Genomic DNA, 461,373 nt, shown 5'->3' with positions numbered 1-461,373 from the left:
ATGGAGAATATGCTAACAGGCTATCAAGACCAATATCCAGAGCATGAATTTGTTTTGGCGAAATACTTTGGTTATCATCCAACATTACAAACCATACTGAAAGAACGTGTAATCGAAGCTAGCGAAGGAAGGTCAAGTGGTACCCGTGATCTAGAAAACTATCGTAAACATGTGGAGGAACATGGCCATGCCCACCATCACCATCATCATCATGACCACGATCACGACCATGGGCATGACCACCATGACCACGATCACGGTCATGAAACAGACCATGGACATGACCACCATGACCATGATGAGCAAGTGGTGGGGACGACAAAATGATTTTGTTCTTAGCGGGTACAAGCGATGCAAGGGAATTAGCGATTGAAATCCAACGGGTTGGATTCCAAGTTTTGGCAACGGTAGTAACCGAGTCGGCAGCAAAAAGTTTGCAAGATGCGAAGATAGCAACTCAAATTGGACGATTAACTGCAACAGATATGGCATCTTTAATCATCGAAAAAGGATTTCATGCGGTAGTTGATGCAAGTCACCCATTTGCAGAAGAAGCATCGAAAAACGCTCTTCAGGCAGCAAAGGAAGCAAATGTTCCTTATATTCGTTATGAACGTGAAAGTCAACGATTCCAGAATGAGAAATTGATTATGGTTCGTGATTATGCTGAAGCCGCCAAGCTTGCTGCTACAAAGCGGGGAGTTATTATGCTAACGACTGGAAGTAAAACCTTAGCGATTTTTGCTAAAGAGTTAGTAGGTCTGGAGAATACAAGAGTGATAGCGAGAATGCTTCCGCGCATTGATAATATGGAAAAATGTGCTCAGTTAGGCATTGAGCAAAAAAATATAGTCGCTGTTCAAGGTCCATTTTCAAAAGAATTGAACAAAGCGCTATACAATCAATATGGTGTCACGTTAATGATTACAAAAGAAAGTGGCAAGGTTGGATCTGTTGATGAGAAATTGGAAGCAGCATTGGAATGTGGAATTGAGACGATTATGATTTCTCGTCCTGATGTTGATTATAAAAATGTTCATTCCAGTTTTAATCTGGTCATTGCCGATTTGAAAAAACAACTAAACGAAAAATAGGAGGAATGTACGATGGATTTTAAAACAGATTTTAAACCCCTAACGGTTGATCCAGATAAAATATATGATTATAGTTTTTCAATTATTGCTGAAGAAATGGGTAATCATGATTTTTCAGAAGATGAGTGGAAGATAGTTCGCCGTGTAATTCATGCATCAGCAGACTTTGAATTAGGAAGAAGTGTCATTATCCATCCAAATGCCATTCAAGCTGGTGTGGAAGCAATCCGCAAAGGAAGACATGTTATTGCCGATGTTCAAATGATAGAAAGTGGAACGGGGAAAAAACGTTTTCAAAAACATGGCGGGGACGTGCATTGCTATATTTCAGACCCAGATGTAATGGTTGAAGCAAAACGATTGAAAACGACAAGAGCCATCATTTCGATGCAAAAAGCCGTAAAGGAAAATGAAGGCGGGATATATGCCATTGGTAACGCACCAACAGCATTATTAGAACTCATTCGTCTTATTAAAGAAGGGATTGCTAAACCCGACTTAATTATTGGTATGCCTGTTGGATTTGTTTCTGCCGCGGAATCAAAAGAAGAACTAGCAAAAATTACCGAAGTGCCATTCATTACAAATGTTGGCCGAAAAGGCGGAAGTACTGTCACGGTTGCGGCATTGAATGCGATTTCCCTTTTAGCTGATTAGGTTAAATCATGGAAAAGAAAGTCAAGAAAGATCCCTCCCAAATGCGGCATGGGTATACGACCGGAGCCTGTTCAACAGCAGTAACTAAAGCGGCATTGATCGCATTGATCACTGGTGATGCACTTGAGGAGGCAACGATTTCTTTGCCTATAGGTAGAGATGCTACTTTTACAATTGAGAAATATGATATAACGGAAAATTCAGTTAGTGCAGAAACAATTAAAGATGCTGGCGATGATCCAGATGCCACTCATCTGGCACATATAATTTCTACTGTCAGCTGGGTAGATACACCTGGCATCATCTTGGATGGAGGGATTGGTGTTGGTCGCGTGACCAAAGCTGGTCTTCCTGTTCCTGTCGGAGAAGCGGCAATTAATCCTGTGCCGCGCAAAATGATTTTAACAACCGTGCAACAAACATTAGAAGAATTTAAGGTTAATAGAGGTGTGAAAGTCGTTATATCCGTACCAGCAGGTGAAGAAATTGCGAAGAAAACATTAAACGGCCGGTTAGGGATTGTCGGTGGCATTTCCATTTTGGGAACAAGGGGCACCGTCGTTCCTTTTTCCAGTTCCGCGTATATGGCAAGTATTGTTCAGGCGATTAGTGTTGCTAAAGCTGGTGGCTGTGATCATCTTGTCTTAACGACAGGTGGTCGAAGCGAAAAGTATGCAATGGGTCTTCTTCAGGGGTTACCTGAAGAAGCCTTTATTGAAATGGGTGACTTTGTAGGGTTCTCGCTAAAGCAATGCAAAAGACAGGGAATTAAAAAGGTATCTCTTGTCGGTATGATGGGGAAATTTTCGAAAGTTGCACAAGGTGTGATGATGGTGCATTCAAAAAGTGCACCAGTCGACTTCGGCTTTTTATCTGAAATTGCCCAAAGTGTCGGAGCAGATGATAATCTTGTTTTTGAAATTAAGAACGCAAACACCGCATCGCAAGTCGGTGATATGATGGCCGAGATTGATAACAAAGAATTCTTCAATAAACTTTGTGAAGCCTGCTGTCACTCAGGATTAAAGCAAGTGAAGGGCGGCATTGAAATGGAAACAGCGATTTATTCGTTGAAAGGACAATTACTAGGAAGGGCTGTTGGAATTGACTCAATCGATTAAATTAATCGGGATAGGAGATAACGGTCAAGAAAGCTTACTGCCTCAATATGCACAATGGATTGAAGAAAGTGAAGTGCTTATCGGCGGTGAGAGGGTCTTGTCCTTCTTCCCGAATTATCAAGGAAAGAAAATTGTCATAAAGGGCGGCATGAAAGCAGTTGTAGAACGACTACAGGAAGAGACTCGTCCGACGGTCGTTTTAGCTTCTGGTGATCCGCTATTTTACGGAATTGGCGGCTATCTTTCCAGCAAGATGAATATAGAAGTATACCCATATTTTAGTTCAATTCAACTCGCTTTTGCCAAAATGGGTGAAAGCTGGCAAGATGCTTTCCTTGTTAGTGTTCATGGTCGAAGTATGAAAGGGTTGGCCCAACGGATCGATGGGAAAGCAAAAGTTGCATTGCTTACTGACGTTGAAAATAGTCCTAATCAACTTGCTAAATATCTTCTATCATTTGGTATGACAGAATATCGGGCATTTGTGGCGGAGAATCTTCAAGGAGAAAATGAACATTCAGGCTGGTATGAACTTGAAGAAATGATAGAGCGGAAATTCTCTCCGTTAAATGTCGTCATTTTGAAAAAGATATCTGAAGGACCGAGCTGGTCTTTAGGCATTGAAGATGAAGAATTTTCGCAGCGGAAGCCAGATAAAGGTCTCATTACCAAAAAGGAAATTCGAGTATTAAGCCTTCATGCGTTAAAACTTAAGAAAAGCAGCATAGTCTGGGATGTTGGGACGTGTACGGGCTCAATGGGGATTGAAGCTGCGAAGCTCTCACCTGAAGGTCAAGTTTTTGCGATTGAAAAAAATGAGCCGGATTTAGAAAATTGTTTACAAAACCAACGTAAGTTTCGTACCGATTTAACGGCGATTCATGGAAAAGCACCGCAAGGCTTAGAAACGTTTCCTGATCCGGATGCCGTTTTTATCGGTGGGACAGGCGGAGAGATGGTAGACCTCATCAATACTTGCTGCAATCGGTTGAAAAAAGGCGGAAGGATTGTCCTTAATGCCGCTACGATAGAAAATCTTTACCGTGCGAACGAGGCATTTGCAGAAGCAGGTTTTCAAACCTCCATCATGCACGCTCAAATTTCACGAAGCAAGCCTATTTTAGGAATGAACAGATTTGTTCCGCTGAATCCGGTTTATATCATTACTGCACAACGAAAGGAAGACATGAATGAGTAATCTTGGTACATTATATGGTCTTGGCGTCGGTCCTGGAGATCCGGAGCTTATTACAGTAAAAGCGTTTCGAGTCATTCAGGAATCGCCAGTTATTGCGTATCCGAAAAAAAGAAAAGGTAGCAAAAGCTACGCCCATCGTATCGTAGAAGTATACATTCGGCCTGAGGAGAAGGAAATGCTCGGACTTGTTTTTCCGATGACGAAGGATCAAACGATTTTGGATCGGGAATGGAACGAAACAGTTGAGAAGGTTTGGCAAAAGTTATATGAAGGTAAGGATGTTGCTTTCGTTACAGAAGGAGATCCGCTTTTATATAGTACGTTCATACATATGATGAAATTGATGCAGGAATTGCATCCTGAAGTTGAGATTAAGACGGTACCAGGCATTTCTTCGTTTAACGGGTCAGCTTCAAGATTGGGCATTGCTTTGGCAGATGGCGATGATCATGTCGCGATTATTCCTGCAAGAGATGATTATGAAGCGATGAAGAAGGCGATTGAAGATCATGATGCTGTAGTGTTCATTAAAGTCGCAAAAGTAATCGATTTAATGATAACTGTATTAAAAGATTTAGATTTGCTTGAAAAGGCTTCAGTTGTAACCAAAGTCACTTCCGATGAAGAAGTAATTTGGAACTTAAGTGAATTGGAAGGACTTGAACTAGAATACTTAACTTTGATGGTGGTGAGAAAGTGAAAATATATATTGTAGGTGCTGGTCCAGGAGATCCGGATTTGATTACGGTAAAAGGATTGAATATTCTCCAAACAGCAGACGTTATTTTATATACGGATTCATTAGTAAATGAAGAATTGATTGCAAAGGCAAAACCTGATGCCGAGGTGCTGAAAACGGCTGGAATGCATTTGGAAGAAATTGTTGATGTTATGGTTGATCGTGTTAAAGCAGGAAAAATGGTAGCCCGTATTCACACAGGAGATCCTGCTATGTACGGTGCAATCATGGAACAAATTGTTCTATTGAAGAAAGAGGATATTGGCTATGAGGTGATTCCTGGTGTTAGTTCAGTATTTGCTTCAGCAGCAGCAATTGGCGCCGAGCTGACGATTCCCGATTTAACTCAGACACTTATTTTAACGAGAGCTGAAGGACGGACACCGGTTCCAGAATTCGAAAAATTACGAGATTTAGCGAGTCATCATTGTACGATTGCCCTTTTCTTAAGCGCAACCTTAACAAAAAAAATCGTCAAAGAACTCCAAACAGCGGGGTGGAAAGATGATACGCCTGTTGCAGTCATTCAACGGGCAACATGGCCGGACCAAAAAATTGTTCGTACTACCTTAGTGAATTTAGATGATGATATGCGTAAAAATGGAATCCGCAAGCATGCAATGATTTTGGCTGGATGGGCGTTAGACCCTAATATCCATGATAAAGATGAATACCGTTCCAAACTATATGATGCGAGCTTTACCCACGGTTTCCGAAAAGGTGTCAAGCCATGATTATTGAATTAAAAGAAGAGGAACTAGCCCCCATAAAACAGTCTCATACTTATGCAATCGTAGCGATTACAAAGCATGGTGTAGAACTAGCAAGAAAATTACACACTGTTTTTTCAAATTCTGATCTATATTACATGAGCAAGTTTGAAAAAGGGGATGAAGAGCACAGACAAATCCAGCTTTTTTCGGGAAGTGTCCGTATGCTGTTACCCGCTTTATTCAAGGAATATAAAGGAATCATTTTAATTATTTCACTCGGTGCCGTCGTCCGGATGATAGCTCCAATTTTGAAGGATAAAAAAACGGACCCAGGAGTTGTTGTCATTGATGACAAAGGGGAGAATGTTATCAGTGTTTTGTCAGGACACCTTGGAGGAGCAAATGAACTTACCAAGGAAGTTGCAGCAGCGCTTGATGCAAATGCAATTATTACAACTGCATCAGATGTACAAAAAACAATTCCTGTCGATTTATTTGGCCAGCGCTTTGGCTGGGTTTGGGATTCTGCGGAAAAATTAACGCCAGTCAGTGCGTCCGTTGTAAATGAAGAGCATGTTGCAATCGTTCAGGAGTCGGGTGAACGGAACTGGTGGACGTATGAAACAGTATTACCTGAACAAATAATCGTTTATCCGTCAATTGATGACGCCCTTAAAGCAAAGCCTCAAGCAGCCTTAGTAGTTACTCATCGGGAGCTTAGGCAGACTGAAAATAAGATCCTGGACAATGGTATTGTATTTCGTCCAAAAGTCATTGTTCTTGGAATCGGCTGTAATCGAGGAACATCAGCCGTTGAAATTGAGCAGGTAATTGTGGAAACATTAGCGGAATTATCATTTTCAATAAAAAGTGTTAAAGCAATATGTACAATTTCAATAAAGAAAGATGAAATTGGTTTGCTCGAAGTCGTTCAAAAACACGGTTGGGAATTTGTGTATTTTGAACCGGAAGAACTTAATCAGGCTAAAATTGAAGCTCCGTCAGACACAGTATATAAATACACAGGTGCTTATGGTGTGAGTGAGCCAGCTGTTAGAATTTTTACAGGAGCGGAACAACTGGAGCTGGTTAAGAAAAAATCGGGAAATGTCACTATTTCTGTAGGGATTATTCCTTTATAAGGAAGGGGGGATATTTATGAGCGATAGAAGATTAGTTATTGCTGGCACCGGAAGCGGGGTCGGAAAAACGACATTGACCATCGGAATTATGGCAGCCCTCCAGAAGAAAGGGTATACCGTTCAGGGTTTTAAATGTGGTCCTGACTATATTGATCCAACCTATCATACAGCCGTTACAGGGCGAACTTCACGAAATCTTGACAGCTGGATGTTTGAGCACGATATCGTCCGAGAAATACTTAACAAAGCAAGCGTTGGAGCGGATATCTCGATTATCGAAGGAGTCATGGGCTTTTTCGATGGAAAAAATCCTTTATCGAATACGGGGTCAACAGCTGAAATCAGCATGATTACTGAAAGTCCTGTCTTGTTAATTGTCAACTGTGCGAGTATGGCGCGTAGCGCAGCTGCGATTGTTAAAGGGTTTCAAGCTTTTTCTAGGGGTCCGAACATTATTGGAGTAATTGCCAATCAAGTGGGAAGTGAGGGGCATTACAAAATTGTCAAAGCAGCCATCGAGCAGGAATGCGATGTTCCAGTGATGGGGTATATGAAGCGAGAGTTAGATATTGATATTCCTAGCCGTCATTTAGGCTTAATTCCTGCCATTGAACGAGGTGAACTTGAACCATTTTTCGATAAACTCGCTCATTTAGTTATGGAAACGATTGATATCGAACAGCTGTATCTCTTGGCTAAGACCAGCACCATTTCCAGTGGGAATTCAGGAATCTTTCAGTCTAGTAGCAAGAAAGACGTGTGCATAGCCGTTGCAAAAGATGCGGCCTTTAATTTTTATTATCAGGAAAACCTTGAGTTGCTTGAAGCAAAAGGAGCGAACATCAAGTATTTTTCTCCATTAAAAGGGGATGAAGTTCCGGTGGATGCGGATGGCTTATACCTTGGAGGCGGTTTTCCAGAAGAATTTGCAGATGAACTTTCTCGCAATGAAATTGCTATAAAATCCATCAGAAATGCCATTGAAAAGGGTTTGCCAACTCTAGCAGAATGTGGTGGATTCATGTTTTTGAGCAAATCTATTGAAACAACTTCTAGAGAAATGTATCCGATGGCAGGATTGATTCCAGGTAGGATCAAAATGCAGAAAAAGCTTGCGGCACTGGGATATCGTGAAATAACTGGAACCGAAAGCAATTTTTTAATAAAAGATTGTGAGCAGGCAAAAGGTCATGAATTCCACTATTCCACATTTGAGTCAGATGATGTGCTTCCGCATGCCTACGAGGCGAAAGGAAGATTTGGTTCAAAGAAAGAAGGGTGCATAATAGGTAATCTGGTTGCTGGTTATACCCATTTTCATTTTGCTTCCAATCCTAAACTTGTTGAGAATTGGATAGGTGCATGCTTAAAACAAAAAAAACTGATGGGACACGAAACATATCAACAATGAAAAGTTGTTTTTTTGATAAATAAGAGGAGGCAAGAGCATGAAACCGGGAAAGGTACATCTGGTCGGTGCGGGTCCCGGAGATCCGAAACTAATTACGGTATATGGAATGGAATGTATTCAAAAGGCTGATGTCATAGCTTATGACAGGCTCGTCAATCCAAAACTATTAACCTATGCAAAAGAAAATGCGGAGCTTGTATATTGCGGGAAATCACCCGGGAGACATCATCTCATTCAAGAAGAAATTCATTCACTTTTGGTAGAAAAGGCCTTGCAGGGGAAAAATGTTACCCGCCTAAAGGGAGGAGATCCGTTTGTCTTTGGTCGGGGAGGAGAGGAAGCTGAGGTCCTGGCGGCTAATGGGATAGAATATGAAATAATCCCAGGAGTAACTGCGGGCATTGCAGCTCCAGCTTATGCCGGTATACCGGTTACCCATCGTGAACATGCGTCGAGTTTTGCGATTGTGACCGGCCATGGACGTGATTACAAGGGTCAAGACAACCTGAATTGGCAGGCATTGGCTCAAGGAATTGATACCATCGCCTTTTACATGGGAATTGGTAATATGCCATTTATCTGCGAACAATTGATAGAGCATGGTAGGGACGAAGAAACACCAGTGGCTGTCATTGAATGGGGTACTACAGATAAACAAAGGACGATAACTGGAACCTTGAACACGATTTCTATGCTTGCTTTGAAAGAGGAAATTCAAAATCCGGCAATCTTTCTGGTAGGTGAAGTCGTTCAATTAAGAGAAAAAATCCAATGGTTTGAAAAAGTGATTGAATCAGAGTCTACGAGTGAAGGGAACGAGTCTAAATGTCTATCATTCAAGAATTGAAAGACCGCAGAGCTATTCGGAACTATGAAGAGCAAGAAGTAGAAGATGAAAAAATCAGGCAGTTATTAGAAGCAGCTACATATGCCCCTAATGACCGACTACGTGAACCTTGGGGGTTTTATGTAATAAAAGGAGACGCGAAGCAGCGCTACGAACAGTTGGCAGAAAAATATTTACATGAGCGTTTCCCGACCAAGCCGAAATTGATTGATAGTTCACTAGAAGTTGTAAAAACCACACCGCTTATCATTGTCGTAACCTCTGATATTTTGCCTGACGATCCGGAATCAACCGAGGACAATGTGTTTGCCTCTTGTTGTGCTGTCCATTCGATGTGGCTTGCAGCAAAAGAACTAGGTCTTGGCTTTGTATGGCGCACTAGAGGAGTAGGCCTTGTCAGAGATGAACGACTGCACGAATTTATCGGTTCGCCGGAAAACAAAAAAGTAATCGGTACTATTTTTATAGGCTATCCTAAAAAGGGTCAACCTGTTCCTGCTACTAAAAGAACTTCATACATAGAAAAAACAGTTTGGCTATGAAGGTAGGCGAATAAGATGGCTCGCAGAGGATTGTTTCTTATATATACCGGAAATGGGAAAGGGAAAACGACTGCCTCGCTTGGTGTTACTTTACGGGCGATTGGGAGAGGCATGAACGTTAAATTTCTCCAATTTATAAAATCTCCAGAGCGTACATATGGAGAGGCATTGGCTTTAAAGAAATTAGGGGTTGAAATGGAACAACTCGGGATTGGTTTTACATGGACCAAAACACCACAAGAGCATCGGGAGGCACTAACGATTGCTTGGGAAAAAGCAAAACAGGCCCTTTGTGATTCAACCATCGATTTACTGGTTCTGGATGAGTTAAACAATGCGTTAGCCATCTCTAAGTTCCCGATTGAAGATGTCTTGCCACTAGCAGAAGTAATCGATGTGATTCGTAATCGACCCGCTCATATGCATCTAGTCGTTACTGGCAGAGATGCCAAACGGGAACTGATGGATTTGGCGGATTTAGTCTCTAATATTGATGCGACTAAGCATTACTATGAAGAGGGAATCGGCGCTGTCAAAGGATTAGAGTTTTAAGGGGTGAGTCGAATGAAGGCAAGATCCATTATGATACAAGGGACGTCCTCTGATGTAGGGAAAAGTTTGATTTGTACGGCACTGTGCCGGGTTTTTTCCAATAAAGGATTACGAGTCGTACCATTCAAATCGCAAAATATGGCTTTAAATTCGTATGTAACGTTGGATGGCGGTGAAATCGGCCGTGCTCAAGGAGTACAAGCCGAGGCTGCACGTATTACAGCAACCACTGATATGAATCCGATTCTATTAAAACCGAAGCAGGATATGGTTTCAGAAGTCATTGTGCATGGAAAACATTTTCTTGATATGGATGCAAAAAGCTATCGATATCAATTTGTCCAAGAGGCCATGCCCATCGTTCGTAAATCGGTGGAAAAACTTCAGGACGAATATGACATTATCGTTCTTGAAGGAGCAGGAAGTCCAGCTGAAATCAACCTGAAGGACCGAGATATTGCAAATATGCGTATGGCCAAACTTGCAGATGCCTCGGTCATTTTGGTAGCTGACATTGATCGCGGTGGAGTTTTTGCGTCAATTATTGGAACACTTGCCTTATTGGATAAGGATGAACGCGAATGTGTAAAGGGGATTATCATCAATAAATTTCGTGGGATGCGTGAGCTATTGGATGACGGCATTGAATGGGTGGAAAAAGAAACAGGGATTCCAGTCCTCGGTGTACTTCCTTATATAGACGTGAATATTGAAGCGGAAGATTCATTAGCACTATCTTCCTTGCGGTTTAAAAAACCTAAAAAGGCGGAATTTCCAATCGATGTCGCCGTTTTAAGATTGCCTCGTATCTCCAATTTTACAGATGTGGATCCTTTCTTTGATGAACCGGGTGTAGGCGTCAGACTTGTAGGCAGTGTGCACGAATTAGGGAATCCTGACCTGCTTATCTTGCCAGGTACAAAAAACACGATGGAAGATCTAGAGTGGCTGAGAAGAGCAGGACTGGATAGGGCTATCCAAGATTTGCGTGAAAAAGGGACATTAATATTTGGGATATGTGGTGGATTTCAAATGCTTGGTACGAATCTTTTCGATCCTGATGCTGTCGAGGGCTGCGGAGAAAATGCAATAGGACTTTCTCTTCTTCCAGTACAAACCGTTTTTAATGCAGAAAAGAAAACGGTCCAAATGGAAGGTGTTCTTTCTTCAGGGATCATGGAAGGAGAAATGAATCTGACCGGATTTGAGATCCATTTAGGGAGAACATCATTGGACTCTGCACTAGTAAGGCCATTTCTTTTATTGAAGGATGGAAGAGAGGATGGGGCTATTTCTGCAGACAACAAAGTCATTGGAACCTATCTTCATGGGATTTTCCATAATCGCTTGTTTACAAGAATGCTAGTTAATCAAATTCGAAGGTCAAAAGGATTAGATGAAGTGAAGGAAAATGTTCAAAGTGACTTAGAGCGAAGAGAAGAAGCTTATAACCTCTTAGCTTCACATTTGGAAGAAAATATAGATATGGATACTATTTATGAATGGCTGCAGTTTGAAACCATGGAAAGTTGAATAGTAGTCTCACCTTATCCATCAAGCTATCGTGAATTATTATCCAAAATAAAGCGCAATTCTTTCCATGTATCATGGAAAGAATTGCGCTTTATTGTATATCGTAAGGATTCAAATGAACTAATATTCTTTCGTTTTTATATGATTTACTTTCGTGAAAATCACATTCACCATTAATTACAGGGTTAAACTTTCTTTTATTTAGTCATATTAAGTGACAGACATATACAAGATATGTTATGTTGGCTTCTCTACATAATTTATAGAATTAAAAGGATGAGGTGTTTGATATGAACAAAACAGAACTAGTGAGTAGTGTAGCAGCACAAGCTGAACTAACAAAAGACGACGCTAAAAAAGTAGTGGATGCATTGTTTGAAACAATCACAACTACGCTTGCTAAAGAGGAAAAAATCCAATTAGTAGGATTTGGAACATTTGAAGTGCGCGACCGTGCAGCTCGTACAGGAAGAAACCCACAAACAGGTGAAGAAATACAAATTGCAGCTAGCAAAGTACCCGCTTTTAAAGCAGGTAAGGAATTAAAAGAAGCTGTAAAATAAAATAAACATGTAGTGAAAAAAACTCTGGAGATGAGAAAAGTCTCCAGAGTTTTTTTATTTAAATAAGTTTCATTTTAAAAGTTTATTCTTTTATTTGCGTTTAATTTAGGCCGTACTAACATTTAGTTATATTGCGCTGAAAAAGGTAGCTATTGAAGTTAAACAGATTTAACAAACGAAGATTTTTAATAAGTACTTATTAGTAAGGTTTATCTCTAGTATATGTTAGGCTATAACAATAAAACAGTAAGCGCTAGAAAAGAAGAAAAGAGGTGAAAAATATGTTTAAAAAAATAATGAAGAAAATTAAGCTGACTTTCCGAAGGCAGTGACGAGCGAAGACATAGCCATTATCGCCGAGGCTGACAGTAGCAGTAGCGAGCAGGGGTATAAACGGTCTCCAATGAGTGGTAGTAACCGCTATAAACGAAAAGGAGGGAGGAGTAGCAGTTAATACCCCTCCATGAATTAATTTATTTTTCTTTAGATATAAGTGCGACATGAAGATCTGCTGAAAGTTCACTGATATCTGAATAAGGTTCTTGAATTCTTAATAACCTTTTTAGTAAATGTACGGTTTCTTTTTCTAAAGAAAGTTCTTCTGTCCAAGGAAGAACTTTTTTATTGTTGGAAGAGTAAGTCGTATAAAGTAAATATAAAAGTATGTCTCCTAAATCATAATAGTCCTGCTGTTTCATTTCTAATTCTTTTGATGATGAACAAAATGGGTCAACCGAGACAATCTGTTTCGACAGACCAAAGTCGATTAAAAAAGGCTCTTTGTCTTTTAGTAAAATATTTGGAATTCGTAAATCTTGATGGTACATACCATTTTTGTGAAGATAAGCTACTAATTCTAGCAGGTGAGCAAGTAAAAGTAGAGACTCTTTCTCTTTAAAGGTTTTATGATTTAAGAAAATTTGGTCTTCCAAATTGTCCCCTTCAATGTAATTCATTACATAATAAAAATATCCGTTATTTGAAAATTCATCATATAACTTAGGCATACTTTTGTGGTTTAACAAACGCAGAATAGAGATTTCATTTTCAAACAGCTTAATCTCTTTTTTGATACGGCGTTTACTTGGACGAAGTTGTTTGACTACTCTATTCACATTTGTTTTCAAATCTTTGCAGAGATAAACAATGCCGTAACTTCCAGTTCCTATAACACTTATGACCTCGTATCGATCATACAAAACTGCACCTTTTTTAATAGGTTTATCTACAAAAAACTGAAAGAACTTTCGAATGGAACGCCAAATTGAAACTTTCCTCACCTCTTCATTTACATTGGAGTCATACACACATAGGACAATTATGATTTAAATTAACATTATATTTTCTTGATGCTTTAAAAAACAAAACAGTTTGGAAAAAGAAGCATTATGGTTATTATTTACTTTTCTGATAGTATTTGCTGTTTATGCCTTGTATAATAATAAAAAGCTTATAAAAAGGAGATATCTGATGACTATGAGGCCACATTTGTCTTTACCTAAAGAATTAGAGAAATTCAGGAAAGACATTGAATCAACTATGCAACCGACTATAAAAATCTCGACATCAACGAACAAGCCGACTTTGTTTGCAAGCAAGTTTGCAGGCTATCCTTATTTACCTAAAAATTTTGAACACCCAATCGATGGAAAAGGGAACTATATGAAACTATTAGCGCAAATCAATTTTGAAGATTTACCACGTGTACTAAATGATATGCCACAAAAAGGTATGTTGCAAATTTTCCTTTCTGGTGACGATGATGTTATGGGGCTTGATTTTAATAATCAAACCAACCAAAAGAATTTCCGGGTCATCTATCATGAAGATATCTTGAAGGAAGGCGAGGTGACAACTGATTTCTCATATATGGCCACTTTTGAAGATGAGCATTTTCCAATTGGAGATGAGGTTAGTCTATCTTTCTCGGTAAATTTTGAAGCCGTTTCTACCTCTGATCGAGCTTTTGATGAATTCTATGGTGAATTAGATTTTGAGGAAATAATAGGAGAAGATGAAAATGGAGATGAAATTACTCTCTTGGAATTGTATGAAGAAAACCTATCTAATGAGGGTCATAAGATTGGTGGATATGCTTTTTTTACGCAATCTGATCCAAGGGAAGATAGATCTTATAAGCATTATAACGTCTTATTACTACAAATTGATACAGACGATGATAATGAGATTATGTGGGGAGATTGCGGCGTAGCTAACTTCTTCATCAAGGTAGAGGATTTAAAGAAACTTGATTTCTCTAACGTTTTATACAATTGGGATTGTCATTAATACTGGTATTAAGTGTAACGAGTAGAATATTTATTAGATCTCAGGTGTACATATAGATAAATCGTTACTCTGCTATCAAAAATTTAATAGATTGAGATATAAGATATTAATCTAGGAGCTGTTTATTAGTGGAAACACTACTCATTTTTAAAGACGCCACATCACATAAGTTCTGGAAAATTCATATTGCAGGAAACACATTTACCGTGACATATGGGAAAGTAGGTACTATAGGTTCGGTGAAATCAAAGGAGTTTGAATCAGAAGAAATCTGTAAAAACGAAGGAGAGAAACTGATTCAATCCAAAATTAAAAAAGGGTATGTGGTGACCCAATTGTCAGATCAGGTTGTAAAAGATAGTTCGATGACAGAAGATTTGTTTTGGGGATTACTGGATAGATGCAAGGAAAAGGGAAACGATGCTGATGAACAGGTCGAGTGGTTAGTCGCTCAATTGTCAAGAAAACCTGTGAAAGATATAATTATGTTTGAATCGATTTTTAAACAATACTATTACAAGTTGCACACATCCAATTTATGGGCAGCTGCCTATATTGTCATGGGTGGGTGTTCAGATGATTGCTTTGACTATTTCAGAGCATGGGTTTTATATCTTGGAAAAGACCCTTATGAAGCGGCTATACAAAATCCTGAAACACTGCTTCCCTATTTTATATTATTGAAAGAGCAAGAAGAAATACCCCAGCTGGAAGAATTGCTTTCTGCAGCATGTATGGCCTACGAAGAGAAAACGGGGCTGGATGATGATAGGTATGATAAATTATACCATCAATTGGCGAAAGATGATTATACCGAACCAGAAATAGAATTTGATTGGAATGAGGATGATGAAGAGGGGTTACGTCAAAAGTTTCCTTTGCTATGGGAAGCATTTGGAGAAAATCCGTTAGATTGAGCAAAAATCATTCTTTTGAAGGAGTATTAGGTGGCATCACAAAAACAAGTGATGCTGCTTTTCTTATGAGCACTCTTATTTTTTAAAAGGTTACTTTCCATATTTGATGTGTTGTAATTGTCCACGCTACACCTTTCATTTGCATTGAATATTATGTATAGTTAGTATTATATGCAAAATAGTTAGAATATTCAAAATAGAGAGAAGGGAAGTTATGAGCTTAACAATCACAGATTTGTTTATCGGACAGATTGCTAGTCTTCAGCGTACTTTTAATGAATCAGATGTAAGGTTATGCAGTGAATTAACAAAAGATTATAGCCCGATTTATCAAGTGAATAAAGAGGAGTGGAGAAGCAATTACAGCAAGCCGATTGTTCCTGGTTTGTTAACAGAAGGGCTTATTACTCAAGTAATAAGTGAAAAACTCCCTGGCAGTGCCTGTATTTTACTACAAAAGGAATTAGTGTTTTACCATCCTGTACATATAGGAGATATGATTTCGGCTGAGCTGGAGGTTATTGACATTAATTTAAATAGAGATTGGGTGACACAAAAGGTGACTTGCTATAATCAAGCAGGAATTGAAGTTATTAAAGGACAAGTTGTGATATTAGTTTTAACTAATCAAGATGTTAGGTGATGTGAATGGAAAACGTCAAAAACGTTAAAAGAAATTGGGGATCAATTGAAGTCGATGAAAACGGAAAAGTTATAGGCGCCAGTGCTGATTTTTATGAGCATTTCACTATAATACCGACTGATTTGATAGGGGAGTCCATTGCGAAGGTCATTCACACTTCTACGAATAATTCTTTAAAAAATCCTGATAAAAAACATGTGTTTCCCGGTGTGATCTCAGGACACTCTTGTTTTATTAGAACTATTCGAAAAAAAAGCATTACCATTTATAATGTAATCATCCGACAAGAAGAGCTTGAATACGCTGATTTAGTATATTATGCCAATTCCTTGGATAGGCATAAAGCTAAGAAAAAAACTGGAAGTCAAAGTCGATATGGCTTTGAAGAGATTGTTGGAAAAAGCCAAGCGATTGAACGGATAAAAGAGCTGGCAGCTAGAATTGCTACCAGTAGTTCAACAGTGCTGCTTACCGGAGAAACTGGAACAGGTAAGGAACTGTTTGCTCAAGCGATTCATGGTTTGAGTACAAGAAAATCACACCCGTTTGTTCCGGTCAATTGTGCTGCAATACCAGATGAATTATTTGAATCGGAGATCTTTGGTTATGAAGCTGGGGCATTTAGCGGTGCGAAAAAAGAAGGTAAACCTGGGAAAATAGAATTAGCTCAAAATGGTACCCTTTTTTTAGACGAGATTTCTGAACTGCCTTATCAGGCTCAGGGCAAGCTCTTACGTGTCTTACAGGAAAGGGAAGTAGAAAGACTCGGTGGAACAGGGAGTAAGAATGTCGATATCCGTATTATTGCGGCGACGAACAGAGATCTAAAAACCCTTATTCAAGAAGGAAAATTCCGGCAAGATTTATATTACCGTCTTTATGTTTTTGAATTGAAAATTCCTTCATTAAGGGAACGGCCGGAAGATATTCTTCCGTTAGCTTATTATTTTATCGATTATTTTAATAACAAATTAGGGTGTAACGTTAGAGAAATTGAGCCTAAACTCCAAGAATGGCTTTCAAATTATAGCTGGCCCGGAAACGTTCGTGAATTTAAAGCAATTATCGAACGAGGTATGAATATCGTAGAGGGACGGACTTTAACATTGGACTCTTTATATTTTACACCTAATTTAACTTTGCATGATGAGGTAGAGGAACTGGGAATTTCTTACTCAAGTAGCTTGGATGAGGTGGTCGGGAAAGCTGAGATATCTGCTATTCAGCGTGCGTTAACAGAGTCGGATGGAGATCGTTCTTTAGCCGCTCAAAAGCTGAAAATTCATATTGCGAGCTTATATAGAAAAATTGCGAAGTACAAGCTGAAATAACGTTACTATAAAGTTGATAAGTGAAATATAAATCAAGTTAGCCTTTGAACACACTTTAGAAGTGTGTTCTTTTTTTGATTTCGCATATTTGATTTGCAAGATTGCGAAAAAAATTAAAAATGCGAAAACGATATTAAATGAAGCCTGATATGCAGCAAAAATAAGTTGGCACACAACTTGCAATAATAGATTGACAAAGGATGAAGTTACTTAACTTAGATCATAAGATAGCCCGTGAATAGATTGTTTTGTAACTTCGTTAAACATAACAAAGGAGGTAATAATATGTTGAATTTTTCCTTTACAGAAGAACAAGATTATTTTCGTAAAATGTTGAAAGAATTTGCGAAGGAGGAACTGCTTCCTCACTATACAAAGTGGGATCGAGAAGAGATTACTCCAAGACACTTGTGGAAAAAGCTTGGGGAGTTAGGCGTAAATGGCCTGCGGATTCCAGTTGAGTATGGCGGTAGCGGTGCCGACTGTGTGACAACGGGGATTGCTGCGGAGGAGATAGGACGAGGTGATTTCAATCTAACCTATGCTGTGATGTTGAATGCGTTAATAGGTGAAATTATCAATAATCACGCTAGAGAGGAATTGAAAAAAGAATGGCTTCCCAAAATTGCGAGCGGGGAAAAAATTGTCGGCATCGCTATTACAGAACCATCGGCAGGGACGGATGCAGGCGGGATTAAAACAACAGCAGTACATAAAGGGAATGTATATGTTCTTAATGGAGAAAAGTCAGGAATTAGCGTAGCTACATGTGGAGATGCCTTTGTTATATTTGCAAAAACAGAACCTGAATTAGGAAATCGGGGAATTAGCGCTTTTATAGTTCCTGCCAATCTTCCAGGAGTTGAATGCAAAGGTTACAAAGACATGGGTAATATTCCAATTAGCAGAGGTTCTATCTATTTAAACGATGTAGAAGTTCCAGAAGAGTATATGATCGGTCTTCAGAATAAAGGCTTTTCCCAGGTGATGAATGGGTTTGATCTAAGCCGGCTCTTAATTGGATTGCAATGTGTTGGGGCTGCCTCACAAAGTATTGATGAGACCATCGAACATGTGAAAGTTAGACATTCTTTTAACAAGCCGTTGGCAACGTATCAAGGAGTTTCATTCCCAATAGTGACTCACTATACTCAGTTAGAGCTTGTGAAGTGGCAAGCCTATCGAGGACTTTGGCTTCGTGATCAAGGGTTGAACCATAGTAAAGAATCAGCTTCAGTAAAATGGTTAGGTCCAAAATATAGTGTAGATGCCATTCATGAATGTTTACTGTTGAACGGCCACTATGCTTATACGAAGGAAATGCCGCTAGAGCAACGTTTACGTGACGTCATTGGTTTAGAAATTGGTGATGGAACTGCTCAAGCCAATATGATGGTCATTGCAAAAGACATTATTGGAAAAGAATTCCGATCATATTAAACTAGAGGATTGTAGTGTATGGAAAAGGTAAATTGCTATTTTATCGGTCAAATTGCAAGAGTGCAAAGAACCTTTACAGAGGATGATGTGAAGCGCTGGAGTTTGTTAACGCAGGATTTCAATGATGTCTATGACCCGGAATTTTTCAGTAAAGATTTAGGTCGCTCACTGGTCCCAGGAATTTTAAGCGAAGGTCTCCTAACAGAGGCAATCAGTAAAGAGTTGCCAGGTGGATCATGTGTCATTATACAAAAGGAATTAGTGTTCATACATCCAGTTCAAATCGACAACACGATTACAGCAGAGATAGAGATTATTGATGTGAATGTACAGCGAAATTGGATCACAATAAAAGTTCGATGTAGGAATGAACTTCGTATTGACGTGATTCAAGGGAAAATTATTCTGAAACTATTATGACAATGGAGGGATTAATACGATGGAATTAACAGATGTTTTATATGAAAAAACCAATGGGATTGCAAAGATTACAATGAATCGGCCTAAAGTCTACAATGCTTTTCGTGCAAGAACAGTTCAAGAATTAATTTGGACCTTCCGTGATGCTTGGGACGATAACCGTATTGGCGCGGTAATCTTGACAGGAGCTGGAGAGAAGGCATTTTGTGTCGGTGGAGATCAAAAAGAAAAAGGAGAAGAAGGTGGATATGATTATTCTGGAGGTTTAGGGGGAGGGATGGGGTTGGAAATTGAAAATCTACACCAAACAATCCGCAATATCCCAAAGCCTGTTATTGCAGCGGTTAATGGATTTGCTATTGGAGGTGGGCATGTCCTTCATGTCGTTTGTGATTTAACGATTGCATCTGAAACGGCAAAATTCGGCCAGAGTGGGCCTAAGGTAGGAAGTTATGATGCCGGATTTGGTTCTGCTTATCTAGCCCGAATTGTCGGTGAAAAGAAAGCAAGGGAAATCTGGTATTTGTGTGAACAATACACTGCACAAGAAGCAAAAGAAATGGGACTTGTGAACAAAATCGTTCCCGCAGAACAACTGCAACAAGCAGCAGAAGAATGGGCGGAAAAGATTCTCGAGAAGAGCCCGACAGCGCTTAAAATGCTTAAATACTCCTTTAATGCTGATAGTGCAAACATCCAAGGGATTTCTCAGCTATCGATGGGCAGTCTAGCGATGTTTTACAACACGCAAGAATCGGAAGAAGGAAAGAATGCTTTCCTAGAAAAGCGGCCAGTAGATTTTAAAAAGTTCAGAAGGTAATGAGGGGGATGGAAACTAGTGAAATTGGATACGATTTTGAGTCAAGAATATGTGGAAAAATATCAATGTATTTGGCCAAATCGAACGATTTTAGATTATTTAAATGATGCGATAGAGAATGATCCAGATAAAATAGCGATTATTGATAAAAAAAGCCGTTTTACTTACAAGGAACTCGGTAAGTTGGTTGATCGAATCGCTTTAGGCCTTTTGAATATAGGATTGGGAAAAGGAGATGTTATCTCTTTTCAACTGCCTAATTGGAATGAGTTCATTATCCTTCATTATGCGGTTACAAGGATAGGCGCCATAAGCAATCCCTTAATTCCGATTTATCGTGATCGGGAAATTGGCTATATGGTCGAAATGGCAGAGTCTAAAATGATCGTTGTTCCAGATAGTTTCCGAGGTTTTTATTATCCTGCCATGATTGAGAGGCTAAGCCATAAATGGCCTTCATTAGAACATATTTATGTGATAGGGGACGAAGTGCCGAATGGGATGAAATCTTTCTCTTCTTTGCTTGAGGAACCTTGGGAAGAGCGGATGGATGCATCCATTTTGGATGAAATCATACATGACCCAAATGATGTTACCGAAATTATCTTTACATCGGGAACGACGGGGAGTCCAAAGGGAGTCATGCATACACATAATACTCTTTGTGTATCAACGAATTACTGGATTGACCATTTACATTTAACATCCGATGACGTCCTATTCATGGCGTCAACATTTGCTCATCAAACTGGATTTGGTTATGGGGTGAGGCTACCAACTCATTTTGGGGGTACAGGTGTTTATCAAGACATTTGGAATCCGAATGAATTTATTGAATGGATTGAGAAGGAGAAGATAACGTTTACAGCGGGTGCGACTCCCTTTCTGCAAGATATGATTCAAATGGAGGGAATAGAAACGTACAATCTTAACTCATTCCAAGTCTTTGTAGCTTTAGGCGCCCCGATTCCAAGGCAGTTGGTGAAAGACGCGGCAGAAAAAGTACGGTTCAAAATATTGTCAGGATGGGGACAAACAGAAGATGGCCTAGTGACCTTGACGAGACTTGAAGATTCAGCAGAAAAACTGACAAATACCGATGGGGTTCCATTTCCGGAAATGGAGTTGAAAGTAGTGAATTTTGAAGGAAAGATCTGCGCTCCAAATGAAGAAGGTGATTTACTTGCTAGGGGTCCTGCCCTATTTGTCGGGTATTTGAAGAGGATTGATGACACCATTGCAGAACATAAGGACGGATGGTTCATTACCGGTGATCGAGCAATTATGGATGAAGAAGGATATATCAGGATTTCTGGAAGAAACAAAGACATTATCATTCGTGGAGGTGAAAATATACCAGTCGCTTACGTAGAAAACGTATTATATGAACACCCGGATATTTCAAGCGTGCAGGTCATTGCTGTACCAGATGTTAGGCTTCAGGAAAAAGCATGTGCATGTATCAGCGTAAGACCAGGGAAGAGCCCGATTACAATGGAATCATTAAAGAAATTTCTATATGAAAAAGGTTTGGCCAAACAATATTGGCCAGAACAACTTGAAATCATGGATGATTTTCCGCGTACTCCTAGCGGGAAAATCCAGAAGTTCCATCTTCGGGAAATGATAAACGAAAAGATACAAGACAAAATATAGGACCAGTTAATGTAACCACATAGCAATTTCATGATAAAAATGGAGGGATTTATGATGAATAACCGAGTAGCATTTATCACTGGAGCAGGAAGCGGAATTGGTAGAGAGATTGCTAAAACATTAGCCTCTCGAAATATGAACATTGTTGTGGCCGATATCAATAGTAAAAACGCAGAAGAAACTGTTTCTTTAATTGAGCAAGCGGGTTATGAAGCTAAGGCCGTCTATTGTGATGTAACGAGTTTAGAGAGTGTGAAAAAAGCAGTTGAAGAATCAGTGAGCCTTTATCAAAAGATTGATGTATTGGTTAATAATGCAGGATGGGACAAAGTAGAACCTTTCCTAAAAAGTGATCCAAGCACTTGGAAAAGGATTATCGATATTAATTTACTGGGTCAAGTTCATACTTGTAAGGAAATTTTACCGCTTATGATTGAAAACGGTTACGGAAAGGTAGTCAATATTGCGTCGGATGCAGCAAGAATTGGATCTAGCGGTGAGGCCGTCTATTCGGCTGCTAAGGGTGGGGTCATTGCGTTCACGAAAACAATAGCAAGAGAAATGGCACGTCATAAGCTTAACATCAATTGTATTGCGCCAGGTCCAGCCGACACGCCTTTATTTCAAGAAATTGGTTCTTACAATGAAGGAATAGCTGGAGCTTTGGAGAAAGCGATTCCGTTCCGTCGTTTAGCTCAACCAGAAGATATTGCCGGTGCTGTGGCCTATTTTGTTTCGGAAGAAGCAGGATATGTAACTGGGCAAACTCTTTCCGTCAATGGCGGCTTAACCATGGTTTGACTTTATGAAACTGATTAAATGGTAATCACAAAAAGTAAAACTATAGCCTGAAAATATTTCTTAGGATTTTTAATCACCCAGTGGGTCAAATAGGTTGATTTTGTTTGATTTGATAGCCATTTGTATTATTTCGAAGCTTAGGAGAATAGTATCCTCCTATATGTAAAAGAAATCGGGTTAAGGAATTAAACCTAATACCAATAGAAGGGGGAGAAAATACCGTGAATTTTGAATTTTCAGACGATATCAAAATTTTAAAACAAGGAATCCGAGAATTTATTGATAACGAAGTAGAACCACATGCCATGTTAATTGAAGAAAGCAATGAAATCCCAGAAATCATTATGGGGAAATCGAAAGAAATGGGACTGTTTGGCCTTAGCATTCCTGTAGAATATGGTGGGTTAGGCATTGATATGGTAGGGAAATGCGCCATTCTAGAGGAGTTGGGAAGAACACATAACGGTTATACAACAGTAATAGGCGGACATACGGGAATTGGCGGCGTTGGAATTGTAGAGATGGGAAATGAAGAACAAAAACGCAGATATTTACCTGACATGGCATCAGGTGACAGAATTGGCGCTTTTGCTTTAACTGAACCAAGCGCAGGTTCACATGCCTCAAATCTGAAAACAACAGCGGTTAAAAAGGGTGAAAAGTATATCCTGAATGGAAGCAAACATTACATTACTAATGCTCCAATCGCAGATGTGTTTACAGTAATGGCTGTTACAGATCCTTCTAAGGGTGCAAAAGGAATCACATCTTTTATCGTCGAAAAAGACTCCCCAGGATTTCAACTAGGAAAAATCGAACGGAAAATGGGCCTTCATGGTTCACATTCTTCTGAAATTTTCTTTGAGGATTGTGAAGTTCCAGTTGAGAATGTATTGGGTGAAGAGGGGCAAGGGTATATGAATGCCCTGAAAATCTTGGCGAATGGACGTGCAGGAATGGCAGCACGAAACCTAGGGTCGTGTGAAAAATTACTTGAGATGTCGATTGATTTTGCTCATATGAGAATTCAGTTCGACAAACCAATCTTCGAACAACAAATTATTCAACATTACTTGGCAGATATGGCATTAGATACAGAAGCCCTTCGATCCATGACCTATCGCGTTGCGTGGATGGTTGATCAAAAAAAGAACGTCATTAAAAATGCGGCTATGGTCAAGTTACTTGGTTCAGAAACGTATAATCGTGTAGCTGATAAGGCTCTCCAAATTCATGGAGGGATTGGTTACATTTCTGAATATCCCATTGAACGTTTTTATCGTGATGCACGTATTACGAGAATTTATGAAGGTACATCCGAAATCCAAAAGAATATCATAGCGGCTCAGCTTCATAAACAGTACCAACGATAATTAGGAAAGCAGGATTAATAGTAAAATAAACTTTGCTTAAGGTTAATAGAGAATATTTTTTATGTGATTAAGTTCGATTTCCAAAGAGTATGTTAGGCGATTTTTTATTTAACATATCGTTGGATTTTATACATTACTAAAAAAACTTTATTTAATAAGTTTGACAATTAGATTGAACGTGTTAATATAAAGGCAAATGAACTAAATATACAATTTGTACCACTAGGGGTGCTTTACAGGTAAAAGTCAATTTTACCGCAGAAGCTGAGATTAAAGTATAACTTTAAGACCCTTAGAACCTGATCTGGTTTACACCAGCGTAGGGAAGTGGGGTCATGAAACAATACGTTTATGTATTATTTCAAGTACAACCACTTTCTTTACGTCGGTAAAGGAAGTGGTTTTTTATTTGCTCAAAAGAGGTGATTATAGGTTACCAATCATTATTTATCCAGTTTCATTGCTTAATAAAATACAAATTTGGAGGTATAGAAAATGAAATTTTCAGAGGTCATTCGTAAAGAAGTAGATCATATTTGGGAAGCAAGCTTCAATCACCCGTTTGTTAGAGGAATTGGAGATGGCACATTGCCAGTAGAGTGTTTTCGTTTTTATGTCATGCAAGATGCATATTATTTATCTCACTTTGCTAGAGTTCAAGCTTTAGGTGCAGTCAAAGCAACAGATTTACATACAACTAGTCGACTAGCAAGCCATGCACAAGGAACATATGAAGCTGAATTAAAGCTTCATGAAAATTTTTCTGAGAGATTAGGTATTACAGAAGAAGAAAGGAAAAACTTTAAGCCTGCTCCTACTGCCTATGCCTACACATCCCATATGTATCGTGCCGCGTATTCTGGCCATTTAGGGGATGTGATTGCGGCCATCTTACCGTGTTACTGGCTGTACTATGAAATAGGTGAAAAACTGCAAGGGTGTATACCTGATGAGCCAATTTATCAAGAGTGGATTGCGGCATACGGAGGAGAATGGTTCCGTACGTTGGTAGAAGAACAAATCGCGAGACTTGATGAGATCGCTGAAAAAGTAACGGAAGAAGACAAAGAAAGAATGAAAGAGCATTTTATCCTTAGCAGTCAATATGAATACTCATTTTGGGAAATGGCTTATCGCTTAGAAACTTGGCCAGTGCATAAGGAAACATTAGAAGTATAAAGGAGATTGACAATGAGAAAAGGGTTGAAATTAACGGATATTTTAGTCACAATCGTGATTGCCGTCGCATTTGGAATAGTTTATATCCTTTGGGGATCGATATATTATTCCGTTAAACCATTAGGGTTACATGTAGATCAATTAATTTATGGAATGTGGTTTATAGCAGGGCCCGTTGCTTTTTTAGTTATGAGGAAACCGGGTGTGGCTCTGTTGGCAGAAATCGCGGCAGCGTCCGGTGAATTCTTTTTAGGTTCACCGTGGGGATTAACCGTACTCTTATATGGAGTTGTACAAGGAGTATTCGCGGAACTGGTGTTTATGGCGTTCAGGTATAAAAAGTTTAATATGTCGGTTGCTGTATTAGCGGCGATAGCTTCATGTGTAGGATCGGTCCTCATGGATTTTGCATACGGAGAAATTGGTGCCCTCTCTCTTTGGAATTTACTATTATTTATGATTGCAAGATTTATCGGGTCAATTTTCTTTGCTGGTGTATTTGCTTACTATCTAGTAAAAGTATTAGAAGCAACAGGAGTAACTAATCTAGTTCGTCCAGTATCAAGTAAGGATTATGCTGCACTGGATCAAAAGTAGAGGTTGATAAGTATGGAACGAATAGCTCTTGTTGAAAAGTTAAGATTGAAGTTTCCCGGTGATGAGTCCTTGATATTCAAGGACTTATCCGTCTCGTTTGATAAAGGTGAAAAAGTTCTATTGTTGGGACCGTCCGGATGTGGAAAGTCTACACTTTTGCAAGTGTTAAGTGGGCTGATCCCACATTCCATTGAAGTCCCGATGAAAGCGAAAGAACTGGAGAGCCCTTCTTCATGGGGATATGTTTTTCAAGACCCAGATAGTCAGTTTTGTATGCCATTTGCAGATGAAGAAATTGCCTTCGTCCTTGAAAACCTTTCCGTTCCTAAGCAGCAAATGAATGAAAGGATTCACAATCATATCCGGCAGGTAGGATTACACTTAGATGATATCCATACAAGTATTGATACATTATCAGGCGGGATGAAACAGCGTTTAGCGATTGCGTCAGTATTGGCACTTGAACCTGAAGTGATATTTTTAGATGAACCAACCGCTATGCTTGATCCGGTTGGAACAAAAGAAATTTGGGGTGTTTTAAAGGAAATTGGCAAAGACAAGACCGTTATTATCGTTGAACATAAAATTGACCATGTTTTAGAATTTATCGAACGAATAGTGCTTTTTAACGATAACGGTCAAATCATTGCTGATGGTCCCAAAGACAACATTCTTTCATTATACAAAAACAAAATGAAAGAACATGGAATCTGGTTCCCTGGTGTTTGGGATGAGTATATTCATGACCATGCACCCATTCGTGAACAAACGGAAGTTAATGATGGCGGTACCATTATGCAAATGCAAGGTTTTAGAGGTTTCCGAAAAAAGGAAGAAAAAATTATGGTTGAAGAGCTGCAGATCCACTCAGGGGAATGGATTGTCATCAGCGGAGAAAATGGAGCGGGCAAGAGTACGCTTTTGCATGCACTGATGCAGTTCATTAAAACGAATGGTTATTATGATTTGATGGGAACCTCGATTAAAAAGGTGAAAAATCTAACAGATTACATGACGTTTGTCTTTCAAAATCCTGAGTTTCAATTCGTTGCGAATTCTGTATATGAAGAAATCGCTTATTCATTACGAATTGACAAAAAGCCTCCAAAAGAAATAGAAGAGAGAGTTCATGCACTGCTTGAAGTGTTCCACCTTACGGCCCATCGCGATAAACATCCTTTTCAATTATCGATGGGTCAAAAGCGGCGATTAAGTGTAGCGGCTTCAATAGTGAAAGAAAAAAAGATCATTCTTTTAGATGAGCCTACCTTTGGCCAAGATTCGAAAAATACCTTTGCCTTACTGGAATGGTTCGAGGAATATCGAAAGCGGGGTATTACAGTGATTATGGTAACCCATGATGATCATATTTCAAAAAACTTTGCAACTAGGATCTGGACGGTTAAGGATGGGAAAGTAATTAGTGATGAAAAGATTAGCAAGCAACTAGCGTTTATAGAGACCGAAGTTTTATCACTATAGAAGGGGTGTCATGTAAGTGAATGTTTCGAGTGCAGAAACATGGCTCCATAAGATTAATCCAAGCCTTAAGCTTTTTGTATTAATTGTGTTATGTATGGTGGCGTTATTTATTAAAGACCTAAATTATATGATTAACGTTACCATGGGTGTTTTACTCTTATTTTTGTGTTTTTCCGGTCATCCGATAAAACGTATTTTACTCCTATCAATTCCTTTTTGTTTCATTTTTTTATCTACTTCTTCTGCAATGATATTATTCGGACAAGGGGAAACACTTTGGTTTAAGTGGGGACTCATTTCGATTACGGAAGAGAGTTTCATGAGGGGATTATTGGTTGGCTTTCGAGCCTTGCTTTTTGCGGTACTTGGATTAACTTTTTCGTTAACGACGAGACCTGTCAACCTGTTTTATTCCTTAATGCAGCAAGTTAAGCTTAAACCTAAATATGCTTATAGTTTCATGGCGGCGTTAAGGCTTATTCCTATCATGTTGGAGGAATTTCAAACGATACGGAATGCGATGAGGGTACGTGGCGTCGAAAGGAAAAAAGGAATAAGATCCGTATATTTTAAAATGAAAGCCTACTCCATTCCGTTGTTATCCGGAAGTATTAGACGGGCTCACCGGATTGCGGTTGCGATGGAGGCCAAACGATTTTCAGATACCAGGAATCGAACATACTATTATGAATTTGGGTTTTCTAAAAATGACCATGGGTTCATTCTGTATTTTGTCATCTTGTTGTTGGCAGGGTTTTATCTATCTGTCCAATTTCCGTATTTATCAATTTGATTAAAGAAGAATTGATTATTATCGTTAAGGAGTTCTTAGTATGAATGCACAAGAATTGCATATTATTTCTACTGGGAAACAGCCAATTGAAAAGTTTGTTGAGATTGCTTCAAACATTCAGGATTATGTTGATTTCTTTTATCTTAGAGAAAAGCAGATGAGTGCGTCACAACTCTATAAAGCTGTGACCTTATTACATGAAAAAAAGATTCCGTTGTCTAAAATCATTATTAATGACCGAGTGGATGTAGCTTGGGCTATGAAGGTTTTTGGTGTGCAATTGGCTTTTCATAGTTTAGATGTCAGAGTCGTAAAGCAAGCATTTCCAGAAATCAGGGTTGGGAGCTCTATTCATTCCTTTGATGAAGCAAAGGCTGCTTTCCATAATGGAGCCAATTACGCGATTTATGGCCATATTTTCGAAACAAACTCAAAACGAGGTCTCGCTCCTAAGGGAGTAGAGGAGCTTCAAAAAATCACGATGAATATCAAACTACCTATTATTGCAATAGGTGGAATAACACCATCTAATAGTCAACTTGTACTAAATTCAGGTGCACAAGGGATCGCGGTTATGTCAGGTGTTCTAGAAGCGGAAAATCCAATAAAATCTGCAAAAGAGTATGCAAGGTCTTTAGGAAAGGAGATATAAGATGAATTCCATATATGATGCGATCATTGTAGGTGGTGGTGTAATTGGAGGGTCTATTGCTTATCAATTAGCTAAACGAGGTAAAAAAGTCCTTTTATTAGAGAAAGATAGACTTGCTAGTAAAGCATCTAGTGCAGCTGCCGGGATGTTAGGAGCGCAATCCGAGTTAGAATCTGATAACCCGCTTTTTACATTAGCAAGACAAAGCAGGGGGATGTTTCCCGAGCTGTCGGAAGAATTAAAAGACATAAGCGGGATTGATATTGAATTAGTTAACAAAGGAATGTTTAAGGTAGCACTTACTAGTGAACAAGAATCAGATTTGAAGAACATGATCAAAATCCAGCAAAAAGCCGGGCTTGAGGCGGAATGGTTTACAACTGCTGAAATAAGAAAAAAGGAGCCTCTTCTTTCTGATGAGATTAGAGGTGGTATGTATATTCCAAAGGATGGACAAGTTTCGGCCTCTAGGTTGTCGCTCGCTTTTACTAAATCTGCTGCTGCTCTAGGCGCTGATATAAAGGAATATGTACATGTCTCTGATTTGATTATTGAAAACGCGTGTGTAAGAGGTGTGGTCACTAATATAGGAGAATTTTTTAGTGAAAATGTAATAGTAGCAAGTGGAGCATGGAGCAATTTTCTTCTAGAAAAGGCCGAGGTAAAGCTTGATACATATCCCGTAAAAGGCGAGTGCTTTTCAGTTTTGACTAATCGTCCATTGCTTGAAAAAACGATTTTTTCACATGGGTGCTATCTTGTACCTAAAGTTGGCGGGAGAATCATTGTTGGTGCGACGGTTAAAGCTCACACTTTTGACCAAAAGGTAAGTATCGAAGGAATTTCAACATTAATAGAAAAGGCAACACATCTGCTTCCAGCACTTAAAGAAACGGAGTGGGAAAAAGCATGGGCTGGAATACGTCCTCAAACAGGAGATGGCCTACCTTACTTTGGAGAACATCCAGCATACAATGGACTTTTTATTGCAACGGGTCACTTTAGGAATGGAATTCTACTATCTCCTATTACGGGTGTACTTATAGCAGATATAGTTGAAAGAAAGGCAAATTCTGAATGGTCTGCTTTTCGAGTGGATCGTTCGATAAATACAATTTTTTCATAATAGAGGTGAATGAATTGGAATTAATTATTAATGGAGAAAAAATACAAATTCCTGCTAATGAGTCAACTGTTGCGGAGTTATTGCAAGCATTTTTAGCTTACATCAGAAAGTCGTGATTGTGGAATTAAATGATGAAATTTTAGAAAAAGAATATCAGAATGAAACGCGTTTGTCAAATGGAGACAAAGTTGAGATTGTACATTTTGTAGGAGGCGGATGATATGTTAAAAATTGGTTCTTATGAATTTTCTTCAAGATTACTATTAGGTACTGGGAAATATTCAAGTTTCGATGTTCAGAAGCAAGCAGTGGAGATTTCAGAGACTGAAATATTAACATTTGCAGTTCGGAGAATGAATATTTTTGAAGCTAGCCAACCAAATTTTTTAGAAAAGCTTGATTTGAAAAAATATACACTTCTTCCCAATACAGCAGGAGCTAAAACGGCCAAAGAAGCTGTCCGAATAGCTCAGCTTGCCAAGGCGTCTGGGCTTTGTGACATGATAAAGGTAGAAGTGATTGGTTGTCAAAAAACACTATTGCCTGATCCGATTGAAACACTAAAGGCAGCAGAGGAATTAGTAAAGCTAGGTTTTATAGTGTTACCATATACTTCTGATGATGTGTTACTTGCTAAACGTTTAGAAGAAGTAGGATGTCATGCGATTATGCCTGGAGCTTCTCCAATTGGATCAGGCCAAGGTATTATAAACCGACTAAACTTACGATTTATTATTGAACAGTCCAATGTTCCGGTAATTGTTGATGCTGGAATTGGAACACCATCGGATGCAACGATTGCCATGGAATTAGGGGCAGATGGTGTATTGCTTAATACAGCTGTATCGGGTGCCAAAGATCCAATCAAAATGGCGAAAGCAATGAAGCTTGCTATTGAATCAGGGCGCTTAGGGTATGAAGCAGGGAGAATTGAAAAAAATGAGTACGCTATAGCAAGCAGTCCAGTTGAAGGAATGAGCATTGGATGAATGAACGTTATTCACGCCAAGAACTCTTTTCACCAATTGGAGTCGAAGGGCAACAGAAAATTTCTAAGAAACACGTTTTGGTGATTGGAGCAGGGGCTCTCGGTACGGGAAGTGCTGAAGGACTTGTGCGAGCAGGAATTGGAAAACTGACCATTGTTGACAGAGATTATGTGGAGTGGAGTAATCTTCAAAGACAGCAACTTTATTGTGAGGAAGATGCTGAAAAAAGAATGCCAAAAGCAGTGGCGGCGGAGAATCGATTGAAAGCGCTAAATTCAGATGTAATTGTAAAATCACATGTGTTGGATGTGTCAGTGGAGGAACTGGAGCGACTCGTTGACAGAGTCGATTTAATATTGGACGCCACCGATAATTTTGATACAAGGATGCTGATTAATGATATATCACAAAAATTCAAAATTCCATGGATTTACGGAGCGTGTGTGGGGAGCTATGGAATAAGTTACACAATTGTCCCAGAAGTAACTCCATGTTTGAATTGTTTGCTGGAAACGGTTCCAATTGGTGGATTAACCTGTGATACGGCTGGAATTATTAGTCCCGCCGTTCAAACGGTTGTTGCTTATCAACTGACTGAAGCATTAAAAATTCTTGTGGAAGATTATGATTCCCTTAGAAATAAAATCGTTTCATTTGACCTTTGGAAAAATGAGCATACAGCCATAAATGTAAAGAAATTAAAAAAAGACAGCTGTTTGTCATGTGGGTCAAAGCGAACCTACCCACACCTTTCTTATCTAAATAAAACAAAAACAGCGGTTTTATGCGGGAGGGAGTCTGTCCAGATTCGCCCAGCAATGAAGTTTGAAAGAGATTTAGTGCAACTTGAAAAAAATCTGCTTGCTCAAGGTGGTAAAATCGTTCGAAATCCATATTTACTTTCATTCACAATCGGGCCTCATCGATTAGTTGTTTTTAAAGATGGTCGGGCCCTGATTCATGGAACAAAAGAAATCGCAGAAGCAAAATCGTTGTATCATCGCTATTTAGGCTAAATTATTGCAGTCAGTAAAATGAAAATTCACACTGAAAGAGTGTTAGGCAAAGATGTGCTATCCGTTTATTTCAAGCTATCAATCACCCATAAAACTAGCATATATTTACCTCCGATATTATTGCTTAGGTGGTCAAGTAGGGGATGGAAACCTTGTTAAGCGTGAAAAGCCTACGTCTTTGTCTGACATCAGTGTGCCTTTTTCAGGTTCATTGAACCAAAGAAATAAAAGAGTTTCTGCATAACAAAACGAATTTAGCAGATATCCTTTTTCTCCTAGTTTTCAACCTATGCTAGTCCTACTTATTTAAAACCTCTCATATCACTGCTGACTAATCCTCTATACACTTGCCGTGTACCTTTCTTATATAAAAAAGCTAGGGAAAGCTGGTTTACTTTCTTCTATTAATAAGACGCAAAAGGAAATCTTATTAGATGAGATGCATGTAGAAGAGGAAACAGCTAAAGTATGCATAACTACAGCTTTTTGTATCTGGTGCCACCTTGCTGCAGTTACGTATATCCGTAACTAATAATGAAGTGATAAAAAGTAAATTGGTGTCATCTTTTGAGAATGGGAACTGTTAGGTGCAACAGGACAGTCTATCTTGTTGAAATATTAAGCAGGGCTTGAAAAGCTGAACTTAAGCGCAGAACCTACAGAAGGCGGCTATATTCTTAAAGGTGTTCTGGCGTCTGTTTCAAACCTTGGTATAATCATTGGTTCGGATTAATAGCAGGTGTCAACGAAAATAATCGTATTCTGGGTGTTATCTGAAGATGCTGATACATTTGTGGAGCAGATTCGTCCGGCATTCATAGCTTACCAAATTCCTCTCGGTCTGGGGGTTACCCAAGTGCTAATATCCGCCTTAAAGCGGAATACTTAACAATTAAAGCCGTTCAATCAAGTATGATGCATAACGGGAGTGCCGGTTATTTAAAAGACAGTGCACCATCACGTCGCCTTCGTGAAGCATATTTCTTCGCTAACTTGACAGTTGACACCAACAGTGAAACATTTGGAAAAAGTCCTAAATGGATAACGAAATCCCCCAAGATTATAGCCTTATACTCAAGTGCAGAGATATATCTGGGTAATTAATGCGTACCCAAAAAATATTAAAAGATTAGTCCGGACTATTTTGAATCCAGCATTTGGTCATTCTGTGAATTAGAAAAAGTATGTAAACAAAAGCGATGTCGACCCTTTAAGGCGGCACCGCTTTTGTTATGGAACGAATATATAAGCAGAACCGTTTACATATCGTGACTGCTATTATGTTTCTGACGGGAGTGCTGTCTATTTTTTACCTTATGAGAACCGCTTAGCGGGGCAGGTTGACCTGGGTTATTACCTTTAGGTGCATTTTTTCGAATATCTTTACCATCATTTTTGTTCATGTGCGATCCCTCCTACACCTTAAGATAATCAATCGGTGAAAAATTATTCATATACATATATTTGTATACCTCGTACATGCTATGGATGGATACTAATTAAGGAGATGAATCTAATGCAGGATAAACAAGATAAGCGGAGGACTTTTCAAGAAGCTCAGCAAAGCCATCAACAAGTAACTGATATGTACTCAGCCATTGAAAAAACGGCGCCGAATTACGGAACAGAATTGAAACATGTGAAGCAGGAAGTAAATGAGGCCTTTCAGCAAATACAATCAGCTTTAGTCACCGCTTCTGAGCATCAGCGAGAACAATTAAAACAATTTGAACAGGATATTCAGGCAATTGTAAATGAAGTCAATTCAGACGATTATTGATTTCTATACCTGAAGGCACTAGTAGAAGCGCTTTTTCCCTGTTTTTAGAATAGAATAGGCTTTTTGAAGAATGCAGTTCATCTGCATTTTCAAAAAGCCTTTACTATTTAATGCTAGAATAAGGAAATTATTGGTTTTTCTTTCGTTTTTTATTATTTTGCCTTTGGATCTCGGTTAACGGTGGTTCATTTCCTAATTCATCATGGTAACCCGCTCCATTACCCTGTGCTTTTGCAGCGTTCATTCCGGGTATTACATGATTAGCCTTTTGTTTTGCCATTTCGACACCTCCACTCATAGAGTGTGATAATGGTGAATGATTATGTATGCATTACTAATATGTTTTATTGGAATAATTTATCAGGTATATAATTAGAACATTTTAGAAAAACAACATGCAAGTAAGGCTTCCCAAAAGCACTTTAATAAATAAAGGAGATTTTTCTATAAGTCAAACTTATCAAAAACAATAACTTTCTTGTTATTTACTTATACTCAATTCTATATTAGTATTAAGTCGAAGGAAGAGTTAGGGTGGGAGAACAGAGAGAAAATTCGACAAACTAACTTTTTTACTTATATTTATAGTAGACATGGTTTCAGTGAACCAGGTTTTACTTTTATGTGCAGAATAAGTTCTGACAGTTTAATAGGGGGTAATATTCATGACGAAAAATGACGTATACCAAGCGCGTAAATCCTTTGAAATTGAAGGGGAACGCTACAACTACTACAGCCTAGACGCTATTGAAAAAGCAGGGGACGGCCAAGTATCACGCCTTCCATATTCCATTAAAGTCCTACTTGAAGCAGTACTTCGCCAAGTAGACGGAAGAGTAATCACAAAAGAACACGTTGCGAACCTTGCTAAATGGGGAACAAGCGAGCAACAAGATATAGATGTTCCGTTCAAGCCTTCACGTGTTATCCTACAAGATTTCACTGGTGTTCCAGTTGTTGTAGATTTAGCTTCTCTACGTAATGCATTCGCTGCACTTGGTGGAGATCCTGATAAAATCAACCCGGAAATTCCAGTTGACCTTGTAATTGACCACTCTGTACAAGTTGATAAAGCAGGTACAATTGATTCTCTTGATGCCAATATGGATCTTGAATTCGAACGTAATGCAGAGCGTTACCAGTTCCTAAGCTGGGCTCAAAAATCATTCAACAACTACCGTGCGGTTCCACCAGCAACTGGTATCGTTCACCAAGTTAACCTTGAGTACCTTGCGAACGTAGTACATGCGGTTGAAACTCCAAACGGCGACTTTGAAGTATTCCCTGACTCTGTATTCGGTACAGATTCACATACTACAATGATCAACGGTATTGGTGTTCTTGGTTGGGGTGTCGGCGGTATCGAAGCAGAAGCAGGTATGCTTGGACAGCCTTCATACTTCCCAGTACCAAAAGTAGTTGGTGTGAAACTAACTGGTCAACTTCCTAAAGGAACAACAGCTACTGACCTTGCATTGAAAGTAACTCAAGTTCTTCGTGCACACGGCGTAGTTGGTAAATTTGTTGAGTTCTACGGCCCTGGAGTAGGATACCTTCCACTTGCTGACCGTGCAACAATTGCTAACATGGCTCCTGAATACGGTGCTACAGTTGGTTTCTTCCCAGTTGATGCAGAAGCCATCGATTACATGCGCTTAACAGGCCGTGATGAAAAACAAATTAAAGTTGTTGAATCTTACTGCAAAGAAAATGGATTGTTCTACTCTCCTGAAAACGAAGATCCAGCTTACAATGATGTTGTGGAAATCGACCTTTCAGCAATTGAACCAAACCTTTCAGGCCCTAAACGCCCACAAGATTTGATTCCACTTTCTCAAATGAAACAATCTTTCCATGATGCTATCAATGCACCTATGGGTAACCAAGGTTTCGGCATGGACAATTCTGAATTAGATAAAGAAGTAACTGTTAAATTTGCCGATGGTAAAGAAACGGTAATGAAAACAGGCGCGATCGCAATTGCTGCAATCACAAGCTGTACAAATACTTCTAACCCATACGTAATGCTTGGAGCAGGTCTTATTGCTAAAAAAGCAGTTGAAAAAGGCTTGACTGTTCCGGATTATGTAAAAACATCATTAGCACCAGGTTCTAAAGTTGTTACTGGTTATCTTCGTGATGCAGGTCTTCAACCATACCTTGATCAATTAGGATTCAACGTAGTTGGTTACGGATGTACAACATGTATCGGTAACTCAGGTCCATTAGCGGACGAAATCGAAGCAGCAGTTGCTGAAGCAGATCTACTAGTAACTTCAGTACTTTCTGGTAACCGTAACTTCGAAGGTCGTATTCATCCACTAGTGAAAGCAAACTACCTTGCTTCTCCAACTTTGGTTGTGGCATATGCACTTGCAGGTACTGTGGACTTCGATCTTAACAATGATTCACTTGGTAAAGATAAAGACGGCAACGATGTGTATCTTGCTGATATCTGGCCATCACAAGAAGAGGTTAACGCTGCTGTTAAAGCAACAGTTACACCGGAATTATTCCGTAAAGAATACGAAACAGTATTCAACGATAACAAACGTTGGAATGAAATCCAAACAAGCAACGAAGCAATTTACGCTTTCGATTCTAAATCAACATACATTCAAAATCCTCCATTCTTTGAAGGATTATCACCAGAACCAGGTTCAGTTAACCCACTTTCTGGCTTGCGCGTAGTAGGTAAATTCGGTGACTCAGTAACAACTGACCACATTTCTCCTGCAGGTGCTATCGGTAAAGATACACCAGCTGGTATCTACCTTCGTGAAAACGGTGTGAAACCACGTGACTTTAACTCTTACGGTTCTCGTCGTGGTAACCATGAAGCAATGATGCGTGGAACTTTCGCTAACATTCGTATCCGTAACCAAGTTGCTCCAGGTACAGAAGGTGGTTACACTACTTACTGGCCAACAGGCGATGTAATGGCTATCTATGATGCTTGTATGAAATACAAAGCTGATGGAACAGGTCTTGCAGTTATTGCTGGTAAAGACTACGGTATGGGAAGCTCTCGTGACTGGGCTGCAAAAGGTACTAACCTTCTTGGCATCAAAACAGTTATCGCTGAAAGCTTCGAACGTATTCACCGTTCTAACCTTGCGTTAATGGGTGTTCTTCCTCTTCAATTCAAAGAAGGCGAAAACGCTGAAACACTAGGATTAACTGGTAAAGAAGCGATTGCTGTTAAAATCGACGAAACAGTTAAACCACGTGATATCGTAACAGTTACAGCTACTGATGAAGCTGGAAACGTAAAAGAATTTGATGTACTTGTTCGTTTCGACTCTGAAATCGAAATCGACTACTACCGTCACGGTGGTATCCTTCAAATGGTATTACGTAATAAATTAAAAGGCTAATTTAAGCTTTTGAGAAGCGGCAAACCTACATGCTAGGTTTGCCGCTTTTTTTGTGTCAAGATTATGAAATACTGGAATAATATATAGTGATTTTTATTAATAACGCTTTTCTGAATATGCATTTATTGATAAGATGGAAGAGGTTAGTGGAAATGGAAGTAAGTTGTTCTATTTCTGGAATTGAACAAATATTATATTGTAATGGGACTAGGGGGACGAGTATGCTTAAAAAAATTATTGCCTCGGTGGTCTTACTGTCACTGTTTACGATAGCAATCGTGCAAGCGATGGATAATAAACCGGATAAAAATGCTGAAAATGATTCCCTGGGCGGACTTAAAATTGGTGCAGCGGCACCAGATTTCTCCCTAAAGACGCTCGATGGCAAGCAGGTTAATTTGTCGGACTATAAAGGGAAAAAAGTAATGCTGAACTTCTGGGCTACGTGGTGCCCGCCTTGTAAAAAGGAAATGCCAGATATGCAGAAATATTCGCAACAGGCAGGAGAAGATGTCGTCATTCTAGCTGTCAACATTGATCCGGAAAATGATGTACGAGCATTTGTTGAGGATAATGGTATCACTTTTACCATTCCTTTAGACAGTCAGAGTGCAAAAAACCCGGTAAATGAGCGTTATAAAATTCTTAGTATTCCGACGACGTACTTTATCGACAGTAAGGGTATTATCAGAAATAAAGTTATTTCAGCGATGCGACTTAAAGATATGGAACGAAACATCAATAGCATCAATTGACGGAATCCTTATGGGGTTCCGTATTTTTTTATATAGTGGTTATTGATTTAGCTTATATGTAACAAATTTGTCATAAATTAATTGAAAAATCAAAAAAATATTAAAAATAAGGTTACTGCCTATGAAAAATGGGTTAAAGTATAGAGGGTGATATAAAGGGGTGTTTATAAATATAAATAACTGATAATTATGACAATTGAAAGAATTCGCACCATATAGTCATAATTTTACGTTAATTGGGTAATGCTGAACATTATATTATGAACAAGTAGGTGAAAAACATGAAAAAAAGAAAACGGACGTTTGAAGAATTGATTAAAGAAAATAAAAAAGAATTGTTGATGGACGTTAAACAAATGGAAAGACTTGAGGAACGACTTGAGAAAAAACATATGCAAAAGGCTGAATAACCTTTGCAAGGGCTTTCTTTCGAAAAAAAAGAGCCAGTACATTGAAGTTTTCTTCAAAGTGCTGGCTCTTTTTCGGTTTAGTTTAAAAAATATAGTGCCTTTTCAAAAACTGGCACTCATGAATTTCAGCTTTTTTAACAATGATAAGGTAAGGAGGCGATTAAAAATGGGTAATCCTAAAAAAGATTCTAAACACTTCAGACCAAGCCATCTTGGTACACAGCCGAGAGCGGCAGGAGGAAATAACGGAAAGCAAATGCAGGACAAATCTGGTAAGCATGCTCAGGTTATTCAAACAAAAGGCGAATAAACTGCTTTTAATTAAATACTTGTAATAATATTATGTAAACTATTTACAAAAAAATAACATGATTTGAGGCGATAGAAAATGGGCTCATTTAAACACAATCAAGACAACAGATTGGATAATGTTGAAAAACTTCAGGATGCAATTCAGAATACAGAAGAGAACATAAAGGCTGCAAATGAAACAATGTCACTCTCTTCATCAGCGGATAAAGAGGCGATAAGGGCCAAAAACGACCGAAGGAAAGAGAGTATTGCTGGCATGATGTCAGAAGTAGAAGATGAACAACAAGCTCGTGAAAGAGGTTATAAAACCGATAATCAATTAGAATAAATAGAAAGGGGGAGAAAGAAGGTTCTTTCTCCCCCTTCTTTTATGATTTTTCGTTTTTAGATGAATGGATAAAGAATGGAGAGTAGGAGATTCGCTTACATGAAAGTTAGCCGGAAGTTATGGTAAAATGTATATTGCAATAGAAATGAAAGTGGGGAAATATGATGTTGATTGCTGAAAATGAAATTGAGGTTCGATATGCAGAGACAGATCAAATGGGTGTAGTGTACCATGCTAATTATTTTGTATGGATGGAACTTGGCAGAACGAAATTAATCAATGATTTAGGGTTTTATTATGCTGATATGGAGGCGGTTGGTATCCTCTCTCCTGTTATGGATATCCAGGCTTCATATAAAATACCTGTCCGCTATGGTGATAAAGTAAAGGTAAAAACTTGGATTGAAAAATATGATGGTCTGCGTGTCATTTATGGATATGAAATCATTAACGGGGAAAATGAAGTGTCTGCAACCGGCCAGTCTTCACATGTTTGCGTTAAAAAGGACAACTTCCGACCTATATCTATTAAACGTATGTTCCCTGATTGGCATGAGGCCTATGAGCAAAATAAAAAACAGGATTAACTAATGTAATTACATAATTTGAGGTGAATTAAGGATGGCGTTTGGGATAAAACGGGTAGACGTAGTAGCCTGGAAGCAGCAAATTGATCAGGGACAAATTGCATTTCTGACTCATTATTGGCTCGATGATCGCTTTCCTGGTTGTAAGACCGTGACAAAAGTTGGGTGCAATGATTTAGAACGATTAGCAGAGTGGGGCAAAAAATACGGACTGAAAAAAGAATGGATTCATCACCGGAAGGATGGCTATTCTCATTTTGATCTATTGGGGGCTAGGCAAAAGGAAATTCTTAAAGCCGAGGATATTAATGAAAGGCTGGTCAATTGAATAGGGAATTTTGCAACAGCAGTCTACACCGCTGCTGCATGTATCAAGCACTTTTTTCGTAATGAAATTCTGGCTCAGTTAGTTTTTCATTAAAGGTGATAAGTAAATCGTGACCATCGAAGTACCAGATATCTTTTTCTTCCACATAGAAAGTAATCTTATTCAATGTAGTTGCCGCTGCCACAGCTTCAGGTTCTTCTATCATGATACCTAATGAAAAGCCGCTTTGAACGGAACTATGTCCTCCATATCTTACATAAAAGCGCAAATGAGAGCCTTCCTGAAGCTCTAACTCATCGCTATACCACTTAGCAGCTTGTTCGGAAATTGTTAGTTTCATTCAAATTCTCCTTCCCAGAGGTTCGCTATTTAAGTATAAAGTAATTATATAGCAGATGCGAATATTGTGCGCTATAGAAAGGAAATCGCTATGGAGATTATATACAATATTTGTTTTATTACTCGAAAAAAATCTGGCAAAAATGAAGTCTTAATGCTTTTTCGCAAAAAAGAGCCAAATAAACATAAATGGAATGGTGTAGGCGGGAAAATTGAACCAGGTGAAACAATCGATGAGTCGATGGAACGAGAAATTATTGAAGAAACTGGTTTGAAGGTAAAAGGACTGACCTTTCGTGGGATTGTGACATGGAATCAAACGGGAGGAATGTATGTATACCGAGCCGAAGATACCGGGGGTGGACTTCTAGCTTGCGATGAAGGAGAACTTGCCTGGAAGCCATATCAATGGGTTATGGAGGCAGATGAAGTTGTGCCCAACATAAAGTATTATCTAAGCGATATTTTACTGGATGACCCTCCATACGAATTTGCTTGTACATATGAAAACAATCTTTTACTCTCCGTTAAAAAGAAGCCATTGCCTAACATGAAAAAAAGTATTTCTCCAACTAAAATCCGCCTTTGAGCGGTTTTTTTTTGAATTCAACGGAAGTATTTATTATGTCCTTAGCTATATAACATAAATTAGCAGATGAATATTTGGAATATTGGTATTATAGTGAGTTAAGCAAGCTTTTTATAGTTCCAATAGAATATTTCGGAAACTATACAATGTGAAGATATAGTGATAGATCATCTAATTTAGAGGGGGTAGCTGATTTGCGGAAAACAGAGCTGCTAAAAGGGAGTACGGAGATGGTGCTGCTTTCACTATTAGCTCAAAAGGATATGTATGGGTATGAAATGATTGAACAGCTTAAACAGTTAAGTGATGGCTATTTGCATTATAAAGAAGGTATGCTATACCCCGCTTTAAAAAGGCTAGAAGGCAAAGAGTATCTAATAAGTTATTGGCGAGATTCTTTAGAAGGTCCTAAAAGAAAATACTATTATGCGACGAAATTGGGTGTTGCTCAATTTCAAGTTCAATGGGAAGAGTGGAACGCCTTTCAAGATGTAATCGGTAAGGTTGTTTCACCTATCTATGATCGCACACAAAAATAGCTGCAATGTCTGCAGCTATTTTGTTTTTTCTTTGGCTTCAGCCTCAGCCAGCTTTTTCAGCAAGATGGGCGTGGGCATATGCATGATTTGCTCTAATGGCATGTTGAGAGATTCGGATAACTTTAATGCAGTTTCAGTTGATATTTGTAATGGTTTCATGGCTCTTCTCCTAAAGACGATTTTTGGTTAGTTCTAGTGTAGCCTCAATGCTTCAATTATTCAATCCTTATGAGGGCAATTTGCATGAATCAATCAGTCAGTCTTTTGCTTCCGCTAGTAGGTAGGAGATTAAAAGGTGAAACGTAATACTGCTGAACATATTTAATATTAACAATGAAGTTTGTTAAAAACATAATGATTTAGAAAATTGGGAATTATTCGGAAAAGGTGTTAGGACATGCCAGGATTCTGAAGCATATGGCCAATTAATTTTAGAATAGAAATAAGCCCGTAAAGACGGGCTTTTATTTTTGTTTAAAAAAGCCAATGGCCTCCTCTTACAACCATTTTACTTTTGGTTCAGTTTTATCGATTATTCGTTTGATGTTCGCACGGTGGCGGTAAAAAATGAAAATCGTTAAAATGCCAATTACAATAATAAGAGCCCAATCATCGGTATGAAACACTAAGCTGTAAATGAGAGCTAGTAGACAAGCAATCATGGAAGATAGTGAAACATATTTGGATATGTATAAGGATATAAAGAATATGATAAGGACAATAAGAAAAAATAATGGTTCATATGCAAGGATAACACCAGCCGATGTTGCGACTGCTTTCCCACCCCTAAAGTTTGCAAAAATAGGGAACATATGACCGATTACTGCAAAAACTCCGGCTAGCAATAGATTCATTTCCACGCCTAGCATTAACGGAAGAAAAGTTGCTAGAGTCCCTTTAAGTATATCCATGATAGTTACGGTTAGCCCTGCCTTGACACCAAGTGTCCGGAAGGTATTTGTCCCGCCTAGATTTTTACTGCCATGCTCCCGAATATCGATTTTGTAAAAGGTTTTTCCGATTATTAGACCGGATGGAATCGAACCAATCAAGTAGGCAGACAGTAAAGTGATAAATGTAAGCATTCTATGACCCTTTCTTTAAAGAAAAATCTTCTTATTTTATCTCGGTTAACAGGCTGAATGTTCCTTTTATCGATATTGGACGTGGAGGAACAGCTAAAACAGCCTTTAAATACCTGATAAGCTCCTCTTATTGTAACATTTTCGTGACAAAATGGTATGGCTGTCCAAAAAAAAATCCTCTAAAAAAAGATTTTTCCTTGATGAACATACATCATTTGATATACGTTTATGTTCATATAGGGTGGAGAGGTTTATGAATTCGTTTTTTCGTAAATATAAGATATGCGGGTTACCTATAGTGTATAAATTGATGCAATCCGTGGTAGTCTGTATGAAAATAAAGGAAGTTAAGAGAGACTTACCTTTTCGAAGCAAGTTATTTCTTGTATAATTGTTTTTCTTAATAATGGTAATAGTCAGCTTTTCTCTGTAAAATATCCATGTTGAGGAATACTTTATGCGTAAGAATACATTTTATTATAAAGGGGATTGATAAAAATGATAGAAAATCCAAGCAGAGAAGAAATGGGTCAGATGTTAAAAAAATCGAAGCGCATTGCTGTTGTGGGATTATCAAATAACCCCGAGCGTACTTCTTATATGGTATCAAAAGCAATGCAGGATAGCGGATATGAAATCATCCCGGTAAATCCAGCTGTATCTGAAGTGCTGGGCGTTAAGGCCGTAAAAGCACTTAAAGATATTGAAGGACATGTTGATATCGTCAATGTTTTTCGCCGTTCTGAATTCCTCCCGGGGATTGCAAAAGAATTCGCAGAAATCGATGCTGATATTTTTTGGGCGCAGCTTGGGGTTGAAAATGAAGAAGCTTATGATTATCTAAAAGAAAAAGGTTATACTGTCATCATGGATCGATGTATAAAAGTTGAACACGCCCTTACGAAGTAAATTGGAAAGAGCGGATTTTCCGCTCTTTCTTAAAGGTATCGAAAGCTTCATCCGAAGAAATCCAATAATGCCTAGCTATGACTGGATTTGGAGAACGTGGGGGCATATCGATCATTTTAAAGAATAATTTAAGCGAAATAGTAAAAGTGTATTTGCCAAATGAAAAATTACCGCTACAATTAGAACGGTAGCTAAGATACGTTTACAAAACTAACAAGTTCTAACGGATGGTGCTAACGCTAATAAAAGGGACTAAAAAAATAGAACACTTGTTCTTTGTTCGTGAAAGTATTATACTTTTTGTATGATTATCAACGTATGAATTATTTTGTAAGAGCTAGAGAGTCATTTCATTGCAGTATGATTTGGCCCGGAAATTGTGTTTAGTAAGGAAAGGGGAATTTCTGTGGCAAAGAAAGTAAAAACAATCGAGTACAATGATGATGCAATTCAGGTACTGGAAGGACTTGAAGCGGTCAGAAAACGTCCCGGTATGTATATCGGCAGTACTGATGCACGTGGACTTCATCATTTAGTGTACGAGATTGTAGATAACTCCGTAGATGAGGCTTTGGCTGGATATGGAGACCAGATTAGTGTGAAAATACATAAAGATAACAGTATAAGTGTGACAGATAAAGGGCGTGGGATGCCCACTGGAATGCATAAATTGGGGAAACCAACACCTGAAGTCATTTTGACGATTCTTCATGCAGGCGGTAAATTTGGACAAGGCGGATATAAAACGAGCGGTGGCCTTCATGGTGTGGGTGCCTCTGTCGTTAACGCATTGTCTGAATGGCTTGTCGTGACGATTAAAAGGGATGGCTTTGTTTATGAACAACGGTTTTTCAAGGGAGGAAAACCGGAAACGACCCTAGAGAAAATTGGAAAGACCAACCAAGTTGGGACGAAAATCCATTTCAAGCCAGACCCGAAAATTTTTTCGGTTACGACTTTTAATTATGATATCCTTTCTGAACGTCTACGCGAATCAGCCTTTCTTTTAAAAGGCATGAAAATAGAATTGACGGATGAACGTAATGACCTGCATGAGACTTTTCATTATGAAAACGGAATTGAAGCCTTTGTAGCCTACTTAAATGAAGAAAAGGAAACCCTTCATAGTGTTATTAGCTTAGAAGGAGAACAGAATGGGATAGAAGTCGACCTGGCTTTTCAATTTAATGATGGGTATTCAGAAAATATTCTAAGCTTTGTAAATAATGTTCGTACAAAAGACGGCGGCACCCATGAGATTGGCGCAAAAACGGCTATGACACGGGCATTTAATGATTATGCTAGAAAAATGGGGCTGCTTAAGGAAAAAGATAAAAACCTCGAAGGTACCGATATACGAGAAGGCTTATCTTCAATTATTTCTGTGCGTATCCCTGAAGAACTTTTGCAATTTGAAGGACAAACCAAGAGCAAGCTTGGAACAAGCGAAGCCCGTTCGGCTGTTGATTCAATCGTGTCGGAGCACTTGGCTTACTTTTTTGAAGAAGATCCGACTACTAGTGCACTGCTGGTGAAAAAATCAATTAAAGCATTCCAGGCACGTGAAGCTGCTCGTAAAGCGCGTGAAGATGCAAGAAGTGGGAAGAAACGGAAAAAGTCGGATGCCATCCTTTCTGGTAAATTGACACCAGCTCAATCTAAAAATCCTGAGCGGAATGAATTGTATCTTGTGGAAGGGGACTCTGCAGGAGGATCCGCAAAACAAGGCCGCGATCGCCGTTTCCAAGCGGTACTGCCATTACGGGGTAAAGTTATCAATACAGAAAAGGCAAAACTAGCGGATATTTTTAAAAACGAAGAAATCAATACGATTATCCATGCTATCGGTGCAGGCGTCGGGGCCGAGTTTAATACCTCGGACACTAATTATGATAAAGTGATTATCATGACTGATGCCGATACGGATGGCGCCCATATCCAAGTGCTGCTGCTAACATTCTTTTACCGCTATATGAAGCCGTTAATTGAGGCAGGTAAGGTGTTCATAGCCTTGCCGCCGTTATATAAAGTGAGTAAAGGGACCGGGAAGAAAGAAGTCATTGAATATGCATGGAGTGATGATGAACTTCAGGGAGCGATAAACAAGGTGGGGAAAGGCTATATGATTCAGCGCTATAAAGGGCTGGGTGAGATGAATGCCGATCAATTATGGGATACGACAATGAACCCGGAAACCAGAACATTAATACGCGTGAAAATCGATGACGGTGCGCGTGCAGAAAGACGTGTGACAACGTTAATGGGAGACAAAGTGGAACCACGCCGTAAATGGATTGAAACCAATGTCGCTTTTGGTCTCGAAGAAGAATCGAATATTTTAGATAATGAAAATATGTCGATTGAAGAGGAGGTCGATAACGATGGTATTTGAGGAAACGTTTCGTGATTTGCCGCTTGAAGAGGTTATTGGAGACCGTTTCGGGCGTTATAGTAAATATATTATTCAGGATCGAGCACTACCAGATGCACGGGATGGGTTAAAACCGGTACAGCGCAGGATATTATATGCGATGTATGTAGAAGGAAATACACAGGAAAAAGGATTTAGAAAATCTGCAAAAACAGTCGGAAATGTAATTGGTAATTATCACCCTCATGGAGATTCTTCGGTTTACGAGGCGATGGTACGGATGAGCCAGGACTGGAAGTTGCGTAAAGTCATGGTCCAAATGCACGGAAACAACGGTAGTATTGATGGAGATCCGCCTGCTGCAATGCGATATACAGAAGCAAGGCTTTCATCAATTGCATCTGAGATGTTACGTGATATTGAAAAACGAACTGTTGATTTTGTCCCGAATTTTGATGATACCTCAGAAGAACCTATCGTATTACCTGCGATGTTCCCTAATTTACTTGTTAACGGCTCGACAGGAATTTCTGCAGGCTATGCAACGGAAATCCCTCCGCATCAATTAGGTGAGGTCATTGATGCTGCTATAATGCGAATTGATAATCCAGAAGCAACAGTAGCAGAATTAATGACGGTCATTAAAGGTCCGGATTTCCCTACAGGTGGTATCATTCAAGGAATTGAAGGTATCCGTAAAGCCTATGAAACAGGTAAAGGGAAAATCATAATTCGTGGCTTGGCTGAAGTGGAAACAATCCGTGGTGGTAAACAGCAAATCGTCATCACTGAAATCCCTTATGAAGTCAATAAAGCGAACCTTGTTAAGAAAATGGATGAATTCCGTCTTGATCGGAAAGTAGAAGGCATTGCAGAAGTACGTGATGAAACTGATCGTACAGGTTTACGTATTGTAATTGAACTGAAAAAAGAAGCAGATGCAAATGGTGTCCTGCATTATTTATACAAAAATTCAGATCTTCAAATTGCATACAATTTTAATATGGTCGCGATTTATAAAAAACGACCAACGTTAATGAGCCTTCCAAAAATGCTCGATGCGTATATCAATCATCGTAAAGAAGTAATTGTAAACCGTTCTCGTTATGAATTGCAAAAAGCACATGACCGGGCACATATTGTCGATGGTTTAATGAAAGCACTGTCAATTTTAGATGAAGTTATTGCTGTCATCCGTGCGTCTAAAGACAAACGTAATGCTAAAGATAACCTTATCGCTAAATTTTCTTTTACAGAAGCCCAAGCAGAAGCTATTGTATCCTTACAATTATACCGCTTAACAAACACAGATATTACGGCTCTTGAAGAAGAGGCAGCGGAGTTGAACAGCAAAATTGAGGAATTGACCAAAATCCTAGGCAGTGAAAGGGTACTTCTTCAAGTAATAAAAAAAGAATTACGATTCATTAAAAAAGGGTTTGATGACGGACGCCGCTCTAAAATTGAGAAAGAGATTGAAGAAATCAAAATCAATCTTGAAGTCTTAATCGCGAGTGAAGACGTGATGGTGACAGTGACGAAAGAAGGATATGTCAAACGGACGTCCTTACGATCGTATTCAGCATCAGGCGGGCTTGATTTTGGAATGAAAGATTCCGATCGAATGCTCCAGCGGCTGGAAATGAATACAACAGACGTTCTGTTGCTGTTTACTTCCAAAGGTAATTACCTTTATTGTCCAGTTCATCAGCTTCCTGATATTCGCTGGAAGGAAACCGGCCAGCATATCGCGAACATCATTCCTATTGATCGAGAAGAACAAATCATAAAAGCGATTCCAATCAAAGACTTTACCCTGCCGCAATTCTTAGTGTTCGTCACGAAAAACGGTATGGTGAAAAAGACTGAACTAGCTTCCTATAAAGCACAGCGGCATTCGAAACCGCTAGTTGGTGTCAATTTAAAGGGCGATGATGAATTGGTTGATGTCCATCATACAGATGGTCAGGCCGAGCTTTTCCTAGTCACTCATAATGGCTACGGTTTATGGTTTGATGAAGAAGAAGTAAGTGTCGTTGGAGTCCGTGCAGCAGGAGTTAAGGGGATTAATTTAAAAGAAGATGACTATGTTATTGGCGGCAAGGTTTTAGCTAAGGATAGTAAAGAATCAATTCTGATTGTTACCCAGCGCGGAGCCATCAAGAAAATGAAATTAACCGAGTTTGAAAAAACTGGCCGTGCAAAACGCGGGGTCGTGGTCTTGAGAGAATTGAAATCGAATCCACATCGGGTCATTGGATTTGAAACTGTCAATAAAACCGACAGTCTTTTCATTCTTTCTGAAAAGGGCATAATTGAAACAATCCATGCTGCTTCATTAAAAAATCATGATCGTTACACGAATGGATCTTTTGTTTTTGATGAAACTGTAAGTGGAAAAGCGAAAGAATTGTGGAAGATATCTTTAGAGGATGAATCTGCTTTAGAGTCGTAAACAATTTTTTTATAAAAAGGGATGCTGACAATAATCAGCATCCCTTTTATTTAGTTTATTATGATGAAAAACAAACAAAACAAATAAACGGTAGGGTGCCGGTTATGTATCATGTTCATCGACCAAATAATCTCCTGATAATATCCCATTATTTGCAACTACTACAATTATTATTTTTTCGGGCTATATTCTTAAATCAAAAATGAATTATTGAGTCAATTTTAAATCCTTGTACTAGCAAGCTAATAATCTTATCCAAACAACAAATAATTCAATTATGAATTCTAATGCTGATAGAATCTATGCACCAGTACGATTTATTTTTGGCACACTCCTTGCATATTATTAGCATGACTTCTTTATTTTTTGAATGAAGAAAGGGGAGGACTAATGGATAGACCTTGGAACAAGCATATCCCGTCCGGAAATCCAATGGAAATTGATATACCTGAAATATCTCTAACAGAATTATTTTACCAATCAGTTGGACTGTATCCGGATAAAACAGCGATTACGTTTATGGATCAAACGTATACATATTCTGAGTTTGGGCAGTTAGTGAAAAGATGTGCCCGGATACTTGCTGATGATGGGGTTAAAAAGGGAGATCGTGTGGCTCTTATGCTGCCCAATTGTCCTCAATATCCGATTAGTTTTTTTGGAACACTTTTGAATGGTGCGATCGTTGTTCAAATCAATCCAATGTATAAGGCGAACGAATTGATACATGTCCTAAAAGACTCAGGTGCAAGACACATCATTGTGCTCGATAAACTTTATCCCACGGTAGAAGCCATATTACCAGAAACACGTGTTGAAAAGACAATAAGCGTGTCTATGGAAAATGGCAGGTGTGAGCTGACAAAAAGGCTTATGAAAATAATAGAGGAAGATTTTACTGTACCAATTGAACCTGATGAAGATGTTGCTGTCCTCCAATATACAGGAGGAACGACGGGGCGTTCAAAAGGTGCGATGCTAACACATCGAAACATCGTGGCTAACACCTTGCAAAGCGCGGCTACTTCACAAATCAATACTCAAAAGGCGAAGGAAAGGGTACTTGCCGTTTCTCCTCTATTTCATGTATATGGTATGACCTCTGCTATGAATCTGACGTTTTATAATGGAGGTAATTTAATTATAGTACCTAGGTTTGAGGTGGCTGAGATAGTTGATATTATTAATAAGCTCAAACCGACTATTTTCCCAGCTGTGCCGACGATGTATATTGCTTTATTACAATATTACCAGTCCCATCCTTTTGATTTGCATTCTTTGAAAACATGCACTTCGGGTTCGTCGCCATTGCCTCTAAATGTATTGTCACGTTTTAACGAAGTAAGCGGATCAATGATTGCTGAAGGATATGGTTTGTCTGAGGCTTCACCAGTGACGCATCGAAATCCAGTTAGAGGCCTGCAAAAACCCGGAAGTATTGGTATACCTATCCCAAATACAGATGCCGCCATTATTGACAGTATTACAGGTGAGCCGTCCCTTTTGGTTGATACACCTGGCGAATTGGTTATTAAGGGACCTCAGGTGATGAAAGGGTATTGGGGCATGCCAGAAGAAACGTTGCAGGCGATTCAAAACGGATGGCTATATACCGGTGACATCGCAAAGATGGATGAAGATGGTTTCTTTTACATCGTTGGACGAAAGAAAGAAATGATTATCGCAGGCGGATTTAATATTTACCCTATTGAAATTGAAGAGGTTTTTTACAGCCATCCAAAGGTACTTGAAGCAGCGGTATTCGGTGTTCCCGACCAATATCGTGGTGAAACCGTTCATGCAGCCGTTGTTATTAAGCCGAATGAATGGATAACTGAAAAGGAACTGAATGAATACTGCCGAAAACAGCTCGCCGCCTTTAAAGTACCGGAAGTTATCACCTTTCAAAGTGAACTTCCCAAAACTGCGGTCGGTAAAATTTTAAAACGAAAGCTTCAAGAAAAATATAAAGCTGCTTATCCGGTAATGAATGAAAACGCTAACAAATAATTCATAGGTAAAAAGGGGAATGCAAATGGACTTTCGCTTAGATGAAGACATCCTACTTTTAAAAGAAAATATACGGCAGTTTATCGAAGAAGAAATTGAACCATATTCAATGCAAATAGAGGAAGATGATCATATTCCAGAATCCATCATCAAATTATCGAAGGAAATCGGGCTATTCGGACTCAGTATCCCAGAACAGTACGGCGGGCTAGGCATTGGGATGGTAGGGAAATGTGCTTTATATGAAGAAATCGGTAAAACACATAATGGATATACCACTCTAATTGGTGCCCATACTGGCATAGGGACGGTCGGAATCGTAGAAATGGGCAATGAAATGCAAAAGCAAAAGTACCTGCCAGATATGGCAAGCGGAAATAAAATTGGCGCATTCGCTTTAACTGAGCCTGCTGCCGGATCTCATGCGACGAATCTAAAAATGACTGCTGTCAAAAGAGGAGATAAGTATATTCTTAATGGGACTAAGCATTATATAACGAATGCAGATGTGGCCGATATTTTTACTGTTATGGCGGTAACGGATAAGGGAAAAGGAGCAAAAGGAATCACGTCATTCATTGTAGAGAAGGGGTTCCCAGGTTTTCAAATTGGTAGCATTGAAAGGAAAATGGGACTTCGGGGCTCACATTCTGCCGAACTGGTTTTTGAAGATTGTGAGGTTCCGGTGGAAAATGTACTAGGGGAAGTTGGGAAAGGCTATGTCAATGCATTAAAAATCCTTGCAAATGGCCGGGCGGGACTTGCCGCACGAAATTTGGGATCCTGCCAATACCTGCTTGATTTATCAATCCATTATGCTACTGAACGTGAACAATTCGATGTTCCTATTATCGATCATCAAGCCGTATCTCATATGATTGCCGAAATGGCGATGGAAGTAGAAGCGCTCCGCTCATTCACATACCGGGTTGCATGGATGGTCGATCAAAAAGAGAAAATTATTAAAGAAGCGGCAATGCTGAAGCTGTATGGTTCGGAAGTATATAACAGGATCGCTGATAGAGCAGTTCAAATTCATGGAGGGATGGGATACATGAAGGATTATCCAGTCGAACGTTTCTATCGGGATGCACGAATTACTAGAATTTATGAAGGAACGTCCGAAATCCAGAAAAATATCATTACAGGACAATTAAAGAAAAATTATCAAAAATAGTTTAATGAGAAAATGGAGGGGTTATAATGGATTTACGTTTATCAGATGAACAAAAAATGGTACAAAAAACAATACGCAAGTTCGTGGAAAATGAATTAATTCCTTTGGAAAATGAAGTACTTCGCAACGAAATAGCAGGAAAACCTAGTTTACCTGAAGGGAAATTAATAGAATTACAGGAAAAAGCAAAAAAAGCGGGGTTCTGGGGCATTAATACGCCGGTGGAGTTTGGCGGGGCCGACTTAGGGCAGATGATGATGGCAATAGTCTTGATGGAAGTATCAAAAACGTTTGTACCTTTCAGCTTTGGCGGTTCTGCGGACAATATTCTTTATTATGGAAACGAAGAACAGAAAAAGAAGTATCTGATTCCTACGATTAATGGGGAGAAAAAATCCTGTTTTGCGATGACGGAGCCGGGAGCTGGGTCCGATACTCGAAATATTAAAATGACTGCGATAAAAGATGGAAATGAGTGGGTGCTGAATGGAGAAAAAACATTCATTACAGGTGGAAATGATGCCGATTTCGTCATGGTCATTGCTGTTACCGATAAAGAACTTCATCAAGAAACTGGTACAAAAGGGGTCACCTGTTTCATCGTAGATCGGAGCATGGGCTGGAAATCTGAGTATATCAACACGATGGGAGAATGGGGACCGGCTGGTTTAGTTTTCGATAATGTTCGGGTACCTGAGGAAAATATTTTAGGAGAAGTGCATGGCGGTTATAAACTTGGCCTTGAATGGATTGGTTTTGCAAGATGGATCGTGGGGGCACGTGCTGTCGGTTCTTCAGAAAGATTGCTGCAAATGGCTATAGATTATGCAAAAGAACGCGTCACATTCGGTAAACCAATCGCTGAGCGCCAGGCTATTCAATGGCAGATTGCTGACTCGGCTGTTGAAATCGAAGCTGCAAGGTGGCTTGTGTTAAATGCCGCCTACACACTAGATCATGGAGAAGACAATCGTCATCTAGCTTCTATGGCTAAACTCTATGGAGCAAATATGGGGAATCGTGTCGTTGATCGCGTGTTGCAAATACATGGGGGCATGGGTTATACGAAGGAACTTCCAATTGAGCGCTGGTACCGTGAGGCAAGACTTTGGAGAATATATGATGGGACCGATGAAATACAGCGCATGATTATTTCACGGAATTTAATTAAAGGACATGTTAAATTAGGACAATTTTTATAATAGATTAGGAGGAAAAGATTATGACAGGAAGATTTTCAGGGAAAACCGCTTTAGTTACTGGTGGAAGCAGGGGAATTGGACGGGCAATCGTAGAACTATTTGCAAGTGAAGGAGCAAAGGTTGCTATCATAGATATAAATGAGGAAGTTTTGACCTCAACAGGAAATGAACTAAGGGATCAAGGCTATACCATTTTTACAAGGGTCGCCAATGTGGTGGATTCAGAAGAGGTAGAAGCTTCAGTAAAAGAAATAGCTGATACGTTCGGTTCGCTAGATATTCTCGTGAATAATGCAGGTGTCATTCGAGATAATTTACTATTTAAAATGACCGATTCAGATTGGCAGACAGTAATGGACGTGCATTTAAAAGGTACCTTCAATGCGGTTCGTGCGGCTCAGAAGTATATGGTTGAAAACAAATATGGGAGAATTATTAATATATCTTCCACCTCGGCACTAGGTAACCGCGGTCAGGCTAATTATGCAGCGGCAAAAGCGGGGTTGCAGGGGTTAACAAAAACACTTGCAATTGAACTTGGTAAATATGGAATAACGGCTAATTCGGTAGCACCTGGTTTTATTGAAACCGAAATGACGAAAGAAACAGCACGGCGAATGGGAGTGAGTTTTGAACAATTTATCCAGGATAGGGCAAACAGTATTCCAGTTGCTAGAAGCGGTATGCCAAGTGACATCGCTAATGCTGTTGCATTTTTCGCTGATGAAGCATCATCTTTCGTTAGTGGGCAAGTTCTATATGTTGCGGGTGGTCCAAAAAATTAAGAGTAAAGGCGGGATGATATGTTCAATGAAAGTATTGGAAAACAATCTAAACCGGTTAAAAATCTGGTTGAACGGGGAGCCGTTAAAAAATTTGCGTTAGCGATTGGTGACCCGCATCCGATTTTCATCGATGAAGAAAAAGGTAGGCAATCGAGGTATGGTACGAATATTGCGCCCCCAACTTTTCCAAGAGTTTTTGATTTTGGAACGATTGAAGGCTTAGACCTCCCAAATAAAGGATTGATACACGGTGAACAGAAATATCATTATAACCGTCCGCTGAGGGTTGGAGAAGAAATTACCTGTTATACAGAAGTGAGGGACTACTATGAGAAAAAAGGGAAGCAAGGGGAAATGGGATTCCTAGCCTTGAAAAATTACGGGACAGATGCAAATGGAGAAATTGTTTTTACCGCTGAACAACTTGTCATTATCAATGAAACGATAAAAAGGATGGTGATGAGCAAGTGACTACATTAACTGAACTGCATATTGGCGACTCGTTGCATTCGATAGAGCTTGGACCTGTAACACGTTTGGATCTCATTAAGTATGCAGGGGCATCAGGTGATTTTAATCCCATTCATACGATTGATGAAGAAGCAATAAATGCTGGTTTGCCTGGGATTATTGCACACGGAATGTGGACGATGGGAAACCTGGCAAAGATTTTCAGTAATCTATATGAAATTGGGTACATTGAAGAATACAAGATTCGTTTCAAAGGTATGGTTTTCTTGAATGATGTTATAACCCTTCAAGCAGATTTAAAAGAGAAAAAGGAAGATAAGTATTATTTCAATGTAGCAGCAATCAACCAATCAGGTAAGGAAGCGATCAGTGGTGAGGTTATTTTTAGGACCTACTAAAGGAAAGTAGTGGTGAAATTTATTTCATCACTACTTTTTTTAGGATTAAAATTCGACAATATTAAAGGAGATTCGAAATCTATCCAGAATTGTACTAAAAAAGAATTCTTTTTGCGGCGGTGAATATTATTAATGAATCATGTAAAACAGGATTCTCAAATTAATTTGCTCAAAGAGTGGATCTTTCCTGCTCTAGTCGTTGATTCTGAATACCGGATTAGGGATTGGAGCAGTTACCTAAATGATCGGATAGGACAGAATGGGAAGAAACTACTTACCGAACAATTTGAAGAGTGGCAATTTCTCGATAATAATAGATTGGCAGCTGCACGCCTGCATGACAAACGGTATTTATTTATATTTCTGACACAATTGGATAATGGCGATATTCTTTATGTAGGCAGTGAAACACAATTTTTGGATAATTTATTGGTTGATGCCCATGAAACGGAAAAACTGAATCGCGCTCTAGATGCCATTATTGAAAATTCCTATGATGGGATTTATATCACCGATCAAAATGGCATTACACTTTACACAAATTCAGCGATTGAACGGATTACTGGCATTCCGAAAGAGTATTATATCGGCAAATCGGTGGACCAATTAATAAAACGAGGTATTTTGAATACTTCGGTGACACATAAGGTAGTGAAGCTGCGACGAACGGTTTCAGTCGTACAGGATAATTTTGCTGGAAAAGAAACATTAATTACAGGAAGTCCCGTTTTTAATGAAGAAGGTGAAATTGAGCAAGTCGTTACGAACATACGTGATTTGTCAGATTTAAATGAACTGATGCATGAATTGACGAAAGTTAATGAATTGAATAATCAATATAAGCAGGAAATTGAAAAACTTCGAAAGATAACAAGTCAGGATGGGGTTGTTTTTGTCAGTGATAAGATGAAAATGATTTATGAGATTGCCGAAAGAATCTCGGATATTGATGCGACAGTACTGATCTTAGGAGAAACGGGCGTTGGAAAAGATGTACTGGCCCGTAATATTTACAACCGGAGCATCCGATCTAAAAAAGGAGACTTCGTAAAGATAAACTGCGGGGCAATTCCGGCGGATTTATTGGAATCCGAACTCTTTGGATATGAAGGCGGCGCGTTTACCGGAGCTAATCAAAAAGGGAAACCAGGGATGTTTGAAGTGGCTGAGAGTGGGATTTTATTTTTGGATGAAGTGGGGGAGCTTCCTCTACAATTGCAGGTAAAGCTACTTAGGGCACTTCAGGAAAGGGAGATTCAAAGAATCGGAGGAACGAAGCCCAAAAAAATTGATGTTCGAATAATCGCAGCCACGAACCGCAACTTATTGGAAATGGTTAAAGTAGGTGAATTCCGTGAAGATCTTTATTACAGGCTGAATGTCATACCAATTACGATTCCCCCTTTAAGGGAGAGAAGAGAAGACATTCTAGCATTGACGGATTTATTTTTAACAAAAGCCAACGAACAATATAAATTCTCGAAAGAAATAGATTCGAGATTGAAAGAATATTTTTTTCAATATGATTGGCCAGGAAATGTCCGTGAGTTGAATAATATAGTGGAAAGGCTCGTCGTCCTAACAAATAATCAATTACTTTCACTTAGCGATCTTCCGGAAGAATATCAGCAGGTAAATCAGAATCATTCCAACCTTAAAGGCACACTTACTTTAAAAGAAGCGGTAGAAAGAGCGGAAAAGGAAATATTGACGAAAGCGGCGCAAACCTACCAAACTACATATGAAATCGCAGAAGCCCTAGATTCGAGTCAGGCGACAATTGTGAGGAAACTTAAAAAATATCAATTAAAGGTCAGTGAAAAGGATAGGTAAGTAAGAGGGGATTTCCGTTTATCGGAAATCCCCTCTTACTATTTATCGCTACCCGTTGAATAACAAATATTTTAGGTCTTCATTCACGAAACTAACTTAATTCAGAAATGATTTTTTCAGTCAAAAGTGAATGATGACTATCCTATATAGAACCCCTTTTTTTCATTTATATGATTCAATAATGAATTTTCTGGGACTTTGAAATAGCCACAGTAACTGTGTTTAACTATGGCACAGCACTTGCATATTAATAAGGAATTAATCTACGGAATTTCCATGTAGAAAGTGTGAGGTGAGATAGTTGATTGATCCAGGTGATCGACCATGGGAAAGCGGTTATATTCAGACGATGAAATCTACGAATATCCCTAAAATCAGACTATACAGAATGCTTTCCGTAAAGAGGTTTTGGGGACCGGGCGCCCATTTATTATGAAGAACAAATGATTACTTATGCGAAATGTGGATGGTCTTGCAACTGCTTGTTATAAGGCTGGGGCAAAAAAGTGTAATAAAATTGGTTTCTTGCTAGGTAATCAACCCGATTATCTAATCGCCTATTATGCTGCTATTAAACTAGGAATGATCATTATACTAATCAACCAGTTATGTATGGTTAGAGAAATGTGAGAGATTCAAGAAGACGTACAATTGCAATACTTAGTCACTGGAAATGAAAGCGCTAACAAGTTGGGCGTTTTATCAGCTACTTCAAGACCTCGTATATATGTAGGTGGTGATAATAAAGAAATAAGACTCACATTGCCTTTTGAATATCTTGATGACCTTATCCATGCCCCTCCGAAAGAGGTAGGGGAAGCGACTATAAGTCCAAAAGTAGATATGGCTGTGATTAGTATATAGGCGGGACTTCCGGACAGAGAATGGGTGTGGAACTAACCCATTTTAATTTAGTTGCCAATGTGATTCAGAACCAAAGTTTTCTTCAATCGAGGATTCAGTTCGGTGAGGAAGTAATCATGACGGCTTCTCCGCTTTATCATGTGTATATGATGACTATCACGATGAACTTGGCTGTTATGCTTGGTGCAGCGAATGTCATCGTGCCCGTGTTTTAGGCTAAACGGGTAATCGAGTTGAGCGAGACTTGCAAAGTGACCATTTTTCCTGGCTTACCACAAATGTAAAACTCTTTAATCAAAGAACTCGGTGATACTCATAATGCTTTGCATACATTATAGCTCTGTTTATGTGATTCAGCCCATTTGTCTCCTACGATGTTACATCAGTTTGAAAAGCTAACAAAAATAAAAATCATTGAAGGCTACGGTTTATCGGAGGCTTCTTCAACTGCTTGTCGCAATCCATTATCGGGCGAGCGTAGGGTAAACAGTATTAGAATTCCGTTGCCGTTAACAGAATCAAAAATCGTCAGTTTGATTAATGTATAGATGCCTCTCACTTTTTTGAATGGCTGGTTTTCTAGGCATGCCTTTGATTGTGAAGCAGGAATAACCAAATAGCATGATAAAAATTCAATAATTAAGAAGGAGGAAGTAAATGGATATTTTAATCCAGCAGCTTTTTAATGGTTTGACAATTGGAAGCGTTTATAGTTTAGTTGCCCTGGGATTGACGCTTGTATATGGAATTTTGCATATCCCGAACTTTGCCCACGGAGCTCTCTATATGTTGGGAGGGTACATCACATTATCAATGATGACGTTATATGGCGTTAATTATTGGTTTGCTATGTTTGTATCCGTAATCGTTGTTGGTTTGATGGGTGTTCTATTGGAACGTTTCGTGTTCCGCTTGTTAAGGGAGGCACCGCCATTGCACGATAAAATTGCGGCAATCGGGATTCTTCTTTTTCTTGAAGCCTTTGCGCAATTTGTCTGGGGCGCCGATTTCCATACAATGAATTCTCCTTACGATCAAGTCGTCAACATCATGGGGTTGACGTTTACACTGCAGCGCTTGTTGATTATCGTTTCGGCTATCGTGGTGATGATTTTGCTTTATCTTTTCCTCAAGAAAACGTATACCGGTTCAACGATAATTGCGATGTCCCAAAGTCGTGAAGGAGCTTCACTTGTAGGGATTAACATCAACAAAGTCGCTATGCTGACCTTCATGATATCTGGTGGCTTAGCCGCCATTGCCTCATCTCTTGCTTCACCGATTAACCTCGTTTTCCCCGGCATGGGACATCTCGTCATCTTGAAGGCATTCGTCATTATCATTCTGGGAGGCATGGGAAGTATTCCAGGGGCGATTGTCGGCGGTTATATCCTTGGTTTCAGCGAGAGCCTGGGCGCAACTTATATTTCAAATGATTATAAAGACATCATTGCATTCGTTCTTTTAGTTGTAATTCTAACAGTGAAACCAACGGGACTTTTTGCTAAGGGGGAGAGGTAGCATGAAGATTTTGACGAAACGAAATGGAATTATTGCTCTTATCATCTTAGCTTTTTTATTCCCTATTATCGGTCAAAACGACTATTATCTTCATATGTTAACACTCTCATTCATTTGGACAATTGCTGTTTACGGAATCAATTTGTTATCAGGCTATACTGGTTATCTCTCGCTTGCTCATGCTGGATTTTTTGCAATTGGTGCATACTCACTTGGGCTGCTGACAGTAAAATCTGGAATGAATTTTTGGCTGGCTCTTGTGGGGGCCTGTTTGATCACATGTGCGATTGGATTTGTAATCGGATTAATAGCATTGAGGACAAAGGAACACTTTTTCGCCATATACACATTATGTGTAGGCTATATCATATATCTGGTCATTGATAAATGGGAGGGGCTGACGGAGGGAGTTAGAGGATTGATTGGCATCCCTGCCCCAGGTAATATCGGTCCAATAACATTCGATACGGCAACTTCACAATATTATCTTGTCCTTGTGTTTCTGCTTGCGGTGATCATAGTCATGTATCGGATTATCCATTCGTTAACAGGTAGAACGTATATGGCCATCAGGAATAGTGAGGACCTTGCTCAAACGATTGGTATATCCACGATGAAGAATAAACTGACGGCCTTTGTCCTTTCTACATTTTTCGCAGGTTTGGCTGGAGCCCTGTATGCTTCATTCATTCGGTTTATTGGACCTGATATCGGCTCCACCTCCATTATGTTCGACCTATTGATGTATCTCTTAGTTGGTGGAATTGGGACACTTTCGGGACCGTTGGTGGGAACGTTACTGCTCGTAATACTTTCGCAAAATCTGCAATTTCTTCAAGAGTACCGAATGTTGATCTTCGGACCTTTGCTTACATTAATCATCATTTTTTATCCACGTGGAATCGCAGGTGCCATCTTTGATTGGAAAATCAAACGAAAAGATAAGAAGCCGCCTGTTTTGAGAAACGATGTTTCTATTAAAGTGGGGGAGGGATGAAAATGATTATTGAAACTAAGAATTTGACAAAGCGGTTTGGCGGCTTAGCAGCAGTCAATAATGTGGATTTTTTGATTAAAAAAGGAAAAATCAATGCTATTATCGGACCGAATGGGGCGGGGAAATCCACTTTTTTCAACTTGATTAGCGGCTTTCATCGTCCAAGCACTGGAACCGTCATTTTTAAAGGAATTGATATCACCAAGCTTCCAGCTAATGAAATAGCAGCGCTAGGAATTTCAAGGACCTTCCAAACAACCAGTCTTTTTGATAAATCGACCGTATTGGATAATGTCATTGTTGGGCATAGACTACGCACCAAATCGAATTTGGTAGACGCCATTCTAAGAACAAAACGCTTAAAACGAGAGGAAGCGGCATGTCGGGATAAGGCTATGGAGGTGCTGGAGATTGTTGGATTAACGGATGTGGCTGACAAAATAGTCGCTAGTGTTTCGCAGGAGGAAAAGAAACGGACAGCCATCGCCCTTGCTCTTGCAACGGACCCGGAAATTATCTTTCTTGATGAACCCGCTGCAGGAATCAACCCGGATGAAACGGAAGGACTGACAGTTCTGATCAAGAAGTTAAATCAATCCGGTCTTACGATATGTTTAATCGAGCACAAAATGCATATGATTATGAACTTGGCTGACCACATCATGGTTTTGAATTACGGAGAAAAAATTGCCGAGGGTACACCTAAGGAAATCCGAAGTAATGAAGCGGTTATTAAAGCCTATTTGGGAGGTAGTGCTAGTGCTAAAGTTATCTAATGTTGCAGTCAGTTATGGAAGTTTTACTGCAATCAAACATGTGAATATCGAAGTTGCCAAAGGGGAGATTGTCGTTTTATTGGGGGCGAATGGAGCGGGTAAAAGTACGACTTTTCGTTCCATTAGTGGTAACAGTAAGCTGTCTCAAGGAGAAATTTATTTTCAAAATAGTCCTATAGGCGGTCGGGCCCCGGATAAGAATGTTCAAGCTGGAATTGTTCAGTGTGCCGAAGGACGTAAACTGTTTCCGCAAATGACTGTCCAGGAAAATTTGAGGATGGGGGCATATGTGCATCGAAAGAAAAAGGCGGAAATCAAGCATTCTTTGGAAAAGGTATATAATTTATTCCCGATTTTAAAAGAAAAGAATCATAATGATGCAGGAAGTCTGAGCGGTGGGCAACAGCAGATGCTTGCCATAGGTAGGGCATTAATGTCTAAGCCAAAGCTGCTGATGCTTGATGAGCCTTCGGTTGGACTCGCACCTTTGATTGTGGAACAGATGTTTAAGGTTATCGAAGAAATAAACCGGGAAGGAATCACCGTTCTACTTGCAGAACAGAATGCGAATGCTGCCCTCAGCATTGCAGATAAAGGTTATGTTTTTGAAAATGGGGAAATTGTCGTTCAAGGAACAGCAGATGATTTATTGGCTAATGGTGAAGTACGGAAAGCGTATATTGGAGCATGAAAAAAAGAATGGGGGATTTATTTATATGAAACAACTGAAAGTGTTATTTGTATTCATGCTGGTAGTAGTAACTGCATTGGTTGGCTGTAACAAGGGAGACAGCCCCGCATCAAGTAGTGGTAAAAAAGGTAAAGGAGGAAATGTCGTTAACATCGGTTTTAGCGGTCCGTTAAGCGGGGCTGCAGCATTGTATGGGAAACGAACGTTAAATGGTGTGGAAATGGCCGTCAATGAAATCAATGATGACGGAGGGTTTGAAGTAGATGGGGAAAAATACACGCTTAATCTCGTTTCTTTGGATGATAAATACTTACCGAATGAAACAGGTTCGAATGCTAAACGCTTAATTCAGGAATATGATACACCGATTATATTTACGCCGCATAGCGGCGGTGTCCTGGCGCTGCAGGTTTTTAATGAACAAGAGAAATTTATCATTGGCGCCTATACGAGTGAGCCTTCAGTTACCGAAAGCGGAAATTCATTAACCGTACGAATTCCACCGAATTATGAAGGATATATCGAACCGTTTACAACGTATGCCATGGAACATTTCGGCAAAAAAATTGCAGCTTTGCCAACCTCTTCTCAATACGGAAAAGACTGGACAGAAGCGGTTCTCCCTCATTGGAAAAAGCAAGGTGGTAAAGTCGTTTATAATTCCTCGATTGATTTTGCTAAAGAAACAGATTTCTTTACGATTGTTACAAATGCATTGAAAAAGGATCCTGATGTGCTGTTTATCGGAGGTGCGTCTGAACCGACGGCAAAAGTAGCGAAGCAAGCTCGTGAGTTAGGGTTTAAAGGCGGTTTTATTATTATGGATCAGGCGAAGCTGGATCAAATGAAGCCGATTGCAGGATCATATGAAACATTGGAAGGCTCAATCGGTGTCCTACCTCTGATTAACTCCGATGAAGAAGCAGTGCCAGCTTTTATTGAGAAATATCAAAAAAATTATAAGGAAGATCCAAGCTCCGAAGTCGGTTTGAATTACATCGCGATGTATGCTTTTGTAGAAGCGATGAAATCAGCAGGAAGCGTGGATGACGTCAAGGCGATTCGCGAACATATGCAGGACGGGCTGACTAATATTTCTGCTGAACAGAAAATCTACGATATCCCAACAATTGATGAGAATGGAGGATTCGCATCTACAATTGTCGTTGGAGCGGTTGAAGATGGAAAAGTAGTTCCCATTCGTTAAGGTGAACAAAGCCAGTGCTGGTGTCACGAAAAATATCCCTGATAATCAAGTAAACAGTAATAAAAAAAGTAGGTAGTGTGCGGCAGAATTCTACCAGTATGTACTGATAGAGTAGATTGTTGTATTTCTTGGACGTGTACTGGAATCCTTCAAATGAAGGATTCCAGTACACGTTTCTTTTTTTTGTTTCTTCCACAATGTATCCATTACTAGGGTAAGATTCATACTGTCAGGTACTTTCTAGAAATGATAATATTCTAGTAAAGGCCTGAACGATAGAAAAACAATAATAAAGGCGACAATAGCAAAATGTGAGCTTCGTGTAGTTATTTCCAACTCTGGTAAAAGAGTAGATGACGGATCCTTACTTTCCTAAGTAACGATTGAAAAAGATTTTTATAAGAAAGTAAGGTCTACTCTAGATATTATGGGAAAAAAAAGATATGGTAAGTATGGATATTCTAGACGTGTAGGACCATTAGGTAGTACAGCACCTATAATGGTATCAAACAAGGAGAGCATATTTTTGAATTATTAGGTGATAATGGAATCCTTACTTTAGATTTCATGTATTTAAAAATCAATCTGAAAATTCAATAAATTGTCATTACCATACATAAGATGATTTGTCTGATTATAGGGGGAATATTAGATTAAATAATAATTCATTGCTGAAATGGGGCTAGAAGTAATTGAAAGACTATTTTTTATTTACCTTTGGATGTAATCTTGATCATAGCAATATTGAATATTTAGTAAAAGAAAGGCTAGAATCTTTTGTACGACCAATAATGGTAAATAACAATTGGACCGACCAAAATCCTAAGATAAGAAAAGATTCAAATATACATTTTACGTATGATGTGTATGATGTGAATGACAAAAAACATAATGAAAATTTGTATTACATCAAAGATTATTATATATCGGAAGAACAACTTTTTGGTTTTGAATACTCTTTGAGAAAACTTAAAGGAAATCATATATGGTGCCGTCCTAATACCCGAGGTCACTTTAACATGAAAATTGAAGAAATCGAATATACTGGTCATATATATGTAACTATTAATAATGATATAGAGATACGTTTATTGGACAGGGAAGTGCCAAATTCATTAAGGGGGCAGATTCATTTAGTCCCTGAAAAAGATCAATGGATAGAACTCCCAAGAAGTCTGACAGAAGAGGAAAAAGATAAACGGACACTAAATTGGATAGTAGAAAGTCTGATTAAAGTTGAAAAAATGTAACGATAATTCAATTATCATTAACAAAGCCTTCCTCATAAAGAGAGTGGCTTTTTTAATTTAATAATTGTGTATATATTAATGAATAGTGAAGGACCAAATACATTTCGACCAAATTCTTCAGAGAAACCACTAATACAGTTACCTAACTTACCTCAACAATTCAATTTAACTACAAGCCTTCTCAGCAACAATGAACCCAATATGAAATGAAATTCACAGGCAGTTCAAAGCATATTCATCTCGATTTCACTAATAAGCAGCCATACTAATTCATTAAGTATGGCTGCAACTATTCCTGTTTTGTTCTCTCGGGATGTTATGGGTGGATAATGTTTTATTACTCTTTATATTTCTTTAAGCTCTTCAATACCGACTTCTGACCTTTCCTCTAATGGCCCTCTTAGATGTACAGTAGCTGTTCTTCCATCTTCATTTATATTATCAATCCAAACTGAAGTGCCATTATATCTCACCTCAATGTCAGATGGTGAAGAAAGAATCTGTTTTACACGATTAACATCCACAAAAATCCCTCCCTTATTATTTGTCTAATTATTATTTGAAAAGGTAAATGATTTTATTCTTTTTTAAAAGAAATGCAGATGATAATCTAATAACACCGTCTACAATATAAGAAAATTCCGAAGTATTCATAAGAGTAGATATTATGCTATCAGGTTTATCCTCTAAGAATCCATCTGATGGCTGTGGTATTACATACTCCATAATATGACGTGGTAAGCGTTCTTTTGAAATAATAGAATGATTTTCTGAAATCAGGTATTAAAAAGTAAAATGATACTAAACTTACAAAAAAATCTTGTTATTTAGTAATGAAAGCGCCGCCATTTAATATAATATAAAATATAATTTCAAGATAATTGAGTATAAATTGAAATTATATTTAAGTAATTGATAATAGGAGGATCTATTTGTCTATGGAAGAACGACTGCGTTCATTAACGACTGAATTACGCAATGAAGGTACCATGAACATCGACAGTGTAAATACACTGGAAATTATTACTGCTATTAACAACGAAGATTTAAAAGTGGCAGTAGCCGTACAGGAGGTTTTATTAGATATTAAAACGGCGGTTGAATTTGCTTATGAATCGTTAATGAAAGGAGGAAGACTCATCTACATTGGGGCTGGAACGAGCGGTAGACTTGGTGTTCTTGATGCAGTGGAATGTCCACCGACTTTCAGCACATCACCGGATAAGGTGCTGGGAATAATGGCTGGAGGGGAAAAGTCATTTGTTCGAGCAATTGAAGGAGCAGAGGATAAAGAAGAGTTTGGGAAAAGAGATTTAACAAACGTGGATCTTACAGCTAATGATACGGTTATCGGCATTGCAGCAAGCGGTCGTACTCCTTATGTGAAAGGAGCTTTACATTATGCAAGAAAGGTAGGAGCAAAAACGGTGGCTTTATCGTGCAATAAAAACTCCATCATCACGGAAGTCGCTAATATTGGAATTGAAGTTGAGGTCGGACCCGAAGTTTTAACAGGGTCTACGAGAATGAAAGCGGCAACTGCACATAAAATGGTACTTAATATGATCTCAACAGCTACCATGATTAGAATGGGAAAAGTGTATGAAAATCTGATGGTAGATGTAAATGTAAGCAATCAAAAACTAAAGGATCGTGCAATAAGCATTATACAAACTGTTACGAATGTTGAATATGATATTGCAATGAAAATGCTCGAAAAGGCGAATAATCAGGTTAAACCAGCGATTGTAATGATAAAGACTTCAACAACTTATGATCAATCAACGGAGTTACTAGAAAAAGCGGATGGAGATGTCAGAAAAGCCATCTCGATGCGCGTGGATTAAGGAGAGAAAGCAATGGTTACTGGAGGATTATCCATTATACAGACGATGCTAAGTAAGCTTCCACAATCAGAACAAAAACTAGCAGAATATATCCTACAGAATCCTCATGAGGTAGTGAATAGCACTGTACAGGAGTTGAGCACTTCTGCTCATACAAGCGGGGCTGCTGTGATAAGGTTGTGCAAATCTCTCGGTTTGAAAGGATTTCAAGATTTGAAAATGCGGATTGCTGGGGATTTAATGAAGTCTGTTGAACAGGGTTACCGAGATATTGAGCCTTCAGAATCACTGTATCGGATTGTTGAAAAAACAACCAGTAATACGATTCAGATTATTCGTGACACTTCTGAAATTATCGATCACGATAATCTCAACAATGCAATTAAATTGCTGCTGAACGCTAAAACAGTTCACTTTTGTGGAGTGGGGGCTTCGAATATTGTTGCCGCAGACGCTCAGCAAAAACTGCTTCGAATCAACAAAGGGGCAACTGCCTTTACTGACATGCATTTAGTTGCAACTCTGATTGCCAATGCGGATGAAAATGATATCGTTTTTGCTATTTCATTCTCAGGAGAAACACCTGAAGTTGTCAATATATTAAAACTTGCTAAAGATCGAGGAGTCAAAACGATCGGCCTGACTCATTTTGGTCAAACAACGGTATCTTCTTTGTGTGACGCTTCGCTGTATACATCCTTTTCAAATGAAGCTCCGTTTAGAAGTGCTGCAACATCTTCCCGATTGGCACAGTTATATATGATTGATATTTTATTTTTAGGAATGGCGTCAGAACAGTACGAAGAGACTGTCCAATATATTGATAACACACGGGCAGCCATCCAATCGATGACAGATCGTTATAAATGAACATTCATTTGGAGATTTTGACAAAGGGGGCTTTTGAATGGGCAAGGGGGATAAGTACGCCGATTTAGCACGAGAATTATTAGAAAAGTTAGGTGGGGCATCAAATGTTGTAGGATCTGCACATTGTATGACCAGGCTGCGGGTATCACCAATCGATCGTTCAAAAGTAAACATGGATGAAATTAAAAAAACGGAAGGCGTTCTTGGTGTCATCGAAGAAGAAACGATTCAAATCGTTCTGGGTCCAGGAGTAGTGAACAAGGTGTACGCTGAATTTGAAAAGTTTCTCGCATCATCTGAAGATTTTAATTTAAAAGAAACTGCTACCAAGAACAAATCAGAGATTGATAGGAAAAATGCAAAACCTTTTAAACTATTTTTACGTAGAATTGCGAGTATCTTTATCCCGTTAATTCCTGCATTAGTAGCTTCAGGCCTGATTACAGGGATTACAAAAGCGGTCGTTCAAGCGGGCTGGCTTGCGGGAGATTCACAATTAGCCATTATATTAACTGTTATTGGATCTGGATTATTTGCTTACCTTGGGATTTTAGTTGGGACTAATGCGGCAAAGGAATACGGGGGATCACCTGCACTTGGTGCACTGGCTGGTATCTTGGTTATCAACCCGGCAGTAGGCGACATTTCATTGTTTGGTGAAAACTTGCTCCCAGGACGTGGAGGGTTAATTGGAGTCCTTTTTGCCGCGATTTTTATAGCATTGGTAGAAAAGCAGGTAAGGAAATTCATTCCTCAATCACTGGATATAATGTTGACTCCAACCATCTCTTTACTTATTACAGGGATAGTCACTTACATTGTATTTATGCCGGTAGGAGGATTTTTATCGGATACAATTACAACAGGTTTATTAAATATATTAGATTTCGGTGGAGTTGTAGCTGGATTTGTGCTTGGAGCAACATTCCTACCGCTAGTCATAACTGGTCTGCATCAAGGTTTAACACCTGTTCATCTTGAATTGATCAACGCGATTGGAGACGATCCTCTGCTTCCCATTTTGGCAATGGGTGGAGCTGGCCAAGTAGGTGCGGCATTTGCCATCTATTTCAAAACGAAGAAAGCAAGCCTAAAGCGAGCGATAGGTGGAGGTCTTCCATCAGGAATGCTTGGTATCGGCGAACCTCTTATATTTGGAGTGACATTACCACTCGGTCGTCCTTTCTTAACCGCATGTCTAGGGGCAGGGGTAGGAGGCGCATTTCAAGCTCACTTCGGAATTGCGACCACTGCAATCGGTGTATCTGGATTACCACTTACCTTTTTAGTTCATCCAAACCAAATTGTGCTTTTCTTGGCAGGGTTATTCATTTCCTACGCAGCAGGATTTATTTTTACGTACTTATTTGGATTTAAAGATGAAATGGCGGTTGAATTCAAGTGATTGGAATCTCTTTTTATCTACAAGACCCAGATGCAGAAACACAAATCATTCATGCAGCAAACTTAGGTGTGAAGCGAGCATTTACCTCGCTTCATATTCCTGAAGAAAAAGGTGATCACGTACAAAGAATGGTTGAACTATTAAAGCTTGTAGAGTCATATGAAATGGAAATCCATGCAGATGTCTCATTAAACACGCTTAGTCATTTGGGAATTAGCAATTTTGAGGAGTTATCGTCATTAGGGGTTAAGGGAATTCGCTTGGATGATGGGTTTGACTATGAAACGATAAGATCTTTATCTGAGGTATTTTCTCTTTCGCTAAACGCAAGTACGTTAAAGGAAGATGAACTAATGGCCGCACTTGGGAGCGGAATAAAACCTGATAGACTCATAGCCTGGCATAACTTCTATCCAAGGCGTGAAACGGGTCTCGAGGAAGAATTCTTTCAAAATCAAAATCGAATGTTCAAGAAATATGGGATACCTATTGTTGCTTTTATCCCGGGTTCAGGAAGTAAGCGAGGACCCCTTCATGATGGCCTTCCAACGCTTGAAAAACACAGGTTTATGAATCCTTTTGCTGCCGGAGTTGAACTGTTTCAGCATGTGAATGGAGTATATATTGGAGATCAAGGTGTGGAAAACGATTTGATTGAGAACCTATCCGCGTTTAATGATCGGAATATTCTATCTATTCGCGTGAAGTCTTCCGTTTTGCAAAGCGGTATTTACGATTTGCGGCCAGATGTTTCAAGGGATGTGTATCGGCTACAACATACCCGTGTCACAACACAGGTTAAACCGCAAAATACTGTCGAACGCTACCTTGGTTCCATTACGATGGACAATGATGCATATGGGCGATATCGGGGAGAGGTCCAAATTTGCAGGCGAGATTTAGAAGCAAATCATCGAGTCAATGTGATAGGGCTAGTTATAGAGGAAGATCTTCCTTTGTTAGCACTTCTGGAATCTGGTCAATCCGTAAACCTACAATGTGAAGAATTATATATATAGATTTAGAAATACACAGAAAATAGGTGATCATTTCACTCACTTCAGTTCTTACACTCTATTACACTCACGAACTAAAAGCCCTTGCCCACGAAGTGTTAATTAGCAACTAATGATACAACAAAAGGATTTTCTGTCATTAAGAAAGCTAAGATCCCAGAAAAAGAGCTGGATTTTCCTTGGAAAATAAAAAAGTGAATGAGAAATTGAAAAAGGTGGCTACTGGGATTTCAAGGTGCTGCCTTTATTTTCATAAGAGAGTAGAAATTTGTAAAAAAACGATCATAAGGCTAACAACATTTAGTACACATCATCACACACTTAAGAAGCATTGAAGATAGATGAGGATTCACTGACTTCTTTAGACAGATATTGATTAAAGCTCTTGGAAACCTTTTTACCTACTACTGCTAAGAAAGCCTTTTGAGATTAAAAAGTAAAAAGGAGAATGCCAAAATGAATAAAAAGATATGGGCACCTGCTGGGTTAGCTTTTTCCTTGGCTTTATCCACTCTTGGTGGAATTACATCAGCAAGGGAGTTTGCGGAAGAAAAACCAGTGCCGGATGTTCAGACAACCGTAGAAAATATGTCCATTGAGGAGAAAGTCGGTCAAATGCTCATGCCAGATTTTCGTAATTGGCAAGAACAAGGAGAAAGAAAAGCAACAGGTTTTATAGAAATGAACTCAGAAGTTGCAAGCATCATTGAAAAATATCATTTAGGCGGAGTGATCTTGTTTGCTGAAAATGTTGTAGATACCGAGCAAACGGTACGGCTGACAGATGGTTTACAGAATGCGAGCAGGGATCTTCCACTATTTATAACTATTGATCAGGAAGGAGGAATCGTAACTCGCCTTCAAACAGGAACGAATCTTCCGGGAAATATGGCGCTGGGTGCAACTAGAAATAAGAATTACGCCTATCAGTCTGGAGAAATCATCGGCAAGGAATTGTCCTCTCTTGGTATAAATGTAAATTTTGGACCGGCTGTTGATGTCAATAATAACCCTGGAAATCCAGTTATTGGCGTCCGTTCCTTCAGTTCTGATCCAGATCTTGTATCAAAACTTGGGATTCAAACCATAAAAGGATTGCAAAGTCAGAATATGATAGCAACGACTAAGCATTTCCCTGGTCATGGAGATACGGCGGTTGATAGTCATTATGGTCTTCCCCTTGTCTCGCATAATAAAGAGCGCTTACGTTCTATCGAGTTAGTTCCTTTCCAAAAGGCAATCGATGCTGGAGTAGATATGATGATGACCGCACATGTTCAATTTCCTGCATTCGATGATACTACTTATATCAGTAAAAAAGACGGACAAGAAATTATGGTCCCGGCAACACTGTCACAGAAGGTCATTACTGGTCTTTTACGTGAAGAAATGGGATTTGATGGCGTAGTGGTTACAGATGCATTGAATATGCAAGCCATTGCGGACAATTTTGGACAAGAAGATGCTGTTGTTTTGGCCTTGAAATCGGGTGTTGATATTGCATTGATGCCTGCACAAGTAAACTCGCTTCAAATGGAAAAGAATATAACCTCTGTATTCGATGCAGTGAAGGAAGCCGTGGAAAGTGGTGAAATTCCGCTTGATCAAGTCAATCGTTCTGTAACAAGAATACTTGAGCTAAAAGTGAAAAGAGGGATTCTAAAGCTGGGAAAAGTCGCTGCCGACACCCCAATTGATAAAAAAATATTAAGGGCTCTTCAAGTGGTCGGTAATAAAAATTCTTTGAAAAAAGAAAGGAAAATTGCGGAAGATGCAATCACTCTTTTGAAAAATGAAGATAAAACATTGCCCTTCAAACCTAAGAAAAATGAAAATATTTTAGTTCTTGCTCCTTTTGCCGATCAGATTGAATCTATGTCAAGGAGCATCAATGAATTAGTTGATCAAAAGAGGATAAAGAAAGTCCAAGTTACAGGTATGAGTTTTTCAGAAAAGTCATTCACTATTGAAGTGGCAAGACTCATTGATGAAGCCGACTATGTCATTACTGGGTCCTATATTGTAAAAAACGATCCGGCCGTAAATGATGGAGTGATTGATGACAGTATTCAAGATTCAAGCAAGTGGGCAACAGCCTTTCCAAGAGCGGCCATGAAATATGCACAGAAAAAAGATAAAGGGTTTGTGTTAATGAGTGTAAGAAACCCTTATGATGTTGCCAATTTTGAAGAAGCAAAAGCCGTGATGGTTGTATACGGATTTAAAGGATATTCAAATGGGCGGTATAGGCAGCCAAATATACCGGCAGGCATCGCGACGATCTTTGGAGAATCAAAACCGAGGGGGACGTTGCCAGTGGATATTCCATCCGTGACAAAACCATCCGAAAGCCTTTATAAATTTGGGTATGGATTAGATATTAAATCTGGCAAGCCTATTAAAAAGTAGAGGGGAAACACAATGAAAAGAATTCTTATTATATTCACCATTTGTCTGTTGGCCTTTAGTATAGTTTCCTCTAAAAGTGTTACTGCCGATAAGGAAAAGAAAAAACAAAAGGTCATGCCTGGTATTGAAGTTCTTTTAAAAGATGAGAAGGATGTACTAAAAGGAAAAAAGGTGGGGTTGATTACAAATCCAACAGGAATCGATTCCAAATTAACGAGCATCGTTGATCTGCTGTATGACGATCCGGATATTGAATTAACTGCGTTATATGGACCCGAACATGGGGTTCGTGGAGATGCGCAGGCAGGGGCAAGCGTTGAATTTTATATAGATGAAAAAACAGGATTGCCCGTTTATAGCTTGTATGGTAAAACGAAAAAGCCAACGCCTGAAATGTTAGAAGGTGTAGAGGCTCTTGTCTTTGATATCCAAGATGTCGGAACGCGTTATTACACCTATATTTATACGATGGCCTATGCAATGGAAGCCGCGAAAGAAAATAACATCCCGTTTATCGTGTTAGACAGGCCGAATCCGCAAGGGGGGATATCAGTAGATGGACCAGTACTTGAACCGGAATTCTCATCATTTGTTGGTTTGTATCCGATTCCGCTTAAACATGGGATGACAGTCGGCGAACTCGCTACATTGTTTAATAAAGAGTTTAAAATTGGTGCAGATTTAAAGGTCATTAAAATGAAAGGCTGGAAGCGCTCGATGGATTATGACGAAACTGGGCTTCCATTTGTCTTGCCATCGCCAAATATGCCAACAGTGTCCACTACATTTGTATATCCAGCTACAGGGCTAATTGAGGGAACAAATGTCTCGGAAGGCAGAGGGACGACTAAGCCATTCGAATTAATCGGTGCACCCTATATCAACAGCGATGAACTTGCGGGGAAATTAAATGGACTACGTTTGCCCGGTGTGAAATTTAGGGCTGCCTCTTTTACACCTTCGTTTTCAAAGTATGCAGGTAAACTTAGCCATGGAGTTGAAATCTATGTAACTGATCGTGATGAATTTAGGGCTGTACCAACTGGACTGCACATTATCAAGACCATTCATGATCTTTATCCAGATGATTTCGAATTTCTCGCAGCCAATAATTTCAGTCTATTAATAGGTAATGACTTGGTGAGAACAATGATTAAAGAAGGCTCATCTGTGAATGAAATTATGAAAGAATATCAGCCAGAGCAAGATGCTTTTAAAAAGGTTCGCGCACAGTATTTACTCTATAAATAACCGGAGGAACTTAGAAAAGTCTGTAAGGGCTTTTCTTTTTTTAAATTAAAGGGGTATAACGTTAAGAATTCCCTAGAAATAGACAGTTTATAAAAGAAAAGAAGTTCTAAAAAAGAAGAAACCGCTGTCTAATAGGTGTATAGGGTTATCCTAAATTAATAACTGTCAGGGGGAAAGTGGGATGAAAAAATATCTTCAAAAAATTGGCCGTTCATTGATGTTGCCAGTAGCCGTATTGCCGGCAGCTGCCATTTTAATGGGGATTGGTTATTGGATAGATCCAGCAGGATGGGGAGAGGGAAGTCCGATAGCGGCTTTCTTAATTAAAGCTGGTTCTTCCATCATTGGCAATATGTCTATCTTGTTTGCTGTCGGGGTTGCATTGGGGATGTCGAAAGGAAAAGATGGTTCAGCCGCTTTGAGTGGGTTGGTAGCCTATCTAGTCGTAACGACATTGCTTGCCACAGAATCAGTAGCTATGCTGCAAGGTATTGATGTAGAAAGTGTAAATCCAGCATTTGAGAATATAGAAAATCAATTTGTCGGAATTCTCTCGGGCCTTATAGCTGCTGCTATGTATAATCGGTTTAGTAAGGTCGAGCTGCCGGATGCCCTCGCTTTCTTTAGTGGTAAAAGGCTGGTCCCCATACTGACTGCGGTTATTATGTTACTCGTTTCCCTTATATTATTTTTTGTATGGCCGCTCATCTACTCTTGGTTAGTTAATTTCGGTGAAGCGATAAGTGGATTAGGTGCTGCAGGTGCAGGACTTTATGGATTCTTCAATCGGTTATTGATACCAACGGGTTTACATCATGCATTAAACTCCGTGTTCTGGTTTGATGTAATTGGGCTTAACGATATCGGTAATTTCTGGGCAGGAACTGGAACAAAAGGAACTACAGGCATGTATCAAGCCGGATTCTTCCCTGTCATGATGTTCGGATTGCCTGCCGCGGCACTTGCTATGTACCATTCAGCAAAATCTAAAAAGAAAAAACAAGTGGCGTCATTAATGCTCGCTGCAGGATTTGCTTCATTTTTTACAGGAGTTACAGAACCTCTTGAATTTGCCTTCATGTTTGTAGCACCCGCTCTTTTTGTTGTTCATGCTTTATTAACAGGTATTTCGTTAGCCATTGCTGCATCTTTTCAATGGACAGCAGGTTTTGGTTTTAGTGCAGGCTTTGTTGACTTTGTTTTAAGTTCAAGATTGCCATTGGCAAATGAACCTTATATGCTCCTTCTTCAAGGGTTAGCTTTCGCTGTCATTTACTATTTCTTATTCCGCTTCTTGATCGCAAAGTTTAACTTAATGACTCCAGGGAGGGAGGATGATACAGATGAAGAACTTAATGGTGGAGGAGTAGAGGCAAATGCAAGCAACCATGCTGAGTCAACAGGAAGTAAATTCTTTGGGATGGCTGCTGCGATTTATGAAGGCTTAGGTGGAGACGCTAACGTAATGTCTGTTGACAACTGTATAACCCGTTTGAGAGTAGAAGTGAAGAATATGGGAGCAGTTGATCAAAATAAAATTAAATCCACAGGAGTCGCGGGAATCAATATCGTTGGTCCACATAGCATTCAAGTCGTTGTGGGTACGCAGGTACAATTCGTAGCGGATGAAATTGAAAAGATTCGTAGACAATAGAGCTCCCATTATTAGTTGTTCGAGTAATCCTTCATCTTTCATCTAGAACTGCAAGAACAACTAGTTTACTTGCGAGATTAATAGACAAGGATTATACTCAATGATCAGGAATGAGATCCCGTTCCATACCTGATCGTTTTAGATTATTATAGAAAGCGTTTTAGTAACGAATTATCAAGCCTGAGTACACTTTGATCAAAAAACATTTATTTTGGCTTTTTTAATGAACACTGGGTAGAAATTAGAATAAAACAAATCAATGTTCTATAATATATTAAGGATATTTGTTTGGAGGGTATTGGATGACGTTCGGAGAATAAATTAAGAGATTTAATAATATAATCTCACATAAAATCATTTGAAAGAATTCTTTATTCATACTCTTGCGTAATTTTCGGCTAAAGATGGCTTCAATTGCCAATAACTTCACCAGATATAACCTCCACGTCGTTATACCGCACCCGTAAGCCTGGTGAAACCATAAATATACCTGCTAAAACAAATGCAATTGTGCTTATCAAATGATCTGAGTTTTAAGCATATGTTATCTTTGAAAAATATATATTAAATCCCTTAGTATAGGAGAGATTCTAATGTACCAACCAAAAACCAAAGAAACTGACAGCAGTGTTATCGAGTTTATTGAAAATGTCGACAGCCCCAAAAAGCGTGAGGATGCATATCAATTATTAGATATTTTTACTGAAACGACAGGTTTTATAGCAAAGATGTGGGGACCGAGTATAATTGGATTCGGTACATATCATTATAAATATGAATCTGGTCATGAAGGTGATGCTCCTCTTGTAGGTTTTTCACCTCGAAAAGCAAAAATCAGTTTATATTTTGCTACGGGTGACACAAAACGAGAGGAATTATTAAAGGGCTTTGGAAAACATACTTCCGGAAAAAGTTGTGTTTACATAAATAAAGTAGCAGATATTGATCTTAATGTTTTAAAAGAGTTAATTAACCAATCTGTAAAATTTTTGAGAGAAACCTATCCGAATAAGTAGAGTGAACGTATGTGGATGATTATCCTTTAATTGTTTCAGAAGATCAAGAAAGTGAGAGGAAGCAAAATGAGAAAAATTAAAGTGGGTATAGTTGGATACGGCCTTTCAGGTGCTACATTTCACGCGCCTTTGCTAAGTGTTTTAGAGCAGTTTGAAATAGCGAAAGTAGTAAGCTCTAAAAAGGAAAAAGTGCAGCAGGATTTGAAGCACGTGGCAGTAGTAAGTAGCTTAGAAGAAGTTTTAGAAGATGTAGCGATTGATTTAGTAGTTATTACGACACCAAGCGGTTTGCATTATGAAATGGCTAAACAAAGTTTACTTGCTGGAAAACATGTTATCTTGGAAAAGCCGATGGTAGTAGAAACATGGGAGGCAGAGGAGCTCATACAGATTGCTGAGGAAAAGGAGCTTCTTTTAAGTATCTATCATAACAGAAGATGGGATAATGATTTTTTGACAATTAAAAAACTTATGAATGATGGTGTACTTGGAGAAATCAATACATATCAGGTCCATTATGATCGCTTCAGACCAGTGGTTAGAGATAGGTGGAGAGAAAAGCAGGGTCCAGGAGCTGGCATGCTATATGATTTGGGCTCACATCTAATTGATCAAGCCTTACATTTATTTGGTTGGCCACAATTCGTATGGGCAGATGTTTTTGCGCAAAGAGAGAATGCAGAAACGGATGATTATTTTCATGTTATTTTAGGGTACGAAAAGCTGCGAGTGATATTGCATTCAGGGTCAATCGTTCCGATTAATGGACCGCGGTTTCAGGTACATGGAAGTAAAGGAACTTTTATTAAATATGGGCTTGATGGACAAGAGGCTGCGCTAAGTGAGGGGAAAAAGCCTATAGATAACTCTTGGGGTGCAGATAATCCTCAATTCTATGGTCAGTTGGTTACGATTGATGGAGAAAAAGAGAAACATGAAACAATACAAACTTTACATGGATCTTATTTAACATATTATAAAGAAATTGCAGAAAGTATATTTGAGGGGAAAAAGGCTCCTGTCACATCGGAAGAGGGGCTATCCGTCATTAAGATCATTGATACAGCGTTGGAAAGCAGTCAAGGGAAAAAAGCTATATATGTTAATTGAAATACTTTGTTGTCCCATTGAATTCTTTTTCTCTTTTTGCATCAAAATGAAATCAGAAGATGAAAATAATAGGCGACCTTGTTTTTCCAAAAGGAATAAACAGGTTGCTTTTTACTGCTGTCGATAAAGCAGGAACTTTAGGTTAGTGTTAGTTCCAAGGGTTTTAATTTCCTAGTGGTCCTTACATATCAAGATAAAGTTACATGAAGGGAAATCAATTTTGGGGAACATTTTTCAAAGTGTATTAAATTATGGAGGTATTTATGAATTCTTATATTCAAGAACTGGTTAATGTATATTCAAAACACACTGATGTGGAATATGCAGAATGGTCTAAAAAATATTTGAGGAACCAATTTGAATTTTTGGGGATTCGATCCCCTATTCGTCGAACATTAACTAAACAGTTTCTGAAGGAACACGGATTGCCAACGGAAAGTAATCGTAAAGATATCATTCTTATGCTTTGGGACCTCCCAGAAAGGGAATACCAAAAAGCAGCCCTTGATATTCTTGAAAAGGAAAAAAAGAACCTCTGCCCTGAGGATATGCCTTGGTTAGTCAATTTGATTGTAAGTAAGTCATGGTGGGATACAGTAGATGTACTTTCTCCTCATATCATGGGCTATATGTTTTCAACTTATCCTAAACTTATTCCTCAATACTCCGATTTGTGGATTGAAGATGAGAATATTTGGTTGCAAAGATCAGCGATATTATATCAACTACAATACAAAGGCGGAACGGATGAAGAACGTCTATTCCGTTACATAATAAGACGAGCAAATAGCGATGAATTCTTTGTTCAAAAGGCAATTGGTTGGGTGTTACGTGAATATGCAAAAACTAACCCCGAGAGCGTGAAATCATTTGTTTTAAATCATCAATTAAAACCTCTTAGCAAGAGAGAAGCGCTAAAACATCTAACTTAAAATGAAATATTTTTGAATAATAAAGAGAGACTTCAAAGGTGAGGAGCTTCCCTTATTTTCAATAATACATAAATTTAACAATACCCCGAATAGTTGCTACTATTCGGGGTATTGTTAAAAATATATACATTATCTTTTATCGTAGCTCTACGATAATGCCTTCGCATGAAGGGATTTCTTTTGCCAAGCCATTGTAATCATTAAAGTTAGGATCAAGAGTAAGAGTCCTAAAATGAAAGGATAGGTAATTTGAACATCATACATCATTCCGGCAAGAGTGGGTCCAAGCACATTTCCAATGCTCATATATGCATTATTCATACCCATCGCAAATCCCTGCTCATTCCCCGCCATCTTAGAAATCAGTGTGTTTAAGACTGGTCGAAGGATGGAGGTAGAAAGGAAGATGATGAGAGAGATTCCAAAGAAAATTAGGTAACTTGAAGCAAAAAGTGAAAGAAGGAATCCTATGGCTGCGACGCTAATAAAGATAATTAGCACACTTACCTCCCCAAAACGACGAACAATCCGGTCGACAACAAAGAGTTGAACGATTACGCTGACGATACCAGTAGCTGTAACCATTGTTGCGATGTCCTTAGGTGTTGAATTAAATTGATTGTCAAGATAAAGGCCGATAACAGATTCATATGCCATTAATCCAAAGCTCATCACAAGTGTAATGATAAGAGGAATGAAATAGGGCATTTTTACAGACAAGGCAATTTTGCGAACCATCGATTCGTTATTTGCCATGTCCATACCTTGTGAAGCTTGTTTCGTTTCGCTTTCCTTTAAAACAAAAATAGAAAATATTACTGCGACGAGTGATACTAGCGCAGAAATCAAAAATGGAAATTTTAAGCCAAAGTCAGCTAAAAATCCACCAATTCCTGGGCCAACAACGATCCCTAGGGACATGGCGACAGACACTAAACTATTGCCTTTAGCCCGTTGATCGAAAGTGGTGATATCAGCAACATAAGCAAATATTGCTGGTACAAGCAAAGCAGCCCCGACCCCACCGACAACCCGAGAAGCATACAGTAGCCAAATGGAATTAACAGCATAAAAAATAAACATGGAAATAGTCAAACCAATTAATCCATATATAATCATTTTTCTACGACCAAATTGATCAGTCCATTTTCCGGCAATTGGCGAAAAGATAAGTTGTGCACCTGCGAAAATGGCAATCATTAGCCCAGCAGCAGTTCCACCTTGATTAATGGAAGCCAGGTATGCAGGTAAGATTGGAATAATAATACCGAAGCTTCCTATTGCAATAAACATATTGATCATAAGGATAATTATCTTTTTACGTTGTTCTGCTGACATAAACAGCCTCTCTTTCTCTTTTAAATATCAATAACCAATTTAATTCGTATGGTTAATTTTTTGACACGTTAATTATGTTATAGTTTTAGATAGATAGTTGTCAATAAGAAAGGATTGTCTAATATGTATTCGAGTGAATTATATAATTTACATAATGCGATTAAAGAGCTTAGTAGTCTCTCACAGGAATTAATTGAGCCGTTATTAGTTAAATACGATTTAACTTCCGTGCAATATCACGCATTACAATTAATTGTCTTAAAGGAATCCATAGCTGTTAAAAATGTTTCAAATCATTTGAAAATTAAGCCTGCAGCAGGGACAGCGTTAATTGACCGGCTTGAACGGAAGAATCTAATTGAAAGAGTTCACAGTGAGGATGATCGACGTGTCGTTTATATTAAATCCACCGTAAATGGTAGAGAAACCTATCATTCTATCAATAAGTGCTTCGCAAATATTTTTCAAGATTTTTATAGTGTATTAAATGAAGAAGAAACCCAACGACTTAAACAAATCGTGGGAAAACTAACCGAACATGTATCGTCACGTATAGAGAACAACCTATAGAAAAAAGTCAGAGGAAAGTTGAATGGTTTTTTAGTAGCCTCAACTGAACAATATTATGCAAGCTTAGTCAACTTGATGTCATCATCATCTTAAGCTTTGTACAAGAAAAACCACTATAAAAGCAGTGAATTTCGCAATAATCTCACTGCTTTAACTATTCTATGAGATGTCAGCGGATAATCGGCGATCAATCCATTGTTTACACCGAGTAGAAAAACAATTAAAACAAAAACCCTCTAGACTTTCTTCACCTCTCATCTGCTTCTAGTAACAACTGAAACTTCTCCTTGCAGACTCATAATCTGTTACCTCTAAGAATTTTTTTACTATTAAGCCTAATGTAGCAATAGAGAAAATAATCCCTTATAAATCGTTTTGTTAGTAAGCTTTCAAATAGAAAAGACTAGTATAAGATTCTCTTTAAATGCTTACTGATTTGAAGTGAGTGGCTAACTATTTATGGAAATAATTTTTTTGTTTTGTCGGGTGACATTTCTTAATTAGAACATTGACGAAACTAGTAGAGGTAAGTATACTGAATTTTACAAATATTCAGGCAAATAAATGTTAAAAAAAGGAGTTGTTTATGATGTTTTCCCCATTAACCCCAATGGACTGGAAGCGTAGGGCGGTGAAATATTATCCGAATAAAGTGGCTGTCATTGATGATGAGAAGGAGTTTACATATAAGGAATTTGGGCAGCGAGTAGATCAACTTTCTATGGCTTTAAATAAAGCGGGTATAGAAGAAGGTGACCATGTTGCAGTGATGTTGCCAAACACTCATTATATGTTGGAATGCTTCTATGGTATTTGTCAAATGGGTGCGGTAATGGTGCCTTTGAATTACCGTCTCTCAGCTGAGGACCTGGAGTATATTATCAGTCACAGTGATTCAAAAATGTTAGTCGTCGATGAAGAATTTATTGCTCCGATTGAGAAGATCGTTCATAAACTTGCCTTGGATAAAATCATTATGGTATCTGTTACAGGGCATAAAACATCTTTAAATGGTATAGATTATGAGAACTTTATTCAACAAGCTAAAGATTTTGATTTTGAAGCACAGCCAGAGGTTGTAATCGATGAAAATCAGCTTCTGACTTTAAATTATACGAGTGGAACGACTTCAAAACCAAAAGGGGTTATGTTAACTCATCGTGGAAATTACATTAACGCTGCAAATTTCATGTATCATCTTGGAGTAAAACATGATGATGTGTATCTTCATACCTTACCAATGTTTCACGCAAATGGGTGGGGGGTGTTTGGGCGGTTACGAGTCGCTGGTGGTACTCATGTATGTTTAAGAAAAGTTGATCCTCCTCTTATTCTGGACTTATTTGAAAATCAAAATATTACATTGTTATGTGGAGCACCTACTGTCGTCAATATGCTTGTGAATGATCCGAAAGCAAAAGAAACTAATATCAAGATGCGTCCACGTATGGCGACAGCTGGTGCTCCTCCAGCTGCGGCTCTTATTCATAAAGCACAAGATATTCTTGGTTTAAATATGATCCATGTGTATGGATTAACAGAAACTTCACCTTTCATTCTTTATAACGAGTGGAAGGATGAATTTGAATCTAAATCGCTTGACGAACAAGCAACAATTAAGGCAAGACAAGGAATAGAATTGGTTTTTAACGGGGAAACAAAAGTTGTTAATCAAGATGGAGAAGAAGTCGCTTGGGATGGGAAGGAATTAGGAGAAATCATTACCCGCGGCAATGTTGTGATGGATGGGTATTATAAGGATCCGGAAAAGACTGCCGAAGCAATTAGAGGTGGATGGTTTTATACTGGGGATTTGGCAGTAACCTATCCTGATGGATATATTGAAATACAGGACAGGGCTAAGGATTTAATCATTTCCGGAGGAGAAAATATTTCTTCTACAGAGGTTGAAGGGGTGTTGTATAAACATCCAGATGTATTAGAAGTGGCTGTTATTGCCGTTCCAGATGAGAAATGGGGAGAAACTCCTAAGGCAATCATTGTGCTGCATTCCAATGCGAATGTGACTGAAGAAGAAGTTATTAATTACTGCCGGTCTCAAATGGCTCACTTTAAAGCACCTAGATTAGTAGAATTTGTGGAATCTTTACCAAAAACAGCAACTGGAAAACTGCAAAAATATCGTTTGAGAGAAATACATTGGAAAGGATCGAAGAAGGTAAATTAAAGGCTTTCTCACTTGTTTTTCAGATAAACGGTTATTATCAACTGTTTCTAAATACTAAGATTATTGTATGTAATATAGCGGTTCTAAAAGGATCTTCTAATTGAAGATCCTTTTTTAGTGCTTTTAAGACCTGTTAAGACACCCTAATCTAACATTTTAGAAACTTCATTCACATTCCATGAAATAAATAGAATTGGTACATTGAAATTTTTTTCTTGCGTTGGGGAAATTCAGTTTTTCATAAGGCAGGAATTGAAAAAACGTCAGCAAAGTAAATGGGTTAAGTTAAGGAGTCCAACAATGGCTTAAACCACAAATTTGTATTTAGCTCCATCAGTTTAAACAAATATGTGGTTTTCACTGTTTATGGGATTTAACTTCCTTCTGCATTAAAAAGCCCTGTCAAACCTTCGTTATTCTTTATACCTAATTATTATTAATAATGTCCACTTATAGCTAGGGACCTATGTTTAAGAGAAAAAATTTTTTTCAAGTATTATCAGGCGACAACTTACGCATAATTAGAACTTGAAAATGCCTCCGAAAAAATATAAAACTAAACATTATAACGTTATATTGATTAATCCAGAAAAATGTGATAATCTATTTTTGTAAAGTGAAATAAATAACTACTTATAAGAGTTGTAAACGTATACAAAATCGCTATTTAACAATCTTTAGGGCGTACCGAAAAGGATGAGTGAAATGACAGGTAGGTTCGTACTACAAAATGTAAAAATGGTAGAGGGAAATGCTGCAGATATCATATTGGAAAATAGAAAAATTGTAGAAATTGTTCCGCCCGGAACTGGAATCGGCGAAAAAGTAATGGACTACAAACACAAAGTATTTGTTTCCAGCGGCTGGATTGATATGCATGTACATGCCTTTCCCGAATTCGATCCGTATGGAGACGATGTTGACGAGATTGGTTATAAAACAGGTGTAACAACGATTATAGATGCTGGCAGTACTGGAGCAGACCGCTTACCAGACTTGGTTAGTAGTTGTAAAAATTCCAAAACGAATGTATTCGCCTTCCTAAATATTTCACGAATCGGATTGAAGCGAATCGATGAGTTATCAGATATATCTTGGCTAAACGAAGAAAAATTAAAAAAGGCCATTGCCGAAAATAGAGACTTTATCATAGGTCTTAAAGCAAGAATTAGTAAAAGTGTGGTTGGTACAAATGGTGTTGAACCATTAAAAATTGCTAGAAAATTTTCTGAAGATACTGATTTACCTCTTATGGTCCATATCGGTTCAGGACCACCTGATATAAAAGAGGTCCTTGAATTACTTGAGGAAAAAGACATTATTACACATTACTTAAATGGGAAAGCTAATAATTTATTTGATGATAAAGGAAAGCCTCTACCTGAGTTCAGTCAGGCTATTGAACGGGGTGTTCATTTAGATGTTGGTCACGGAACTGCAAGTTTTTCTTTCCCAACAGCAGAAACTGCGAAAAAGTGTGGTATCCACTTCAATACAATTAGTACGGATATATACCGGAGAAATCGATTGAATGGCCCTGTTTTTAGTATGGCAAATGTTCTTTCTAAATTTTTGTATTTGGGATATCCGCTAAAAGAGGTAATTGATGCGGTTACTATTAATGCATCAGAGTGGTTAAAGAAACCAGAGCTGGGAAGGATTTCTGTGGGAGATATCGCGAACCTCACATTATTCTCAATTGAGAATGAATCGACCCCTTTACTGGATTCCGAGGGCGAAAAGCGAGTAGCAGAACAAAGAGTTGATGTAAAAGGAGTGGTTATAAATGGAGAATTCATTGAATGCTAAATATGGTTTGAAAAGAGTTATTAATGCAAGCGGAAGAATGAGCATATTAGGTGTTTCTGCCCCTACAGATACGGTAATGGATGCCATGAAAACTGGCGGTCAAAATTACGTTGAAATCTCAGATTTGGTTGATAAGGCAGGACAACATATTGCGCAATTGCTTCAATCTGAAGCAGCGGTTGTCGTAAACTCAGCATCAAGCGGAATTGCCCTTTCAGTAGCCGCTATTGTAACAGAAGGAAACAGAAGGAAAAGCGAAAGACTTCATCAAGAACCTATTCAAAAGAATGAAGTCATAATGCTGAAAGGCCATAACGTTCAATATGGGGCGCCGGTAGAAACCATGATTTACCTGGGTGGAGGAAAATTGGTTGAAGTAGGGTATGCAAATGAAGGGAAGGCAGAGCATATTGCGGATGCCATTAATGAAAATACAGCGGCCATTTTATTCGTAAAATCACATCATGCTGTTCAAAAAAATATGATTTCAGTTGAAGAAGCCTGGGAAGTGGCCAAAGCGAATAACGTACCACTAATCGTTGATGCTGCGGCGGAAGAGGATTTAGGAAAATATGTAAAGGTTTCGGATTTAGCCATTTATAGCGGATCTAAAGCGATTGAGGGTCCGACATCAGGTATCGTTGCTGGGAAGAAAAAATATATCGAATGGTTAAAGGTTCAATTACACTGTATTGGACGGAGTATGAAGGTCGGTAAGGAAACAACATTTGGATTGCTTCAGGCATTGGATGAGTATTTTATCAAAACAGACAATAGTGAAAAAGAAAAAGCTAGTTTACAAGTTCTCACATCACTTGAATCAATTGACGGTGTAAAAGTAGTGATTGTACAGGATGAAGCTGGACGAGCAATCTATAGAGCACGCATTCATATTAATCCTGTGATTACGGATACAACTGCGAAGGAAGTTAATGATAAGCTGAGAAATGGAGTTATTGCTATTTATACCCGTGATTACGGAGTTCGCCAGGGCTTTTTCGATATTGATCCACGACCATTGCAAGGTGATGATATATTCGTCATTGAAGCTCAATTAAAAGCCATCTTAGGAGGAAACAAAGAATGACTAACATAAACAAACGTTTTCTAAATAATCGTGTAGCTTTAAATGTTCTCGCTAATAGTGTAGAAAATGCAGTAGAAGTTTTTGAAGCTGCCGAAGGGCATGTATTAGTTGGGGTACTTTCGAAAGATTATCCTACTGTAGAGGCTAGTGTTACAGCGATGAAGGAATACGGGGCTGCTATTGATGAAGCTGTTTCGATTGGATTAGGTGCTGGAGATAATAAGCAGGCAGCCGTCGTTGCTGAAATTGCCAAATACTACCCTGGTAGTCATATTAATCAAGTCTTCCCTGCCGTAGCTGCGACAAGGGCCAATTTAGGAGAGAAGGATAGTTGGATAAATTCCCTGGTTTCCCCAACAGGTAAAGTAGGTTACGTTAATATCTCTACCGGCCCTGTAAGTGCTGAAGCTAGTGATCTTGCGATTGTACCTATCAAAGCTGCGATTGCCTTAGTCCGTGATATGGGAGGAAATGCATTGAAATACTTCCCGATGAAAGGGCTAAAGCATGAAGAAGAGTATCGTGCGGTTGCAAAAGCTTGTGGTGAAGAAGGGTTTGCTTTAGAACCAACTGGTGGTATTGATTTAAATAATTTTGAGACTATATTAGAAATCGCATTAGAAGCAAAAGTGCCTAAAGTTATTCCTCATATCTATTCTTCTATTATTAATAAAGAGACTGGAAAAACAAATGAGGAGGATGTACGGAAATTATTAGCCATAACAAAAAAATTGGTTGATAGACATGCGTAAACAGATTGTAGCTTTCGGAGAAGTAATGATGCGTTTGCAGGTGCCAGGATATGAATTACTGACACAGGCTAACACCTTACAATACTCTTTTTCAGGCACAGGAGTTAACGTTGCTTCTGCGATGACAAAGCTTGGGCATGATGGATACCTTGTTACAAAACTACCTGATAATCCTCTAGGAGATGCAGCGATTTCTTCCTTGCAACGCTTAGGAATTAGCCGGAATTTCATTACTAGAGGCGGCAAATACTTGGGAATGTACTTTTTGGAAAATGGCTTTGGACAACGAACGAGCCGTGTCACTTACTCCAATCGTCTGGAAAGCAGCTTTAATACAGCGTCATTGTCTGATTATGATATTGAAGTGATTGCAGAAAATACAGATATCATCCACTTTTGTGGGATTACCCTTGCAATGGCGGATAATGTGCGTGAAAGTATGAAAGTGCTTGCTAAAAAAGTAAAAGAAAAAGGCGGAATAGTTTGTTTTGATTGTAATTACCGCCCCTCCTTATGGGAGGGTGGTTACAATAAAGCAAAATCTCATTATGAAGAAATGCTTGCGTTGTCTGATATTGTCATGATGAATGAAAAAGATGCCATTTATGTTTTAGGGATGGAGGCAGTGAGTACCTTAAGAGAAGAACAGCTTAGAGAGCTAATTCCTAAAGTTGCTAAAACCTTCAATATTCACTCGATAGCTGGCACTCATCGTTCGATTAATAGTGACAATACCCATTCTTTACGCGGGTACATGTATAAAGATCAAATGTTTTACTTTTCTGAAAACAACTCTTTTTCTGTATATGATAGAATTGGTGCAGGTGATGCTTATACCAGCGGGATCTTACATGGCCAATTGGCAGGCTTTTCACCTGAGAAAACTGTCCGGTTTGCAGCAGCAGCAGGAATGTTGGCATGCACGATTGTCGGGGATACCCCAATGTCAACGGAAAATGAGATACTGTCAGCTATGGCAGGGGAAATGGAAGATATAAAGAGATAAGGGTAGGAGATAAGGAATGAATGTGAATAGAAAAAAAGGACCATTGTATTTACAAATAAAAGAAATATTGAAGGATCGTATTTTACATGGTGTTTATGCTATCAACACAAACATTCCCTCCGAGCCTCAATTAGAAGAAGAATTTAATGTGAGTAAAATTACTATACGCAACGCAATTAAAGAACTTGTTCAAGAAGGCTATGTTGAAAAGAAAAGCGGTAAAGGAACAAAGGTAATCGCGAATGCTTCGATTGTGAGGCTTTCCAAAGGAAAACGCTTCACAGAGTTATTAGTTGAGGAAGGTCACTACATTATAAAAAAAGTGCTAAGCGTAAGAAAGATTGAATTATCTTCAGAGTCAGACCTCTATCCTTTATTTGGAGAAAATTGCATTCAGATTGAGCGAATATACTTATTGGACAATGAACCATATATTTACTTTACACATTATATTTTATTGGACATAAACGAAGAAGATTTAAAAGAAATTCAGATAAATTCATTGTATGGTTTTTTGGAAGATCAAAACATTAAACTTGAAACATTTAGAGACGAGTTTGCCGTTGCTATTCCTCCTAATCACATTTGTGAAACACTGAAAATGGAAAAAGACAGAGCAGTACTAAAGAGGATCCGAATTTCTAGTGATGGAGAAGGTAATGTAATGGAATATAGTGAAGGGTATTACAATACGGCTAAACAGAACTATATTGTGACCTATAACGAGCCGATACAATAATTCTGTTTATTGTATTGGTTTGATTGTAAGCGATTTCTTAGGGATGGGGAGAATATATGGATCTATATTTATTAGGAATCACGCTGATAGCAATCGTAATTGTTATTTTGGGAGTATCATGGTGGAAATGGCATGCATTCATAAGCTTAACTGTAGCCAGTTTATTTTTAGCAGTTTTTTCAGGGTTGCCTATGGACAAGATTGTAGGTGCTTATGAAACGGGTGTCGGTGCTGTCCTCGGTCATCTTATTGGTATCTTGGCATTGGGTACCATCTTAGGAAAGATGATGTCGGACTCAGGAGCTGGTATGCAGGTAGCAGACTTCTTCATTAATAAATTCGGTGTGAAGAATCTCCCATGGGCTATGCTTCTCTCTGGGTTCATTATCGGTATTCCGGTATTTTTTGAAGTTGGTTTAGTAATATTGCTACCTTTAGTCATTTCCATTCGTAAATCAACCAAAGTGAACATCTTATTAATTGGTATTCCAGTATTAGCTGGTTTATCGATTGTCCATGGTTTAGTACCCCCGCATCCGGGAGCCATGACGGCTATAGGCATTTATAATGCAAACATGGGACACGTATTACTTTACTCATTAATCATCGCATTCCCAACAGCTATAATTGCTGGTCCTTTATTCGCAAAATGGATTCATAAACGGGTTATTCCTGTGGGAGAACCGGAATTAATCCGAGTAGAAACAAAGTCAAGTGGTTTACCTGGGACTGGAGTTTCGTTCTTTATCATCCTTTTACCTGTATTATTAATGGTATTAACAGTAGTGGCACCTTATTTACCACTACCGGGTTACTTTGAAAAATTCTTATTGTTTATCGGGAGCCCGGTCATAGCCTTACTAATTTCTTGTTTTGCAGCTTACTATTTCTTAGGATACCGACAAGGGATGGACAAATCGTTAATTAAAAAACTAACAGAAGAATGTTTATTGCCATTAGCCTCCATAATACTTATTATCGGTGCGGGTGGCGGATTCAAACAAATTTTAATTGATAGTGGAGTAGGGACTGCAATTGCTTCCATGTCTGAAGTAATATCATTATCACCAATTGTCTTAGCGTTCTTGGTGGCGGGATTAATTCGGATTGCCACTGGATCTGCAACAGTCGCTTTGACAACTGCAGCCGGAATTGTTTCTCCAGTTGTTGCCAATATGACGGGTGTTAACTTAGAATTACTTGTTATTGCCACAGGGGCTGGATCACTTATGTTTTCTCATGTTAATGACGCAGGTTTCTGGTTAGTAAAAGAATATCTTGGATTAACCGTAAAAGAAACGTTCAAAACATGGACAGTTATGGAAACCATACTTTCTTTTGTAGCATTTGGTCTGGTTTTAATATTAGATATATTTATTTAAAGCCTATTAAAACTTAACCTCTAACCTCCGTGAAACGTCTAGTTCAAGGACATATCACGGAGGTTTTTTGATGAAAGTTTCGGATCTTATATTGCTACTTTGCGAATTCGATTCATCCATGTTATAAGTTAAGGGCATTATAAATAACTGAAAACGTTTCTCGACTGGAAGACTTAGCATTAGAAGTGGAAGTAACCTTTAGTTCAATTATTGATTTAGTGGAAAGGTTCATACAGAGTTAGTTTGTTTTGCCCCTCGAAAGTATAAATCCTTACAGAGACTTCTATATTGAAAAATTGACAACTTACCGCTCACATATTCTTGCTGAATATAATCTAATAATTCATTTGCATGGCTAGGCTTTTGACGTTTTTCCTGAATATAATGGAGTATTAAAACTTCAATTGTCACACACTCACCTTACATTTCTTGATTAGTATTTTTTCATTAACAATATAACATGGGTAATTAAGGAATTGTCATTTTTTGAATATTTTAACTATCGACATTTTTATACAAAAATATTCCCCATAAAATTATGGATTAAGAAGATATAGAGTTACTCTAAGTAGGGGTAAGCAGTCTTTATTAAAAGATGATGATTTCGATTACTTTTTTCTTTTTCGAGGTGAAGTAGAGAAAGCAAATGGCTTATATTAACGAGTTTTTTTCCTTTTCTTGGGCCATATTAACATCATCCAACTGCAGCCTGGCAAGCGGTTTAGATGCAATGTCGGTTCAAACTCTGGGATTGTACTTTGAAGAGAAGTGCAAAAATTTGATTTGCTTTTCTAAAGCGTACTATCAACCTAACAATGAAAGCTGCCAAGGTACAAGAGTATGAAAACTCAAAGTACTAGGGCAGCTTCATGAAATAACAGAATAGGGATATTGGCAATTGCACATATTCCTGCTCAAGATAATAATATCCTTGATATATCAGGGTTTAGAAAATCTATGAAAGAGGTCGGAGACTAGGAGCCTCCGACCTCTTTTTATAATTGAATTTTTTGTGCAGACAAGGGTGTTAAATGAAGTTCAGCTGCTTCCTTCTTGATTGAGAATATATAAGCACCTAAACCTAAAATAGCTGCAAAAATCAGCATCGCAATTGATGTACTGAAGTCCCCGCCTGATAAGTCACGAAGCCAACCCATGATATAGCTTGAAAAGCCACCCATAATATTTGTAAATCCTATTAGACCAGCTGCCCGGCCTGCTGTTTCGGGTGTTGAGTATTTTACCATGAGCATATTACTTAGATGGAACACACCGCCTTGGCATCCCATTGCCAGTCCCATACAAATCCCCGCTATAATTGGATTTGGGATGAAAACTGCTACTGTCAAAAAGACAGCAGTCATTGAAAATAAAATCGAGGCCATCAAACTTGGACGCCTCGTCTTGTCGGCCAGAAAACCGCAGGCTAGGACAAATCCTAAAGCAAATAACCAGGAGAGGGAAGTAATGCTTGACATCCCTTCTTTTTCGAATCCTTTAGCTTCGATAAGATAGGTAGGGAGCCAAATACTAATTCCAAAGAAAAGAAAAGAACATACAAGCATGCCAAACCAGACAATCCAGAAACGATAATCCTGAGTGAAACTCTTATTCACAGAGGAGTTTCCTTCCTTTTCTTCATCATCGGATTGACGGATGAAAGCCAGTTCTTCTTTACTAATTCGCGGGTGCTCTTCTGGTGTATTTCTTGTCATAAATATAAACATCGGGATATTAATAAATAAGTTGAAGGACGCAAGCATAAAGAAAGCAGCTTGCCAGTGGAGAGAGGAAATAACAAGCACCAATACAATGGCTCCAATCGCCGGTCCTAAATAGTTTCCAGTAAGCCATGATGCCTGTGCACGTCCTAATTCGCGTTTGTTAAACCAGCTAGAAATGAATTTACCTGATACAGGAATCATCATCCCTTCGCCAAAACCAAGAATAACGCGGCTTACTAAAAACATTTCATATGAATTAGCGAGGCCTGACACAATCATGGTAAGTGTCCATACGAATAAACCGGCGATGGCTGTTTTTCGGGCACCTAATTTGTCAATGATGAAGCCCCAAAAAAGATTTGAAACTCCATAAGCAATGGTGAATACAAAAGAAAGAAGACCGATCTTTGCATTTTTGTCATCGCCTGTCATACCGAGTGCATTCAAGAATTCTGGATCTGTTTGAATGATGGAAATGCCAACCTTATCAATTTGTCCGAAAAACCAAAAGAAAAAAATTGGAACGGCAATATATAACCATCTTTTTTGCCCATTTAACATAATACCATCTCCTTGTCGATTTTTAAGCATGCTTAAAACACTTACCATCGAGTATAAGTGAATTACGGTTGCCCTAATCAAAGTAATTTTGTATATGTACTAGTTTTGATTTTCTCGTTAATGAGCTGTATCCCGCCTTTCCTCACAATACTGACCGATAAATATGCACTGGTGATGTTTTGCTAGGAAAACAAAGTTTTACTTTCTTAACGATAAAATAAATAGAATTGATTGTCAATTTAATATTTTAATAATTTTATATTTTTTGAATAAATAAACTTTTGTGATTTTAACATTTTTATAAAGATGTTTTTTATTTGAAAAAGTAAAAAATCACGTGATTTGTAAACGGTTTATTTCCATGGGCACAATAAGTCTTTCTAATTTGTACTTGAAAGGATTGCAATTCTTGGACCGTGAGAATATAGGTAAGAAAACATCTATTGATGTAGGGGAAGAGTGCTTTCTTAGTCAACATGCAGAGGGAAACTTTCTGTTAAGGAAGAAAGTTGAAATCTTAAAAAGACCATAACAATTTAAGGGAAATCACTGAGAAAGATTTTAAGGGATTTATCGAGGTACATAAGAATTAACATCCTGAATGGAAGAAGTTACTTGCCCTGATATTAATACTGCCAAACAAAAAAACTAGTATTGTCCATTTCTTTGGGTGATACAACAGAGACTAATTAGAAATGTGTATATGACTTTTTTGCGTCCAAAAAGGTTACTCAAACTTAAATCGAAAGATTCTGATTTATTCATATTGAATTTAAATTAAGAAAAATCTATAATTTATATATTAATAATGTTTTGTATATGAAATATTTATTACTGGAAATGATTAGATAAATAGTAGAAAATGTTACTAGATACACTAAATCAATATTTTACCTTCAGTGTATTAAATTTATATTTTTAGTAAAGTTTGTGTAGTTAACTGTAACTTTGGGAATAAGAAGTTCTTCCCTCATTTACGACAATAAAACTGGGCCCCCCAATTAGTTTTATATACGGAAATATGTTTTAATTAAAAATATACATTAAAATCTATTTATTAGTGAAAGTGAAAAGATTGTGAGGTTAAAAAGGATGCCAATTTGTCAATTAGAAGAATACTCGATTCATTATCGGGAATCTGGTGAAGGAAAAGCGCTTGTTATTCTACATGGATTGGGAAATAATTCTCAATCTTGGGGACATCAACTCAGTCAGATGAAGGAAGAATTTAGAGTAATTGCTTGGGACGCACCTGGGTATGGTGAAAGTTCCGATCCAAAAGAAGAATTTCAAGAATTTTCCCAGTTTGCAGATGTATTGAAAGAATTCCTGGAGAGTCTGAGGCTGCACTCAGTTTACCTACTCGGGCATTCAATGGGATCGGCAATTGCAATCGATTTTACGAACCGTTTTCCAGAAATGGTAGAGGCGCTGATTATATCAGATGCGACACGTGGAGCAGCCGGAGTAAGTCCGGAAGAAAATAAAAGAAAGCTTCAGAGTAGATTACACTCTATCGATACGTTAAAGCCTAGTGAACTTGCGAAAAAAAGGGTGAAAGCGTTAGTGTCGCCAAATGCACCAGTTGAGGTAGTGAAAGAAGCAGAACGAATTATGTCGCAAGTGCGACCGCCTGGATACCGGTCTGTTTCCTACTCTTTATCAAATTTAAACCAAATGGAGATACTTTCTTCTATATCTATTCCGACACTTGTTATGTGTGGAGAGCTGGATCAGGTCACACCGGTAAGTGAATCAAAGATTTTTCATGAATTGATTCCGAAATCAGAGTTTGCCATCGTTCCGAATACAGGTCATTTATGCTATCAAGAAGATCCTGGAGTGTTCAATAAATATGTCACTGAGTTTTTACAGAAACAACCGGTAGGTCAGAAATAAATGCTTACAAAAACAAAAAAGGAAATAAATAAAACAAGAAAATTTTCTAGGAAAACTGCAGAGAACGGTGGACATTTTACTGCATGTCCTTTTCTAAGTTTCAGGTGATCTGTGATAAAGCTATGTTGAAGTCGGGAATTACATTTTTCTACTTTTTCTTAATCGATGAATGGTTGCATGAAGATAGATTTCTAAATTGTCTCTATCTTTTTTTATTTCAGTGTAGAAAAGATTAAAATAGTTGAAGGTATCTCCTCTGCATAGTTTTTTGCGACGCCGAAATGTAATGAATTTACAACGGGAGGAATACTTGAATGGCAAGCGAAGAGAAAGAGAAGTATAGTGCCAATTCATTAGTAAGAGGATTGGAAATCATTAAGCTTTTTAATGAATCACAGCCGAGTTTATCGCTTTCAGAAATAGCGAAACAACTGGGAGTAAGCAGAACGGTGCCATATCGTTTATTATTTACACTACAAAATATTGGGTACCTGTCTCAGGATGAACATACAAAACGTTATAATTTAACGCCAAAAGTGCTTGAATTGGGTTTTAGTTATTTAAACAGCTTGAAATTCCAGGAAATTGTCCAACCTTATATGGAGACGCTGCGTGATGAAATCGGAGCATCTTGTCATTTGTCCATCTTGGATGGTCAGGAAGTGGTATATGTAGGTAGTGCCCCAATCAGAGGTGTATCAGCTGTCAATGTGAACATTGGTTTGCGACTACCAGCACACGCATTAGCCAATGGGAAATTACTGCTGGCCTATCAGCCAAAAGAAATGTTAATGCAAATGTTCCAAATCACTAACCTCACTCCTTATACAGACAAAACCCTTACAGCGCCGGGGGAATTCCAGAAGCAGTTGGAAACTATTCGGCAAAAAGGATATTCGATGACAAGCGGGGAGTTTCACCCTGGTATCCGTTCTGTAGCAGCGCCGATATTTGACCGGACTGGAAAAGTATTGGCTGCTTTGAATGTGGTGGCAACAGAATCTGCTTATCAGGAAGATTTTATCGATAAAATTGCCTTGCCGAAATTACTGGAAGTTTCTCAACAGCTATCCTCTCATATGGGATACAGTGGAGGAAATATGTTTCATCATAAGGACGTCTAAAAAGCTGGATTTTTAATCTGAAAAATGAATAACCTTTTTCAAAAGTGTGGGTACCCAGTCTTTATGGGTATCCGCACTTTTTTGTCGTTTTAAAAAAATTTATGAATGTTATAGTTCCAGCCCCCTGTTGAATAAGGCGCTTGAACATATGTTCATAAAAAGGGTTGTTTTGATTATAAACAAAGTTTCAAATATTCTAAAAACTTATCTTGACAATGAAGGGCTTTCATTTTAGAATTAATTCATAGATAAAACAATGTTTTGCTTATGAAACAATATGAGATTTAGAAACAACAAATAAGGGAGGATTTTTAAAATGACAAATGAAACTTTTTCGGTGAAAGAATTTGAAAAAAAATATGTTGCACGCTTGGAAGACCGTACACTCGATTGGAACGTCTTAAAGTTCCAAGAGGAAATTGATCCAGCTTATAGACGTGCTCAAATGAGATATATTGGACGAGGTGCCACAGCGAATAATGATACAAATGTAATTGCAGGGGAACATTTTACACTAAGTACAATGGTGCTTCCTCCGGGATGTGTCGGGCCGTTACATCTCCACGATGATGTAGAAGAAGTATTTTTCATTCTTGAGGGAGAAGTTACAGCGTTGATTCAAGAAGACAGCTACAGCGAAGTACATGAGATTAAATTGAGTGCAAGAGACTGCATAAGCAGCCCTCCGGGAGTGTATCGGGGAATTAGAAATGATGGGAAAGAAGAGGCGCGCATGCTTGTTATGCTTGGAGCGGTGAAGCCTAATTTGCCAACATATCCAGAAGGTAGCGAGCTTGAAGAATTACGAAAACAACGGTCCAAGGAAAGAGAAGCCATCATTAAAGACTGATCAATTAAAAGAAGAGGGGCACCTACATTATGAAAAATAATGAGGCGCCCCTTTCGATTAGATTGTTAAAGGTGAGCAAGACAATCTATCAAAAAAGCAATCTATTTAATGGGAGGCATAAAAAGATGCTTGGAATTACTCATTTACGGCATATTAGTTTGATCACTCCGAACTTTGAAGAACAGGCAAAGTTTTATGAGAAGGTTTGGGGCTTGGATAGAGTGGATGTTCCAGAAGAAGAGAATACAGTATATTTTCGCGGGGCTGGCCCAGAACATCATATTTTAAGCCTTTACAAAGGAGAAAAGCGTGGTTTGCACCACATCTCATTTGGAATGGTCGATAAAAACGCAGTGGATCGTGCAGCTGAAATATTACAATCAAAAGGCGTGCGTATTATCGAACAACCCGGGTATTTGGATGAAGCTGGTGCTGGTTATGGACTTCGATTTATTGATCCTGAAAACCGTGTTATTGAGCTTTCAGCATGGGTGGAAGTTCAAACGTCAATTTGGAACAAGAAAAATGTAGATCCTGTGAAATTGAATCATGTCGTCATGAATACAAAAAACTTAGATATGATTGTAGAGTTTTATACAAATGTACTTGGTTTTAAAGTTACTGATTGGAGCGAGCACCAAATGTCTTTCTTAAGGTGCAACCGGAAACACCACTCCATAGCATTCAACCAAGATGAACATGCTTCAGTCAATCATATTGCTTATGAGGTTGATTCTGTCGATGAACTAATGCGTGGTATAAGTAACGTTCGAAAAGCAGGACTGTCAGAACTTTGGGGACCTGGACGTCATGGGCCGGGAGACAATATTTTCTGTTATTTCCAGGATCTAGGCGGTTTTGTTATGGAGTATACATGCTATCTCGAAACGATTGAAGATGAATCTGAGTGGAGAGCACGTGTTTGGAAACGAGTACCTCACTTAATGGATCAATGGGGTATTGCAGGACCCCCGAAGCCTGAAGCCCGTAAAGCAATGGGGGGGGAACCGGATCTAGGCTGGGTAGATTCTAAAGTTGATGTTTCGTTAATTGGAGGGAAATGAGGTCAAAGATGAGTGGAAAAAGATATAATTCGCGGAATTCTTTACCTCCCATTGTCATCGGGCAGGACGTTATAGATTCACTTGAGATGTAACATCTTGTTCTTTTTTAGCCCTATATCGTGTAAGAAAAACCTGTTATAAAAGGAGTGACGAGATGGATTTAGGCTTGAAAGGGAAAGTTGCTGTTATTATGGGAGGCACGTCTGGTGTTGGATTAAAAACAGCAGAAATGTTTCTAGGTGAAGGTGCAAAAGTAGCTATCTGCGGAAGAAGCAAAGATCGTATGGAAAATGCCCAAAGTCACTTGCTGTCATTTGGGGACAAAGAAAATATTTTGGCATCAACTTGTGATGTTACTTCTAAATCGGATGTGGATTCATTTATTAATGGTACTGCAGAAAAGTTTGGCGGGATCGATATATTGGTGAATGCAGCTGGACAAAGCGTGATGGGTTACTTTTTTGATATTACAGATGAACAGTGGCATGAACAAATTCAATTAAAGTTTTTTGCTATCATATATGCCGTTCGTGCTGCGCATCCACATCTAGTTAAACGGGGTGGCGGGCGGATTATCAATATTAATGCAACGCTTGCAAAAGAACCTGAGCGTCACATGGTAGCGACGGCAGCAGCACGGGCGGGTCTTTTAAATTTAAGCAAAACGCTATCTCAGGAACTAGCCTTTGACAATATTTTGGTGAACTCAGTTAGCCTCGGATTGATACGGACTGATCAATGGGAGCGCAGAAGATTGAAAAATGCACCTGATATGGATCCGGAAGAATATTATGGAGATCTTGCGAAAAAACGGAATATTCCACTTGGCCGTGTAGGTGAGGCGGAAGAAGTCGCTAGTGTTATTGTATTTCTTGCTTCAGATAAAGCTAGTTATGTAGCTGGATCGACGATTGAAACTGCAGGAGCAATCGGTAAAGCGCTTTAATAATATTACTTAAAAAAGGTAGGATAACAATATGAAAAAACAAGAAGAAATAGAGTTTACGACCGCTGATTCCATCGTAAAAGAGCTAGTGCAAGCTGGCGTAGAAGCTGCTTTCGGGATTGTCAGTATTCATAATATGCCTATCTATGATGCGATTCTTAGAGAAGGAAGCATTAAACTCATCTGTTCACGTGGAGAGAGCGGTGCAGTCAATATGGCCGATGGTTATGCACGTGCGACTGGAAAACTAGGTGTAGTAATTACTAGTACAGGTACAGGAGCAGGAAATGCAGCAGGTTCATTAGTAGAAGCTTGGGCCGCTGGTGTTCCCCTTCTTCATCTTACCGGCGAAGTCGCTTCAACATATCTTGGAACAGGTAGAGGATACATACATGAATGTAAAGACCAGCTCTCGATGATGAGCGGTGCTTGTAAAAATGCTGTAAGGCTTAGAAATCCGGCACAATCAGCTGCGGTTGTAAGAAAGGCGATTCAAGAAGCGTTAACTGCGCCAACTGGACCAGTTACATTGGAAATTCCAATTGACTATCAATCGGCAATTATTGAGGATATTTCTCTCGATGGAATACAAGTTGCAACATCTGAAAAACAATCAACGGCATTTATTCCTGAACAAGCCGTGGAAAAAATGGTTGAAGCGCGCCGTCCAGTGATTTGGGCCGGAGGTGGTGTCATAAGTGCTAATGCTTCGCAAGAGCTGCAAAAATTGGCGGAACTTCTTGGTGCAGCAGTTATAACAAGCCAATCAGGAAAAGGTTCGATTCCCGAAAACCACGAGCAATGCATAGGACATTTCGCGGCTTATGAGTCCACAAAAGAGTTTTTGCAAAATGCGGATTTGTTAATCAGCGTAGGTGTTCGTTTTAGAGGGAATGAAACGTCCAACTGGAAAGTACCAGTACCTGAAGAGCATATTGCAATCGATGCAGATTTGCAGGCAATTAACCGTAACTATAAGTCGACAATAGGTTTGGTTGGCGATGCGAAAGATATGTTAGCGGCCCTCATTCAAAAGCTTGAAGAAAAGTCAGTTTATGCAGATCCTTCTTATGTAAGTGAAGTCCGTTCACTTAGAAATGAAGTGCGCGCACAACTGCGTGCAACGCTTGGACCGTATGAGCAATTTGTAGATGGCATGAGAGAAAATTTGCCGAACGATACCATTATTGTTCGAGATGTTACTGTTCAGGCAAACGTTTGGGGCAGCCGTTTATTTGAAATTTATGAACCGAGAACCTCAATTCATGCATCTGGTGGCGGAATTGGTCAAGGCCTTCCAACAGCTATTGGCGCCCAAATGGGCTGTCAAGATAAAACAGTTGTGCTGATGGCTGGAGATGGTGGTTTTATGGTTAATGTCGGGGAAATGGTTACTGCAGCTGAAGAAAATTTACCTGTTATCATTGTATTATTTGATGACTCAGGCTACGGTGTTCTCCGCAATATTCAAGAAGCTGCCTATGGGCGCCAGGTAGCAGTTGATTTATTGAGTCCAGATTTTGTGAAACTTGCTGAGTCCATGCACTTTGATGCTGTACGGATTGGTTCTGGGGATGAATTTGTAAGCGAACTGAAAAAAGCAAAAGAAAGACGTAAGCCTTCAATGATCGTTGTTGATATGGAAGCTGTGGGACCAATGGCAAAGCCGTTTGGTGGACCTCCAGGAGCAGCCGAAGCATTTAAACCAAAAAAACTTTAATGGAGGATTGAGAATGATTTCGACATATCCGGTTGTTTCAGGTAAATACCTTGTTAATGGAGAATGGAAAGAAATAACAGAAACAGTTGATGTAATCAATCCCGCAAACACGTCAGAAGTAGTCGGCCAAGTGGCAATTTGTTCTGAAGTAATCGTAAATGAAACGATAGAAGTGGCAGTGAAGGCTTATGAAACCTGGTCTCGCTCTGATGTAAAGGACCGGGCTACCCGGATGAATACAGCGGCAGAGGAACTGGCTAAAATAATTGAGGAAAATGTCACAGTTTTTGTTCGAGAAAATGGAAAAACGCTTGTTGAAGCTAAAAAGGATTTACTACGTTGTGTTGAGGTCATGAAGGGTTGTGCAACAGAGGTACTTAACTGGTGGCAACCAGAAGTGCTCCCAGGAAATCAAAATGTACAAGTCAGAAGAAGAGCGAGAGGTGTCACGGCAATCATCACACCGTGGAACTCTCCGATGATTTTGACATTTAAACGAGTCATACCAGCGATTTTAGCAGGCAATACTGTTGTTGTGAAACCTGCTACAAATTGTCCGTTAACGATAATGACTTGTTTAAAAGTGGTAGCTGAACATTTTCCGCCAGGAGTCATTAATATTGTGTCTGGTTCAGGAAAAGCAATCGGAGACACACTTTGCTCTGATTCTCGTGTGCGTACCGTTGCTTTTGTCGGCAGTACAGAAACTGGAAAAGAAATTATGAAGAAATCAGCAGGAAATCTACAAAAAGTTTATATGGAACTTGGAGGTAATGATCCTGCTATTATTTTGGAAGATGCCAACATGGATGAAGCAGCAATCAAACGTTTGAGAATGGGTATTTTACGAGCTGCAGGCCAAGTATGCTCTGCTGTTAAACGAGTGTATGTCCATGAATCACGCTTTGACGAAGTTGTGAAAAAATTAACCAAAGAGTTTGGCCGAGTCGTGGTTGGTGATGGCATTCAGCCTGATGTAACAATGGGGCCATTGAATAATAAAGCACAGTTTGACTTTGTGAATGAGTTGATCGAACGTACGGCTAAGTCTGGTGGAAAAGTTGTCACTACTGGGATACAACTTAATCCAGAAACATGGGATCAAGGTTATTATATGCTTCCTTCTATTATTACAGGAGTCGATCAGCAAAGCGAAGTGGTCCGGGTCGAGCAATTTGGACCAGTCATCCCTATTTTGCCTTTCTCTGATGTTGATGAAGCGGTAAGGTTAGCGAATGATAGTGAATTTGGTTTGCGTGCGTCTGTTTGGACTGTGAATGAAGAATTAGCTATAGCGATGGCCGATCGTCTCGAAGCAGGAGCGGTTTTCCATAATAACCATACCGTTTTCAACGAATTGGCCCTCGATTTTCCTGGTTTAAAAGAAAGTGGTGTTTCCCGCGAAACGAGACATTGTGGACTTGAATTCTTTGCAGACTCATATGGGTTTGCTGATTGAGGAAGGATGAAATTACATGAAACTAGGGCTAATTGGATGCGGTAATATCGGGAAATTTCTGCTTCAGGCAATAAATAAAGACGGACTTCTTCCAGGAGGGAAAATCGTTTCGATTTATGCACGCCGTGAAGAAATAGCAGCTCAACTAGTTGAAGAATTTGGGACACAGTCGTATAGTGATGTTGACTCTCTCCTTAATTCAGATGTGGATTTAGTCATAGAAGCAGCGACAATTGAAGCTGCTGAAGAGTACGCATTGAAAGTGATAAAAAGCGGAAAAAATCTTTTATTAAGCAGCATAGGTGTAATGGCCGATGCTGCTTATGAAGACAATATTAAACGCCTCTGCCAAAAAAATAACGTTAATATTTTCCTCCCGTCCGGTGCAATCGGAGGTCTCGATGTACTTAAATCGGCAAAAGCAGTTAATGGACTTGAATCCGTGAGTATTACAACGAGAAAACCGCCTAGCGCGTTGCCTGCAGGTTCTTCATTAGAAGAAGAAACGGTATTATTCGAAGGTTCTGCTGCGGAAGCAATTAAGCAGTTTCCGAGAAATATTAATGTTGCTATTGTATTGTCTTTGGCTGGTCTCGGGTCTGAAAAGACGAAAGTGAAAATCATTGCCGATCCATATGTATTGAAAAATATTCATCTTATTGAAGCGTCAGGTTCATTCGGAAAACTTAAACTTGAAGTAGAAAATGATCCAATGCCAAACAATCCGAAAACGAGTTACTTAGCTGCGTTAAGTGTATTGGCTACTCTGCAAAACAAAGAGAAGAGTGTTCAAATTGGGTAATAATTGATTTAAGTCATTTCATGTTCATAGAGGGGAGACTAAAAGTATGCTTAAAACTGATAAATCCATAGAAGAAATGTCGAAACAGCAAGTTGTTAGCTATTTGAACGAAACGGTCAAACCAGAGGAAGGAGTAATACCTGCTTACCTCCTAGGCAATCAAACGGTTTACGATATAGAACATGAAAAAGTATTTTTGAAAACATGGGTCTTTGTCGGTCATGAATCTGAAGTCCCGAACAAAGGAGACTACATGACACGTGACCTCGCAGGATATTCGCTCATTATTACACGTGATAATGAAGGGGGAATTCGTGCTTTTTATAATATGTGTACCCATCGTGGAATGAAACTTTGTCGGGCTGACAAAGGTAACAAGACTTTATTTACGTGTCCATATCATGGATTTAACTTTAAAAACACAGGAGAGCTTGTGGGTGTGCCACTTCAAAAAGATATTTATGGCGGGACGCTTGATCGTTCACAAATGGGGCTTCACCAAGTGAAGCTTGAATCCTATAAAGGTCTTTTATTTGGAACATGGAATGAAGATGTAGAGCCGCTTGAAGAGTTTCTAGGTGATATTAAATGGTATTTAGATATCCTTGTAGGACGGGCAGAAATGGAAGTAATCGGGGTCCCTCAACGATTTGTTGTTAGTTCTAACTGGAAAGTAGGTTCTGATAACTTTGTTGGTGATTCCTATCATACGATGGTCACACATGGTTCAATTGCAAAACTAGGAATGGTACCTAATGCAACGTATTCAAAGCGTGGTTTTCAAATTCATACGGAAAACGGACATGGACTAAACTTAGGAACACCTAACCCTGATTTTGCTTTCCCGGAAGAATTGAAAAATGAATTTAAAAGTAATTTGTCAGAAGAACAATATGAAGTATTATCAAACTTAAAAAATATGATTGGAAACGTTTTCCCGAACTTATCATTTTTAATTTCTCATACAAAAATTAAAGACCAGTTTATCTCTAACACTTCAATTAGAATGTGGCGGCCAATTGGTCACAATAAGATGGAAGTAATCGCTTGGATGCTCGTTGAAAAAAACGCCTCTCAAGATTGGAAAGATCGTTCAAGAGATTCGTTTATCTTGACGTTTAGCCCATCTGGCATTTTTGAGCAAGATGACACGGAAGTATTTACGGACATTACTGAAGCCGCCCAGGGTCCGATGCCTTTTCTAAAGAATTTAACTTATAATTATACAATGGGTCTTCATCGCGAACCTGTTGATTTTATCGGACCAGGTGTTGCTTACGATGATAAATTTACAGAAGCAAGTCAACGGAATTTTTATAAATACTGGTTGGAATTAATGACGAAATGATAAGCGGGAGGGGGAAGAAAAATGAAAGTGGAAGAAATGCTTGTTAAATGTGAATTTGAACAGTGGTTGTATGATGAAGCACAATTACTTGATGATATTGAATTTGATGAATGGTTCGATCTAATGCATTCGAGTTTGTGTTATCAAATGCCTGTACGTGTCAATAAGGAAGGAGTTGAACGTCCGGATTATTCAACTAAAATGTTTACATTTAATGATGATATTGAATTACTTAAGCTCCGCGTAGATCGTTTGAAAACGGATTATGCATGGGCAGAAATTCCTCCTTCCAGAACGCGGCGTTTTGTCAGCAACGTGCGTGTTAAAGACTTTGTTGAAGGTGAAAAGGCGGTCGTTAAGAGCTATCTACTTATCTATCGAAGCCGTAGCACTGATATTCAACACGATTTGATTTCGGGGGAACGAAATGATGAATTCATATTCGAAGATGGTAAATGGAAACTTTCCAAACGGATATTCATTGTTGATCAAACAACAATAAATACAAGGAACCTCGCTATCTTCGTATAACAGTAAGTATCGTAAAAAAGATAACAAGGAGGTTGGTTACAATGGCAATGGCCTTAAAAGATAAAGTAGTGTTGATTACTGGTGGTAATTCGGGTATAGGAGAAGCTGTCACTCGACGTTTTATACAAGAAGGGGCAAAAGTCAGCATTATCGGCCGCTCTATAGAAACGCTAAAGAAAATGAAAGAGGAATTTGGTGAAGAAATTCTCATTAACCAAGGAGATGTAAGTAAATACGAAGACAATGAGAAGGCTGTACAGGCCACTGTTAAGCAATTTGGGAAGTTAGATGTTCTCGTCGCTAATGCAGGAGTCTTCGATGGATTTGCTAAATTTGCCGACGTAACTCCCGATGCACTTTCCGAAGCATATGATTTCCTGCTCAATATTAACGTTAAAGGCTCTTTCTTCGGTGCGAAAGCAGCACTTGAAGAACTGCAGAAATCTAATGGCAATATTATTTTTACTGTATCTGGTGCAAGTTTCTATCCTGATGGAGGTGGCGTTTGGTACACAGCAAGCAAGCACGCTCAAATCGGATTAATGCGCCAACTTGCGTTCGAACTCGCTCCAAATATTCGGGTAAATGCTGTAGCGCCTGGTGGCACACTGACAGCATTATCGGTCATTCCACCTCTGAGCCCATTTGTTAAAGTCGTGGATAATGATACAAAAGCAAGCAGCATTAAAAAAAGAAACCCACTTCAACTTGCCCAGTTGCCAGAAGATCACGTTGCTGCGTATGTACTGTTAGCTTCTGACGAAGCGCGCGCGATTACCGGTGAAGTCATTTCTAGTGATGGTGGATTGTCAGTGAGGGGACTTGGCTGAATGAATGTTTAGAATAAATAGACTTTAGAAAGAAGGTTTATAAACATGACTGAATCACTATTAGGCAATAGAAATATTAATCAGCTTGCATTTGTTGTAAAAGATATTGAATCTGCTAATGTAGCTTTTACAAAATTGTTAGGCATTAAGAAGGTTGAACCATTTCTAACTGGTGACAGTACTGTTTCGAAGGTGATTTTTAAAGGTGAACCAACAGATTCAAAATCTAAACTGGCTTTTCTTAATACACCAACCGTCCAATTCGAACTCATAGAACCGGATAAAAATCCAGGAACAATGCGTGAGTTTTTGGATACAGTAGGTGAAGGAATTCATCATATTGCTTTTGATGTTGACTCTATCCAAAAGAGGCTTCCTGTGATGGAGAAAAGTGGATATCCAGTATTGCAAACAGGTGAATTTACCTCGAGTGACGGCCGGTACGTGTATGTAGATACACTAGATGATCATAAAACGTTAGTTGAACTGCTTGAGAGTGCAGAACCGAGGCAAACAGTGTGGGAAAAACCGGAAGATGATAGCGTTCAGCCGCTTTTAGGGACTAACAAAGTAGAACAGCTTGCAATTGTCGTTAAAGACCTTGATGCGGCTGCGGATGCCTACTGTAGATTACTAGATATGGAAAAACCGTCGATCATTCACTCTGGTTCCCCTGAGGTAACAAATGTGATTTACAAAGGAAAGCCTACCGAAGGAAAATCAAGATATATATTTTTCAATACGCCATTAATTCAAATTGAATTGATTGAGCCGGGCGATTCTCCGAGTACTTGGAAGCATCATCTTGAAACGTATGGGGAAGGAGTTCACCATATCTCGTTTGTCGTAAAAGATATGGATGAGAAAATGAAGATGTTGGAAAAAATGGGTTATCCGGTCATTCAGACAGGTAACTTTTATAACGGAAAAGGACGATATGCATATATGGACACGACATCGACATATAAAGTGATTATTGAATTGCTAGAACGTTTTGATACGTAAACGAATGTCATTCAATTACCAGCTAAAATATGTGTTCATATTAAAGTGTCTGAACACTTAGGACTTACATAATGAGTAATTATCAATACTCAGTGAAGCATTAATTTGGAAACATAGAAAATCTGAACAAGAATGAGTAAATAGAAAAAGCATAGGAAATAGCCAGATTTCTACAACCAGATTTGTATGAGCCTTGGGTAGAAACTGGAACTTAGAAAGGAGAGAAAACGAGGGGAAATGGCTAATTATACGATTGTTGATAAAGAAACTTGTATTGCTTGTAGAGCATGTGGAGCTACAGCTCCTGAAATTTATGATTACGATGAAGAAGGTATTGCATTTGTTACATTAGATAATAATGAAGGAACAGCGGTCATCCCTGATGAATTAGAGGAGAATGTGCTAGATGCTTTAGAAGGATGTCCAACCGAATCTATAAAAATAGCCCAAGCTTCTTTTGATGGCAATCCTTTTAAACTGGAGATATCTTAAAATGGTCTCAACTAGTACCAGGTTTATATGATTCCTTAGAATCATGTTATTTTTTAGTAAGGAAAATAAAGTCGCTAGTTTGACATTATTTATTATTGCTACATTGAAAAGCATAAGCCGGATATTTAACATTTTTGACTCCTTGTATTTTGTTATCACTTATCAGGTAATGAGAAATATCACTAGAAATATGGCAAGTCCGCCCTTCAAGATTTATAGATCCATGACCAGAAAGAAGAACGATTGATTCTAATAGGGTATAACTCGAGGTGATTACTGATGATAGAAGAAAAGAAGATTGATGATATTACAATTATTGGTGGCGGTCCAGTAGGTTTATTTACAGCTTTCTATGGTGGAATGAGGCAAGCAAAGGTGAAAATCATAGAGAGTCTTCCACAATTGGGAGGACAACTCACCGCTCTTTACCCTGAAAAATTCATTTATGATATAGCTGGATTTCCAAAAGTACGGGCTCAAGAATTGGTAGAGAATTTAAAAGAACAAATGAAGGTATTCGAACCGACGATTTGTCTTGACGAAGCGGTTAAACTGATTGAAAAGCAAGAAGATGGGACATTTAAAATCACTACAAACCTAGATACTCATTTTTCTAAATCAGTTATTATTACTGCAGGGAATGGAGCTTTTCAGCCTCGTAAATTAGAACTAGAAGATGCAACACAGTTTGAAAACAAGAATTTACATTATTTTGTGAATGACATGACTCGATTCAAAGGAAAAAAAGTAGCGATTCTAGGCGGTGGAGATTCGGCTCTTGATTGGGCACTTATGCTTGAGCCTATCGCTGAAAAAGTAACATTGATACATCGAAGAGATAAATTTCGTGCTCATGAACATAGTGTAAACCAATTGATGAATTCGTCTGTTGAAGTCAAAACACCATATGTTCCTTCAGAGCTGGTAGGAGCAGATCAAATCACTAAAATTGTCTTAGAACACACTAAGACTCAACAAAAAGAACTAGTTGATATAGATGACCTAATTGTTAACTATGGTTTTATTTCCTCTCTTGGCCCAATTAAAGAATGGGGTCTAAAACTTGAGAAAAATTCAATTATAGTTAATTCCAAGCAAGAAACAAATATTTCAGGCATATACGCTGCCGGGGATATTTGTACGTATGAAGGAAAGGTTAAATTAATTACAACAGGATTTGGTGAAGGTCCTACTGCAGTCAATAATGCTAAAGCCTATATTGATCCTAAAGCCAAAGTTCAGCCAATGCATAGTACTTCCTTATTCGCATGATTTGCTAGTAGTGCATTAAATTGTAGTCTTAAAAGTGATTTTCAAGGGTAATGGTAAAGTAGTATTTTTTGACCATACCCTTGAATGTTTTCCTGTTCCAATTTTCTCAATGCTTCACGAACCGGTGTACGGCTACAGTTAAATTGTTGGGCGATATCATCTTCCGTTAAACGATCCCCAGGTAAAAATACCCCTTCTATAATTGCATTCTTAACAACGTAAAATATTGCTTCCCTTAAGGGTTTAGATGAATAATATTCAATTTGCTCTTTAATATACTGATAATGGTTTGCTTCCATGGTGCTCCCTTCGAATATACAATTAATATACATGTATATTAATTGTATATTAAAACTCATTTGAAGTCATTCAAAGCCTCTGGTATAAGTTACTATAACCAAATGCCGATACGTATATATGGACACCCAGAGCCTTCTTGTTACTAGGAATCGCATCATAATGTTGTTTTTTTGTCTCTGAATTCTTTTCTTCTTTTTCATTATGGAGGTCCTTCAGGAAAAAATGGTATTTTTCCTTAAATTATTCACAAAATATAATAGCTACACAAAATAATGTAAAAAAAGACAATATGAACATGGAGAGTGATTAGTAATGGAAGAAATATACGAAGAAAGATTTTGTAAAACTTGTAAAAAAGAGACAGTTCATACAGTGAGAGAAGATGCATTAGAAATAGAATATATCTGCAATGAATGTAGTCAGCACCAAGAGATTTTTAAGACGTTTTTTTAGAAATTATTCCAATTTAAATTTGAGAACTTCTTAAATTTTTAGGCACTCTCAATCATAACTTTAAGATTAAATAGTATGAATTTATTTTGTACCTATGAAATTGAAATCTACGGAGTGAGTGGTTAATGGCTACTAACTCTTTTTTCTTTCTTTTTTGTTTGGATATGACCTACCATTTTTAATGTCAATAAAAAATAACACCTTATTTATTATTTGTTTCCTTCGTAGGATAAAGAAAACCCAGATAAAGGGCGCTTTATTAAGTGTCCTTTATCCGGGTTATAATCCTCTGGTAGGAGCTCTTTTCTTTTTATTGAGCTGTATAACCACCATCCAACACAACAGCCTGGCCGGTGATGCCTCGGGCTTTGTCACTTGCTAGGAAAATGGCATAGTCGGCGATTTCGCTTACGTCGAGTAAGCGGTTTTGTGGGACGAGCGGATAGATAACTTCTTCCAAAACGCTTTCTAGTGGCACTTGTCTTGTTCTTGCTAGATCTTCCAGTTGGCCGCGTACGAGAGGTGTGTCCACGTATCCTGGGCAAAGGGCGTTTACTGTTATTCCCGAAGATGCGCTTTCAAGGGCGGCGACTTTCGTCAATCCAATTACACCGTGTTTTGCACTATTGTACGCTGCTTTATTAGCAAATCCAATCAGTCCATTAATGGAAGAGATATTAATGATTCTGCCGAATCCTTGTTCTTTCATAATGGGCAAAACGTTTTTAATTGCTATGAATGGAGCGGTTAGCATAATTTTGATCATCTGTTCGAATTTTTCAGTTGGGAACTCTTCAATCGGAGCAACATGCTGAAGTCCAGCGTTATTAATGAAAATATCAATTCGGCCATATTTCCTTTTGGTCTGTTTGATTAGTTGAATAATATCTTCTTCATTTGTTACGTCTGCTTTAAAGCCGGTGACTTCCAAGCCTTTGTTTCTTAAATCTAGAGCTGCATCTTCAACTGTAATTTGATTAAGGTCTGAAAGAACGACCTTTGCTCCATTTTCAGCAAAGATCTTTCCAATTTCAAAACCGATTCCTCTAGCAGACCCCGTAATGATCGCCACTTTATCTTTAACCATATTACATTCCTCCAAAAAAAATGTAACGGTCTAAATCTGTCAAAAAGTTTAGTTTGATATATAGGGAATATTCATATGAAAGCAAATTTAAAATATCAAGGGAAGGTAATAAAAATATGGGGGGATGGTTATTGATTTAGAGTCTATCATAATTTTTAAAATAACAAAAGATTTTTATTTTCTCTTAGTGTTGGCATGGATATTGCATGTATATAAGTTGAGTAAAATGTAGGAAATATCATGGATAAGAAAGGAGAAACGAGATGATCAAAAATATAGCAATTATCGGTTCAGGTGTAATGGGGAGTGGAATCGCTCAGTCATTCGCAGTTAGCGGGTATTTCGTCACTATCAACGATATTAAAGAAGAGTTTCTATCGAAAGCTCAAGATCGAATATCTGAGAATCTATCCCTGCTCATTGAAGAAGGTGCTATGACTGAACAGGAAAAGCAGGGTGCTTTATCTAATATTACATATAAGGTTGACTTGAAGGAGGCCGTCAAGGATGCTGACTTTATAATTGAGGCTATTCCGGAAGTCATTGAATTGAAGTTGGACCTTTATCAACAATTGGAGCAAATAGTGAAAGAGGATGCAATTATTGCTTCAAATACATCCACCTTCCCGATTTCTCGATTGATGGAGACTGCTTCGTTTGCGGACCGGATGATAATCGCGCATTTTTTTAATCCTGGGCATCTGGTTCCTTTAGTTGAAATTGTTCAGCATAATGTAACAAAGCCGGAAGTCGTCGAGGCTACACTTGATTTAATTCGTAAAATAGGCAAGTCTCCGATTCTTTTAAAAAAAGAAATAGCAGGATTCATTGCCAATCGTCTGCAGACTGCCTTGATGCGGGAAGCCTTTTATCTCTTAAAAGAGGGCGTAGCCACTGCTGAGGATATTGATACAGCCATTACAGCGGGACCTGGATTTCGCTGGGCGTTTACTGGGCCAATCGAGATTGCTGATTTTGGGGGACTTGATACATGGCAGCGCGTTTTTGATAATGTTGCACCAGAGTTGGACCAAAGTAAGCAAGCCCCGATCATTATTCGGGATTTAGTGGAAAAGGGGAAGCTTGGGGCGAAGTCAGGTGAAGGGATTTTCACTTATGAGGAATCTACCGTTTCTCAGAAAATCAATGAGAGGGACCGTAATTTTATTAAACTAGGAAAATTAAAAATGGAGAAGGAGGAAGTATTATGAGAGAAGTAGTGATTGTAGGAGCAGCAAGAACACCAGTTGGTACGCTTGGAGGTAGTCTTGCCAATGTTTCAGCGGTTGAACTGGGAGTGGTAGCAGCTAAAGAAGCAATTAAGCGGGCCAATATTTCGGCTGACATGATCGATGAGGTATTGGTTGGGAATATTCTATCGGCCGGGTTAGGGCAAAATGTGGCACGTCAGGTTGCGATTCATGCAGGGGTCCCGGAAACAACACCAGCTATGGCCATCAATAAGCTTTGCGGGTCGGGGCTCCGTACGGTAATTATGGGGGCCCAATTCATAGCACTTGGTGATGCCGATGTGATTCTTGCTGGGGGTATTGAAAGCATGAGCAATGCCCCGTATTTACTTCCGAATTACCGTTTTGGACAGAAGATGGGGAATGCAGAGGTCGTGGATTCAATGACTTATGATGCCTTAACGGATGTTTTTAATCAGTATCATATGGGTGTAACTGCCGAGAATATTGCGGCACAGTGGGAAATCAGTCGTGTAAAGCAGGATGAATTTGCTTTACATAGTCAGTTGAAAGCTGAAAAGGCCCAAATTGAAGGTCGATTTGTAGATGAAATCGTCCCTGTTGAATATAAACGCAGAGGAAAAACGGTCTTAGTAGACCAAGATGAACATCCACGCCATGGGCTAACGATAGACCAGCTAACGAAACTTCGACCTGCTTTTAAGGAAAATGGAACGGTTACGGCCGGAAATGCGTCTGGAATCAATGATGGCAGTGCGATGCTGGTATTGATGTCTAAAGAAAAAGCTGACGAGCTGGGACTGGAAATTTTAGCATCTATCAAGTCATATGCTAACGCTGCGCTTGATCCAAAAATCATGGGATACGGTCCAGTACCTGCGACAAAAAAAGCTTTAGCAAAAGTGGGATTGAAAATTGATGAAATTGATTTAATGGAAGTGAATGAAGCCTTTGCGGCACAGTCACTCGCTGTGCTGAAGGACCTTGAACTGGATCCAGAAAAAGTGAATGTTAATGGCGGTGCGATAGCACTTGGCCATCCTGTAGGTGCTTCTGGTGCGCGGATTTTAGTTACATTATTGTATGAAATGAAGCGTAGAGGTGCAAAAACGGGCCTTGCTACTTTATGTATTGGTGGCGGGCAGGGTACAGCGCTGATTGTTGAACGGTAAAGGTGACTTGGTCTTATTTTCCTATGATATAATGGGTAAACATCAGATGGATTAAGGAGAATAGGTATGGCCAATGATAATAAAACGGTTCAATTAGAATTAGTAAAAGCGATATTGGAAGAATTACCTTTTGGGATTTTGGTAACGAAAAACGAAAAAGAAATCGTCCTTTACAATCGCGTATTATCTGAGGGGTTTTCAGAGGATCAATTTGATCAGCAAACAACGTTGATTATTAAAAAAAATCTATTGTCAGCTGTAAATACGCCTATTTATTTGAACGGTAATAATGTGATTGTTAGAAAAGAGATTGTTCAAGTGGCTGATGAGGAGTATCAATTTTATTTCCTGTTATTTACGAACAATAAAAATGATTTTCTTAATATTGATAATCATGAAGAAATCCTTTTTAAAGATATTATTGAATTTGCCTATGATGGTTTGGTTATGGTCGATACGGAAGGGTATGTACAAATGTTGAGCCATGCATATGCTGATTTTCTTGGGGTCGATCAGGAAAGCTCAATTGGGAAGCATGTAACGGAAATCATCGAAAATACCCGTATGCATTTAGTAGCCAAAACTGGCAAACAGGAAGTCGCTGAATTACAAAAAATTAAAGATAATTACATTATTGCGACCCGTTCCCCGATTCTGAAACAAGGTAAAATCGTAGGGGCGGTCGGGAAAATATTATTTAAAAATGTCGGGCAATTTACGGCTCTTTCCAAACGGGTAAACTTATTGGAAATAGAGCTAAAAAAGTATAAAGGTGATTTTCGCGAGAGAAATAAAGCATCCTATACGTTTGATCATATTATGGGGAAAAGTCCTGCTCTTATGGAAGTAAAAGTACAAGCCAGAATTGCAGCTAAAAGTGACTCAAATGTGTTGATACTGGGTGAAAGCGGAACAGGTAAGGAGCTGTTTGCCCATTCCATTCATAATGAAAGCAGACGAGCCATGGGTGTATTCGTTAAAGTGAACTGTGCAGCTATCCCAGCAGAATTGCTAGAGTCAGAGCTCTTTGGCTATGAAGAGGGTTCTTTCACCGGTGCAAAAAAAGGCGGGAAGGCAGGTAAGTTCGAAGCAGCTGATGGCGGGACAATTTTTCTTGATGAAATCGGTGAGCTACCACTGCATATGCAGGTGAAATTACTTCGTGTTTTACAAGAAAAAGAAATTGAACGGGTCGGTTCTACGGGCAGTGTTCAGATTGATGTACGGGTAATCGCGGCAACGAACCGCAATCTAGAAGAAATGGTTTCAAAAGGTGAGTTCAGGCTTGATTTGTATTATCGGTTAAAGGTCATGCAAATTCACGTTCCGTCCTTAAGGAAGCGATTAGAGGACGTTGAAATTCTGGTGAATTATTTTGTTGAAAAATACCAAAACCTTATGAAAAAGCGTGTACAGGGTATGAGTGATCAAGCTTTACGGCTACTTCGTTTCTATAAGTGGCCGGGTAATATTCGTGAGCTGGAAAATATCATTGAACGCGCGTTGAATATAGTTGATGAAGAGGAAATGATAGATTCCAAGCATCTTCCTGAAGAAATAACGGGTCACAAAGAACTAGCCCCAATCCGCACTTTAGCCGAAGTAATGGAAGAAACCGAACGTGCTACAATATTTTCTTGTCTGGAAATGACTTCAGGTAATAAATCCGAAACGGCAAAGCGGCTCGGAGTGAGTCGGACGACACTTTATGAGAAGATGAATAAGTATGGTTTATGAATTATGATTGTAGAAAAGTACCCTTGCATTTGCAACGGGTACTTTTTTATACTTTTGAACAACCTCTTTTAGAGGATTAATATAGATGTTTCGTAGTGGTCTTTATTAGGAACCTACGACACTTGTGTAAGTCGGCGAGTTTTCTTTGTTTGGATTTTTTATGAATGTGTTAAGAAATCCGTTCATTAAACGAGAGGTAATTTGAAAAGTGTATGAAAAGGCTTACACTTTTTTTGAGGTTATAAATAGAGTGTAAAGAAACCTGAACAGTTTTAGAGGATTTTAGCTTCTACAGTTAATAAAAAGGGGAAGGAAAATGATTTGAAATGCTTTAATAGATGAGTGATTTTAAATTTTAATTATGTTGGCACGAATATTGCATATGTATTTTACTGAATGGTCCATCTGTCATTTTACAAAGGGCTACGATTGGGAAAATGGATAGGGAGCAATTTTAAAGTTTCATAGTTTGTTGAAAGCATTATCAATTGGGGGAAGTAGTAGTATAATCATTCAGCTTGACTTGGGGAAGGCAGGCTCGAATTGTAAAATCCGATTGAAAATGTGAATTTGGGGGCATAGGGAGAAGAGAAAAGGGGGAATTGTATTGGTGATTCAAATTTTAGCCATTGTTGTGGCTCTTGGACTTTTAATCTTTTTAGCTTATAGAGGTTATCCGGTCATTATTATAGCACCGCTTGTTACATTATTGGCGGTCATTTTATCTGGTGGTCATTTGTTACCGAGCTATACAGAGACATATATGACATATGCAGCAAATTATGTAAAATCATTCTTCCCAATATTTCTATTAGGTGCTATATTTGGGAAAGTAATGGAGATGAGTGGTGCAGCAGCATCTATTGCCAAGACCATCGTTAAATCACTAGGTTCAAAGCGGGCCATTCTTGCTGTAGTCCTAGCCTGTTCAGCGCTGACATATGGTGGGGTTTCACTGTTTGTTGTAGCCTTTGCAGTTTATCCATTTGCTGCAGCGATTTATAAAGAGGCGGATATTCCAAAGCGGTTATTGCCAGGAACCATAGCACTGGGTGCTTTCACTTATACGATGGATGCGCTTCCTGGAACACCGCAGATTCAAAACATCATTCCAACGAATTATTTTGGAACAGATACGTATGCGGCACCATTAATCGGAATCATTGGCGCAATCATGGTATTCACAGGTGGAATGATCTGGTTAGAACATCGTCGTAAACAAGCGTTAGCAAAAGGTGAAGGTTACGGGGAAGGACATACTAATGAACCCGAAAGTGGCGAACAGCAAAACCTGCCTAACTTTTGGCTGTCCATCGTACCACTTGTGCTTGTAGTTGCGTTCAACTTCGCTTTCAGTCGCAGTGCTATTTCCGTAAAGAACTGGTATGATGGCACGATGTTAAAGGAAACCTTCAATATCGCTGATGTAAGCTCCGTAACTTCTTCTTGGTCTTTAATTGTTGCACTGACAATCGGGATCCTAGCAGCGATGCTTCTGAATGTTGGGCGCATAAAGGTCAAACTGGCAAGTGGTTTAACAGCTGCTGCAATGGGATCTTTGCTAGCAATCTTCAATACCGCTTCTGAGGTTGGTTTTGGAAATGTTGTGAAAACGCTTCCGGGTTTCTCTGTGATTCAAAATTGGGTGTTCAACGCAAGCAGCAATCCACTCGTTTCGGAAGCAGTCGCTGTCAATGTGCTATCAGGAATTACCGGATCTGCTTCTGGTGGACTTTCCATTGCATTAGAGGTAATGGGAAGTCATTACTTGCAGGTGGCACAAACTGTTGGGTTCAGCCCGGAAATGCTTCATCGTATTGCTTCCATGGCATCCGGAGGGATGGATACGCTTCCACATAACGGTGCCGTTATTACATTACTTGCGATTACAGGATTGACACATCGGCAATCGTATAAAGACATATTTGTTATTACGATCTTGAAAACGGTTACAGTGTTCATCCTTGCTTTTTCAGCATCACTGTTTATTTAAAAGAATAAACTAAGAAATGGAGATGGAGAAAATGGGAAAATTATTGTCTTCTTTGGATAGTGCCATTCAACAAATTGAGGATGGAGCAACGATTGTTGTTGGCGGTTTTGGATTAAGTGGAATTCCAGAAAATCTAATTCATGCTTTGCGTGATAAAGGAGTAAAAGATTTGACTGTTATCAGCAATAATTGTGGAGTCGATGATGCAGGTCTCGGACTATTGTTGGAGAATAGGCAAATCAAAAAAATGATTGCTTCTTATGTAGGTGAAAATAAACTGTTTGAGCAACAATTTTTAAATGGAGAACTGGAGGTTGAGCTAGTTCCTCAGGGGACGCTTGCTGAGCGTCTAAGAGCGGGTGGAGCAGGTATTCCTGCTTTTTATACAGCTACTGGAGTTGGGACAGAAGTGGCTGAAGGTAAAGAACATAAGGAATTTGATGGTCGCACATACATTATGGAAAAAGGGCTAGTCGGGGACTTCGCCTTTATCAAAGCATGGAAGTCAGATCCGTTTGGTAATCTCATTTATAGAAAAACGGCAAGAAACTTTAACCCAGTTGTAGCCACCGCGGGGAAAATCACGATTGCCGAAGTGGAGGAGCTTGTTAATATTGGAGAGCTTGATCCAGATGAAATTCATACTCCTGGGGTTTATGTACAAAAAATCTTTGTAGGAAACCATTATCAAAAACGAATTGAAAAACTTACAACCACTAACGTATAAAAAGGGGGAGTTTTCGAATGTCAAGACAACAAATATTAGAACGGGCCGTAAAAGAAATCCAAGATGGTATGTGTGTGAATTTAGGAATCGGCATGCCGACCTTGATTGCTAACATGATTCCTGGTGACCTCAATGTCATGCTTCAATCAGAAAATGGCTTACTTGGAATTGGGCCTTATCCAAATAAAGATGAAGTGGATCCGGATCTGATTAATGCAGGAAAGGAAACAGTAACGGCAAAAGCCGGGGCTTCCTTTTTTGATAGTGCTGAGTCGTTCGCGATGATTCGCGGCGGACATATCGATCTTGCCATTTTAGGTGGAATGGAAGTTTCCGAAAAAGGGGATTTAGCTAACTGGATGATCCCTGGGAAGATGGTAAAAGGAATGGGTGGGGCGATGGACCTCGTCCAAGGGGCAAAACGAATCGTTGTCATTATGGATCATGTGAACAAGCATGGGGAATCAAAAGTGAAAAAGAGCTGTACACTGCCATTGACGGGAGAGAATGTCATCCATTGCCTGATTACTGACTTGGCTGTTTTTCAATTTTCAGAAGCAGGTATGGAATTGATCGAATTGCAGAACGGCGTTACACTTGATCAAGTGAAACGCAATACAGAGGCTGACTTTACTGTAAGCTCGTCTTTAGAAATAAAGGGGTAAGTAAAAAAGTCAATTTGAACTATGGTTTTTTCGTTCCATGAAGATCCTCATTTTTCAGAGGGTGATATCTCTATTTTTAGAACAGAGTGAAATTTTCACTCTGTTCTTTTACCTTTTGTGAAATATTAATTTAGCCCTATCGGGTCATAAAAGTATTACCTTTATCAACTCCTTTGAAGGAATAAAGAGGTTGTAATTAGATGCCATTTACTTCATCTATTAATTGACCTTATTCCGAAACGCCAGTTTGAAGAATGTGAACTTCAGTTTCTACTTTTATCGTCATATTAGGATAAATCTTTTTCCATTCTTCATATGTCATTCTTTTATTTTTGGCATGATATTTCTCCTTTAAGCCAATCGGATCAATGTTTTTTTTCTGAAAATCATTAATAAGTTTGTTAGCTTCCCTAGTTAAATCCTGTTTCATTGCCATTTCAATTTTTTTAATCATTTTTCTATTTGTTAGGTTTTCACTTCTCATGGATTCCTTTACTTGACCTTCAATTTTGATTTTAATCGTGATCGAGGGGTCACTCCCTGAGTTTGAAACATTATAACTTGAACCACTTCGGATACTCTCTACCACAATTTCGCTTTTTTTCTTATCTTTTAAACTGAATTTATAAATTCCTCGTTTATGGGATTGAACTAAAGTCTTAAATACAAACATATTTTGGGTTTTCACTTTACTCACTATTTTATTTTCGTGTATCAATGCTACTCCAGAAACCATAATATCGTTATTACGTTTTTTTAATAACGGAAGAAACGCATCTCCGCCATCTGCTAGAGCGTCCTTTAAAAAAATATGGAGATTAGTATCCGGTCCGTTACCAGATTCTTTTTGTTGAGTAATTAAATCGGCTAAAAAAATGCCAATATTCACATTGCTATTAGGAGATTTTGTATAAATGACATCTTTAACCTTCCCTTCGGCAATTGCCAAAATAACCCTGTTCCCAAGTTGGGGTTCACGGTAGATATAATCGGTTAGCTCTGTCATTCCAATTTGTTGAACGATTTTCTCACTAAAAAAAACGATTCGTGTCTGTCCAAGGAGCACCGGCTTATTTGCCTTTTTTGATACAATAGCTTGAACATCACTCGTTGTCGTTGATTTTCCACTTAAGATTTGATATTTCCCCATCTTTTCTTGTTGAAAGATGGGGATGACGAACATTCCTTCGATCATATCATCCTTTGTTAAATCGTAGCCAATAGCCTGGGCCATATTCACTTCGTCGACTACTTTCTGTTGTGCACAGTCGCAAAGAAGTGAATAGATTAGGATAACAGGAAGTACTTTTCTCATAAACGTTTCCTCAATTTCTTTGTATAGATGATTAACAAAAGAAGAGGCAAGTATAAACAAATGAAGTACAGGCCATATGGATTGATAATTTTATTCAAAATATAAAGGGAATCCATATCAAAAACAAAAATATTGATAAGCAGAATAATAATACTCATACACCATAATGGATACTTTTGCTGAACATTAAATAAGCGTTTAAATCCCCTGCTGGCAGCCCATAATGAAATGGTCATATTGGGTATGATAACTAAGGCCCACCAAGAGATCTCAATATATTCGAAACGTTGAATAAAGGGCAACTCGACAACGCTAGTCATTGTCAGTGTCGGCCAAATAGTCAGGACTAACTGTTTTTGTGAATAAAAGACCAGTGAAACTAAATAAATGAACACGGTCAGTAACGTAGTTGTTAAGGCACCTCCATGGGCATATTTTTGTGAAGTTTTAGCATCTTTGATAAACGGATAAAATATCAGAATCATTTCAAATCCAATCATGGTTAATGAATTATCTTGTACTCCTTTAAGTATATCTAAAATGCTGTGGTCAAAAATAGGAAGCAAATTCGTAAATTCAGCATATTTCATAGCATAGATGAGGTCAAATAGAAGCCAGTATGTCAACAATACGCTTAAAAAGGTAACGCCGGTAACAGTTCGGAACCCCCCAGAATTTATGTAATAAATCAGAATTAGAAACACTAGAGCAAATGCCCAGGAAGGTACTTCTTCAAACATCCAAACATGTACGACATTTATATAGCTAATTATTACTGTCATCCCAAGAATCAAAAAGTAAATGATGAATAACAGACTGAAAAAATTCCCAAGCCATTTCCCTAATGCCTGTGTATTGGCGGAAATGATATCCCCTGGAACGATACTGAATATTTTATAGATGATCCAAATCATAATATGAACAATTAGCCCTGCTAGAATTATGGAGATCCAGCCGTCCGTCCCCGCCGACTTCGCTAAAACTCTTTGGAAACTCAACACACCTATGCCTGTTTGCATGGAATGTACTAAAAAAAATACATAGAATGGTGATACTTTATATTTATCATTTACACCAGCTTGGTTCATACAGCACCCTCATTTTTTATCACTCATTAAAATCATTCTTTCTTTTTTTTGATGTTTTTTGCTTTTGTGGTTGTCTTGTCACATTCTCTGTTCGTAAATTTACAGGTCGTGACTGGAAAAAATTAAAAGGAAGCCGAACAAAGCTGTCTTTCCAATCTTTAATGCGAAACGGGTATATTGGTTCTAGGTAAGGATGTCCCATTGAAGTCAACTTAATAAGATGTGTCATTAAAAACACGGAAGCAAGGGTTATCCCAAGCAAACCCCAGATTTGTGCCCCTAGTAGAAAGGGGAATCTAAGTAATCGAATAGCATTTCCCATTTTATAAATTGGCGTTACAAATGATGCTAGTGCCGATAAGGCGACAATGATTAATAAAATATTACTGGTAAGTCCAGCCACAACAGCAGCCTGACCGATAACAATACCGCCGACGATACCTAATGTCTGACCTACCTTTGTTGGTAACCTGGCAGCGGCTTCCCTTAACAGTTCAATTGAAATCTCTAAGAATAAAGCTTCAATTAAAGGAGGGAAAGGTATCAAATTCCTTGAAGCAACAATCGTCTCCAAAAGGTCTTTAGGAATCAGTTCATAATGAAAGGTCAGCACGGCTACATAAAGAGGTGTAGCGAATATAGAAAAAATGACCGCGAATATTCTTAATAATCGGAAAGCGGAAGCTGGAACCCAGGGCATATTATAATCTTCCATGGTAATAAAATACTCCAATAAAATGGTTGGAGCAATTAGTGCAGAAGAAGACCTATCTATCACCATGGCTACCTTACCTTCAGACAAAGCACTTGCAATCCGATCGGGTCTTTCCGTATGTAAGAAAAGTGGGAATAGAGTATTTGAATCATCATAAAGCATTTGCGCTAGATTGGATCCATCCAAAATTTCATCGAACTCTATTTCATTGATTCGTTGTATAACGGTATCGACATTTTCCTGTTCAACAATTCCTTCTATATATATAACAGCTACTTTTGTTTTAGATAAGGATCCTACAGTTAATTCATTTACTTGTAACTCTGGGATAGGCAGTCTTTTTCTCACTAGATTCAGATTGATATCAATATCTTCGACAAAAGCTTCTTGAGGACTAATGATTCCAAATTCAAGCTCGGGTTTACCAATTTGTCTTCCTTGTTTGGAGGCAATATTTATCAACAAACACTCATCGAGGTTGGTATCTAAACGAATGGCAATTTCGCCTCTCATTATCCTTTCTTCAATTACCTTCCTAGTGCAAGTGATTAGAGTATTCTCTATGGGGATATTTTCTTTAATTTGTTCCAAACTAATCGTTTCTAAAGTTGGTATTACAGATAGTACGCTCTCATGTAGTTCTTGCCCGTCAATTAAAGAGCGATAAAAAGATACCCAATAGCCAATTCCTTTTAAGTTGCCTTGATGGTTTATAAAATCATTTGATGACGAAAGGGAATTAAATAGGCTTCGTATATCGGAAACCTTATTAAAATCGTCTTTTTGATTTAAGTTTTTTTGGGAATTTCTGCGGTTAAACAACATTTCCACCTCTAAACTTAAGCTTATTATCCTATTATTCCAATTACATCCCATATTAACCTTATTAGAATATAATTGTAACTTGTTTCGTAAATGGTACATTACTTGCCACAAAGCCGAATAGAGCCACTAGGCCCTATGCGTAAAGTGTGTCATTCGGAAATCATTTTATTCTAAAGAAGGATTATTAATCGACGAAAGGATGGGTGAATGTTTTGAGGTGTAGTCAAGATTGATTTTCAGCATGATAGAAAACTGTGTAAGATATATCGATTCAAAATTAAGAGTTAAGAATGTGTCTTTTATCGTTGTTCATTTTAAGAGATTTTTTCTTAAGAAAACAATAACTAAAATACAATCTGACATTTGGTATCATGGGCATACTCCAAAGGAAGAAGGGGAATGTTGTCTTGAAAATTGATGTTATTGTAAACGCCTTAAAACTAGGGTCTAAATGATTGCACGCTTTCGTATATAAAACTGGAAAAAGAGGAACTAGTTTTAACTCGATTAACCAAAGGAGTTCACCATGAGAAGCAAAACCTTGCATATTAAATTGGATCAAAAGCTGGAAAATCTAAAATCTCTAATGGTTATGCAGGATGATGTAGTTGGTGGTGTCATTATCGGACAAGCAGCTGTTCAAGCGAATCTGCTGCAGTCTCCAGATGATTATTATGAAAGGTGGGTAGCGGGCTGGCTAGCACTTCAAAACTAGCCACACCTATAAAGTAAATTGGTGAATGATATTAAAAAGTAAGCTGCGCATTCTCGGAACACTAGGCTACGTAGGCCGATAGTGTTTAAAGGATAAAAAGCTCAAAATTGTATCATAATATAACCATATACTAAAAGTTTACATAGGTGATTTTAGGTCCCATGTTTAGGAGGACGGGTTTATAGAAGCTAAATATTGCAGAGAATCAAGGGTGATAAGAACAAGTCGTATATTCCCAAATAATGTGAACAATCATAATACATTATTTGGCGGCCGGTTAATGAGTGACGTAGATCAAGTAGCATCGATTTCTGCAGCACGTCATAGCCGAAGAGAATGTGTAACTGCTTCAACAGATTCAGTTGACTTTTTACATCCCATTCGTACAACAGATTCAGTATGTTTTATATCTTATGTGGCATGGACAGGCACATCTTCAATGGAGGTATTTGTGAAAATTATTGCTGAAGATTTAAAAAGCAGTGTACGTAGAATTGCAGCGACTGCTCTATTAACATTTGTTGCACTTGATGAACATAAACGTCCAACACGTGTTCCACAAGTTATTCCGGAAACAGAAGAAGAAAAAAAATTACATGAAACGGCATTAGATCGAGCAAGTATGCGGAAACAGAGAAAACAAAAAAGCAAAGATGTGGCTACGTTTTTAAATGTAGATTATCCTTAACTTTCATATAGAAGATAAAACTTATAACCTACGAGGTGCAAAGACAATAAATCAAAATGTAAGGAATGAAAAAATGTTAATTCAGTTACAGGATGATTTATTATTCACAGGAAGTGATTGATAAGAAGGTTCAAAGGGTATTTAGGATCCTGACATATAAAATACATATATAGGCTAGTACCCGTGCTTTTAATCTGATGTTTGTGAAAATCCCTCCTAAAATTGGGCAAATGTCAATGCCGACCGCAAATACACACATAGACTACTATAATGTAGGGTATGTGTGTATTTTTATGAGAAGGAAATATTTATTATTTGCACAGCTATAATAAAATCGCCGTTCGTACATGCAATCTAAGCTAGGTTAAGAAGCGATCAACTGGAAATAATATATCCCAAGAATAACCTCGACAGAATAAATATATTCTAATACTCAAAAGACGGTAAACAGGCTACAAAATTCCGACAAAAACTCAGGAAACATAGTATGTGGGATTTTATTAAATATTTTCCTTTTATGCGGAGATACTATCAGGAGACAAAGGTTAGAAAGGAAGACAGTATGGATCATATACAAATGGCCCGTGCGATGTTCGGGACGAATATGGCTGTACATATCATATTTGCAACGATTGGCGTCGGGTTGCCGATGATGATGTTGGCGGCAGAATTGATGTACCAAAGGACAAAAGATTTACAGTATGTTGTCATGGCGAAACGATGGACTAAAACATTAGGGGTGTTGCTTGGGGTTGGGATTCCGACTGGTACGATTGCGGGTGTACAACTGTCACTTTTATGGCCTGGATTCATGGAAGTGATTGGGCGAGTTATGGCGCTTCCGTTCCAGATTGAGATTTATGCATTTATGATTGAAGCGTTGTTCATGTCCATCTACGTGTATGCTGCTGAAAAAATCAAGCCATGGGCTCGTGTCGTGAGTTTATTCTTTGTTGCTTTTGGAGCTATGGCATCAGCTGTCTTGATTTCTAATGTACATGCTTTTGAGGGGACACCGGCTGGGTTTCGGTTTGAAAATGGGGAAATTGTCGATGTTGATCCTTGGGCGGCTTTTTTTAACCCAAGTTTCTTAGTAACAGCAGGACATACTGCACTGACAGCTTATACGACAGGTGCTTTTGTCGTAGCAGCAGTTGCAGCCTATAAGATGTTGAAGAATAAATTTGGTACTACTGAATTTAATTTTCACCAAAAAGCATTAAAGCTCAGCATTGTATTAGGATTGGTCTTCTCTTTTTTGACGGCACTTAACGGTCACGCGACGACCCAGCATTTATATAGGGAACAGCCGGAAAAATTGGCGGCCGCAGAAGGCTTGTTTGAAACAAAGGACCATGCAGGACTTACTTTATTCGGCTATACCGACAGGGAAGCTCAGGAAGTGAAGTATGGGATTGAATTTCCATGGGTATTAAGCTTCTTATCAGGCAATAGTTTTGATACAGTCGTTACCGGTTTGAACGATTTTCCAGAAGAGTATTGGCCACCGCTTTATGTCCATATTTTATTCAATGCTATGGTCCTTATTGGTTCAGGCTTAATCGCTTTAGCCTTGTTCGCTTTAGTCTGGAATAAGTGGTTGAAGAAGGATACTTATCCCAGATGGGTTCTATGGCTGTTTGTTGCTGCAGGCCCGTCATCGGTGATTTCGATAGAATGCGGTTGGATTTTTGCTTGTACAGGCAGACAGCCGTGGACGATATACAGGATGCTTTCCACTGCGGATTCAGTAACTTCATATGAAAATCTAGGGTTTTTATTCACGATGTTCATTCTTGTATATATCATTTTATACGTATCCGTCGTGTTTACACTTTTGTATTATTTCAAACGTCATTCTGTGATGGATGATATATATATAGCCGAACAGAAAGATGAGAGGCTGTTCGATTCTAATTCATAAAAGGGGGGAAAGCCAATGAGTGATGCACTTCTTGCAATAACGCTAGTGTGGGGTTTTATTTTTCTTTATGCAATTATGGCCTCGATGGATTTTGGAGCTGGTTTCTGGGCAATGACTTACATTAAAAAGGAAGAAACGAATGCTACAAAGATAGCAAACAGCTATTTATCTCCTACATGGGAAGTGACTAATACCTTCGTAGTTGGCCTTGTCATTGCCATTTATAGTTTGTTTCCGGGGGCAGTTTTTACCATTGGGGTAGCATTAATTGTTCCCGCCAGTTTAATTTTAGTGCTTCTTTGTATTAGGAGTGCGTTCTTAGTTTTTTCACATAGTGTCGACAAGTATGAAAAAGCATTAACGTATATATCGGGGTTAACTGGATTAATCATTCCCGGGCTATTAATCAGTGTTTTGCCGATTACCCATCTTGGGTTTGTTGAAGGAATGCGAGGAAATGAAGAACTTAATCTTTTCAAGCTTTTCACAAGTCCAAATGAATATGCCTTTATGGGGTTCGGAATTTTGAGCACGCTGTTTTTATCATCGTTACTTCTATCTGATTACTCAAAACAGGCTGATGAAATGAAAGCATATAAAATATACCGGCGGGACGCGATGATAACGGGGCCGCTTATGTTAGTCATGGCTATGATGGTAATGATTACATTAAAAAGTGAAGCGAATTGGCTCTACGAGGGGATGATGAAAAACTCTGCATTATTACTCGTTTCGTTAGTCTTTTTTATCATTAGCGGAGTGGCTCTATATCTTCCTTATTTTTCCAAACGGGAGGTTAAAGGAATGCCGCGAATCGCTGTCATAGCGATTATCATTCAGTATTTGGTCGGCAGCTATGTTTATGGGATTGCTCATTTGCCATATATCATTTATCCGAATGTAACAATCCTCTCAGGTTTTACCGACCCGACGTCATTCCGGGCAGTGTTTGCCACATATATTGTAGGCTTTGCGATTTTAGTTCCAGGTTTCTATTATTTCTGGTCCATCTTTATGAAAGATCAACGTCGAAAATTCAAACGGCGACAAATGACGAATTAGTATATCTTCTAAAAGCGAGGTTATCACTATGAAAAAGTTAGATTTGCTAAAATATGCGGTTTTAGTCATCTCACTCTTTTTAAGTTATCAAGCAGTTGAAGCACATGATAAAAATTTTCAAGTTGATGGGACCTATATTTCGACAAAAAGAGATGTCACAGGTGACCAAAAAATAGATATCATCCAGGTTCAAGGATTGCCGTATGAGAAAGGAAGCAAGTTTCTTAAAAAAATAGAGCTGAGTGTTGAAAGCAACCGCCGTACAATTAGCGTACCTCTAAAAGCAGGGTATAATCCCGACCTCATGCTTGCTGACTTGAATAATGATGGGGTTCAGGATGTTTTAGTCACGGTTTTGATGGAAGGTACTGATCGCTTACTAAATAGTTATGCCTTCACGTTCAAAGATGGAAAAGTTCAGGAATTAGAGGTTCCGCCATCTGTTCCTGTAATGGCTCAATTTCTTGACGGCTACAAAGCGGAAATCATTATTGAAGGGCAAAAGCCTGTGGTGATAGATGTCAGTTCAAGAAAACAAGATTATGAAGAATTAGGTATTTATCAAGATGGAAAGTTGAATGAACCGACCGAGCTTTTGGTTGATCCCTACTCGTCATTGAACCTCAAGACCGTTTTTGGAAAAGGAAAGGGCCTTGTGGGGGTTCAATATGTGAAAGGGGCTGACGAGCGTGATCCGTTGATGGAGATTAAATCAGTATGGACCTACAACGATGGGTGGAAACTTGTAAAGGCCCAGGTTAAACCAATCAAGGTAAAGAAGAAAGAGTAGTTAGTGCACAAGGCTTGAGGCGGAGTGGGATCTTGAAACACTAAAGGAGTTAATTCCACTCAACTTATTCTGAATTCAAACATCTTGTTTGCTATGTATCACCAAGGCATTATTGGCTTGAATAAAATAGGAGACAGCTCTTAAGTATGAGAGCTGTTTTTAGTTTGTAATTAAAAATTGACAAATATAAAATATTTGGTAAAATCTAAATAAATCCAGTTTATGTATAATCATACTATTTATCTTAATATTACTGGATAAAATGTAAGCGGATACAACAGGAGGTGCTGTCTTACGGAGTTAAAAGAAAAAATAATCGAAACATCGCTGGCACTCTTTGAACAGCATGGTTTTCATGGCATCTCCGTTAACGAAATTGTAAAGGAGTGCGGAACAAGCAAAGGTGGTTTTTATCACCATTTTTCTTCTAAAGACGAACTCTTATTTGTCATTCATGATTACTTTATTTCATATGTTTTAACGAAAGCACAGGAAGCCATTTCAGCAAGTACCCACCCAACAGAAAAAATGCAAAAGATTATTCAATCATTTGTTAAAGTTTTTGACCTCTATAAACCACACATCTCAGTTTTCTATCAAGAAAGCATTTACTTAAAACCACCTTATGTAGAAGCAATCAAAAAGAAGCGTCAAATGTATAAAGAAATCATATTTTCCGTAATTCAAGAAGGAATAGACAAGGGTGAATTCCGCAGCGAACTGCCGGTTGAAATCACCGGAATGTCTATTTTAGGCATGGTGAACTGGTCCTATAAATGGTACAAAAGGGACGGGGGAAAAACAATTGAGGAAATTGGAGAAATTTACGTCGATTTAATATTACAGGCATTATTAACAGATAAACAAAAAAAAGACGCAATAACCCAGCCATATTTACTAAAAAATCAGATGGTTGTGGATTAACAATAAAAACGCTTGCATTTCACAGACCAACTAGTCGGTCTCATTAGAAAGGGGAATAAAGAAATGGATTTCTCACTTACAAAAGAACAGCAGATGATTAAGGATATGGTAAGAGATTTCGCTGAAAAAGAAATAAAACCAATTGCGATAGAACTGGATGCAAAGTCCATGTTTGCAGCGGATGTATTCAAAAAAATGGGGAAGCTGGGGCTACTGGGGATTCCATTCCCTGAAGAGTATGGTGGTTCAGGCGGAGACACGATTTCCTATGCTATTGCTGTTGAGGAGATTGGCAAGGCCTGTGGAGGCACTGGTTTAAGCTATGCAGCAGCTGTTTCACTTGGAGCAAGCCCGATTTATTATTTCGGTACCGAGGAACAGAAACAAAAATACCTTATTCCAATCACGACCGGTGAAACATTGGCAGCTTTCGGGTTGACCGAGCCGAATGCGGGCTCTGATGCGGGCGGTACAAGAACGACCGCAGTATTAGAAGGTGATGAATATGTGATAAATGGCGAGAAAACATGGATAACTAATGCAAGTTATTCCAGAACTGTCACCGTAACGGCTGTATCGGGAAAAGACAGTCGAGGCAAGAACATCATCTCTGCATTCATCGTCCCAACGGATACACCGGGAATAACAATTAATAGTAATTATGAAAAAATGGGAGTTCGAGCTTCAAATACATGTGAAATCATTCTTGATAATGTTCGAGTGCCAAAGAAGAACTTATTGGGGGATCCAGAAAAAGGATTCAAACAGTTTTTATTCACTTTAGACGGTGGAAGGATTTCAATTGCCGCGTTGGCGGTCGGTATTGCGCAAGCAGCCTTTGATAAGGCTTTAGCTTTTTCAAAAGAGCGAGTTCAATTCGGTAAATCTATTTCAAATTTTCAAGCAATCCAATTCAAACTTGCTGATATGGCGATGGAGATTGAATTAGCAAGAAATATGGTATATAAAGCAGCGTGGTTAAAAGACAATAAAAAACCTTTTGCGAAAGAAGCGGCGTTCGCTAAGCTTTTTGCAAGTGAGACTGCGTTCCGAACGAGCAATCAAGCCATTCAAATCCATGGCGGGTCTGGATATATGCGGGAATATGAGGTGGAACGCTATTTAAGAGATGCTAAATTACTAGAAATTGGGGAAGGGACATCAGAAATTCAAAGAATCGTAATCGCCAGACAATTGGGCTGTTAATCTTTTTAGAACGCAAATGAACCAAAATGCTTCTGTTCATTTTGGTGAAAGGCAGATTATTTCTATACAGCAAGAAGCGTACATACTTACTTTTACTTATTGGGAGGAGTTTGATGTCTGATTTGCTAGATGTTACTATCGGAAAACTGCTTGAAAAGACAGCTGAAGAATACGGTAATAATGAAGCGGTAGTTTATCACGAACTAGGTCTTCGTTATACGTACAGTGAATTTGAAAAAGTTTGCCGGAAGGCGGCCCGCGGTTTCATGTCACTTGAGATTGAAAAAGGGGAACATATCGCCATATGGGCGTCTAATAAACCGGAATGGCTGATTTCCCAATTTTCAACTGCAAAAATGGGCGGTGTGCTGGTTACGGTCAATACAAATTACCGCACAAGTGAACTCGAATATCTGCTTCATCAATCGGATGCAACGACGATAATCCTGATGGAACAATTTAAGGATCATTCTTATATAGATACGCTTTATGAGATAGTTCCTGAATTGAAAACGGCTAAACCAGGAAAGTTACAATCTGAAAAACTACCAAAATTAAAGAATATCATTATCTTAGGTGAAACGCGTTATCCTGGTACGTTTTCGTGGGAAGACGTCATAAGTGGAAGCGAATCGGTTTCGGAGGAGATGTTGGACATCCGAATGAAGGACCTTGCTCCTGAGGATGTCATTAATATGCAATACACTTCAGGGACGACTGGATTTCCAAAAGGGGTCATGCTGACACATTCGAATTTAGTCAACAATGGGCTAAATATTGCAGCTTGTATGAAGCTTACAAAGAATGATCGGCTTTGTATCCCCGTCCCACTGTTTCATTGTTTCGGCTGTTCCCTTGGTACAATGGCCTCTGTTACTGTTGGAGCCACAATGGTGCCAATCGTAGAATTCAATCCACGTACTGTGCTTCAGACAGTGGAAGCTGAAAAATGTACGGGGCTTCACGGGGTGCCGACTATGTTCATTGCTGAATTGAATCTCGATGACTTCGATCAGTATGATTTACGTTCATTACGGACTGGAATAATGGCTGGCTCCACTTGTCCGATAGAAGTTATGAAAAACGTGGTGGATAAGATGGGAATCTCTGAAATCACGATTACCTATGGTCAAACGGAATCGTCCCCAGGAATTACGATGACCCGTACCGATGATCCAATTGAACTTCGTGTATCCTCAGTGGGAAAGGCTCTTCCGAATGTGGAAGTGAAGATCATTGATCCTAATAGCGGAGAAGAAGTCAAGCGGGGCAGACAAGGAGAACTCTGTTCAAGAGGATACCATGTCATGAAGGGGTACTATAATAATCCGGAAGCGACGGAGCAAGCGATTGATTCGGAGGGCTGGCTCCACACAGGTGATTTAGCGGTGATGGACGAAAACGGTTATTGCAAGATTACTGGCCGACTGAAAGATATGATTATACGCGGTGGGGAAAATATATACCCGCGCGAGATTGAAGAATTTCTCTATCAGCATCCTGCTATAGTCGATGTCCAAATCCTTGGTGTTCCCGATCAGAAGTATGGGGAAGAGGTAGCGGCATGGGTCATTTTGAAAGCAGGAGAAACCTTGACGGAGGAAGAATTGAGAGAGTATTGCAAAGGGAAAATATCTTTTCACAAAATTCCTCGATACTTTCAATTTACTGATGGATATCCAATGACTGCATCTGGGAAAATTCAAAAGTATAAGCTTCGGGAGCAAACTCTTGAACTATTAACGGAACGTACCAAATAAGGGGGATATCGAATGATTCGAAAAATTCTTATCGCAAACAGAGGAGAAATTGCATCACGTGTAATCCGTACGTGCAAGAATTTGGGAATTAGTACGGTCGCTGTCTATTCCGAGGCAGATTCGGAAGCACCATTTGTAGAATATGCGGATGAGGCCTATTTATTGGGAGGGTCCAGAGTTCAGGAAAGCTATTTAAACGTCAAGAAGATTTTAGAAATAGCTAAAGAAACCGGTGTAGATGCCATCCATCCAGGATACGGATTTCTAAGTGAAAATGCAGATTTCGCTCGCTCATGTGAAGATGCTGGATTGATTTTCATTGGACCCAAACCTGAAGTTATCCAGCAGATGGGCAATAAAGTTGAAGCGCGAAAAAAGATGGAGCAAGCAGGGCTTCCATTAGTGCCAGGATTCTCACGGCCATTAATTGATAGCGCTGAAGCAGCGGCAGTTGCCGAAAAGATAGGGTATCCAGTTATGCTGAAAGCATCAGCCGGCGGCGGTGGTATCGGTATGCAGGCAGTTGCAAATGCCGATGAACTGTTAAAAGCATTCGAAGGGAATCAAAAACGTGCTCAATTATTTTTCGGTAATGGAGACATGTTCATTGAAAAATTGATTGAAAAACCCCGTCATATCGAAATTCAAGTATTAGCAGATGGATTTGGAAATGCTGTTTACTTATGGGAACGAGAATGTTCCATTCAAAGGCGCCACCAGAAGGTCGTAGAAGAAGCCCCTTCTTCATTTCTTGATGAAGAAACAAGAAAGCAGATGGGGATAGCCGCTGTAAAAGCGGTGAAGGCTATCGGGTATTGTAATGCGGGTACCCTTGAATTCTTAGTTGATGCCGATAAAAACTTCTATTTTCTAGAAATGAATACACGCCTTCAGGTCGAGCATCCGGTCACTGAGGAAATCACAGGACTTGATCTTGTTGAACAGCAAATTAAAATTGCTTCAGGCAACAAACTCGACTTTACACAAGAAGAGGTGAAAAGGGAGGGGCATTCTATTGAAGTGCGCATTTATGCGGAAGATCCCAAAACCTTTTATCCTGCACCGGGGAAAATTAGCGGTTTGAAACTTCCTGAAGGTGAAGGAATTCGTCATGAACTGGCCGTTCAGAACACATCGGTCGTTTCACATTTTTACGATCCTATGATCGCCAAATTGGTAGTAAGCGGTGGTTCGAGGAATGAAGCCATCGATAGATTAAGAGAAGCATTGAACACCTATAAAATAGATGGAATTAAAACGAACCTTCCTCTACTTAAGGAAATAATCGTCCATGAAGCTTTTTCAAAAGGCGATACAACAACGGACTTTATTGATAAATATATTAAAAAAATTACTGTATAAACTGTTTGTCGGGGATCGGGAGGGAAAACCGATCCGTTACTAAAAACTAAAATTATTTGGAGGAATATGATATGGCAGAATTAAAAGCAAGTATGGCAGGAAGCGTATGGAAAATCGTAGCGGGTGAAGGTCAAAGTGTTACCGATGGACAGGATATCATAATCTTAGAATCCATGAAAATGGAAATCCCCATTGCTGCTGAGGAAGCGGGTACTGTTAAGGAACTTAAAGTTAATGAAGGGGATTTCGTAAATGAGGGCGACGTTTTGGCCGTCATTGAATAAAGAGACGGAGGGGTAAAATGAATTGGCCTGAAAAAGTAACCATTAAAGAAGTGGGTCCGCGTGATGGGCTTCAAAATGAAAAGGTCATTATACCGACGCAAAGAAAAATAGACTGGATCAATCAGCTTTCTGATACTGGTCTTTCCTATATTGAAGCCACTTCTTTTGTACATCCAAAATGGATTCCTCAATTGAGTGATGCTGTGGAGGTAGCCAAGGGTATCAATAGGAATCCAGATATCACCTATGCGGCTCTTGTTCCGAATCAAAGAGGATTGGAGTCGGCCCTAGAAGCGGATATTGATGAAATTTCAGTTTTCATGTCATCAAGTGAGACCCATAATCTAAAGAATATAAATAAAACGATTTCAGATACCTTTCCTGTATTAAAGGAAGTTATCGATTCAGCAGCAAGAAGCAGGAAATCAGTTCGAGGCTATGTTTCAACTGTATTCGGGTGTCCTTATGAAGGCGAGGTTTCAATCGAACAGGTTTTCAAGGTTTGTGATCAGCTGTTTGAATACGGAATCAACGAGCTATCATTAGGAGATACCATCGGTGTCGCATCTCCTAGACAGGTAGCCTTATTCCTTGAACAGGCTGTAAAAAGATACGATATAGACCGAATTGCTCTCCATTTTCATGATACAAGAGGCATGGCTCTCGCTAATGTCCTCAAATCACTAGATTATGGGATTAAAACTTTCGACTCCGCGCTCGGTGGTTTAGGGGGATGCCCATATGCACCAGGTGCGAGCGGGAATGTAGCTACGGATGACCTGATTCATATGCTACATAATATGGGGATTCACACGGGAATCGATCAAGGAAAACTTATGGGTGCAGCGTCTATGATGCAAAGCTTCTTGGAAAAACCATTGCCTAGCCATCAGATGGCTGTCTATAACGCGCAATAAAAAAACATGAGGTGAAACTATGACATCGATAGTAGAGATTAGTCATGAGGAACAGGGAATTGCCATTGTGACCTTAAATCGGCCGGATGCTGCCAATGCGTTATCCACAGAACTACTTCATTGCTTATACGAAGGACTAAATGAATTGAAATTACAGTCTAATCTGCGGACAGTCATAATAACAGGAGCTGGAGAAAAGGCATTTTGTGCTGGTGCAGATCTAAAGGAACGAGCAGGGATGAATGACGAGAAAGTCAGGGAGACATTAAAGCTAATTGGTGACACGATTACAGCGGTTGAAAATCTTCCAGTTCCAGTCATTGCTGCAATTAATGGCTCCGCTTTTGGCGGAGGACTTGAGCTGGCTCTTGCCTGTGACATTCGCTTAGCATCTGAAACGGCAAAGATGGGACTGACTGAAACTGCGCTTGGAATAATTCCAGGCGGTGGAGGTACTCAGCGGTTGCCGCGGATTGTCGGAATGGCGACAGCGAAAGAACTGATTTATACGGCAAGGAGACTGGACGCTAAAACGGCACATGCCATGCAAATTATCAGCCATATGTACCCGCCTCAACATCTACTTGAGGAAGCGAAAAAACTGGCTGGAGAAATTGCTGTCAATGCCCCTTTAGCACTAAGAGCGGCAAAAGCTGCCATGAATCAAGGGGCAGATACAGACTTGAAAACTGGATTGCAAATCGAGAAGGACTGCTATCAGACAACACTGCAAACCCGTGACCGACTGGAGGGGCTGTCAGCATTCAAGGAAAAACGCAAACCGGTATTTACGGGTAATTGATTTCAATTGAAGGAGGAACATAGATGGTAACGACGGATAAACTTACAGAAACGGTAGAAACGATAAAAAAAGGCGGCTTAGAAAAATATCATCAAAAAAATGCTGAAAAAGGGAAGCTTTTCGTACGTGATCGGCTACAGCTTCTATTTGACGAAGGAGTTGAAATCGAGGACGCCTTCTTCGCAAATTGTGCGAGTGATGGGCTGCCTGCAGATGGTGTCGTTACAGGCATCGGCAAAATCAACGGACAGAGGGTCTGTGTCATGGCCAATGATTCGACTGTAAAAGCAGGTTCTTGGGGAGCGAGGACTGTCGAGAAAATCATCCGCATTCAGGAAACCGCTGATAAGTTACAATTGCCACTACTATATTTAGTTGATTCAGCTGGTGCCCGCATAACGGATCAAGTCGAAATGTTTCCTGGACGCCGTGGGGCAGGCCGGATCTTTTACAACCAAGTGAAGCTATCTGGAAAAGTGCCTCAAATCTGTCTATTGTTCGGTCCTTCCGCAGCAGGTGGGGCATATATCCCTGCTTTTTGCGATATTGTTGTTATGGTTGATGGAAATGCATCCATGTATTTAGGTTCACCGAGGATGGCCGAAATGGTCATTGGCGAAAAAGTGACCGAAGAGGAAATGGGTGGAGCGAAAATGCATTGTTCCGTTTCAGGATGTGGTGATGTACTCGTTAAATCAGAAGAAGAATCCATTGCCTTTGCTCGCCGATACTTAAGCTATTTTCCAGGAAATTATCAACAAAAGCCGAAAGCTACCAAACCTGAGCTACCTGCTGAATTTGAAAAAACGCTGGAAGAGCTGATTCCAAAAAATCAAAATGCTGCATTTAATATGTATGACCTCATCGACAGGATTATAGACCGTAATTCATTTTGCGAAATCAAAAAATTATTTGCCCCTGAATTGATTACTGGTCTTGCAAGGTTAAATGGCCATACGATTGGAATTATAGCCAACCAGCCGCGTGTCAAAGGGGGGGTTCTGTTCCATGATTCTGCTGATAAGGCCGCCAAGTTCATCAATTTATGTGACGCTTTCCATATCCCACTTTTGTTCCTAGCGGATATTCCAGGATTTATGATTGGAACTAAGGTCGAACAGGCAGGCATTATTCGCCATGGTGCGAAAATGATATCTGCAATGAGCGAAGCCACGGTTCCCAAAATTTCTGTCGTTGTTCGTAAGGCTTATGGTGCCGGATTATACGCGATGGCAGGTCCTGCTTTTGAACCGGATTGCGTTCTCGCCTTACCAACTGCTTTGATTGCTGTTATGGGTGCGGAAGCAGCGGTTAACGCAGTCTATGCTAACAAAATCAGTGCAATGGACGCAGTAGAACGACCTGCTTTCATTGAGCAGAAGCGAAATGAATATAATGAAGATATTGATATTTACCGCTTAGCCTCAGAGATGATTGTTGATGCTATTATCCAGCCAAATGACCTGCGTGATGAATTGAGCGCTCGGTTTGAAGCATATAGTAGCAAGCAAATGACATTTACTGAGCGTAAACACGGAGTATATCCCGTATAATAAATATAATAAACAGCCCGGTCATGTTGACCGGGCTGTTTATTTTGCAGTACGGAAGAATATGATGAATGATTTTACTAATAATATGAAAATTTTACTAAGTTAAGTGTTGCAATATTAATCAAGGAAGAGTACTATAATTAGTAATTAATGATTTACTAATTACTACGTTTTCAGTCTTAGTAAAAGAAAGTGAGAGTTGCCATGGTTCAGCAGGAAAAAAAGAAATATATTACTCCAGATGGATACACAGCAGATATTGCGATCTTTACGATTACCACCAAGAAGACGGCCGAGAAAGCCCCGCCTGAAATGTTATTAAAGCTATTATTAATCAAACGTGCTACAAAAGATAGGGAAGGAAGCCCGAATGTTGAAGGTGATAAATGGGCTTTACCCGGTGGCTTTGTGAATGCTGGCGAGACAGCCTATGAGGCAGCCAAACGAGAATTAAAAGAAGAAACAGGTGTGACAGGATTTCATGTGAAGCATTTTGGTGTATATGACCATCCGGGACGTGATCAGAGAGGGTGGATTATCTCTAATGCTTTTTATGCAATTGTTCAGGAAGAATTTCTTCATCAAAGAAAAGCGAATGACGATGCAGCTGAGGTGGAATTGTTCACGATACAGGAAGCTTTAAAATTAGAACTTGCTTTTGATCATTATACAATTATTAATGAAGCGATAAATTTAATGAAAAAAGAAATGGTGCAAACAACGATAGCTCAAAAGTTTTTACCAGAAGAATTTACACTTTCAGAACTCCAACGTGTTTTACTAACAGTTAGGGATGATGCGAAAATCAGTGCAGATTCACTTTTTTTTGCAAAAGCCCCAAAGCTCCCGTTCTTGGAGAAAGTATTGGATGAAAAGGGCTTACAGAAGAAAACTAAACGTAATTCATTTCGGCCTTCACAACTTTACCGATTTAATGCAGAGATTGTCATGGACTCTATTTATTATTAGGAGGAATGAGTGAAATGGGTAAAAAGGCTTTAATCAATATTGATTATACATATGACTTCGTGGCAGACTGCGGTGCATTGACATGTGGAAAGCCTGGACAGGAAATCGAAGATACACTGGTCGGTATAACTAAGGAATTTATCAAGCAAGGGGAATACACGGTATTTGCGATTGATCTTCATGAAGAAGGAGACCGCTTACATCCTGAAACGAAATTGTTTCCACTACATAATATTAGCGGTACAATGGGTAGAGACCTTTATGGTACGTTAAAAGAGGAATATGAAACAAATAAAAATCTAAAGAATGTTTATTATATAGATAAAACACGTTATTCGGCTTTTGTAGGAACGGACCTTGATATCAGACTTAGGGAACGGGGCATTACCGACGTATATTTAGTCGGTGTTTGTACCGATATCTGCATATTACATACTGCAATTGACGCTTACAATTTAGGCTATAATATCTTTGTTTACGAAAATGCAGTGGCCTCATTCAATAGTGCGGGTCACGAATGGGCACTTACACATTTTAAAGGATCACTTGGAGCAACCATTCTTTAATATCTATTCACGCAACAGAATAGAAGAGAGGCGGCCGCTTCTCTTTTGGGAGGAACTATCCATGGAAAAAAAGTACAACGACGACAGTTACGCACTACACACAGATCTTTACCAAATCAATATGGCTCAAACTTATTGGCAAGACAAAACACATAACCGAAAGGCCGTATTCGAGGTTTTTTTCAGAAAGCTTCCATTTAACAGCGGATATGCAATTTTTGCAGGACTAGAGAAAATTGTTCATTACCTACAGAACTTTTGCTTTTCAGAAAGTGATATCAACTATTTAAAATCGGAATTACATTACGATGATGAATTTTTGGATTATTTGCAGAACGTCCGTTTTACTGGAACGATTCGTTGCATGAAAGAGGGCGAGCTTGTTTTTGGCAACGAACCGATTTTACGTGTAGAGGCACCTCTTGGTGAAGCGCAACTCATAGAAACAGCGCTGTTGAACATTGTGAACTATCACACACTCGTTGCGACAAAGGCTTCGCGTATCAAACAAGTAATTGGCGATGAATCTGCACTTGAATTCGGCTCAAGACGAGCACAAGAAATGGATGCCGCAATATGGGGAGCACGCGCTGCCTACATTGCAGGCTTTGACTCTACAAGCAATGTCCGTGCAGGTAAGCTGTTCGGTATTCCGGTTTCAGGGACACATGCTCATTCCATGATTCAGGCCTATAAAGACGAATATACGGCATTTCATAAATATGCAAGCTCTCATAAAGATTGTGTATTTTTGGTGGATACTTATGATACGCTACGTTCCGGCATCCCGAATGCAATCCGTGTCGCCAAAGAACTGGGCGATAAAATTAATTTCATTGGCGTCCGTCTTGATAGCGGCGATTTGGCTTATCTGTCAAAAGAAGCACGCCGTATGCTAGATGCTGCAGGTTTCCATGATGCGAAGATTGTCGCTTCAAATGATTTGGATGAATATACGATTATCAACCTGAAGCAACAAGGAGCAAGAATCGATATTTGGGGAATCGGGACCAAATTAATTACGGCTTATGACCAGCCTGCATTAGGTGCCGTTTATAAGATGGTTTCAATTGAGGACGAAAATGGGAATATGAGAGATACCATCAAAATTTCTTCTAACCCTGAAAAGGTAACGACACCTGGCCTAAAACGAGTATACAGAATCATTAATAAAGTCAACCACCATGCAGAAGGCGACTACTTGGCTATGGAATATGAAAAGCCTCAGGAACAGGAAAAATTAAAAATGTTCCATCCTGTCCATACTTTCCTAAGTAAATTTGTCACTGATTTCGATGCGGTGGACCTGCATGAGGATATTTTTATGGACGGAAGTTTAATCTATGAATTACCATCCATTGATGAAATCAAGACCTTTACGGAAAAAAATCTTCAAGTATTATGGCCAGAGTACTTACGTGCACTCAATCCTGAAGAATATCCGGTCGACTTAAGCCAGGACTGTTGGGATAATAAAATGAGAAATATAGATGAAGTAAAAGCCAATGTTGAGAGAATGTTTACGAAATAACGAGTCTACTTTATAAGGAAAGAGGGGCTATGCCAATGCGTCCATTACAAAATGAAATCGTAAAAAAATTACTTGTCCAACCAAAGATTAATCCTGAAGCTGAATTCAGAAAAAGTGTCGATCTTCTAAAAGATTATATGAAGAAAAACGCTTTTCTAAAAAGCTTTGTACTGGGTATTTCTGGAGGTCAAGATTCAACGCTAGGCGGCTATATTGCACAAACTGCTGTCAATGAATTGAATCATGAAACGAACAGCAAAGAATATAAATTTGTTGCTGTGAGCCTTCCATACGGTGTACAGGCTGATGAAGATGACAGACAATTGGCTTTGAAATTCATTAAGCCAAGTCAAACGGTAACAGTTAATATTAAGGAAGCAGTGGATGCATCGGTAAAGGCTGTTGAAGACGCTACAGGTGAAAAACTATCCCATTTCTTAAGAGGAAATGTCAAAGCACGTGAGCGGATGAAGGTGCAATACGATTTAGCCGGACTATATAAAGGTGTCGTGCTTGGTACAGACCATGCAGCGGAAGCAATCACCGGTTTCTTTACAAAACATGGTGACGGGGCAGCGGATATCATCCCGTTATATCGTTTGAATAAAAGGCAAGGAAAAGAAATTCTGAAATTCGTCGGAGCACCTGAGCGTCTATATACGAAAATTCCAACTGCAGATCTAGAAGATGACAAACCTCTGATTCCTGATGAAGTGGCTTTAGGAGTGAGTTATGATGAAATCGATGATTACCTTGAAGGTAAGGAGATAAGAACGAAAGCGGCCGAAATCATCGAAGGCTGGTATACAAAAACCGAACATAAACGGAATGAAGCCATTAACGTGTACGATACTTGGTGGAAATGAAGGAATAATGGAGAAGCTTAGTTAAGATAGGACTTCAGCATGTAATTGAATGATAAACGCCAATCACTGTTGAAAATGCAGGATTACGATTCTATTATTAGAGCCCATATTACTAGAAGATGCAGTAGAATACTATGGTTATGGGGAAGCAAACCAATCATGAGATTTTCAAATATTCCCATTTTGGGCCAAACCCAGCAGTAAAGAATGGAACCTTTCCTAAAGTGAAAGGTTCCATTCAGACTGTAGACAAACTCGATGAAAATCGAGTTTGTCTACAGTTTTTTTGAGGGGTTGTAAAAATTCGAACGTTGATTGGAACGTAGGGAACTCGCTTTCCGCGGGCGGTCAGGGAGCCTCCTCGGCGCCTTTGCGCCTGTGGGGTCTCCCTTGGACACGCTTTTCCCGCAGGAGTCTCGCACCTTCCGTTCCAATCAACTTTGTTTTAACAATTAGAAATAAACACTTTTTCCTACAGTCTTTTTTGTTTTAATATAGGAGTATTAATACTTGAGGTGATGACGATTCCTCTGGAACAAAACCCTTACATTCTTTCTAGTACTACTATTCTTTCTATTAACGCAGAAACTGAAAACCAGTCAGCCGTCACAGAAGAGATTTCAACATGATGGATATCAAATCTTATGCCAGCCAACTGGCCTAAGTGGCACAGAGAATGCTAAAGGGAGAATAATATGAACAATAAAATCATCGCACACTTTGAGAGGTATGCGGTGATTTTTTTAGTTGTAGACTATAATTCCATTTATAGGAAGACTCTTTAATATAAAGGGATTCTCCATATACAGGTACCAGACCGCTTTTTGCATCGGAAAATGGTAAACAAAGTATTTGTATATTTAGATATCTTGAAGTAGAGTATATTTAATATATATAATTTTAAATGGTTTTCCGATGGAGGTTCTTTTTACGATATGAAGGCAAGATATGAACTCGAAAACATGAACTTAACACTTAGCAATGTTACTTTACGCAATGCGACTGACAGTTATGTTCTTTTGAAAGCGGCAGATGATAATAATAATGAAATAACGATTAAGCTTTCACACGGTCAAGCAGAATTTCTAGAAGCGGAATTAAGAGAAGTAAACCGCCGTCGTAAGGAAAATAGCTCTGAAATATCTGGACATAATCAGGAAAGTTTAAATGACGACGATTCTTTCAATTTGTTTAGCATTGATTTATTTAATGAAAATGAATCAAAGTAAATCTGAAATTCTAAGATTGTAAAATCTATTACTCCACATAATGCCAGCTTCTCTGTAACTACTCCCTTTTTCCATTCTAAGATATGCTACAGAGAAAGTTCTCATTATAACCTCTTATATAACTCCAAAGCTAAATTCCGGATAAACTAGCGTAAGTAATGTTAAGAGCAAGGTGATCTCTTGTTACCTTTTTTTTGATTGTTTGAAGAATTTTTTAATCAATAAATACAGTGAGGAAATTGCAGCAAAAACTAAGAAAAATACGATGAAGCCCCAGAGGCCTACTGCAGCATCTTGAAATTCCATATTTCCTCTACTAGTTAGAGCTTGTTGTATTTCAATTGCAAATACTAAGACAACCATGACAGTAAAGGTATATAGGAAAGAAAGAATGGTAATCCCAAAACGCATCCGGGATATTAAATTAGATAAAAATAACACAAACAAAAATATAATAATCCCTATAATCCCCATTATCCAAAAATGTAGATCTTTGTCCGTTGCATTTGAATTTAGAGTGTCGCTTACAAATAATAGTATAAAATCATGAATGTTGTTTACGATTTCCGCTAATATCTGGATGAATTCTTTCATGAATAACACCTCCAATCCCTAAATTATAGCAGGTTATAATTTTATATAGAAGGGATAAGTTATTAGGTTTATTCTGCATCATTTTACATAGATGTCATAGAAAATATAGCTAGTCTGATTGAGAAGGAAGGATAGTTGAAATGAATGCAATAGTTTAACGATTAAGCTAAGACACTCATTAATATCGAGTGTGTTTTTTGTTTTTCAGTTATTTTTAGCTCAGCACAATGGTTGATCTTTTTTAGGGCAAAACTAGGAAACATTTAAAGAAGAATTAAATGCATGGTATGAATGAAAATGGAGTAATTCGGAAAAGAAGAAGACCTTATCCGTAAAACTTAAGCAAGGATGCAATGGCAGCTAAATAAAGGTATAGTTAATATATGAAGTCTAGCCGGTGGCTATACAACATTCGATACATAGAAAAGATAAAGATCAAGTAGAAAATGAAAGTAACAATTTTAGCCTTGATTGTATTGATTGGCTTTTTTATTTATAAGTTGTTTAAAATAACAAAGAGCTAAATTAGTGATTACGAGCCTAATTATGTTCTAGTAACAGCAGGTATATTGGATTATTATTATAAGTTAGATTTTTAACAATACGTAAAGGCTATTTGATTTATCTGGTGGAGGAAAAAGTATGCAAAAAGAACATAATCACATGTTAACAATAATTGATTTTATGAAAACTGGTCACAAAACTTACTTTGTGAAAATAGTAGGTTTTGATGCTGATGCTGAAAGGGAATTTGAAGGTGAAATCAAATTTGTCCAGAATATGCCTTTTGGAGATTTGATTCACCCTCAAAGATCACATTTATCTTCTACTTGCAGAGAATTTGTTCGTGAAAATTTGATAAACAGATATGATTCTGGTGAATTTAACTGAATTTAGGAAACCATGAGTTCTATTTGAATGAATATCTCCTTGTTTGTTCATAGTTTACCTAGCTTTTCAATATGTCTGATAATAAATTTTAGACATCATATTCTAAGATAATTTTGTGTTTCAGTAGAGGGTCCATCTTTCCATTCCTTAGTAGATGGAGTGTTTTTTTGTTGTTTAATTTTGGTAAAAAACAGGGTATAAAGAATTTGTTGTACTTAATTATAATTATGTCAATTTTCTCTGTTTACAGACAAAATAGCATATTATTCCCTATTTAACTCTCAGACTTTAATCCTTATAATAGAAAATATGAAAAAAATGACAGTTATAATAGAAATATACTATTTTTGAGGTGAGTCTTTATGGTATATGCAGACATATTGAGTAACATGCACTCTGCTATTTCCAGTAAAATAGCTAGTTTAGACGAAAAAATTGAACGTTTAGTGAATGCGAAAGACGGTATTATAAAAGAACAAAGTATGTGTCTTAACGAGATTAGAAATATTAAAAATCCGGAGATGGGTAGTAGTTGGACAGGAAGCCGCTCAGATGATTTCCAGGAAGCCCGTGGTGATGCTTATAATTTGATGTATAGCATCATCCATGACGACTATGACGACTATCAATGGAAAATTGAAGCGATGATTACAAAGCTAAATGCCGAGAAAACTCTTATGAATATAGCTGGAAATATAGCCCAAGAAGCCGATCACCTTTTAGACAAAGGTGAGGAGGCACTTGGGCAGCTGGAAAGTAAAATATCAGATTTAAAAAGGCGGTTGATTTAATGGCGACAATCAAACTGAATCATCCTGCAGTAACAAAGCAAGTTAATCAGGTAAAGACTGCTCTTGGTACAGTAACGCTTGGAAATCTGCCGGCCGACGAGCTTGGGAAAAATAAGCTTGAATTTACCTCAAAGTGGATCGACCGTGAAGCAAACCTCGAAAAAGTATTTGAGCGATATATCAAAATCGTTCAAAAAAATGTGGAAGATACCCAGGCGAACATTGATCTATTGAAAGAACAGGACGATGCCATCACCCATTCGTCTTCAAATGGGTATCAGCCGCGATGAAAATATATGAAGCCAAGACATTGACGGCCGCAACCAAGTCGCGTGCCAAGCAATATGAAGAACTAAAGAAGGAAGTCGTTGCCCTAAAAAAGGAATTTCAGGGTATCGTCAGCCTGGATCACGAGTTTCAAGGCGCCGGGGCCGCGGCCATCAAAAGCTTCTATGAAGCACAAATCGATGTGGCGGACGCCTGGATCGAATTATTCACTACCCAGATCAGTTTTTTGGAAGGTATTCCTGCCAGTCTGGAAGAAGCGGACCTTTCCGGAGATACGGTGGTCGAGGTTCCCTTTTTAGATGGCGAAGTTTCGAATGGCATTAATCAAGCGAAGTCGCTTGTCGATGAACAAGCGAGTGATCTTCAAAGGTTCCTGAACAGCATTGACGATATCCTTCCTCTTCATATGTTCGATCAAAAAGACTTTAATGAAAAAATCACGCTGGCCGGACAAAGACTGGATGACACCATGACAAAGGTCGAAAATGTCGACCGGCAATTGGTGGAGGAATATGATGTCTCCGTCGGGCAGGAAAACGTGGCTGTTGGCCTTTTCCGTGCCTTGCTTGATGCCACGAAACAGGATGGCAACGTTTCGCCGATGACTTTTAACCAATCGGCCTTTAAGAATAGTGACGTCTATCAAGTGAAGGATGAAGTCGCCGGTCAGATGAAAGACTATCAGACCTTCAAAAAGCAACAAGCGGAAGCCAAGGAAATCGAACGCGAAATGGGAAGAACTCGAAAACCGCCCATGGTATGAAAAGGCCTGGGATACGATAAATACCTTTACATGGGAATTGATCATTCAATCAGGGCATCAACCGGAGTCGAACCAGTAACGGGCCGCAAGTTGTCCGAAGCCGAACGAATCGCCGCCGGAGCCATGGCCGCCGCTGGATTTATCCCTGTAGTCGGCTGGGGCCGGGCCATCAGAGGCGGCAGCGCCATCTACAAAACGGCCAAAGGACTCAACGCGGGGAATCATGCACTCGCTGTCTATAAAACGACAAAAGGCTGTAGCCTCCTCCAGAAAACCGAATACGGCCTGTACGTGCTCACCGCAGCCAACGGACTAGGCGAAGCGGTCACAGGTATAGACATGTTTGGAAACCATCTAACCGAAGAACAGCGCCAGAACGGGCTGATGATAGCCCTTGTAATTGGCGGTGTGGCAGATGCTGCGAAGGTCGCTGATAAAGTAGCAAGTGGTACAAAGTTCATCCCTTACAGTAAGGAATCTGCGCAAAAGCTGGTTCAGAAGGTCCAAGCCTTTGGCAGGGAGATCGGCAAAGTGAAATTGCCTCTTTGTATTAGGGTCGAGGAATTAGCTACTGCGTATGGAAACAGCTACAAGAATGTCACTTTTGATAATATGAAGATTAAGGATTTCGTACAGAAGTTTGCAGTCAAGAGTGATTGTGTTAAGGGTACGGGTACGGGTATGTAATACCATGTCCAAAGAATCTCAGAAATAGAAGTCAAGTTCAAGAAAAATCCTAAACACGATGCAGAAGAATTCGAAAGTCAGTTAAAACCAAGAAAAAGGGTTGTATGTTTCAATAAGTCTTTAAAACCAAATTATTTATGAGTGTTTTTCTGTACTTGTCCACACCTTCTTTTTGTCTATGCATATACAATATTAAGGAGGGTGTTAGGATGAATTGTTTTATAGAAAAATGCTTTGAGAATAATGATCCAAGTACAGTTTGGGTTCCTAAAAAGCGTTGCAAATGTAAGAACAGGCATCGTTTTTATTAATCACTTAAAAGTAAGAAGCAACCGTTTTAGAAGGTTTTTTACAGTTTAGAAGCAAATACGTAATAAAAAGCCTGATGATAGTGCGTGTATACTGATTAATAGTAATATTTTTTGGGGGCAGTCCTAGAGACTGCCCTTTTATATGATAAAAATCTAAATGGGAATAATATGTATAGTAATAGGCAAGAAAAGGATTGAACAGGAGTTATATGCTGGATGTATGGAGGAACTGTGGGGATATTTTAAAATAAAAGTGATAAACATATTGATTAGTCTTTAACTACCAGGCTCCAAATAGTCATATTATGACTTAATGTCATGGAAAGTGAAAATTTGATAAAAGTGATGTGTGTAATAATAGAAAAAGCACTAAACCTTAATGGTAAGTGTTTTTTACATGGAACTATTCTTTCTTTAAAATTTGTCTGCTTTGTAAGATAATCTCTTTATTTTTATTGATTGCTTCAACATTGTTAAACTTAACATGGTCATTAATTAATTCGTTATCTTCCATATATTCAAGTAATAATTCGACAGACTTATCCAACAACCTTTCCAGTTGGATATTCCTTTCTTCGGCTAAACGAGTGAGTCGCATGTTTAAATGAGAAGCCAGAGTTACATCTATTGGATCTCTATCTCCGCTCAAATGTATTCCTCCTTCAGCTGTATTACTTCTATTATATGATGGAAAGGATTGGATGGCAAAATTATTATATGTTTTTGTGAACTGATTGCAACAACTTGGCTTTCACATTTGGGCTAGGTTAATAACTTCTTTTTTATGATATATACTACCTTTTAATAAACAGTGAGAACAAACTGTACGGTATTTAAAAAATAATAAGTAACAAAATACGAGTCGCCTCTTAATTAGGGGTGGCTTTTTATTATGCAAAGAGCAGTTAGGTGTACAAGCATTTGTGATTAAATAGCATAAAAATAATATGAGGTGAATAAAATGAAGGCAAAATTACAAACGTTATTAACCAGATCCGAAAAGAATATGGGCAGTGGTATACATCCAGTGGTGAAAGAATCAGCATTAGAAATGATTAAACGCGCCTATAAAGAAGGTATTTTTGTTCAAATCAGCGCAGGCTACCGTTCTATGGAAGAGCAAGCAAAGTTATATGGTCAAGGTCGCCTAGGATATAGTTATAAAGGGAAAAATTATAGTGATCTATCGAAACCAAAAGTGACAAACGCTCAGCCAGGTCAATCTTATCACAACTATGGACTAGCCATTGATTATATCATAGTGAGTGATGATGGGAAGAATGCAATATGGACAGTTGATTCAAAGTGGAAACGTGTAGCTGCTATTGGTAAAGATTTGGGTTTTAAATGGGGTGGAGATTGGGCTTCGTTTAAAGACTATCCTCATTTGGAGATGACGGGTGGATTATCCTATTCACAATTACAAGCAGGCAAAAAACCCAATTTGGTATCAAAAGTGCCTACTGGTAATCAGATTGTAAAACAAATCCAAAAAACATTAAACAGTAGGTATAATACAAGAATCGTTGTGGATGGTTTTTATGGACCTAACACTAAGACGGCGCTGATAAAGGGGTTCCAAAGGGAGCTAAATAAACAATATAGAGCAAAGCTTAAGGTCGATGGGAAATGGGGTCCTAATACAAAGGCAGCTTCACCCATTATTAGAGAAGGGGCGAATGGGAATATCACATATATCTTACAAGCTGTACTTTATTCTGAAGGGTACAATCCAAATGGGGTAGATGGTATATTTGGAAATGGCACAAAATCAGCGGTAAAAGTATTTCAAAAAGCTAACGGATTACCAGCAGATGGTATCGCTGGTGAAAATACATTTGCTAAGTTGTTTGCATGACATAAAATTGTGTGCATGAATATGCAATAATTTTATGGGTGAATTATTGTATAGCTCCCAGAATCACACCACGTTAGAAGCCCATCTCTAAATCGAGAGGGGCTTTTTTTCTCTATCTATTCAAACAGAGTATATAATCGAATCGGTTTTTGGTTTCCAGAAGAATCTAATCCGGGATTTAAACTTAAAAATACAGTCTCTACACTTGAATTATTTGGATTATTTTCAACTTTAATTCCTTCTGCTTCAAGATTGCCAACATAACTTCCTGTTATTTTTATGGTGTTGATATGCTCGGCATTACCACCGTTAGTATAAGAATATTTATAGAGTGTAGGTGTATCACCTGCTGCACCGCCATACAGATAAAGGAATTTGTTACCAGAACCTATTCCAGTGATATCAAATCCTTGAAAGGAATTATTGGGTCTTGTGAGTCCTGTGAAATTTGTCAACTGCAATGAGCTTAGATCTTTTATGGACATTTTATTATCTGATGAAGCCTTTAATGCCTTTGTTACGTCACTTAGTTTATATACGGCGTAGTAGGTATTAGATGCTGAAGTTCCAATTTGAATTCTAAAACAAATACGATCTTTGCCATCTGCTATTGCAACAGCACTTCTATAGGCACTACCACTTATTTTTGATGTGACTTCTTCTAGATTTGTTATCGTTTTTACATTTACTACTTTTGCGCCCGTTGGTTTTGCAGGGTTAACTTTATACTCAATAAGTGATATATCAGTAGACCATTTATTGCTATCACCACTATTTACGGTATTCCCTACCCATAATAAAGTTTTTCCATTCTCTTTTATCACTTCTAAAGACTCTCCGTGTCCATAGTCTCCAAGTATTACATAATCTTCTACTTCACATTTTTCACCTTTTATAATGCAGCGTGAAAGCACTGTAGCCGATTTAACTCTCTGAGTAATAAAAACTTCATTTTTATCACCATAATCAAAGTTTTGTATAGCATTTTCATATTTCAGGCCTAAATATTCAAATACCCGGTCTATAGTAGTCGTTTTTGTTGGGACTGTGTTGGCGGCGCTAGTAGTAATACCGGACATATTTAAGAGTATGAGGCATCCCAAAAGTGTTATAAAAGTTTTTTTAAAAACTATTTTCATTTTATAATCCCCTTTTTATATTCTTATCATTATTATTTGCAGATAATATCATAACATGTTAATTATGTTTAATTTTATCTTAAAAGTTAAAAAATATAAGGAAGTAAAAGAGGATTAAAAGGTGTCGTTTATTTGGATGTATTTATAGTATCTACTACAAATTCAGGAACTGATTTTACTTGAAGAATATAGACCAAGCGTTCTTTGAACAAGTTTTTTCTCAAGGAAAAACTGCACGATCACTACATCTCGAATGGTTAAAACAAAGGGTTACCTATAGGTAGTACTGGTACAGTAACTGATCATGTTATAAGTTAAGTTTAAAATGATTCGATGAACAGAAGGAATCAACTGTGTAATATTAGCTAAAAGATAATCCCCTGAATTGGAACTAGAATAAATGACCATAATGACCATAATAGCCATAGATAAAAATATAAAGGATGTAAGGATGATATCATGATTTATATCTATAATGACTATGGTGGGACACATACCACGGCTCTAGCAAATTGCCTATCATTTAAAAGAAATTATCCAATCAGAACGAAAACTAACTAAAGAAGAAATATTAAATGTTAATTACTTCAATAAATTAACAAAAGATGATTCAGGGAAAATTATTTTCCATGGGATAGATGAAAATGGAGACTCGGTATATACTCTAGGACGGCGATCATCCAAAATTGTTGTTCCAGCATTAAAAAACTTAAGCTTCATACTGCAAAACAAACATCAATTTCATGAAAAAATAATATTCTCTAATACATCACCAACTGTACCGTTTGTGATGTCAATTGGGGGTTTTTTATCAAGACAATTAAAAATTGATTTTATTGGTGTACCATTATTAATTATAGGTGCCAAACAATGCTGTGATAATATTTTTCGGTTGGTTGAAAACACCAAACAAATAGGGAAATTCTCAAGTGAGGAAAAAGTGATTATTTTAGAAAATGAAAAATATAAATGATAATCGTTAGTATTTTATCTAGGTGAGAAAAGAGATATCCCTAGCACAGGAAGTCGGTTTTTACATAAAAAAACTAAAATGTTAAGCAAGATACGTTGAGTCAACCATAAATGTTGGCACTTTGTTGTTACACATCTTAAAGAAACTTCATGTTAACGAAATTATGTAAATTAACACTCATTTTTAATTAATAAAATCGAAAGTTTTTTGGAATCTATGTAAATTTTGTAATGAATATACGTGAATTTCGTAAATTTTTGGAATCCTAGGTAATTTCCTGATTTTTAGTTGTATGATTGTGAAAAAGGAGTTTATTGAGATGAAATTTTCAGAAACTATTGTAAATTTTTTTTCAATCAAACAAAAAGAAATACCTGACACACACTTTCAATGTCATGTCTGTGACGGAACAGGTGCCTATGATATATATACTGACTGTCTTACTTGTAATGGAAAAGGGCTAATAAGTAAAATTGAGTATTTTAGTAGGCTTGAAAACGGTGAAATCTAAAAGTTTTAATGTTGACTGTTACTATGCCTTATCGATTTACAGATAGTACTACAGAAAAACCTAAGAATAGGGAAAATATATAAAATTGTTTAGTTACACAGTTAGATTTTATTTTTTATCTGTCATTAAATAGGTAGGATTACATGAACCTTGTCAAATATATTAGTTACAATCATTGATAATGAATTCCCTAGTAGTCCTTTTAATAGGAAGAAACTGTGGGTATCTTGAAAAATAAATAAGAAACAAATCCAAAGTCGTCCAAAAGGTCGGCTTATTAATTTCGAAATGGGGAGACAAAAGATATTCGAACTTGGATTATCAGCTTTGTTTATTGGTACCCTGTTACCAAACTATTCAAAGCATGGACACCATGTTTGGCTATTTTAAAGGAATTAGACAACGGAAATTACGCCTTTAAACATGTGGATTTAGGGATTGAACCTAATGCGCTTAATGATCCTGTTGAATTCCTACAAGACGAAGGGTATATTGATGGTGCTGAAGTATATCTTACAGGGAATTATGATATATCCAACGCTATGATAATTGAAAAGGGAGAAGATTATCTAGAGGATAACTCCCTATTAATGAAAGCGTACAAAGGATGGAAGGGAGCGAGAGATTGGATAAAAATTTAGTAACAACGTTAAAGCATCCAATCATTGGATGTATCTTTTTTATCATAAATCGGAACAAATGTTCTATAATATAACTTATAGAATGAATGGAGTTGTTCCTATGTCACTTAAAGATCGCGGAAATATTAAATGGAAATCAGCTATGTTTTTGCCTGAGCACGTTAAATTACTAAAAGATTTAAATAAAGATTATTATCGGCAAGTAAAACCAATATTAGATGAATACCAAATAGAGGAGTTTGAAAACAAAATACACATTGCTATGGAGTTTAGTTCACCAGTAAAGTTTACTGTTTGGGAAGACGGCTTCGATTGGGAGTATACAGGATTATTACATAGATTAGACCCAATAACTAATTTGATTCATTTAGAGTTGGAGAAAGAAAAGGGATATATTATAAAAATAAAATTTGAAGATATTGTAGAGGTTGAAGTTAAAGAGTAAAGAAATTTAAATGGAAATACCACTTTGTTATATTCATAATTTTACATGTTACTCATAGAAAAGTTAATAAATGTGAATTTAAACTTAAAGCAAAATAGAGGGAAAAATTAATACTACAAAATCAGAGGTAAAAGATAATAAAAAAAGCTAGTGACAATAATATTACTAGACTGTGTTTGGATAAATTGTTGCTCAGGAACACAGTCAAAGTCATAAGAAATGTTGGTGAAAAGAGATATGAATACACAATCATACGATTTGTTTTTTTGCTTGTTTATCAAGCATAATAATAAGTATTTCACTTGCTTTCTTTTTCTTAATCATCCTATTAATTGACTAGCGTTGTCCTATATAGCCACGAATTTGTTTGTTATGATTAAAAAGCCTAGTATATTTAGGGTTGTAATACAAAGTAGTAAACCAATCGTATTCTTTTAACATATCAAGGTGTTTATCCGTATGTTTTGTACTATTATGTAATGACATTAATGCAACGAATAAAAAATCTAATGCTAATGATAATAATTCACCCATAATGAATGAGTCTCCTTATATTGGTTAATTTTACCTTAAAAGGATACTTAGGAGAAGTGTGATTTATTATTTTTCAATAGTCTGCATTTTTTCAAAACATAGCTTTTTGTTTACATAAAATGAATAATCCAAAAAAACCACCAGTCGGTTAGGATTGATGGTTTTCTTTTGTTTCAATAAACTCAACAACTTCCTCAATTTTACACAGATGTAAGGGACGGTAGCAAATACGTAAAGTTCAAAGGGAAGGATTCATCATATAAAGGTTCTTTTGAATTGAAGGACCATTAAAACAGTCTGCTCAAAGAATTGTGAATAACCATACTAGAATCTATTTGTATAGAAAACTGCTGAAGTGACTTAATGAGCAAAGTCGAGAGATTAATGACTCTCATTTGAAATGTATTTTTATGTGAAAAAATATATATAGAAACATATGGTAATTCAGGTACATATGTATTAGGATAAATATAGTAAATGGTTCATTATAACGAATTCAGGGGGAGAAAACGTGCGTAATAAAGGTATTTTGTCATTGGTTGCTGTAGGGTTATTAGCTTCCACAGTGTCCGTGGGTATTGTTAAGGCTGAAGGAAACAAGAACGAGTTGGTTAGGAAAGCTATAGAAAGTCAAGTAGAAAAACCTCTCCAAAAAGGTGCTATTGATCCTAAAACATTTAACCAAATTGAACAAGCATTAAAAGGTTCACAATCATACTCAGTAAATAGTTTCAATAAAATGGGTAGGATGAGTAGTGGCAATTCTGATGAAGATTACTTGATTGAAAGTGAATATAATGACGACTTTAATTCAGCAAATATATCATCATATGAAAAACCGACAATCGGTCAACTACTTCCTTTGTACGATGTTGATTTTTATAAAGTAAAAGTACCTCAGAGTGGAATTTTATTAGTAGGAGGAGAAACTAACACATACTCCATTGATCTTCTATTTACTGCCGTACAAAAAGATTTTGTTGAGAGTAGCAATTTGGAATATTTGGGTAGTGAATATGAGGATGATGTTGAAGTACAAGCGTATCAAGCTAAAGCTGGCACATATTATGTGGGTGTTATAGACACTGATAATGACTACATTGACAATAATACAGAAGAGGATTTATATGCTATCTCAACTGGATTTGTAGATAATGTTAAGCCATCTAAGCCAAGTGTTAATAAGGTTGACAATAATGACAAAGTTATAACAGGGAAAGCAGAAGCTAATTCTACGGTTACTGTTAAAAGTGGAAGTAAAGTGTTAGGCTCTGCAAAAGCAACATCTAAAGGAACATTCTCTATTAAAATAGCCGTGCAAAAAGCGGGAACTAAATTGACCATCACAGCTAAAGATAGTTCAGGGAATGTAAGTTCAAGTGTTGCTGTAGCTGTTCTTGACGTTGTTCCACCAAGTAAACCTACCGTAAGTAAGGTAGATAATAATGACAAAGTAGTAACAGGGAAAGCAGAAGCTAATTCTACGGTTACTGTTAAAAATGGAAGTAAAGCATTAGGCTCTGCCAAGGCAACAACTAAAGGAACATACTCTATTAAAATAGCCGTGCAAAAAGCGGGAACTAAATTAACGGTCACAGCAAAAGATAGTTCAGGGAATGTGAGTTCAAGTGCTTCTGTCACAGTGTTAGATGTTGTTCCACCAAGTAAGCCTACGGTAAGTAAGGTAGATGATAATGATAAATTTGTAAAAGGGAAAGCTGAAGCATTATCGACTGTGACCGTAAAGGTAGGTAGTAAATCCCTTGGTTCAGCAAAAGCAACGTCTAAGGGGAGCTACTCAGTTAAGATAAAAGCACAGAAAAAGGGAACTACCCTTTCAATAACTGCAAAGGATAAAGCAGGAAATGTTAGTTCAAAGGCAACTACTAAGGTTGTAAAACATTAAATTCACGGTGATATTACATCTGTTGTTACAGATGAATCATTAAAGACAATGGACATTCTAATAAAACTAAATCAAGTAGGAGTACTCAATATCCGTTATACTTCAAAAACTTGGAGAGAAGAAAATGAGTATAAAGAAAAGTCAAACATTCGTACAGTTAGATGTAAGGAATTGGGATAATGCTGAATTAGTAGAAAGTTTATATGAAATTTGCGAGACTAGTAAAGAGTATGAAAATGATGTAGTAGAGGTTCATCAAGTTGTAGACTTAGGTAAACTTAAAAATGAATGGAGATATTTAATCATTCTAAATATTTCACAAGACCTAGATAATCTGGGTGCGCAAATAGATCATTATTAAAAACAAAAATTTCACTTAATAAAATCTTGAAACCACCAGTCCAATTACTGGTGGTTTTCTTCTGTTTGAACTAATTCAATTACATCTTCTATATTGCATTCAAGGTATTCGCACAAGTTAATTAAAATGGATAATACCACATTAATGTGGCTCTAGAGTCACGTTTCCGAGTCACAAATCATCCTGTTTTTTTTAAACCCCTTTAACGAACTGAATCGTATTGGCTTCTATAAAGAGGGAGAGAATACCGTTTAAATGGATAAGGTTTTTATAAATACAATTCTAATTCAAAGCTGCGTTCATCCAATACAAGAAACAAATACATCGCTTATAAAGATATTTTGGAATATTTATAGAAACAATGTTATAAGATGTTTAAAATAAAATTTACTATCTGTTATTTAACAATCGGGTAGGAAACATGGTTTGTTGGTTAGGGTTAATGTATTGGAAGGAAACTATGATGAGGCCTGTGAAGGGCATTTGATTTTATCAATAATAGTTGCTATTGGTTTTATTTATACAACTTTTTCATACATTGAGTTTACTAGTAAAGCAAGGTTTTCTAAAATATTCTTTTACTTTGGTTTGATTTCAGTCGTATATGGTACGGGTATACTAACTCAAAAATATATTCAAGAAAAGATAAAATAATCTATTAAGCTTAAGCGGATGTTTGGTAAAAAAGAGCGATTTTAACTATATTTAATTCTTTAAAAGCTCGTTAAATTACCTGGAATATGGTAAAATAGTTAATTGTAACTAATTCAACAGGAGGAACATATATGAGCAATTCAGTAGGGTTTTGGAAACGATTTTTAGCAGAAGTTCTAGATGGCATTATAATAGGCATTCCATTGGCGGTAATTTTTGGTTTGATCACTGGTCAATGGGAAGATGATAGTATTTCAACCTTTGTCGTCTTTCTTTACACAATGTTCGTACCAATATTTTGGTATGGATATACAGTAGGCAAAAGAATGATGGGTATACGTATAGTAAGGGTTGACGGTAAAAAATTAGGTATAGGTACTATGCTTTTAAGATGTTTAGTTGCTGGAATAGTTTATGGAATCACATTAGGAATAGGATTTATTGTTAGCGCGTTTATGGTTGGTTTAAGAAAAGATCATAGAGCAATCCATGATTTCATAGCTGGTACATACGTGACATCGAATAAACCTTGATTATAAGATAGGCAGCTTAATAGCTGCTTTTTTTGTTAGGAAATTTCAGTTGATCCTTTATTAACAGAAGCACTTGATAAAGTTAAACAACTGAAAAATGTTGGATCTTTCTCGTTAAGGATTTATTTAAAGGCTATTTATGGAGTGGAAACAATATGAATGAAAGAAGTTTATAAGGAGCTATGATTTTAAATGAGATAATGAAGAAAAAAGATTATGTTGTAATTCTGGACAAAAAACTTCTCGGCATTAAAGGTACATGAAGTTAGAGTATGCATTGAAGTGGGCTGAATAAGTGACAATAGAGCAATGCAATCGGCATATGCTGACACGTTACCTACTACTATTGAAAAGGATAAAATGCTTTCAGTATTAGAAGTTATACAAAATGGTATTGTTAAAGAAAATGATGAAACTAAGTTAAACGTAGATTATGCTAAGGAATATGGTCTATCGAATACAGAAATTAATAATCTCCAACAGGCACTTATTGAAATTTCTTCAGATGAATTAAATGAAATTGAAAGTGAAACAAGATTATTAGATAAGGAAATACTTAAACAAGACGATGTTATTCAAATAGACGAACTAACAGCGTCAGCTACAGGTAGACATGCTCGCACCGCCTTCAGCATTGGAAAAAACTTTAAAAATTGCATTTGGAACCGTTGTCGGAGTGACTGGTGCTACTTTAATTGTTCAAGACATGTATAAATTAGGAGCTTATGCGACTTGCCACAAATGGGGTAAAAGAAACCTAAAGTTAAAAAACGTGTAAAACACTAGGATACTGGTAAAATATCTGAAACTAAGGGGGAAACACAATGTTTGACATAGCTGACTTTTCGAGAGTGAAAATGCTGAAATTATTGATACATTCTTTGCTTATATGCATTTTATTAAGCTTAGTTAGTTTAATTATTAACGATATTTTTTCAATTATCGTTGATAGAAGAATTAATTTGAATTTATTTTTTATTCCAATAATCATGTTTTTTTGGGTTTTGATAGCAATTAAAAAACCAACATACCAAAAATAATTTCAGGATAAGAGTCTGGGCACAATGCTCAGGCTTTTTTTATATTTGTTTTACAATAAAATATCACTATTAACCCTATTTACGAAAGGTTTTTCTTTATTAAATCATCAATAAGAAGTAAACACCATTGAGCAAATGGATATTGATTATAAGCGAGTAATCTTCACTCTGACGAAGTGTTGGCATCTTTCTACCTAACCTGCAGATTTTCGTTAGTGAGGACGAAATAGACCTCGACATGGACGACTTAAACATAGCGCTGACCGCGGTTGATAGCGGTCTTGCAGTAGTAAATCGCGTAATCATCATTGGCGACGACGATTCGCAAGTGTAAATTTGGCGTTAACTCCCGAAAATTATACGGAAGTTTTAGACGAAGCAATCCTGGATGCATCCTTTAATTCCTTTATTTTCTTTTATTGTTACAATAGTCATTTTCTTAGTAGTGCAGATGAATTCTTATTATCGGAGCACTTGTGATGAACTTCGGCCAGATTACGGAATCATTCTTTCCTCGAAGGCCAAGGTTTTTGGGTACAAAAATAGGCAACTGCGAAGAAAGATGAACCCATTTGTAGGCGGATGCGTACATATAACATATAAGATAATATAAGGAAAAGGGACGGTACTATTATGGGATTCTGGAAACAGGTTTTTAGACCTCGGGTCAGCGTATTGAAGGGCGGTCACGTATTAACTGATAACGTCGAAGGCAAAGGGCTAGTTAATAGAATGTCTGTAATAAAGGGGAGGAAGTCAGGCGAAGTCAAGGTCACAACGGCATATGGACATAAGCACTTCACACTTTCACAGATTGAGTGGGAACAAAGTGGAGATCGAAACGTCGGTAAAGGTTATGGTAGTACTATACTTAGTACGGCACTTGTGGGTTCAGTCGGTACAATCGCTGAAGTTGCTGTCAGAGCAATGAAAAAAGACAACTCGACTGCGTACATTTATTTGATCGACGAAGAAGGCGAGGAGCACAAAATCCTCGTTCAGTGTACGAAGGAACAATTTGTACAAATATATAAATTGTGTAATTTATATAAAAATTAAATAAAGTGTTTCCTAGGAGTGTGAAAATAATGAACCACAAGCAAGAGGAAATAGATCCATTATAAAGGTAGAGTAAGAAGGTATAAATGTCTGTAGATGGAAAGAAAGCACATAGAGAACTTTAAGAGTTATATGATCATAACGAAAAAAGTGGCGGAAGAGTAGCAGGTATCAAATATACGGATCTTTATGAAAACGATGATGAAAAACAAGAGCATCTAGTGTATGAGTATCTACAAGATAAAGGATTAATTGACTATAAAATTCTAGGTAGTAACACTTATCAAGCCAAAATCACTCCACCTGGTATTGATAGAATAATGATAAGTGGGCGATCTTTTGGGTCAATTCATTATTGGGTTTAAATTTTGTAAAAAGTAAAAGCACTTTACCTTAAATGGTCGAGTGCTTTTTTGTGTTTATATATTTAATACGTCTTTATTCTGATTAATGATGATTTTATTTCTTAATATCATTTCTTTATTATTAAGCCCAACATTTAGTTCGGTAGTATTGCTCATCTTCTCTATAAGGGAAGCTACAGATATTTCTAATAATTCAGGGATAGACATGTCTGTTTTAGCTGATAAGCTTTCAAGCTTATTGATTAATTCTGGAGATAACAATAACTCTAATGCTTGTCTTTCCTTTGTGTCCATGATTGTACCCTCCATATGATGAGTTATTTTTATTAGTTTAATTATATTATAGAAATTTCAAACTCAACATTAAATTGGGGTAAAAAAATAGTAAAGTTTTGATGTCAATTACAAAAGAAAGGAAGCATCTGGAATGTAATTTTGATTTGTGATAGATGAAATATTTTTAACTAAATATTGTTTAGGTGGTCAGAATAAAGCGACAGACACATTAGAAATGATTTTGAGCGGAATAAAAGAGGGTACAACGTTCAAATTAAGTCATAAAAGGATAAATATTCAAATAATAATATGAATAATTTCAGTATTTAGAAAATGTAATACAGTCCTCCTATTATTATGGTAAAATTTAACTGATATTATAGAAGGGGGCGAAATTTTGAAGTGGTTGCTTAAATGGGTAATAATTGTTTTAATTTGCATCATATCAGGATTCAGTATAAATCCAGTGGTTAAGGCAGAAAGTACAAAGCCAAATATTTCTTTTAGTATTATTTCCCCTACGTCAAATACTACGAAAAATGATGAATTAAAAGTTATTATTTCTAAACCGAACTCCACCTATCAAGTAAGTCAAGTTAAGGCAAAGGTTGAGGGAAAGGAAATCCTTCTAACATATGATAACAATGCTTATGGTGAACATCTTCCAGGATGGGTTGGTACATTAAATTTGAATGGTTTATCAAGAGGAATAAAAACACTTGAAGTCACTGTCTATGATGTTTATGGGAATGCTGTAGCGAAACAAACGACATTTAAGTATACGCAGCCACCAGGTTTAAATATTATTTCTCCTAAATCTTTTGATTTTACAAATGGAAAATTACGGATCACTGCAGAGGCTTCTGATTTAGCTGGTGAAACCTCTACAATAGGGGTATATGCCTCTTCTAATGATGAAGGTTATGGGACGAAATTGCTGGAGAGAGTAAATAGAATCGATGAGACTGTTGATATTAGTAAATATAATGGAAAAGAAATCTATATGACATTTGTAGTTTCAAATGAATCTGGGGGCACATTTACTACAACTAGGGAAATTTATGTTGATAATAGCCCACTTTTAAGCCCAAAAGATCGAATTGATGGGGAAATATTAGATTATAAGGATAATAAAATATTATATCGAACAAATAATGATATAAGAATAAAAGATTTACACACAACAAACGAAACATTAGTTTTTTCTCATTCGATAAATAAAGTGGATTATGGTTTTTTAACTCCTTTAGGAGTGATGCTTGTTGTACAAAATGTTGATCCATATTATATCTCCAATAGTTTATATGAATATAAAAATGGTACTCTTACTTATTTAGGGAGATTAAACTCAAATAATTCTTTAAAGGTTAATGGTCATTATGCAATTTGGAATGGTGATTTAAAACCTCTTACAACACCTGGTATTGCTTCTGGAGTCGAATTATATTTAAAGAATCTAGAGAGTGATAATATCACACTTGTATCTAACGAAGCAGGAAATTGGATGAATAATGTAACATCTAATGGTGATGTGATTTATTGGTCAGGTTCTGGATGGAATGGGTCAGGGGATACAATATTTAATTACAATATTTATAAATATTCCAATGGAAATACAAGTAGGCTATCTTCTGATGGAAGTTATTTTAATGTATATCCAGTGTCGGATGGAAGCTTAACTGTATATGAAAGACATCGATATAATGAGAATACACATTTCTTAATTTTGAATGTTGATGGAAAAGATGAGACGATTGCTACATCATCAAATGATTTCTCACCTGGAAGAGATTATACCATTAACAATGGCTATGTGGCGTATACCAATTATATAAATGGAACAAAGCAAATTTTTATTTGGAAAGATGGTATTTCTAATCAAATCACTTATTTAGGATCTGATACATCAATTGTATCTCTAAATGCTAATGGTGATGTAATAGCTAGGTTTAGTAATGGCTACTATTTTATCAAGAATGACGGAAGTCAGCCAATAAAACTATATACAATAGGTTTGAACAATTACTGGGTCAATAATGAGCTTTATGGCGTTATCGGTGGGGAACTTTTAAGAATAGAGACAAAACCAGTTATAGTTACAGGAGTTACTCTTTCCAAAACGAATCTTGAATTAAAAATTGGAGAAGAATTTAATTTGACTGCTAATGTTTTGCCTTCTAATGCAACAAATCAAAGGGTTAAATGGGAAAGTAATCATTCAGATATCGCAGCTATTGATGGCACAGGTAAAATAATCGCAAAAAAGGAGGGTACAGCTACCATAACAGTAACCACAGAGGATGGAATTAAGACTGCAAGCTGTACTGTGGTGATAAAAGATGTAACAGCACCATCCATACCAACAGTCAATACTGTATATGATAATGCTACTGTTATTACTGGTAAAGCAGAATCAAATGCAAAGGTATATGCGACGGTAGGAAGCAAGAAAATTGGAGAAACAGCTGCAAAAAATGGTCAATATACGATTAAGATTGCAAAACAAAAAGCAGGTACAACCATCGTTGTTTATGCTAAAGATACTTCAGGTAATAAGAGTGGAAGTAAAACAGTTAAGGTAATAGACAAGACAGCTCCATCGATACCAACAGTTAATAATGTATATGATAATGCCACTGTTATTACTGGTAAAGCTGAATTAAATGCAAAGGTATATGCGATGGTAGGAAGCAAGAAAATTGGAGAAACAACTGCAAAAAATGGTCAATATACGATTAAGATTGCAAAACAAAAAGCAGGTACAACCATCGTTGTTTATGCTAAAGATACTTCAGGTAATAAAAGTGGAAGTAAAAAAGTTAAGGTAATAGACAAAACAGCTCCATCCGTACCAACAGTTAATAAAATTACAAGTAAGACAGTAACAGTAACTGGTAAAGGTGAAAAAGGAGCATCTATTTATATTTACAATGGAAGTAAGAAGATTGGGCAAGGAATCGTGGATAGTCGAGGAAACTTTAAGGTGAAAATTAAGGCACAAAAGAAGGGTTCGTCATTAAAGGTATACGCTCAAGACAAATCAGGAAACAAGAGTAAGAGTAAAACAGTAAAGGTAAGCTAGTAACAAGATTAAATTAGTTTTAAAAGCTATCTGTTTATACATTTTGCGGTAATACTGGACCAAGTATTACCGCTTTTTTTATGATGAACTAAAAAATACAAGGAAATCATTTTATTAAGTCTAAAAATAGAGATATTTATGAAGCGGGTTTGGTGAAAGATGGTATAACTGCAAGAGTGAAAAACATTCAAATCCTTGATAACATTTTTGAAGGTCTTTCAACAGCAGAGACAATGTATCTATCATTCTGTGAGGATGTGTTAATTAGAGGGAATATCTCCAATACTACTTCTCGTTTTGTTATGGGATACTACAGTATTAACGTATTAGTTAAAGATAACTTAGTTAATGGAATTACGAAAGAAGTAGTATATGTGAGTGACGCTACTGCTGATGGCTCTACAAGTTATGTGGGATTAGGGTACACGAAGGATTATAGATTAGTGGGAATAGAGTGGAGAATTGTGGGCGTAGTGTATTTAATAGGAGTGGCTTGGATGGGCTAGAAGTTCATTCTAATGTAATCATTAATTCCACTACAGAAACGGTTGGTACACGTAGTGCTATTAGTGCATCAGCTAGTTCAAGGAATGGACGTATTTACAATAACAAAGTACGTGGAGCTAATCAAAAGTATGGGATTGATATTACAACTACTTGTAGTAACATTCAGACTTTCAATAATGATTTAGTTGGATTAACGAAAGGATTGAACAACGCTTCCACAACAAGTTTTGAAGGGACATATATGTATAGTGCAAATGGAACACGTTACAAAATGACTGTATCAGATGCAGGAGCACCAGTATTTACAGCAGGTTAATAATTGTTGAACGAAGCTTAATGGGCTTTTACAGACCTGGGGTATCCGTTATAATGAAAATAAACTAAAGGGATGTAAAAGGATTTTTAAGTAATGCCTTAAACATTAAACAAAAATATATCGACATTGACATCGAAGAAATTGATCTGTATTTAAACTATTGGAACAAACTGAGCGTAGGTTAGAACTTCTATTATTCAAAGTTATTTTTCCTAATTTGATATTAGGATATAATAGTAATAAATGAATAATAAAAGGTGTGATTTTTCTGACGGAAGTTTTAGCACTAAAAAAGCGACATAGAAAGTTATCCCGTTTGGTAATTATCCAACGGACCATTCTTATTACAATTGGTGCTTTGCTAATGGCCACTGGATTGGAAATCTTTTTAATTCCCAATCATGTAATTGATGGTGGCATTACAGGTATTTCAATTATGCTTTCTTATGTTACAGGTATAAAACTGGGAATCTTTCTTTTCCTATTGAATCTACCATTTGTATATCTGGGATATAAACAGTTTGGAAAAACTTTTGCTATATCAATTATATATGGGATTGTAATGCTCTCCATTTTTGCAACTTATTTTCATCCTATTCCACCCTTCACTGAGGACATCCTTCTTGCTACAATTTTTGGAGGCATTTTCCTAGGTGTAGGTGTAGGAATAGTAATTCGTAACGGTGGGGCGCTTGATGGTACAGAAATACTTTCCATTGTTATAAGTAAAAAAGTGCCTTTTTCTGTTGGCGAAATTGTTATGTTCATCAATCTATTTATACTTGGTTCTGCTGGATTCATTTACACCTGGGATAGAGCTATGTATTCAATCTTAGCTTATGCAATAGCTGCTAAGGCCATTGACATTGTTATTACTGGAATGGATGAAACAAAGTCTGTATGGATAATTAGCGAAGATGCAAGAGAGATAGGTGATGCAATCAATAGCCGTTTAGGACGGGGTGTAACATATTTACATGGTGAAGGTGCCTTTACTGGAGACGACAAGAAGGTTATTTTCTGTGTAATTACCAGACTTGAAGAATCTAAGTTAACTACAATTGTTGAAGAGATCGACCCTTCATCTTTCTTAGCAATGGCAAATATTGCGGAAGTACGAGGTGGACGGTTCAAAAAGAGAAATATTCATTAATAATAAAATAATTCTTATTAACAAAGCCAACATTTTGATGCTGGCTTTTGTGTATGTCACAATGGAGCAAACTGTACGGAAATCAAAATTGAATAAATCATTTTGAGGATTTCAAGGATTAAGATGTTTTTCGTATTTAACTTTCAATTCTCGAATCAAATTACTATCATTAGAAATAATATCGAGAACATCATTATTCACATAAATGAGGAACCTATCATTATAAAAAACGATATAAGCTTCTCTATGCCCTTGGTGGACTTTCTTACAATAATTATACACATCTGAATTATGTATACCTTTTACTGTAGCATAAATTATCTCAGCATCCATTTCTTCATCTTTAACTATGACTTCTTCTCAATTGTTGATTTTGATTGATTTACCTATCCCATTTTTTTCATGATGCCTTTTATTATTTGTTATATTTCCTATAATAAAAGACGTATCAATCTTTTCATTAGTGTTGAATATGTCTTTAAGGATAGTTGTAAGAAGACTCCCGCTTATTTCATCCATTCCAAATCTTATTCTATGATTTGTATCTACCTGAAAAAATGGGGTTTCATCATCCTTAAAATTAACATTAAATTGTTGAATTCTTTCCATAAATTATTTAATCCCCTATTCTATTTAAATCTATATCATCGTATGTTCCAGATCTAGTTTTCTTACTTCCTAGATCTTTTACTGTTGATGCACCTTTCCAAGAACCGCCAATATGACTATCGATGTCTCTAACTATATATTTTGGCTTCCCTTTCTTATTGTAATATACAACTGCTTTCTTAGAGAGATAATTGGTTTTGGAATATCCCAATTCTTTCGCAACTACTTTTGCAACTGCTTCAGAACTTTTAAGCATTGACTTAACTATTGAAAGGTCCCCATTTTTTTATTGCTTTTTTTATACCTTGTTTTGCAATAAACGACACAAGTACTGCAACCACTGGCCAAATTGATGCCGTTAATTCTGATGAGTTAACTGAAATGATGATGTCACATTAATTGAAAATATTGATGATAATGGTGCAGTTCATGAGCTAATAATGGTTGGTCAAGGGGAAGGGACAGATATTGTACTTACAATGGGGTTGTTAATTGGTATCACAAATCCTGATTTAAGCCAAAAAGATGTAGGGCAAGTCTTAAAGGATTTACGTTTGTTTGATGAAAGCTATAAATATCAAAAGAATGAAACGAAAGTAGAGAAAAATACGATTCGTTATAACTTAAAATATGATCAAGATGCTGGTGTGATTTTTAGTGTTTCAAAAGTGAATTAATAGATACAGTTTACGGATAATTCCGTAGGCTTTTTTTGCCTAGAATGATTCAATATTTTAAAAGTTAGTTAATATAATCCAAACATTAGAGAGGATATTTTCTCTCATTTTATATTAGATAATTATTAAGGTGAAAACTATGAAAAAAGTATTTGCTCATGTGAGTAGGGCAAACTCTCTTAAATCATCTATTTCTATATAGTAGATTCAAAGTAAGGTATACTCACACGAGAATCTTTTTCGAAAAAAATGTAGTGATTTGTACTACGATATGTGAACATTAACATAGCAATTTTGAATAGATTTAAAGTTATTCAAAATACTGATATGTCAAGAGTTAAGATCGAAAAGCGTGAAATCGACGATGACATGCAGGGTGTATATCATAAATTATATTTAGTCATAAATGAAAAGACAGTAAGCAAAGATAAGCTCACTGTCTTTTAGATTCAATATTTTAATTGTACTTAATTAAAGGAAACCCGTATTAATATGTTTTAGAGCATAAATTTGATCACACAAACGATTACAAACGTTTAAATGGCACTGTTTTTATGATCACAAATCCCTCAAAAAACCCTCAACTCTTTAGATTTTCCTACTAATCCGTTCCACAATCTCCATCAAATCATCCGGCTTATGAAATTCAATCGGCGAAACACCTTTATCAAATTGAATCGTATCGGCTTCTATCATCAATACATACTTCCCATTAATCTTCCCTAAATGAATGCTTTCCCCAAAATCGGCTAGAAGTCCTTTGACAGAGGTGCTGCCAAGCTTCATTCGCAGTTCGGCTTCAGGTGTATGCTCGACAATCTGGGCAGTGGCTTCGACGACTTGGTGGGTTTCAAGACGTTCTTGGATTTCTCGTTTATCGCTAGTTTCCCAGATTTCCAGGTCCTGTTCGAATTTCTGCAGTTCGTCACTGTTTTCTTCGAATTGGGCGGATACATGTTCATGAACCATGTGGATGACTTGGTTTTTCATGATTTCCGGCATCGATTCGCCATATTCAACGAATTTCAAAAAGTCCTCAAAGTAGCGAGCATGTGAAGCCTGGTGGATTTTCAGTTCGCCTTCTTCGACCATACCTTCTTCGGGCATGTAGGGGTATTGGATGGATTTCATATTTTTAGTGGTGATTGCCATTTCAACGTGTCGAATTAGTGTTCGTTCATCTGAAATGGAAGCAACCTTCGGCTCGAAATCACATTTTAATAAGAAGACGAACGGTTCATCTAGATATTTCGTTAATTTAGCAGATGCGACTAGAAAGACTCCGCCACGCACTGCACTTGTATCTATATACGACTGAGCGAATTGTTCATTTTCCTGCTGGAAGACTTCTTTTGTACCGGCAAAGCGGACACGGTTAAATACATTGTAATTAGGATTGGAATCAAGTGCATGGCCTTCTTCAACAATAAAAGAACCGATTTTTGTGGGTATTTGTTCAGTTTTTGGATGACGGTCTACTTTTCGTTTGGAGATTTTCATCAATTCCCCATCCAAAAAATCCTTTAAAGGACTTTCTTCGTATTCCTGGGTATCGAGTGTTTGAAAATGTTTAAATCGTTTATCAGCCTGATCGCCTTTTCCTTCAACCTGTATTAAATAAAATGACAGATAGGTAATCGTAAAATCCATGAAAGTCACCATCTCCAATTAAGCATATTTCCCGTACTTTTTAGACTTAATAAGTATAGAGATGTACATCGATTCCGTCAAACGTTTAGTTCTTGAATGGATAGAATAATTATGGTGTATTATTCCATAATAATAAGAGTAGGGAACATAAATTGGAGTCTCTATCTAAAATTTGGATATATTGGAAAATAGAATCAAATGAAGATCTAAAAGGGTAAGTAGGTATCCCAGTTCAGGATTTGTCAAATCCATTCATGTAAGATTATAAAATTTGGATATTTATTTTAACGTTCTATATGTAAATGCGCTTAAACATTTGATAGAGAATTTTGTCGAATAATCATTAGGGGTATTCAACGAATTTTCAAAATATAAATTCTACTATAATAAAACCATTGACGTATAAGGGTTTAATACGTATAATTTGAAAGTCAGATAATTCAGGAATTGTTGAATTTTGTCGAAAATTCTCTACTATAAAAAGTAAGTGAATACATTTATTCGTTATTTTCTGAATAGTTTTTTAAATTCGCGGAGGAGAAAACATGAGTATTTTTAGAAAGAAGTCTATTGAGGACTTATTGAAAAACGCTGGTTCCAACAGTAAGGGGTTGAAAAGGGAACTAGGTGCTTGGGATTTAACGATGCTTGGAATTGGAGCAATAATTGGCACTGGTATTTTTGTATTAACGGGAACTGGAGCAGTTAATGCTGGTCCGGCGCTTTCGTTATCGTTCGTCATTGCCGGCCTTGCTTGTTTATTCGCAGCACTTTCATATGCTGAATTTGCATCATCCGTGCCGGTATCTGGTTCAACTTACACTTATGCGTATGCAACTCTAGGTGAATTTGCTGCCTGGATTATAGGGTGGGATTTAATCCTTGAATACTTATTGGCGGTTAGTGCCGTATCGGCCGGCTGGTCTGGTTATTTCCAATCGTTTTTAGGTGGATTCGGGATTAACTTCCCGGAGAAGCTCACGGCAGCACCTGGTTCAATTGAGGGTGTTACAACTTATATGAACTTGCCAGCCTTTTTAATAGTTATGGCTATTACTTTATTGATTTCTAGAGGTACGAAACAAACTACAAGGATAAACAACATTATGGTTGTTATTAAAGTGATCGTTGTTTTGCTGTTTATCGTCTCTTCTATTTACTATGTGAAACCTGAAAACTGGCAGCCATTCATGCCATTCGGAATCAGTGGAGTATTTTCTACAGCCGCTTTAATGTTCTTTGCATTTATCGGCTTTGATGCAGTAGCATCTGCTGCTGAGGAAACAAGAGATCCAGGAAAGAATTTACCACGAGGAATTATCGGTTCATTGATTATTTGTGTTGTACTTTATATGATTGTTAGTTTAATTATGACAGGTGTGGTACCGTATTCACAGTTCGCAACGGCACTGGATCACCCGATTTCTTTAGTACTACAAAGCGCAGGCCAGAATTGGATTGCAGGAATTATTGACCTTGGAGCCTTTATTGGAATGACAACGGTCATCTTGGTTATGTTATATGGACAAACTCGTATCATGTTTGCGATGTCACGTGATGGATTGATGCCCAAATCTTTATCAAAACTTCATAAGAAATATAATACGCCTTATGCGGCATCATGGATGTTTGGTATAATTGCCGCCTTACTAGGAGCCTTTATACCGCTTGGTGAATTGGCCGAATTGGTTAATATCGGAACGTTAACAGCGTTTACGATGATTTCCGTAGCGGTAATCGTTTTACGTAAAACAAGACCAGATATGAAACGAGCTTTCTATTGTCCGGCTGTACCGCTTGTGCCAGGTTTAGCGATTGTTTTTTGTGTATTCCTTATGTTACAACTAGGTAGCCATACATGGATACGCTTCTTAATTTGGATGGCTATTGGTATCGTGATTTACTTTGTTTATTCTCGAAAACATTCCAATCTTAATCAGCAGGAAAAATAATAATTTTAAAAAAACACTCATCGGAGTGTTTTTTTGTTTAACTCTAAATTAAAGGTGGAGAAAGTCAAAGTAGTTTAAGACTAATATGCAGTGTTATGGTTGAAATAAAAGTGGCAAGTATATATTGAAGCTTGAACAACAATGATAAAGCTATTTTAAATGGAGTTGAAGTTAATCAGTAATAAACAATATGTTGGATTTTAAAAGTAAATAGGAGAGAGGTCGTCTAAAAGATGATGCAAAAAGGAGTGTAGTATCTTTACAAGAAGGCTAATACCTATTTTTTTCAGTAGAGAATATAGATTTTAAATTTTATATTTGACAAGTTTCCTCGGTAGAATATTTAATCGAAAACATCAACCCGGGTTAGTAGGATAAAATTACATGGTTTTTTATTAATTTATAACCAATTACAAAAAGAAACGGTTTTACACTAACAACTTACAACAATGAAATTTCTTTAAAGAGTTTCAATAATTCTCTTGAAATAATAAAGGATAAATGTTATATTAATAAAGCGATGAGCTAATTTGTGTAAGTCGAAGAACATGCTTTTTAAGCTAAACGTCGGGATGTGGCCTGACGGTTCCCGCCTCAAACGCATCAAAGACGCCTGCTGCGTGCAGGCGTCTTTTTCATTGTTTTTTTATTTTACCGATTCTTTTTTCGCAGCTTGAACGTCTTCTTTAAATTCCTCTTGAATTTCATCTGTTATTCCCTTCGTTGCATCCTTAAACTCTCGAAGCGATGTACCTACAGCGCGTCCGATTTGAGGAAGTTTTTTCGGCCCAAAGACAATTAATGCTAAAAGAAAGATTAGAATTAAACCAGGAAAACCAATGTTTGAAAGCATAGCTAGTCACTCCTATCAAATCTGATATATAATATTATAGACCCCTGACGAGCATTTGCAAATGTAAATTACTATTAATTGTAAGAGTCTATATATATAAAGGGATAAATAGTACTTTAAAAACCTTTAGATTCTACCTCCTATATCTTATAAATCACATGAAATTCTATAGATCTTTCTTCATTATAATGTTTGTTACATAACATATTATACTTTTTTGGAAAAATTAATGTCTTTACATAGATAGTCTTTTATGGAAGGATTACAGAACCCACTATTAGAGTCTCATTGCAATCAATAACTAATTACGAAATACAAAAATTTTTTTGTTACTTGGGAATTATTAGTCTTGCAAGAGAGAATGAATTTATGTATTATAACTATACAAGTTGCGTTGTTCGTAATGATAATTAAGTTTTAACCTTTAAGCTGTAATAGGGAGTTTTACATCGAAACAGGAATGTTATGCCTCGTCACTGACTTGGACAACAGGATTGTTTCTGCAAACACCCACTTTGAGGAGTGGTGGTTTAAAACTTTCTTACGTGAATACGGCAATGGCGGCTCTTTCTTTAAAATTAGAAACCAGTTCCGATCAGGGACTGGTTTTTTTCTGTTTTTTCATCCTGTTGAGCTATTGAATAACATATCTATAATAAATAGTTGTTGTATTATAGTGTGAAAAAAATTTTTTAATACAGGTAACTTGGAAACGATTTCAATCGAAATCATCTTAATTCTCCATTACACTCATGAATTCATTATATTTCAAGATGGCTTATGCTTTGGTGTTTTGATGTTTATGACTAATTTGTGAAAATTTTTATTGAAATATCAGATAATTGCCTATTATAATAACAATTAGATAACTCGGTTCACTATTTGTGTAAAGTTAGTGAAAAGTTATTTTTTTTAATTAGCAATTCCGTAAGCGCTATCATGTGGATATTGGTAGTCACCTAGAGAGGGGAAATTTTTTATGGCTAGTATTAACACGACAGAGGTAATTAGTAACAGTAAATTTAACCGCTTTCATTTGGGTTTGTTGGCATGGTGTTTCATTATCATCCTTTTTGATGGGTACGACCTTGTCGTTTATGGAACGGTTGTACCAGTGTTAACAGAGGAGTGGAATCTAACTTCAGTGGAAGCGGGAGCAATGGGTAGCTATGGTCTATTCGGCATGATGTTCGGCGCCATCTTTTTTGGGACATTAGCGGATCGGATTGGAAGAAAAAACGTCATTGCCATTTCATTGATTTTATTTAGTTTATTTACATTGCTATGTGGATTTGCGAGTACACCTACTATATTTTCTACTTTTCGATTTTTAGCGGGGTTAGGACTGGGAGGCATTATGCCGAACGTCATTGCTTTATTGACGGATTACGCCCCGAAAACAATGAGAAGCATGGTCGTTTCGATTGTATTATGCGGCTATTCATTCGGGGGGATGCTTGCCCCGATACTAGGTATCCTACTTATGCCTTCATTAGGCTGGGAGTCCATATTCTGGTTTGCCGGCATACCTTTACTATTTCTACCAATCATGATGAAGCATTTACCAGAAACCTCGACACATCTCATTAGAATTAACAGAAAAGAGGAATTAATCAGAGTATTATCCAAAGTCAGTCCTGATAGCAATTTCACCATACATGACGAAATTGTAGAAGTGAAGAAATCAGATGAGAAACTGCCGATTGTCGGATTGTTTAAAAATTCCCGCGCTCTAAGTACTTTGATGTTCTGGGTTGCCTTTTTCATGTGTCTACTAATGGTATATGGGTTGAATACATGGCTACCAAAGCTAATGATTGAAGCGGGGTATGCTTTGAATTCAAGTCTAGGTTTCTTAATCGTTCTTCAAGGTGGAGCTATCGTAGGTACTCTTATAATAGCTAAGCTTTGTGATAGATATGGTTCTAAAAAAATGCTTGTACCGTTGTATGCGCTAGGTGCAATTAGTTTGACACTGTTAGGAATGGGTGGAAGTTCCTTCATGATTTACACATTAGTAGCGATTGCAGGGGCCTGTACGATTGGCGCCCAAAATCTTGTACAAGCCTATGTTTCCCAGTACTATCCACCAAATATTAGATCGACTGCACTTGGAGTTGCATCTGGAATAGGAAGGATTGGTGGTATGCTCGGACCCATCCTTGGTGGATTCCTATTATCTATCTCGCTACCAATTCAATTGAATTTTATTGCTTTTGCTATTCCTGGTCTTATTGCCGCGATTGCTTTATCCTTTGTTCCAGTTAAGATGGCTTATTATAAAAATAATCAACCAAAACAAAGTGAAGAAATAAAGGTAGACTCCAATAAAATGAATATACTGTAAGAATTAACATGAAAATGGCGGCGTAGGAGATATCCACGTTGCCATTTTCATGTTAATTTTATGTTAGGAGAGATTGTATAGTTGCTCCTAATTAAATTTCTTTCTTATTCTTATAATTAGTTTCGTCGCAGATCTGCTCAAAGGACACAATGTTCTAAATAACGAAGGGTGCTGTCTGGATAGAGTGTAATCATTACAAAAATGAGATTCAATAGATGACTGATGCAAACTATATTGTAAACCCCATTCTATAAATTCCTTAAATGACAAAGTAATTATTATTAGGGGAGTGGAAAATGTATATTTGTCAATGATAGGTTGTAAAAATAAATGATATCATAAATAATGTGGTCTAAGTTTTAGAGCAATAATAAAATTTCTATGAAAAATTGCTTAATTGTTCATATTTCGCAATATGATTTACTCCATTATTTAAAGGATAAATGTTAAAATGAAAGAACGGATAATTAATATTCCTCCTTGAAGTGGAGCGAACTAGAATAATTAATCTCATCTTTTGAGAGGGAGTCATTACTTTGAAAAAAATTCTAAAACATTTAATTTTTTGGTTATCTATAATAGGAACATTATTCTCAATGATATATTTCTTTGTAGCGGATATTCCGTTATATATTAAATTGTTAGGCGCAGTCATTATCCTTTATCTTGGGTATGATCTTATAACAGAATCTAAAAAAGAAAGAGAAAAGAAGCATTAGATGCCTAAATTCTTTATTTTCAAAAAAGTCCTCTTTTGACTAGAGGGCTTTTTTTTGCCTTTTTTTATAAAAAGTTTTTCCTATTCTATGAACCTTAACGAACTTTGATAATTGACAATATTCTAAAAATTAAGTTAATATATAGTGAACTTAGTTCTATATAAGTGTAATTTAAGTCTTTATTGTTATTTTTTAATTTGGTGGTTAGCTGGTTTCAAAAAACTTAGAATGTTCCTTTAGACTTTCGTCAATAAAGGAAAAGAAGAAAGAGGCGAAGGAAATGCGCACAATCCGTGTATCTGAAATGATTGATGAACAAAAATTTAACCGCTTTCATTTGCAGGTTTTATTATGTTGTATCTTTATCATTATCTGTGATGGATATGATATGTTCATGCTAGGAACAATCCTACCATCTTTGATGACTGAGTGGAAAATCACTGCTGTAGAAGCAGGATTATTTAGCAGCTATGCTTTGTTTGGAATGATGATAGGCGCGTTAGTCTTTGGACCAATAGCTGATAAATTTGGAAGAAAGAAAGTCATCTTAATTTGTACTCTCATTTTTTCTATATTTACTTTTACTTCAGGGTTTGCAGATACGCCAACTTCTTTTGGAATACAACGTTTTTTTGCAGGTTTAGGATTGGGGGGAGTCATGCCTAATCTAATAGCAATTATTACTGAATATGCTCCGAAAAAATTCGTAGCACACTGGTTGCTATTATGTTCAGTGGACATGCATTAGGTGGTGTTGTTGCATCATTAGGTGCGATGTATCTGATTCCGAACTTTGGATGGCGCGCAGTTGTATGGCTTGGTGCTCTTCCACTGATCTTTATGCCGATTCTCTATAAAATGTTACCAGAATCATTGTATTATTTTATATTAAAAAACCAAAAAAGCCAATTGGCAGACGTACTGAATCAAGTGGATGTAAACGGGAAATACACTGCGAATGATCATTATGTTCTTCATGAGAAAAGTAAAAATGACTCTACTGGTTTCCCGGTGAAACAATTATTCAAAAAAGGTCGGACAGTTAGTACAATCATGTTCTGGGTCGCCTTTTTCATGTGCCTGTTTGTGATGTACGGATTGAGTACATGGCTTCCAAAAATTATGGAAGGGGCAGGATATGAATTAGGATCCAGCTTAACATTCCTAGTGACACTTAACCTCGGCGCCGTATTTGGGGCAATTGTCGGAGGAAAGCTTGCTGATCGATTTGGATCTAAAATGGTTCTGATTTCCTTCTTAGTCATAGGGTTTGCAGCACTTACGATGCTGAGCTTTAAACCAAGCATGATCATGCTCTATGTGTTGATTGCCATTGCGGGAGGAACTACAACTGGTACACAAATCGTAACGAACGCTTATGTATCACAGTTTTATCCTAACGAAATCCGTTCAACTGGAGTAGGCTGGGCATTAGGTGTAGGAAGAATAGGTGGAATTATCGCTCCTACTTTCTGCGGGGTCTTGCTTGATATGAAATTGTCATTGCAGGTTAATTTCTTAGCATTTGCCATTCCATGCATTATCGCGGCAGTTGCGATTTGGTTTATACAGGAAAAATCCAGCAATATGGCCGTTAGTAGTAAGGAAAAGAAATTGGTTTAGAAAAACATTCATACCAAGGTTATCTGAAGATATGTAACACCTAAATAATGTTCCCGAGAGGACATGAGATTTTATATTGCGTACGCTTACGATCGAAAAATATTTAATCAATCGGCTCGCTTTGAGTAAGTAAAGGGCTTTAAAGCCCTTTACTTCTAATGTCTCGGCGCCCAAATGATGACAGACACCCCAATTAAACAGATTGCGACCCCAATCCAATCATATAAATCAGGCGTTTTCTTATCGATGCCCCATCCCCATAATACCGATAACACAATAAAAACACCGCCATATGCGACATATACACGCCCGAAAGTTGGAAACATTTGGAATGTTGCAATGATGCCATATAAAACTAAAACGATTCCTCCTATAAATCCTAAATAAATGGATTTTCCATCTCTTAACCAAAGCCAAATAAGATAACCCCCACCAATCTCAGCTAGACCGGCCAAAAGAAATATAATAGTGGTCACTAACATATATAAACCTCACTTTCTCCTTGAAATTTTATCATAAGTGAAAATGGAAAATAATCATTATTTAGTAATGTCTTAATGTCGTTTCTATTATTTTGTGAATAAATAGTGATAATAACTGAAAGTTAGCTACAGAATCTCCATCTATTCTAGCATTATTAAAGAAAATGAAGTCATGCTACATCTAGACTAGGATATTCATTATTGGGTTTCTTCGAGATATACCACCATGTTTCCGACAAATCGAAGCTTTTCAATATAATTAAAGGTATGACTACAAGAGGTATGTTACCAAGTAAACTTTTTTGCTGAATACCTTTTATTATCAAAATCCGCAGACCATATTTTCAACCGACCATTCACCCTAAATGGGTTTGAATTTGTATCACACTAAAATAAATTAAATATCCTGATTTGCTTTGAAGAAATCAGATTGTATTACACATATCGAAATTGGAACTAACTTTATGAAGTTAGTTCCAATTTAATTTACATACTAAATTTAAAAGGAGATTTAATGTTAAGTACTTAGGAATTGTTTCAAGTTATATTTTAAGCAGAACAGAAGAAGCAAATCCTTTACCTACGGATTAGCTTTTTCTTATTGCCTTTTAAGGAATCTTAGTTTTAGTCATTCATATAATACTAGTACCATCCAAATAAAAGCCAAAAGATATATCCAAGAGTAAAAAAACTCCCTAATCGTAACAATTTTTGTCGTTCCTAAGAATAATAAGATTACTGAAGCTTAATATAACCTGCAATATTTAAGGGGAGGATCGTGGGACCTGTATCTTTTACCTTTAAACTTGGGTTGCAATTCAGATACAAGGGGTACTATACCTAAAATGGATATATAGTAGTCTAGTTGAGGAGCTGCATCTATGAAATCCCAATCTTTTGCATATATGTTGGCCATATTTCATGCCAGTATTGTCGGCCTATCATTCTTATTCACGAAAATGGCAATTTCTGAATCAAATCCACTTGATACATTGGCGTTCCGATTCAGCGTTTCCTTCGCCATCATATCATTATTAGTTGCTTTTAAAGTCATCAAAGTAAATTACACGTGGGAGTCCGCAAAAAAACTGGTTCCGCTGTCATTATTATTTCCAACTCTTTTCTTTGCCTTTCAAGCTTTCGGACTTAAATACTCACAATCCACCGATGCTGGAATCTTATCAGCCGTTACTCCGATTATAACGGTGATGATAGCCGGATATTTTTTAAAGGAAAAAACGTCTTTATATCAGAAGCTTTCGATTGTCTTATCGGTAGTGGGTGTCATTTTTATTTTTGTATTGAAAGGGAGCTCAATCAATTTTTCCGACATGCTCGGAATGGTGTTAATCCTTCTATCCTGTATTGCTACCGCATGTTATACGACAATGACCCGTTCACTAGCCAAAGATTATACCCCAGGTGAAATGTCCTTTTTTATGATGGGAATAGGATTCGTCATTTTTAACATTGCCGCTATCAGTTCCCACATCAACCAAGGAACAATGCAGGAATTCTTTTCACCATGGTTGAGCATGGAATTCATCAGTTCCATTTTGTATTTAGGAATATTGGCCTCATTGGTCACTTCGTTGCTATCTAACAGCATTTTATCAAAAATCAAGGCGACACAAATGAGTGTCTTTGCAAACCTTTCCACCGTTGTCACGATAGTGGCAGGAGCACTTATTCTAAATGAAAAGATTACAATCTACGATATAATCGGGTCGGTCCTTATCATTTTAGGTGTAATCGGAACAAATTATTTTGGGGGAAAGAAAGATCATACTATAAAAATGAATCTTCATTATAATAAGAAGGAACACAGTTAAATAAATAAAATCAGTCTATCCCAAATTAGGATAGACTGATTTTATTTCCACCATATTGTTTGAGGGAACTCTTTTACTCCAATAAATACTGGTTCGCCTATTTGCGGAGTAGAAACCTGAACGGAATGTTCTTTGGCCGCATTAGTTACCCTTTCAATTGGGTCTGTCCAGTCATGAAATGACAATGTGAACCCTGCCCAATGAATCGGAATCATTAGTTTTCCTTGCACATCGATGTTTGCTTGAACTGTTTCTTCAGGCGTCATATGGATGGTGGACCAGCGCTCATCATATTGGCCACATTCCATTAATGTAAGATCAAATGGACCGAATTTTTCTCCAATTTCTTTGAAATGAGTACCATACCCACTGTCCCCGCTAAAAAATATCTTGTCTTGTTTTCCGTTAATTACCCAGGAGCACCACAGAGTTGTATTGCCATCGCGTAAACTTCTTCCGGAAAAATGTCTCGCAGGCGTGCAAACCAAATGCAGGCCGTTGTAATTAACTTCATCCCACCAATTATGCTCCTGAATCTTTTCTTTATTAACGCCCCATCTTTCAAGATGGCCCCCAACCCCAGTGGGACAATAAACTGACCGACCTTATCTTTTAACTTCTTTATAGAGTAATAATCTAAATGATCATAGTGGTCATGTGATAGTAGAACCGCATCGATTGGAGGAAGTCTTTCCAAATCTATAGGCAAGTCCCTGCTAAACCGCTTATTTCCAAACAGGGGAAAGGGAGTGGGGGCTTTACCAAACATTGGATCCACTAATAAGGTTTTTCCATCCATCTCCAACATGAAGGCAGAATGTCCAAACCAGGTGATTTTATTGAAATCACCTATCATATGTTCTTTAGTTTCAATCAGAATAGGATTGTCGGGCCGCCTATTGGGATTTCCTTTTATATAATCCCGTAGTATCGAACCTGTATGTTTGAGGCTCATCGCCTGACTTGCAGGAATCTGGTTGATGAACTTCCCATCAACAAAATTCTCCTTCGTACTGAAACTTTTTATTTTTTCTTTAGTCGCTCGTCTCCCTAAAGGAGGATAAAGGTACAAAAAAAGTGTACCTGAAATAAAAAAGAAAGTTAAAAACTTTATAATTTTAAGCATATATACTTTCCTCCTAAATTTAATCAATATTTTCGTTTACTTATCATAACACAGAATTTGGAAGGTTATTTACTGTGATGTTCTAAAAACCCTTTCATCTTATTCCTTAACTGGCATGTTTATTGCATATTACTAAACTGAATATAATTAATAATCAGAAGGAGTGAAGGATATGTTTGATTTTAGCCCATATATAAAATGTTTGGGTTAGGTTTGAAAATAAAATAATTCCATTAAAATAAACTTCAATCAACTATCTTAATTCAAAAAACAGCAAGGAATTCAGAAGAATTCCTTGCTGTTTTTTACATCTTACTTTTTATTTCATCATTGATTGGCATGTCGTCCATACATTTTATTGGATCCAATTTCTTTTTCTCTTTAAATCTAAGGATGACAGCATCGTAGAAAAGTAAAAGCGCTTGCTCAACAAGAGAGCCCATTAGATGGATTGGTTTATAATCGCCTTCTTACTGACCTTTTGGTGAGCCAGGTAATTTTATTGCGATATCCGCTAATTTCCTATGCTTGATCTGGAAGTATTGTAGCAGTTGCAATCGCCCCACAGATACTTTTTGCTGACTTTATTGATGAGCTAGAAACTGTATAACTTTGTCATTTGCTTCCTCAGCTGCTTCTGTTATGTAAATGTGGCCTGCACAGGATACGGTGTGAAACTGAGAACCCTGAATACGTTCAGCTAACATTTTACCGTTTTCATATGGAACCAAATTATCTGCATCACCGTGTATAATCAATGTTGGTATGTTTATTTTATCAAGTTCATTGGATGTATCATGAGTTAGACAAGCTTGTAGTTGAGACAGATATGCGCTTGGCGGAGTAATGATTTCTATTCGCTTTTGGATATCTTCCTGAATTAATTCAGGGTGCTTCTCAATAAAAGCTTGACTATAAACTATTGGTGCCGCTAACCAGGCATTATCCCTTGGAGAACCTGTAAGGGAGGCTCGAGATACCATTAAAGTAGATATTTCTGGAGCAGGTTGAATATGAGTAGTACCACCCGCAGTGGTACAACCTAGAACAAGAGAACGAACACGTTCCGGATAAGTGATTGCCAGCCTTTGGGCAATCATTCCACCCATTGAAATCCCATATACATGTGCTGAGTCAACCGAAACAGCATCAAGGACCGCTCTTGCATCCTCAGCCATCATTTCAATAGAATATGGCTGTTCAGGCTTACTGCTCTTACCAACACCACGATTATCAAAAACGATTACTTTAAAGCGCTTAGCTAAAGTGGGCAACGTTCTATGCCAGGATAAAGAGTTATAGCCGAGCCCCATAATCAACAATAAAGGATCACCTTGTCCGTGAACCTCATAGTAAAGGCTTTCATTGTCATGATTTACGAATGGCATGAAAATACCTCTTTTCTGTAATTAATATTTTAATCATTATATATGATTCTATTATGTGATCGTACCAAATATTTCAAAAATTGCTAATTGACTAAAATCCTATACTACATTACGCTTAATCTGGACACCATAGGGGTTAGTAGATTAGGAGAATAGAATGCCAGGTATGGAAAATGAGACATATATTGAATATAAAAAGCTTGAAGAAGAGTGGAATAAACATATTAAACAAACGGCGAATTGCGAACGATTCGTATTGCTGGTAGAAGAGTTAGTAGGGTCACACCTAAACCAAGTCCAGGACCAAAGAGCCATTATTAAATATTGGTTGGACTTCATGAATTACATGAGTAAAGAAGAGATAGTTAATGTTGCTAAGCATTATATTATGAATGAAACTAAACTAGATCATTTAGATGACATAACATACAACATATCAAAAAAATGGAATGAAAAAGGTAACTTCACTTCCTTGAAAGAAGTATTGAATGAGATGAGTCTTGTACTTAAAGAAAGTCGTATGGAAATGATGAATAATGAAATCAATAATTTAAAGGATGAACTAAAAGAGGTAAAGTTGCTCTTTGTAAAGTGACAAACTTGTCAGTTCCAAAGGAAACAATTAAAGAATTTAGAGGGAAGGATGAACTCCTTCCCATTTATCCAGCTTTTTCAGTCAGTCCGTTTTCATTTAAAAATTGACGCAATGTATGATTGAATTTTTCTGTTACTTCAAGCTTTGCAATATGCCCTGATTTCTTAAGAATAACTAATTTAGAATTAGGGATTAGCTCGTGCATAAGGATCTGTATCCAAACTGGGATTATTGAATCATATTGACAACCAATAACAAGTGTAGGAACCTTTATTTCTGGCAACAAAGAGCGATTATCGACCTCAAGGCATGCTTCCATAGATTTTACATAACCTTCTTTGTTTGGTTTGTAAAACTTGTAGAACTCATCCATATTCTCCTGTTTCCAAGAGTATAAACAAGTTTTGGCAGCCATTAATTTTTGCTCCTCGGAAGACAACAAGAGTGCTCGTGCCTTTCGAACAGGGAAAAACAATGTTCTTAATTGAACTGGAGCATGATAAAACGTACTGACTAGAATTAAAGATAGGCATCTCTCTGATGCTTGCCGATAAATTTCCTGTACTACAATACCCCCCATTGACATTCCACAAATGTGTGCGCTTTCTATTTTTAATTCATCAAGTAAGGACAAAATATCCTTCGCGAAATTTTTAATCGTTATTCCGTCCATTCTTGGATTATTGCCATGACCTCTTAAATCAGGAACAATCAGGTCATACTGATCTGCTAATTCAAACTGTTTTTCCCATCCTTCCTTTATTTCACCAAGTCCATGAATGAGAACTAAAGGTTCGCCATTGCCAGTACGCAAATAGGGCATTTCGTCTTCACTAACAGCTATCGTTTTCACATTCAAAACCTCCTTAACTTGTTTTAATAGAGTTTCCATAATTACGGATGGTTAATCACTTGTAATTGAGTGTTTAATAATTGTTTCTATAATCTTTTGCCTTCTTTCCGGTAAGAGTTTTATGTTGTGCAGTTGTACGGTCGTCTCTTGCTCAAAATGTGTGGCATCTAAAAGAACTAAACCCTTTTCATAGCATGAAGAGGAATGGAGTCCTGCACTTTTTCCAGCATATTATTTCTGAGATTTCTTGACTAAACGGGAATAGGAAGTAACGGAGGATGTATATCAGAAACGTGATTGTTACATTCGCAGCGAAAGTTAAGGTCATGTTTTAATCTTTGTATCAAGTCTTTGATAGTAGGGAGGCGCTCGACAATCCTCTCGAACAAAGAATATATCTTCCAGCATAGTTCAAATCTAAAATAACTATTTTGAAATGTAAGGCAAAATAATATCCAGTCTTAAAGCGTAGGACTCCTGAATACCCTAAAGCTTCTTTGTCTTATATTACGTGTTGGGAGTCACCACTGTTCTAAATGGATGTGAATTATAAATTCATTCAATTTACCTAAAGATATGCTGAAATAACCCTAAAATCATGAAGTGATGATTAGGGTTATTTTAATAAGTTTAATAAAGGCAAAAATGTCAACGAATTAACGTTAAAGTAGGACTTGTCTCTTAATGAACCGATGATTTTGTCCCCCGATGTTGTTCAAATAATTTGATTTCCCCTCAAAGCCGTGAAAAGAATGATATCCTTTGCACATATTCAGCTATTTAATTTCTAATCATGCAAAAAACTCACTCAATTCGAATGAGTTTTTGATTATGTAAATAACTTCCTTGCTCCTTCTGTAACTGTTTCAAAGGAACGGATTGGGTGGGAAAATAAAATCTAAGCATTAACAATCAATGTAGTGATCAATGTTCAATAAAATAAAGAAGAAATGCTTCCATTGAAAAAGGAATCATTTCTTCGTTTCTGAGACTGAATTATTGGTGTTGATCTAGAATTAATAATATTCTTTGATTCCAATGGGTAGATAAAAGGGAAGAAAGTACTCCTTCGACAAGTTATCCAGCTTTTTCAGTCAGTCCGTTTTCATTTAAAAAGTGACGCAATGTGTGATTGAATTTTTCCGTAACTTCAAGTTTTGCAATATGTCCTGATTTTTGGAAAATAACTAAATCAGAGTTAGGGATTTGTTCGTGCATAAGAATCTGTATCCAAACTGGGGTTATTGAATCATATTGACAGCCAATAACAAGTGTAGGAACTTTAATTTTCGGCAATAAAGAGCGATTATCGATTTCTAGGCATGCCTCCATAGATTTAACGTAAGCTTCTTTGTTTGGTTTATAAAACTTGAAGAACGCTTCCATGTTCTCCTGTTTCCAAGAGTATAAACAAGTTTTGGCAGCCATTAATTTTTGCTCCTCGGAAGACAATAAGAGTGCCCTTGCCTTTCGAACAGGGAAAAAGATTGTCCTAAACTGTGCTGGGGCATGATAAAACGTACTGACTAAAATTAAGGATAGGCATCTTTCTGGTGCTTGCCGATAAATTTCCTGTACTACAATACCCCCCATTGACATTCCACAAATATGAGCGCTTTCTATTTTTAATTCATCAAGTAAGGACAAAATATCCTTTGCAAAATTTTTAATCGTTATTCCGTCCATTCTTAGATTATCACCATGTCCTCTTAAATCAGGAACAATCAGGTCATACTGATCTGCTAATTCAAACTGTTTCCCCCAACCCTCCTTTATTTCACCAAGTCCATGAATGAGAATTAAAGATTCGCCATAACCAACACGTAAATAAGGCATTTCGTTTTTACTGACAGCTGTCTTTTTCACAATCAAAACCCCCTTAACTTGTTTTGATTTAATTGCCATAAATACGAAGAATGAAACATGGTAATTGCATCGATGTCCGCATGCTCTCTTTTAATGTAACGTCAAGCTGCTAGTAATAAAATTTTCGTACAATAGTGGATGAGCTCGCCATTCACTCCACTCGTACATATACCATCAGCATAGTTCAATTCTTAGGAGCACCCAACCATGGCTATTTTGAAATAAAACGCAAGACAGAATCCAAATTTTGTTTGAATCAAACGTTGTAGGTTCTAAGTCGTATAATTCCTGGATGCCATTTCTTTGTCTAACAAGCGTTTTGAGTCACCACCATTCTTAAATAGTTTGGTCCGTAATTGACTAATTCGAGATTTAGCAAGATATTCCTTTTTCTGTAAGTTCAAAACCTTACCTCATGGTGGCTTATTTTTGAAATTTCAGTCAATTGCATTATATATATATGTGCTCGCTTGACTTGTAATTACTTATAGGTGTAAAATACATATATAGATTAATTATCGAGGTGAAATTGGATGGCAAAAGACAACAAAGAACAATCATTAGCCCCTTCGAAAAATTTTATTATGCCATTTATTTTGTTACTTCTCAGCGGATTTTCCTTACATGGCTACGAGCTTATCCAAAAGCTGCAAAACTTTGGGTTCCAAACCCTTGATCAAGGGAACTTATATCGGCTATTGCGAAAACTGGAACAAGATAATTTAGTGAGTTCTGAATGGGATACCACAGGCAGTGGTCCCGCTAAAAGGAAATATTCGATCACAGACGCTGGTGTTGCTTATTTAAGAACCCATGCAACCCATTTGGAGAACTACCAATCCATGTTGGATCAATTTTTCCGTATGTATTCAAGTTTTTTAGAGCTCTATATGCCTTCATTTCAGATGAGGGATTCAATAGAGAAATCTAGCAAGAATAAGGGGAGGAACAAAAATGAGTCAAAAGAAGAATGAACAAATTGAAAAGGCCTATATTTCTGAATCAATCGTTAATACAGTTTGGAATCAGTATGAAGGTGATATTGAGCGGTCCCGCAAAGTCCTTGAAAATCAAGAGGAAGTATACATTAGGACACTTGAGGAAACGTCAAAGTTCAATGCTGAACTTCGTAAATCACTCACATCCTTTTACGAAGGAAATAAAAAAGTAAATGCGGATGTTATGAACTCATTCCAAAGTAATAAAGCGGAGGAAGTTTTGTCAGAGGGACATCGTTCTTTCATTAATGAAGGACAGGAAGTCGTGAATCGATTCGAAAACATTATGTTAACTCCATTAAAATCATCCTTTGATATAATGGAGCGATTTGAAAAGAGGGCTGTTGAAAACAATAAAGCCTATGTAGAGAACTTACAAACACATAGAAAAGAACGTACAGCTAATTCAAACGAATACATTAATCTTGCTAGAACAGCACAGCTTAGATTATTACGTCGTGTGGAAGACGGTTTTAAAGTTATGGTAGGTTCAGGGGTAAATAAGTAGTAGATTGTAAGCTCGAGACCGTTAATTATTAAAAATGAAAAATCTCATTGAGAAATAACCATGAACAGGTACTTTCCATTAGTGCTTGTACGGGTTATTTTTTTTGGCCATTTTCAAATTCATCCAACTAATTAGAAGTTTTGTAAAGAATTCGTTAACTATGTAGAGTATAGTGAAAATTCTGAAAAAATAGAAAGGTATTTCCAACAATTTGGAGAATTAAATAAATAAATGTAATTGAGTACATTTTGAATCACCTATGTTTTTTGATTCGAAAATTCATCATTCTAGTTATCTAAAACAAAAAGTTTATTTAAAAACGCTTTACCTGTTATTCTTACAAAACACTTTTTAGGGGCGAATGAAATGCAAAATATGTATACAATTGGTGACTTCATCATATCTCAGGACACCAAGATAGAAAGTGTTGACAATACAGACATCCAAAACATCTTAGCTTCCATATTTCAGTCAAGTTACGATGGGATATACGTTGCCGACAAAAATGGTAATGGAATGATGGTAAATCATGCATACTCAAGAGTTACTGGTGTGAAAAGCCAGGAACTTCTTGGTAAAAATATGAAAACAGTGGTGAAAGAGGGCCTAGTTTCTGAATCCGTTACAATGAAAGTTTTAGATGGAAAAGCGCCAAAAACGATTATTCAGACTGTAAGAGGAAAGGAACTATTAGTTACTGGAAATCCTGTATATGACAAGAATGGGGAAATTGCTTACGTTGTAACGAACGTAAGGGATATAACGGATTTAAACCATATGAAGACCGAACTGCAAAATTCCATAAATTTAACCCAAAAATATTTAAATGAAATCGAGGAACTTAAAAAAAAGGAAATGCTGCATATGAACCTTGACGGATCCGTAGCTCAAAGCCAAGAGATTATAAAGGTTTTTCTTCTTGCTAAAAAACTGGCAAAAGTTGATTCAACTTTACTCATCTTAGGTGAGTCTGGCGTCGGGAAAGAAGTCATCGTTAAATACCTACACCAAGAAAGTGAACGCGCAAACCAACCTTTAATTAAAGTGAATTGTGCAGCCATACCAAAGCACCTTCTTGAATCTGAACTTTTTGGATATGAAAAGGGCGCATTTACAGGTGCGGACAGTCGTGGAAAACCTGGTTTATTTGAACAAGCAAATGGGGGTACGATTTTTTTAGATGAGATTGGAGACATGCCAATTGATCTTCAAGTTAAATTATTAAGGGTTTTACAAGAATTTGAAATCACTCGTGTCGGCGGGAGAAGTAGCTTCAAAATAGATGTAAGGGTCGTTTCAGCGACACATAGGAATTTGGAGGAAATGGTCGAAAATGGCGAGTTTAGAAAGGATCTTTACTATCGATTAAATATTGTTCCCATTAAAATACCAGCATTACGAGAAAGGAAAGCAGATATCGTACCGCTAGCCTTCTATTTTTTAAATAAAATGAACAAAAAGAACCGATTAAATAAGCGTTTTCATCCGGAAATCATTCGTTTCTTCGAGGAATATCCATGGCCTGGTAATATTAGGGAGTTGGAAAACTTGATTGAGAGATTAGTTGTAACGGCCGATCTGGAACAAATAGGCTTGGAGGATTTGCCACCAAGTATGTTACAAGGATTAGAACTTAAACAAAATGTAAAGAGTACATTAAAAGAAATCATTGAAAATGTTGAACGAAAGATAATAAAAGAGAAAATTCAAGAATATAAAACAACACGTAGCACGGCTAAAGAATTAGGCATCAGTCAATCGGCACTTGTAAAGAAAATGAAGAGATTAGGTTTGTAAACACGGTAAATGATGAAGAAAGTAATCAAGGGAAATTTATATAATCCATTATGGTCAACGTATATTCGTTGGCTTTTTTTGTAATAAATAAAGTTTTACTACCCCGATTCATTGCTATATAAACATATTTCGGGTAAAAAAGGTGCCATGAATTAATTTTTTCATCCAATTATAAAAGTTGGCACGGCAATTGCATTAACTAATTATTTGTGTAAGTCTAAAAAAATATATAAATGGCGGTTTGATTATTCTTTTGCTGAAACAAAAGAACAGTCATTCAAAAAGGGGAAGGGGAAAAAGAGTATGAATTTGCCTACATTTAATCTAGCAGGAAAGATTGCACTAGTAACAGGAGGTAGTAAAGGTATTGGATTTGGAATGGCTCAGGCTTTAGGCCATCATGATGCAACAGTTGTCATTTCCAGCCGAGGAACTGAGGAAGGAGAACGAGCGGTTTTACAGTTAAGGGAAGAAAATATTGATGCACACTACATTTCTTGCGATGTTACTAAGAAGTGTCAAGTGGAAGATTTGGTTAGCCAAATTGTCGATAGATTTGGTTCACTTGATATTTTAGTGAACAATGCGGGACTCAATATTCGTAAGCCATTAATTGACATAGAAGAAAGCGACTGGGATACAGTTTTAGAAGTTAATTTAAAAGGAATCTTTCTAGTTGGTCAAACTTGTGCAAAACAAATGATCAAACAAAGCTATGGAAAAATAATCAATATCTCATCTATTTTAGGAACGATTGGAATGCCATTCCAAACATCTTATGCTGCAAGTAAAGGTGGCATTAACCAAATGACAAAAGTATGGGCGGAAGAATTAGCTGCATATAATATTACCGTTAATGCAATTGGACCAGGATATATAAAAACTCCGATGACTGGTGACTGGCTCTCTGACCCTGAAAGGCTTCAAAAGATAATAGATTCCGCAATGATCAAACGAATTGGAGAAATTTCAGACTTGGTAGGGCCAGTGGTTTTCTTGGCTTCTGATACATCTGCGTATGTTACGGGCCAAATATTGAATGTCGATGGGGGCTGGACTGCAAGATAAATAGCTAGTTAAGGAGGTATGAAAATGAACATCGTGGAAGAAATGCATTTTAATCGTAAAATGAAGGTTTTCGGAAAACGGCCAAAAAATATCATGTCTATGTTGAAAGAAACGGTTGAACAATATCCCGAAAAAGAAGCACTGGTCATGAATGGAATTCGACTCACATATCAAGAGATGCTCGATAAAGTGGAAAATATTGCCGGTAATTTACAAAACTCTTTGCTTGTTGGGAAGGGAGACCGTGTGGCCCTTTTATTGGGGAATAGTATCGAGTTCTCTTTACTAGTGTTTGCTTGTGCGAAAATTGGCGCCATAGTTGTGCCATTAAATACGAGATTAAAAGAAAAAGAACTTTCTTATATGGTAGAACATTCCGGCACCAAAATTTTGATTACGGATGATGAATTTTTACCTAAAGTAGAAAACTTGAGGGATGAAGATTCAATCATAAATGTTCAAAATTATTTCTTGATTGGAAATGGAACACCAAGGCGAAAAGACTATCTTCCTTTTGAAGTCCTAGAACAAAAATCTTCAGTTGTAAACATAAATGTCTCGGAAGATGATGAGTTATTCATTATGTATACTTCAGGTACAACGGGACTTCCAAAAGGAGCCATTGGTAGTCATTTAGGAGCCATTCACAGCTCAATGAATTATGAACAGGTACTAAAATTAAATCAAGAAACACGGACATTGATCGCTGTTCCTCTCTTTCACGTCACCGGCTTGATTGGCCAGTTAATGCACATGGTTAGAATAGGTGGGACATCCGTTATCATGAGTAGATATAGGACGGAAGAATATATTCGTTTAACAGCTGAAGAAAATGTTTCCTTTTTATTTAACGTCCCAACCATCTATGTCATGATGATGTCTCACCAAGATTTTCTAAATTATAGGTATCCAAATGTAAATTGTATTGCCTTTGGTGGTGCACCTATGTCTTCCGAAACTATTAATAATTTAAAAAGGCATTTTCCGAATGCCTATCTGCATAATGCTTACGGCGCAACCGAGAGTACTTCACCAGCAACAATAATGCCACAATCCTATAATCAAAACAAGAGTGTTTCGGTTGGATTGCCGGTTCCTGTTGGAGTATTAAAAGTGGTTAATGATAAGGGTGAACCATGTTTACCTGAAGAAGTTGGAGAATTATTAATGAAGGGACCAATGGTGGTTGAGGGCTATTGGGACAATGAGGTAGCGAACCAAGCATCATTCATTGATGGGTTCTGGCGCTCAGGAGATTTAGCAAAAATAGACCAGGATGGTTTTGTATATATTATGGACCGTAAAAAAGACATGATAAACCGTGGTGGGGAAAAAATATTCTCGATTGAAGTAGAAAATGTTTTATATAATCATCCAAAAGTATTAGAAGCCGCTGTAGTAGGAATTCCAGATCCTCTCTGGGGCGAAGTCGTAAAAACCTTTATCATACCCAAGGCTGATGAAACCATTGAAAAGCAAGAAATAAAAGATTTTGTTTCCGAATATTTAGCCAATTATAAGGTCCCAACAGAAATTCAATTCGTAGAAGAATTTCCTCGTAATTCGGCAGGCAAAGTTTTAAAGGCCGAGTTGAAGAATCTTCTGCTTAATTAAAATTTCACACTATTTAGTAGTAAAGCATCTCTAATTATTTATTGCGGATTGATTTACCATAATCTATGTAGAGGAAGCGATCATATTGAATAAAATTGTGAAAAAAGCATGGAACTACCGTTATGTCGTTCTTGTCGTTCTTTGGCTGGTCTATATTATTAATTATTTTGATAGGATGGCAGTCTTAACCTTCCTTCCATTTATTCAGGAAGATTTAAACTTAACCCCAGTCGAAGTAGGACAACTTGCATCCGTGTTTTTCTTTGCTTATGCTGCTGCTCAAATAAGCGCTGGTTATCTTGCTGATAAAATTGGTCCTAAAAAGGTTATGTACATTGCAATATTGGTATTCACTGTCATTACAGCCTTAACAGGAGCTGTCAAAAACTTCACCCAGTTTTTATTATTACGTATTGGCTTAGGATTTGGAGAAGGACATCATTTTGCCCCAGCGATTCGGGCAATAAACAACTGGTTTCCTCAAAATGAAAAAGGAAGAGCCACTTCTTTTTTCGCAACTTCATGGGCAGTTGCTCCCGCAATTGTGCCAGTTATAGTCACTAGTATCTCTTTCTACTTTTTTGGGGGGGATTGGAGACCGGTATTCTATGTTCTTGCTATTCCGGGTGCGGTTGCAATTTTTTTACTGTGGTATTTTGTATCGAATACCCCAAAAGAAATGATTGCTAAAGGGAGAATAAGTAAGGAACAGGATATTGATGGACAAGACGATTCTCCAATTGAAAAGATGTCGAAGGAAGAGAAAAGAAAAACCTACGGGCTTTTCTTAAAAGACTTTCATTTTTATGTCTATACTTTGCTTCTTTTTTGTCAATTGGCCGTTTATTGGGGAACTACTACCTGGTTAACTAGTTTTTTGGTTACGCAGCATGGGATGAATATTAAGGAAATGGGCTTCTTTGGTTCTGCCCCTTATATCATTGCTTTCTTCGCTATGTTATTAGGGGGATGGCTGATGGATAAAGTTCTTGGTCGTATGAAACCTGTTGCTTTAATTGGAGGGATAGGTAGTATTCCTGTATTGTGGATGCTTGGTGCGATAGACAGTGGGAAACCTGCCCTGTTGCTCACTCTGCTCTTGCTTGTCGGTTTCTTTGTTAACTTAAACTTCGGCTCAATTTATGCTTTTTTGCCTAAACGCTATCCAAAGGAAATAGTCGGAAGTGCTACTGGGTTATCTAATGGTATTGGTCAACTGGGTGCGTTTGTGTCTCCTCTTGTCGCGGGTTATTTAGTGACTGTAGGGGCGGATGGTTCACAAGACTTTGGTAACGTTTTTATATTTTTTGCCTCAGTAGCGGCCCTGTCTGTTGTTTGTGCAATCATACTTAAAGAAAAGCCGGTATCGGATTCAGTTATTCCAACGGTAAACCAAGAGAAGGTTATTTAAGGTTGCTTAGTAATTTTTATTATCTTTGATTATTTGTGGGTAAGGGAAGTATATATGAATTTTTGACGAAGTCCTATAAATAATGACTTCGATCGTAAAGCGTGGAGGGAAAATATAATGGCAAAAATACACCAAATCGAAAAAAACACTTCAAGTTCAAGTTTAGACCTTTTATGGAATCAAGCGTTTGAACAATTAGATGCTTGGGTTGAAAGGACAGAATTTCGTGAGGAAGTACTACTTCAATCTGCTCTCCAATTTGCAGAAAATGTTAAAAGGAATCATAAAAATAGTAAAGAACTCAGTGAACAATTTTCTAAAGAGCTGCATCATTGGGAAAAAATCTCTAGAGAGGAACTTCTCAACGCAACGACTGTCCTGCAATATTTTTTCCCAGTAAAGTCCTATGAGGAAATTAACAAACAATTAGATGATGTTCAAAACAATACAACAAAGTTAACATCAGGGGCTAATCTGCTAAATGGCGAACATGTTGACAACTTTATGTCCGTATTGAAAGAGCATGTTGAATTTAGACAAAATAACCGCAATCTGTATGTGGACAATATGAAACAAACTGCTTCCATTATCCAGAATAAACAACGTGATTTCTTGAAAATAATGAATAACCAAATGAAAAATGTGTTTTTTCCTTTTCATACATATATGGAGGGATTAAACGAATCAATTAAATCAAATCAAAATACAGGGGGTTCTTCAGAAAATGGTAGATCAAAAAACATTTGATCCATATGATATGTTTAAAAAATTTAGTGACCAATGGGAAAAACAAGCAAATGATTTCATCAAAGGATCGTCAAATAATCCGGAATTTGTAAGCTATTCAAGATTAACTTCGGATACCCAAGCACGTTATCTGGAGTTTTTTAAAAAGAACCAGGAGTTTTTCGCCAATCAATGGAACGTACCTACTAAAGCAGATTTGTCTAACGTAGCGAAATTAGCTATCCAAACGGAAGAAAAATTGGACTCGCTGGAAGAACAGTTATGGAAATTACAAGATTCTGTTGATTCCTCCAATAAGGAAATGGAAAGCATTACTGAAGTTTCCCGTGACATTATTAAGCTAGTAAAACAGCTAAAAAAAGAGCAAACGATATCCAAAAAAGAGTTAGAAGAGGTAAAACAGTTGAAATCAAATCTCCAAGAAGTGAAAAGTGAATTGGCAGAAATCCATAGCTTAAAAGAGGAGATTCTGATTCTTAAAGAGCTAATGGGCAAAAACATTGATACAAAAGCAAAACAAGAACAAAACCTAGCTGTTACATCTAAATGATAATAAGGAGGAATAAATTTGGCTACTGAAACTCTAAATAATAATACAATTCCCTCTTTCGATTTTGAAAAAGAGATGACGCGTTGGAACGAATTTTCAAATGCCATCAGTGGACCTGAACTAAGTGAAGGTCACACTCCAAGACATGCTATTTGGAAAAAAAATAAGGCGACTTTATGGCATTATCCTACCGTTGAAAAAAAATATGATGTTCCTGTCTTTATTGTTTACTCGCTAATCAACCGCCCTACTATCCTAGATTTTGCACCTGGTACCAGTGTAATAGGAGGCCTTGTAAACAGTGGCTATGATGTGTATTTATTAGACTGGGGGATTGCGGGATACGAAGATAAAGACATTACTTTGGGTGATTATGTTGTTGACTATATTAAAAAAGGTGTAGGGCGAGCATTAAGGCATTCGGGTGCAGATGAAGTGTCTGTAGTCGGGTATTGCCTGGGAGGGACACTTGCAGCCATGTATGCCGCAATTGCGGATGAGCCAATTAAGAACCTGGTATGTGCGGCAGTACCAATTGATTATAGTGTGCCTGCCATGCCTGAGAAATGGGCGGAGGGACTAAAAGAAGGTGCTTTTAATATAGACCGCTTCATTGATGTTTACGGATTAATTCCTCCTGTCTATATTGAAGCAATGTTTAGGTCCATAACTTCTCCAATCTACTACAGTCCTTATGTTACACTTTTGACCCGTGCTAATGATAAGCGTTTTGTGGAAAAGTGGCGGCGTATGAACCAATGGACAAAAGGCCATGTACCTTTAACTGGAGAAGCTTTCCGACAAATATGTAATGACCTCATGAAAGAAAATAAACTCGTTAAGGGCGAGTTCACTATTCGTGGTAATAAAGTCGATTTGGGTAAAATTAAGTCAAACCTATTAGTTGTTATCTCAAAAAATGATAACCTTATACCTCAAGGACAAAGCCTTCCATTGATGGATTTGGTTTCAAGTGAAGATAAAACCCATCAACTTGTGGAAGCCGGCCATGCTTCCTTGGCATTAACCGGGAAACTTGCAGGCATATTAAATAGTTGGTTATGTGACCGTTCAAATCATTGAGTATATCCAATAAAAATTAGTGATAGAAACCTAGTTCCAATTATTCACTTGTCTCCCAATATACATGGAGACAAGTTGATTTTTGGTATTTGTGAATAAAATTTCAAGCTAAAAAACCTAAAGAAGCATCATTCTAAAAAAGGTGGGATTGGATGACTGATTTACATTCTATTTTTGAACTTATTGATGAATCAAGATCTGTTCGATTTCTACAATCACTTATTCAAGTGAACAGCGTGAATCCACAAGGAAATGAAAAAAGGGTTGCTGAGGTTATTCAATCTTATTTAAAATCATCAAACCTTCAAGTCGAATTGGATGATCTCGGTAACGATCGTGCAAATCTATTTGTAACATACCCGAATGTGAAATCAGATGATAGATATTTAGTGTATAGTGGGCATTTTGATACGGTCCCTACGGGTAAAGTAGAATGGGAACACGACCCGTTTTCCGGAAAATTAATAGATAATAAAGTATTTGGTCGAGGGGCAACCGATATGAAAAGCGGTGTAGGCGCAATGGTCCTCGCTTTAGAATGTATCGAACGGGCTGGTGTTCAATTAAATGGGAAGTTGCAGTTTGTCGGCACTGCAGGAGAAGAGGTTGATGGATACGGTGCAAAAAAAGTCGTAGAAAAGGGACAAATAGATAAAGCTACTGCGTTAGTTGTATCGGAACCTAGTGAAAACGAACTGTATACATCTCATAAAGGATGTCTGTGGCTGGAAATTATCACCTACGGAAAAACGGCCCATGGATCAATGCCTGACCAAGGGATAAATGCCATTACAGCGATGAACGAATTAATGAATCGTCTCCATACCTATGGATTTGAATATTCTCCACATCCACTATTAGGCTACCCAACGATTAATATTGGAACAATTGAAGGTGGAGTAAAAACAAATGTTGTGCCTGATCAGTGTAATTTGACTCTAGATATACGAACTGTCCCTGGACAGGATAATGACAGCATTTTACATGATATTGAGAATATGATCAAAGAGATTTCAGAGAAGTTACAGTCAACATATCAAATAAAGGTTATTAACCGAATGGATTCCGTGTCCACAAATGAATTTGATGACTTTGTAAAACTTGCTGTTCAAACAGGGAAGAATCACCTTAATTTAGACCTAAGGCCCTCAGGTGTTAATTATTATACTGACGCTTCAGTGTATTGGCCGCATTTACGAATTCCAACTATTATAATTGGTCCCGGAAACCCACGACTTGCTCACCAGCCGGATGAATATGTAGAAATTGATAAGTTCATAGAATCTATCCGTTATTTTATTGCACTTGCCATTGATTATTTAGATGGGGAATAGTATGGATTATAGAAACACAATATTAGTCTAGTCAATGGTTTTTCTTTTCGGATTATTATAGAAGAACAGTAAAGGTGAAGTCCAACAGATTTCACCTTTACTGTTTTACCATGTTGTTGGCAATATTATTTTTCTTTTTTTCTAGATTGCTTTTCGTCATATCGCAGAAGGAATCGAACATGAAGATCAAGGGAATTTCTTCAACAGAATTCATGGGAAATTGGTCAAGATATCACTTGAATCCATTTATTCGGAAACAGATCTCTGAATACTATGAAACCACCCATAGAAGAAAAACTCCACAACCATCTGGAACAGAAATGATCGTGAAGTTTTTCTGTCTTGGTCTTGGGCTGTTTTTATATTTTATGGAAATGTAAATAATATGAAATGTCTTGGTGTCTAGCACCAGACACCATCGGCTCGAGGGCATATGCTAATCGTTGAGGTAGAAGACTAATCCAGCTTACTGACATCCGCCAGTCGCTGTTAAGTGGGAATTTGTACTTTTAAACATTTATCTAAATTTTTAACCCAAGGTGTGGGTAGACACTTCCAATTGTTACTTATAACAATTCACGGTTTTTTGCTCGATTTGCTTGATGCATTAAATTTTTGATTCCAATGTGTAAATGTTCAAACCGGCTGTCCTGACTATCCCCATTTTTCCAACGATAATAAAGCTGCTGAAGGACAACGGCTATCTTATAGAAGGCAAAGGTTAGATAATAGTCAATATCACTGAGACTGTTGCCACTTTTTAATGCATAAAGGTTGGCAAATTCCCTACGTGTTAGGAATCCTGGCTTGCTAGTAACGGAGGTGAGTCCTGTTTCGGTTTCACCTGGCTCGGTCCAATAAGCCAAGCTGATGGCGAGATCCGTTAAAGGATCACCGATTGTGCTCATTTCCCAGTCAAAAACAGCCACGGCTTCAGGGCTATTGTAGGAGAACATCATATTATTCAATTTGAAGTCATTATGCACAATACTGGAAAGTGACGAGGAGGGAAGCTTGCCGAGCAGCCACTGCTCGGTTTCACCTACCCCGTCTAATTCATCTGTTTTCGACCGTTCGTAGCGTTTAATCCAGCCTTTGACTTGACGTTCGAGATATCCATTCGGTTTGCCGATCATATTGAGCCCGGCTGCTTGATAATCAATGCTGTGTAAACGTGTAAGTGTATCGACAACCGTTTCCGAGACTGCCTTAGCATATGCTTGATTTCCATCCAACTCAGGGGGAAGGGAATCATCAAGGACAAGCCCTACCTTCTTTTCCATTATATAAAATTGCTTATCCGTAATGGCTGGGTCATCACAATATAAAAACGGTTTTGGTGCCAAAGGAAAAACGGGATTAAGCTTGCCCAAAATCGTAAACTCTCGCTTCATGTCATGTGCATTTGGCGGGAGGTCTCCGAATGGTTGACGACGGAAAACACCCTCCCACTTTCCGATATTGATTTGGTACGTAATATTCGAGTAACCTGCAGAGAAAGCTTTAGCCTGCAGTGAATCATTCGGTAAAAAAGGAATATGTGAGCGGATGTAGTTTTCGATTACGTTCCAATCAATTTGACTGGCTTGTGTTTTGGACTGGTTTTTGGACATTGGATTCCCCCCCCATGAACTCCTTGAGTTCCAGCTTGGCTACTACGCTGCGATGGACTTCATCCGGACCGTCATAGATTCTGGCAGTCCGTGCTTCACGGTAAAAGCCTTCAAGTGGCGTATCCCCTGTAATTCCGAGAGCGCCATGCACTTGAATGGCTCGGTCGATGACATCATGCAGCACTTTTGCTCCAAAATATTTGATTCTTGAGATTTCCTTACGAGCTTGATCACCATTGTCCAATTTCCAGGCAGCATGGAGCGTCATTAGACGAGCAGCTTCAATATCAGCAGATGAATCAGCAATGAAGTTTTGGATCGATTGGAACTCGGTTAGTGTTTTTCCACGTGTCACACGTCGAGAAGCGTAGTCAAGCATTAAATCGAAGCTTCGTTTCGAAACGCCAATCCAGCGCATTGCATGGGTGATTCTTCCTGGTCCAAGCCTTAGTTGGGCAAGCCTAAACCCTTCACCACGCTGTCCAAGAAGGTTTTCTTTAGGAATGCGGCAGTTCGTATACCGCACTTCACAATGGCCACCAGTATAATGATCGCCGATAATAGGTACTTCACGAACGATTTCAAAACCAGGATTATCAGAATCGACGAGAAACAAGCTGAATCTTTGATGACGTGGAGCTTCCGGATCTGTCATCGCCATTACAATGGAAAACGATGCACCTATAGCGCCTGTTGTAAACCATTTATGGGCATTAATGACCCATTCATCGCCCTCCAGTTCAGCTCGGGCCTGAAGTGTCGTAGGGTCCGATCCGGAAACTTCTGGTTCTGTCATCGCAAAGCAGGAGCGGATATCACCGTTGGCAAGAGGCACCAAGTACTTCTCTTTCTGCTTCGGGGTGGCTGCCTTCCATAGAATTTCCCCATTTCCAGCATCAGGTGCCATAGAGCCGAAAATGTATGGACCAATTGGACTTCTACCAATTACTTCAGACAGTAAACCGAGGGAAACGAAGCCCATCCCCATTCCATTAACTTCTTTTGGTAAATGACCGGCCCATAATCCAAGCTCTTTCACTCGTTCCTGTAATGGTTTTAAAATATCATCCGGCAGGCCGCGATGTGGAACCATATATTTTTCATTTGGGTAAACGAACTCGTTCATAAATGCAGTTGCTTTTTCAATCATGATTTGTTGTTCTTCAGAAGGGTTAAAATTAAACAAGAAAATCACTCCTTTAATTTTTTCATTGGTAATACATGCAAGAATAATGCCAGGTCAAGGGCCGTTTAGGTGCGTTCTAATTCTAAAACACATGATTACAATTCGAATCGAGGTGCCAAGTTTTTTTGAAAATAATAATAGGATTGAGATGTATTAGAAAATGAGAAAACTTTGAAACTATATAACTATCTTTAATCAAGCTATGATGAATTTATGTTGCTAATGTGATCGGATATGGAATCATGGGAGGGAGGCATATAAAAAATAACAGGGTGACATAGAGAAGAATTGATTTGTAAGGAACTACGGGACATTAAACGGAAAGGTTTCATTTTAGATTCAATCACTTAAAAGCTAAAAGAGCAGCCAACTGATTACGATCATCCAGCTAGTAAGGGAAAGAAGTTCTGGAGACTGGTAACAAGAAGGTAACACTAAAGTATGGAATAATATCAATAATCTATTATTAATTTAAGGAATACACCCTAGTAGCTTTTTGGCAAAATGCAAGGGCGGCATCATTCAAGGTAGCGGGGGCGTTGCTCGATCTTGGGAGTCGGATGTAGGTAAATTAGTGAATGCATTTATATTCCATGGATCCAACCAACTCTAGTTTAAATTAGATTTTGAAAGTGATTACATTATTCATCAATGATTCCAAATAGAATCGGTCCATTTTATCGAGGATGCCTAGGACAGTGCTTTAAAAAGATCTTAGAAAGACACCCTGTAAAAAAATAAATAGTAAGCGTATTTGTAAGTAGCTGTCGTCCAAGCTGTTTCTGTTATTATGAATCGAGAAGCAAGTACAGGAAAGGCTGTTTCATTAACCCCAGAATCAGGAAAAAAGGGGCTAACATTGTCGTTTTTCCTGATCCCAGCTACCCGAGAGGATTCAGCCTTGGAGTAACAGTAGGGAATTGCTCTCCTGAAGGAAAAAAACTGGCTTTGTTATTGGGAAAATTCAGTTCCTGTTCCAAGTAAAACAACTGAAAGGTTGGGAGAAGCAGTATGGAAGGCTAGTGGCTATATCGTAATCGGCGTGATTGAAAGAGACAAACAATTCAGTATGAATACTATCTTGCTATGTTCTTCACCATAAAAATATGAATTTTCTGAAAATAATTGAAATGGTAAGACGGAATTTAAGATCAGATTAAATGTAAGTATTCGGTGCAGTAAATCACATCGCTACCTGAGTTAAAAGCCGTTCGTGATGGTATTTCAAGTATTTTCACACGTCCTCTAATAAATGGTTAGGTAACTACTACTATCCTTGCTGGAATCACAGGTTCTGCATCAGGAGGAATGGGAATTTCTCTATGCGTTAATGGCAGATAAGTACATCCAAAATACAGACCAGTATCCGTTTGAAGTAACATCGAGTAGTTTCTAGTAGTTTCAATGGCTGCCGGAGGGATGGATTCCTTCCTCACAATGGTGAGGTTATTACTTTACTTGTCATTACAGGACTAACACACCGTCAATCGTACCGAGATATGTTAGTGTCTTATTTATATAGGGAAAAACTCTCCACCGGCACATAAGTTTCACACTCCCTATGCAGGGAAAAGATGTATATATACTGAATAATATATAGAGAGAGAGATGAGAAAGGTAACAGCTGTATGAGGGGCAGGGTGATAAAACGATGTGTTAATGTTTTTCAGAGTCTTTGTGTGGATTGTATTTATAGCTTTATTAGCATATGTTGTTCTTTCCTGGAAATTTAAAGATAAGGTAAGTAGGAAGATTGAAGCGATTAGGAAAACCTGGTATGTCATTTTTATTTTGGGAGCATTGATTTATTGGAGTTTCTATCCGAAAAGTATATTCATTGAGTGGAAGAACTTTTTGATTATGGCGATTGTGTTTGTTCTGGTGGATATGTTTGTGTTTTTGAGTATGTATATATCCAAAATCGGCGATAATGAACTTTCCTATGCCACAAGGGCTGTTGCGGAAAGTGACAAACTTTTAACGGACAACCGCGAAAAGGTAAAAAATATGTTTCACCTTTTGAAAAAAGAGGGAATTCCGGAGTATTATCAAACGAATAAGGAATACCTAGCTTACTTGAGTATTCTGCTTCAGGCCTATGCCGCTAAAGAGGGGATGAACGTGAAGATTCTCCCTTTTAAATCGGAACAGGACAAGCAATTGGTGCTAAATGGGCATCCGAACTTGAATGGCAGTATCATCCGTGCTACATTGGAAAGAGAAGATACGTATTATAACGATGAAGAAAAAATGGCATTGCAGCCTGTAAGTATTTTAATGGAACCCTATATCCTAAACGTTAAATCAGAAAGCTTCGTTTCAGAAGTGGATTGTTTATTAATAGCATTATTGATCATGATGTTTGATATGGTCATAAAACAAAAGCAAGGTGGTGAAGGATGAATGAGCATTTATGATAAGGCAGGCAGCGAGATTTCAGTTGCCGTAATCAAACCGCAGGTCAAGATTCCCGATGTTGGCTTAAGTCCTCATACTAAAAAGGTGATGAAACAGAATGAACGCATTATCCTGAATCAAAAAGAAAAAGCTGAACGATTCAGTCGATTAAGAGACGTACTATAAGAATAAGGGCAGAGGAAAATTCCTCTGCCCTTATGATATTTAGAGGAAATATGCATATACTATTCAAAACTAAAGAATAGGAAGGGTCTTTCAGTATATGAACAAAAAACCCGAGAGAGTGAACATCCCTACCCCCTCCGCTTCACCATCTGAGAAACGGATACATAAAGAAAATGCGAACTTGCTGAAGCTCCTGCAAAGGCTGAAAGCAAAACGTTGGATCTTTTTACGATAATGGAAGACCAGTGTGTAATAAACACTGGTTTTTTTATTTATTTAGAAGTGCAAAATCATTCTTGATAGTATTGGATTTTTTTTCGTCCAGACTCTTTAGCCTTATACATTGTCCAATCCGCTTTTTTCAAAAGTGACTCCATTTCGGTTCCATTGTCAGGATAAAAACTTATCCCGATGCTTGCTGAGACAAAATAAACATTTCCATTAATGTGAATGGGCATGGTGGATAATTGTTTTAAAATGAATTCAGCCTTTTGTTGGGTGCTTATTAAGAGATCCTCACACTGAGATGCAGGTAACAAAACGATAAATTCATCCCCGCCGATTCGTGCCACATAACTATCCTCGGGTACAAATTGCAATAGACATTCAGCCGTCCTTTTAATAACAGAGTCTCCGACATCATGACCAAAAGAATCATTGAAATATTTAAAATGATCCAAATCAATATAAAGTATAGCCATTTCATTGTGCATTTTATCCTTATTATAATTGAAATAATTATAAATGAAGTTCCGATTATAGAGACCTGTCAATGAGTCCCTGATAATCCCATTTTCAAGAACGATTGATTGACTGATTAAAGTTGCCAAAGACTTAATGAGTATCACATCATACTCTTTGAAATTAAAAGGTTTAATGTCAAAAGCACAAAGTGTTCCGAAGATATTATCCCCATTTGTAAGGGGATAGCCCATAAAACATCCGTTTCCAATATCCTTCGTTATAGGATGATCACTTGTCAATGGATGTTGCTTTAGGTTGGGGATAACAAGCGGTTCCAAATTATTTTCAACAACTAATTTGCAAAAAACCATATTATAAGGAAGGGTGTCTCCTTCAAATATTAACTCTGCATTTCGGTTAAAAGATTTGATCATAAAACTTTGTAAGGGGGTACGAATAGAAAGGAAGAATGTATTGACCTCTATCGTATGAGCTAATAATGCTAATACCTCTTTAGCGATAGAGTCGAAATTTTTATAGTAATTGATATCATGCTGAATCATTTTCAGGCTCCCCTTTTTCTATAGTCTTTTTAGCTTTTCTCGATGTTATTTTTCATAATCAACTAGAAAGACTCAAGAGCAATATATTGATTGCCGTGACAGTTTGAATTCATTTATAAAGGACACATAATGTCATCGATTATGTAAGTAACACTCTCTATATTTCTAAGTTCAGTATGTTTTGTCAGTATACTCATGACCCTTATTATATTTCGGATAAATTGAAAAATCATTAAATTCCTTACCCTCATTTAAAATCTTCCTTATATACCTTTTACATAAGCATTAGTCAATGTATGGTCATTCATACGTTTCCTCTGCAAAATCAATAAGACGTGAATTGTATCACTTCTCGTTGAAAGTCCCTATAATAAGTAACTAATCTAACTATCATGTATTATACTGTACATGAAATGGTAAGAGTACCATTTACCTAACTTCACCTGGTATGATTTATCATATTATCTGCAAGGTTGCGTTTGTACGTTTCTTAAACGAACGACTAAGTCCTTATGAATTTTGCAGATAAAACATGCGTGGAGATAATTTATAAAATTGTTTTGGAGAGGATAAATAAGAAAAAGAGTAAACTTACATACAGGAAATTCAAAAGGGGATCATTATGGGAAAATTAGAAAATATATACCCAATTGCAATAGAGAATACAAAACAAAAAATCATCCAGGATATGGATTTTTATTTAGAGAATCAAGAGACATTACCTTCTTATTCGACGTACATATCTGACAGGATGTCTTATATAGAGCAGATATGGATTAATGTCTGGTTGAGTAAGGCTTCAAACGATGTGCCTAGAAAAGAAAAAAGGGGATTTCTAAACGAAAGGGGCTTTGTTACTGAAGGGTCAGATCACAAGCTAATCAACAGCTTGTTCCGCAATGAATTAAAGGGCTATCGTCCTTTTGATGTATTACACTGGATCAAAAAAACCTTCTCTGAAAATCAGGAAGAATGGGAGACGAGATATAAAAAAGCTAGGGAAAACTTCTTTAAACGACAAGAAGAACAACGGCTGGCAAATGAGCGGTGGAAAGTACGTGAAAGGCTTCAAGACGAAGCTAATACTTTTTTTGAGGAGAGTTCGCTTCTTTTATATTTGCATGTTAGGTATTATATCGCTGAAATATTAGTAGCTGATCTTCAAAATAAACCGAAATTTCAATATGTTACCCCATATATGCTAGAAGAACAATTGGTGGAAGCAGGTTTGTTTGAATCAACAGAATATTTAATGGTGACTGATTTTTTTGAAGAACTAACAGGTGATATACACTCCTTGTTTGATTGGGGGAAGAATCATTACGAATACGAAAATTATTTTTATAGGTATGAAAGGTTAATTTCAGAGTTTATTTTAGGATTCGTCCCAAAAAAGTTCATTAACCATTTACCTGTAACACTGCACCATGATTTTTTGGAAGCATATGGGGAAAAATTGACTTCGGGAGCCCTTCAAGGACTGCTTCGAGATGAATTGGCTGATTTGTCACAGGCTTGTTTTGATGAACTTCAAGAAGAATACCTTTCTGATTTACTGAAACTTGCGAAGACTCCTTTTAATGAATCATTGCACCAGAAAATATTTGAAGAAGATGAGGAGAACAGGGAAAGAAGAAAAGCTGAAGTATTGGCGGAACAAGCCAGAAGGCAAGCAGAAGAGGAAAGGATTATTGAAGATATTTTTGGAAAGGCATATACTCCTTCATTAGGAAAAAGGGTTAGGTATGTTTTGCATATCGGTGAGACCAATACTGGGAAGACACATCAGGCACTCAAAAAAATGAAAGCAGCCGAAAGTGGATTATATCTTGCCCCGCTAAGACTTCTAGCACTAGAAGTGTTTGACAAGCTAAATGCAGAAGGGGTGCCTTGCTCATTAAAGACCGGTGAAGAAGAAAAGTCGGTAGAGGGTGCAAAACATTTCTCTTGTACAGTCGAAATGTTTCATGAAAAAGACTACCATGAGGTAATCGTCATTGATGAAGCCCAAATGATTGCAGATAAAGATCGTGGCTTTTCTTGGTTTCGAGCAATCACGCAAGCAAATGCTAAGGAAGTACACATTATTGGGAGCAGGAATATAAAAATGATGCTTCTTAACCTATTAAATGGAGCAAATTTGGAACTGCATGAATACACACGGGACATTCCCTTGGAGATAGAACCAAGAGAGTTTGGATTGAAGTACACCAAAAAAGGGGATGCGCTTATTTGTTTTTCAAGAAGGCAGGTTCTAGAAACTGCCTCCCGTCTCCAAGGGAGTGGGCATAGTGTCAGCATGATATATGGGAGCATGCCCCCTGAGAATAGAAAACGGCAAATTGAGCTTTTTAATCGTGGCGAAACATCTGTTGTTGTTGCCACAGATGCAATAGGAATGGGATTGAACTTGCCAATCCGTCGCATTGTCTTTCTTGAGAATGAAAAATTCGACGGGACACGCAGAAGAAGACTGACATCACAAGAAGTTAAACAAATCGCAGGACGGGCAGGGAGAAAAGGTATTTACGACACCGGAAAGGTTGCTTTTACAGCAGAGATAAAAATAATGAATAAACTGCTTGAACAGGTAGATGAGCCCGTTCAAACTTTTACTATAGCTCCTACTTCTGCAGTATTTGAACGTTTTCAGAAGTATTATCGGCATCTAGGAACATTTTTTGAATTGTGGGAGAAATTCGAGCCCCCAAACGGAACTAAAAAGGCATCCCTCACAGAAGAACGCGAGCTTTACGAGTTGATTCGAGATACTGAAATCGAAGCACGTTTTTCGTTAATGGATTTATATGGATTCCTACATCTACCCTTTTCAGCTAAAGAACCTAGACTTATCCGGCAGTGGCTAGAGACGGTCGAAGCCATTGCCGAGAGCAGCAATCTACCAGATCCAATCATCAAGACAAGGAATCTAGAGGAATTGGAACTTTCCTATAAAGCCATAGGTCTACATCTTTTATTTCTATACCGAATGGGAAGAAGAACTGAAGCCATTTATTGGGAACGTGTCCGTGAAGAGATCAGTGATGGTGTTCATGATCAGTTAAAAGATGAAATGATTAATTATCAGAAAAAATGCAAGCGATGTGGAAAAAAGTTGCCGGATAGCTTACGGTTTCAAATTTGTGACGCATGCTATCATAAGGGTCAAAGAAGAACACACAGATCCAAATAGCTGAACTTGTTTAAGGAAATTGGCAACTGGTGAATTTTAGAGACAGATCAACCTGAATAAATACGCCTTTAAAAAGCGTCGTTATTCGGGTTGTTGGTCATAAAATGATTATTTTTACACTTAGTCATTTCTTTTCGACTGGGCAATAATGGCGGCCTGCTGCTTCATTCTTTTATCGGCTTTCTTATCATGAACGACCAAGATTGCATGAATCAAACCCGGTACATAGAAAAATAGGGTAAGAATCAAATTAAGCACGGCCTGAATTGGTTTGCCTGCTAATAAGACTGCTAAAGGCGGGAAAAGAATCGCGATTAAATAAAGAATAATAAACACTCTCCAAATATAATAATTTTCATCTAAATATAACATTATCGCTATATAAACACTATGTTAGCCATAAAAAAATATAGCAGACTTTTACTATTTAATACTTCTTTTTTTTCGGACTAGGGAGGATATACTGATTCCCAATTGACTTGCACATTCTTGTAATGAAGTTGAACGACTTAATGCACGTGAAATATAAGCCTGTTCAAATGAAGTAACAGCTTCCTTTAATGTGCGGTGCTGGTCGTGTTCACTCCATTCACTTTTTTCTAAACCAGATCTGTGTCTAAGCAAATTTTCAGGTAGATAATCAGTTGTAATCGTTGTACCTTCACTCAAATGATATAGCCGCTCCATCAAGTTTTTCAATTCACGAATATTACCAGGCCAGCCATATGCCATAAATTGCTGTAATACTTGATTGTCCACTTTCTTTTTTATGTGGTATTTTTGTTCGAATTGTCTCAGATAGTAAAATACAAAACTTGGAATATCCTCTTTTCTTTCCCTTAATGGTGGTATATGAATAGATAATACATTCAGTCTATAGTATAAATCCAAACGGAATGCTTTCTGTTTGACTAGCCCTTCGATATCCGCATTTGTGGCAGTAATGATACGGACATTCACTTCTTTCATTTCTGTTCCACCCAATCTCCTTATTTTATAATCCTGTACCACATTTAATAGTTTAACTTGAAGCGAATAGGGGAGATCACCTATTTCATCCAAAAAGATGGTACCATCCTGTGCAGCTTCAAATAATCCTTTCTTCGCCTGACTGGCACCAGTGAAAGCACCTTTCTCATACCCGAATAATTCTGATTCCAAAAGATGATCAGGTATCGCTCCGCAGTTAATTTTAATTAATGGACCTTTTCGTTTACTTTGCTCGTGAATGAAATTAGCCAGGACATCTTTCCCGACTCCAGATTCTCCTAACAGTAATATCGGTAAGTCATTCTCAGCAAACCTTTCTGCAAGCGACATCACCTGCATCATGTTCTTACTCTGATAAATAATATGCTGTTGATTGTCTATTTCATTCCGCAACCGCTCTAAGTTCTTTTGATACATGTCTTTGATTTGTTGTGTTTCTTCCAGTTCTTTTTGCAGCCGGTTCATTTCTGTTATATCCCGTAGGTTGGAAACAACGAACAATATTTCATTATCTGCATCTAAATAAGGAGTGGCTGTGACGATACACTTTTTCCCGTGTTCATATTCAATAATTGTCGTACAAGCTTGTTTCGTTTCAAGGACAATCGCAGCGCTAGTTTTTGGAACCGCCATCATTTCTACAGCATCGTAAATAACATAGGAATTTATAAATGAATGAGACAAATTGGTCATTTCTAATAAGGCTTCATTATAGAGAATCGGATAACCTTCTATATTACATACGAAAAGACCATCAGATGAAGTATTTAATACGTTTGATAACAGTGAGAGCAAATCATTAACATTCTGGGTTTCGAAATACCGAGTTTTATAAATAAAATTCCCTCCTCATCCTTTTTATAGAAATTATTGCATAGCGATAGATGATGGTCAATATTGATCATCTTGTCAAAAGTGGATAGTCAAAAATGAACATGGTATTAAACCATTAGTAGTTTTGATAATACTTTCGATGCTGGTATGGAAATTGCATATTAAGTAATAAAGAAAAGAGAGAGTGCCGCTATAATTTCTGATTCACATGATTTGAAAGCGCTACCTTTTCGATGTAAATAACTAAATGGAGGGGAAATAATGAGAGAAAATGAGGAGATTTCAAACATTACTTTATATGAAATGCTTGAACAATCGGTTTCTAAATGGTCGAAAAATGAAGCCATATCTTATAAGGGAGAAATATGGACTTATACTCAATTGAAAAATCAGGTCGATTCTTTTGCTGCTGGCCTACAGAAAGCGGGCATCAAGAAAGGGGAAAGAATTGCTTTGATTCTTTCCAATTGCCCGCAATATGTCGTTGCCTATTTTGGGATATTAGCCATTGGGGGAGTAGTTGTTCAAATCAACCCGATGTTTACGAAAAGGGAGATTCAATATATTGTTTCTGATTGTGCTGCAGAAACAATCATCGCCTCGGATTCCCTTACTCCTATCATTAAGTCAATTCAAGCTGAGACTACTATAAAGAATATCATTTCTGTTAGCATTAAACCATCAGCCTCAAGCGATTTAGTCAAACATAGCTATGAATCTATTATAAAAGCAGGAAGCAGTCTATTTGAGCCGGTTATGTTAAATCCGAAAGAAGATCTTGCTGTGATCCAATATACCGGTGGCACAACAGGCCGTTCAAAGGGGGTCATGCTTACTCATCGTAATCTAGTTGCGAATATTGAACAGCATAACATGATCTTGAAGGAGACAATGATACCGGGCATGGAAAAGGTCCTAACTGTTATTCCCTTATTTCATGTGTACGGAATGACCATTTGCATGAATCTAGGAATATTACAAGGTTCTTGTTTAATCCTTCTTCCAAAATTTCATTTAGAAGAGGTGTTAAACACAATTAAATGGGAAAAACCTACTCGTTTTGCAGGGGTTCCTACTATGTATACAGCCCTTAATAATCATCCGGAGGCTGAAAAGTTTGGGCTCAATTCAATTAAACTTTGCCATAGTGGATCATCACCATTACCGGGTGAAGTGATGGATGAATTCGAGCGAAGGACAGGAGCGGAAATTTCCGAGTCATATGGGTTATCGGAGGCAGCCCCAGGGGTTTTGTGTACTCCTTCTTACATAAAGCGGAAAAACGGATCCGTGGGTATTCCTTTACCATATACAGAGGCAAAAATCCTTGACCTTGCTACAGGATTATATGAAGCCGACATAGGCGTAGCAGAAGAGCTGGTAATAAGGGGGCCGCAAATTATGAAAGGATATTGGAATATGCCAAAGGAAACGGAAGCTTCGTTAAAGGATGGCTGGTTATATACAGGAGATATAGCCAAGAAGGACGGTGATGGATTTTATTACATTGTAGATCGGAAAAAGGATTTGATAATAGCGAGCGGATACAATGTTTATCCTCGGGAAGTGGAGGAAGTTCTTTATGAACACCCGTCGATTTTAGAAGCGGTTGTAGTTGGGATTAAGGATGATTACCGTGGAGAAACGGTTAAAGCGGTTATCGTGCTGAAGGAAGGCAAATATTTGACGAAAGATGAATTGACTATCCATTGCCAAAAATATTTATCGCCCTACAAAGTGCCAAAAGTTGTGGATATACGTGAAACGCTTCCGAAAACCAGTGTAGGCAAGATTTTACGAAGAACCCTAAAGGAATAAAAAAAATGATGGATAATTCTTGAAATTTAATTTATTTGGAAGGAGCAATATTAATGCAAAAAACAAAAGGAATATACGGCGGCAGTTTTATTGTGGAAGACCTAAAAAGTGATACATGCGTTACTCCAGAAGATATAACAGAAGAACAGAAATTGTTTGTTAAGATGACTCGTGACTTTGTCATAAACGAAATTATTCCTAATGAAGAAAAACTAGAAAAGTTAGACTATGAGCTTACTAAAACATTACTTGGGAAAGCGGGGGAAATCGGTCTACTGGGGGTGGATGTTCCCGAGCAATTCGGCGGTTTGGAACTTGATAAGGTTTCTAGTACCTTTATTTCAGAAGCATTATCAAAAACTTCATCATTTCTATTATCGATTGGCACACAGACTGGAATTGGTTCTCTTCCAATCGTCTACTTCGGAACACTCGAACAAAGACAGAAGTATTTACCTGATATCGTAACAGGAACTAAAGTAGGTGCTTACTGTCTTACGGAGCCATCCGCTGGTTCTGATGCACTTGGGGCGAAAACTACAGCAGTTCTTAGCAGGGACAGCAAACAATACATATTGAATGGATCCAAAGTATTTATTACAAACGGAGGTTTTGCGGATATTTATATCGTTTATGCAAAAGTAGATGGAAAACATTTTAGTGCGTTTATCGTGGAAAGAGATACTCCAGGATTTACGGTTGGTCCTGAAGAGAAGAAAATGGGACTTAAAGCATCTTCCACCTGCCCGCTTTATTTTGATAACGTGCATATACCAGTCGAGAATTTGTTAGGAAAAGTCGGTAAAGGCCATTTGATTGCCTTTAATATATTGAATTTAGGCCGTCATAAGCTTCCCACCAATTGTCTTGGAAATGCAAAAGAAGCGCTTGAATTAAGTGCTACTTATGCGAATGCTCGTACCCAATTTGGCACTACAATTGCTAAATATCCACTGATAGGAAAAAAACTTGCTGAAATCAATATCCTGATTTATGTACTAGAAACAATGGTATACAGAATTGCAGGAATGTTTGACGATTCCATGCGGGATATAGATCATTCTTCTCCAGAAATCGCGAGCCAGTCAGAAAAGGCCATAGCTGAATATGCCATCGAATGCTCCATAGTTAAGGTGTTTGGTTCAGAAGTGCTCGACTTTGTTGTAGATGAAGGTGTACAAATTCATGGAGGATACGGATTTATCCAGGAATACAAAATTGAACGGATGTACCGTGACTCACGCGTCAATCGTATTTTTGAAGGGACGAATGAAATCAACCGTTTGCTCATTCCAAGTACATTATTCAAAAAATCAGCTAAGGAAGCATCTCCATTAGTGCAACGAATGGAAGAATTTAGAAAGGAGGCAGCAACCTTTATCCCACAAAGTTCGTTTACTAATACATTAGCTAAAGAATCGTATTTAGTGTCTATAGCTAAAAAAATGTTTTTATTTATAGGCGGTATGGCAATCGGAAAGTATGGAGAGGAACTTGAAAAAGAGCAGGAAATAATGACGAACTTAGCCGATATGTTGATTCAAATTTTCGCAATGGAAGGCATAGTAGGTAGGACAGAAAAAACAATTTCCAAAAACGGAGAAAACAAAGTATTAAATGCGATTGAAATGACACAGGTATTTGTACATGAAGCTTTTGAACAAATTCATGCATCGGCTCTAGAAGCATTAACTACCATGGAATCTGGAGAAGATTTGGAAAGGCAGAGAGCCATTCTATCAAACCTTTTCGAACATTCACCAATAAATAAAACAGCACGAAAAAGATCCATTGCGGAACGTATCGTAAAATCAGAAAAATACACTGTCTAAGTTGAAGAAAAAGCACTAACTATCGCGTTAGTGTCTTTTTTTATCTTTTTAAACTGATTTCGTTTCATTATCTATAAGTCTATTTGAGAATAGTATGGCACCCACTTTACATTCGGCAATCCATTCAGTTTGTTCTTTAACCCTTTTTTGCGCATATGTATCCTTAAATTTATCATCTGATGTCACTCGATGCATCAATGCCGGGTCTACAAAATGTATCAATTCAATATCGAATTGCGGGGCTTTTTCTATGTATTCTATATAAGAATAAATGGATTTTATGCTATGGATTAAGAGAGAAATATAATCAGGAAATTTACAAATACTTAAACGATTTGATTAAAGATGAAAATAGAATACTTGCAGTGACCCAACTATCAATGGTTGAGGCGACAGAGCAGTTTGAACATTTGACAACTAAGACTATAATTAATCCATTGAATGTATGAACAGATTCCGTGATTGATCAATTAGATCTTCGGAAGAAACCATCAATGAAAGATGGTAGAAGTTAAAGTGTTTTGAAAAAAATTAATTGGATTTATAAAATATAAAAAAACATGAAGACTTCCTCTGAAAAATCCACAATTTAGAGTCTTGTATAAAAGAACATTAGTACTGCCCCAAATTAGGGGCGATTCAACTGTCTGATGAAACTAAAGGGTCCTAAGTATATAAGCTAATGTGAATTTTGCGTTTTACTAAGAATCGCATCAGAATTGGGGAAATCCATAAGCAGAAAGATTTTTCTTAGTTTTCTTTATTTCGTATTTGTTCACGGATTGTTTCAAGTTCTTCTAAGGATAGATCACCTAGAGATTTTTTTATTTCTTCTTCAATCCTTTTTCGATCAAGCTCCCTATATTTATTCCACCAGTCTCGTAATCCTTCCGTGTTTTCTAGTAGATATTCAATGTCGATTTCTTCTTGTTCATCATCGGATAAATACTTCATGACGGCACCTAACAATCGGTTGAGTTGAACTATTTCATTTTCCTTAACTAATGGTGAGACCTTATTTTCATTCTCTTCATTATCTTTGTTTGCCGGTACATTTCGAGGTGTCATATATATTATCCTCCTGTTTTTAATAGTAGTGTTCCTAAAAGAATGGAATTCAATTTATTTCTAATTAATTTTCTATAGCCGTTACTATTCCTAGCTTGAAAAATCTTGTTGCAGAGAAAAGATATTAACATTTATGCTTATTACTAATTTCAACATATACCTCGTTAGAATATAAAATATAACCGTCAACCTGTAAATTAGTGATAAAAGTAAGGTAGAATTGTAAGTAAGATATCTCAAAAGGATAAATAAATGTAAAAAACGGTGGGGCAGCTCTAAGTTATTCCTTGATATATTCACCATATAAAGAGGAGGAATCACTTACGCAAATTGTTAAGTACGGAGATTATTTAAAGTACATACATTTAGCAGATACAGTCCGTCATCAATCGGGAACTGGCGTATATCCATCCTCAGATTTCTCTCAATGTACGAGTTAAGTAACTGAGGACAACTGAGGTATAATTGACACATGAAATCCGAGGAGTGTTGTTGTACCAATGATTACAAACGAAAACATAAAGCATGTGGCTATTTATTTGCGACTATCAAGAGATGAAGAAAACCGAGGGATTGAAAAAATCCTCGCTAGCCACAGAAATTCATTAACGGAACTTTCCTATGAAAACGAATAGAAACTCACTAAGGTATAACTAATAGTTCAATAATGAAAACAAAAAAAGACGCCCCGTTGTGGGACGCCCGATTCATTCACATGCAAGTTGTTGACGAATGGGTCTTAGACGGCGATTACACGCAATTTTCATTATCTAGTGAAGCACATCAACCAGGGCGGTTTAGTGAACAAATAAAAAAACATCCCCGAAAGGATGTCTGTTTTCATTTATTCATTATCCTTTTCAATTTTCATTTATTCATTATCCTTTTCAATTTTCATTTCGTTCACTATATTTCTGAGTTTTTCGGTATACTCTTCACCTGTAAGAATACCCTTTTTTTTCAATAAATTTACTAAAGTTAAAACAGTGGCCATTTGTATGTCCTGCTTACTTAATTTGCCAACATCCAAATTTTTAAATTCATCTTGAGCACTCATATTATCACTTCCTTCAATTTACTTCGTTTCACCAAATGGAACGGTTTTACATGCTTAAAAAAAGGACTTCGCTTATTAAGCGGGGGTCCTTTTAATATTCATATTCATCTATAATTGGTTTATACCATTCATAGTTATATTTTTGTTCCTCCGCAATTTTAATTTTTTGATATTCATCTTTTGGCATACCTTCCCAAACTTTTGAAGCGCCATGGTCAACTTATAGTTGATTTAGGATTCGTATGCGGGGTTGTGTCCAAGAAAGCACTGCTCAAGTACATTACTCCATAACCGAATATCATGGTCATGACGGTGAAAATGTAGCCAGCTAATATTAGAAAATTTTTCATTGGTAGCATATGTAATTTTCTAAGGTCATTTCAAATGACCTTAGGATTTCAACTATATAAAATCCGACTTTCAACATTACGCGACTCTCCAGATAAAACACTGTCAGCCACAATATATTGTAAAGTTCTCGTGGCTGTCATTCGTTTGTCTGGATGTTTCATTTGAAGATGCTGTTGTATCGCTCGAAAAAGTTCATTATTCTTCGGTCGGTTAGGGTTATATATTTTTTGTAAACTATTTGGCTTTTCCATGGCTTCTCCTACTTTCCAATGACTAATATTCGTACAGGCGGTACTTGATACGTAGTTCCTCAAGCTCCGCCTTTTTCTTCATAATGTACAAACAACATCAAGTAAATTGCCAATAGAAGGTGCAAATAAAGTGGAATATTCTTATCGTTTTGAATGACAACAAATATGAAAATTCCATATAGCAAAATTGGAATTGTTAAAATGATTCGTGACTTTGTCACATGCTCACCTCCTTTTTTTCCACTCTTCAAATGCTATGTTACTCGCAATAATTTCAGCATTCATATATCCCAATCCACTTAGAGTAACTTCAATTTCATCAGCGCTCTTGTTATCGAATAATCGTAGTTTGGGAACCAGAGCGTAAGCTCCTTGTTGTTCAATTGTCACAGCTACAGTTGTTGTATCACTAAGCAAATCCAAATCGCTGATGTAATACTCCATTGTCCTCATGGCTAGGAAATCGGTGCTTGTATTCTTACGGAAAAACAAATCTCCTAATGTTTCGATAGCAATTGATAATATTTCTGGTTTCATGTTTTATCCTCCTAATATACTAAATATTCTGATGCTTTAATACTAATTTACTATTTTTATGCTGGCAGTCTTTATTTCATCCAAATAAAAAAAGGTCGAAGACATAAATGTCCTCAACCGTAATTCATTTCATCGTAATATGGCCATTCATAGGATTCAAATGGTAAATCCCACAATTTTGTTACTGTTGAAACATGTTTTTTCGGTTTGTATCCATTTTCTACAAGCATGTCATTCATCAGCAAAAAGCATTCAGTTTGTGATTCGTCTGGGTTTTTGTAATGAGCGTTTCTGTAACGGTTAATGAATTTCTTCATCATGTAAAGCTCTGTTTGTTTTGGACGTTTAAATGAAAGATGCCATTTTTCATTTTCGTTCAGTGTAATATCGAGCTTTTCATTTAATAGTAATGGATTCATAGATTTTTTCCTCTTGTTTGGTTTCGTCACTAAAAACACCAATCCTATCCTTTAAGCGTGTAACGTCATGACCTTTAATTATTGCGGACCTTTTGTTTTTGGTTTGTTGAACATCATCACCTTATGGCTTAAGCCATAAGGTGCCATAGGTGCGTGTGTTGGCATTTAGTAAGTATTGTATCAGTAGGGCTTGGCCCTGCATGCTGCTGACATATATCGGCACATTCATAACCATATCCTCCATGGGATTCGCACCAATCCATACATTGTTCATAGGATGAAAATGGTTGACGATACAAAGACAATCACTCCTTATCTTAATCTTATTTTTCACGATATTATATTTAGCTGTATACTTTTGGGTGATTGTCAAACATAGATAGAAAGGCTTATGATGGTGCAGGATTTTGAAGATGGTAACAAACGAAAGGACCGAAAAATGGTCCTTTCGTTTGATGAAATATCAACATAATTATTTAACAGAGCTTATTTGCAAAAAAATCATCCCCAAATTCTATACTAACTAGAGGGGGAAATTAGCGACGAAGCTTTGTAAAATTTATAGGGTAAAGGCCAAAGGTTGAGCATGATCAAAATCTAAAAAGTCAATGACTTCGTACTAGAACAGAATCATGACTTTTCTCTTTATAGACAAACTTTTATGTTTGAATTATAGTTTGATTAATTATTATTGAAAAAAGTTTTGTATCTTTATGAGAAGGAGGGTTTTTTTGTCAAATATATTGATATCAGGAAAAATCTCTTTGAATGAACATGTTCATCGCATTGTACAAAATGGGGCGGCGTTTTTTGTTCATTACTGGGGCGTCATGCCTAAACATTATGATAACCTAACGCATAAACATTCTTTTTTTGAAGTGTGTTATGTGGTTGAGGGGAGAGGAATCTATATAGATGAAGATTGTACCTATTCGATAAAAGAAAACACAATGTTTTTTTCCAGGCCAGACGTTCACCATCAAATAAAAAGTGAAAGTGGACTATTTCTTCTATATGTTGGGTTTGAATTAATAGAATCAGAATCAAGCGAAGATTGGGAGCAGATAATAGAGGAAGCTAAAAAATGTTCTGAAGTGGTTATTGATGTAAAAGAAGATACAATTGCTCCGTTAATTTGGAAATCTCTGCTTATCCAAGCGACAAAGACTGAACATACTTCTTTTGAAGGAATACTAACAAACTTAGCGTACTCCCTTATCCTTTCGTTACTGCAAACTTTTGTTCCTTACTCACATCCCAATAATCACAAGATCGTTCATAAAAAGTCTTCGATAATCCATACTCAAGCGAAATTATATATAAAAGACAATCTATCTACTCCCTTAAAACTTACTAATGTAGCTACTCATTTGCACATATCCAGTCGGCAATTATCACGATTATTTAGTTCGGAATTAGGCGTGAGTTATTCAGACTATGTTCAAAACGAGAGAATACAGAAAGCAGCCATATTACTCAAAACAACTGATTTATCTATCAAAGATATTGCTGAAGAAACTGGTTTTACAACTGTTCACTACTTTACTCGCGTTTTTACTTCTGCGTTACGTTGTTCACCTGGACGTTTCCGAGCTCTCTACACAAAATTAAAAACAACTACATATACAGATTAGTCAATTGCCCTTTACTTCATGCTATGCATTGAAAGTAGAGGGTTTCTTGTTTTAAATAAAATTCACTGATACTTAGAAAGATGTCTTCATAAGACAAAATTTAGTCCTCACAATATAAAGACGATTATGATGCATTGTTCTACAATAACAATTGTAAGTGTTATTAATTATTGAATTTTCAATTAAATAAAAACGCTTACAAATGAAGAGTATTCAATAAATGGAGGCTTAGATGAAAACAAAGGGCTAAAATTACAAATCAACTAATCACTGAGAAACAAGTCTTTCAATAAAAAAAGAAGTCTTAAGGGAATAACGATGTTTTTAATTTTGTCCTATTTTTACAATTCTAACTGACTTATTTTTAAATGAATTATTAGGAGGCTACAATCATGAAATTATCTTATGTAACAGATAGTTTAGGACACTTACCTATTGAGAAAATGTTGGATGTTATTGCTGAAATGGGAATTGATACGATCGAAATGACCACTGGAGGATGGTCTTCAGCACCTCATTTGAGATTAGATGAGTTATTAGAAAGTGATTTTAAAAGAAGTGAATTTTTAAATAAGTTAGAAAAACGTAATATTAAACTGTGTGCTTTAAATTGTTCTGGAAATCCTTTAGACCCAGGGGAACTAGGTAAAGAGCATCGAGAAGTTACAGATAAAACATTTGAATTAGCAAAATTATTAGGGGTAAAAAAAGTGATCATGATGAGTGGACTACCAGCAGGAAGTCCTGAAGACGAGATTCCTAACTGGATTACATATACTGTGAGTTGGCCTCCAGTTCTAAAAGATATTTTAGACTATCAATGGAACGAAGTAGCAATTCCCTATTGGAGAAAATTAGTTGAAAAAGCTGAATCTTGCGATGTTGAAAAAATTGCCCTTGAAAATTTCAGCTCCCAATTAGTATATAATCCTGAAACGTTATTTAAATTACGTAATGCAGTTGGACCTATTGTAGGCCTAAATTTAGACCCAAGCCACCTAATATGGATGGGAGCAGATCCAATTTTTTCAGCTAGAGAATTAGGAGGAGCTATTCACCATGTTCATGGTAAAGATGTTCGGCTTGAGAGACATTTATCAGGTATTAACGGTGTGATGGAAACAAAAGAAGTTACTGATGTAGCTAATAGAGCTTGGAATTACGTAGCAGTAGGCTGTGGACAAGATTTACAGTGGTGGAAAGAATTTTTCTCTGTGATTAAGATGATGGGATATGCTGAAGAAGTTTCTCTGGAAATGGAAGATCTTACTATGTCTGTAGAAGCAGGAGTTAGAACCTCAATTGATGCTTTAAAACAAACCCTTAGCTTTTAGTATAGAGAAAGCTTCTGCTAGGGTAGTCTATTCTTTGACTTAAAATATATAAATTATGCTGGTATTGATGACTTTGTTCTAACTTAGAACTTTAGTTAATGTGGGATGGCTGAATAATTATATTTTTTCTTTTGTAGAGAATGACAATTATCGTCTTATTATTAAGCATTCTTTTCTAGTAAAAGTAAAAGTAAAAGTAAAAGTCCGTAAACAACATAACTTAAGAAAATTATTTGAAAGTGAGGAATTGTACAATGATAAATGGAGAGAAGAAAATTTCAAGAGCACTACGCTGGTCAATGGTGGGTGGTGGTCAGCTTAGTCAAGTTGGATATAAACACCGTATCGGTGCACTAAGAGACAATACAGCCTTTCAGTTAGTCGCAGGTGCATTTGATATAGATCCCGGCAGAGGAAAGGATTTTGGTATCAATATTGGTGTTTCTGAGGATCGTTGCTATAACGACTATAAAACTATGTTTGTGGAGGAGGCTAAGAGGGAGGACGGTATTGAGGTTGTATCTATTGCAACTCCTAATGGTACTCATTATGAAATCTGTAAGGCAGCCCTTGAGGCTGAATTGCATGTTATTTGTGAAAAACCATTGTTTTTTACCTCTGATGAAGTTCGAGAGATTAAGAGTCTTGCAGAGGAGAAAGGAAAGATTGTTGGCGTGACTTATGGTTTCTCTGGTAATCAGATGTTACTACAAATGCGTGCAATGATTGAACAAGGTAAAATTGGTGAGATACGTGTGGTAGATTTGCAGTATACCCACGGTTTTAGTGCAACTGAGGAAGAAAAAACAAGTGCTGCACAAAAATGGCGTGTTGATCCTAAGATTGCAGGACCTAGTTTTGTATTAGGAGATCTTTCCACTCATACTTATTATATGTCCCAGTTAATTATGCCGCATATGAAAATTAAAGAATTGTTATGCGACCGTCAGAGCTTTGTTGGAAGTCGTGCTCCGCTGGAAGACAATGCCCATGTACTTATGCACTATGAAAATGGAGCTGTAGGAACTATGTGGACATCTTCCATCAACGCAGGATGTATGGATGGTCATAGAATTCGTATTGTAGGCTCTAAGGCCAGTTTAGAATGGTGGGATAGCAAACCTGGTGAACTAACCTATGAAATTCAGGGAGAGCCTATCCAAACTTTGATTCGTGCAATGCCGTATTTAGATGATAGTTGTAATGCTGATGAACGATTAGGAGCATTACATGTAGAAGGATTATCTGACTCTTGGGCAAATATTTATCTTAAGTTTGCTATCGCTATCGATGCTAAAAACCAGGGTGACGAGGAAACTATAAAGAATCTTATATATCCGGATATTGACGCGGGACTGGAAGGCGTTCGCTGGATTGAAAATTGTGTGCGGTCTGCAGATAAGGGAGCAGTTTGGGTAAATTTTGAATAATTAGATGGACTTAATGATCGTTCAGATTATGAATATTTTAAGTCGTAAAAACGTTTCAGACTTTATAAGGAAGCGGAATACGGTTCCGCAATCACTCTTAAAGACTAGAATAAATTGATGCTATCAATCTAGAGATAAGGGACCGTATTCCAATTGAAAAGCCAAAAATTATCCAGATGGCAGTATTTTCAGTCTCATATTATTTTATTAACGATTTGATCTTACCTACGATACAGTCTGATTTGATGGAAATGTGGATAAGAGTGGCATATCCATAGCTAAAAGATCATGTGATGGGTTTTTATCATATCGACAAGAATGATATATAAATGGGAAATTACTTATCTATTCTTAAAAGGAATTGAGGAGAAATTGACATGAATAAACAGGTAAACCAAAAGTCGTTTTTGCGTACCATTATCGTAGTCTCCACATTAGGTGGGCTTCTCTTCGGATATGACACTGGTGTCATCAACGGTGCCTTGCCTTATATGTCTGAAGCTGACCAGCTAAATCTCAACCCATTCACTCAAGGTCTCGTTGCGAGTTCACTTCTTTTTGGGGCAGCTATCGGGGCGTTATTCGGCGGCCGACTATCAGATTATGGTGGTCGTCGTAAAACCATTCTTTATCTCGCAGTTTTGTTCTTTATTGCTGCACTTGGATGTACTCTTGCTCCAAATATTACGGTTATGGTTACCTTTCGTTTCCTTCTAGGGCTTGCTGTTGGTGGTGCGTCAGTAACGGTTCCAACCTATTTAGCAGAAATGTCATTTGCGGAAAGAAGAGGTCGAATGGTTAGTCAGAACGAATTGATGATCGTTACTGGCCAATTATTAGCCTTCATCTTCAACGCCATACTTGGTAACACAATGAGTGACAGCTCGCATGTCTGGCGATACATGTTGGTTATCGCGGCACTTCCAGCGATTTTCTTATTCTTTGGCATGCTTAAAGTACCGGAGAGCCCTCGTTGGCTTGTATCAAAAGGGAAAAGTGCAGAAGCTTTACGTGTTCTTCAACAGATACGTGAGAAGAAGCAGGCTAAATTGGAACTCAGCGAAATTGAGGCCGCTTTCGCCGAAGAGTCAGATATTAAGAAAGCAACCTTTAAGGATTTATCTGTGCCATGGGTCCGCCGTATCTTATTTATTGGGATTGGTATTGCCGTCGTGCAACAAATTACGGGGATTAATTCGATTATGTACTATGGTACTGAAATCCTCAAAGATGCTGGCTTTCAAACGGAGGTCGCCCTAATCGGGAACATCGCTAATGGCGCAATTTCAGTTTTAGCCGTTTTCTTCGGCATCTGGCTCCTCGGCAAGGTTGGCCGTCGACCAATGTTACTAATTGGTTTGAGCGGAACTACAACGACACTTCTGTTCATTGCGATATTCTCATTTACGCTTAAAGATTCAGCAGCACTTCCATTTGTTGTACTTGCTTTGACAGTCGTATTTCTCGCTTTCATGCAAGGGTTTATTGGGCCAGTAACATGGTTAATACTCGCGGAGATATTTCCAACAAGGTTAAGAGGCCTCGGTATGGGTTTAAGTGTGTTTTTTCTATGGATCACGAACTCAGTTATTGGTTTGGCTTTCCCAGTATTACTTGGAACGATTGGTTTGTCCACAACCTTCTTTATCTTTGTAGCTCTTGGAATAGGGGGAATCATATTTGTGAAGAAATATATACCGGAAACCAAAGGGCGCACACTTGAGGAGCTGGAACATTACTTCCGTACCTATGATAATCAAGATGATCAGAAAGACATAATGATGAGAGTGATTAAATAACAGTATTGAAATGTAAACCACTCTCGATTTTTGTAAGCGTATACAATATATATAGAAACAATACATGTATTATTTAGGAATTTCATTTATTAACAAAACACCTAAGAATTTGATTCGATGAAAAAAACGAGAGTGCTAGTTTAATATTTAGTAGAGATATAAAGCCATAATAGTTATGTAACACCAAATAATTTATGTATAAAAGCTACTTCATTTTGAGAAGACATCTCCTTTCGGATGTGTTGTGCTTTTATTAGCTGGGTCTTCTTATCTATATAACAAAGTTTGAGGTTTGGCTATAAATGAGTATAAATGTTTTATTATTTACTTAATTAAAAATTAGGAAAAATTCTTAATTGGAGGCGTTTGACTTGAGTATAAAAATTGCAGGCGCACCTTGTTGCTGGGGAGTGGATGATCCAAAAAACCCAAACCTTCCATCATGGGAGAGAGTATTACAAGAAGCGTCACAAGCTGGTTATAAAGGTATAGAGTTAGGTCCTTACGGTTATATTCCAATGGATATTGAACGAGTACAAGTAGAACTTTCCAAAAATAATCTCACAGTTATTGCAGGAACAATTTTTGATAATTTGGTAGCAGAATCGAATTTGGAACACTTAGTGCGCCAAGTTGATGAGATTTGTTCTCTAATTATCAAACTTCCTCCTTCGATACAGGAAGAAGGACAGCAATTTCCAACACCTTATCTTGTACTAATTGATTGGGGACATGATGAAAGGGATTACACAGCTGGTCACCCAGATGATGCAAAACGCTTATCTCCAGAGGGATGGAACAATATGATGACTCATATCCGTATATTGGCAGAGCATGCATGGACAAAATATGGAGTACGATCGGTAGTCCATCCTCATGCTGGTGGCTATATCGAATTTGAAGATGAAATAAAGAAACTTATGCAGGATATTCCACATGAAATTGCAGGACTTTGCCTTGACACAGGACATCTATATTATTCAAAAATGGACCCCGTACAGTGGCTTAGGGACTGTGCAAATAGACTGGATTATATACATTTTAAAGATATTAATCTATATAAATATCAACAAGTAATGACTGAGTGTATCCGCTTTTTTGATGCATGTGGCAAAGGAGTTATGTGCCCTATCGGACAAGGCATCATTGACTATAAATCCATTAACAGGTTACTGAAAGAAATCAATTATCATGGGTACATTACTGTAGAGCAAGAGCGTGATCCTAGAAATTGTGATAGTAGTCTACGAGATGTTAGCCAGAGTTTCGCTTATTTGAAGAGTATTGGTTTTTAATCATAAATACAGTATGAGAACAAAAGTATGATTAATGGCGAAAAAATTATAAGAAAATCGGTTCTGATGCAAAAACTCAAGATAATCTCAATGGATGATAAATCTTGATGTTTTACATCAAAATCAAAATAATGTTGTTTGAACTTTTTATTTTCACTATTAACTAATATACTTGTTCTCCGATATATTTATCATTATATTTATAAGGAAATTGCAACCAATTTCTGAAGATGAAATACAGATAATTTGGATGAAGCCCTATTTCTATAGAAATAGGGCTATTATGGATTATCGATATGGCTGTTATCAATAGAAAAAATTTGAGAAAACAATCCAAAAGAATTTCCAGTCAAAATTATTGAAAGTCAAAGAAGGTCAATGTATAATAAAGTCAGAAAGTCAAAGAAGGTCAAAGTTGATTCATAAAAACAACAAACTTTAAGGAGGAGTACTACATGCTTTGTGAAAAATGCCATGTAAACCAAGCTAATATTCAAGTACATCTAAATATGAATGGTCAGGAGCATGATGTTATGCTGTGCTCCACTTGTTATAAAGAAGAGAGAAATAAACTTGGTGCAGCTATGGGAGGAAAAGATTTAGGGAACTTCCAATTTAATGGATCCCACAATTTATTCAATCCCTTTAATAATAGTAAAATCCCTCAACCGGAACCTGCTCAACAAAGCGGCGGAAGAGGATTATTAGAAGAGTACGGGCAGAATCTGACAGATGCTGCTAAAGCAGGCCTAATTGATCCGGTTATCGGCAGGAATGAAGAAATAAAAAGAGTGATTGAAGTTCTAAATAGACGTAATAAAAATAATCCAGTATTAATAGGTGAACCTGGCGTAGGTAAAACAGCGATTGCTGAAGGACTTGCTCTAGCCATTGTTGAAGGTGCAGTTCCTGTTAAATTGCGTAATAAGCTGGTGTATATGCTTGATATCGCTTCACTTGTTACAAACACTGGAATCCGGGGACAATTCGAAGAACGAATGAAGCAATTAATCAGTGAATTGCAGGAAAGAAAGAATGTCATTTTATTCATTGATGAAATTCACCAAATTGTCGGTGCTGGTTCAGCCGAAGGATCGATGGATGCTGGGAATATCTTAAAACCCGCACTTGCACGAGGTGAACTTCAGCTGGTGGGAGCGACCACTTTGTCTGAATATCGGAAAATTGAAAAAGACGGAGCACTTGAACGCCGCTTTCAACCCGTTCAGGTTAATGAGCCTACAACAGATGAAGCATTGGTTATTTTGCAAGGTTTAAAAGACAGTTATGAAGCGTATCATGGGGTCACATATAGCGAGGAAGCGCTTAGAGCAGCTGTTGAACTTTCAAACCGCTACATTCAAGACCGTTTTCTACCTGACAAAGCAATCGACTTAATGGACGAGGCAGGTTCTAAATTAAACTTGACCATTGAAGATGGACAGGAAGAGGTTATGAAAGAACGTCTTGCAAATATCTATAAGGAAAAAGAGCAGGCCCTAAATGAAGAAGACTATGAAAAAGCAGCTGTACTTCGGGATGAAGAAGAAAAACTGGAAAAATCATTGCAAGCTGGAGTAAATTCAGTTAAACCAAACGTCACTGTCGAAGATATCCAAAAGATTATCGAACAAAAAACTGGAATCCCTGTAGGCAAGCTGCAAGAAGATGAGCAGGAAAGAATGCTTCATCTTCAAGAGGAGCTTATGAAAAAAGTAATTGGGCAGGAAGAAGCAGTCAGGAAAGTTGCGAAGGCCGTCCGAAGGAGTCGTGCCGGTTTGAAGTCCAAAAACCGTCCCACTGGTTCTTTCCTATTCGTTGGTCCGACAGGAGTTGGGAAAACTGAATTAGCGAAAACCCTTGCTTTGGAATTATTTGGTGATAAAGAAGCCATGATTCGCCTTGATATGAGTGAATTTATGGAGAAACATAGTGTTTCCAAATTAATTGGTTCTCCTCCTGGATACGTAGGACATGAGGAAGCAGGCCAATTAACTGAAAAAGTTCGTCGTAAGCCCTACAGTATTATCTTATTGGATGAGATTGAAAAAGCACATCCAGATGTGATGCACATGTTCTTACAAATTCTAGAAGATGGCCGGTTAACTGATAGCCAGGGACGTACTGTTACCTTTAAAGATACCGTCATTATCATGACATCTAATGCTGGAGTCGGGGAAAAACAAAAAGTAATGGGATTCGGTACAAGTACAGCCGTAGATGAAGCTTCTATCTTACAATCATTAGGCAGTTTCTTCAAACCGGAATTCCTGAACCGATTTGACAGCATCATTGAATTCTCAGCACTGAAGAAGGAAGACCTTTTGCAAATTGTTGATATTATGATTCAGGATCTTGACAAAACACTTACTTCTCAAGACATATCATTGGTCGTAACAGATGAAGCAAAACAAAAACTGATCGAGTTAGGTTATCATCCATCATTCGGGGCAAGACCGCTCCGCCGTGTTCTTCAGGAACAGCTAGAAGATGGCATTACTGACTATATCTTTGATCAGCCTAAAGTGAAAAACTTCATGGCAGTTGTTGAAGATAATCAGGTTAAAATAATCAAAACACCATAAAGAGTACTAGAAATGCCTCCAAGACCGTAAAACTGTTATGGAGGCATTTTTTTTATCACTTTTTAAGGTATAGAATTTCAATATGACTATTTAAAAGACAAAGAGAGGTATATTCTACACAGAAGTAGAATTTTATGTAAAAGTAGTACAGGTTTATGATTTTTGGAACAACTTAGATAAACTAAACTATAAAAAATGGACATCGAGATTCTCAATTATTCCTGAACTTTTTTCGGGTGATAATACTTATTATTGATAAATGAATACATCAAGTTTATTAACATATATCCCTGAGACCCTAGGGCGTTGGAATCATATTGAAAATATCACACTGATTTTTGATAGCAACCCTTCATAAAAAGGAAATAATAAAAATATATGAAATAAATTCCTGTTTTGAAATAGGAATTTCATTGGAGGAATGACCTATTAAAGATTCACTTTCTTATTTTGAAGAGGAAAATACCAATCAAACACCTAAAGATAAAGATCTCGATAATAAGTCGGATGTTCTACCCATTGCAAATACTCAAAATCCTGAAGAACTGGATAATCTTTATTACTATGAAGGAAAAGACTTAGGAAATTCCTATTTAAAAGATAAAACTTCCTTCCGGTTATGGGCTCCTACTTCATCTGAAGCTAAGCTCGTTACTTATAAACGTTGGGATGATACAGATGGATTAGAAATTGATATGCAGCGTTCGGAGAAGGGAACGTGGACTGTTGAAATATCCGGTGATCAGGATGGGTTGATTTATACATATAAAGTGAAAGTGGGCGATGTATGGAATGAAGCTGTGGATCCCTATGTCCGGGCAGTGACTGTAAATGGGAATAGAGGTGTTGTAATAGATTTAGCAGACACCAACCCAGAAAAGTGGACAAATGATAAACCTGCGCTGAATAGCCCTGAGGATGCAATTATCTATGAAATTCATATCAGGGATTTATCGATTCATCCTGAAAGTGGAATTCAAAATAAAGGGAAATTTTTAGGAGTAACCGAAATGGGTACCAAAGGTCCTGAAGGAGTTAAAACTGGTCTCGATCATATTAAGGATTTGGGTGTGACTCATGTTCAATTTATCCCCATTTTTGATTTTGCTACTGTCAATGAAATGAAATTAAATGAACCTCAATATAATTGGGGATACGACCCAAAGAATTATAATGCACCAGAAGGGTCTTATTCGACTGACCCCTTCCAACCAAAGCTCAGAATTCGTGAGGCGAAGCAGATGATCCAAGCATTACATGATAAGGGATTACGTGTAATTATGGATGTAGTTTACAATCACGTATATTCGGTGGATGATTCTAGCTTTAACAAACTTGTACCTAACTATTTTTTTCGCTTTAACGAGGACGGCACACTATCCAATGGTACCGGTGTAGGAAACGACACAGCGTCCGAACATAAAATGATGCGTAAATTTATCGTTGAATCTGTAATCTATTGGGCGAAAGAGTTTAACCTCGACGGCTTCCGTTTTGATTTAATGGGGATTCATGATGTGGAAACGATGAATGAAGTGAAAAAAGCTGTTGGTGAAATTGATCCGACTATTATTGTTTTAGGAGAAGGGTGGGATATGAATACCACATTGTCTCAGGATCAGAAAGCGAATCAAAAGAATGCTTATAAAATGCCTGGTATAGCACATTTTAATGACGCTATCCGGGATGGGCTAAAAGGCTTTGTGATGAATGAACATGATAAAGGCTTTATCAATGGCAAACCAGGTATGGAAGATATCATTAAAAAAGGGATAGCTGGTGGATTGAAATACGATGATCATATAGCAACCTATCAAAATCCAGCCCAGGTCATCAACTATGTCGAGGCCCATGATAATTATACATTATGGGATAAGCTCGTAATTACCAATCCAGATGCGACAGAGCAAGAACGTAAGCAGATGCACAAGCTTGGTTCCTCAGTGGTATTACTGTCACAGGGAATTCCAATGATCCATGCTGGACAAGAATTTATGCGAACAAAGGATGGAGATGAAAATAGCTATCAATCATCTGACTGGGTTAACCGATTGGATTGGAAAAGAAGAGCGGAGTTTGATTATGAAGTAGAATATTTAAAAGGGCTAATTTCGCTTCGAAACAATATTTCCGCTTTCAGGTTAAGAACAGCTGAAGACATCGAGCAGCAGTTAATATTCCTTGATGCTCCGGCGAATGTAATTGCATTTACTCTAATGACAGAACATTCAAAGATTGTTGTTATTCATAATGCAAACTGGGAAGCTGTAAATTTTACACTCCCACTCCATGGAGAATGGGCTGTTTTAGCGAATGGTCAGCGGGCGGGTCTAGAAGAAATTGAAAGGATTCAGGGGAGTCATATAACCGTTTCCCCTTTAAGTTCATATGTGTTGAGAAGTAATTTGTAAAATAGTGATTCGAAGTGAATGATAGGTGATCACTCACTTCGAATTTGTTTTTTTAGCTTTCTATCGAAATATTTACTAAAAAATGGAATAGTGAAATAGCTAATAATGTTGAAATATAATCTCCCATCATTAATTAAGTTCAGGGAAAATTTCCTAGTGCAGAAAATATTAAATGAATAAATTTTCTCGTTTTTTTAGTGAGGAGACGATTATTTTGCCAGAGAAAGTACATATAATTATTAATGAGGCTGAGGCCATCCTGAACGGTAATCAAACAATTTTACATTTGCTAACAAATAGTTCGATTTAAGTTTCGAATGTTTGTTACCATCCAAACTTAGACCCGATTGAAACATGTGATGCATGTCATGTCTCGTGAATGTTAATGGAGAGCTTGTGAGATTGTGTTCTACCGAATTCAAAGATGGGGATGTAATTGATACAGTTGCACCTGATGTCAAAGAAGCATAGGTTATCGCAATGTTCAAGATACTGTATAACCATGAACTGTACTGTACGGTTTGTGATTACAATAATGGGTCATTCATCAACCGTATGTAATGGATAATTTAAATCCATTTTCCGTTATGATCAGGACCAATGCATCCTTTGCGGCCGTTGTGTAGAGGCTTGTCAGGATGTACAAGTCACTGAAATTTTAATTATCGATTGTGAGGCAAAATGGCTCTGAGTCATTTGGGATAAGTAACTCTAGCTGGTTTTGGATTTTAGCCGGAAATTCGTTCATAACCATTCCACTGACGCTATCAAAGAAGAAACAAATGAGAATAAATTAATAGGGAAGGGTCCTTTGATGAATGCCTTTCTTACATTACTTGAATAATTTAAAAATATCTTTTCATGAAGACATCATTTAATAATGTACTTTTTGTGAAATAACTTGTAGAAATACATTCCACCCCATAAAATGGGAGTAACTATAATATTCAAGGAGTGTGCAAATGAATTTTAAATTAATAGCCATAATTGGTATCTGTTCATCTTTACTACTTTCCGGTTGTTCGAATGAAGAAAAAAGTGTTGTGGATAAAGAAACTAGTCATGAAGGCCATTCAGCCCATACTGTTTCAGGAGATCTACAAGAAGAGACTAGCAGTAAGGAAATAGCACCTGAATTTCTATCTGGAAAACCAGAAGAAATGAAAACCATCTATTTAGCGGTTGCTCAAAATCAGGAACTATTAGAAAATATACCATGTTACTGTGGTTGTGGCGAAGAAGCTAACCATAAAAACAATTACGATTGTTTTATCCATGAAAATAAAAAAAGTGGTGAAGTGGTTTGGGACGATCATGGTACTAGATGTGGAGTTTGCCTAGAAATAGCAGCTCAATCCATTTTAGATTTAAGGGATGGGATGTCAATTAAAGATATCCGTACTAAAGTGGATGAAAAATATAAGAGTGGATATGCAAAACCAACACCTACTCCTGAGGTTTAAGTTTATGAATTTCCAAATTAAATAGTTACAAGCGAGTAAATAAATGAAAAAGAGCCTGAAATGAAGTAACCCAAAAAGGTAGACACTTTATTTAATAGGTCAGCCTTGAAGGCATGAACCCGGTAATCGACCCGGCTCATGCCTTTTAATTTTACCTTGATTCGTTTGAGACTGTAGTAATGGATATATTCTTCTTCTAGTTCTTGTTTGAAATGCTCCATGCTTTCAAATTCTTGAAGATAGAGTAAATCTAATTTTAATATGCCAAAGAAGTTTTCAATGACCGCATTATCGATACAATTTCTTTTGTGGGACATGCTTTGTGTAGTGTTATGTCCTTTTAAATCATGCAATATTGTTTCATCTGGTAATGCTAGCCCTAATCTGAATGAAGAATGGGTGAATCTTTCGATTCCAAGCGGTCAAAGGCTTTATCCAGCATTTTGGTAACAAAGGCAATAAATTTATAGTTTTTTTCCCTTCCAAGTACTCAAAAGCTGCATGTAGTTTTTCGTCTATCGTATATTTAGTCAAAAAAAAACTGCTCCCCCAATTGTTAGATGTTGTCTAACAATTGGGGGGCAGTTCAAATTATGAGGCTCTTTTTTATTATTCATATTAAAGATAAATAAGGGAATACTGACAAAAACAACAAAAAAATATAAGGGGGTTATCCATTTGACTTTAATCCGCCTTGGTTATGTGGCCATGAGTACTCATGTGCCAAACTGCTCACCATCCCAAACCATGACTTTTTCCCAGTTTTCGAAAATTAAGGATAGGGAGGCAGCCATAAGAAAACTTGAACGCATTTCAGTTTCTAATTTTAATAATTGCTGGCGATTACTAATCCATAACGCAGCTCATGATATCCAATTTTTTAGGCTTTCATCTAAACTCATTCCCCTTGTCAATCACCCAGAAATTCCAGAATGGGACTACCTAGAACCAATTTCAGAAGAACTTGAAAAAATTAAAACCTATCTTACTAATCAGCCAGCTATAAGAATTGATTTTCATCCAGATCATTTCGTCATTTTAAATAGTTCGAATATCGATATACTGAAGACTTCTCTAAAAACATTAAGAATTCATTATACTTTATTAAAAAAAATGGGATTGGACCCTGAGCATCGTTGTGTTCTCCATGTCGGTGGTGGTTATGGTGAACATGAACAGGCGCTAGAGCAGTTTATACATAATTGGGGGTTTATACCTGAGTCGATTCAAAAAATGGTGATTCTTGAAAACGATGATACTACATTTACTTTATCGGAAACTCTCTACTTGTGTGAAAAACTAGGAATTCCCATGGTTTTTGATTACCACCATTACCTTGCGCACCATTCGGCATCTGAAAAATGGATTGATCATTGGAATCGAATACTCCAAACTTGGGATTACTCCAAACTATCTCCGAAGATGCATATTTCTAGCCCAAGATCGGAAAAAGAATTTAGAGCACACGCTGATTACGTTGATCCGGATATGTTTATGGAGTTTTTACAACAAATAAAAGGAAGTTTACCACAGTTAGATTGTATGATTGAAGCGAAGCAAAAAGATGGTGCACTTTTCCAATTGATGGATCAACTAAGAGCCTACCCGGAAATTGAGATGATTGACGGTGCAAGTTTTTATATCCGCTGAGAGACTTGGATAAAACTTACATTTGATGAAGAGATATGTAAGGCTCTTTATCAAATGTAATAGAATAAATATTAAAAATATATAGTTTACATAATGTTATTATCGTAAATAAAATAAATGGGGAAAGTTGTATAATGTCACAGGGAAGAGAAAGGGTATTATTGTAAATTATAATCCTGAAAAAAATACCAGTGTTTGAACTTCTACATTTTTCATAAAAAAAACAATAAAAGATAAAAAACAGGTCCCATAAATTGATTTTAAGGTGTCCATTTTTAATCGTTAGGGTATTTCATCGCGATTGTTATAAAGTCTTTCTAAACGCTATTAAAATACATTTAAGGGGATTGGGAGAATTAAACTCTTTATCTACTATTAATATAAGAATATTCCGAATGTAACAAAGGACCTGTATTGATACATTCGAAATCGCGTCAAATCAAGGTTTTTGAGAGCATTATAATTTAAAAAACTTGCCTTTTTTTCGTCAATTCACGTACAATGAAAGAAGAGGAAAGGGGAATGAGTTACTCATGCAAGCAACCTCTCAAAGAATCAAAAATGTCCAGCCGATACGCCGACTGGATCACATAGATAAGATGAAAAAATCTCTATTAAAATATTGCGACTACCGCGATTATATGATGTTCTCTATCGGGATTAACATTGGACTTCGAATCGGTGATCTTTTACAGTTACGTGTAAAAGATATCCTAGAGGGAACGCATATCGTCATTGTAGAGCAAAAGACAGAGAAAATTAAACGGTTCCTTGTCAATCCTCAACTTCGGAAAGAAGTCCGGAAGTATGTTCGGAAGATGAACCTAAAAAGTGAAAACTATTTATTTCCTAGCCGAAAAGGAAATGGTCCAATCACTAGGGTACAAGCATATAGGGTTTTAAACAAAGCAGCAGAAATGGCTGATATTCCGGATGTTGGGACACATACACTCCGAAAAACATTTGGCTATTTGCATTATCAAAAATTTAAGGATATCGCTTTACTTCAACAAATTCTTAATCACTCCAATCCAAAAGATACGATGATATACATAGGACTCACACAGGATTTAATGGACGAAACATTGATGGATTTCTATTATTAAAAAAAGGACCAATAAGGTTCTTTTTTATTTATCATAATAACATTATGTAAACTAGTTATTTCAATTATAATTCTAAATTTAAGAGTAAATTATCTAGGATGAATCATTTGTATATAAATTGGTGGTCCATCTTATAAGAAACCCTGGGGAATAAAATGAGGTAAATCAAAAAAAGTTTTGTTATTAAATATCTTACATATTAATATAATATTCTTTTGGAATAGTTGTTATTTTATAGAACCATCAGCGCACATTATAAATAACTGGAAAGTAGAATTCCTTATATTTAGAAAAGATATTTAAATCTGTACTAACAAAATATTTGATGAATCTAAAATAAAGAGGGAAGAATAAAGAACATGAGGGAATATTGCTCAACAAGAGTAATGACAGTGTCTTTTTCTTCTTAGATATTAGGTGTTAAATTCAATGGGAAATTGAGCTAAGGATAGTATAGATAACAAAGATCTTAGATAACTATTTTTTAGGGACATCACAAAAGAACCCTATATTTTATAGGGTTCTTTTGTTAATGCATTATTTAATCGCTATATGTATTTCCACTTTTCCATCAGGATAATATTTTTCATAATCCAGGCTATATGCCCTATTTAACTTTTTTTCATCTTCAAGTCTGCCATATCTTTTTCCAAGTTTCACTTATGGAATGCTCATCTTGTAAACATTCAAACACTTTATATTCATTTTCTGGAATAATAATTTTTTCATTTGACACTGGAGTTTCAGTAGCAATAGTTAAAGTATAGTCACCACGATAATTACTTGTGTATTGATGGTAAACCCCATACTTAATATCATTTTCAATATTGAAATCATTCATTTTATTCCATAATGACCCAATTTTATCGAATAAATTTTCATCCGTGAAATTATTAGTGCGAATATCGCCAATAATATATACTTCTTTACTCATTATATCCTCACTCCTTTGTATAAATTTGGTTTTTTAGTTAATTGTATCATAGTCAGAAAAAAAGAATCACCTTTTTCAAAATAACAAACGGGAGCATAGTTGAAAAACATAAAGAGGACCAAGTTTTTGAACTGCACCCCAATTGTTAGACAACATCTAACAATTGGAGGTGCAGTTTTTTTGACTAAATATACGATAGACGAAAAATTACATGCAGTTTTAGAGTACTTGGAAGGGAAAAAATCCTATAAATCCATCGCACAAGAAAGAAATGTAGGTTTATCCCCTCTGAAGAGATGGGTCGCTCGCTATCTAGAACATGGGATGGAAGGAATTGCTTCATCCTATACAAATTACACTCTGCCCTTTAAACTAGAGGTACTTAATTATATGAACGAATATGGGGCATCGATCAGCGAGACCGCTGTACACTATAATCTTCCTTCCGATTCTACACTTTTGAAATGGTCAAATCAGTTGAAGGAAGGAGGTATAGACGCCCTTAAACCAAAGAAAAAGGGGCGTCTATCCATGAAAAAAGAAACCAAAAAAACATCACCAGCTAAAGGCTCTCAAGAAGCACTTCTTGCCGAATTAGAATACTTACGTGCAGAGAATGCCTATCTAAAAAAGTTGAATGCCTTAGTTCAAGAAAAGGAAGCCCTACAAAGAAAGACAAAGCGAAAGTAGTCCATGAACTAAGGAAACAATTTGATTTAAATCTGCTTCTATCCATTTCTAACATGGCACGGAGTACATACTATTATTGGGTAAACGCCTTCGGGCGTGAGGATAAATACACAGAAATGAAATCCCTTATCGAAGAGATTTTCCATACGCATAAAGGGCGCTATGGGTATCGGCGTATCACCCTAGAATTACGTAACAGAGGTGCTCGCATCAATCATAAAACAGTTCTCCGATTGATGAATGAACTAGGATTGAAGTCTTTAGTTCGCATGAAGAAATACCGTTCGTACAAAGGGAAAATCGGCAAGATTGCACCCAACATTCTAGCACGTGATTTCAAGGCAACAAACTCAAATGAAAAATGGGTGACAGACGTCACAGAATTCCATCTAGCTGGGGAGAAGCTATACTTATCGGCCATTCTTGATCTGTTTAATGGAGAAATCATCGCCTATAATGTCGAATCTCGGCCTGTTTATCCCCTCGTTTCCAAAATGCTGGAGAAAGCCTTTGACCGCTTGGAATCGAAAGATTCACCCATTCTTCATTCAGATCAGGGCTGGCATTACCAGATGAAACAATATTCGCATGATTTGAAAAGACATAACATTACACAAAGCATGTCCCGTAAAGGAAATTGTCTCGATAATGCGGTCATAGAAAACTTCTTTGGCCTATTAAAATCAGAGTTACTTTATCTTCAAGAATTTGAAAGCATGGAGCATTTCAAACAAGAATTAGAAGAATATATCCATTACTACAATCATCAACGAATCAAGGTAAAATTAAAAGGCATGAGCCCGGTAGAATTCCGGGTTCATGCCCTCAAGGCTGCCTAATTAAATAAAGTGTCTAACTTTTTGGGTTCACTTCATTTTTTGTCCTCTTTTAAATACCAACATTAATAATTATATAATCTATACAAAGGAGAGGATGTGTCTAAACTGATGAAAAACTCCGTCTTCCATAGAACGACATTATTACGTAGAGTAGAAAAATTAAAGATTGAACTAAAGTAAGCGTAGCAGAAGGTTACTTTCTTTTGTGATAGATAAAAGGTGGATTTTCGAGATATTGTATCCAATTATTTTGGGATTGGATACAATATCTTTTATTTTTACTATTGTAATCGTTTTATATAGTTGTTATAGTTAAAATTGTATCCAATGTTGAAAGGTGGAAGATAAATTGGATAATGCTAATAGAGATAAGTCAACAATCGTAAACAATGTAACAAAAAGTCTTAGACAGGCAATTTTAAACGGGACACTGAAAAAAGGCGAGCGTTTAATTCAAGAGGAATGGGCTGAACGATTAGATGTAAGCAGAATGCCCATTCGAGAAGCGCTTACACAGCTTCAAATGGAAGGTTTAGTGGAAATGGTTCCACACAAAGGAGCTATCGTCACTCCAATAACCCGAGATGATATTGAAGAAATCTACCATACTAGGTCTCTTCTTGAAGGCCTAGCTGTTGAAAAGTCACTTCCCTATTTAACAAAAGAAGACAAAAAACAATTAGAGAAAATATTGATTGAAATGGAAGAGATTCAGTTATCCGATGTAACAAATGAACACTATATTCAATTGAATGCGGCTTTTCATGAAACCCTTCGAAAAGGTTGTCCATGGCCTAGGGTTCAAAAAATGGTAGAAACGCTAGGTATCTCGCCAATTGCGCCCAACTTGCTTATTGATTATTACCCTGAAACTCAGCGGGAACACAGGATGATTTATGAAGCAGCTTTACGAGGCGATCCTGCAGAACTTCGAGCATCTGTGGAATATCATATTTTACGAACAAAGAATAATTTAATCACGTGTATGGAGTTGCTAAAAAAACCATAAATAATAAGGAGTGGTAATTATGTATGATTTTGCAATTGTTGGTGGGGGAATTGTAGGTTTATCAACGGGAATGGCACTTTATAAGCGGTATCCTAATGCGAGAGTGGTAGTTATTGAAAAAGAGTCTGTTGTTGCAGATCATCAAACTGGTCATAACAGCGGTGTTATTCATTCAGGAATATATTATAAACCAGGAAGTTTTAAGGCACGATTTGCTCGCCAAGGAAGCAAATCAATGACGGAATTCTGTCAAACACATGGAATCGAACATGATATTTGTGGAAAGGTCATTGTTGCGACAAAGCAAGATGAGTTACCAATTCTTAATGATTTGTATACACGTGGTCTACAAAATGAACTGGCTATAAAAAAAATAAGTGTGGATGAATTAAAGGAAATCGAACCACATGTAAACGGACTTGGTGCGATTCGCGTCCCGCAAGCAGGTATTGTAAATTATCGTCAGGTCAGCGAAAAAATCGCCGATATTGTCAAAGAATATGGCGGTGAGATTAAGCTAAATACAAAAGTAGAAAAAATTAACGAGGAATCAGATAGTGTAACGATTGAGACGAACAACGGTACCCTAAAAGCACGATTGGTAATTAATTGTGCTGGGTTGCACAGTGACCGTATTGCAGCAGCAGCGGGGTACAAAACTGATATGAAAATTGTACCATTTCGTGGCGAGTATTTTAAGTTGATACCAGAAAAACGCCATCTCGTTAACCATTTAATTTATCCTGTTCCAAATCCAAAATTTCCGTTTTTAGGGGTCCATTTTACTCGGATGATTAGCGGAGAAGTAGATGCTGGTCCAAATGCTGTGTTAAGTTTTAAACGTGAAGGCTATAAAAAAACGGACTTCAATGCAAAAGATTTAACAGAAGTTTTAAGTTACAAAGGGTTCTGGAAACTCGCGAGTAAATTTATGAAAGAAGGGATGGATGAATATGTCCGTTCTTTTAGCAAGAAGCAATTTACGAAAAGCCTCCAGGAGTTAATTCCTGAAATTCAGGAAGATGATTTAATTCCGGCACCTGCAGGCGTTCGAGCGCAGGCTCTACAGGACGATGGGAATATGGTAGATGACTTTCATATTATAATGGGGAAACGTACTGTTCATGTATGTAACGCTCCGTCTCCTGCAGCTACAGCTTCTATTGAAATTGGAAAAGAGGTTGTTAACCGTATTCCAGAACAATCGCACTTATTGGAAGCAGCTTTAATAAAATAAATCATTTTTAGAAAGGAAGAAGCCTCATGTTTAATGGTAAAACAATATTTATTGCAGGTCACGCACGTTTACCCCAGGGAATGGCAGCAAAAAGTGTCTTTGAAACGTTAACCATTACTGCAGAAGTCGATGCTAAATATGGGGTTATACTAGAAGCTTCCTGTACATTGGCAACAGAACATGGACGTGAATTTATTGGACGCGTGTTAAAAGGGACTAGTTTAAATGATGGTGTTGATAATGCGATAGAATCTATTCAATCCTATTATCGGGGAAAGGCAACAAATGCGTTGATCGTCGCATTAAAAGACTTAGATCTCCATTTTCAGCAAATTAAGGCCGGGGAAAAACCAAAACAACCGAACTAGATCTTTGATTTAATTTATCTGAATAATAAGTAAAAAGAGTTGACATTAGAATACGAAAGTGTTTTAATTGAATTAAGCCAATATTATGATATTATCGCCTTTTGTAAAATACCTTTTCAAAATCGTGAATAGATTATAATAATTGGAAACAGGAAACATAAATAATACATAAACTGCATATTCGCTGTGACTCTATTTGCATAGAGCAGTGAAGTGAATATAAGCCAGTTGTACAAGTAGAATCCTATTTTAGTAGGGAACTTGTGCGACTGGCTTTTTATATTTCCCGTTAACTCATTACCCTATTTTACAAATAACAGGAGGAATTATTCATGAGTATTGCAGAAAAAAAGAAAGCGAAGTTTGAAAAGAAAACTGAAATATATGAGGTGAAAGTTCACCCGCAAACAGATCGTTTGTATCATATTGAAATCTCAAAAGAGGCAATTGCAAGTTTTTTAGAAGTAGTATTAAAGGATAATCAATCTGTACAACATTTGGAATATACACCATACGCACGTCGCATTGTCGCTTCTTACCTATTGGACCAAGTAGGAGAAGAGTTTGGCGAAGTACTTCGGAGCATTGTTCATGATCGAGAGTCTGGCGGATTCACTCTTGGTTTAGAAGGTGTCTCTGAAAATACTGATGAATATGTTATTTTCGCAACAGCGATTTCACATTTACTTGGAACTCCAAACCATGATGCAATGTCTGGAAAGTACTATGCACGTTTTAGTGTACAAGATACAGATAGCAGCGATTCATATCTACGTCAGGCATATCGTTTATTTACTCTTCATACAGACGGTACCTTTGTAGATGAGCCGACAGACTGGTTGCTTATGATGAAGACGATCGAAGAAAATGCCCGCGGAGGTGAATCACGTTTATTACACCTTGATGATTGGAAGGAACTTGATAAGTACGTCAATCACCAATTAGCAAATCAAAAATTTACGTATAAAGCTCCAAAAAGTAAAAATATTGATCAAGAAATTGAACGTTTAACTTTCTTTAATCATAATAACAAGCCGGGTGTTTGTTTTATCGATCAATTTGTTTATCCTGAGTCCATTGAACAAGCAAAATACCTACGTGATTTCTCTAAATCATTGGAAGCTGATGAAAGTGTAATTGAACTAGAACTTCCTGTTGGTGATTTGGTTGTCGTTAATAATATTTTTTGGCTTCACGGACGTGCTGCATTTGAAAAGGATCCAAACTTGAACCGAGAATTACTACGCCAGCGCGGACGTTTTAACCAATAAGTTTTACCTGTAAACCCTATCGTTTATCTCTATCCCCAAAAACCTTTTAAAGATAAATTCTTTTCCTGCCTTTCGGTTCGGAACGAGAATTTGTCTTTTTTTTCTCTGAATTCGAAACTGAAGTACGATTGCATACCGAAAAGAATGACCCTGGACAAAGGCCGGGGTCATTTAGTGGTAAATCAAAGATATTACTGTTGTCAATCGTCTATTTCTTGGGCACAGTTCATATTCTTAATCTATTTTATTTGTTTCGTGTATTTATATATCGAGCGCTAATACAAGAGGTTACATTTCTATAGCACCCTTCACGTCATACTTTTCTAAATCGATGTCTATTTCTCTATCAAGTGCAAGATTTGCCAGTTGAGAGCCGATATAAGGGCCCATTGTTAGACCGGAAGCACCTAGCCCATTAGCAACTATGATACCTTCCCAATCAGGTATGGGGCCAATTACTGGAAGGAAATCAGGAGTGAAGGGTCTGAACCCTACTCTTGCTTCAATAAACGTACTATCTGCCAAACCAGGAGCAGTATTTAATGCTTTATTAAAAACTTCCTGTAATCCTCCTGCGGTCATTCGATTATCGAATACTTCCATATTTTCATGTGTTGCCCCGGCTACGATTTTATTATCTTCGAAAGCCAACAAGTATTGGTCACTAGGCGGCATAACAACCGGCCAGTTATTTGTGTTTGTATCCGGCAACCCTAGATGAACAATTTGAGCTTTTTGAAAGCTGACTTGAAAATTGACTCCCAATGGTTCTAGTAATTGATGGGCCCATGCTCCTGCGCATACAATTACTTTATCGGCGGCAATGACCTCATCAGCAATTGTTACACCTGTTACCTGTGAATCGCTATATGTCAGAGCAGCCTCACCATACATAAGTTTCGCTCCGTTTTTTTGTGAAGCACGAAGTAATGAATCACGAAGTGCCCGTCCATCGACTCGTGCGGCTCCACTTATATGGACAGCAGCATATTCGCCGGAAAGAGGCGGAAATAGGGCATTCGTTTCCTCAGAAGTGAGCAAAGTAATATCCCCTATCTCAGGTGCATCTTCTTTTCGCTTTGTCGCTCGTTTCTGCATGGCCAGCAGTTTTTCTTCATCCGTATGTAAGCTGATAGCCCCTACTTGGGCATAGCCAGTCTCTGTTTCCCCGTCCCGTTCAAGCTCTTTAATTAGATTGGGATAAAAACGCGCACCATTTTTCGCGAGGTGATACCAATCTTTATTACGCCGTTGTGAAATCCATGGACACACGATGCCTGCCGCAGCGGCGGTGGCTTGTCCTCTATCTAGGCGATCAACAATGACAACATCGGCTCCCATTTTTACAAGCTGATAGGCCGTGGAGGCTCCTAAAATTCCTGCTCCCACTATAATGATTTTTTGCATGTTTAACATCTCATTTCTTTCATTTGTATAAAACCCTCTAGTATAACTATATCGAAGACGCCAAACGATTGCCACAATCGATATATTAATTGATTTTTCACATAGTTATTTTATCTGTAATGAATATGCTATGATTGAAACGGATCAGTTTGAAAAGATACTAGGAGGACATACCATGTTAAAAAAACAAATGGAAGCATACATATCAAAAACTTTAAGTGAAAACAAGCTGGAATTGTTTAAAGAAGAATTGGATTATGCAGAGAGACATAAGTTAATCCCTGACGATATTTCTATCGTAGAAAAAGAAAACACTTTCCGCTTTGCTGATGCTTATATCGAACGCAGTAATAAAGAAAGCGAAGAAATGATTTCTGAAGAAACTGCTGCATTTTTATCTCAACCAATTGAGTTTTTAAAAACAAATATAGAGGAATTCCTTTACTTTGAATCTTCATGGTTCGAACTAATCGGGGTTGAGGCACTTTCTTTGGAAGTTGATGATGTATTCAGTACTTATAACGCCATGTTCGGATTAAAATTTCAGAAAAAAATAGGAGATGCTATAAAAGCCTATTTAAATAAGGAGCTTCAAGGCGGTATCGGGTCATTCAGTTTGATGTTCAACCAAGGTGATGGGCTATGGGACGTGAATTTTGCCTTGAATAATGTTAAAGGATTTCGAGAAGACATGTCATTAGGAGAAGCTTTTAGTCTAATCTATAATTTTCTATTTATTCTTGTTGAAACAATCGAGGAAGATAAGTAAAGCGAAGAACCGCCATCTGAACTGCACCCCAATTGTTAGACAACATCTAACAATTGGAGGTGCAGTTTTTTTGACTAAATATACGATAGACGAAAAATTACATGCAGTTTTAGAGTACTTGGAAGGGAAAAAATCCTATAAATCCATCGCACAAGAAAGAAATGTAGGTTTATCCCCTCTGAAGAGATGGGTCGCTCGCTATCTAGAACATGGGATGGAAGGAATTGCTTCATCCTATACAAATTACACTCTGCCCTTTAAACTAGAGGTACTTAATTATATGAACGAATATGGGGCATCGATCAGCGAGACCGCTGTACACTATAATCTTCCTTCCGATTCTACACTTTTGAAATGGTCAAATCAGTTGAAGGAAGGAGGTATAGACGCCCTTAAACCAAAGAAAAAGGGGCGTCTATCCATGAAAAAAGAAACCAAAAAAACATCACCAGCTAAAGGCTCTCAAGAAGCACTTCTTGCCGAATTAGAATACTTACGTGCAGAGAATGCCTATCTAAAAAAGTTGAATGCCTTAGTTCAAGAAAAGGAAGCCCTACAAAGAAAGACAAAGCGAAAGTAGTCCATGAACTAAGGAAACAATTTGATTTAAATCTGCTTCTATCCATTTCTAACATGGCACGGAGTACATACTATTATTGGGTAAACGCCTTCGGGCGTGAGGATAAATACACAGAAATGAAATCCCTTATCGAAGAGATTTTCCATACGCATAAAGGGCGCTATGGGTATCGGCGTATCACCCTAGAATTACGTAACAGAGGTGCTCGCATCAATCATAAAACAGTTCTCCGATTGATGAATGAACTAGGATTGAAGTCTTTAGTTCGCATGAAGAAATACCGTTCGTACAAAGGGAAAATCGGCAAGATTGCACCCAACATTCTAGCACGTGATTTCAAGGCAACAAACTCAAATGAAAAATGGGTGACAGACGTCACAGAATTCCATCTAGCTGGGGAGAAGCTATACTTATCGGCCATTCTTGATCTGTTTAATGGAGAAATCATCGCCTATAATGTCGAATCTCGGCCTGTTTATCCCCTCGTTTCCAAAATGCTGGAGAAAGCCTTTGACCGCTTGGAATCGAAAGATTCACCCATTCTTCATTCAGATCAGGGCTGGCATTACCAGATGAAACAATATTCGCATGATTTGAAAAGACATAACATTACACAAAGCATGTCCCGTAAAGGAAATTGTCTCGATAATGCGGTCATAGAAAACTTCTTTGGCCTATTAAAATCAGAGTTACTTTATCTTCAAGAATTTGAAAGCATGGAGCATTTCAAACAAGAATTAGAAGAATATATCCATTACTACAATCATCAACGAATCAAGGTAAAATTAAAAGGCATGAGCCCGGTAGAATTCCGGGTTCATGCCCTCAAGGCTGCCTAATTAAATAAAGTGTCTAACTTTTTGGGTTCACTTCACATCATATAGTGATGGCGGTTCTTTTTCATTAAGTTAACTAGTAGTGATTACAATGGAATAAGCAAGCAAAATGACCTCTCTTATAGAATAATTTCTACACGAATTGAATTTGATGTAAGATTATCGTGTTGCTTTATACAGCAACTCAACTATTTAAAGAAAATAATAATTTGATTTTTATACCATTATCGATAAATCCAAGGATATTGATTAGAGGAACATCAGAGAACTCGTCGAATTAATAAATTATATAACTTTAGTTAATAGTTACTTCTATTAACTATTTGTTTGTAGAATATGATAACCAAACAGTCCCCATAAAAGGAATCCCATAACTACATGGCGTAAAATGATTTTTCGTTATTAAAGAAGGAGGGAATTCAAGAAGAAAAGTGAATTCAATAGCTATATTGGAAGGAGAATTAGACTTGCTGAATGAATTGGAAGTTACTCAAATTACCATTCCATTGCCTTTTAGGTTGGACCACGTTCATTGTTTTCTAGCAGAAGGTGAAATAGGGTGGACAATTATTGATACAGGATTGAACAACAAAGTAACAAGGGCTATATGGAATCCCATAATTGAAAAACACGATGTTAATGATATCGTACTTACTCATTATCATCCAGATCATTTCGGCTATGCTGGAACTTTACAAGCATTAACAGGTGCAGATGTTTGGATGACACAAGTGGATGAATTGGCGGGGACGACATATTGGGAACCTGGTTCACTACAATTCCTTAAGGGCAATTATGATGCATGCGGTATTATAGATGATAAAGCATCTGCCTTGTCCAGTGATGAAATTAGCTTTATCACACAGGTAAAACCCTATCCTACTGTGAATCATCATCTTGAAGAAGGGATGAAAATATGTTTTGGCAAGTACGAATATGAAGTGATTTTGACACCTGGACATTCAGATGGGCTAATTACCTTATATAATAAGGAAAATAGTGTCCTTTTCTCAACAGATCATATTTTACCTAGGATTTCACCAAATATCTCGTATTGGTTTCGAGGCATCAACAATCCATTAGAAGCGTTTTTTACTTCATTGAAAAAAATACAAAAGCTGGACGTTGAATATGTCATTCCTTCACATGGAACACCTTTTAAAAATGCCAATAAAAGAATTGTGGAATTATTGGATCACCATCAAGATCGATTAAATGAAGTTTATGAAAACATGAAAGAGCCGATAACCGTAAATGCCGCGTGCAATGTCCTTTTTAAAAATTTATCAATCCACGAATCACGGTTTGCGGTGGGTGAAACATTGGCACACCTTGAATACCTCTATTCCAAAGACCAATGCAGTAAATTCAAACGTGAAGGCATATGGTATTATCAATCCATTTAATTTTTCTTCCTAGTTTTGATTTAAAAATTTAATTTGGTTTATACAAGCTCATACACATGAGCTTTCAGACTGTAGACAAACTCGATGAAAATCGAGTTTGTCTACAGTGTTTTCGAGGGGTTGTAAAAATTCGAACGTTGATTGGAACGTAGGGCACTCGCTTTCCGCGGGTGGTCAGGGAGCCTCCTCGGCGCCTTTGCGCCTGTGGGGTCTCCCTTGGACACGCTTTTCCCGCAGGAGTCTCGCACCTTCCGTTCCAATCAACTTTGTTTTAACAATTAGAAATAAACACTTTTGCCTACAGTCTTTTTTGTTTTAATATAGGAGTATTAAAACTTGATGTGATGACAATGCTCTCGAAACATAATTCTATTCAGCGAGATCAACTTGAAATGATTACTTTGGATCAACTGGTGCCAGCGAACCATTTGGTTCGTAAAATTGAGGGGGCCATTGACTTCACTTTCATTTCTTTTCGTATCGAAAGAAATAGAAGAGGAGACTTCGACAAAAAAAACGCCTATCAACAAAATAGGCGGTGGTTTAGTACTTTTACAACTATTTACTTACTCTTATTTGTCCCTTTACTTCATTTAGAATATTTTCAAGGGACGTGACGATTCCTTTGTCGTCCTTATAGCTAATATGCATTGGCTGGAAACGAACGGGAGAATCCAAACCAGCGGCTGCTGATATTCGGAATAGTCCTTTTCTTAGGGTAACGAGAAAATTTACGACCCGGTATTTCTTTTCATCAATGACTAGTGCCTGTTGCAATTCTGGATCAGTCGTTGCAACCCCGACAGGACAAGCATTGGATTGACATTTCATAGTCTGTATACATCCGATTGAAATCATGAAACCACGGGCTATATTGACAAGATCAGCTCCCATAGCTAAAGCGATGGCAATTCGGTCAGGAGTGAACAGCTTACCAGAGGCAATGATTTTCACCTGATCTCGGACGCCATATTTTTCAAGAGTTGAAACTAGGATTGGTAAAGCTGATTTGATAGGCAACCCTACGCTATCAATCAATTCTTGATAAGAAGCACCTGTGCCTCCTTCTCCGCCATCCAATGTTATGAAATCTGGACCTTTTCCAGTATCTTTCATATATTTGGCAAGTTTTTCAACACTATCATTTCCACCGATAACCATCTTAATACCAACCGGTATGCCTGTATGGTTTCGGATTTTGTCAACGAAGTCACACATTGATTCTACATCATGAAATTGATGAAATCGATTCGGACTATCGATTGATTTGTAAGCCTCAACCTTTCGAATCTCTGCAATTTCAGGATTTACTTTTTCAGCATCGATATGACCTCCGCGAGTTTTTGCCCCTTGGGCTAATTTAACCTCAAAGGCTTTGATTTCTGGAATTTCACTTTTTCTTTTTAACTCATCCCAATCCATTTCGCCGATACTATCTCGAACTCCAAACATGGCTGGTCCGATTTGCATAATAATATCGACCCCTCCTATTAAATGATAAGGGGAAAGGCCACCTTCTCCTGTATTCATCCATGTGCCTTTTGCTAAAGCTAATCCTTCAGACAGAGCAGTGATAGCATTCTTCCCCAATGATCCATAACTCATAGCAGACATCCCGATAAGTCCTTTTAATTTAAAGGGATTTTTTGTGTTCGGACCAATAATCACAGCATCCTCATCATCCAATAAATAGGCATTGGATTCTTCATCTCCCCATGTTTCTTCTCGTTGTGAGAAAAGCGGATCCTTCATAAGGACGTATCTTTTAGTCATCACTTTTGTTTCTCGGTCGTATTTTTCTTCTTCAGCCAATTTTGGGAACATACTATTCCTTACAAAGAATCCTTCTTCATCGAAATCTCGTTTTGAACCAAAACCAATGACATCCCGTAAATATTTTGAGCTTTTTACCATGTGTTCATAGTCATCTCGAGAAAAAGGTTTTCCCTCATTATCACTGTTGAACCAGTATTGACGCATTTCAGGACCTATCTTTTCTAAAAAGTAACGAACCCTTCCCAGCACTGGATAATTCCTTAGAATCGCATGATGTTTCTGCCTACGATCAAAGAAAATCATATAGATTAATAAAAGAACTATTACAATGAAAATTAAGAAAATAATAGAAAATCCAAGAATAATTAAAATATTTGCGATGCTATTCATCCTAGCCCTCCTGTATGCAAAGAATCATGTATTGTTAATCTACTCGGTACTTCGATTATTTATACAAAAATTTACTTCAGACTCTTAAACAGGAAAGGAACATAATTAGATTGAAGGTACAACTTTATCACTCAATAAAAATCAAACTTTCCGCTGCATTTGTTTGACCCAAATGGCTAATTGTAAGGTTATTGCATCATTTAGCTCCTGAGGGTTATAACCGGTGATTTCCTTTATTTTTTTGATTCTGTAAATAAGAGAATTACGGTGAATGTACATACTTTTTGCACATTCGCCGATATTTAAGTTACTAAGGAAAAATTGTTGGAGTGTTTCAATCAGTTTTTCAGATAAGCTCCCCAATATTCTTTCTTGAAATTGTTGTTTCGTTCGATTATCTATTCGGTCCAAAAGGGCTTTGGTTTCCACTTCTGTATATGTAGTTAAAGACTGATTGTCGTCGCCGAGTAGCAGGGCTGATTCGGCTTCGTGGAATGAGTGACATATATATAATTCGGATTCCGCCAATGAACCCATCCCAACCCGCAAAGAAAATCTTTTTGCGATTAATTGATGGATAGCTGTATTCATTTTTTGCTTCATTAAATTTTCAGTAAGGGTAGAAGTTAGTATGAAAACTCGATTAACGTTTAAGAATCCAATAAGGGTGTGTTGTGTATCGAAAACATTTTCTAATAGTTGGATCACCTCATTCTTTTTTAACGGATTCAATTTTATTTCCAAAATACCTACTTGAAAAGGAGGTACTAATTTCATTCCAATCAGGTTGAGTCGCTGATCTATTGAATTTTGATTAATCGTTTCCTTAAGTAAGTCTTCAAAAACGAGTTCCTTCAAATGCTGTTTCCACTCGAGTTGTTCTGCCATAAATGATTGATTAAGCATCATTTCTGTAATCATTTTCACTAATTCTCCAAACTCCTTGAGTTCTGCGGGGTCTCCTGTTATCCCTATAACACCAATAATTACTTTCTGGAACTCTATGGGTAAATTAATACCAGGAAGTACACCCAGCCAATGATGGCGATCCTGTTCATGAATAATTAAAGGTTTACCGGTTTTATGTACCTCTATTGCTCCAAAATGCGCTTGGTTAATACGATCAGGATTCCCTGAAGCAATAATGATTCCTTTCTCATCCATAATATTGATATTTCGATTGAGTCTAATAGTTGTTTGTTTAACAATTTCCCTTGCGATTTCTTGAGTTAGCATATAAATCATCCTTAAATAGTTTTTTAGGTAGTTTTACTGCTGGGATAGAGTAAGTGTAGCTATTTTTATTAACTAACCTTTTAATTTTTATATAAGTGTTTTAAGGTAATACTCAAACCCGCTCTAATACTAGTAGTTTTATAAATTTAGATATTAATGAAAAAAACAAACATAGGATAATTATTTCTATGTAGTATAGCCAAAAAAACTAAATATGTCATACTAATTTTTTGTATAGCTTGAACGATGATTAAAATATTTCTGAAGATTATAATAAACCTAATATTAAATTTATTCGTAGGGGGGCCTGACCATGAAAATTGTTATTGCACCAGATTCCTTTAAAGGAAGCTTGACAGCACTAGAAGCTTCGCAAGCAATAGACCGGGGAGTCAAAAAGGTATTGCCAGCAGCAGAGACACTACTAGTTCCCGTAGCGGATGGCGGCGAGGGTACAATGGATAGTCTTGTTGCTGCAACAAATGGTCGGAAAGTCGAAGTTACAGTAAAAGGACCATTACTTGATAGTGTGCAGGCTGCATATGGAATCTTGGGAGATCAGGAAACATGTGTGATTGAAATGGCAAGTGCATCAGGTTTATGTTTAGTCGAGTCAGATAAACTGAACCCATTGATAGCCACTACATATGGAACTGGCGAGCTCATTCAAAAAGCATTGAACGATGGATGTCGAAAATTTATTTTAGGAATTGGTGGAAGCGCTACCAATGATGGCGGAGTGGGAATGCTCCGAGCTTTAGGAATGAAAACATTAGATTTAGAAGGGAAATCGGTTGGATTCGGAGGGGCGGAATTATCACGAATTGTGGAAATAAATACACAAGATTTTGATTCAAGAATAGCAGAATGTGAGTTTATAATCGCATCAGATGTTCAAAATCCATTGGTCGGACCTGATGGTGCCTCTTCTGTATTTGGTCCACAAAAAGGGGCAACACCAGTCATGGTGGATCTTCTTGATAAAGCATTATCAATTTGGGCTGATTTGGTAGAAACCAAGACAGGTATTCGCTTGCATAATAAAGCAGGGGCTGGTGCTGCAGGCGGAATTGGCGGTGCATTCCAAGCCTTTTTCTCTGCCGAAACGAAAAGAGGCGTCGATATCGTTATTGAATATACCAAACTTGGAGAAAAACTCCTTGGAGCTCATTGTGTCTTTACTGGTGAAGGACAAATCGATTACCAAACTGCATCAGGTAAAACACCCATGGGAGTGGCAGAAGAAGCGAAAAAGCAAGGCATTCCCGTATTTGTCTTAGCTGGTTCAATTGGAACAGGTATTGACGTTTTATATAATCATGGAATTACTAGCATTCATAGTCTTGTAAACGCTCCCATGCCGTTACAAGAAGCTATGGAAAGAGGGGCTGAATTTTTAGAGGTTTCAGCTGAGCAAGTTATGCGCACTTTTTTAGCTTCTTTTAAAAAATAAAAAATAGGGAGTTATCATATGTTATTTATTGTTTTAGCCATCGGAGTTTTTTGATTGTATTTGCAACAACTAAATTTAAGCTACATCCGTTCTTATCGCTTCTATTAGGAACCTTGTTTGTTGGGTTTGCTTCAGGAATGCCTCTAGAACAAATTGTAGAGAATATAAACGGGGGATTTGGCGGTTTGATGACAAGCATTGGGCTTGTCATCGTTTTTGGAACAATTATTGGAACTATTTTGGAAAAGGCAGGAGCAGCTTTACGAATGGCAGAGGTTGTACTGCGTATTGTCGGTCCAAAAAGACCGCAGCTAGCGATGAGTTTGATTGGCTTTATTGTATCCATACCTGTTTTTTGTGATTCTGGATTCGTAATTCTATCCAGCTTAAGAAAAGCCTTGGCAAAACGAGCAAAAGTAGCTGTTGCTTCAATGTCAGTTGCGCTTGCAACTGGTTTGTATGCAACACATACGCTTGTGCCGCCTACTCCCGGTCCAATTGCAGCAGCAGGAAATATAGGAGCAGATGGATATTTAGGAACTGTCATTTTAATAGGGCTTATTACCGCTATTCCTGCGGCACTTGCTGGATATTTATGGTCAATAAAAGTGGCCAGCAAAATAGAGGTAGAAGATGATCGAAATGATTTGGACTACGATTATGATGAGATTGTTCGTTCATTTGGGAAAATGCCATCTGCTTTTCAATCCTTTTTACCGATTGTTTTACCAATCGTCCTAATTGGAGTTAGTTCGGTATTAAATCTGATTGGAACAGAAGGAAGTATCGCTTCATTTTTCATTTTCTTAGGCCAGCCTGTGATTGCATTGCTTGTAGGTGTTATCTCAGCACTCACCTTGCTACCAAAATATGATGAAGAAACGTTAACAAATTGGATTGCGACAGCCTTATTAGATGCAGCCCCAATTTTATTAATTACAGGAGCAGGCGGGGCTTTTGGAACAGTCATTAAAAATACAGGTATCGCTGACATCATTCAAGGTTGGGATCTTGGAAGCATCTTTAGTGGAGCTTTGTTCCTGTTAGTTCCATTCCTTATTGCAGCTGGTTTGAAAACAGCTCAGGGGTCATCCACAGCATCATTAGTCATTACATCATCACTGATTGCACCAATGCTACCAACACTAGGTATTGAGGGTGCTGTCCCACTTGCACTGGTTGTTATGGCTGTTGGAGCAGGTGCGATGACTGTTAGCCATGTAAATGATAGCTTCTTCTGGGTAGTCACCCAATTTAGTGGAATGAAAGTAACGGATGCCTACAAAGCACAAACGATGGCAACATTGCTCCAGGGCGTAGTTACGATAATTACCACGATGATTTTATGGGTCATTCTTGTAAGATTTTAATAACGAAATGCAGAGAGGCGGAAACCGCTTCTCTTTTTTGTGATTCTAAAATTTCCATACACTAAATCCTTTTTCAGAAAATATTTACATTTTTTGTTGGTGTAGGAACTATAATAGTGTATGATACATAGTATAAAGTATAGTGTACGTCACATAGTATAGAGAAGAGGTGAGTGGGTGAGCACTTTATTGAATTCATTAACAACAGAGCTTCGCAGAGGAACTTTGACGTTAGCAGTTCTAAGTCAGCTCAAAAAACCCCAATATGGTTATTCGCTTGTCCAACGATTAGAGAAGTCGGGAATTACCATTGATCAAAGTACATTATATCCATTGCTTCGACGCCTGGAAAAACAGGAATTGGTGACTAGTAGCTGGGATACTACAGAGAGCAGACCGCGTAAGTATTATATTTTAAGCGATTATGGAAACGAAATTTTCATTCAACTAAAGAAGGAATGGGAAAAAACATCTCAGGAGCTTTATATTTTATTAAAAGGAGAGGAAGACGATGGAACTGATTGAACTTTATATTCAGGAAGTTACCCGCAGACTACCAGAGAAAAACCGAGAGGATATTGCGCTTGAGCTTCAGTCTACAATCGAAGATATGCTTCCAGACGATTATACCGAGCAAGACGTGAAAGAGGTCCTTTTAAAATTAGGAGATCCGGTTACACTGGCAAGTGGTTATCGAGATCGGCCGATGCACTTGATTGGACCACGTTATTATGATGTATATATCAGTCTATTAAAAATGATTTTACCAATCGCGACCGTAATTTCCTTGATTGCACTTATAGGAGAAAATGTGTTTGGAGATATTGGTGAAAAAACGATTATAGAAGTAGTTATCATGTTAATAGGAAAAGGGATAGCAGGGATCATCAGTACAGGTATCCAAGTGTTTTTTTGGTTAACGCTTTTATTTGCCATTTTAGAACGCACAGATACTTCAAAGGATCAGATGCCTTTAACAAAAAGTTTGAAACGATGGACTCCAGAGGATTTAAAACATATTCCGAACATTTCTAAGAAAAAAGTAATTCCTAAGATTGAGATTTTCGGAAGTTTGTTAGCTATCTCAATATTCGCTGTCGTTTATTTCAACGCAGCCAACCTCTTAGGTGTCTATGAAGGAAGAAATAACGGCCTCATTTTTGTGACACCCTCTTTTAATCAAGATGTCTTGAATTCCTATTGGCCGCTGATTTTTTGCATCATTATCTTGGGTGTCATCTTGGCTATTTACAAGTTACTCGTAGGACAATGGACGCTAAAACTTGCCTTGATCAATGCCATTTATCAGCTACTATCCACTATAACATTTATCATCATCATCAGTAATCCGAATTTATTCACCCACGAATTCATTACGTATATCTCGAATCTATTTTCTATCAATGAATGGAAAAGCTCGATTTACTGGGGAGTCATACTAATCGATGTATTTTTTACAGTCTTGGAATCCTATAAAGGCTTTCGAAAAGCAAAAATCCGTTAATACACAGCATACTTGCTGTGCTTTATTAGAAGTGAGGTTCCGCGCCATACACAAATATGAGCCTATATAAAGAATTATCCATTCAAATGGTAGTTCTCATAAAAAATACACCTCTTATCCAATATAGTTTTAACTATTTGGATAAGAGGTGTTTCATTTTTGCTATTTTCTTATTGAACTGCATCGAACTGATTTACTTTCCAAGTAGATCCTGACTTGTAAAAGGTAACAATTCGGTTTACGGTGTCACCATCAACAGTAGGAACAATTAATTTATAAGATCTAACGTTTAGTTTTTGAGAGACCAATTTAATTTTTGCTTTCCGCCATTCTAACATGCTGTCGCCGTCCCCTATAGGACGAGCTAATTTTCCTTTATACGTAATATATTTATACTTTGTCAGCCCTTTTTCTACTGCACTATTAGTAAATGTTTCAGTTAAGTATTTAACTAGCTTGTCTTTAGTATTAAATTCTTGGCAAAGGTAAGAATACTCTGTACCTTTATAATTAAATGTTTTTTGTGAACAGGATTGATTAGTGTATCCATGTAATGCATTCCAGAAATGATTGCTGGCTTTATCGGCTATCTTTAATGCATTTTTGTCAGATAAATTCTGTGATGTATTTTGTGCTGTAACTACGGTACTCATTGTACAAAAAAGAATGATGATTGATAATAGCATACCTAAAAATTTTTTCATACTTTCTCTCCCCAATCTCTAATTAGGATAATTATGTAACAATAGCGCAATTAATATTACAATTGTTACATTTATATTACAACAAGATCGACATTAGTAAAAGAGAAATTTTAGTAATTTCATAATATATTTTTAGTTTTTATTGGAGTATACATAATTTGTTCATATTATTTCTTTCAAAAGTAGCGTTTACCCTATCTACATAAAGAAAAGGGAATGATTTAAGAGTTGCAATCCAATTTAGCTTACAGCTAAGTATTTATTTATCATCCATCGCTTATTCTATGAGGAACTTACATTATATAGAAGAGCTTCCGCTATATTAGGCAGTTATCGGAATAAATCGCTTTTCTTGTTGACCTAACGTAAGCAAGATAGTCAAATAAAGAGTTGATGTTATACATTACACGAATCTGTTAAAAATAAAAGGCACAAAGATCTTATTTAACCAAATGGTTGAGTTATTTAGTTTAATCCATTATAGTTAACCATTTGGTTGAACAAAATAATGATTACCTAGATAATATTTTCCAAGCTTTGGCTGACCCAACTCGAAGAGAAATAGTTCGTCTTATTGCTTCTAATGACCGAACAGTTTCAGAACTGGCAGCACCTATTGATATGTCTTTAGCAGCAATTTCTAAGCATATCAAAGTTTTAGAACGGACAGAATTACTTAATAAGACAACGAAAGGGAGAACATATATATGTCGTCTAAATCCCGATTCGTTATCATCCGTTATAGAATGGCTTCGTTTTTATGAGTGATTTTGGAACAGGCAGTTTGATGTTCTTGAACGTGAGCTAAATAAAGCCAAAAAGGAAGAACATTAGATTATTAGTACAATTTTATAATTAACTTATTTAGGAAAGGTTGATAAAGATGGTTAATACATCAACCACAACACTTACTATGATTCGTCGTTTTGATGTCCCTGCGGAAAGAATATTTGACGCTTGGCTGAGCCCAGAAATGATGAGAAAATGGTTTTTTACAATGGAATCAACGAATAAAGTGGCAAACAATGAGCCTATTGTAGGTGGCTCCTGGGAAATTGTCGACCATAGAGAAGGTAAAGATTACAGGGCAGTTGGTAAGTACATAGAAGTTGACTCACCAAGTAAATTAGTTTTCACATTTAAAATGCCTCAATTCAGTGATACGGAGGACAGGATTACCGTTGAAATTAATCCTTTTGAAAATGGCTGCGAGATGACCTTCACACAATTGATTGTCGTTCCTCACGAAGAAGGTTGGACTGAGGAAGACATTGAAAAAGCACATGATGAATATAATAGTCAAACTGAACAAGGTTGGGGTTATATGTTTGAAGGGTTAAAACAATTAGTAGAAACTGGTAAAATTAATTATCCATCTTAAATTACATTCACCGAGCGTCTACTTTCGCTCGTGCTTTTATTTCAGAATTACGCAATAATGCAATAGAAAATAAGGTGCTTGTTTAACTATCGGATAGTTCGTATTATAAGGTCGACCAGTAAAAATTACTGGTTGACCTTTTTTAATAGATTCTATTATATCAGTAGCCAGCCACCTTTTCTGACAAAAAAACAGGATTACACCTTCAAGAAAAAACATGGGGATTATATAGGTTTTTTTAATCAATCGTTTATTTCAATATAAATATATTTTTATCGAATGGGTGTTACATAAACTTTTGAGACAGTGATCATTTAAGTTAGTAAAAATGGGAATTTACCGATATTTTGATTTACAAATGTTCAATTCATTCGTAGCTATTTTTAGGTTGTATAGGGCTTTGCTGAATCTTTTTAGATAATGGTAATTGTTTACATTGTGGAATGAGCGGAGTTTAGGTAATATAAGTATACAAGCTGCGCTGTTCGTAATGATTATTAAGTTTTAACCTTTAAGCTGTAATAGGGAGTTTTATATTGAAACAGGAATGTTATGCCTTGTCATTGACTTGGACAACAGGATTGTTTCTGCAAACACCCACTTTGAGGAGTGGTGGTTTAAAACTTTCTTACTGAATACGGCAATGGCGGCTTACATCTTTAAATGTTGAAACCGGTCTCGGTCTGAGGCCGGTTTTTTGCTGTTTTTTTCACAACGTACTATCGGAATTGTATGTATCGCTTTGTAGTCTGAAGAACCGAACCGATAATATCGAACCTATATTGAACTAATATATTTATTTTCAACCGTCTTACATTTTTTCCATAGTTTACAGCTTGGTACCGTACGTGTTGTTTATTAGCAACATTTATTCTTGCTTTGTATACCGATTGGCATAACTTGAGGCAACGAAAGCATTGGGTTTAATTTTGGGTTCCACTCCCATGGATTCCATCCTAGCTACCATTTCTTTTACAAACTCACTTGTTTTGTTCCGTTTTCCAATCCCGATATCAATGTGGCCCTCCATGATGAACGTTGCCCCTTGATATACAGCAGGCAGTACAATATCGATTAACTGATTTTTTCTTTCTTCCGTAAACATGGATACAATCTCCTCAGTTAACGACAATTCATGGGAAATACGTTCATGTAATTGGGTCATCCTTCTAGGAATCGTCACTTTTCTTATACAAGCCCACACACCATTCCCGACCTGCTGTATCACAATGCCTGTAATGAAAACCGTATGTTTTTTATGTACTTGAGAATCAGTACCGACCATCAATCGATAGTTACCAGATGGATTTAATTTCATGAACTTTACAATATGATCGAATACCTCTTCAAATGACATGTTTTTTTCCTGAAGATTTTGAAATGGAATGTTATGAATTGGATATTGCCTCATATTGTTGCACCCAACCTTTCCTTGGCTATAATACTGATTGTTCCATATCTACTCCCCGCCAATAACACATCATATGAAGTAAGTTCTGTTTCGTGCAGTGAGTAGAACCAACCCTCAAATGAAGATGTAGTCATCAATAAAAGGAAATGTAAGAAATAGCTCTTATTAAGAATGCAAAATCCTTAATGAAAATTCTAATTGAGAGATACCGATTCAATCTATTAATGACATTTGCTGATGAAGCTCATTAATAGTTTGAATCGTTAACGGTTCGAAAATATATATCCCTAACTAAACATACATAGAAAGAGATCCATTAGGAATTTTTTTCTGGATAGTCTTTTTTAGGACTATCCAGTTTTTCTTTTTTGAGGAGTTATGAATTCCTGAAGTCCCTGCTTAGCGAGACGGATATTTCCCTTTCTTTCCCGAAAAAATAATTGATAAATATTTCCAAGTGAAATATACTTTTTTGTAAAGGTCAACTTTATTTTTCACGAAAATGAAAACGTTATCACATCATGAACCTTATTTCTGATTTTATTACTAAGTCTCGGATTCTATTATCAATAAGGGAAGGTGTGGTTTTTTGAAAAAATTATCTATTGGAATGTTTACCTTTATGCTGTATTTTGTTCCTTTATCAAGTACTTCACCTGGCTTTGCAGAAGTAAAACCAGATTACAAGCTATATGTGATGGCGCCATTGGGTGAAATAACAGATTGGGAAGCATTTAAAGCAGAATTGATTCAGTTGAAGGAAAATGGAGTATATGCAATAACAACAGATATCTGGTGGGGATTAGTCGAGAGTAAAAAAGATAATAAGTTTGAATGGTCCTATTATAAAAAATATGGGGAGGTAGTGGAAGCTTCCGGTTTAAAATGGGTGCCCATTTTATCTACGCATCAATGTGGTGGTAATGTGGGTGATGATTGTAACTATCCCATCCCAAGTTGGCTCTGGAAGAAAGATTCTGCCGAAAACATGGCATTCAAGAGTGAAAGTGGTTACTGGAATAAAGAAGTACTTGCTCCATGGTGGGATGGAACAGCTGATCAATACAACGAATTGTACAAATCCTTTGCAACGAACTTTGCTGATAAAAAGGATCTAATTGTCAAAATCTATCTAAGTGCAGGTCCAGCTGGGGAATTGAGATATCCCTCCTATCAAAATGCAGACGGTTGGAACTATCCTGAGAGGGGACAGCTTCAAGTTTATACAGAAGGTGCGAAACGGAATTTCAGGCTTACCATGAAAGAAAAATATTCCACTATTAAAAAACTCAATGCTGCTTGGGGAACAGAGTATAAAAAATGGAATGAGATTCAACCGCCAGGTAACGGGGATGAATTTTTTACTAGTGGTGAAGCAAGTGACACACAATTTGGAAACGACTTTATGGAGTGGTATCAAGGAGCTCTTGAAAATCATCTTTCAAAAATTTCGAAATTTGCCCATAAACATTTTGATAAAGTTTTTAATGTACCAATTGGGGCTAAAATCTCAGGTGTCCATTGGAAAATGAATGATCCAGTTATGCCGCATTCAGCAGAGTATAGCGCTGGTTACTATAATTACTCTCAACTACTTGAGCAGTTTAAAAAGTCTAATTTGGCCCTCACGTTTACTTGTTTAGAAATGGGTGATTACGACGCCCATACTGCACCATACTATAGCGCTCCTAAAACGTTAGTGACTCAAATCGCTACTTTAGCTAAAAAGAAAGGAATTTCCTTAAACGGTGAAAATGCACTTCCTCTTATCAATAATGAATGGGGTTTCGATAATATAGCAGAAATGGTTTTCAACTACGATTTTGACGGCTTTACCTTGCTTAGAATGTCATATTTATTCGATGATGAAGGAAATCCAACAAATGAGTTTAGGATGCTGGCAGATAAATTAGAAGGTAAGTCTATTCCAGTTACATTCACAGTTGAAAATGTACCTGTCTCACCCAATCAGGGTGTTTACTTGATTGGTGATAGAGGAGAAATCGGCAGGTGGAATCCTGCAGATTACGAATATAAGCTAACCCAAAATCCAGAAGGCAACTGGAGTGGAACATTCCATTTAGCCGCAGATCGATTCTATGAATTCAAGTTTCTCATAAAAGATGAAAATGGAAATACTACATGGCAAGATGGTAAAAATAATAGCTATAAAACTCCTTTGAATGGTAAAGGAAACTACAAAACCTCATGGTAGATAAATATATAAGGAGTTAAAAGAAAATGAGTACTAATGATAGGTAGGCAAAGCTACTGTTTAGAGGGAATGGTGAAATACGATTTGGAAATTTGAAAAAAAAATACCTTACTATTTAAAAAAGATTTAAGAAGAAGTAATTAGATACTTAGTAAATGGTTGGAATAGATGGCTTATTAAGTTGGCTAGTAATCAAAATGTAAATCGTTTGTCATTGTAATACCCTTGATGTTAGGAGTTTATACGTATAAACTTTATTTAATATTGAGGAGTGGTTAAGTTGAAAAAGGTAACAATAGACAAATTAACATTTAAAAATCATCTATCGACGATTGAACAACTTTCATTGAAAGATTTTATGTTTAAGTGGCTAGGTAACCCCGAAGAAGGTTTAGATGATTTTCTTCCACTTACGTACACAGATACTGTCTTTGCAAAGATGGAAACACCATTGGAAACCAATTTTCGGATTCAAGGTGATGAAACCTTAAGATATGTAACAATAACGGAAGATAATCAGATTGTTATAGGGGTCTTGGACCTAAATCAAGAGTTAGCGTTTAGAATTTTGTCTCTAGAGGAGCATTTGGAATCAAATCTGAACCGTTAGTTGAACAAGATAACAGAACCTGCCATAAATAAAGCCTTGTAATTTTAAGGAAATGCTTTTTAAAATTTTTCCATCTATAGAGTAATATTAGCTTTTTGAGTTGTTAGAAATTAAATTGGGCAAATAATCAATGAATAGACAATTTTGTCCTATGAAATTTAATTAGGAAAACACCCTAAATGTTCGAATTGGATTCTATATCTGAACCTAAGAAAATAGACTTTCAAACGTTTTCCTATTATTAGGGTTTTTGTATAAGATAGTGAAATGGAGTAAACTGAACGAAAAAAATTGACTTTAAGTTGAAATTGAATCTAATAAACATCCGGAACTAAATCTAAATAGTGAGTATGACCAAACATTACTTTCCGTTATATTTATGGCCCATTGTATGTTTTAAGTGTCCAATCACTAATTTATAGCAATCTTGTAATTCTGGAGACATATTTTCATTCTTCACTAACATCCTTAAGGTCTTCTCTGTTTCAGAGACTACTTGGTGTTTAATTGACCTAGTTGGTTGTATCGACATTTTATTCACTCCTTTTCTTAATATTATTGACATATATCAATTTAATTAATCTCAATTTGCCAAAATTACATTAATTTTATACGAGGAAGAGTTTACTTTTTAGGAGTATACAATTGCCTATGCGGACTATTTATTTCTGTTGGAATTCTCTGAAATCGGCACCTGCTAGGTTAATCTTTTCTAAACTAAACTAAATAGAATCAGATGCTATTTCTAAAAGTGAATGAAAATTATATGAAATGTTTGAATAGCCCTTCTCAATGTGAGAGGGGCTATTCTTACTTTAGTTGCTTAGCTTTCTGTATTTAGTGTGAATATGTGGTACTTAATTATATAGTAATTACGCTTTTGACATTAAGCCCGATTTACATATATACAGATTTTGCAAACGTGCTGATGCAAGGGTGGCAGCGTGGCTACCTACTACAATAAAGTTGATTTATTTATTGTAGAATAGCGGCAAATAATTTGTTGCAACATGTAAAACTGTGTCAGATTTCACTAATAATATGTTTGATATTAAAGGTATCAAGTTCTTATTGGAGAAATATTAATATCATGGCGTTTTTTAACGAGAGTATAACTACATGGAATTAAGAATTTCAACTTTAAGGAGGGCTCTTAATTATAAAACAATTGTATAAAATATTAGGTATCTGTTGTTTCACTCTCTTTTTTCAAACAATATGGTCCCCTGATATTTTTGCCGAACAAAAAACGTATAAAATTGCGGGAGAATGGGCTCTTCCACCTTTTTCATTTAAAAATAAGGATGGAGAGCTGACTGGTATTAACATTGATATAATGGAGAAAATAGCGGATTATAATGGGCTTGATTTTGAATATATTCCTATGGGTATGCAAGATGCGGAAAAGGCATTAAAGGATGGATCTATTGATGCGATTGTTGGTAGTACATATAGTACCGAAAAAGATAATCAATTTGATTTTACCCAATCATATTTCACAATGTCTCAATCAATAATTATCCCAAACGCCAAGCAAAATGATATTCATACTCTCACAGATTTACGTAATTCACATGTTGTACTTGATAATAACACGCCAGTAATCAGCACATTTTTGAACATGAGAAATACAAACCTAACTACTGTTTCTAATCAATACTCGGGTATTCTAACATTATTGAACAAACGGGCAGATGTATTTATCGGAAACAAATGGACTGCAGACTATTATTTAAAAAAGTTCAGACAAGAAAATCATTACATCATACTTGATGAAGTTATTGAACCCGCAGATTATACGATTGCAGTTAAACAAGGGAATCAAACGTTGCTTTTCATGATGGACAATACACTCACTGAACTTAAAGCAAATCGAAATTTAAACGAGATAATTGATAAATGGGTCATGCCTCAATCCAATCAAAAAATTGCCAAGCTGGAGCAATTTATCTTTTGGTTAATCATAATCTTAGCCGCAGTAGCTCTGATCCTTTTAATTATTTACATATGGAATCAAAAACTTAAGAAATCAGTCCATGCCCAAACAAAGAGTCTACACCTTTTAAATAAGGATTTACAGATGCAACGGCAAAATATTGCTAATAGTAAAGCATTTAAAGATCAAATTTTAAACAATATAAATACAGGGATCATTACATTCGACCTTGATTTTGTAATAACTAGCTGTAATACAAAAGCATCGGATATTCTTAACATCTCCGCGGAAAATATTTTGAATCTTAGGAATTATCCAACTCTAATAAGGTTATTTAATAGTTCCTATCAAGAACATGAAGAGAAAAATGGGACAAACTATTTTCAAGTTTTGGTATTAAATGAGGAGAGTGAACGCAAAGTAATCTCGTATACGGTACATAAAATGTACAATTCTGAAGAAATACAAACAGGATTCTTACTTTCCATGAATGATGAGACGGAAAAGAAACTATTAGAGAAAAAATTGGTCACTCAAGAAAAGTTGCATGCACTTGGTCAACTAGTCGCAGGTGTTGCACATGAAATTCGGAATCCCTTAACATCTATAAAAACTTTCATAGATCTGCTTCCGAGTAAATATGAAAATCCTCAATTTCGCCAAGTTCTTATGGAACACTTGCCTACTGAAGTAAACCGGTTAAATGCGATTGTTACTGATCTAATTGATTATGCACGTCCACGTCCACCAAATATACGAAATTATTACGCTCACGAACTTATTTCTTTACTTGCTTTTCATAAGGTAACTATGGAAAAAAAACAAATTAATTTTGAACAAACAATTGATGAAGATCTTGTTTTTTATATAGATTTACAACAAATTCATCAGGTGCTTCTTAACTTAGTATTAAATTCTATTCAAGCGGTAGAAGAAACAGAGCATAAAACTATTAAAATTACAATTGATAAAATGAACGAAAAAACAGGACGGATTGTCATAGCTGACACGGGCAAGGGGATGAAACAGGAGGAACAAAATCACATCTTTGAACCTTTCTTCACCAATAAAGAAAAAGGGGTCGGATTAGGCCTTACGTTATCATACAGACTAATTAAAGAAAATAATGGGGATATTTATGTGAAAAGTTATCTTAATTCAGGAACAAAGTTCGTCATCTTATTACCTTTATCTGAAGAACAAGAAGCCATTTTGAGTTAATAATGTTATTAAATCTTTTGTTATGATTATAAAAGGAGGAACAGAAATATGAAGCCACATGTGCTAGTGATCGATGACGAACCTGCAATTTGTACAGCTCTTAGCTTTGCATTAGAAGACGATTATCAAGTTGTCACTACTACAGATCCAGATGAAGGTCTTCGACATTTTGAACAGATTTCAGTTGATATTGTTCTACTTGATTTGCGGATTGGAAGTAAAAGTGGATTAGATATTCTTCAAAAAATTAAACACAGGTCCCCCAATGTTACTGTAATTATGATGACGGCCTATTCATCTATTGATACTTCCATTGAGGCAATAAAAAATGGGGCCTATTACTATATCGAAAAGCCTATCAATATAGAAGAACTGTCATTGCTTTTAATGAGGGCAGCCGAATTTAAACAGATGTCCAATCAGTTAGAGACGCTTCATGAAGAATTAGAGAAGACAAGAGGATTCGGAAATTTCCTTGGCAACAGCAAAGCAATGCAACGTATTTTTTCAATGATCGAAAGAGTGAAAGATATTGATTCAAGTGTTCTTATTACAGGAGAAAGCGGAACTGGAAAAGAACTTGTCGCCCGAAGCATTCATACTTTAGGAAGACGAAAAAACAATCCAATGCAGATTGTTAATTGTGCAGCTATACCCGAGATGTTGCTAGAATCTGAATTATTCGGTTATGAAAAAGGAGCGTTTTCCGGTGCCACACAGCGGAAGGAAGGGAAATGCGTTGCTGCCGATGGGGGTATCCTTTTTCTCGATGAGATTAGTGAAATGCCACTTCCTCTTCAAGCTAAATTATTACGTGTGCTACAGGAACGGGAAGTAACACCTCTTGGTTCCAATACAAAAATATCATTGGATGTCCGTATTATAAGCGCAGCTAATAAAAATCTAGAACAAATGGTAATGGAAGGTAAGTTCCGAGAGGATTTGTATTTCAGACTAAATGTTATCCCAATTTCTATGCCACCATTAAGAGAAAGAAAAGAAGATTTACCATTGCTTATGGATTATTTCATCAAAAAACACGCTAAGGATATGAATCGGGAAGATAAGACGTTCACAGCATCAGCACGTCGGTTGTTGCTAGATTATCATTATCCAGGGAATGTGCGCGAGCTTGGTAACATTATAGAGTATGCTGTTGCCCTTTCAAACTCAAATAATATGGAAGATACTGACCTGCCACAATATGTTCAAGAACAAAAGCTAATATTACAGTCTGGCAGTCCCAATGAAGACTTTAACAGTTTTAGTATCCCAATCGGAATCTCGATGAAAGAGATAGAGGAAAAAGTAATAACAGCTACACTTCAATACTGTAATAATCACCGACAAAAAACAGCACAAATTCTAAAAATTTCAGAAAGAAGCCTTCGCGATAAAATTAAGCTTATTTCAAATGGGGAATAAGAGATAAATTAAATCAACCACTTACCGGCATTTTTTTCTGGGTACCCGGCAAAAAATGCCGATTTTTAAGATTAAAATGCACAAAAATTCGGCAGGAATTGCATTTTATAGCTATAAATCGACTTGGCACAGTACTTGCATTTAACTTTACTAAGAAAGGAGGGCCAATATGAAAAATGGAGCACTCTTTATAAAAGCTGCTTTGTTATTTTGTTTCATAACAGGATGCTCTTTTATGAATGAGCAGCAGGAAATAACTACACCTGCTAATACTTTAATTCAGAAGCAATTCACTTCTGAGGGTCAGGATTTAAATAATAGACTGCTAATTATTGCAACAGGAGATATGTCAGGGGTTTATTTTTCATTAGGACAAGTATTGTCCAACTTGTATGAAAAATATAATGGAGCAGTATCGGGGACTCAAGTCACCCATGCATCTATTGAAAATACTGAATTAGTTAGCCAGCATCAAGCAGAAATTGGGTTTACTACAGTAGATGTACTTGATTTGCCAGAAACGAATAAATCAAAGTTACGTGCATTAACCACCCTTTATTCTAACTATGTTCAAATTGTTACAACGAAACAAAACAATATTGATTCCTTAGAAGATTTAGTTGGGAAACGCATTAGTATCGGTACGTCAGGAAGTGGTACAAGACTAATTGCAGAACGAATCCTTTTGGAAACTGATTTACCGCTTGACCAATTGAATTTATCCTATCTTTCATTTTCTCAATCTGCAGAAGCATTACGTAATGGTACTATTGATGTGGCTTTCTTCTCTTCAGGTATCCCGAATAATGAAATCGCTTTCATCTCAAAGGAAACGAATCTCTCATTTATACCTATACCGGAAGATATCATTGACCGCCTTCAAAAACAAAATGGTGGTTATACAAAGAATGAAATTTCAAGTGACACATATAAAGGAATGAAAAAGAATATTCAAACGATTTCAATTAAAAATGTCTTATTAACTTACGACGAAATGTCAGATTTGCAGGCGTACAATCTTGTTAAAACATTATATGAACATCTGCCTGAGTTGCAAGCATACACATCCGAGTCGCATCTGATATTTCAATAAATGAAGCAACTATGCAAATTCCTATTGAGTATCATCAAGGTGCCATAAATTATTTTACCGAACAAGGAATTATTCATTAATAAAGTAAAATGGGGAGGTTCATCAATTGAAAAAAATAATTAGTTTATTCTCAATAATATTATTGGTTATGCTTGCAGGATGTGGTAATCCAACGCCACAAAAGCCGGGGGAAGCAACTCAAACAAGTACAGGTGAAAAAGGTGAGAAAAAAATTACGATAGCCGGTAATGGCGGGGTTATTGAAAGTGCCATTCGAGATGTGATTGCTCCAAAATTCAAAGAAGAAACTGGGATTACAGTTAACTATATTTCGGGTTTATCAGGTGAAATTTTGTCAAAAGTGGAATTACAGAAAAACTCTCCACAAATTGATGTTGCCCTTTTTGTACCTGTTGATGTAATACGAGCTCAAGACAAGGGACTTATTGATTCCGTTGATGAGTCTAATGTTCCAAATATGAAATCTGTAGATTCGCGATTCATTCCAATTGAAAAGGCTGCTGCTCCAGTATTCGGCTTGGTTATTGCACCAGCTTACAATACAGAAACATTTAAAAAGAAAGGGTTAAAATCGATTGAATCTTGGAACGATCTTGTATCTCCAGATTACGAGGGTAAAACGGCATTTTCAGACATTACGAATGATTGGGGCTTTAATACTCTTAATGGTTTAGCAATTTCAAATGGTGGCAGTACAGACAACATGGAGCCAGGGCTTGAAAAAGCAAAAGATCTTGCAGGATATTCGAATACTTTTTATAAAAATTCAACACAAATGATGCCAGCTATCCAACAAGGAGCTGCTGACGTAACCGTGATGGGAAGTTATTCTATTGGCGAACTTGCTGTTTCAGGAGTTCCAATCAAAATGGCTGTTCCTAAAGAAGGTGTGCCGCTTCAAGCATTTAGTGCTTCACTTGTGAAAAATACACCTAACAATGAAGAAGCACTTGAATTTATCAACTATTTAATTAGTGAAGAAGCACAAGAGCTAATTTCTGAGAAAGGATTTTATCCGACGGTAGAAGGAATGAAAATTTCAGAAAAATTCGAAGAGTCAATCGGACTTAAAGAAACCGATAAAACATTCAAACCTGATTTTGCTAAGTTTGCTGAGATTCGTGCTGAAGTATCTGACAGATGGGCAAAAGAAGTAACTCCTGAACTAGGTAAAAAACTCAAATAAAAAGGAGCGGGTTGAACACATGGAAGTCTTAAAAAACGATGTAGAAATTAAAAGGACACATACACATCTTGAACCAGTACAACACTTAGGTTCAAATAAAAATGATGTAGAGGTAAAAGGAGCATTTAAACAATTTGGATCAAATGTTGTATTAAATGGCATTGATTTAGAGGTGAAGCAAGGAGAGTTACTTACTCTTCTTGGTCCTTCTGGATGTGGAAAGTCGACAACCTTAAATCTTATTGCAGGTTTCCTCGATGCAGATCGAGGTGAGGTTTATATTAAAGGGAACAATGTAACGAAAGTTCCGCCATATAAGAGAGATTTAGGTATGGTTTTTCAAACTTATTCCCTTTTTCCTCATATGACAGTATATGAAAATCTTAGCTTTGGATTGAAGTTGCGAAAAGTAGGTAAAGCTGAACAAAAAAAGAAAATAAGTAAAGCACTGGAATTAGTAAAAATGTCAGGATTGGAAAATCGTTATCCGAGAGAATTATCAGGAGGGCAACGTCAGCGTGTTGCTATATCCAGGGCACTTGTAGTTGAGCCAGAACTCCTTTTACTTGATGAGCCCCTTTCAAATCTTGATGCTAAGTTACGCCATGAGCTAAGAGCCGAGATTAAACGTTTACAAAAGGAGATTGGGGTAACAACTATTTTTGTAACACATGATCAAGAAGAGGCTCTGTCTATGTCAGATCGAGTAGTGGTTATGAATGCAGGTAAAATCGAACAAATCAGTACCCCAACTGATATTTACAATCATCCTAAAACAGAATTCGTCTTTCAATTTATTGGAAAGTCAAATTGTTTTGAAGGTAAAGTTTCAGAAGTGGATAAGCGGAGAATTTCAGTCAAAATAGGTGATGATATCACTCATGTTGATGCAGATAATATCATGGGAAATGATAGCAATTTGAAAGCTGGGGATGAGGTGAAGATGTATATTAGACCCGAAAAGGTACAAATTGTTCCTGCAGAAGAAACCGCTTTATCACTTTTTGATTACCATAAAGCCAAGATTAGTCAAATTAATTATCTTGGTACGTCATGGGAAATTAATGTTTTATTACAAGGGAAAAGTGTTCAAGTTTTGACTTCTTCTTTTAATTCTTCATGGCAAAATGGGAGTGAGGTGTATATCGGATGGAGCCCATCAGAAGTTATGCTAGTCAAGAAATAGAAAAGGATATGAATCCAATAGAGCCACAAAAAGAACCTAAATTCAAAAAAAGAAAAGTTTGGATACCTGGACTACTCCTTTTAACACCTATTTTATTATTTATCTTTGGTTTCTTTGTCATTCCAATGCTATACATTCTATATTTAAGCTTTATTTCAACTGATAATCTTGGTGGGGCAGATGCAGTATATAGCTTGAAAAACTATACACAAATATTTACGGATAGTTACTATTTGTCTTCTTTATGGTTGACAGTGAAAATCAGTTTATATTCGGTTTTAGTTTCTCTATTTCTAGGTTATCCAGTAGCAATGACAATGGCAAAAAGTTCACCACGAATTAGAGGGTACATCACTCTCTTGATCGTGTCACCACTTTTGGTAAGTATAGTGGTTCGTAATTTTGGTTGGTATCTATTGCTACTGCCTAACGGAACGATAAATCAAACGTTGATGGCACTAGGTATTATAGATACTCCATTGAAACTACTATTTTCGGAAATTGGAGTTGTTATCGGGCTTTCTAATGCATATCTGCCTTTCATGATCTTATCTATTGTTGCTAGCTTATATAATATTGATCCTTCTTTAGATAAGGCGGGAGCAATTCTTGGGGCAAGTCCTTTCAGAAGGTTCTTTTCAATTACTTTGCCGCTAAGTATACCTGGTATTGTCTCTGGTTGCATTCTTGTATTTAGCTTGTCGATGAGTGCCTATGTTACACCTGCACTAATGGGTGGAGCAAATGTACCTGTTATGCCAGTTGTCATATATGATCAAATAAATAACTTGCTTCACTGGACATTTGGATCAGCTCTTTCTTATATTCTATTAGCAACAACGGTCATTTCAGTAGCTGTCTTTACTAGAATGTTTGAAAAAGGGAAATTTAAGGAGGTATTCCGATGATGAAAACTCTTGGTGGCCTTCGCATCGCTGTTGCTGTGTTAGCAATAATCTATATCTTAATACCACTCATTGTAGTTATACCTGCTTCTTTTACAAGTGCTAATTATCCAAGTTTTCCAGCAGAAGGTTTCTCACTACAATGGTATACCAAAATTTTAGAACGCCCTGAGTTTTTGGAAGCATTTATTAATAGTGCCAAATTCGCCGCCTTAGCAGCTATTTTCTCCGTCATATTTGGAACTTTAGGGGCTCTTGGCATTGCAAAGTATGATATACCCGGCAAATCGTACATTACGGCACTCTTAACTTCTCCATTAAGTGTGCCGCAGCTTGTTTTAGGTATTGCACTGTTGATGTATTTCACACCAATGATGCTTGCCGGTACTTCTACAGGATTTTTAATTGCCCATATTGTCATTTGTATCCCATATGTAATGCGTCTCGTTTTAACTGGTTTAAGTGGATTTGATTATAATCTTGAACGTGCTGCAGCTATACTTGGTGCTAATCCACTTACTGTTTTTTTGAAAGTGACACTTCCGCTTATTGGATCAGCTGCTATCTCAGGAGGACTATTTGCATTTCTAACATCATTTGATAATGTAACTGTCTCTCTTTTTATGGTATCACCTGAAATGCGTACGCTTCCAATTGAGATTTTTTCACAAATGCAGGATGCCTATAATCCAATCGTTGCTTCCGTGTCAAGCGTAGTTATTTTCATATCAGTCGTTCTAATCGTTATACTTGAAAAAATTCAAGGTGTCGGAAAGGTTTTCGGCGGTTCTCATCATACGAACGGTTAATAGAAACGTAGACAATAAGTTTATTATTCACTAGCTTGAATTAATTAATTTTTCAGACATTTTTCCTGCAGGTTTTTACACAATTTGTCCATTCAAATAAGATAAACACCGTTTTGCTGCTGATAAAGGAGCCGTTAGGATGGGGACAGAAGGGTTAACCAGCTTTGCTACATGTTCCATACTATATTGGGAAAGCACAATCACTTCTGTTCTTCCATCCATTTGTTCAACCATCATTTTTACCCGCTCGTCATGTTCTGTTCTTTTTCCTTGCGATAATAAGTGAATAATCCCAGGATCAACTATGGATTCCACAATACAGTCTGGGTTTTTATCTCTTAGATAGTTTTGAAGGGCGATTGGTGTTTCTTTTACTGTAGATATTAGACCGATACTATTATATTGAAGTGCTTCATCAAGCATCGCCTCATCTGACCGAAATAACTTCACAGGATAAAGAGGTTGTAAAATTGATGTAATATCGTTAAATGCAGAGCAGGTAAGTTGAATACAGGAAACACCAGAGTCATAGGCTAAGTTCACTAATAAAGAAAAGCGGCGAATGATTTCTGGAGTTAGCGTGCCGCTTTTTTCCATTAAAGCAAGCAGGTTCGTGTCCATGAAATGAAGAAGCTCAAGGTCTGGTTCAACTGTCTGAAACGCTTTTTCAATCGGATTTAGTGCGGTTGTTGTTGCATGAATCAATGCAATTTTCAATAGAAATCCTCCTTTTCCTTTAATTTCATTATATCTAGCAGGACACTGCAACGCTATTATATTCTTAAAAATGAATACGAATGACAGAGGTTACAAAATCACTTCGATAAAAACCTCATTTAATAAAAAATGTTGGATAGGTGTTCAATAAAGTATGTCTCTTGTTAGGAAAATGATAAAGTGTTTGACTGAAGAAGTGATATCACTTATCGATGATCTTTTCTGTCGTGAAACTCGATTCATATGTGTACAATCTTTTCGATCAGCCATATTTTTATTCGAAAACTATAAAGTGGGTATGATGATTTTTTCTATTCATTTATCTCTAGATTATTATAGAGAAGGCAGTGAGAAGCATGGAGAAAGAAGTACTTGCTGAAATAAGTCAGATTATCCCCAGTGACAGAATATTTAATGATTTATCAGAAAGGTATTGTTATAGCTATGATGCTTCTTTTGGAGAGTATTTACCTGAAATAGTTATTCAACCAAAGAATGCAAATGAAATTAGTAAATTAGTAAAATTGGCAAATATACATATAAAAGCTGAAGAAGTGGGATTGTTCTATCCACCTGACCCTAGTAGTTCCAATGTGGCCACAGCCATCACTGTTAATTCTGGCTGTCAGATGCAAATGAGCATTGGCATTCAAAGAGAGGGAGCGGCAAAGCGAATCAAAAGTATGCATCTTGTTGAAATACTCGCTGAGGCTTGCGGATTACATTAATGAATGGAAAGAAAAATGCGGTAATTAGTCAATAGAACAAGTAAGCATAAGAAGCACCAGCAATTCCTTTAAATAAGGAGAAATTGCTGGTGCTTTTTGTTAATCCATAATAATCTATTTCATTCTCAATTCTTAAAGCATATGTTACGAAATTATATGATTGATTTCAATACATACTATAGCTGTCTGACTCGGTAGATGGCATTATCAGTTGCTCGAAATGTGCTGGTAAGAAATCTAAGGAGAACTTATATACAAAATATGCAGTTTAAGGGTTGTTGAACAGAAGTGGATGGCTCAATACCATTTTATTAGCTCCATTATATCGAAAGCTAGGGTGAGCCGCCTCGATGACCCCTTTTAGTTCGATTGATTAAAACCTTTAATTGATATTACTAATCATAAGGCCTTGAAATTTTACTATATTAACATATGGAAAAGGGTATAATAAGAAATGTAAGAATAAATTTCTTAGTAAAAAGGATATTTGTAGTATCGGGTTTAATTTTTTATAAAACCTTAGATACTTACATAAAGACAGAAGGAGAAATGATTCGTTTGAATAATAAAGAAGCAAAAAAAATTGAGTTACCTGCAAATTATGAGGAATTAAAAAAATCTGCCAATCGTACATCGAATTGGAGAGAACGTTTAGATGCGATTGAAGAGTTAGGTCAGTTCAAAAATAAACAAGTTATTGATGTACTTACACATATAATGAATAACGATGCTGTGTATAAGATTCAAGAGGCCGCTTACCGTAAACTTAAAGCATTCGGTGAAGATGTTCAATTACCTTCAAGGAAAAAAAGAGAATTGATTAAGGGATTACGAAAAATCCTGTTAAGAATTAAGAAGAGCTTACCTGAAGATCATACGTTTAAAGAATTCAAAGAGAAGTTAAAGAAAATGAGAATGGACATTTATGATACTTACGAAGGTGAAAAGGGAGCGGACTTTGATAATTGGCTTGAAAACACATGGACAGCCTTATCTAAAAAGTAAATATTAAATGACACAATTTTTATTTTAAAGAATATAAAGTAAGTTACTCGTTCAACTATTAGCGTTTTAGTTTAATAACATAAGAAAAAGGAGCATTGTTTTGCTCCTTTTTCTTATGTTTAAATATCATTACATTAAAATTCACAAAAGTAATGTTCTTCTGATTCACTCAATATTGAATTCGTTAATAATTAATCATATTCCATATTAGGTGTTGTCTTACAAAGCATAAGCTGAGAAAACCAATATAGATGAAGCCATAAAGCAAAAGGGTCTTCTAATGGGAAACCTTTGCTCCAAAATGCACTCCAAACACTTTGTACATTTCATTGTATAAATAATGAATTATTTATTAATTCCCCCTAAAAACACATTTTCTTTATAACTCAACATAAAGTTAGTAATACATATATTTGAATTCATACGTTAATGAACGGTATATATTATGCTTGAGCTTGAGTATGTTGATCAGAAATTGATAGAAAACTTTTCTCCTAGAAGTAATTTAATGTCCAAAGATATAGATGTTAATTACATAACACGAAAAACCCTTTTTAGTATTCGCTTTAATGGTGGCTACCATCATCGAAGTATTCAAAAAGAACCTATCTACTCCTTAGTTGCTTCTAGTTTTCAAGACTGTTACAACCTCCAATACTTAGAGACAAAAATATCTTTTTCTGAAATTAACAATATACAAGGAAACCAAGAGGCAAAACATATTCTGAAGTTATAGATAGCGCAGGAATACTTGTGTTTTTTTTAGAGGGAAATCTGTTTGCTTACATTGATGATATATTAGATTACTTATTTTGGGAAATTGATATTTGATAACAATTAACCAAGAATAATAATGATAACGAGGGGATTCTATATGGATATTATCGGAAAAGGTGTAATTCGTAAAGATGCATGGGATAAGGTGACAGGACAAGCGATTTACACCGGTGACCATAAAGAAACAAAAATCCTTCATGTTAAAAAGGTAATTAGTCCGTATGGACATGCCAATATTAAAAATATTGACATAACCAAGGCTGAAAAAGTTGCTGGAGTTCGTGCAATCATAACTGGCGGGAATTTACCGCTAACAGGAGAAGAGATCAGGGATAGGTACCCCATAGCTCAAGATAAAGTCCGCTATCATGGAGAAGTTGTCGCACTTGTTGTTGCTGATACACCCAAACAAGCAAAATTTGCAGCAGACAGTATTCAAGTTATTTATGAACCTTTACCTGTTATCAATTCACCAATGGATGCCATAAATCCTAAATATCCTTTACTCCACCCAGATTTAGATACCTATAAAAAAATATCCGAGGTATTTCCTGAGCCAGGTACAAATATAGCAAATCGAACCAAAATCCGAAAAGGTGATATGAAAAAAGGTTGGCAAGAGAGCGATATTATTGTCGAGGAAAAGTTTTCTTTTTCCCCTTCAGATCATGTTGCTATGGAAACAAGATGTTCCTTGGCAGAAATTCGGGCAGATAATAAAGTTGTGATAAGTTCTTCTTCTCAAGCACCATTCATGATCAAGCGTTTAATAAGTGATTATTTTGGTGTTGAAATTGGAAATGTTATTGTAAACACGCCTCTAGTTGGAGGTGCTTTTGGTGGTAAAGCCTCGGTACAACTTGAACTATTAGCCTATATTGCATCAAAGGCTGTTAATGGAAGGCTAGTAAAAGTTGAAAATAGTCGTGAAGAGGATATTTTGACATCACCATGTCATATAGGATTAGATGCGACAGTGAAATTAGGATGTACAAAATCTGGTTTGCTTCAAATTGCGGAAATGACTTATCTTTGGGACGGAGGAGCATATGCTGACAAGGCTACAGACCTGAGTCGTGCTGGAGCAGTTGATTGCACTGGTCCTTACCATATAGAAAATATTTGGTGCGATTCTCTTTGTATGTATACGAACCATCCATATGCCTCACCTTATCGTGGCTTTGCGCATTCAGAAGTTTTGTTTGCATTTGAGCGGACTATGGATTCCCTTTCCAAAAAGCTTGGAATAGATCCACTTGAACTTCGTGAAATGAATGCGATACTCCCTGGTAATTCCACTCCAACCCAGGTTCAATTGAATTCTAGCACGGTAGGTAATCTCCCTAAATGTATAAGTGAGCTTAAGAAAAAAATGAATTGGGAAGAGGGCCAGCTAGTTAAAATAAACGAAAATACAATAAGGGCGAAAGGGATAGCTTGTGTATGGAAAACTTCTACGATTGATACCAACGCTGGCTCAGGTGTCATTTTAACCTTTAATCCTGATGGAAGTGTAAACGTCATATCAGGAGTAATAGAAATCGGTACAGGAACGAAAACGGTTTTAGCACAGATTGTATCTGAAAAATTGAAGATGGATATTGATCATGTAAAAGTTCAGATGGAGGTAAATACACAGAGTACTCCAGAACATTGGAAAACTGTAGCAAGTCGTGCGACATTAATGGCAGGGAGGGCAGCGATTCAAGCTGCCGAAGATGCTCTATTACAAATAAAGCAACTTGCTTCCATTGTGTTAAGAGCCCCAGTTGAAGACATCGACCTCGGTCAAGAAAGGGTATATCTAAGGGGCGATCCTGAAATTGGAATACCATTCAATCAGTTAGTTTATGGATATAAATATCCTGATGGAAGTGCAATAGGAGGACAAATAATCGGTAGAGGACAATATACCATTCCACACATAACAAATTTAGACCCCGAAACAGGTGCAGGCAAGCCAGGACCTGAATGGACAGTTGGTGCACAAGGGGTTGAAGTAGAGTATGACATAAATGAATATACTTACAAGATAGTCAAGGCAATATCTGTCATTGATGCAGGAAGGGTACTGAATCAAAAAACTGCAGAAGGACAAATAATGGGTGCAATGAGCATGGGCTTAGCTTTTGGCGGACGTGAAACGTTCTACTTTGATAACTTTGGTAGGGTGTTGAATCCTCAATTTAGAACATATAGACCGTTAAGATATGGAGAAAATCCTGAATATATTTGTGAATTTGTAAATACACCACAATTAGATGCTCCATATGGCGCTAGGGGCCTTGGAGAACATGGTCTTCTTGGCATGCCAGCCGCTCTCGGTAACTGTTTATCTCTTGCTGCTGGAATACCATTAAACCAGTTGCCGTTAATCCCTGAACTTATTTGGAGAGGGAAGAAAGGGAGTAGACTGTGATGTTATCTTACAATTTCGAATACTATAAACCAAAATCCATAAAAGAAGCGATAGAACAATACCAAACATTAAAATCACAAGATAAAAAACCTTTGTACTATGGTGGAGGAACAGAAATTTTAACATTAGGACGTCTGAATTATATATATACCGATGCGATTATTGATTTGAAGGGTATTCCTGAATGTAAGGTATTCGGCTTTCAAAACAATGAACTAATCATTGGTTCAACATTGAGTTTAAGTGTATTTGAAGAAAACAAGGTGTTCCCTTTATTAACGAATACTTCAAAAGAGGTTGCGGATTATTCATCAAGAAATTCAATTACTATAGGTGGAAATATATGTGGACAAATTTTTTATAGGGAGGCTGTACTGCCATTTTTATTATCAGATAGTACTGTTATTATTGCAGGACCAAGCGGAGAAAAAAATTTTAATTAATGAGATTTTTAATAAAGAATTACGCCTGGACGAAGGGGAATTTCTAGTTCAAATTGGTACAGAAAAAGAATATCTAAAAGCACCATACCTAAGTGTAAAGAAACGTAAGCAATGGGACACGGGATACCCACTTTTAACAGTTGTCGCTTTAAAAAAGACGGGATTATTAGATTTGCATTCAGTGGGGTATGCTCATATCCATTTCGTTCAATTCCAATGGAAAAAATACTAAATGACAAGAAATTATCTTATAAGGAGCGAGTTTTAGCTTCTTTTGAGTATTTACCAAGTCCTATATTAAACGATATTGAAGGATCAGATGGATATAGATTATTTGTTTTAGAAAATACCCTATCTAATATTTTGTCATATTTAGGTGGTGAAGAACTTGAATAGGTACCCCACAAATCAAAGAATCACAATTAATTTAGAAATAAATAAAGAGTGGTACGAGATAGATATACTGGCTTCAGATATATTGCTTGATGTACTCCGAGATAAAATCGGACTTACTGGAGCTAAACCTGGGTGTTTAAATGGGGACTGCGGGGCTTGTACTGTGATAGTGAATAATCAGCCAATAAAATCCTGTTTAATGTTAGCTATTGAGGCAATTGATACAGAAATTCTTACAATAGAAGGTCTCAAGGATACACCGATTCAAAGAGCATTTGTAGAGCATTTTGGTTTTCAATGCGGGTATTGTACATCAGGATTTATATTGATTTGTCAGGCATTACTCCTTAATGACAACAATCCTAGTCCTGAAAAGATTAAATCATGGCTTTCTTCGAATATTTGTCGTTGCACCGGATATAAAGAAATTGAAGAATCAATACGTTCAGTAATAAACAATATAAAAAATCAATCAATTAAGTGACGTTTGTCAGTATATCTGAATAAAATGCCTACATAGGGAGTGATGATATTGAATGAGACCTGTGAATTTGATACAAATAAAAAAGTAATTCACTCCTTTCAACGTAGTATCGAAATTACTTCAGCAATCCTATTATTAACCGGGCAAATCACAATCATTGGCATATTTGTAAGGCCAGGCAGATTTAGTCTCTCATTAGGTGGTCCTCTTTTTGGAGGACATCGTTTAGAAGGGAAGGACCACTCGCAAGAAGGAAACCTTTTTATCGATATACTGGACATCATTATAGCTATATTATTAATCAATGATGTAATACATGTGACTGGCTTTTTTGTTTCGTCTGGTGAGTTTACAATTAATGTTTCAGGTCCTATTTTTGGTTATCCTGAAGTTGTTCCGGCACTGCCAATTGAAGATTATAACTTATTTAATACAATCATAACTAAGCATTATATCGTACCACCAGAATTATTAACTAATATAAGAGGGAATGAGTAAAATGTCATTAACAGATATTCCTACAGTAAAAAGTTCTAGAAACAATGCATTTCTAATAGCCCTTCCCATTATCATTTTCATATTTTTCTTCACTCAGCAAAAGTCCACAGATGACTAAATTCATTAATAAAGGTAATACCTTAATCCTAGATAAGTGTCATCTGCTAAAAATGCTAATATAGAGAATCCTTGATACAAAAGGTGCGGGAGATAAATGAATTATCTTTAAGGTATTAAATAAATTGATGAAACACCCGTAAAGATTAGATCAGTATATGAATGAGCGGAACAACAAGATAAATGAATTAGCTTTGATATCTTGAGAGAAACATAGGTTTTAATCATTTCAGAGGTGAGGCCTGATTTTTATGCTTTACCTTTTTTGTTTTGTTTTATAAGTTCTATGTAAATAAAAAATTTTGCATTGCAAGTATTCTTGATGTGGAAACATTTCGAAATCAACATAAACCTAATATATATTGGAGATGCATGAATTAATAAAGACTTATCATAAAAAAATCCCTGAGAATGCATTTTTAAATAAGCTTTGTATAAAAAAACACAAGCATTAAATCGCAGTTAAACATAGAAATGAGAGAGGGAGATAGGTAGAAATTTCAATGAGTCTCTCTGAATAGTCAATTCAGTATTTTATCAATAGTCTGTTTCCAAAGAAATTTCCTTTCTACAATCCAGTAACTATGACCTGATTTTATGCTAATAAGGTTTCACCATACTTATTTTAGGAGGTAGATTAAAGTGGAAAAGAAAAATATGATAATAAATGGAAAGAAGATATCTTATATTGAGAAGGGCAATGTTAATGACCCCCCTGTTCTTTTATTGCACGGGGTACCTGAGTCCAGCCTTTTGTGGAGGGAAATGATTCCTTGCCTTGTGTCTTGTGGATTTAGAACCATTGCACCGGATCTCCCTGGATTCGGCGAAAGTGAACGGTTTGATGAATCCTCAACATGGGAGAGATATGAACAGTTTGTCTCGGATTTTACGAGGGAACTAAAACTAGATAAATTCCATCTGATTGTACATGACTGGGGCGGACTTATTGGACTTAAATGGGCATGTGATCATCCAGAGAGAATACTAAGTCTCTTTGTTTCAAATACAACCATATCAGGAGATTACAAGTGGCACTCACTTGCTCAGATTTGGAGAACACCAAATGTCGGAGAAAAAATAATGAAGCGCATGTCAGATGATTCCCAATTTCAAACTGACATGAAGAATTCGATTCCGAACATAGTTGACGAAACTCTGGAAGACTTCTATCGTGTCTTTAGAACTCCCGAATCAGGTAAAGTCATCTTAGATCTATACCGGTCAGGAAATATAGAAAAGGTTAAATCGTACAATCAAAAACTAAACCAGATCAAAATACCTGTCACCATAATTTGGGGGGAGAAGGATCCTTATATCCCTTTTGAATTTGCCTACAAGCTCCAGAAAGAAGGTTTACCACATGCACAGGTTCACATCATTCAAAATGCCGGGCATTTCATCCAAATTGAAGTACCTGATAAAGTGAATTTTTATATCCAACAGCATTTTAAAAACGTGTAAACCTTTAATAATTTTTATAGAGTGGGAGAAGCGGCAGCATTTCCCTTACACTCTTATCGTTTGATTCTTTAGATCGACTTGTTCTCCCGTAAAAGACACGATTTCTGAACGCCTCATTCCCTTTTTCGCAAGTAATGTAAACATTACTTCATTCTGTTTGAATAATCTTATTGTATTATTAGAATAATTACCTATAAAATAGGGTGATAGAAATCCTTAAAAGTAACAGTGAGTCAATACACAAAGCATTGAACGAAGTTAAGAATGACGAATGCTAATCTGTTGAGAGATCATTATTGAAAAGGGCTTTGTTCATTATCAGGAGCTGATTTGCAGCTCTTTTTCTTTTGCAACTATGGGGTAGAATAGTTTAAGAAAGTATTATACATAAATTATATAATTTGAGGAGAGAAAATATGAAGACAGATAATTTTGATTATATTGAACTTTGGAGACAAGCCATGGTAGATCATACTGGAAATATACCGAAAAGGCTAAATGATGATGCAGCAGAAGAAGCTTTTTGGTCTTCGAGGGTTGAAGGGAAAAAACAACATAAAGAGGACCCTTATGCAAAACTTGTGCAACAAGAGCTACTAACATTATTAAATCAAGATGATCATGTTTTAGAAATCGGTCCTGGGTGGGGCAATTATACCTTCGCTATTGCTGAAGAAGTCAGGAAGTTAACTTGTATAGATAGTTCAAAAAGCATTATCAGTTTTTTGGCATCTCAGGCAAATGAAAAAGGTTTCGAAAACATGGAATTGATTCATAATAAGTGGGAAAGTGAGACAAAAAGAGAGAAATATGACGTAGTATTTGGTTTTAATTGCTACTACCGTATGAAAGAAATCGGTCATACCTTATTAAAAATGAATGAGTCAGCAACACGTTTAGTTATCGTAGGTATGACAACAGGACCAGAAAAACCTCATTATATGGAATTGAAACAACGAGGATATACAATCAATTTGAGAAAACGAGATTACATACACATTTTAAATGTATTGTATCAACTTGGAATACTAGCCGACTGTAAGATCGTGAAATTGAAAAGCAAAAAAATCTATTCTTCTTATGAGGAAATGATTCGCGATAATACTACAAAAATTCTGGATCAGCATTATTCTGACCATGAGGTGAAAACTATTCTTGATAAATATGTGGTAGAAAAAGAGGGGAAATATGAGTATGAATATCCATTTCATGCGACCTTTAATGTATTGGAGTCCAAAGGGAATTTGAAAATATTAGTCTGGTAACCTTTAATAGTATGTGGTGAGGTATATATAGAAGGAAGGAGCTTCGTCTGAAATACCTTTATTTAGCAGGTGTAATGCCGCCCATGTTGTTTCAATGGACTGCCTTAGCCATTGTTCAACCAGCTAATATTATGTACCGACGCAACCACATATAGGACAAATCCTTTTATATTCAACCTATCCGGTACTAACTCATGGGGGAATCTATCAACGACCTACAAATCCTCAAATGGAGTATCAAACAGATTTAAAAATAACTACCCAATTGAGGTAGTTATTTTTTTAAGTAAAAGGGATTACAAAATATCAAACGAAGAATTGATGGTTTTCTTCTTTTGTAAAAACGCGATATGCGTAATTACTTGTGTTGATGTAATACTTTCATGGTCTAAAAGCTCCTGAAGAGTCCGTAAATCGATGTTAAAATGGTTTTCCTCACACACAAAAGGGGGCGTAAGCGTATGCTGTAAAATGAGACAGGGAAAACGCGCAGTAAGCAACCGTGCTTTTTCACTTTATAGCCACGTATCCCCAATTACTTTCCATCTTTATAAAAGACTTCCTTATCGTGGATTTGAAACGAACCCTTGGGGGGGAGAAGCGGATGAAACGGCAGCAAAGTCTTTTTTTCCATAAATTCATATCGTTTAATTTAGTAGATGTGTTCCTACGTAAGAAACATGATTTCTGAACGTCCGATTCCTGTTGTCGCAAGTATTTAAAAATCACTTCATTCGGTTTGGCTAATCGCGATGTATTTTGTTTTAAGAAGCGGAAAAACACTATTTTAAATTAAATCCTACAGAGACATATACCGGTAGTTTTATGATCCATTTTCAATCCCATTCATAATTTCCGAGTCAAGGTTAATTTTTTGTTTTTGAACTTGATCTAATTTGATGCTGTATGAAACGCGCTCAAGTTTTGTTTTCGTGATAGTCTGTAAGCCCATTCAAAAACGCTATAAACATATTCAAATTGCTTATTTTCAAATTGAATGTACAGAATGGATTCAACTATTGCTTGCTGTAACTACAAACAAACCACTATAGTCAAAGGTGCATATACGATAATAAATTATTCGTTCAATAACTTCTAATTATAATTCACATGAAAAGCATTCATAATTCTAAGGATCTTAAGAGGTAGAGGTTCCAAAGTCCAGATAATAAAGGAGGTTCAAAGGTTTAACTATATCATAACTAATTTTTATTCTAGTTTACATAATATATATTATAGGAAGTTGTATTTTAATTGTTAATTTTGTCTCATATCTTAAGAATACTTAACAAAGTGAGACGGAAACTCAGATTTTTATTATTTATAATCTGTTTTATTTATTAATTTTAGAAATTACATTTAGTTAGAAAAATCAAATAATTATCATATATCATAATTTCGTTAAAAATTTGATTGATTTAGAATCTCAGCATTATAATGTGTTTTTTATTTCTCATTATTGCGGTTCTTACTAATTTCACAGAAAGTTCAAATCTTATGTAATTTACTTTACTTTTACTTATTTCTATAATTATCTGCTAATTTCTTCTGGCTACGTACATAAATGATTTTCAATCTTTATTTTAACCAGGATCTAATATTTCATTCGTAGTTTATTTCGGATTTTTCCCAAATTAAATCCAGCATTAATTATCAGAATGTTTCCTCACGATTTGTTTACATAAAAACTCTTACAAATTCAGCAAATATTTTGCTCTGTACTTGGTATCCTTCAACTTTAAAGGTCAAAAAGAATTAAAATCACAAATTTATTATTCTGATATATATAAATATAAGCAAAATGAGAAATATTTCGGGTTAACACTTCGAAAAAGTTATATTAAAATAATTTTAAAAAAACGGAAATTCCTTATTGAATTGAATAAATCCATCAAAAATTATGCAGTTGTTTAATTAACAACCTGAAATATCATAAGTTCCGCTTACCAATAAGAAATAATAAGATAGTCTTCTCTCTCTACCCACATAATTCTCATAATACCGTTAATATGTTTTATTATTAATTAACTGTTTATTGCTAATGCTACTTAAACAAAGTTGTGTTTGAAAATGCTGTTAGAGGAACGGTTAGCATAAATAACTTTCAGAAATATGTTAATAAATATCAAACATTTTGATCAAATATTAAATCCGCTCTTAGGTAGATTAATGCTGAATTAATTAACCATTCTTATTAAGCACACTAGGAAATAATGATGGAGAAAAACAAAGTAGATCCGCTTTCAAATGATCAAACTTAATTACATCATAATAAAGATATTATGACTAATAATGTTAAACGTAACATTAAGTTTGAGTCTCTTTTCCGCTATATTAAACACAATAATGCTCAAATAGCTACTAAGTCATTTCAAGTAGTATTCTGTAATGTACTAAAAAATAACTAAACAACTAAGCATTTCGAGAAAAGGATACGAGATACAAAGATTCAGCAATCGGAGAGTACTTTCGCATATTGCGCGATAATTAATAGCTTTAAGGTAAAATAAGTTACTGAATATGAACACAATATGATCTTTTCAACATATAGCTTTGTAAACCTTAATAATGTTGATTTTTAAACATACAAAAGAGACCACTTATTGTGGCCCCTTTTGTATCTGTTTTACTAAAATTTAATAAAGGCATGTAATCAATCCGTATCTTAGTTTCATTTAGGTCTTGTAGCTCTTATTTTCGGACTTTCACCTAGCTCACGAGAAAACTCTTCATTAACACGTTCCGGTTCTATTTTTAAGTTTTTGGGAGTTTGAGGTAATGATTTTTTTCTGCTAGATGATTTTTGATTGTTTGATCTTCCCATAATACTGCCTCCTAACTAAATTTTAATCTTTATTAGTATGGCTAGGAATCACGATTATATATCTTTAGATTAGCTCATGAACAAATATTTTATCTTAATAACAGTTTTTTTGACCAGCTCCTTTTTATACTACTAACGTACGAGTTAATTCATAAAAAAAAGCGCTTCTTATTTAAGAATCGCGCTCTTTTATTTAACCCTTTTTTAGGTATTCCCTTATTCAAAAATGCACTTGGATATTCAACAACTCCTGAAATATTATAAAGAGCATTTTCTTGCAACTCCAATGCCATAAATGCCTCTTCTGGTACTTCGAAAGGTGCTTTTATTCCCCATAAAGATGTTTTTTCAAACCCGAATTTTGGATAATATTCTGGGTGCCCTGTACAACAACAGAATTGTATTCAAGTTCTTTTGCTTTTTTTAATGCTTCAAGAATTAAGAGTCTTCCTATACCTTCATTTTGATACTCTGGCAAGACTGAAACAGGAGCAAGGGCAAGGGATTCAGCAAATTGATTGTCATTATTAATTTTTAATTTAGATAAAAGAATATGGCCAACAATTTCTTTATTCACGGCCACTAAAGATAAATTTGGAATAAATGCGTCGGATTTTCTAATACGAGACACCAATTCATGTTCTTTTTTATCACTAAACTCCATATTAGCAAATGCACTTCTTACAACTTTTTCAGTAATTTTATAATCCTCAGATAGTTCCTGCCTAATTGTAATGCTCATTCTTAAATCTCCTAACTCATATAGCTTATATTTTTATATAAACCCGTATTTTATCATATTTTTTTTCGTCAACTAACCTGATCCTTTCATTCCTTAAGAAAGAGGTTGCAACAGCAGAACTTCCCTTGAAGTAAAGCATCAATGACCTGTTTTAGTTGAGTAATCTATGTAGAGAATAATTACTTTTAAATAACACATATTAACGACAAATAAAGAAATCATTTTATATAGTCGCTTATACTATTCATCAATAAAAAATAGAATAGGAAATCATATGCGTTTTCCTATTCTATACGAAAAGCTTTGTTGATTAAGTTCGAATCGATTCGACACGATTTTGGATATATTCCAACGAACCTTTAGCTTCATGAACGATTTGTTTTAAAAGTTCATCAACTGTTATGACTTCCTTAATTAAACCGACTGATTGACCGCATGACCAGATCCCTCCGTCTAAATTACCTTCAAAGTAGACGCTTTTACTTCTTTGTCCCGTTATTAGTGGGATTAATTCTCCTATAGTGGCTCCCTCATTTTCTAGTCGGTCGACCTCTTTACTAACAGTATTTAACGCTACACGTGAAGGACTTCCTATATTTCGCTGAATGACGATTGTATCCGATTCATTTGCTGAAACCATCCAGTTCTTCACGTTATCATGAATAGGGGCTTCCTTTGTAGCCATAAAGCGAGTCCCCATAACAATCCCTTCAGCACCGAGTGCCAATGCACTAATAAGGCCTCTACCGTCTGAAAATCCTCCACCTGCTAGTACAGGTATTTTAACAGAATCAACCACTCTAGGGAGCATTACAAGCGTTCCTACATCCCCCATGCCAGGATGGCCGCCCGTTTCATTCCCTACGATAACAACAGCATCGACTCCCAATTTCTCTGCAGACAGTGCGTTTTTGACACTTGCAACCTTATGGATGACAGTAAAACCATGCTTTTTAAGTTTTGGCATTAAAGCCTCAGGACTTCGGCCACTGGTTTCAACAATTTTAACGTCTTCCTCTACTAAAATATCAATAAAGTCTTCATTTGGAGTAGCAGTTTGACTTGGAAATAGATTCAGGTTGACAGCAAAGGGTTTCTTCGTAAATGCTTTTACTTTGCGTACTTCATCACGAAGACCTTCGGGTGTAACCTGTGTTTTGGAGGTAATGATACCTAATCCACCTGCTTCAGTTACTGCAGCAGCAAGCTGAGCTCGGCCAACTTGAAACATGCCACCGCAAATAATTGGATATTCTATTCCTAATAATTCAGTAATTCTCGTTTTCATAGGCCATACCCCTCTCTATACTCATGCATTCCGTTAAATATAAATAATCTTTTATTCCAATGAAAAATACACATCCATGACTATAGACCATATTTATGAAGCCGCTTGTAAAATGTACTTCTAGGGAGATCTATCAATTTTGCAGCTGCGGTGACATTTCCTTGTGTCCTTTGCAATGCCTCTAGCATTAAATCTCTTTGTATTTTTTCTCGGGTTGTCAGTTCATTTTCCTTAATCCAATTTTTATCAATTTCCTTCGGAGACTGGCAATCCACTTGCTGCGTAATTGCTAGTGAATGCATAGAATTTAATAATTGTTCATAATCTACTCGACCATCTTGAAGCAAGATAGACAATCGTTGCAGAACATTCTGTAGTTCTCTTATATTCCCTGGCCAATTGTAACCCTTTAAACTATTTAATAATTCTTCTGATAATGGAATATTCCAGTTATTCACTTCACTAAGATAGCGGACAAGATACGGAATATCCCCTTTCCTTTCCCTTAAGGGTGGTACAAATACAGGATAAACATTTAAACGATAATATAAATCTTGGCGAAAGGATCCTTCATTTACAAGCTCTGCAAGGTTACGATGTGTTGCTGTAATAATGCGAATGTCTAAAGAAATACTTTTTGTACCACCAATCGGAACGATTTTTTTTTCCTGAAGTACACGCAATAACGCCACTTGCATGGCATGTGGGATTTCACCAATTTCATCGAGAAAAATGGTCCCTCCATTAGCCTGCTCAAATTTCCCTTTATGCCCTTGACGCTTAGCCCCTGTAAATGCGCCTTCGACATAACCAAATAATTCACTCTCCATTAAATCTTTGGGGATGGCTCCGCAATTTATGGTGATAAACGGTCCTTTTTTTCGAGGACTATTTTCGTGAATAGACATAGCAACAAGCTCTTTTCCAACCCCTGTTTCACCAGATATATACACATTAGCTTCGGTTGGTGCAACAAGCTTTACTTTATGTAATGTGTTTTGAAACGCTTCACTAATACCCATTTCACCCTTGAAATTAAACAACTTAGATGGCGAAGAAGTTGGAAAAAGCCTATTTTGGGTATGACTAAGACCTTCTGATAAAAATAAACACTTTCCTGATACCCTTTTATCTTCTGTAGAAATAAGAAGAGATTCCTTTTCAATTTGGTATCCAAAGTTTAAAAAATCAGACAGTCTCATTCCAATAGATTGAGAAATTTTTTGACGAACTTGTTTGCTGGCTGAAGTGATGATTTCTTTATGATTACAAACAATAAAGGGGCGGTCTGGATAAGCTTCTGCTAGTTCAATAGATTGCTGAGTTAGTGCCAACTCTCTTTTATAGGAGCGAACCGCCATCTCTTGTTCTATCGTATACGCCAAAGTGGCAACCATACCAAGCATAGATGGATGAAAATATTCAACCGGACACGATATATCTAAAACGCCCATTAACATCCTATCTTCATTAAAAATAGGCATTGCAGAACAACTCCATTTATGTGAGGCAATAGAGTAATGTTCGGTTCCTTGAATCATTACTGCCTCCCCCGTTTTCAAAGCGGTTCCAATCGCGTTTGTTCCGACTTCACCCTCCGTCCAGCGTACGCCTTCCACAAAATTTATTTTACCTGCTTCATCCATAATTTTTTCGTTTCCAGATAGGGAAAGAACATATCCATCAGGGTCTACTAATAAAGCCATCATTCCAGACTCTTTAATCGCTTGGTTCATTCTTGTTAATTGGGGCGATGCTACATCTAGAAGTACGGAGTTTTTTTCTCTTTGAACGTTCAATAAATCATTTGTTAACACATGATTACCTTTATTTAGATACGGATTGACTTGTTCTTTTTTACAGCGATGCCAAGATTCCTTAATTCGCTTGTCCAACCGATTTGAATCGAGAACCCCTCACTAATAAAACGTTCCCATGTACGTAAATAACAACTAGTGGATAACATATAATCCTCCTCTAATCATCTGGTTTAAACATTTTCAACATTCATTTGAAAAATAAGAGCATGTCTTTTCAATCAAGAGAAATAATACCGTGGAGTAATAAAAAGGATGTTGATCGAGGTCCACTTTATTATAGTAGATTATGTATACGCTTACAATATTTTGATTACAATTAACAAAAACTTCACAATAAAAGCTTCACATGATCATTCACGTGAAGCTTACTTATTAATCATTTATGCGTAATGCCTATTCCTATAATGCTTGTTTTTATGAAAAAATGACGCCTCCATCAATCATGATAGATTGTCCTGTCATATAGTCAGAATCTCGTGAGGCGAGATACGATACAAACTTCGCAACATCCTCTGGGGTCTCAGGTCGTCCCAAGGTAATAGAATCCGAAAACTTTTTAAATGCTTCTCCTTTTCCCAGATTCATATATTGCCCCATTTTTTCATCGATAAGATCCCACATTTGTGTACCGACGATACCTGGACAGTATGCATTTACCGTAATTCCAAACTGAGCCAATTCTTGTGCTGCCGCTTGTGTAATGCCTCTAACGGCAAATTTAGTTGCTGAGTAAGTTCCTAGTAGGCTAAACCCTTTGTAACTAGCTATACTGGCAGCACTAATAATTTTCCCGCCTTCTTGCTTTTTCATTTGCTCAGCAGCCGCTTGAAGACAAAAAAGCACACCATTTACATTTATACTAAAAATCTGTTCAAGGTCTTCCTGAGTCACTTCAAGCAATGGTTTAATTTGGGCAATTCCTGCATTTGAAACCATAACATCAAGTTGTCCAAAATGATCCACAACTTGATCAACCATATTGAATACTTCATTTCTTTTACTTACATCAGCTTTCACTGCAAAGCTTTCACGTCCAAGTTCCTTAATTTCGTTTACAACCGATTCGGCGCTATCCAAATTGACGTCGTTAATCACCACATTCAATCCATCTTGAGCTAGTCTTAATGCAATCGCACGTCCAATTCCACGACCTGAACCAGTGACAATCGCCGTTCGATGACTAATAACCATACAAAATACCCCCAATTCAAAAGGATTCATTTCATTTAAGTATGCACTGCTTGGCCACTAACGCTTAATAATGCCTCATGTATGCACTCCGACAAGGTTGGGTGCGCTGCTATTAGATCTTCCATAATATCAGTTGTAATTTCCGCATGGAGCATGACCGTTCCTTGACCAATTATTTCTGTCGCGTGTGGGCCAACGATGGAAAACCCAAGTATCTCATTAAATTGAGGATCTACTACGACTTTGACCTTTCCAATCTGTTTGTTAGAAATGAGAGCTTTTCCATTTGCGGAAAAAGGAAATTCTCCAACTTTAATATCACCATAATTATTTCTTGCTTCTGTTTCCGTCAATCCTACGCTAGCAATCTCAGGGGAAGTATAAATACATCGGGGAATTGCTCGATAATTTACTTTAGTCTCGTGTCCACAGGCATTCAGAGCAGCTACTCTTCCCTCATGAAAAGCTACATGTGCAAGTTGGATTCCACCAATCACATCACCACAGGCATATATTGAAGAATTACTTGTTTGCATTTGATTATTTACAGAAATACCATGTTTGGAAAAATCAATACCATTCCGCTCTAGGTCCATTCCGTTTACTCTAGGCTTTCTCCCTATTGAAACAAGTACGTAATCGGCATGAACTTCGTCAATACTGCCATCACCTTTATCTAAAAATACTTTCTTATTATTGGTATTCATGTCTTTGACAGATGTGGAGGCATGGATTATTACCCCTTGGCTTTCCAATTCTTTATGTAGGACGGCTGAGATATCTTCATCTTCCCCTGGGAGCAGCTTTTCACCCATCTCAACGATTGTAACCTTAGTGCCCATCCGGCTATAAATACTTGCAAACTCGCATCCAATGACTCCGCCTCCAATAATCAAAAGTGAAGTAGGAATAGAAGGGAGTGACATGGCTTGGCCACTATGGATGATCCATTTACCATCGAACGGTGCAAATGGTAATGGAATCGGTTCGGAACCTGTAGAAATAATGATTTTACTAGCTTCAATCTCTTCATATTTATTGTCATTTTCTATCCGAAGTTGGTGGTTCGTTATTAAAGAAGCTCTTCCTTGAATTACTTTTATTTTATTTTTTTTCATTAAATAATGAACGCCTTGGACAAGTGTCGACACAATAGCTTTCTTTCGTTTCTGCACCACTTCCCAATCGATATCAATTGAGTTAGATGGGAGACGGATTCCCAATTCACCTGCATTTTTCACCAACTCATACGTATCAGCACTTTCTAACAAAGACTTCGTTGGCATGCATCCTTCGTTTAAACAGGTTCCTCCAAGTGGCCCATCGACAACCAGTATCACTTCTTTTCCCTGCTGGGCAGCAGTAATTGCCGCTACATACCCAGCAGGACCGCCTCCGATAATTGCTATACGATTCAAGAGATTTCCTCCTTTTTCTATAAAAGCATAGTCATTGGCTCTTCTAAATATCTTTTTATTGTTTGTAAAAAGGCAGAAGCAGGAGCCCCATCTAAGACACGATGATCAAAGGTTAAACTGAGTGGCAAAATAGTTCTTCTTTCCAACGTATCTTCAATATAGAGCGGAGTATCATAAGCAGAGCCAATTCCAAGAATTCCTGTTTCCGGGGTATTTAAAATCGGCGTGAAGTGTTCTACACCGTATGCTCCCAAATTGCTGATCGTAAAAGTAGAGCCATTCATTTCTTCAGATGGCAATTGACCTTCACGAGCAAGCTTAGCTAGTTCCTTTCCTTTCTTCGATAACTGCTTTAGTGTACAGACATCCGCATTTCTTATAACTGGAACAACTAACCCCTTTTCCAAGGCAACAGCTAATCCAAGATGTACATGCTCAAATAAATGGATTTTATCTTCTACATAAGCACTGTTCATTTTAGGGTGATCTTTTAATGAATGGACGACAGCTTTGGCAACAAAGTCTGTGACCGTCAGTTTACTATCATCATGTTTTTGAATAATTTCTGTAGCTTGTCTTTGCAATTTGATTAAAGCGGTTACATCTGCCTTCATCGTAAGAGTTAATTGAGCACTACTTTGTAAGCTATCCTGCATACGTGTGGCAATAATTTTCCGCATTCCGTTTACAGGAATCTCCTGTGTTTTCTCTATAGATTGCGCAGGGATTAAGATACTATCTTCTTTATTTTCAAGCTTTGATTCAGGACTCTTAATTGCTTTCTGTACATCATCTTTAGTAATTCTTCCACCCGGTCCAGTGCCTTGAATTTTCTCAATATCAAGATTAGCGGCCTGTGCCATTTTACGTGCAACAGGGGTAATCATCACACGATCCACATTTTTACTAATTGGCAAATTAGGTAGATCTGGATTTTTCTGTGTTTCTTTTTTGTGGTTTTCCGGCTTGATTTCTTCAGCAACAGGCTCATTAACCAATACGTTTTCATTCGGATTTCCGATATAACAGATAACTGTTCCAGGAGGGACGCCTTGTCCTTCTGGTACAGCTATGTTTAGTATCGTACCTTCTGACGGCGACTCGATATCCATTTCTATTTTCTCAGAATTAATGCTGGCTATTGCTTCGCCCTTTTCTACAGTATCGCCGACTCCCTTACTCCATTCCGAAACAGTACCTTCTTTCATTGCCATGCCTAATTTCGGCATTACTACTTCAACAGCCATGTCTTTTTTCTCCCTTCAGCTTTGTTTCTTTGCCTATCATTGGTTTCAGGCTCCAACTTTCGAGGATCAATGCCAAAAAGGTGGAGCCTTTTTCATTTTTACTTACACCCTAAGAATAGATGGTTCTCCTAACAATTCTGATACAACTTTAATTACTTTCTCTGGTGTAGGTAGATAGATATCTTCTAGTGGTGGAGAAAAAGGTACCGGCGTATGTGGTGCAGTAATTCTTTTTATTGGCGCATCAAGCGTATCAAATCCTTTATCCGCGACCAATGCTGCAATATCTGTGGCCACGCTGCACCTTGGATTTGCTTCATCCATCACAATAAGACGGTTTGTTTTTGCGACGGAGGAAAGAATCGATTCTTCATCCAGCGGTGACAAGCTCCTTGGATCAACAATTTCAACTTCAATGCCTCTACCAGCAAGTTGTTCAGCAGCATACATTGCCGTATGAACTTGTTTACCGATAGCAACGATGGTTAAATCTGAACCAGACCGTTTTATTTCTGCTTTTCCGATTGGAATCGTATAATAACCTTCTGGTACCTCACCTACCATGTTATATAGCGTTTTATCTTCAAAAAAGATTACTGGATCATTATCCTCGATAGCTGAGAGTAACAGCCCTTTTGCATCATAAGGGGAAGAGGGGACAACTACTTTCAGTCCCGGAATACTTGTAAACAAGGCATATAAGCTTTGCGAATGCTGAGCTGCTGCCCTAAATCCTGCGCCATGCATCGTACGAATCGTAACAGGAACTTGCGCTTTTCCTCCAAACATATAACGGAACTTGGCCCCTTGATTTAAAACCTCATCTAAACAACTCCCAATAAAATCGTTAAACATTAACTCTGCAATCGGACGTAATCCCGTAGAAGCTGCTGCCATAGCGGCTCCCATATACCCTGCTTCGGCAATCGGTGTATCTAAAATCCGGTCACGACCAAATTCTTGCACTAATCCTTTTGTAACCCCTAAAACACCACCCCATGCTTCGTCATCTTGAAGGTGATCAACTTCTGCTCCGCCGGCTACATCCTCTCCCATAAGAATGACATTTTCATCTTTTCTCATTGCGAGCGCCATTGCTTCATTTATTGCTTGTGACATACTGATTTTTCTACTCATCTCAATTCCTCCTTTTATTGTTTAATAAGAAACATAAACATCGTTTAATAAATCGGAAGCCTCTGGATATGGGCTTTCTTCACTAAACTTAACAGCTTGTTTAATTGCCTCTTCAACTGAATTCTCGAGGGAAACCAATTCAGTTGAAGCTAACAGATTCTGATTCAGTAAGTATTTTCTAAATTGAGCAATAGCATCTTTTTCTTGTTTATGTTCTTTCTTGTCTTGTTCTTTTTTATATTTCTGAGCATCGCCCTCGAAGTGTCCATAATTTCTATAGGTTACGCATTCTATTAATGAAGGACCTTCTCCTCTGCGAGCTCTTTGAACTGCTTCTTCTGCTGCCTGATAAACAGCAATTACATCCTTCCCATCCACTCGAACTCCCGGGATATTGTAGCTTATCGCACGATCGGCTATTGTTTTGCAGCTAGAAGCATAATTAAAAGGTGTGGCTTCACCATAACCATTGTTTTCAGCAATAAAAACAACAGGAAGATTCCAAATAGCCGCAAGATTGATCCCTTCATGAAAAGTGCCGTGATTATTAGCACCATCTCCAAAAAAACATACACTTACATGATCAGTTTTTTTATACTTGGCAGTTAATGCTGCACCACAAGCAAGTGGAAAGCCTCCTCCGACAATACCGTTTGCGCCTAACATTCCTTTATCTAAATCGGCTATATGCATGGAACCGCCTTTTCCTTTACAAAGACCTGTTACTTTCCCGTAGATTTCGGCCATCATTCCATTTAGGTCGCATTCTTTAGCTATACAGTGACCATGACCCCGATGAGTGCTTGTAATGCTGTCCTTTTCTGTAAGGTGGGCACACACTCCTACTGCCACCGCTTCCTCCCCAGCATACAAATGAACAAATCCTGGTAAGATTCCCTTAGCAAATGATTCATGAACTTGGTCTTCGAATTTTCTAATCTCAAGCATTTTTTTGTACATCCAATAAGCCTTGTCCTGTGATAACTGAATTTCTTTAGTTTGAATCGTTTCCATATTCCAGCCCCCAATCTTAATAATGAGTCAATAATATATAGTGCAATTTACGTGCCAAAATGGAAATTCGCTATATTAGGAATTTATCTATTTTCTAGAGAAACAAAACGAGACAAAATGAGATAGTTGTCTCGTTTTGTCTCGTTTTAAAAGAAAAATGATAAAGGTGGTTTTAGAATTTTTTATATAGAATGTATGTAACATGATTTAGCATGCAAAATTGATAGGTACTATTAAATAGCAGTTCAAAAACTAATAGAGATGGGGACAAAAAAAGACGGATCCATTTTGCTCCGCCTGTATTTGTAGCTTTGTAATAAAGTTTGATAAAAAGTAACCTTATTTGGTTGTTAACACAAAGACTCCATTTTGAAAAAAGTTTGATTATTTCATTGAACCTTCTTCTGCTAAAGCCCCCGTTAGTTCCATAAAAGTGCTGCTGACCTGCTCCGGATATTGAAGTAAAGCACCGTTAAGTTGAAGAAGACGTCGCTTCCACCTACCTTTAGATGGTTATTATAGAAATCTCACATTATGAAATATATGTATTTTTCATTCCGTTCGATTATTAATTCTTCTATACCTAAAATTGCTGTATCTGATTTTGTTGTTTGTTCTTGAATCCATGGCAGGTAAAACTGAATTATTAAATTCTTCGTACGCTTTTTTGGATTAGTATTTCTGGATATTGCAAAGAAATAAATACCTATCGTTCTACCTCTTTGGTAAGAGGCAGTGGCGATAACGGTAGACAACTACTATCAAATTCAAATTGTCTAGTCAGACCAAAGCAAATATTTAGTTCGTCGCTATTCAAAAGTTGATATTTAAGATGCTTTTGTAACATATTTCTCAGTATCGTTCGGATTCCCATAATAAGTAAATTACCTCAACTTATAAAAAAAGTTGCGTAGCAACCCTGTAATAGAAGTAAATCCACCTGTTAGGTTGAAGATCGTTCTGCATTACCGCGCTGCACTATATTACAGATAGGGCCCGTTTGGTTATGTAAGTCGATACCTGACATAATAATCTGTATTACAATATTTATTATTACTAAAGTATTTAACATTAAATTATTTGTTTAGATATCTAAATATATTTTCCACTTGCTTATGTTTATTTAATTTGCTAATATAACTGACGAACGTTCGTTAGATTCGAGGTGATTTTATTGAAAAGCAATGAAATTAAGGAGGCAGCTCTAAAATATTTTACAATTCATGGTTATGAAGGAGCATCCCTTTCTCTAATAGCTGAAGAAGTCGGCATGAAAAAGCAATCCATTTACGCACATTTTAAAGGAAAGGATGATCTTTTTCTACAAGTTTTACGTGATGCTAAAGAGACTGAATTATCTTCAAAACTCCAATATTTCAGTGAAATTGATTCACAAAATCCTAAATCAGATTTATACGGATTTCTACAATTGGTAATCGATCTTTTCCAAAAAAATGAGCAGTTAAAGTTTTGGCTACGTATGTCTTTTTTTCCGCCAGCACATCTTGCGAAAGCAATCGAAAAGGAAGTAATCGATATAGAAGATAAGGTGCAGGTGATACTGGAAAGTAAATTTCAGGATTGGATCGATGCTAAAGTAATAGTCGGAGATGTATCAAAAACGCCGACCTTTGCCTTCTTAGGAGTAGTCGATTCTATTTTGCTGGAGCTTGTATATGGCAATGATGAGAAGCGGCTGAAGGATAAATTAGAAGCCTCTTGGACAGTATTTTGGAGAGGTATTTCACATCAATGATTCATAAAGAAAGGAGGTGTTGATACATGGAGAAAACAATAAAAGAACAAAAGGCGGTATTAATTATTCTTCTAAGCAATATATTCATTGCTTTTCTGGGAATTGGACTCATTATCCCCGTTATGCCGTCATTTATGAATATCATGCATTTATCAGGAAGTACGATGGGCTATCTTGTTGCTGTATTTGCGGTATCACAGCTTGTTATGTCACCATTCGCGGGTCGTTGGGTTGACCGTTACGGCAGAAAGAAAATCATCATTATCGGATTATTCCTTTTTGGTGTTTCAGAACTTATCTTTGGTGTAGGCACGAACGTATCCGTGTTTTATTTATCAAGGATCCTAGGGGGAATCAGTGCCGCCTTTATTATGCCAGGTGTTACTGCATATGTTGCAGATATTACATCTGTTCAAGAAAGGCCAAAAGCAATGGGCTATATTTCAGCCGCCATTAGCTTGGGCTTTATAATAGGACCTGGGATCGGTGGCTTTATTGCAGAATTTGGTATACGCTTACCCTTCTTCCTGGCAGCGGCCATTGCTTTTTTAGCATGCCTTTCATCAATATTCATTTTAAAAGAGCCGATGACAAAGGAACAGCTTGCAAAAGTTTCTGCTAATACAAAGCAAACAAACTTTATTGGTGATTTAAAAAGATCACTTAATCCACTTTACTTTATTGCGTTCATCATTGTATTTGTACTCGCTTTTGGTTTATCGGCCTATGAAACTGTTTTTAGCCTATTTTCTGATCATAAATTCGGCTTCACGCCGAAGGATATTGCAATTATCATTACAATAAGCTCTATTTTCGGAGTTGTTGTGCAAGTATTTATGTTTGGAAAACTGGTAGATATCCTCGGCGAAAAAAAGCTTATCCAATTATGTTTAATCGTCGGTGCAATTTTTGCGGTAGCGTCCACTATGATCTCTAGCTTTTTGGCAGTTCTTGTGGTAACTTGCTTCATCTTCCTTGCATTTGACTTGCTTCGTCCGGCATTGACGACATTTTTATCAAAAGCTGCCGGGAAAGAGCAAGGATTTGTTGCTGGAATGAACTCAACCTATACGAGCTTAGGGAATATCGCCGGGCCATCTATGGGAGGATTACTATTTGACATAAACATCCACTATCCTTATCTTTTCGCTGCTGTCATTATCGTCATTGGCCTTGGTATTACAGTCATTTGGAAAGAAAACCGATTGGTAGAAAGCTTAGCGAAATAATTAGAAAAGCACAGGGAGCCTTTGAACAATCAAAAACCCAGGTTTTTTCCTGCGATGATCATACAAAGTAGCTTTCCTTGTGGAGATTGACAATTTTTCTAACTCGAAAAGTTATACTTTTATTTGTATCAAAACCCTTTGTCCATATTGAACAAGGGGTTTTGATCTTATCTACTAATAAATATCCGTTGAGTCAGAATGTAGATTTAAAACGTGTTTTAGGTACTTCTTTACCCTTTTAGCTTCTCCCGCTGTCGAACCAACCGAGCCATTTTTTATATATAAAATCCTTCTGCGTCATCTTCATTTAATAATCTCAAAGAGACTTCTTCATCAATCTTATGGATAACAAATTTTTCTCTTCCGTTGTCTCTATCCTACCTTGTCTTCTAAGAAAAAAGTTACTTCCCTCTTTTTTCACCAACCTACTACTTTCGTTAAATAAAAAATATCCTGCATTAAACAGGATATCTTATCTAACCACTCTTCGTCGGAACATTTTTTAAACATCACGACTCTATTTTAAAGCCACAGTATTCTTAGAATATTTTTCCCTCATTTAATTCAAATGCTAAATCTTTGAAAAATTGAAGCGATTCTGGATTGCCCATAGAGTCTGGATTCACTACCTTATCAAACTCAAAACCTAATAGTACTTTGCGAATCGGAACTTCCATTTTCTTTCCGTTCAATGTTTTTGGTATTTGCTCAACGACATAAATTTGGTCTGGGATAAAACGAGGAGAAACATCCCCTCTAATTTGTTCCTTAATTTTTGCTTTCAGGGTAGGGTCTAGACTGTTGCCAGACTTAAGAACAACAAACATCAGTAAGGAAGAACCACGCCCTAGCACTTCTCTATCAATAACAAGACTTTCCATTACCTCGTCAATCGCTTCAACAACCCGGTAAATATCACTTGTACCCATACGTACTCCAGAACGATTAATCGTCGAATCGGAACGTCCATAAATGATACAACTGCCTTTATCGTCAATTTTTATCCAATCACCATGTTTCCAAATACCAGGATACGTATCAAAATAACTCTCGTAGTATCTTATCCCATCTTTGTCATTCCAGAAATAAAGCGGCATGGATGGCATCGGTTTGGTAATGACCAGTTCTCCGACATCATTAATTAAAGATTGGCCTTGTTCATCAAAGGCTTCGACATGAACACCTAATGCCCGTCCCTGTATTTCGCCAATTCTAACGGGTAATGTAGGCACACCTCCTACAAATCCGGCACAGACATCTGTTCCGCCACTCGATGAACTGAGCCAGATATCCTTTTTAACATTTCCATATACCCACTTGTATCCGTCACCTGATAAAGGAGCTCCTGTAGAAAAAAGAGCTTTCAATTTCGATAGATTATATTTTTCCATTGGCTTGATTCCTAATTTCATAGAATTCGTTAGAAAAGGGGCACTTGTTCCAAAGAATGTCATGCCTGTATCTTCAGCCAATTCCCAAAGAGTATCCATGTTAGGGAAGGAAGGACTACCGTCATAAAGAACTATTGTCGCTCCATTAAGCAAACCACCCATTAGCAGGTTCCACATCATCCAACCTGTCGTTATGAACCAGAAAACGGTATCTTCGGAAGTCATACTTTGATGCAATCGTGTGGATTTAAAATGCTCCAATAAAATGCCCCCATGCCCCTGTACAATCGGTTTTGGCATTCCGGTTGTACCTGATGAATAGAGGATCCAAAGCGGGTGATCGAATGGAACACTTTCAAAAGATAGATCCGCTGATTCGTTTAGAAGGGTTGACCATGGAATTATTTTCTTCAGATTTACCTCAAAGTTCGTTTTATCTATGTACGGAATCAACACTGTATGCTTGATAGTGGCTATTTCCTTTTGCAGCTGCGAAACAACTGAGGTTTTATCATACACGTTCCCATTATACTGATACCCGTCAATTGCAAGTAAAACAACCGGTTCAATTTGCTTAAAGCGGTCAATGACACTTCTTGCCCCGAAGTCGGGTGAACAACTCGACCAGATGGCGCCTATACTTGCTGTTGCCAAGAACGCTATGACGGTTTCAGGGATATTTGGCATATAGGCCACAACACGGTCACCCGATTTCACACCAAGTTTCCTTAATGAATGAGCGACAGAGGCAACTTTTTCTTTCAGCTCTTTCCAGCTTACCTCTTGCTTCTTGATATGCTCGGAACGGAAAAAAATCGCCGTTTTATCTTCTTGATCATTCGATAATGCATTCTCTGCATAATTGAGTCTCGATCCTTCAAACCACTTTGCACCCGGCATCGAATTATCTGCTAAAACCTTGTCATATTTTCTTTCAGCTTTTACTTCACAAAAATCCCATATTGACGCCCAGAAGTTCTCTAGCTCATAAACCGACCATTTCCATAGCTCATGATAATTATGAAACGCCAAACCTTTCTTTTCCTTTAACCAATTCACGTAATGACTCAATACCGTCTGATCGATTTGTTCTTTACTCGGTTCCCAAATGATTTGTCCATCTGCAAGCGTTTTCATTTAAATCATCTCCCTTTGGCATCAAATGCATTATTGAATTATTTCATATAATTGGTAGTTTAATTAAATGATAAAGTATTCTCTCAAAACCGTCAATTCACTCAAACTTAGGATGGATTAATTCTTTAATCTATCACTTTCGTTTCTATGAATAGGAAGTTTAATACAGAAGCAAGTTCCTTTCCCTTTCACACTTGACACACTAATAGTTCCATTCATACTTTTAATAATACTATAAGAAACCATCATACCTAGTCCTGTCCCTTTTTCTTTTGTCGTAAAATAAGGCTCACCTAAGCGGCTTATTTGTTCTTTTGTCATGCCAACGCCTTTATCTTGAATCTTAATTTGGAGAGTTGGGGCGTGATGGATTAAATGTATGTATAGTTCACCATTAACTTGCATCGATTCGATGCCGTTTTTTAAAATATTAAACAAGCACTGTTGAAATTTTTTTCTTTCTCCTATGATATAATAAGCGTCATCTTCCAAAAGCGATAATTTTATGTCTATTCCATTCATGTTTGCCAAGGGCTTAATAATATTTACCGCATGCTGAATCTCATCGGACACTCTTAAGTGTTCTTTATTTTCAGGGGTTGTTGCTGCAAACGTTAAATAATCATTAATGACTTCTGTAGCTCGATCTAATTCCCTCAAAGCGATATTTGCATACTTTACCTTTGTTTGCGAAGAAACTTCCTCTTGTAACATTTGAATATATCCTCTAGTTACTGTTAGGGGATTACGAACTTCATGTGAAATACTTGCAGCAAGGTGACTTACGATTTGTAACTTTTCTGCTTTTGCTAATTTTTCTAAAATCTGAAAATTCGCAAGGATGGCCTCCCACAGAATAATCACAATAACAATGCCAACGACTTGGATTATAAAGTATTGTTTCCATAAACTTATACCTATATTGATTCCAAATATTTGTGTTGCAATAAACTGTGTAAGAATCTGAACAGTAAAGATTAATAAAATACCAACGATATTTTTTTGAATACAGACATTTGTAAATAGTATTTAGAAAGAAAAGATATTGAAATACCAATTAACGGAAAAGTGATGCATGAAATATAAAATCCATTTTCTCCCCCCGACAAATATCGAATAATAAGAGTGATAGCTATTAATAAAAAACTTAATCGATAACCTCCATATAAACCACCTAAAAGAAATGGAATCCATCGGAGATCCCAAACAAAGTGTTCTTCTATTACTACTGGAAATAACATACATAGAACAAGTGAAAGAATAGGAAAAATGGCTAAGAACCATCCTTTTAATGCATCTAAACGGTACACGTATTTCACTAGATACACCATTTGCAATAAAAAGATGGGAAGAAGAATTAATAAAAAGTTAATCAGTAAATCTTTGGTCATAAGATTCATATCTACACCGAACTTTCAATGTTTTGCGAAAATTTTGAAATGCATATAAATCATAACAAGTTAGGGAATTTTAATCTAGTAAAATTATTGAGTAATTTTCAATAAAGAAAAGCGCAAAACACTGAAGTACATAATAGAATACGAAACAAGAAGCGGTCGATTCAGTCTAAAAAATGAATAGGTGAGAACTTCTCAAAAAAGACAAAAAAAAAGCACTGAAACAGTCATTTCAGTGCAGCACAAATATAATTCTTTAATAAAGAGCTGCTTTTGCGAGCATAGTAATCGTTGCATCGTCCATTGGAGGATTATGAAGTCCCGCACGTACATCTCTGTAATAACGTTGCAATGGGTTCGTCCGTTGTAAGCTTTTGGCCCCAACGACCCTCATCGCTTTATCAACGATAGATATTGATTTGTTTACGACTGATAACTTAACCGCACCCAGCTCTTTCGATAATTCATCATGATTTTCAGTTTGTGTTTCCCATTTTTCCGCGACAGAATAGAGAAAATGGCGTGCTTCACTTAATTCCAGTTCAATTTCTCCAATCATTCTTTGAACATTAGGAAGATCTCGAATTGGTCCCGGCAGGCTATTTGGTGAATAAGTTTTCGCAAATTCGACTGCATAATTTCTTGCAGCCATCGCGATTCCTAAATAGCAGGCTGGTATATGTAACAGCCATGATTCAGGTTTCTTCTTGCCAGGTTTGCTTTGCATGACATAATACTTATCTGGAAGGATGACTTCATTTAACACTAAATCATGACTTCCTGTACCCTGCATAGAAATCATATCCCATGTTTCTTCTATACTTATCCCTTTTATGTTTCGATGAACCAAAAAGGTGCCAAGTTGCTCATCGTGAGGTACCCAGGCTGTAACAAGGAAAATATCTAGGACAGGTGATAGGGTCGTAAAGGTTTTTCTGCCATTCAATACCCATTGATTACCTTTCTTGATAGCTGTCGTTTCAGGACGTCCTCCACGTGTCGGACTTCCTGTTCCTGCCTCTGATGCTGCCGTGTTGATGAGGGCACCTTTGGACACTTCATCAAACAATTCGTCCATAACCTCTTTTTCCCATGGTCTTTTTTCAGTCAGAGAAAGTACCGTTCCTACATGCCAGCCGATTCCTAAGGCAGTTGGACCACAATACTCAGCTATTTTCTCCTGGCTAAGGAGGAAATCATACAAGGATCCACCATTACCTCCATACTCTTTTGCTAGCGTTAATTTAGGATATCCGAAATCCTTTAATTCCTGAATGTTTTCAAAAGGAAAGCCTTTTGATTCATCAAGATTTTCAGATCGTCCGGAAAAAGACTTAATCGCCGCCTCTAATTTTTGTATATATTCTTTTTGCTCTGCTGATTGAAAAAACGACATGAAGATCATCCCTTCTATATATGTAAAACAATATCCTATACCATCTAGCAGGGGAATCAGCATCTGCTAGAACTCACCTTTATCATATCACTTTAGTGGTGATTACAGTTTGAATCTGTACATTAAGAGTTAATGTCTTCATTTTTATATTGTTTATTAGCATTCTTATAAGCTTCTTTCGCTTGATTCATATCTTTATTTTCTATGAAATATGCAATGGCAGCTTGACCAATACCATAAGTAACAGCTCCCGCTACCGCACCTGAAACAGCAAGACCAGCACCTGGAATGAATCGAACTGCAGCTCGAACACCTTCCCTGACAAGCAAACCAATTCCGACGTTAATTCCTAAAGCTGTGATGAATTCACTGGCAGTTTTCGTATTGATATCTTTATCTGCGATAAAACCAATCACAACAATCATCAGTCCTTGGATACCAGTCAATATTGGAAAATCAGCAAAAGGGATTGGCTCGGCACCGATTAGACTGGCAATGGCCGTGAACGTACCTACGATAGTCCGCCCAAATTTTTTCTTAACGAATTGGCTCTGTATCGCCTTTGCAGTCTTTAGTTTCGCTTCACTGGGTAAGGCCTCAATTAAGTAATCAGAAAGCAAATCTATATTCCAGCGCATGTCATATTCAATTATTCCCTTTTCATCAAAATCAATATATGAACAAATTGGAATGATGTTTAATAGTGGGATTTCACTTTCTTTAAACCGCTTAGCCATTAAACCGATGGCCTCATCAATATGCTGTTTTTTCTTAGGGTGGGCATCAAAAGGTACTTGTTTATAATGTGGCGGATCTAATTCATCTACCTGGGTGATAACACAGATTACTGGCACATCATAATGATGTTTATCTTTCACAATTTTCCTCAATTTACTTAACTCTTGTAAATCCTCTTCAATCCGAGAATCCGTTTCTTTTGCTTTGATTAAGAAAAGAAACACATCCGGCTGTTCCTCAGTCACCGCTTTAATTAATTCATCCATTGGTGTCTCTTCTTCATAGTCTTCCGTAGGAGTCTCACTCTCACCCAATCCACGAGAGTCCAACAGACGAATTTTAGGTTGAGAATCACTCGGATACCAAAGCCATTTACCTTTACCAGTTCCAGATTTAACGGAGCTAACGTATTGCCGTTCTTGGCCAAACATTGCATTAATCAGTGATGACTTCCCTGAACCGCGCCTCCCAACAAGAGCAATCCGGGGTTCCCTCGCATCGACCGTCATCGTTTTAAGCTTCAAAAGCTGATCGAACATTTTGTTCTTTTTCGATTCTGAAATAGGTAATTTATTTACCTGACCTTTAATAAACGTAAACAAACTGCCCATTTCATCGTGTTTCTCTACCATGTGAATTCCCCCTTGATAAGAACTGTTTTATATAATATTTACCCCTGATTGGTTCAACTTAAGCATGTTCATCGAACCATCCCATTACATCAGCTAAAGGGGATTTATCTGTTCTTCAGGAAACTAGAACTGGAGCGAATTGTTCATTTCTCAGTCAGGATTTATCTTTTAGAAACATAACCACACTGGCCATGTATTTTTGAATTTCTTGTACTTGATATGCGGCTGAATCAGCAATCTGTTTGTAATGATGTTGTCCTTCATCCGTAATTCGTAAATAACGTTTTGTTCGTTTTTCACTTTCCCATCTGCCAACAAGCAGGCCGGTCTCTTCCATTTCATGTGATAAATCGTATAAATACCCGTTAGAAGCAATCCAACCGAACTGATTTTTAAGCAGGTCCCCTATTTCCCCCATATAAATGGGCTTCTTTTTGAAAGCCGCCTTCAATGTGACATAACGGACTAAGTCCTTTACGGATATTATTTTCGAGAAATAAGATCGGTATTCCTCAGGAAGTTCGTTCACAACCGGAGGGTTTTCACCAGATCCTTTTAAATCGAACATAAAGCGGTCAATGACATTTTTCACTTCAGAAAAGCGTTCTAGAAAATTCTCCTGGTACCATTTATAAAGTTCTTTCCCTTTTTCCGTTATTTGATAATAATTTCTTCCCTTGTTCGTGTATAATGATAAATGGCCGGATTCGACAAGAGTATTAGAAATCTTACATAAGTAGTCATAGCTATGCACTTTTCCAGTAAACGTATTTTTCAGGTCCTGATGAATCGCCCTTGGATAATTTGTTTTTACTGTTAAAGAATGCAGTAAAAAAATCGTTAAAAATTCTCTCTGACTTAAACCAACCGATTCTACCGTTGTAGACAGTTTTTCCCCTTTCTTCACTGTCAAAACCTCCTTTATATTGTGTATCAGTTAACTCGTTAGAATAAATATTTCTTCGTCCTCCCCTTATTATCCTGTGCTACCACATAATAGTAAAGTTTTTAATACCTAATCCACTTAGTACTATAGTTTGGGATTTCATCTATTATTGGTTGAATAGAATTCTGAATATTCTGTCGAGGTATTCTTTCTAATAAATAATGATATTTACGACATAAAAAAAGCAACGGCCAATTATTAGGTCGTTGCTTTTTTAAATACTCTTATTGTTCCGTTAAAATAATCGGAGCTTCTTTTGTAATAACAAGAGTATGTTCATATTGAGCAGAAAGTTTGCCGTCCGTTGTTCTAGCGGTCCAGCCGTCTTGGTCCATTTTCATATGCCATGTTCCTGCATTCAACATTGGCTCGATTGTGATGACCATTCCTTCTTTCAGACGAGCACCTTTACCTGGTTTACCATAATGTAAAACAGTAGGGTCTTCATGCATTGTTTTACCAATGCCGTGTCCTGTGAAATCACGGACTACAGAAAATTTTTCGCCTTCTGCATAAGATTGAATCGCATGTCCAATGTCACCAAGGCGATTGCCTGCCCGGGCAACTTCAATGCCTCTATAAAGTGCATTTTTTGTTACATCCATCAAACGTTGAGCTTCCTCGGAAACCTCACCAACTGCATAGGTCCACGCTGAATCCGCCAATCCACCATTAAGATTCACAACCATATCAATCGTTACGATGTCTCCCTCTTTCAAGGCTTTCTTTTGCGGGAAACCATGGCAAATTACATCATTCACAGATGCACAAGTTGCATATTTGTAGCCATTATAGCCCTTTTGTTCCGGCGTTGCACCGTGCTCTGCTAGATATTTGTCGACAAACTCTTCAATTTCCCAAGTTGTAATGCCCGGCTTAATCATTTTAGCGATTTCTCTATGCGTCGCGGCAAGAAGCTTTCCTGCTTCATGCATCAAATGTATTTCTCGTTCACTTTTTATTGTAATCATTTAAAATCCTCTTTCGTTTAATATCTTTTCTGATTGAGACTCCTTATTTATCATATGCCTTTTTTTATATAAAAAGCAACCAAAAACCCGGTAAAATTACCGGGTTAATAAATTGATCGCCATTTCTGTATCCGTAATCGGCTTGTAACAAACGTAATTCTCACAAATATAAAACGTTTTATCATCGTTTACCTTTTGACAACTTTCATTAAAAGACGCAAACTCCGCTAGTTTCTGGCTATCTTTGCTGACCAGTAGGTGCACTGTGCTTCTATAAAGTCATTCCTGTGAATCCTTGCTCATTGATATAATGTGCAAGTGCATGGAAATGAGCCTACCTACTCATACTTTTTTACTTCTTGCTATTCTGATTCAATAGGCTTAAAAATTGATTCAGATGAAAACATATTAAAGTAGATATTAACAAGTACCTTATTTAGTTTTTGATTTACCACACTTCGCTTGGTATTGTCCAAAGCATTTTTCATTATTACTGCCGCAGTTTATCCTCATCTTTAGGGATGCTACTATCTCCACATACATATATAAATGACCTTTTTCTTTTTTCCTGAATCAGTAACTTGTAACTCACACATTGTAGCTGTGGAATCTATAGGAATCTAATTTCTTTTAAAAGAATCCTAGTTATATGATTTTTTTATCATTGTAAGGACTTAACTAAAATGTGTTCATGAAACTATACTAACTCCAGCCATCACTATTTATTTATTAGGCTTTAGTTACTTCATAAAAGCGCCCTTTTCTGGAATAAAGCTCAAGGATTTAAATATTTACAAATCCTGAGTAATAATAGTTAAATTTTTTATAAATCTTTTAGCTATTTGCTTTCAAAAGTTTTATTTAATGGGGCTATGTTACATTTCATTGTTGCTTTTTATTTCCATGAAAAAAGACCGAAAATTACGGTCTTTGTACTAAACATTCAAATCTCTTTTTTTATAAAAAACATAGGTTACGACCAAAAGTGTTAGAATCAATATTAGTGAAATTACTACAAATATTACATCCAAACCGCCGCCATACATTACATTTTTCGCTTCAAAATATTTAAATGGTGTAAGATATCTTAAGCCTTCAAGGTTCTCATTCAAATCAATAACGATTGATAACAAATACGTTAGTAAAAGGATTCCAGCCGCTACAGATGCAGCCGTTTTTGGCTTCTTTTTTACAGCAGCAAGTGCGCTGCCGATGACCATGAACAAGACCTGCAAAAAGAACATTGCCGCCATTAATATGGCTATTTCACCATTAACCGCCTCACCATCGCTGTATTTCCCTAAAAGAATAATGGACGAAACGAATGTTGCGAGATTAAAGATTACGATATTAGTGAATGCTGCCAATAGCTTATTTGTAATGACTTTACTTCTAGATACTGGTTTGACGAATAAAAACTCGGATGTTTTATCCCGTTCTTCTTTAGCAATAATGGTTGCTCCAAGCATTACCGCATGAATGGTTGCCATTAATAATAAATAGAGAAAAAGCATTCCATAGTAGCCGCTGGCCTTCGTTAAATCTAAATCACTGAAACCCAATACAGCCCGCAGCGATTTTGGAATATCTGCGATCAAATCATTTATCGATTGCCCCGATGACGAATATGCTTCATATTTAGTCATTCCTGATGTCACCATAAGGAAGACACCGATGCTCCAAAATATGAGCGATTTTCGATGATACTTCATTTCTTTTAAAAATATATTCATGACCCAACTCCTCCATATAGCGTTCCACAAGTAAAGCAAGCATTCTTAAACAGCATGTATATCCTTCTTGTTATAGACGACATAACTAGCTGCTATGGCAAGAATGATAATAACTGCACCAACAATCAAAAATGTTGCTTCATAGCTGGAATGTTTAATGATATAAGCCGCGTCGAAATATTTAAACGGGGAAATATAACGTTTCACTTCATCACCTGTCGTATCACTGAACATTCCCACAAAGTAGAAAACAAAGACAGTGGCAAGCGAGACGGTCAGCACGGATTTGATCCTTTGGACAATAACAGAAATGATGATCCCCAAGGCTAAGAATAGGAGTTGAATGAAAAAAATTGTAAGCGACAGCAAAAAGAAAATTTTCAAGCTAAACTCATCAGTCTTGACTTGTAATGCCACAAAGCTAGCTGCCGCGAAATAAACGATATTCGTCATGACAATCGAAACAAAAGCTGCCAATAACTTGGCTGTCAAAATTTTAGTACGGGTAACAGGCTTCGTTAACAAAAAGTCCGCTGTTTTTGCAAGGACTTCCTTGCTGACAATAGAAGTGCCGAGATTCATTGCCTGGATTGCTGCGCAAAGAGTAATGAACGATAATGGGAAGCTATAGAATCCTATAATAGTAAAGAAATTTTCTTGATTAAACCCAAGTGCGTTTCTTATCGCAGCCGGATAATTTTCCAATATTTTTTTAAAATCCTCTGCATCCTCTGCAAATGAGGAATACATCGACATGAAAATAACGATGATCACAATTAACGATAGAGACCATATGATCGTAGACTTTCGATAAGCCTTCAATTCATGCATAAAGATATTCATAGTTTCTTAGGCCTCCTTTTCGTAATAATGCATAAAGATCTCCTCAAGGTCCGGCTCTTCGATCCATAGATTCGCGATTTCAATTTCCGCGATTCTTTTCATCACTGTATTGATATTACCTCTAAATAAAAAGCTGATTACGTTATTGTTAACCTCTAATTTATTGACCCCTCCGATTTGGAAATAATTCTTATCTAGGGCAGATTTCGTCTCAATTTTAAACTTTTTATAGTTGTTCTCCTGTAAGATACTAATCTTTTCTACCGTTACGATTTTACCTTCTTTAATGATGGCAACTCGATTACATAATCTTTGAACCTCGCTGAGGATGTGCGACGAAAATAGAATCGTAGCACCTTTTTTATTCTCTTCCTCTAATAGTTCAAAAAATTTTTGCTGCATTAATGGGTCAAGCCCGCTCGTGGGTTCATCCAAAATAATAAGTTTAGGTTCATGGAGAAGCCCTTGAACAATCCCGACCTTTTTCTTGTTTCCTAAAGAAAGGTCATCAATTTTTTTATTGAGATCCAAGTCCATTATTTTTGCTAAATCTTTGATTCTCTTACTACAATCCTTTTTATAAAAACTGGCTGAGTAATTTAAAAGTTCCTTTACTTTCATATTGTCATAGTAAAAAACTTCTGATGGTAAATAGCCAATTTCCTTTTTTATTTCTGGAGCAAAACGAATACAGTCTTTCCCAAAAATAGTGGCGCTTCCGCTCGTTGGGTAAATGAGCGATAATAATGTGCGAATCGTTGTCGACTTCCCGGCACCATTCGGTCCTATAAACCCGAAAATTTCACCCTGTTCAACATTAAAACTAATATCGGATATTCCTCTTGATTTGCCGTAAGTTTTGGATAGATTTTTAATTTCTATTACGTTCATTTATAATTCCTCCCTTTTTTCTCATCGGTATGCGGAATTACCAATTTTAGAAATGATGGATCACTACCTTATTCGTACAAAGAATCCCTTAGTATTTCCAAGTATTCTTCCATTTCTGCCATTGTCTTATCGCTAGCGATTTGCTCCAGGGATAGGGACGATACTTTTTCTTGCATTTGATACGCAAACCCTTCTAATGTCCAATTAATAATGTTGATCGCCTTTTTAATATCAATCCCTTTTTTAAATTTAGAAAGATCAATATCGGAAAATAATTTATTAAAGGAACTTTCGAACAATTCCTTCCCCCTGCTGTTTATATCAATTTTAACTGCAGGGGAGGAGTCTTTATAGATCGACTTAACGAAATTTAACATTTCAGGGTAAATTTGATATATTCCAATTTTCAGTAATGCGATTTGCCGATAGCGGACAAAAATGTCTTTTTCTTCCCAATTTATTTTTTCCATAATTTTATCCATTAGAATATCGATCATATGTTCATACAAGAATAAATATAATTGCTTTTTATTTTGAAAATAATGAAATAATAACCCCTTTGATATTCCTGCTTCCTTGACGATTTCATTGTTTGAAAAAGATTTTAATCAAAAACACGCTCTTAATATATTCATTTGAATCATTCTTTTATTAAAAATTTTGATGATTTCTGTGATCCTTCCCCCGTTAAAGCGCCCGTTAATTGAGTAAGCGTTCAGAATTTCAATAAAATGCGAGACCAATTGTGTATCCAATATAAGCTAGGATAACACCAAAGGTGGTTACTGTATTTATATATAGTGCGACTGTAATTAATAAAAAATATGATTTTAGAAATTCTTATCTATAGAGACCCATGATTAGTAATTGGGTACAGGTTCCCATTTAAGGCAAATGAAACTCTACCTGTTTCCTCAGATACTACCAGTACAAGAGCATCACTTCGTTCAGTTAAACCTAAAGCAGCACGATGGCGTGTTCCAAGTTTTTTACCCCCTGATGATCTGTCTGAAAGTGGAAGGACATTTGCTGCGGAATCAATATGATTAAGAGTAACCAGTACAGCACCATCATGTAGTGGATTTCCAGGGAAAAAAATTGATTCCAATAAAGAATGGTTTAATTCTGCTCCAATTGAAATTCCTGGTTGAATCAAAGACTCAAGAGAATCTTCCCGTTGAATCACAATTAAGCCACCATGTCTCAGATTCGACATATTTTGTACACAAATTGATAATTCGGGATATTTGTCCGTAAACGGAGACAAATAACAGTTTAAATAAAAAGTTGCAGCTTTCATGTCAATGTAGACAAAATTTTCTTTGATTTTTTCAAAATTTCCAAGAAGACAATAGTTTTCATTATCCATTGCTTCTAAGTTATTCTGTAATTCAGTTATTACTTGGCGAATATCCTCTTTTAATATTTGTTTCATTGGTGAAAAATCGCAATTACCATTATTCACAGACACGCACCTCCCTTCTATTTTTTCACTCTCTTTTTTGCGATAATCATCATTGAACGCAAAAAGTTCAATCTAGATTTTTATTTATTTATTTATATCGGTTTACATCTTGTTCAATCTAGATTTATTAATGTACTTAAAGTTTGTCTTCAAGAGAGTTATTATTCATTAATGAAAGCAAAACGAGTTTTCCATTTCTTCATTCATCTTTTTACATCAATCAGGAATGACTTTACATTTTATTATGTCATAAGGGCAAGGTAAGACAATAAATATGTTAAAGACCAATTGGAAGATATTATATATATGAGGTGGTATAAAATGCCTTACGTAACTGTATTTGACCAAGGAACTTTTGAAGTTGAAATGGGTAAAAAGTTAGTATTAGCTCTAGAAGATAACGACATTAATATTCTCCATCGATGTGGAGGGAAAGCAAAATGTACGACTTGCAGAGTAGAAATATTGGCAGGTGATTTTTTTGAGGTAACACATAAAGAAAAAAAGGCTTTTGAGGAAAAAGGAATGGAAGATCATTTGCGTTTATCCTGTCAAATTTTTGTCAATGGAGACATAACCATTCGACCGATCATGACTGTAGAAAACTCTCGAATAGACGCTGGACCAAGGCCAGCTGACTAAATTTGAACAATATTTTATTCAGTGACCCATTCTAACATCATAACATCAAAATATAAGCTGCAGCCGATTCGTGATCAGTAGCAGCTGGAAGATATGAAATAGAGGCTGAAGCACCATTAATTAAACAATACTCAGGACTATCGGCAGTTAAATAAGGGTTTAAAGTTCTGCTGTCGTTCCGGGGATAGAATGGATAATAATCTTATATTCTTAAATACTTTTCAAACAAAAAAGAGGTTCAAATGAAAACATTACACCCTTTCAAGAGGTATATGAGGTAAAGGAGGTAATTGTATTCTAACCGGGTCTCCGGGGTGAACCTCACCACTTTCCATAACTATGCTCATTATTCCTGCTTTCCGTATCAAGTGCCCCTGCTTATCACGTTCTAAAACTGCTTTCATAAGACCTGATTTAAATTGATCTATTTGGACACATGGATTTCGTAAGCCTGTTACTTTAATAACTGCTGTTTCCCCAATATATAGAAAGGTATCCCTCGGTAAACCAAGCAGATCGATACCTTGTGTGGTGATATTTTCACCCATTTGACCAGCTGTAACATTAAAGCTATCTTTCAACTCATCTAATAATTCTGAGTGGATTAGATGAACTTGTCGCAGGTTAGGTTGATTTGGGTTACTTGCTACACGTGAACGATGCTTAACTGTTTTACCTAAATGGGCATCTCCTTCGACTCCCAAACCTTTCAAAAGTTTTATACTACTGCAATTATCCTTACTAAATGTGTGTTTATTACTTTTACTTACAGCTAGTACTATTCCACTAGCCGAGCCAATTTTTTCGTAATTCATTTTAATTCAACTCCTTATAATACTTATATTTGACATATTAATTAAAGTATCCTTCCCTGTTATTTGAAGATTAAGGGAAAATGAAAATAGTATCTAGATCACATAATGGCGCTTATCCGCAATGAAAAAAGGATTTTCGGTTGGAAAATCCTTTAACAATCAAAAATAGCAAGGTTTGATCTGAATAATCTTGAAACTAACTGGTATGACCGTACCCTAAACCACTTTCATCATTTTCTGATCCATTAATAAAAAAAACAATATCTCTTTGGATGAAGCAACTTGCCAAAAGGCTTTAAAAATTTTTTTCAACTAGACGAAATTTATTAGGAGTCATGCCAAATGCAGTTTTAAACTTTTCGATAAAATAGCTAGTACTTGAAAAACCTACTTCTAAAGAGATTTCTGTAATAGAACTTGTTGTTCGAACTAAAAGCTCTTTACTTCTATCTAAGCGGTAAGACAATAAATACTGAAAAGGTGTTCGGCCCAGATGCTTTTTAAAAAGACGATTGGTTTCAGCTCTACTTAAATAAGCAACATTTGCGACATCATCTAGTGTGATTTTACTTCCATAATGATGATGCATATATCGTAATATTTCTTTTACTCTTGGATCGTAAACTACTTTTTTCTGCCCATGATTAGGTACGATGTTCGTGACCAGACGCTCAATACAGAAAAGGTACTGTTGTGTAATTACTAATTCACATCCAAATGATTTGTTCTCATACGCGACAAATCCTTTTTTGATTGCTTCCATAATGTCATTTTGCCAATTGATACTAGGTGAAAAAGGGATAAAAGGAACTTTTTCATTTTGAATAAGGAACCCTATATACTTCTTTTCAATATACGAACTGGCTAAATGCACACCTACATTCCAACAAATATAACGTCCCTCACATGAATCGGCATGTGCTTCATGAATTACTCCTGAATTAATAAAAATCCCTTCTCCTTCATTTAAATTAATTTCTTCACCATGAATTTGAAAGCATACATGACCACCTGTTACAACGACAAACTGTAGCTCCTCATGCCAATGAAGTGGAATATAGCCAACAATATTTTTCCGAATATTAGTATGATAGAAAATGACTGGCCATTGTGGATCTTTGTATTGTACAAGTTCTTGGTACTGTGAATTAATAGAAATGTTGTAGATTTGCACTTAATCACCTCAATATTCTTATATTTTTAGAGATTAATTCGCTATTTATAGATCTTAATATTCTATATATTGATTATATCTTAATATTGATAGGTGATTATATGAATAAACAAAATCGTTTAATAGGAATTTTCTATGTCATTTTTGGCGCTAGTTTTTGGGGAGTTGGTGGGACAGTCGCGCAGCATCTTTTTCAATCTGGTAATATCGATGTGGATTGGTTTGTGACAACACGACTCTTAATTGGGGGGATTCTCTTACTTAGTAGCCAATTAGTGAGCAGTAATCGTAAGCATCTTTTTCAAATTTGGAGGGAGCCGACCAGTCGGAATCGGTTAATCACCTTCAGTCTGTTCGGCATGTTACTTGTTCAATATTCTTACATGGTTTCCATCGCTCTCGGCAATGCTTCGCAATAGCTACATTACTACAATACTTAGCACCGATTTTTATTATTTTTTATTTCATTGTAAAGGGGATTCAAAAATTAACAGGTTCCGATCTTTTGGCCATTAGTTTGACACTCCTTGGTACTTTTTTATTATTAACCAATGGATCATTTAATAATTTATCTGTACCCTTATCAGCTGTTATTTGGGGCGTAATTTCAGGACTATCATTAGCTTTTTACACACTCTATGCACGTTCGTTATTGGAGTCCTTTTCATCCGTTATTGTTGTTGGTTGGGCTATGTTACTTGCCGGAATTATTATGAATTTTGTACATCCTATTTGGGCAATCGAAGCTACAAATTGGTCCGCTTCCATTTATATCGCGTTAGGGTTTACAATCCTCTTTGGCACAGCACTCGCTTTTTGGATGTTTATCAAAAGCTTAGAATACTTAACGGCGAAGGAAACGACTTTACTTGGCACAGTTGAGCCATTAACAGCTGTTGTCAGTAGTATTCTTTGGTTGCAGTTACCATTTGGATTTTTGCAGATTGTTGGTGGACTCCTTATTTTAATATTAGTTGTTTATCTATCTCTACAAAATAAGGAAAAATAGAAAAATCCCTCCAAGTAATAGTGTAATATCCATGTATATACATGGATGTTACACTGTCTACTTAAAGAAGATAATACCAACGGGGAGCCCTTATTTATGTCTACTCTATAGAATCTATTTCAAGTTCTGAAGAGACTTTCCATTCACATAATCAGTATTATCGAAAGTCAATGTTGTCGCTAGTTTGGATTCGACTTTTGTATAGCTGGCGAAATTTGATGAAAGAGATAATTCTCCAAGGTAAGATATATCCTAGTGCTACAGTCATAAATAGTGATGCTTCTGTTTCTGGACCTAGCCATTTTAAATAATCACGAAGCAAAAACCGGAAAATAAGTACGATGAGAAAGGTAATGATAAAGCTTTTGCTTTTTACAGCATAAATATGCTGATCAGATCGGAGTTCATAGTTAGTGGTCCAAATAAGTGGAATTGACAAAAGGAACCCAAAGATACCTGCACAAACCCATTCCCAACCAGCGACATGTGCTGTTGGATTTAAAATGACGAGAATAAAGGGTAATAACAAAAATATTATGGGTAAGAGAATGCGGGTCCCGTTTCCCTTAATAGGACGATACATTGCTCTGGTTCTACGCCATAAGACCAATACAGCAATTATGATCACAATAGAATAAAACGAGGAAGAGTCCATAAATTCACCTCTATACATAGTGTATTTCAATTATATGGGAAATATAGATGGTTTAGTAGTGGTATTTGTAGAAAGAAGCGACCGTTACTTAAGACGGTCGCCCAGTTTGTAGACAAAAGAATACCTCTTATCGTCCGTCGTTAACTAAAATATTACGTTTTCTTTTCATACAGCTGGTAAAAAAATAGGCTATCAACACAGATGAAAAAGTAATTTTATATACGAAATTTTCAGAGGGTAGCCATGAATAGTCTATCAACAGCTATTTTCTTAGGAAACAAGTGGAACTTATGGAACGAACCATACAGCATCAACTACATCTAGTACTTAAATATCAATAAATTCCATTAATGTTTAGAATACACTTCACCTACAAAAGCAATGGAATACCAAAAAAGGCATAGGGTGTATTTTCCTAATATTCGTGATGAGCTAATATAATAATAGGAACGTAATGAGAAAAGCATTACGTTTCTGATTCAAACATACGGCGGCTTACTCAACGATATTATTAAAAGATATTTACATGGTAATCATCAAGATTATGAAGAATGTTTAGATGATGTATTATTAGAAGTTGGGTTTCATACCGATTCATTCGATCCAAAAAAAGTACGTTAAACAATGGATGGCAGCCTTGCTAAATATCGAACGATTGATTTCAGTGAAAAGATGGTACTCATTTTTTTCCAGACATAGAACCCCGTCAAATTACCGGGGCTCTTTTTTATAAATAAAGCTTTATGATTTCTTCTTATCCCACTCCAGCAGCCGTTCCGCCAATTTCTTCGGGGTGTTTCGAAAGGCATCATTTGTACTTCCAGCCATATGAGATGTGATTGTCACATTGTCGAGTTGCAGGAATGGACTGTTGTTCCCCAATGGCTCATGGTCAAAGGTGTCGATAGCTGCTCCTGCAATTTCATTATTTTGCAACGCTTGAATGAGATCGTCTTCCTTAATGAGGCCGGACCTCGCTGTATTAACGATTATAGCCGTGTCCTTCATTTGTTGGAAGTGCTGGTAACGGATCATATCTTTTGTCTCTTCTGTTAATCGTCCATGCATCGAAACGACGTCGGACTGTGCAAGTAATGTGTTAAGGTCAACTTGTTCGAAGTCGTTTTGACCTTTATAATACGGGTCATAGTATATGATTCGTGCATCGAATCCGTTTAAGAAACGTCCAACGAGTTGACCGATGTTCCCAAATCCAATTAGACCGATCGTTCTTTCTTCGAGTTCTGGCACGAACGCTCCGTTAGGAAAGTCCTTGCGCCATTTGCCTTGTTTTAAAGAGGCGTGAGAACGAGCTATGTTACGAATTTCTGATAGAATTAAACCGACTGTAAATTCAGCTACACTACGGGCGTTGCGCCCAGGAGTATTGATGACTTCAATGTTTCTGTCTTTCGCCAGATCCTCATTGACATTCTCCGTACCACCACGCAGGACACCTATCAACTTCAAGTTGCTAGCAGCAAGGATTAATTTAGTATTTATAGGGGCAAATTGCGTAATGACGATATCAAATGTCTCGATGTCCTCAAACAAAGTGTCGGGTAACTCCACGACTTCGCTCCCTCCATTTTCGATAGTTAAATTGTCTTTTTGCAGCTGTTCTAAATTCTCATGTATCCACTCGCGGACAGTTACTTCTATTCCAGCTTCAACTAATTTTTTCAAGCCCTGTACCATCATATCTTTTGTAATAAATAAATCAGCAATCGCTAAGCATCTCACCGTTGAACACTCCTTATCATCATTTTTCTTTACTTTTAGCGCATTAACATGCCGCCTGTGGCGTCTAGCGTCGCTCCCGTAATGTAGTTTGCTTTTTCGGAAACTAGGAAGATAGCAATGTCAGCGATTTCTTTCGCTGTAGCAACTCGCCCAAGTGGAATACGATTGACGTAATAGTCTTCATTCTTCTCAAGTGATTCTCTGATCATGTCGGTCTCAACAATACCTAATGCAAGGTTATTGACATTTATACCATTCTTCGCTATTTCACGAGCGAGCGAAATCGTAAACCCGACCATCCCCGCCTTGCTTGCAGCGTAATGAGCGTGTCCAGTCGTCGATCCATGAAACGCAGCTTGCGACGTGATGTTTAAGATTTTGCCACGTTTGTTTCGTTCAAGGCAATGATTGGCAAATGTTTGACACGTCAGAAAAACGCTAGTCAAATTGATTTCGATCGTTTCATTCCATTCCGCTAAGCTCATATCCTTCACATAGCTCGTTGGCCACACCCCAGCATTATTGATGAGCAAATCCACTTCACCAAAATGCTCGATGCTCTTATGAATTAGCTCAACAGCTGCATCAGCATTGGCTAAGTTTACTTGAAAGGAGACTGCTTTGCAGCCAAGCGACTTAATCTCCTCAACCACTTCTTGTGCTTTTTTTTGATTGCCCTGGTACGTTAAGACGATGTTAGCACCTTCATGCGCTAAGGAGAGGGCGGTTTCACGACCTACCCCTCGTGAGCCACCCGTGATGATTGCAGTTTTTCCTTGAATACCTAAGTCCATAGCATTATATACCTACCTTCCACATTTTTTCCATATGCTCCAGAGTTTCTTTATACCTATTGTACTTTTCAGCATACACTTTTGCTTTATCCAGATTCGGTTTAATAATACGGTCGACATTCACCATTTTAATAGCCGCTTCTTTAATTGAACCATATTGTCCATTCATAACAGCGGCACACATTACGGTTCCAAGCGTACCGTGTTCTTTTACTTCAACAATTTCAAGGGGGATCTGCAAGGAATCAGCGAACATTTGAAGCCATACATCTGATTTTGTTACTCCCCCGGCAATGCGAGAGGAGACTGGTTTATCACCATATTTAAGCAATCGCTCAATATGATACATATGGCCGAACACGATTCCTTCGTATACGGCACGAACGAAATGCTCCTGCTTATGCCAACTATTCATGCCAATAAAACAAGAAGTGGCATTTGGTACCGTGTTCGACCCGAATAAGAAAGGGAAAAAGAGCAAATTACTGTCCTCCGGTCCTGTTGAAGCCACCAATTCATTGCAAAGATCGTACACGGACCTCCCTTGATTCTCATACTCAAACTTTTCTCCAACCATGAACTTATCAATAAACCATTCAAGATTGCTCGCTGATGTTGGACTCGCTTCAGTTGTGAGCCAGTAATCAGGCAAACAGTAAATTGACGTCATGAACAAATCTTTATCAATGACTGGCTTTTTTGTGATGTACTCATTAATGCTCCATGTTCCAGCGACGATACATAGCTTATTTTCTTCCACAAGACCGGATGCAATGGCTGACGCGGCAATATCAAAAAGCCCTCCAGCAAGGGGAGTTCCTTCTTTTAGCCCAGTCGCTTCCGCAGCTTCTTTTGTGATGTATCCGCACACATCAGTAGATTGTTTAAGTGGGGGAAGCTTAGTCAAAATCTTTTGTAACCCGAAGAAGTCAAGTAATTCCTCATCAAAACATTGATCTCTCACATTCAATAAGCTCGTGCCAGAAATATCGGTCAACTCCAAGTATGCTTCTCCTGTCAATTTAAAGCGCAGAAAATCCTTAACCATGAATATATAATCAGACTGATCAATTACTTCTTGCTCATGGTCTTGCAACCAAGCTAGCAATGCTACTGGCTGACCCGCCCAAACAGATTGCATAGTCTTAGGAAGTACTTCAGTCTCGAAGCGAGGATCTGCATACCATTCATCTATATACTTCTTCGCCCGATTATCAGTAGAGATGATTCCGTTATAAGGAGACCCTCCGTCTTTTGTCGCTAAATAAAGACCGTTACCGTGACCGGTAATGGATATACCAACAATTTGCCCTGCATCTATCGCCGATTTCCTCAACACTTCTTTAATTACCTTGACGTTTGCTTCCCATAGCTCATCGATATCCCGTTCCGTATGAAATGGCTTTGGCATTATCATTTTTGTCTTTTGCGAGGCAATCTCCACTTCTTTTCCAGACAGTGTGTATAAGGCTGCTTTTGTGACTGTGCCACCATTATCAATTCCCAGTAAATAATTCTCCATTATCGTTCCTCCCTATGCAAAGAATGACGCGATTTTAATCAGTAACCATCCAAGCGGAGTCGAAGCTCCACCGACTAAGTTAGCGAGTTCAGTAGTGTTGCTAATATTGTCTGGTAAGGCGACATTAGCCAATTTTGCAGCTTCTGTAAATGCGCCCGAGATATCCGTCCCAATGAAGAGAACCATAGTCATGATGACGATTCCAGTAATATAAAGGCGGACCATATTATGTTTAAGGAATGGTGAACACATCGCAAATAGAAATGAAAGCGATGCCAAATCCGTGAATGGCAATAAACGATTACCTGGAAGGATTACTGCGAGCACAAGCGCAGTTGGTATCATTAAAAGTCCAGTTGCTAGAACTGCCGGATGGGCAATGAGTAGCGCTGTATCCATAGCGATGTAAAATTCACGGTTTGGAAACCTTCTCTTCAAGAAAGCTTCCGCTGCTTCCCGTATGATTGATAAACCTTCGACAAGGACGTCAACCATTTTAGGTAAAAGTACCATGACCGCACCAACGGTCACCCCTAGCGTCATAACTGATCCAATGTCAAAGCCAGCAAGAATCCCAAGCAAGACGCCGATAATCGCTCCTAGTGTTAATGGTTCGCCGAACACACCGAATTTCTTTGTAATTGATTCAGGGTCCGCCTTCACATCGCGCAACCAGGGTATGCGTTCAATGATCCAGTTGATGGCTATCCCAAACGGAACAAACACGGCGGTCGTCCCATGTGGAAAAGATACACCCTTTAAATTAAAGTCAGACTGAATACGTGGAGCAGTCAAATCACCAATAATCAAGACAATGACAAAGTGAATCAGTGCTGCCAAGGTCGCAATCCATATACTATCTGTCATACTATAAATAAGTGCACCTGTAACCATGAAGACCCAGAAGTTAAATATATCAATATTAACAGTTTTTGTTACTTTCAAGAATAGTAGAATGATATTTAAAAGAATGATCCCCGCTACGGCAAATGGAACGATAGGCGTCCCCCAGCCTATCGCCGTCGCTACAGGCCACCCAGGGTCGATGACTGTCAATTGCAAATCAAATCGGGAAACCATTGCTTCAGCGACTGGTCCCATGCTTTCAAGAAGAAGTGTGATAATTAAGCTAATACCGACAAATCCAATACCTACAAGCATGGTCGCTTTAAAGGCACGGCCAATTGTCACTCGAAAACAGAGCGCCATGATAAAAAAAATTATCGGCATCATCACCGACGGACCTAAATTGATCACCCAATTAATCATTTCCATGCAAACTCCCCCTTTTTCCTTCTTTTTAAAACAAAAAAACCACAAAGAACGACAGCTTAAACTCTGTCAACTTTGTGGGGACTCTCCATGGTCTCATACCCATTCTTGCTATTTTGTTGTATTTGTTTACCAAAGTTCTTTTTGACTCGTCGTCACAGCTGAAAATCCAGCGCGAAAGACGGTTTCAATCTTTACTTTTGAATCAAGGAAACCACCCGCAAGTAAATGAGTGTTTGGTATTATTGACTGAATTTGGTTAACGTAATGAATCGCGAAAGGACCCGGTAAAACCTCAACTCCATCAAAGTTAATATTCTCCAAAGATTTCAAAGCTTGTTCAAGAGAACGAGAATCAAGTAGGAACACGCGGTAAATTGCCAGTAAATCAAGCTTCATAGCTGTGTTTAATACACGTTGGTTCGGTGAAATGACCCCATCAACCTTGAACATTTCCTTTAACCACTTAACACCCTTTGCATCCTTCGTTAATCCTTCAATCAAATCTAAGTGTACTAACACTTTCTTACCTGCTTGATGACACCGTTTCGTCAATTCCTTTAAATTGCCGATATGTGCTTCTGATAACAATACGTACTCCGACTTACTTGAGAGCGCACTGTCCAAATCTTTTAATTGTCTTGTTGATGGAATAACTGTCTTATCTGAAAACATCTCGACCACCCTTTTAATATAGCGCTTACAACCTTCAATTGTAAAATGTTCCTAAAAAAGTGTCAAGTCATGTTCTTACACATTGTATGTGCTGCATGGTTTCAGTATGCTCTGTATGTTTCATACGCCTCTTCTGCTGTACCTTTCCCGTGAATGATTACATTCAGCGCGGCTACCACACCCGCTGGCTTTTCATTTTGCGTAATATTGCGACCAACGGCTACCCCTTTTGCACCAACATCCATGCAGTGTTTTACGAATTTGAAATAATCTAGTATATGTTCGGTTTTTGGTCCTCCCAAGGCAAGAACAGGCCTTTGAGCCATCTTTACGATTTCTGAATCTCCTGCTTCCCCTGAAAAACGTGTCTTGATAATATCAGCTCCAAGCTCTGTACCAAGACGTGCTCCAGTGGCTATCACTCCCGGATTATTGGAATCCTCATTCGTAACAGCGTATCCGTAAGGCAATGTCTCACACATAAATGGCATGTTCCATTTATCGGCATCACGAGCTAGGTGCCAGGCAATTTGATGTGAGGCTGCTTCGTTAGCTGCACCAGGAAACGTCATTGAAATAATGCCGTCTGCACCAAGCTTCAGTGCATCCTCAACGACTATCAAACCAGTTGTATTTGGTACACTTGAATCGAACACTCCCGTCGATAAATCAGCACGAACGAGCATGCCCACATCTGCAAGTGAATTGGCGTAAGTCTTTGCCATACCATACGTGACAAGTACTGCATCAAGGCCATTTTCAATCATCTTTGGCAATTCGGCAATTGTGTCATCAATTCCCCTGGTATTCGTCGAGAAATAATAACCATCAAGAGCCAATGTGATTGACTTCCCATCTTCTGCAAATATGTTTGCCATTCTCCTTGTTTTTGGCATGTAATCTCCCCATTTCTATAAAATAAACGAACAAAAATCCCCACAAAGAATCGACAGCTATCTGTCAACTTTTGTGGGGATTCACTTAGTCACATACCCAATTAGTATTGCTATTTTGTTGTCCGTTTTATGTTACCTTAATCATATGGGAACTTAAGTCTTCTGTCAAGGATATTTCTGAATCCGTTTTCATTTGTATATGATTTACTTTTTTTCCATAACCGCAAAGTAATTTTCTTCATTATCAGCAAAGTTAAATACTCTACCAAATGGCATACTTACAAGTTCTCCGACTGTGATATTTTTATCCGAAAAGTCTTTATATAATTTATCGAGATTTTCCGAGTAAAACATTAACGACGGTGTATTAAGATTTAATTCAGGCTGCATTTTTGCAATTAATTCTTTATTGTGGAGAATGATACTCGTTTCTGCTTCCTTAGTTGGAGCAATTTCAATCCATCTCATTTGGCCGTTATCTTCTTCAGAAACTACGGTAAACCCTACTTTTTCTGTCCAAAATTTCAATGTCTCATCTTGGTTATTTACATATAACATAATTTGACCGACTTTATTAATCATTTGCTTCTCTCCATTTCTACTAGTTAGGTTAATATTGATATTTTTTTCGTTTGAGCATTATACTTTTGTTTTTAAGAATATAACTACTTAATGATTATACCAAATGTAAGATTTAAGCCAAGTTTTGCTATGCTTCTCTTTTAATTCCGTATTTGATGAACAAATAAAGTTAAGTACCTACTTTTTTTGTTATATAAATCTGCCCAATTAGTAGCATAAGAAATGCACCTGTTTCTAGCCTGCCCCATATAGAAGTATTTGATAATTTACTTTCACTTCTAGATTATGATTTTCTTCTGCTTGAACAATTTATGAAAAAGTATGAATAACAGAACAAAAAAGAAGTATTCTTATTAAATTTTGTTATGTGACTAAACTGTCCCGTTACTTGAATAAGAATTTATAATCAACAGAATTTGAATGAAATTATTTTTTCTTTTTCAATCTGCCTTCAGCTTTCTTTATATTCTCAGCAACTCTAAATTTAACTATCTCGCTTATTAATTCATACGGCATCGGCTTTTCTAGAGGAAACTGAACTGCCCCTTTTGAACTTTTATATTCCGAAAATTCATGTTCAAAAGCGGCGATTCCGCTAGAAGTTGGATAAAATCCTATATGTTTTTTATAGGCGACTGAAATGTACCAGATTCCCATGTAAAACAAAGGTAGGCATTTGATAACTTATCTTTTCTTCTGCATCTGGTGCTGATTCTTTTATAACTTTTCTTAACCTTTTAAGTTTTTCCTGAACCTCATGAGGAAATTGTAAAATGTATTCATCAATTGATTTAAACATATAGGATCCCTCCATGATTTCTCCTCTCATTAAACCAAACCCTTAGAATTTCATTTACATATATTATAACGTTTTCTTACTCAAATTTCCTTCCCATTTAGCTCAACAAAATAAAAGGCTACCGCAGCAACCTCATTATTAAACTCAAGCACTCATTAGTTGAACAAGTCACTTCTCTTAAAATGCATATAATAGACGGACTGTGCAGTAATTAATCAATTTGTAATAGCGTTAAGGCCATTTCACCAACTCCTATACTGATATTTTTAAATACCAATTAAGTGCATTTTTATAAAGAACTTTTTTAGCTTCTTCTTCCTCAAGTATATTATTTATCAGCTCTATATCTGAATATCAAAAAGGCCTATTAGCCCTTGTTGAGGGTAAATCTGTTCCGAACATCAATGCATCTGGGTTTGTAGAGTATATAGTCCGAATTGCTTCTTCATCATCAAAATCAATTCTTCCGAAACCAGTTGCTTTTACTCTTACACCTTTATCAACTAAAGATAAAAGATTCGTAAAACCGCTTTTTGATAAACCAAGATGATCTATCGAAACCGAAGGAAGCTTTTCTACTATCGTTGTTATCTCTGTTAAAGAGTTAGAATCAATGTATAGCTCTGTATGCCAATTTACTAATTCATAAACTCTTCTCGCTAAGTAATCTAAACGTGATATATCCTCGGAACCTCCACGATTTACATTGAATCGAATAGCTTTCACACCAAGTTCCTTAAGTTTAATGATTTCATCATCTGATGTATTGTATGGCAATTGAGTTACACCAACAAAGTTTTCACCAAGGGTTTGTAACGCATTATCGATAATATGTAAATGCGAATCAAAACTTTCATATTTTTTCCTCCAGTCTAATTACCTTTCTACTAAATTTTATATCCTGAATTTGCATAATGAAATTTAATAATATTTATAAATATCGATAGGTTTAATTTATCAGTTGAATAATTAAGTTTGCATTTTGATGTTCAATTAAACCTGCCTATTTGTCTCCAATAGAAAAGAGCTGCATCAACAGCCCTTTATTAAACCCTTGTTGTTCTAAAAAAAGTTTGATTAAAAACATCTAACACTCATGTTTTTCAAGATACAAAAAGAAACCATTTTAATCAAAGTTAGATCAAAATGGTTCTTTTCTTGCTAATTAATATAGATTTCATAAAAAAATTGATCATTTTATTAAAGCTGTTAACAAAGATAATGCGATAGTCAGGAACAGTACTGACTAACAGCTGTTGATTCTTTTTCTACGTTTAAAATGCAATACAGCTCTTCAAGCTTTTGTATTTGATATGTTGGAACAATTTTAGTTTCATTAGGTTCCAGTTTAGGGTTGAGCCAACATGTATCTATAGCAGTTTGCTGTCCGCCTTTAATATCCGCACTTAAGGAGTCTCCGATGATTAATGCTTTTTCCATCGAGAAATTAGGAATTCGCGCAAAGACATAATCGAAATATTCCTTCATGGGCTTTTGAAAACCAGTATCCTCTGAAACGAAAATATCCTTAAATAGCGGAAATAATCCTGAATCACGTAAGCGTTTATACTGGGTCTTGGAAACACCATTAGTAACAATATATAAGTCATATTTATTTTGCAGATCGGCTATCAATTCAAAGGCCCCATTAACAAGCTGATGCCCCTCTTCTAAATAGCTACGATAGTTCTTTTCCATTAATACTCCATCAACTTCTCGACCGTATTCCTTAAATAAACGTGAATGGCGAGTATTCACTACCGTATCACGATCTATTATTCCTTTTTCAAAGGACTTCCAGAGATCTTGGTTTATTTTTTTATATTGTGCTTCGATTTCAGGAGTTAAGTGGATATTTTGATCCTCGAAAAGCAAGCGCAAAGCTAATTTTTCTGCTGCGCCAAAATCCAATAGTGTATCATCTACATCAAATAATAATGTCTGATATTTTTTCACAATTCCTTCTCCATTCCTACGTATGTAATTTACAAAATTGAGCTAGCATATCTGGGACCAAGCAACTTGATGGCCCTCATTATACTGATGAAGACACCTACTCCGGTTAAGTCACTGAACCAGTACCAGGGCTTCATATTTTGCAAAGCAAATATCCTTCAACGATGAGACCAATCATCAGCAAAGGGAAAGATTCCATTCCTAATACAAGTGTCGTTGCAGCCCAAGAGCCTATATTTTCATTCGCTTTACTATTCATTATATTTTGCGAACTGACTAACAAACCTACGATCAGTGCAAATGTTAGTCCTACAATAATAACCTCTACTCTCCAATTTAATGATTCTATTCTAATTCATTCATAAATATTGTGATTGGCTAGGTCACTCAATCCTTCTCGATTTTTAACATGGATGAACTCCTTGTTACGTTCAATCAAACCCTCTGTACATAGGTGTTGGATAACTCGATTGAGATGTCTATAGCTCGTCCCGATTAAATCCGCTACATCTCTTAAACTATTTGTACTGAGACGGCCTTTAAAATGAGCATCTGATTCATCAAAAGATATGGACAATAAATAACTTGCTAATCGTATTTCTACTGGATACATCAAATTAAAGCTCAAAGAGTTAGATTTAATACAAAATTTTCTTGTAATGGTTTTGAGTAAAAATTGTAGAAACGGTGTATAATCACTTCCGTATTTTCCTAACGAATCATAATGAATTCCAATCATGTTAACAGACGAGACGGCCTCAACCGTATTGATAATATCAATACCTTGTACGTATTCAATATCCCCAATCAATTCAAGTGGTGTCTTAAAAGAAAGAATCAATTTCTTACCTTCCAAAGAGGTGGTATAAATTTTAATTTTCCCCTTCACAAGTATATAGAGATACTGTGATGGCTCTCCTTGTGCACAAATAATCTCTCCCTGATCAAAGCTATACAACGACAACTGGGCTATTAATGGAGCGTTAAATATAGATTCTATTTGATGAGCATGCAAATAGTAATTGAGTTGCTGTCTATCTTCGGTTTGCTTCATGAATCGCTTCCGCCTCTTCCCCCTCATTCATTCCATTTCTGAAAAAGTTCTACTATTTAAGCACTAATATCACAACGCTAGCTACCAACATACTCAATACCGATAAACTGCGGTAGCTTCATCTGCTGCTTGATTTCACCGAACCGCCATTACAATCAATGCCAAAGATCAAACTGAGCCGGGCAAGGAGCACTGCTAAAATAGTGTTATCACGAATCCCAATTAGGTAATCGTTGCAGTTTACCAAGTTCTTATATCTTGAATCATCCGCTAATTAACTACTTCTTGCAAAGTAATAAAGGCACTTCCTAAAAACGCGAAGAAACTTCCTCTCATTTTTCACTCACCCATTTAGATTGCTCTCTATATTAAATGATAGATTCACGTATTTTGGAAAGGACATATGTCCTCAATCTAACATTTACTCGGTTTTTCTTTAGCAGACCTTCTAAGGACTACGCAATCATCGAAAGGTGGTTTACTCTTGCCACGCCTACATGTGCCTTAAAGAATCATGCTTTTAAAGCGAAGAACAAACAATTGAACTAGCTATGTTATTCATGATGCCATAGTTTTTCTATTTTCATCATTCCTGATTTATTACTATTTAAAAAACCCAAATCGGACCTTTTTAAGTGTCCACCATTTTAGGTGAATTCAACAGTATCTAATAACTCTATATCCCTCTTAATATCATTCCAACTAAACAACTAAAAATATTTCTATATGCCATCTATCTTAATTGGTAGTTTAAAATTCGTGTATAAAAAAACACTCATCTATATAATGAGTGTCAGGCTCGCACCGATGTTCGGTGCTTTTTCTTACATCTAAGATCTGTAAATTAGTTTACTTCAATGACTCCACATATGAACGAACCATGTCTGGGGTAACTAATTTACGAGTAGGTATAAACCTTTGATTTGCAAGAACATTGATTTGCATAGTGATTTGATTAATTTGGTCTGTTGTAAAATCCTTTTCAGCTTTACATAATTCAATAGCTCCTTGAATATAATCTTCACGTTGTTGGTCTAAAAGCGAAAATTCAGTAAAAAGTTGATTTTGTTTTTGGGCATGTAAAGAAAGGGCTTTATGTACACTCATTGTCCTTCACTCCTATGATTTTTCTAATAGCTACTTCTATAATAACAAGATAATATAGAAAACTAAAGAATTCAAATTTTCAATTTTCAATAAATCTATTTAAATTAAGCTTGGGGAACTCTGACGTACAAAACTAATTAACCTTTAGATTACCGTTAAATCCCTAATAGATGTTTGTAAAGAATATTATCTAAGCATGTCTCTGTTGAACAAGAATTTGTCTACTGATCATCTTTTTCTTCACTAGAAACAATAATGGTAGACCACTTAATATCTCAAGCGTTTTGCTACCGAAAAGGATAATCGGTTGACTTTCTCCGTACATATATAGCATATGGTCATGCTACTAATACATTGCTTATTTGTGTAAATCCCATCGCACTAATCACTTTATCCTAACGTTTTAAAACACAAAAAAGCCATTGAAGGATTGGGGTATAAAACCACACAATTCACCTCAAGAGCGGGATTTAAAAAATGAAAGGACCTTTAAATGGATTGTAAAAGGGTTTATATGTACATTAAAGAATCTTTATTATTTTCCTCATGTATGAGTTCTAATAATACTTTTTCGCATCAACGTTCGTAAACGCTTTAACTCTAATTCAATAGTATTTTCAATAAAAGAAGGCTCTTTTTTGAACATAAGCCATTGCATAAAAAATAAAGGAGCGAAAAGTTCGGTTATTTTAAATAATATAAAAATTCATTAAAAAATTAGCTGTGCTTTAAATTACTCCCTCTAATATGTCGAGAGTAAATTGAAATAGTGGTAAATAGTTCATAGATCAAAAATTATAATTTTTGATCTCCTTTGACTCCATTAATTGAATAACTCACTTCAATGTTTGCATTTAATGAGTGATATACTGAACAGTACGTATCTTTCGATAATTTAATAGCACGGACCACTTTATCTTCTGGCAGTTCCCCTTCTAGTAAATAATGGATATGATAATCGGTAAATCGTTTTGGATGATTTTCTGCCCGTGATCCTTCTATTTCTATTTGAAAAGTAATTGGTTCAAATCGCATTTTTTTCAAGATCATTACAATATCAATTCCTGTGCAACCGGCTAAGGAATGTAACAGTAACTCTGTGGGTCTCGCTCCGCTATTTTGTCCTCCTACTTCTTTGGCAGCATCCATTTTTATTACATGTCCTGACGGAGTAGATCCAGAAAAAGCCATTTCTCCTGACCATTTAATTATTGTCTTCAATTATTTCAACCCTTCCTTGGTGTTTTCCTATCCTTTAAACGTTCGTAGAGCTATTTAACAAAATTTCAGTTCAATTAAGTTTTTATTAGTACATAACCTACCGACTATTTTTTGTGTTGAGTCTTAGAGTACCTTAAGGACTATTCCAATTCTTATTTTACATAGTTAACATGTGAACGCCCTTGAGAGATTGTTTGACCTATATATTATGTAATATAGCTAGAAATTATTTAACCAAATTTTCACTGCTATTCTGTAATTAACAAGGATACTATGATTTGCAGAATTTTTTTATCTTTTAACTGTCATTGCAACAAGCACTACGTCTTGACCTTTTCACGACTGATACCTATCTTCAATTTATTAAGAATAGTCTCTCTGCAGGGGAAATCTTTTCATGCAAAAAAGGAGTAAGGAAAACTCCCTACTCCTTTTTATATTTAGGATGTTAATTAACTATTTTACGTTTTTTTCTAAGCCAAAACAGTATTGGACTAAACCCTCTTTTTAAAAATCTAAAATAAAAGTTGATCACATTTAACATTCCAGTCTGGATTTCCGACTAATAATAGAACCTATTTTGAAAAAATATTGAAATTCAAAATAGGTTCTTTATGTTAATTCAGGCATCTAGTTTGTTTAATGCTTCTTCAACTAAAGCACCTGATTGTTGAAGGTCTGATAGCTTTAAGTATAAATCTACATAAAAAAAGCCAACAAGTTGTTGATTCTATGGTAATTAAAAAGTAGAAGCTAAATCTTTTGCTCTTGTAATAGCATTTTCTTTAATTTCTTGTGCTTTATCAGGCATTGCGGACGATGTCCTTCAACGAATAATCCTTCAAATGAAGGAACTCCGAAGAATTGCATTATGATATTTAGATATCGGTGTCCCATTTCCATTTCAGTTGCTGGTCCTTCGGAATAAATACCACCACGAGCTTGAATATGCAATGCTTTCTTGTCAGTTAAAAGGCCAACTGGACCTTTGTCGGTATATTTAAATGTTTTTCCTGCAACAGAAACAGAATCAATATATGCTTTTAATACTGGTGGGAATGAAAAATTCCATAATGGTGTTACAAATATATATTTATCGGCAACAATGAATTGCTCACATAATTCTGAGAGTCGACCAACTTTAGTTTTCTCTTCCGACGAAAGTTCTTCAAATCCCTTTCCAGATTGAAGTTTTCCCCAACCACTGAAAACATCCACATCAATTTCAGGAATATTTTCTTTATAAAGGTCAATATTCACAATTTCATGGCTAGGATTTACTTCTTTATAAGTTTCAATAAATGTTTTTCCAACGGCCATACTGTAAGATTGAGTTTCATCATTCGGATGAGCTGTGATGTATAATACCTTTGTCATTCTGCATCTTTCCTTCCCTTTTACATATTTGAACATTCTAGTTTGTCTAAGTAATTTAACATTTATACAATTACCTCTAGCTAAAATATCATTAATTTTAGGTAGTTATATCTTCTACTTTGTATCAAAAAGGAATCTTGCCATAAATGGTAAATAACTAATGTAACTAAAAAAGACACAATTCCTTGTACAAGAATTACGCCTAGTTAAAAATCACAACATTATAAAGGGCGACTGAATATTTTCGCGAAAATTGAATAAAAGAGCCCATTAAAAATGAAACTGTCTAAATTATATAGTCACATGCAAAAACGATACTTCTAAACCTAAAACCCAGGCTAAGACATTTTACGGAAATAAAATGGAAACTTCCTTACAAGAAAAAAGAGAGAACATTAATTGCCACTCTTCCTTTTATTTCTAAATATCACTTAGCTATTAAAGATACATGATCTGCAGTTGCCCAATTGTTTATAGGTACTACTTTATATTTTACACCAGACTTAATTTTCAACATCGCCTTTCTTTATCAAAACATTTGGGATATGGGAGTACTCATTCTTCAGATGGAATACTTGTAAAAACAAGAGGAAGATGCAAGCTTGTTGCTTACATCTTCCTAAAAAATTATTTGGATTGTGTCTTTTCTTCTTTCTCATCTGGAGAAATCAAATCTTTTGTAGAGTTTTTAAATTCTCTTAATGTGCTGCCAAAAGCACGTCCAATTTCGGGCAACTTAGATGGTCCAAATATGATGAGGGCAATGACTAAAATCAATATCAATCCAGGCATCCCAATATTTTGAAACATTGTGTATCCTCCTTAAAATTTAATTCCTTTTTTCTTCGGTCTAAAACGTAACAAACTCTCAGTTTCTATATTGGCTGTCTCTCTTAAAATAGTAAACCAGAAGTTACGGCTGCAAGGGCTGCAGCACCTGTTCCCATATATGTAAAAATGGTACGCCGATTTCACGGTTTGTTTTCCATCAGGTTGTCCTCTTGTATTTCTCCTGAAAGCTAAAGTTATATTAGAGAGTAGCTAATGCTTTTGTTTTTCCCTCTATTTTCAAGAATGTTTTACTCATATTACCAAATGAATCTATCGCATATACTTCGATATCATAACTTATACCTGGCTGCAATCCCTTAACTGGCAGAACGAATGGGTTGGGTATAGGATCTTTGTAGAATTCTGAGAAAGCCCGAAACTCTTTCGCTATTTGTCCTGTTTGTTTGTTCTTCGCCACTACTTTATAAGAATGTACCAGTAAATTATCATTTGCCTGAGTAAACATGACATTCATCTCAGTACTAGTTGTGTCAAGAACCGTAATGCTTGCTCCTTTAGGGAAATGAGGTTTTACTTGCTCTCTCATTTCTGTATATTTAAATGTATTTTTTTTAGCGGGATAGTCAATTACCCATGGCTCGCCTATCCAATTATTTTGATTAAAGTCACGACGATGAATGTTCACTTTGTTTCCATGAACCTCTACAATTAGACCCTGACTAAAGGTTTCGGATCCTTTAGGTAATTCTCCTTGAAGATACCCAGCCTCTACCCACATATTTTTTAGAGAAGCTGTTGCAACAGAGGTAAAATCCTTTTGATGGATTGCTCTTGGTTCATCCAATGGATAATGTGTGTGACCGGAAAACGTAATTACTTGCGGATATTCTTTTAGAGTGTTATACAGTAACTCTCTGTTAACTTCGAATCCCCATTCACTCCCGTATACTGTATTTTTGATAGGCTGATGCAGAAACACAAATATCGGTTTCTTAGGATCATCTTGTTTCGCCTGCTGCAGTTGCTCCCCTAACCACGCAATTTGTTGTTCTGAAAAGTATCCTTCTGTCTTTCCATTTTCAGTGCCAAGAACTATGAAATGAAACCCTTTGATTACCTTATGGTAGAAAATAGACTCCATCCCCATTTTCTTTAAAAACAGTTTTTGGGCATCTGTTACAGATAAACCATTCCAATAGTCATGATTTCCTATCGCAAACAAAGAAGCGGCCTGCGTTTGTTTTTTTGCATTATAAAGAGCCACAAAGCGATCATACTCTTCCGTAAATCCATTTTCTGTTAAATCCCCAACAACAACAAGAGCATCTTGTTTTGGCACCAACTCATTCAATTGATGCAATGCGCTACCCAACTTTTGCAGATCGGTTGTACCACTCTTCAACATATGCACATCACTAATAACAGGAAACACCAAATCAGGATTTTTGTGTAAACCGAACTTTGATGCTTTTTCGACATGCGATGCTGCTTCGGCCTCAAGTCCATTTAGTGAGTTTACTAGCGATAATCCAAGCGTAAGCCCGGCAATCTTCGTTGTACCTCCCAAAAAACTACGTCGATCCATTCCCTTTTCTAAGATAGTATTTGACAATTTTTCAGTTTCGTTTTTTAGTTGCTCATCTTTCATTGCTACTCCTCTTTTCACAATATGATTTTATTGATTTCAATTAAGACCAATCTAATGAAATTTCTAAAAATTTATGTAAGTAAAGCAAATTTCAAGGTACTTTTAGTTTATTTTATATATAATAAATCATTGAAATTTTGGTAATAAGAATGTATTCATATCATGGAACCCGCCACTCAATCCCCCTCTTATATTCATTTTTTCAGTAGAAAAATTCACTCCTAAAGTTAGTAACGCAAATTGTGTATCACTTACTTTGACAAACTCTAAAAAGAAGGAATAAAATTTTCTAATTTGAATTCTGTATCTTCCTATATGAAAGATCTAGAGGAACTAAGACTTGTTTGTCGGTACAGTATTTATTGTCTATGCAGGTAATAATAACGGAAAAATTGTTAATGCTTGTAATGATTTGTTTCCGACCATCATTTGCTCTCAACAAAGCCCACAATAAAACAACTTTTCCACAAACGGCCTACTTCCAACTCAATATTACTTATTAATTATTAAGCTAACGTTAATGTGAAGTGTATTTTTTTTGATTTTGTTGTTAATTCAAACAAATAATTCCATGTTCATTTTTTAAACTAATAAAAAGAGGAAAAGCCAACATTCACTTTTCCTCAACGTAACATGGTATGATTTCTATTTATTCACAATCTCAATTTCTTCTTTTCGTACCTCTGCAATACTTTTTCCGACAGCTTAGAATCTGAAATAATACGGTTAATCCTATCAAACTGGCAAACCTTAAATAAGGATGCAACATCAAATTTACCCGGCAATAGTTATACTTCTCTTTATTAATGGTTTTTAGCATCTGTTACCTTCAGAAACCAATAGTATATTATTCTTAACGATTTATTCATGAATAACATAGTGAATGAAGTACAAAGTTTAAGTAACCAGATTCAATCTTTAAGTAATACCCACTCCTTTAATAAGTTGATATCTTCTAGATTCATGTTATTCAAAAAAGCAGAGAGCCTGCTCTCTGCTTTCAACTTACATGTAAATTTTCACCACTTCACTGACTTTTCCTTATTCCTGCGACTGAGTTTCCAATGATTTCGTTTCTATCTTTTGATTGTACAATGGCAAAATGAAAAACATCCCAATAATAAAAAAGAATGCCGCTGTTTCAAATATAGCGACGAGTGAAAATTGTTCTTTCAACACTCCTGCCGCACTCATAGTCAAAACCATCGAACCAGTGAATAATGGGCTTAAGATTCCATTTACTCTTCCGATGAACTCGCCTTCGGTCCTCTGCAATATCAATGTATTAATTCCAATTTGAATACAAGGCAACATTAGCCCGTTAAAGAACTCTGCGGAAAGTGTAATCCAAAGGTTGGTCGACAACCCCATTACCGCTAATCCAATGGCATTCACAAGCATTCCAAAGGCCAATAACCTCTGCGGTGCCACTTTTTTAGCAAAAATCATCACTCCAGCACCGCCTAAAATCATACCAATACCATTCACCATAAATAACCATTGTAGATTTTCCTTCGGCAGACCTAATTGTTCGGTAACTAGGAAAATCGAGAGCGGCTGAATGAATCCAAGTCCGAGCCCGGCTGCCAGAAAACATAATCCTAATAGACTTAGCTCTTTTTTTCGCAACACGTAGCTCACTCCGCTTTTCATTTCCTGCCATAATGTCGTTTTTACGGTTCCTTCATCCAGTTTGCGATCTTTTGGAAGGAAAGCGAGTGCACCCGCTGATAGTAAAAACGCTAGGCCAGTAATCGCAATCGAGATGTTGATTCCGAATGATTGGAAGGCAAATGTGCCCAGGATCGGGCCTAAAACCATAAATACGGCGAATACGGTCTGATATACAGACATCCCTGTTTGAATTTGACTCTCTGGCAAATGCATCTTAAATAGCTTCATGCCCGATGGCTGAGAGAATTGAGAAAGTATTGCTGAAATTAATGTTGCAAAAAATACCACTTTCCAACTTCCGAAGATAAGGGCGATAAGCACAGCAAATACCGATACTGCACTTAAAATATCACACCAAACCATCGTTTTTTTCGGGCTCCATCGGTCTGCAAACGTCCCACCAATAAATGAAAAAATAAAAATAGGTGCGAATTCAGCCACTGAAATCATTGAAATGGCAAAGGCATCACCGTTTGTTTGTTCCATAACGAATAGCAAAACTGCAAAATTCCGTACCCATATCCCTATTTGTAGAAATAATCCTGAAAAGATAATGGCCCGAAATACACGATTTGTAAATAAGTTAGGTTCCTTATTACTTAATGTTACAGATGCGTTTTTCCCCAATATAAAAACCTCCTGTCAAATATCTGGACAGGAGGCAGTACAATACAAATTAAAAAGGCAAAATATCCCTGATGATGGAAGGAACACAATGATCTTTGTTTGTATTTTAATGTACAGACTAATCCTATCCAGAAAAAAGTTCGTATTTAACACGCATTTTTTCTTAAAGAATAGGATTATATATCATTGTTTAAAGGTCACCCTTCCATTTAATGTTAATTATATAATAATCGAATCATTCTGATTAATCAAGTGCAAATTTCAAAAAATAATACTATTATAGAATAATTACCAAGTATTAAGTCATGAAAATAAAAAAACAGACTTTCTTTAAGAAAGCCCCAGACTGTAGACAAACTCGATGAAAATCGAGTTTGTCTACAGTTTTTTTGAGGGGTTGTAAAAATTCGACGTTGATTTCCACCCCAGGCACTCGCTTTCCGCGGGCGGTCAGGGAGCCTCCTCGGCGCCTTTGCGCCTGTGGGGTCTCCCTTGGACACGCATTTCCCGCAGGAGTCTCGCACCTTCCGTTCCAATCAACTTTGTTTTAACAATTAGATATAACCACTTTTGCCTACAGTCCTTTTTGTTTTAATATAGAAGTATTAAAACTTGAGGTGATGACGATGCTTTCGAAACATAATTCTATTCAGCGAGATCAACTTGAAATGATTACTTTGGATCAACTGGTGCCAGCGAACCATTTGGTTCGTAAAATTGAGGGGGCCATTGACTTCACTTTCATTTATGACTTGGTGAAAGAGATGTATTCAGAGATAGGCCGCCCAAGTATTGATCCAGTTATTTTAGTTAAATTGACATTCATTCAATATACCTTCGGTATTCGTTCGATGCGTAAAACGATTGAAGAAGTTGAAACGAATATGGCTTACCGTTGGTTTTTAGGTTACGGTTTCCATGATAAAGTACCTCACTTCTCAACGTTCGGGAAAAATTATGAGCGTCGCTTTAAAGATACAGACCTGTTTGAACAGATTTTTTATCGTATCCTAATGACAGCCTCAGAAAGAAAGTTAATTAGTGCAGAGCACGTATTCGTTGATTCAACACATGTGAAAGCCAGTGCGAATAAGCGAAAATTCGAAAAGAAAATCGTTCGTAAGGAAACACGAGCATATCAAGGACGCCTTCAAGAAGAAATAAATCAAGATCGTGAAAACAATGGAAAGAAGCCTTTTCCACCGGATAAATTTGATAAAGAAGAAACCAAAGAAATTAAAGAAAGTACAACTGATCCTGAGAGTGGCTACTATGTAAAAGATGAACGAACAAAACAGTTTGCCTATTCATTTCATGCGGCTGCGGACCGCAACGGTTTTGTGCTGGGGACGATTGTAACACCGGGAAATACGCATGATAGTCATATCTTAGAGCCTCTTGTTGAACAAGTGATTGAGAAAGTTGGAAAACCTGAAGTTGTTGCCGCAGATGCAGCTTACAAAACACCAGCCATTACAAGCTACCTTTTTGGGAAAGAAATCACACCAGCTTTACCCTATACACGTCCACGAACAAAAGAAGGGTTCTTTCGCAAGCATGACTATGTTTACGATGAACATTTTGATTGTTATCTCTGCCCATCGGGCGAGATTTTAAAGTACTCAACAACAAATAAAGAGGGCTATCGCGAGTACAAATCACCCAAACACACTTGTGCGACATGCTCATTTTTATCACAGTGTACAGTAAGCAAAGACCATCAAAAAGTGGTGACACGCCATATCTGGCAAAATTATATGGAAGAAGCAGATCATCTGCGTCATCACAAGGATGTAAAACCTATATATGCGAAACGTAAAGAAACAATAGAGCGTGTATTCGCAGATGCAAAAGAAAAGCATGGTATGCGTTGGACTACTTTAAGGGGACTTAAAAAATTGTCGATGCAGGCGATGCTTACTTTCGCTGCCATGAATTTAAAGAAGATAGCCAATTGGACATGGCAAGGTCCAAGAATGGCTTAATAAAGTGGGCTCGTAGAGGCCCAATCTCTTAATCTTGAGCAAAATTCAAAGGGAATTTCAAAAGGGGTCCGGAATTAAAACATTCCGAACCCCTTTTGTCTACAAACTGAGACTTTCTTTAAGAAAGCCCGTTTATATTCTTCAACCTCATGAATAGTTGCTAAGTCTATTTTTCTGCCTCAACAGTCCTAGTTAATAATGACTTCCCCACAATCCGTCATTTCATAAGAATCCAATATTATTTATAACACTTCCGAAATAGCCCCAACAAAAATCCAAAAAGATGCTTCTTTTTTAGCTCTCCATCAAACTTCCATGATTCGGATTTGTCTGAACAAGTAAATTGGAAGATGGCATTTGAATTTGATGCTCATGTAAAGCAGACATCATCTCAAACCTCACATTTCTTGATGTTTCAAAATAATCTTCAGGTTTTACTAGTCCAACTATGCATAGCTCATATCCAACATATTTAAGATTCGGATTTAAATCCGTAATGCCAAGATATCTAAAATCTTCTTCAGGTGTACCGTCCTCGAGCCTTAGAAGGCTTTCAGCAAACTTCTCATTACAAGTGAAGCATAATTCTTCCAACATCCGCTTCACCCTATCTGGTTTTTCTTGGTAACTCACCGTGATGCGTTCAATGATTCGCATTCTCCCTTTATTAAAATTTTGAATCGTCTTGATTTCACTGTGTGGGATAGTAAGCAGTTTTCCTGACCATTCCCGAATCTGCATGAACCGGATGCCAATTTCCTCAACCGTCCCGGAACTTGTCCCATTAAATGTAACAAAGTTCCCCACTCGAAATTCATTATCTGAAAACCTAACAAATCCCAATAAGATATCCTTAAGCATTTGTTGAGCGGCAAATCCGATAACGACCCCTACAATCCCAGCTCCAGCCAGTATTCCCTTTATGTCAATAAACTGTCCAATCAGATAAATGAGGAAAAGCGCCGAAATACCGTACCTTAGAGCAGAACGAGTAACACCCTGTATCGTTCTTTCGACTTCTTCCTCAAAAAAATTAGACCTTCTAAAGAACCATTCAACCATTTTGTTCAATATATAATAACCGGCCAATAACAGTAGAGCTATTATAAAAAGCCTCAATAATAAGAATTCTTTCAAATAATCCAAAACCCGCTCTGTAAAATTCAAAATATCCATGTTCCCACCTCCGTTTCCACTCTTATTCAGAATCGATTAAAATCCAATCATCATCCTTGCCTATTATCCCTTTATCAAGAATAAGTCTCGTTTTTAGGCGATAGGAAACCCCTCGCTTATATGGTTCCTTTAATGTAGGCAGACGAAAGTTAAAAGGAATTTCATTACTTTCCCCTGAATCAATCTCACTTGAAGATAAAATGGTGCTCGTTTTAAGGATATCTTCCATTCCCGTAGAATGAGTATCCATAATTAAATCACATTCAACCCTCCTTATTCTTTGCTCCTGGGTACCACCCTTAATCAAGAAATACCCATTTATTAATTCACCAGATTTATACGTATTTTTGGGAAGGATTAAATCTATCTGTGCAGACCCTATCCCTAAAAGTAACAAAGATTTTCTCAGTATCAAAGAATACACTCCATTTATATTTATTTGTTTTTCATTTATCATTCCACAAGCTTAGCTTAAACAATTCTTGAAGGGCTACATTATCCGGACTACAAAAAAACCTTTACCATTTCGGTAAAGGTTTACTAATAGAAAATAGACCTTTACCACTAGGTAAGGTCTGGCTAACAACAAAATGTTGCCAACAAAGCCGAGAGCGAAGAACTCCGTATTGACGACATTGTTGTAAAAGCTACTCCCCTTAGGAGAATATATTCAAGTATATTATTTATCATACGGTAAGATTAGAAAGTTTGTCAAACCTTTTTAGTTTTATGGAATTCCGGGAATAACCCCCGGAAATCACTTAGCTTACCAATGTTTACTAAAATAGGAGTATTCTTTTTAGATAAGCATGGTGTGATTAGTGGTACGTTTTCAGCGTCAAAGAAAGGTAAAAGAAATTAAAAGCAGAAAGTCATCGGGAGCTAATGGAAAGTAGGTATTCTTTATCAAATCTTATGGTTTTAAACATATTTCCCTTGAATTTAGGGGCATGTCAAGTACCAATCGGAAATACAATAAAACAAGGCAGCAGTATAAGATTTTAATCCAAACAGGCCAAATTTGTAGCATCTTGTCAACCATGTATTACTTGAACCAATGCGTTTACATGATTTAGGTATTGGAAGATGGATTTAATGAAAAAAATGGGTGAACGGTTATAAAAATAGCGACCAATATTCTTTGGAAAAGTGATAGTTAGAAGTGTTAGGATGGTTGGAAAGGATGATTTTGTTCAGGGATTTGTGCCAAACCATAATCATGGGTCCGTTGACTATACATCTGTTAGTGATGGCCATGTTCATCTGTGTTTAGATGTAACTTCACCTCCAGTTATGATTAAGGATGATAACCATGTGCATTACACTGAGGGTTATGTTGTCTTTGAAGATGGTCATACTCATTATTACCAGGCATATTCGGGTCCTGCTATTCCTGTAGGAAATGGAATGCATGTTCATAATTATGATTTTTATACGACTGAAGCAAACGGACATCGCCATCAGGTAAAGGGTGTTGACCAGCCAGCGCCTGGAAATAAGTAAAGTCATTCAAGCTGTCCCAATAATTATACTTTTTTATGAAGATTACCTGTATAATAACGTGCAAAAGCAGTTAGAATATGCGAGTCTTACTGCTTTTATTTTTATTTATTTATATGTTTTATTTCCTACGACTACCTATTAAGTCTATTCCGAATATTGTTAAATAACCAAGAATTCACGTGAAGTCTTTCATATCATTTATTGTATTCTAAAATAGAGGAAGAATAATGTTGGACGCATAATTACAATAACCAGGTCTTTCAAATCATCCAAGAAGGCCAATAATTCCTACATCAATAGATGTGAATACTCATATGGATATCTTTATAATTTGGCATACATATGGGTATTGAGGAAGTTAGTTAATATAAAAATTAACGATTGTAACTTGATGAACCTGACTAAAAGAAAACTTTAGGGTAGCGTTTTTTCTTATAAAATATTGGTTGTAGTCTAACTCATACATAAATAACACACCCATAGGTTTAGGAAGCCAAAGTCAAACTGAAACACAATTTACAATCTTTTTAAATGCTATTCAAACGGATAGTCGGGGATCAAGCTCTATTGAATAAATTTGAGAGCCGCATAAATAGCCCTTAAATGTTTATTTCCAAGGCTTTTCCCATTACTCCATATATATAAACTAGTTACAGATATGATTTACTCAAGGTATATCAAAAAAGAGAACTGATATTGATATATCAGTTCCCTAGTAAATATTCTTCTACATTTGTGAGGGATATGAGAGGAAATTTATACTGGAAACCAAAAAAGATCAGGCCCTATTGAACCTTCCCCTTATACTTGCTTCCATCATTATGCTCTTGGTTATTCTTTTCTGACATTTGTCTTTGATATGCTTTCGTCTCCGCATTCACATGGTTTGCATCATTTGGTTCGTTCTTTTTAGAACGTCCTGCACCATTACTCATATTTATTCACCTCCTGCAACAGCTTATCATACGTTTGTAGCTTACTCTTGTCCCCCAATTTTATACGCACGTCTGAATAGTACGAGTAACTGTTTTTTAAGGATACTGAACATGAAATTTCTAAAGAATCTATAGAAACGATGCAAATTCCCTCATTTGCACTTTAAATAGAGAAACAATCATAAAAAAACTTGCTTCTAAAGAAGAGCTGAGCATTTACCTCGACTCTATTCTAAAATAATGTTACCGCTATCTATTTTGAAACATTTATTAAGTAATGTGATTTCAGTAGATTAGAAGTAAGTTCCACTACATCCGCCTTTGATTTAATTTTTACCTTTTTGGTAATAAAGTATTTCGCATCAAATGTTTTATCACTGACAAAGTCCCTAATATCTCCTGCTTGTCCGCAATAAAGTAGCGTGCATCAAACATTTTATCACTAACAAAATCCTTCGTATCTATCGCTTTGTCGACAATAAAGTTTTTGGTGTCACTCGCTTTATCCGTAACATAATATGCTGCATCCTCTACTAAGTCCTTCACATCACTTGCCTTATCAGCAATAATATATTTTGTATCGAGTACCTTATCCTTGACAAAGTCTTTCGCATCTTCCGCCTTGTCAACAACAAAATATTTTACATCATCTAATTTATAGCTTACTGAATCTTTCATATCGCGAAGTTTATTAAAAAATCCCATCGTCTCTCCCCTAACCGAAATGTAACGTTACAGATTTATCACGCATTATTGTCTTTAATCCGACGCGGTCTTCATAAGGAAGAGCAAGTTGCATTTCTTTAATGGCGCGCATTACAACTGCATTTTTCTCGGCTGTTGTTGCCGCTTTAGTAAGACTAGACGACATGTTGTGGACTATCATATGCTGTCATACTTCTTTATTTTTTGTTATAATATGTATTTTTTTAAAAACATTACAAAAGTCTCATTGATAGCGCTTACATACTAGCCATATACTAAACTAGTATTCTATTTTTGGGGAGGCGAAGGAGTTTGAAAAAAGGAACGAAGATTTTAGGAGCTTCTTTATTGGCAGGGAGTTTACTGTTTTCATCACATTCTGTTATGGCAATCCAGGGTGAAAACCCGTCCGAGCATGCATTTGACAATAAAGTGATCAAACGAATCGATGTTGAAAAAATCTACCAGAATCTTTCACATTTAGCTGTAAATATTGGACCACGGGTAGCCGGAACACAAAGTGAACAAACGACTGTAGATTACATAACTGGTAAATTTAAGGAGTATGGACTTAACGAAGTAGAGGTCCAGCCTTTTCATTTTATTAAGGACTATAAACATGAAGTGAACCCAAAAAGTTAGACACTTTATTTAATTAGGCAGCCTTGAGGGCATGAACCCGGAATTCTACCGGGCTCATGCCTTTTAATTTTACCTTGATTCGTTGATGATTGTAGTAATGGATATATTCTTCTAATTCTTGTTTGAAATGCTCCATGCTTTCAAATTCTTGAAGATAAAGTAACTCTGATTTTAATAGGCCAAAGAAGTTTTCTATGACCGCATTATCGAGACAATTTCCTTTACGGGACATGCTTTGTGTAATGTTATGTCTTTTCAAATCATGCGAATATTGTTTCATCTGGTAATGCCAGCCCTGATCTGAATGAAGAATGGGTGAATCTTTCGATTCCAAGCGGTCAAAGGCTTTCTCCAGCATTTTGGAAACGAGGGGATAAACAGGCCGAGATTCGACATTATAGGCGATGATTTCTCCATTAAACAGATCAAGAATGGCCGATAAGTATAGTTTCTCCCCAGCTAGATGGAATTCTGTGACGTCTGTCACCCATTTTTCATTTGAGTTTGTTGCCTTGAAATCACGTGCTAGAATGTTGGGTGCAATCTTGCCGATTTTCCCTTTGTACGAACGGTATTTCTTCATGCGAACTAAAGACTTCAATCCTAGTTCATTCATCAATCGGAGAACTGTTTTATGATTGATGCGAGCACCTCTGTTACGTAATTCTAGGGTGATACGCCGATACCCATAGCGCCCTTTATGCGTATGGAAAATCTCTTCGATAAGGGATTTCATTTCTGTGTATTTATCCTCACGCCCGAAGGCGTTTACCCAATAATAGTATGTACTCCGTGCCATGTTAGAAATGGATAGAAGCAGATTTAAATCAAATTGTTTCCTTAGTTCATGGACTACTTTCGCTTTGTCTTTCTTTGTAGGGCTTCCTTTTCTTGAACTAAGGCATTCAACTTTTTTAGATAGGCATTCTCTGCACGTAAGTATTCTAATTCGGCAAGAAGTGCTTCTTGAGAGCCTTTAGCTGGTGATGTTTTTTTGGTTTCTTTTTTCATGGATAGACGCCCCTTTTTCTTTGGTTTAAGGGCGTCTATACCTCCTTCCTTCAACTGATTTGACCATTTCAAAAGTGTAGAATCGGAAGGAAGATTATAGTGTACAGCGGTCTCGCTGATCGATGCCCCATATTCGTTCATATAATTAAGTACCTCTAGTTTAAAGGGCAGAGTGTAATTTGTATAGGATGAAGCAATTCCTTCCATCCCATGTTCTAGATAGCGAGCGACCCATCTCTTCAGAGGGGATAAACCTACATTTCTTTCTTGTGCGATGGATTTATAGGATTTTTTCCCTTCCAAGTACTCTAAAACTGCATGTAATTTTTCGTCTATCGTATATTTAGTCAAAAAAACTGCACCCCAATTGTTAGATGTTGTCTAACAATTGGGGTGCAGTTCAACACCCAAGCTCTGTTTCCTTAAAAGTAAATGGGTGTAATTATGAAACGGCCGCCTTCCGCTTTTCCAATAACACACCTTCCGGCGGAGTGTCAGCAGAGCTTGTGTACGCAGGTTTAGGAACGACGGCAGAGGTAGCTCATGCTTCGGTAGAAGGAAAAATCGCCTTAATTAAAAGAGGCACGATCCCATTTACAGAAAAAATGGATAATGCAAAAAAAGCCGGAGCGATCGGAGTCGTGTTCATTAATACAGATAATTCCACGCCGCTTTTTAGCTTGCCGGCAAATGAGAGTAATCTACCTGTACTATTTATGAAAAAGAGCGATGGTGATGAGTTAATTTCTTCTCTGCAAGGCAATAACCTGACAGCAAATATGTCTGTTGAAGGAGCAGAGTTTGTAAAAGCCACTTCTCACAATGTGATTGCCACGAAAAAACCGATGAAAAATAAGGATACGAATCAAATTATTATAGTTGGCGCGCATCATGACTCTGTTTCTGTTTCATCAGGAGCCAGTGATAATGCATCAGGTACATCCATTGTGCTGGAACTGGCAAGAGTCCTGGAAAATGCACCTTCTGATACAGAAATCAGGTTTATTACCTTTGGCGCAGAGGAGAACGGATTATTAGGCTCCAAGCATTATGCACAAAGCCTTACGAAAGATGAGATTAACAGAACGGTAGCGATGTTTAATATGGATATGGTGGGCAGCAAAAATGCCGGCGAATTTGCCATGTTTACGTACGATGGAAAACCAAATACAGTCACGACATTAGGAAATTCAGCAGGAACAAGGCTTTATGATGCCATTCCTTATAATCAAATTGGAAGAAGTGACCACCAGCCATTCACAGAAGTGGGTATTCCTGCCGCGGTGTTTACGTATGCTCCATTGGAGCCGGAATACCATACGGCAAAGGATACAATTGAGCTGATCAGTAAGGAAAAATTGTTAAAGACGGCTCAAGTGCTCGGTGCAGCAGTCTATCAAGCAGCCCGTCCGGACACACCGGCACTGGAAAGGTCCAATGTAGCACCTGTACCGGTTGAGGCAGAATATGATGAGGATTTACATTTATAATTCTTTTTTCTAATTTACTAGAACCACAGGATAGAATAGTTTCCTAATAAAAAAGACAAGAGACATCCATATTAAACGATGTCTCTTGTCCTTCTATTTAGCTCGCTTTTTTAATTTACTGGACCCTATCGTCAATCTCAAATCGCTTTAGCTATTTCGCATTAACAAGATAATATAAAAACCAAACGGCATGATTTTGTTCATCTGCTGCCGCTCTGCGAAAGGCCTCTTTAATACTTGGGTTCGTTACTTCATCTGCAATTCCCAAATAAAAAATCAACTGTTTCCTGTTCATCTTTTAAAAAGAATTCCAATCCGTCGATATACTATTCTCGACACTCTTCACTGACGACCTGTTAAATCGGAATAAATCTATAGCTGCTTTTATCTAAGCGACAAATCCCTTCAATCAAGTGAAGAATTGTAATATTTAGCGATAACACAAAATGATATAAGGTTTCCTCATCCTTTATTTAGGTAAAATAACAATCGCATCCCCAATCGGACGTTCACCGGCCGCATCGGATGTACGATTCACCAATTTGGAGCCTACTGTCATAGTCGTAGAACCTCCGCCATCCAAGTTTACTGCATCAACCGCCCCGAGAGCTTTCATGAGACGGGCACTCTCTTTAAAATTTGCTCCCACACTATAAAATGGCTGACGTCCATCAACCGTAACCAAGAGAATTTTCCCTTTTTCAGTGACCCCTGCAAGAGTTCGGGGATTTCTACGCTCTCCAAATTTATAGTAGAATTCTGGATTTTCGCTCCAATTGAACCCCTCTTTTACCGCATTAATCTTCTCTTTACCGTCATGCAGCAATTGCGGCCCACCATTGACAATACTAATTTTCGGTGCCGCCTTAAGTGGTTGTTTATCAGCAAAAATCCTGGTATTCACTTTCAGTTTTGCACCTAGCTTCGCATGGGCCAAAAGCCAATTAGCGGCATCGCCTGTACCTGCTAGGATGGAGCCTTTAAGCGGAATGAAGTCGCCTCTGCTTTTGCGTACTTCTGTAACTTCACCCTTTGAATTTAAATTAACTTCCACTCCATCCCCAGGCTCAGTTTTAGCACCAAAGGAGGATGTAAATTGAATAAGTTCCCCAGAATCCGTACAAGTGAAATCATGCTTTGCAAAGTTTAAATTATCACCAATGCCTCCACATCCACGGATCAGGCCAGGTTTACGGTTAAGGCCATCCAATTCTCTCTTTGCAGCATCAGATGCCGTAACTGAAAGTTTAGTTTCTACTGAAGCTATCTGTGCCCTATTTCCAGATAAAACCAGGCTTGTCCTGCCATTTACCGCTTCGCTAATGAGCTCGCCACCAATCATGGACGCACCAGCAAGATCCCCTTCTGTACCATCACTCGGTCCCATTACAAAATATCCACCGTTTACAGTCGCTATCGCACCAGTACGGGCTGAAATGCTAGTTAATTTTTCCTTCCCGGGTACTATCTCAGTTCCCAGTTCAGATAAAACTTTTCCTTTAAACTTCTTTGGATCGATTTCTAAAATATTCACAACCCAAGGGCCCGTAGATTTCCCTCCATCTTCAGCCGAAAAAACAACGCGTGAATTACCATATCCTTTTCCTTTTAATTCATCTCTTAATTTGTTGGCATCTCTCTCCGCTTTAAATGATCCAACACGTACAAGGTATCCAAGCGGACCTTGTTCATGATCGTCGGCAGGCCGTTCTGAAATTTTCTTAACTTTGGACTCGTAACCTTTTGAATCCAGTTGAATTTTCACCTTATTAGCTTCTTCCTTGGTTTTGTAAAATCCCACATCAATGATAAAGACATCTTTTTCCGAACTGGCCCCACGGATGATATGCGTATAGGTTAAGCCCTGCGTAATCTTTGTTTGATCCCGGGTTTCCGCAAGATTAGAATTCCCTAGAGGAAGAGCTTGTTCCTTCACAGACGCGGCTTGTACAACACTTGATGGAAAGTCTAACGTTAAAATCGAACCAGCTGTTAATGCCATTGCTGAAAATAATCCTTTACTGACAAGCCTTTGAAAAATTTTCATTGAATTTTTCTTCATTTTTCGACCCCTCCCCCTAATAGAACACCTTGTGTTCCGTCGGTTTCATTATCCTAATCTAATGTGTAGAACCTGCTACAGACCAATGAACTTATTGTAAAGAAATGGTATGAAATGATTAAATTTTTCAAGGTTTCAGGATGTATTAGTAGTTACCAAATTGATTTAACCGAGTTTTTTTAGGTCGGTACTTTATTTTAGTGAATTTCAATGCATCCCTTGCACAAGGACTACAATGTTTTTTTGTGACTACGTGATACTTTGCAAGCCCATTCCTTCTATAAATACAACAGGTTTTTTGAAACTTTAGAAATTGGAGAAGAATTACTGGGATTAGAATTGAGGAAAAAATTTGCTGATCTATCAGTAAGCTCCTGTTTTATTAAAGATGAGTTTCTAGAAAGTTCTCGAATTTCCGATCATTTCTGCAATTTTCGCAAAGATGAAGCATTCTAGTAGGTACCGATTCATCTTTGTTTACGTTTTCCAATTCTTCTTCTAGACCACAGAGTTCACAGATTCTCATTTTTAACCCTCCTTATCATGAAAAAATAAAAGTATTTGCTTACCAAGATTGAAAATTAATGATTTGATGTCTCGATAGTGAAGCCCGTATCTTTAATAGCTTGAAGAAAATCCTCATAAGAAGCTGCATCTTCAATAAAACTTAATGTTGCCAGCTGTTTTTGCAGACTCAACCCTCCCAAAAAACCAAGGATAAGCATACTGTGAAGGGGCAATGTGACTTTTCGAGTATCTGCCTCTACCGTTAAATGTGCAATCCGTGGCTGACTATGAAATCCCATGATATCCCTCCTTGTTCCTTTTAGATTTACCTTATTTGAAATTAATATTATTCATTATCGAGATTTTACAGTTGAGATAGAAAAAAGGGTGCATATGAACATCTAAATTGGTTACCCTTTTAGGGAATTAGTTAAGTTTCTATATATTCATATACGAACAGGGAAGGAGGCTTACAAATGGAAAAGGATACTTTGTTTCATCGAGTACAAACTATGATTATTTCTTCTACCAAAAAGCCGAAATACATCTCCATTTCCACAGTTAAAATCGCAGATCTTTTTCATGTAAATACAGAGGAGGTTGAAAGAACCCTACAGAATTAGTAAACGAAGGACGGCTACAAAAAAGACCCTACCCGAACCGCCTCATTATGAAATTTATGTACTGCCCAGAATAAGAATTTTTTCCATTCCTTGGTCAACTCGTTCACACAATGTGGTTCTTTAAGAATTAGCCAAGCTAAATTATCTTAATTTTGAAATTTAAGCTAAATAAACCATCTTTTTGAGCCTATAAATAAAAGGCTGATCTAGTAAGATCAGCCCCAGACTGTAGACAAACTCGATAAATAATTGAGTTTGTCTACAGTTTTTTTGAGGATTTGTAAAAATTTGAACGTTGATTTCTACTTCAGGCACTCGCTTTCCACGGGCGGTCCGGGAGCCTCCTCGGCGCCATTTGCGCCTGTAGTGTCTCCCTTGGACTCGCTTTTTCCGCAGGAGTCTCGCACCTTTCTTCCAATCAACTTTGTTTTAACATTTAGATAGTACCCCTTTTTCCAACAGTCTTTTTTGTTTTAAAATAGAAGTATAAAAACTTGAGGTGATAAGGATGCTTTCTAAACTTGTTTCTATTCAGCGAGATCAACTTGAAATGATTACTTTAGATCAACTGGTGTCAGCGAACCATTTCGTTCGTAAAATTGAGGCCGCCATTGACTTCTCTTTCATTTATGACTTGGTGAAAGATATGTATTCAGAGGTAGGGCGCCCAAGAAATGATCCAGTTATTTTAGTTAAACTGACATTCATTCAATGTACCTTTGGTATTCGCTCGATGCGTAAGACCATTAAAGAGATAGAAACAAACATGGCCTATCGTTAGTTCTTAGGATACGGCTTTCATGATAAAGTACCTCACTTCTCTACCTTTTTGAAAAAACTTTAGAGCATACTCATGTAAATTCCTCTAACCAGCTCCAGTTTTTCACCCTTGGTTATGTATTGTATTATTAGAAAACCATATTTTTAGGTACTTTACCTGAATTGACCTGGCACTTCAGTTTCAATGATTTTCACATCGTATATTCCTGCTTCCGGTCTTCTAAGTGACATACGACAGGCAATTTCATCTTCCAGCATATCAATTAAAAATTCATGCATCTTTTTTGTACTAATGGCCCAACATTCGTCTGTTCACGTCGTCTTTCAACCCAGCCAATAATTAAAAAATTGGCATATCCCAAATAGTCTAAATAAAAGGATAGAAAATCTCTTTAAAGTGAATAAGAAGTGAAGTAATGATAAATCAAGGTATGCTTCATTCTCTATTGAAGAAAATTCACAAAATTAGATACCCCTATTTTATTAAAACGCTTGTTTTTTCTGACTAGCCATAGATTTCTTGTTATATCTATTCTGGAAATACCCACTTCCCGCAAAAAACCTTGATCCAATTCCCTGGCCACTGTTAACCTTGGCAGAATACTGATTCCAAGTCCAGATTCAACCGCACTTTTTATCGCTTGTGTACTCCCAATCTCCATGTAGCTTTCTATTTTTTCTAAAACCCCGTGCTCTCTTAACATGTTTTCTACGATAAGTCGTGTCCCTGAAATGGATTCACGCCAGATCATCCTTTCATTTCCCAATTCCTCTACCTGGATTTCTTTTCTGTCTTTCCATGGGTGGTCTGATGGACAAACCAATATCAATTCGTCATCGGCGAACTTCTCCACAATAAAATCGGTATTTTCTACAAGTCCTTCCACCAAGGCTAAATCAATAACATCGTTTGATAAATCCTCTAGAACTCGGGGGGTATTTTTTATCGTTAATGTTACTTTTACTTCAGGCTGTTGTTTTTTAAATTTCCCAAGCAAACTCGGCAACAAATACTCTCCGATAGTCAAGGATGCACCTACTATGAGGTTTGTATTGTAAGCGCCCGTTGATTGCTGAATCACTTCCTTTGAATGGTTGAAGTCATTCACAATGGCTTTTGCAAAAGGGTATAACAACTTTCCTGCTTCTGTCACTCTCAGCCTCCCTTCCTCACGGTCGAATAACAAAGTGCTATAATAATTTTCCAATTGGTGAATCTGTCTTGTTACCGCGGGTTGTGATAAGAAACTTAACCTCGCTGCCTGGCTTATACTTCCTTCATCCACTACTAAACAAAACATTCTTAGATTTTCTAGTTTCAAAAGAAACCAACCTCCATGTCTTTAAATAGTTTAATAAAATGATAGCATCATATAGGTAAATGGTGAAATGGAAAAGCAGCGCTATATTCCCTGAACAGGTGAGCCTATTCAATTATTGGTGAAATTCTATATAAAACGGATAAATCTTCTAGGTATAACGTTTTGTTATACCCAATGATTTAGTTGCAATTTACCCATTCCTTTTTCTTTGATATGTTAATTATAAGATTTATATAAAGTAGCAAAGGGGAGTGACTGATGACAATGACTGGACAATGGAAAACACTGTTCCAATTATTTTGGACCTTTTTTAAAATAGCACCTGTCACATTCGGAGGCGGGTTCGCGATGATCCCTTTAATCGAAAAAGAAGTAGTGGAGAAGAGAAAATGGCTGAAAAGCGAAGAAGTTACAGATGTTTTTGCGTTATCTCAGTCCGTACCGGGAGCTGTCGCTATTAACTCCGCCACCTTTATCGGCCATCGAATTGCCGGAATGAAGGGCGCAATGGCAGCCATGATTGGTGTATCATTTCCTACCTTTATAATTGTTCTACTCCTCGGCATTTTGTATTTTTTCATTCAGGACAATCCAAAGATAGAATCCGCATTTATATCGATTAGAGCTTCCATAGTAGCCATCATCGCCTATGCGGCTATCAAGATAGGAAAAACAGCTATTGTTGACAAATCAACATTCGGTATATTTATAGTAGGGATTCCAGTCCTTTTCTTCATTCACCCGGTTTTAGCTATATTATCAGGAGCAATAGCAGGGATTGTGACTATCTCTGTTAAGAGGAAATTAGGTTACAAAATCAACATGGACCGAAAAGAAAAGAAAGTAGAAGAAAATGATTTCGAATATTTCATGGGTGCAGGCATATAGGTCCATCGAAGTTGGACGATATTTTCCTGAAATGTTATCGGTATAAACTGTTAAACTAATTTTCAAGAAAGCGTGGGATATAGAATGATAGAATTATGGGAGTTGTTTAGCACCTTCTTTATTATCGGCTTTGTATCATTCGGAGGGGGATACGCCATGATTCCCGTAATAGAATCTGAAGTCTCACAGCATGGATGGATGACGACGCAACAATTTACCGATGTAATCGCTATTGCCGGCATGTCCCCAGGTCCTATCACCATCAATAGTGCCATTCTCGTTGGCTATTCGACTGCTGGATTAGCAGGATCCATATCATCCGCTCTCGGAATCTTGCTTCCTGCTATTATACTCGTAATCGTTATAGCCACCTTCTTCAATAAATTGAATCATTATCAAGTTGTTCAATCGATGTTTTATGGATTAAGACCCATTGTCACTAGTTTAATCCTCTTTGCAGCAATCAGTTTTGCCATTTCCAATCATATGATTGCTCTAAACTTTTCGTGGCATTCGATAAGCTTATTACTCGTCTTTGGGTTATCGTTATTCTCCCTGTTGAAATTACGCTGGCATCCAGCCTATGTCATTATTCTTTCTGGTTTAGTTGGTGTTGTCCTCTATTCATAACTACTCATTCTATTTCTATAAGACTTGTACCAAAATCTAACCTTTGTAAATTCGCATTTTCCTGACGCAACTCGGATCCAATCAGGAAAATGCTTTATCTGTACTATAAGAATCAGGTATATTAAAAGTAATCTAAGAAGAAAAATTGAGTACAAAGTTACTTTGAATACTTGATATATTAACTCTGTAAACAATCTATTCAACCTATTAAATGTAGTGATGTCTTGACAATAAGAGGGCAATGAATAACCGTACCATTCTATTCATCGTTCCGATATAGAACAAAAGCTTTTTCTACTTCTTGATCACGTCTTAAAGCGTGTTAGTTTCCTACAAGGCAAAAGGGAGAAATAATAAAATAAAAGCACCCGAACGAGGCTGTTGACAAATAGACCAGATACTTTTTTAAAAATGCTGCCCATTGGTTATTTATTAAATGTTCAGTTTGAATGTGACCTTGAACAGGAAGTGATTTTAAATATTGTTAATCGTTGGTTTCTGGGACTAGATCTATCTGAATCGCATACCTGACCACTCGACTTTTGCAACTGTCTTTTCATAAAACCCCTCTTTCTTTAAAAGATAATATAATAGAAAATAAACTCAGGGTAAATCTGTCCGTTCGCATGACCGCCCATTAGACGACCAAGGTAAAAAGAGGTAAAATATATTCTACCCCCAGATTTATACAAAATTCAGTTTTTATTTTGGTTATTTTTAAACATCGTATTTACAAAGCTTATATTATAAATACCTATCCCCAGAAGATCCCTCAAATAATGGACTTAATAATGTTTTGTCTATAATATCCCTTATATTTAACGAATTGCTTATTTTATTTGAAGTTCTATAATTTATTTAGTGGGGGATTTTTACATATAATTCTTTACCACTTTATTTCTTATCACTTTTATTTATGCAAAATTTAATTTCGTTAAGACACGTTTTTTTAAAAATAACCCATTTTGTTATTAACCTATATAAATAACAAGAAAGATACATAAAAATAATGAAGATTAAGATGGAATACAGGGAAGGTATAAAGAAAATACAACGATTAGAAGGATTAAATATACCATCCTGGATTTCTTTCCTTTTCCTGAATATTGAAGAGTAGCCAGTACTCCTATTATAAAACCAACGATACGGGCAAAGATGCCGAGGAATATCGCTACGTTATTAATATTATGATTCGAGTTAATTTTAATCGTAAAATGCAAAGACCTGGTCAAAACCCTACTCCGACAATAGATACACTAGTCCGTATCCAAGCTAAATACGTTCTTTCATTCGCTAAATGCTGCTGTGCAAATTTTACACTATCGCCTGCCCCTTCTTCCATTTATTTAATGCTTCCATAAAAGGTTACCCTTCCGCTTTCCTTTTCTTGATAGTCTCGTATTCTGTGAAGTAGCTTTTTTAGTGCTTTTAAAACAACAAATACTCCCGGCTTGATGTTATTGCTTTACTAAATAATCTAGTATCGCTTGAAATGCGTCTATTCCCACTGAATTAGGAGAATGATAGGAAGATAATTTAACAATCACTGTATCGGCTTTTGGGGCAATGTGTATTTGCTGATCAAACTTCCCTCGAGCTGAATACCCCCCGTATCGATCATGGCTAATCCACCATTTATTATAATAAGAAAATCCTAAAAGATAATGATGGCTACTTTCCGCAAGATATTTTTGATTCCCACCTTTTTGAATATCCCTAATCATATGTTCCGGAATGATTTGTTGGCCATTGTAGTAACCATTATTTCGCATCATTTCGCCAAATCTTGCCAAATCACGCAATGTAGCCCGCATACCGCCACTGGCTATATCCGTACCGATTTGATCCAAGTGCATCAAGGCGTTTTCTTCTACCCCCAATTTAGACCAGATGAATTCTTGTATTAATTCTGCTAAGTTTTTTCCTGTCAAACGTTTGACAATCCATCCCAATGTTTCTGTTTGTCCGTTCTCATACTTAAATACAGTACCAGGTAGTTTATCTTTTTTACTCGATATCATAAATTCGTATAGGTTTTCCGGCCCATTATAGTTATCTGGTTTTGGCATTGAACCGGATGCAATGAAAATCGGTGTCCCCCGGCCTATCCCCATTGGCGTGTCAGCTTCCATATATTTCACAGGAACTTGCATATCTAGCAATTGCTGAATAGTTCCCTCACCAAGTCCTGTTCCTTCTAACTCTGGAACGTAGAAGGAAGCTTTTTTATTTAAATCCAATACTCCTTCATCAGAAAGCAAACTAACAATCAAGCCGACAAATGATTTTGTCGCGGAGTTCAATGCATGCGGCTGATATGATTTATATCCATTAAAATAGTTCTCGTATAAAACTTCTCCTTTATGCATCACTAAAAAAGCATCTGTGTTCGTTCGCTCAAGATACGATAAAACACTTTCAGCATTGGTAACGTTTATCTTTGCTAAATCTAATGAATCTTTAGCATATGATAATGGGGTGGGACTATGGTTTCCTCTCCAGATAATACGGTTGGAACTTAGTTCCCCGCTATGACAATACCCTTGCAAATTTTTTTGAGTAGTAAACCAATTATCCTTCGTCACGATATCCTCTGAATTTGGCGGAAAAACTTTCATATCATTCTTTGTAATGGACTGCATGACAAATCCCTCCTCCTATTCATTAAAAAGAATGCTCTATAAGCACGTCTTCTTTTGTTTCTTTGACTTTATTTTTAATCGTTATTGATGCAATGGCCCCTGCCAATGCAGCAGTGATTAAAAACCAGGAAGCAGCATTGTATGAACCCTTGAAAAGAGTAAGAACAAATCCAATTACAACAGGAGAAATCCCTCCGGCAATTTGCCCGCCAAAACTGACAAGCCCTGTCACAGATCCAGTTAACTCCTTTGGTGAGTATTTAATGACCATCGTGTAAAGGGATGTTCCGATAAACGCGATGGAAATCGCATTAAAGGTCATATAAACAATCCCAAGGGTAACGGACGTTGCATTAAACATCATATAAAGAAAGACACCAGAAGATATGGATCCTGCTACAGCCAGATATTTTTCTCTTCCGCTCATATATTTATCTAAAATCCAGCCGTTTACATTAAACATAAGAAAAGAAGCAAGATATGGAATGGACATCAAGGCACTTACTGACAACAGATCTAAACCTTTATTTACCAAATAAGATGGCATCCAGGAAATCATACCCCAATTCACGATATTGGAAAAAAACTTAGTAAAGAAGAGCTTCCAAAAATTATTTGTTTTAAATACCTTTTTATAAGAAACCTTCTTTTGATTCTGCTTTTCGTAATTGATTTGTGCATCTGCCGGAGATTTTAGATAGACCCAAAATGCCCATGCGACTAAAACACCTATAATCCCAATACTGACAAACATCGATCTCCATCCAAGGGAAACCACCAAAACCCCTATCGTAACGGAACCTATCGCACCACCGAACGTTTGTGCAGATAGAAAGAATGAACTTGCTCTCCCTCTTTCATTTTCGGGAAAGTTATCGGAAATCGATCGTATACTTGCAGGAAAAACACTGCCTTCCCCGATACCAAACAGGAAACGAAACAAAAGTAGTGATGCAAATGACCAAGCAAAACTCGTAAAAGTAGTAAAAAGCGAAAAAGCTAAGATGGAAAGGACTAACACTTTTCGTGACCCGTACTTATCTGTAAGCCATCCTCCTAATAGGTGCATGAAGGCGTAGCTGAAAAAGAAAATACTTAATACAAAACCTGATTCTAAAGAGTTAAGCTGTAGTTCTTTCTGAATTGGAATGATGGCTACGTTAATCGACGCTTTATCAATGTAACTTAATGTCATTCCGATAAATAGTAAAATGATAATAATGGTTTTACGCTTTTTATTTGTCGCATACGCTTGCATTCCATTCGCCCCCTTTCGCAGTATGAATCAACACTGTTAGCCGTAATCAATACTATACTTAACCAATTTCAAAAACATGAAATGGAAGGGCTTTCATTTTTTTGTAAAATATCTTATTTAAAAAAATATTGATAGAAGTCTTGGCAAGGGACATATTTTGTATGTCCTTTGCCTGTTGATGTCTTACTAATTTACCAGACGTTCTGTCCCTTCCCAGAAAGGTTTTTTCAGCTCTTTCTTGTCTATCTTCCCTACCATTGTTAGAGGTAATGACGTCTCAAAATAGATTTCTTTTGGAAGCATATAGACAGAAGTTCGTTCTTTACAGAACTCCATTAACTCTTCCTTAGAGCAGGTTTCACCCTCACGAAGCACCGCAAATATACAGACCGCTTCTCCCCAATCATTATGTGGTATGCCAATGCATGCGCTCATCGCAACTGCAGGGTGCTGATTGATAAGCCTCTCCACTTCAGCGGGATATACATTGAAACCGCCAGAAATGATCATATCCTTTTTCCGTTCGATAATATGAAGAAAACCATGCTTATCCAGTTTCCCGATATCTCCCGTATAAAACCAACCATCACGATATGCCGCTTCGGTAAGATCGGGTCTTTTGTAATAACCGACAGAGACAGAAGGGGTTTTGACAGCAATTTCCCCTGGATGAAGTGGTTCTACATCATATCCATTATCGTCAATCAAGCGAATTTGGGTTAGCATACACGGTTTTCCGCAGCTCTTTAACACGTCTGGTTTGTGCTCGTACGCCCAGAGATGATCACTTTTTGTGAGTCTGGCAATTAAAATACTGCATTCTGTCATTCCATACTGCTGCCTTAGAATAGGTCCAAAAATCGTAAATGCTTCTTTTAGACGTTCTGTAGAGATGGGGGATGAACCATAATTCATGTTACGCAATGAGCTCACGTTGTAAGTTTTTTTCTTTGCCTCATCAATCAAGCGGTAAATAATGGTTGGAACAACAAAAGTACTTGTAATCTGCGCTTCTTGTACGGTCTGCAAAAACACTTCTGGATGAAACGCCTTCATGATATAGACATGGCAGCCGGATACTAATGACCGCTGCAGCAGTACACCTGCAGCATGAATAAGCGGCGTACAAAGCAGTACCTTGTCCTGATCATCGTACGGATATTCCATGCATGAAGCCATGAGTGAGGCTCCAAAGCCTTGTTGAGAATGCATCACCCCTTTTGGTGTGCCTGTTGTACCACCGGTGTACGATATGGTTGCTAAATCATCCAATGAGGCAACAGGGAATGTCAAGCTGCCTTTTTTATCATCCATATCAACAGAATAGAATTCTTCTGGGTATTCAACACCAAAGCCTGTAAGACCAATAACCGTTACACTGTTTTTATCTGCCTCTTTTTGATAGTCAAGTACAGACTCTACATGTTTCTGGGTTGCCATAATAACCATTTGGGGCTCGGCATCTCTCAAGATAAACTCGATTTCTCTAACGCCCAGCTTATCATTTAACGGGATGACTGTTGCCCCGCATCTACTTACAGCAAGATTATATACAACATTTTCAATACTATTTGGGATCAGTATCGCAACATGGGTTCCGATTTGTACGCCATGCCGAATTAACTGGTTCGCTGCCGTCTCCACCTTATCCAGTAATTCCCTGTAAGTGATGGTTTCATTTGTATCTACACAAGTAAGTGCCGGTTGGTAATCAAATTTGTTCATACTATTGAACAGAAAAGCCTGATAGGTTAAAGTATCCATGAAAAATTCCTCTCCCTAGTAAAATACGAAAGTTAGTGTAAAATATGGTTCTTTTCAATTTGAAACTCCGAATTTTTCCAAATGTATAGTTGACACAATAATCCTTTTTTTATTTCTTCAGCAGTTCTTTGGAAATCATGTTTTTCTGAATTTCAGATGTACCAGTCAGAATTCTAAACATCCGTACGTCCCTGTACATTTTCTCGACAGGGTGTCCTTTCATTAACCCTTGCCCGCCAAAGATTTGAACAGCCTTGTCGGCAACTCGATTAGCAACCTCAGAGGAATACAGTTTAACCATGGATGAAGCTCCTCTCACCTCTTCACCATGATCAATCTTCTCGATGACATCGTAGAGCATGCAACGTGCGGCGTATATTTCAGTCGCCATCTCCGCTAGCATATGTTGAATCGCTTGAAAATCTCCAATTGGTCTACCGAACTGTACCCGCTGTTTGGCATGATCGATAGATAAGTCTAATAGCCGTTGTGCAACGCCAAGGTAGGTAGCCCCCCAAGAAGCCCGATTTTCATTTATTCTGCTGAGCCCCAGCATCAACCCTTTGCCCGGTTGACCGAGAATATTAGTAGATGGGACTCGGCATTGATTAAAGATTAGCTCGGCCGTGCTCCGTTCACCGGAAATTGGAACTTGAATGTTTCCTAATTCAAAACCCGACCTTCCCTCTGTTTGTTTCTCTACAATAAAGGCAGTAACTCTTTCACCATCTGCCTCCACAATCTCTTTCGCCATCACAATGGCCCAATCTGCATAAGGCGCAGCGCTAATAAAATGCTTTTTACCATGTAAAATGTAGTCATCACCTTCGCGTACTGCAGTCGTTTGAATGGCATGGGCATCTGATCCCGCCCCGGGTTCTGACAATGCAAAACAACATCCCGCTTCTGCATTAATTACCGGCATTACATACCTTGTTATTTGATCCGGAGTAAAAATTTTTAACATCTGGCCAATGCGCAAAGGACCGCCTATTTCACCTAATACATGCCCCCATAAAGCAGCCCCTGATTTTGCTAGTTCCTCCTTTAAACCACATAGCCCTTTCAAGCTAAGTGATTGCCCTCCTGCCTCCTTAGGAAGGCTGATGCCATAAAACCCGAGCTCCTTCGCTCGCTTTCTTACCCATTTGATCTGTTCCATCGGAATCTCTTTTTCTGAGTCAATTTCGTGTTCTCTTTCAAACGGTAACAACTCATTGTGAATGAAATGAAGCAGCCTATCCCTTAAATGTTCTATATTCTCGATTTGTACTGTTTCCTGCATACTTTCCTCCTTTCTAATCCCTGCTTTTAAAAGTGATTTCAATTATTCTCATGGTTATTTGAATAGTTTTAATATTCATAATTTTATTTTATATATGGTTGATATTAAAGTAAAATAGCTATATATCATATATACTTGAACCAAATTCATATAAAGGAGGGAATGTTGTGCATCTAGAACAATTAAAATATATTGTTGAAGTAGCTAAAACACGTTCTATTTCCATTGCTGCACAAAATCTTCATGTTTCACAATCTACCATTAGTAAGGCGATTACCAATTTAGAACAAGAATTAAGCATACATTTGTTTACACGTTCGCGGTTAGGCGCCCAGCCGACAACAGAGGGTAAAAACATCATTAAAAAAGCCTATGAAATTGTTGTGAAGATTGAAGAAATACAAGAAGAAGCGCAAGAGCAAACATCCTTAATAAACGGAGAATTAAATATATCGGCCAGCCCCAGCTTATTCATGCCGATTTTACTCAAAGCGTTAGCAAACTTTAAAAAGGACTATCCTAACTTCCGTATTGTCATGACCGAAAAAAAGTCACTAAATATTATTGAAGATGTTTCCCAAGGGAAGATTGACATTGGATTAGCCATGCTTGATGAAATAGATTGGAATGCACATGAAGAGCTGGTTTTCGAATCCTTATTAGAAGGGAAAATCATGGTGTGTGTCAGCAAACATTCTCCTTTAGCATTCAGTGATCATATAACTCCTGAGGAGCTAATTAATGAAACAGTAGTGATGTATGATGGGGTAATATGGAAAGATTCCATCTCTATATTTATGAATAGATACGGACCGATGAATATTTTATTTGCTTCTAACAATACCGAAGTCATCAAAAAAGCGGTTTCAGAAGGGTTAGCGATAAGCTTTTTGATGGATATAGCACTAAAAGATGACCATTATGTTAAAAGTGGAGAAATTATCCCAATATCATTAATAAACTTTGAATCCAACCACCGATTCTTCGGATGGGTACGGTCAAAGAAAAAACATTTTTCTTTAGCAGCCAGAGAGTTTTTAAAATACCTCAAATTACATATCTCCAAATTAGAATGAGGTTTACCATTACTCGGCAATCCTATCTAGAAATTGAATGAAAGTTTCAAGAAAAATACACTGCTAAGGACTATTGATGATTACTATTATCATACATTCAAATAAAATACCCTTCTTCAACTATCAGAACAGTTTAGTGCAATAAAACAAATCTTTTAAATCTTATTTTGATGCAAATAATCTTAACTATTATTAGGAGATAAAATGTTCAAATATATATTTTCACCTGAAATTCATGCCCTAATTCATAAACTACTTATGCTTTAGGGTCGTACATTTAAATTTCTTAACCCTTTCCTAACCTCTTCGCACCCCTTTTCATAAGGCTGTGCTTTTTTTGTATACTCTTTTTTATAGAAATTCAATATATTTTATCTAAACTTCTCCACATATTAATGATGTTGAGGAATGATGATCTGTTCTTGAACGAACGTGTAAAAAATAGTTAAACAAATAATTAAAAAGAGCTAAAGTTAAAATTTTTATTCCAGTTAAGCATGTTTCCTGATAAACTAATGGCAATGATTAAATACGGAGTGATTTACTTGGAATTACAAATTGACTCAACAGACATTGACTTCCATCAATTGATCTCGTATTCCCTCAATTCAATTATGATTGTTGGACAGGCAGGAAAAATTCTTTACTGTAATAGAGCTTGTTTGGAATTGCTAAAGTTAGCTTCTCCTGAGGACATATTGTATAAAAACTTGTACGTTTTTCTCCCGCCAGATAACCATGCTAGTTGTAATGACCGATTAAAAAGGGTGCTGGAAAAACAAGAGATATTAGAACTGGCGGAACAAAAAATGATTTGTAGTAATGGAGAGGTTATTGATATTGAAGTAACAGCTGCCCCTTTTTATTTGAAAGAGATGATCTTGACTCAAGTCATTATTCGAGACATTACAGATCGTAAAAAAGCAGAAATTCTTTTGAAAGACAGAGAAAAATTAGCATCAATAGGTCAAATAGCTGCTGGGATTGTTCATGAAGTTAAAAATCCTCTTACTTCAGTAAAGGGATTTTTACAGCTATTAAAAGAATCCCATCCTCATCCTTATATCAATACGATGGAAGCAGAATTAGAAAAAGCATTAGAGACTCTGCAAAATCTATTACACGTTTCTAAACCTGATTTAAACGAGGAGCCTTTTGTTCCCATTGATTTATGTAAGGAGTTAACTGCTCTTTTGTTTTTATTCCAAGAAAAACTTTATAACGTGGAAATAGAATGGGATTTAAGGGATTCAGAGAGAAAAGTAGTTGGAAAGAGAAATTTATTTCTAAAAGCCTTTTTTAATCTGGTGAAGAATGCAATTGAGGCAATTGAGGCAATTGAGGGGATTCAGGGTAAGGGAAAAATTAGAATTGAACATTATTATAAAAGTGGAAGGATTCATATAAAACTTAGTGATACAGGAGTAGGAATATCTAAAGATAAGTTAAAGATGCTAGGAACACCGTTCTTTTCCACCAAAAGCGAAGGAACAGGTTTAGGCCTAACTCAAGTATTTACAACGATACATAAACATGGAGGAGATATCTCAGTTAAAAGTGTAGTTGGAAAAGGAACTACCTTTCATGTTCAGCTTCCTGTTAAATAAAAAATGTCTTCTAAATCGCTAATGGCGTTTGTCAGTGAAAGAAAGATCCCAAAGATAATCACCTTGATATGGCGTTTATCTTAGTATGAGATTGTAAATGATCGTACATTCAAAGGCTGTCAATTGGCGGCCCTCTTATTTTTTAAGCAATCACTAATAAGTAATCAATAAATACAGATTTACCAAACCCAGCAATCATTGAAAAAACTTTATTATCGAACGAATTATCATTTTTTCCGCCCCCTTTATTTCGCAGTATTTATCGACGGTGGAATAATAATGCCCTATAGATTCTAAAATAATTAAGGGCATCTGTCCTGGTACCTCCTCTTGTTCTAAAAAGTCTATAAAATGACTTAATCGCGAGGCTTAAATAAAAAAAATACGATATTAAGATATTTAAGGTTAAAGGATTATTTATATATTCTATCGAGGTTAATGGTGCAATATTTTGTTTAAAATATTTTAATGGCTCCAATTATCACGTCCTACGCTTCTTAAATAGATGTCCTAGTACCTTCTCTTATATTTCTAAAACCGTGATTTTTTCCGTTCCTTACTTGTTACTTTATAACAGTATATATTTCTTTTTAAAACACCCCTTCGTTTATTTCCTATTCCTGTTGAACTACTTCAAAACAGCATTCGAGATATAGTAGAGCATTGAATCGGTGATGAAAAAAAAGGGAGAGGTGAAGTCTATCCCGTTCCCTTCTGTACAGATGACAATCAATATGTCATTGTCACCCCTAATAATGGCATGATACACAGTTTTTTGTTCCTGTCTGTCTGAATAGTAGTTTTTAAAAAATACAGTCATTTCAAACAGGACCAATTGAACTACCCACCACTTATCGACCTTACGGTCTGATTGAAGTGGGGGATTCCTAAGAACATTAGCCTATCGGCCAATTTTTAATTAGGCTACTCCCGTAGTTCCTACGGTTAGAAGCCTTATGGCTTCATTCATTAGATTGAGTCCTGCGTTAATATCTCGATCGTGGTGAGTAGAACAAAAAGGACAATCCCATTCACGAAGATTCAGATGTTTAACGTCTTTATTTTGGTTACCGCAGCTAGAACACAATTGGCTAGAAGCAAACGTTTTAGATACGGTCACGATTTGTTTACCATACCATTTTGCTTTGTATTCCAACATTTTTTTGAATTGGTACCAAGATACTTCACTAATAGCTTTAGCTAGTTTGTGATTTTTCATCATATTCGACACTTGCAAGTCTTCCATTCCAATAACATCCTGGTTTTTGATGATTTCGGTAGAAACTTTATGAAAGTAATCCATTCGGGCATTTGAAATTTTTTCGTGTAGGATAGCCACTTTTTGTTTTTGTTTTTGATAGTTTTTAGCTTCAGCCAATGGTTTATTTTGATTCAAGGCTATTTCTTGTCGCCTTGAAAGAATCCGTTGTGCTTTGGCCAATTTCTTTTCGACCGTCCGGAAGAATTTTGGATTTTGATAGACCGTACCATCTGAAAGAATAGCAAAGTTCTTCAAACCAACATCTACACCGCACGAACGATTATTTTTAGGAAGTACTTGTACATTGGTTTCCGCTAAAACGGAAATGAAATATTTACCCGAAGGGTTCCGCCTGATTGTGGCATTGATGATTCGCCCTTCGACTTCGCGGCTTTTAGCAAAACGAACTAGACCGAGTTTTGGCAATTTGATTTTGTTTCCAATTATTCCGATATTTCCATTCGTATGTTTAGTCGTGTAGGACTGGATAGGATTCTTTTTCGATTTGAAGCGTGGTGACATATTTTGCTTTTTATAATATCGACTATAGGAATCTGCTAAATTTTCCACCGATTTCTGTAAGGCAATATTGTCTACTTCTTTCAGGAAAGAATACTCTTTCTTTAAAGCTGGAAGTTCTTTGATTGTTGCGTATATATCCAGAAAAGAACCTTTCCATTCATTAGAGCGTAATTGGCCGTTCTGCTTCATTTCTTCACAAATATACCAGTAGGCATCTTTCTCCTTTTGTTTGCCTAAAAAGAAGTTAAAGACAAAACGGGAGCAGCCGATCGTTTTATTGATTAGAACTAGTTGTTCTTTAGTTGGATAGATTCGAAATTTATAAGCTTTGTTTACGACCATTGGTTTCACCCCCTTATAGTTATTATTAACTACCGAACGTATGTTTGTCAAAGATTACTTTGGCTTATCCCAACCGCCATTCATCTCGCCCTTCACACGCTTGAAGAGGGAGTCTTCTGGCGGGAAATGATAAAAAAGAGACAGGAACGTATTCCTGTCTCTGATGCATCTTCATCAATCATGAAAATTTGTGCCGTCTGTCACTGCTTTGATGATGCCTGCGCGGACAGCGAAGTCACCGAAGTGCTCTTCTTCCTGCCGTTCTTTCGCGTAGCGGGAAAGAAGCACACGCAGCTCTCTCAAAATTTCTTCTTCACCGATGTTTTCACGATACATTTTGCTTAACCGGCTACCGTCAAAAGCTGCACCGAGATACATGTTGTATTTACCGGGAGCTTTGCCGATAAAGCCGATTTCTCCGAGTGCGTGGCGGGCACATCCGTTCGGGCAACCAGTCATGCGAATCGTAATTTCTTCATTCCTTAGACCATTTTCATCGACAATGGTCTCGATCTTATCCAATAAAACCGGCAAATAACGTTCTGCTTCCGCCATCGCTAACCCGCATGTTGGAAGGGAAACGCACGCCATTGAGCTGCGGCGGAGGGCTGTATAATGACCGCCATCCGTCAAACCGTATTGTACGATCAGGTCGCTGATTTTTTCCTTTTCCTGGCTTGATACATTGGCAATGATCAGGTTTTGATTTGCAGTCAGACGGAAATCACCGGTATGGATTTTGGCTATCTCGCGTATACCGGTCATCAACTTGTAATCATCAATATCCGCAATACGGCCTCCTTCTACAAACAAAGTAAAATGCCATTTTCCTTGAATGCCTTTTACCCAACCATAGCGGTCACCGTTATTGTCAAAATGATACTTCTTCGCCTCCTCCAACCTCCAGCCTAGACGGTTTTCCAGTTCAGCCTTGACCGTCTCTAACCCAAGTCGGTCAACTGTGTACTTAAATCTTGCATTTTTGCGGAGGGAACGGTTTCCGTAATCACGCTGTATCGTAATGACTTTTTCCGCTACATCAAGAATTTGGTCCGGCATACAGAAGCCAATTACTTTGGCAAGCTGCGGATAGGTTTCTTTGTCGCCGTGCGACATGCCCATGCCACCACCTATCGCCACATTAAAACCGACAAGCTTGTCATCTTCAACAATCGCAATGAATCCAAGATCCTGTGAAAAGACATCAATATCATTCGATGGCGGAACGGCGATACCAATTTTAAATTTACGCGGTAAATAAAGCTTTCCGTACATTGGTTCGACTTCTTCCATTTCTGCCGTGCCAACCACTTTTTCTTCATCCAGCCAAATTTCGTGATACGCTCTGGTGCGTGGCAATAAGTAATCACTCAATTTTGTTGACCAATCATATACTTCGGAGTGGATTTCCGATTGAAATGGATTCGAGTTGCACATGACGTTCCGGTTTACATCACCGCATGCCGCAATTGTATCCAACATAGACGCGTGGATTTCCTGAATCGTTTTTTTCATGTTCCATTTTAAAATGCCATGCATTTGAAACGTCTGGCGTGTTGTCAATTTTAAGGTATCATTGCCGTATTTTTGGGCCAGTTCGTCCATGACAAGCCATTGAGCAGGCAATGCCACGCCACCTGGCATACGGACACGCAGCATGAACTGATACGCAGGTTCAAGTTTTTGCTTTTGACGCTCATTGCGGAGATCCCGGTCATCCTGCAAATAGCTGCCGTGATGTTTCATTAATCGATTGTCATCATCTGGAATACCGGCGCTGATCCGATCCAGCATTACTTCTCCCAGTGTACCACGCAAATAATTGCTTTTATCTTTTATTTGTTCAACATCACTAGGCGGGCCTTCTGGTGCTTTTAATAGTTGGTTCACCATATTGATATCTCCTTTTCATTCATATTTCAGTACACATCACGTTGATAGCGTTTATTCTGTTGCATTTCTTCAAGGTAATCTTGTGCATCAGCATGGCTCATCTGCCCTTCTTTTTCAATGATCTCAATAAGTGTATTATGGACGTCATGTGCCATGTTTTTCTCATCTCCGCAAATGTATACCGCCGCTCCTTCTTGAAGCCATTCGTATAATTTCCTACTGTGCTCAAGCATCCGGTGTTGAACATATACTTTTTCATCCGCGTCACGCGAAAAGGCTACATCCATTTTCGTAAGTACACCTGTTTTCAACCACTTTTGCCATTCAGTCTGATATAGGAAATCCGTTAAGAAATGCTGATCGCCGAAAAAAAGCCACGTTTTCCCAATCGCTTCTGTTTCTTCGCGCTCTTGTATAAAGGATCTGAACGGAGCAATGCCTGTTCCCGGTCCAACCATGATGATTGGAGTGTCTGGGTTCTTCGGCTGCTTAAAGTTTTGGTTATGCTGAATGTAAACAGGAAGCGTATCCCCTGGCTGTAAACGTTCCGCACATAAAATGGAGCAGACACCTTTTCTTTCTCGTCCATGACTATCATACCGGACAGCTCCGACTGTCAGATGCACTTCATCTGGATACGCGGATAGGCTGTTCGCAATCGAATATAGACGGGCTGGAATTTTTCGAAGGATGGAGACGAATTCTTGCGCCGATTCACCCCATGAGCCAAAATCACGGACAAAATCAAGCAAATCACGGCCTTCACGATATTCTTTTAGTTTTTCTTCATTACCAGCTGATAAAAGTGCCTTTAAATCCTCGTTGCCTGAAAGTTGGGCCGCTTGCTCAAGGAGCGATTTTGTTAATACTGTTATTTCAAAATTGGAGATGAGCGATTCCCTTAGTTTTCGAAGGTCTCCCTGCTTGTTGACCTTCACGATTTCTTCAGGGTCCCAATTGATTTCTTTAAGGAGCATATCCACTAAAATGGAATCATTTTGTGGATAAATACCAAGGCTGTCACCAGGTTCAAATGTAATTCCAGAGCCTTCAAGCGATAACTCGATATGGTGTGTCTCTTTATTGGAGCCACGGCCGTTCAAGTTAATATTTTCCATAACTTCCGCTTTAAAAGGGTTTGTCCTGGAATACGTGTGTTCACTTACTGGTGTTATTGTTGCGGGAACGGCAGAAACAGTACTTCCTTGCTCCTCACTTAAGCTCGAAATTACTCCTTCCAGCCATTCTGCAGCCGGCTCATCATAATCAAGATCACAGTCCATCCGCGGAAATAGCCGGGTCCCGCCAAGTTCTTCCAAGCGCTTATCGAATTGTATTCCCGTTTCACAGAAAAACTCATATGAGCTGTCCCCCAGCGCCAATACGGAGAAGCGGAGATCTCCAAGGTTTGGTGCCCTTCTGCCATGAAGAAACTCATGGAAGGACAAAGTATTATCCGGTGGGTCCCCTTCTCCATGCGTGCTAACGGCAATAAGAAGATTCTGGACTTTTTTCAAATTGTTCACTTTAAAGTCACTCATGGATGAAATGGTTACCTGAAAACCATTACCCTCAAGCTTTCTTGCTGCATTCTCTGCCAACCCTTGAGCATTTCCCGTCTGTGAACCATAAAGGATGGTAACCTCTTTTGATATTGTCTTCCCGCTGGGTTGAGCCACCGATACGTCGGCTGTTCCTGCGTTGAAAACTGACAAAGACGCGGTCAGATAACCGCTCAGCCAAACTTTTTGTGTTTCTGTCAAGCTAGGCAGTAGATTGTTAAGAAGCTCTGTCTGTTCATGATTAAAAGGACTGTTACTTACCTGAAGTTGCACGTTTTCCACCTCACAAAGGAATATAAACTTATCTTAGTTGATTCTTATACGAGTTGTTTTAGACATTTTTTAGAACTATGAAATTAACTCGTTTACTCCTATAGACGAAGTCGGTTTTAACTGTAAAAAAATTTAGAAAGTTCAGTTCATACAGGGAAGGAACACTTTTTCATAGCTCACTATTAATAAAAAATAACATAATAAAGGACGATAGCCTTCCCCAACCTAGATTCTTCCTAAAATAAGTTTCTCATTAACTTTACCGAAAGGCACATCATTAGTAAAATATATATAATTAATTGCAACTATTAAGAATATTAATAATAAGGTGGGATTCCTATGTACTATGATGCTTTAAAAACTTTTGTGACCCTTGTAGAAGTCAAGAATTTTACAAAAACAGCAGAAATGCTTCTTATGTCACAACCAAGTGTTAGTTTGCACATAAAAAAATTAGAAGAAGAGTTCCAAACTAAATTATTTCTCCGCTCTCCTAAATTCTTAAAAGTCACTTTAACAGGAGAAATTCTTTATGATCGCGCTAAGCAAATGATCACAATCTATGAACAGACCAGACAAGACATTCAAGAACATGATAAATCCATAAAAGGAGAATTAAAAATAGGCGCAAGTTTTACAATCGGCGAGTATATCTTGCCTTCTTTACTTATTGACCTTCAAAAAGACTTTCCGGAACTTGAACTTCAAGTTGTAATTGGAAACACGGAAGAAATCGTAAAATCAGTCAGGTTATATCAAGTAGATATAGGTTTAATAGAAGGTCAAACAAATGAAAAAGAACTTTCCGTACACGCTTTTTTGCAGGATGAGTTATTTATAGTTTCTTCAAACAATCATAAACTCGCTTGTAAAGATGAAGTTACGATTGCTGACCTTCAGAATCAAGCATGGATAACCAGAGAAGTTGGATCAGGTACACGAGAATATCTTAACCACTTCCTTCGTTCAAATGGTTTGAAAGTTAAATCGCTTCTTACCATAAGCAGTAATCAAGGAATTAAAGAAACACTTATAAAAAATAGTATGGGGCTAACTCTCTTATCCCGTAGTGTCATTGAAAGAGACATTCTGCATAAGACTCTTTCAATTATACAGTTGAAAAATGAGTCTTTTAACAGAACGCTTTCCTACGTGTATTCCCCCATTATGGTAGATAAAAAGAACGTGAAAACATTTATAAGTGCATTAAACAAAAAATGGCCTAACAAAATCAAATCAATATAATAATTAATACAAAATAGGGTCTTATGATCCCGGCATATAGCAGGATCTCACTTTCGGCGATGCCACGAAGCATATCCTTAGATGAAACGCCCATAATATCAAATACAACCGAGCTAGATTGTTGTTTATGTTTACCCCTCTAGTACGTACTTTTTGAATTAGGTAATGTTATCGTGCTCTTTCTTCAATGATGCTTCTATGATACCGAACAAGATTTCCAGTTCACGCTGATATCGACATGGACTATAACCAGATGTTAAAAGTCCATGTCCGAGGTGCTGGGCACTCTGATTAATATCGGTTTTAAATCTAAAAATGTATAGGATCAAATTTGATGAACTGAAAACACAGGTGAGGCCGTTAAGGTACTTCACCTATTTACTCTCCATTTACATGAGTAGGTACACTATCTGCAAGTTCATCAATGTACTTAGCTACCTTTGCACTATATGAAAAGTCACCGTAGCAATATGGATATCGGAAATTTCCTTTGTCGCCTCCGCAATCATAGAGCGTAGGATTCTTTTCAACTTGGAGCATCGAGAACTGCTTCGCTAGTTCTTCAGTATGCTTCCCTCCTGCATTTGCAATGTAATCAATATAACCAATTCCCATATTATAAGATTGAATGATTGTAGAGAAATCCACGTTCTTTTCATTCCCATATTTGATAATTCGCTGGAAATGTTTCACTCCATACCTGATGCTTTCGGTAGGATCGGTAATTGTATTTGGATCGAGTCCCGCCGATTCAGACGCCTGCATTGGATCACCACCCCGCCCACGACTTTCCTGCTGCATCAGGGCTATCAATGTCGATGTGTGCTCCTCAAGCCCATATTTTGCTAACTCATCGTGCAGAAGGTTGCTATACTTTTTCACATTCGCAAACGAATCAGGTGGATTCACTGGTGTGAAGAAATTTCCCTCAATTGAACTTTCCATGACCTGCTTCATGAGCAAAAATACAAAAAGCAGGATAAAGATTACAAAAATAGTGTTTGATTTCTTCCGTTTCCGCTTCACATTCTCTCCCCGTTATCTCTAGTTTATTTATATTTTAACAAATAGTAAGAGTAATAACTATTTAGAATACCAAAATCTATTATAAGTATAATCACTAATAAAAAACGATATAGTATCCATATACAATTGGTACACTTACTCCTAAATGTACCTGAGTCTACGATAGTATATTTACTTTGGTAATAAGACACCCTAATAGTTGGAGGTGAGATGTATGAATAAGAAAAATAATAAAGAAGAAATTCTTGATAATAATAGCAAAAAAAATGATAACGACTTTGGGGCAGATCCCGATGAACAAGAGATGAATGGCATGTATGGTATGTTAGAAACTGAATATGAAGATAAACTTCACGATAAAGATAATTAACGGTTCAAAGTATCTTATATATTTTGTTAAGCGCCTTAATTGGCGTTTTTCTTTATAATAAAAATCAATCTCACCTTATAAAGTGTTATTTGAAGCAATATTTTAAGTTTTTATTGAAAAATGTCGACTCCCCATTAGCTATACTACTTGTCTCTTAAGTTCCTTAAAGGGGACAATCCTTCTTAATCTATTTAAATCTTTGTTAATGAGAATAACACACATGGAATATCTATTAATGAAACTTCTGGATGGTTAAAAAAATGTTGGTGTCTAATACAAATTGTCTAACATATCAATTCGCTTTGGTGCAGCTGTCCCTAGAGCTGTTGCTGGGGGTGAAAAGGTGCTTGTCATTTGATATTAGGGGGCAGAAAAGGAATGAACGAAAATAAGAAGAGAAATCTTAATCCGAATGACATTGCATTACCCAGAGGATACGAAATTGACGTATTCTGTCCGGAATTACATACACCTATTAATCTACTGATTCGGCTGAATGAGAAAGAGCAAAAACAAGGTTAATAAGTAACCAAGCAAACCATATCTTTCTGATAAAACCATACTAAGGATAGCGGGTGTTGTTGCAAGGGGACTAATGAACAAACCAGCTGCCGGAATCAATCCGCCAGCTGCCTGGAGAGTAGCCGCCATAGTACTTAACAGTGCAATGACCGTAATCTTCCTTGAAATAGAAGCTTTTTCATTAAAGGAATAGTGGACTATTTTCGCATGATCTGTAATTGGTTGAAGTAACAATTTATGCTCACCCCTTCAATCGTTCGTCATGCATACTATATTCGGCTTCTCTTTCCTTTATTTATTAAAGTTTCGTGAGTCATCTAACGAGAGTCCTTTAAACGTTCACTCAACCTGAAACTTTCTTGATAATCAACCTCACATTCAACAATTACCGGTCCATCTTCAGATATTGCTTTTTGTAAGACTGTTGTTAGCTCTGCTGCTTTTTTTACCTTATATCCTTTCGCACCATATGATCTTGCAAGGGCAACAAAATCCGGGTTATTAAATTGGATATTAGATGAATGGCCTAACTTGTTTTTTTGTTCCCATTCAATCATTCCATATCTTCCATCTCGCCAAATCATAATAACAATCGGTACCTTCAAACGAACCGCTGTTTCAAACTCTGCTATAGACATGATAAAAGCCCCGTCACCGCATACAGCCATTACTTTTTTATCAGGACACGCAAGTTTCGCACCAATTGCTCCCGGAAGTGCGATACCCATTGAAGCAAGCCCATTTGATAGGATACATGTATTTGGCTTTAATGTCTCATATTGCCGGCCGATCCACAATTTATGGGCTCCAACATCTGATAGTAAAATATCATCATTTGATAGAACTTCCCGTATTTCCTTAATGATACGTTGAGGAGACATTGGGTATGAATTACTGGTTGAATGTAACAATCGATCTGACAATATCGTTTCCTTTACATTACGATAAAATGGATCGATTTCATTCCTTTGATCAATTTGGTCAATTAAACGTAAAAGATTTGCAGACAAGTCACCAACAAGGGATGCCTTTACCGGATAATAGTTATCTAACTCATGGTCTTGTACATCGATATGAATGATAGGTGATAGTAATGGGTTCCATTTTTTAGGTTCGTATTCGATAGGGTCATATCCGATAGCAATGACTAAATCTGCGCGACTAAAGGCTTTATTGACAATATCACCTTCTGGTAGTCCAATTGTTTGTAAATGCAGTGGGTGATTTTCTGGAACTACGCCTTTCGCCATAAATGTTTCTGTGAAAGGGGCTTTAAGCTTTTCGATTAAAGTTAAAATATCAGTAGATGCTCCACCTTTTGAAGCATTATTCCCTATCAAAAATAGGGGGAATTTTGCTTGATTGATAGCCATAGCCACTTCATTGATTGCTTGCTCAGATGATCGTACTTTTTTGTCATAAAGCTGAGTTTGTAAAGGTTCTCCATGCACAAGGGCGGAGGCGATATCATTCGGAAACTCGATATGAATGGCTCCAGTCAAATCCTTTGCAGCCAATGCAAAAGCTTTAGTTATAATTTTTGGAATAACGGAACCATCATAAATAGTTGTACTCCATTTCGAAATCGGGTGATATAGCTCGAGAATATTTATGTATTGATGAGCCCCTTTAAACTGCATGTTGAGATCGGTCTGTGCCGTAATCGCGATTAGCGGCATTCGATCCAAAGTAGCACAGGCAACACCCGTCACCATATTGGTGGCCCCGGGTCCAAGTGTTGAAAGACAAACTCCGGGTTTTCCTGTCAACTTACCCATCATCCCAGCGATAAACGCTGCTCCAGTTTCATGCCGGCAAACGATAAACTGTATGCTCGACTTATTTATCGCGTCCAACAAATCTATGTTTTCTTCCCCCGGCACTCCAAATATGTATTCAACACCCTGACCCTCTAAACATTTTACAAAAAGCTCTGCTGCCTTCAAAAATACATCCCCTTCCCATAATAGACACTAGTTTTATATCCTTATTAACTTACCTTTTATCTATCCCCTTTCAGAATGGATTTATTCGAGGTCGAAAATATTTGTTTGTATTTTGCAGTGCCTTCAATTGTTATTAGTTTTTATTAGGACAGAGCTTTATTATGAAATAGTGAATTTAAACGAGGATAAGGAAGATTGGAGTTTATTGAAAAAGGATTGTATTCTAAAAGTGACAAAATTTTTTTGGTAGATACTACAATCTCTCTGAATTTATATTCCATTTGTATTCGTATTTTATTTCTAGTTTGTCGAAACCTTTTTTATGGAACTCGTGGAAATATTTTTGATTTTAAACAGTTAAATGTTACAATATGTAAATAAATCATGTAGCAATGAAAAACAATATAATTCATAGGAGTGAAACAAATGTCAGTTGATGTTTATATTAATTTTAATGGGAACTGCCGTGAAGCAGTAGAGTTTTACGCACAGGTTTTTGGGACTGAAACACCACAAATTATGACCTTTGGAGAAACACCACCTAACCCTGAATTCCCTCTCCCAGAAGAAGCAAAAAATTTAGTTATGCACACAAGGCTTAATATTGAGGGAAGTAATGTAATGTTTTCTGATGTTTTTCCTGGAATGCCTTTTGTTGAAGGAAACAACATAAGCCTTGCAGTAGTTAATAAAAACATGGATGAAATTAAATCTATCTTTAATAAACTGAAAGAAGGCGGCACAGTAGTTATGGACCTTCAAGAAACATTCTGGAGCAAACTCTATGGTCAGGTAACAGATAAGTTCGGAATTATTTGGCAATTAAATTATGACACTGGAGAAATGTGAAAATACATTTTTGCTAGAAATTTAAAGGATATAGGGCTTTTCTTATAGAGAAAAGTTTCTATATCCTTTTTGTGTTTCTAATACTAAAAAATACCTTGTTTATCAAGTTGTGGATGTTGTAGGGTTAGATTCTAAAAGAAGTAATGATATTAAGACAAATAAATGGTTACATTTCACCAATGACAAGTATACATCCCATCTTATTATCAAAAAAAATGTTACCTTTCTAAAAAATTCAGTATGTTTAGACTATAAGGTCTATATAAACGATCAGAATGTCTGATTTTGAAGTTAGGTTTGGATCAATTATTCACTTATAAATTCAGAGGTTCAATAAAAGTTACAATACGTATACCCTTCGTTTGATAGCGTGAATACAACTTGGATTGCTTATGTTATTTAACAGTTTCATGTTAGGTTGGGTGCATTAAGATAAGTTTATCGTGCACTTTTTCGAACTGGTTAGCTGTTCAAATACCCTCATTTAGTCTAGGTTTGGCTGGATCGCAGTTAGGCTTTTCAGAATTTGTCGATTCAGCGAGCTTCATCAAATAATAACATTCTTCACGCGACATATGATCCGCCATTAATGGAGAAAATGTTCCTAGAGCTTGTGCACTAAGTTCTAGTTCCTCCAATTCATTTAGAAAGTGCTGAAAAAGTTTTATTTCTAATTTGACGTCTACATTCATCTTTTCTAATGCAGGAAAAGTGGATAAATTAGTCCGTAAATATCCCGCCAATTCGACTGCTTTTATATAATATTCATTAAAATGCTTCGTATATTGGTCACTTTTCTCTTTTAATCGTTTTTCAACATCATCCAAATTGGATGATATGGCACCTGCATGCCCAGCGGCATCTAACAGCCAAACCAAATGATGATGAAGTTCATGATAAACTGGTGGGGTTTGATTGGATTTAAAGTGTTTTAATAACCTTAAATATTCTTCTAATTCGTTCACCATATGATTAAGAAATGTAGGTGAAAGATGTATTTTGATTTTCCCTACTAAATGTTTTTTCATTAGGTTTAACTTAAACTCTCGAAGTTTTAAAGCCGCATCTTCTGCCGCAAAAGTCAATTGTGAAATATCTTCCGATTTGACTTTACCAAGGAGAGTGTCAAATATTTGAATAAACTCGGATGCAATTTCAATATTTTCTAGTTCAACCGGTGCTAAAGACTCATGGATAAATCGGGAATGATCCCCTAAGATTTGCGACCAAAACTGATGCTCGAATCTTGCTTTCTTTTCCCATACTTCGCTCATTTATTATCCTCCATATCTTAATAATCGAAAACATTTATGATTTTTTATTCCTTTACGGATATACTTATGAACAAAAAAATGAAAAAAGGTCAGCAAACTGTGTTTGCCCGCAAGTTTTTTTATTTGATTATCATTTTTAACGGAAAGAGAAAGGTTCGCTGCAGCCCTCTTTGCTCTTCAACTTATACTACCAAGTAGCTGTAGAATGTATCTTCACTAGTAATAACATATCCCAATAATCTTAACCTCACAATCGTTTTGTATAAGCCACAAGTGACGTATAACAATGTGTCGAGCTTATTTATCTTAGGTAGGAATCGAAAGAAAATCTTCATTATTGCAGTTGGTTTTGATATCCCACTTGAACAGAAGAGTTTTACACATTCATCACCATCTACATAGAATTACTATATAGACTTTTATCGTCCCAAAATTTCGGAATACAAAAAACGAACCTCTGAATAATTGGCTCGCCTTCGTAAGAAAATTAATAATTTGAGTCATTCACATCAGCTTCCATATCGATTTCCATATCCATTAAAGCCGAGCTCAAACTTTTTCCATGTCGATCCAAAGTAAGTGATTTTGTGACGCCTCCGCCTAATGCGTTTTGCATGACAAAGTTCAATGCGCCAATTTTCGGCAGTTCATACCTAACCACATCACCCTTCACTATTTCGTGAAAGTAATCCTTAACCTTTTCTGCTGTTACCTGTTTTTTTACTTTCTCATAATCTTCCATACGATAGACGATGACGGAAACATTTGAAATATTTCCTTTATCCCCTGACCTAGAGTGAGTGACTTGCTTGAGTTTCAATCTTGCCGACCTCCTCGTACGTTACTTCGATTGTAATCTCTTCGCTAGGAATAAGAATGGATGCAATTGATACAACCTCTTGGACATTAACCCGAACACCACCGCCTCCAGCAGGCCCATTAGTATAGAGTGCTTCCACCTCTTGCCCGATCACATCAGCAGCTCCTTTATCAGCCGTCCTGGCAGCCACTCTTAATCGTACCTCGGATAGCCTTTCTCTGTCATACAACGGCTCTGAAATAGAAGATCCATACAGTGAATTAGAACCAATATGATCGATTCTCATTTCTTGAATCTCTATATTAGCCTGAATCAACCGGTGTCTCACTACTTCTTCCGCCAGTCTTGACCTTTCCAAACAACCCGAACCGCCGTAACTAATTTCTGCTTCAACTATGTATCCGTCCACGTAGCCGATGCTTGTTTTATAGAGTCCACTCTTCTCTTTTCCAGACACCCCAGTAATATGCACTTGGTTTATCACTTTTTCTATCACTTCTATTTGAGAGAAATCAGCAATAACATCAGGAGTAAGATATTGGGTTGGGTCGTGAATTTCATAAACAACTTGTTCCTTTACGGTCGCAGCCGTAACCATGCCTCCCGAATCCTCAAGCTTGGTTAAAAAAAAGTCCCCATTTCCCTGTACTTCGGCGATCGGATAACCGACATTCCATAAGTCAGGAACATCCTTATACCCCGGATCGGCGAAATAACCACCTGTCACTTGGGCTGCACACTCGAGTAAATGACCAGCCGCTGTCCCCTTACCAAGAAGCTCATAGTCTGTATCCTGCCAACCAAATTCATGCTGAAGTGGTGCAACTACTAATGAGGGATCTGATACCCGGCCGGTAATTACAATATCTGCCCCTTCTTTCAACGCGGTCACAATTCCAAAAATTCCGATATAGGCATTTGCAGAAATTATGGAAGACTTCACATCTTTCAATGGTACTCCGGTTTCTATAATTGAGCATTCCAAGTACATCCCGATGTTTGGATACACATCATCTCCACTTACTGCTGCTATTTTTAAATCATGGATGCCTTTTTCCTCTGCTATATTCTTAACAATCTTAGCTGCGGCAAGTGGGTTTGCTGCTCCCATATTGGTGATTAATGTGACATTATTCTCGACACACAGTGATAAGACCTTATCCATACGATACTTCAATAAATGGTTATACCCCATATCAGGATTTTTCATTTTCTCTTGCTGAGCAAGGGCAATTGTTCTTTCTGCTAAGCATTCAAAAATTATGTAATCCAAATTTCCTTTTTGTATTAATTCCATCGCTGGTTCAATTCGATCGCCTGCGTATCCCGCACCTGAACCAATTCTAATCTTCTTCATAAGATATTCCTCCCTTCAAGCTCCAGTAGGAACTGGAGTCGTCACGATTGATATAATTTAACTGATTGAAGGGTACGCTTTCACGTTCTACAATAGGAAGGTCGATCATTTTCCCTTCAATAGTAATACACCTTCCCCTTTGGCTAATGCCTGTTCGAACGCTCTTACAATTCTTTCTGCTTCCTCGATTTCTTCACCATAAAGGTCTGCTCTTTTTTATAATTGAAATGATTCATAGCGATATAAGAATTCGATTTACTATATTTTTATTTGTTATATTTTTCAAAAGTTTCAATAACTACCCTAGTTAATATCTCAATTCCTGTGAAAATGGCGTCCTGATTAAATACCATGTTGGGATGATGTAGACCAGGCTCTAAATCGCAGCCCACACCCAGCATTGTGGCCTTGATTGCAGGCCTTTCTTTTGTATAAAAATGAAAATCCTCTCCACCGGGTGTAATAATAGGCCCCACAAGCCCTTTAGCCCCTAAGGTGTTTTCGATTGCTTTCTCCATAAATTCTGCTGCTTCTTGATCAACAGATGCGGCATAAACTCTTTCTTTGTGCTTGAAGCTTATTTGGCATTGATAGAAGACAGACATTTTATTCAGGACATCGTCCACCTTCTCTATCAATTCATCCATCGCTTCATTTGTTTGCGCACGTAAATCAAGGCTGAACTTGGAGGACCCAGGTATAATATTCGCATTTTCCCCTCCCGCAGAAACCTGTGTCATTTTGACTGAATAAGATAGTTGCGGGTTTAGACGGATTCCTTTAATTTGTTCAACAATCGCACTAATCACTTCAATGGCATTTAAAGTTAAATGAGGTCTTGCGCCATGTCCGTCAAATCCGTGAATCTCACCAAATACTGTATCAGCTGAGCCATGAATGATGCCTGAAGTAGCTTGTCCATTCTTAATTTCCTGAATAGGACGCAGATGAAGACCATATAGAAAGTCAACATCATCCAGTACCTGTTTTTCAATTATCTTTAAAGCACCTTCACCCACTTCTTCAGCTGGCTGAAAAATAAATTTTAACGTACCTGGAAGAATAATCTTCATTTTTCTTAATAAAAGCAAGACACCTAATACAATCGTCATATGAGCATCATGTCCGCAGGAATGGTTAGCACGAAAAGTCCCGTCCACATCCTGAAGTAGAGCATCCATATCAGCTCGTAATCCAATCGTTAAATTACTTATACTGTCCACTGGTGACCACTTACCTATTACTCCAGGCATATCCGAAAAAGTGGTCACTTCAATCCCGTTTTGTTGGATCACCTTTGAAATATAAGATGTAGTCTGAAACTCTTTCCAGCTCACTTCAGGATTCTCATGAAGATGGCGGAAAATCTCCAAAACTTGAGGTTCTATTTCCTTCAATAATTCTTTCATCAAACCGCTCCTTATTTTCTCAGGAGACACCGAGAGCGACTGCCGCTATTAATGCTAAACAAGCAATCAAAGTCCATCCGAGAATTAATTTCCAAATAAATTTAACCCATCTCTCATATGGAATTCCAGCAATAGCCAGGTATCCCATTAATGCTGAGGACGTTGGAATAATTGAGTTCGTAACAGAATCCCCATATTGGAAGGCAAGAACGGCAAGCTGTCTTTCCAATCCCAAAATATCAGTAATAGGAACCATAATTGGCATTGTAGCCGCAGCCTGTCCACTGCCTGAAGAAATGAATAAATTAAGGAATGCTTGGGTGAAGAACATACCTACGACATTCAATGTTTGTGGTAGGTGACTTATCCCCGAAGCTGCCATAAAGACTAACGAATCTATGATTTTACCTTCTTCTAAAACTACTGTAATAGCCCTTGCAAAGCCGACGATCAAGGCACCAAATGTGACTGCTCGAGCTCCCTCAATAAATGAATCAAAAAGTTGTCCAAGTTGCAAACCGCCAACCAGCCCGCTAACGATACCCATAATCAAGAAAGAAGCTGTGAGCTCTGTTAAAAACCAGCCCCATTTAAACACGCCATAAATGTTAAAAGCCAGCCCAAAGATCATTGCTAGAAAAACTAGCTTATGGCGTCCGGTCAATTCAGGGAAATCAACTAATCCGGCCGTTTGTTTTTCTTTTTGTTCAATATCATAGATTACACTTTTTTCAGGATTCCGTTTTACCTTATTTGCATAACGGCTGACATACCAAATGGCAAATGCCAGGACAAAAATATATACAACAAAACGGAAACCAATTCCAGAGAATAAAGGTACTTCTGCCAGTGATTGGGCGACCCCTACAGTGAACGGGTTGAGCATGCCTCCAAAAAATCCGCTAGCAGCACCAAGGGTAATCATAGCCGTTCCAGTAACCGCATCAAAGCCCATAGCTCTTGCTATCGCGATCCCTATAGGCACGAAGATAATGGTTTCTTCTGCCATCCCCATGCTAAAGCCGCCTATGGAAAAAAGCAACATACTCAACGGAATTAATAGTTTTTCTCGCCCTTCAAGAGATCGTACCCCTTTATAGACCCCTGCTTCAATTGCACCAGTAGTGCGAATAATACCAAATACACCACTTACAAGAAAAATATAAAAAATAATCTGGGCTCCCTTTTCTAAGCCCAATGGAATGGACGTGAAAAGGTCAAAGAAGCTCACAGGATCACGATCAATAGCATGATAGCTTCCGTCGACAACAAGCATTCTACCCGATTTCTCATCTTCAACACGATCGAATTCACCGGCAGGAATTACATATGAAGCAAGCCCTGCCATGATGATTATGATAAATATGAGTGTATATGTATGTGGCACTTTTAACCATGCCTTTTTCTTAACTGTCACATTATTTTTTTCAGTTTCCATCATTTCACCTCATCCTAATTGATTTGCTCCATCCGGTTTCAATAAAAATATTAAACTTGCTCTTTTTTTATGGTTAATTGCCCAAGAACTTCCTCGTTGATATTAATTCCAAGCCCCGGTTCTCTTGTAAGATGTACATAGGGAATTTCATAATCAAGATTTCCAATGTCCTGACTGAATAGCAGTGGACCTGTCAGTTCTGTACTGGTAATATTTTTTCGTGAAATGGCCGTATGGTATCCTGCAGACGATCCAATTGAGGATTCTACCATGGACCCAATTTGGCAGCTGATACCTGCAATCTCAGCTGTCTTTGCCAATTGGATTGCCTGATAAATTCCACCGCACTTCATTAGTTTTATATTGATTTTATCTACGGCCTTCTTTTTAATTAGTTCCTGTAGATGGTACCCGTGATGGATGCTTTCATCAGCCATAATGGGAATGGTTGTTTTTTCTTTGAGTTCTGCAAGACCGTCAATATCTCCCATTCTAATCGGCTGTTCTAACCATGAAAGGTGAAATGGTTCCAAAGCTTTTACTGCTGGAAGGGCATTGGCATAAGTTCCCCATCCCTGATTGGCATCTACCCGAATTGGAAACTTCTCCCCAACTTTTTCTCGAACCGCTGCTATACGCTCTACATCTGACTCAATATCCCAACCCACCTTAAGTTTTAACGAAGTATATCCTTGGTCGACAGCTTCCTGAGCTTTTTCAGCCATAATCTCTGGTTCGTCAATACTTAAAACCTTTGCAAAAGTTAGGGATTCATGAAATTTCCCACCTAATAAATCATAAATCGGCAATTTTGTGTATTTTCCCATAAGGTCATAGCAGGCAATATCAATTGCCGCTTTTGCTGAGGGATTTCCCATAATGGCCGAATTCATAATGTCGTGAATTTTTTCCAAATTAAAAGGATTTTCTTGTTTCAAAGCAGGCAATAGGACATGCTTTAATACTTCGAATGTTGCATAAAACGTTTCCCCTGTTACATGTTCATCAGGTACTGCTTCACCATATCCTACTAGCCCGTTATCGGCTATCAATTTTACGATAACAGAAGGCATATACTTATATGTTTCATAGGAAATAACAAATGGTTCTTTTAAAGGCAAATGAGTGGCATAAATTTCACAACGTTCGATAATCAAAACTAAGCTCCCCTTTCATACTGTCGCTATATGTCGTTAATAAAAATAATATATACTAATCCCCTTTTTCTGTAAAGTCTGAATTTTTAAATTCCAGTTAGGTTCTTGAATTTTTCTGTAGCTAAATATAAATTTCGAGGTCTTCCTTGATCGTAAGGATGTTCCTCACCTCCTTTTAAAAGACAGCCTCCTTCAATGAGCCTTTTAATGAATCTTTCTGCCGATCGTCGGGTGCAATTCATGTATTCTTCTAGCTCTGCTCGCAGAAAAAGCTCGAAAATTGTTTATGGAAATAAACTGATGAATTAACTTTATATTTTTTGCACTCATTTTAAGTTCACTAGCTAGTTTTTGAATAGTTTCATCCTCGTTTTTCAATTCCACAAGGTGATTTTCTTCAAATAAAGGTCCTTGTAATTTTTGATCTTCATCCACCAAGCATGCAATCGTTTTACTCTTTAGAAATTTATTAGTAAAAAATAACGCCTGGGCTGAATGTTTTTCCGCCTCCTGAATTGTATACCCATACCCAATACCTATTTGGAATAAAGTTTGAAATTCTCTTTCCATTTGTCCGATAATATCATTATAAAAATCGTTTTCGAACGCCTGCAATGCTCCACGTGTTGTATAAATCAAATATGGATTTAAGTATTCAAGAGAAACACGAGCTTGTAGCCTTTTACTCAACTTCTGTAAAAAATTTAAAAATGAATCACTCCCATTAAGATTTTGTTGATAATCTTGAATAGAAATAACAGCAATCTGAGATTCTTCCGTTTTCTTTAGTTTCAACAAGGATATAGCTCTTGTTAGGCTTTCAATTAAGGTATGTTTGGGCTGGACCATATATCTAGAAGGAATGGATAGCCTTTGAAGCTCCTGATAAACTGCATGAATACTCGTTAGTGCAAAAAGGGTTTTTCCTTCCCTATATTGTTTGCTGTGAAAGTGGACAAATTCAGCTATATTTAGTGCCTGGGTTTCTTCATCCCTCTTATATATCCAAGGGTAATCCTTAACATAAAGGGACTTTTCTACGATTTCTGATTCTTCCAGCACCTTCATTAACCGGCTTTGATCCGGTAAATCGATAGAAATTTCATTCAAAGTCACTTGTTCCCGATGAGAAATCGAAAATAACGAGAGCGCTACAGTCAATTCATCAAAAGGGACATATATAGCTTCAATGAAATTTCTTTTAACTTGCTTGTACCCATAATAAAAAGGGATTGAACCTGAAAACAATACTAAATCAGTTTGTTTACCAGCTTCTTCTATTAACAGACTACTTTCTTCCGGCATTTCGTACTGAAAGGAAATAAATTGTACTTCAGGAAATAAGGGATAATGGACAGATAAGGATTCCAAAAAATACTTTGAGCCTATAACACCAATTTTCATTATGTTGTTTCACCTCTAAAATGAAATATAAATATATTATAACGGTAGAATCGTATCAGTAACTATTTTAAATTAATTAATATACCAAAGTCCTGCACGCTCCCGAGGGTAAGTCCCAATCGCCATCAAGTTAAGAAAATGGTTGTTTCACAAATGTTATCAGGCACGCTTTTTTCACGCTGTGATATTTTACCACTAACTACAGAGATATTAAAGAAGCTAAATAACCTCTCAAGTAGTGAATCCATTTAGCTGGAAAAGGGGTACGGAAGAGATTCGAGAAAGTGGTGCCACATTGGAAAAGTTCGTTTTTGGCTTCCTTGTATTCATCCATATTTTCACTTCACAGTTTCTTTTTAGCAGGGTAAGCCAAACTCTATTCCTCTAAAGTCTTGAGCTCTGGACCATGTTTGAATTTTGCGTTATCGACACCGATAATAAGTGTTTAGCTCCTGTTACTAAACTAATACTTTAAATATTTACCCAGTGTAAAAAGCCTTTACTCTTGAAGAGTAAAGGCTTTTTACGAATTTGCTCTATTAATCGCATAAATCTGCTATAAGACTTATCCAATTTCAAGGGAGTACAGTAATTTAATATCCTTTCACTAAAATGATTCTCCATTTAAAAAAATAAGGGCGGCAGTCCGATAGATTTCTGTTGTCTCCGCAAGTTCTTCAACATCTACATATTCATTTATTTGGTGTGGTACTTCCCTTTCCCCCGCTCCAATCGTGACAATTGGAATACCAGCCATATGCAGGAATGTCCCATCTGTTGCTCCTGGGACTCCGTTATACACCGCTTCTTTTCCCGTAACGATTTGAGCAGCTTTTGCAACAGCCGTGACTACTGGGTTATCACGGTCGGTAATGGTCCATGGACGTTCCTCAATCACTTCCATTTCTGCTTTAAAATCAGGATCATCTTTAGCAAGTTTATCTATTATGTTTTGCAATTGAGATTTTATAACCTTATGCTCTTGGCCAGGTATAGTTCGAATATCCAATGTGGTCATGCATTGATCTGGAACAACATTAATTTGTGCTTCCCCGTGAACAGGTCCCATTAAGATTGTCGGTGTTATGGAGGGCCAGCCCAACAGATCGTGCTTTCCAAGACGTTCTTTCTCAAGAGTTTCTAACTTATCAATTTCACAGATTATTTTAGCCATACGTGTATTCGGATTGATCCCGCTTAAAGGCATAGCTCCATGAGCCATTTTTCCGTAAACATTAATGGCAATCCGCATAGCCCCCTTTTGTGTAATGCAGACTTCATTTTCTTCAGGTTCACAAATGATAGCTCCTGCCACATCTTTTGCCCATCCCTGTTTGATAAAATGTTTAATACCAATCATCATTCCCTCTTCATCACAAGGAATGCATAAAATAATTTTCCCTGACCAGTATTCCTTATCTCTTAATAAGGAATGAACAGCAGTAATCATACAAGACAGATTTCCTTTTGTATCATTTGTCCCTCTGCCATACATTCTTCCATTTACAATTTCCGCTCCAAATGGATCGTACTTCCACGCTTCACGTTCTCCTTCCGTTACTACATCTGTATGACCTTCGAAAAGTAACGTTTTTCCGGGTCTGCCGGAATCAACAATGCCTATAACATTAGGACGGCCTGGCTCTACTTCTTCAATAAATACCTCAATCCCTATATCCCTTAGATAGTTTGCTACATAGTTCGCAACTTTTTCTTCGTTTCCCCCTTCAACTCCGGGGCGATAAACACTTTCGATTTTGACAAGGGACTGGGTAAGTCGGATTACATCCTCTTTATCTCTTATTCTCCTAGCCTGCATTTGATGTACACTCATTCGTAAATACTCCCTTTCTATTAGAAGTTTTTTTAAAATTAGTGGTGGTTCACCTTCAATAGAGAAACGTTGGTATCATCGTTATATCCAAAAAAGACACTGTTAAAGAGTCCTTCGATTGCCTTCCCTTTTTTATTTAATGTTGGGTACACGAGACTCATAATTAATTGCAATCTAACGGATAGATCGGTCTAATAATTCTTTGATAATTAAAGCTAGCTACTTTACTCGTACTTAATCCTGGTGAATCTACAGAGATAATCTTTTTAGCAAGGTGCTTAAAACCAGCACGGAAATGCTGTGCTGATTTTAATGCGACAATCCTAAATTCAGTAACATCAATTCCATGTAACAAAAAGATTTGTTCGTCTAACGTCTGCCAATTTACTGAACAAACTATAATATCTACATTCCCAACCTGTAACCGAACTGACTTTCCTAGATTAAATTCAAATCCTTTCATCATAGGTGATGAAGTGGTAAATCTACCATCGGTCAGTGCTTTTATATAAGCAGAAGTTAGAGCAATTGGTTCTCCATGTAGGGAATCAGTTTTCCCACCAATGGTCACATCTATTTTTCCACCAACCCCTACCTGGTGAGCTAGGTTTGCTACTTCTGGATCATAAATAAACCCAAAGCATGATTTGGGAATATTAAACTCTAACATTTCCCTCAATAAATAAGTACCGTCCCCTGGAGCGCCAGCCCCGGGGTTATCAGAAGATTCATTAATGATAATTGGACATTCTCCAATAGATAACGCTTGGAGCATCCCATTTTTAGGATCAGGAAGTTCCCGTAAAAACTTTGCTCTCATAGCCCATATATCCTTGGCCACTTCCTTGCAGACAGTTTGCGCTATTTCATCATTTCCATCTGTTATCGTTATGACAGTTGCCGATACATCTGGAATGTCTGTATATGGAAATCCATGAAAAAAGGTACAATCAATCACTTCTGTTTGTTCTTCCATGTCCAGACATAATTGAGTAATATCTTTTGCAGGAGACATATCCGTCGTACCAGCGGCTATTGGTATTAAAATTGGCAATTTTTTCATTACCATTACAGGGTTGATTTCTCCCTGAAGTATTTTCACTGTTAAATCCATAGCCTTTAAACCTGTTTCATAACAATCAATATGCGGATAATACTTAACACCTAATAGCAAATTTGCCTCATTTACCATTGTTTCAGAAAGATTTCCATGTAAATCCAAAGTGACGACTATGGGAATTTCATAGCCTAGTATCTTTCTTAACTCTTTTAGTAATTCACCTTCTAAATCATCAATTCCATCCACAACCCCAGCACCATGTAAAGCGAGGCAAATAGCATCTAGTTTTCCTTTACCTTGTATATTTGTTAACAGCTCCTTTTTTAATGTTTCAAAACATTCTCTAGTTATCGTACCAGCTGGATTGGCAAATGCAGAAAAACTTGGAATAAGGTCAACTCCTAATTCCCTTCCTTTATCAATCATTCCACCAATATAATCCTTTACACCATCGTGAGATCGTAACACCTCCTCGTTTCTTGCCCAAAGAATCTTCTTGAATGAATCTTCAGTTGTTTTTACAGCGGAAAACGTATTAGTTTCATGCATAATATGACCTATACCTATTCTCAATTCCTTTCATCCTTCCTATTTAAGGAACATATACTTCATCTATCTCTATTTAAATTGATATCTTGATTTAATTAGGATTTGGATAATATATCATTGCTTTCTTTTTGGAATACCACTTTACCGCCTATTATTGTATAATTCACTTGCATATCTTTAATTTGATCAGTAGGTACATCGAGAATTGCACCGTTTAATACAACCAAATCTGCTAACTTTCCTATTTCTATGCTACCTTTTATATTCTCTTCAAAACTCGCATATGCTCCATTCCATGTAAACAGCTTGATTGCCTCTAATACGCCTATTCGCTGGTTACCTCCTACATCCTGCCCTGTTGAACTTTTCCTATTTACAGCTCCATGAATTCCTATAAGCGGATTAAACGAGGTGACCGGACTGTCGGAACCTCCGGCAGCTATTATCCCCTTATCAATGAAATCACGAACTGGATACATATGATTGACTCGGTCTCCGTAGCTTTTAATGTAGCCATCACCGTATTCAAGGAAGAAAGCAGGATTCGGAATAGGAATAACCTCTAATTGCCTCATCCGTTCAACTAAATCAGGCATTGTAATTCCTGCATGTTCAATCCGATGGCGGTGATTCTTTCTAGGATGTTTTTTCAATGCCTCTTCAATACAATTAAGCATCATTTCAATAGCCCGGTCTCCTTGAGCATGAGCTGTGATCTGAAACCCTTTTTCATGAGCCTCCCCGAGAATACGGTTAAGTTCCTCCTGGCTAAAGTACAGGATACCAGAATGTTCCGAATTATCAGTGTAAGGTTCCCTCATTGCAGCAGTTGGCCCGCTACTACTCCCATCAGTAAAAACCTTAGCTGGACCAATTTTAAATTTCTCATCTCCCAGACCTGTTGAAATTCCTGCTTTTATCATCTTGTCAACAAATTCTTCTGACTTATTGATTGTTGAGACAATTGCATAAGTCCTAACCTGAACCTGTCCGTTACGAACTGCCTCTTGCATCACCCTAAAGTTTTCCGGGCTAGAGACACCTGCATCGTGAATACTGGTAATGCCAGAAGCGATAAAATCATTAGAAGCCATCATCAAACCTTGTAGAAGCTCTTCATGTGTATAATCAGCCAATTCGTAATAAGGCATTTGTGCGTTTTCTATTAAAACTCCTGTAGGAACTCCTACTTCATCGCGGACCACTATTCCACCTTCGGGATCTGGGGTATGTCCATCAATCCCTGCTATCTCTAACCCCTTGCTATTTACCACGGAAATGTGACCACAGGCGCGCCTAAGAATGATCGGGTGATTGCTAGAAATAAGATCCAATTCTTTTCTAGAAGGATATCTATTTTCTAATAATTTGGTTTCATTGAATCCCCATACACGCACCCAGTTTCCAATTGGTGTTTCATTCACTTTTTTTTCAATTTCTTTTAAAACGTCATGTAGAGATTCGATTGTGGGCTCCTTACAGCTTACTCCTAATTTATTTGTACCAAATAAAGTAATATAAAGGTGAGAGTCAATAAAGCCTGGCACTAAACTTCTACCTGCTAAATCCACTACCTCCGTTTGAGGACCAATTAATCGTTTCACTTCTTCATTCGTTCCCACCGCAACAATTAGGTTATCAGTAACAGCAACAGCTTCATTTACGTCGTATTCCTTGTTTGATGTAATTACTTGACCATTAACTAACACTAAATCTGCAAACATCAATTCACCTCGTTATCGGTTTAGATTCTTCTTTTTAAAAAGAAAAGTTAGTTTGGGAGAATAGTAGTGAACCAGAATAATGTAAATATATTATTCATATAAATGACAAGCTACAAAGTGATTGGCCCCCTTTTTTGTAAGTGCAGGCGATAGAACCTTGCAACGATCCATTACATGAGGACATCTCGTATGAAAAATGCATCCCGATGGCGGATTAAGTGGAGACGGTACATCCCCTTTTAAAATAATCCGTTCCTTTTTTAATTTAGGATCGGGAATTGGAACCGCGGATAATAATGCTTGAGTATACGGATGCAAGGGATGAGAAAATAGTTCATCTGTTGAAGCGCGTTCTACCATATGTCCCAAATACATAACTCCAATGTTATCAGCTATATGTCGGACTACACTTAAATCATGGGCAATAAAGAGGTAAGAAAGATTTAAGTTATCTTGCAATTCCTGCAACAAGTTTATGACCTGAGATTGAATGGATACATCGAGAGCGGACACTGGTTCATCACAAATTACAATTTTAGGGTTTACTGCTAAAGCTCTAGCAATTCCAATTCTCTGTCTTTGCCCACCTGAAAATTCATGGGGATAACGGTAATATTGGTCTTCTCTAAGTCCGACTTTATGAAGTAAGTCCAAGGTTCTTTCCATACGTTCTTTCTTTGACCCTATTTTATGTATCTTCATAGGCTCTTCAATTGCATGTCCTATCGTTTGCTTAGGGTCTAAAGAAGAATGAGGATCTTGAAACACCATTTGTATTTCTTGCCTAATTTGCTCAATTTCCTTCCCCTTTAACTTAAATAGGTCGCTTTCCTTATATATGGCTTGACCCTCTGTAGGTTCCGTTAAACGCATGATGGTTCTTCCTGTTGTGCTTTTCCCACAACCCGATTCACCTACAAGCCCAAGCGTTTCTCGTTCATTTAAGGTAAACTCTACATTATTTACCGCTTTAACATGCCCTTTCACTCGGCCAAGAGGAGAATAAATTGGAAAATACTTCCTCAAATTCTTAACCTGTAAAATCGGAGCTCTTTCATCTGACAGCGTCTGCAATACCTTTTCGCCTCCCCTCTTGTAATACAGTTTCATAATGCCAACAGCGCACTTTATGTCCGTCTTCAATCTCTTTTAATTCTGGTGGTTTTTCTTCACACTGGCTTGTAGAATACGAACACCTTGGAGCAAAGCGACACCCTTGGGGAATATTATTAAGAGACGGGACCATCCCTTCAATCACATGCATATGTTTAGAACGATCCCCATCCAAACGTGGAACGGATTTTAACAATCCTTTGGTGTAGGGATGTAAGGGTTCCGAAAATAAAGATCCTACTTCAGCTTCTTCGATTATTTGACCTAAATACATAACCACCACACGTGTACAGACCTCAGCAACTACTCCTAAGTCGTGTGTTATCAACATGACTCCCATGTTTAGTTCCTTCTTCAAACCTTGAATCAAGTCCAATATTTGGGCTTGAATAGTAACGTCTAATGCGGTCGTGGGCTCATCTGCGATTAGTAGATTAGGGTTACACGCCAATGCCATCGCTATCATTACCCTCTGTCTCATTCCTCCTGATAGCTCATGAGGATACTCATTCACCCTTTTTTCTGGAGAAGGAATCCCTGTTAATTTAAGCATTTCTATAGCTTGGGTATAAGCTTCTTCTTTTCCTAGCTTTTGATGAATGATGAAAGATTCTGCAATTTGATAGCCAATTGTATATACAGGATTAAGAGAAGTCATCGGATCTTGAAATATCATAGATATTTCGTTCCCACGAATGTGTCTCATTTGATCTTCGCTCAAGGATAGCAAGTTACTGCCCTTATAGATCAGCTCTCCTTCATATTTAGTCGTGTTTTCATTTAACAATCGTAAAATTGATTCAGAGGTTACACTTTTTCCGCATCCCGACTCTCCAACAATCCCAAGGGTCTCTCCTGAATATATCTCGAATGAAACCCCATTAACCGCGGTAACAGGTCCCTTTTCTGTCATGAACGTCGTTTTCAGGTTTTTAACCTCTAATAAACATTCTTTACCCATAAACGTCCTCCTCATTAATACCGTGTAATCAAATTATTTCTTTACTTTATTGGTATGCGGATCGAGCAAGTCTCGAAGTCCATCACCGAATAAATTCAAACCCAATACGGATAGAATAATGAATGCACCTGGGAAAACTGTCATCCACCAGGCATTATAAATTACGATTTTACCATCAAATAAAATGTTTCCTAGACTTGGTGCTGGCGCAGGAATACCAGCTCCCAAAAAGCTGAGCGATGCTTCAATTATGACAGAAACCCCAAATACGTAGGTGATTTGAACAATCAGAGGAGACATAGTGTTTGGAGCAATATGAAGCCAGATAATTCGCCATGAACTGGCACCTTGTGATCTCAAAGCTTCTATAAAGGTTTGTTCTTTGACTACAATGGCGGCCGAACGAACGACACGTGCGACAGTAGGTGTATTTACAATAGATAACGAAAGAATGACATTAACTATATTCGGCCCTAATGCTGCCATGAGCGCAATGGCCAATAGAATTGCTGGAAATGCCATTAAGCCATCACATATCCTCATCAGGATATGATCCAAGGTCCTATAATAAGCTGAGTACAAACCAATTACTGCTCCAATTACCAGTGTTATCACAGCTACCGTAAGTCCAACGGTCATGGATACCCGAGTGCCATAAACTACCCGGCTAAATATATCCCTGCCAAAGTTATCTGTTCCAAAAAAATGTTCAGCACTTGGTGGGCTCAGACGAGCTGTTACTATCATGTCATAAGGTGTATATACTGTGATCAAAGGTGCAAAAATAGAGATTAAACTGAGAACTAAGATAATCACACTTCCAGTAACTACAAGCCGATTTGAAAAATACCTGCGCAGAAGGATAGATTGACGTTCTTTCTTCATATGATTTTTTGAATACAATGGGTCTGTTTTTTGTATTATTGTTTTTGCTTCCATAAATCATTTCCCCTTCTATTCATTTCTCTATTTCCGGCTTAACCGTACCCTTGGATCAACCACACCGTACAGTAAATCTACTATTAAATTAATGAATACATAAGCGGCGGATACCAGCAGAACTGTTCCTTGGAGAACCTCGTAATCTCGCTGCACTATTGAGTTCATGATAAGTTGACCGAGTCCCGGAATATTAAAAACCGTTTCTGTAATTACTGCTCCCGCTACCAATGTCCCAAAGGTTTGTCCAACGACAGTCAGAATAGGGATAAAAGCATTTCTCAATGCATGTTTATAAATGATTAATTTTTCTTTTACACCTTTTGATTTTGCGGTTTTAATGTAGTTCATGCTTAGTACCTCTAACATTGAGGCCCTTGTCATCCGCGCAATCAAAGCCGCTTGTATGGCCCCAAGAGACAAGGCAGGCAATATTAGATATTCAAGGTGAGCCAATAGACCATCATCAAGTGGTTTATATCCAGCTACCGGAAACCATTGGAGTTTCACTGCGAAAAATAAAGATAATAATAATGCAAGGAGAAAGCTTGGCAAGGAAATTCCCAACAAAGAACCCACCATGAACATTTGGTCTGTGCTTGTTCCCCGTTTTTTGGCAGCAATAATTCCCATAGGAATAGCTATAAGTATAGAAATCCCCTGTGCCAATATCGCTAATGAAAGAGTCGGACCTAAGTGATCCATAAATACCTGTAATACTGGTTCCTTCATATAAATAGACATTCCCAAGTCGCCTTGAAGAAGACCAAAGACCCAATTAAAAAATTGCTCATACATAGGTAGATTTAAACCGAGTTCTTCTCGTAATCTTTCAATGTCATCTTCAGTTGCATCTGCCCCAAGCATTACTGATGCTGGATCTCCTGGTATTAAATGCATAATGAAAAAGACTACAATAGCTACAGTTAATAGAACCGGAATGAGAGATAAGACTCGCTGTAGAATATAGGCTTTCATTAAAAATCTCCTTTCTACAATTAACCCCTTCACAATGTAAAACGTATGAAGGGGTATCTGAGCAATTGATTTTATTCTTTAACGGTCGTATTCCATAAAACAGGTCCAAGGAATTCTTGATATCCTTTGACTTTTTCCGCTTTTACGGATATGGAATCATAAGCACCAATATTAACAACAGGCATATCTTCCCAAATCACTTTTTGCAATTCATTAAAGGTTTCTTTAGCTTTATCCTGGGAAGATTGAGCTTTAATTTGATCCAATAGTTTGTCTATTTCAGGGTTATTCGTCCAGCCTGCAAACTTTGCTCTAGAATCCAAGAATGGATATTGGAGCGGGGTTGCGCTAACAGGCCAGCTAGTAAAAAACATTTCCCATTGATCAGGCTTATTTCGGCGATCTAATAGAGTAGACCAATCCACCACGTCTAGCTTTACGTTCATACCAATTTTCTTAAGTTGTTGCTGAACTGCGACGGCGGAATTATAATGTTGTGAATAGTCACGGCTTGTCAGGATTCTTAATTCTTCCCCATTATACCCAGCTTCCTTAAGCAATTGTTTGGCCTTTTCAGTATCTTTAGCTTCATAAATTTCTTTCCCTGTATCCGTGTACCATAAGCCTTGCTCTTTTAACATAAATCCAGGGTCCAGTCTAAAATAACCATCAGTAACAGCAGCTGTTAAGACCTCTTTTTTATCAATTGCTAAATTCACCGCTTGGCGAGCTTTAACATTTTTTAGGAATCCATTTTGTTTATTAAAAATTAGAGTGTGAATTCCCAAAGGCGCTTGAATGGTTTCGAGACTTGGTACATTTTTAAATTGTGGTGCTGCATCCCATGGCATCATTACGCTCAAGTCATATTCTCCACTAATCATCCCTGCTACTCGAGTCGAGTTATCAGTGACGAAGTGAAAATATATGTCATCTACAAGAGCTTCCTTTTTACCAGCTAAACCGTCTGCAGGTTGAGATGAAGCCTTATAATCATCAAATTTCTTTAAATGAACGTATTGATTTTGTTTCCACTCTACAAACTTAAATGGACCTGTTCCGATATATTCTGTGATTCCACTTGTACCACCCGATTCTATCACCTCTTTTGGCATGATGGCTGCGAATTGCCCCACTTCTGCCAGTACTGGTAATAGAACGATAGATGGTGTTTCGACATGTAGGATAACCGTATATTCATCTTTAGCTTCCCACTTAGAATTTCCTAGGTTTGCCTTTGCAACGGCCCCTTCTTGCCATTTTTTCATGGAAGCAATGACATCCTCAGCTTTCATTTCTTTCCCATTATGAAATTTGACGCCTTTTCTTAATACAAATGTAACTTTTTTTCTATCTTTACTAACCTCATAGGATTCAGCAAGCATTGGAGTTACTTCAAATTTAGAATTTAAAGTGACTAATGTCTCAAATATATGCCTTGCTGGGTCGCGTGTTGCATTTGCTGTCGTCAGGTGTGGATCCAGTGATGTCGGCTGTGCTGGATAAGCCACTTTTAGTGAACCTCCCTTAGATGCTGACGAAGTATCATTGTTTGAATTATCTGACTTCGAACTGCATCCACCAAGGGCAAGAGCACAAATCAACATGACTATCGAAATGAAAAGATTTTTCTTTACAAACATTTTCTTTCCCCCTTTTTTTCATTCTGTTTTTTATATGGACAGGTTTCTTACTAATGTAGTGGAGGGTTTGTTCCTTCTGGAAGAGGAGTTCTGTAATTACCTTTGGCTTCTAATTCTTTCTCAAATTCTTCTTTTACAACTTTCACTAGTTTCTCATTTTTCATTAAATCAATGACGTTTACCCTAATATTTTCGAAGTTGCATATTTTGTAGTCAAAAAAGATTTGGTAAATAAATTACTTATTTAGTTCTAATATCAATGACCTTACTCCTACTTATATGAAATTAGGGAATCTCTCTACAGACTCCCTCTACAGACTCCCTATTATTAATCCGTATATATCTATTTTCAATTCGATTTCTTGTTCTGCACTAACGTTTCTCTTTACCTTATATTAAGGTTTTTTGATTGCTGCTGAACTGAAGCAGAAGTAACAAGTCCTTTCTTAATTGTAAAGACGAGTAAAAAGCAGATGAATAAGACTATACTAATAAAATATAATCCCATCTCTACACTACCTGTAGAATCCTGTACATATCCAATTACATATGGGCCGATAAACCCACCTAAATTACCAATGGAACTAATGAGCGCTATTCCTACAGCAGCTTCTAATTCAGTAAGGAATAATGAAGGAATTGCCCAAAAAGGTCCGAAAATACTGTAAATACCAACAGTTGCAACAGACATCATGATTATAGATAGGATAGGATCCGTAGTTAATCCACATCCCATAAGGCCAATAGCACCAACAAGCGGCGGAATGGCAGCATGCATTTTTCTTTCACCAGTGCGATCAGATCGGCGTGCCCACCAAACCATCGCTATTCCTCCAAAAATATAAGGTATCATTGTAATCAAACCGACTTGAGTATTTGTTAAAATATTTGAAAAGGATTTGATAATAGTTGGCATCCAAAACCCTATTCCATACAAACCAGTGACTAATGTAAGGTAAATAAACGACAATCTCCAAATTCTAGAACTCCCAAAAATATTTTTCAGACTAGAGTGTTTGCCTATCTCCTTACCTTGATTTTCTTTTTCAATTTCGGATATGAGCCACCCTTTCTCTTCCTTTGTAAGCCACTTTGCCTGTTCAGGACGATCTGTTAAATAAAAGATAGTCGTAATCCCTAAAATGACAGCAGGAATTCCTTCCAGTACAAATATCCAGCGCCATCCAGCCATTCCACCCCAATTAATATTATCTATTATCCACGTGGTAACAGGTGCTCCAATAATATTGGACACTGTCAAAGCTGTCATGAAAAGGGCTACTGCACGAGCTCGTTCTTTTCCTCGGAACCAATACGTAATATAAAGTAAAACGCCTGGAAAAAATCCAGCTTCGGCAACTCCTAGCAAAAAACGTAGGATATACAAATGATTCGCATTTTGGACCCAGGCTGTTAATATTACAACAATACCCCAGGTTATCATTATTCGCCCAATCCACTTTCTCGCTCCTATACGATGCATTAGCATATTACTGGGTACTTCAAAAAGAAAGTAACCAATAAAGAAAATACCAGAAATTAACCCCAAAGTGGATGCTGTTAAACCGAGATCTTTATTCATCTCCAGAGCAGCATAGCCAATGTTTACTCTGTCTAAAAAAGCAATGATATACAACACAAAAATATAAGGAATAATCCTTCTGGATACCTTTTTTATTGTACGTGCTCCTAATTCAGATTCCTGCATATTACAACTCCTATTTAGGAAATTTTGTTAACATTGGAGTACTAGAGATTTGCTCGTTTTTTTACTACTATTCTAACTAATAGAATCACTGCAGTTGCCCAGTTAAATCTTTCAAGGATATCCTTGAGCCATTTTTATTTGATTCCTCCTACTTTTTTGTAGGGGGATAATTTAGTAGGCTCTGCCCATAGTAATCTCGTACCTCGATACATCACATAAAGTTGAAGCATAAAAGAAAGTCTTATTTAACGAAACATGTGAGCCAGCTTGTTGCTAGTTCTACTGATTTCGGTCTCGTAATCGAGGTTCGTGAAGTCCTATCGTCCTAGGTAAATTCAAAGTAAGCTGACATTTTGGTTGCAATAGTGTGTTAGACAGATTCGCTCTAACTTTGACTGCTATACCGGGTTCAAAGGCTATAAATACTGATGAACTAAAAAATACTAGATTGAAGTCGTTCTTTAAAAGTATTATGGCAAAATCAAAAGTCTCAACATCAAATGCAACTAGCGGACACTTACATTTTTTGAATGCATACGATATTGCTTAAAGTCATTTCACAATATCGTATGGCTTGGCTGAAAAAATACACTTAATTAAGGGAGTCTCGTTATCTATATTTTCGTCCAGCTCACTAATTATATCCCACGTCCACCATCTACATTGAGTATCTCACCAGTCACTATTTTTGCTAAGTCGGAAGCGAGATAAAGGGAAGCTTGCGCAATATCTTCTGCCTGTATAAGGGAACCTAATGGAACGCTGTCCAAAAAGATCTTTTTCTTATCTTCTTCCATCAGTGTCCCGTCCCCATTCAAAAATTGATTGATCATCGGTGTATCAGCAGGTCCTGGGTTAATGGCATTCACACGAATTTTATACGGGGCGAACTCCAATGCCAATGCCTTAGTAAGCATAATGGCAGCTCCTTTTGACGCACAGTATGCATTTAAACCGGGACGAGCTCGTACCCCTGCAATGGAAGCGATATTTATAATCGAACCGCTTTGCTGTTTTTTCATGATTGGAGCTGCATACTTGGTAGTTAAAAAGATAGATTTCGTATTAACGTCCATAATCCGATCCCATTGTTCTATACTTAAATCCTCTACCTCTGTGAAGACCTGAGGTACACCAGCACAATTCACTACAATGTCTAATCTTCCAAAAATGTCCTCCACTTCCTGGAACAGTGCAGCCACATCTTCGTTATTAGAAACATCGACCTGAACGGCCTTGACATTTTCGCTAGAAAACGAATCGCTTGCTGCTTTTGCTGCCTCGATATTCAAGTCTGCGAAGATTACATTTGCTTTTTGTTCAACAAATAATTGTGCAATGGCTTTCCCCATACCTGACCCTGCTCCCGTTACAATGGCTGTTTTCCCCTGTAATAATTTCTCAATCATAAGTTAATCACCACCATTTTTTCATCTGTCATTTCTTCAATCGTATATCTTGGTCCTTCCTTACCAATTCCACTTTTCTTAACTCCACCATATGGCATCATATCGTTGCGGTAGGTTGATACGTCATTCACGATTACTCCACCATATTCCAGCACCTTGACTGCCTTTAAGGCTAAAGCCAGATCTTGTGTAAAAATGCCTGCTTGAAGACCATAATCCGATTGATTGGCCGACTCTAATGCTTCCAAAATATCCTCGTAAGGGATTATCGCCACTACCGGTGCGAACACTTCCTGACAAACAACTTTCATGTTCGGTGTTGTTTGAGTTAATACAGCTGGATAAAACAGTGAACCTTCTCTAAGAATCGGCGTAAGCGCAACAGCACCTTCTGAAATAGCCTCATTGACCCACTGTTCTACGCGAATCGCCTCTTTTTCATTAATCATTGGACCTATATCCGTGTCCGGTTCTTCCGGATTCCCAACTTTCAGTTGTTGAACATATGAAAGATACTTTTCTGTAAAATCATCCAATACAGAATTATGCACATATAAACGCTGAACAGATATACATGCTTGCCCTGCATTGTGAAAGCTACGGGAAGCCGTAAGCTTGGCCGCTTGGTCCAAATCAGCATCAAAATGAATAATGTTTGGAGAATTGTTTCCTAGCTCCAAGGTTACTGGGCGCATTCCACTTTTCTCTTTAATATATCTTCCAACTCCTGCTGATCCAGTGAAAGAATACATGGCAATCCGTTCATCCTGTAAAAGCCATTCACCAACTTCGGCACCACCATTTACCACATTTACATATCCTTTTGGCAGACCAGCCTCTTCAAACAGTTCTACTAATTGAAATGTGGTCACAGGTGTGTTTGGTGCTGGTTTTACTACCACTGTATTTCCTGATGCTAGTGCTGGGGCGATTTTATGTATCGCTAACAATAATGGGTAATTAAAGGGAGTGATGGCTCCAATGACTCCTTTAGGGACACGGATTGTGAACCCCAATCGATTATCCGCTCCTTCGACAGCCTGTAACGGAATCATTTCACCAGTAATTCTTTTTGCTTCTTCCGCGGACAAACGCAAAGTTTCAATTGTGCGATCCAGTTCACCTTTGGCATCTTTAATGGTCTTACCTACTTCTCTCACCAAGGTGATCTCAAATTCTTCTCTACGTTCTTGGAACAACTCGGAGGCTTTCAATAAAATTTGATACCTTTGAAATGCAGTTAATTGATCTTGTTTAAAGCATTTTCGTGCCTCTGTTATAGCATTATAAACATGTTGCTTTTCTGCCTTAGCAACATGAGTTAATACTTCACCTGTATATTTGTTATATACAGGAATCGTTTCTTCTGTAGGTACTTGCTGTCCACCAATAGATAAATGATAGTCTTTTATAATCATTTTTTCTCCCCCAAATTGGTTTTTAAACTCATTTCCCGTATTTTTGAAACAATTGCATCTCCCATTTCCATGGTATTAGCCGTTCCTCCGAGATCAGGAGTCCTGACAGTACCATCGAATAACACTTCTTCTATGGCGTTCAACACCAATTTTCCTAATTCAGGAAGTCTAAGATGATCCATCATGAGGCTAATACTCCAAATTTGTGCAATTGGATTGGCAATCCCTTTTCCTGCTATATCTGGTGCTGAGCCGTGTATTGGTTCAAACATCGAAGGATATTTCCTTTCAGGATTGATGTTTCCAGAAGGTGCCAACCCCAGTCCCCCAACTATAGCGGCTCCCAAATCCGTTAATATATCCCCAAACAGATTGCTTCCCGCAACGACATCAAAACTTTCAGGCTTTGAGATAAAATAAGCAGCAAGTGCATCTATATGATAGAGTTGAACATCTATCTGAGGGTACTCATTTCCAATTTCTTTAACGATTTCATCCCAAAATGGCATAGTATGATTAATCGCATTGGACTTTGTTGCGACCGTCAGCCTTTTCTTTGGTCTACTTTCAGCCACTGAATAGGCATACTTGAGAATCCTTTCACTTCCATATCGGGTAAATACATTGTTTTGTATCGCTGTTTCATAAGGTGTGCCTTCGTGAAGGCGACCACCTATATTCGAATACTCCCCTTCCGTATTTTCTCTAATTACGACAAAGTCTAAATCATCATGTGATTTATATCTCAATGGGCTTTCCAACCCTTTAAGCAGTTTGACCGGTCTCAAGTTAACATATTGCTGAAAATGCCTGCGGATTGGAAGAATAAGTTCCCATACCGAAACATGATCTGGAACAGTAGGAGCTCCAACAGCTCCAAATAAAATCGTGTCGTAATCCTCTAATAAATTTAGTCCATTCGTTGGCATCATCCTTCCATGTTTTAGATAATACTCACAATTCCAATCATAGAAATCGTAAACAAATCTTACATCTGAATGTACTTCTTCAAGCACTTTTAAAACCTTCAACCCTTCATTAACTACTTCTGGACCAATTCCGTCCCCAGGAATAATTGCGATGGAAAAGTGTTTTTGCAATTTCTTCACCTCATTATGTTTCATAATAATGTGCTACAATTTCATAACTTGCAAAAACCGTGCCAATAAAATCAAAATACTGAAAATTCAGATATATTAAGCGACAAAAGGGTTTTCTATTTTATTAACCCTTCGATAAGTGTTTTAAATTACAACAAGGTGTTGAATTTTGAAACACTACAGATTATATTCTTTTAGTTTTCTCCATAAAGTAGATCGGTCTACTCCAAGTGCTTGTGCAGTCTTAGTTTTGTTATTGAAATATTTTTTTAATGCCTCCTCAATCAGTTCTCGTTCCTTCACTTTAATGCTTAAATCAGAAAGATCTTTCTGACTTTTGTTCCTATTAAGCTTTTGTAAAAGGAATTCGCCGCTTTGCACTGTTAAGGTTGTTCCCTCTTCAAGCAGTACCATTCGTTCAACTATATTTCTGAGCTCCCTTATATTTCCTGGCCAGTCATATGCCTTAAATAATGTATATACCTCTTGGTCAATACTAACGATTTTCGATTCGCGTTTTTCGTTGAATTGATTAACAATTGCCTCCAATAGGTCAGGAATATCGATTAATCGATCGCGCAAAGGTGGTAACTCAACATTCAAAACGTTAATTCGGTAATAAAGGTCAGTTCGAAACTTTTTTTCTCTAATTTCTTCCTCTAATTTTCGATTTGTTGCAGCAATAATTCGAACATCTACTGGCACAACACGTTCTCCCCCGACCCTTCGCACTGTTCTTTCCTGAAGAACACGCAATAATAGAGCTTGGATATGTAGAGGCATTTCACCGATTTCATCTAAAAATAAAGTACCACCGTGAGCAAGTTCAAATAGACCTACTTTTCCTCCCTTATTCGCCCCTGTAAATGCACCCTCTTCATATCCAAATAATTCACTTTCCAACAGGCTTTCTGGTAATGCAGAACAGTTTACAGCAACAAAAGGACCCAGAACACGTGGACTTGCCAAATGAATACCTTGTGCGAATAGTTCTTTTCCGGTTCCAGATTCACCTGTAATTAATACAGTTGCTTCAGTTTGAGCAAATCTTTGGGCTAATTCCTTAGCCTTTATCAATTCCTTGGATTGACCAACAATATCACTCAGTCTATGTTTTGCTTCAAGTCCACTTTGATGTAACATCTTTCTAAGTTTAAGCTCCATTTTTTGAATATTAGTGATTTCTTTAAAACTTGAAACTACCCCAACAATTTTACCTTTGACAATCACTGGGAATCGGTTAATGACAATTTGCCTCCCCTTGACTGTTGCAATATCCCCCATTTCAATTTTTCCAGTTGCAAGAATGCGCATCAAATCGGAATGAGGGATAAATTCCGTAATCTTATGTCCTTTTACTCCATCTTGTAGACCTAATAATTTTTTCGCATGTTCGTTAGCTACTGTAATTCTTCCCTCATGGTCTACTGCCACAACTCCATCATGAGCAGATTTAACAATAGCTTCTACCTGATACCTTTCCATGGCTATACTTGCTGTTAATTTGTCTATGGAAATTGCCATTTGTATACTAGAAATCAAAGAAGATAGGGAGGGTTTGATAAGATGTACGGTTCCTGAATGTGAATGAGTGAGTAAGTCTTTCATCCAAACGGGAGCTACATACACCCTATCCGGTTGAATACCAGCTGAAAAAAACTCTTCTTTACTGACAAAATGTAATGGGATTCGTGGATTCTCATCATATTCTTTTTTTAGCCATTTAATTTCTTCTTCTGATGCAACAACACAACATATTTTGTTAGAATCATTCATTAGACCTTCTTTTTCTTTCGTTTTCTCAATATCATCCAGACGAATGGAAAGCGGTAGAATTGGAACTTGAAGAGCTGCTAATTCTTTTTGATAGATTGCGGGCGTTATAATGACCATCGGGTTCATAATCTGCTCTAACAAAGCATTCACAGAATAAAAACGAGCAGTTTTGTATCCTACTCCTCGAAACAGCTTTCCAATTTGATTTTCCAATGAGTCACTCATTTTATATAAGGCAATCATTACACTTCTCCTTGCTACACAGATTTGGGATTCAAATCTATCATTTCCATTACAATTATACACTTTACATACAATTTATGGCACGATAACTTCATGCCTAAATATATATATCAAAGGTTTTCATGTTTGCAATTCTTCCTCCATAAAGCAGCCTGAAGTGAAAAAAGTATTAAAATTAACATTCAATTTCTATAGATGCCCTGAAAAATCAAGAATGTGAACTGTTTATAAGAGTACTATCACCCTCTGGCTCTCTTGCTTTAACGCTTCGTCTTCAGGTTTATTGAAAAAATTCCGGTTTCAAGTGAAGAGAAAATCCCCTTTATTTTTTTGTACCTTTTTTCATCTAGATTATTTCCACTAATATGACATTCCGCGAAACAAAATAAAAAAACCTGAATCTATTTTTCAGGTTTTTTAGTGTTCTATTTTATTTTACTACCAAAGAAATGCAAGAAAGATTAAGGACGAAATAGCCCCAAAGGCAAATCCATTAGCAGCCCCCCGACCAAATCCTGAATTAAAACCAAAACCATAACCAAATCCTCCAATGTTACCACCATCATCAATTGGGCGAATATAAACACGGTTAGGAGTAACCCGATGTATAATTCCACGATGAACCGTCCCTCTATTTGTACGAATTTCTACTGGTCTTCCAACACCTTGCCTGCACTTATGATAATAATTGTGGTTTCCCATTTTAACACTCCCCTTGTTAATCGTTCTACATCGTATGCATCCGGGGACTAGCCTGCATAGATTAAACACCCAATACAAATGAAAAGTCTGTTTCAAATTTACCTTTTTGTTGAATTCAATCACGCATTGATTCAGCTGCATAAAATAAATGAATTACTTTTTAAAGGAGACAATGCAATGAATCATTCATACCAAGACGCCTTAGCATTCTTAGGAATTGAAGGGGCTCATCCTGGAGGATTTGAACTAACTAAACAACTCTTAAAGAATGAAAAAATAGACCAATCCACAATAATCCTTGATGCTGGATGCGGAACAGGGCAAACATCTCAATTCTTGGCTCAACACTTTCTTTGCCAAGTTTACGCATTGGATAATCACCCTGAGATGGTAAAACATGCAAACCAACGATTTCAACAAGCTAACATACCCAGTAATGTTTATATGAATTCCATAGAAGATTTACCTTTTACTAATAATTATTTTGATTTTATCATGGCTGAATCCACAACAGCATTCACTAATATTCAACAATCGCTTTGTGAATATTACAGAGTCCTAAAACCTGGTGGTACTTTGATTTCTATAGATATGACGGCAGAGACTGAACTTAACCTTAATCAAAAAAAGGAAATAATGAAATTCTATAATTTAACGAATGTCTTGACACAATCGGAATGGTTAAAAGCATTCAAAAAGGAGGGATTTAAAAATCTAAAAATTCTAAAGTCGAATACAGTTTTAGAAGAATTAAAAAATTCATCAGCTGTCGATAACCTCATTCTTCCTTTAAATGAATCTTTGGAACAAATCATAGAGGAACATTATCGGCTTGTCCTAAGTTGTGGAAACAGTTTGGGATATAGAGTATTTAGGGCAAATAAGGAATAGCCCACTAAAACTCTAATATATATATGCAAATATTTTTATGGAACAAATCTGATAAAGGAGTTGTTTTCTCCATTCATCTCTATCAATTATACATTCCACTTGAATTCGTAACTAACAAACTGTGCAAAGTTAAATCGGCTTCATATTTTCATCTTTAAATTAATTAATAAAAAAATTTAAAGAGGCTGTCCGAATTTTGAAACAACCTCTTTTTCATTTTAAATTCCTTAATTTTCTTATTACATCTAAGGACTCCGCTTCATTTAGAAATAGCTTAAATAAAATTTGTGTTAGCTAAATTAGTGTTTTTGTCCTGTGGAAGAATTATGCCCTTCAAAATCCTAATTTAGGTTATACAATTATTATTTGGTAATTTATAATAGTTTCATAACCTTTGTAGCTTCGGAGGTGTCCCAAACAGGAATTTTAGTTTATGCTTTCTCTTTTGAACGAACGAATTGATTAAAGAATGAAAGTATCTTTTGATAGACGGCAATTTCATTTTCTTTCTTGGAAAAGCCATGCCCTTCATCTTCTAATAGCATATACTCAACATCTCTTCCTTTATCCTTTAATGCTTGCACAATTTGGTCTGATTCTTCTTTGACCACACGAGGATCGTTTGCGCCTTGAATAACAAGCATTGGCTTTGTCATAGAGTCTAAATAAGTGATTGGAGAATATTCAGTAAGCTTTTCTTTATCTTTTTCCGGATTCCCTACCCATTGATCCATAACTGGCTTCCAATCTTCAGGAACCGAATTGATAAAAGAAAATAGATTAGATGGACCGAAAATATCAACAACCGCTTTAAAGTAATCAGCATGACGACCGTGTAGAAGAAGAGCCATATAACCACCATAGCTTCCACCCATTAATAAAATATTTCCTTTATGCGCATATCCTTGTTTTATCAACCAGTCGAGACCAGCGACATTATCTAAGCGTGGCCCATATCCCCAGTCTCCTTCTACCATTTTCATGAATTCCAAACCATAACCAGAAGAACCACGAAAGTTTGGAGCGAAAATACTGTACCCATGATTTAAAAAGAACTGAAATGAAGCTCTAAAAAATTTCCGTTCTGCCGCTTGTGGACCTCCGTGAGGCCAGAAAATAACTTCACCATTATCATTTTCCTTTTTTGCCCTAAAAAATAACGCTTCAATCTCCATACCATCAAATGATGGGTATGTTATGACATCCGGTTCAACTAAGTCATTTGAATCTACTCCAGGAACAGAATACTGAGTTAATGATATCCACTCATTTCCCAATCGTTTATAAATATTATGAGGATTAGTTGCACTCCTTCCTAATAAGTACAGAGTGCCTGATTTAGCGACTTCAAGCTTTTCAATGACACTGCAAGGGGACGAAAGCTTCTTCCAATCAGTACTTTGGAGATTGTATTCATATAAATGATCCTCTACACCCTTTTGACTAGTTACATATAATAATTGATGCTCTTTACTATATTTTAAGCCATCAAAACTCTCATTTTCCAATTCTTTAACTTTACTGAATTGGTCTGTTTCAAGGTTGTATGAAGCCAAATAGGTAAAATCTGAATCATAATCAGTCAGTAAATATACCATTGAATCTGAAACAAAAACACCATCATTAACTGTGTGTTGTTTCTCAGTAGGAGGCGTAAGCAGGATATTTTCATTGCCGCGTTTCGCATATAGAAGAGTATATGTATTAGCAAAGTGTTTATAGTATAGTAAGGTTTCTTCATCTGGGCTTAAGCCATATAAATACGTTGCTGCATCCTTTCCTTCTAGAACCTTTGTTTCACGCCCCGATTCTAAATCTAAACAATAGGCATTCAAATAGGACGGATTTCCTTTCGATGAAGTGTAATAAAGTTTATTGCTGTCTTCCGATAACATCGGCATAAAATTACGAGTATCTTCATGATAGACAATTTCCTTCATCGCCCCACCTTGCAAGGGAATCCCGTAAAATTGAGTATTTTCATTGCCGTCTTGGTCAAATCCAGCAATAATAAACCTGCTTTGCTTATCATATAAAAGACCTTGGCAGCTTTGATCCACAAATGTGAGCGGATAAGGGAAGGTGTTTGGCAGATTCATCCCCCATAAATTATACTTGCCACTCAAATTCGTACTAAAAACCAGCTGCTTTTCATCTGGACTAAGTGCAAAATCACCAATAGAAAAAGTTCGCAAAAACTGCTCAACATCAGGCTTAGGAAATGAAATCATCGTTTGCAACTCCTTATATTTTTAATATAATGAAAAATCTGTAATTATTATACCATATTTTACCTTATATTTAAAAATAAAACTACTACTCTTGCGATCATTGCCCCGACCTAAAGTACCATTCAATTTAACAGGATGAAATGGTAATTATATAATCACCATTACAAGATAAAATACTTCTCAACAAATCACTATTATTAAATTAGTTAATACGAAGATTTCATGGAACTCTTTGTACACATCCCAATAACGAATCAATTACAAGACAAAAAAAGCGACACTTGTTATCATAGGTATTAAGCCAGATCCAGATGGAAAGGGAGGGCATTCAGAAAAAGTAAAAAGAGAGCCACTCCGCAATGGAATGGCTCTCGGTTGACAAATCCACACAAAAAAAGAGCTAGGCTTGTTCTGAAGAAATATTTATCATCTAATCATTATATGATGATCAAAGACCACTTCTAATACCAAATAGTTACCGCTTTCTTATAGGCGTCACTATTAGGGATTGCATGTATCCCCTGGGCCTGTGCCTTGCGCGGGTCTAAGTCATATACCATTGGTGTATAACATGAGGTCTGCCCTTTATTTACAACTCCATTTCCTCCTGTGCTGTTACACGTATAAGCTTTACCATCTGTGCTTCTAACGATTCTAGCATCCGCTTCATGATTGTATACAGCCGGACGCGTAACAGTAACTTTCGCCCAGGCAGTTTTACAGGTAGTGCTGAATTTCAATTCTACATACGAAACGGAATCAATCCATTTTGTATCCTTCGTAACAGCCGAGCTTGCACAACTATTATAGTTAGGGCTTTTTCCATCATAATTATGATTTTCGGCTAGTGCTTGATTATTCCCAAATATAAAAAAATCAATAACGAACATCGACAACATCATTACTAACGATAAACCTATCATTTTAAGTTTATGATTCAAGTCATTCATCCTTTCTTTACATAAAAGTAGAAGAAGGCTTTTGCTTTATCATTAATACCAGCCGGTTTCACCTGCCGTATATGGCCAAAATGCAACTGCTTTCGCCTTTCGCGGATCTAAATCATATACCATAGGTGTATAACATGTTGTTTGACCTTTATTAATCTCCCCATTTCCTCCAGGAGATGCACAACTAAATTGTTTATTATCAGTGTTCCGGACGACTAATGCCGTTGCCTCTCCGTCAGTTTTAGCTGGCCTGCTTAGAGTAATCTTTGCCCAAGCGGTTTTGCAAGTTGTACTGAATTTCAACTCTAAATTTGCAGAAGCACCGTTTGCATAAATTTTCAAATTCTTCTTCGTAACCGCACTAGCCGCACAACTATTGTAGTAAGGGCTTTTTCCATCATAGGCGTGGGTTTCTGCAGATGCCTTGTTGGTAAAGAAATCAAGGGAGCCAAAAAGGACAAAAAAAGCTACAAAAGTCAATGAAATACATAAAACCATTCTTTTCATTGCATCAATCATTCCCTTCATGAAATTCATTCACCCTTTATATTACAATTATGGGATATTTCTGTAAGTGTAAAATTCCCTAAATTTATGAAATACTTTACGGACGGTTTTTGTTACTGCTCTTACAGTCTGATATGTCTCGTTTTTTCATCTGTAAAACAGACGTAAAACTAACTGTCCTCATGAGCTTTTGATTATAAATAGTTGTAAAACTAAGAAAATATACACGGACCTTTCGTATAAAGTTATCCATCTAGTTACCGTTAGCGGGGTATTTGGCACGGACCCAAAGACATAATGGTTTTGGGTCGTTCTTTGTTTGTTGAAAACGGGACAGGAACCAATTGAATGTAGGCAAGATCATTAAAGAAAAACGAGCATTTGTAAGCATTCTTTTCCGTTTTTTTATAATCCATAGAGGGAATTTTTCTGATAAAAATCGAGTCTTTAGTTAGCGTCGTCTTAACACTCCAACTCTATTAGGTGATAAGATGATTAACTTTTATTTTTGGGGGAATTTAAAACGTTGATATTCGGTATTCAGCACAGATGTTGAAATTTACAACAACTTTTACGGTCCTTATCTAAAGAATTCTAAAAAAAATTTTCTTAGCAAGTATTAGCACTAGAAAATTGGGAAAGAGATCTCTTTCATCGCTAGCCAAACATGTCATTTAATCAGCTACCACAAGAACATCGAGATGTCTAGCCTCTCTTAGTAGACGTGCAACAATGGAACCTTGTTTAATTTCTTGCCATCTCGATCTTGCTGAATGCCCTATGATAACTTGTGTCGCTTTTTTATCTTGTAATTGTTTAGTTATTTCACCAACCACTAATCGTCTGTCTGCAGTTGAATATAATTCGAAATTACCACCTAATCGATTCGTAAGACTTATGATTTTATCGAGTATATTCTGCTCATCATTTGACAGAGATGGTTGATCTTTAACGTACACAACAAACCACTTAGCTTTAAGACGATAGGCAATACGAAATCCCCTTCTAATTAAGCGCTCAGAATCTGGTCTAAGATTTACACAGACAAAGATTACTTCTTCTTTTCTCCACGGCCCTCTTACTCCCTCTTTTCGTTTTAATGACTCTAATCTGTCATCCACATCATCTGCTAATTCACGGAGCGTAAGTTCTCTCAATGCTATAAGGTTTCGTGTCTTAAAGAAATTGCTAAGTGACTGTTCTACTTTATCTCTAGCATATATATATCCTTCCTGCATCCGTTGTCTGAGTGCCTTTGGGGAGATATCAATTAACTCTAGTTCGTCTGCTAAATGAAGAAAACTGTCTGGAACAGTTTCTCTTACACACACTCCTGTTATTTGCTTTACACTATCATTTAAACTTTCTACATGTTGAATATTCATTGTAGAAATAACCGAAATTCCGGCATCCAGAATGGCAATTACATCTTGATACCGTTTTTGGTTGTTACTTCCGGGTACATTCGTATGTGCTAATTCATCTACCAGCACTACTTCAGGATTGCGAATAATTATGGCCTTAAGGTCCATTTCCTCAAGTACTACGTTTTTATATGTAATATGTTTTCGAGGTATGATTTCTAAAGTTCCAATTTGCGCTGCTGTCTCTTTACGCCCGTGTGTTTCCAATAATCCAATCACAACATCAATTTCGTTTTGATTCAATTGATTTGCTTCCCTCAGCATGGTATATGTTTTTCCTACACCAGGTGCAGCCCCAATATAAATTTTTAACGTACCTCTTTTTACTCCTTGTATTTTTTCTTTTATTTCATCAGGAGAAAGCCTTTGATATGGATTTTTTTTCCTTGTTTTTGACTGAATAGCGGGTATTACTCTTTCTCCATGTACTTCTGCACGGTCTGCTACAATAAACACATCAATATTTTTCGTTTTTCTCAATATTCTATTTACTATTGAACCGTGAATAATCTCTTCCCATCTCGTCCTTTTAGAATGACCAAGGATAATTCGAGTTACATAATGTTGCATGGCATATTCAACTATTTCTTCAGCGATTTCTTCCCCTTTTATTGTCATTTCCTCAAATTTGCCATTTAATTTATTAATGAGTTTTTGCATGGATCTTTTAAACATTTCTTCTTCTTTAGATAATTTTCTTTGAGTTGGAACAAAGCTAACAATCAATAGCTCCCCACCTAAACGCTTGGCTATTTGATCCCCTCTTCGTATTAAGATGGATCCATTCCAATGATATTGTACACATACCAAAATCCGTTCAGAAGCACCTGAAGGTCCCAATAACCCTTCCTCTTCTCGATATTCAGTTAGATCCTCTTCCACTTCTCCAGCCAAAAACCGGAGTGACAGTTCCCTAAGTACCGCTAGGTTATCCTTATTGTATAATTGCACAAGTCCTTTGGCTTGTTCGTCTTTTTCTTCAATTTTCCCTTCCTGGAGACGTTTTAAAATTGCTTCAGGAGTAACATCTAAAAGACGTACTTCATCTGCCTGCGTCAATGTATCTTCGGGTACAGTATCATTTACATGAAGTGGCAGTTGTAGTAATTGCTCTGCAACTTTTTTCACTCCTTTCAACTCGTAAATATTTATTGTTGTTATGACACTAATCTCATTGTTTATTAATTCCTTAACATCTTCTAATCTAGTTGGGTTTTTAGCAGATGAATGATTTTTATGAGCTAATTGGTCAACTAAAATTACTTCCGGGTTTCGTTTGTAAATTTCCTTCATATTCAAATCTTGTCTAACATGACCGTTTTGCTCCCATTCGATAGAAGGTATAATTTCTAGGCAGCCTAATTGCTCAAGTGTTTTAGGACTACTCGATGTGCAAACTACCCCGACAACTACGTCAATCCCACGTTTTTTTAACTCATTTCCTTCAAGGAGCAAATGATAGGTTTTCCCTGAACCATATACAGCCCCAAGTATGATCTTCAGCCTGCCTTTTTTAATATTAGAGATCGACTGTAGAATTTCATCTGGTGTTTTTCTACGAAATTGATCTGGCATATTACTACCTCCAGTTTCATTCTAAGGTAAAAGGAGAGTAGAAAAACTCTCCTAATTAAAATTATTCTAGTTCGTCCAATGCTATATTTAACTTCAAAACATTAATTCGAGGTTCACCAAAAAGACCAAATGAACGACTTTCCGTGTATTCGTCAACAAGATTATATAAACTTTTTTCAGATAATCCTCTCTCATTTGCAATACGGGGAACCTGAACAATCGCTCCTTGAGGAGAAACATTTGGATCAAGTCCTGAAGCCGAATTTGTCATTAAGTCAGAAGGTACATCTGCTTTATCTACTGTAGGATTTTCATTTAAAAATTCTTCAATATCATTTAATGTCCGTTCAATCATTTCTTTATTTGATGGAGAATAGTTTGGCGTACCTGAGCCAGTCTGCGTCGTAATTAATGGAAGAAATACGACCATGGAAGTAACCCGGATCTTTATAAGATTGACCAATCATTTCGGAGCCTATAATTTCACCCGATTCATTTTTAATTAAGCTACCCTCTGCTTTTACAGGCATTATCACCTGAGCTAGCATTGTCATCAGTAACGGATACGCAATTCCACAAATAAATAGTAGTACGAAAACTGTACGTATATTCTTTAACATGAATTCTCACCCTTATTTTTAATTTTAAGCTACTCTAAACATCACAAGAATTAAATCAATAAATTTAATTCCGATAAAAGGAACTAGCACTCCTCCTAATCCATATAGAGACAAATTCTTTGTTAATAATCTTGTGGCGCTCATAGGAACATATTTGACACCTTTCATAGCTAATGGTATTAGCAATGGAATGATAATGGCGTTAAATATCAAAGCTGATAATATAGCACTTTGAGGTGTTGCTAATCCCATAATATTTAGAGCTTTCATTTGAGGAATAGCCAACATGAACATAGCAGGGATTATCGCAAAATATTTAGCCACGTCATTCGCAATACTAAAGGTGGTTAAAGCACCTCGGGTCATGAGCAACTGTTTTCCAATGGCTACCACTTCAATGATTTTTGTAGGATCTGAATCCAAATCCACCATATTAGCTGCTTCCTTTGCTGCATTTGTTCCTGTATTCATTGCCAATCCAACATCAGCCTGTGCTAACGCAGGCGCATCATTTGTACCATCACCAGTCATTGCTACAAGTTTACCTTCCGCTTGTTCCCTCTTAATAACAGAAATTTTATCTTCAGGCTTTGCTTCGGCAATAAAATCATCTACTCCGGCTTCTTTAGCAATAGTCGCAGCTGTTAACGGGTTATCACCAGTACACATCACGCTTTTAATGCCCATTTTTCGTAATTCATCAAAACGTTCCTTCATACCTGGTTTTACTGTATCTTTCAAGTAAATAACACCTAGTACACGATTTCCTTCTATAACAACAAGTGGCGTCCCGCCTTGCATGGCTACTTTATCACTAATGTCTTTTAAATCACTTGGGACTTTTCCCCCCTGATACAGGATGTTTTCGATTATTGCATCAACTGCACCTTTTCTGACCTTTTTCCCATCAGTAAAGTCAGTTCCGCTCATCCTGGTTTCAGCTGTAAACTCTATTCCTTCCGTACCATTTTTATTTAATTCTTTTTCAGACAAGCCGGATTTTTTTGCAAATTCTATGACAGAACGGCCTTCTGGAGTTTCATCATGTAAAGATGAATATACCGCAAATTTGTTAAGCTCTTCTTGACTTATACCACTAACCGGTAAAAGGGCAGCAGCCATGCGGTTCCCATGTGTGATGGTTCCCGTTTTATCAAGGATGATCGTATTAATATCACCAGCTGCTTCTACCGATTTTCCAGACTTCGCAATTACATTATATTGTGTTACTCTGTCCATTCCCGCTATTCCAATAGCAGAGAGTAGACCTCCGATTGTTGTAGGAATCAAGCATACCAGTAATGCTATTAAGGTAGCGATTGGCAATGTCACTTTGATATATGAAGCAATAGGTACTAGCGTAGTACATACAAGCAAAAAGATAAGTGTCAAACTAACAAGCAGAGTACTAAGGGCAATTTCATTAGGTGTTTTTTGTCTTTTAGCTCCTTCTACCAAGTTAATCATACGATCAAGGAAAGATTCCCCAGGATCAGTACTTACTTTGACTTTGATATAGTCACTAATAACTTTTGTTCCACCTGTTACCGAACTAAAATCCCCACCAGACTCTTTTATTACAGCAGCTGATTCACCAGTAATTGCTGATTCGTCTACAGCAGCCACTCCTTCGATTACATCACCATCCGTTGGAATTAAATCATTGGCTTTCACTAAAACTGTATCGCCCTTGCGTAGTTCTGTGGCATCGACTATTTTTATGCTGCCATCTTTCTGGATTAACCTTGCTTTAGTATCCTGCTTTGTCTTTTTAAGACTATTAGCTTGTGCTTTTCCGCGTCCTTCTGCCAGAGCTTCAGCAAAATTAGCAAAAATAATGGTCACAAATAAAATGATGGTCACTGCAATGTTATATCCTCTTTCTGATATTCCACCAAAAAGTGCAGGGTATATTGAAAGGAGAAGGGTAATAACAATCCCTATTTCAACTACAAACATAACTGGATTACGAGCCATTACTTTTGGATTTAATTTTTTGAACGCATCTTTAATCGCCTCTAAAACAATTTTCTTACTTACGTTTGCTTTACGCTTTGTACTCATTTGGAATACTCCTTTTCAACATTTATCTAATCGTTAGCCACTCAGCGACTGGCCCAAGTGCAATTACTGGGAAGAAAGTCAATGCTCCAATAATTAAAACAGTAGCTAAAAGAATAACAAGGAACGTACTATTATCTGTTTTAAATGTTCCGATTGTTTCTGGAACACGTTTCTTAGCGAGTAATGATCCAGCGACAGCAATCATTGCAATCATTGAGAAGTAACGGCCAAACAACATGACTAAACCAGTGGAAATATTCCAAAATGGTGTATTGTCACCTAAACCTTCAAAACCAGAACCATTATTGGCTGCAGAAGAAGTAAACTCATAGACTACTTGAGAAATACCATGAAAACCAGTGTTTGAAATAGCCGATGAACCCAACTGTGTTGCTAAAGCTATGGCAGAGGGTACTAAGATGATTAATGGATGCAGAAGAATTGCTATTGCTATTAATTTCATCTCCTTTCCTTCAATTTTCTTACCTAAAAACTCAGGTGTACGGCCAACCATAAGTCCGGCAAGAAATACAGCCATTACTGAATACATAAGGATATTTACCGTTCCTACTCCATCACCGCCAAACACACAGTTCAACATCATCATGGCCAGTGGTGCTATGCCTCCGAGTGGAGTAAGGGTATCATGCATATTGTTAACAGAGCCTGTAGTAGCAGCTGTTGTCACACTTGTAAATAATGCACTCTGAGCAATACCAAAACGAACCTCTTTTCCTTCCATACTCCCATTCTCTTGTGAAAGACCTATTTTCTCTAATGCTGGATTACCATTTTTTTCATTGATATAAGTAATACTTAAGAAGACAAGCAACATTAATCCCATCGCTGAAAAAAGGATCCAGCCTTGTTTCTTATTTCTCGCCATATATCCAAAAGTGAATGGAAGAGCTGCAGGTATCAGAAACATAGATAATATTTCCAAGACATTTGTAAAACCGTTAGGATTTTCAAATGGATGGGCTGAGTTGACCCCAAAGAAACCTCCTCCATTTGTACCAATGTGCTTGATAGACTCCAATGCAGCTACAGGCCCTCTTGCAATATTTTGCGTGGCTCCTTCTAATGTGGTAGCAATTGCCGTTGGATTAAGTGTTTGCGGCACCCCCTGTGACACTAGAACTAAACCAATCAAAATAGATAATGGAAGTAGCACCCGAGTAATTGAACGAATTAAATCCACATAAAAGTTTCCTATACTCCGCTGATTCGTTAACCCTCTAAAAAATGCCATACATAATGAAAGACCAGTAGCGGGTGTCGTAAACATCAAGAATATAATTACTGCCATTTGAGATAAATAAGAGAGACCCGATTCTCCACTATAGTGCTGTAAATTGGTATTTGTAAGAAAACTTGCAGCAGTATTAAATGCCAACAATGGCTCCATGCTGTCTATCTTACTAGGGTTACCTGGTAAAACACCTTGAAAGCGAATGATAATGTACGAGATAATAAACATTACTAAGTTACTCAATAGCAGTGCCTTGGCATACTGCTGCCATCTCATATCATTTGTATCAATGCCAGATAGTTTGAAAATAACTCGTTCTATTTTTCCAAACATGCTATCTTGTTTGGTTATTTCAAGAGAATAAACATTCGTTAAATATTTGGCCATTGGTATGGAGAATATAACGACAAGTGCCAATACCACGCCGATTTGTAAAAAATCCATTTACTTTTCCTCCGTTAGTAACTATTAATATTTTTCTGGATAAATTAGAGCATGAATTAAATACAATGTAATCGCTCCGACGATAAGAAATAAAAACATTTTCTACTCTCCCTCTTTTTCTATAACTTTGTTACAAAAAAGAATAAATCCTAAAAAGAGAAAAAAAGTTATAGCTATAAGTAATATCGATACAAAATCCATGTAAATTTCTCCCTTCTTCTTCCAAACAGCCATTAATAATAATTTTCTTTTTTCCACCGCTTAATAATTACTGGCAATTAAACTAAAGAACATTGTTTGTTAAAAGCCGATGACACAATCGGCTCCCCTTCTTTAACACATGCTAATATATTGGTTATGACAAGTGACAACTATTAGTCTGAAAGGTTTGAACTCTGAAAAAATTCTAACAAAGTTATTTCCATCAATAAGAGAATTAGGAAAGAGATATAGTTATAAAAAGCTAGTGCATTCGGGCAAATTGATAGTGGTCTTAAACCACTTTTTGTCATAGTCAAATATTTGCAGATTATTTGTGTGCATATGGCTTGCCAAGATGCTTATCTTTTCTAAATTTGAATAATTTCTAATCAGTACTTTTCCCATACAACCGCTCCATTTACTTTTTTTGTTTTCCACGCTTAATTTTTTCTTGGTTAGATAATCCTAACTACTAAAACATAAAAAATAGACCAATGCTTACTCTCTCTCCAGTATGCAGCCATGCAAATTCTATTCAGATTCCAGCAGCGTAAAAAACATTCACGCAGCGGAAAAAAGAATGACTTGCACAAACAAACATATTGTTGGAGAAAAAGTACTCATTGGTCTACTTAACGCCTAGCAAGCTATACAGCTCTCTCTGCGATCAGTCTTCCAAGAAACCTTTTCATTTATAGGCATAATAAAAAGACCTACTGAAATGACAGGTTGCTTTTTTGCTTTAATCACAACAAAAAAAGCCTCCTGAATTAAGGTGGTCTAATGACCTCCTTCGCTTTAGCCGACGAAGTTAGCTGACGGGTAGGATGGCGAAAGAGTGTCTCATCCCTTCTGCAAATGCAGAATTAACCCCAATAATAGTGGGTCCTCCGTTCTCAATTACTTGAGATTTGGCCGATATCAAATTGTTATTTATGAGGATTATTCTACGCTCACCATTAAAGGTTTGTAAACCTCATTAAATCTCGAAAAAACTTCAAATTCATTCATATAAGTCCATTTCAATCAAATTTATCCATAAAAACCTTTATTTACTCTTAAATCCTATATATTACGGATTTTTCTAAAGTTTTACAAACTCATATTGACAAGAACTTAGATTGGGCATTATGATAAACCCCATAAATTCCTGAGATAAAATGGAGGCAATATGTTAAATTCTAAAAAGAAACTTGAGGCTGAAATAAGTGAAGCATTTATTAAATTCCAGCGTGATCTTATTGGCAGAGGACCACAGGAAGCCAAAACATATTTAATTAATGACATGTTGATTACTCGTTTTAAAGGTGTTCTGACAGTGGAAGAAAAGCACCTTGTCAGTCACAATTCCGGCAAAAAACTTGTAAAAAAAATGCGTTCGCTTCTTCGTGAAATGTACACCAAGGATTACGAAAAAATAGTTGAAGATCATACTGGATGCAAGGTTCTTTCCTCCCATAGTGATATTAGCACTAAAACAGGTGAAAGAATCGAAGTTTTTATTATGGATAAGGATTTAGAGAGGTACTTAGAAACTATCAAATAAATAATAGTACTTGATTTGAAATTATGAAGATAAAAAGTATTGAAGTTTTTGAACGAACTTGTTTAGTATTAGTACAAAATATATCCTTAAAGGCTCAAGATTACGATTATAATAAATTACTATATTAAGATTATTTTTATTTGAGAATTTGTCGGATGTTTATCCTATTCATCAATAACATCCTGTAACCTATACGGTCAAAATCCGGATTATTTTTATTGAGCTTTTTAATAAAAAACATCAGTAGGATGACTATGAATGTTGTCATCTTAACCGATGTTTTTTACGTTTTCGTTAAATCAAAAGACCGTAATTTGTACTTATTATGTTTCTGCATTTTAAATTCCAGCAATTTAATACTTTTTATAGGTGTAAGGATTGTCAGAATCTTCAAGTGTATTCCAATCTTGGGCTATGAGATACGAAATAGTTGCTTTGAATGGCTGGTAATAAATTGAGGATAATTCCCCCTAAATCAGCGATATAATGTATAACTCGGAATCATATTACAGAGAGCAGTTTAGCACTCACTGCTTCTCCATAAAATGTAATACCATAAAACTCAATAGTTTTGTCCATAAAGTTACCTGGGAAATTATATAGGATATCTAATCCTTATAGGTAGTTTTTATCATTTAAAACCATACTCTCTTTTTTTGTGGAGAGTGCCTTAAATTCTTCCTCCCTTAACTCTTAATAATCTTCATCTCCGTAATAACTACTGTATTAGGTTGTCTTCGGCACTACTTTCCCAACCATTTCTTCACTAACAAACATCTTTATTTTTCCAGCCACAAAAACATCGATTAACACAAACGGAAATGCTTATATTAAGATATTAATAAATAGTGTATTCAATTGTAAAAAGGTTGACATAGCAAGTATCCTCACCTTAACTTTGTTTATAATTTGAGGAATATATTATTATGATAAAATTAATCTTATGACATTGAATATAAAAACTTAACAACATCAAATTACTATATCATTGTGAAAGCAGGTATATTTATTGCTGAGTAAGCCATTAATAAGCCACGTACTTCCATCATTTCAACTTCATTACGAGAGCTCAATTCGTACCGCGTGGGTATCATCTCACTGTTAGCAATCCATGTTTGGGTGATAATGTTACTATAAACAATTTTGGTTTTCCATACAGATCCAACACATTTTGTACAGTAGTAGTATCATTATGTCTAAGATTTAGAGAATACTTGCATTTGTCCTGAATTTTTTTGCATCAGAACTCAATAGAGTATATAATTACATTATATACAAAATATGTAAAAAAGAAACAAGAGTTATACCTGTGTTATGTTTACCATTTTAATATTTAAGGAGGAAATGGGTATGAGCATGAAAAAATCCTTAATAGGAGTGTCTACAGCTGGATTCATAGCACTTCAAATTTTACTCCCTACAATGACTGAAGCCTCAACGGCTGTCAAATCCAACATCACTCATTATGTAAATGCAAGTGATCCTTACCCGGGTCATGTCATAAAATACGGGGATCAAGGACCTGAAGTGAGGAAAGTACAGAACCAATTAAACAAGAACAACGTCCCAATCTCAGTGGATGGCATTTTTGGTTCGATTACGCTTAAGAAGGTCAAAGAATTTCAAATGCGAAGACATTTGAACACAGATGGGATAGTTGGACCGTCCACTTGGACTGCACTTTATCAAACCGAGTTTCCTTATCCAGGTCATGTTATTAAAATTGGAGATCGAGGTATGAATGTGACTAGAATTCAAGCGCGGCTTAATGACGCAGGGGGATCAATTAAAGTGGATGGTATTTTCGGACTAAAAACTCAAGTCAAAGTGAAGGAATTCCAGAAAAAATTCGGTTTGCAAGTAGACGGAATTGTTGGTCCAGAAACCTGGGACATTCTCTTTAATTATCAAGAATAGGCTGTGTGAATAAATAAGCCATCATGTGAATCAACTCAACAAATAGAAAAGGCTGTCGAGGGTTTCTCGACAGCCTTACATTACCATAACAATAGAGTCTATTTAACAAAATATGTTGTACATTATTTCAGCAGCATATAAGGCTCATACTTTGTATAAACATCTTTACGGCGCTTTCTATCTTTAAATGTTGTTGCTGCACCACTTTTCCGATTCTCATAGAGTTCGTCAATATCCACTGTACCGGTAATTACTGTATGTTTATTAACTTCTGCTTCAGCTACTACCCCATTGGCTAGCCAAGCTTTGTCACAAGGACTTAATATGCTTGCACGCCCATATCCATTAGGTAGGGGGTCTCCTGGTTCACCAACAGTAGGACAATGAACAAAATATACTTGGTTTTCAATCGCACGTGCATGAGCACAATGGCGTACTCTCCAAAAACCAGCCTCAGTAAAAGTGTATGATGGACAGAAAATAATGTCTGCTCCGTTTACACTTAGTATTCTTGATATTTCTGGTATCTCAGCTTCATAACACACAGCTATGCCAATCTTAACCGGACCCATAGAATACACTTCAAGTGTATTCCCTTCAGAGGTTTGCCAATTTGCTTCAGCAGGAAAGATATGAGTTTTTTTATGTTCAACATAAGATCCATCTTTATCAAAAATGTATGCAATATTAAAGTACTCATCTTCACGACATTCAAGATGTGAGCCTGCAATGATAACCTGCTTTCTTTTTCTTGAAATCGAACTAAAAAGTTCTTTATATTGAGTGGTATATTCGTCGATCTTGATTAATGACGAAGCATTCTGATCCGGAAAAGTCGCTAATAACCCGATAGTTAACAGTTCAGGAAAAATAATATAATCTGAGTTTTCGGGAACTTGATTGATTAAGTCTTCTACTTGTTTCTGGAATTCATTAAACGATGCTACTTTTTCTACACGAAATTGACAAGCAGTAATTTTGACTTTCACAGAACCCCTCCCAATTTATTTCTTTTTGTAGCAATGATATAATCATTAATTTCATTTATATGCCCAAAGCCCTCCTTGGTCTAGTTAACCATTTCAACGATAGTGTATGACATGACAACTTCAAACTAGAGTAGGAATTAGGAAATATTACTTTTATTCATATTATTCATTTGCTTACCATGAATAGTGATGTTTTTAGTTAGTCCACTTACAATAAACGTTACTATTATATTTATTAACAACGCTATTACACCTGTACTGATGTCATTAATTACGTGTGGTATATTCGGCAGAAATGTAGCTATTTTCACACCTGAAATTGTCGCATATAAAACAATAAGCACTCCAGCAAATATCCCAGCGATTGCTCCATATTTATTAATTATATTGCTTTTTGGTAAACTGCAAAATAATGCAGGTGCTAATTGAGTAATTAAACTATATGACATGATATTCAAGATGGCTAGCGCTTCGCCACCTGTTACCGTTACGATTAAGGCAATGATTGAGATACCTATTATTATTAATCTTGAGACAATTAATTGTTGTTTCTCATTAGCTGCTGGAACCAAAACTTTGTAAAAACTATTTGTTAGCCCTACCGATGCAGCCATTAGCATAACGGAAGCCGGAACTAGAGCGGTCAATAAGCCTGCAGCTCCGATTAATCCGATTACCCATGGATCAAATGTTTGTATCGCTAATCTTAAAAGCGAAAGATCTCCATCAGCCCCTTGCAAACCCGGGATTTCCATAATAGCTGCAAAGCCTATGAAAAAAACAAAGAGCAATAACAAGGTGTATAGTGGTAAAGCAATTGCATTTTTACGAAGCGTTCTTTCTCCATTTGACGAAAGAACAACCATGAATGTTTGTGGTAATAAATAAAACCCTAAAGCATTTAACAAAACCGTGGAGATAAACCAGGATTGACTCAACCCTTGATCAGCTAAGATTAGCATTTCAGGTTTAGCAGACTGAACCGTCTCAAACATTGGCTGAATTCCTCCAAAGTAATGGAACGGAATATAAATACCTAAAAAAATTACAACTACCAATATCATAAAATCTTTAAGTATAGCGGTCCATGCTGAGCCATGAATACCTGATATCATTACATAAGTTGTTACAACGATAGCACCTATTATACTAGCTGCAACTGGTGAAATTGCTCCATAAGAAGCTTCTGAAACAATTATCCCTAACCCTTTGAGTTGTATAACTATATAAGGTACAAGTGCCAAACTTCCCAAAACAGCCACTAACATCCCCATTGAACGACTGCTGTATTTTGATGCAAAATAATCTGGCTGAGAAATAATTGAATGTTGCTTTGAATATCTCCATATTTTGGGCACTAACCAATAAGATAGTACATAGGCTAAGAATATATATGCAGGAACGTAATAAGCCGCTGCTCCTTTTGAGTAAGCCCATCCACTTCCACCAAGAAACGTAAATGTTGTATAAATTTCACCTGCAATTAGTAGAAAAATAAAGAATGTACCGAAGCCCCTGCCGCCTACGGCAAATTGCTCCATATCCATATCCTTTCCTTTTCTTGCTTTTATCCCTAAATAAAGTGCTAGAACTAAGAAGATAGCAATAATAAATAATGAGATATTCATTCTAGATCACTTCCTTTATTATCAGGATCGAACTTATATACAATCATTAAAATAACCGAAGCCATCACCATCCAAAATGCAACCCAAAATAACAAAAAAGGCATTCCTAATATGTAAGGTTCTATTTTATTTGCATAGGGCAGAAAAACTAAAAACCCTATGAATGGTACCCAGAGCAATAGCTTAATAGCATTCAAATTATACCCTCCCTGTAATTCGTAGGTTCAATAGTTAATCTTTAGATTAAGTGAATCACCATCAGTAAGGATTCTTTTATCCATTACTGATGGTATGATGGATAAACATTAGTCACCCTTTTATGTTCTTAAATCCATACAACAAACAAATTACAAATCAATTCTATTTTAATTATTCTTACTAAGAATTCTTATTTAGACAGTATGGCAAGTACAGTTTCTAAAATCACATTTACTCCTTTTTCACAATCTTCCCATGTGGTAAGCTCTTCTTCACAATGACTTTTACCGTTAATACTTGGGACAAAAACCATAGCAGTTGGAATGTAACTAGCTATGAACTGGGCGTCATGACCAGCTCCACTTACCATTCTTTTATATGAAAGACCTAATGAATTAGTAGATTGTTCTAACAAATCACAGATTGACTTATCGAACCAAACGGTATCCCGGTCCCATAATTTTGTTACTTGGATTTCACATCCATCTTTTGAACCTGGTGTTGTAAGTCCTTCAATTATTTCCTCTACCTGCCTAATAGTTTTTGGATCCTTATGTCTAGCTTCTAACGAGAAAATAACTTTATTTGGAATAACCGTATGAATATTAGGAAACACATTTACCCTTCCCATCGTAAAAACTAAATCGTCGTCAAGCATACCCAGTTTTTGACGAGCCTCTGTGATTAAGCTATTCGTAGTAAAGAAAGCATCTTTTCTCATATTCATAGGAGTGGTTCCGGCATGATCAGATTCCCCTGTTACTTCGATTTCATAGCAAACCATTCCAAGCACACATTCAACAACACCTATGGTTAGTGATTCACGTTCAAGAATAGGTCCTTGTTCAATATGCAACTCTAAAAATGCTGTAGCTTCTTTTAAACGAGACTCTACTTCACCTGCATACCCACTAGCATTTAATGCTTCTTCAAAAGTAGTTCCCTCACTATCTGTTTTTTGCAGCATAATAGTTTTTTCGAATTTTCCTGAAAGAATTCCCGATGACATCATAGAAGGTTCAAATCTAGCTCCTTCTTCATTAGTAAAATTAACAATCATAACCGGAATTTTGGGTTTGATATTATTTTCTACTAGGGTTCGCACAACTTCTAAACCAGCAACTACTCCTAAGATGCCATCAAACCGTCCACCCTTTTTTACTGTATCCATATGTGAACCCATTACAATCGGCGGCTTGTCTTCAATTCCTGCTAATGTAGCGTAAATATTCCCCAAATCATCAACTTTAATGGTCATTCCCAATTCTTCACAACAATAGCAAAAGTAATCACGAACTAAACGATCTTCTTCAGTCAGTGATAGGCGAGTGACTCCATTGTTTACTGTTCGTCCAAAATCCGCAAATTTTTCAAGCGTTTTACTTAGCCTTTCACCATTAATTAATAATTTTTGTTTTTTCATAGAGCATATCCCCTTTCAATAAACTGCTAAATTTCTTAAAGCGATTTTTTCGGCTTTTCACTTTTTAAAAAAATGTAAGCTCTTCGGAAAATCCTTGCAGTGAAAATACTACCCTTGCATTGAAAAAGTAATGTGAAGCACCCACTACGATAGATTATATTTCCACTAATGATTCTCTATGATATAGAATCTCACCATCTATAATCGTTGATTCTACTTGTAAATCTTTAATATGAAGCGGGTTAACTTTTAAAATACTGTCAGTTAAAACCACGAAATCTGCCAACTTGCCTACCTCTATGCTGCCTTTAATATCTTCTTCAAAACTCGCATAGGCGCCATTCCAAGTGTATAGTTTAATGGCTTCCATTACGCTAATCGATTGAGCAACACCTATTTCAGAACCAGATTGGCTTCTTCTATTAACAGCAACGTGAATACCTAATAAAGGGTTATAATCAGTAACTGGAGCATCTGAACCACCTGCTGCAATGATGCCATTATCAATAAAATCACGAACAGCATACATGTGGTTGACTCGATTACCATAGTGTTGGATATATATATCCCCGAATTCATAAGGAAATGGAGGGTTTGGGATAGGGATGAGTTCGAGATTTTTCATTCTCTCTTGTAAATCTGGCGATGAGATCCCCGCATGCTCAATTCTGTGGCGATGTTCTTTTCTTGGTGATTCCTCCAACGCCTTTTCTACACAATTTAAATACATTTCAATCGCTCTATCCCCTTGAGCATGCACAGTGATTTGATAGCCTTTTTTATGTGCTTGTCCTAAAACTTGATAGATTTCTTCTTCACTATAATAAAGAATGCCAAAATTGTTAGGGTCACTGGAGTATGTCTCACGAGTGGCAATCGTAGGACCAGTACTACTTCCATCTGTAAATAATTTAGCCGGTCCAATTTTGAATCTTTCGTCCCCGGTACCGGTTACTACACCTGCTTCTACCATTTTATTAACAAATTCATGAGAATTATTTAATGAACCAATCATTGCATATATTCGAACACGAATATCCTTACTTTTAACAGCTTGTTGAAGTAAACGGAAACTCTCAGGACCATAAGCACCTGCTTCATGAATACTTGTTATGCCTGCTGCAACGAAATGCTCTGACGCAATTTTCACTGCTTTCATAAGTTCACTTTCTGTATAACTTGCAATCTCAGTCATTATCATATTTGCTGTTTCAATTAATCTGCCTGTAAACCTTCCCGTCTTATCCTTTTCAATAATCCCTCCTGTAGGATTTTCAGATTTTTCATTAATTTTGGCAATCTCTAACGCCTTGCTATTAACCACGCTTATATGACTGCATGTACGGGATACTATAATTGGATGTTCGACTGAAATTGCATCCAACTCGGCTATTGTTGGATAACGCTTTTCTTTCACAACCGTCTCATTGAATCCCCAAGCACGTATCCATTCACCTTTTGGGATGGTTGATGCTTTCTCCTTCAAATCATTTAACAAATCCTCTATAGATTTGATATGCTCATCTTTACAACTTACTGCCAACTGATTAACCCCGTATAAAATAAGGTGAATATGAGCATCAATAAATCCTGGAAGTAGTGTCTTTCCTTGCAAATCAATCACTTTCGTTTCTTCTCCGATAAAGTCCTTAACTTCTCGGTTTGAACCAACTGCTGAGATACGATTCCCTTTCACCGCTACCGCTTCGACTACTTTATTCCTTTGATCAACTGTAATAACTTCTCCGTTAATGAACACAATATCAGCTTGCATAAACACACCCCTTATTGAACTTCGCTTTTAAAGAGACAGTATTTAAAACCTTATTTCTGATCTGTAAATCCCTTTTTCATAACCAAAATAATGCTGACTAGTATTCTCACAATACTTACACTCGTCCGATACCTCCAAGGACCACAATTTTGAATATTCAGTTTTCAGTAGTTTCATTATATCTACATTAGGAATTATATACATTAGACAAAAAGTTAAAAATTTCATCGATTTTTTATACTTTTCATATGATTATGTCTTATTCGCAAATTATCCAGTGGTAAAATTACCTATTAGTTGAGGCATAATAAATGAGGATATAGAGAAAGCAAGCATTGATATCCACCTACATGTAACCTCTATTGAACAGGAATATTCTAACTCGCAATACGAATTATAGAATTCAATTCACACAAAACTAAATCTCCTGCAGAGTGGTATTCCTTTTTACTTTGAAATGTTTGAAGGAAGACTTTTTCTTACTAGAAAAGGATAGATAAAGCCTATGAGATGGCTTTATCTATCCTTTTAAATTTCTTCTTTTTATTTCAACTATTAAATCTGTTGAAACCTCCCAATAAGCCCCATAGTCAAATACTGTTTATTTTCATTAAAGTCCCATGGCCAATATCTAAGGGATAGTTCACTTTTATCCGCTTTTTCCATAAAATCTTTTATTCCAATCAGGGTCGCACCATACCCTACATTAGAAGCTAAAGCAAAGATGGCATTAAGCCCTTTATTAAAAGTATCCATATACTCAGGCTCTATCTTTAAAATATCAGACCATGTAATATAAAACCCTTTTTCAACGCAACATTTAGAAATTGAGTGATGTAAGGTAAGTACAATCTGATCTCTTAAGTCAAGAAAGCCATCCTTAATCTTTTCTATTTCTTCCCTCTCATATTGGTGCTCATATTCAGAAAGTGTATCTATTGCCCAATTATAAAATAATTGGGTATAAATTGCGGATGTTGCAACGATATCAAAATGATTAATATAATCAGCGAAAACTCCATCTGCTATCTGACCTAACTGACTCTCAGTATCTTTCAGAAATCTTACAATATCATCGGCTTTTTCCCCGCGCTCTAGCAAAAAAGAAAGCTTATGTTCAAAATCTATTTTATTCAACCCTGTTACATCGAATTCAATCAGTTTGATTTTATTACGAGTACTTTCTGAAAAATGCTTCGTACCTTTTTTCATACTTTCTATATCTATATCGAATAAATAAATGGAGTTACATTTAGTCGCAAGATGGTCAAGATCTAGATCATCGCAATTGCCTGCACCAAATATTGCTACGTTATCAACTAAACCTTTTTTCAAAAAAACAGCATCGAATAATCCTGTAACTTGTTCACGATGCATTGTCCATCTAGTTCTTCTGAATTCATCTCGATTATGATTCATTTCTCTTTGAAAAGTATCCAAGAAAATCGCTCCCTTTGAGGTCCTCTTTACTAAAATATTGTATCAAAATATTTCTATTATGTAGAGGGATTCAAATAGTTTCACAAAGCACAGAAAACAAAACTGCTAATATTCATGAGGTCTCTCAAATTTCTTAGACTTTCAAGTTCATATATTCTAATATTTTTAGGATCTTTATATGCTACACAAACGTTAGGATAATATGGAAAATAATGAAATTAGGTGTTAAAGAAAGGGGGATTTATGAGTAAAACTAAGAAGATTTTGCTAAGTTTACTCGGAATTTTTCTTATAATCTTGGCCGGTGTTCGCAATACTAATGGTTTCGTTTACGCAAAGAATGAAAGCATTTGTCCATAAAATCATCGCGAAAGAGATAAAGAATCCTTTCATTATCAAAAAACCTACCTCCTTTAAGGAAGTAGGCGTATTCAAATTCATTTTCAAAAAAGCTTCGAAATAGCTTAGAGTGTTAATCATTGCAATGATTAACACAACTAACTAACAATCCTTCAGGACTATCTTTGATAAACAGATGAGATAAGCTGTCCTAGTCTTCGAATTCCCTTGATTATTTCTTTCTCATTGGCATAACTGAACGAGAGCCTGAGAAACTCGATTCCATCCTTTTGATCCAAGAAAAAGTATTTCCCTGGAACATATGAAACACCCTCAGCTAAAGCTTGTGATAATAAATGCGACGTATCAACACCTGGAATCCTCACCCATACAAAGTAACCACCATCTGGTACATACCAGGAAACGGATTCTGGAAGAAATTGTTCCATCGAACGGATTAACGCAGTACATTTAGTACGATACACATCTTTTAAAAGGTCGAGTCGTTTCTCAAGATCGGTGTTTTCTAAGTATACAGCCATTGTACTTTGAGCAAATGGATGGTCTAAATCTTTTTTAAACCACTCTAAAGCCTTAATGAATTCACTTTCTCCTGCTATCCATCCAATTCGCATTCCTGGCGCCACAACCTTGGATAATGAACCCACGTGAAGGACTCGTCCGCGTTTATCAAAAGATTTTATTGGCAGCGGACTTTTATCGAAGGATAATTCTCCGTATGCATCATCTTCTAAAATGAGGAAATCAAACTCGATGGAAAGCTCCAATAAATGCTTCCGACGCTCAGTTGTCATAGTCGTCCCAGTTGGATTTTGAAAGGATGGGATGGTATATAGAAAACGCGGGAGGGGGAGACCTGTACGTTTCCTTTCATCCAGCATTTCTTTTAATCGGTATGTTTGGAGTCCGTGTTCATCTATAGGTATACTAATAATTTGCTTCGTATAGTTTTGAAAAATCTCTAAAGCCTCCATGTAGGTGGGAGATTCCACCACTACGACCGCTTTATCATCAAGGAGAATGCGGGCAATAAGATCAATCGCCTGGCAAGCTCCTGATGTAATCAAAAGCTGTTCTTCCAAAACGCAAATTCCACGCTCTGCCAATCTTATCTGGAGTTGCTGCTTCAGTCTTGCAATACGTGGACTTCCGAGATAATGGAGCGGCAAATCCTGCTCCTCATCAAGAAGTCTTGCTACTGCTCCCTTGAGCTCCTCAGCAGGAACGAGAGCAGGATCCGGATAGCCTGAACTCAAGCGAATACAACCATCTGGAAGATCTGGCATCCATGCACCGGGCGGATCATTCTTAAGTGCCGCTTTAATGTTTTCAGATAAAAAAGATTCAACATTCACTTTGACCAAACACCCTTCCGTAAAATAAAGAGAGGCAGATCATCCGCCTTTCTTCACTTCTTATGTAACTCATTCCATTTCTTAACCAAACGCTTCGGTGCCGCCCGTAAATAGGCTTCTTGTATTAGATCGGTCAATTCATCCCAGTCTTCCCTATCCGGATTTTGAATAGAGACCCAACCGTGATGTCCTATATACGGTGTTTTGAAAAAATTCTCTTTCTGTAGCAATAATTCTTGAGTGTCCCGATCTGACTTGAAAGATAAGCTGAATCCTTTCTCTCTTTCACCTGAAATCACGAAGGATTTTCCATTGATTTTAAAAGTATTGTGACCTAAACCGTCAATAAGTTCAACAGCTTCGGGCAGCGCAAGACAGATATTGCGAACATTTTCAAGCATGCCTGCCGTGTCTTGTAATTTCATGTTTTAAATCACCTATTATCGAATCTATTTTGCATTCACATCTGGTTGATGAATTCCGAATATATTGCCTTCGGTATCAATATAGTATCCTTGCCACGCCATTCCAGACAGGGCATATTTGGACTTTGCGACCTTGCCGCCATTCTCCATAATTTTAGCTTCCGTTAAATCGTAATTTTCCACTCCCATTGTACAAGCAAATGCATTTAAAGCTTGGTTTGTTTCCGGCGGAGCACTTTGACGCTGCATCAAAGCACCATTGATCCCAAGTTCATTCTCATCGCCAGTTACTGCTCCAAAGTAAGGCATTCCTGCATAATCACTCCAATCTTGAAATGACCATCCGAATACCTCTCCATAAAACTTCTTTGCCCGCTCCATGTCATTCACATGAATTTCGAAATGAACTAATCTTCCCATGATTTCCTCCTATTTTTTACAAGAATTAAAATTATACAGTGTGTTCGCTTACAAATTCCTATTTATTATTATAACGGGTGTGGAAATAAATTCAATTTTTATAAGAATATATTTTTTAGTTGAGATTAAATCAATTTTTAGAGCCTCATCATACATCCTGTCATAACTTTTTAGATAGACCACAGGAACCGTTCTTCAAATATAGTTAATTCCGACCAACAGAATCGGTTTGTTTGAAGTGACACCGGACTCTCTTATCCAGCTCAGGACCATATTGATGGACCCACCGCATAATGGTTGTGTAAGCTATGGATATGCCTCGTCCTCCATTTTCCACCAAATCACGAAAACTCAAGTTGTACCGTATGTACCATCTTACTGTGAGAAGAATCATTTCTGTTTCATACAGGTACACATCCTTTTTTTAGACTGATAGTATCAGTATGCCCAAGATTTAGAGATTCATTGCAAGTGTCTTAAATTTTTTCACCAGAACCGTTTTGTATAATAGATACATCTTGAAGAAAAAATAAAGGACTAAATAGCTGTGCAATTTAGTCCAGAATCAGTTGATATTAATCTATTCAACAGCTGATCTAGATTCTGACTTAGCTCTATCGTTTGGAAATCTATAATGCCATTTTTAAGGGCAGTAGATATCATTCGTTCTCTGATTGTTTCTATTTGTAATAATAAATCACATTGGGGACAACATGTCTTAGTGTGGTTTTTAAATAACTAGATCATCACCTAGCCTATTTTTTTAAAAAGTATTATTATAATCGGTTAGGTATTTACAGTGTTTATAATTTATTGGGAATTTTGTCATTTTAGGAAGTTGAAAGATTTTTAGTCTCTCCTAACGGCTTTCATATAAACTAAAAGTTTATACAGTATGCATCATACTGATCATGCACCTTTTTTAGAGTAATAGTATCAAAGATTTAGAGATTAATTGTATTTGTCTTGAAGTTTTTGCACCAGAACCCCATATATTATTAAATCTTTTAGGTTAAGGCCCGATTCAGTTCCTGTTTATATCCTACCCCAGCACTCCTTCCTGGTTTTGAAGCAACAGGGTTTTGAATTTGTTCGTTTAATTCCATTCAACATCCTCCCCTTTTTAAAATCTATTCAGGTAACAATGCTACATAGCGAAGTTCTAAATACTCTTCAAGTCCCTGATGTCCTCCGACTCTTCCCAATCCGCTTTCTTTTGTTCCTCCAAATGGTGCTTGAGGACACGCTAAAGAAGTGGTATTAACACCAACATTTCCAAAGTCCAAACGGGCCATTAACCTATGCATTCGAGCGGCTTCTTTTGTATAGACATATGCAGCTAGAGCATATGGCGTTTCATTGCAGCCCTGTAAAACTTCGTCCTCCTCTTGAAACGCCATCACCGGAAGAATGGGACCAAAAATTTCGTTCTTTGTGAGGTTCATCTCTGGTGTGATTCTGCTTAATAGGGTGGGCTGATAATAGTATCCGTTACGGTACGGTTCTTCAACTACACAGTTGCCACCAGCCCGAATTGTCGCTCCCTTTGCTAAGGCATCGTCTACTAAATCCTGAATTTTCATTCTATATCCTTCATCAATCATAGGACCTACGTCACCTTCATATTGACCGTCTAACCGGAAAGTTAGTTTACACATTTTTTGTTGAAGGGCATTAATCAATGCATCATGAATGGTTTCGTGAACATAGACGAGATTGATTCCGTTACAAACCTGTCCGCAGTTTTCAAATTTGTTAGCAATAATTGCATCCGCAACTTTTTCAATATCTGTATCTGGGAACACAATAATTGGACAGTTACCGCCTAATTCTAGTGTTAACCGTTTAATATGTGAGGCAGCATTCTCCATAATCAATTTGCCAACTCGTGTAGAACCAGTAAATGCAATCTTCTTCACGCGCTCATCTTTAACTAATTGATCTCCAATCAGCTTACCATTACCTGTCACGATATTGACAACCCCATTAGGGATTTCAGTTTTTATCAATTCTTCTATAAGAGCAATGGCAATGAGCGGGGTCTGATCAGCAGGCTTTAAAATTACCGTACAGCCGGCAGCTAGCGCTGGAGCAACTTTGTTTGCCAAGATAGCAGCTGGAACATTAGATGGCGTAATCAGCCCTACTACTCCTACCGCCTTTTTAAGAACGTATAGCTGTTTACCCGGTTGAGAAGAAGGGACAATCTCCCCATACACCCGTTTGCCTTGCTCGGCAAACCATCGAATAATGAGCTGGGTCCCATATATTTCTCCCATCGCTTCGTTTAGCGGCTTCCCTTGTTCCATAGATAAAAGACGGGCTAGTTTTTCTTGGTTTCTTAAAATCCTATCGGCCCACGCCTGAAGATAAACAGCTCTTTGATCAGCCGGAAGCTCTGCCCATTTTTCAAAGGAATCGGAAGCTGCAGTAATGGCTTGATCCACTTGGCTTTCATCTGCATCTGGAACCTTTCCTATAATCTTGCCTGTGCTTGGATTGATGACATCCATCTCCTTAGATGCCGTTACTTTCTCTCCATTAATCCACATAAAATTCCCATCCGTAGCTCTTAGCATTACTTCCTCTCCCTCTATATTAAATAAACTCAAAATATTTTCTTCGCTCCCAGTCAGTTACTTCAGATAAATAACCCTGAATTTCCATCTTTGCAGCTGTTAGATAGTGATCAACGACATCGTTACCCAGCAAGGCTCTTACTCGTTCACTGTGGTCTAAGCGTTCTACAGCCTCCATAAGATTAAGCGGCAGAGACCCTATATTGCTTAGGTTATATGCGTTCGTTGTTGTACATGCAGGTGGTTCAATCTTGTTTTCAATTCCATAGAGTCCTGAAGCAATGCATGCTGCTATAACTAGGTAAAAATTAGCATCTGCTCCTGGTACACGGTTTTCAAGGCGCATCGATTTCTCTTTTCCATCACTGCGGAAAGAGGTTGTGCGATTGTCTACTCCCCATGTTAACGTATTGGGTGCTCCCATTCCTGCAATCAGCCTCTTATAAGAGTTGATATAAGGCGCATAAAAAAGCATGAACTCTGAAGCTAATTCCATTACACCGCCTAGGAAATAGCGTCCAGTATTCGAGATGCCGTGCTCTTGCAACGGATCATAGAATAAGTTTTTCCCACTTTGTAAATCCCACAAACTAATATGAGTATGTCCGCTGCTTCCGGAGTCATCAGTTACTGGTTTGGCCATGAAAGTTGCCGTTAAACCATCCATGGCAGCCAATTCTTTCACGGCATTTTTGTATACGGCTGTATGGTCTGCCATCCTAAGTGCATCCGAGTATTTTAAGTTAATTTCGTATTGTCCCTTGCCCCATTCCCCTTTGATGGATTCCACAGGTATGCCTGCCATCGTCAAATGGCGAGTAATCTTGCTTAGAAACCTGTCGTCACGTGTGAGGCGATTAATTGAATAATCAACAGGATAAGGGAACAGCGGTGAAAGCTGATGATAGTTTTTTTCTCGCAATGTATCTTCAGTTTCCTTAAATAAATAGAATTCTAGTTCACTCGCAGCGTTCACTTTATATCCGAAATCCTTTGCGCGCTGAATTTGCCTTTTTAAGATTGTACGGGGAGCAACTGAAATTTCAGTCTGATCCTTATTTTGTAAATCTCCTAAAACAAGGACCGTTTTTTCACACCACGGATAGAGCCTTAGCGTTGACATGTCAGGTTTGATCACCATATCATGGAGTCCATTGTCTAAACTGCAAAATTCATAGTTATCCTGAAAATCGAGGCTGACGTCCCAAACAAGATTAACCGCGCAGGCGTGAATTCCCTTCTGAGCTGACTCTAAAAAATAGTCTGCAGTAACACGCTTTCCGAAAAGCTTCCCTTGCATGTCTGCAGCTGCAATAATAACGGTTTCAATATGTCCATTGACAACCATATCCTGTAAACGATTGAGATCTATCATGATTTATATGCCTCCTTGTGTTTTAGTTCATCATGGGAGAAGTTGTTCTCCCATGAACTTATTGAATGGTCCAACCGCCATCAACAAACAGTGTCGTTCCTGTTATATAACTGGATTCGTCAAGTGCTAAGAATAGCGCTGAATTGGCAATATCTTCCGGTTGTCCAACTCTTCCAACCGGAAGACGCTCGATGATCCAATCCCTCACTTGTGGGATCTTAAGTCCTTGTTCAGTAAATGGTGTTTGAACTACCCCAGGCGCCAAGCTGTTTACTGTAATGCCATGACGTGCTAACTCAAAAGCAGTTGCTTTTGTCAAAAGATTAAGCCCACCCTTTGAGGTATTATAGTGCGGCTGACAGCTTCCACTGCTGGAGACAATAACATGCGCTTCAACTGAGGTGATATTAATAATTCTACCCTTTGTTCCCTGGTTGATCATTTCCTTGGCGATCGCCTGAGTACAGAAAAACGGACCTTTTAAATTCACATCATGAATACGATCCCATTCTTCTTCACCAAGTTCAAAAAAAGGAGTGAAGCCAACAATTCCAGCATTGTTGACAAGAATATCGATTCTTCCAAACGTCTCCATTGTCTTCGCTACCAGTTGTTCCACATCCGCTTTTTTGGTTACATCCGTTTTAACAATTAATACCTTAGATTCTTGCGGAGCATTTTCTGCTGTTTCCTGAGCCCCTTTTTCATTCACATCTGCGATAACAATATGAGCCCCTTCTTGCATAAAACGAAGAGCAATCCCTCTTCCGTTGCCAGATCCTGCACCTGTAATAATTGCTACTTTATTTTTTAATTTCATATCTTTTACTCCTCCATTTTTACTAGATTAATAGCAAATAGCTTTAAAATTTCCTTAAAGCTATAAAGTGATTCGATTTCAACGTATTCCTCGGGACCGTGATGTCCTGCCCCCACCGGCCCAAATTCAATCGCTGGTATTCCATAGTTGGCGTAAAATCTTGTATCTGCAGTCCCGTCTTGACCAAAGAATTCAATTTTCCGGTTCAAAAAATGTTCAGTGACTTGTTTTAACTGGACTACATAGGGGTGACCTTCATCCGTCAGCACAGGTGCACCTTGAGCGAGAATTTCCAGATTTGCATCGGGAGCAGCACGTTGAATTTGCTCTATGATTTCGCTTACTTCTTCACCTGGTAGATATCGAATATCTAAATGGAACGTGCATTGATCAGGAACCTGATTGATGCCCTTGCCCGCTTCAATCTTCGAGAGATTAAAGGAAGGGCGTGTAAAAAATAAATTGGTCTTTTGGATTTGCTCGATAGCTTCAATAGCCTCACAATATTTCATCGCCTTAAGAATCGCGTTTTCCCCTAGCCACGGTCGACTGCCGTGAGCAGCTATGCCAGAAACCTCCATCTTCAATTGCAGTACACCTTTAGCTTGAACAGCAATTTTATAATTGGTAGGTTCACCGCAAATGGCAATTTCCCCACGATATCCTTGGTCAACTAAGAAGCCTGTTCCATCAAATCCACCACGTTCCTCATCTGGTACTATACAGAGCATGATTTTTACCAGAAGGTCCATTTTAGACAAATCAACCATAGCGTGCATCATTGCAGCAACGGAACCCAGCATATCATAGCTTCCTCGCCCAAATAACTTCCTTTCTTCAATCCGAGGACTGAAATCTTCCGAGGCAGCTGACACAACATCTACATGTCCGTTTAGTATAATAGTAGGACCCTCTCTCTCTTCATTTACGATACAAACAAGGCTCATTAATCCCTGATTCTCCAACAAAGTTATAGTAAGCCCTCTTTGTCTTAGCCATTCTGCACAATATCCAATGGAGGCATTAATACGTTCTGATGTGGTAGCTTCCATACGAATAAGTTCACAGGCAAGCCCTTCAATAGAATCTTTATGTTTAATGTCGCAAGCCGGCACAACTTCTTTATTCAAATCAAATCTCCCCTTTTTTTTTAAACCGTTCACCTCTTTCTTAATATTACGTCAATTAGGAATACTCTAACTTATAATGCAAAAAGTATGCCAACTTTTATTAAACCATGCAAAGGGATTTTTTCTCTAATTTAATGGGATAAACGGTTTTAAGAGTTCATTACATCCTGTTTATCCCGTTTACCCCATTTTGTAATTGGTACAATCCTTTTTCTGTTATATGGCATCCTTGTCTTCCCTTACCAACCTTAATCCATTGCTTTTCATGAAGCTCTTTTAGTAGAATACGTATTTCAGTTTCACTGGTAAGCAGCGTCCTCTGTTGGGCTATATTCCATAGGCCTCGCCTGCCAATACTTCTACCTTTTTGTCTTTCACTGAGGATTGACTGGAGAATAAATAGGCTTAAGTCTTCTTTGGACAGTTTAGAAAATTCGCTTAGGGGTTTATCCACATTTGTAGTAGCCATGGGTTTGTAAGCAAGAGAATCAAGAAACGGTAAATCTTTAGTTGTAATATGACCATTATTCATAATCGATAAGTATTCCATAGTATTTTGTAGTTCCCTGATGTTTCCTGGCCAATGATATTGCAGAAACACTTCCGACACGGCTGCTGATAAATTCTTATTCCATCCGTTACGACGAAGAAAAAAGTTAGCTAGTTGAAGGATATCCTTTCCTCTCTCTCGCAAAGGTGGAATGGACAGGGGTAATACCTTCAAGCGGTAATATAGATCAGCTCTAAATTTCCCTTCTTTGACGAAATCTAAGAGGTTACGATTTGTAGCAGAAATAACCCTCACATCAATAGGAATCACTTTTGTTCCCCCTACTCTTAGGACTTCTCTTTGCTGTAGAACCCGAAGGAGCCGTTTCTGAAAAGATAAGGAAATATCTCCGATCTCATCAAGAAAAATGGTTCCTCGATGTGCTTGCTCAAATAGTCCAGGCTTGCCTCCTTTTCTGGCCCCTGTAAATGCCCCTTCTTCATAACCAAATAATTCACTCTCAAGCAGTGATTCTGATAAAGCACTGCAGTTCACTGCAACAAATGGGAATGCTGCACGAGTCGAGTACTGATGAATGGAATGGGCAAACAATTCTTTTCCCGTTCCACTTTCTCCTAGAATAAGTACATTTAGATCGCTCTGAGCCATCTTTTTTGCCATATCGATCAGCATCATCATCTCTTCGGATTCTGTAATAATGTCCTGAAATGTATATTTGGCCTGATGACCGGACGTCTTCAACTTGGTTCTTATTTTTAACTCAAGTTCTTCTAACTTCTTTGCAACTTGAAGGATTAGAACTCCTCCCGAAACGGTTTCTACTTCCCCATTTTCAATACTTATATGGTTCATGATCACCTGTTGGTTTCTTATTATAAAAGGAACTCCTGTAAAAGGAGTATCTAAAGTCTCTCTTGTTAGTTTTTCGTCGTGAAAAAGAGAAAGAATATCTCTTCCTGCCACCTCCCAAGAGGAAAGAGCAAATATTTCTTCCGCAGCTTTGTTAAATATCGTGATATTCTTTTGGTGGTCATAGGCGATTACTGCATCTTGGACCATGTTAACGGTTTGCTGAAGAACCTTTGTTGTTTTTATCAATCCTTCCATCGTGACATGGAGACCCTGGCTTCGAGTAATTATTTTTTTCGTGTAATCGGAAACAATATGCTGTGTATCTTCCTGCAATAAGTCAAACCGAGTCAATATATCGACAATGGTGCTTACATCAATTACCCGCTCCCCTATGTTAATAACCTCTGTGATGTTTGGAGGTATAATTTTATATTCATTTGGCGTTATTGCACTTGTAATAGAAGGGATTTTCTCCATAGACGGAAAAGCTGGAATAAGTTCGATATGCCTAGCTCCAAGCTCGTAAAGTAAAGAAACAGTTTCTTCTGCCGATTCTCGTTCATCGTTATAAAGCAGCCATTTGCTACCGGATTGGATCGATAAGACTTTGTCCCAGCTAGATTTTAACAGCGTACGTCTGATAACCATGCTCTCTAAAGATGTTTTTACTTTTAGGAGCGGCTGGTGGGTAAAGATCGTCTGGGTACTTAGTAGTATGAGATCATAATCTGTCTCATTCTTCACCCACTCTTCCTTCGAAAAAGGAACGAAAGATAAATATTTGCCTAAAAGGTCACTCAACTGCCTGGCTAAATATTGACTGGTATTCTGTGAACCTGAAATAATCGCAATATTAATAGAACGCATATTTCCATTCTCCTTTTAATCTGGATGAAATAATATTCTATATAGGGTTCTGGTGCAAAGATGATTTCAAAAAAACATAGGACATGAATTTCCTGCTAACTTACGGATTATGATGCGATGCCAAACAGTTTATCAATGAATTCTTTTCGATTTTGGGCAGACTTCACCCCTTGGTGAACTTGCCCTTTTTTCATCATATGCATGGCTTCAATGCCACGTACTATTGAAGTAGCAGTTTCATACGTTTTGAATCCCAGCATGGAGCTTACTCTTTTCTTAATGAAACGATTATCTTGTTCTACGATATTATTAAGATATTTCACTTGTCTCATTTGGATGCCTTCAGGCATCTTTTACTCGTCTTTTACCTGTTGAATGGCTACAGGATACGCTGGATTTTTATCGACAGTTACGACACGAGGCTTAGAAACATGAAAAGACCGCAAAGCTTTCTTGAAGAAGTACTTTGCAGCCTTTTGGTCTCTTGTTTTACTCAGGTAAAAGTCAATGGTGTTTCCTTCGGAATCTACTGCACGATACAGATACATCCATTGAAACCTTTTACTTTGATAAACGTTTCGTCTACTCTCGATGAATCATTTGTACGTTTTAGATGACGACGAAGTCGCCTGTCTAATTCAGGACTATACTGATGAACCCAACGCATAATTGTCGTGTGAGCCATCGATAATCCTCGTTCCTCCACCATTTCCACAAGATTACGAAAGCTCAAGTTGTACTGTAGGTACCATCTGACGGTTAGAAGAATAATATCGGGTTGTTAATGTTTCCACTTGAATAAATTTTGCTTTTCCATACTGATCACGCACCTTTTTTAGATTAATAGTATCAGTATGTCCAAGATTTAAAGATTAATTGCCATTTTCTTGATGTTTTTGCACCAGAACCGTTCCTTCTGCAAAAGCATGTGAGTTTGCTATACCCAAGGATAAAGATAAAATTCCAATTGATAATAGAATCTTTGCTGGTTTAATTATAATTTCCTTTTAAAATAGTAAAATATTCACATTATGTAAGTATATTACTTATTATACAATAGTCAACCAGCAAAAAAATATTATAATAATAAGGAGGAAACTATAAAAACTACACTCTATATTATGATGGTGTAATTTATCTCGCTGGACTTTTTCTTCTAGTAGATTTTCTGTTAAATATACAAAATGAAACATTTAAAAATCATTATCTTATGTTATTATTTCCGTTTTTTAGTTTATTTTAGGCTTGTATCTATCTTTAGCAAATATTGTTGAGTATAACTTCCTTTTATGTAGCTTCTCAATCTTATAAATCATTATCGGAAGATTCAATTTCATATTCTACTCTTTTATCGCTGAAAGAATATACTTATTCGTGGGAAGATGTGGAGAAGATTAATTATTATGAAGGAAATGATGATGAATTTTCAGAATACGTATTCTTTTTTAGCGGTGGAAATAATTTGAATTTAAGTGAAAATGGATATATTAAGAAAATAAAATTCATGATAATTATTAAAGCTGAAGATTTAAATATAAAAATGGAGAATATTGAAGAGGATTAATTGGTTCATTTAAACTACTGGATTTATTATATAGGTTATGAATTAAATAAATGAGCTTGGATGCACTTCCAAGCTCATTTTGTGTTGATGTTTCTTATTATTAATATAAGATCAGAGAAACTATGCAGACAAAATATTAATTAAGTATCAATTTTTTGTAATTAAACTTTGTTCCCTGTTCTGTTGTTAAAACACTTGCTATTGTAGGGTAAATTTCACTTTCAGTTCCGTTAAACTTTTTAGTGAAAACAAAACAGCATGTTGGAAATGAAAGCAATAGATTAATTGGTTAACATTTTCAATTGTCTTTTTTATATCTCCATAAGAATTGAGAACATTAAATTCAGTTCCTTATACCTTCAAAATTTATTTGATAAGTCTTTACTTCTTCCTATTTTTAATGGACGGTGAGTCCGGGTTTTCAAATAAAATGATAGGTACCCTGTTATTAACACGATGACCGTTGAAACAATAAGGACAATACATCCAGTTTTAACCTGTACCATACTATCTGTACTCAACATGTCTTAAACAAGAAGTGCTCCGACGGTTACTCCAGCTGCAAGAACTGCACCCCCGAATATTTGTGATATGACAACAATCCACAAAGAACGTCGATAAAACTGTTGTTTTTTTCTGGAGAATCAATGTATCTTTGTAACCAACCTAGTCGATTTTCCCTATACTTTTTAATACTTCAGCTTTATTGGACATTATTCTGTCTTCCTATCCGAAGAGCTTATTTATCATCTTAGAGATTATTAACCTAATTATTATAGAAAAAGACAAAGAAAATACGGTCCAAATTACTTGAACCGTTTTCCTGTAACTTCAATAGGTTAGGTTTTTTTCCAGAGTTCCCCTGCTCTATGCAGATCAACCTCTTTGGCTAGTTCAGAAAACTTTAGGTCATACCTAATATATTCCTTTGCAACTAAAACAAGTGCTGTATCTTGTGATTTAATAGCCCGTGCTGCTGTACTTGAAGGAAAGTTGGCAAATAATACTTCTTCATTGTCCCGTGAAATAATGGTTAGACGACCACCCTTCCCGTTCTACAACTAAATCCGGATCCATGTAAAAATGATGGCTGCCGAAGCAACCCTGTATTAAAGTAATGCACCTGTTAGCGAAATAAGGGAGCAATTAGTTATCAATTTCGAACCCCTTTATAAAGCCTTTATGTTCTCTTGGATGATTATTGCGATAGCTTTATAATCATACCTATGGTTAACGACATCTACAACATAATCCTGTTCTTCTTCTATTCCCATTATCCATTGATAATGATTGATCTTCAGAAACATAATAGGGGGGAAGCGAGTGCTTTCCTCTTGTTTGCGTTGTGGAACGCATGATTTTTTGAAATGGATTCGAATAATGCTGCAGCCTTTTTATGAATAGATGGGTAAGCATCATTCTCGAATATAGTTTGTCTGGGTTTGTTCACTGCAGAATCAAGGAGACCGGGATCTTTCACTCCGATTTGTTCAGTAGGAGAATAAAATTTTATTTGAATGGCATTAATAGCAATAATTTGATTAGTGGAAAGATAGATTATAAACGTCATATTATCTATCCATCAATCCCTTGAATGCTTCGTCATGACCTTTAATAACGTCTGAAAATATTTCCATAAATTCTGCATCTACACCTTTAGGTAATTTCACATTTTTATTTTTCCTTAAAATGATTTCTTCACCCTTGAACTCAACCTCTAATTCGTCTCCAAAAGTTAAATTTGCAGTTTTCAACATTTCAACTGCGCCGACTTTAGTTAATTTCCTAATGGTCATTATTCATTCCTCCTTCAAAAGAAAGTTATAATTGTTATTACTACACAAAAAAGCTTGCAGATTTAGACCCTAAAAGGGGACCTTATTCTACAAGCTGAACAACCTCCATCATCTGAAGGTTGTTCTGTTAAACTATTGATTAAAATGATATACATACATATGTCAGGGGTTTCTGAACCAATGTACCAAGCTGATACAACCCCTAAGTGATTTTGTTTTACCAGGTTAAGTCGAAGACCGATCGATTTTTTATCTTCTATCCATATTTGATGACTTTTTCAATTGGTAGTATATTCCATTTAATCTATAATTCCAAAAAATAATGAATCCACTTTGACTAAAGATTGATCAAAATGGCTTCATTTTCAGCAGCTTAGTTTTTATAAAAAAGTTTGATCATTTCCTACTTATGTTGTTCCACAATAGTGCAGGTCCTATCTTATATATTTAAATTATGTTAATAATTAAATTTCCTGCCCTTACTCTGCCATTAAATAATATTTCTTTAAAATGTCTATTGTAATGTTTTTAGCGTCTGTACTTGTTCCAGCAATATTCGTAGCAAAGCTATACGCCCGATTGTCCGTTTCTATAAAACCGACAAACCACCCTATGCCTGACCCTTGACCTGTTTTTCCGTAAAGAGTATAGTTATTTCCTTCCTTCTGGATCATCATCCGTTTAACGGTTTTCAATACATCCTTATCAAATGGAAGCTTCTCTTTATACAATGATTCCATAAAATCAACTTGTTCTATTGGAGAAATTTTGAGTGAACTACTTAACCAAAACTGATCAATTCCTCCACTAATATCTTGGTTACCATAAGAAATGTTTTGAACCCATTCCTCCATTCGATTTTCTCCAATGTCACGAGCCATGGCTTGATAATACCAAACGACAGAGTTTCTCATAGCAGACCCAAGCGTGTGATCTTGGTTCCAGACCTCGATTTCTCGCTCAACACCATCCCAATATTTAATGTCGTATTCATCTTCTACAGCTCCTACCTGTAACCCAATGAGTGAATTTGGCACTTTAAAAGTCGATTGCGGTGCAAATCGTTGATTCGCGCGTTCATTGTTATAGACTAATGTTTTTTCTCTTTTCATATCACGTAATATGAACGTTCCGTCATGGTTCGTAAAAAATTCATCGACCTCGAACTTCTTATGATTCAGCTTGCCCTTGGAAGCATTCGCTTCACTTGGTAGTTGCACACTTGTAATTAATAGAACAACTGCACCAATAAGTGCTAAAAGAAATGATAAATTCTTTCGTTTTCTCATATTCGATTTCCCTCACTTAATTTAATCATCTCATAAACATAGAAAACTGAAATGTTCATTATACAATTGAACTCCCTGAAAATTTCAAGCAATAAAAAGACACAAAAGTAGCTGCCCTTTCAGCCTACCTATCCATATACTCATCATTCGTGCTGATCTTGATCATCATCTTCGAAAAATGCTTCCATGATTCCCTGTCCAATCTTCTGGCTAATTGGATGGGAGTTTGTCCTGGCATTTGGGACGACTACTGAAAAAGCGACTTCAGGATTGTCGTAGGGAGCATACCCAACCAGTGTTAGGTTGTTCGTCGGTTTATCTGTATATGTCTTTCGTAATTCAGGATCATAGTAAAAGGATTGTGCTGTCCCCGTTTTACCGGCTATTTTGTAGCTTTTGTATGGCTGTTTATTGAAGTGGGAGGCAGCGCTTCCGCCTTGTTCGTGAAACACCTTGCGGAATCCCTCTTGCACACGTTCAACCTTTTGCTTATCCATGTCGATGCGATTCAGATAAACAGGAGAGACGCTTTGGAAAATGACCGGATCTTGGTCTTCCATTTGCGGCTCGCGGATCTCCTTAAGAAGGTGAGGCTGCACCCTATATCCTCCATTAGCAATTGTCGATATGTATTGAGTCAGTTGAATGGGAGTGTAAGTATCATATTGGCCGATCGTGAAATCTAGCAAATAGCCTGGGGAGCCGCCTTGGCCGCGATATCCGCTCGCTTCATTCGGGAGATCGATTCCTGTCTTTACCCCTAGTCCGAATTGATTGAAATAATAGCGAAACGTTTCAAAGGCATTCGAATCTAGCGGCAGCTTCATGTTTCTATAATAGGTCTTCCCAAGCATACTCATAGCCGTCTTAAACATATAGACATTGGAGGATTGCTTCAATGCAGTCAGGTCATTGACCATCCCCATCGTTCGTACTGACTTCTTGACTGGGGTACTCAGCATATAGATTGGCTCATCCAGGAAAGACTGGCCCGGCTGGATGGCCCCACTCTCATACCCGGAAAGTACTGTCGCCCCCTTAACGGATGATCCCATTTCAAAAGATGAATTGACAGTGCCAAGGGCATAATCGGTCGCTACCCACTTGTCGTTGACTTCTTCAATCTGTTTCCCAGCCATAGCCAGAACTTCTCCCGTTACAGGATTCATCATGACTACAAAGGCCTTATTTAGGAATGCCCCACCTCCGTTCCTCTTGGCATTAATCAGTTCAGCAGTAAGTATCTCTTCCACCTTCTCCTGTAAACCTATATCAATGGTCAGCATAAGATCCTTACCCGGCTCACCGGCGGAGACCTCATGGGTTCTAACAACGTTTCCTTTTCTATCCGTTTCAATTTCTGTCACGGACTTCCTGCCCCTGAGGACATCTTCATATTGGTATTCCAACTGGCTTTTTCCTACCCGGTCATTCCTGCTGTAACCCTTTGATAAGTAACCGTCCAGCTTCTCCTTCGGAATTCCTTCCTCCCGGGATGTCGTGCTTCCCAATACGGAACGGAATAATTCCCCATACCGATAAGTCCTTTCCCAATCGGTCAAAATATCCACTCCAGGAATTTCATTCAGTGCCTCACTCACTCGTGCTAATTCCTGATTTGTTACATGTTCGACCTTGATTGGCTGAGGGCTATAGGCATAGCCTTTCTTCATTTCTCTTAAAATGGCGAGAACCTTCTTTTCACCATTTCCGATTTCTTTTAAATCGGATTCACCAATCCGGTCCAGCTGCCTCTGATAACGTTCCATATTTGTCAGCTCTTGGTTCTGCAGTTCCTTGTCTGTCAGCTTCTTAAGTGCTTTCTTAGGACGGGTCACGATCCAGTAGTCCTTCATGTCTCGTTCTGTAATCTTGTCTGTTTTGATCGATATATACGCGGAGAGTTTCGTAGCAACTTCCAGCAGTTCCTGGTCTGTTTCATTTCCCTTTTTAGTATAGACAATAATGTTTGACGCTTCATTATCGACAATCACTTGATTGTTCCTGTCGTATATTTTTCCTCGTGGTAGGTGATATCTCACTTCCTTCACATTGGTGCTATTCAGTTTCTTCTCGTACATTTCCCCTTCATTGAGCTGTACAAAGGCCAGTCTGAAAACCAGAACGGTAAACAATACAAACACAACTGTCAAGATAATATTCAGCATGGCCGATTTCGTCCGCTTTTTTTTAGTCTTCTTCCTCTCCACCAACGTCCTGTCCCCTCGCTTTTTTCCTATTTTTTTCGTTTAGCGTCGTCAGACTGACACAAGCTATGCCGACGATGCAGAATAAACTGAGTGTAAGAGGCTGAGGAAAAATAGTGTATATCACACTACTGATAATCACCAGTAGAACACGGATGGAGCTCATTCTGTCTCTCCACTTACTCACCTTACACAACTCCTTTTTATTTAGTACCAACTAACCATCAGCTGATGAAAAAATCCCACTGACAGATGTATTCCTTTATTCATTCTCAGCTAAATACTGATCCAGCACAGGTTTTATTTTCGCGGTCACATAATGGCTCCCCCCGCGATTTTTTACATCCTCCACAATGGCTGTAAGCAAGATAGATGGACTCTTTGTATCAAACACGACGACAAAGCCATTCTCCATCCCGTCTTCGCCTTTCTTGCTCTTCAGCTCAGCTGTCCCCGTCTTTGCAGCTAGTACCTCTTTTGCCGTCTTAAGATTATGGGCAGTCCCAGTATCACGCTCCACTACCTGAATCAATGCCTTTTGGACGGTTGAAGCAACCTCACTGGAAATGACGGATTTGCGGATAGGCTCCTTTTCATCCGCTATCAAAACAGGCATCACCATATTTCCGCCATTCACAAACGGTGTAAACGCAGTCCCTAAATGGACCATTGACATCAGAACTTCACCCTGTCCATAGGCAGAATCAGCGAGCAAGACTTCATTCTCGATCCCATCATTGGACAGCTGGCTCTTTTTCAAATAAATCGGCAGCTGGAAATCCTCCTGGAACCCAAATGCCATAGCATTCTTCTCAAAATTGGCAGCTCCCATTTCCAGGGCTTCCTGAGCGAAATAGATATTATCGGAATAGACCAGTGCATCAACCATGTCCACCGGACTTGCTTCCTTTACGCGGGTGACAAAATAGCCTCCCCAGCTGTTGTCCTTCTTCCACTGCAAGCCGGATATTTCCCGTTTCTTCTCCGGGAATGTCGTTCCGACGGTGAGTCCGGAGGCGGCAGTAATTGCCTTGAAGGTCGACCCTGGTGCATACAGGCTGGAGAAACGGTTCAAGAATGGAAGCTTTGGGTTTTCACTGTATGCTTTCCACTGCTCCTCTGTCATCCCGCTCACCATTAAATTCGGATCGAAGGATGGATAGCTGACGAGCGCTAATATTTCCCCGGTCACCGGATGTATCGCTGACACCGCGCCGGCATCTTGCTTCATCGCTTCATACATGTTACTCTGCAATGCAGCATCGATCGTCAGATTTATGTTTTTACCATTGATGGCAGCCACTTTTTTAAGAGTGCTTTTCTGTTTGCCTTCCTCGTTCTTTATTTGAATGATGCCGCCCTTCTTTCCTCTCAACTGCTTCTCATACACTTGTTCCAGTCCGGACTTACCGATGTAATCACCTGACGTGTATTCATGGTCGGCGTCCTTTTCGAGGTCTTCACTCGTTACTTGCTTCACATAGCCAATCAGATGGGCACTGCTTTCTTTTTCGGGATAATACCTTATCCTTTTCATTTGGAAAAATACTCCAGGTAGATCCTCATCGATACTTTCCGGCTGAAACTCTGCAGGCATGGCAGCAATCGGGACGAAGATATCTTCGGTCACCCATTTTTGATCAAGCGCCTTTTGAAAGCTTTCTTCCGGAATCTTGAAATAAGCGCTTAGCTTCTTTATTCCAGCTTCCTTGGACTCTCCAAGCTTCCCTGGGATGATCCCCATTTCATACACATCTTTATCCAGTGCGAGCGGATTTCCATTACGGTCAAGGATTTCGCCCCGATGCGGCAAAAAGGATTGCACGCTGACTTTATCTCCTTTCTCCATCCCAGCGAAGATCAAATCAGGATTCCATTTCACCTTCCATGCCTTCCCGTCATCCGTCTTCTCTTCTATAAAAAAGGTTTGATAGGACGCTGTCACCTCTCCAAGAAATGTATGAATTTTCACCTTGAAGCGTCCTTCATACGTTTCATTATCCTCTTCGTAAAGCAGCTCCTTGGATAAAACGTCGATTGAAGAAGCCTCAATGCCTGAAAAAATCGCATCATATTTATCTGTAAAACTCTTTTTCGTATAATCGTAGGTTTCCAATTCCCCTTCAGAAATAAGTTTCAGCATTTCCTCGTAGTTTTGTTCAGAAAATTGTCTCACATATTCATTAAAAACTTCTTCCGGGGTTGCCTGATTCGCTTTAAGGAAATGCCACAGAAGCAGGCCCCCAGCCGCCAATGCTACAACCAGCACCAATATTGTTACTTTCTTCATTGTTCATCCCTCTTCCTCAAATAGGCCTGATTTGCAGTTTTTCATTTACTGAAGATAATAAAGCAATCAGCCTACCATAATCTTGTTTCGATAACATTTGAGAAAAGCTCTCAAACCTCTCTTTTTGTTTACTCTCTTTTGAGCATCCAGATATAAATATGTAGCAAAAAATCATCATAAACAGTACCATAAACGGTTTAGTCTTTTTCACTACGTTACCTCCTATAAAAACAACTTGTTAAACTCTTTCCATTCCATGAATTTTTTAAATGATAATTTATTATCTTTGTCTACTAAATGCGCTGACTTTGTTAAGTTTTTGAGAGGTTGTTTACTATTTCGACATTATTTAAGGTGTTGTATCTTTTCTTTCACATTAGTTTCTCCACTCTATCTTGCTAAATTTCCCCCTCACATTCCATTTTGCCGGAAAATAGTTGTCTACTGTTATTCCAGAAATACCAAGAAAAAGAGCTATTACCATCATCTATATCCCCTGTTTACCACTTATGAAAATATTACATATGTAGTTTTTGAAAGTATTACATATGTAGGATTTGGAGTCAATACTTTTATTCTTAAAGTGATAGCTATATAAAAAACAAAATATTACAGTCGTAAGTTTTAAGGTAAAGAGTAGTATACAAGAATCTTTTTAAAATAAGAATGTTGATAGGTAGCATGAAGAATAAATAAAAGTAGGTGTTACAATGTTGAAAAAGAAAAAAACAAGTTTCTCCTATCTTTTTTTCATTTAATTTACAGAAATGTAGATCTTAAATATTACGTATGTAATATTTAAGATCAATGTTTTTTCTTTATCCTATCGTTTCATTGACTTCTTAAAATATGAACAATATAATTAAATTATTACAATCGTAAGTTTAAGGATGGTTTATATGAAAAAATTACCTCAAATTTCAGAAGCAGAATTAGAAGTTATGAAAATAATCTGGAAACACCCTAATATCAATACCAATGAGGTTATTGAAAAGTTATCCAAAACTAGTAAATGGAGCCCTAAAACAATTCAAACAATGTTGTTACGGCTAATAAAAAAAGGAGCACTGAATCATTATAAGGAAAGTCGTGTATTTGTTTATACACCAAATGTAGCTGAAAGTGATTATTTAGAAATTGAGAGTCGTAGTTTTTTGAATCGTTTTTATAATGGTACTCTTAATTCTATGGTATTAAACTTTTTGGAAAAAGATAAGCTGTCAGATGATGAAATTAATGAGTTGTATCAAATTTTAGAAGAACGTAAGAACAGAAAGAAGGAATAATATGGGCAGCTCTTTCTTTTCTCTCTTTTTCATCAGTAATATTATATTGTCTGTGATTTTTTGCATGATCATATTCATAAAAAAAATATTAAAGATTCAAATAACTGTAAACACCCAATATCATATCAGTGTCATTTCTCTTTTGACATTGATTGCTCCCTTTATCCCCTTTCATTTTCTAAAAATAAACTCTTTTTTGACTGGATGATAAACTTGGGAAGTAATTCAAAATTATCTGATATCCATTCTACAGGTAAAACGAAAGAAACAATTGTTCAAAATGCAAATTGGCTACAAGATTTTTCTATGTCAATTGAGCAATCGTCTTTCAGAATGATGGATTCTGTCTTTTTCATAGTGTGGATATTAGGAATGATTGTTATGCTTATGGCTACTTTATATAGCAATCTAAGAATTGGCAAAATAAAAAAAAGCCTACAAGTAGTTGAAAACAAAGAGTTATCAGCGCTTTTTTATACATGTAAAGAGGAAATACATTTTCATAAAAAGGTTGTCTTAGGATATTCCTCATTGATAAAATCACCCATTACCTTCGGGATTATCAATCCATATATTGTCATACCAAAAGATATTTCAAGGCTTTCTATTGACGAGATGAAATGTGTATTGCTTCACGAGTTATACCATTGTAAACGTAGAGATATGCTAGTAAACTATTTCATGTGTCTGGCCAGAACTGTTTATTGGTTTAATCCTCTCGTATGGTATTTCTTAAGGGAAATGAAAACAGAGATGGAGATTTCTTGCGATTATGCAGTTTTAAAAACGCTAGATAAGGAATCACATCTCAAATATGGTGAGGTTATTTTAAAATTTGCTTCTCTTTCGCAACGAACATCATCACTGTTAGCTGCTTCGGAAATCAGTAGCTCATACAAACAAGTAAAAAGGCGTATTGTTACAATCGGAAATTTTCAAGTAGAATCACATCTGCTAAAAATGAAAAGTAATCTAGTATTCATCATTCTTCTTGCGATCATTTTGATTAGTATTCCTTCGATATCTGCATTGGCGGCTGTGAACAAAGAAACACATCCTTTTTCTCATACCAATGTAGTGTACAAAGATTACAGTAGCTTTTTTGATGAACTTTCAGGGAGTGCGGTACTGTATGATTCCAAAATGAAACAGTATACTATATACAATAAGAAAGAAAGCACTACTAGATTCCAACCTACTTCCACTTATAAGATATTCAGTGCATTGTTTGCGCTAGAATCTGGGATTATTACAAGGGACAATTCTCAAATGAATTGGGATGGAACCCTATATCCATATGAGGAATGGAATCAAGATCAAGATTTATTCTCAGCTATGGAAAGCTCCTCCACATGGTATTTTCAAAAACTTGATCAACAGATGGGCAAAAAGAAATTGCAGAATTATTTTGAACAGATAAATTATGGAAATGGCGATTTATCTGGCAATATAACTAATTATTGGCTAGATGCCTCTCTAAAAATTTCTCCTGTTGAACAGGTAGATATTTTGAAAAAGTTTTATGATAATGAATTCGCTTTTGAACAATCTAATATTCAAACTGTGAAAGACTCCTTACTTTTAGAAGAATCAAATGGTAATTTGTTATCTGGAAAAACGGGAACCGCAGTTGTAAACGGGGAAAATATTGATGGTTGGTTTGTGGGATATGTAGAAACTGTAGATAATACTTTTTTCTTTGCCTTTCATATTCAAGGTGAAAAGCAAGCAGGTGGAAGTTCTACTGCAAAGATAGCACTTTCCATTTTGGAGAAGGAAGGTATTTATCAATCTGATTTCTGATAGAAATGATTTTACATCTAGTTTTTCTTTTTTATTTTATAGATAAATATATACGTATGTGATATAAATAATTGCAAATTTGTGAAAAAGGTAATGTTGTTCGAATTATCTGATGTCACACAATAGGTGGCATAGGTATTACTGGAGAAGAGGAACCGCAAAGTAAAATCTGCGGTTTTTTTATTTTCAAAAAATAAAGGAGTGATTCCATTGCTTCATCATATTAGTAAGTATTCTTCATCCATTTTCTTTATAGCGATCAGAATAGAAGTCACGGAGAATGAAATTATAAACATCTTTTAGTGAATAGTTATTTGTAGTACGGTAATATTTATTGAACGAATTGTTGTTTTTGCTCACCGGTTTTACCCTTAGCCATCTTTTCTGTGTTAACAGGCATTTTAAGCTACTCCTTCAACCATTCTATTATTAGTATAAAGTTCTATATAAACTTATATATTCCTTTTATTCTCAAGCCTCTGCATTGAAAACGTTCCTCAACAATCTGGCCCTTTGTTTAATAAAAAAATCCTGCTTCACAACAGGACTTTTGATCAAACTTTATTATAAACGATCAGACTTAATTCAAAATCCACACTTTGAAATGCTGTTATCAGAAAGCCTAGAGGAAAAAACACTTTTAAACATTACTACATGGAAAGATGGCTACTTTTCTTCAAGGATCGGATCGGTTACAAAATTAGATCCCTACGAAAAGAAAATCTTCATTCAAGATGAATTGGATTCGGAAATTACGCTCAACTTTTTTAATATTGTTGACGTCAAGAACCATAGCAATTAACCTATGTGAAAACCGATGCGAAAGTAAAAACCCTAACTTTTCATAAAGAAAAAAATACTCTGGAGAATATCTCATCCCCAGAGTATTTTTACACTAAACAACTATTAATTTTATTTAACAGCCTCTTTTAATTCCTTACCTGGTTTAAAAGCAGGAACTTTGGAAGCCGCAATTTGTATTTCTTCTCCTGTTTGTGGGTTTCTACCCGTTCTAGCTGCTCGCTCGCGCACATCAAATGTGCCAAATCCAACTACTTGGATTTTTTCCTCTTTAGCGAGCGTATTGGCGATCGTTTCAAACAAAGCATCCACTGCTTTTTTCGCGTCTCCCTTTGTAAGTTCTGCTTGTGTTGCTACTTGAACCGATAACCCTAACTGTTTCGCCATTTTTTTGACGAGTTTCTTCTATTATATAGGTTATTTTTAATATCTCTTTCGTATTTTTTAACCAACTTAAAAAAGTCGTCTTTTTAAGGCCTAAATTCGTTATGGCTTTAACGGCTGTAATCTCTCCTGATTTCCATGGGTTATCGACTTGATTTTGTTCCACTCTATTATTGAGATATCTAAAAAATTGCCTTAGTTGTATGCCTTCAGATTATGTTTCCCTTTTTTAACTCTTGAAGTGCTATAGGGTAAGCAGTGTTCTCATCTACTGTTTACACGCGAGGTTTAGACACGTGCGAAAAAGCCAAGGCTTTCTTAATAAAGCGCTTGGCTGCATGTTTATTTCTTGATTTGCTTAAATACCAATCAATCATATGCCCTTCTGAAAGTACAACATCTATATGCCAAAAGTATTTCCACCATTAACTGATAAACATTGTCCCGTAATAAATTTTGCTTCATTGGATGCCAAAAATACAACAGCATTTCCAATATCTCGAGGCTCACCCATTTTACAAAGAGGAACGCCTTTTTTATATTCACTCGTATCTATTCCCTCGTGTCTTTCTACTGGGATAAAACCTGGATTTATTAAATTGACCGTAATGCCAAAAGGTCCTAATTCACTTGCCCAGGAACGTGTCATTCCAATTTGGGAAGACTTTGCTGTTACGTAGTTTGAAAAATTTGGATTTCCCATCTGAATAACTTCGCTTCCGATATTAATAATTCGACCTTCGTTTTTTTTCTTCATTCCAGGTAAAATAGCTTTTGTTAATAATAAAGGTGCTTTTACGAAGAAATTAAGTTGATCTAAATAATCGTCCCATGTACTTTCTTCAATAGATAACTCAGGTTGGGGGCCAGTGGCATTATTAATTAAAATACCAATGCTTTCACCGACTTTTTCCTCAGATTGTTTTACAAGGTGTTTTACTGATTCCTCATCTGTCACGTCCCCTTTGACTAATAGAGCTTTTCCTCCAGTAGATAGTATGAAATCAACGGTTTGTTGTGTCTGCTTCTTGGTTATTTGCATAGTTGACAATAACTGTTGCACCTGAATCGGCTAAAGTTGCACTTATATGTCTTCCAATTCCTCTTGAACCGCCTGTAACTAATGCAATTTTCCCATTTAGATTGTGAGTCATATTACCATTCCCCCTCCAATTTTAGAAATAAATTAAGTAATATGAAAATTTGAAAACAGAGTGGATTCTTAAGCTAGTAAGTTAGAGGAAGACATGATCTGTATTTTAGGGATTGTTTTTTATTTCTCACTCTTCTTCCTAACTATCTTTCTAGTAACGGGCTGTGACCATTTTTTTCCTTGTGAAGAATTCAACGCCATCTGTACCATTGGCATGCAGATCCCCATAGAAAGAGTCTTTCCAACCAGAGAATGGGAAGAACGCCATTGGTGCAGGAACCCCTACATTCACACCTAGCATGCCTGATTCGATATTTTCACGGAATTCGCGTACATTTGCACCACTATCTGTATAAATACAAGCACCATTTGCGAATCGAGAATTGTTAGCCACATCAATTGCTTCTTCTAATGTTTTGACACGTACAATAGATAACACTGGTGCAAAAATTTCATCTTGCCATATTTTCATTTCTTGTGTTACCTTATCAAAAATAGTTGGTCCAACAAAGTAGCCGTTCCCGTTCACAGCTGCATCTTCACGGCCATCACGAACTAATTGAGCTCCTTCTTTCACGCCCGAATCAATGTAGCCAAGCGTACGTTCTTTATGATTTTCACGAATAACAGGTCCTAAGAATACATTCTCTTCTAACCCGTTGCCAATCACAATATTGTTCGCTTCTTCTACTAATCTGTCGATCAATTGATCTGCAATTTCTTCTTGCACAGTTACAATCGATGCCGCCATACAACGCTCTCCAGCTGAACCGAAAGCTGCCCCAATAATTTGTTTCGTTGCTATATTTAGATCTGCATCATTTAGCACAATTGAATGATTTTTCGCACCAGCCAACGCTTGAACACGTTTTAAGTTCTCTGTTCCTTTTTTGTACACATACTCAGCTACTGGCTGTGAGCCAACAAATGAAATAGCTTTAACTAATTTATGTTCAAGAAGGCCATTTACCACTTCATGGGCACCATTGACGATGTTTAGTACGCCTTTTGGTAAACCAGCTTCTTCAAATAATTCTACTATTCTTGCAGCTAAAAGTGGTGTTCGCTCTGATGGCTTCAATACAAATGTATTACCACAAGCAATCGCAAGTGGGAACATCCAACACGGCACCATCATTGGAAAGTTAAAAGGTGTAATACCACCAATAACTCCAATTGGATAGCGATACATACCAGACTCAATGCCTGTTGCAATATCAGGAAGCTGTTTCCCCATCATTAATGTAGGAGCTCCTGCTGCAAATTCAACACATTCGATTCCACGTTGTACTTCCCCATGCGCCTCGTTAAAGCTTTTCCCATTTTCAATTGTGACTATTTTCGCTAACTCATCCCAATTTTCTACTAATAATTGTTGGTATTTAAACAGGATACGCGCACGTTTTGGCACAGCTGTTTTTGACCATCCTTTAAAGGCTTTGTTAGCTGCTTGTACAGCTTGCTCTACATCTTCTTTTGTTGAAAGTGGTACTTGAGCAATGACTTCACCTGTAGCTGGATTATATACAGATTCCGTTTTGGCCGTAGATGATGCTACCCATTCACCGCCAATATAATTTTTAATTACTTTTGTATTAGTTGTAGTTGACATTTTGTATTCTCCTTTTTAATAAACTAGTAGACTTTTATGATTTAATTGTATTTTCGCTGGCCTGAAAATCATAATCAAAACAGTAGTAATATAGATCAACTATTTCTTGGTGAGATGGCACTTTTGGGTTATTTGCGGGACTGCCACTTGCTAAAGCATCAGTTGCCATTTTATGAACTACTTGTTGAAATTTATTTTCATCGATTCCCCACTTTTTCATATTCGGGATATTCAAATCGCAACAAAGCTGCTTAATCTTATTGATAGTCACATCTGCTAACTCTTCATTTGTCGAAGTTTTCAATTCGGGAGATATAACTCTTCCAATTGTTGCTAATGCATCGATGGCAGATTCTTTAGTAAATTCGAGTACTGCTGGAAGCAACATGGCATTTGAAATACCGTGCGGCACGTGAAATAAAGCTCCAATTGGTCGTGACATCCCATGAACTAGCGTGACGGAAGCATTAGTAAAAGCAAGGCCAGCTTGCATAGACGCAATTGCCATTTTTTCTCTTGCATCCAAATTCTCTCTGTCTTCATAAGCTATTCTTAAATGATTCAAAATAGCTTCTATCGCCGAAAGTGCAAAATTTTCTGTTAATGGTTGTGATAAACTTGATATATAAGCTTCAATTGCATGGCAAAGTGCATCAATTCCTGTTGCGGCGGTAACTGGAGGTGGTGTTGAAATTGTAAGAACTGGATCCACAATAGCTACATTTGGAAGGAATGATGGATGTTTAATCATCATTTTAATATCTTCCTTAGTATTGGTGATCACTGTTACGTTTGTTACTTCTGAACCAGTTCCAGCCGTAGTTGGAATTGCAATGAGAGGAATAGGTTGTTCATTAATTGTAGAATTCCCTCCCATATAATCACCAATATATCCACCATTGGTTGCTACTACTGCTACAGCTTTGGCAGCGTCGATGCAACTGCCTCCTCCTACCGCCACAATGACATCACATTGCTCTCTTAAGCAAAGATTAAGTGCTTCATTGATATGTAAATCCGTCGGTTCAGTGTTAACATCCAAATATGAAACATAAGAAACATCTGAACCTTCTAAATATTTTCCGCATTTTTTTACAAGACCTATTTTCTCCATTATACGATCACTTATCAGAAGTACTTTATTACCATGAGCTACAACTTGTTCCCCAAGCTGAGTTAAAGAATTTTGACCGTATATAACTGAGTTAGGCATACGAAACTCTGAATATCCTCCCATAATTCTCCTCCTTTCATTATCTTTTTTCTTTCAAAATAATACTCAATTCTCCTTTATTAAATGTCATAACATCAATGTGCTCCCATCCTTAAAAAGAAGACTCCTGATGAACTCAGAAGTCATCTCTTGTTTCGCTAAGCCCACTTGTTGTTGTTTAACTCTCTACTTTTAAGAGTCACATTTCATAGTGAAGATTCCTTTTAATTTGAAATATTAATATTATGATTAAAATGCCTCTCTATATCCTCTTTACTTACATCAGCTAAAGAATTTGGCCTCCAATGTGGTTTACGATCCTTCTCAACTAACACAGAACGAACTCCTTCATAGAAATCATGATTCTTCATAAAATTCATACTTAATTTAAGCTCCATATTAAAACATGAAGTAAGTGACTGATTATTTCCCTTCTGTAATTGGCTTAAAGTTACTTTCAATGAAGTTGGAGATTTAGATTGGATTGTAGATTTTGTTTTAGATGCCCAATCGTCTCCTGAATCAGCCGCCATCCCCAATGAAGCAACAATTTCTTCCAAAGTTTCATATGCAAAGTGTTTATCTATTTTTAATTGCAAGGCGGATAGAGGAGATTTTTCTACTAGATGAGAACAAAAGGAATCTAGTAACTCACAAATTTGTTTCCTTGCATCGTCCAAATTCCAATTTTTATTTTGAACCTCGTAAATGAATTCCTCCCAACGAGTACTTTCCATATAACGATTCGCAGCTCCTACATAAATTACATCAGCAGACTTTATAGTTGCCCCAGTTAGCGCAAGGTAACGTCCTACATGACCAGGCATTTTATTCAGAAAGTAACTTGCGCCTACATCAGGGAAGAAACCGATATTCATTTCAGGCATGGCCCATTTTGTTTTTTCTGTAACAATCCTTTCACTTGCCCCGACAGATAATCCTACACCACCTCCCATAACAATACCATCCATATAAACAAGAATTGGTTTTGGGTATTGATGTATCATTAGATCCATCCGGTATTCCGTAGTAAAGAAACGGCGGGCATGTACTTCTACGTTAGCGTTCCGTTGATTATAGAAGAATCGCATATCTCCTCCAGCACACAAACCTTTTGTTCCTTCTCCTGAAATACAGATTAACGACACTTTTGGATCTGCTCTCCACGTATCTAAAGTTGTCTTCATACTCTCTACCATTTCTGCAGTAAGAGCATTGAGTGCCTGAGGACGGTTCAGTTTTAACCAACCTACTCCCCGGTCAATATTACATAAAATGTTAGTTTCCATTTAAACCTCCATTGACTTAAGGATTATGTTAATAGCAAGAGGTTAACATCTTTCCAAGTACAGGAATCAATCTATTTCTACTACTCGCATGTGAATTTCCGAAGAATGACTTTTTATACCCCAAGAAGGGGAAGGAGTCCATAGTACCAAAACACCAAGATTGACTTCCTACATTTCTGCATCAAGTTCATTTCTTACTTAGCAAATTGTCTTCATACTCTAGGCGAAGACGTGCAGTGATGGCATGACCCTCCATCCGTTCTGCATCACAAATCGCTGCAACATGTGGAGCCACTACTCTTGTTCCCTCTTCCGATACTTTCTGGTACGTCAGAGTTTTTAGGAATTTTCCAACCCATAACCCGCCAGTATAACGAGCTGCGCCGTCAGTAGGCAACACATGGTTAGTCCCAATCGCTTTATCTCCATATGCAACCGTTGACCGTGCTCCAATAAATAGTGACCCATAGTTGGTTAGTCGATCAAAATACCAGTTATTATCGCTCGTCTGAAGTTCAACATGTTCAGAGGCGATCTCATCAGCTACTTGAAGTACTTCTTCCCGGTTGTCGCATAAAATAATTTCACCTCGATTTTTCCATGCCTGCTCCGATACTTCAGCAGTAGGCCAAGAGGTCTTCAACCACTGTTCCACTTCCTCGATAACCTTCTGTGCAAATAATTCCGAATCAGTGACCAATACCACCTGGGACGTGGGGCCATGTTCAGCTTGTCCCAATAAATCAGCTGCAACAAGCCTAGCATCGGCGCTCTCATCAGCAATCACCAACGCTTCAGTTGGACCTGCTAGTAAATCGATACCTATCGGGCCGAATAGTTGTCGTTTCGCCTCAGCCACATACGCATTGCCTGCGCCTACGATCATATCTACAGGTTTGATACCGTCCACACCATACGCCATTGCTGCAAGTGCTTGAACTCCGCCAAAGCAGTAAATCTCATCCGCACCAGCAGCTGCCATCGCGTAAAGTTGTGGGGCATGAATGCCCCCTTCTCTGGTTGGAGGTGCGCATGCGATAACGCGTGACACACCCGCCGCCTTTGCAGTTGTAATCGTCATAATAGCAGATGAGATGAGAGGATATCTTCCACCTGGTACATAACAGCCGACTGCATTTACAGGGACTAACTTATGCCCAAGGGTGACGCCGGGCATAGTTTCGACCTCTAGGCTACCTATTGTGGATCGTTGACGTCTAGCAAAGTTATCTACCTGTTCACGGGCAAAATCAATACTAGCTCGCAATTCAGGTGGCGTTTCTCGTCTTGCCTTCTCAATCATTTCTTCATCGACACGGAACGATTCAGGGTTCCACATATCAAACTTTTGCGAATATTTTCGTACCGCTTTGATGCCTTGTTCTTTTATATCCTCCAGGATCTGTTTAACTGTCTGACTGATTTCTGGACTAGCAGATTCAGACGCCTGTTCTGCACTTTTTAGATAAGTAATCGCCATAGCTTATTCTATCTCCTTTCGATTTAACAACTTTTATTCAAAATTGGAAGTTCATTTTAAATATATCTTTTGCTTTAAGAGATGAATCATCGAAATTATCAAGATTCATCTCTTAAAGATCAATATTTTTTATTTCATGTTTTGCAATATTCTATAGGTTCTTAAGGTGACTGGTTTTAAAAAGTAAGTGCATTTAGTATTATTTTTATATTAATTACCTATTCTCTATCATAAATAACTAGTTTACCTCGTGGCCCAACGGATTCCTCGTATAGTCAGTTCCATTACCTCGGGGATTTCAAACTCCTTGGTACTATGTCCCAATGTGTGATAAAACACTCGACCTTTTCCCCATTGTCTCTTCCATGCTACTGGCATCTGGTTGCCTTTCAACCAAGTAAACTCATCCCCGTCCATCACTGTTGTCGCAATCACATCATTACCGGGATCCGTATGCATATAGTACTGTTCTGAGAACAACTTAAAGCTCGAAAGTCCATCCGTCAAAGGATCATCCTTTGGAAAATCAACTTCATACTCTATAAAATCACCTGGATGTCCGAGAACATGCCCCCCCAAAACCATCTTGAAGAACTTATGGGGATGACTACTGTCGAATGCCCCGGCTAATGCATGCCAACCAACTAGACCCACGCCTCGCTCGATAGCTTTAACCAGCGCCTGTTCTTGCATGATACTGAGTTCATCGGCAGTCCAGATAGGAATAATTACATCAAACTCATGTAAGCGATTTGACTCCAGGATACTTAAGTCATCAGTACACTCCACCACATACCCCTCAAGCAAACGATTAACTGTCAAGTCAGCCAATTCGGTTGGATAATGCCATTTCCATCCGCCATGTAATACCAATGCTTTTTTTCTATTCATTTGATTTCCCTCCCAAAAAAATCAAATTTTGCTTATAGATGTTGCTGAAGAGATCGGTGCTTCGCGTAATCATCTCGTCGTTCTTTATCCATGTAGTCCGCCACTGGGAAGTCCCACCAACCTGGAGTAAACGGCCCTGCTGCATCCCTTGAAGTCATTGCTTCTATTAATGTAGGTCCATCTGTTTCTAAGGCTTCTGCGAGAGCTTTAGCCACTTCATTTGGCGTTTCTGTTCTCCAAGACTTAAGTCCGAAATTTTTAGCTACTTCAGAGAAATTTGGTGTGTACGGCTCTCCATTTTTCAAACTAAATTCAGCTCCAATATGCCGATTGGTCAGTTTGCGCTGGCCACCGCGAATAGACATATAACCCATGTTGTTTAAAATCAAGAAAACTACAGGAATATTGTGCATCACTGCCACCGCAATCTCAGGTAATGACTGCATAAAATCCCCATCACCAACAACACATACAACTTTTTTATCTGGCTTTGCCAATTTTGCTCCGAGAGACGCTGGAACAGCCCACCCCATTGGTGACCAGCTTCCTGAGTGAATATAAGTCCGTGGCTCATATAAAGGAAATCCTTGTTTAATTACACTTTCACAATTCCCTGAACCTGCAGCCACAATTCCGTCACGAGGAAGTACTTTACGTAATTCAGCCAATACACGTTGTTGGGTCATTGGTGAGCTATCACTCTCTCGGCGCGGAGCAAGCTTTTGTTCCCACTCTTCCTTTTTCTGTTCAATCTCAAGATGATAACTCCCGCGACGTTCATTCATTTCCTCTGCCTGCTCTGGCGTTATGATCTCCAACAGATCCTGTAGGGCAAACTTTGCATCGGCTACAATTCCCACTTCTGTTGGATAGTTCTTTCCAATCTCCTGTGGATCAATATCAATGTGAATGAGCTTGGCTGGAGGGAAAGAGTACGTCACTCCCTTTACATAACTTGAAGAAGAACTATCCGTGAATCGACAACCAACTGAGATGACTACGTCTGCATTCGCTGCTAGAAAATTGCCGCTAGTTGTTCCCGTATGACCAATTGCCCCTGCAAATAGAGGGTGATCCTCAGGCATAGCACTTTTTCCATTCCATGTTGTTACTACAGCTGCCCCAACTACTTCCGCCAGTTGACGCAATTCAGGTGAAGCTTCTGCCGTGATGGCGCCACCTCCGACAACAATCACTGGTCGTTCAGAGGACAACAGTAATTTTGCTGCGGCTTCGATTGCCTCTGGGTCAGGACGAAGTCTTCCCATCGGCATTCTTTTCTTAAGATCATGAATTTCAACATCTGCACTTTCAGCTTGTACGTCCATTGGAACTTCTACATGTACGGGACCTGGTCTTCCACTCATCATAGAGTTAAAGGCACGGTGCATAATGAACGGAAGCTCATCAACTCGGCTGACTTCCCAATTTCGCTTAGTTACTCCTTCAGTGACGCGATTAAAATCGTTAGAGTGGTAACGATCTAATTCCTGCATGCATCCGTGACCACGCATATGGGTTCCAACCCCACCAGTAAGAAGAAGAGTGGCTGTCGAGTCGGCATAGGCTGCGGCTAATCCAATTATCGTATTTGCTGCACCAGGACCCACGGAAGTCATAGCAGCCATCGGTTTTCCAGAAGCACGGTAATATCCGTCTGCGAGATGAACAGCACTTTGCTCGTGCATCATCTGGATAAAGGGAATTTCACAGCCTTCCTGATGGAAAGCATCCATGAGTGTCCAGCTTCCGTGACCAGGAATACCTGCAACATAAGGAACTCCATAATTTTTTAAAGCCTTCGCAATAATTTGACTACCTGTTAATGTCTTACGACTACTTGCATCATTACCCAATTTTTCGACTTCATTTTTCACGGTATCGATTGATTTGCTCATAATTTTTCTCCTTTTCTCGTTTTGTTGACCGGTTCACCTATACGATAGACCCCAAAATTGAATCACTCTTATCAGGATTACCTGTTATATTTAGTTTTTTGTTGACCGGTCAACTTAACATATTGAATCAATTTTTTTCTTTGTTGACCGGTTCACTAACAAAACTAACATTTTAATAATTTTTTGTAAAGGATAATTTTTATATAATTTAATATATTCAGATAAATAAAGGGAGATAAATAGCTCTACTATCACATTTGACAATTCCTTCTTAAACTTGTCTCATAGCAGTTATCTTTTTTATAACAAAGTGCTTGGAGGCTCCACCATTACGGTCTTCTATCATTTAACTCGTTAAGAATTTGTCCATGATATCTGTCTAGCTTATAGAACAGGAGTGGAAGAATCTGAAGTGCTGTGAATAAAATGCCACTAGTAAACAGTATAATGGAGATGGCGTTTCGAGCTCCATCCGTAACTGCGTTTGGGTCATACCCCGCCCATCCTAATGCATACCCTACGAGTGCAGAACCTATCGCAATACCGAATAAGGTAGCGAAGCTATATGAAGAATATAGCAAACTTTCACTTTTCTTCCCAAATTTCCACTCTTGATAATCAACTGTATCACTCAACATCGCATAGATCGCTGCAAAACTCACTCCCATTAAAATGTAGGTGATTAGCATCAAAATAGTAAAAAGGATAGTTTGTTCACCTAGAAAGATTAGAAGAATAAATGATAATAAAGCTCCGGCAAGGGCGATGAGATTTCCATTTCTATTACCAAATCGTTTTAAAATAGGGCTTGCAATTAGGCCACCGACGAAGTTGCCTCCATTGACCACTACCAATAAAATTGTAGCCATTGCAGGTACGTTTAGAACATACGCTGCATAATAGATAATGATACCAGACACCGCTCCTAGTCCTAAGTATTGCATTAAACAACTAATAGTAAGCAATATCCAAGGTTTATTTTTAAACATATTGATTACTTGTTTCCTAGTTTCATCTTTATCTCCTATTTCTGTATACTCTGCAAATCGTTCTTTACAGTTTTTAAAAACAAGGAAAAACATTATTGTACCAAGGATAGAATATAAGGCCATCACAATTGGGAACCCCACCTGCTGATTTCCATTCCCGAAAAGGCTGACTAATGGCAAGGTACAAAAAGCTACAATAGTAGCACCCATCCCCATTCCCATCGTACGATAACTACCTAATTGTTGCCTTTCATGCTTATCCTGTGTCATCATTGTTAGCATTGAACCATAAGGAAGATTGACCGCTGTATAACAGAGTCCTAGTAAAAAATATGTTATATATGCATATATTAGTTTCCCGGTATCTGAAAAATCTGGTGTAATAAAGGTTAATACACTTAGAACCCCAAGAGGTATGGATAGGTAAAGCAAATAAGGCCTGGCTTTTCCATGTTTACTTTTAGTTCTATCAACTATAATGCCCATCACTGGATTAGCAACGGCATCGCATATTCTTGTAATTAAAAACAAGGTGCCAACTGCAGCTGCTGAAATACCATAAACATTGGTATAGAAAAAGAGTAAATAACTCGCGGTCATGCCCCAAATAAAATTTGAAGCCATATCTCCTAATCCAAAGCTCACTTTCTCCATTACACCTATCTTATTTGATCTGTCATTCAAACTTGTACTCGTTTTTAATGTATCCGCTTTCAATAATTCACTCATTCTTCTCACTTCCCTTCTTTTAATTACATACCTTACTCAGTTTTCGTACATTTAGTAATGCATCTAGTTTTAACCTTCATTGATTTCCATAATCAGGCCATTTTTACAATTTCACTTTGACAAATGCATACTTTCACCAGCTGGTAATATGGTCTTTTGCTTAAGTAGATGATTCCCAACACGCAACGCTTGTGCAACGATAGTTAGAACTGGATTAAGTGCTGCTGATGATGGGAAAAACGATGCATCCATGACATATAAGTTTTGAACCGTATGGGCTCGACAGTATTGATCAAGGACTGAGGTAGCAGGGTCATTACCAAAACGAATCGTACCGCACTGATGGGAATTTGTTTCTATTCCCCCCATCGGCTGAGCCACTAAGATTGGATATCCAGCCCTCTTAAGCATTTTTTTTGTCTCTTTAATTAATTCTTTATGAGCATTCAGGTTATTCACTTTATATTGAACCTGAATCTTACCGTCTTCGGTTAAAGTCACGCGATTTTCATTATCTGGGAGATCTTCGGACATAAGTAAGAAATCTATACTTCGCTTTGCAACACCGTTCAGAATTGGGTAAGGGATGAACGGCTTTTTATCTTTCATCATAGATCCTTGCAGTTTCCCAAGCATTTGTACATTTCCCATAGGGTAAGGGAAAGTAGAGCTACCAAAGTAAAAGTCATTAAGTGCAAATGTTTTTTGGAAGACAGTCGGATTTTCCTTAGGCTCCAAAGCAATGACCGCAGTGTTAATATGCATCATATAATTACGTCCAACTAAGCCCGATTGGTTTGCTAATCCTTCAGGATGCTTGGCATTCGCCGAACGTAAAAGTAAAGCAGCTGAATTTACAGCACCACATGAAGCCACAATAGTGTCAGCCACTGCTATATAAATTTTTCCATCCTTCTCAAATTCGACTGCAGTAGCACGACTTCCACTTTCATCAGTCAAAATTCGATGAGCATAAGCATTTGTAATCATAGTTACATTCTGAGATTTAAGTGCTGGCTGTATACAGCACACATCCGCATCGCCCTTCGCATGGATATTACATGGGAATCCATCACATGTTTTACAGCGTATACATTTCCCGCCCTCGTGTAAGTCAACAGCCATAGGAAGATGAAGAGGGTTCAGACCTTGTTTCTTCAACCTAGCTGCAATTTTTTCTAATGTCGGTTCATGAGGAACTTCTGGAAAAGGAAAAGGTGAAGACCGCGGTGGATCCGTTAAATCTTCTCCTGATTTACCATGTACAAGATAAAGTTCTTCAGCACGAGCATAGTAAGGTTCTAAGTCTTCATAGTCTATCGGCCAAGCTGGCGAAATACCGCCCTCATGTTTAATCTCCTTAAAGTCTTCTTTTCGTAATCGGTACATAACAGCACCATAAACTTTTGTATTACCTCCCACACAATAATTAGTTCCTGGCGAGAAAGGATTTCCCTGTTCGTCGTACCAGTATTCCTTCGTCTTATAGCGTTTTTCTGTGAATACTGCTTTCGTATTCCAATTTTCTGGTTCCTCTGGCAGATAGTCGCCACGCTCTAAAATCAGAATTTTCATTCCGCTGTCTTTTAATGCGTAAGCCAAAGTCCCACCACCAGCACCAGTACCGATTATAATGATGTCGTAGTGCTTTTCCATTTCTTTTATCCTCCCATTTTTTTAGGTGGATGCCAATTAGGATAATAAATTTCTGTTATCCTACTAACACTCAATTACTTACGATGTGCAAACCTTAATAGACATCCGGGGATAATTGTTTCCCATCCACCCTTTCAAAATCTTGCTAAAAACATTAACTTCATTTTTGTTGACCGGTTCACTTGATACAAGAGGCTCAAACTTTCCCCATCTGTTATCAGGCTCACCATTTACTTTTTTGTTTGTTAACCGGTTAACCTTTCTTGTTTTTTTGTATTGAAAATATTTCTTAATAAAATTAACATCTAATTACTTTTTTGTAAAGAAAAGATTGAGAAAATTAAATTTATTTAGAAAATTAAATCTAACCAGTTCTTTGTGTTGCATTAGAACCAACCTATCTTTATAATTTATATTAAGTTAACCGGTCAACGGAGGGATTATGGAAAAAAAAGTTACTATTCGCGATGTAGCAAGATATACAGGCGTATCACGTACAACCGTTTCTAATATAGTTAACGGTATAAACAAAACTTCGGAAGAAACAAAAAGAAAAAGTATTGAAAGCAATTAAAGAGCTTAATTATCAACCTGATTTCACTGCAATCAGCTTGTCCAAGAAAAAATCAAATATTATAGGTGTCGTAATTCCTACATTTGATGATTCTCTTGCCCCTATTTTTAGAGAAAACCATTACTATACTGAAATTTTGGGTGGAATGGAGTATGTCTTTAAGAACCATAACTATGACCTTTTCATCTCTGGTATGATGAATCCTATTGAATTCAAAAATTGGATTCAAAAACGAAATTTAGATGGTCTCATTTTTTTAGGGTTATTTCCTGAGAGTGTTTATAACGAAATAAAAACGTTAGATATACCGATTGTTTTAATAGATAATTATGAAAAACATGGAGTAAACTATCCTAATATAAGAATTGATGATGAACTGGGCGGGTATATTGCTACAAAACATTTAATTGATATGGGTCATAAACGTATTAGTTTTATGGGACACGATTTAAAAACGATCTCAGTAGATGAAAAACGACTTAGTGGGTATATTAAAGCACTACAGGAAGCTAATCTTTCTTTGAATGAGGACCTATTATTTGATGGTACTGGTAGTTTTTATGAGGTTGGCTTTCAAATGGGGTTAAAGCTATTAGAATTAGGAGATAAGGCAACAGCTATTTTTGCAACTTCAGATATTTTAGCGGTTGGTATAATTAAAGCACTACTAGAACATGGAAAGAAGGTTCCAAAAGATTATTCTATCGTTGGATTTGATGATCTAGTAATTAGTCGTTATTCAATACCCAGTTTGACGACAATTAGCCAGAATGTATTTAATAAAGGAGTCCTTTCAGCTCAAACTATTTTAAATATAATTGAACATGGAACGTCTGATCCAGTAAGTATTAACCTTCCTATTGAACTTATAGTAAGAAAGTCTACATCATTTTTATAAATATTCATATATATGTTTCTTGTCACCTATGTAGTTTATAATCGACTTTTTATGCAAAACAATCCACCTCTATGTTAATAGAGGTGGATTGTTTTAGATCGATTTATATATTTTTATACCTTTTCTTAACATTTAAAAAATCCTTATAGACTAAAACAGCAACAACAATAAAACTTAGACTAACAACCCGGAAGATCATCTCTAAACTAATCCATTCAGCTAAAATACCTAATACAAAGGCGCTTACTCCAACACCAACGTCAAAACTGGAAAAGAAGGTTGCATTGGCTGCGCCACTTTTTTCTTCACTTACCTTTTGAACCGTCCATGTTTGTAAACATGGCATAACAGTTCCGTAACCTGCCCCAAATAAAATCGCAGCAATAATAAGATGAAGTTCATTTGTCGCATATGACAGCATAACAAGTGACAAAAATCCTAACACAGCTGACATAATGATGATAGACCAAGGTCCTTTTTTGTCATACCATTTTCCGGTAAACGGACGTAGTAAAGTTGCTACTGTTGCATTGATAAGGAAGAATAGAAAAATATGATCTAATCCCTTTTGTTTCCCAAAAAGAACTAAAAATGTAATAATCGCTCCAAAACCAAGTGTTGTAATAACCGTCAGTAAAGCTGGGAACCATACGTCTTTTTCAAAAATCATATCTAAAAATCGAAATGGTTGCTTCTCACGCTTTACAGTAGTAGGTGAATATACAAATTGAAGCGCAATTACTGCCAATAGGCTGAGTACTACTGATGACCAAATTAAAATATCGAAGGAAAAAGAGTCATAGATAAGGATACCTATACTCGGTGCAATGATAGCCCCGACCGTTGTTGAAATAGAAAAATACCCCATTCCTTCTCCTAACCGTGTCTTAGGAATTAAATCGACTACTATTGTACTATTCGCTGTGGTTGATACCCCCCACGCTGCGCCATGGAAAAGTCGTAACAATAGAAAAAGCCATATAATATTAAGAAAAGGATACAGCATTGTAATAATCATTAAAGCTGCACTTGCACTAATAGCTAGACTTTTCCGTTGGTTATCAATTAAATAGTACCCTACAAAAGGTCTGATTAGAACAGCGCCTATCGTAAATAATGATGTCACTAACCCTACTTGAATGGAAGATGCATTCATACTTAACAAATAGGCTGGCAAAATAGGGAGCAACATTTCAAACCCTATAAAAACTAAAAAGTTGCTTATAAATAAAAAAAGAAATGATTTATTAAAGATTCTTTGATTTTTCATATTATTATTCCTCGCTTCTAAATTATTTTTTCTAAGTTAGAAGCGTTTGGACACTGAAACGTTTTTCAATTGCCTAAGTTTTTTAGTCAATTGACTCACCCTCTCTAAAACTCCTTAAAAATTTATCAAATCATTATATCAGACTTCCCCATTATAAACAAACGACTTTTTTAAACAACTATAATATAACTTAAATGAATTTATTGTAAATGTAACAACTTTATTGTCACTCTACACGATAGTTGAATAAAGAAAAAGTCGCCTTAAAGACAGCTCCGATCTTTAGCTAACGCACCCGTTAGTTGAAGTATTTTGCGAATATTATTTCAGATGCAAATTACATTTCATTTATTTGTTCCCATTCACTTAAATACATACGTTGCTTAATTTTTTTCGGGTTTTCTAGTTTACAAATTAATTCTAAACTGTTTCCGTCTAGGTCATTAAAATGAATTTTAGCGTGTGCATATTCTTCGTGCGGCATTACAAAAGGCTCAATAGGTTCAAACCCAAAAGCCTCTCTTGGCTTATAACCTTTATTTTCAAGCCAAACAACTGAGTTTTTTAAATCTTCTAACGCTACTTGAAAAGCAATATGTCTTATTGATGGATGATACTCAACTTCTACTTTATCTGTTTCCCATAGTCCCAACCAACTTTTATCTTTTTCAATCCATAGAAAAGCCAATCTGTCTTCAACCTTGTGATCAAATTGCAAACCAAGTCCTTCATAAAATTCAATTGAACGATTTAAATTACTTACTGGTAAATGTGCTTCATATAAACCTTTTATCACTGATATAGCTCCTTTTATTATAATTCTCTTCTATTCTTTTTTTCTTAAACAACTAATCTGTCCCTTTAGTTTTAATTAAAAATGATTTAAAAAAAGAGAGTATAGTATATATCAACATGTTATTTTTGGGCTTCTACGATGCTTTGTAGCCTGCTCAAAGGCAAAAGCGAGTTTTATTAAAACCCCTTCGCTAAAAGCAGTACTCGCCAAAGTGACACCAAAAGGTCTTCCACTTTTCATATATCCAGCAGGTATAGCTATGGAAGGATAACCAGCTTTTGCACATATTGTTGAACCTATATACGAAGGGAAAAGTATCGCATCAAGATTATACTTTTTTAAGGCAAAATCAATACCCTGTTCCTGGGAAAAATACAAATCTTCTAATTTTGCATTCAAATATTCAGGATTTCTTAATGTGTTAGGGAAACTTTCTCTTAGCTCCAACTTATTTTGACCGTACTTTAATGCTTTTTCTTCGATATTCTTGTTAAACTGAATTAATTCAGCAATAGAATGCACAGGTGTATTTGATGGTAATTTTGAAAGATAATTATCTAAGCTATGTTTCAATTCATATAATGACACTCCCCAGCTCCATTCCCTATGAAAAGAAGGGATCTCTATATTTTCAAAGACCTGTGCGCCTTCGTTTCTTAGTGTTTGAATGACATTATTAAACAATGCCTCATCGTACTCTTCAGAGTCATAATAATCATTAGAGGCTTTGTTGAATACTCCAATTTTAGCATCCTTAAGACCCATAGAATCTAAATAAACTGTATAATCCTGTTGTAACCTTCCTTCATTTTTATGTGTAGCAGGATCAGCCTTATCAACTCCAGCTAAAGTTCCTAATAAAATTGCTGCGTCTGTAACAGTTCTTGCGAATGGTCCTGCTGTATCTTGAGAATATGTAAAGGGAATAATCCCACTGCGACTAACTAAACCGACAGTAGGTTTAATACCGACCACCGAGTTTGTAACTGCTGGACTAAGAATAGAAGCATCTGTCTCAGTACCTACTGATAATACAGTAAAATTTGTTGCAACCGCCACTGCTGATCCTGAGCTTGAACCACCAACATAAAGATTAGCATCCCCATATGGATTTAATACTTGTCCGCCTCTTGAACTGTAGCCAGCCCACATTTCAAATGACATCCCATTAGCTAATTCTGTCATATTCGTCTTACCTAAGATAACCGCGCCTGCTTTACGGAGTTTTTTAACAAGAAATGCATCTTTACCACTAATATTATTCTCAAGTGCAATTGTTCCTGCACTTGTATGCATTGAATCATTTGTTTCAATATTGTCTTTAATAAAGACAGGAATACCATGTAAGGGTCCTCTAACACCTTTTGTTACTCTTTCATAATCTAATGCTTCAGCAATGAATATTGCGTCAGGGTTTATTTCAAGAATAGAATTTATTTTCGGTCCGTCTTGGTCATACTTTGCTATTCTAGACAGGTAATACATTACCAACTCTTTTGAAGATACTTCTCCATTTCCCATAGCTTTTTGTATGTCATTAATCGTTAACTCTTCTCTGAAAAATTCATTAAAATTAATTCCCATTAAACTCTCCTTGTACTATCAAAGTTAAATTGATTTATATTTAGATCTATAATTCTATTCTATATATAAATTCAGTAATCCTTCTTCAACTATCTGGCCCCATTTGTTGAACAAAGGACAAACAGCATTCTTGAACTATCCTACCCTTTAGCTCTATAAGAAAAGGAGCTGTTGATCAGCTCCTAGTAATGAAGTAAAGCACCTGTTAGCATTCCTGTAGATCGTTAAATATCAGGTTTTAAAAAAATAGAGCCCCTCAGTAAGATACGAGTATAGTGTCCAATCTAACTCAAAGTCTTAAGGAGGAAGCCCTACTATGAATTTTAAAATGCAAAACAAACAAAATCAACTGATTGAAAGAATTACGGATCAACATCTAGTTGTTGGTGTGGATATCGCCCAACACGTACACGTGGCCCGTGCTGTAAACTATCGAGGCATTGTGATCGGGAAACCTTTGTCTTTTGAAAATAACGAAGAGGGTTTTACTAGATTACTAAATTGGATCAAGGAACTAAAACACATGAAAAACCTAGACACCACGATAGTCGGAATGGAACCTACCGGTCATTATTGGATAAACCTTTCAAAGTGGCTAGTCAAACAAAACATTGATGTCGTTACGGTCAATCCTCACCATGTCAAAAGAAACAAAGAAAATCGTGATAATACGCAATCCAAAAGTGATAAAAAAGATGCCCTTGTCATCGCTGATATGGTGAAGAATGGCTATTATGCCTTCGTTCGTTCCACTTCAGAATCATTTGAAAAACTTCGTGTCCTTATGGCCAACCGAGATGTGATCGTTAAGCGCCTTGTTAGCTCCATCAACCAGATTAATCGCTGGGTGGATGTTGTCTTTCCCGAGCTCCGGCAAGTGTTTAAAGACGTATCATGTAAAGGGGCAATCGCAACCCTACGCCTCTTTCCTACCCCAGCTGAAATATGTTCCTTACAGCCTCAAGATATCGTAACCGGGTGGAAATCATGTATGAAGCGACATTCCGGGCATAAAAAAGCCCGTTCCCTGATTACATTGGCCAAGCGTTCAATTGGTACGAAACAAGCCCTTGATGCGTATAAACTTCACTTGGAACAGTTATTAGAGGAATATGATCTCGCTTCATCCCAACTCGAAAGAGTGACGCAAGAAGTCACAAACGTCTTGGAACAGATTCCATTCGTTAAGCAAATACTTGCCATTAAAGGAATCAGCGAAATTTCACTGGCGGGCATCTTAGGAGAAGCTGGAGATCTGAGTGGGTTCGCTCACGGGAATGCGCTCCTTCGTCATGCAGGATTGCATCTCGCTGAGGCAAGCTCTGGGAAGTGGAAAGGCCAAATTGTTCTTTCCAAACGTGGAAGATCACGCCTGCGGCGTTACCTCTTCCTTGCGACCATGAGTCTGGTGATGAATAACCCTGAGTTTAAAGCCCTACACTCGAACAATGTTAAGGTGAAGAAGATTAAGAAAATGAAATCCATCATGAAACTATGTGGAAAACTCGCCCGTGTCCTAGTAGGGATTGCTCGTAATGGCTCTGTCTATAAACCGGAAATGGTATTCCCTCTTGAACAACTAGCAGCGTAAATTTACATTCACATTGTTTTTACGAAAGTTGGCTTATTCGTAGGATTTCAAAGAAAGCACGAAGTACTGGATATATAGAACAAAAGGGCAATGACCCGTTCCGTTAGCAAAACCAGCCTCCACCCCTTGGATAGGCATGACGAAGGAATGAAAGGGCATATGATTATGACCCGTTGAGACATGGGAGGGAAAGCCTCCAGGGGCAGCGTGGAAAATGCGTGCAGCATATGTAATAATATGGGATTCTCATTGGATCCCCTATTTCAACCTGCCCTCATCTTATCAAAACGGTCCTATCTCTTTCGTTCATCTAAAGCAACCTATACCATGTGGTTTGAAATCCTGCGAATAAGCGAGTATTCGTGAGCATTATCTATTAAACTGAGGGAGTTCTATAAGCTTTAAATGAAATTTTTACTAAGATAGCCCTGCAAACTTATTTTTAAATCCATAAAATCAACTTGATTCACGGTAATTTCAGGTTCGATCCAAGAAAAACCATCACCTTTAAACCTCGGTATTATATGCATATGATAGTGTTCAACATCTTTGTAAATTCCATTTTCTTGCATAATGGTTATTCCATCTGTATTGAGTAAATTTTCAAGTGAAATAGCTACTTTTTGAGATATAAGAATTACTTCATTCAAACTCTTTCCATCAACTTCACTGAATTCTTGGTAATGTGTTTTGGGAACAACTAAAACGTGCCCTTTATTTATTGGGAATTTATCTAAAGAGCAACACACCAACTCATTTTCATATATTATGTAGGCCTCAGCTTTTTTTTGGATGATCTCACAAAAGATACAAGTCTCCATTTTCACCCTCCTTTTTCCGTAATAAAAATCATTTCTATTTTCTTAATTTAGTAAACTGCCCCATTTGTTGAATAAGAAAAAGGTTGCCGCAGCAACCCTTTGTTAAACTTTCGCACCATTTAGGTTAACACGATTTAAATAGTTACCATAAGGTTTAACTTCTCAAATCATTGTTCTTTTAACAAATCAGAATTATAGTTTCAGGACCATTCTTACTGTTTTAAGGGTATGTCCATCAAAGTTATCATCAAATTCAGATACAACTTCTAATCCTTTTGCCTTGTAAAACGTTGTTCCTATTTGATTATCTTTTTCTACATTGATAAAAATTTCTTTTGCACCTTCTAAGTTCTTAATGCCCTCTTTTAGCAAAGCAGTTCCTATTCCTTTTCCTTGGTATTCTGGGTTTATATAAATCGCTCCAAGTTCCGCCTCCCCGCCTTCTTTTACAGGAGAGAAGTTAGCGAAGCCCACAATTTTCCTATCAACCTCTGAAACAAATATAAAAGAACCCTCTAAACGTTTTTGCATCATCTCATCATTATAAGCATACTTTAAGAAATTTTCCTGAATTTTAAGAGGGATAATGCCTTCATAGGTAGAGTTCCAACTTTTTTTGCAACTTGTTGAACTTGATGTATGTCCTCCATTTGCATTTTACGGATAGTAAAACTCATTTTCATCACTCTTTCATATGTAATTATAATTCTTGTTATTTGGATTTAATCATTTTAATATAAATTCCACTAATTAGTAAGAAATTCCTTTTATTCTTAATAAACTAAACTGTTCCGTTAGTGCCATAAGAAAAAGTGTCGCCGCGGCAACCCTTCCTAAATGAAGTAAAGCACCCTTTAGCTTAATAAGGGATTTTGATGTGGTTAACTTTTATCTAATACCAAGTTGATTTCCAATTCTTTTTTGTTATGCGATCTTCATAAATTTCCACTCGCTCTTTAGTCTCTTTAAAATAAGGTGTTGGTTTTACCTCTAAATTAATAACATCACTAATTCCACAAGGGGCTGTTAATATTACATTGTCATTTTCATCTAACTTTACTCCTAAAGCTGTTGCTGTTTCTGGAAACTTCGATATAGCATCAACAGACGAAGAATAAGGAGGCATATTACTTTTAACATGCATTCTCGCTTCATTCTTTACCGACCAAGGGATATTGGGTATAAGGGATTTTAGTTTTTTTTCGATTTTCTTTTCTTCTAATTTATCAATATTTGTTGGATCAACATAGATCACATCAATATCTGGAATAGTTGTTCTTACGCTAAAATCGTGTAACACATCCCAGACCTTTGATCGGATAAATCCAGCACATATCCACCAATCAGGCAAATTCAATGATTTGGCAGATTCTAATATTTCCATCATCCATTTATCTTCTCTAATAAGCGAAACGATTTCTTCCTCATTATCACTTTAAAATTACTCCTTGTAAAATGTATTTCATTAGTTATTCTTTAACTTCGGATTCAAATCCTTCTTCAACTAAACTGCCCCGATAGTTCCATAAAGAAAAAGCCGCTTTAAAGACAGCTTTGATCTTCAGCTAACGCTCCTGTAGTTTTATAAGAAAAAGTCCTATTTATAAATTACTTCATAAAAATCCAAAACATCTTTTTCCGCGACTCCATTTGTCATAAACCCACCTATTAATTTAACTATTTTACTGTCTTCATCAATTTCAACCTTATATTTTTGCTCTTCGTATATTTCAATACGTGGAGTTACATCAAATATGCTAACCTCTGAAAGCATATTGTTTTCATAGAAGTATTCCTCGTAGTAAAGGTTTGCGTACTCCTGTGTGCCACATACGCTACGTTCATACTTAACAATTTTCCCTTTATCATAAGTACATTTGGACACCACATCAATGTGACCCATATTATTAAACTCTACTCCAAGAACAATATCATCGGAGTAAATCAAGAATTCTTCATCAAAACGGCTAACTGGAGTGGTAAACTCATTTACACCTTTTACCCTTATCAATCTATTGTCTGCATCGAAGCCGTATTCATAAGAATATTTCCCAAAATCCGGTTTTCTTTTAAGTAGTTTACCTCTTTTAAAATTTCCTACGATCAAATCAAGTACCAGACTTGGACAATAATATCCTCTGTGAAGTGTTTCTCCACCTTTTGAATACTCAAAAGTGACAATTTCCCTTTCTTTTGAATTCTGTAATTGGGAAAGTTTACTCGCAAACTCATTTCTAATGCTTACTAACTCTGAGATAATATCTTTGAACGAGTTTAATTTATTTTTGTCGATTTGAATATTTGAATTTTTCATTTGTTCCATCGCTGATTGTTGCAATTCATTCAGCATACGTTCAAAGTTATCCATTTTATCACCCTACAGTTCATTAATTGCCTTTATTATTATTTATTTACTTTTTGTTTGTTTTGTTGCTTATTAAACTATCCTGCCCCGCTAGTGCCATAAGAAAAAGGTCGCCTCAGCAACCTTACTTATTTTGAAGTAAAGTAACCGTAAACTTAAGAAGATGTTAAGGTAACAAATTCTTCGGCATCTTTAACGCATAATTCAATTCCTTTTTCCCAAAAGGCTTCTGATGTAATATCTTCCCCTAAATGCTTCATTACTAAATCTTCTGTGGACATACTTCCTGAATCACGAAGCAAGTCTAAATAATCTTTTTCAAATTCTTTTCCTTTTTCCTTTGCCTTTGCATAAATACTTAGAGAAAATAAGTATCCGAATGTATATGGGAAGTTGTAAAATGGAGATTTGGTCATATAATAATGTGGTGTCCAAATCCACGAATGGATAGAAGCATTATCAAGAGAACCTTCATACCCTTCATCTATTGCTTCTTGCATTAGTTCATTTAAACGTGATGATGAAACAATCCCCTCTTTACGTTCCTCGTAAAATTTCTTTTCAAACAAGAACCTAGAATGTATATTCATGAAATTCATCACACTACGTTTTAATTTTTCATCAAGCAGAAACAATTTTTCTTTAGTGGATTCAGCTTTTTCCATTGCAGCATCTAAGATGATCATTTCGGAAAATGTTGAAGCAGTTTCAGCAATACTCATTGGATATTGTTTATTCATTCCATTAACCGGTTTCATCGCATGGTTATGAAATGCATGACCTAATTCATGTGCCAAGGTTAAAACATTGGTAATTCCACCACCATATGTCATAAAAACTCTTGATTCTCCTGAAAGTGGGAACCCCGCACAAAACGCAACAGTTGATTTATTTGGACGATCTTCAGCCTCTATCCAACCTTTATCAAATGCCTGCCGAGAAAAACTTTCTAATTCCGTTCCAAATTGACTAAAATGCTCCAAAATAAAATCCACAGCATCTTCATATTTTATCTTTTGATTACCTTTTGTAACAGAAGCCCAAAAGTTATACGAATGCATTTTTTCATCGCCATTCATTTTTGCTTTTTGATTTAGGTAATTTGTAAAAGGTTTTTTGTATTTACTAACGGCTTTCCACATTGCATTCAGTGTTTCCTCTTTGATGCGATTTTCAATCAAAGGAACTTTTAGTATATTTTCTAATCCTCGTTTTTTGTACACTTGTAATCGGAAACCTGCGATATGATTCAGTATTTTGGCAAATAGTTCTTCTTGCTCGTTCCATTTATCTTCCAAAGCCCTATGAGACTCTTTGCGAACCTCTTCATCAGGGTGTGAACGTAAATTTATCGCTTGACCAACAGATAATTCACTTTTTTCTCCGTCGATTTGAACATTAACTCTAATACTATTAACAAGTGAATTATAAAACTGCCCCCAAGCATGATAACCATCTACCATCAGATCTGAAACTAAGCTTTCTTCTTCATCTGAAAGATGCATCTCGGCTTTTTTACGCCATTCATTAAGTATGAACTTATAGTTATTTAAAACCTCAGTATCTAGTATACCTTCCCACAAATGTTGATTTGTGTTTACAAGTACTTTTTGTACTTTTTTAAAAGCAGACTCAAAACGAGCATTTATAGAAGATGTTTTTCCTCGTAGTGTTGTAGCAGTTTGATCCTTTGGGTTTTGTGCAAGAAGACAGGTTATAAAAGAATTGGCTTGTGATAGGTTCATTCGAATGTCTATTATGTATTCAATAATATCTACAACTTTTAATGATTCATTTAATTCTTTTGGAGTATGAAAAAATTTTAATTTTTCTTCAAATTTAGAAACTTTGGTTTCCAATTGTTTTAAATGTTCACGAAATTGAGATGATTGGCTCCCATCTGGAAACAATTTATCCAAGTTCCATACTTGCAGATACTCTGTTTCTTTCATTTGTTTGCCCCCTAAAAATTTTAATACTACGGTTCCTTAATAAAACGTACATTCTCAGTTTATCAAACTAAGGAATATTATGGGGGTTCTTTAACTAATCTGCCCCGATAGTTGCATAAAGAAAAAGCTGCCTTAAGACAGCCCCAATCTTCAACTAACGCACCCGTTAGTTCTACAAAAAGAAAAATATAGAAAGCTAGTTTACCTTTAACATGCATATTCCGTTAATTAGGCTATCTAGGAACGTTTAACTTTGTCGGTATTTTTGTTTTGATTATTAATCAAGGCTGAACCATAAATGATTCAGCCACTGTTTTATTTTTCTTATTGTCCGTTTTCATCTGTTTGTGAATCGTCTTCAGTACCTTCTGTTTCAGCTCCATCATCAGTTTGATTATCTTCCGTTTCTGTATCTTCTGTCTCTGTACCCGCACTACTGCAACCTTCGACAACACCAACCAACATGAAAGACGCCATCAATACCATAAGCCATTTTTTAAGGT

At 37.2% G+C, this 461,373-nt stretch carries 400 protein-coding genes, 2 other RNA genes, 26 pseudogenes and 2 riboswitches (2 of these 430 running past the window's edge); of the genes and pseudogenes, 236 read left to right on the top strand and 192 right to left on the bottom strand.

Going from position 1 to position 461,373, the window contains the following annotated elements:
• The 14 genes from JFU24_RS04005 to JFU24_RS03940 form a co-directional block, all read left to right on the top strand.
• Nucleotides 1-327: the end of a sirohydrochlorin chelatase gene (locus tag JFU24_RS04005; RefSeq protein WP_201249533.1), read on the top strand. The gene continues 621 nt to the left of window position 1, outside the view; 327 of the gene's 948 nt are visible here — the last part of the coding sequence; its start codon lies off the left edge, out of view; the stop codon is at nt 325-327.
• On the top strand, nt 324-1,094 hold the full coding sequence (cobK, locus tag JFU24_RS04000; RefSeq protein ID WP_201224721.1) for a precorrin-6A reductase: 771 nt from the start codon (nt 324-326) through the stop codon (nt 1,092-1,094). The genes JFU24_RS04005 and cobK overlap by 4 nt, the downstream gene beginning before the upstream one ends.
• A gap of 12 nt (nt 1,095-1,106) precedes the next feature.
• A complete protein-coding gene (locus JFU24_RS03995; RefSeq protein WP_053345847.1) occupies nt 1,107-1,751 on the top strand; it encodes a precorrin-8X methylmutase in 645 nt (214 codons plus the stop codon).
• Nucleotides 1,752-1,759: 8 nt separating this feature from the next.
• Entirely contained in the window at nt 1,760-2,872 is a 1,113-nt protein-coding gene (locus JFU24_RS03990; protein WP_056526998.1) for a cobalt-precorrin-5B (C(1))-methyltransferase, read from the top strand.
• Nucleotides 2,856-4,070, top strand: coding sequence for a precorrin-6y C5,15-methyltransferase (decarboxylating) subunit CbiE (gene cbiE, locus JFU24_RS03985; protein ID WP_201180807.1), 1,215 nt, complete (start codon nt 2,856-2,858; stop codon nt 4,068-4,070). The genes JFU24_RS03990 and cbiE overlap by 17 nt, the downstream gene beginning before the upstream one ends.
• The gene (gene cobI / locus JFU24_RS03980) at nt 4,063-4,770 is read left to right on the top strand and encodes a precorrin-2 C(20)-methyltransferase (protein ID WP_053345849.1); all 708 of its coding nucleotides are present in this window, start codon (nt 4,063-4,065) and stop codon (nt 4,768-4,770) included. Before cbiE ends, cobI begins: the two co-directional genes overlap by 8 nt.
• Nucleotides 4,767-5,543, top strand: a complete 777-nt coding sequence (cobM, locus tag JFU24_RS03975) for a precorrin-4 C(11)-methyltransferase (RefSeq protein ID WP_098174651.1) — start codon at nt 4,767-4,769, stop codon at nt 5,541-5,543. Before cobI ends, cobM begins: the two co-directional genes overlap by 4 nt.
• Nucleotides 5,540-6,664 carry a cobalt-precorrin 5A hydrolase gene (locus JFU24_RS03970; RefSeq protein ID WP_201180805.1) on the top strand — a complete coding sequence of 375 codons (1,125 nt, stop codon included), beginning with the start codon at nt 5,540-5,542 and terminating at the stop codon, nt 6,662-6,664. The genes cobM and JFU24_RS03970 overlap by 4 nt, the downstream gene beginning before the upstream one ends.
• 16 nt (nt 6,665-6,680) lie before the next feature.
• Nucleotides 6,681-8,075, top strand: coding sequence for a cobyrinate a,c-diamide synthase (locus JFU24_RS03965; protein ID WP_201249532.1), 1,395 nt, complete (start codon nt 6,681-6,683; stop codon nt 8,073-8,075).
• 37 nt (nt 8,076-8,112) lie between these two features.
• Entirely contained in the window at nt 8,113-8,922 is an 810-nt protein-coding gene (gene cobA, locus JFU24_RS03960; RefSeq protein WP_201180803.1) for a uroporphyrinogen-III C-methyltransferase, read from the top strand.
• Nucleotides 8,901-9,464 carry a nitroreductase family protein gene (locus JFU24_RS03955; protein ID WP_201224719.1) on the top strand — a complete coding sequence of 188 codons (564 nt, stop codon included), beginning with the start codon at nt 8,901-8,903 and terminating at the stop codon, nt 9,462-9,464. Before cobA ends, JFU24_RS03955 begins: the two co-directional genes overlap by 22 nt.
• 15 nt (nt 9,465-9,479) lie before the next feature.
• Entirely contained in the window at nt 9,480-10,016 is a 537-nt protein-coding gene (locus JFU24_RS03950) for a cob(I)yrinic acid a,c-diamide adenosyltransferase (RefSeq protein WP_201180801.1), read from the top strand.
• A 12-nt stretch (nt 10,017-10,028) separates the two neighbouring features.
• Nucleotides 10,029-11,549 carry a cobyric acid synthase gene (locus tag JFU24_RS03945; protein ID WP_201183289.1) on the top strand — a complete coding sequence of 507 codons (1,521 nt, stop codon included), beginning with the start codon at nt 10,029-10,031 and terminating at the stop codon, nt 11,547-11,549.
• 290 nt (nt 11,550-11,839) lie between these two features.
• The gene (locus JFU24_RS03940; protein WP_061462953.1) at nt 11,840-12,112 is read left to right on the top strand and encodes an HU family DNA-binding protein; all 273 of its coding nucleotides are present in this window, start codon (nt 11,840-11,842) and stop codon (nt 12,110-12,112) included.
• Between the two features lie 473 nt (nt 12,113-12,585).
• Here JFU24_RS03940 and JFU24_RS03935 read toward each other — a convergent pair whose 3' ends face one another.
• Nucleotides 12,586-13,392 carry a protein kinase domain-containing protein gene (locus tag JFU24_RS03935; RefSeq protein ID WP_342214664.1) on the bottom strand — a complete coding sequence of 269 codons (807 nt, stop codon included), beginning with the start codon at nt 13,390-13,392 and terminating at the stop codon, nt 12,586-12,588.
• Between the two features lie 190 nt (nt 13,393-13,582).
• Here JFU24_RS03935 and JFU24_RS03930 point away from each other — a divergent pair, with 190 nt between their 5' ends.
• The 20 genes from JFU24_RS03930 to JFU24_RS03835 all read left to right on the top strand — a co-directional run bounded on the left by JFU24_RS03930 (nt 13,583) and on the right by JFU24_RS03835 (nt 32,525).
• Nucleotides 13,583-14,401, top strand: coding sequence for a YwqG family protein (locus JFU24_RS03930; RefSeq protein WP_201183287.1), 819 nt, complete (start codon nt 13,583-13,585; stop codon nt 14,399-14,401).
• A gap of 128 nt (nt 14,402-14,529) precedes the next feature.
• Entirely contained in the window at nt 14,530-15,318 is a 789-nt protein-coding gene (locus JFU24_RS03925; RefSeq protein WP_098174643.1) for a DUF4240 domain-containing protein, read from the top strand.
• 214 nt (nt 15,319-15,532) lie between these two features.
• Nucleotides 15,533-15,961: a MaoC/PaaZ C-terminal domain-containing protein gene (locus JFU24_RS03920; RefSeq protein ID WP_053345859.1), complete on the top strand. Its 429-nt coding sequence runs from the start codon at nt 15,533-15,535 to the stop codon at nt 15,959-15,961.
• Nucleotides 15,962-15,966: 5 nt separating this feature from the next.
• Nucleotides 15,967-17,292, top strand: a complete 1,326-nt coding sequence (locus JFU24_RS03915; RefSeq protein ID WP_201224715.1) for a sigma-54 interaction domain-containing protein — start codon at nt 15,967-15,969, stop codon at nt 17,290-17,292.
• A gap of 285 nt (nt 17,293-17,577) precedes the next feature.
• The gene (locus JFU24_RS03910; protein WP_200949460.1) at nt 17,578-18,732 is read left to right on the top strand and encodes an acyl-CoA dehydrogenase family protein; all 1,155 of its coding nucleotides are present in this window, start codon (nt 17,578-17,580) and stop codon (nt 18,730-18,732) included.
• Nucleotides 18,733-18,750: 18 nt separating this feature from the next.
• A complete protein-coding gene (locus JFU24_RS03905) occupies nt 18,751-19,152 on the top strand; it encodes a MaoC/PaaZ C-terminal domain-containing protein (protein ID WP_201224714.1) in 402 nt (133 codons plus the stop codon).
• A 19-nt stretch (nt 19,153-19,171) separates the two neighbouring features.
• Nucleotides 19,172-19,972: a 1,4-dihydroxy-2-naphthoyl-CoA synthase gene (gene menB / locus JFU24_RS03900; protein ID WP_053345862.1), complete on the top strand. Its 801-nt coding sequence runs from the start codon at nt 19,172-19,174 to the stop codon at nt 19,970-19,972.
• Between the two features lie 18 nt (nt 19,973-19,990).
• Complete coding sequence (locus JFU24_RS03895) at nt 19,991-21,628, top strand: AMP-binding protein (protein ID WP_201249531.1); 1,638 nt, start codon at nt 19,991-19,993, stop codon at nt 21,626-21,628.
• Nucleotides 21,629-21,682: 54 nt separating this feature from the next.
• Nucleotides 21,683-22,429: an SDR family NAD(P)-dependent oxidoreductase gene (locus JFU24_RS03890; protein WP_201180794.1), complete on the top strand. Its 747-nt coding sequence runs from the start codon at nt 21,683-21,685 to the stop codon at nt 22,427-22,429.
• Nucleotides 22,430-22,650: 221 nt separating this feature from the next.
• Nucleotides 22,651-23,802: an acyl-CoA dehydrogenase family protein gene (locus tag JFU24_RS03885; protein WP_201224712.1), complete on the top strand. Its 1,152-nt coding sequence runs from the start codon at nt 22,651-22,653 to the stop codon at nt 23,800-23,802.
• A 214-nt stretch (nt 23,803-24,016) separates the two neighbouring features.
• A riboswitch (TPP riboswitch) is annotated at nt 24,017-24,145 on the top strand.
• A gap of 152 nt (nt 24,146-24,297) precedes the next feature.
• Nucleotides 24,298-24,981 carry a thiaminase II gene (gene tenA, locus JFU24_RS03880; RefSeq protein WP_053345866.1) on the top strand — a complete coding sequence of 228 codons (684 nt, stop codon included), beginning with the start codon at nt 24,298-24,300 and terminating at the stop codon, nt 24,979-24,981.
• Between the two features lie 12 nt (nt 24,982-24,993).
• Nucleotides 24,994-25,578: an ECF transporter S component gene (locus tag JFU24_RS03875; RefSeq protein WP_201180790.1), complete on the top strand. Its 585-nt coding sequence runs from the start codon at nt 24,994-24,996 to the stop codon at nt 25,576-25,578.
• 12 nt (nt 25,579-25,590) lie between these two features.
• Nucleotides 25,591-27,060, top strand: a complete 1,470-nt coding sequence (locus tag JFU24_RS03870; RefSeq protein WP_201249530.1) for an ABC transporter ATP-binding protein — start codon at nt 25,591-25,593, stop codon at nt 27,058-27,060.
• Between the two features lie 16 nt (nt 27,061-27,076).
• Nucleotides 27,077-27,853 carry an energy-coupling factor transporter transmembrane component T family protein gene (locus JFU24_RS03865; RefSeq protein ID WP_309559055.1) on the top strand — a complete coding sequence of 259 codons (777 nt, stop codon included), beginning with the start codon at nt 27,077-27,079 and terminating at the stop codon, nt 27,851-27,853.
• 40 nt (nt 27,854-27,893) lie between these two features.
• Entirely contained in the window at nt 27,894-28,505 is a 612-nt protein-coding gene (tenI, locus tag JFU24_RS03860; RefSeq protein ID WP_201224710.1) for a thiazole tautomerase TenI, read from the top strand.
• Between the two features lies 1 nt (nt 28,506).
• On the top strand, nt 28,507-29,631 hold the full coding sequence (gene thiO / locus JFU24_RS03855) for a glycine oxidase ThiO (RefSeq protein WP_201224709.1): 1,125 nt from the start codon (nt 28,507-28,509) through the stop codon (nt 29,629-29,631).
• A 112-nt stretch (nt 29,632-29,743) separates the two neighbouring features.
• Nucleotides 29,744-29,851, top strand: a complete 108-nt coding sequence (gene thiS / locus JFU24_RS30980) for a sulfur carrier protein ThiS (protein WP_342214663.1) — start codon at nt 29,744-29,746, stop codon at nt 29,849-29,851.
• Nucleotide 29,852: 1 nt separating this feature from the next.
• The gene (locus tag JFU24_RS03845) at nt 29,853-30,620 is read left to right on the top strand and encodes a thiazole synthase (protein WP_057214788.1); all 768 of its coding nucleotides are present in this window, start codon (nt 29,853-29,855) and stop codon (nt 30,618-30,620) included.
• Nucleotides 30,617-31,636 carry a thiazole biosynthesis adenylyltransferase ThiF gene (locus JFU24_RS03840; RefSeq protein ID WP_201224708.1) on the top strand — a complete coding sequence of 340 codons (1,020 nt, stop codon included), beginning with the start codon at nt 30,617-30,619 and terminating at the stop codon, nt 31,634-31,636. Before JFU24_RS03845 ends, JFU24_RS03840 begins: the two co-directional genes overlap by 4 nt.
• Nucleotides 31,637-32,375: 739 nt before the next feature.
• Nucleotides 32,376-32,525, top strand: coding sequence for a hypothetical protein (locus JFU24_RS03835; protein WP_201224707.1), 150 nt, complete (start codon nt 32,376-32,378; stop codon nt 32,523-32,525).
• A gap of 370 nt (nt 32,526-32,895) precedes the next feature.
• Here JFU24_RS03835 and JFU24_RS03830 read toward each other — a convergent pair whose 3' ends face one another.
• The gene (locus JFU24_RS03830) at nt 32,896-33,039 is read right to left on the bottom strand and encodes a small acid-soluble spore protein P (RefSeq protein ID WP_083450736.1); all 144 of its coding nucleotides are present in this window, start codon (nt 33,037-33,039) and stop codon (nt 32,896-32,898) included.
• 113 nt (nt 33,040-33,152) lie between these two features.
• Between JFU24_RS03830 and JFU24_RS03825 the strand changes: the two genes are divergently transcribed.
• Entirely contained in the window at nt 33,153-33,416 is a 264-nt protein-coding gene (locus tag JFU24_RS03825; RefSeq protein WP_116822025.1) for a hypothetical protein, read from the top strand.
• Between the two features lie 127 nt (nt 33,417-33,543).
• Here JFU24_RS03825 and sspO read toward each other — a convergent pair whose 3' ends face one another.
• Entirely contained in the window at nt 33,544-33,696 is a 153-nt protein-coding gene (gene sspO, locus JFU24_RS03820; protein WP_201180781.1) for a small acid-soluble spore protein O, read from the bottom strand.
• Nucleotides 33,697-34,081: 385 nt separating this feature from the next.
• On the opposite strand from sspO, the gene acnA reads away from it, so the two are divergent.
• From acnA to JFU24_RS03785, 7 genes are all read left to right on the top strand, one after another.
• Nucleotides 34,082-36,793: an aconitate hydratase AcnA gene (acnA, locus tag JFU24_RS03815; protein ID WP_053345876.1), complete on the top strand. Its 2,712-nt coding sequence runs from the start codon at nt 34,082-34,084 to the stop codon at nt 36,791-36,793.
• A gap of 152 nt (nt 36,794-36,945) precedes the next feature.
• Nucleotides 36,946-37,548 carry a peroxiredoxin family protein gene (locus JFU24_RS03810; RefSeq protein ID WP_342214662.1) on the top strand — a complete coding sequence of 201 codons (603 nt, stop codon included), beginning with the start codon at nt 36,946-36,948 and terminating at the stop codon, nt 37,546-37,548.
• A 281-nt stretch (nt 37,549-37,829) separates the two neighbouring features.
• Nucleotides 37,830-37,958, top strand: a complete 129-nt coding sequence (locus JFU24_RS03805) for an FbpB family small basic protein (RefSeq protein WP_081108788.1) — start codon at nt 37,830-37,832, stop codon at nt 37,956-37,958.
• A 166-nt stretch (nt 37,959-38,124) separates the two neighbouring features.
• A complete protein-coding gene (locus JFU24_RS03800; protein ID WP_201180780.1) occupies nt 38,125-38,268 on the top strand; it encodes an acid-soluble spore protein N in 144 nt (47 codons plus the stop codon).
• Nucleotides 38,269-38,346: 78 nt separating this feature from the next.
• Nucleotides 38,347-38,598, top strand: coding sequence for a small acid-soluble spore protein Tlp (locus JFU24_RS03795; RefSeq protein WP_201180778.1), 252 nt, complete (start codon nt 38,347-38,349; stop codon nt 38,596-38,598).
• Nucleotides 38,599-38,762: 164 nt separating this feature from the next.
• Nucleotides 38,763-39,185, top strand: a complete 423-nt coding sequence (locus tag JFU24_RS03790) for an acyl-CoA thioesterase (protein WP_201180777.1) — start codon at nt 38,763-38,765, stop codon at nt 39,183-39,185.
• Nucleotides 39,186-39,219: 34 nt separating this feature from the next.
• Nucleotides 39,220-39,513 carry a hypothetical protein gene (locus JFU24_RS03785; protein WP_201180776.1) on the top strand — a complete coding sequence of 98 codons (294 nt, stop codon included), beginning with the start codon at nt 39,220-39,222 and terminating at the stop codon, nt 39,511-39,513.
• A 43-nt stretch (nt 39,514-39,556) separates the two neighbouring features.
• Here the strand turns inward: JFU24_RS03785 and JFU24_RS03780 are convergent, their stop codons facing one another.
• Nucleotides 39,557-39,853, bottom strand: a complete 297-nt coding sequence (locus JFU24_RS03780) for a HesB/YadR/YfhF family protein (RefSeq protein WP_056526443.1) — start codon at nt 39,851-39,853, stop codon at nt 39,557-39,559.
• 90 nt (nt 39,854-39,943) lie between these two features.
• Between JFU24_RS03780 and JFU24_RS03775 the strand changes: the two genes are divergently transcribed.
• A complete protein-coding gene (locus JFU24_RS03775) occupies nt 39,944-40,441 on the top strand; it encodes an NUDIX hydrolase (RefSeq protein ID WP_201180775.1) in 498 nt (165 codons plus the stop codon).
• Between the two features lie 194 nt (nt 40,442-40,635).
• A complete protein-coding gene (locus JFU24_RS03770; RefSeq protein ID WP_242485270.1) occupies nt 40,636-40,980 on the top strand; it encodes a PadR family transcriptional regulator in 345 nt (114 codons plus the stop codon).
• Between the two features lie 15 nt (nt 40,981-40,995).
• Here the strand turns inward: JFU24_RS03770 and JFU24_RS03765 are convergent, their stop codons facing one another.
• Together JFU24_RS03765 and plsY are read right to left on the bottom strand one after the other, a co-directional pair.
• Entirely contained in the window at nt 40,996-41,139 is a 144-nt protein-coding gene (locus JFU24_RS03765) for a YycC family protein (protein WP_082527609.1), read from the bottom strand.
• A 338-nt stretch (nt 41,140-41,477) separates the two neighbouring features.
• Entirely contained in the window at nt 41,478-42,065 is a 588-nt protein-coding gene (gene plsY, locus JFU24_RS03760) for a glycerol-3-phosphate 1-O-acyltransferase PlsY (RefSeq protein WP_201180774.1), read from the bottom strand.
• 498 nt (nt 42,066-42,563) lie between these two features.
• Here plsY and JFU24_RS03755 point away from each other — a divergent pair, with 498 nt between their 5' ends.
• The 19 genes and pseudogenes from JFU24_RS03755 to JFU24_RS03665 all read left to right on the top strand — a co-directional run bounded on the left by JFU24_RS03755 (nt 42,564) and on the right by JFU24_RS03665 (nt 62,982).
• Nucleotides 42,564-42,974 carry a CoA-binding protein gene (locus JFU24_RS03755; protein ID WP_201180773.1) on the top strand — a complete coding sequence of 137 codons (411 nt, stop codon included), beginning with the start codon at nt 42,564-42,566 and terminating at the stop codon, nt 42,972-42,974.
• 406 nt (nt 42,975-43,380) lie between these two features.
• A complete protein-coding gene (gene parE, locus JFU24_RS03750; protein WP_201249529.1) occupies nt 43,381-45,366 on the top strand; it encodes a DNA topoisomerase IV subunit B in 1,986 nt (661 codons plus the stop codon).
• Nucleotides 45,356-47,800 (top strand): DNA topoisomerase IV subunit A, encoded by a 2,445-nt coding sequence (gene parC / locus JFU24_RS03745; protein ID WP_053345887.1) that lies wholly within the window; start codon nt 45,356-45,358, stop codon nt 47,798-47,800. The genes parE and parC overlap by 11 nt, the downstream gene beginning before the upstream one ends.
• Nucleotides 47,801-48,190: 390 nt before the next feature.
• Nucleotides 48,191-49,810: a long-chain-fatty-acid--CoA ligase gene (locus JFU24_RS03740; protein WP_201224704.1), complete on the top strand. Its 1,620-nt coding sequence runs from the start codon at nt 48,191-48,193 to the stop codon at nt 49,808-49,810.
• 25 nt (nt 49,811-49,835) lie between these two features.
• Nucleotides 49,836-50,987, top strand: coding sequence for an acyl-CoA dehydrogenase family protein (locus JFU24_RS03735; RefSeq protein ID WP_201249528.1), 1,152 nt, complete (start codon nt 49,836-49,838; stop codon nt 50,985-50,987).
• Nucleotides 50,988-51,013: 26 nt separating this feature from the next.
• Entirely contained in the window at nt 51,014-52,189 is a 1,176-nt protein-coding gene (locus tag JFU24_RS03730) for an acyl-CoA dehydrogenase family protein (RefSeq protein ID WP_201224700.1), read from the top strand.
• Between the two features lie 20 nt (nt 52,190-52,209).
• Nucleotides 52,210-52,974, top strand: a complete 765-nt coding sequence (locus JFU24_RS03725; protein ID WP_190269658.1) for an SDR family oxidoreductase — start codon at nt 52,210-52,212, stop codon at nt 52,972-52,974.
• Nucleotides 52,975-52,992: 18 nt separating this feature from the next.
• Nucleotides 52,993-53,445, top strand: a complete 453-nt coding sequence (locus JFU24_RS03720; protein ID WP_056529604.1) for a MaoC family dehydratase N-terminal domain-containing protein — start codon at nt 52,993-52,995, stop codon at nt 53,443-53,445.
• On the top strand, nt 53,442-53,843 hold the full coding sequence (locus JFU24_RS03715) for a MaoC/PaaZ C-terminal domain-containing protein (protein WP_056529601.1): 402 nt from the start codon (nt 53,442-53,444) through the stop codon (nt 53,841-53,843). The genes JFU24_RS03720 and JFU24_RS03715 overlap by 4 nt, the downstream gene beginning before the upstream one ends.
• Before the next feature lie 132 nt (nt 53,844-53,975).
• Nucleotides 53,976-55,676: a sigma-54 interaction domain-containing protein gene (locus JFU24_RS03710; protein ID WP_201180766.1), complete on the top strand. Its 1,701-nt coding sequence runs from the start codon at nt 53,976-53,978 to the stop codon at nt 55,674-55,676.
• Nucleotides 55,677-56,327: 651 nt separating this feature from the next.
• The gene (locus JFU24_RS03705) at nt 56,328-56,540 is read left to right on the top strand and encodes a hypothetical protein (RefSeq protein ID WP_201180755.1); all 213 of its coding nucleotides are present in this window, start codon (nt 56,328-56,330) and stop codon (nt 56,538-56,540) included.
• Complete coding sequence (locus JFU24_RS03700) at nt 56,537-56,755, top strand: AMP-binding protein (protein ID WP_309559269.1); 219 nt, start codon at nt 56,537-56,539, stop codon at nt 56,753-56,755. The genes JFU24_RS03705 and JFU24_RS03700 overlap by 4 nt, the downstream gene beginning before the upstream one ends.
• 138 nt (nt 56,756-56,893) lie before the next feature.
• Nucleotides 56,894-57,088, top strand: a pseudogene (locus tag JFU24_RS31175) (long-chain fatty acid--CoA ligase); the annotation flags it as partial.
• 109 nt (nt 57,089-57,197) lie between these two features.
• A complete protein-coding gene (locus tag JFU24_RS03690; RefSeq protein ID WP_201180749.1) occupies nt 57,198-58,061 on the top strand; it encodes a branched-chain amino acid ABC transporter permease in 864 nt (287 codons plus the stop codon).
• 1 nt (nt 58,062) lies between these two features.
• The gene (locus JFU24_RS03685) at nt 58,063-59,058 is read left to right on the top strand and encodes a branched-chain amino acid ABC transporter permease (RefSeq protein WP_201180747.1); all 996 of its coding nucleotides are present in this window, start codon (nt 58,063-58,065) and stop codon (nt 59,056-59,058) included.
• A gap of 2 nt (nt 59,059-59,060) precedes the next feature.
• Entirely contained in the window at nt 59,061-59,834 is a 774-nt protein-coding gene (locus tag JFU24_RS03680) for an ABC transporter ATP-binding protein (protein WP_201224689.1), read from the top strand.
• Nucleotides 59,818-60,525 (top strand): ATP-binding cassette domain-containing protein, encoded by a 708-nt coding sequence (locus JFU24_RS03675; protein WP_201249525.1) that lies wholly within the window; start codon nt 59,818-59,820, stop codon nt 60,523-60,525. Before JFU24_RS03680 ends, JFU24_RS03675 begins: the two co-directional genes overlap by 17 nt.
• 25 nt (nt 60,526-60,550) lie before the next feature.
• Nucleotides 60,551-61,732, top strand: a complete 1,182-nt coding sequence (locus JFU24_RS03670; protein ID WP_201183281.1) for an ABC transporter substrate-binding protein — start codon at nt 60,551-60,553, stop codon at nt 61,730-61,732.
• A 692-nt stretch (nt 61,733-62,424) separates the two neighbouring features.
• On the top strand, nt 62,425-62,982 hold the full coding sequence (locus JFU24_RS03665; protein WP_201224687.1) for a hypothetical protein: 558 nt from the start codon (nt 62,425-62,427) through the stop codon (nt 62,980-62,982).
• 344 nt (nt 62,983-63,326) lie between these two features.
• On the opposite strand, the gene JFU24_RS03660 is transcribed toward JFU24_RS03665, so the two are convergent.
• The gene (locus JFU24_RS03660) at nt 63,327-63,506 is read right to left on the bottom strand and encodes an H-type small acid-soluble spore protein (RefSeq protein WP_201180743.1); all 180 of its coding nucleotides are present in this window, start codon (nt 63,504-63,506) and stop codon (nt 63,327-63,329) included.
• Nucleotides 63,507-63,914: 408 nt separating this feature from the next.
• On the opposite strand from JFU24_RS03660, the gene murQ reads away from it, so the two are divergent.
• The 10 genes from murQ to JFU24_RS03610 all read left to right on the top strand — a co-directional run bounded on the left by murQ (nt 63,915) and on the right by JFU24_RS03610 (nt 76,492).
• Nucleotides 63,915-64,829 carry an N-acetylmuramic acid 6-phosphate etherase gene (murQ, locus tag JFU24_RS03655; protein ID WP_397443430.1) on the top strand — a complete coding sequence of 305 codons (915 nt, stop codon included), beginning with the start codon at nt 63,915-63,917 and terminating at the stop codon, nt 64,827-64,829.
• 12 nt (nt 64,830-64,841) lie between these two features.
• Entirely contained in the window at nt 64,842-65,699 is an 858-nt protein-coding gene (locus JFU24_RS03650; protein WP_201224685.1) for a MurR/RpiR family transcriptional regulator, read from the top strand.
• A 37-nt stretch (nt 65,700-65,736) separates the two neighbouring features.
• The gene (locus tag JFU24_RS03645; RefSeq protein WP_201180741.1) at nt 65,737-67,104 is read left to right on the top strand and encodes a PTS transporter subunit EIIC; all 1,368 of its coding nucleotides are present in this window, start codon (nt 65,737-65,739) and stop codon (nt 67,102-67,104) included.
• Complete coding sequence (locus JFU24_RS30975) at nt 67,101-68,123, top strand: MupG family TIM beta-alpha barrel fold protein (protein WP_201224683.1); 1,023 nt, start codon at nt 67,101-67,103, stop codon at nt 68,121-68,123. The genes JFU24_RS03645 and JFU24_RS30975 overlap by 4 nt, the downstream gene beginning before the upstream one ends.
• 453 nt (nt 68,124-68,576) lie before the next feature.
• Nucleotides 68,577-70,529 carry a glycoside hydrolase family 3 protein gene (locus JFU24_RS03635; RefSeq protein ID WP_201224681.1) on the top strand — a complete coding sequence of 651 codons (1,953 nt, stop codon included), beginning with the start codon at nt 68,577-68,579 and terminating at the stop codon, nt 70,527-70,529.
• Nucleotides 70,530-70,541: 12 nt separating this feature from the next.
• Entirely contained in the window at nt 70,542-71,780 is a 1,239-nt protein-coding gene (locus tag JFU24_RS03630; RefSeq protein ID WP_201249524.1) for an exo-beta-N-acetylmuramidase NamZ family protein, read from the top strand.
• 181 nt (nt 71,781-71,961) lie between these two features.
• Complete coding sequence (gene nagE / locus JFU24_RS03625) at nt 71,962-73,434, top strand: N-acetylglucosamine-specific PTS transporter subunit IIBC (RefSeq protein WP_201249523.1); 1,473 nt, start codon at nt 71,962-71,964, stop codon at nt 73,432-73,434.
• 593 nt (nt 73,435-74,027) lie between these two features.
• Nucleotides 74,028-74,450: a DUF1801 domain-containing protein gene (locus JFU24_RS03620; protein ID WP_201224679.1), complete on the top strand. Its 423-nt coding sequence runs from the start codon at nt 74,028-74,030 to the stop codon at nt 74,448-74,450.
• 66 nt (nt 74,451-74,516) lie between these two features.
• Nucleotides 74,517-75,560, top strand: a complete 1,044-nt coding sequence (locus JFU24_RS03615) for an oxidoreductase (RefSeq protein ID WP_201249522.1) — start codon at nt 74,517-74,519, stop codon at nt 75,558-75,560.
• A gap of 263 nt (nt 75,561-75,823) precedes the next feature.
• Nucleotides 75,824-76,492 carry a DNA alkylation repair protein gene (locus JFU24_RS03610; protein ID WP_201180734.1) on the top strand — a complete coding sequence of 223 codons (669 nt, stop codon included), beginning with the start codon at nt 75,824-75,826 and terminating at the stop codon, nt 76,490-76,492.
• A gap of 147 nt (nt 76,493-76,639) precedes the next feature.
• Here JFU24_RS03610 and JFU24_RS03605 read toward each other — a convergent pair whose 3' ends face one another.
• Nucleotides 76,640-77,836 carry an MFS transporter gene (locus tag JFU24_RS03605; protein WP_342214735.1) on the bottom strand — a complete coding sequence of 399 codons (1,197 nt, stop codon included), beginning with the start codon at nt 77,834-77,836 and terminating at the stop codon, nt 76,640-76,642.
• Between the two features lie 117 nt (nt 77,837-77,953).
• Here JFU24_RS03605 and JFU24_RS03600 point away from each other — a divergent pair, with 117 nt between their 5' ends.
• From JFU24_RS03600 to JFU24_RS03565, 8 genes are all read left to right on the top strand, one after another.
• Nucleotides 77,954-78,400: a MarR family winged helix-turn-helix transcriptional regulator gene (locus tag JFU24_RS03600; RefSeq protein ID WP_201249520.1), complete on the top strand. Its 447-nt coding sequence runs from the start codon at nt 77,954-77,956 to the stop codon at nt 78,398-78,400.
• Nucleotides 78,401-78,989: 589 nt separating this feature from the next.
• Nucleotides 78,990-80,588 carry a long-chain-fatty-acid--CoA ligase gene (locus JFU24_RS03595; RefSeq protein ID WP_201249519.1) on the top strand — a complete coding sequence of 533 codons (1,599 nt, stop codon included), beginning with the start codon at nt 78,990-78,992 and terminating at the stop codon, nt 80,586-80,588.
• Between the two features lie 705 nt (nt 80,589-81,293).
• Nucleotides 81,294-82,397, top strand: a complete 1,104-nt coding sequence (locus JFU24_RS03590) for an amidohydrolase/deacetylase family metallohydrolase (RefSeq protein ID WP_201224674.1) — start codon at nt 81,294-81,296, stop codon at nt 82,395-82,397.
• On the top strand, nt 82,375-83,484 hold the full coding sequence (locus tag JFU24_RS03585) for a DgaE family pyridoxal phosphate-dependent ammonia lyase (RefSeq protein WP_201249518.1): 1,110 nt from the start codon (nt 82,375-82,377) through the stop codon (nt 83,482-83,484). Before JFU24_RS03590 ends, JFU24_RS03585 begins: the two co-directional genes overlap by 23 nt.
• Nucleotides 83,481-84,236: a 2-dehydro-3-deoxy-phosphogluconate aldolase gene (gene dagF / locus JFU24_RS03580; RefSeq protein ID WP_201180728.1), complete on the top strand. Its 756-nt coding sequence runs from the start codon at nt 83,481-83,483 to the stop codon at nt 84,234-84,236. The genes JFU24_RS03585 and dagF overlap by 4 nt, the downstream gene beginning before the upstream one ends.
• Nucleotides 84,229-85,242 carry a sugar kinase gene (locus tag JFU24_RS03575; RefSeq protein WP_201249517.1) on the top strand — a complete coding sequence of 338 codons (1,014 nt, stop codon included), beginning with the start codon at nt 84,229-84,231 and terminating at the stop codon, nt 85,240-85,242. The genes dagF and JFU24_RS03575 overlap by 8 nt, the downstream gene beginning before the upstream one ends.
• A 16-nt stretch (nt 85,243-85,258) precedes the next feature.
• Nucleotides 85,259-85,981, top strand: a complete 723-nt coding sequence (locus JFU24_RS03570; RefSeq protein ID WP_201180726.1) for a GntR family transcriptional regulator — start codon at nt 85,259-85,261, stop codon at nt 85,979-85,981.
• Nucleotides 85,982-86,037: 56 nt separating this feature from the next.
• Nucleotides 86,038-87,363, top strand: a complete 1,326-nt coding sequence (locus JFU24_RS03565; protein ID WP_201180725.1) for a GntT/GntP/DsdX family permease — start codon at nt 86,038-86,040, stop codon at nt 87,361-87,363.
• A gap of 228 nt (nt 87,364-87,591) precedes the next feature.
• On the opposite strand, the gene yppF is transcribed toward JFU24_RS03565, so the two are convergent.
• Entirely contained in the window at nt 87,592-87,774 is a 183-nt protein-coding gene (gene yppF / locus JFU24_RS30040; RefSeq protein WP_201249516.1) for a YppF family protein, read from the bottom strand.
• Nucleotides 87,775-88,358: 584 nt separating this feature from the next.
• Nucleotides 88,359-89,648, bottom strand: coding sequence for an MFS transporter (locus JFU24_RS03555; RefSeq protein WP_201224672.1), 1,290 nt, complete (start codon nt 89,646-89,648; stop codon nt 88,359-88,361).
• A 1,092-nt stretch (nt 89,649-90,740) separates the two neighbouring features.
• On the opposite strand from JFU24_RS03555, the gene JFU24_RS03550 reads away from it, so the two are divergent.
• From JFU24_RS03550 to JFU24_RS03485, 14 genes are all read left to right on the top strand, one after another.
• A complete protein-coding gene (locus tag JFU24_RS03550) occupies nt 90,741-91,547 on the top strand; it encodes an alpha/beta fold hydrolase (RefSeq protein ID WP_201224670.1) in 807 nt (268 codons plus the stop codon).
• Between the two features lie 314 nt (nt 91,548-91,861).
• A complete protein-coding gene (locus JFU24_RS03545) occupies nt 91,862-92,671 on the top strand; it encodes an IclR family transcriptional regulator (RefSeq protein WP_201180712.1) in 810 nt (269 codons plus the stop codon).
• Between the two features lie 316 nt (nt 92,672-92,987).
• Nucleotides 92,988-93,521, top strand: a complete 534-nt coding sequence (locus JFU24_RS03540) for a cupin domain-containing protein (protein ID WP_053345923.1) — start codon at nt 92,988-92,990, stop codon at nt 93,519-93,521.
• Nucleotides 93,522-93,550: 29 nt separating this feature from the next.
• Nucleotides 93,551-94,585: a VOC family protein gene (locus JFU24_RS03535; protein WP_242485269.1), complete on the top strand. Its 1,035-nt coding sequence runs from the start codon at nt 93,551-93,553 to the stop codon at nt 94,583-94,585.
• A gap of 154 nt (nt 94,586-94,739) precedes the next feature.
• Complete coding sequence (locus JFU24_RS03530) at nt 94,740-95,531, top strand: SDR family oxidoreductase (protein WP_201180710.1); 792 nt, start codon at nt 94,740-94,742, stop codon at nt 95,529-95,531.
• Nucleotides 95,532-95,562: 31 nt separating this feature from the next.
• Nucleotides 95,563-97,251: a thiamine pyrophosphate-binding protein gene (locus JFU24_RS03525; RefSeq protein ID WP_201180707.1), complete on the top strand. Its 1,689-nt coding sequence runs from the start codon at nt 95,563-95,565 to the stop codon at nt 97,249-97,251.
• A gap of 13 nt (nt 97,252-97,264) precedes the next feature.
• Nucleotides 97,265-98,710: an aldehyde dehydrogenase family protein gene (locus JFU24_RS03520; protein ID WP_201249515.1), complete on the top strand. Its 1,446-nt coding sequence runs from the start codon at nt 97,265-97,267 to the stop codon at nt 98,708-98,710.
• A 16-nt stretch (nt 98,711-98,726) separates the two neighbouring features.
• Nucleotides 98,727-99,512, top strand: coding sequence for an aspartate dehydrogenase (gene nadX / locus JFU24_RS03515; RefSeq protein WP_201224666.1), 786 nt, complete (start codon nt 98,727-98,729; stop codon nt 99,510-99,512).
• A gap of 46 nt (nt 99,513-99,558) precedes the next feature.
• Entirely contained in the window at nt 99,559-100,860 is a 1,302-nt protein-coding gene (locus tag JFU24_RS03510; protein ID WP_053345929.1) for an aromatic ring-hydroxylating oxygenase subunit alpha, read from the top strand.
• A gap of 21 nt (nt 100,861-100,881) precedes the next feature.
• Nucleotides 100,882-101,391 (top strand): aromatic-ring-hydroxylating dioxygenase subunit beta, encoded by a 510-nt coding sequence (locus tag JFU24_RS03505; RefSeq protein WP_201180703.1) that lies wholly within the window; start codon nt 100,882-100,884, stop codon nt 101,389-101,391.
• A 41-nt stretch (nt 101,392-101,432) separates the two neighbouring features.
• On the top strand, nt 101,433-102,221 hold the full coding sequence (locus tag JFU24_RS03500; RefSeq protein ID WP_242485426.1) for an SDR family NAD(P)-dependent oxidoreductase: 789 nt from the start codon (nt 101,433-101,435) through the stop codon (nt 102,219-102,221).
• Nucleotides 102,222-102,266: 45 nt separating this feature from the next.
• Nucleotides 102,267-103,226: a VOC family protein gene (locus JFU24_RS03495; protein ID WP_201249514.1), complete on the top strand. Its 960-nt coding sequence runs from the start codon at nt 102,267-102,269 to the stop codon at nt 103,224-103,226.
• A gap of 237 nt (nt 103,227-103,463) precedes the next feature.
• A complete protein-coding gene (locus JFU24_RS03490; protein WP_201249513.1) occupies nt 103,464-103,718 on the top strand; it encodes a ferredoxin in 255 nt (84 codons plus the stop codon).
• Nucleotides 103,719-103,997: 279 nt separating this feature from the next.
• Entirely contained in the window at nt 103,998-104,990 is a 993-nt protein-coding gene (locus tag JFU24_RS03485; protein ID WP_201249512.1) for an NAD(P)/FAD-dependent oxidoreductase, read from the top strand.
• A gap of 41 nt (nt 104,991-105,031) precedes the next feature.
• Here JFU24_RS03485 and JFU24_RS03480 read toward each other — a convergent pair whose 3' ends face one another.
• Nucleotides 105,032-105,289, bottom strand: coding sequence for a GntR family transcriptional regulator (locus tag JFU24_RS03480; protein ID WP_201249511.1), 258 nt, complete (start codon nt 105,287-105,289; stop codon nt 105,032-105,034).
• Nucleotides 105,290-106,053: 764 nt separating this feature from the next.
• Nucleotides 106,054-106,830: a 3-hydroxybutyrate dehydrogenase gene (locus JFU24_RS03475; protein WP_056519268.1), complete on the bottom strand. Its 777-nt coding sequence runs from the start codon at nt 106,828-106,830 to the stop codon at nt 106,054-106,056.
• A 263-nt stretch (nt 106,831-107,093) separates the two neighbouring features.
• Between JFU24_RS03475 and JFU24_RS03470 the strand changes: the two genes are divergently transcribed.
• The 6 genes from JFU24_RS03470 to JFU24_RS03445 all read left to right on the top strand — a co-directional run bounded on the left by JFU24_RS03470 (nt 107,094) and on the right by JFU24_RS03445 (nt 114,335).
• Complete coding sequence (locus JFU24_RS03470) at nt 107,094-108,041, top strand: 3-hydroxyacyl-CoA dehydrogenase family protein (protein ID WP_201180696.1); 948 nt, start codon at nt 107,094-107,096, stop codon at nt 108,039-108,041.
• Nucleotides 108,038-109,213, top strand: coding sequence for an acetyl-CoA C-acetyltransferase (locus JFU24_RS03465; protein ID WP_201249510.1), 1,176 nt, complete (start codon nt 108,038-108,040; stop codon nt 109,211-109,213). Before JFU24_RS03470 ends, JFU24_RS03465 begins: the two co-directional genes overlap by 4 nt.
• A gap of 66 nt (nt 109,214-109,279) precedes the next feature.
• A complete protein-coding gene (locus JFU24_RS03460; RefSeq protein WP_201249509.1) occupies nt 109,280-110,950 on the top strand; it encodes a sigma-54 interaction domain-containing protein in 1,671 nt (556 codons plus the stop codon).
• A 607-nt stretch (nt 110,951-111,557) separates the two neighbouring features.
• Nucleotides 111,558-112,943 carry a GntP family permease gene (locus tag JFU24_RS03455; RefSeq protein ID WP_201180691.1) on the top strand — a complete coding sequence of 462 codons (1,386 nt, stop codon included), beginning with the start codon at nt 111,558-111,560 and terminating at the stop codon, nt 112,941-112,943.
• A gap of 31 nt (nt 112,944-112,974) precedes the next feature.
• Entirely contained in the window at nt 112,975-113,670 is a 696-nt protein-coding gene (locus tag JFU24_RS03450) for a CoA transferase subunit A (protein ID WP_201180689.1), read from the top strand.
• Between the two features lie 17 nt (nt 113,671-113,687).
• Nucleotides 113,688-114,335 (top strand): 3-oxoacid CoA-transferase subunit B, encoded by a 648-nt coding sequence (locus JFU24_RS03445; protein WP_201180687.1) that lies wholly within the window; start codon nt 113,688-113,690, stop codon nt 114,333-114,335.
• Between the two features lie 229 nt (nt 114,336-114,564).
• Here JFU24_RS03445 and JFU24_RS03440 read toward each other — a convergent pair whose 3' ends face one another.
• The 3 genes from JFU24_RS03440 to JFU24_RS03430 are packed head-to-tail and all read right to left on the bottom strand — an operon-like array spanning nt 114,565 to nt 118,278.
• Nucleotides 114,565-115,650 (bottom strand): Ger(x)C family spore germination protein, encoded by a 1,086-nt coding sequence (locus JFU24_RS03440; RefSeq protein ID WP_201249508.1) that lies wholly within the window; start codon nt 115,648-115,650, stop codon nt 114,565-114,567.
• A complete protein-coding gene (locus tag JFU24_RS03435; RefSeq protein WP_201249507.1) occupies nt 115,647-116,738 on the bottom strand; it encodes a GerAB/ArcD/ProY family transporter in 1,092 nt (363 codons plus the stop codon). Before JFU24_RS03435 ends, JFU24_RS03440 begins: the two co-directional genes overlap by 4 nt.
• A 19-nt stretch (nt 116,739-116,757) precedes the next feature.
• Nucleotides 116,758-118,278 (bottom strand): spore germination protein, encoded by a 1,521-nt coding sequence (locus JFU24_RS03430; protein ID WP_201224654.1) that lies wholly within the window; start codon nt 118,276-118,278, stop codon nt 116,758-116,760.
• Between the two features lie 526 nt (nt 118,279-118,804).
• Here JFU24_RS03430 and JFU24_RS03425 point away from each other — a divergent pair.
• The 18 genes from JFU24_RS03425 to JFU24_RS03340 all read left to right on the top strand — a co-directional run bounded on the left by JFU24_RS03425 (nt 118,805) and on the right by JFU24_RS03340 (nt 137,426).
• The gene (locus tag JFU24_RS03425) at nt 118,805-118,993 is read left to right on the top strand and encodes a hypothetical protein (RefSeq protein WP_201180679.1); all 189 of its coding nucleotides are present in this window, start codon (nt 118,805-118,807) and stop codon (nt 118,991-118,993) included.
• A 181-nt stretch (nt 118,994-119,174) separates the two neighbouring features.
• Nucleotides 119,175-119,681 (top strand): hotdog domain-containing protein, encoded by a 507-nt coding sequence (locus tag JFU24_RS03420; protein ID WP_201250867.1) that lies wholly within the window; start codon nt 119,175-119,177, stop codon nt 119,679-119,681.
• 562 nt (nt 119,682-120,243) lie between these two features.
• Nucleotides 120,244-121,605 carry a cytochrome ubiquinol oxidase subunit I gene (locus JFU24_RS03415; protein ID WP_201249506.1) on the top strand — a complete coding sequence of 454 codons (1,362 nt, stop codon included), beginning with the start codon at nt 120,244-120,246 and terminating at the stop codon, nt 121,603-121,605.
• Between the two features lie 15 nt (nt 121,606-121,620).
• Nucleotides 121,621-122,667, top strand: a complete 1,047-nt coding sequence (locus JFU24_RS03410) for a cytochrome d ubiquinol oxidase subunit II (RefSeq protein ID WP_056519298.1) — start codon at nt 121,621-121,623, stop codon at nt 122,665-122,667.
• Nucleotides 122,668-122,695: 28 nt separating this feature from the next.
• Nucleotides 122,696-123,457 carry a hypothetical protein gene (locus tag JFU24_RS03405; protein ID WP_201224650.1) on the top strand — a complete coding sequence of 254 codons (762 nt, stop codon included), beginning with the start codon at nt 122,696-122,698 and terminating at the stop codon, nt 123,455-123,457.
• A gap of 312 nt (nt 123,458-123,769) precedes the next feature.
• Nucleotides 123,770-124,381: a TetR/AcrR family transcriptional regulator gene (locus tag JFU24_RS03400; protein ID WP_201225184.1), complete on the top strand. Its 612-nt coding sequence runs from the start codon at nt 123,770-123,772 to the stop codon at nt 124,379-124,381.
• A gap of 63 nt (nt 124,382-124,444) precedes the next feature.
• Nucleotides 124,445-125,587, top strand: coding sequence for an acyl-CoA dehydrogenase (locus JFU24_RS03395; RefSeq protein ID WP_201224648.1), 1,143 nt, complete (start codon nt 124,445-124,447; stop codon nt 125,585-125,587).
• 113 nt (nt 125,588-125,700) lie between these two features.
• Nucleotides 125,701-127,347, top strand: coding sequence for an AMP-binding protein (locus JFU24_RS03390; protein WP_242485267.1), 1,647 nt, complete (start codon nt 125,701-125,703; stop codon nt 127,345-127,347).
• A 12-nt stretch (nt 127,348-127,359) separates the two neighbouring features.
• Nucleotides 127,360-128,709, top strand: a complete 1,350-nt coding sequence (locus JFU24_RS03385) for an acetyl-CoA carboxylase biotin carboxylase subunit (RefSeq protein WP_201180669.1) — start codon at nt 127,360-127,362, stop codon at nt 128,707-128,709.
• A 71-nt stretch (nt 128,710-128,780) separates the two neighbouring features.
• The gene (locus tag JFU24_RS03380; RefSeq protein WP_053345955.1) at nt 128,781-128,993 is read left to right on the top strand and encodes an acetyl-CoA carboxylase biotin carboxyl carrier protein subunit; all 213 of its coding nucleotides are present in this window, start codon (nt 128,781-128,783) and stop codon (nt 128,991-128,993) included.
• Nucleotides 128,994-129,010: 17 nt separating this feature from the next.
• The gene (locus tag JFU24_RS03375) at nt 129,011-129,910 is read left to right on the top strand and encodes a hydroxymethylglutaryl-CoA lyase (RefSeq protein WP_201249505.1); all 900 of its coding nucleotides are present in this window, start codon (nt 129,011-129,013) and stop codon (nt 129,908-129,910) included.
• 19 nt (nt 129,911-129,929) lie between these two features.
• Nucleotides 129,930-130,712 carry an enoyl-CoA hydratase gene (locus JFU24_RS03370; RefSeq protein ID WP_201249504.1) on the top strand — a complete coding sequence of 261 codons (783 nt, stop codon included), beginning with the start codon at nt 129,930-129,932 and terminating at the stop codon, nt 130,710-130,712.
• Between the two features lie 23 nt (nt 130,713-130,735).
• Nucleotides 130,736-132,265 (top strand): acyl-CoA carboxylase subunit beta, encoded by a 1,530-nt coding sequence (locus tag JFU24_RS03365; RefSeq protein WP_201180667.1) that lies wholly within the window; start codon nt 130,736-130,738, stop codon nt 132,263-132,265.
• A 204-nt stretch (nt 132,266-132,469) separates the two neighbouring features.
• The gene (locus tag JFU24_RS03360; RefSeq protein ID WP_201180666.1) at nt 132,470-133,234 is read left to right on the top strand and encodes an NUDIX domain-containing protein; all 765 of its coding nucleotides are present in this window, start codon (nt 132,470-132,472) and stop codon (nt 133,232-133,234) included.
• Nucleotides 133,235-133,248: 14 nt separating this feature from the next.
• Nucleotides 133,249-133,800 (top strand): cysteine hydrolase family protein, encoded by a 552-nt coding sequence (locus JFU24_RS03355; protein WP_201249503.1) that lies wholly within the window; start codon nt 133,249-133,251, stop codon nt 133,798-133,800.
• 61 nt (nt 133,801-133,861) lie between these two features.
• A complete protein-coding gene (locus JFU24_RS03350; protein ID WP_201180664.1) occupies nt 133,862-135,331 on the top strand; it encodes a nicotinate phosphoribosyltransferase in 1,470 nt (489 codons plus the stop codon).
• Nucleotides 135,332-135,366: 35 nt separating this feature from the next.
• Nucleotides 135,367-136,197, top strand: a complete 831-nt coding sequence (gene nadE, locus JFU24_RS03345; protein ID WP_201249502.1) for an ammonia-dependent NAD(+) synthetase — start codon at nt 135,367-135,369, stop codon at nt 136,195-136,197.
• 935 nt (nt 136,198-137,132) lie between these two features.
• The gene (locus tag JFU24_RS03340) at nt 137,133-137,426 is read left to right on the top strand and encodes a hypothetical protein (RefSeq protein WP_201249501.1); all 294 of its coding nucleotides are present in this window, start codon (nt 137,133-137,135) and stop codon (nt 137,424-137,426) included.
• Between the two features lie 183 nt (nt 137,427-137,609).
• Here JFU24_RS03340 and JFU24_RS03335 read toward each other — a convergent pair whose 3' ends face one another.
• A complete protein-coding gene (locus JFU24_RS03335) occupies nt 137,610-138,020 on the bottom strand; it encodes a hypothetical protein (protein WP_053345965.1) in 411 nt (136 codons plus the stop codon).
• 642 nt (nt 138,021-138,662) lie between these two features.
• Here JFU24_RS03335 and JFU24_RS03330 point away from each other — a divergent pair.
• From JFU24_RS03330 to JFU24_RS03310, 5 genes are all read left to right on the top strand, one after another.
• Complete coding sequence (locus tag JFU24_RS03330) at nt 138,663-138,911, top strand: hypothetical protein (protein WP_201224634.1); 249 nt, start codon at nt 138,663-138,665, stop codon at nt 138,909-138,911.
• A 362-nt stretch (nt 138,912-139,273) separates the two neighbouring features.
• Nucleotides 139,274-139,702, top strand: coding sequence for a YwqH-like family protein (locus tag JFU24_RS03325; protein WP_201224632.1), 429 nt, complete (start codon nt 139,274-139,276; stop codon nt 139,700-139,702).
• Nucleotides 139,702-139,992 carry a YwqI/YxiC family protein gene (locus tag JFU24_RS03320; RefSeq protein ID WP_201180652.1) on the top strand — a complete coding sequence of 97 codons (291 nt, stop codon included), beginning with the start codon at nt 139,702-139,704 and terminating at the stop codon, nt 139,990-139,992. The genes JFU24_RS03325 and JFU24_RS03320 overlap by 1 nt, the downstream gene beginning before the upstream one ends.
• Nucleotides 139,989-140,753, top strand: a complete 765-nt coding sequence (locus JFU24_RS03315; RefSeq protein ID WP_201224630.1) for a T7SS effector LXG polymorphic toxin — start codon at nt 139,989-139,991, stop codon at nt 140,751-140,753. Before JFU24_RS03320 ends, JFU24_RS03315 begins: the two co-directional genes overlap by 4 nt.
• A gap of 30 nt (nt 140,754-140,783) precedes the next feature.
• A complete protein-coding gene (locus JFU24_RS03310) occupies nt 140,784-141,440 on the top strand; it encodes a pre-toxin TG domain-containing protein (protein WP_201249500.1) in 657 nt (218 codons plus the stop codon).
• Nucleotides 141,441-142,154: 714 nt separating this feature from the next.
• Here the strand turns inward: JFU24_RS03310 and JFU24_RS03305 are convergent.
• Nucleotides 142,155-142,400, bottom strand: coding sequence for a hypothetical protein (locus JFU24_RS03305; RefSeq protein WP_201224626.1), 246 nt, complete (start codon nt 142,398-142,400; stop codon nt 142,155-142,157).
• 312 nt (nt 142,401-142,712) lie between these two features.
• Here JFU24_RS03305 and JFU24_RS30675 point away from each other — a divergent pair, with 312 nt between their 5' ends.
• The gene (locus JFU24_RS30675; RefSeq protein WP_201249499.1) at nt 142,713-143,609 is read left to right on the top strand and encodes a peptidoglycan-binding protein; all 897 of its coding nucleotides are present in this window, start codon (nt 142,713-142,715) and stop codon (nt 143,607-143,609) included.
• A gap of 116 nt (nt 143,610-143,725) precedes the next feature.
• Here JFU24_RS30675 and JFU24_RS03295 read toward each other — a convergent pair whose 3' ends face one another.
• The gene (locus tag JFU24_RS03295) at nt 143,726-144,748 is read right to left on the bottom strand and encodes a helveticin J family class III bacteriocin (RefSeq protein ID WP_201249498.1); all 1,023 of its coding nucleotides are present in this window, start codon (nt 144,746-144,748) and stop codon (nt 143,726-143,728) included.
• 459 nt (nt 144,749-145,207) lie between these two features.
• Between JFU24_RS03295 and JFU24_RS03290 the strand changes: the two are divergent.
• The 4 genes and pseudogenes from JFU24_RS03290 (at nt 145,208) to JFU24_RS03275 (ending at nt 147,318) form a co-directional block, all read left to right on the top strand.
• Nucleotides 145,208-145,721, top strand: a pseudogene (locus JFU24_RS03290) (DUF3189 family protein).
• Nucleotides 145,722-146,040: 319 nt separating this feature from the next.
• The gene (locus JFU24_RS03285) at nt 146,041-146,232 is read left to right on the top strand and encodes a hypothetical protein (protein ID WP_053345975.1); all 192 of its coding nucleotides are present in this window, start codon (nt 146,041-146,043) and stop codon (nt 146,230-146,232) included.
• 377 nt (nt 146,233-146,609) lie between these two features.
• A complete protein-coding gene (locus JFU24_RS03280; RefSeq protein ID WP_201224611.1) occupies nt 146,610-146,873 on the top strand; it encodes a YjcQ family protein in 264 nt (87 codons plus the stop codon).
• Nucleotides 146,874-146,973: 100 nt separating this feature from the next.
• Nucleotides 146,974-147,318 carry a YolD-like family protein gene (locus JFU24_RS03275; RefSeq protein WP_201224609.1) on the top strand — a complete coding sequence of 115 codons (345 nt, stop codon included), beginning with the start codon at nt 146,974-146,976 and terminating at the stop codon, nt 147,316-147,318.
• Nucleotides 147,319-147,654: 336 nt separating this feature from the next.
• On the opposite strand, the gene JFU24_RS03270 is transcribed toward JFU24_RS03275, so the two are convergent.
• Nucleotides 147,655-147,852 carry a hypothetical protein gene (locus JFU24_RS03270; RefSeq protein WP_201249497.1) on the bottom strand — a complete coding sequence of 66 codons (198 nt, stop codon included), beginning with the start codon at nt 147,850-147,852 and terminating at the stop codon, nt 147,655-147,657.
• Nucleotides 147,853-148,363: 511 nt separating this feature from the next.
• Between JFU24_RS03270 and JFU24_RS03265 the strand changes: the two genes are divergently transcribed.
• The 6 genes from JFU24_RS03265 to JFU24_RS03240 all read left to right on the top strand — a co-directional run bounded on the left by JFU24_RS03265 (nt 148,364) and on the right by JFU24_RS03240 (nt 153,405).
• Nucleotides 148,364-149,758, top strand: coding sequence for an Ig-like domain-containing protein (locus JFU24_RS03265; protein ID WP_201249496.1), 1,395 nt, complete (start codon nt 148,364-148,366; stop codon nt 149,756-149,758).
• Nucleotides 149,759-149,882: 124 nt separating this feature from the next.
• Nucleotides 149,883-150,119, top strand: a complete 237-nt coding sequence (locus tag JFU24_RS03260) for a hypothetical protein (protein ID WP_201180622.1) — start codon at nt 149,883-149,885, stop codon at nt 150,117-150,119.
• 447 nt (nt 150,120-150,566) lie between these two features.
• Complete coding sequence (locus JFU24_RS03255) at nt 150,567-150,773, top strand: hypothetical protein (protein WP_201249495.1); 207 nt, start codon at nt 150,567-150,569, stop codon at nt 150,771-150,773.
• A 131-nt stretch (nt 150,774-150,904) separates the two neighbouring features.
• Nucleotides 150,905-151,306 carry an RDD family protein gene (locus JFU24_RS03250; protein WP_201180620.1) on the top strand — a complete coding sequence of 134 codons (402 nt, stop codon included), beginning with the start codon at nt 150,905-150,907 and terminating at the stop codon, nt 151,304-151,306.
• 309 nt (nt 151,307-151,615) lie between these two features.
• Nucleotides 151,616-152,020 carry a hypothetical protein gene (locus JFU24_RS03245; protein ID WP_201249494.1) on the top strand — a complete coding sequence of 135 codons (405 nt, stop codon included), beginning with the start codon at nt 151,616-151,618 and terminating at the stop codon, nt 152,018-152,020.
• 959 nt (nt 152,021-152,979) lie between these two features.
• Complete coding sequence (locus JFU24_RS03240; RefSeq protein WP_201180615.1) at nt 152,980-153,405, top strand: hypothetical protein; 426 nt, start codon at nt 152,980-152,982, stop codon at nt 153,403-153,405.
• 419 nt (nt 153,406-153,824) lie between these two features.
• On the opposite strand, the gene JFU24_RS03235 is transcribed toward JFU24_RS03240, so the two are convergent.
• Entirely contained in the window at nt 153,825-154,064 is a 240-nt protein-coding gene (locus JFU24_RS03235; protein WP_201180613.1) for a hypothetical protein, read from the bottom strand.
• 379 nt (nt 154,065-154,443) lie between these two features.
• Here JFU24_RS03235 and JFU24_RS03230 point away from each other — a divergent pair, with 379 nt between their 5' ends.
• The 4 genes from JFU24_RS03230 to JFU24_RS03215 all read left to right on the top strand — a co-directional run bounded on the left by JFU24_RS03230 (nt 154,444) and on the right by JFU24_RS03215 (nt 159,104).
• Nucleotides 154,444-157,128 (top strand): Ig-like domain-containing protein, encoded by a 2,685-nt coding sequence (locus JFU24_RS03230; protein WP_201224593.1) that lies wholly within the window; start codon nt 154,444-154,446, stop codon nt 157,126-157,128.
• A 152-nt stretch (nt 157,129-157,280) separates the two neighbouring features.
• Complete coding sequence (locus JFU24_RS03225) at nt 157,281-157,634, top strand: hypothetical protein (protein ID WP_201249493.1); 354 nt, start codon at nt 157,281-157,283, stop codon at nt 157,632-157,634.
• On the top strand, nt 157,622-157,951 hold the full coding sequence (locus JFU24_RS03220) for a hypothetical protein (protein WP_201249492.1): 330 nt from the start codon (nt 157,622-157,624) through the stop codon (nt 157,949-157,951). Before JFU24_RS03225 ends, JFU24_RS03220 begins: the two co-directional genes overlap by 13 nt.
• 268 nt (nt 157,952-158,219) lie before the next feature.
• Entirely contained in the window at nt 158,220-159,104 is an 885-nt protein-coding gene (locus JFU24_RS03215) for a YitT family protein (RefSeq protein WP_201250865.1), read from the top strand.
• Nucleotides 159,105-159,464: 360 nt separating this feature from the next.
• Here the strand turns inward: JFU24_RS03215 and JFU24_RS30025 are convergent, their stop codons facing one another.
• Both JFU24_RS30025 and JFU24_RS03205 read right to left on the bottom strand, forming a co-directional pair.
• Nucleotides 159,465-159,713, bottom strand: coding sequence for a hypothetical protein (locus JFU24_RS30025; protein WP_242485265.1), 249 nt, complete (start codon nt 159,711-159,713; stop codon nt 159,465-159,467).
• Between the two features lie 7 nt (nt 159,714-159,720).
• A pseudogene (locus tag JFU24_RS03205) lies at nt 159,721-160,087 on the bottom strand (SAR2788 family putative toxin); the annotation flags it as partial.
• Between the two features lie 66 nt (nt 160,088-160,153).
• Between JFU24_RS03205 and JFU24_RS03200 the strand changes: the two are divergent.
• The gene (locus JFU24_RS03200) at nt 160,154-160,390 is read left to right on the top strand and encodes a hypothetical protein (protein ID WP_056519383.1); all 237 of its coding nucleotides are present in this window, start codon (nt 160,154-160,156) and stop codon (nt 160,388-160,390) included.
• 588 nt (nt 160,391-160,978) lie between these two features.
• Here JFU24_RS03200 and JFU24_RS03195 read toward each other — a convergent pair.
• Nucleotides 160,979-162,040, bottom strand: coding sequence for a DUF3900 domain-containing protein (locus tag JFU24_RS03195; protein ID WP_201249491.1), 1,062 nt, complete (start codon nt 162,038-162,040; stop codon nt 160,979-160,981).
• Between the two features lie 545 nt (nt 162,041-162,585).
• Between JFU24_RS03195 and JFU24_RS03190 the strand changes: the two genes are divergently transcribed.
• Complete coding sequence (locus tag JFU24_RS03190; protein ID WP_201249490.1) at nt 162,586-163,992, top strand: amino acid permease; 1,407 nt, start codon at nt 162,586-162,588, stop codon at nt 163,990-163,992.
• A 646-nt stretch (nt 163,993-164,638) separates the two neighbouring features.
• On the opposite strand, the gene JFU24_RS03185 is transcribed toward JFU24_RS03190, so the two are convergent.
• Nucleotides 164,639-164,845: a twin-arginine translocase TatA/TatE family subunit gene (locus JFU24_RS03185; protein WP_201180600.1), complete on the bottom strand. Its 207-nt coding sequence runs from the start codon at nt 164,843-164,845 to the stop codon at nt 164,639-164,641.
• A 383-nt stretch (nt 164,846-165,228) separates the two neighbouring features.
• Here JFU24_RS03185 and ssrS (JFU24_RS03180) point away from each other — a divergent pair.
• From ssrS (JFU24_RS03180) to JFU24_RS31165, 5 genes and pseudogenes are all read left to right on the top strand, one after another.
• A non-coding RNA gene (gene ssrS, locus JFU24_RS03180) (6S RNA) lies at nt 165,229-165,416 on the top strand.
• Nucleotides 165,417-165,824: 408 nt separating this feature from the next.
• On the top strand, nt 165,825-167,192 hold the full coding sequence (locus JFU24_RS03175) for an MFS transporter (protein ID WP_201180599.1): 1,368 nt from the start codon (nt 165,825-165,827) through the stop codon (nt 167,190-167,192).
• Nucleotides 167,193-167,728: 536 nt separating this feature from the next.
• Nucleotides 167,729-167,911: a hypothetical protein gene (locus JFU24_RS03170; RefSeq protein ID WP_201180598.1), complete on the top strand. Its 183-nt coding sequence runs from the start codon at nt 167,729-167,731 to the stop codon at nt 167,909-167,911.
• 280 nt (nt 167,912-168,191) lie between these two features.
• Nucleotides 168,192-169,084: pseudogene (locus tag JFU24_RS31170) on the top strand (MFS transporter); the annotation flags it as partial.
• A complete protein-coding gene (locus JFU24_RS31165; RefSeq protein ID WP_446728296.1) occupies nt 169,079-169,534 on the top strand; it encodes an MFS transporter in 456 nt (151 codons plus the stop codon). The pseudogene JFU24_RS31170 and the gene JFU24_RS31165, both read left to right, overlap by 6 nt.
• A gap of 155 nt (nt 169,535-169,689) precedes the next feature.
• Here JFU24_RS31165 and JFU24_RS03160 read toward each other — a convergent pair whose 3' ends face one another.
• Nucleotides 169,690-170,016, bottom strand: a complete 327-nt coding sequence (locus JFU24_RS03160; protein WP_201249489.1) for a YnfA family protein — start codon at nt 170,014-170,016, stop codon at nt 169,690-169,692.
• An 881-nt stretch (nt 170,017-170,897) separates the two neighbouring features.
• Here JFU24_RS03160 and JFU24_RS03155 point away from each other — a divergent pair.
• Nucleotides 170,898-171,848 carry a DMT family transporter gene (locus JFU24_RS03155; RefSeq protein WP_201249488.1) on the top strand — a complete coding sequence of 317 codons (951 nt, stop codon included), beginning with the start codon at nt 170,898-170,900 and terminating at the stop codon, nt 171,846-171,848.
• 41 nt (nt 171,849-171,889) lie between these two features.
• Here JFU24_RS03155 and JFU24_RS03150 read toward each other — a convergent pair.
• Together JFU24_RS03150 and JFU24_RS03145 are read right to left on the bottom strand one after the other, a co-directional pair.
• Nucleotides 171,890-172,647: pseudogene (locus JFU24_RS03150) on the bottom strand (MBL fold metallo-hydrolase).
• Between the two features lie 911 nt (nt 172,648-173,558).
• Nucleotides 173,559-174,362 carry an alpha/beta fold hydrolase gene (locus JFU24_RS03145; RefSeq protein WP_242485262.1) on the bottom strand — a complete coding sequence of 268 codons (804 nt, stop codon included), beginning with the start codon at nt 174,360-174,362 and terminating at the stop codon, nt 173,559-173,561.
• A gap of 157 nt (nt 174,363-174,519) precedes the next feature.
• Here JFU24_RS03145 and JFU24_RS03140 point away from each other — a divergent pair, with 157 nt between their 5' ends.
• Nucleotides 174,520-174,957, top strand: coding sequence for a hypothetical protein (locus tag JFU24_RS03140; RefSeq protein WP_053346009.1), 438 nt, complete (start codon nt 174,520-174,522; stop codon nt 174,955-174,957).
• 64 nt (nt 174,958-175,021) lie between these two features.
• Here JFU24_RS03140 and JFU24_RS03135 read toward each other — a convergent pair whose 3' ends face one another.
• The 3 genes from JFU24_RS03135 to JFU24_RS30670 form a co-directional block, all read right to left on the bottom strand.
• Complete coding sequence (locus JFU24_RS03135) at nt 175,022-175,810, bottom strand: alpha/beta fold hydrolase (protein WP_309559167.1); 789 nt, start codon at nt 175,808-175,810, stop codon at nt 175,022-175,024.
• A 1,077-nt stretch (nt 175,811-176,887) separates the two neighbouring features.
• On the bottom strand, nt 176,888-177,676 hold the full coding sequence (locus JFU24_RS03130; RefSeq protein ID WP_223305279.1) for an alpha/beta fold hydrolase: 789 nt from the start codon (nt 177,674-177,676) through the stop codon (nt 176,888-176,890).
• A 272-nt stretch (nt 177,677-177,948) separates the two neighbouring features.
• Nucleotides 177,949-178,080: a hypothetical protein gene (locus JFU24_RS30670; RefSeq protein WP_274608124.1), complete on the bottom strand. Its 132-nt coding sequence runs from the start codon at nt 178,078-178,080 to the stop codon at nt 177,949-177,951.
• A gap of 129 nt (nt 178,081-178,209) precedes the next feature.
• Here JFU24_RS30670 and phaQ point away from each other — a divergent pair, with 129 nt between their 5' ends.
• The 11 genes from phaQ (at nt 178,210) to JFU24_RS03075 (ending at nt 189,166) form a co-directional block, all read left to right on the top strand.
• On the top strand, nt 178,210-178,650 hold the full coding sequence (gene phaQ / locus JFU24_RS03125; RefSeq protein ID WP_053346010.1) for a poly-beta-hydroxybutyrate-responsive repressor: 441 nt from the start codon (nt 178,210-178,212) through the stop codon (nt 178,648-178,650).
• Complete coding sequence (locus tag JFU24_RS03120; RefSeq protein WP_201249486.1) at nt 178,631-179,182, top strand: hypothetical protein; 552 nt, start codon at nt 178,631-178,633, stop codon at nt 179,180-179,182. Before phaQ ends, JFU24_RS03120 begins: the two co-directional genes overlap by 20 nt.
• A 366-nt stretch (nt 179,183-179,548) precedes the next feature.
• Nucleotides 179,549-180,979, top strand: a complete 1,431-nt coding sequence (locus JFU24_RS03115; RefSeq protein ID WP_116822079.1) for a sigma-54 interaction domain-containing protein — start codon at nt 179,549-179,551, stop codon at nt 180,977-180,979.
• A 303-nt stretch (nt 180,980-181,282) separates the two neighbouring features.
• Complete coding sequence (locus JFU24_RS03110) at nt 181,283-182,047, top strand: SDR family NAD(P)-dependent oxidoreductase (protein WP_201224583.1); 765 nt, start codon at nt 181,283-181,285, stop codon at nt 182,045-182,047.
• 24 nt (nt 182,048-182,071) lie between these two features.
• Nucleotides 182,072-183,661 carry a class I adenylate-forming enzyme family protein gene (locus tag JFU24_RS03105; RefSeq protein WP_201224582.1) on the top strand — a complete coding sequence of 530 codons (1,590 nt, stop codon included), beginning with the start codon at nt 182,072-182,074 and terminating at the stop codon, nt 183,659-183,661.
• Nucleotides 183,662-183,746: 85 nt separating this feature from the next.
• Entirely contained in the window at nt 183,747-185,072 is a 1,326-nt protein-coding gene (locus tag JFU24_RS03100; protein WP_201249485.1) for an MFS transporter, read from the top strand.
• 117 nt (nt 185,073-185,189) lie between these two features.
• A complete protein-coding gene (locus tag JFU24_RS03095) occupies nt 185,190-185,819 on the top strand; it encodes a hypothetical protein (RefSeq protein ID WP_201180578.1) in 630 nt (209 codons plus the stop codon).
• Entirely contained in the window at nt 185,797-186,369 is a 573-nt protein-coding gene (locus tag JFU24_RS03090; protein WP_053346018.1) for a polyhydroxyalkanoate biosynthesis repressor PhaR, read from the top strand. Before JFU24_RS03095 ends, JFU24_RS03090 begins: the two co-directional genes overlap by 23 nt.
• A gap of 18 nt (nt 186,370-186,387) precedes the next feature.
• Nucleotides 186,388-187,452 (top strand): alpha/beta fold hydrolase, encoded by a 1,065-nt coding sequence (locus JFU24_RS03085; RefSeq protein ID WP_242485261.1) that lies wholly within the window; start codon nt 186,388-186,390, stop codon nt 187,450-187,452.
• Between the two features lie 152 nt (nt 187,453-187,604).
• On the top strand, nt 187,605-188,786 hold the full coding sequence (locus JFU24_RS03080; RefSeq protein ID WP_201249484.1) for a M20 family metallopeptidase: 1,182 nt from the start codon (nt 187,605-187,607) through the stop codon (nt 188,784-188,786).
• A gap of 179 nt (nt 188,787-188,965) precedes the next feature.
• A complete protein-coding gene (locus JFU24_RS03075) occupies nt 188,966-189,166 on the top strand; it encodes a hypothetical protein (protein ID WP_201180574.1) in 201 nt (66 codons plus the stop codon).
• Nucleotides 189,167-189,352: 186 nt separating this feature from the next.
• Here JFU24_RS03075 and JFU24_RS03070 read toward each other — a convergent pair whose 3' ends face one another.
• Nucleotides 189,353-190,399: a phosphotransferase family protein gene (locus tag JFU24_RS03070; protein WP_201180572.1), complete on the bottom strand. Its 1,047-nt coding sequence runs from the start codon at nt 190,397-190,399 to the stop codon at nt 189,353-189,355.
• Nucleotides 190,359-191,585, bottom strand: a complete 1,227-nt coding sequence (locus JFU24_RS03065; protein ID WP_201180570.1) for an acyl-CoA dehydrogenase family protein — start codon at nt 191,583-191,585, stop codon at nt 190,359-190,361. The genes JFU24_RS03070 and JFU24_RS03065 overlap by 41 nt, the downstream gene beginning before the upstream one ends.
• Nucleotides 191,586-192,375: 790 nt before the next feature.
• On the opposite strand from JFU24_RS03065, the pseudogene JFU24_RS31160 reads away from it, so the two are divergent.
• The 4 genes and pseudogenes from JFU24_RS31160 to JFU24_RS03055 all read left to right on the top strand — a co-directional run.
• Nucleotides 192,376-192,678 (top strand): annotated as a pseudogene (locus JFU24_RS31160) (nitrilase); the annotation flags it as partial.
• An 89-nt stretch (nt 192,679-192,767) separates the two neighbouring features.
• Nucleotides 192,768-193,132, top strand: a pseudogene (locus JFU24_RS30010) (GntP family permease); the annotation flags it as partial.
• Nucleotides 193,133-193,244: 112 nt separating this feature from the next.
• On the top strand, nt 193,245-193,988 hold the full coding sequence (locus JFU24_RS03060; RefSeq protein ID WP_242485423.1) for a type II toxin-antitoxin system SpoIISA family toxin: 744 nt from the start codon (nt 193,245-193,247) through the stop codon (nt 193,986-193,988).
• Nucleotides 193,989-194,168 carry a hypothetical protein gene (locus tag JFU24_RS03055; protein WP_201249482.1) on the top strand — a complete coding sequence of 60 codons (180 nt, stop codon included), beginning with the start codon at nt 193,989-193,991 and terminating at the stop codon, nt 194,166-194,168.
• A 290-nt stretch (nt 194,169-194,458) separates the two neighbouring features.
• Here the strand turns inward: JFU24_RS03055 and JFU24_RS03050 are convergent, their stop codons facing one another.
• Complete coding sequence (locus JFU24_RS03050; protein ID WP_201249481.1) at nt 194,459-195,415, bottom strand: sensor domain-containing diguanylate cyclase; 957 nt, start codon at nt 195,413-195,415, stop codon at nt 194,459-194,461.
• Between the two features lie 622 nt (nt 195,416-196,037).
• On the opposite strand from JFU24_RS03050, the gene JFU24_RS03045 reads away from it, so the two are divergent.
• Nucleotides 196,038-198,608 carry a helicase-related protein gene (locus JFU24_RS03045; RefSeq protein WP_201249480.1) on the top strand — a complete coding sequence of 857 codons (2,571 nt, stop codon included), beginning with the start codon at nt 196,038-196,040 and terminating at the stop codon, nt 198,606-198,608.
• 120 nt (nt 198,609-198,728) lie between these two features.
• Here JFU24_RS03045 and JFU24_RS03040 read toward each other — a convergent pair whose 3' ends face one another.
• Together JFU24_RS03040 and JFU24_RS03035 are read right to left on the bottom strand one after the other, a co-directional pair.
• Nucleotides 198,729-198,935, bottom strand: a complete 207-nt coding sequence (locus JFU24_RS03040) for a YqaE/Pmp3 family membrane protein (RefSeq protein WP_201183272.1) — start codon at nt 198,933-198,935, stop codon at nt 198,729-198,731.
• Between the two features lie 96 nt (nt 198,936-199,031).
• The gene (locus JFU24_RS03035) at nt 199,032-200,393 is read right to left on the bottom strand and encodes a sigma-54 interaction domain-containing protein (RefSeq protein ID WP_207198828.1); all 1,362 of its coding nucleotides are present in this window, start codon (nt 200,391-200,393) and stop codon (nt 199,032-199,034) included.
• Nucleotides 200,394-200,693: 300 nt separating this feature from the next.
• On the opposite strand from JFU24_RS03035, the gene JFU24_RS03030 reads away from it, so the two are divergent.
• Both JFU24_RS03030 and JFU24_RS03025 read left to right on the top strand, forming a co-directional pair.
• Entirely contained in the window at nt 200,694-202,250 is a 1,557-nt protein-coding gene (locus JFU24_RS03030; protein WP_201249479.1) for a long-chain-fatty-acid--CoA ligase, read from the top strand.
• 53 nt (nt 202,251-202,303) lie between these two features.
• Entirely contained in the window at nt 202,304-204,082 is a 1,779-nt protein-coding gene (locus tag JFU24_RS03025; RefSeq protein ID WP_201180559.1) for an acyl-CoA dehydrogenase family protein, read from the top strand.
• An 84-nt stretch (nt 204,083-204,166) separates the two neighbouring features.
• Here the strand turns inward: JFU24_RS03025 and JFU24_RS30005 are convergent.
• The 7 genes and pseudogenes from JFU24_RS30005 to JFU24_RS02995 all read right to left on the bottom strand — a co-directional run.
• A pseudogene (locus JFU24_RS30005) lies at nt 204,167-204,385 on the bottom strand (hypothetical protein); the annotation flags it as partial.
• Between the two features lie 447 nt (nt 204,386-204,832).
• Nucleotides 204,833-205,150 carry a hypothetical protein gene (locus tag JFU24_RS03020; protein WP_242485260.1) on the bottom strand — a complete coding sequence of 106 codons (318 nt, stop codon included), beginning with the start codon at nt 205,148-205,150 and terminating at the stop codon, nt 204,833-204,835.
• Between the two features lie 871 nt (nt 205,151-206,021).
• Nucleotides 206,022-206,207 (bottom strand): hypothetical protein, encoded by a 186-nt coding sequence (locus JFU24_RS03015; protein WP_201249478.1) that lies wholly within the window; start codon nt 206,205-206,207, stop codon nt 206,022-206,024.
• A 398-nt stretch (nt 206,208-206,605) separates the two neighbouring features.
• Complete coding sequence (locus JFU24_RS03010) at nt 206,606-206,872, bottom strand: hypothetical protein (RefSeq protein WP_201249477.1); 267 nt, start codon at nt 206,870-206,872, stop codon at nt 206,606-206,608.
• Nucleotides 206,869-207,030, bottom strand: coding sequence for a hypothetical protein (locus tag JFU24_RS03005; protein ID WP_201180553.1), 162 nt, complete (start codon nt 207,028-207,030; stop codon nt 206,869-206,871). Before JFU24_RS03005 ends, JFU24_RS03010 begins: the two co-directional genes overlap by 4 nt.
• 4 nt (nt 207,031-207,034) lie before the next feature.
• Nucleotides 207,035-207,346 (bottom strand): hypothetical protein, encoded by a 312-nt coding sequence (locus JFU24_RS03000; protein WP_201180551.1) that lies wholly within the window; start codon nt 207,344-207,346, stop codon nt 207,035-207,037.
• A 113-nt stretch (nt 207,347-207,459) separates the two neighbouring features.
• Nucleotides 207,460-207,765 (bottom strand): hypothetical protein, encoded by a 306-nt coding sequence (locus JFU24_RS02995; RefSeq protein ID WP_201180549.1) that lies wholly within the window; start codon nt 207,763-207,765, stop codon nt 207,460-207,462.
• Nucleotides 207,766-208,496: 731 nt separating this feature from the next.
• On the opposite strand from JFU24_RS02995, the gene JFU24_RS02990 reads away from it, so the two are divergent.
• The 9 genes and pseudogenes from JFU24_RS02990 to JFU24_RS02950 all read left to right on the top strand — a co-directional run bounded on the left by JFU24_RS02990 (nt 208,497) and on the right by JFU24_RS02950 (nt 221,716).
• The gene (locus JFU24_RS02990) at nt 208,497-209,399 is read left to right on the top strand and encodes an AraC family transcriptional regulator (protein ID WP_242485259.1); all 903 of its coding nucleotides are present in this window, start codon (nt 208,497-208,499) and stop codon (nt 209,397-209,399) included.
• A 392-nt stretch (nt 209,400-209,791) separates the two neighbouring features.
• Complete coding sequence (locus JFU24_RS02985; protein ID WP_201249475.1) at nt 209,792-210,733, top strand: sugar phosphate isomerase/epimerase family protein; 942 nt, start codon at nt 209,792-209,794, stop codon at nt 210,731-210,733.
• A 254-nt stretch (nt 210,734-210,987) separates the two neighbouring features.
• Nucleotides 210,988-212,163, top strand: coding sequence for a Gfo/Idh/MocA family protein (locus JFU24_RS02980; RefSeq protein ID WP_201224570.1), 1,176 nt, complete (start codon nt 210,988-210,990; stop codon nt 212,161-212,163).
• Between the two features lie 377 nt (nt 212,164-212,540).
• On the top strand, nt 212,541-213,962 hold the full coding sequence (locus JFU24_RS02975; RefSeq protein ID WP_201224569.1) for a sugar porter family MFS transporter: 1,422 nt from the start codon (nt 212,541-212,543) through the stop codon (nt 213,960-213,962).
• 371 nt (nt 213,963-214,333) lie between these two features.
• Nucleotides 214,334-215,257: a sugar phosphate isomerase/epimerase family protein gene (locus JFU24_RS02970; RefSeq protein WP_201224568.1), complete on the top strand. Its 924-nt coding sequence runs from the start codon at nt 214,334-214,336 to the stop codon at nt 215,255-215,257.
• A 455-nt stretch (nt 215,258-215,712) separates the two neighbouring features.
• A complete protein-coding gene (locus JFU24_RS02965) occupies nt 215,713-217,842 on the top strand; it encodes an ATP-dependent Clp protease ATP-binding subunit (RefSeq protein WP_201224567.1) in 2,130 nt (709 codons plus the stop codon).
• Between the two features lie 470 nt (nt 217,843-218,312).
• A pseudogene (pulA, locus tag JFU24_RS02960) lies at nt 218,313-220,253 on the top strand (type I pullulanase); the annotation flags it as partial.
• Between the two features lie 577 nt (nt 220,254-220,830).
• Nucleotides 220,831-220,944: a 4Fe-4S binding protein gene (locus tag JFU24_RS30660; RefSeq protein ID WP_309559272.1), complete on the top strand. Its 114-nt coding sequence runs from the start codon at nt 220,831-220,833 to the stop codon at nt 220,942-220,944.
• 271 nt (nt 220,945-221,215) lie between these two features.
• Complete coding sequence (locus JFU24_RS02950; protein ID WP_201224566.1) at nt 221,216-221,716, top strand: PCYCGC motif-containing (lipo)protein; 501 nt, start codon at nt 221,216-221,218, stop codon at nt 221,714-221,716.
• Nucleotides 221,717-221,817: 101 nt separating this feature from the next.
• Here the strand turns inward: JFU24_RS02950 and JFU24_RS02945 are convergent.
• Nucleotides 221,818-222,173: pseudogene (locus JFU24_RS02945) on the bottom strand (transposase); the annotation flags it as partial.
• A 221-nt stretch (nt 222,174-222,394) separates the two neighbouring features.
• Here JFU24_RS02945 and uvsE point away from each other — a divergent pair.
• Both uvsE and JFU24_RS02935 read left to right on the top strand, forming a co-directional pair.
• The gene (gene uvsE / locus JFU24_RS02940; protein ID WP_201224564.1) at nt 222,395-223,366 is read left to right on the top strand and encodes a UV DNA damage repair endonuclease UvsE; all 972 of its coding nucleotides are present in this window, start codon (nt 222,395-222,397) and stop codon (nt 223,364-223,366) included.
• Nucleotides 223,367-223,899: 533 nt separating this feature from the next.
• Nucleotides 223,900-224,472, top strand: a complete 573-nt coding sequence (locus tag JFU24_RS02935; RefSeq protein ID WP_207203192.1) for a site-specific integrase — start codon at nt 223,900-223,902, stop codon at nt 224,470-224,472.
• 628 nt (nt 224,473-225,100) lie between these two features.
• On the opposite strand, the gene JFU24_RS02930 is transcribed toward JFU24_RS02935, so the two are convergent.
• Nucleotides 225,101-225,406, bottom strand: coding sequence for a GyrI-like domain-containing protein (locus tag JFU24_RS02930; RefSeq protein WP_201224563.1), 306 nt, complete (start codon nt 225,404-225,406; stop codon nt 225,101-225,103).
• 180 nt (nt 225,407-225,586) lie between these two features.
• Here JFU24_RS02930 and JFU24_RS02925 point away from each other — a divergent pair.
• From JFU24_RS02925 to glaH, 5 genes are all read left to right on the top strand, one after another.
• Nucleotides 225,587-226,935 (top strand): IS3 family transposase gene (locus JFU24_RS02925; protein WP_201182105.1). Its coding sequence is split into 2 segments (ribosomal slippage): nt 225,587-226,031 and nt 226,031-226,935, totalling 1,350 coding nucleotides; the frame shifts between segments, so codons are not numbered across the junction.
• Nucleotides 226,936-227,284: 349 nt separating this feature from the next.
• On the top strand, nt 227,285-227,944 hold the full coding sequence (locus JFU24_RS02920; protein ID WP_056519518.1) for a GntR family transcriptional regulator: 660 nt from the start codon (nt 227,285-227,287) through the stop codon (nt 227,942-227,944).
• 19 nt (nt 227,945-227,963) lie between these two features.
• Entirely contained in the window at nt 227,964-229,181 is a 1,218-nt protein-coding gene (lhgO, locus tag JFU24_RS02915; RefSeq protein WP_201224561.1) for an L-2-hydroxyglutarate oxidase, read from the top strand.
• Nucleotides 229,182-229,207: 26 nt separating this feature from the next.
• A complete protein-coding gene (locus JFU24_RS02910; protein ID WP_201249473.1) occupies nt 229,208-229,549 on the top strand; it encodes a DUF3870 domain-containing protein in 342 nt (113 codons plus the stop codon).
• A gap of 332 nt (nt 229,550-229,881) precedes the next feature.
• Nucleotides 229,882-230,820, top strand: coding sequence for a glutarate dioxygenase GlaH (gene glaH, locus JFU24_RS02905; RefSeq protein ID WP_201249472.1), 939 nt, complete (start codon nt 229,882-229,884; stop codon nt 230,818-230,820).
• Nucleotides 230,821-231,108: 288 nt separating this feature from the next.
• Here glaH and JFU24_RS02900 read toward each other — a convergent pair whose 3' ends face one another.
• The gene (locus JFU24_RS02900; RefSeq protein WP_201180520.1) at nt 231,109-232,227 is read right to left on the bottom strand and encodes an NAD(P)/FAD-dependent oxidoreductase; all 1,119 of its coding nucleotides are present in this window, start codon (nt 232,225-232,227) and stop codon (nt 231,109-231,111) included.
• Between the two features lie 175 nt (nt 232,228-232,402).
• Between JFU24_RS02900 and JFU24_RS02895 the strand changes: the two genes are divergently transcribed.
• From JFU24_RS02895 to JFU24_RS02885, 3 genes are all read left to right on the top strand, one after another.
• Entirely contained in the window at nt 232,403-232,996 is a 594-nt protein-coding gene (locus tag JFU24_RS02895) for a branched-chain amino acid aminotransferase (protein WP_190269573.1), read from the top strand.
• Nucleotides 232,997-233,066: 70 nt separating this feature from the next.
• Nucleotides 233,067-234,415, top strand: a protein-coding gene (locus tag JFU24_RS02890) for an IS3 family transposase (RefSeq protein ID WP_201182105.1) whose coding sequence is annotated in 2 segments (ribosomal slippage) — nt 233,067-233,511 and nt 233,511-234,415 — 1,350 coding nt in all. Because the reading frame shifts where the segments join, the coding sequence is not laid out codon by codon here.
• A gap of 464 nt (nt 234,416-234,879) precedes the next feature.
• The gene (locus tag JFU24_RS02885; RefSeq protein WP_201249471.1) at nt 234,880-235,818 is read left to right on the top strand and encodes an MBL fold metallo-hydrolase; all 939 of its coding nucleotides are present in this window, start codon (nt 234,880-234,882) and stop codon (nt 235,816-235,818) included.
• Nucleotides 235,819-236,376: 558 nt separating this feature from the next.
• Here the strand turns inward: JFU24_RS02885 and JFU24_RS02880 are convergent.
• Together JFU24_RS02880 and JFU24_RS02875 are read right to left on the bottom strand one after the other, a co-directional pair.
• On the bottom strand, nt 236,377-237,984 hold the full coding sequence (locus JFU24_RS02880; protein WP_201180519.1) for an FMN-binding glutamate synthase family protein: 1,608 nt from the start codon (nt 237,982-237,984) through the stop codon (nt 236,377-236,379).
• A 141-nt stretch (nt 237,985-238,125) separates the two neighbouring features.
• A complete protein-coding gene (locus JFU24_RS02875) occupies nt 238,126-239,220 on the bottom strand; it encodes a CdaR family transcriptional regulator (protein WP_201249470.1) in 1,095 nt (364 codons plus the stop codon).
• A 313-nt stretch (nt 239,221-239,533) separates the two neighbouring features.
• Here JFU24_RS02875 and JFU24_RS02870 point away from each other — a divergent pair, with 313 nt between their 5' ends.
• The 4 genes and pseudogenes from JFU24_RS02870 (at nt 239,534) to JFU24_RS02855 (ending at nt 243,547) form a co-directional block, all read left to right on the top strand.
• Entirely contained in the window at nt 239,534-240,673 is a 1,140-nt protein-coding gene (locus JFU24_RS02870) for a glycerate kinase (RefSeq protein ID WP_201249469.1), read from the top strand.
• Between the two features lie 18 nt (nt 240,674-240,691).
• Nucleotides 240,692-242,043: pseudogene (locus JFU24_RS02865) on the top strand (GntP family permease).
• A 177-nt stretch (nt 242,044-242,220) separates the two neighbouring features.
• On the top strand, nt 242,221-242,568 hold the full coding sequence (locus tag JFU24_RS02860) for a PadR family transcriptional regulator (RefSeq protein ID WP_201180513.1): 348 nt from the start codon (nt 242,221-242,223) through the stop codon (nt 242,566-242,568).
• Nucleotides 242,555-243,547 (top strand): HAAS signaling domain-containing protein, encoded by a 993-nt coding sequence (locus JFU24_RS02855; protein WP_201249468.1) that lies wholly within the window; start codon nt 242,555-242,557, stop codon nt 243,545-243,547. Before JFU24_RS02860 ends, JFU24_RS02855 begins: the two co-directional genes overlap by 14 nt.
• A gap of 170 nt (nt 243,548-243,717) precedes the next feature.
• On the opposite strand, the gene JFU24_RS02850 is transcribed toward JFU24_RS02855, so the two are convergent.
• A complete protein-coding gene (locus JFU24_RS02850) occupies nt 243,718-244,251 on the bottom strand; it encodes an IseA DL-endopeptidase inhibitor family protein (protein ID WP_201249467.1) in 534 nt (177 codons plus the stop codon).
• Nucleotides 244,252-244,743: 492 nt separating this feature from the next.
• Here JFU24_RS02850 and JFU24_RS02845 point away from each other — a divergent pair, with 492 nt between their 5' ends.
• The 3 genes from JFU24_RS02845 to ssrS (JFU24_RS02835) all read left to right on the top strand — a co-directional run bounded on the left by JFU24_RS02845 (nt 244,744) and on the right by ssrS (JFU24_RS02835) (nt 246,289).
• On the top strand, nt 244,744-245,019 hold the full coding sequence (locus JFU24_RS02845; RefSeq protein WP_274608123.1) for an ArsR/SmtB family transcription factor: 276 nt from the start codon (nt 244,744-244,746) through the stop codon (nt 245,017-245,019).
• 115 nt (nt 245,020-245,134) lie between these two features.
• Entirely contained in the window at nt 245,135-245,632 is a 498-nt protein-coding gene (locus JFU24_RS02840; RefSeq protein WP_201249466.1) for an SRPBCC family protein, read from the top strand.
• A gap of 470 nt (nt 245,633-246,102) precedes the next feature.
• Nucleotides 246,103-246,289, top strand: a non-coding RNA gene (ssrS, locus tag JFU24_RS02835) — 6S RNA.
• Between the two features lie 211 nt (nt 246,290-246,500).
• Here ssrS (JFU24_RS02835) and JFU24_RS02830 read toward each other — a convergent pair.
• Nucleotides 246,501-247,043, bottom strand: a complete 543-nt coding sequence (locus tag JFU24_RS02830; protein ID WP_201180502.1) for a ribonuclease H-like YkuK family protein — start codon at nt 247,041-247,043, stop codon at nt 246,501-246,503.
• Nucleotides 247,044-247,632: 589 nt separating this feature from the next.
• Here JFU24_RS02830 and JFU24_RS02825 point away from each other — a divergent pair.
• Together JFU24_RS02825 and JFU24_RS02820 are read left to right on the top strand one after the other, a co-directional pair.
• Complete coding sequence (locus JFU24_RS02825; protein WP_201224541.1) at nt 247,633-249,258, top strand: family 14 glycosylhydrolase; 1,626 nt, start codon at nt 247,633-247,635, stop codon at nt 249,256-249,258.
• Between the two features lie 280 nt (nt 249,259-249,538).
• Nucleotides 249,539-249,868: a hypothetical protein gene (locus tag JFU24_RS02820; RefSeq protein WP_201224539.1), complete on the top strand. Its 330-nt coding sequence runs from the start codon at nt 249,539-249,541 to the stop codon at nt 249,866-249,868.
• A 361-nt stretch (nt 249,869-250,229) separates the two neighbouring features.
• On the opposite strand, the gene JFU24_RS02815 is transcribed toward JFU24_RS02820, so the two are convergent.
• Nucleotides 250,230-250,400: a hypothetical protein gene (locus tag JFU24_RS02815; protein WP_201249465.1), complete on the bottom strand. Its 171-nt coding sequence runs from the start codon at nt 250,398-250,400 to the stop codon at nt 250,230-250,232.
• Between the two features lie 636 nt (nt 250,401-251,036).
• Between JFU24_RS02815 and JFU24_RS02810 the strand changes: the two genes are divergently transcribed.
• The 7 genes from JFU24_RS02810 (at nt 251,037) to JFU24_RS02780 (ending at nt 259,650) form a co-directional block, all read left to right on the top strand.
• Complete coding sequence (locus tag JFU24_RS02810) at nt 251,037-253,025, top strand: transporter substrate-binding domain-containing protein (RefSeq protein ID WP_201224537.1); 1,989 nt, start codon at nt 251,037-251,039, stop codon at nt 253,023-253,025.
• 48 nt (nt 253,026-253,073) lie between these two features.
• Nucleotides 253,074-254,450, top strand: coding sequence for a sigma-54-dependent transcriptional regulator (locus tag JFU24_RS02805; protein WP_201249464.1), 1,377 nt, complete (start codon nt 253,074-253,076; stop codon nt 254,448-254,450).
• A gap of 169 nt (nt 254,451-254,619) precedes the next feature.
• Nucleotides 254,620-255,543, top strand: coding sequence for a TAXI family TRAP transporter solute-binding subunit (locus tag JFU24_RS02800; RefSeq protein WP_201249463.1), 924 nt, complete (start codon nt 254,620-254,622; stop codon nt 255,541-255,543).
• A gap of 106 nt (nt 255,544-255,649) precedes the next feature.
• Nucleotides 255,650-256,750, top strand: coding sequence for an ABC transporter substrate-binding protein (locus JFU24_RS02795; protein WP_242485258.1), 1,101 nt, complete (start codon nt 255,650-255,652; stop codon nt 256,748-256,750).
• A gap of 19 nt (nt 256,751-256,769) precedes the next feature.
• A complete protein-coding gene (locus tag JFU24_RS02790; protein ID WP_201224531.1) occupies nt 256,770-257,936 on the top strand; it encodes an ABC transporter ATP-binding protein in 1,167 nt (388 codons plus the stop codon).
• Complete coding sequence (locus JFU24_RS02785; protein ID WP_397329748.1) at nt 257,900-258,844, top strand: ABC transporter permease; 945 nt, start codon at nt 257,900-257,902, stop codon at nt 258,842-258,844. The genes JFU24_RS02790 and JFU24_RS02785 overlap by 37 nt, the downstream gene beginning before the upstream one ends.
• Nucleotides 258,844-259,650, top strand: a complete 807-nt coding sequence (locus JFU24_RS02780) for an ABC transporter permease (protein ID WP_176527609.1) — start codon at nt 258,844-258,846, stop codon at nt 259,648-259,650. The genes JFU24_RS02785 and JFU24_RS02780 overlap by 1 nt, the downstream gene beginning before the upstream one ends.
• A gap of 75 nt (nt 259,651-259,725) precedes the next feature.
• Here the strand turns inward: JFU24_RS02780 and JFU24_RS02775 are convergent, their stop codons facing one another.
• The gene (locus JFU24_RS02775; RefSeq protein ID WP_201249462.1) at nt 259,726-260,367 is read right to left on the bottom strand and encodes a hypothetical protein; all 642 of its coding nucleotides are present in this window, start codon (nt 260,365-260,367) and stop codon (nt 259,726-259,728) included.
• Nucleotides 260,368-260,723: 356 nt separating this feature from the next.
• On the opposite strand from JFU24_RS02775, the gene JFU24_RS02770 reads away from it, so the two are divergent.
• The 8 genes and pseudogenes from JFU24_RS02770 to JFU24_RS02735 all read left to right on the top strand — a co-directional run bounded on the left by JFU24_RS02770 (nt 260,724) and on the right by JFU24_RS02735 (nt 269,963).
• Entirely contained in the window at nt 260,724-261,095 is a 372-nt protein-coding gene (locus JFU24_RS02770; RefSeq protein WP_201249461.1) for a hypothetical protein, read from the top strand.
• Between the two features lie 558 nt (nt 261,096-261,653).
• Complete coding sequence (locus tag JFU24_RS02765) at nt 261,654-262,100, top strand: HEAT repeat domain-containing protein (RefSeq protein WP_201249460.1); 447 nt, start codon at nt 261,654-261,656, stop codon at nt 262,098-262,100.
• A gap of 874 nt (nt 262,101-262,974) precedes the next feature.
• The gene (locus JFU24_RS02760; protein ID WP_201180487.1) at nt 262,975-265,296 is read left to right on the top strand and encodes a xanthine dehydrogenase family protein molybdopterin-binding subunit; all 2,322 of its coding nucleotides are present in this window, start codon (nt 262,975-262,977) and stop codon (nt 265,294-265,296) included.
• Nucleotides 265,296-266,135: pseudogene (locus tag JFU24_RS02755) on the top strand (FAD binding domain-containing protein). The gene JFU24_RS02760 and the pseudogene JFU24_RS02755 overlap by 1 nt, the downstream one beginning before the upstream one ends.
• Entirely contained in the window at nt 266,128-266,619 is a 492-nt protein-coding gene (locus tag JFU24_RS02750; protein WP_201180486.1) for a (2Fe-2S)-binding protein, read from the top strand. The pseudogene JFU24_RS02755 and the gene JFU24_RS02750 overlap by 8 nt, the downstream one beginning before the upstream one ends.
• Before the next feature lie 42 nt (nt 266,620-266,661).
• A complete protein-coding gene (locus JFU24_RS02745; protein ID WP_201180485.1) occupies nt 266,662-267,117 on the top strand; it encodes a hypothetical protein in 456 nt (151 codons plus the stop codon).
• A gap of 759 nt (nt 267,118-267,876) precedes the next feature.
• Entirely contained in the window at nt 267,877-268,698 is an 822-nt protein-coding gene (locus JFU24_RS02740; RefSeq protein ID WP_201180484.1) for an alpha/beta fold hydrolase, read from the top strand.
• Between the two features lie 416 nt (nt 268,699-269,114).
• On the top strand, nt 269,115-269,963 hold the full coding sequence (locus JFU24_RS02735) for a methyltransferase domain-containing protein (RefSeq protein WP_242485256.1): 849 nt from the start codon (nt 269,115-269,117) through the stop codon (nt 269,961-269,963).
• A 2,671-nt stretch (nt 269,964-272,634) separates the two neighbouring features.
• Here the strand turns inward: JFU24_RS02735 and JFU24_RS02730 are convergent.
• The 9 genes and pseudogenes from JFU24_RS02730 to JFU24_RS02690 form a co-directional block, all read right to left on the bottom strand.
• Nucleotides 272,635-272,787, bottom strand: a complete 153-nt coding sequence (locus JFU24_RS02730) for a YfhD family protein (protein WP_152952274.1) — start codon at nt 272,785-272,787, stop codon at nt 272,635-272,637.
• A 224-nt stretch (nt 272,788-273,011) separates the two neighbouring features.
• Nucleotides 273,012-273,529, bottom strand: a pseudogene (locus JFU24_RS02725) (GNAT family N-acetyltransferase); the annotation flags it as partial.
• A gap of 310 nt (nt 273,530-273,839) precedes the next feature.
• Nucleotides 273,840-274,817 carry an NAD(P)H-dependent flavin oxidoreductase gene (locus JFU24_RS02720; RefSeq protein ID WP_201249459.1) on the bottom strand — a complete coding sequence of 326 codons (978 nt, stop codon included), beginning with the start codon at nt 274,815-274,817 and terminating at the stop codon, nt 273,840-273,842.
• Between the two features lie 80 nt (nt 274,818-274,897).
• Nucleotides 274,898-276,783, bottom strand: a pseudogene (locus JFU24_RS02715) (sigma-54-dependent Fis family transcriptional regulator).
• A gap of 268 nt (nt 276,784-277,051) precedes the next feature.
• Nucleotides 277,052-277,828, bottom strand: a complete 777-nt coding sequence (locus tag JFU24_RS02710) for an acetoin reductase (protein WP_201224515.1) — start codon at nt 277,826-277,828, stop codon at nt 277,052-277,054.
• A gap of 35 nt (nt 277,829-277,863) precedes the next feature.
• Nucleotides 277,864-279,246, bottom strand: a complete 1,383-nt coding sequence (lpdA, locus tag JFU24_RS02705) for a dihydrolipoyl dehydrogenase (RefSeq protein ID WP_201249458.1) — start codon at nt 279,244-279,246, stop codon at nt 277,864-277,866.
• Between the two features lie 17 nt (nt 279,247-279,263).
• The gene (locus tag JFU24_RS02700; protein ID WP_201249457.1) at nt 279,264-280,493 is read right to left on the bottom strand and encodes a dihydrolipoamide acetyltransferase family protein; all 1,230 of its coding nucleotides are present in this window, start codon (nt 280,491-280,493) and stop codon (nt 279,264-279,266) included.
• A gap of 102 nt (nt 280,494-280,595) precedes the next feature.
• Nucleotides 280,596-281,630: an alpha-ketoacid dehydrogenase subunit beta gene (locus JFU24_RS02695; protein ID WP_201249456.1), complete on the bottom strand. Its 1,035-nt coding sequence runs from the start codon at nt 281,628-281,630 to the stop codon at nt 280,596-280,598.
• A 21-nt stretch (nt 281,631-281,651) separates the two neighbouring features.
• Nucleotides 281,652-282,644, bottom strand: a complete 993-nt coding sequence (locus JFU24_RS02690; protein ID WP_201224509.1) for a thiamine pyrophosphate-dependent dehydrogenase E1 component subunit alpha — start codon at nt 282,642-282,644, stop codon at nt 281,652-281,654.
• A gap of 1,174 nt (nt 282,645-283,818) precedes the next feature.
• Here JFU24_RS02690 and JFU24_RS02685 point away from each other — a divergent pair.
• The gene (locus JFU24_RS02685) at nt 283,819-284,400 is read left to right on the top strand and encodes a TetR/AcrR family transcriptional regulator (RefSeq protein WP_201184675.1); all 582 of its coding nucleotides are present in this window, start codon (nt 283,819-283,821) and stop codon (nt 284,398-284,400) included.
• A gap of 26 nt (nt 284,401-284,426) precedes the next feature.
• A complete protein-coding gene (locus JFU24_RS02680) occupies nt 284,427-285,629 on the top strand; it encodes an MFS transporter (protein ID WP_201249455.1) in 1,203 nt (400 codons plus the stop codon).
• A 539-nt stretch (nt 285,630-286,168) separates the two neighbouring features.
• Here JFU24_RS02680 and JFU24_RS02675 read toward each other — a convergent pair.
• The 13 genes and pseudogenes from JFU24_RS02675 to cdaS all read right to left on the bottom strand — a co-directional run bounded on the left by JFU24_RS02675 (nt 286,169) and on the right by cdaS (nt 299,169).
• Nucleotides 286,169-288,157: an acetoacetate--CoA ligase gene (locus tag JFU24_RS02675; protein WP_201249454.1), complete on the bottom strand. Its 1,989-nt coding sequence runs from the start codon at nt 288,155-288,157 to the stop codon at nt 286,169-286,171.
• A 117-nt stretch (nt 288,158-288,274) separates the two neighbouring features.
• The gene (locus JFU24_RS30000; RefSeq protein WP_342214660.1) at nt 288,275-289,021 is read right to left on the bottom strand and encodes a HAMP domain-containing sensor histidine kinase; all 747 of its coding nucleotides are present in this window, start codon (nt 289,019-289,021) and stop codon (nt 288,275-288,277) included.
• Nucleotides 289,022-289,134: 113 nt separating this feature from the next.
• Entirely contained in the window at nt 289,135-289,398 is a 264-nt protein-coding gene (locus JFU24_RS29995; RefSeq protein ID WP_242485419.1) for a LytS/YhcK type 5TM receptor domain-containing protein, read from the bottom strand.
• Between the two features lie 412 nt (nt 289,399-289,810).
• Nucleotides 289,811-290,950 carry an acyl-CoA dehydrogenase family protein gene (locus JFU24_RS02665; protein WP_201184681.1) on the bottom strand — a complete coding sequence of 380 codons (1,140 nt, stop codon included), beginning with the start codon at nt 290,948-290,950 and terminating at the stop codon, nt 289,811-289,813.
• A 122-nt stretch (nt 290,951-291,072) separates the two neighbouring features.
• Nucleotides 291,073-292,320: a GTPase gene (locus JFU24_RS02660; RefSeq protein WP_201249453.1), complete on the bottom strand. Its 1,248-nt coding sequence runs from the start codon at nt 292,318-292,320 to the stop codon at nt 291,073-291,075.
• 154 nt (nt 292,321-292,474) lie between these two features.
• On the bottom strand, nt 292,475-293,227 hold the full coding sequence (locus tag JFU24_RS30970; RefSeq protein WP_056522848.1) for a helix-turn-helix transcriptional regulator: 753 nt from the start codon (nt 293,225-293,227) through the stop codon (nt 292,475-292,477).
• Nucleotides 293,228-293,490: 263 nt separating this feature from the next.
• On the bottom strand, nt 293,491-294,237 hold the full coding sequence (gene map / locus JFU24_RS02650) for a type I methionyl aminopeptidase (RefSeq protein WP_057215668.1): 747 nt from the start codon (nt 294,235-294,237) through the stop codon (nt 293,491-293,493).
• Between the two features lie 935 nt (nt 294,238-295,172).
• Nucleotides 295,173-295,970, bottom strand: a complete 798-nt coding sequence (locus tag JFU24_RS02645; RefSeq protein WP_201249452.1) for an ABC transporter permease subunit — start codon at nt 295,968-295,970, stop codon at nt 295,173-295,175.
• Nucleotides 295,971-296,015: 45 nt separating this feature from the next.
• Nucleotides 296,016-296,813: an ABC transporter permease subunit gene (locus JFU24_RS02640; protein WP_201184688.1), complete on the bottom strand. Its 798-nt coding sequence runs from the start codon at nt 296,811-296,813 to the stop codon at nt 296,016-296,018.
• 6 nt (nt 296,814-296,819) lie between these two features.
• On the bottom strand, nt 296,820-297,704 hold the full coding sequence (locus tag JFU24_RS02635) for an ABC transporter ATP-binding protein (protein WP_201249451.1): 885 nt from the start codon (nt 297,702-297,704) through the stop codon (nt 296,820-296,822).
• A gap of 68 nt (nt 297,705-297,772) precedes the next feature.
• Complete coding sequence (locus JFU24_RS02630) at nt 297,773-298,174, bottom strand: hypothetical protein (RefSeq protein WP_242485255.1); 402 nt, start codon at nt 298,172-298,174, stop codon at nt 297,773-297,775.
• Between the two features lie 57 nt (nt 298,175-298,231).
• Nucleotides 298,232-298,288: pseudogene (locus JFU24_RS31155) on the bottom strand (TetR family transcriptional regulator); the annotation flags it as partial.
• A 260-nt stretch (nt 298,289-298,548) separates the two neighbouring features.
• On the bottom strand, nt 298,549-299,169 hold the full coding sequence (gene cdaS / locus JFU24_RS02625) for a sporulation-specific diadenylate cyclase CdaS (RefSeq protein WP_201249450.1): 621 nt from the start codon (nt 299,167-299,169) through the stop codon (nt 298,549-298,551).
• Between the two features lie 321 nt (nt 299,170-299,490).
• Between cdaS and JFU24_RS02620 the strand changes: the two genes are divergently transcribed.
• Entirely contained in the window at nt 299,491-299,811 is a 321-nt protein-coding gene (locus JFU24_RS02620; protein ID WP_056522869.1) for a 2Fe-2S iron-sulfur cluster-binding protein, read from the top strand.
• 251 nt (nt 299,812-300,062) lie between these two features.
• On the opposite strand, the gene JFU24_RS02615 is transcribed toward JFU24_RS02620, so the two are convergent.
• Together JFU24_RS02615 and JFU24_RS30965 are read right to left on the bottom strand one after the other, a co-directional pair.
• Nucleotides 300,063-300,626, bottom strand: coding sequence for an MOSC domain-containing protein (locus JFU24_RS02615; protein ID WP_201249449.1), 564 nt, complete (start codon nt 300,624-300,626; stop codon nt 300,063-300,065).
• A gap of 295 nt (nt 300,627-300,921) precedes the next feature.
• Entirely contained in the window at nt 300,922-301,800 is an 879-nt protein-coding gene (locus tag JFU24_RS30965; RefSeq protein WP_201249448.1) for a helix-turn-helix domain-containing protein, read from the bottom strand.
• A 101-nt stretch (nt 301,801-301,901) separates the two neighbouring features.
• Between JFU24_RS30965 and JFU24_RS02605 the strand changes: the two are divergent.
• Nucleotides 301,902-302,809: pseudogene (locus JFU24_RS02605) on the top strand (DMT family transporter).
• A gap of 157 nt (nt 302,810-302,966) precedes the next feature.
• Here the strand turns inward: JFU24_RS02605 and JFU24_RS02600 are convergent.
• The 18 genes and pseudogenes from JFU24_RS02600 to JFU24_RS02515 all read right to left on the bottom strand — a co-directional run bounded on the left by JFU24_RS02600 (nt 302,967) and on the right by JFU24_RS02515 (nt 323,203).
• Nucleotides 302,967-303,464, bottom strand: a complete 498-nt coding sequence (locus tag JFU24_RS02600) for a CcdC protein domain-containing protein (RefSeq protein WP_201249447.1) — start codon at nt 303,462-303,464, stop codon at nt 302,967-302,969.
• 741 nt (nt 303,465-304,205) lie between these two features.
• A complete protein-coding gene (locus JFU24_RS02595; RefSeq protein ID WP_201224490.1) occupies nt 304,206-305,207 on the bottom strand; it encodes an NAD(P)-dependent oxidoreductase in 1,002 nt (333 codons plus the stop codon).
• 35 nt (nt 305,208-305,242) lie between these two features.
• A complete protein-coding gene (locus JFU24_RS02590) occupies nt 305,243-306,001 on the bottom strand; it encodes an SDR family NAD(P)-dependent oxidoreductase (RefSeq protein WP_201184705.1) in 759 nt (252 codons plus the stop codon).
• Nucleotides 306,002-306,005: 4 nt separating this feature from the next.
• Nucleotides 306,006-307,523 carry an FGGY-family carbohydrate kinase gene (locus JFU24_RS02585; RefSeq protein ID WP_201249446.1) on the bottom strand — a complete coding sequence of 506 codons (1,518 nt, stop codon included), beginning with the start codon at nt 307,521-307,523 and terminating at the stop codon, nt 306,006-306,008.
• Nucleotides 307,524-307,535: 12 nt separating this feature from the next.
• Complete coding sequence (locus tag JFU24_RS02580; protein WP_201249445.1) at nt 307,536-308,798, bottom strand: PTS galactitol transporter subunit IIC; 1,263 nt, start codon at nt 308,796-308,798, stop codon at nt 307,536-307,538.
• 126 nt (nt 308,799-308,924) lie between these two features.
• Nucleotides 308,925-309,470, bottom strand: coding sequence for a glycerol-3-phosphate responsive antiterminator (locus JFU24_RS02575; protein WP_201184710.1), 546 nt, complete (start codon nt 309,468-309,470; stop codon nt 308,925-308,927).
• A 101-nt stretch (nt 309,471-309,571) separates the two neighbouring features.
• A complete protein-coding gene (locus JFU24_RS02570; RefSeq protein WP_201224484.1) occupies nt 309,572-310,366 on the bottom strand; it encodes a class I fructose-bisphosphate aldolase in 795 nt (264 codons plus the stop codon).
• A 204-nt stretch (nt 310,367-310,570) separates the two neighbouring features.
• Complete coding sequence (locus tag JFU24_RS02565) at nt 310,571-310,948, bottom strand: VOC family protein (RefSeq protein WP_057214524.1); 378 nt, start codon at nt 310,946-310,948, stop codon at nt 310,571-310,573.
• A 426-nt stretch (nt 310,949-311,374) separates the two neighbouring features.
• Nucleotides 311,375-311,762: pseudogene (locus JFU24_RS02560) on the bottom strand (iron chaperone).
• 237 nt (nt 311,763-311,999) lie between these two features.
• Nucleotides 312,000-312,566: pseudogene (locus JFU24_RS02555) on the bottom strand (amidohydrolase family protein); the annotation flags it as partial.
• A 411-nt stretch (nt 312,567-312,977) separates the two neighbouring features.
• Complete coding sequence (locus tag JFU24_RS02550; protein ID WP_201184716.1) at nt 312,978-313,703, bottom strand: YjjG family noncanonical pyrimidine nucleotidase; 726 nt, start codon at nt 313,701-313,703, stop codon at nt 312,978-312,980.
• 355 nt (nt 313,704-314,058) lie between these two features.
• On the bottom strand, nt 314,059-314,757 hold the full coding sequence (locus tag JFU24_RS02545; protein WP_201224480.1) for a Crp/Fnr family transcriptional regulator: 699 nt from the start codon (nt 314,755-314,757) through the stop codon (nt 314,059-314,061).
• An 849-nt stretch (nt 314,758-315,606) separates the two neighbouring features.
• Entirely contained in the window at nt 315,607-315,864 is a 258-nt protein-coding gene (locus JFU24_RS02540) for a DUF2533 family protein (RefSeq protein ID WP_056522882.1), read from the bottom strand.
• A 795-nt stretch (nt 315,865-316,659) separates the two neighbouring features.
• Nucleotides 316,660-317,085 (bottom strand): OsmC family protein, encoded by a 426-nt coding sequence (locus JFU24_RS02535; RefSeq protein ID WP_201249444.1) that lies wholly within the window; start codon nt 317,083-317,085, stop codon nt 316,660-316,662.
• Between the two features lie 739 nt (nt 317,086-317,824).
• Nucleotides 317,825-318,462, bottom strand: a pseudogene (locus JFU24_RS02530) (FMN-dependent NADH-azoreductase).
• A gap of 627 nt (nt 318,463-319,089) precedes the next feature.
• Nucleotides 319,090-319,272: a twin-arginine translocase TatA/TatE family subunit gene (locus JFU24_RS02525; RefSeq protein ID WP_201184724.1), complete on the bottom strand. Its 183-nt coding sequence runs from the start codon at nt 319,270-319,272 to the stop codon at nt 319,090-319,092.
• Nucleotides 319,273-319,492: 220 nt separating this feature from the next.
• Nucleotides 319,493-320,902 (bottom strand): metallophosphoesterase, encoded by a 1,410-nt coding sequence (locus tag JFU24_RS02520; RefSeq protein ID WP_201249443.1) that lies wholly within the window; start codon nt 320,900-320,902, stop codon nt 319,493-319,495.
• 1,041 nt (nt 320,903-321,943) lie between these two features.
• Nucleotides 321,944-323,203 carry an MFS transporter gene (locus tag JFU24_RS02515; RefSeq protein WP_201184728.1) on the bottom strand — a complete coding sequence of 420 codons (1,260 nt, stop codon included), beginning with the start codon at nt 323,201-323,203 and terminating at the stop codon, nt 321,944-321,946.
• Nucleotides 323,204-323,829: 626 nt separating this feature from the next.
• On the opposite strand from JFU24_RS02515, the gene JFU24_RS02510 reads away from it, so the two are divergent.
• Nucleotides 323,830-325,188 carry an IS1182 family transposase gene (locus JFU24_RS02510; RefSeq protein WP_201249442.1) on the top strand — a complete coding sequence of 453 codons (1,359 nt, stop codon included), beginning with the start codon at nt 323,830-323,832 and terminating at the stop codon, nt 325,186-325,188.
• A gap of 294 nt (nt 325,189-325,482) precedes the next feature.
• Here JFU24_RS02510 and JFU24_RS02505 read toward each other — a convergent pair whose 3' ends face one another.
• A complete protein-coding gene (locus JFU24_RS02505) occupies nt 325,483-326,364 on the bottom strand; it encodes a mechanosensitive ion channel family protein (RefSeq protein ID WP_201249441.1) in 882 nt (293 codons plus the stop codon).
• A gap of 22 nt (nt 326,365-326,386) precedes the next feature.
• Nucleotides 326,387-326,779 carry a sporulation protein gene (locus tag JFU24_RS02500; protein WP_242485254.1) on the bottom strand — a complete coding sequence of 131 codons (393 nt, stop codon included), beginning with the start codon at nt 326,777-326,779 and terminating at the stop codon, nt 326,387-326,389.
• Between the two features lie 755 nt (nt 326,780-327,534).
• Here JFU24_RS02500 and JFU24_RS02495 point away from each other — a divergent pair.
• Nucleotides 327,535-327,867, top strand: coding sequence for a YmaF family protein (locus JFU24_RS02495; RefSeq protein ID WP_201224476.1), 333 nt, complete (start codon nt 327,535-327,537; stop codon nt 327,865-327,867).
• 785 nt (nt 327,868-328,652) lie between these two features.
• Here JFU24_RS02495 and JFU24_RS02490 read toward each other — a convergent pair.
• From JFU24_RS02490 to JFU24_RS02480, 3 genes are all read right to left on the bottom strand, one after another.
• Entirely contained in the window at nt 328,653-328,802 is a 150-nt protein-coding gene (locus tag JFU24_RS02490; RefSeq protein ID WP_201249440.1) for a hypothetical protein, read from the bottom strand.
• Between the two features lie 333 nt (nt 328,803-329,135).
• Nucleotides 329,136-329,507: a hypothetical protein gene (locus JFU24_RS02485; protein ID WP_201224475.1), complete on the bottom strand. Its 372-nt coding sequence runs from the start codon at nt 329,505-329,507 to the stop codon at nt 329,136-329,138.
• A 10-nt stretch (nt 329,508-329,517) separates the two neighbouring features.
• Nucleotides 329,518-329,673 carry a hypothetical protein gene (locus JFU24_RS02480; protein ID WP_201184737.1) on the bottom strand — a complete coding sequence of 52 codons (156 nt, stop codon included), beginning with the start codon at nt 329,671-329,673 and terminating at the stop codon, nt 329,518-329,520.
• 146 nt (nt 329,674-329,819) lie between these two features.
• On the opposite strand from JFU24_RS02480, the gene JFU24_RS02475 reads away from it, so the two are divergent.
• Nucleotides 329,820-330,149 (top strand): hypothetical protein, encoded by a 330-nt coding sequence (locus tag JFU24_RS02475; protein WP_201249439.1) that lies wholly within the window; start codon nt 329,820-329,822, stop codon nt 330,147-330,149.
• A 13-nt stretch (nt 330,150-330,162) separates the two neighbouring features.
• Here the strand turns inward: JFU24_RS02475 and JFU24_RS02470 are convergent.
• A protein-coding gene (locus tag JFU24_RS02470) for an IS3 family transposase (protein ID WP_201182105.1) occupies nt 330,163-331,511 on the bottom strand; the annotation gives its coding sequence in 2 pieces (ribosomal slippage) (nt 330,163-331,067 and nt 331,067-331,511; 1,350 coding nt in all).
• Nucleotides 331,512-331,537: 26 nt separating this feature from the next.
• On the opposite strand from JFU24_RS02470, the gene JFU24_RS30645 reads away from it, so the two are divergent.
• The gene (locus JFU24_RS30645) at nt 331,538-332,650 is read left to right on the top strand and encodes a DUF4910 domain-containing protein (RefSeq protein ID WP_274608122.1); all 1,113 of its coding nucleotides are present in this window, start codon (nt 331,538-331,540) and stop codon (nt 332,648-332,650) included.
• A 151-nt stretch (nt 332,651-332,801) separates the two neighbouring features.
• Here JFU24_RS30645 and JFU24_RS02460 read toward each other — a convergent pair.
• The 4 genes and pseudogenes from JFU24_RS02460 to JFU24_RS02445 all read right to left on the bottom strand — a co-directional run.
• Nucleotides 332,802-332,976: pseudogene (locus tag JFU24_RS02460) on the bottom strand (ferritin family protein); the annotation flags it as partial.
• A 143-nt stretch (nt 332,977-333,119) separates the two neighbouring features.
• A complete protein-coding gene (locus JFU24_RS02455) occupies nt 333,120-334,712 on the bottom strand; it encodes a phosphodiester glycosidase family protein (RefSeq protein ID WP_201249437.1) in 1,593 nt (530 codons plus the stop codon).
• Nucleotides 334,713-335,094: 382 nt separating this feature from the next.
• Nucleotides 335,095-335,238: a hypothetical protein gene (locus JFU24_RS02450; RefSeq protein WP_201184743.1), complete on the bottom strand. Its 144-nt coding sequence runs from the start codon at nt 335,236-335,238 to the stop codon at nt 335,095-335,097.
• A 55-nt stretch (nt 335,239-335,293) separates the two neighbouring features.
• Nucleotides 335,294-335,518, bottom strand: a complete 225-nt coding sequence (locus JFU24_RS02445; protein ID WP_201184745.1) for a hypothetical protein — start codon at nt 335,516-335,518, stop codon at nt 335,294-335,296.
• A 177-nt stretch (nt 335,519-335,695) separates the two neighbouring features.
• Between JFU24_RS02445 and JFU24_RS29965 the strand changes: the two genes are divergently transcribed.
• Both JFU24_RS29965 and JFU24_RS02435 read left to right on the top strand, forming a co-directional pair.
• Entirely contained in the window at nt 335,696-335,842 is a 147-nt protein-coding gene (locus JFU24_RS29965) for a hypothetical protein (protein WP_242485253.1), read from the top strand.
• 508 nt (nt 335,843-336,350) lie between these two features.
• A pseudogene (locus JFU24_RS02435) lies at nt 336,351-336,620 on the top strand (transposase); the annotation flags it as partial.
• Nucleotides 336,621-336,775: 155 nt separating this feature from the next.
• On the opposite strand, the gene JFU24_RS30640 reads toward JFU24_RS02435, so the two are convergent.
• Together JFU24_RS30640 and JFU24_RS02430 are read right to left on the bottom strand one after the other, a co-directional pair.
• Nucleotides 336,776-336,901, bottom strand: a complete 126-nt coding sequence (locus JFU24_RS30640) for a hypothetical protein (RefSeq protein WP_274606967.1) — start codon at nt 336,899-336,901, stop codon at nt 336,776-336,778.
• A 164-nt stretch (nt 336,902-337,065) separates the two neighbouring features.
• Nucleotides 337,066-337,944: a LysR family transcriptional regulator gene (locus JFU24_RS02430; RefSeq protein ID WP_201184747.1), complete on the bottom strand. Its 879-nt coding sequence runs from the start codon at nt 337,942-337,944 to the stop codon at nt 337,066-337,068.
• 258 nt (nt 337,945-338,202) lie between these two features.
• Here JFU24_RS02430 and JFU24_RS02425 point away from each other — a divergent pair, with 258 nt between their 5' ends.
• Both JFU24_RS02425 and JFU24_RS02420 read left to right on the top strand, forming a co-directional pair.
• The gene (locus tag JFU24_RS02425; protein ID WP_242485252.1) at nt 338,203-338,832 is read left to right on the top strand and encodes a chromate transporter; all 630 of its coding nucleotides are present in this window, start codon (nt 338,203-338,205) and stop codon (nt 338,830-338,832) included.
• A gap of 84 nt (nt 338,833-338,916) precedes the next feature.
• The gene (locus JFU24_RS02420; RefSeq protein ID WP_207196092.1) at nt 338,917-339,462 is read left to right on the top strand and encodes a chromate transporter; all 546 of its coding nucleotides are present in this window, start codon (nt 338,917-338,919) and stop codon (nt 339,460-339,462) included.
• 1,228 nt (nt 339,463-340,690) lie between these two features.
• Here the strand turns inward: JFU24_RS02420 and JFU24_RS29960 are convergent.
• The 5 genes from JFU24_RS29960 to JFU24_RS02395 all read right to left on the bottom strand — a co-directional run bounded on the left by JFU24_RS29960 (nt 340,691) and on the right by JFU24_RS02395 (nt 346,411).
• Nucleotides 340,691-340,804 carry a DUF202 domain-containing protein gene (locus JFU24_RS29960; RefSeq protein ID WP_242485250.1) on the bottom strand — a complete coding sequence of 38 codons (114 nt, stop codon included), beginning with the start codon at nt 340,802-340,804 and terminating at the stop codon, nt 340,691-340,693.
• Between the two features lie 115 nt (nt 340,805-340,919).
• Nucleotides 340,920-342,104: a serine hydrolase domain-containing protein gene (locus JFU24_RS02410; RefSeq protein WP_201224463.1), complete on the bottom strand. Its 1,185-nt coding sequence runs from the start codon at nt 342,102-342,104 to the stop codon at nt 340,920-340,922.
• A gap of 22 nt (nt 342,105-342,126) precedes the next feature.
• On the bottom strand, nt 342,127-343,362 hold the full coding sequence (locus tag JFU24_RS02405) for an MFS transporter (RefSeq protein WP_201249436.1): 1,236 nt from the start codon (nt 343,360-343,362) through the stop codon (nt 342,127-342,129).
• 186 nt (nt 343,363-343,548) lie between these two features.
• The gene (locus tag JFU24_RS02400) at nt 343,549-345,126 is read right to left on the bottom strand and encodes a class I adenylate-forming enzyme family protein (RefSeq protein WP_201224462.1); all 1,578 of its coding nucleotides are present in this window, start codon (nt 345,124-345,126) and stop codon (nt 343,549-343,551) included.
• A 109-nt stretch (nt 345,127-345,235) separates the two neighbouring features.
• On the bottom strand, nt 345,236-346,411 hold the full coding sequence (locus tag JFU24_RS02395; protein WP_201224461.1) for an acyl-CoA dehydrogenase family protein: 1,176 nt from the start codon (nt 346,409-346,411) through the stop codon (nt 345,236-345,238).
• Nucleotides 346,412-346,578: 167 nt separating this feature from the next.
• On the opposite strand from JFU24_RS02395, the gene JFU24_RS02390 reads away from it, so the two are divergent.
• Both JFU24_RS02390 and JFU24_RS02385 read left to right on the top strand, forming a co-directional pair.
• On the top strand, nt 346,579-347,487 hold the full coding sequence (locus JFU24_RS02390; RefSeq protein ID WP_201249435.1) for a LysR substrate-binding domain-containing protein: 909 nt from the start codon (nt 346,579-346,581) through the stop codon (nt 347,485-347,487).
• Between the two features lie 545 nt (nt 347,488-348,032).
• Nucleotides 348,033-349,094, top strand: a complete 1,062-nt coding sequence (locus JFU24_RS02385; RefSeq protein WP_201225172.1) for a two-component system sensor histidine kinase NtrB — start codon at nt 348,033-348,035, stop codon at nt 349,092-349,094.
• Between the two features lie 919 nt (nt 349,095-350,013).
• Here the strand turns inward: JFU24_RS02385 and tnpB are convergent.
• The 3 genes from tnpB to JFU24_RS02370 all read right to left on the bottom strand — a co-directional run bounded on the left by tnpB (nt 350,014) and on the right by JFU24_RS02370 (nt 354,947).
• Nucleotides 350,014-351,219 (bottom strand): IS200/IS605 family element RNA-guided endonuclease TnpB, encoded by a 1,206-nt coding sequence (tnpB, locus tag JFU24_RS02380; RefSeq protein ID WP_201249434.1) that lies wholly within the window; start codon nt 351,217-351,219, stop codon nt 350,014-350,016.
• A 174-nt stretch (nt 351,220-351,393) separates the two neighbouring features.
• Complete coding sequence (cysI, locus tag JFU24_RS02375) at nt 351,394-353,112, bottom strand: assimilatory sulfite reductase (NADPH) hemoprotein subunit (protein ID WP_201184761.1); 1,719 nt, start codon at nt 353,110-353,112, stop codon at nt 351,394-351,396.
• 26 nt (nt 353,113-353,138) lie between these two features.
• The gene (locus tag JFU24_RS02370; RefSeq protein ID WP_201224456.1) at nt 353,139-354,947 is read right to left on the bottom strand and encodes an assimilatory sulfite reductase (NADPH) flavoprotein subunit; all 1,809 of its coding nucleotides are present in this window, start codon (nt 354,945-354,947) and stop codon (nt 353,139-353,141) included.
• 339 nt (nt 354,948-355,286) lie between these two features.
• Here JFU24_RS02370 and JFU24_RS02365 point away from each other — a divergent pair, with 339 nt between their 5' ends.
• Nucleotides 355,287-356,192: a LysR family transcriptional regulator gene (locus tag JFU24_RS02365; RefSeq protein ID WP_201184765.1), complete on the top strand. Its 906-nt coding sequence runs from the start codon at nt 355,287-355,289 to the stop codon at nt 356,190-356,192.
• A gap of 378 nt (nt 356,193-356,570) precedes the next feature.
• Here JFU24_RS02365 and JFU24_RS02360 read toward each other — a convergent pair whose 3' ends face one another.
• On the bottom strand, nt 356,571-357,137 hold the full coding sequence (locus tag JFU24_RS02360; protein WP_242485249.1) for a lysozyme family protein: 567 nt from the start codon (nt 357,135-357,137) through the stop codon (nt 356,571-356,573).
• Nucleotides 357,138-357,432: 295 nt separating this feature from the next.
• Between JFU24_RS02360 and JFU24_RS02355 the strand changes: the two genes are divergently transcribed.
• Nucleotides 357,433-357,588: a DUF4021 domain-containing protein gene (locus tag JFU24_RS02355; RefSeq protein WP_082612622.1), complete on the top strand. Its 156-nt coding sequence runs from the start codon at nt 357,433-357,435 to the stop codon at nt 357,586-357,588.
• A 480-nt stretch (nt 357,589-358,068) separates the two neighbouring features.
• Here the strand turns inward: JFU24_RS02355 and JFU24_RS02350 are convergent, their stop codons facing one another.
• On the bottom strand, nt 358,069-358,344 hold the full coding sequence (locus JFU24_RS02350) for a hypothetical protein (protein ID WP_201249433.1): 276 nt from the start codon (nt 358,342-358,344) through the stop codon (nt 358,069-358,071).
• A gap of 83 nt (nt 358,345-358,427) precedes the next feature.
• Nucleotides 358,428-360,056, bottom strand: a complete 1,629-nt coding sequence (locus JFU24_RS02345) for an acetolactate synthase large subunit (protein WP_201224452.1) — start codon at nt 360,054-360,056, stop codon at nt 358,428-358,430.
• A 426-nt stretch (nt 360,057-360,482) separates the two neighbouring features.
• Here JFU24_RS02345 and JFU24_RS02340 point away from each other — a divergent pair, with 426 nt between their 5' ends.
• Nucleotides 360,483-360,905, top strand: a complete 423-nt coding sequence (locus tag JFU24_RS02340; RefSeq protein WP_201184774.1) for a VOC family protein — start codon at nt 360,483-360,485, stop codon at nt 360,903-360,905.
• Between the two features lie 470 nt (nt 360,906-361,375).
• Here JFU24_RS02340 and JFU24_RS02335 read toward each other — a convergent pair whose 3' ends face one another.
• From JFU24_RS02335 to JFU24_RS02235, 21 genes are all read right to left on the bottom strand, one after another.
• Nucleotides 361,376-362,179, bottom strand: a complete 804-nt coding sequence (locus tag JFU24_RS02335; protein ID WP_201249432.1) for a DUF2935 domain-containing protein — start codon at nt 362,177-362,179, stop codon at nt 361,376-361,378.
• A 487-nt stretch (nt 362,180-362,666) separates the two neighbouring features.
• On the bottom strand, nt 362,667-362,999 hold the full coding sequence (locus tag JFU24_RS02330; protein ID WP_201184780.1) for an AtuA-related protein: 333 nt from the start codon (nt 362,997-362,999) through the stop codon (nt 362,667-362,669).
• Nucleotides 362,971-364,356, bottom strand: coding sequence for an acyclic terpene utilization AtuA family protein (locus JFU24_RS02325; protein WP_201224449.1), 1,386 nt, complete (start codon nt 364,354-364,356; stop codon nt 362,971-362,973). Before JFU24_RS02325 ends, JFU24_RS02330 begins: the two co-directional genes overlap by 29 nt.
• Before the next feature lie 266 nt (nt 364,357-364,622).
• Nucleotides 364,623-365,765, bottom strand: a complete 1,143-nt coding sequence (locus JFU24_RS02320; RefSeq protein WP_201224448.1) for a M20 peptidase aminoacylase family protein — start codon at nt 365,763-365,765, stop codon at nt 364,623-364,625.
• A 19-nt stretch (nt 365,766-365,784) separates the two neighbouring features.
• A complete protein-coding gene (locus JFU24_RS02315) occupies nt 365,785-367,203 on the bottom strand; it encodes a YfcC family protein (RefSeq protein WP_201250858.1) in 1,419 nt (472 codons plus the stop codon).
• Between the two features lie 50 nt (nt 367,204-367,253).
• Nucleotides 367,254-368,360: a mandelate racemase/muconate lactonizing enzyme family protein gene (locus tag JFU24_RS02310; RefSeq protein ID WP_057214457.1), complete on the bottom strand. Its 1,107-nt coding sequence runs from the start codon at nt 368,358-368,360 to the stop codon at nt 367,254-367,256.
• Between the two features lie 204 nt (nt 368,361-368,564).
• Nucleotides 368,565-369,764: a MarR family transcriptional regulator gene (locus tag JFU24_RS02305; RefSeq protein ID WP_201224446.1), complete on the bottom strand. Its 1,200-nt coding sequence runs from the start codon at nt 369,762-369,764 to the stop codon at nt 368,565-368,567.
• Nucleotides 369,765-370,371: 607 nt separating this feature from the next.
• Nucleotides 370,372-371,598, bottom strand: coding sequence for a M20 family metallopeptidase (locus JFU24_RS02300; RefSeq protein ID WP_201224445.1), 1,227 nt, complete (start codon nt 371,596-371,598; stop codon nt 370,372-370,374).
• Nucleotides 371,599-371,761: 163 nt separating this feature from the next.
• Nucleotides 371,762-373,231, bottom strand: coding sequence for a M81 family metallopeptidase (locus tag JFU24_RS02295; protein ID WP_201249431.1), 1,470 nt, complete (start codon nt 373,229-373,231; stop codon nt 371,762-371,764).
• Nucleotides 373,232-373,302: 71 nt separating this feature from the next.
• On the bottom strand, nt 373,303-374,931 hold the full coding sequence (locus JFU24_RS02290; protein WP_201249430.1) for an amidohydrolase: 1,629 nt from the start codon (nt 374,929-374,931) through the stop codon (nt 373,303-373,305).
• Between the two features lie 90 nt (nt 374,932-375,021).
• Nucleotides 375,022-376,041: an ABC transporter ATP-binding protein gene (locus JFU24_RS02285; RefSeq protein WP_201224440.1), complete on the bottom strand. Its 1,020-nt coding sequence runs from the start codon at nt 376,039-376,041 to the stop codon at nt 375,022-375,024.
• Entirely contained in the window at nt 375,986-377,005 is a 1,020-nt protein-coding gene (locus JFU24_RS02280) for an ABC transporter ATP-binding protein (RefSeq protein WP_201224439.1), read from the bottom strand. Before JFU24_RS02280 ends, JFU24_RS02285 begins: the two co-directional genes overlap by 56 nt.
• Nucleotides 377,006-377,038: 33 nt before the next feature.
• Entirely contained in the window at nt 377,039-377,944 is a 906-nt protein-coding gene (locus tag JFU24_RS02275; protein ID WP_201224438.1) for an ABC transporter permease, read from the bottom strand.
• Between the two features lie 27 nt (nt 377,945-377,971).
• Nucleotides 377,972-378,922 (bottom strand): ABC transporter permease, encoded by a 951-nt coding sequence (locus JFU24_RS02270; RefSeq protein ID WP_098177646.1) that lies wholly within the window; start codon nt 378,920-378,922, stop codon nt 377,972-377,974.
• Nucleotides 378,923-378,993: 71 nt separating this feature from the next.
• Nucleotides 378,994-380,565: an ABC transporter substrate-binding protein gene (locus JFU24_RS02265; RefSeq protein ID WP_201224437.1), complete on the bottom strand. Its 1,572-nt coding sequence runs from the start codon at nt 380,563-380,565 to the stop codon at nt 378,994-378,996.
• A gap of 385 nt (nt 380,566-380,950) precedes the next feature.
• Nucleotides 380,951-382,273: an MFS transporter gene (locus tag JFU24_RS02260; RefSeq protein ID WP_201224436.1), complete on the bottom strand. Its 1,323-nt coding sequence runs from the start codon at nt 382,271-382,273 to the stop codon at nt 380,951-380,953.
• 638 nt (nt 382,274-382,911) lie between these two features.
• A complete protein-coding gene (locus JFU24_RS02255; RefSeq protein WP_201224435.1) occupies nt 382,912-383,682 on the bottom strand; it encodes an SDR family NAD(P)-dependent oxidoreductase in 771 nt (256 codons plus the stop codon).
• Complete coding sequence (locus tag JFU24_RS02250; protein ID WP_201224433.1) at nt 383,679-385,100, bottom strand: aldehyde dehydrogenase family protein; 1,422 nt, start codon at nt 385,098-385,100, stop codon at nt 383,679-383,681. Before JFU24_RS02250 ends, JFU24_RS02255 begins: the two co-directional genes overlap by 4 nt.
• Nucleotides 385,097-386,200 carry a tartrate dehydrogenase gene (locus JFU24_RS02245; RefSeq protein ID WP_242485247.1) on the bottom strand — a complete coding sequence of 368 codons (1,104 nt, stop codon included), beginning with the start codon at nt 386,198-386,200 and terminating at the stop codon, nt 385,097-385,099. The genes JFU24_RS02250 and JFU24_RS02245 overlap by 4 nt, the downstream gene beginning before the upstream one ends.
• A gap of 177 nt (nt 386,201-386,377) precedes the next feature.
• Complete coding sequence (locus tag JFU24_RS02240) at nt 386,378-388,219, bottom strand: sigma-54 interaction domain-containing protein (protein WP_201224429.1); 1,842 nt, start codon at nt 388,217-388,219, stop codon at nt 386,378-386,380.
• 438 nt (nt 388,220-388,657) lie between these two features.
• Nucleotides 388,658-388,921, bottom strand: coding sequence for a hypothetical protein (locus JFU24_RS02235; RefSeq protein WP_201184814.1), 264 nt, complete (start codon nt 388,919-388,921; stop codon nt 388,658-388,660).
• Nucleotides 388,922-389,098: 177 nt separating this feature from the next.
• Here JFU24_RS02235 and JFU24_RS02230 point away from each other — a divergent pair, with 177 nt between their 5' ends.
• Nucleotides 389,099-389,812: a class I SAM-dependent methyltransferase gene (locus tag JFU24_RS02230; protein WP_201224427.1), complete on the top strand. Its 714-nt coding sequence runs from the start codon at nt 389,099-389,101 to the stop codon at nt 389,810-389,812.
• Nucleotides 389,813-390,243: 431 nt separating this feature from the next.
• Here JFU24_RS02230 and JFU24_RS02225 read toward each other — a convergent pair whose 3' ends face one another.
• The 8 genes from JFU24_RS02225 to kdpA form a co-directional block, all read right to left on the bottom strand.
• Entirely contained in the window at nt 390,244-392,043 is a 1,800-nt protein-coding gene (locus JFU24_RS02225; RefSeq protein ID WP_201224425.1) for a S9 family peptidase, read from the bottom strand.
• A gap of 461 nt (nt 392,044-392,504) precedes the next feature.
• Entirely contained in the window at nt 392,505-392,945 is a 441-nt protein-coding gene (locus JFU24_RS02220; protein ID WP_376109738.1) for a YjfA family protein, read from the bottom strand.
• 90 nt (nt 392,946-393,035) lie between these two features.
• Nucleotides 393,036-393,500 (bottom strand): DUF2690 domain-containing protein, encoded by a 465-nt coding sequence (locus JFU24_RS02215; protein ID WP_083450911.1) that lies wholly within the window; start codon nt 393,498-393,500, stop codon nt 393,036-393,038.
• A gap of 674 nt (nt 393,501-394,174) precedes the next feature.
• Entirely contained in the window at nt 394,175-396,499 is a 2,325-nt protein-coding gene (locus JFU24_RS02210; protein WP_201249429.1) for a universal stress protein, read from the bottom strand.
• 61 nt (nt 396,500-396,560) lie between these two features.
• Nucleotides 396,561-396,929 (bottom strand): potassium-transporting ATPase subunit C, encoded by a 369-nt coding sequence (locus JFU24_RS02205; RefSeq protein WP_342214659.1) that lies wholly within the window; start codon nt 396,927-396,929, stop codon nt 396,561-396,563.
• Nucleotides 396,859-397,119 (bottom strand): potassium-transporting ATPase subunit C, encoded by a 261-nt coding sequence (locus tag JFU24_RS30960; RefSeq protein WP_342214658.1) that lies wholly within the window; start codon nt 397,117-397,119, stop codon nt 396,859-396,861. Before JFU24_RS30960 ends, JFU24_RS02205 begins: the two co-directional genes overlap by 71 nt.
• A 24-nt stretch (nt 397,120-397,143) precedes the next feature.
• The gene (gene kdpB, locus JFU24_RS02200) at nt 397,144-399,183 is read right to left on the bottom strand and encodes a potassium-transporting ATPase subunit KdpB (RefSeq protein WP_201249428.1); all 2,040 of its coding nucleotides are present in this window, start codon (nt 399,181-399,183) and stop codon (nt 397,144-397,146) included.
• A gap of 22 nt (nt 399,184-399,205) precedes the next feature.
• Nucleotides 399,206-400,879: a potassium-transporting ATPase subunit KdpA gene (gene kdpA, locus JFU24_RS02195; protein ID WP_201249427.1), complete on the bottom strand. Its 1,674-nt coding sequence runs from the start codon at nt 400,877-400,879 to the stop codon at nt 399,206-399,208.
• Between the two features lie 986 nt (nt 400,880-401,865).
• A riboswitch (cyclic di-AMP (ydaO/yuaA leader) is annotated at nt 401,866-402,007 on the bottom strand.
• Nucleotides 402,008-402,251: 244 nt separating this feature from the next.
• Between kdpA and JFU24_RS02185 the strand changes: the two genes are divergently transcribed.
• Nucleotides 402,252-402,626, top strand: a complete 375-nt coding sequence (locus tag JFU24_RS02185; RefSeq protein ID WP_056523721.1) for a DUF2294 domain-containing protein — start codon at nt 402,252-402,254, stop codon at nt 402,624-402,626.
• 735 nt (nt 402,627-403,361) lie between these two features.
• Here JFU24_RS02185 and JFU24_RS29950 read toward each other — a convergent pair.
• A pseudogene (locus tag JFU24_RS29950) lies at nt 403,362-403,502 on the bottom strand (permease); the annotation flags it as partial.
• Nucleotides 403,503-403,976: 474 nt separating this feature from the next.
• Between JFU24_RS29950 and JFU24_RS02180 the strand changes: the two are divergent.
• Nucleotides 403,977-404,543, top strand: coding sequence for a peptidoglycan-binding domain-containing protein (locus tag JFU24_RS02180; RefSeq protein ID WP_201224417.1), 567 nt, complete (start codon nt 403,977-403,979; stop codon nt 404,541-404,543).
• Nucleotides 404,544-404,665: 122 nt separating this feature from the next.
• Here the strand turns inward: JFU24_RS02180 and JFU24_RS02175 are convergent, their stop codons facing one another.
• The 18 genes and pseudogenes from JFU24_RS02175 to JFU24_RS02095 form a co-directional block, all read right to left on the bottom strand.
• Nucleotides 404,666-405,532: a nitrilase-related carbon-nitrogen hydrolase gene (locus JFU24_RS02175; protein ID WP_201224415.1), complete on the bottom strand. Its 867-nt coding sequence runs from the start codon at nt 405,530-405,532 to the stop codon at nt 404,666-404,668.
• Between the two features lie 137 nt (nt 405,533-405,669).
• On the bottom strand, nt 405,670-407,160 hold the full coding sequence (locus JFU24_RS02170; RefSeq protein WP_053346152.1) for a sodium:solute symporter family protein: 1,491 nt from the start codon (nt 407,158-407,160) through the stop codon (nt 405,670-405,672).
• The gene (locus tag JFU24_RS02165; RefSeq protein WP_053346153.1) at nt 407,157-407,357 is read right to left on the bottom strand and encodes a DUF3311 domain-containing protein; all 201 of its coding nucleotides are present in this window, start codon (nt 407,355-407,357) and stop codon (nt 407,157-407,159) included. Before JFU24_RS02165 ends, JFU24_RS02170 begins: the two co-directional genes overlap by 4 nt.
• A gap of 191 nt (nt 407,358-407,548) precedes the next feature.
• Nucleotides 407,549-408,781 carry a Zn-dependent hydrolase gene (locus JFU24_RS02160; RefSeq protein ID WP_201249426.1) on the bottom strand — a complete coding sequence of 411 codons (1,233 nt, stop codon included), beginning with the start codon at nt 408,779-408,781 and terminating at the stop codon, nt 407,549-407,551.
• A 154-nt stretch (nt 408,782-408,935) separates the two neighbouring features.
• The gene (locus JFU24_RS02155) at nt 408,936-410,555 is read right to left on the bottom strand and encodes an amidohydrolase (RefSeq protein ID WP_201249425.1); all 1,620 of its coding nucleotides are present in this window, start codon (nt 410,553-410,555) and stop codon (nt 408,936-408,938) included.
• Nucleotides 410,556-411,110: 555 nt separating this feature from the next.
• Nucleotides 411,111-411,995, bottom strand: a complete 885-nt coding sequence (locus tag JFU24_RS02150; RefSeq protein WP_201249424.1) for a hypothetical protein — start codon at nt 411,993-411,995, stop codon at nt 411,111-411,113.
• A 273-nt stretch (nt 411,996-412,268) separates the two neighbouring features.
• Nucleotides 412,269-412,394 carry a hypothetical protein gene (locus JFU24_RS30635; RefSeq protein ID WP_274608121.1) on the bottom strand — a complete coding sequence of 42 codons (126 nt, stop codon included), beginning with the start codon at nt 412,392-412,394 and terminating at the stop codon, nt 412,269-412,271.
• A 119-nt stretch (nt 412,395-412,513) separates the two neighbouring features.
• Entirely contained in the window at nt 412,514-413,710 is a 1,197-nt protein-coding gene (locus tag JFU24_RS02145; protein ID WP_201249423.1) for an aminotransferase-like domain-containing protein, read from the bottom strand.
• Between the two features lie 53 nt (nt 413,711-413,763).
• The gene (locus JFU24_RS02140; RefSeq protein WP_201249422.1) at nt 413,764-414,135 is read right to left on the bottom strand and encodes an MmcQ/YjbR family DNA-binding protein; all 372 of its coding nucleotides are present in this window, start codon (nt 414,133-414,135) and stop codon (nt 413,764-413,766) included.
• A 24-nt stretch (nt 414,136-414,159) separates the two neighbouring features.
• Nucleotides 414,160-414,555: a VOC family protein gene (locus JFU24_RS02135; protein ID WP_201249421.1), complete on the bottom strand. Its 396-nt coding sequence runs from the start codon at nt 414,553-414,555 to the stop codon at nt 414,160-414,162.
• Between the two features lie 211 nt (nt 414,556-414,766).
• Nucleotides 414,767-414,949 (bottom strand): annotated as a pseudogene (locus JFU24_RS02130) (IS6 family transposase); the annotation flags it as partial.
• Between the two features lie 143 nt (nt 414,950-415,092).
• Nucleotides 415,093-415,239 (bottom strand): Spo0E family sporulation regulatory protein-aspartic acid phosphatase, encoded by a 147-nt coding sequence (locus tag JFU24_RS02125; RefSeq protein WP_201250857.1) that lies wholly within the window; start codon nt 415,237-415,239, stop codon nt 415,093-415,095.
• 446 nt (nt 415,240-415,685) lie between these two features.
• Entirely contained in the window at nt 415,686-417,134 is a 1,449-nt protein-coding gene (locus tag JFU24_RS02120; RefSeq protein WP_201249420.1) for an NAD-dependent succinate-semialdehyde dehydrogenase, read from the bottom strand.
• 19 nt (nt 417,135-417,153) lie between these two features.
• Complete coding sequence (locus tag JFU24_RS02115; protein WP_201184854.1) at nt 417,154-418,509, bottom strand: glutamine synthetase family protein; 1,356 nt, start codon at nt 418,507-418,509, stop codon at nt 417,154-417,156.
• A 58-nt stretch (nt 418,510-418,567) separates the two neighbouring features.
• On the bottom strand, nt 418,568-419,329 hold the full coding sequence (locus JFU24_RS02110; RefSeq protein ID WP_201249419.1) for an SDR family NAD(P)-dependent oxidoreductase: 762 nt from the start codon (nt 419,327-419,329) through the stop codon (nt 418,568-418,570).
• Between the two features lie 5 nt (nt 419,330-419,334).
• Complete coding sequence (locus JFU24_RS02105) at nt 419,335-420,459, bottom strand: M20 family metallopeptidase (protein WP_201184858.1); 1,125 nt, start codon at nt 420,457-420,459, stop codon at nt 419,335-419,337.
• A 160-nt stretch (nt 420,460-420,619) separates the two neighbouring features.
• Nucleotides 420,620-422,689: a sigma-54 interaction domain-containing protein gene (locus JFU24_RS02100; RefSeq protein ID WP_201249418.1), complete on the bottom strand. Its 2,070-nt coding sequence runs from the start codon at nt 422,687-422,689 to the stop codon at nt 420,620-420,622.
• 107 nt (nt 422,690-422,796) lie between these two features.
• Nucleotides 422,797-423,461: pseudogene (locus JFU24_RS02095) on the bottom strand (IS6 family transposase).
• Nucleotides 423,462-424,073: 612 nt separating this feature from the next.
• On the opposite strand from JFU24_RS02095, the gene JFU24_RS02090 reads away from it, so the two are divergent.
• On the top strand, nt 424,074-424,253 hold the full coding sequence (locus JFU24_RS02090; protein ID WP_201184862.1) for a hypothetical protein: 180 nt from the start codon (nt 424,074-424,076) through the stop codon (nt 424,251-424,253).
• 1,297 nt (nt 424,254-425,550) lie between these two features.
• On the opposite strand, the gene JFU24_RS02085 is transcribed toward JFU24_RS02090, so the two are convergent.
• The 7 genes from JFU24_RS02085 to JFU24_RS02055 all read right to left on the bottom strand — a co-directional run bounded on the left by JFU24_RS02085 (nt 425,551) and on the right by JFU24_RS02055 (nt 432,046).
• On the bottom strand, nt 425,551-425,823 hold the full coding sequence (locus tag JFU24_RS02085; RefSeq protein WP_342214657.1) for a type II toxin-antitoxin system death-on-curing family toxin: 273 nt from the start codon (nt 425,821-425,823) through the stop codon (nt 425,551-425,553).
• 1 nt (nt 425,824) lies between these two features.
• Nucleotides 425,825-426,049 carry an AbrB family transcriptional regulator gene (locus JFU24_RS02080; RefSeq protein ID WP_201224399.1) on the bottom strand — a complete coding sequence of 75 codons (225 nt, stop codon included), beginning with the start codon at nt 426,047-426,049 and terminating at the stop codon, nt 425,825-425,827.
• A 479-nt stretch (nt 426,050-426,528) separates the two neighbouring features.
• Nucleotides 426,529-427,338: a class D beta-lactamase gene (gene blaOXA / locus JFU24_RS02075; RefSeq protein WP_201249417.1), complete on the bottom strand. Its 810-nt coding sequence runs from the start codon at nt 427,336-427,338 to the stop codon at nt 426,529-426,531.
• A 143-nt stretch (nt 427,339-427,481) separates the two neighbouring features.
• Nucleotides 427,482-429,548 carry a penicillin-binding protein 2 gene (locus JFU24_RS02070; RefSeq protein ID WP_313889271.1) on the bottom strand — a complete coding sequence of 689 codons (2,067 nt, stop codon included), beginning with the start codon at nt 429,546-429,548 and terminating at the stop codon, nt 427,482-427,484.
• Complete coding sequence (locus JFU24_RS02065) at nt 429,529-429,732, bottom strand: hypothetical protein (RefSeq protein WP_201224395.1); 204 nt, start codon at nt 429,730-429,732, stop codon at nt 429,529-429,531. Before JFU24_RS02065 ends, JFU24_RS02070 begins: the two co-directional genes overlap by 20 nt.
• A 75-nt stretch (nt 429,733-429,807) precedes the next feature.
• On the bottom strand, nt 429,808-431,835 hold the full coding sequence (pbp4, locus tag JFU24_RS02060) for a penicillin-binding protein PBP4(5) (protein ID WP_201249416.1): 2,028 nt from the start codon (nt 431,833-431,835) through the stop codon (nt 429,808-429,810).
• A 16-nt stretch (nt 431,836-431,851) separates the two neighbouring features.
• Entirely contained in the window at nt 431,852-432,046 is a 195-nt protein-coding gene (locus tag JFU24_RS02055) for a hypothetical protein (RefSeq protein ID WP_201224391.1), read from the bottom strand.
• 688 nt (nt 432,047-432,734) lie between these two features.
• On the opposite strand from JFU24_RS02055, the gene JFU24_RS02050 reads away from it, so the two are divergent.
• The 3 genes from JFU24_RS02050 to JFU24_RS31150 all read left to right on the top strand — a co-directional run bounded on the left by JFU24_RS02050 (nt 432,735) and on the right by JFU24_RS31150 (nt 435,726).
• Entirely contained in the window at nt 432,735-433,121 is a 387-nt protein-coding gene (locus JFU24_RS02050) for a BlaI/MecI/CopY family transcriptional regulator (RefSeq protein ID WP_201184882.1), read from the top strand.
• A gap of 60 nt (nt 433,122-433,181) precedes the next feature.
• Nucleotides 433,182-434,924 carry a BlaR1 family beta-lactam sensor/signal transducer gene (locus JFU24_RS02045; RefSeq protein WP_242485244.1) on the top strand — a complete coding sequence of 581 codons (1,743 nt, stop codon included), beginning with the start codon at nt 433,182-433,184 and terminating at the stop codon, nt 434,922-434,924.
• A gap of 604 nt (nt 434,925-435,528) precedes the next feature.
• Nucleotides 435,529-435,726, top strand: coding sequence for a YolD-like family protein (locus JFU24_RS31150; RefSeq protein ID WP_201253570.1), 198 nt, complete (start codon nt 435,529-435,531; stop codon nt 435,724-435,726).
• A gap of 110 nt (nt 435,727-435,836) precedes the next feature.
• Here JFU24_RS31150 and JFU24_RS02035 read toward each other — a convergent pair whose 3' ends face one another.
• The 12 genes and pseudogenes from JFU24_RS02035 to JFU24_RS01985 all read right to left on the bottom strand — a co-directional run bounded on the left by JFU24_RS02035 (nt 435,837) and on the right by JFU24_RS01985 (nt 449,019).
• Entirely contained in the window at nt 435,837-436,112 is a 276-nt protein-coding gene (locus JFU24_RS02035) for an HU family DNA-binding protein (RefSeq protein WP_201249415.1), read from the bottom strand.
• Nucleotides 436,113-436,263: 151 nt separating this feature from the next.
• Nucleotides 436,264-436,504: pseudogene (locus JFU24_RS02030) on the bottom strand (DDE-type integrase/transposase/recombinase); the annotation flags it as partial.
• A gap of 5 nt (nt 436,505-436,509) precedes the next feature.
• The gene (locus JFU24_RS02025; protein ID WP_274608154.1) at nt 436,510-437,151 is read right to left on the bottom strand and encodes an SDR family NAD(P)-dependent oxidoreductase; all 642 of its coding nucleotides are present in this window, start codon (nt 437,149-437,151) and stop codon (nt 436,510-436,512) included.
• The gene (locus JFU24_RS30630) at nt 437,114-437,263 is read right to left on the bottom strand and encodes an SDR family NAD(P)-dependent oxidoreductase (protein WP_274608120.1); all 150 of its coding nucleotides are present in this window, start codon (nt 437,261-437,263) and stop codon (nt 437,114-437,116) included. Before JFU24_RS30630 ends, JFU24_RS02025 begins: the two co-directional genes overlap by 38 nt.
• Before the next feature lie 150 nt (nt 437,264-437,413).
• A complete protein-coding gene (locus tag JFU24_RS02020; protein WP_201249414.1) occupies nt 437,414-438,874 on the bottom strand; it encodes a CoA-acylating methylmalonate-semialdehyde dehydrogenase in 1,461 nt (486 codons plus the stop codon).
• A 34-nt stretch (nt 438,875-438,908) separates the two neighbouring features.
• A complete protein-coding gene (locus tag JFU24_RS02015; RefSeq protein WP_201249413.1) occupies nt 438,909-440,111 on the bottom strand; it encodes an iron-containing alcohol dehydrogenase in 1,203 nt (400 codons plus the stop codon).
• Nucleotides 440,112-440,311: 200 nt separating this feature from the next.
• Nucleotides 440,312-441,376, bottom strand: a complete 1,065-nt coding sequence (locus JFU24_RS02010) for an enoyl-CoA hydratase/isomerase family protein (protein WP_201224381.1) — start codon at nt 441,374-441,376, stop codon at nt 440,312-440,314.
• 187 nt (nt 441,377-441,563) lie between these two features.
• The gene (gene hisD / locus JFU24_RS02005; RefSeq protein ID WP_201249412.1) at nt 441,564-442,856 is read right to left on the bottom strand and encodes a histidinol dehydrogenase; all 1,293 of its coding nucleotides are present in this window, start codon (nt 442,854-442,856) and stop codon (nt 441,564-441,566) included.
• Between the two features lie 243 nt (nt 442,857-443,099).
• Nucleotides 443,100-443,747 carry a ThuA domain-containing protein gene (locus JFU24_RS02000; protein WP_201224377.1) on the bottom strand — a complete coding sequence of 216 codons (648 nt, stop codon included), beginning with the start codon at nt 443,745-443,747 and terminating at the stop codon, nt 443,100-443,102.
• A 32-nt stretch (nt 443,748-443,779) separates the two neighbouring features.
• Nucleotides 443,780-445,645, bottom strand: coding sequence for a thiamine pyrophosphate-binding protein (locus JFU24_RS01995; RefSeq protein WP_201224375.1), 1,866 nt, complete (start codon nt 445,643-445,645; stop codon nt 443,780-443,782).
• 329 nt (nt 445,646-445,974) lie between these two features.
• Entirely contained in the window at nt 445,975-447,363 is a 1,389-nt protein-coding gene (locus JFU24_RS01990) for an MFS transporter (RefSeq protein WP_201249411.1), read from the bottom strand.
• 111 nt (nt 447,364-447,474) lie between these two features.
• The gene (locus JFU24_RS01985) at nt 447,475-449,019 is read right to left on the bottom strand and encodes a GMC oxidoreductase (RefSeq protein ID WP_201249410.1); all 1,545 of its coding nucleotides are present in this window, start codon (nt 449,017-449,019) and stop codon (nt 447,475-447,477) included.
• A 442-nt stretch (nt 449,020-449,461) separates the two neighbouring features.
• Between JFU24_RS01985 and JFU24_RS29940 the strand changes: the two genes are divergently transcribed.
• Together JFU24_RS29940 and JFU24_RS01980 are read left to right on the top strand one after the other, a co-directional pair.
• Nucleotides 449,462-449,593: a LacI family DNA-binding transcriptional regulator gene (locus JFU24_RS29940; protein WP_242485243.1), complete on the top strand. Its 132-nt coding sequence runs from the start codon at nt 449,462-449,464 to the stop codon at nt 449,591-449,593.
• A complete protein-coding gene (locus JFU24_RS01980) occupies nt 449,580-450,491 on the top strand; it encodes a LacI family DNA-binding transcriptional regulator (protein ID WP_242485242.1) in 912 nt (303 codons plus the stop codon). The genes JFU24_RS29940 and JFU24_RS01980 overlap by 14 nt, the downstream gene beginning before the upstream one ends.
• Nucleotides 450,492-450,594: 103 nt before the next feature.
• Here JFU24_RS01980 and JFU24_RS01975 read toward each other — a convergent pair whose 3' ends face one another.
• The 3 genes from JFU24_RS01975 to JFU24_RS01965 form a co-directional block, all read right to left on the bottom strand.
• Complete coding sequence (locus tag JFU24_RS01975) at nt 450,595-451,761, bottom strand: MFS transporter (RefSeq protein WP_201249409.1); 1,167 nt, start codon at nt 451,759-451,761, stop codon at nt 450,595-450,597.
• A gap of 337 nt (nt 451,762-452,098) precedes the next feature.
• On the bottom strand, nt 452,099-452,557 hold the full coding sequence (locus JFU24_RS01970; RefSeq protein ID WP_201249408.1) for a VOC family protein: 459 nt from the start codon (nt 452,555-452,557) through the stop codon (nt 452,099-452,101).
• Nucleotides 452,558-452,668: 111 nt separating this feature from the next.
• Nucleotides 452,669-454,141 (bottom strand): amidase family protein, encoded by a 1,473-nt coding sequence (locus JFU24_RS01965; protein WP_201249407.1) that lies wholly within the window; start codon nt 454,139-454,141, stop codon nt 452,669-452,671.
• Nucleotides 454,142-454,457: 316 nt separating this feature from the next.
• Between JFU24_RS01965 and JFU24_RS01960 the strand changes: the two genes are divergently transcribed.
• Complete coding sequence (locus tag JFU24_RS01960; RefSeq protein WP_201225228.1) at nt 454,458-455,732, top strand: IS110 family transposase; 1,275 nt, start codon at nt 454,458-454,460, stop codon at nt 455,730-455,732.
• Nucleotides 455,733-456,133: 401 nt separating this feature from the next.
• Here the strand turns inward: JFU24_RS01960 and JFU24_RS01955 are convergent, their stop codons facing one another.
• The 6 genes and pseudogenes from JFU24_RS01955 to JFU24_RS01930 form a co-directional block, all read right to left on the bottom strand.
• The gene (locus JFU24_RS01955) at nt 456,134-456,553 is read right to left on the bottom strand and encodes an HIT domain-containing protein (RefSeq protein WP_201249406.1); all 420 of its coding nucleotides are present in this window, start codon (nt 456,551-456,553) and stop codon (nt 456,134-456,136) included.
• Between the two features lie 192 nt (nt 456,554-456,745).
• A pseudogene (locus JFU24_RS01950) lies at nt 456,746-457,230 on the bottom strand (N-acetyltransferase family protein).
• A gap of 215 nt (nt 457,231-457,445) precedes the next feature.
• On the bottom strand, nt 457,446-457,940 hold the full coding sequence (locus tag JFU24_RS01945) for a nucleotidyltransferase family protein (protein WP_201249405.1): 495 nt from the start codon (nt 457,938-457,940) through the stop codon (nt 457,446-457,448).
• Nucleotides 457,941-458,150: 210 nt separating this feature from the next.
• The gene (locus JFU24_RS01940) at nt 458,151-458,921 is read right to left on the bottom strand and encodes a hypothetical protein (RefSeq protein WP_201249404.1); all 771 of its coding nucleotides are present in this window, start codon (nt 458,919-458,921) and stop codon (nt 458,151-458,153) included.
• A gap of 152 nt (nt 458,922-459,073) precedes the next feature.
• Nucleotides 459,074-460,870, bottom strand: a complete 1,797-nt coding sequence (locus JFU24_RS01935; protein ID WP_201249403.1) for a M3 family oligoendopeptidase — start codon at nt 460,868-460,870, stop codon at nt 459,074-459,076.
• A 324-nt stretch (nt 460,871-461,194) separates the two neighbouring features.
• Nucleotides 461,195-461,373 carry the 3' portion of a hypothetical protein gene (locus JFU24_RS01930; RefSeq protein ID WP_201224357.1) on the bottom strand. 7 nt of this gene lie beyond the right edge of the window, so only the last 179 of its 186 coding nucleotides appear in the window; the start codon falls outside the window, past its right edge; it ends in the stop codon at nt 461,195-461,197.

Source organism: Peribacillus sp. TH27 (genome assembly GCF_016650915.1).
Classification (GTDB): domain Bacteria; phylum Bacillota; class Bacilli; order Bacillales; family DSM-1321; genus Peribacillus; species Peribacillus butanolivorans.
This window is presented reverse-complemented; position numbering and strand designations above follow the sequence as displayed.

Bases quoted from the DNA above. Each gene is read 5' to 3' on its own strand.
- JFU24_RS03550 (WP_201224670.1), top strand. From the start codon at position 90,741: ATGCCAATTTGTCAATTAGAAGAATACTCGATTCATTATCGGGAATCT.
- JFU24_RS03735 (WP_201249528.1), top strand. From the start codon at position 49,836: ATGGACTTTCGCTTAGATGAAGACATCCTACTTTTAAAAGAAAATATA.
- JFU24_RS02850 (WP_201249467.1), bottom strand. From the start codon at position 244,251: ATGAAAAAATTTTTAGGTATGCTATTATCAATCATCATTCTTTTTTGT.
- JFU24_RS03785 (WP_201180776.1), top strand. From the start codon at position 39,220: ATGGCGTTTGGGATAAAACGGGTAGACGTAGTAGCCTGGAAGCAGCAA.
- JFU24_RS03435 (WP_201249507.1), bottom strand. From the start codon at position 116,738: ATGAACCAAGCTGGTGTAAATGATAAATATAAAGTATCACCATTCTAT.
- JFU24_RS03250 (WP_201180620.1), top strand. From the start codon at position 150,905: ATGAGCAATTCAGTAGGGTTTTGGAAACGATTTTTAGCAGAAGTTCTA.
- JFU24_RS03095 (WP_201180578.1), top strand. From the start codon at position 185,190: ATGGCAAAAATACACCAAATCGAAAAAAACACTTCAAGTTCAAGTTTA.
- JFU24_RS03370 (WP_201249504.1), top strand. From the start codon at position 129,930: ATGACATCGATAGTAGAGATTAGTCATGAGGAACAGGGAATTGCCATT.
- JFU24_RS02050 (WP_201184882.1), top strand. From the start codon at position 432,735: ATGAAAAAATTACCTCAAATTTCAGAAGCAGAATTAGAAGTTATGAAA.
- JFU24_RS02620 (WP_056522869.1), top strand. From the start codon at position 299,491: ATGCCTTACGTAACTGTATTTGACCAAGGAACTTTTGAAGTTGAAATG.
- JFU24_RS01955 (WP_201249406.1), bottom strand. From the start codon at position 456,553: ATGGAGACTTGTATCTTTTGTGAGATCATCCAAAAAAAAGCTGAGGCC.
- JFU24_RS03970 (WP_201180805.1), top strand. From the start codon at position 5,540: ATGATTATTGAATTAAAAGAAGAGGAACTAGCCCCCATAAAACAGTCT.
- JFU24_RS02155 (WP_201249425.1), bottom strand. From the start codon at position 410,555: ATGCAAGCTGATATTGTGTTCATTAACGGAGAAGTTATTACAGTTGAT.
- JFU24_RS03690 (WP_201180749.1), top strand. From the start codon at position 57,198: ATGGATATTTTAATCCAGCAGCTTTTTAATGGTTTGACAATTGGAAGC.
- lhgO (WP_201224561.1), top strand. From the start codon at position 227,964: ATGTATGATTTTGCAATTGTTGGTGGGGGAATTGTAGGTTTATCAACG.
- JFU24_RS03025 (WP_201180559.1), top strand. From the start codon at position 202,304: ATGCAAAAAACAAAAGGAATATACGGCGGCAGTTTTATTGTGGAAGAC.
- JFU24_RS02270 (WP_098177646.1), bottom strand. From the start codon at position 378,922: ATGAAAGCCTATATTCTACAGCGAGTCTTATCTCTCATTCCGGTTCTA.
- phaQ (WP_053346010.1), top strand. From the start codon at position 178,210: ATGGCAAAAGACAACAAAGAACAATCATTAGCCCCTTCGAAAAATTTT.
- JFU24_RS03320 (WP_201180652.1), top strand. From the start codon at position 139,702: ATGGCGACAATCAAACTGAATCATCCTGCAGTAACAAAGCAAGTTAAT.
- JFU24_RS03075 (WP_201180574.1), top strand. From the start codon at position 188,966: ATGAAGATCAAGGGAATTTCTTCAACAGAATTCATGGGAAATTGGTCA.
- JFU24_RS01960 (WP_201225228.1), top strand. From the start codon at position 454,458: ATGAATTTTAAAATGCAAAACAAACAAAATCAACTGATTGAAAGAATT.
- pbp4 (WP_201249416.1), bottom strand. From the start codon at position 431,835: ATGAAGAAAGTAACAATATTGGTGCTGGTTGTAGCATTGGCGGCTGGG.
- nadE (WP_201249502.1), top strand. From the start codon at position 135,367: ATGCGTCCATTACAAAATGAAATCGTAAAAAAATTACTTGTCCAACCA.
- blaOXA (WP_201249417.1), bottom strand. From the start codon at position 427,338: ATGAGAAAACGAAAGAATTTATCATTTCTTTTAGCACTTATTGGTGCA.
- JFU24_RS03385 (WP_201180669.1), top strand. From the start codon at position 127,360: ATGATTCGAAAAATTCTTATCGCAAACAGAGGAGAAATTGCATCACGT.
- JFU24_RS02690 (WP_201224509.1), bottom strand. From the start codon at position 282,644: ATGGAAACGATTCAAACTAAAGAAATTCAGTTATCACAGGACAAGGCT.
- JFU24_RS03440 (WP_201249508.1), bottom strand. From the start codon at position 115,650: ATGAGAAAAGTACTTCCTGTTATCCTAATCTATTCACTTCTTTGCGAC.
- JFU24_RS02930 (WP_201224563.1), bottom strand. From the start codon at position 225,406: ATGAGTAAAGAAGTATATATTATTGGCGATATTCGCACTAATAATTTC.
- tenA (WP_053345866.1), top strand. From the start codon at position 24,298: ATGAAATTTTCAGAGGTCATTCGTAAAGAAGTAGATCATATTTGGGAA.
- JFU24_RS02505 (WP_201249441.1), bottom strand. From the start codon at position 326,364: ATGGATATTTTGAATTTTACAGAGCGGGTTTTGGATTATTTGAAAGAA.
- JFU24_RS03090 (WP_053346018.1), top strand. From the start codon at position 185,797: ATGGTAGATCAAAAAACATTTGATCCATATGATATGTTTAAAAAATTT.
- JFU24_RS02420 (WP_207196092.1), top strand. From the start codon at position 338,917: ATGATAGAATTATGGGAGTTGTTTAGCACCTTCTTTATTATCGGCTTT.
- JFU24_RS03795 (WP_201180778.1), top strand. From the start codon at position 38,347: ATGGGCTCATTTAAACACAATCAAGACAACAGATTGGATAATGTTGAA.
- JFU24_RS02220 (WP_376109738.1), bottom strand. From the start codon at position 392,945: ATGATGTTGTCGATGTTCGTTATTGATTTTTTTATATTTGGGAATAAT.
- JFU24_RS01985 (WP_201249410.1), bottom strand. From the start codon at position 449,019: ATGGAAAAGCACTACGACATCATTATAATCGGTACTGGTGCTGGTGGT.
- JFU24_RS03140 (WP_053346009.1), top strand. From the start codon at position 174,520: ATGCCAGGTATGGAAAATGAGACATATATTGAATATAAAAAGCTTGAA.
- JFU24_RS03310 (WP_201249500.1), top strand. From the start codon at position 140,784: ATGGGAATTGATCATTCAATCAGGGCATCAACCGGAGTCGAACCAGTA.
- JFU24_RS02215 (WP_083450911.1), bottom strand. From the start codon at position 393,500: ATGAAAAGAATGGTTTTATGTATTTCATTGACTTTTGTAGCTTTTTTT.
- JFU24_RS03590 (WP_201224674.1), top strand. From the start codon at position 81,294: ATGACAGGTAGGTTCGTACTACAAAATGTAAAAATGGTAGAGGGAAAT.
- JFU24_RS02400 (WP_201224462.1), bottom strand. From the start codon at position 345,126: ATGGATACTTTAACCTATCAGGCTTTTCTGTTCAATAGTATGAACAAA.
- JFU24_RS02565 (WP_057214524.1), bottom strand. From the start codon at position 310,948: ATGATTAATAAAGTCGGTCAAATTATGTTATATGTAAATAACCAAGAT.
- JFU24_RS03120 (WP_201249486.1), top strand. From the start codon at position 178,631: ATGAGTCAAAAGAAGAATGAACAAATTGAAAAGGCCTATATTTCTGAA.
- JFU24_RS03405 (WP_201224650.1), top strand. From the start codon at position 122,696: ATGAAAAAGTTAGATTTGCTAAAATATGCGGTTTTAGTCATCTCACTC.
- JFU24_RS03115 (WP_116822079.1), top strand. From the start codon at position 179,549: ATGCAAAATATGTATACAATTGGTGACTTCATCATATCTCAGGACACC.
- JFU24_RS03500 (WP_242485426.1), top strand. From the start codon at position 101,433: ATGGCAATGGCCTTAAAAGATAAAGTAGTGTTGATTACTGGTGGTAAT.
- JFU24_RS02855 (WP_201249468.1), top strand. From the start codon at position 242,555: ATGGAACTGATTGAACTTTATATTCAGGAAGTTACCCGCAGACTACCA.
- JFU24_RS02365 (WP_201184765.1), top strand. From the start codon at position 355,287: ATGTACTATGATGCTTTAAAAACTTTTGTGACCCTTGTAGAAGTCAAG.
- JFU24_RS02205 (WP_342214659.1), bottom strand. From the start codon at position 396,929: ATGGTCGTATTTCTTCCATTAATTACGACGCAGACTGGCTCAGGTACG.
- JFU24_RS02840 (WP_201249466.1), top strand. From the start codon at position 245,135: ATGGTTAATACATCAACCACAACACTTACTATGATTCGTCGTTTTGAT.
- JFU24_RS03245 (WP_201249494.1), top strand. From the start codon at position 151,616: ATGCAATCGGCATATGCTGACACGTTACCTACTACTATTGAAAAGGAT.
- nagE (WP_201249523.1), top strand. From the start codon at position 71,962: ATGAAAAAATATCTTCAAAAAATTGGCCGTTCATTGATGTTGCCAGTA.
- JFU24_RS02720 (WP_201249459.1), bottom strand. From the start codon at position 274,817: ATGAAAACGAGAATTACTGAATTATTAGGAATAGAATATCCAATTATT.
- JFU24_RS03890 (WP_201180794.1), top strand. From the start codon at position 21,683: ATGAATAACCGAGTAGCATTTATCACTGGAGCAGGAAGCGGAATTGGT.
- JFU24_RS03670 (WP_201183281.1), top strand. From the start codon at position 60,551: ATGAAACAACTGAAAGTGTTATTTGTATTCATGCTGGTAGTAGTAACT.
- JFU24_RS02020 (WP_201249414.1), bottom strand. From the start codon at position 438,874: ATGTCAACTACAACTAATACAAAAGTAATTAAAAATTATATTGGCGGT.
- JFU24_RS03525 (WP_201180707.1), top strand. From the start codon at position 95,563: ATGAAAAAACAAGAAGAAATAGAGTTTACGACCGCTGATTCCATCGTA.
- JFU24_RS02695 (WP_201249456.1), bottom strand. From the start codon at position 281,630: ATGAGTAGAAAAATCAGTATGTCACAAGCAATAAATGAAGCAATGGCG.
- JFU24_RS03340 (WP_201249501.1), top strand. From the start codon at position 137,133: ATGAAGGCAAGATATGAACTCGAAAACATGAACTTAACACTTAGCAAT.
- JFU24_RS01935 (WP_201249403.1), bottom strand. From the start codon at position 460,870: ATGAAAGAAACAGAGTATCTGCAAGTATGGAACTTGGATAAATTGTTT.
- JFU24_RS03730 (WP_201224700.1), top strand. From the start codon at position 51,014: ATGGATTTACGTTTATCAGATGAACAAAAAATGGTACAAAAAACAATA.
- JFU24_RS02490 (WP_201249440.1), bottom strand. From the start codon at position 328,802: ATGAGTAATGGTGCAGGACGTTCTAAAAAGAACGAACCAAATGATGCA.
- JFU24_RS02745 (WP_201180485.1), top strand. From the start codon at position 266,662: ATGATATTGAATGAGACCTGTGAATTTGATACAAATAAAAAAGTAATT.
- JFU24_RS03465 (WP_201249510.1), top strand. From the start codon at position 108,038: ATGAGAGAAGTAGTGATTGTAGGAGCAGCAAGAACACCAGTTGGTACG.
- JFU24_RS03995 (WP_053345847.1), top strand. From the start codon at position 1,107: ATGGATTTTAAAACAGATTTTAAACCCCTAACGGTTGATCCAGATAAA.
- JFU24_RS02980 (WP_201224570.1), top strand. From the start codon at position 210,988: ATGATAAATGGAGAGAAGAAAATTTCAAGAGCACTACGCTGGTCAATG.
- kdpA (WP_201249427.1), bottom strand. From the start codon at position 400,879: ATGGATTTTTTACAAATCGGCGTGGTATTGGCACTTGTCGTTATATTC.
- JFU24_RS02255 (WP_201224435.1), bottom strand. From the start codon at position 383,682: ATGATTGAGAAATTATTACAGGGGAAAACAGCCATTGTAACGGGAGCA.
- JFU24_RS02335 (WP_201249432.1), bottom strand. From the start codon at position 362,179: ATGAGCGAAGTATGGGAAAAGAAAGCAAGATTCGAGCATCAGTTTTGG.
- JFU24_RS01965 (WP_201249407.1), bottom strand. From the start codon at position 454,141: ATGGGAATTAATTTTAATGAATTTTTCAGAGAAGAGTTAACGATTAAT.
- JFU24_RS02320 (WP_201224448.1), bottom strand. From the start codon at position 365,765: ATGAAAGAATTATTGAAGGAAATAGAACCTCAAGTTTTGGAGATTTTC.
- JFU24_RS02540 (WP_056522882.1), bottom strand. From the start codon at position 315,864: ATGAGTGTACATAAAGCCCTTTCTTTACATGCCCAAAAACAAAATCAA.
- JFU24_RS02170 (WP_053346152.1), bottom strand. From the start codon at position 407,160: ATGAATATCTCATTATTTATTATTGCTATCTTCTTAGTTCTAGCACTT.
- JFU24_RS03360 (WP_201180666.1), top strand. From the start codon at position 132,470: ATGGTTCAGCAGGAAAAAAAGAAATATATTACTCCAGATGGATACACA.
- nadX (WP_201224666.1), top strand. From the start codon at position 98,727: ATGAAACTAGGGCTAATTGGATGCGGTAATATCGGGAAATTTCTGCTT.
- cysI (WP_201184761.1), bottom strand. From the start codon at position 353,112: ATGGTGAACCAACTATTAAAAGCACCAGAAGGCCCGCCTAGTGATGTT.
- parC (WP_053345887.1), top strand. From the start codon at position 45,356: ATGGTATTTGAGGAAACGTTTCGTGATTTGCCGCTTGAAGAGGTTATT.
- JFU24_RS03595 (WP_201249519.1), top strand. From the start codon at position 78,990: ATGTTTTCCCCATTAACCCCAATGGACTGGAAGCGTAGGGCGGTGAAA.
- JFU24_RS03155 (WP_201249488.1), top strand. From the start codon at position 170,898: ATGAAATCCCAATCTTTTGCATATATGTTGGCCATATTTCATGCCAGT.
- JFU24_RS02615 (WP_201249449.1), bottom strand. From the start codon at position 300,626: ATGAATTACGAAAAAATTGGCTCGGCTAGTGGAATAGTACTAGCTGTA.
- JFU24_RS03495 (WP_201249514.1), top strand. From the start codon at position 102,267: ATGACTGAATCACTATTAGGCAATAGAAATATTAATCAGCTTGCATTT.
- JFU24_RS03920 (WP_053345859.1), top strand. From the start codon at position 15,533: ATGAGCTTAACAATCACAGATTTGTTTATCGGACAGATTGCTAGTCTT.
- JFU24_RS03600 (WP_201249520.1), top strand. From the start codon at position 77,954: ATGTATTCGAGTGAATTATATAATTTACATAATGCGATTAAAGAGCTT.
- JFU24_RS03000 (WP_201180551.1), bottom strand. From the start codon at position 207,346: ATGAAACCAGAAATATTATCAATTGCTATCGAAACATTAGGAGATTTG.
- JFU24_RS03060 (WP_242485423.1), top strand. From the start codon at position 193,245: ATGTTTTTCAGAGTCTTTGTGTGGATTGTATTTATAGCTTTATTAGCA.
- JFU24_RS03790 (WP_201180777.1), top strand. From the start codon at position 38,763: ATGTTGATTGCTGAAAATGAAATTGAGGTTCGATATGCAGAGACAGAT.
- JFU24_RS03295 (WP_201249498.1), bottom strand. From the start codon at position 144,748: ATGAAAATAGTTTTTAAAAAAACTTTTATAACACTTTTGGGATGCCTC.
- JFU24_RS30630 (WP_274608120.1), bottom strand. From the start codon at position 437,263: ATGACTCACAATCTAAATGGGAAAATTGCATTAGTTACAGGCGGTTCA.
- JFU24_RS03045 (WP_201249480.1), top strand. From the start codon at position 196,038: ATGGGAAAATTAGAAAATATATACCCAATTGCAATAGAGAATACAAAA.
- JFU24_RS02575 (WP_201184710.1), bottom strand. From the start codon at position 309,470: ATGTTTTCAGATAAGACAGTTATTCCATCAACAAGACAATTAAAAGAT.
- JFU24_RS03355 (WP_201249503.1), top strand. From the start codon at position 133,249: ATGGGTAAAAAGGCTTTAATCAATATTGATTATACATATGACTTCGTG.
- JFU24_RS02585 (WP_201249446.1), bottom strand. From the start codon at position 307,523: ATGGAGAATTATTTACTGGGAATTGATAATGGTGGCACAGTCACAAAA.
- JFU24_RS02285 (WP_201224440.1), bottom strand. From the start codon at position 376,041: ATGAAACTGTATTACAAGAGGGGAGGCGAAAAGGTATTGCAGACGCTG.
- JFU24_RS03080 (WP_201249484.1), top strand. From the start codon at position 187,605: ATGACTGATTTACATTCTATTTTTGAACTTATTGATGAATCAAGATCT.
- kdpB (WP_201249428.1), bottom strand. From the start codon at position 399,183: ATGAGTACAAAGCGTAAAGCAAACGTAAGTAAGAAAATTGTTTTAGAG.
- JFU24_RS03845 (WP_057214788.1), top strand. From the start codon at position 29,853: ATGTTAAAAATTGGTTCTTATGAATTTTCTTCAAGATTACTATTAGGT.
- JFU24_RS03535 (WP_242485269.1), top strand. From the start codon at position 93,551: ATGAAAAATAATGAGGCGCCCCTTTCGATTAGATTGTTAAAGGTGAGC.
- JFU24_RS02935 (WP_207203192.1), top strand. From the start codon at position 223,900: ATGCAAGCAACCTCTCAAAGAATCAAAAATGTCCAGCCGATACGCCGA.
- JFU24_RS02630 (WP_242485255.1), bottom strand. From the start codon at position 298,174: ATGGAAAAAATAAATTGGGAAGAAAAAGACATTTTTGTCCGCTATCGG.
- JFU24_RS03570 (WP_201180726.1), top strand. From the start codon at position 85,259: ATGAATGTGAATAGAAAAAAAGGACCATTGTATTTACAAATAAAAGAA.
- JFU24_RS03990 (WP_056526998.1), top strand. From the start codon at position 1,760: ATGGAAAAGAAAGTCAAGAAAGATCCCTCCCAAATGCGGCATGGGTAT.
- tnpB (WP_201249434.1), bottom strand. From the start codon at position 351,219: ATGGTCGTAAACAAAGCTTATAAATTTCGAATCTATCCAACTAAAGAA.
- JFU24_RS02660 (WP_201249453.1), bottom strand. From the start codon at position 292,320: ATGGTAGAGAAACACGATGAAATGGGCAGTTTGTTTACGTTTATTAAA.
- JFU24_RS02580 (WP_201249445.1), bottom strand. From the start codon at position 308,798: ATGGAAATGATTAATTGGGTGATCAATTTAGGTCCGTCGGTGATGATG.
- JFU24_RS02445 (WP_201184745.1), bottom strand. From the start codon at position 335,518: ATGGGATTTCATAGTCAGCCACGGATTGCACATTTAACGGTAGAGGCA.
- JFU24_RS02570 (WP_201224484.1), bottom strand. From the start codon at position 310,366: ATGCCAAAAACAAGGAGAATGGCAAACATATTTGCAGAAGATGGGAAG.
- JFU24_RS03510 (WP_053345929.1), top strand. From the start codon at position 99,559: ATGCTTAAAACTGATAAATCCATAGAAGAAATGTCGAAACAGCAAGTT.
- JFU24_RS02635 (WP_201249451.1), bottom strand. From the start codon at position 297,704: ATGAACGTAATAGAAATTAAAAATCTATCCAAAACTTACGGCAAATCA.
- JFU24_RS02600 (WP_201249447.1), bottom strand. From the start codon at position 303,464: ATGGACTCTTCCTCGTTTTATTCTATTGTGATCATAATTGCTGTATTG.
- JFU24_RS03485 (WP_201249512.1), top strand. From the start codon at position 103,998: ATGATAGAAGAAAAGAAGATTGATGATATTACAATTATTGGTGGCGGT.
- JFU24_RS03940 (WP_061462953.1), top strand. From the start codon at position 11,840: ATGAACAAAACAGAACTAGTGAGTAGTGTAGCAGCACAAGCTGAACTA.
- JFU24_RS29995 (WP_242485419.1), bottom strand. From the start codon at position 289,398: ATGTTATTTCCAGTAGTAATAGAAGAACACTTTGTTTGGGATCTCCGA.
- JFU24_RS03905 (WP_201224714.1), top strand. From the start codon at position 18,751: ATGGAAAAGGTAAATTGCTATTTTATCGGTCAAATTGCAAGAGTGCAA.
- JFU24_RS03475 (WP_056519268.1), bottom strand. From the start codon at position 106,830: ATGGTTAAAGATAAAGTGGCGATCATTACGGGGTCTGCTAGAGGAATC.
- JFU24_RS02405 (WP_201249436.1), bottom strand. From the start codon at position 343,362: ATGCAAGCGTATGCGACAAATAAAAAGCGTAAAACCATTATTATCATT.
- JFU24_RS02950 (WP_201224566.1), top strand. From the start codon at position 221,216: ATGAATTTTAAATTAATAGCCATAATTGGTATCTGTTCATCTTTACTA.
- JFU24_RS03020 (WP_242485260.1), bottom strand. From the start codon at position 205,150: ATGACACCTCGAAATGTACCGGCAAACAAAGATAATGAAGAGAATGAA.
- JFU24_RS03910 (WP_200949460.1), top strand. From the start codon at position 17,578: ATGTTGAATTTTTCCTTTACAGAAGAACAAGATTATTTTCGTAAAATG.
- JFU24_RS03325 (WP_201224632.1), top strand. From the start codon at position 139,274: ATGGTATATGCAGACATATTGAGTAACATGCACTCTGCTATTTCCAGT.
- JFU24_RS03620 (WP_201224679.1), top strand. From the start codon at position 74,028: ATGTACCAACCAAAAACCAAAGAAACTGACAGCAGTGTTATCGAGTTT.
- JFU24_RS03050 (WP_201249481.1), bottom strand. From the start codon at position 195,415: ATGATTCAGCATGATATCAATTACTATAAAAATTTCGACTCTATCGCT.
- JFU24_RS03710 (WP_201180766.1), top strand. From the start codon at position 53,976: ATGAATCATGTAAAACAGGATTCTCAAATTAATTTGCTCAAAGAGTGG.
- JFU24_RS30025 (WP_242485265.1), bottom strand. From the start codon at position 159,713: ATGGAAAGAATTCAACAATTTAATGTTAATTTTAAGGATGATGAAACC.
- plsY (WP_201180774.1), bottom strand. From the start codon at position 42,065: ATGCTTACATTTATCACTTTACTGTCTGCCTACTTGATTGGTTCGATT.
- cobI (WP_053345849.1), top strand. From the start codon at position 4,063: ATGAGTAATCTTGGTACATTATATGGTCTTGGCGTCGGTCCTGGAGAT.
- JFU24_RS03185 (WP_201180600.1), bottom strand. From the start codon at position 164,845: ATGCTTTCAAACATTGGTTTTCCTGGTTTAATTCTAATCTTTCTTTTA.
- JFU24_RS03015 (WP_201249478.1), bottom strand. From the start codon at position 206,207: ATGAGTGCTCAAGATGAATTTAAAAATTTGGATGTTGGCAAATTAAGT.
- JFU24_RS02265 (WP_201224437.1), bottom strand. From the start codon at position 380,565: ATGTTTGTAAAGAAAAATCTTTTCATTTCGATAGTCATGTTGATTTGT.
- JFU24_RS03410 (WP_056519298.1), top strand. From the start codon at position 121,621: ATGAGTGATGCACTTCTTGCAATAACGCTAGTGTGGGGTTTTATTTTT.
- JFU24_RS30960 (WP_342214658.1), bottom strand. From the start codon at position 397,119: ATGTTAAAGAATATACGTACAGTTTTCGTACTACTATTTATTTGTGGA.
- cobA (WP_201180803.1), top strand. From the start codon at position 8,113: ATGAAACCGGGAAAGGTACATCTGGTCGGTGCGGGTCCCGGAGATCCG.
- JFU24_RS03460 (WP_201249509.1), top strand. From the start codon at position 109,280: ATGGCCAATGATAATAAAACGGTTCAATTAGAATTAGTAAAAGCGATA.
- JFU24_RS02180 (WP_201224417.1), top strand. From the start codon at position 403,977: ATGAGCATGAAAAAATCCTTAATAGGAGTGTCTACAGCTGGATTCATA.
- JFU24_RS03430 (WP_201224654.1), bottom strand. From the start codon at position 118,278: ATGTTGTTTAACCGCAGAAATTCCCAAAAAAACTTAAATCAAAAAGAC.
- JFU24_RS02545 (WP_201224480.1), bottom strand. From the start codon at position 314,757: ATGAAGCAAACCGAAGATAGACAGCAACTCAATTACTATTTGCATGCT.
- JFU24_RS02120 (WP_201249420.1), bottom strand. From the start codon at position 417,134: ATGCTAAGAGCTACGGATGGGAATTTTATGTGGATTAATGGAGAGAAA.
- JFU24_RS02700 (WP_201249457.1), bottom strand. From the start codon at position 280,493: ATGGCTGTTGAAGTAGTAATGCCGAAATTAGGCATGGCAATGAAAGAA.
- JFU24_RS02010 (WP_201224381.1), bottom strand. From the start codon at position 441,376: ATGGAAACTAACATTTTATGTAATATTGACCGGGGAGTAGGTTGGTTA.
- JFU24_RS03775 (WP_201180775.1), top strand. From the start codon at position 39,944: ATGGAGATTATATACAATATTTGTTTTATTACTCGAAAAAAATCTGGC.
- JFU24_RS03110 (WP_201224583.1), top strand. From the start codon at position 181,283: ATGAATTTGCCTACATTTAATCTAGCAGGAAAGATTGCACTAGTAACA.
- JFU24_RS02830 (WP_201180502.1), bottom strand. From the start codon at position 247,043: ATGAGGCAATATCCAATTCATAACATTCCATTTCAAAATCTTCAGGAA.
- JFU24_RS03070 (WP_201180572.1), bottom strand. From the start codon at position 190,399: ATGTCCAAAAACCAGTCCAAAACACAAGCCAGTCAAATTGATTGGAAC.
- JFU24_RS02805 (WP_201249464.1), top strand. From the start codon at position 253,074: ATGAAGCCACATGTGCTAGTGATCGATGACGAACCTGCAATTTGTACA.
- JFU24_RS03630 (WP_201249524.1), top strand. From the start codon at position 70,542: ATGAAAAGAATTCTTATTATATTCACCATTTGTCTGTTGGCCTTTAGT.
- JFU24_RS29960 (WP_242485250.1), bottom strand. From the start codon at position 340,804: ATGGAAGAAGGGGCAGGCGATAGTGTAAAATTTGCACAGCAGCATTTA.
- JFU24_RS02875 (WP_201249470.1), bottom strand. From the start codon at position 239,220: ATGCTAACTCAAGAAATCGCAAGGGAAATTGTTAAACAAACAACTATT.
- JFU24_RS03195 (WP_201249491.1), bottom strand. From the start codon at position 162,040: ATGGATTTTACGATTACCTATCTGTCATTTTATTTAATACAGGTTGAA.
- JFU24_RS02665 (WP_201184681.1), bottom strand. From the start codon at position 290,950: ATGTCGTTTTTTCAATCAGCAGAGCAAAAAGAATATATACAAAAATTA.
- JFU24_RS03480 (WP_201249511.1), bottom strand. From the start codon at position 105,289: ATGGAAGCAAACCATTATCAGTATATTAAAGAGCAAATTGAATATTAT.
- JFU24_RS02910 (WP_201249473.1), top strand. From the start codon at position 229,208: ATGTTTAATGGTAAAACAATATTTATTGCAGGTCACGCACGTTTACCC.
- JFU24_RS03330 (WP_201224634.1), top strand. From the start codon at position 138,663: ATGCAAAAAGAACATAATCACATGTTAACAATAATTGATTTTATGAAA.
- JFU24_RS03415 (WP_201249506.1), top strand. From the start codon at position 120,244: ATGGATCATATACAAATGGCCCGTGCGATGTTCGGGACGAATATGGCT.
- JFU24_RS03315 (WP_201224630.1), top strand. From the start codon at position 139,989: ATGAAAATATATGAAGCCAAGACATTGACGGCCGCAACCAAGTCGCGT.
- JFU24_RS03645 (WP_201180741.1), top strand. From the start codon at position 65,737: ATGGGCAAGGGGGATAAGTACGCCGATTTAGCACGAGAATTATTAGAA.
- hisD (WP_201249412.1), bottom strand. From the start codon at position 442,856: ATGGCGATTACTTATCTAAAAAGTGCAGAACAGGCGTCTGAATCTGCT.
- JFU24_RS02730 (WP_152952274.1), bottom strand. From the start codon at position 272,787: ATGGGAAGATCAAACAATCAAAAATCATCTAGCAGAAAAAAATCATTA.
- JFU24_RS02975 (WP_201224569.1), top strand. From the start codon at position 212,541: ATGAATAAACAGGTAAACCAAAAGTCGTTTTTGCGTACCATTATCGTA.
- JFU24_RS03965 (WP_201249532.1), top strand. From the start codon at position 6,681: ATGAGCGATAGAAGATTAGTTATTGCTGGCACCGGAAGCGGGGTCGGA.
- JFU24_RS02780 (WP_176527609.1), top strand. From the start codon at position 258,844: ATGAAAACTCTTGGTGGCCTTCGCATCGCTGTTGCTGTGTTAGCAATA.
- JFU24_RS02455 (WP_201249437.1), bottom strand. From the start codon at position 334,712: ATGAAGAAAAATTCAATGAAAATTTTTCAAAGGCTTGTCAGTAAAGGA.
- glaH (WP_201249472.1), top strand. From the start codon at position 229,882: ATGAGTATTGCAGAAAAAAAGAAAGCGAAGTTTGAAAAGAAAACTGAA.
- thiO (WP_201224709.1), top strand. From the start codon at position 28,507: ATGAATTCCATATATGATGCGATCATTGTAGGTGGTGGTGTAATTGGA.
- dagF (WP_201180728.1), top strand. From the start codon at position 83,481: ATGACTAACATAAACAAACGTTTTCTAAATAATCGTGTAGCTTTAAAT.
- JFU24_RS03800 (WP_201180780.1), top strand. From the start codon at position 38,125: ATGGGTAATCCTAAAAAAGATTCTAAACACTTCAGACCAAGCCATCTT.
- JFU24_RS02450 (WP_201184743.1), bottom strand. From the start codon at position 335,238: ATGAGAATCTGTGAACTCTGTGGTCTAGAAGAAGAATTGGAAAACGTA.
- JFU24_RS02410 (WP_201224463.1), bottom strand. From the start codon at position 342,104: ATGCAGTCCATTACAAAGAATGATATGAAAGTTTTTCCGCCAAATTCA.
- JFU24_RS03030 (WP_201249479.1), top strand. From the start codon at position 200,694: ATGAGAGAAAATGAGGAGATTTCAAACATTACTTTATATGAAATGCTT.
- JFU24_RS02340 (WP_201184774.1), top strand. From the start codon at position 360,483: ATGTCAGTTGATGTTTATATTAATTTTAATGGGAACTGCCGTGAAGCA.
- JFU24_RS03805 (WP_081108788.1), top strand. From the start codon at position 37,830: ATGAAAAAAAGAAAACGGACGTTTGAAGAATTGATTAAAGAAAATAAA.
- JFU24_RS01975 (WP_201249409.1), bottom strand. From the start codon at position 451,761: ATGAAAAATCAAAGAATCTTTAATAAATCATTTCTTTTTTTATTTATA.
- cobK (WP_201224721.1), top strand. From the start codon at position 324: ATGATTTTGTTCTTAGCGGGTACAAGCGATGCAAGGGAATTAGCGATT.
- JFU24_RS02645 (WP_201249452.1), bottom strand. From the start codon at position 295,970: ATGAATATATTTTTAAAAGAAATGAAGTATCATCGAAAATCGCTCATA.
- JFU24_RS03450 (WP_201180689.1), top strand. From the start codon at position 112,975: ATGGGAAAATTATTGTCTTCTTTGGATAGTGCCATTCAACAAATTGAG.
- JFU24_RS02140 (WP_201249422.1), bottom strand. From the start codon at position 414,135: ATGAAATTACAAGACACGGCAGGCATGCTTGAAAATGTTCGCAATATC.
- JFU24_RS02100 (WP_201249418.1), bottom strand. From the start codon at position 422,689: ATGCGTTCTATTAATATTGCGATTATTTCAGGTTCACAGAATACCAGT.
- JFU24_RS30675 (WP_201249499.1), top strand. From the start codon at position 142,713: ATGAAGGCAAAATTACAAACGTTATTAACCAGATCCGAAAAGAATATG.
- JFU24_RS02675 (WP_201249454.1), bottom strand. From the start codon at position 288,157: ATGAAAACGCTTGCAGATGGACAAATCATTTGGGAACCGAGTAAAGAA.
- JFU24_RS03585 (WP_201249518.1), top strand. From the start codon at position 82,375: ATGGAGAATTCATTGAATGCTAAATATGGTTTGAAAAGAGTTATTAAT.
- JFU24_RS03765 (WP_082527609.1), bottom strand. From the start codon at position 41,139: ATGAAACCATTACAAATATCAACTGAAACTGCATTAAAGTTATCCGAA.
- JFU24_RS03160 (WP_201249489.1), bottom strand. From the start codon at position 170,016: ATGTTAGTGACCACTATTATATTTCTTTTGGCCGGTCTAGCTGAGATT.
- JFU24_RS02280 (WP_201224439.1), bottom strand. From the start codon at position 377,005: ATGGGTAAAGAATGTTTATTAGAGGTTAAAAACCTGAAAACGACGTTC.
- JFU24_RS02185 (WP_056523721.1), top strand. From the start codon at position 402,252: ATGTTAAATTCTAAAAAGAAACTTGAGGCTGAAATAAGTGAAGCATTT.
- JFU24_RS02590 (WP_201184705.1), bottom strand. From the start codon at position 306,001: ATGGACTTAGGTATTCAAGGAAAAACTGCAATCATCACGGGTGGCTCA.
- JFU24_RS03270 (WP_201249497.1), bottom strand. From the start codon at position 147,852: ATGGGTGAATTATTATCATTAGCATTAGATTTTTTATTCGTTGCATTA.
- JFU24_RS03055 (WP_201249482.1), top strand. From the start codon at position 193,989: ATGAGCATTTATGATAAGGCAGGCAGCGAGATTTCAGTTGCCGTAATC.
- JFU24_RS03830 (WP_083450736.1), bottom strand. From the start codon at position 33,039: ATGAACAAAAATGATGGTAAAGATATTCGAAAAAATGCACCTAAAGGT.
- JFU24_RS02800 (WP_201249463.1), top strand. From the start codon at position 254,620: ATGAAAAATGGAGCACTCTTTATAAAAGCTGCTTTGTTATTTTGTTTC.
- JFU24_RS02510 (WP_201249442.1), top strand. From the start codon at position 323,830: ATGCTTTCGAAACATAATTCTATTCAGCGAGATCAACTTGAAATGATT.
- JFU24_RS02290 (WP_201249430.1), bottom strand. From the start codon at position 374,931: ATGTTTGCAGATTTAGTGTTAGTTAATGGTCAAGTAATTACATCAAAC.
- JFU24_RS02015 (WP_201249413.1), bottom strand. From the start codon at position 440,111: ATGGGAGGATATTCAGAGTTTCGTATGCCTAACTCAGTTATATACGGT.
- JFU24_RS03930 (WP_201183287.1), top strand. From the start codon at position 13,583: ATGACTATGAGGCCACATTTGTCTTTACCTAAAGAATTAGAGAAATTC.
- JFU24_RS02325 (WP_201224449.1), bottom strand. From the start codon at position 364,356: ATGAAGAAGATTAGAATTGGTTCAGGTGCGGGATACGCAGGCGATCGA.
- JFU24_RS03240 (WP_201180615.1), top strand. From the start codon at position 152,980: ATGGGATTCTGGAAACAGGTTTTTAGACCTCGGGTCAGCGTATTGAAG.
- JFU24_RS02160 (WP_201249426.1), bottom strand. From the start codon at position 408,781: ATGAAAAAACAAAAATTATTAATTAATGGTGAAAGGCTAAGTAAAACG.
- JFU24_RS03870 (WP_201249530.1), top strand. From the start codon at position 25,591: ATGGAACGAATAGCTCTTGTTGAAAAGTTAAGATTGAAGTTTCCCGGT.
- JFU24_RS03390 (WP_242485267.1), top strand. From the start codon at position 125,701: ATGTCTGATTTGCTAGATGTTACTATCGGAAAACTGCTTGAAAAGACA.
- JFU24_RS02395 (WP_201224461.1), bottom strand. From the start codon at position 346,411: ATGCAGGAAACAGTACAAATCGAGAATATAGAACATTTAAGGGATAGG.
- JFU24_RS02240 (WP_201224429.1), bottom strand. From the start codon at position 388,219: ATGATTGCCTTATATAAAATGAGTGACTCATTGGAAAATCAAATTGGA.
- JFU24_RS03615 (WP_201249522.1), top strand. From the start codon at position 74,517: ATGAGAAAAATTAAAGTGGGTATAGTTGGATACGGCCTTTCAGGTGCT.
- JFU24_RS03840 (WP_201224708.1), top strand. From the start codon at position 30,617: ATGAATGAACGTTATTCACGCCAAGAACTCTTTTCACCAATTGGAGTC.
- JFU24_RS03545 (WP_201180712.1), top strand. From the start codon at position 91,862: ATGGCAAGCGAAGAGAAAGAGAAGTATAGTGCCAATTCATTAGTAAGA.
- JFU24_RS03950 (WP_201180801.1), top strand. From the start codon at position 9,480: ATGGCTCGCAGAGGATTGTTTCTTATATATACCGGAAATGGGAAAGGG.
- JFU24_RS02525 (WP_201184724.1), bottom strand. From the start codon at position 319,272: ATGTTTCAAAATATTGGGATGCCTGGATTGATATTGATTTTAGTCATT.
- JFU24_RS01940 (WP_201249404.1), bottom strand. From the start codon at position 458,921: ATGGATAACTTTGAACGTATGCTGAATGAATTGCAACAATCAGCGATG.
- JFU24_RS02300 (WP_201224445.1), bottom strand. From the start codon at position 371,598: ATGAGTGTACATCAAATGCAGGCTAGGAGAATAAGAGATAAAGAGGAT.
- JFU24_RS03365 (WP_201180667.1), top strand. From the start codon at position 130,736: ATGGTAACGACGGATAAACTTACAGAAACGGTAGAAACGATAAAAAAA.
- JFU24_RS03200 (WP_056519383.1), top strand. From the start codon at position 160,154: ATGGTTGGTCAAGGGGAAGGGACAGATATTGTACTTACAATGGGGTTG.
- JFU24_RS03540 (WP_053345923.1), top strand. From the start codon at position 92,988: ATGACAAATGAAACTTTTTCGGTGAAAGAATTTGAAAAAAAATATGTT.
- JFU24_RS03915 (WP_201224715.1), top strand. From the start codon at position 15,967: ATGGAAAACGTCAAAAACGTTAAAAGAAATTGGGGATCAATTGAAGTC.
- JFU24_RS02225 (WP_201224425.1), bottom strand. From the start codon at position 392,043: ATGATTTCATTTCCTAAGCCTGATGTTGAGCAGTTTTTGCGAACTTTT.
- JFU24_RS03425 (WP_201180679.1), top strand. From the start codon at position 118,805: ATGAGAAGCAAAACCTTGCATATTAAATTGGATCAAAAGCTGGAAAAT.
- JFU24_RS02880 (WP_201180519.1), bottom strand. From the start codon at position 237,984: ATGAATAGCATCGCAAATATTTTAATTATTCTTGGATTTTCTATTATT.
- JFU24_RS03375 (WP_201249505.1), top strand. From the start codon at position 129,011: ATGAATTGGCCTGAAAAAGTAACCATTAAAGAAGTGGGTCCGCGTGAT.
- JFU24_RS02680 (WP_201249455.1), top strand. From the start codon at position 284,427: ATGGAGAAAACAATAAAAGAACAAAAGGCGGTATTAATTATTCTTCTA.
- JFU24_RS03555 (WP_201224672.1), bottom strand. From the start codon at position 89,648: ATGTTAAATGGGCAAAAAAGATGGTTATATATTGCCGTTCCAATTTTT.
- JFU24_RS02485 (WP_201224475.1), bottom strand. From the start codon at position 329,507: ATGGGATTTTTTAATAAACTTCGCGATATGAAAGATTCAGTAAGCTAT.
- JFU24_RS03740 (WP_201224704.1), top strand. From the start codon at position 48,191: ATGGATAGACCTTGGAACAAGCATATCCCGTCCGGAAATCCAATGGAA.
- JFU24_RS03720 (WP_056529604.1), top strand. From the start codon at position 52,993: ATGTTCAATGAAAGTATTGGAAAACAATCTAAACCGGTTAAAAATCTG.
- JFU24_RS02080 (WP_201224399.1), bottom strand. From the start codon at position 426,049: ATGACCATTAGGAAATTAACTAAAGTCGGCGCAGTTGAAATGTTGAAA.
- JFU24_RS02520 (WP_201249443.1), bottom strand. From the start codon at position 320,902: ATGAAAGATGAGCAACTAAAAAACGAAACTGAAAAATTGTCAAATACT.
- JFU24_RS30640 (WP_274606967.1), bottom strand. From the start codon at position 336,901: ATGCATGAATTTTTAATTGATATGCTGGAAGATGAAATTGCCTGTCGT.
- JFU24_RS03145 (WP_242485262.1), bottom strand. From the start codon at position 174,362: ATGCCATTCGTAAATCATGACAATGAAAGCCTTTACTATGAGGTTCAC.
- map (WP_057215668.1), bottom strand. From the start codon at position 294,237: ATGATTACAATAAAAAGTGAACGAGAAATACATTTGATGCATGAAGCA.
- JFU24_RS03395 (WP_201224648.1), top strand. From the start codon at position 124,445: ATGGATTTCTCACTTACAAAAGAACAGCAGATGATTAAGGATATGGTA.
- JFU24_RS02035 (WP_201249415.1), bottom strand. From the start codon at position 436,112: ATGGCGAAACAGTTAGGGTTATCGGTTCAAGTAGCAACACAAGCAGAA.
- tenI (WP_201224710.1), top strand. From the start codon at position 27,894: ATGAATGCACAAGAATTGCATATTATTTCTACTGGGAAACAGCCAATT.
- JFU24_RS02965 (WP_201224567.1), top strand. From the start codon at position 215,713: ATGCTTTGTGAAAAATGCCATGTAAACCAAGCTAATATTCAAGTACAT.
- JFU24_RS02480 (WP_201184737.1), bottom strand. From the start codon at position 329,673: ATGTCGTCTAGTCTTACTAAAGCGGCAACAACAGCCGAGAAAAATGCA.
- JFU24_RS02760 (WP_201180487.1), top strand. From the start codon at position 262,975: ATGGATATTATCGGAAAAGGTGTAATTCGTAAAGATGCATGGGATAAG.
- JFU24_RS31150 (WP_201253570.1), top strand. From the start codon at position 435,529: ATGCTGTTATCAGAAAGCCTAGAGGAAAAAACACTTTTAAACATTACT.
- JFU24_RS02995 (WP_201180549.1), bottom strand. From the start codon at position 207,765: ATGAATCCATTACTATTAAATGAAAAGCTCGATATTACACTGAACGAA.
- JFU24_RS02495 (WP_201224476.1), top strand. From the start codon at position 327,535: ATGGTTGGAAAGGATGATTTTGTTCAGGGATTTGTGCCAAACCATAAT.
- JFU24_RS02110 (WP_201249419.1), bottom strand. From the start codon at position 419,329: ATGAAATTAAAAAATAAAGTAGCAATTATTACAGGTGCAGGATCTGGC.
- JFU24_RS02260 (WP_201224436.1), bottom strand. From the start codon at position 382,273: ATGCAGGAATCTGAATTAGGAGCACGTACAATAAAAAAGGTATCCAGA.
- JFU24_RS03575 (WP_201249517.1), top strand. From the start codon at position 84,229: ATGCGTAAACAGATTGTAGCTTTCGGAGAAGTAATGATGCGTTTGCAG.
- JFU24_RS03680 (WP_201224689.1), top strand. From the start codon at position 59,061: ATGATTATTGAAACTAAGAATTTGACAAAGCGGTTTGGCGGCTTAGCA.
- JFU24_RS03685 (WP_201180747.1), top strand. From the start codon at position 58,063: ATGAAGATTTTGACGAAACGAAATGGAATTATTGCTCTTATCATCTTA.
- JFU24_RS03190 (WP_201249490.1), top strand. From the start codon at position 162,586: ATGAGTATTTTTAGAAAGAAGTCTATTGAGGACTTATTGAAAAACGCT.
- JFU24_RS02985 (WP_201249475.1), top strand. From the start codon at position 209,792: ATGAAATTATCTTATGTAACAGATAGTTTAGGACACTTACCTATTGAG.
- JFU24_RS03175 (WP_201180599.1), top strand. From the start codon at position 165,825: ATGGCTAGTATTAACACGACAGAGGTAATTAGTAACAGTAAATTTAAC.
- JFU24_RS03285 (WP_053345975.1), top strand. From the start codon at position 146,041: ATGAAATTTTCAGAAACTATTGTAAATTTTTTTTCAATCAAACAAAAA.
- JFU24_RS03445 (WP_201180687.1), top strand. From the start codon at position 113,688: ATGTCAAGACAACAAATATTAGAACGGGCCGTAAAAGAAATCCAAGAT.
- JFU24_RS03755 (WP_201180773.1), top strand. From the start codon at position 42,564: ATGATAGAAAATCCAAGCAGAGAAGAAATGGGTCAGATGTTAAAAAAA.
- JFU24_RS03955 (WP_201224719.1), top strand. From the start codon at position 8,901: ATGTCTATCATTCAAGAATTGAAAGACCGCAGAGCTATTCGGAACTAT.
- JFU24_RS03610 (WP_201180734.1), top strand. From the start codon at position 75,824: ATGAATTCTTATATTCAAGAACTGGTTAATGTATATTCAAAACACACT.
- JFU24_RS03635 (WP_201224681.1), top strand. From the start codon at position 68,577: ATGAATAAAAAGATATGGGCACCTGCTGGGTTAGCTTTTTCCTTGGCT.
- JFU24_RS03470 (WP_201180696.1), top strand. From the start codon at position 107,094: ATGATCAAAAATATAGCAATTATCGGTTCAGGTGTAATGGGGAGTGGA.
- JFU24_RS03780 (WP_056526443.1), bottom strand. From the start codon at position 39,853: ATGAAACTAACAATTTCCGAACAAGCTGCTAAGTGGTATAGCGATGAG.
- menB (WP_053345862.1), top strand. From the start codon at position 19,172: ATGGAATTAACAGATGTTTTATATGAAAAAACCAATGGGATTGCAAAG.
- JFU24_RS03650 (WP_201224685.1), top strand. From the start codon at position 64,842: ATGGTTACTGGAGGATTATCCATTATACAGACGATGCTAAGTAAGCTT.
- JFU24_RS02360 (WP_242485249.1), bottom strand. From the start codon at position 357,137: ATGGAAAGTTCAATTGAGGGAAATTTCTTCACACCAGTGAATCCACCT.
- JFU24_RS02210 (WP_201249429.1), bottom strand. From the start codon at position 396,499: ATGCCAGATCAATTTCGTAGAAAAACACCAGATGAAATTCTACAGTCG.
- JFU24_RS02895 (WP_190269573.1), top strand. From the start codon at position 232,403: ATGTTAAAAAAACAAATGGAAGCATACATATCAAAAACTTTAAGTGAA.
- JFU24_RS03275 (WP_201224609.1), top strand. From the start codon at position 146,974: ATGTCACTTAAAGATCGCGGAAATATTAAATGGAAATCAGCTATGTTT.
- JFU24_RS02425 (WP_242485252.1), top strand. From the start codon at position 338,203: ATGACAATGACTGGACAATGGAAAACACTGTTCCAATTATTTTGGACC.
- JFU24_RS02815 (WP_201249465.1), bottom strand. From the start codon at position 250,400: ATGTCGATACAACCAACTAGGTCAATTAAACACCAAGTAGTCTCTGAA.
- JFU24_RS02275 (WP_201224438.1), bottom strand. From the start codon at position 377,944: ATGGAAGCAAAAACAATAATACAAAAAACAGACCCATTGTATTCAAAA.
- JFU24_RS02000 (WP_201224377.1), bottom strand. From the start codon at position 443,747: ATGAATAGAAAAAAAGCATTGGTATTACATGGCGGATGGAAATGGCAT.
- sspO (WP_201180781.1), bottom strand. From the start codon at position 33,696: ATGGCAAAACAAAAGGCTAATCATGTAATACCCGGAATGAACGCTGCA.
- JFU24_RS03505 (WP_201180703.1), top strand. From the start codon at position 100,882: ATGAAAGTGGAAGAAATGCTTGTTAAATGTGAATTTGAACAGTGGTTG.
- JFU24_RS02640 (WP_201184688.1), bottom strand. From the start codon at position 296,813: ATGAATATCTTTATGCATGAATTGAAGGCTTATCGAAAGTCTACGATC.
- JFU24_RS03565 (WP_201180725.1), top strand. From the start codon at position 86,038: ATGGATCTATATTTATTAGGAATCACGCTGATAGCAATCGTAATTGTT.
- JFU24_RS01995 (WP_201224375.1), bottom strand. From the start codon at position 445,645: ATGAGCAAATCAATCGATACCGTGAAAAATGAAGTCGAAAAATTGGGT.
- JFU24_RS03520 (WP_201249515.1), top strand. From the start codon at position 97,265: ATGATTTCGACATATCCGGTTGTTTCAGGTAAATACCTTGTTAATGGA.
- JFU24_RS29940 (WP_242485243.1), top strand. From the start codon at position 449,462: ATGGAAAAAAAAGTTACTATTCGCGATGTAGCAAGATATACAGGCGTA.
- JFU24_RS03335 (WP_053345965.1), bottom strand. From the start codon at position 138,020: ATGAAAGAATTCATCCAGATATTAGCGGAAATCGTAAACAACATTCAT.
- JFU24_RS02870 (WP_201249469.1), top strand. From the start codon at position 239,534: ATGAAAATTGTTATTGCACCAGATTCCTTTAAAGGAAGCTTGACAGCA.
- JFU24_RS03875 (WP_201180790.1), top strand. From the start codon at position 24,994: ATGAGAAAAGGGTTGAAATTAACGGATATTTTAGTCACAATCGTGATT.
- JFU24_RS01945 (WP_201249405.1), bottom strand. From the start codon at position 457,940: ATGATGGAAATATTAGAATCTGCCAAATCATTGAATTTGCCTGATTGG.
- JFU24_RS02085 (WP_342214657.1), bottom strand. From the start codon at position 425,823: ATGACGTTTATAATCTATCTTTCCACTAATCAAATTATTGCTATTAAT.
- JFU24_RS03490 (WP_201249513.1), top strand. From the start codon at position 103,464: ATGGCTAATTATACGATTGTTGATAAAGAAACTTGTATTGCTTGTAGA.
- JFU24_RS02900 (WP_201180520.1), bottom strand. From the start codon at position 232,227: ATGCAAAAAATCATTATAGTGGGAGCAGGAATTTTAGGAGCCTCCACG.
- JFU24_RS03380 (WP_053345955.1), top strand. From the start codon at position 128,781: ATGGCAGAATTAAAAGCAAGTATGGCAGGAAGCGTATGGAAAATCGTA.
- JFU24_RS29965 (WP_242485253.1), top strand. From the start codon at position 335,696: ATGGAAAAGGATACTTTGTTTCATCGAGTACAAACTATGATTATTTCT.
- JFU24_RS02135 (WP_201249421.1), bottom strand. From the start codon at position 414,555: ATGGGAAGATTAGTTCATTTCGAAATTCATGTGAATGACATGGAGCGG.
- JFU24_RS03260 (WP_201180622.1), top strand. From the start codon at position 149,883: ATGAGTATAAAGAAAAGTCAAACATTCGTACAGTTAGATGTAAGGAAT.
- JFU24_RS02710 (WP_201224515.1), bottom strand. From the start codon at position 277,828: ATGGTTATTAGTCATCGAACGGCGATTGTCACTGGTTCAGGTCGTGGA.
- JFU24_RS03725 (WP_190269658.1), top strand. From the start codon at position 52,210: ATGACAGGAAGATTTTCAGGGAAAACCGCTTTAGTTACTGGTGGAAGC.
- JFU24_RS03810 (WP_342214662.1), top strand. From the start codon at position 36,946: ATGGAAGTAAGTTGTTCTATTTCTGGAATTGAACAAATATTATATTGT.
- JFU24_RS03105 (WP_201224582.1), top strand. From the start codon at position 182,072: ATGAACATCGTGGAAGAAATGCATTTTAATCGTAAAATGAAGGTTTTC.
- JFU24_RS02735 (WP_242485256.1), top strand. From the start codon at position 269,115: ATGAAGACAGATAATTTTGATTATATTGAACTTTGGAGACAAGCCATG.
- JFU24_RS03825 (WP_116822025.1), top strand. From the start codon at position 33,153: ATGCAGGATAAACAAGATAAGCGGAGGACTTTTCAAGAAGCTCAGCAA.
- JFU24_RS01990 (WP_201249411.1), bottom strand. From the start codon at position 447,363: ATGAGTGAATTATTGAAAGCGGATACATTAAAAACGAGTACAAGTTTG.
- JFU24_RS03235 (WP_201180613.1), bottom strand. From the start codon at position 154,064: ATGGACACAAAGGAAAGACAAGCATTAGAGTTATTGTTATCTCCAGAA.
- JFU24_RS02115 (WP_201184854.1), bottom strand. From the start codon at position 418,509: ATGATAGATCTCAATCGTTTACAGGATATGGTTGTCAATGGACATATT.
- JFU24_RS02355 (WP_082612622.1), top strand. From the start codon at position 357,433: ATGAATAAGAAAAATAATAAAGAAGAAATTCTTGATAATAATAGCAAA.
- JFU24_RS02025 (WP_274608154.1), bottom strand. From the start codon at position 437,151: ATGCAAATAACCAAGAAGCAGACACAACAAACCGTTGATTTCATACTA.
- JFU24_RS02235 (WP_201184814.1), bottom strand. From the start codon at position 388,921: ATGGGAAACCACAATTATTATCATAAGTGCAGGCAAGGTGTTGGAAGA.
- JFU24_RS02230 (WP_201224427.1), top strand. From the start codon at position 389,099: ATGAATCATTCATACCAAGACGCCTTAGCATTCTTAGGAATTGAAGGG.
- JFU24_RS02250 (WP_201224433.1), bottom strand. From the start codon at position 385,100: ATGATTATAAAAGACTATCATTTATCTATTGGTGGACAGCAAGTACCT.
- JFU24_RS03350 (WP_201180664.1), top strand. From the start codon at position 133,862: ATGGAAAAAAAGTACAACGACGACAGTTACGCACTACACACAGATCTT.
- JFU24_RS02790 (WP_201224531.1), top strand. From the start codon at position 256,770: ATGGAAGTCTTAAAAAACGATGTAGAAATTAAAAGGACACATACACAT.
- JFU24_RS02770 (WP_201249461.1), top strand. From the start codon at position 260,724: ATGGAGAAAGAAGTACTTGCTGAAATAAGTCAGATTATCCCCAGTGAC.
- JFU24_RS02315 (WP_201250858.1), bottom strand. From the start codon at position 367,203: ATGGAAACTGAAAAAAATAATGTGACAGTTAAGAAAAAGGCATGGTTA.
- JFU24_RS02785 (WP_397329748.1), top strand. From the start codon at position 257,900: ATGGAGCCCATCAGAAGTTATGCTAGTCAAGAAATAGAAAAGGATATG.
- acnA (WP_053345876.1), top strand. From the start codon at position 34,082: ATGACGAAAAATGACGTATACCAAGCGCGTAAATCCTTTGAAATTGAA.
- JFU24_RS03945 (WP_201183289.1), top strand. From the start codon at position 10,029: ATGAAGGCAAGATCCATTATGATACAAGGGACGTCCTCTGATGTAGGG.
- JFU24_RS03530 (WP_201180710.1), top strand. From the start codon at position 94,740: ATGGATTTAGGCTTGAAAGGGAAAGTTGCTGTTATTATGGGAGGCACG.
- JFU24_RS02305 (WP_201224446.1), bottom strand. From the start codon at position 369,764: ATGAAAATTGGTGTTATAGGCTCAAAGTATTTTTTGGAATCCTTATCT.